255 protein-coding genes, 5 tRNA genes and 1 pseudogene (1 of these 261 only partly in view) are annotated in these 328703 nt (G+C 47.6%); 122 read left to right on the top strand and 139 right to left on the bottom strand.

Annotated elements, in window-relative coordinates; translation table 11 throughout:
• The first annotated feature begins 656 nt into the window (after positions 1 to 656).
• Genes ruvC through BM257_RS03745 form a run of 7 tightly spaced genes read left to right on the top strand, consistent with a single transcriptional unit; the run spans position 657 to position 8528 of the window.
• The gene (gene ruvC / locus BM257_RS03775; RefSeq protein ID WP_092068411.1) at positions 657 to 1223 is read left to right on the top strand and encodes a crossover junction endodeoxyribonuclease RuvC; all 567 of its coding nucleotides are present in this window, start codon (positions 657 to 659) and stop codon (positions 1221 to 1223) included.
• Positions 1211 to 2557, top strand: a complete 1347-nt coding sequence (locus BM257_RS03770) for an ATP-binding cassette domain-containing protein (RefSeq protein ID WP_092068408.1) — start codon at positions 1211 to 1213, stop codon at positions 2555 to 2557. The genes ruvC and BM257_RS03770 overlap by 13 nt, the downstream gene beginning before the upstream one ends.
• Before the next feature lie 7 nt (positions 2558 to 2564).
• Complete coding sequence (locus BM257_RS03765) at positions 2565 to 3047, top strand: hypothetical protein (protein ID WP_143096734.1); 483 nt, start codon at positions 2565 to 2567, stop codon at positions 3045 to 3047.
• 27 nt (positions 3048 to 3074) lie between these two features.
• Entirely contained in the window at positions 3075 to 4328 is a 1254-nt protein-coding gene (gene uxuA / locus BM257_RS03760) for a mannonate dehydratase (protein WP_092068402.1), read from the top strand.
• 10 nt (positions 4329 to 4338) lie between these two features.
• Positions 4339 to 5925 (top strand): mannitol dehydrogenase family protein, encoded by a 1587-nt coding sequence (locus tag BM257_RS03755; RefSeq protein ID WP_092068399.1) that lies wholly within the window; start codon positions 4339 to 4341, stop codon positions 5923 to 5925.
• Positions 5926 to 5929: 4 nt separating this feature from the next.
• Positions 5930 to 7375 (top strand): 23S rRNA (uracil(1939)-C(5))-methyltransferase RlmD, encoded by a 1446-nt coding sequence (gene rlmD / locus BM257_RS03750; RefSeq protein WP_092068396.1) that lies wholly within the window; start codon positions 5930 to 5932, stop codon positions 7373 to 7375.
• 4 nt (positions 7376 to 7379) lie between these two features.
• Entirely contained in the window at positions 7380 to 8528 is a 1149-nt protein-coding gene (locus BM257_RS03745; RefSeq protein WP_369821296.1) for a porin, read from the top strand.
• On the opposite strand, the gene BM257_RS03740 is transcribed toward BM257_RS03745, so the two are convergent.
• On the bottom strand, positions 8525 to 10006 hold the full coding sequence (locus BM257_RS03740; RefSeq protein WP_092068393.1) for an oligosaccharide flippase family protein: 1482 nt from the start codon (positions 10004 to 10006) through the stop codon (positions 8525 to 8527). The genes BM257_RS03745 and BM257_RS03740 overlap by 4 nt on opposite strands.
• Before the next feature lie 39 nt (positions 10007 to 10045).
• Between BM257_RS03740 and BM257_RS03735 the strand changes: the two genes are divergently transcribed.
• Genes BM257_RS03735 through BM257_RS03725 form a run of 3 tightly spaced genes read left to right on the top strand, consistent with a single transcriptional unit; the run spans position 10046 to position 13001 of the window.
• Positions 10046 to 10963, top strand: a complete 918-nt coding sequence (locus tag BM257_RS03735; protein ID WP_369821295.1) for a glycosyltransferase family 2 protein — start codon at positions 10046 to 10048, stop codon at positions 10961 to 10963.
• Entirely contained in the window at positions 10912 to 11910 is a 999-nt protein-coding gene (locus BM257_RS03730) for a glycosyltransferase family 2 protein (RefSeq protein WP_092068388.1), read from the top strand. Before BM257_RS03735 ends, BM257_RS03730 begins: the two co-directional genes overlap by 52 nt.
• Positions 11907 to 13001, top strand: a complete 1095-nt coding sequence (locus BM257_RS03725) for a glycosyltransferase family protein (protein WP_092068385.1) — start codon at positions 11907 to 11909, stop codon at positions 12999 to 13001. Before BM257_RS03730 ends, BM257_RS03725 begins: the two co-directional genes overlap by 4 nt.
• 44 nt (positions 13002 to 13045) lie before the next feature.
• Here BM257_RS03725 and BM257_RS03720 read toward each other — a convergent pair whose 3' ends face one another.
• Together BM257_RS03720 and BM257_RS03715 are read right to left on the bottom strand one after the other, a co-directional pair.
• Complete coding sequence (locus BM257_RS03720; protein ID WP_092068382.1) at positions 13046 to 13618, bottom strand: 30S ribosomal protein S16; 573 nt, start codon at positions 13616 to 13618, stop codon at positions 13046 to 13048.
• 155 nt (positions 13619 to 13773) lie between these two features.
• Positions 13774 to 14388 (bottom strand): lipocalin-like domain-containing protein, encoded by a 615-nt coding sequence (locus BM257_RS03715; protein WP_092068379.1) that lies wholly within the window; start codon positions 14386 to 14388, stop codon positions 13774 to 13776.
• A gap of 126 nt (positions 14389 to 14514) precedes the next feature.
• Here BM257_RS03715 and BM257_RS03710 point away from each other — a divergent pair, with 126 nt between their 5' ends.
• Positions 14515 to 15408 (top strand): glycosyltransferase family 2 protein, encoded by an 894-nt coding sequence (locus BM257_RS03710; RefSeq protein WP_092068376.1) that lies wholly within the window; start codon positions 14515 to 14517, stop codon positions 15406 to 15408.
• Here the strand turns inward: BM257_RS03710 and BM257_RS03705 are convergent.
• Positions 15377 to 16327: an esterase-like activity of phytase family protein gene (locus BM257_RS03705; protein WP_177216005.1), complete on the bottom strand. Its 951-nt coding sequence runs from the start codon at positions 16325 to 16327 to the stop codon at positions 15377 to 15379. The genes BM257_RS03710 and BM257_RS03705 overlap by 32 nt on opposite strands.
• Entirely contained in the window at positions 16320 to 17018 is a 699-nt protein-coding gene (locus BM257_RS03700) for a DUF2461 domain-containing protein (protein WP_092068369.1), read from the bottom strand. Before BM257_RS03700 ends, BM257_RS03705 begins: the two co-directional genes overlap by 8 nt.
• A 149-nt stretch (positions 17019 to 17167) precedes the next feature.
• Between BM257_RS03700 and BM257_RS03695 the strand changes: the two genes are divergently transcribed.
• The 3 genes from BM257_RS03695 to trmD are packed head-to-tail and all read left to right on the top strand — an operon-like array spanning position 17168 to position 21172.
• Positions 17168 to 19639 carry a glycoside hydrolase family 3 N-terminal domain-containing protein gene (locus BM257_RS03695; protein ID WP_255405494.1) on the top strand — a complete coding sequence of 824 codons (2472 nt, stop codon included), beginning with the start codon at positions 17168 to 17170 and terminating at the stop codon, positions 19637 to 19639.
• A gap of 10 nt (positions 19640 to 19649) precedes the next feature.
• A complete protein-coding gene (locus tag BM257_RS03690) occupies positions 19650 to 20498 on the top strand; it encodes a patatin-like phospholipase family protein (protein ID WP_092068475.1) in 849 nt (282 codons plus the stop codon).
• Positions 20495 to 21172, top strand: coding sequence for a tRNA (guanosine(37)-N1)-methyltransferase TrmD (gene trmD, locus BM257_RS03685; protein WP_092068366.1), 678 nt, complete (start codon positions 20495 to 20497; stop codon positions 21170 to 21172). The genes BM257_RS03690 and trmD overlap by 4 nt, the downstream gene beginning before the upstream one ends.
• Here trmD and BM257_RS03680 read toward each other — a convergent pair.
• Positions 21147 to 21995, bottom strand: a complete 849-nt coding sequence (locus tag BM257_RS03680) for a patatin-like phospholipase family protein (protein ID WP_092068362.1) — start codon at positions 21993 to 21995, stop codon at positions 21147 to 21149. The genes trmD and BM257_RS03680 overlap by 26 nt on opposite strands.
• Positions 21996 to 22088: 93 nt before the next feature.
• Between BM257_RS03680 and BM257_RS03675 the strand changes: the two genes are divergently transcribed.
• The 7 genes from BM257_RS03675 to BM257_RS03645 all read left to right on the top strand — a co-directional run bounded on the left by BM257_RS03675 (position 22089) and on the right by BM257_RS03645 (position 32025).
• Positions 22089 to 23483 carry an aminopeptidase P family protein gene (locus BM257_RS03675; protein WP_092068359.1) on the top strand — a complete coding sequence of 465 codons (1395 nt, stop codon included), beginning with the start codon at positions 22089 to 22091 and terminating at the stop codon, positions 23481 to 23483.
• A gap of 85 nt (positions 23484 to 23568) precedes the next feature.
• Positions 23569 to 24768, top strand: a complete 1200-nt coding sequence (locus BM257_RS03670; RefSeq protein ID WP_092068356.1) for a C1 family peptidase — start codon at positions 23569 to 23571, stop codon at positions 24766 to 24768.
• A 2-nt stretch (positions 24769 to 24770) separates the two neighbouring features.
• The gene (gene recJ / locus BM257_RS03665; protein ID WP_092068354.1) at positions 24771 to 26513 is read left to right on the top strand and encodes a single-stranded-DNA-specific exonuclease RecJ; all 1743 of its coding nucleotides are present in this window, start codon (positions 24771 to 24773) and stop codon (positions 26511 to 26513) included.
• Complete coding sequence (locus BM257_RS03660) at positions 26488 to 28386, top strand: RecQ family ATP-dependent DNA helicase (RefSeq protein ID WP_092068351.1); 1899 nt, start codon at positions 26488 to 26490, stop codon at positions 28384 to 28386. The genes recJ and BM257_RS03660 overlap by 26 nt, the downstream gene beginning before the upstream one ends.
• Positions 28387 to 28457: 71 nt before the next feature.
• Positions 28458 to 28946, top strand: coding sequence for a sigma-70 family RNA polymerase sigma factor (locus tag BM257_RS03655; RefSeq protein ID WP_092068348.1), 489 nt, complete (start codon positions 28458 to 28460; stop codon positions 28944 to 28946).
• Positions 28933 to 29463, top strand: a complete 531-nt coding sequence (locus BM257_RS03650) for a DUF4974 domain-containing protein (RefSeq protein ID WP_143096733.1) — start codon at positions 28933 to 28935, stop codon at positions 29461 to 29463. The genes BM257_RS03655 and BM257_RS03650 overlap by 14 nt, the downstream gene beginning before the upstream one ends.
• Positions 29464 to 29466: 3 nt before the next feature.
• On the top strand, positions 29467 to 32025 hold the full coding sequence (locus tag BM257_RS03645) for an outer membrane beta-barrel family protein (protein WP_255405493.1): 2559 nt from the start codon (positions 29467 to 29469) through the stop codon (positions 32023 to 32025).
• 595 nt (positions 32026 to 32620) lie between these two features.
• On the opposite strand, the gene ilvC is transcribed toward BM257_RS03645, so the two are convergent.
• From ilvC to BM257_RS03605, 8 genes are all read right to left on the bottom strand, one after another.
• A complete protein-coding gene (gene ilvC, locus BM257_RS03640; protein WP_092068342.1) occupies positions 32621 to 33670 on the bottom strand; it encodes a ketol-acid reductoisomerase in 1050 nt (349 codons plus the stop codon).
• A gap of 188 nt (positions 33671 to 33858) precedes the next feature.
• Positions 33859 to 34593, bottom strand: coding sequence for a transporter (locus tag BM257_RS03635; RefSeq protein WP_092068339.1), 735 nt, complete (start codon positions 34591 to 34593; stop codon positions 33859 to 33861).
• A 59-nt stretch (positions 34594 to 34652) separates the two neighbouring features.
• Positions 34653 to 35393 (bottom strand): acyl-[acyl-carrier-protein] thioesterase, encoded by a 741-nt coding sequence (locus tag BM257_RS03630; RefSeq protein ID WP_092068336.1) that lies wholly within the window; start codon positions 35391 to 35393, stop codon positions 34653 to 34655.
• On the bottom strand, positions 35386 to 35931 hold the full coding sequence (ilvN, locus tag BM257_RS03625; RefSeq protein ID WP_092068333.1) for an acetolactate synthase small subunit: 546 nt from the start codon (positions 35929 to 35931) through the stop codon (positions 35386 to 35388). The genes BM257_RS03630 and ilvN overlap by 8 nt, the downstream gene beginning before the upstream one ends.
• A 13-nt stretch (positions 35932 to 35944) precedes the next feature.
• Complete coding sequence (gene ilvB, locus BM257_RS03620) at positions 35945 to 37648, bottom strand: biosynthetic-type acetolactate synthase large subunit (protein WP_369821294.1); 1704 nt, start codon at positions 37646 to 37648, stop codon at positions 35945 to 35947.
• A 59-nt stretch (positions 37649 to 37707) separates the two neighbouring features.
• Complete coding sequence (gene ilvD, locus BM257_RS03615; RefSeq protein ID WP_092068327.1) at positions 37708 to 39510, bottom strand: dihydroxy-acid dehydratase; 1803 nt, start codon at positions 39508 to 39510, stop codon at positions 37708 to 37710.
• Between the two features lie 91 nt (positions 39511 to 39601).
• Positions 39602 to 40486 (bottom strand): glycoside hydrolase family 25 protein, encoded by an 885-nt coding sequence (locus BM257_RS03610; RefSeq protein WP_092068324.1) that lies wholly within the window; start codon positions 40484 to 40486, stop codon positions 39602 to 39604.
• A gap of 6 nt (positions 40487 to 40492) precedes the next feature.
• Positions 40493 to 42130: a diphosphate--fructose-6-phosphate 1-phosphotransferase gene (locus BM257_RS03605; protein WP_092068321.1), complete on the bottom strand. Its 1638-nt coding sequence runs from the start codon at positions 42128 to 42130 to the stop codon at positions 40493 to 40495.
• Between the two features lie 194 nt (positions 42131 to 42324).
• On the opposite strand from BM257_RS03605, the gene BM257_RS03600 reads away from it, so the two are divergent.
• From BM257_RS03600 to BM257_RS03570, 7 genes are all read left to right on the top strand, one after another.
• Positions 42325 to 42594, top strand: coding sequence for a hypothetical protein (locus BM257_RS03600; protein WP_092068469.1), 270 nt, complete (start codon positions 42325 to 42327; stop codon positions 42592 to 42594).
• A gap of 5 nt (positions 42595 to 42599) precedes the next feature.
• Positions 42600 to 43157, top strand: coding sequence for a 1-acyl-sn-glycerol-3-phosphate acyltransferase (locus tag BM257_RS03595; protein ID WP_092068318.1), 558 nt, complete (start codon positions 42600 to 42602; stop codon positions 43155 to 43157).
• The gene (locus BM257_RS03590) at positions 43154 to 46039 is read left to right on the top strand and encodes a golvesin C-terminal-like domain-containing protein (protein WP_092068316.1); all 2886 of its coding nucleotides are present in this window, start codon (positions 43154 to 43156) and stop codon (positions 46037 to 46039) included. Before BM257_RS03595 ends, BM257_RS03590 begins: the two co-directional genes overlap by 4 nt.
• Before the next feature lie 16 nt (positions 46040 to 46055).
• Complete coding sequence (locus tag BM257_RS03585; protein WP_092068313.1) at positions 46056 to 46403, top strand: hypothetical protein; 348 nt, start codon at positions 46056 to 46058, stop codon at positions 46401 to 46403.
• A gap of 35 nt (positions 46404 to 46438) precedes the next feature.
• Positions 46439 to 48367, top strand: a complete 1929-nt coding sequence (locus tag BM257_RS03580) for a YgiQ family radical SAM protein (protein ID WP_092068311.1) — start codon at positions 46439 to 46441, stop codon at positions 48365 to 48367.
• The gene (locus BM257_RS03575) at positions 48291 to 49097 is read left to right on the top strand and encodes a hypothetical protein (RefSeq protein WP_092068308.1); all 807 of its coding nucleotides are present in this window, start codon (positions 48291 to 48293) and stop codon (positions 49095 to 49097) included. The genes BM257_RS03580 and BM257_RS03575 overlap by 77 nt, the downstream gene beginning before the upstream one ends.
• Positions 49098 to 49144: 47 nt before the next feature.
• Positions 49145 to 49218 (top strand) — tRNA-Arg (locus BM257_RS03570).
• A 100-nt stretch (positions 49219 to 49318) separates the two neighbouring features.
• On the opposite strand, the gene BM257_RS03565 is transcribed toward BM257_RS03570, so the two are convergent.
• The 10 genes from BM257_RS03565 to BM257_RS03520 form a co-directional block, all read right to left on the bottom strand.
• The gene (locus BM257_RS03565) at positions 49319 to 51064 is read right to left on the bottom strand and encodes a phospho-sugar mutase (RefSeq protein ID WP_177216004.1); all 1746 of its coding nucleotides are present in this window, start codon (positions 51062 to 51064) and stop codon (positions 49319 to 49321) included.
• Positions 51065 to 51167: 103 nt separating this feature from the next.
• Entirely contained in the window at positions 51168 to 52376 is a 1209-nt protein-coding gene (locus BM257_RS03560; RefSeq protein WP_255405492.1) for a tetratricopeptide repeat protein, read from the bottom strand.
• 19 nt (positions 52377 to 52395) lie between these two features.
• Positions 52396 to 53604 carry a tetratricopeptide repeat protein gene (locus BM257_RS03555; protein ID WP_092068304.1) on the bottom strand — a complete coding sequence of 403 codons (1209 nt, stop codon included), beginning with the start codon at positions 53602 to 53604 and terminating at the stop codon, positions 52396 to 52398.
• Between the two features lie 27 nt (positions 53605 to 53631).
• The gene (gene gyrA / locus BM257_RS03550; RefSeq protein ID WP_092068302.1) at positions 53632 to 56157 is read right to left on the bottom strand and encodes a DNA gyrase subunit A; all 2526 of its coding nucleotides are present in this window, start codon (positions 56155 to 56157) and stop codon (positions 53632 to 53634) included.
• A gap of 182 nt (positions 56158 to 56339) precedes the next feature.
• Positions 56340 to 56783, bottom strand: coding sequence for a hypothetical protein (locus BM257_RS03545; RefSeq protein ID WP_092068300.1), 444 nt, complete (start codon positions 56781 to 56783; stop codon positions 56340 to 56342).
• A 1-nt stretch (position 56784) separates the two neighbouring features.
• Positions 56785 to 56877, bottom strand: a complete 93-nt coding sequence (locus tag BM257_RS14715) for a smalltalk protein (protein WP_177216003.1) — start codon at positions 56875 to 56877, stop codon at positions 56785 to 56787.
• A gap of 23 nt (positions 56878 to 56900) precedes the next feature.
• Entirely contained in the window at positions 56901 to 57428 is a 528-nt protein-coding gene (locus BM257_RS03540; protein ID WP_092068298.1) for an HU family DNA-binding protein, read from the bottom strand.
• A gap of 187 nt (positions 57429 to 57615) precedes the next feature.
• A complete protein-coding gene (locus BM257_RS14710; protein WP_177216002.1) occupies positions 57616 to 58359 on the bottom strand; it encodes a four helix bundle suffix domain-containing protein in 744 nt (247 codons plus the stop codon).
• Positions 58360 to 58570: 211 nt separating this feature from the next.
• Positions 58571 to 58792 (bottom strand): DUF4248 domain-containing protein, encoded by a 222-nt coding sequence (locus tag BM257_RS03525; RefSeq protein ID WP_092068296.1) that lies wholly within the window; start codon positions 58790 to 58792, stop codon positions 58571 to 58573.
• Between the two features lie 153 nt (positions 58793 to 58945).
• Positions 58946 to 61111 (bottom strand): VapE domain-containing protein, encoded by a 2166-nt coding sequence (locus BM257_RS03520; protein WP_092068294.1) that lies wholly within the window; start codon positions 61109 to 61111, stop codon positions 58946 to 58948.
• Between the two features lie 424 nt (positions 61112 to 61535).
• On the opposite strand from BM257_RS03520, the gene BM257_RS03515 reads away from it, so the two are divergent.
• A complete protein-coding gene (locus tag BM257_RS03515) occupies positions 61536 to 64058 on the top strand; it encodes an ATP-dependent Clp protease ATP-binding subunit (RefSeq protein WP_092068292.1) in 2523 nt (840 codons plus the stop codon).
• 249 nt (positions 64059 to 64307) lie between these two features.
• A complete protein-coding gene (locus tag BM257_RS03505) occupies positions 64308 to 65645 on the top strand; it encodes an NADP-specific glutamate dehydrogenase (RefSeq protein ID WP_092068289.1) in 1338 nt (445 codons plus the stop codon).
• Positions 65646 to 65734: 89 nt separating this feature from the next.
• Here BM257_RS03505 and BM257_RS03500 read toward each other — a convergent pair whose 3' ends face one another.
• The 13 genes from BM257_RS03500 to BM257_RS03440 form a co-directional block, all read right to left on the bottom strand.
• Positions 65735 to 66433 carry a response regulator transcription factor RprY gene (locus BM257_RS03500; RefSeq protein WP_092068287.1) on the bottom strand — a complete coding sequence of 233 codons (699 nt, stop codon included), beginning with the start codon at positions 66431 to 66433 and terminating at the stop codon, positions 65735 to 65737.
• Between the two features lie 27 nt (positions 66434 to 66460).
• Complete coding sequence (locus tag BM257_RS03495) at positions 66461 to 68023, bottom strand: sensor histidine kinase (protein ID WP_092068285.1); 1563 nt, start codon at positions 68021 to 68023, stop codon at positions 66461 to 66463.
• Between the two features lie 113 nt (positions 68024 to 68136).
• The gene (locus BM257_RS03490; RefSeq protein WP_255405490.1) at positions 68137 to 70548 is read right to left on the bottom strand and encodes a TonB-dependent receptor; all 2412 of its coding nucleotides are present in this window, start codon (positions 70546 to 70548) and stop codon (positions 68137 to 68139) included.
• Positions 70549 to 70607: 59 nt separating this feature from the next.
• Positions 70608 to 71579 (bottom strand): beta-carotene 15,15'-monooxygenase, encoded by a 972-nt coding sequence (locus tag BM257_RS03485; RefSeq protein ID WP_092068283.1) that lies wholly within the window; start codon positions 71577 to 71579, stop codon positions 70608 to 70610.
• Positions 71566 to 73392, bottom strand: coding sequence for a peptidase U32 family protein (locus BM257_RS03480; protein WP_092068281.1), 1827 nt, complete (start codon positions 73390 to 73392; stop codon positions 71566 to 71568). Before BM257_RS03480 ends, BM257_RS03485 begins: the two co-directional genes overlap by 14 nt.
• The gene (gene metA, locus BM257_RS03475; protein ID WP_092068279.1) at positions 73389 to 74306 is read right to left on the bottom strand and encodes a homoserine O-acetyltransferase MetA; all 918 of its coding nucleotides are present in this window, start codon (positions 74304 to 74306) and stop codon (positions 73389 to 73391) included. The genes BM257_RS03480 and metA overlap by 4 nt, the downstream gene beginning before the upstream one ends.
• Positions 74307 to 74312: 6 nt before the next feature.
• Complete coding sequence (locus BM257_RS03470) at positions 74313 to 75059, bottom strand: PP2C family protein-serine/threonine phosphatase (protein WP_092068277.1); 747 nt, start codon at positions 75057 to 75059, stop codon at positions 74313 to 74315.
• A 39-nt stretch (positions 75060 to 75098) separates the two neighbouring features.
• Entirely contained in the window at positions 75099 to 75668 is a 570-nt protein-coding gene (locus tag BM257_RS03465; RefSeq protein WP_092068275.1) for an FHA domain-containing protein, read from the bottom strand.
• A complete protein-coding gene (locus BM257_RS03460; RefSeq protein WP_092068273.1) occupies positions 75665 to 78982 on the bottom strand; it encodes an AAA family ATPase in 3318 nt (1105 codons plus the stop codon). The genes BM257_RS03465 and BM257_RS03460 overlap by 4 nt, the downstream gene beginning before the upstream one ends.
• A gap of 2 nt (positions 78983 to 78984) precedes the next feature.
• Complete coding sequence (locus tag BM257_RS03455; RefSeq protein ID WP_092068271.1) at positions 78985 to 81942, bottom strand: serine/threonine protein kinase; 2958 nt, start codon at positions 81940 to 81942, stop codon at positions 78985 to 78987.
• A complete protein-coding gene (locus BM257_RS03450) occupies positions 81942 to 82892 on the bottom strand; it encodes a zinc ribbon domain-containing protein (RefSeq protein ID WP_092068269.1) in 951 nt (316 codons plus the stop codon). Before BM257_RS03450 ends, BM257_RS03455 begins: the two co-directional genes overlap by 1 nt.
• A gap of 116 nt (positions 82893 to 83008) precedes the next feature.
• Positions 83009 to 85048, bottom strand: a complete 2040-nt coding sequence (locus tag BM257_RS03445; RefSeq protein ID WP_092068267.1) for a M13 family metallopeptidase — start codon at positions 85046 to 85048, stop codon at positions 83009 to 83011.
• Positions 85049 to 85054: 6 nt separating this feature from the next.
• Entirely contained in the window at positions 85055 to 87001 is a 1947-nt protein-coding gene (locus tag BM257_RS03440; RefSeq protein WP_092068457.1) for an ABC-F family ATP-binding cassette domain-containing protein, read from the bottom strand.
• A 138-nt stretch (positions 87002 to 87139) separates the two neighbouring features.
• On the opposite strand from BM257_RS03440, the gene BM257_RS03435 reads away from it, so the two are divergent.
• The 4 genes from BM257_RS03435 to BM257_RS03425 all read left to right on the top strand — a co-directional run bounded on the left by BM257_RS03435 (position 87140) and on the right by BM257_RS03425 (position 92396).
• Positions 87140 to 89302, top strand: coding sequence for a Tex family protein (locus BM257_RS03435; RefSeq protein WP_092068454.1), 2163 nt, complete (start codon positions 87140 to 87142; stop codon positions 89300 to 89302).
• Positions 89303 to 89404: 102 nt separating this feature from the next.
• Positions 89405 to 90049 (top strand): response regulator transcription factor, encoded by a 645-nt coding sequence (locus tag BM257_RS14705; RefSeq protein WP_177216000.1) that lies wholly within the window; start codon positions 89405 to 89407, stop codon positions 90047 to 90049.
• 6 nt (positions 90050 to 90055) lie between these two features.
• Positions 90056 to 91237, top strand: a complete 1182-nt coding sequence (locus BM257_RS14700; protein WP_177215999.1) for a trans-sulfuration enzyme family protein — start codon at positions 90056 to 90058, stop codon at positions 91235 to 91237.
• The gene (locus tag BM257_RS03425) at positions 91227 to 92396 is read left to right on the top strand and encodes a MalY/PatB family protein (protein WP_092068266.1); all 1170 of its coding nucleotides are present in this window, start codon (positions 91227 to 91229) and stop codon (positions 92394 to 92396) included. Before BM257_RS14700 ends, BM257_RS03425 begins: the two co-directional genes overlap by 11 nt.
• Here the strand turns inward: BM257_RS03425 and BM257_RS03420 are convergent.
• From BM257_RS03420 to pfkA, 3 genes are read right to left on the bottom strand one after another with little or no spacing between them, the layout of a single operon-like run.
• Positions 92360 to 93067 carry a tRNA threonylcarbamoyladenosine dehydratase gene (locus BM257_RS03420; protein WP_092068264.1) on the bottom strand — a complete coding sequence of 236 codons (708 nt, stop codon included), beginning with the start codon at positions 93065 to 93067 and terminating at the stop codon, positions 92360 to 92362. The two genes, BM257_RS03425 and BM257_RS03420, sit on opposite strands and share 37 nt — an antisense overlap.
• 26 nt (positions 93068 to 93093) lie before the next feature.
• The gene (locus BM257_RS03415; protein WP_092068262.1) at positions 93094 to 93885 is read right to left on the bottom strand and encodes a hypothetical protein; all 792 of its coding nucleotides are present in this window, start codon (positions 93883 to 93885) and stop codon (positions 93094 to 93096) included.
• Between the two features lie 2 nt (positions 93886 to 93887).
• Positions 93888 to 94865: a 6-phosphofructokinase gene (gene pfkA, locus BM257_RS03410; protein WP_092068260.1), complete on the bottom strand. Its 978-nt coding sequence runs from the start codon at positions 94863 to 94865 to the stop codon at positions 93888 to 93890.
• Positions 94866 to 95235: 370 nt separating this feature from the next.
• Between pfkA and BM257_RS03405 the strand changes: the two genes are divergently transcribed.
• From BM257_RS03405 to BM257_RS03385, 5 genes are all read left to right on the top strand, one after another.
• Entirely contained in the window at positions 95236 to 96129 is an 894-nt protein-coding gene (locus BM257_RS03405; RefSeq protein WP_092068258.1) for a hypothetical protein, read from the top strand.
• An 18-nt stretch (positions 96130 to 96147) separates the two neighbouring features.
• The gene (locus BM257_RS03400) at positions 96148 to 99240 is read left to right on the top strand and encodes a SusC/RagA family TonB-linked outer membrane protein (protein ID WP_092068256.1); all 3093 of its coding nucleotides are present in this window, start codon (positions 96148 to 96150) and stop codon (positions 99238 to 99240) included.
• A 64-nt stretch (positions 99241 to 99304) separates the two neighbouring features.
• Complete coding sequence (locus BM257_RS03395) at positions 99305 to 100885, top strand: RagB/SusD family nutrient uptake outer membrane protein (RefSeq protein ID WP_177215998.1); 1581 nt, start codon at positions 99305 to 99307, stop codon at positions 100883 to 100885.
• A gap of 52 nt (positions 100886 to 100937) precedes the next feature.
• The gene (locus tag BM257_RS03390; protein ID WP_177215997.1) at positions 100938 to 101981 is read left to right on the top strand and encodes a uroporphyrinogen decarboxylase family protein; all 1044 of its coding nucleotides are present in this window, start codon (positions 100938 to 100940) and stop codon (positions 101979 to 101981) included.
• 43 nt (positions 101982 to 102024) lie between these two features.
• Positions 102025 to 103221 (top strand): dicarboxylate/amino acid:cation symporter, encoded by a 1197-nt coding sequence (locus tag BM257_RS03385; RefSeq protein WP_255405486.1) that lies wholly within the window; start codon positions 102025 to 102027, stop codon positions 103219 to 103221.
• Here the strand turns inward: BM257_RS03385 and BM257_RS03380 are convergent.
• From BM257_RS03380 to infC, 4 genes are all read right to left on the bottom strand, one after another.
• A complete protein-coding gene (locus BM257_RS03380; RefSeq protein ID WP_092068248.1) occupies positions 103199 to 104152 on the bottom strand; it encodes a S66 peptidase family protein in 954 nt (317 codons plus the stop codon). The genes BM257_RS03385 and BM257_RS03380 overlap by 23 nt on opposite strands.
• Before the next feature lie 72 nt (positions 104153 to 104224).
• Positions 104225 to 104569: a 50S ribosomal protein L20 gene (gene rplT / locus BM257_RS03375; protein WP_092068246.1), complete on the bottom strand. Its 345-nt coding sequence runs from the start codon at positions 104567 to 104569 to the stop codon at positions 104225 to 104227.
• Positions 104570 to 104606: 37 nt separating this feature from the next.
• Entirely contained in the window at positions 104607 to 104804 is a 198-nt protein-coding gene (gene rpmI, locus BM257_RS03370; protein ID WP_092068244.1) for a 50S ribosomal protein L35, read from the bottom strand.
• Positions 104805 to 104882: 78 nt separating this feature from the next.
• The gene (gene infC / locus BM257_RS03365) at positions 104883 to 105584 is read right to left on the bottom strand and encodes a translation initiation factor IF-3 (protein ID WP_092068242.1); all 702 of its coding nucleotides are present in this window, start codon (positions 105582 to 105584) and stop codon (positions 104883 to 104885) included.
• 501 nt (positions 105585 to 106085) lie between these two features.
• On the opposite strand from infC, the gene rho reads away from it, so the two are divergent.
• The 8 genes from rho to BM257_RS03325 all read left to right on the top strand — a co-directional run bounded on the left by rho (position 106086) and on the right by BM257_RS03325 (position 115983).
• A complete protein-coding gene (rho, locus tag BM257_RS03360; protein WP_092068240.1) occupies positions 106086 to 108017 on the top strand; it encodes a transcription termination factor Rho in 1932 nt (643 codons plus the stop codon).
• Between the two features lie 37 nt (positions 108018 to 108054).
• Positions 108055 to 109335 carry a serine hydroxymethyltransferase gene (glyA, locus tag BM257_RS03355; RefSeq protein ID WP_092068238.1) on the top strand — a complete coding sequence of 427 codons (1281 nt, stop codon included), beginning with the start codon at positions 108055 to 108057 and terminating at the stop codon, positions 109333 to 109335.
• A gap of 212 nt (positions 109336 to 109547) precedes the next feature.
• Positions 109548 to 110150, top strand: coding sequence for a riboflavin synthase (locus BM257_RS03350; protein ID WP_092068236.1), 603 nt, complete (start codon positions 109548 to 109550; stop codon positions 110148 to 110150).
• Between the two features lie 170 nt (positions 110151 to 110320).
• A complete protein-coding gene (locus tag BM257_RS03345) occupies positions 110321 to 110596 on the top strand; it encodes an HU family DNA-binding protein (RefSeq protein WP_092068234.1) in 276 nt (91 codons plus the stop codon).
• Positions 110597 to 110807: 211 nt separating this feature from the next.
• Positions 110808 to 112385 carry an Rne/Rng family ribonuclease gene (locus BM257_RS03340; RefSeq protein ID WP_092068232.1) on the top strand — a complete coding sequence of 526 codons (1578 nt, stop codon included), beginning with the start codon at positions 110808 to 110810 and terminating at the stop codon, positions 112383 to 112385.
• A gap of 17 nt (positions 112386 to 112402) precedes the next feature.
• Positions 112403 to 113581, top strand: coding sequence for a glycosyltransferase family 2 protein (locus BM257_RS03335; RefSeq protein ID WP_092068230.1), 1179 nt, complete (start codon positions 112403 to 112405; stop codon positions 113579 to 113581).
• Positions 113582 to 113659: 78 nt separating this feature from the next.
• The gene (locus BM257_RS03330; RefSeq protein ID WP_092068228.1) at positions 113660 to 114913 is read left to right on the top strand and encodes a response regulator; all 1254 of its coding nucleotides are present in this window, start codon (positions 113660 to 113662) and stop codon (positions 114911 to 114913) included.
• A 5-nt stretch (positions 114914 to 114918) separates the two neighbouring features.
• Positions 114919 to 115983 carry an endonuclease/exonuclease/phosphatase family protein gene (locus BM257_RS03325; protein WP_092068226.1) on the top strand — a complete coding sequence of 355 codons (1065 nt, stop codon included), beginning with the start codon at positions 114919 to 114921 and terminating at the stop codon, positions 115981 to 115983.
• Positions 115984 to 116022: 39 nt separating this feature from the next.
• Here BM257_RS03325 and BM257_RS03315 read toward each other — a convergent pair.
• Both BM257_RS03315 and fabD read right to left on the bottom strand, forming a co-directional pair.
• Positions 116023 to 118144 (bottom strand): annotated as a pseudogene (locus BM257_RS03315) (alpha-amylase family glycosyl hydrolase).
• Between the two features lie 21 nt (positions 118145 to 118165).
• A complete protein-coding gene (gene fabD / locus BM257_RS03310; protein ID WP_092068220.1) occupies positions 118166 to 119056 on the bottom strand; it encodes an ACP S-malonyltransferase in 891 nt (296 codons plus the stop codon).
• 160 nt (positions 119057 to 119216) lie between these two features.
• On the opposite strand from fabD, the gene BM257_RS03305 reads away from it, so the two are divergent.
• Positions 119217 to 120734 carry a DUF4301 family protein gene (locus BM257_RS03305; protein WP_092068218.1) on the top strand — a complete coding sequence of 506 codons (1518 nt, stop codon included), beginning with the start codon at positions 119217 to 119219 and terminating at the stop codon, positions 120732 to 120734.
• A gap of 39 nt (positions 120735 to 120773) precedes the next feature.
• On the opposite strand, the gene BM257_RS03300 is transcribed toward BM257_RS03305, so the two are convergent.
• Both BM257_RS03300 and BM257_RS03295 read right to left on the bottom strand, forming a co-directional pair.
• Positions 120774 to 121232: a hypothetical protein gene (locus BM257_RS03300; protein WP_092068216.1), complete on the bottom strand. Its 459-nt coding sequence runs from the start codon at positions 121230 to 121232 to the stop codon at positions 120774 to 120776.
• A 34-nt stretch (positions 121233 to 121266) separates the two neighbouring features.
• Positions 121267 to 122361 carry an MltF family protein gene (locus BM257_RS03295; protein ID WP_092068214.1) on the bottom strand — a complete coding sequence of 365 codons (1095 nt, stop codon included), beginning with the start codon at positions 122359 to 122361 and terminating at the stop codon, positions 121267 to 121269.
• A gap of 153 nt (positions 122362 to 122514) precedes the next feature.
• Between BM257_RS03295 and hisG the strand changes: the two genes are divergently transcribed.
• From hisG to BM257_RS03270, 5 genes are all read left to right on the top strand, one after another.
• Complete coding sequence (gene hisG / locus BM257_RS03290; RefSeq protein WP_092068212.1) at positions 122515 to 123366, top strand: ATP phosphoribosyltransferase; 852 nt, start codon at positions 122515 to 122517, stop codon at positions 123364 to 123366.
• A gap of 31 nt (positions 123367 to 123397) precedes the next feature.
• Positions 123398 to 124681, top strand: a complete 1284-nt coding sequence (hisD, locus tag BM257_RS03285; protein WP_092068210.1) for a histidinol dehydrogenase — start codon at positions 123398 to 123400, stop codon at positions 124679 to 124681.
• 34 nt (positions 124682 to 124715) lie between these two features.
• Positions 124716 to 125750: a histidinol-phosphate transaminase gene (gene hisC, locus BM257_RS03280; RefSeq protein WP_092068208.1), complete on the top strand. Its 1035-nt coding sequence runs from the start codon at positions 124716 to 124718 to the stop codon at positions 125748 to 125750.
• Positions 125751 to 125783: 33 nt separating this feature from the next.
• Entirely contained in the window at positions 125784 to 127007 is a 1224-nt protein-coding gene (locus BM257_RS03275; protein WP_092068206.1) for an MFS transporter, read from the top strand.
• Positions 127008 to 127111: 104 nt separating this feature from the next.
• Positions 127112 to 128263, top strand: coding sequence for a glycoside hydrolase family 5 protein (locus BM257_RS03270; RefSeq protein WP_092068204.1), 1152 nt, complete (start codon positions 127112 to 127114; stop codon positions 128261 to 128263).
• Positions 128264 to 128479: 216 nt separating this feature from the next.
• On the opposite strand, the gene BM257_RS03265 is transcribed toward BM257_RS03270, so the two are convergent.
• The 5 genes from BM257_RS03265 to BM257_RS03250 form a co-directional block, all read right to left on the bottom strand.
• Positions 128480 to 129235: an SDR family oxidoreductase gene (locus BM257_RS03265; protein WP_092068202.1), complete on the bottom strand. Its 756-nt coding sequence runs from the start codon at positions 129233 to 129235 to the stop codon at positions 128480 to 128482.
• 96 nt (positions 129236 to 129331) lie between these two features.
• The gene (locus tag BM257_RS14695; protein WP_177215996.1) at positions 129332 to 129472 is read right to left on the bottom strand and encodes a hypothetical protein; all 141 of its coding nucleotides are present in this window, start codon (positions 129470 to 129472) and stop codon (positions 129332 to 129334) included.
• 196 nt (positions 129473 to 129668) lie between these two features.
• A complete protein-coding gene (locus tag BM257_RS03260; protein WP_092068200.1) occupies positions 129669 to 130514 on the bottom strand; it encodes an aldo/keto reductase in 846 nt (281 codons plus the stop codon).
• An 11-nt stretch (positions 130515 to 130525) separates the two neighbouring features.
• Entirely contained in the window at positions 130526 to 131047 is a 522-nt protein-coding gene (locus BM257_RS03255) for a flavodoxin (RefSeq protein ID WP_255405476.1), read from the bottom strand.
• A gap of 127 nt (positions 131048 to 131174) precedes the next feature.
• Entirely contained in the window at positions 131175 to 131609 is a 435-nt protein-coding gene (locus tag BM257_RS03250) for a nuclear transport factor 2 family protein (protein ID WP_092068196.1), read from the bottom strand.
• Between the two features lie 212 nt (positions 131610 to 131821).
• On the opposite strand from BM257_RS03250, the gene BM257_RS03240 reads away from it, so the two are divergent.
• Positions 131822 to 132637, top strand: coding sequence for a helix-turn-helix domain-containing protein (locus tag BM257_RS03240; RefSeq protein WP_255405475.1), 816 nt, complete (start codon positions 131822 to 131824; stop codon positions 132635 to 132637).
• Between the two features lie 423 nt (positions 132638 to 133060).
• Here the strand turns inward: BM257_RS03240 and BM257_RS03235 are convergent, their stop codons facing one another.
• The 3 genes from BM257_RS03235 to ppdK all read right to left on the bottom strand — a co-directional run bounded on the left by BM257_RS03235 (position 133061) and on the right by ppdK (position 137942).
• Positions 133061 to 133675, bottom strand: coding sequence for a hypothetical protein (locus BM257_RS03235; protein ID WP_092068192.1), 615 nt, complete (start codon positions 133673 to 133675; stop codon positions 133061 to 133063).
• A gap of 35 nt (positions 133676 to 133710) precedes the next feature.
• A complete protein-coding gene (locus tag BM257_RS03230; RefSeq protein WP_092068190.1) occupies positions 133711 to 135006 on the bottom strand; it encodes a Fic family protein in 1296 nt (431 codons plus the stop codon).
• Between the two features lie 215 nt (positions 135007 to 135221).
• Positions 135222 to 137942, bottom strand: coding sequence for a pyruvate, phosphate dikinase (gene ppdK / locus BM257_RS03225; protein ID WP_092068188.1), 2721 nt, complete (start codon positions 137940 to 137942; stop codon positions 135222 to 135224).
• 171 nt (positions 137943 to 138113) lie between these two features.
• Here ppdK and BM257_RS03220 point away from each other — a divergent pair, with 171 nt between their 5' ends.
• Positions 138114 to 139553: a tagaturonate reductase gene (locus tag BM257_RS03220; RefSeq protein ID WP_092068186.1), complete on the top strand. Its 1440-nt coding sequence runs from the start codon at positions 138114 to 138116 to the stop codon at positions 139551 to 139553.
• A gap of 109 nt (positions 139554 to 139662) precedes the next feature.
• Complete coding sequence (uvrA, locus tag BM257_RS03215; protein WP_092068184.1) at positions 139663 to 142491, top strand: excinuclease ABC subunit UvrA; 2829 nt, start codon at positions 139663 to 139665, stop codon at positions 142489 to 142491.
• Here uvrA (BM257_RS03215) and BM257_RS03210 read toward each other — a convergent pair.
• From BM257_RS03210 to lepA, 8 genes are all read right to left on the bottom strand, one after another.
• Complete coding sequence (locus BM257_RS03210) at positions 142488 to 143912, bottom strand: Na+/H+ antiporter NhaC family protein (protein WP_092068182.1); 1425 nt, start codon at positions 143910 to 143912, stop codon at positions 142488 to 142490. The genes uvrA (BM257_RS03215) and BM257_RS03210 overlap by 4 nt on opposite strands.
• A gap of 757 nt (positions 143913 to 144669) precedes the next feature.
• Positions 144670 to 144741, bottom strand: a tRNA-Glu gene (locus tag BM257_RS03205).
• Positions 144742 to 144781: 40 nt separating this feature from the next.
• Positions 144782 to 144868, bottom strand: a tRNA-Ser gene (locus BM257_RS03200).
• Positions 144869 to 144991: 123 nt separating this feature from the next.
• Positions 144992 to 145067 (bottom strand) — tRNA-Gly (locus BM257_RS03195).
• A gap of 120 nt (positions 145068 to 145187) precedes the next feature.
• Positions 145188 to 145260: transfer RNA gene (locus tag BM257_RS03190), tRNA-Thr, on the bottom strand.
• Between the two features lie 131 nt (positions 145261 to 145391).
• Positions 145392 to 146054, bottom strand: coding sequence for a hypothetical protein (locus BM257_RS03185; protein ID WP_143096731.1), 663 nt, complete (start codon positions 146052 to 146054; stop codon positions 145392 to 145394).
• 123 nt (positions 146055 to 146177) lie between these two features.
• Positions 146178 to 146783 (bottom strand): Crp/Fnr family transcriptional regulator, encoded by a 606-nt coding sequence (locus BM257_RS03180; RefSeq protein ID WP_092068178.1) that lies wholly within the window; start codon positions 146781 to 146783, stop codon positions 146178 to 146180.
• Positions 146784 to 146818: 35 nt separating this feature from the next.
• Positions 146819 to 148600, bottom strand: a complete 1782-nt coding sequence (gene lepA / locus BM257_RS03175; protein WP_092068176.1) for a translation elongation factor 4 — start codon at positions 148598 to 148600, stop codon at positions 146819 to 146821.
• Between the two features lie 120 nt (positions 148601 to 148720).
• Between lepA and BM257_RS03170 the strand changes: the two genes are divergently transcribed.
• A complete protein-coding gene (locus tag BM257_RS03170) occupies positions 148721 to 149110 on the top strand; it encodes a hypothetical protein (RefSeq protein ID WP_092068174.1) in 390 nt (129 codons plus the stop codon).
• A gap of 8 nt (positions 149111 to 149118) precedes the next feature.
• Here the strand turns inward: BM257_RS03170 and BM257_RS03165 are convergent, their stop codons facing one another.
• The 7 genes from BM257_RS03165 to BM257_RS03135 form a co-directional block, all read right to left on the bottom strand.
• Entirely contained in the window at positions 149119 to 149856 is a 738-nt protein-coding gene (locus tag BM257_RS03165; RefSeq protein ID WP_092068173.1) for a YebC/PmpR family DNA-binding transcriptional regulator, read from the bottom strand.
• Between the two features lie 41 nt (positions 149857 to 149897).
• Positions 149898 to 152348 carry a phenylalanine--tRNA ligase subunit beta gene (pheT, locus tag BM257_RS03160; protein WP_092068171.1) on the bottom strand — a complete coding sequence of 817 codons (2451 nt, stop codon included), beginning with the start codon at positions 152346 to 152348 and terminating at the stop codon, positions 149898 to 149900.
• A 142-nt stretch (positions 152349 to 152490) separates the two neighbouring features.
• Positions 152491 to 153195 (bottom strand): hypothetical protein, encoded by a 705-nt coding sequence (locus BM257_RS03155; RefSeq protein WP_143096730.1) that lies wholly within the window; start codon positions 153193 to 153195, stop codon positions 152491 to 152493.
• 141 nt (positions 153196 to 153336) lie between these two features.
• Positions 153337 to 155481: a peptidylprolyl isomerase gene (locus BM257_RS03150; protein ID WP_092068167.1), complete on the bottom strand. Its 2145-nt coding sequence runs from the start codon at positions 155479 to 155481 to the stop codon at positions 153337 to 153339.
• A 102-nt stretch (positions 155482 to 155583) separates the two neighbouring features.
• Positions 155584 to 156858 (bottom strand): hemolysin family protein, encoded by a 1275-nt coding sequence (locus BM257_RS03145; protein ID WP_092068165.1) that lies wholly within the window; start codon positions 156856 to 156858, stop codon positions 155584 to 155586.
• Positions 156855 to 157529, bottom strand: a complete 675-nt coding sequence (gene lptC, locus BM257_RS03140) for an LPS export ABC transporter periplasmic protein LptC (RefSeq protein WP_092068163.1) — start codon at positions 157527 to 157529, stop codon at positions 156855 to 156857. Before lptC ends, BM257_RS03145 begins: the two co-directional genes overlap by 4 nt.
• On the bottom strand, positions 157514 to 158800 hold the full coding sequence (locus tag BM257_RS03135; protein WP_092068161.1) for a hypothetical protein: 1287 nt from the start codon (positions 158798 to 158800) through the stop codon (positions 157514 to 157516). The genes lptC and BM257_RS03135 overlap by 16 nt, the downstream gene beginning before the upstream one ends.
• A 174-nt stretch (positions 158801 to 158974) precedes the next feature.
• Here BM257_RS03135 and BM257_RS03130 point away from each other — a divergent pair, with 174 nt between their 5' ends.
• The 4 genes from BM257_RS03130 to BM257_RS03115 all read left to right on the top strand — a co-directional run bounded on the left by BM257_RS03130 (position 158975) and on the right by BM257_RS03115 (position 165670).
• On the top strand, positions 158975 to 160087 hold the full coding sequence (locus BM257_RS03130) for an Lnb N-terminal periplasmic domain-containing protein (RefSeq protein WP_143096729.1): 1113 nt from the start codon (positions 158975 to 158977) through the stop codon (positions 160085 to 160087).
• Complete coding sequence (locus tag BM257_RS03125; RefSeq protein ID WP_092068157.1) at positions 160084 to 161457, top strand: alkaline phosphatase family protein; 1374 nt, start codon at positions 160084 to 160086, stop codon at positions 161455 to 161457. The genes BM257_RS03130 and BM257_RS03125 overlap by 4 nt, the downstream gene beginning before the upstream one ends.
• A 104-nt stretch (positions 161458 to 161561) precedes the next feature.
• On the top strand, positions 161562 to 164933 hold the full coding sequence (gene secA / locus BM257_RS03120) for a preprotein translocase subunit SecA (RefSeq protein WP_092068155.1): 3372 nt from the start codon (positions 161562 to 161564) through the stop codon (positions 164931 to 164933).
• A 38-nt stretch (positions 164934 to 164971) separates the two neighbouring features.
• Entirely contained in the window at positions 164972 to 165670 is a 699-nt protein-coding gene (locus BM257_RS03115) for an ABC transporter ATP-binding protein (protein ID WP_092068153.1), read from the top strand.
• Between the two features lie 2 nt (positions 165671 to 165672).
• Here BM257_RS03115 and BM257_RS03110 read toward each other — a convergent pair whose 3' ends face one another.
• Positions 165673 to 168315 (bottom strand): 4-alpha-glucanotransferase, encoded by a 2643-nt coding sequence (locus tag BM257_RS03110; protein ID WP_092068151.1) that lies wholly within the window; start codon positions 168313 to 168315, stop codon positions 165673 to 165675.
• Between the two features lie 98 nt (positions 168316 to 168413).
• On the opposite strand from BM257_RS03110, the gene mltG reads away from it, so the two are divergent.
• The 8 genes from mltG to buk all read left to right on the top strand — a co-directional run bounded on the left by mltG (position 168414) and on the right by buk (position 177738).
• Positions 168414 to 169439 carry an endolytic transglycosylase MltG gene (mltG, locus tag BM257_RS03105; protein ID WP_092068149.1) on the top strand — a complete coding sequence of 342 codons (1026 nt, stop codon included), beginning with the start codon at positions 168414 to 168416 and terminating at the stop codon, positions 169437 to 169439.
• A 239-nt stretch (positions 169440 to 169678) separates the two neighbouring features.
• Positions 169679 to 171397 carry a glutamine--tRNA ligase/YqeY domain fusion protein gene (locus tag BM257_RS03100; protein ID WP_092068147.1) on the top strand — a complete coding sequence of 573 codons (1719 nt, stop codon included), beginning with the start codon at positions 169679 to 169681 and terminating at the stop codon, positions 171395 to 171397.
• On the top strand, positions 171397 to 172821 hold the full coding sequence (locus BM257_RS03095) for a tetratricopeptide repeat protein (protein WP_092068145.1): 1425 nt from the start codon (positions 171397 to 171399) through the stop codon (positions 172819 to 172821). The genes BM257_RS03100 and BM257_RS03095 overlap by 1 nt, the downstream gene beginning before the upstream one ends.
• Entirely contained in the window at positions 172818 to 173444 is a 627-nt protein-coding gene (locus BM257_RS03090) for a DedA family protein (protein ID WP_092068143.1), read from the top strand. Before BM257_RS03095 ends, BM257_RS03090 begins: the two co-directional genes overlap by 4 nt.
• A 60-nt stretch (positions 173445 to 173504) precedes the next feature.
• On the top strand, positions 173505 to 174572 hold the full coding sequence (locus BM257_RS03085) for a mannose-1-phosphate guanylyltransferase (protein WP_092068141.1): 1068 nt from the start codon (positions 173505 to 173507) through the stop codon (positions 174570 to 174572).
• A 17-nt stretch (positions 174573 to 174589) separates the two neighbouring features.
• Positions 174590 to 175789 carry a GDP-L-fucose synthase family protein gene (locus BM257_RS03080; protein WP_092068139.1) on the top strand — a complete coding sequence of 400 codons (1200 nt, stop codon included), beginning with the start codon at positions 174590 to 174592 and terminating at the stop codon, positions 175787 to 175789.
• Between the two features lie 48 nt (positions 175790 to 175837).
• A complete protein-coding gene (locus BM257_RS03075) occupies positions 175838 to 176674 on the top strand; it encodes a phosphate acyltransferase (protein WP_092068137.1) in 837 nt (278 codons plus the stop codon).
• Positions 176671 to 177738 (top strand): butyrate kinase, encoded by a 1068-nt coding sequence (gene buk / locus BM257_RS03070; protein WP_092068135.1) that lies wholly within the window; start codon positions 176671 to 176673, stop codon positions 177736 to 177738. Before BM257_RS03075 ends, buk begins: the two co-directional genes overlap by 4 nt.
• Positions 177739 to 177785: 47 nt before the next feature.
• Here buk and BM257_RS03065 read toward each other — a convergent pair whose 3' ends face one another.
• On the bottom strand, positions 177786 to 179276 hold the full coding sequence (locus tag BM257_RS03065) for a xylulokinase (RefSeq protein ID WP_092068133.1): 1491 nt from the start codon (positions 179274 to 179276) through the stop codon (positions 177786 to 177788).
• 189 nt (positions 179277 to 179465) lie between these two features.
• Between BM257_RS03065 and BM257_RS03060 the strand changes: the two genes are divergently transcribed.
• The 15 genes from BM257_RS03060 (at position 179466) to BM257_RS02990 (ending at position 197528) form a co-directional block, all read left to right on the top strand.
• Positions 179466 to 179834 (top strand): response regulator transcription factor, encoded by a 369-nt coding sequence (locus BM257_RS03060; protein ID WP_072289623.1) that lies wholly within the window; start codon positions 179466 to 179468, stop codon positions 179832 to 179834.
• Between the two features lie 26 nt (positions 179835 to 179860).
• Positions 179861 to 181066, top strand: coding sequence for a sugar transferase (locus BM257_RS03055; RefSeq protein ID WP_092068131.1), 1206 nt, complete (start codon positions 179861 to 179863; stop codon positions 181064 to 181066).
• Between the two features lie 24 nt (positions 181067 to 181090).
• Positions 181091 to 182116 carry a TolC family protein gene (locus BM257_RS03050; protein WP_092068129.1) on the top strand — a complete coding sequence of 342 codons (1026 nt, stop codon included), beginning with the start codon at positions 181091 to 181093 and terminating at the stop codon, positions 182114 to 182116.
• Positions 182117 to 182137: 21 nt separating this feature from the next.
• The gene (locus tag BM257_RS03045; RefSeq protein WP_092068127.1) at positions 182138 to 184321 is read left to right on the top strand and encodes a GumC family protein; all 2184 of its coding nucleotides are present in this window, start codon (positions 182138 to 182140) and stop codon (positions 184319 to 184321) included.
• Positions 184322 to 185845: an O-antigen ligase family protein gene (locus tag BM257_RS03040; protein ID WP_092068125.1), complete on the top strand. Its 1524-nt coding sequence runs from the start codon at positions 184322 to 184324 to the stop codon at positions 185843 to 185845.
• A gap of 19 nt (positions 185846 to 185864) precedes the next feature.
• Positions 185865 to 186746 carry a glycosyltransferase family 2 protein gene (locus BM257_RS03035; protein WP_092068123.1) on the top strand — a complete coding sequence of 294 codons (882 nt, stop codon included), beginning with the start codon at positions 185865 to 185867 and terminating at the stop codon, positions 186744 to 186746.
• 5 nt (positions 186747 to 186751) lie between these two features.
• Complete coding sequence (locus tag BM257_RS03030; RefSeq protein WP_092068121.1) at positions 186752 to 187924, top strand: glycosyltransferase family 2 protein; 1173 nt, start codon at positions 186752 to 186754, stop codon at positions 187922 to 187924.
• Positions 187925 to 187933: 9 nt separating this feature from the next.
• Positions 187934 to 189109 carry a glycosyltransferase family 2 protein gene (locus BM257_RS03025; protein ID WP_092068119.1) on the top strand — a complete coding sequence of 392 codons (1176 nt, stop codon included), beginning with the start codon at positions 187934 to 187936 and terminating at the stop codon, positions 189107 to 189109.
• A 398-nt stretch (positions 189110 to 189507) separates the two neighbouring features.
• Complete coding sequence (locus tag BM257_RS03020) at positions 189508 to 190647, top strand: AAA family ATPase (RefSeq protein ID WP_092068117.1); 1140 nt, start codon at positions 189508 to 189510, stop codon at positions 190645 to 190647.
• Between the two features lie 30 nt (positions 190648 to 190677).
• Positions 190678 to 192174 carry a lipopolysaccharide biosynthesis protein gene (locus BM257_RS03015; RefSeq protein ID WP_177215995.1) on the top strand — a complete coding sequence of 499 codons (1497 nt, stop codon included), beginning with the start codon at positions 190678 to 190680 and terminating at the stop codon, positions 192172 to 192174.
• A 10-nt stretch (positions 192175 to 192184) separates the two neighbouring features.
• On the top strand, positions 192185 to 193006 hold the full coding sequence (locus BM257_RS03010; protein WP_092068114.1) for a glycosyltransferase family 2 protein: 822 nt from the start codon (positions 192185 to 192187) through the stop codon (positions 193004 to 193006).
• Between the two features lie 11 nt (positions 193007 to 193017).
• The gene (locus BM257_RS03005) at positions 193018 to 194010 is read left to right on the top strand and encodes an acyltransferase family protein (RefSeq protein WP_092068112.1); all 993 of its coding nucleotides are present in this window, start codon (positions 193018 to 193020) and stop codon (positions 194008 to 194010) included.
• Positions 194011 to 194021: 11 nt separating this feature from the next.
• Positions 194022 to 194945 (top strand): DUF6625 family protein, encoded by a 924-nt coding sequence (locus BM257_RS03000; RefSeq protein ID WP_092068110.1) that lies wholly within the window; start codon positions 194022 to 194024, stop codon positions 194943 to 194945.
• An 88-nt stretch (positions 194946 to 195033) separates the two neighbouring features.
• On the top strand, positions 195034 to 196350 hold the full coding sequence (locus tag BM257_RS02995; RefSeq protein WP_092068108.1) for an ATP-binding protein: 1317 nt from the start codon (positions 195034 to 195036) through the stop codon (positions 196348 to 196350).
• Positions 196351 to 196352: 2 nt separating this feature from the next.
• The gene (locus tag BM257_RS02990) at positions 196353 to 197528 is read left to right on the top strand and encodes a glycosyltransferase family 4 protein (protein WP_092068106.1); all 1176 of its coding nucleotides are present in this window, start codon (positions 196353 to 196355) and stop codon (positions 197526 to 197528) included.
• On the opposite strand, the gene BM257_RS02985 is transcribed toward BM257_RS02990, so the two are convergent.
• Genes BM257_RS02985 through BM257_RS02970 form a run of 5 tightly spaced genes read right to left on the bottom strand, consistent with a single transcriptional unit; the run spans position 197520 to position 202240 of the window.
• The gene (locus tag BM257_RS02985) at positions 197520 to 198260 is read right to left on the bottom strand and encodes a glycerophosphodiester phosphodiesterase family protein (RefSeq protein ID WP_218154491.1); all 741 of its coding nucleotides are present in this window, start codon (positions 198258 to 198260) and stop codon (positions 197520 to 197522) included. The two genes, BM257_RS02990 and BM257_RS02985, sit on opposite strands and share 9 nt — an antisense overlap.
• Before the next feature lie 40 nt (positions 198261 to 198300).
• Positions 198301 to 200037, bottom strand: coding sequence for an LTA synthase family protein (locus BM257_RS02980; RefSeq protein ID WP_177215993.1), 1737 nt, complete (start codon positions 200035 to 200037; stop codon positions 198301 to 198303).
• Positions 200038 to 200091: 54 nt separating this feature from the next.
• Positions 200092 to 200304: a hypothetical protein gene (locus BM257_RS14510; protein ID WP_143096727.1), complete on the bottom strand. Its 213-nt coding sequence runs from the start codon at positions 200302 to 200304 to the stop codon at positions 200092 to 200094.
• A gap of 22 nt (positions 200305 to 200326) precedes the next feature.
• Entirely contained in the window at positions 200327 to 201307 is a 981-nt protein-coding gene (locus BM257_RS02975; protein WP_177215992.1) for an ATP-grasp fold amidoligase family protein, read from the bottom strand.
• A 36-nt stretch (positions 201308 to 201343) separates the two neighbouring features.
• Positions 201344 to 202240 carry a glycosyltransferase family 2 protein gene (locus BM257_RS02970; protein WP_092068098.1) on the bottom strand — a complete coding sequence of 299 codons (897 nt, stop codon included), beginning with the start codon at positions 202238 to 202240 and terminating at the stop codon, positions 201344 to 201346.
• Between the two features lie 170 nt (positions 202241 to 202410).
• Here BM257_RS02970 and BM257_RS02965 point away from each other — a divergent pair, with 170 nt between their 5' ends.
• The 3 genes from BM257_RS02965 to BM257_RS15090 all read left to right on the top strand — a co-directional run bounded on the left by BM257_RS02965 (position 202411) and on the right by BM257_RS15090 (position 205000).
• Complete coding sequence (locus BM257_RS02965; RefSeq protein WP_092068096.1) at positions 202411 to 203445, top strand: GNAT family N-acetyltransferase; 1035 nt, start codon at positions 202411 to 202413, stop codon at positions 203443 to 203445.
• Between the two features lie 28 nt (positions 203446 to 203473).
• Complete coding sequence (locus BM257_RS02960) at positions 203474 to 204571, top strand: hypothetical protein (RefSeq protein ID WP_092068094.1); 1098 nt, start codon at positions 203474 to 203476, stop codon at positions 204569 to 204571.
• Positions 204572 to 204865: 294 nt separating this feature from the next.
• Positions 204866 to 205000 carry a hypothetical protein gene (locus BM257_RS15090; protein ID WP_255405471.1) on the top strand — a complete coding sequence of 45 codons (135 nt, stop codon included), beginning with the start codon at positions 204866 to 204868 and terminating at the stop codon, positions 204998 to 205000.
• Between the two features lie 233 nt (positions 205001 to 205233).
• On the opposite strand, the gene BM257_RS02955 is transcribed toward BM257_RS15090, so the two are convergent.
• From BM257_RS02955 to BM257_RS02930, 7 genes are all read right to left on the bottom strand, one after another.
• Entirely contained in the window at positions 205234 to 205644 is a 411-nt protein-coding gene (locus BM257_RS02955; RefSeq protein WP_092068092.1) for an N-acetylmuramoyl-L-alanine amidase, read from the bottom strand.
• Between the two features lie 117 nt (positions 205645 to 205761).
• Entirely contained in the window at positions 205762 to 205863 is a 102-nt protein-coding gene (locus BM257_RS14690; protein ID WP_177215991.1) for a smalltalk protein, read from the bottom strand.
• 139 nt (positions 205864 to 206002) lie between these two features.
• The gene (locus tag BM257_RS02950) at positions 206003 to 206551 is read right to left on the bottom strand and encodes an HU family DNA-binding protein (RefSeq protein WP_143096726.1); all 549 of its coding nucleotides are present in this window, start codon (positions 206549 to 206551) and stop codon (positions 206003 to 206005) included.
• A gap of 158 nt (positions 206552 to 206709) precedes the next feature.
• The gene (locus tag BM257_RS02945; RefSeq protein WP_092068088.1) at positions 206710 to 206889 is read right to left on the bottom strand and encodes a hypothetical protein; all 180 of its coding nucleotides are present in this window, start codon (positions 206887 to 206889) and stop codon (positions 206710 to 206712) included.
• 2 nt (positions 206890 to 206891) lie between these two features.
• On the bottom strand, positions 206892 to 207602 hold the full coding sequence (locus BM257_RS02940) for a DUF6371 domain-containing protein (protein ID WP_143096725.1): 711 nt from the start codon (positions 207600 to 207602) through the stop codon (positions 206892 to 206894).
• Between the two features lie 106 nt (positions 207603 to 207708).
• A complete protein-coding gene (locus BM257_RS02935) occupies positions 207709 to 208908 on the bottom strand; it encodes an AAA family ATPase (RefSeq protein WP_092068084.1) in 1200 nt (399 codons plus the stop codon).
• A 71-nt stretch (positions 208909 to 208979) separates the two neighbouring features.
• Complete coding sequence (locus tag BM257_RS02930) at positions 208980 to 209315, bottom strand: hypothetical protein (RefSeq protein ID WP_092068082.1); 336 nt, start codon at positions 209313 to 209315, stop codon at positions 208980 to 208982.
• A 164-nt stretch (positions 209316 to 209479) separates the two neighbouring features.
• On the opposite strand from BM257_RS02930, the gene BM257_RS02925 reads away from it, so the two are divergent.
• The 7 genes from BM257_RS02925 (at position 209480) to BM257_RS02895 (ending at position 216762) form a co-directional block, all read left to right on the top strand.
• Positions 209480 to 210358, top strand: a complete 879-nt coding sequence (locus BM257_RS02925) for a UbiA prenyltransferase family protein (protein WP_092068080.1) — start codon at positions 209480 to 209482, stop codon at positions 210356 to 210358.
• A 6-nt stretch (positions 210359 to 210364) separates the two neighbouring features.
• The gene (locus BM257_RS02920; RefSeq protein ID WP_092068078.1) at positions 210365 to 211573 is read left to right on the top strand and encodes a sialate O-acetylesterase; all 1209 of its coding nucleotides are present in this window, start codon (positions 210365 to 210367) and stop codon (positions 211571 to 211573) included.
• 15 nt (positions 211574 to 211588) lie between these two features.
• Positions 211589 to 213328, top strand: coding sequence for an LTA synthase family protein (locus BM257_RS02915; RefSeq protein WP_092068076.1), 1740 nt, complete (start codon positions 211589 to 211591; stop codon positions 213326 to 213328).
• On the top strand, positions 213325 to 214074 hold the full coding sequence (locus BM257_RS02910; RefSeq protein ID WP_177215990.1) for a polysaccharide deacetylase family protein: 750 nt from the start codon (positions 213325 to 213327) through the stop codon (positions 214072 to 214074). Before BM257_RS02915 ends, BM257_RS02910 begins: the two co-directional genes overlap by 4 nt.
• Before the next feature lie 66 nt (positions 214075 to 214140).
• Entirely contained in the window at positions 214141 to 214380 is a 240-nt protein-coding gene (locus tag BM257_RS02905; RefSeq protein WP_092068072.1) for an acyl carrier protein, read from the top strand.
• A gap of 15 nt (positions 214381 to 214395) precedes the next feature.
• On the top strand, positions 214396 to 215853 hold the full coding sequence (locus BM257_RS02900; protein WP_092068070.1) for an MBOAT family O-acyltransferase: 1458 nt from the start codon (positions 214396 to 214398) through the stop codon (positions 215851 to 215853).
• A gap of 3 nt (positions 215854 to 215856) precedes the next feature.
• Positions 215857 to 216762 (top strand): hypothetical protein, encoded by a 906-nt coding sequence (locus BM257_RS02895; protein ID WP_092068068.1) that lies wholly within the window; start codon positions 215857 to 215859, stop codon positions 216760 to 216762.
• Here BM257_RS02895 and BM257_RS02890 read toward each other — a convergent pair.
• The 4 genes from BM257_RS02890 to BM257_RS02875 are packed head-to-tail and all read right to left on the bottom strand — an operon-like array spanning position 216724 to position 221047.
• Positions 216724 to 217794, bottom strand: coding sequence for an acyltransferase (locus BM257_RS02890; RefSeq protein ID WP_092068066.1), 1071 nt, complete (start codon positions 217792 to 217794; stop codon positions 216724 to 216726). The genes BM257_RS02895 and BM257_RS02890 overlap by 39 nt on opposite strands.
• 13 nt (positions 217795 to 217807) lie before the next feature.
• On the bottom strand, positions 217808 to 218203 hold the full coding sequence (locus BM257_RS02885; protein WP_092068064.1) for a VOC family protein: 396 nt from the start codon (positions 218201 to 218203) through the stop codon (positions 217808 to 217810).
• An 8-nt stretch (positions 218204 to 218211) separates the two neighbouring features.
• Positions 218212 to 219954: an HAD-IIIC family phosphatase gene (locus BM257_RS02880; protein WP_092068062.1), complete on the bottom strand. Its 1743-nt coding sequence runs from the start codon at positions 219952 to 219954 to the stop codon at positions 218212 to 218214.
• A gap of 49 nt (positions 219955 to 220003) precedes the next feature.
• A complete protein-coding gene (locus BM257_RS02875) occupies positions 220004 to 221047 on the bottom strand; it encodes an acyltransferase family protein (protein ID WP_092068060.1) in 1044 nt (347 codons plus the stop codon).
• A 72-nt stretch (positions 221048 to 221119) separates the two neighbouring features.
• Here BM257_RS02875 and glf point away from each other — a divergent pair, with 72 nt between their 5' ends.
• Positions 221120 to 222250, top strand: coding sequence for a UDP-galactopyranose mutase (glf, locus tag BM257_RS02870; RefSeq protein ID WP_092068058.1), 1131 nt, complete (start codon positions 221120 to 221122; stop codon positions 222248 to 222250).
• Positions 222251 to 222261: 11 nt separating this feature from the next.
• On the opposite strand, the gene BM257_RS02865 is transcribed toward glf, so the two are convergent.
• The gene (locus BM257_RS02865; RefSeq protein ID WP_092068056.1) at positions 222262 to 223104 is read right to left on the bottom strand and encodes a glycosyltransferase family 2 protein; all 843 of its coding nucleotides are present in this window, start codon (positions 223102 to 223104) and stop codon (positions 222262 to 222264) included.
• Between the two features lie 86 nt (positions 223105 to 223190).
• Here BM257_RS02865 and BM257_RS02860 point away from each other — a divergent pair, with 86 nt between their 5' ends.
• Complete coding sequence (locus BM257_RS02860) at positions 223191 to 224246, top strand: acyltransferase family protein (RefSeq protein ID WP_143096724.1); 1056 nt, start codon at positions 223191 to 223193, stop codon at positions 224244 to 224246.
• Here the strand turns inward: BM257_RS02860 and BM257_RS02855 are convergent.
• Complete coding sequence (locus BM257_RS02855) at positions 224229 to 225341, bottom strand: glycosyltransferase family 4 protein (protein WP_092068052.1); 1113 nt, start codon at positions 225339 to 225341, stop codon at positions 224229 to 224231. The genes BM257_RS02860 and BM257_RS02855 overlap by 18 nt on opposite strands.
• A gap of 201 nt (positions 225342 to 225542) precedes the next feature.
• Here BM257_RS02855 and BM257_RS02850 point away from each other — a divergent pair, with 201 nt between their 5' ends.
• Both BM257_RS02850 and BM257_RS02845 read left to right on the top strand, forming a co-directional pair.
• Positions 225543 to 226559, top strand: a complete 1017-nt coding sequence (locus tag BM257_RS02850; protein ID WP_092068050.1) for a glycosyltransferase — start codon at positions 225543 to 225545, stop codon at positions 226557 to 226559.
• Positions 226560 to 226669: 110 nt separating this feature from the next.
• A complete protein-coding gene (locus BM257_RS02845; RefSeq protein WP_092068048.1) occupies positions 226670 to 227824 on the top strand; it encodes a glycosyltransferase family 4 protein in 1155 nt (384 codons plus the stop codon).
• A gap of 37 nt (positions 227825 to 227861) precedes the next feature.
• Here the strand turns inward: BM257_RS02845 and BM257_RS02840 are convergent, their stop codons facing one another.
• From BM257_RS02840 to BM257_RS02820, 5 genes are read right to left on the bottom strand one after another with little or no spacing between them, the layout of a single operon-like run.
• The gene (locus tag BM257_RS02840; protein ID WP_092068046.1) at positions 227862 to 228884 is read right to left on the bottom strand and encodes a glycosyltransferase family 2 protein; all 1023 of its coding nucleotides are present in this window, start codon (positions 228882 to 228884) and stop codon (positions 227862 to 227864) included.
• Positions 228885 to 228906: 22 nt separating this feature from the next.
• Positions 228907 to 229944, bottom strand: coding sequence for a glycosyltransferase family 2 protein (locus BM257_RS02835; RefSeq protein WP_092068044.1), 1038 nt, complete (start codon positions 229942 to 229944; stop codon positions 228907 to 228909).
• Positions 229945 to 229948: 4 nt separating this feature from the next.
• Positions 229949 to 231115: a glycosyltransferase family 4 protein gene (locus BM257_RS02830; RefSeq protein WP_092068042.1), complete on the bottom strand. Its 1167-nt coding sequence runs from the start codon at positions 231113 to 231115 to the stop codon at positions 229949 to 229951.
• 3 nt (positions 231116 to 231118) lie between these two features.
• Complete coding sequence (locus tag BM257_RS02825; protein ID WP_092068040.1) at positions 231119 to 232234, bottom strand: NAD-dependent epimerase/dehydratase family protein; 1116 nt, start codon at positions 232232 to 232234, stop codon at positions 231119 to 231121.
• Between the two features lie 57 nt (positions 232235 to 232291).
• A complete protein-coding gene (locus BM257_RS02820) occupies positions 232292 to 233446 on the bottom strand; it encodes a glycosyltransferase family protein (RefSeq protein WP_092068038.1) in 1155 nt (384 codons plus the stop codon).
• Between the two features lie 112 nt (positions 233447 to 233558).
• Here BM257_RS02820 and BM257_RS02815 point away from each other — a divergent pair, with 112 nt between their 5' ends.
• Entirely contained in the window at positions 233559 to 234173 is a 615-nt protein-coding gene (locus BM257_RS02815) for an acyltransferase (RefSeq protein ID WP_255405470.1), read from the top strand.
• Between the two features lie 16 nt (positions 234174 to 234189).
• On the opposite strand, the gene BM257_RS02810 is transcribed toward BM257_RS02815, so the two are convergent.
• The 3 genes from BM257_RS02810 to aspS all read right to left on the bottom strand — a co-directional run bounded on the left by BM257_RS02810 (position 234190) and on the right by aspS (position 236790).
• The gene (locus tag BM257_RS02810) at positions 234190 to 234507 is read right to left on the bottom strand and encodes a hypothetical protein (protein WP_255405468.1); all 318 of its coding nucleotides are present in this window, start codon (positions 234505 to 234507) and stop codon (positions 234190 to 234192) included.
• Positions 234508 to 234599: 92 nt separating this feature from the next.
• Entirely contained in the window at positions 234600 to 234908 is a 309-nt protein-coding gene (locus BM257_RS02805) for a winged helix-turn-helix domain-containing protein (protein ID WP_092068034.1), read from the bottom strand.
• A 121-nt stretch (positions 234909 to 235029) separates the two neighbouring features.
• A complete protein-coding gene (gene aspS, locus BM257_RS02800) occupies positions 235030 to 236790 on the bottom strand; it encodes an aspartate--tRNA ligase (protein ID WP_092068032.1) in 1761 nt (586 codons plus the stop codon).
• Between the two features lie 259 nt (positions 236791 to 237049).
• On the opposite strand from aspS, the gene BM257_RS02795 reads away from it, so the two are divergent.
• Complete coding sequence (locus BM257_RS02795; RefSeq protein WP_092068030.1) at positions 237050 to 237439, top strand: DUF1573 domain-containing protein; 390 nt, start codon at positions 237050 to 237052, stop codon at positions 237437 to 237439.
• A 3-nt stretch (positions 237440 to 237442) separates the two neighbouring features.
• Here the strand turns inward: BM257_RS02795 and BM257_RS02790 are convergent, their stop codons facing one another.
• The gene (locus tag BM257_RS02790) at positions 237443 to 238723 is read right to left on the bottom strand and encodes a DUF3078 domain-containing protein (RefSeq protein ID WP_255405467.1); all 1281 of its coding nucleotides are present in this window, start codon (positions 238721 to 238723) and stop codon (positions 237443 to 237445) included.
• A 193-nt stretch (positions 238724 to 238916) separates the two neighbouring features.
• On the opposite strand from BM257_RS02790, the gene yidC reads away from it, so the two are divergent.
• The 6 genes from yidC to BM257_RS02760 all read left to right on the top strand — a co-directional run bounded on the left by yidC (position 238917) and on the right by BM257_RS02760 (position 247770).
• Positions 238917 to 240794 (top strand): membrane protein insertase YidC, encoded by a 1878-nt coding sequence (yidC, locus tag BM257_RS02785; RefSeq protein WP_092068028.1) that lies wholly within the window; start codon positions 238917 to 238919, stop codon positions 240792 to 240794.
• Positions 240795 to 240832: 38 nt separating this feature from the next.
• On the top strand, positions 240833 to 241189 hold the full coding sequence (locus tag BM257_RS02780; RefSeq protein WP_092068026.1) for a four helix bundle protein: 357 nt from the start codon (positions 240833 to 240835) through the stop codon (positions 241187 to 241189).
• Between the two features lie 61 nt (positions 241190 to 241250).
• Entirely contained in the window at positions 241251 to 242714 is a 1464-nt protein-coding gene (locus BM257_RS02775) for a DUF1846 domain-containing protein (protein WP_092068024.1), read from the top strand.
• Positions 242715 to 242777: 63 nt separating this feature from the next.
• Positions 242778 to 244958 (top strand): dipeptidyl-peptidase Dpp5, encoded by a 2181-nt coding sequence (locus BM257_RS02770; RefSeq protein WP_092068022.1) that lies wholly within the window; start codon positions 242778 to 242780, stop codon positions 244956 to 244958.
• Between the two features lie 51 nt (positions 244959 to 245009).
• Entirely contained in the window at positions 245010 to 246632 is a 1623-nt protein-coding gene (locus tag BM257_RS02765; RefSeq protein ID WP_092068020.1) for an MFS transporter, read from the top strand.
• Between the two features lie 82 nt (positions 246633 to 246714).
• Positions 246715 to 247770 (top strand): hypothetical protein, encoded by a 1056-nt coding sequence (locus BM257_RS02760; protein ID WP_092068018.1) that lies wholly within the window; start codon positions 246715 to 246717, stop codon positions 247768 to 247770.
• 8 nt (positions 247771 to 247778) lie between these two features.
• Here BM257_RS02760 and BM257_RS02755 read toward each other — a convergent pair whose 3' ends face one another.
• From BM257_RS02755 to BM257_RS02740, 4 genes are read right to left on the bottom strand one after another with little or no spacing between them, the layout of a single operon-like run.
• On the bottom strand, positions 247779 to 248744 hold the full coding sequence (locus BM257_RS02755; protein WP_092068016.1) for an endonuclease/exonuclease/phosphatase family protein: 966 nt from the start codon (positions 248742 to 248744) through the stop codon (positions 247779 to 247781).
• Positions 248745 to 248775: 31 nt separating this feature from the next.
• Positions 248776 to 250305 (bottom strand): peptide MFS transporter, encoded by a 1530-nt coding sequence (locus tag BM257_RS02750; protein ID WP_092068014.1) that lies wholly within the window; start codon positions 250303 to 250305, stop codon positions 248776 to 248778.
• 3 nt (positions 250306 to 250308) lie between these two features.
• On the bottom strand, positions 250309 to 251061 hold the full coding sequence (locus BM257_RS02745; RefSeq protein ID WP_092068012.1) for a porin family protein: 753 nt from the start codon (positions 251059 to 251061) through the stop codon (positions 250309 to 250311).
• A 3-nt stretch (positions 251062 to 251064) separates the two neighbouring features.
• Positions 251065 to 252459: a LysM peptidoglycan-binding domain-containing protein gene (locus BM257_RS02740; RefSeq protein ID WP_177215989.1), complete on the bottom strand. Its 1395-nt coding sequence runs from the start codon at positions 252457 to 252459 to the stop codon at positions 251065 to 251067.
• Between the two features lie 89 nt (positions 252460 to 252548).
• Between BM257_RS02740 and BM257_RS02735 the strand changes: the two genes are divergently transcribed.
• Together BM257_RS02735 and uvrA (BM257_RS02730) are read left to right on the top strand one after the other, a co-directional pair.
• Positions 252549 to 253001, top strand: a complete 453-nt coding sequence (locus tag BM257_RS02735) for a T9SS type B sorting domain-containing protein (RefSeq protein ID WP_255405465.1) — start codon at positions 252549 to 252551, stop codon at positions 252999 to 253001.
• Positions 252991 to 255837, top strand: a complete 2847-nt coding sequence (gene uvrA / locus BM257_RS02730; RefSeq protein ID WP_092068008.1) for an excinuclease ABC subunit UvrA — start codon at positions 252991 to 252993, stop codon at positions 255835 to 255837. The genes BM257_RS02735 and uvrA (BM257_RS02730) overlap by 11 nt, the downstream gene beginning before the upstream one ends.
• 45 nt (positions 255838 to 255882) lie before the next feature.
• Here the strand turns inward: uvrA (BM257_RS02730) and BM257_RS02725 are convergent, their stop codons facing one another.
• The 28 genes from BM257_RS02725 to BM257_RS02590 all read right to left on the bottom strand — a co-directional run bounded on the left by BM257_RS02725 (position 255883) and on the right by BM257_RS02590 (position 297642).
• Positions 255883 to 256512 carry a porin family protein gene (locus BM257_RS02725; protein ID WP_177215988.1) on the bottom strand — a complete coding sequence of 210 codons (630 nt, stop codon included), beginning with the start codon at positions 256510 to 256512 and terminating at the stop codon, positions 255883 to 255885.
• Between the two features lie 116 nt (positions 256513 to 256628).
• A complete protein-coding gene (locus BM257_RS02720) occupies positions 256629 to 258692 on the bottom strand; it encodes an MBG domain-containing protein (protein WP_143096723.1) in 2064 nt (687 codons plus the stop codon).
• A gap of 8 nt (positions 258693 to 258700) precedes the next feature.
• Complete coding sequence (locus BM257_RS02715; RefSeq protein WP_177215987.1) at positions 258701 to 264898, bottom strand: C10 family peptidase; 6198 nt, start codon at positions 264896 to 264898, stop codon at positions 258701 to 258703.
• 438 nt (positions 264899 to 265336) lie between these two features.
• The gene (locus tag BM257_RS02710; protein ID WP_092068000.1) at positions 265337 to 265867 is read right to left on the bottom strand and encodes an outer membrane beta-barrel protein; all 531 of its coding nucleotides are present in this window, start codon (positions 265865 to 265867) and stop codon (positions 265337 to 265339) included.
• Positions 265868 to 266076: 209 nt separating this feature from the next.
• Positions 266077 to 267531, bottom strand: a complete 1455-nt coding sequence (locus tag BM257_RS02705; protein WP_092067998.1) for an NADH-quinone oxidoreductase subunit N — start codon at positions 267529 to 267531, stop codon at positions 266077 to 266079.
• Between the two features lie 17 nt (positions 267532 to 267548).
• Positions 267549 to 269030: a complex I subunit 4 family protein gene (locus BM257_RS02700; RefSeq protein WP_092067996.1), complete on the bottom strand. Its 1482-nt coding sequence runs from the start codon at positions 269028 to 269030 to the stop codon at positions 267549 to 267551.
• Between the two features lie 56 nt (positions 269031 to 269086).
• Positions 269087 to 271078, bottom strand: a complete 1992-nt coding sequence (gene nuoL, locus BM257_RS02695) for an NADH-quinone oxidoreductase subunit L (protein ID WP_092068440.1) — start codon at positions 271076 to 271078, stop codon at positions 269087 to 269089.
• A 6-nt stretch (positions 271079 to 271084) separates the two neighbouring features.
• Positions 271085 to 271393, bottom strand: a complete 309-nt coding sequence (gene nuoK / locus BM257_RS02690; RefSeq protein ID WP_092067994.1) for an NADH-quinone oxidoreductase subunit NuoK — start codon at positions 271391 to 271393, stop codon at positions 271085 to 271087.
• Complete coding sequence (locus BM257_RS02685) at positions 271393 to 271914, bottom strand: NADH-quinone oxidoreductase subunit J family protein (protein ID WP_092067992.1); 522 nt, start codon at positions 271912 to 271914, stop codon at positions 271393 to 271395. Before BM257_RS02685 ends, nuoK begins: the two co-directional genes overlap by 1 nt.
• Before the next feature lie 5 nt (positions 271915 to 271919).
• Positions 271920 to 272465 carry a 4Fe-4S dicluster domain-containing protein gene (locus BM257_RS02680; protein ID WP_092067990.1) on the bottom strand — a complete coding sequence of 182 codons (546 nt, stop codon included), beginning with the start codon at positions 272463 to 272465 and terminating at the stop codon, positions 271920 to 271922.
• 48 nt (positions 272466 to 272513) lie between these two features.
• Positions 272514 to 273599: an NADH-quinone oxidoreductase subunit NuoH gene (nuoH, locus tag BM257_RS02675; RefSeq protein ID WP_092067988.1), complete on the bottom strand. Its 1086-nt coding sequence runs from the start codon at positions 273597 to 273599 to the stop codon at positions 272514 to 272516.
• Between the two features lie 38 nt (positions 273600 to 273637).
• Positions 273638 to 275251, bottom strand: coding sequence for an NADH-quinone oxidoreductase subunit D-related protein (locus BM257_RS02670; protein ID WP_092067986.1), 1614 nt, complete (start codon positions 275249 to 275251; stop codon positions 273638 to 273640).
• Complete coding sequence (locus BM257_RS02665) at positions 275248 to 276006, bottom strand: NADH-quinone oxidoreductase subunit B (RefSeq protein WP_092067984.1); 759 nt, start codon at positions 276004 to 276006, stop codon at positions 275248 to 275250. Before BM257_RS02665 ends, BM257_RS02670 begins: the two co-directional genes overlap by 4 nt.
• Positions 275997 to 276347, bottom strand: a complete 351-nt coding sequence (locus BM257_RS02660; protein WP_092067982.1) for an NADH-quinone oxidoreductase subunit A — start codon at positions 276345 to 276347, stop codon at positions 275997 to 275999. Before BM257_RS02660 ends, BM257_RS02665 begins: the two co-directional genes overlap by 10 nt.
• Before the next feature lie 135 nt (positions 276348 to 276482).
• Positions 276483 to 276695 (bottom strand): hypothetical protein, encoded by a 213-nt coding sequence (locus BM257_RS02655; protein WP_092067980.1) that lies wholly within the window; start codon positions 276693 to 276695, stop codon positions 276483 to 276485.
• A gap of 107 nt (positions 276696 to 276802) precedes the next feature.
• Complete coding sequence (locus BM257_RS02650; protein ID WP_092067977.1) at positions 276803 to 278317, bottom strand: alkaline phosphatase family protein; 1515 nt, start codon at positions 278315 to 278317, stop codon at positions 276803 to 276805.
• Positions 278314 to 279519 carry an AGE family epimerase/isomerase gene (locus BM257_RS02645; protein WP_255405462.1) on the bottom strand — a complete coding sequence of 402 codons (1206 nt, stop codon included), beginning with the start codon at positions 279517 to 279519 and terminating at the stop codon, positions 278314 to 278316. The genes BM257_RS02650 and BM257_RS02645 overlap by 4 nt, the downstream gene beginning before the upstream one ends.
• Before the next feature lie 3 nt (positions 279520 to 279522).
• Positions 279523 to 280920, bottom strand: a complete 1398-nt coding sequence (locus BM257_RS02640; protein WP_092067975.1) for an MFS transporter — start codon at positions 280918 to 280920, stop codon at positions 279523 to 279525.
• Complete coding sequence (locus BM257_RS02635; protein ID WP_092067973.1) at positions 280913 to 282079, bottom strand: glycoside hydrolase family 130 protein; 1167 nt, start codon at positions 282077 to 282079, stop codon at positions 280913 to 280915. The genes BM257_RS02640 and BM257_RS02635 overlap by 8 nt, the downstream gene beginning before the upstream one ends.
• Positions 282080 to 282085: 6 nt before the next feature.
• Complete coding sequence (locus tag BM257_RS02630; protein ID WP_092067971.1) at positions 282086 to 283201, bottom strand: glycoside hydrolase family 26 protein; 1116 nt, start codon at positions 283199 to 283201, stop codon at positions 282086 to 282088.
• Between the two features lies 1 nt (position 283202).
• Entirely contained in the window at positions 283203 to 284498 is a 1296-nt protein-coding gene (locus BM257_RS02625; RefSeq protein WP_092067969.1) for an acetylxylan esterase, read from the bottom strand.
• Between the two features lie 106 nt (positions 284499 to 284604).
• Positions 284605 to 285897 (bottom strand): glycoside hydrolase 5 family protein, encoded by a 1293-nt coding sequence (locus tag BM257_RS02620; RefSeq protein ID WP_092067967.1) that lies wholly within the window; start codon positions 285895 to 285897, stop codon positions 284605 to 284607.
• A gap of 200 nt (positions 285898 to 286097) precedes the next feature.
• Complete coding sequence (locus tag BM257_RS02615) at positions 286098 to 287678, bottom strand: hypothetical protein (protein WP_143096722.1); 1581 nt, start codon at positions 287676 to 287678, stop codon at positions 286098 to 286100.
• Between the two features lie 653 nt (positions 287679 to 288331).
• Complete coding sequence (locus BM257_RS02610; protein ID WP_255405461.1) at positions 288332 to 289825, bottom strand: cellulase family glycosylhydrolase; 1494 nt, start codon at positions 289823 to 289825, stop codon at positions 288332 to 288334.
• Positions 289826 to 289841: 16 nt separating this feature from the next.
• Complete coding sequence (locus BM257_RS02605) at positions 289842 to 291479, bottom strand: glycan-binding surface protein (RefSeq protein ID WP_092067963.1); 1638 nt, start codon at positions 291477 to 291479, stop codon at positions 289842 to 289844.
• A 21-nt stretch (positions 291480 to 291500) separates the two neighbouring features.
• Positions 291501 to 293342, bottom strand: a complete 1842-nt coding sequence (locus BM257_RS02600; RefSeq protein ID WP_092067961.1) for a RagB/SusD family nutrient uptake outer membrane protein — start codon at positions 293340 to 293342, stop codon at positions 291501 to 291503.
• A 13-nt stretch (positions 293343 to 293355) separates the two neighbouring features.
• Complete coding sequence (locus BM257_RS02595) at positions 293356 to 296508, bottom strand: SusC/RagA family TonB-linked outer membrane protein (RefSeq protein WP_255405460.1); 3153 nt, start codon at positions 296506 to 296508, stop codon at positions 293356 to 293358.
• Positions 296509 to 296745: 237 nt separating this feature from the next.
• Positions 296746 to 297642: a hypothetical protein gene (locus tag BM257_RS02590; RefSeq protein WP_092067957.1), complete on the bottom strand. Its 897-nt coding sequence runs from the start codon at positions 297640 to 297642 to the stop codon at positions 296746 to 296748.
• Between the two features lie 101 nt (positions 297643 to 297743).
• On the opposite strand from BM257_RS02590, the gene BM257_RS02585 reads away from it, so the two are divergent.
• From BM257_RS02585 to BM257_RS02560, 6 genes are all read left to right on the top strand, one after another.
• Positions 297744 to 300065, top strand: a complete 2322-nt coding sequence (locus BM257_RS02585; protein ID WP_092067955.1) for a mechanosensitive ion channel family protein — start codon at positions 297744 to 297746, stop codon at positions 300063 to 300065.
• A gap of 96 nt (positions 300066 to 300161) precedes the next feature.
• The gene (kdsA, locus tag BM257_RS02580) at positions 300162 to 300914 is read left to right on the top strand and encodes a 3-deoxy-8-phosphooctulonate synthase (RefSeq protein ID WP_092067954.1); all 753 of its coding nucleotides are present in this window, start codon (positions 300162 to 300164) and stop codon (positions 300912 to 300914) included.
• On the top strand, positions 300911 to 301858 hold the full coding sequence (locus BM257_RS02575; RefSeq protein ID WP_369821293.1) for a KpsF/GutQ family sugar-phosphate isomerase: 948 nt from the start codon (positions 300911 to 300913) through the stop codon (positions 301856 to 301858). The genes kdsA and BM257_RS02575 overlap by 4 nt, the downstream gene beginning before the upstream one ends.
• A gap of 19 nt (positions 301859 to 301877) precedes the next feature.
• The gene (locus BM257_RS02570; RefSeq protein WP_092067950.1) at positions 301878 to 305618 is read left to right on the top strand and encodes an AraC family transcriptional regulator; all 3741 of its coding nucleotides are present in this window, start codon (positions 301878 to 301880) and stop codon (positions 305616 to 305618) included.
• A 1-nt stretch (position 305619) separates the two neighbouring features.
• Positions 305620 to 306879 carry a phospholipase D-like domain-containing protein gene (locus BM257_RS02565; RefSeq protein ID WP_092067948.1) on the top strand — a complete coding sequence of 420 codons (1260 nt, stop codon included), beginning with the start codon at positions 305620 to 305622 and terminating at the stop codon, positions 306877 to 306879.
• Between the two features lie 6 nt (positions 306880 to 306885).
• Entirely contained in the window at positions 306886 to 308004 is a 1119-nt protein-coding gene (locus tag BM257_RS02560; RefSeq protein ID WP_092067946.1) for an acyltransferase family protein, read from the top strand.
• Here BM257_RS02560 and BM257_RS02555 read toward each other — a convergent pair.
• Both BM257_RS02555 and BM257_RS02550 read right to left on the bottom strand, forming a co-directional pair.
• A complete protein-coding gene (locus BM257_RS02555; RefSeq protein ID WP_092067944.1) occupies positions 307973 to 310105 on the bottom strand; it encodes a tetratricopeptide repeat protein in 2133 nt (710 codons plus the stop codon). The two genes, BM257_RS02560 and BM257_RS02555, sit on opposite strands and share 32 nt — an antisense overlap.
• Positions 310106 to 310108: 3 nt before the next feature.
• Positions 310109 to 311029, bottom strand: a complete 921-nt coding sequence (locus tag BM257_RS02550; RefSeq protein WP_092067942.1) for an ABC transporter substrate-binding protein — start codon at positions 311027 to 311029, stop codon at positions 310109 to 310111.
• Positions 311030 to 311177: 148 nt separating this feature from the next.
• On the opposite strand from BM257_RS02550, the gene BM257_RS02545 reads away from it, so the two are divergent.
• From BM257_RS02545 to radA, 3 genes are all read left to right on the top strand, one after another.
• Positions 311178 to 312068, top strand: a complete 891-nt coding sequence (locus BM257_RS02545) for a retropepsin-like aspartic protease (RefSeq protein WP_092067940.1) — start codon at positions 311178 to 311180, stop codon at positions 312066 to 312068.
• Positions 312069 to 312251: 183 nt separating this feature from the next.
• On the top strand, positions 312252 to 312926 hold the full coding sequence (locus BM257_RS02540) for an ORF6N domain-containing protein (RefSeq protein WP_092067938.1): 675 nt from the start codon (positions 312252 to 312254) through the stop codon (positions 312924 to 312926).
• A gap of 864 nt (positions 312927 to 313790) precedes the next feature.
• The gene (radA, locus tag BM257_RS02535) at positions 313791 to 315194 is read left to right on the top strand and encodes a DNA repair protein RadA (protein WP_092067936.1); all 1404 of its coding nucleotides are present in this window, start codon (positions 313791 to 313793) and stop codon (positions 315192 to 315194) included.
• A 32-nt stretch (positions 315195 to 315226) separates the two neighbouring features.
• Here the strand turns inward: radA and queC are convergent, their stop codons facing one another.
• Positions 315227 to 315883, bottom strand: a complete 657-nt coding sequence (queC, locus tag BM257_RS02530) for a 7-cyano-7-deazaguanine synthase QueC (RefSeq protein ID WP_092067934.1) — start codon at positions 315881 to 315883, stop codon at positions 315227 to 315229.
• A gap of 88 nt (positions 315884 to 315971) precedes the next feature.
• Between queC and BM257_RS02525 the strand changes: the two genes are divergently transcribed.
• The 4 genes from BM257_RS02525 (at position 315972) to BM257_RS02510 (ending at position 320609) form a co-directional block, all read left to right on the top strand.
• A complete protein-coding gene (locus BM257_RS02525; RefSeq protein WP_092068431.1) occupies positions 315972 to 318050 on the top strand; it encodes a TonB-dependent receptor plug domain-containing protein in 2079 nt (692 codons plus the stop codon).
• Positions 318051 to 318189: 139 nt separating this feature from the next.
• A complete protein-coding gene (pgk, locus tag BM257_RS02520; RefSeq protein ID WP_092067932.1) occupies positions 318190 to 319461 on the top strand; it encodes a phosphoglycerate kinase in 1272 nt (423 codons plus the stop codon).
• Positions 319462 to 319481: 20 nt separating this feature from the next.
• Positions 319482 to 320252 carry an RsiV family protein gene (locus tag BM257_RS02515; protein WP_177215986.1) on the top strand — a complete coding sequence of 257 codons (771 nt, stop codon included), beginning with the start codon at positions 319482 to 319484 and terminating at the stop codon, positions 320250 to 320252.
• A 102-nt stretch (positions 320253 to 320354) separates the two neighbouring features.
• Positions 320355 to 320609 carry a hypothetical protein gene (locus tag BM257_RS02510; protein WP_092067928.1) on the top strand — a complete coding sequence of 85 codons (255 nt, stop codon included), beginning with the start codon at positions 320355 to 320357 and terminating at the stop codon, positions 320607 to 320609.
• A gap of 67 nt (positions 320610 to 320676) precedes the next feature.
• Here the strand turns inward: BM257_RS02510 and BM257_RS02505 are convergent, their stop codons facing one another.
• Together BM257_RS02505 and BM257_RS02500 are read right to left on the bottom strand one after the other, a co-directional pair.
• Positions 320677 to 322368: an ATP-grasp domain-containing protein gene (locus BM257_RS02505; protein ID WP_092067926.1), complete on the bottom strand. Its 1692-nt coding sequence runs from the start codon at positions 322366 to 322368 to the stop codon at positions 320677 to 320679.
• Positions 322369 to 322438: 70 nt separating this feature from the next.
• Complete coding sequence (locus tag BM257_RS02500) at positions 322439 to 324598, bottom strand: elongation factor G (RefSeq protein WP_092067924.1); 2160 nt, start codon at positions 324596 to 324598, stop codon at positions 322439 to 322441.
• A gap of 135 nt (positions 324599 to 324733) precedes the next feature.
• On the opposite strand from BM257_RS02500, the gene hemW reads away from it, so the two are divergent.
• A complete protein-coding gene (gene hemW / locus BM257_RS02495) occupies positions 324734 to 325852 on the top strand; it encodes a radical SAM family heme chaperone HemW (RefSeq protein WP_092067922.1) in 1119 nt (372 codons plus the stop codon).
• 66 nt (positions 325853 to 325918) lie between these two features.
• Here the strand turns inward: hemW and scpA are convergent, their stop codons facing one another.
• Together scpA and mutA are read right to left on the bottom strand one after the other, a co-directional pair.
• Positions 325919 to 328084 (bottom strand): methylmalonyl-CoA mutase, encoded by a 2166-nt coding sequence (gene scpA, locus BM257_RS02490; protein ID WP_092068428.1) that lies wholly within the window; start codon positions 328082 to 328084, stop codon positions 325919 to 325921.
• A 19-nt stretch (positions 328085 to 328103) separates the two neighbouring features.
• Positions 328104 to 328703 carry the final stretch of a methylmalonyl-CoA mutase small subunit gene (mutA, locus tag BM257_RS02485; RefSeq protein WP_092067920.1) on the bottom strand. The gene runs 1257 nt beyond the window's last position, so 600 of the gene's 1857 nt are visible here — the last part of the coding sequence; its start codon lies off the right edge, out of view — the gene reads right to left on this strand; its stop codon occupies positions 328104 to 328106.

Here is a 328703-nt window from a genome sequence, read left to right as displayed (position 1 = left end):
TTGGCTGGAGCCGTTCAGTTGTTTGGCTATAGCCGAACGGTTGAAAGGGCGTACCTAACTCCCTCGAAGGTAGGCACTAACACCCCATTACCAGTAACCTTTTACCCTTACGCAAGGCATCACGAGCAAATGGAGGCTTTATTTGACATGAATGGAGGCTTTAATTAACTAGAAAACAAGCTTCAGTCGGCAACTCATTTCATATAATTGTTAGAATTCGCAAAAACTACTCCCTTTCTCCCGTTATGTGGCTCAAACCCCGATAAACAAAGGGTGCAAGGCACGGGAGATGTTGGCGAAACATCTCCCATACTACTCCCGTCTCACGAAAAAAGGACTAGTACGGGAGTAGTTGAATCAACTACTCCCGTCCCGAAACGCCCTGTACATGGGCTTTTCAGAAGGAAACGGGAGAAGGGGAGTAGTTTTTTTCGAATTGTCCTTATATGGAAGTATCTCCTATGAAAGTAAATTCAGTGTGTTTACTCAGTAAATTCAGTGAATTTACTCACCAAATTCAGTGAATTTACTGAGATAGGAGCTATTGGAATAAAAAGCGACTAACGGGGATGTTTTACGAAGGCGGCACCTAAGATATGAGAAATAAGCGAAGAAATTTGGTGTTTTACGCACTTATTTGTACCTTTGTACACGATATGGAAAAGGTGATACTGGGCATCGACCCTGGAACGAATATCATGGGCTATGGCGTCCTAAAAGTGAAGGACGGGAAAGCTGAGATGATGACCATGGGTGTGATTGACCTTAGGAAATTCGGGGATGCCTATTTGAAACTGGGGCACATCTTCGAGAGGGTGACAGGTATCATCGATGCATACTTACCCGATGAGATGGCAATCGAGGCACCTTTCTTCGGAAAGAATGTGCAGTCGATGCTGAAACTCGGGAGGGCACAGGGTACGGCGATCGCAGCCGCCATCCACCACGGAGTACCTATCCACGAATATGCGCCCCTGAAAATCAAAATGGCGATAACGGGTAATGGTGCCGCCTCGAAGGAACAGGTTGCCGGGATGTTGCAACGATTGTTGAAATTCGACGAGGACGCTATGGTAAAGTTCATGGATGCTACCGATGCGTTAGGTGCTGCCTACTGCCATTATATGCAAATGAACCGTCCGGAATCCCAAGCACACTACAGGGGATGGAAGGACTTTGTGAACAAGAACCAGGAAAAGGTGAGTAAATTATGCAAAAAATAACAGCCGTCGTAGGAAGAAACGGAAGCGGAAAGACTTTGTATATCGAGAAACTGCGCAGGGATATGGCAAGTGACCGGTTACGCTATATCGCTTTTAGTGACTCATACGGTCCTGCCGTCGACAAAGCATATTACCTGCAACTGAGATGGAATCAGCACGATATCGACCCAGAAACACCTAACGTTGGGGAGCTCTTAGAAAAGGCTTATAAACTGGCTGGTGAGGACACCCCAGAACGTAGAGAACTGCAACGCCACCTATACGACCTCTTTCACATGGAGCCACTGCTTGACAAATACGTCATTACACTGTCAAGTGGAGAATTGAGAAAGTTTCAACTGACAAAGACACTTTTCGCCAATCCCAAGCTGCTCATTATGGAGAACCCGTTTATCGGACTTGACGCAGAGACACGCGACCAACTGAAGGATTTGCTGAAGTTACTGGTAGAGAAACATGAGATTAATATTATGTTAGTACTATCGAAGACCGATGATATTCCCGACTCTGTATCGGAAGTTATCGAGATCAGAGACGCACATGTATTATCACCATGTACCAAAGAAGAGTATGAGTTCCGACAGGTGAATATTCCAGAGCATGTGTTGACAAAGCATGAAATGGATGCCATCCTCGACCTACCCTATCAAGACAATGACTACCATACCGATGAGGTTATCAATATGCGTAATGTATCTATCCGTTATGGCAACCGCACCATTTTGCGTGACCTCAACTGGACGGTGCATAACGGTGAGCGCTGGGCTCTGTCGGGACAGAACGGAAGTGGGAAATCCACTCTTCTCTCACTCGTCTGTGCGGACAATCCACAGAGCTATGCTTGTGACATCACCCTCTTCGATCATCAACGAGGTACCGGTGAGAGTATCTGGGACATCAAAAAACACATCGGCTATGTGTCACCTGAGATGCACCGTTCCTACCTGCGTGACATACCCGCTGTGAGAATTGTGGCAAGTGGACTGAAAGACTCGGTGGGACTTTACGTAAAACCTAATGAGGAAGAATTTGCCACCTGTAAGTGGTGGCTTGACATGTTCGGACTGGAAGGCAAGTACAACCGTTCTTTTTTGAAGCTCTCCAGCGGTGAGCAACGACTGGTATTGCTGGCCCGCGCTTTTGTAAAAGACCCTCAGTTATTGATTCTCGATGAGCCCTTACACGGATTGGATCTTTGGAATCGCAGACGAGTAAAGGATATCATCGAGACATTCTGTCAGCGTAAAAACAAAACGATGGTGATGGTGACTCATTATGAGGAGGAATTGCCCAATGTAATAACCCATAAGAAATACTTAACAAAACAACAATAACATGACTATGAAAAAGATTTTATTAGTCCTCATGCTCTTTGTCGGCATGACAGTGCAAGCTCAAGAAGTATTCAACGAATTACGCCAGAAGAACAAGACTGTCGTAGAGAATCCACAATCAAGTGCTATCGCACGTGGCATCAGCCAGTTTAAACTTGATGCCCTCAATTACCTCGCCATCAAGATGCAAGAGGAAATGCCCGACTCATCGGTCTATTTCCTCGACAATCAAGCTATTTCCATGAATGAATATGTGACTTACTACATTCAGAAACTCGTTCAATATAACGAGATGCCGAAAGCACTGCAGGAGGAGATGACAAAAATGTTCATGGAAGCCAGCAAAGACAACCCCCTTTTCAAAGACAAAGACAAGGAGATGGTATTGAGCTACTATAACAACGGTGAGAGTCTGATACGCTTCTCGCTCGATACCAATTGGGAGAAAGCACTCGCTTACATAAAAAAGAAAATGGCGAAAAACAATTAGTATTAACCTGTAAATATATCAGCTATTATGGAAAGAACATGGAGATGGTTTGGCAAGAAGGACAAAATCACACTTGCTCAACTAAGACAAATCGGAGTGGAGGGTATCGTCACGGCATTGCATGACGTTCCTCTCGGAGAGGTTTGGACAAGAGAGAAGATTCGCGACCTACGTGAGTACATCGAGAGCTACGGCATGCGCTGGAGCGTAGTGGAGAGTCTGCCTGTCGTGGAGACCATCAAATACGGCGGTCCTGACCGCGACGAACAGATAGAAGTTTACAAACAGTCACTGCGTAACCTCGCAGCAGAGGGTATCCATTGTATCTGCTACAACTTCATGCCCGTTCTCGACTGGGCTCGTACCGACCTTTTGCACAACAATCCCAACGGGTCGACTAACCTGTATTTCAACTATGCGGAATTTGCTTATTTCGACATCTATATCCTGAAACGTAAAGGTGCCCGTGAGGAATGGGAAAAATTCAAGTTCCCAGAAGGCGTTGGTAAAGGTCGTAACGTCCTTGCGGAGTGCGATGAACTTGCCAAGACGATGACACCTGAGAAAGACCACAAATTAGTGGAGAACATCGTCATCAAAACACAAGGCTTCGTCAGTGGCAATTTCTCTGAGAATGATGAAGCTCCCGTACAGAAATTCCGTGAGTTCTTGGAACTTTACAAAGGTATTGACAAAGCACAACTCCGTGCCAATATGAAATACTTCCTGGAGGCTATCATGCCAGTCTGTGAGGAATGTAATATGAATATGTGCGTGCATCCTGATGATCCCCCCATTGAGATACTTGGTTTGCCTCGTATTGTTCGCACAGAAGAGGACATCCAGTGGTTCTTAGATGCCGTTCCTAACAAACATAACGGTCTGACATTCTGCGCAGGAAGTCTTTCTGCCGGAGCTTATAACAATGTAGTGGAGATGGCTAAAAAATTTGCCTCCCGCACCCATTTCGTTCATTTGCGCTCCTGTCATATCTTCCCCAACGGAGACTTTACAGAGGCAAGTCACTTAGGTGGTCGCGCAGACCTCATAGAATTGTGCAGAATATTTGAAAAAGAAAATCCACAACTGCCCATGCGTGTCGACCACGGCATGACCTTTACGGACCAGCAAGGTGGCATCATGGATGAGAGCAGCCACGGACACAATGCTGGTTATACCTTGCTAGGACGTATGTTCGCCCTCGGACAAGTACAGGGCATCCTCGCCACTGTAGATCGTGAGTTAGGAATAGAATATAAACAACCAGGGTTCTTTGATTAAAATTGAAATTATGAAATTAAACGAAATAATGAGTGGCAGTTTCGATGCCACAGCATGGGAGGCAAAAGGTTATCAGCTTCCTAAATTCGATATTGAGGCAGTACGCCGTAAAACACATGACACCCCTACATGGGTACATTTCGGAGGTGGCAACATTTTTCGTGCTTTCCCTGCCGCCATCCTTAACGACGCATTGAACACTGGTAAATATGACCGTGGAGTCATCGTTGCAGAGACTTTCGACTTTGAGGTTATCGATAAGGCTTATACTCCTTATAATAACCTATCCCTGCTTGTATCACTGAAAAGCGATGGAACAGTAGAGAAAAAAGTGATAGCATCAGTAACTGAGGCATTGAAGGCAGACTATCAGTTTAACGACTGGAACAGACTGGTGGATATTTTCCGCAACCCTTCACTCCAGATGATATCCTTCACCATTACGGAAAAGGGGTATGGCTATAATGAAGCAGACCTGCAGCGCGGTCTGAAACCAGTCTTCGCATTAGGCAAGGTGACGGCATTGCTCTACGAGCGCTACCAAGCAGGGAAGCTACCTCTCACTGTACAAAGCATGGATAACTGTTCACACAATGGTGACAAGGTAAAGGCTGGTGTGTTCGCCTATGCAGAGCGTTGGGTGAAGGACGGACTCGTTCCTGCTGACTTCCTCGATTATCTGAAAGACAATACAAAAATCACCTTCCCTTGGTCAATGATAGACAAGATCACCCCTCGCCCTCATGAGAAGGTGAAGGAGCTGCTTGCCGCTGATGGTTTCGAGGATAACGACTATATCGAGACAGAGAAGCACACCTTCACGGCTCCTTTTGTCAATGCTGAGGAGACACAGTATCTTGTCATCGAGGACAGCTATACCAATGGACGTCCCCCACTCGATTTGGGCGGCGCACTTTATACCACCCGTGAGACCGTGGACAAGGTGGAGACGATGAAGGTGACAACCTGTCTGAACCCTCTGCATACCGCCATGTCTATCTATGGATGTATGCTGGGTTATACCCTCATTTCCGCAGAGATGGCAGATGAAGACCTGCGTTCATTTATCCAGAAAATCGGCTATATAGAGGCAATGCCTGTCGTAACAGACCCAGGTATTCTGAATCCATACGAGTTTGTTGGTGCAGTCATCAATCGTCGCTTACCTAATCCATTTATGCCTGACGCTCCACAGCGCATCGCCATGGACACATCACAGAAACTACCTATCCGTTTTGGTGAGACTATCAAGAAATACATCAGCCGTGGACTCGACATATCGAACCTCATCCTGATACCTCTAACACTGGCAGGCTATGCCCGCTATTTGAAAGGTATCAAAGATGACGGAACGACTTTCGAGCCATCACCCGATCCTATGTTGGAAGAGATGCAGGCAATCGTCGCTCCATTAGAAATTGGCAAACCAGATCAGGACTGGAGCTGTCTGCGCAAATTATATAGTCGCAAGGATGTTTTCGGACTCGACCTTTATGAAGCAGGACTTGGTGAGCAGATAGAGAGCATGGTGAAAGAACTGTATGCTGGTAAGGGTGCCGTTCGTGCCACCTTACATAAATATGTAGCAGCAAGATAAACACATGACCAGAAAGAAGAAAACACTCCCTCTGTTGGAAAATATCACCATCACCGACTTTGCAGCCGAGGGTAAGGCTTTGGCAAGGGTTAATGATATGGTGGTATTCGTGCCATGGGCAGTGCCTGGTGATGTGTGTGACTTACAGGTCCGTAAGAAGAAACACAGTTTTATGGAGGCGGAGATAGTCCGTCTCCATACTCCTAGTCCGATACGAATTCAACCTTTCTGTGAACATTTTGGGACATGTGGAGGGTGCAAGTGGCAACAACTCCCCTATGAAGAGCAGTTGAAGATGAAACAGCAACAGGTGTTTGACCAGTTGACACGTATCGGCAAGATTGAGTTGCCTGTGTTCCATCCTATCCTTGGCAGTGTGAAGACCAAAGAGTATCGTAACAAGCTCGACTTCGGATGTTCTAACCGTCGATATCTCACCAATGAGGAGATTGCCACTGGCAAAGAGTTCGCCCGCGACGCTATCGGCTTTCACATCACAGGCGCCTTCGACAAGATTCTACCTATTGAGAAATGCTGGCTTATGGACGACCTGCATAACCAGATACGTAATGAGGTACGTGACTATGCCATTGAGAATGGACTGACCTTCTTCGACCTACGTCAGCAGGTGGGGTTGCTACGTGATATCATCATTCGCAACTCTAATACAGGTGAGTGGCTCGTCATTGTACAGTTCCATTATGATGAGGAAGGCGACGAGCAACGTGCCAAGGGATTGTTACAGCACCTTGCAGACAAGTTTCCGCAAATCACGGCACTGATGTATCTCAATAACCAGAAATGTAATGATACCATTGGTGATCAGGACATCTTGACCTTCAAGGGCAACGACCACATCTACGAGACGATGGAGGAACTGCGTTTCAAGGTGGGTCCCAAGTCTTTCTACCAGACGAATACGGAACAGGCATACCATCTATATTCGGTGGCAAGGGATTTTGCGTTCTCCGAGAACTCAGAGAACTCAGAGAACTCCGAGAACTCCAAACCTTTGGTCTATGACCTCTATACAGGAACAGGTACCATTGCCAACTTCGTTGCAAAGAAAGCACGTAAGGTAATTGGTATTGAATATGTACCAGAGGCGATAGAAGATGCCAAAATTAACTCTGAAATAAATCATATCGACAACACCCTGTTCTTTGCTGGTGACATGAAGGACATCCTGACAGATGATTTCATCGCCGAGCATGGTCGTCCAGATGTCATCATCACAGACCCACCCCGTGCAGGCATGCATCCTGACGTCGTCAAGACAATCCTCAGGGCTGCCCCACAACGTATCGTCTATGTGTCCTGTAACCCTGCCACACAAGCTCGTGACTTGCAGGAGCTGGATGCAGACTATAGAGTAGTAGAGGTTCAGCCTGTCGATATGTTCCCCCATACCCCACATGTGGAGAATGTAGTATTATTAACTAAACGATAAATGAATGATGAAAAAAATAATGATTCTTGCGCTCTTCATAACGGGCTTCGCATTGAATTCTTTTAGTCAAGAGAGTGAAAAGAAAAAAACTATCATAGAACTCCCTCAATGGGTGAAAAACATAAAAATCAGTGGATATGGTATGTTACAATACCAAGCAGACGACAAATATAGTTCCACACTTGATGAAGAAGGTAATCCCATTAAGAATCATGAGAATGCCTTCAACATCCGTCTGATGCGTCTGATGATGGACGGTAAAATTGGTGATTTTGCTTGGCGTGCTCAATTTCAAGGAAGTTCCAATGCTGGTGCTGGTAATCCTACCGTGATGCTAGTTGATCTCTACGCAGAATGGCAGAAATATGATTTCTTCCGTGTAAAAGCCGGTCAGTTCAAGCGTGCCTTTACCTTTGAGAATCCCACCAACCCCATCACACAAGGATGGTATGCTTATGCCTTGGTTATCAATGCCCTCTCTGCTTTTGGTGACCGTTCTGGTGAGAAATCTTCCAGTGGTCGTGATATCGGTTTGCAGATACAAGGTGACTTCTTGAAGAACGCTGCAGGGCGCAACCTCCTCCATTATCAGATTGGTGTCTATAATGGTGAGGGTATCAACCAGAAAGACAAAGACAACCGTAAGGATATCATCGGAGGTATATGGGTCATGCCTGTTGAAGGAGTTCGCATTGGTGCCTTCGGATGGACAGGCTCCCGTGGTGACATGAATTGGGTGGATGCAGAAGGGAATGCCCATAACGGCAGTATTAGCAAGAACCGCTATGCCCTCTCCGCAGAATACGACAAAGACGAGTGGACTTTCCGGGCTGAGTATATCCACAGCCAGGGTTGGGGAGCCACAAAAGTAGACAGTAGGACGGTAGACTTCTCAAAAGGCGACAAAGCAGATGGTTTCTATGTCTTCGGCATTGTACCCGTCATCAAGTCGAAACTCCATGCCAAGGCACGTTACAACATGTATCGCCCCACCAAGGAATGGTCAACCTCCAAGACAATGTATGAGGTTGGTTTGAACTATTACATCACCAAAAACATCCAGATCAATGCAGAATATGCACGTGTAAATGACCGCACTCTCGGCAAGCACAATTACAATTTCGCAGACATTCAGTTGGATTTCAGGTTCTAATGAGTCCTGAAGCGTCGTGTCAGAGCCTCCCACAAATGGGTCTTCTGATGGAGGATTAACAAGGAGAACAGAACACTGACAAATGAAAACCCGATACCGAAAATCCAATAAGCATAGCCATCGACTGTGATGGTGGTAAAGTATGCCAATAGACCGACAAGGATATGTATGGCACTATACTGCATCACAGTCGATGACATTTTATATCCATACCGCCAACGCGCCACACCATTAATCATCAAATAGTCAAACAGGTTGGCAAGAGTAATGGCTATACCCGTTCCCAACAGTCCCCATTGCTGGTAGCCGAAGATTATCAGCAGCACAAACACCACGAAATAGGTCGATTCAAGAAACAAGTACATCATGGAATAGCCTCGTGCCAGCGTAATATACGCCACAGGTAATGTAAGGGCTTTAAAGAACATCGCTAAAGTCGCCACCTGTGTCATCGTAATGACAGGTATGAACTCATTACTGAATAGCAAAGGGATAAGCACTGGTAAGAATATAATCAGTACAACCAACATCGGTGACACTATCAGGATAGAGACCTCTATCTGCTTGTTGACCGTCTCATTGGTCGCCACTATATCAGTATTGACAGCAGAGAGACGGGGGAAATAATCCGTCTCCATGGCAGAGAACACCATCCCTGCATAGGTCACCGTGATCATATAGCCGGCATTATAGAGTCCTAACGTCCCAAGATTGCCCTCAACATTCAACCAGGAGCGTATCAGCATCTCAGCACCACTGCCGATAATACCTGCCAACGTAAAGGCGACACCAAGACGCACCATCTCCATACCGTCTCCTAAGATGCCCCTAACACCCCATAACTGCAAAGGATAAAGACGATAGGAATTCTTGACGGTTAGGAGCATCGTCACAAAAGCCATCGTCACAATGACAGGAACAATACCCGCTTCACCGAAAAAATAATAGACTGGCACCGATATCAGCAATGCCGCCATCACAGCTCCTACCTGCACTAACGCCAGTGAACGGAGTCTTCGGCGACCTTTCAGAATAGCCGTCTCACCACCTGTTATTGCTAACATCCCCACCGCAGGTGCCAACAGTATGAAGTGCAACGTATGATCACCCCATGCAAACGTGGTACTGCTGAGAATCGGTCCCAACACCATACATACCAGCATTCCCAGCAATGCCGTCAACAAGCTCCATGCACGCACTACTTTCACGAATTGGACTATCTGTGGATGCTGGTCATCCTCAGGAAACTCTGACAAATGACGTACAGCACTTGTTGAGATACCAAGAGTGGTAGACTGGGATACGAAGTTAACAGTTGTATTGAAAAGGGAAACAAGACCCATGCCAGAAGGACCGAGTATCAGGGCGACAAACTTATTACGCACAAGACTTACAAGAATATTCAAGCCCTGTACGCCACCAAAAACACTTGTATACCTCAGGATGTGACGATAACTATTATTGTCGGCTGCTTCCATTTTTTATAATAATATGAACGCAAAAGTACGAATAATATTATGAATTTACAAATTATTTCGTACCTTTGTCGCATGTTACTGTCTGTCATCATACCTGTCTATCGAGTAGAGCATACCCTCCAACGCTGTGTGGAAAGTGTGCTGAGCCAAGGTGTGGACAACATGGAGGTCATCCTGGTGGATGATGGTTCACCAGACAATTGTCCTGTGTTATGTGACGGTTGGGCAGAGAAAGACGCTCGGGTGAAAGTGATCCATAAGGACAACGGAGGGTTGAGTGATGCCCGTAATGCGGGCATTGAGATGGCGACAGGTGACTATCTCACCTTTGTGGATAGTGACGACTATGTAGAAGACGACACCTACCCTGCCCTTCTGCAGATCATGGCAGAACATCCCGATTATGATCTCTTGGAATATCCGATTGTCAACAGACTCTCTTTGGAAGACAGGACCTACCAGCAGACACAGGAGTACTGGCTGGACACCAAAGCATATCTCCATACTTACGCATGGAACAAGATATACCGGCGGCATTTGTTTGATGACATACGCTTCCCCGTAGGAAAGATCTTCGAGGACGTATACACCTTCCCACGACTTCTGAGAGCAGCGACCACCATAGCTACCACGCAAATGGGGGGCTATCACTATTGCCCCAACCCTCAGAGCATTACAGCACAGGCTGATGGTGCCGCCTTGTCGATGCTGCTGGATGCCCATCTGCAAAACGGAATGCCGATGGACGACATCTATTATCTACATCTCGCCAATATCCAGTCGGACGTATGGGAACGCACCGGACAACCAATCCGCTTGGCTGCAAGACAAGTTGACATAGCACACTTCCATGGGAAAGACAAGCTAAAAGCAATTATACTCAACACACTAGGAATAAAGAAATTATGCCAAACCAACAAACTCATACATCTCTTCAAGAAACCCAGCCGCTGGTGAGCTTTATCATCACCTATTATCAAATGCCCGTACAGATGTTACAGGAATGCTTAGACAGTATCCTGCAACTCTCCCTGCGCTCCTTCGAACGGGAGATTATCATTATCGATGACGGCTCTGAAAAGAGTCCTATCAATGAGTTGGGAGCATATGAGGACGACATCATCTATGTACGACAGAAGAACGGAGGGGTCAGCGTGGCACGCAACAAGGGACTGGACATCGCTAAGGGAACATTTATTCAGTTTGTGGATGCTGATGACATCCTGATACAGGCTCCCTACGAGCAATGCTTGGATATCATGCGCTATCAGGAGAATGTGGATATGGTGATGTTCGATTTCTCCACCAACCGGCATAGCCATGTGACACCAGAGTCAGTCACGCCCGTCAATGGCTCCTATTTCATGCGCAACAACAATATTCATGGGGCAGCATGGGGATACCTGTTCAACAAAGCTATCCTCGGGGAATTACGATTCACCCCCAGTATACAATATGGTGAAGACGAGGAGTTCACGGCTCTGTTGATACTAAGGGCTGAGAAGTTATATGCCACCAATTATCAGGCGTACTTTTACCGGAAGCACCAGTCTTCGGTTACCAGTCAGACCGACCCTACCCATATACAGAAACGGCTGGACGACTCATATACCATCATCACAAAAATGAATACGCTCACCGACAAGATGGCGCATACGGATAAGCTCGCACTACAACGGAGAATAGCCCAACTGACCATGGATTATATCTATAATATCATCGTGAAAACAAAATCTAAGAAAGAACTGGACCATCGCATCCAACAACTATACGATAACGGACTGTTCCCGCTTCCTGAAGGTAAATACACTTCCCAATATACATGGTTCCAGCGGATAGTGAATAACAGCATGGGACGTTCCATCCTGCTCCATACGCTTCCACTATTAAAGAAAGAAAGATGAAAATATTGCTCATAGGAGAATATAGCAACGTACACAACACATTAGCCAAGGGACTGCGTGAGTTGGGGCATGAAGTGTGCGTGATATCCAATGGTGACTTCTGGAAGAACTATCCACGAGACATTGACGTCTCGCGGAAACCCGGAAAGATTGGGGGCATCCAACTACTCTGCAGACTATGGACACTGCTACCAAAAATGCGAGGCTATGATGTCGTACAACTGATCAACCCAATGTTCTTTGAACTCAAAGCGGAACGGCTTTATTTTTTCTACGACTATCTGAGAAAGCATAACAAGCATATCTTCCTTGGAGCATACGGCATGGATTGGTATTGGGTGTACACCTGTACCCATCAAAAGCCCCTCAGATATAGTGATTTCAATTTCGGTGCTGAGGTACGTACAGATCCGGAAGCGGTGAAAGACCAGAATGACTGGATTGGTACAGAGAAGGAACGACTGAACAAAAGAATTGCCATGGATTGTGATGGCATCATCACTGGACTCTACGAATATCAGGTATGCTATCAACCTGCTTTTCCTGACAAGACACGTTTCATACCTTTTCCCATAGTATTGCCAACCACCGACCATCAGCCGACAACACATAGTAAACTGCGTATCTTCACTGGTATCAGTAAGAACAGGAGTGCTTACAAGGGAACTGATATTATGCTGAGGGCAGCGCAGGAGGTCGCCAAGAAATATCCACAGCAGGTAGAACTGAGAGTTGCTGAAGGAATACCCTTTGAACAGTATCAGCACATGATGGATGATTGTGATGTGATTCTCGACCAGCTTTATAGTTACACACCAGCAATGAACGCACTCTTGGCTATGTCGAAAGGTATTATTGTCGTGGGAGGCGGAGAACCAGAGAATTATGAGATACTGGGAGAGAAAGAGTTACGTCCTGTCATCAATGTGTTACCCAACTACGAGAGTGTATGCCATGAACTGGAAGAACTGGTGCTGCATCCTGAACGCATCCCGGAACTGAAACGGCAAAGCACAGAATACATACGGAGACACCATGACTACCTCAAAGTAGCACAAAAGTACGAGACTTTCTACAAAGAAAAAGGCTGAGACTCTTTCGAGCATCAGCCTTTATTCTTCTCAAGGAGTTTGATTTACTCAGCAGCAGGTGCCTCAGCCTCAGCAGCAGGAGCCTCCTCTGCAGGAGCCTCAGCGGCAGCAGCCTCAGCAGCTTTTGCAGCCTCTTCCTCTGCCTTAGCAGCTTCAGCGGCAGCCTTCTTCTCGGCTACTTTCTTTGCAATCTCCTCATTCACTTTCTTCTCCTGTGCAAGTTCCTTGGCAGCAGCATCCTTCTTTGCCTTAGCCTCTTCAGCGGCGATCTTCTCAAGACCCTTCTGCTTATCAGCCTTCCATGCGTCGAACTTCTTCTGAGCAGCAGCCTCGTCGAAAGCGCCCTTCTTCACGCCACCCTTCAGGTGCTTCATCAAATAAACGCCCTCACGGCTGAGGATGTTACGAACAGTGTCTGTGGGCTGTGCGCCGACTTCCACCCAGTAAAGTGCACGATCGAAATTCAAATCTACTGTGGCAGGATTGGTGTTTGGATTGTAAGTACCAATCTTCTCAGTAAATTTACCATCACGTGGTGCTCTTACGTCAGCGATAACGATGCTGTAGAAGGCATAGCCTTTACGTCCACCGCGCTGCAGTCTGATTTTTGTTGCCATTGTTTTTGACTTTAATTGTTAATTAATAATTTGAATTTCTTTTAGTCGTTGAGCTTTGTAAAAGCGTCTTTACGACGGTTTTATGCTACTATCTCGTAATAGCGGCTGCAAAGGTACGCTTTTTTTTGCATTCCGCCAAATTATTCTGCAAAAACTTACTGTTTGCGCAAGGTGACACCTGCCTGCATGCCATTGACACTCTTCATCAGCGAGGTGACTGTCCTGATCTGCGAGTTACTTGATTTAGCACCCAGGCTCTTGAAAAGATTCAGCAGTTTGGTAGCATCTGTGACGAACTGCATATCCTTACCATCTATCTGGGTAGTGACATTGAGTGCCTTCACACCAGCAATCGTCAACTGCAGCTTAGAGTCTTTGACAGTCCACTTTCCCTTTGATGTCTTACCATTCAGGGTCTCTGTGAAAGTGCCATCCTCTTTGAAAGTCATTACGAAAGCTCCTGGCTTGATACCATAGCGTGTAAGATACTCCTGCAGTTTGTTCTCGAGTTTATTCGCTGCGATTTTGGAACCTACCTTCGCGAGAATATTATCTGACGTGAAGACGATAGCGGGTTCTGTATATGACCAAGTACCGATGATCTTGTCTTGAGTAGCTTGTTTACTCTTAGAGAACACTGTCGTCAGGTTACTCACAACACCGTCTGTCGACGAGCCTCCCAACACACCGTTTAGGATATCTTTCACGTCTTGAGCCTGAGCAACATTTCCCATCAGGATCATCAGGCACACCATCAATGTTTTCATCATGTTTTATTCATTACTATTTCATTATTTTACAAAATTGCGGCAAAATTACTATTTTGGACGATAACACCAAAATAAATTAAAGGAAATTTGGGTTTATAACTATTTTTTCGTAATTTTGTTTTCCGTATGGAAGGTTTGTCAATTCTCATTCCCACTTATAACGACCGTTGTATCACGCTTGTTCGTACACTTCTGGAACAAGCTGCCATATTGAATATTGACTACGAGATCATTGTTGCCGACGATGGCTCCAATCAGCAAGAGGTCTTACAAGAGAACGCACCTATAGCAGAGATGGATCATTGTCGCTATCTGGTCCGTTCCTCTAACAAAGGACGTGCTGCCATTCGCAACTTCCTAGCCCAGCAAGCCTCCTTCCCTTGGCTGCTGTTTCTCGACAGCGACATGGTCGTGTGCCGTCATGATTTCTTACAGAAATATATACAATGCAAGAATGACGTAGTATATGGCGGAGTGACCATCAGAGGTGCTGTTGATGGTAATTTGCGCTATCTCTACGAGCATGCTTCCGAACATGAACATCGGGTGGAAAAGAGAATGCAACAGCCCTACCGGGATTTCCACACTGCCAACTTCATGATACGCCGTGAACTGATGTTGCAATTTCCTTTCGATGAACGTTTTCGGTATTATGGATATGAGGATGTCTTCTTTGGTATCACACTAGAAGAACACCACATTACTATCCAACATATCGCCAATCCCATGAGCTTTGAGATTTTCGAGAATAACGTGGATTTTCTTCTCAAGACGGAAGAAGGATTACGTACCCTGTATACTTTCCGTGACGAGCTAAAAGACCATTCCCGAATGTTACAGTTTATCTCATCGCAGCTTAGTCTGACTCTGTGGTTGCTGCAGAAATGGCATCATATCATGGGAACCTGGGAACGTCAACAACTCGCCGGCAATCACCCACAACTATGGATCTTCAAGCTCTATAAAATAGGCTACTACCTCGATTACGCTAAAAGACAATCGTCCGTAACCAATCCTTGAGAAAACCCTTATATTGATTCTGTGAGTCACTGATCAGCACCACAACCTGTCTGCCATCGGCAAGACGGGGACCTACGCACATCCCCTCATAATTGGCAAAGCTACGTGCCGTCAAGTTCAATTTCGTCTTAAAGGATACCAGCAGTTTTTTCTCAAGGAGCTGTCCTTCGTTCTCTTTGGCGGGTGTCACTATATATACCTTATTATATACATAGGAGCCGATATTCTTCTTGGGGTTGAACATCTCACGCTCCATCACCAACAACCTGCCATCTTCCAATGCCGCCAAGGCAGGGACACCCAGTGTGTGTTTCCCCTCACGTTTTTCCTGTGACTTTGCATCCATCCGGTAAAGCCAATAGCAGGCGGGACGGAAATCATCTCCAAAGCTCTGCAGACGAGAGAGGCTGTCACCTTTCATCGGTTTCTCCGTTATCGTATAGAACCGACCTGTTTGCGGCTGATAAGTCAGTGCCTCCAACCCTTTGTTACTTTTCGCCTTTTTGAAGACGGAAGGCATCTGGAGCCTGCGCCCGGTCAGTATCCCGCTCATCGCATATTCCAGCACTTCATTATCAGTTTCCCCACTTATCCATACCGTACTGTCTTTCGGAAAGAAACAGATACCCTCATCATCACGGTTCATTTTCCCGGAAGAACGGAAACCATGTTCCGAGGCATGACGGATATTCCCCGTAACAGAGTCTATGTCTATCGTGAAAAGGTGAAAGCCACTCTCTAATGCCTTGTCATTGACCACAGCATACTGATTACCACCTAACCAAGTGATACCACTATAGTTTCCCGCAGGAATCGTACTATGGAACGAGCGTTGTTTGTTCAACACAACACGGTCCTGTGCGAAGGAGCCTACAGTCAGTAACCAGCAACCAATAACCAGTCCCCATCCTCTACTCATAATCATCTATCACTGAGTTCATAAAATCCAGCATCGGTTTTGCCGCCTTGAAGATCTTGACCATCTGGTCGAGCCATTGCTCACCTTCGAAGAAATGCTCGTCGACATGATGCCATGCACAATAATCTTTCTGACGGAGATAGTGCAGATAGGGATAGTCACGAGGAAAGCCAGCAGGACAGGTCTTTAGTTTCTCAAGCCCAAACCCCTGAGGACTTTCCCAGTCTGCGTCCTCTGGAGCTCCGAAATATTTCAGGAAATCCCTCGACTCCACACATCGCAGCCACTCTTCCTCATTCGCCATGATCTCATTTCGGCAAGAGGTCAGGATATTCGTGGGTAACCAATAGTTACCTACCGCCAGCAAACAATGGTCTGGCTCTAAGTGGATATAGTAACCACCCCGCAAGGCCTTCTTGCCATGAGCATTGATATAAGCTCCAAAATGATTCTTATAGGGCGACTTATCCGGTGAAAAACGTGTGTCCCGATAAAAACGATAAGTACAATCCTTCACGGTGACATGCGCCACGGAACTGTCAAATGCCGTAATCCTCGTTATCGCCTTTGCAATATCCGTCTCGAAGGCTTTCCGTGCTGCCATATACTCGTCCTTGTGCTCCTGGAACCAAGGACGGTTATTATTCTTCATCACTTCCCGCAAGAAGTCCAATATCATCTTACTGTCCATTTGAATAGCATTTTCTTTTTGCAAAGATAACACTTTTTTAAGATGTGACGCATGGAATCACTTTTTTTTGATTAATTTTGTAGGCGATTATCGTTTACGGATAGTCCCTACTACAAAAAACAATAACTCAAATAACGTATTAACTAAGTATGAGAACAACATTATTTACCTTAGTACTGAGCTGCACAACAGTAATAGTGCAGGCACAAAAGCCAGCTATTCCACGCGATGTGGCATTGGAGGCAAAGATTGAGAAAACACTCGCCAAGATGACCCTTGATGAGAAAATCGGGCAGATGCTGGAGCTAAACCTCGATGTGATGGGTAAGTCATCCGTTGAGAATGCCAAGATCGACCGTGAGAAGGTACGTCAGGTGCTGCAACAATTTGGAGCGCCAAAGGCTCAGGTTGATGAGGTCATGAAAATGACTGACCAACAGATTCTCGACAAGATGGGCAACTACCCTATAGACATCTATGAAGGCACCACCAAAAGAGTTTGGAAGTTAAACGAGATGATGCTCGACACACTGATCTCGAAGTGGAAAGTCGGTTCCATACTGAATGCCCCGGGCACCCGTGCCTCCAGTGTTGAGCAGTGGCAGAAATGGATTCGCCTGATTCAAGAGAAATCGATGAAATATATCGGTATACCAGACATCTATGGTCTCGACCATAACCATGGCGTCACCTATACTCAGGGCGGAACACTCTTCCCCCAGCCTATCAATATGGGAGCCTCGTTTAATACGGAACTGGTTCGCATCGGTGCTGAGATTACCGCCTATGAAAGCCGTGCCGCCAACTGTCCCTGGGTATACAATCCTGTCGTTGACCTGAGTCGTGACCCACGATGGCCTCGTGTCTACGAGAGTTTCGGTGAGGACGCCATTGTGAACGCCAAGATGGTGGTGGCAGAAATCAAGGGCTACCAGGGTAATGACCCCAATCATATTGACCAATACCACGTAGGAACCAGTACCAAGCATTATTTCGCTTACGGTGCGCCCTGGACCGGCAAGGACCGTACTCCCGCCTATCTGTCACCTCAGATGATCCGTGAGAAATACTTTGAGCCTTTCAAGCAGGCTGCTCTTGCAGGGACATTGACGATGATGGTCAACTCTGCCTCCGTCAACGGCGTACCTGTTCATGCCAGTTACGAGTACCTGACCAAGTGGTTGAAGGAAGACTTGCAATGGGACGGATTCCTGGTTACCGACTGGGCAGACATCAACAACCTCTACTCTCGTGAGAAAGTGGCTAAAGACAAGAAAGATGCCATCCGTATTGCCATCAATGCCGGTATCGACATGTCGATGGATCCCTACAGTGTGGAATTCTGTATCCTGCTAAAAGAACTTGTCAACGAGGGAAAGGTGTCCATGACACGTATCGATGACGCTGTACGTCGTATCCTCCGTGCCAAATACCGTTTAGGGTTGTTCGAGAAACCCAACACCGGTGGCAAAGGCTATGAGAAATTCGGAAGTGACGAGTTTGCCCAGAAGTCTCTTCATGCCGCCGAGGAGAGTGAGGTGTTGCTGAAGAACGAAGGCAACATCCTGCCTTTGGCAAAAGGAAAGAAGATTCTTTTGACGGGTCCCAACGCCAACCAGATGCGCTGTCTGCATGGCGGATGGAGCTACACTTGGCAGGGATCGAATGCAGAAGACCTGGCAGAGAAATACAACACCATCTACGAGGCACTGTGTAACAAATACGGAAAGGAGAACATCATTCTGGAGCAAGGTGTGACCTACCGGGAGGATGGCGCCTACTATGATGAGAACGAGCCACAGATCCAGAAAGCCGTCAATGCTGCCGCAGGTGCTGATGTCATCATCGCCTGTATCGGTGAGAACTCATATACAGAGACTCCCGGCAACCTTACCGACCTCTGGTTATCGGACAACCAGCGTGATCTGGTCAAGGAACTTGCCAAGACAAACAAGCCTATCATCCTGATACTGAACGAAGGGCGCCCCCGTCTGATAGCAGATATCGAGCCACTTGCCAAGGCTGTTGTCGACATCCTGATTCCTGGCAACTACGGTGGTGACGCACTGGCTAACCTGCTGGCTGGAGACGCCAATTTCTCGGCAAAGATGCCATACACCTACCCGCGTGAGATCAACTCCCTTAACACTTACGATTATAAGGTCAGCGAGGAGGTCGGCACGATGTCTGGTGCCTATAACTACGACGCGAAGATCAGTCTGCAGTGGCCTTTCGGCTATGGCATCAGCTATACCACTTATGAATACTCCAACCTGAAAGTGGACAAAACCAGTTTCACTGCCAATGACATACTGACCGTCACAGTCAATGTGAAGAATACGGGCAGTCGTGCCGGTAAAGAGGCGGTACTGCTCTACTCCAGTGACCTCGTCGCCTCTGTCATTCCTGACAACAAACGACTTCGTGACTTCACCAAAGTGGAGTTGCAACCTGGTGAGACAAAGACCGTTACCTTCCAACTGCCAGCCAAAGACCTCGCTTTTGTAGGTGCTGACGGACGCTGGACATTAGAAGAGGGTGACTTCGAGCTGAAGGTAGGTAACCAGACGGTGGGTACGACCTGCTCACAGACAACTGTCTGGGACGAGCCAAACATCTGAAAAAGCTATGATGAGACGAGGACTGGTATTGGAAGGGGGCGCCATGCGGGGGCTGTGGTCGGCAGGAGTGACAGACGTGATGATGGAGCACGGTGTCGAGCCTGACGGACTCATCGGTGTATCGGCGGGTGCCGCCTTCGGCTGTAACTACAAGTCCCGGCAGATAGGACGGGCTATCCGTTATAACACCCGTTTTGCGAAGGATGCCCGCTATAGTGGAATACGCTCATTGCTGAGGAGTGGCAATTATTTCAATGCTGAGTTCGGCTATCACGTGGTGCCTTACGAGTATGACGTCTTTGACACACAGACCTTCGAGCAGAACCCCATGAGGTTTACTGTCGTATGCACAGACGTACTGACAGGACAGGCGGTCTATCACGACATCGACCATGTGGACTATGAGGAACTGGAGTGGCTGAGGGCTTCGGCGTCCATGCCCCTGGCTTCAAAGGTGGTTAAGGTACAAGGACACCAGTTGCTGGACGGTGGTGTCAGCGACTCCATCCCCCTGGAGTATTACGAGCGACAGGGCTTCAACCGCAATGTGGTCATCCTGACACAGCCCAAAGGCTTCGTGAAGGAACCCAACAAACTGATGCCCGTCATGCGCATCGCACTTAGGAAATATCCTAAGATGCTCAAGGCGATGGACGAGCGGCATGTCATGTATAACCACGAGCTGGACTATGTGGCAGAGGCAGAACGACAAGGACGCTGCCTAGTCATCCGCCCTGACGGGAAGATCCCCATCGGTCATATCTCCCACAACCCTGATGAGATGAGACATGTCTATGAAATGGGGCGTACCATCGGAGAACGTTATATCGAACAGATCAAGGAGTTTTATAAATCATGAGAATTGACATTATCACGGTGCTGCCCGAAATGCTGGAGGGCTTTGTACATGAGAGTATCCTCGCCCGTGCCGAGAAGAAAGGACTTGCCGAGATACGGTTGCATAACCTGCGTGACTATACGCTTGACAAATGGAGACGTGTAGACGATTATCCCTATGGGGGTAGTGCGGGTATGGTGATGCAGTGTGAACCCATCGACCGTTGTATCACAGCACTGAAGGCGGAACGTGACTACGACGAGGTGATTTTCACGTCACCTGACGGGGAGCGTTTCGACCAGCACATGGCAAACGAGCTCTCTCTGAAAGGTAACCTCATCATCCTTGCGGGACACTATAAAGGAGTTGACCAAAGAGTGCGTGACCACCTGATTACCAAAGAGATATCAATCGGAGACTTCGTTCTCACAGGAGGTGAACTGGTGGCGGCAATGATCGCTGACGCTATTGTGAGAGTAGTACCGGGTGTGATTGGTGATGAGCAGTCGGCACTGTCAGACTGTTTTCAGGACGACCTCCTCGCCGCCCCTATCTACACCCGTCCCGCGGACTATAAGGGATGGAAAGTACCAGAGATATTGCTTTCAGGCAATGAGGCTAAAATACGCAACTGGGAATTGGAACAGGCGATGGAGCGCACCCGCAAGCTCAGGCCAGACCTTCTGAGAGAATAAACTTCTCACCAAGCTGGAACCCTTCTTCATAGAGGCGTTCCAGTTTCACCACATCCTCACAGATACGTCCTACCTCCAGGGGACGCTCAGGACGAATAACCATAACCTCGCCCCAGTCCTCCATACGCTCTATCAATTCCAGTTGCTTGTTATACTCTTCCGTCCTGTGACTCAACGCCACCCGCAGACGAGGATAGTTCCTGTAGATGAACTTAGGTGTCTTGAAATCAAATTCCGACGAGCGATAGCCACGGTTGCGCGTCAGCACCACCACATTCTCATGATGCCCTGTGTCAATGGCACGCACAATAGGAATGCTGTCGACAATACCGCCGTCAAGCATAGGTATGCCGTCAACCGTCGTGATATGTGCGACGAAAGGCAGGGAACTGGAAGCCTTGACGATCTGTGTCAGGCGACGGTGGTCGTGCTTCTCTGAGAGATACATGGCACGTCCTGTCCTACAGTTGGTGGTGACCACCTCGAAGACACAAGGATTCTGCTCGTAAGTGTCATAGTCGAAAGGCACGATCTCATTAGGGAAACGCTCATACAGGATCTCCGGGTCGAAGATACTGCCGTTGACGATCAGGTTCTTCAATGAGATGTAATCATATCTCTGTAGCATGTCGATGTTCGAGAAACGGGCACGGCGGGGCTGCTGACTCATATACGACAGACCGTTACAGGCACCCGCCGACACGGCTACCACATAAGGGAAATAGACCTCATGCTTCATAAACGCATCAAGTACACCAGAGGTGAAGACACCACGCATCCCCCCACCTTCGAGAACCAGTCCTGTGTTAGACGTTATTTGCATTTTAATGCTTTTTATGATGCAAAGGTAGTATAATTTCATAAATAATGTGTAACTTTGCGAACTAATTGGATAATATTACCGAATTATAGACATATGTTTGATAAGAATACATATATTCAGCGTCGCGCTGAACTCAAAAAGCTGGTGGGCAAAGGGATTATCGTGCTCTTCGGCAATAACGAGGCACCATGCAACTATCCTGCCAACTGTTATGCTCCTATGCGTCAGGACTCCTCATTCCTTTACTATTTCGGACAACATCGTGACGGACTGGTGGGAGTCATAGACATCGACAACGACGAGGAATGGATCTTTGGCGACGACATCGACGTAGAGGATATCGTATGGATGGGGTTCACACCCTCCGTCAGTGACTTAGCTGCCGAGGTCGGCGTGAACAAGACCGCCCCGATGTCACATCTGACGTCGTACATCAAACATCAGACCTCTCACATTCATTTCCTGCCCCCCTATCGTCATGACACCAAGATACAGATCATGGATCTGTTAGGGATCCATCCTTCCCGACAAAAGGAGGCAGCCTCCGTGGAACTCATCCATGCCGTAGTGAAGATGCGTGCCACCAAGGAGCCACAGGAGATAGCGGCTATCGACAGAGCCTGTGATGTGGGCTATGCCATGCATACCACTGCCCAACTGCTTATCAAACCCGGTGTGACAGAACGCTTTGTCGGTGGACAGGTCGACGGTATAGCCCGCAGTATTGCCAACGGCACCAGTTTTGCCACCATCTTCTCACAGCATGGCGAGATCATGCACGGTAATCCTTCTGACGCGAAACTGGAGGCAGGACGACTTGCCTTATGTGATGCCGGTTGCGAACTGGACGACTATTGCAGCGACCATACTCGTACGATGCCAGTGACGGGTAAGTTCGACCAGCGTCAGTTGGAGATCTACAGCATCGTAGAGGCATGCCACGACTATGTGTTAGAGGTGGCAAAACCCGGTGTGAAATATAAAGACGTGCATTTTGCCGTCTGCCGTATGATGACGGAGCGCTTGAAAGAGCTCGGACTCATGAGAGGCGATACGGAGGAGGCTGTCCGTGCCGGCGCCCATGCCATGTTCCTGCCCCACGGTTTAGGACACATGATGGGTATGGACGTTCACGACATGGAGGGTCTGGGACAGATCTATGTGGGCTTCGATGAGGAGACACGACCTGATCTGGAACAGTTCGGCACCAACTGTCTGCGCATGGGACGTACCTTAGAGGAAGGCTTCGTCGTCACCGACGAGCCAGGCATCTATTTCATCCCTGCCCTCATCGACGAGTGGAAGGCGAACGGACACTGCAAGGAGTTTATCAACTTCGACAAGCTGGAGACCTACAAAGACTTCGGTGGTATCCGCATTGAGGATGACGTGCTCATCACCAGCGATGGCTGCCGCTTCTTAGGAAGCAAGCGCATCCCCTACCATCCCCAGGAACTCGAAGAGTTCATGGCCAACAACAAGAAATAACGGAATCCCGGAATACCCGGAATACCGAAATACCGGAATACCGAAATACCGAAATACCGAAATAACAAAATAAAAAAGAAAAAAAATGAAGAAACTAATGACCCTTGCGCTACTCGCCCTTGTGGCGGTAGGCGCACAAGCGGAGGACAAAGACTCCGTCAAAAGCAACAAACCCGTGTTCACGGTGATTAAGGAGAATCCCATCACCTCCATCAAGGACCAGAACCGAAGCGGGACGTGCTGGGATTACTCTACCCTCTCCTTCTTCGAGGCAGAGATTCTGAAGAAGAGCGGTAAGACTTACAACCTCTGTGAGTCTTTCGTTGCCAACAAGACCTATATGGACCGTGCCATTCAGGTAGTACGCCTGCATGGTGACTGTCAGTTCGCACAGGGTGGCTCCGCCTATGACGTACACTACGTGCTGCAGCACTACGGTATCTGTCCTGACGATGCCATGCCTTTCCCGGGGTCTCTCTATGGTGACTCCCTGAACAACTTCAACGAGTTCTTCTCCATCCTGGAGCCGTACGTAGAGGCTGTTGCCAAGAACAAGGCAAACAAGTTGTCTTCTCAGTGGAAGGTGGGCTTGCAAGGCATCCTTGACGCATATCTCGGAAAGTGTCCAGAGACCTTCACCTATGAGGGCAAGACCTATACCCCACAGACCTTCGCCGCCAGCCTGGGACTCGACTGGAACGACTATGTGAGCATCACCAGTTACACCCACCATCCTTTCTACACCGCTTTTGCCGTGGAGGTACAGGACAACTGGCGTAACCCGCTGTCCTATAACCTCCCGATGGACGAGATGATGCAGGTCATCGACAATGCCGTCATGAACGGTTATACCGTGGCATGGGGCGGTGATGTCAGCGAGGACGGCTTCACTCGCAAGGGTCTCGCCTATGCTATCGACACCAAGAAGACCGAGAGCCTGCAAGGCAGTGACATGGCGAGATGGCTGAAGATGACCACCGCCAAGAAGCGTAACCTCATCGACTCCCTTGGCTGCACCGTCCCTGAGATTGTCCCCACCCAGGAGATGCGTCAGGAGCGTTACGACAACTGGGAGCTCACCGACGACCATGGTATGCTGATCTATGGTATCGCCAAGGATCAGAACGGCAAGGAGTACTATATGGTAAAGAACTCATGGGGTGAGAGTGGCGACTACAAAGGTATCTGGTATATGACCAAGACCTTCATCGCCGCCAACACTATGGACTATACCGTCAATAAGAATGCGATTCCCAAGGACATCCGCAAGAAACTCGGTCTTTAGAAATGCATTATCAATGGAATTACGAACCACCTACACCCGAAAGACAACAAGCGGCTAAGGAGCTGGCGGAGAAGATTGGCATGAGTCCAATCGTCGCCGACCTGCTGATAGGTCGCGGCATCAAGACGGAGAGTGCGGCAAAGCGATTCTTCAGACCGATGATGAACGAGCTCATCGACCCGTTCCTGATGAACGACATGGATGTAGCCGTTGACCGCCTGAACGATGCGATGGGACGCAAGGAGCGTATCATGGTATATGGCGACTACGATGTCGACGGGTGTACCGCGGTGGCATTAGTATACAAGTTCCTGCAGCAGTTCTATTCCAATATAGAGTACTATATCCCCAACCGTGAAGAGGAGGGTTATGGTGTCAGTATCAAGGGAATAGACTATGCCAAGGAGACTGGTGTGAAACTGATTATCGTCCTCGACTGCGGTATCAAGGCTATCGAGGAGATTACCTATGCGAAGCAGCAGGGTATCGACTTCATCATCTGTGACCATCATGTCCCTGATGAGGTGATGCCTCCTGCCGTCGCCATCCTCAATCCCAAACGGGAGGACTCCACTTATCCGTTCAAGGACCTGTGCGGATGCGGCGTAGGCTTTAAGCTGATGCAGGCGTTTGCCAAGAACAATGGCATTCCCTTTGCCCGGCTGATACCCCTACTCGACTTCTGCGCCGTGAGTATTGCCGCTGACCTTGTCCCTGTGACGGGAGAGAACCGTATCCTTGCCTTCCATGGACTCAAACAGTTGAACCAGAGTCCGTCGATAGGTCTGAAGGCGATCATAGAGATCTGCGGACTCACCGGTCGTGAGCTGACGATGAGTGATATCGTCTTTAAGATCGGACCCCGTATCAATGCCAGCGGACGTATGCAGAACGGCAAGGAGGCTGTGGAGCTGTTGGTGGAGAAAGACTTACAGAAAGCACTGACTGAGGCAAATCGCATCAACGAGTATAACGAGCAGCGTAAGGATGTCGACAAGGAGATGACCAAGGAGGCGAACGATATCGTGGCGCGCCTGGAGAGCCAGCAGCACATGCAGTCTATCGTGCTCTATGACGAGGGATGGAAGAAAGGAGTGGTAGGCATCGTCGCCTCCCGTCTGACGGAGCTGTATTTCCGCCCCACCGTCGTCCTGACGATTATCGATGGTATCGCCTCTGGCTCAGCACGTAGTGTTGCCGGCTTCGACATCTATGACGCCATCAAAAGTTGTCGTGACATCCTGGAGAATTTCGGAGGACATACCTATGCCGTCGGACTGACACTCAAACAGGAGAATATCCCGGAGTTCCGCCGTCGCTTCCAGGAGTATGTCAGCGGACATATCCTGCCAGAGCAGACTTTGCCTACCCTCGACATCGACGAGGAGATAGACTTCAAGGATATCTCCAAGAAACTGCATAACGAGTTGCGTCGCCTGGCACCTCATGGTCCTGAGAATCCCAAGCCCCTGTTCCTGACCCGTAATGTCTACGACTTCGGTACCTCGAAGGTGGTGGGGCGTCATCAAGAGCATATCAAACTGGAACTCGTCGACTCCAAGTCGGCTGTCGTCATGAACGGTATCGCCTTCGGACAGAGTGCCGAGGCTCGTTATATCAAGTCGAAACACTCTTTCGACATTGTCTATACGATTGAGGAGAACACCTACAAGCGTGGGGAGGTACAGTTGCAGATAGAGGATATCCGACCATCGGAAGATGAGCAACTATCAACAAATCCTTAAACAATACTGGGGCTATGATGACTTCCGGGGTATTCAACGGGAGATCATCGAGTCTGTCGGTGCCGGACATGACACACTGGGACTGATGCCTACAGGTGGTGGCAAGTCCATCACCTTTCAGGTACCGGCACTTGCCATGGAGGGTGTCTGCATCGTCATCACCCCCCTGATAGCCCTGATGAAAGACCAGGTGCATCACCTGCGCCAGCGGGGTATCATGGCGGCTGCCGTCTATAGCGGTATGCAGCGTGATGATATCCTGCGAGTACTGGAGAACTGTATCTTGGGAAATACCAAGCTCCTTTATGTCTCCCCTGAGCGTCTGGGCAGTGAGCTCTTCCAGACGAAGCTCAAGCACATGCAGGTCAGTTTTATCACGGTCGACGAGGCACACTGTATCAGTCAGTGGGGCTATGACTTCCGTCCCTCCTATCTCCAGATCGCTGACATCCGCCGTATCTGTCCCGATGTCCCCGTCCTCGCTTTGACAGCGACAGCGACTCCCAAGGTTGTGGAGGATATCTGTGAGAGATTGTCAATAGACGAATGGCAAAGGGAAAAGTTCAATGTCTTTAGGATGAGTTTCGAGCGTAAGAACCTCACCTACCTCGTGAGTTATGCGGTGGACAAGCGGACGGAACTGATTCAACTATTGGAGGGAGAGAAAGGCGCTGCCATCGTCTATGTACGTAGTCGCCGCCATGCCCGTGAGATAGCGGAGCATCTGACAGAGGCAGGTCTCAGCGCCACCTTCTATCATGCTGGACTGGAGCATGCGGAGAAAGACAAGCGACAGCGTGACTGGCAGCACGACCGGGTGCGTATCATGGTGGCGACGAATGCTTTCGGCATGGGTATCGACAAACCTGATGTGCGTATCGTGGCACATTACGACCTCCCCGACTCCATCGAAGCTTACTTCCAGGAGGCGGGACGTGCGGGACGTGACGGACAACCGGCTCGCGCCGTCCTATTATATAATAATGCCGACGAGCCGAAACTCATCAAGCGTGTCAGCGATACCTTCCCGGAGAAAGACTATATCCGTAAGGTGTACGACCATCTCGCCTACTACTATCAGATAGCCACAGGCGACGGCTATGGCGTATCGCGTGAGTTCAATATCGACGACTTCTGTCATAAGTTCAACCACTTCCCCATCCGCGTACATTCCGCCCTGCAGATCCTGCAGCGTGCCGGTTATATCGAGTATACGGAGGAACAAGACAATCAGGCACGAGTCAAGTTCTTGGTGACCCGTGACGACCTGTACCGTCTCCGAGGCGAGAATCCCAACGAGGAAAAAGTCATCATCGCCCTGCTACGCAACTACGGAGGATTGTTTGCTGACTACGGCTTCATCGACGAGAGTATGATAGCCAACCAGTGTGGCATGAAGTCGCATGAGGTCTATCAGACGCTGAAGGGACTTTCCGAGAAACACGTCCTCCATTTCATCCCCCGCAAACAGGTGCCGTATATCCGTTATATGCAGCGGAGGGAGGACAGCGAGCATGTGCTGCTGTCAAAGGAAGTCTATGAGGAGCGCCTGACACAATACAAGGAGCGCATCGAGGCGATGTTGCGGTATGCCAAGGATAACAGCAAGTGCCGCAGTCGCCAGTTGCTGGAGTATTTCGGTGAGAAAGACACGAAGGACTGCGGACAGTGTGATGTCTGCCATCACACCAGCAAGACGGACATCCAACAGGCGAAACAGCAGATCCTCACCCTACTCTCCGACCGCCAGCGTCATCACGTCACAGAGCTCCTCCGGCTGCAACTGCCCAAGGAAGAGCTGGACAAAGCCCTCACCTACCTTCTGCAAGAGGAATATATCATGCAGAAGGACGGCTATCTGATAATTCCCTGATATTTTCCCGTCTTTTTGCTTAGGAAAACAAGGTATTCGTTTGTATATAGGATAAAAAGACTAAGTGACAGATGAAAGACAAGCAAGAGTTTGAGGCTGTATTCCGACACTATTACAAAGGGATGTACGCTTTTGCACTGCGTATGCTCCATGACGAGGCGGACAGCAAGGACGTGGTAAGCGATGTGTTCACCCAACTGCTAAACAGCACCGTCGACCTCCACTCCACAACTCTTCAAGGATTTCTGCTGACCAGTGTGCGCAACCGCTGTATCAACTTGCTGGCTCATCAGCAGCGGACACAAGCAGTCATAGCGGACTGGAATCCCACGACATCCGAGGTGGATGAGGAACTACTGGGAATGATTCACCGCTTTGTCAGCAACGAGCTGCCTCCCCTCTCCCAACAGGTACTCCGTCTGCGCTACCAGCAAGGACTGAAATACAGGGAGATCGCCGAGGAGTTACAAGTCAGCGAAGTCACTGTTCATAACCATCTGTCACAGTCACTCAAACGAATTAAAGAACACTTAAAATCCTTAGGTTATGGAATCAAATGACAAATTAGAGGAGCTGCTACGGCAGATGTATGCTGAGGAGACACAGGTGGACCTTGACGAGGAATGGCAGAAGTTCGAGGTAAAGCACTTTACCCCTAAACGCAAGTCTTGGGGATGGACGCAGATAGCGGCACTCTTTATCGGCGTACTGATGCTGTCAGGGATTGCCTATGCCGCTATCCATATCATCAGCAACAGCCACTCACAAAAGACTGAAGTCCAAGATACGACAGTCATTGTTCACAAAACATCAGCCCCTGCTGTAAGACAGTCCTCACAAGAGAGTCTGACACTTTGTGAACCGAAGACTTTTGAGAACGTCCCCCTCAAGGACATCGCTGTCGAACTAGCATCTGCCTACCGCATAACCATCGAGATAAGGAATGCCGAGACCGCTGCCTTGCGTCTCTACTACCCGTGGAATCCGCAGATGCCACTCCAGCAGGTCGTGGAGGAACTGAACCGATTCGAGAAAGTACACCTGACACTTAACGGCGACACGCTAATCATCGAGTAAGCCATGAGACATATATTATACCTTATTATATTGTGCCTTGGCTTAGTCGAAGCACAAGCGCAGAAACTGAGTAAGAGTTACACCGAAGTCTCGCTCTCCGACGTGCTCATCGACCTGAACCGTTCACAAGCGGACAGCCGCATCAGTTTCATCTACAACGAACTGGAGGACTTCACTGTCACCACCAGTTTCCGCAACCAGACCATCGGCAATGCTGTGCGTCAGGTGGTAGGCTTTTATCCGATGAAGATTACTGAGACCGACAGTCTCATCACCGTAGAGTGCATCCAAAAAGAGGCGCAGAAGGTCATCGGGTGCGTGATTAACGAACAGGGGGAGCCCGTGGAGTTTGCCAACGTAGCCTTGCTGCTGCCTGCCGATTCCTCGTTCATCAATGGCGGTGTGACAAATGCCAACGGCGATTTCGTCATCCCCTGCCGCCCTGGCCACATGCTTATCCGTGTGTCGTTCGTCGGCTACAAGACGCACTACCAGCCCTGCACCGTCGGTGAGGTGGGCAACATCCGCCTCCGTCGTGATGCCATCGTATTGAAGAACGTCGTGGTGAAGGGCGAGATTCCGCAGTATAAGTCCACCCCTGGCGGCATGACCGTTGAGATACAGAACTCCATCCTGAAAGACGTAGGGACAGCCGATGACCTGCTCTCGATGCTGCCTCGTGTGGAGGGCGGCGACGGCAAGTTCACCGTCTTTGCCAAAGGCGAGCCGGAGATTTATATCAATAATAAAAAGGTACGTGACGCGAAGGAACTGAAACAACTCAAATCGACGGACATCAAAAGTGTCGATATCATCACCTCGCCTGGTGCGAAATACAACGCCGAAGTCTGTGCCGTCATCCGTATCAAGACCATCAAGCGACAAGACAACGGTCTGAGCGTAGAGGCATTCACTCAAACAAAATACAACGACTGGTGGACCAACTATGAGGACTTCACCCTAAGATACCGTACTGGCGGGTTGGAAGTCTTCGGCACAGGTACTTTCTACAACCACCATTATTCAGAAGACCCGGTTCTTTCATCAGAACTCCTGTTCGACAACAACCCCATCCACATCGACCAGACTGCCCCCAATTCTATATGGTTCACCTCTGTACACGGCAAAGCCGGACTCAGTTATGACATCGATGAAAACAACTCCATAGGAATGACATACAGTTGTTCTGGCGAACTCTATGGTAGTGGTGAGATGAATGGTTCGCAAACAATCTATCGTAATGGACAGTTGGAGGGCAAAGTGAGCCAATGGATGCACGTCAACCACACCACCATACCCGACCATGATGCCAACATCTATTATGTAGGCAAGATAGGCAAACTGGGTATTGACTTCAATGGCACATGGCTTTGGCAGAAGACTGTACGCAGAGACATCGAGACGGAAAGAAGCACAGAACTGGAAAACCGCGACATCCACAGCAATGCAGAGGACCGTCGCAGGATGCTGGCTGCAAAACTCGTACTCTCCTATCCCGTGTGGAAAGGCGAACTGAGCGTAGGCTCTGAGACCACCAGCACCCATAGTAACGGCATGAGTGAGAATATAGAAGGATGGGTACCTGCCTCCGAAAACCATATCAAGGAAAACAATCTGGCGGGTTTTGCCGAGTACAAAGTGCAGTTAGAACACTGGAGCCTTAATGCTGGTCTGCGCTATGAGCACGTAAGCACCGATTATGAGTCATATAGTATCCGCAGCGATATTCAGCCAGAGCCGAGCCGAACCTACAATGACCTCTTCCCTAATGTGTCTATAGGCTGGCAGAAGGACAAGTGGGGACTGCAACTCAGTTATACCAAGCGAATCAACCGCCCCAGTTATCGCTCATTGAGCAACTATGTGCAATACGACAACCGCTATCAGGTAGAGGGTGGTAACCCGATGCTGCGTCCGGCAATCCGTCAGGACATCGACCTCAGCGTTACTTACTCTTGGCTTAGTTTCAATGCTGGCTTCGAGCACTACAGCGACAAGATTCTGAACTTCAGCAGTCTCTATCAGCAGGGCAGAGACATCATCATGTGGCGCAACGAGAACTTCGACGATTTCAACTGCTGTCACGCCTCGATAGTAGCCTCACCTAAATGGGGCATCTACACACCGACACTCACCCTCGGCTACTTCCAGCAGTTCTTCGATGTAAGGCAACATGGCATTGTCCATAGTCTTAACAGACCTGAGTGGAGCATCAACCTGCGCAACTGGCTGGCATTGGGAAAGACTGCCAAAGCGATGGTCTATATCCACTACGCCACCACCCACGACTATGGCTTCAGCCGCCAGCATTATGAGTTCAACGTGAACGCCCGCTTGCAAAAGACTTTCATGAATGGTCAACTAACGGCAGTACTCTTTGCCAACGACATCTTCCGTACGCTCCGTGACAAATGGGAGGGCTACTACCCTGTAGAGGTCCTGACCCGCAATGCCAACCAATATTCCAGGGAAATCGGCATATCACTGCAATACAACTTCAACGCCACCCGCTCGAAGTACAAGGGAACAGGTGCTGGCAATGCAGAGAAGAGCCGAATGTAAACTGCATCAATATAGTTAAAAACATGACAGGGTTCTTGCTTTATAATAAGATATTGCATCAAGCAAGAATTCTGTTATGCCACTCTTGCATTCCGTATCTCATTCTGTAAGAAATCTAATAACTTCCAAGATTATCCGATAATTAATTTGACCATATTCCATAGAATTCGTGTTTATGACAAAGATTAGAAACGTGATTGCAAACTATATATTGTCAAAAAATTTGGTCAAAAATCGTGTATGGATTTTTGTGCATTCTAGGATGAGAGGAAGCAAAAAACAGGGGTGTTTGGGGCAAAAACGGAGGAAGGACGTACCTTCGGAGGGGTTAGGCGGCACCTTCCTACCCTTTAGGTGCCGCCTTCGGACCCTTTAGGTGCCGCCTTTCAAAGTGAAAAACAGTGCCTTTTAAGGGCTTTTTTGCGTGTTTTCAGGGTGTTTTCCGAGGGTCAGAAAGAGGGAGAAACGGGGAACACACTCAGTATCAAGGGAATACGAAAACCGCTCAGATTTTGCGTATTTGACACCAAGTTAGGACTTGGTGGATTTCACGCGAAACCTGAGCGGTCTTTTGTTAAATATTTATCAGACAGAATTAATCTTCCTGATTCTCGGGACGCAGCTTGCGGACAGTCTCACCGGCACGCCACATCTCCTGGTTGCGCATAGCCTCGAGTTCCTTCTCCAGACCGGCACGATAGTCGGGCTTAGAGTTAGCGTCGATGGTGATCTGAGCCTCATTACCCGTCTTCACAGAGTAGTACAGCCACTCCATCACAGGCTTGATAGCGTCGTGGAAACGGGGAGCCCAGTCGAGGGCACCACGCTGTGCGGTAGTAGAGCAGTTAGCGTACATCCAGTCCATACCTTTGGCACCGAACAACGGACCAAGGCTCTGGGTCAGCTCCTCAACAGTCTCGTTGAAAGCCTCAGAGGGAGAGTGACCGTTCTCACGGAGCACCTCATACTGTGCGAGCAGCAAGCCCTGGATAGCACCCATCAGTGAGCCACGCTCACCAGTCAGGTCAGAGGTAGCCTCACGCTGGAAGGTCGTCTCGAACATATAACCAGCACCGATACCGATACCGAAGGCGAGTGTCTTCTCCTTAGCCTTACCAGTAGCATCCTGATAAACAGCATAAGAGCAGTTCAGGCCACGACCCTCGCAGAACATCGTGCGGAGAGAGGTACCGGAACCCTTAGGAGCCACCATGATAACGTCAACATCCTTGGGAGGAACAACACCTGTGCGGTCGCTCCAGTTGATAGCGAAACCATGACTGTAGTACAAGGTCTTACCGGGCTTCAGATATTGCTTGATGGTAGGCCACTGCTGCATCTGACCAGCATCAGAGAGCAGCATGCAGAGGATAGTACCCTTCTCAGCAGCCTCCTCGATAGAGAACAGTGTCTTACCAGGAACCCAGCCGTCGGCAACAGCCTTGTCATAGGTCTTACCCTGACGCTGTCCAACGATCACGTTAAAGCCGTTGTCACGCAGGTTGCAAGCCTGTCCAGGACCCTGCACACCATAACCGATGACTGCAATAACCTCATCCTTCAAAACCTCACGTGCTTTCTCCAAAGAGAACTCCTTGCTGGTGACTACAGTCTCCATCACGCCACCAAAATTCATTTCTGCCATAATTGCGATTTGTTGTTTAAAATGTTATACTTATCCCTTGCCGACCATGCCAGCCCTACCCGAGAGCCGTCGTTTTGTTAGTCTGCTCAGTGCCTGCGCGAGACACCGACGAGGGCTTAACTGATTAATTGGTTGCAAAATTACGAATTAGTGCGTAAAACACAAAATAAATTATGTTTATTTTACTTTTATTTCTTTGTCAACTGCCATGCCACACCCACCATGACATCGAAGAAGCGATTGTGATGCCTGAGACTGATATCCGTACAGATTCCCAACTCTATGCGTGGCTTGAGTTGATAAGAGAGTGTCACACATGCCCACGGCTGCACCTGTTCATCCTCATCCGCACCATAATAATAATTACTCTCTTCAAGAGAGAGGGTGAGCCGGTCATTGAGCGCGATGTCAAAGAAAGCGCCCCAGGTCACGGTAGGCCGCGGGGTGTCATCCCATATTAGTCCTCCCGAATAGTTCAGCGAGCACCAGGACGTGAGTTCATTGGCAAAGAGCAGTCCGAGCTGTCCACCGAAGTTGTCGGGCAGGAACGAGTAGTTCTCCCCACCAGGAATATAGACATTTCCCAATAGCGAGATAGCAGGGACTGCTTTCCATCCCTCAAACAGTTTAGTCTTGAAGCCAAAGGCGAGATCACCTATTCCATGGTAGTTCTCTCCCTCGTCATTCGTGTGCAGCCATGCCGCCTGGAAGCGAAGCTCTGTGGTACTGGAGATACCATAACGAAGGACAAAGGAGAACGGCGACCACGTATGGTAATCCTCGTCGAACATCTTATCGTGCTGATAAAAGGCATAAGGCTCCCACTGCAGGCGCCCCTTAGGCATCACGTCAGGTGCCAGCACCGGACCTCCAAACAGGTCGGAGGTGAACTCGGCTGTTTCCTCCTCCGTCTCCTGCGCCATGACACTAAGTGGCAAGAACAGTAAAAACAGTAGCAGAGAGCGCATGATATCGATTTTAGTTAAACAAAGACGACTTTACTACGGCAGCACTCCACATCGTTATCTTTACAGATGCGGACATTGAAAGTGGAGGGCGTCTCTTCCTCGATATAGAACGAGAGACGGTCACCGGCATGTGCCTCAGCGACGTAGGCGATCTCGAAACGTTTGATACGGTGCTCCTTATACCATGCCATATCCCAGAGGTCGAGTACGTGCTCGATATACTTCACTGAGTTGATATGTCCGTTGATGTCCACATCATTATAATAGGTGTCGATGGTACGCGCCAGTCTCGCGGCATCACCCATCCTCACTCTCCCACCCTTGTCGATGGGACACTCCTTGTCCTTGACGATCCACTGTTCGATGGCACCATTGTCGATGGCGTAGATATCAGTGGGCTGGCGACTCTCGGTGTCTATCATCGCCCAGATAGAGCGACCGTAGCCATATACCTTGCCGGACTCATCGACAACCGCGAAGTTACGGCTGGTGAAATAGCGCATAGCACTCTCCACCCACGTCTCCACATTAAACTTCGTGTATTGCAACGGCATCTCCTCCATCTCGATGGCAAGGCGTGACAGCACCCATGAACGCTTGATCGTCATGAGGTACTTCATGCCGAAGCCACGTGCCGAGCTATGAAAATCAGCGGCATTGAGCATGTGGTTACCCAGATGCCCCATAAACAGTCTGCCACTGAAGTCACAGTGGAACGGTTCTGCCATAAAAGGATAACAACCGACCTTATCCATGCTGGCGTTCCCTTTCCTCTAAGAACTCGCTGACCTGCTCCTGTGTGCCACGGGTGACGGCGATACGTCCGCTGCGGGTGTACTGGAGTACGCAACCGAACTCATTCAGAGCACGGTAGAGAGAGATGATGTCCTCCGTACGACCATTCTTCATCACGATGATATAGGTGGGATTGACTTCCGTGATACTGGCGTCAGACCTGCGGATGGTGCGTGATATCTCCGGATTCTGCATCACCAAGTCCGTGGACAACTTATAAAGTCCTGTCTCACGGATAAACAACTGGTCATCGGTGAAATAGTTTGCCTTCACCACGTCAATCTTCTTCTCAATCTGTTTGGTGATCTTGATAATCTGGTCCTCATCGCTCCAGGCGGTGATGGTGTACTTATGTACTCCCTCAATACTGGATGCCGACACGTTCAGACTCTCGATATTCACCTGACGGCGCGTAAAGACTGCCGTGATCTGATTCAGGATACCTGCGACGTTCTCTGAGTATACCAGCAGTGTATATAGTTTATTCTTCTCTTTCATCTTACTTCTTACATCAAATCTCCAACATCATGTCATTCACATTCATTCCCGGAGGTGTCATCGGCAACACGTCATCATCCTCCTTGATGGCACACTCCAAGATATACGGACCCTTGGTCGCCAGCATCTTCTCCACGGCAGCGGCAAGGTTGGCACGGTCGGTCACTGCCTCGTAGGCAATACCATAGCCCTTCGCTATCAGCTCGTAACAGGGGTTGAGCATCTTCGTGAATGACTTACGACGACGCCAGAACATATCCTGCCACTGGCGCACATTACCCAGATAGTTATTGTTCATGACTATCATCTTCACAGGAGCCTGCTGCTCCATGATAGTACCTAACTCCTGGATGTTCATCTGGAAACCACCGTCACCCATGAAACAGACCACCATACGGTCAGTGGCAAATGTTGCGCCGATGGCGGCAGGCATACCATAGCCCATCGTACCCAGACCGCCACTGGTACAGATACTACGCTTCTCAGGATATTTGAAATAACGGGTAGCAAAGAGCTGATTCTGTCCCACATCCGTTACGAGGACTGTTCCCTTCGGGGCTTTCTCTGCGACGGCATTGACGACCTCACCCATCAACAGCGGTCCTTCCTTGGGGTGGATGGCAGGCTCGATGACTTTCGTACGCTCCTTCTCATCCAACTCCCTGAACGAGTTACGCCATTCCGTATGCTTGTTCTTATTCAACAATGCCGTGAGGGCGGGCAGCGACTCCTTACAGTCGGCGACGACAGCCACATCGGTCTTCACATTCTTGTCTATCTCACTGCGGTCGATATCCAGATGAATGATCTTCGCCTGCTTGGCATACGTCTTGGTATTACCCGTCACACGGTCACTGAAACGCATACCGATAGCTATCAGCACGTCACACTCCTGCTCCTTCAGGTTAACAGCGTAGTTACCATGCATACCCAGCATACCTACATTCAGCGGATGGTCAGAGGGTAAGGCACTCAGTCCGAGCATCGTACGACCAGCGGGGATATCCGCTTTCTCCAAGAAAGTCTTCAGCTCTTCCTGAGCATGACCTAACTCAACACCCTGCCCTACCAGCGCAAGAGGTTTCTTGGCGTTATTGATCAGTTCGGCAGCCTCACGGACAGCCTCCATGTTCAGTTTCGGATAAGCCACATAGGAACGGACGAAGTCCACCTTCGCAGGTTCCCAGTCTATCTCTTCCACCTGTGCGTTACGAGGGAAGTCAAGGACGACAGGACCTGGTCTGCCCGTACGGGCAATATAGAAAGCACGACTTACTGCCCATGCGACATCCTCGGCATGACGGATCTGATAGCTCCATTTGGAGATTGGCTGGGCGACACCCACGAGGTCAACCTCCTGAAAGGCATCAGTACCCAACGCATTGATGGCTACCTGTCCGGCAATCACCACGATGGGCGTAGAGTCCAACATCGCATCAGCAATACCTGTCAGGGTGTTTGTCACACCAGGACCACTGGTCACCAGGGCAACACCCACCTCGCCAGAGACACGGGCATAGCCCTCTGCGGCATGGGTAGCACCTTGTTCATGGCGTACCAGGATATGGTCAAAACACTTCTTTTCACCTCGTGTATAGTCGAAGAGCGCGTCGTAGACGGGCATGATACTTCCGCCCGGGTAACCAAAGATGGTCTTTACCCCTTCTGCCTGTAAGGCACGCATCAGCGCCTTCGATCCTGTAATTCTGTCTCTCATAATTCTTATTTTTTCTAGATGCTCTAGATACTCTAGATTTTCTAGATGCTCTAGATGTTCTAGTCTATAATTCTTACTCCTCCCTTATCGGCTGAGCTGACACTCTGGGCGTAAGCTCTCAGTGCCTTGCTGATCTCACGCTGGCGCTTCAGCGGCTGCTGCGGACGTGCCGCCAGCTCCTCGTCAGAGAGTTTTACATTGATACTGCGGTTAGGAATGTCTATTACAATAATGTCACCGTCCTTGATCTTACCGATATTACCACCAGCGGCAGCCTCTGGTGAGATATGTCCGATAGAGAGTCCGCTGGTACCGCCGGAGAAACGTCCGTCAGTAATAAGGGCACACTCTTTACCCATATGCATTGACTTGATATAACTGGTAGGATATAACATCTCCTGCATACCCGGTCCACCCTTCGGTCCCTCATGAGTGATGACGACACAGTCGCCTTTCTTCACCTTACCGCCAAGGATTCCCTCACAGGCATCTTCCTGTGAGTCGAAGCAGACGGCAGGACCTTCGAAATGCCACAGGCTTTCATCCACACCAGCAGTCTTCACCACACAGCCGTCCTGTGCGATGTTTCCAAAAAGTACGGCAAGACCGCCGTCTTTTGTGTAGGCATGCTCCAAGTCACGGATACACCCGTTGGCACGGTCGGTGTCAAGGGTGCCCCACTCCTCACTCTGACTTCCCATCTTTGTGGAGAAGCGGTTGCCGGGAGCACTCTGGTAGATACGGTTGGCGTCATAGTCGACACGTCCGTCCGTGATACAATACTTGTCCATTGCCTCTCCGATCGTCATACCATCGACACGAGGTGCCGACTTCTCGATGAGTCCGCCCTTGGATAATTCATGCATAATACCAAGGATACCACCTGCGCGGTTACACTCCTGTACACTATACTTCTGCGTATTAGGAGCCAGTTTGCAGAGACATGGGGTCTTACGACTCAATGCGTCAATATCATTGATGGTGAAGTCTGCACCAGCTTCTTGAGCTACTGCTAACAGGTGGAGTACTGTATTGGTTGAACCACCCATAGCGATATCCAGTGTCATCGCATTCAGGAAAGCCTGACGGGTAGCGATATTCCGAGGCAACACGCTCTCGTCACCATCTTGATAGTACGCAAAGGCATTCTTCACGATCTGACGGGCAGCCTGCTTAAACAACTCCACACGGTTGGTATGGGTAGCGAGAATGGTACCGTTACCAGGCAGAGAGAGTCCGATGGCCTCCGTCAGGGAGTTCATCGAGTTAGCGGTAAACATACCCGAACAGCTACCGCAGCCTGGGCAAGCACAACCTTCTATCTCTTTCATCTCCTCATCCGTTACAGAAGGATCGGCACCTTTCACCATCGCCGTGATAAGGTCGGCATTCTCACCACGCCACTTTCCTGCCTCCATCGGACCGCCAGAGCAGAAGATGGTGGGGATATTCAGGCGCATCGATGCCATCAGCATACCTGGTGTCACCTTGTCACAGTTGGAGATACATATCATCGCATCTGCCTTATGAGCGTTCACCATATACTCCACTGAGTCGGCGATGATATCGCGTGAGGGCAAGGAATAGAGCATACCGTCATGTCCCATGGCGATACCGTCGTCAATGGCGATGGTATTGAACTCTGCGGCATAACAACCCATCTTCTCTATCTCCTCACGGACGATCTGTCCTATCTCATGCAGATGCGTATGTCCTGGCACAAACTGGGTAAACGAGTTGACGACGGCGATGATCGGCTTACCGAACTGCTCATGTTTCATACCTGTGGCAACCCAGAGCGCACGCGCTCCTGCCATTCTTCTTCCTTCTGTGCATACCGCACTGCGTAATGGATGTTTCATTTTATATCAAGTATTTGTTCTTTTCCTAATTTAGTTTGCAAAATTACACATTTTCCGTCTAAATCCCAACGAAAATGCAGATATTTTGTCCTTATTCGTCCAGATAGGCATCCTCCCCGATCTGCTCACGAGCTCCGATCGTGAGTTTACGAAGGTCATAAAAAGAGCCATTGTAAATATTAAAATCGACCGTACCCTTGATGCCTGGAAGACGACCATTATCGGTATGCTGCCAGAATTTCCATGGTCCCTCATACTCCACCTGCTCGACATAATAGTGAGCTATCCAATACGGATAACTATCAAATACCGAGTCACTTAGGTATTTTAACTTAAACTTATAATACGTATAGATTATAGGCTTTACCTTATAGTGTTTCTCCACAATATCCAACCATTCCAAGACACTCGCCTTAAACTGCTCGTCAGTCTGGTTCTTGGGCTTGTGCTCCACGTCAAGTACCGGTGGAAGGTCACCATTCTCCAATTTCACATGGCGGATGAAATATTCCGCCTGAGCCTTTGCCGGAGAATGGACACTATAAAAATGATAGGCACCGCGAGTAAAGCCATACTCACGAGCCTGATGAAAGTTGTCGTAAAAATTCTCGTCAACGATACTGGCACCCTCCGTCGCTTTCATATAAATGAAACGCACGGGATACTTGTCTATCTGGCCGTTGTCCTTCAGTTCCTGCCAGTCAATGGTACCCTGATGATGACTGATGTCAATACCATGAATCTCATATCCCTCGGGGTAATTGACATCACCGTAAAGGGCACGCCAACGGAATCCAAAGGGACCTACAAAAATGTAATAGAAGAAAAAGACATATAACGCGACGATTAAAGCACCGCCAATCCACCACGCCCAACCTGGCATACGTTGGATAAGACGCACTAAGAGTCCTGGCCGCTTATGGCGGACAGGACTCGTCAAGCGTCGCTTTTGTTGCGGTTTACGCTTTGTCGGCATATTCAATTATTTTGCCTGCTCAAGAGCCAGCGTCATTGTGGGCTGGTCGCATACCTCAGACGGTCCCCAATACTGGATAGGTCCGGGATATACATAGCAGGTCTCCTTGGCCCAACGGTCACGTTGTGCCGCGAAGCATTTGAAAGGCGCACCGTCAAGTTCTACGAGTGCCTTACGGATAACAGGCTTCATCTCACCATTACGCTTCTCCATGTTCATCATCATGGTAATGGGCACACCACCTGCGATCCACTTGTCGGCAGGAGCCGTAGTATTCTTCACGATAGCCATGTAACCTGTCTTACCATTAGCGATCAACTGGGCTGCAGAGGTACCAAGCGCATAACAATAGTCGGCATCGAAATTAGAAGGTGCCGCGCAACGTCCCTCATAGCCGAAGAAATGGTGCTGGGCAGAGAACTTACCAGCGTACTTACCTGCCTTCTTCATCTTCTCGAGCTTCTGTGCCACCATGGTAGAGAGCAGTTTCTCTGTCTCAATGAGTGACACCTGTACGTTTCCGTGAGGATCACGGTCGAGGGCAAGCTGACGAGCCACACCAACAGGCAGGCTGTTGAATACCGCAAGGTTCTCCTCGGTGAGATGACTCTTGGCGAAGTCAACCTGCTCATCACGGCTGATATCCTTAGCCTCAGGCATAGCAAGTACGTCATTAAGCTGTGCGATCAATTTCTTGATGGCAGGAATGAACTCGATAACACCCTCTGGGATGATGACTGTACCAAAGTTATTTCCCTCGGCAGCACGTACGCATACGGCATTGGCGATATACGCCACGACATCGTCGAGACTCATAGACTTTGCCTCTATCTCCTCAGAGACAAGGCAGATATTTGGCTGTGTCTGTAATGCACACTCCAGGGCGATATGAGAGGCTGAGCGACCCATCACCTTGATAAAGTGCCAGTATTTACGGGCAGAGTTACAGTCACGCTCGATATTACCGATGAGCTCTGAGTATGTCTTACAAGCGGTATCGAAACCGAAAGAGGTCTCAATCTGATCATTTTTCAGGTCACCATCGATGGTTTTCGGACAACCGATCACCTGTACGCCATAGTTCTTTGCAGCATAATACTCTGCGAGTACGCAGGCATTGGTATTTGAGTCGTCACCACCGATAATCACAATAGCCTTGATGTCGAGCTCACGGATAATCTCCAAACCCTTCTCAAACTGGTCTACCTTCTCCAGTTTCGTACGACCAGAGCCGATCATATCGAAACCACCGGTATTACGATACTCGTCAATAATATCCTTGGTCAGCTCCATATAATTATGGTCTACCAGACCACCAGGACCAAGGATGAAACCGTACAGACGGTTTTCGGGATTCAGCTTCTTAATCTGGTCGAAAAGACCGGTAATGACGTTGTGACCGCCAGGAGCCTGACCACCTGAAAGGATGATACCCACGTTCATCTTCTTCGTGTTTGCCTCGGTAGCAGGCTCGAACTCTACGATAGGCATACCATAGGTGTTAGGGAACAGTTTCTTGATTTCTTCCTGATCACCAACACTCTGTGTTGCCTTACCTTCTTTGATTTTCACTGCGCCTTGAAGAGCCTTTGGCAATTTAGGCTGATAGGCTGCTCTTGCGTTCTGCAATGCACTCTTTTCCATAAATTCTTATTTAATTAAATAACGATAATGCTCAATTGGCTGACAAAATTAATCAATTTCTGTAAGAAATAAGAAAGAATAAGTGCTATTTTCTGCTTTTTAATCTTTTTTATGTGATGAAATATGATGTAAGTCAAAATTTATCCGTATCTTTGGAGTTCAAAACAAATAACAATTTAAGGAGGACACTATTTATGGCAAACAAGAAAACATTGAAAAAACAAATCAACCTTATCTGTGAGGAACTCTTTGTAGACTTCGTAGCAGCATCGTTGTATGGAAACTCACCTAATCACCCTGAGGCAGAAACGATCCTGCTCTCTATCGCTAAAGTTCAAAAGAACTACATCAGCCGTATTTCCCATCCAGAACCGGGAATGCCCGCAAAACAATATTACAAGGACCTCAAGGAAAAGTTCAGTAAGGAAGTCGTTGAGATTCTTGACCATATTAATAATCTGTAAGAAACATGTGGAGAAAATTTTGTAACTGGTTACTGTACAAACACATGGGGTGGACCGCCGAAGTGACGGAGGCTCACCCCGACAAGTATATTATCTGTCTGGCTCCCCACACCACCAACTGGGATTTTGTTCTCGGACAGCTTTATAACGGTGCCACAGGTCTTGACAGTAACTTCCTGATGAAGAAAGAATGGTTCTTCTGGCCCCTCGGTCCTATCTTCAAGCGGTTAGGCGGCATCCCCGTATGGCGCTCCAAGCATACGAGTATGACTGACAACCTGGCTGAGACGGCACGGCAGGCAAAGACCTTCCGGCTGTGTATCACACCAGAGGGAACCCGCTCACCGAATCCCGACTGGAAGAAAGGTTTCTACTTTATCGCCCTCAAGGCGGAGCTGCCTATCCTGCTCTATGGTATCGACTACGAGAAACGACTGATTGAATGTACAAAAACGATTATACCCAATGGTGACCTCGACCAGCAAATGCGAGAGATCAAACTATATTTCAGTAAGTTCAAGGGAAAGAAACCAGAGAACTTCGCATTAGGAGACATAGAATGAAAAGACTGACAATCATCATGATCCTGATTGCCGTGCTCTGTCCATATCATGGCTGGGCACAAAAGGAGAACACTACTGGCATCAAGGACAAATTAGAGAACTATTTCAAGAACTATAAGCCAGAGGGGGCACAGTTTTCAAGAGCTGCCCACCTGACCGACCTACAGATAGACGACGAGAGCGAGACGATCACCGTTACCGCCAACGATGCCTTTGCCGAACAGTCTTTCACCCCCCAGGTGGTAGAAAATATTTATAGTAAGATCAAACAACTACTGCCATCACCCTATGCCAGCTACTATCTGAAGGTGGAGACCCACCAGTATGAGATACAGGAACTAGTTCCTAACCGTCTCAAGAAGCACAAAGATGACAGTCGCATATGGAGCACAGACTACCAAGGGGAGCCATGGGTGAGGAACGTGAACATACCCTATGATATCAAGGAAGGACTGCAGGGCAGGCATCTCTCGCTATGGGCAAGCCACGGACGATATTTCGACAACAAGACAGGACTGTGGAAATGGCAACGTCCCAAGCTCTTCGGAACGACAGAGGATCTCTTTACCCAAACCATCGTAGTACCTTACCTCATCCCGATGTTGGAGCATGCGGGAGCCGTCGTTTTCACTCCCCGGGAGCGCGTATGGCAGAAAGAGGAAGTCATTGTGGATAACGATGGCAGTAAGCGTAACTATATCGAGGCGACATCCCATGGCAAATGGAGGACGACAGATATTCCGGGTTTTGCCTGTCACGACTCTGCATACATCGACAACGAGAATCCTTTTGAGGCTGGTACCGCACGGATGGTGAAGACGACAAACAGCAAGAGCCGTTATTCTCTTGCCAGTTATCAGCCGGACTTCCCCAAGACAGGTCGTTATGCCGTATATGTAAGTTACCAGACCTTGGACAACAGCATTGACAATGCCGAATACACCATCTGGCACAAGGGTGAACGCACTGTCTTCCATGTCAACCAGAAGATGGGTGGAGGTACGTGGGTGTACCTCGGTACCTTTGAGTTTGACAAGGGATATAGTGAGTTCAACCGTGTGACACTGACTAACCAGAGCGACCGTAACGGTGTAGTGACCACGGATGCCGTGCGCTTCGGCGGTGGTATGGGTAACATCAAACGCGGTGAGACGGTCAGTGGACTGCCTCGTGCCATAGAGGGTGCCCGTTACTATGCACAGTGGGCTGGTATGCCTTATACGGTATATAGCGGCAGAGAGGGCACCGACGACTATGCTGACGATATCAATGTACGGTCAAATATGACCAACTATCTTGCCGGCGGTTCCCCATTTGTCCCCAATAGTGAAGGACTCGGCGTTCCTATCGAGCTGGCTCTGGCAGTACATAGTGATGCCGGTTTTGCCAAAGATGGTGAGGGACTGATTGGCAGCTTATCTGTTATCACCTCTAATTTCAATGACGGCAAGCTTAATGCGGGACTTTCCCGTCTGGCCTCCCGTGATTTTGCTGACGCGTTATTGACCAATGTCACCAATGAGCTCCAATATAAATACGGACGGTGGAACAGAAGGGAGCTTTATGACCGCAACTACTCCGAGAGTCGTGTCCCTGCCGTACCATGTGCTATTCTGGAGACCCTGTCACACCAGAACTTCCCTGACATGCGCTATGGACAAGACCCCAATTTCAAGTTTACCCTGGCACGTATCATCTACAAGACCATCCTGCGCTATGTCAGTGAACAACACAATTTGGCATGCACGGTCACCCCGTTAGCTCCTGATCATTTCCACATTGAACTATCAAAGAACAAGGCACACCTGTCATGGGAAGAGGTGAAAGACCCACAAGAGCCGTCAGCCTCTCCTACTGGCTATATCATCTTTACATCAGAGGGCGGTGCCGATTTCGACAATGGGGTACTCGTCAAAGGAAAGAGTCATGAGATAGAGTTAGAGCCCAACATCCTCTACCACTTCAAAGTAGCGGCTGTCAATAAAGGAGGAAGGAGTTTCCCGACAGAGGTCCTTTCCGCCTATTACACTCCTTCGGCAAAGAAGACCGTTATGATTGTCAATGGCTTCCATCGTCTGTCATCACCAGCTGTCCTCAACAATAGTCGAGAACAAGGTTTCAATATGGATGACGACCCCGGTATCACCTACGGAGCAACAGCCGGATGGGTGGGCATGCAACGTTGTTTCAACAGGGACCAGGCGGGTGGAGAGACCATGAATGACCTCGGATGGAGCAGTGAGGAGCTGGCTGGCATGTTCATTGCGGGGAATGATTTCAACTATGTCACTACCCACGCAAAGGCAATAGCATCGGCTAACGAATACAATTTCGTCAGTGCCTCCAGCAAGGCGGTAGAGACCGGGAAGGTGAAACTGAAGGGCTATGACTTGGTTGACCTTGTATTAGGTCTGGAGCGTAATGACGGGCACAGCCTGGTTTACTATAAGTCTTTTGTTCCTGCCATGCGGAAAGTCCTGCAGAACTACACCCATAAGGGAGGAGCACTGTTGGTGAGTGGCGCCTATATCGGTACGGACATCGCTGGCTCGGAGGATGAGCAGTTTGTTGCTCAGACCTTGAAATGTACCTATGGCGGACAATACCGATCCGAGAGCAACCAGGTCAATGGCATGGGCACACAGATATATTATTATAATCGTCTCAACGAGGAGCATTATGCCGCTACCTCTGCTGACATCCTCCGACCTATGGCACCCGCGTTCACTGTCATGCAGTATGCGGATGGACAAGATGCGGCTGTCGCCTACAAAGGGAAAGATTACCGTTCTTTCGTGATGGGCTTTCCCTTCGAGTGTATCAAAGACGAACAGAAACAAAGATCTATCATGCGTGGTATATTAAATTTCTTATTAAAATAACTAAAAATCTAAGATTATGTACAAGATTCAAACCAATTCAAGCGGTACACGAAGTATCGAGATCAGCGACCAACATTTGGAAACCATTGAGAAGTATCAACTCTTCCGTGACCTGATTGACTCCAACGGCTATGTAGACGAGCAGGTCCTCGACAAACTGAAACTGAACATCCGCTCTATGCTGGAGTCAGACGCTGGTAAGGACAAGAACCTGCTGGACCTTTGCCTGGATGTGATCTATCACCAGAACATGAAGGCATACGGGCTGCAGCAACTCGTCCTGTTGTTTATTAACTGGAAGAACCGTGGTAATGGGAATCTCGGCATGACAACACGCGCCTTCCAGGGGACACCGTTTAATTAGTTGAGAGTTGAGAGTTGAAAGTTGAGAGTTGAGGGATGGAATATAGGCTGACGGATTTTCTACCTACGACAAAGAAGGAACTCGACCTCCGCGGATGGACGGAGGTCGATGTGATCCTGTTTAGTGGAGATGCTTACGTCGACCACCCCTCCTTCGGTGCCGCTGTTATCGGACGAGTACTGGAAGCTGCGGGCTATAAGGTGGCGATAGTACCACAGCCCGACTGGCATGGTGACTATCGTGACTTTAAGAAACTGGGACGCCCACGCCTGTTCTTCGGTATCTCACCAGGTTGCATGGACTCAATGGTCAACAAATACACAGCTAACCGCCGTCTGCGCTCCGAGGATGCCTATAGCCCTGACGGACGACATGACATGCGACCGGAATATCCCACCATCGTCTATAGCCGCATCCTGCGAGAGCTCTATCCTGACGTGCCCATCGTACTGGGAGGTATCGAGGCTTCCCTGCGCCGCCTGACCCATTATGACTACTGGCAGGACAGGTTACGTCCCTGTATCCTCTGTGATGCTCCTGCCGACATCATCACCTATGGCATGGGAGAGAAGACGACTTTGGAACTGGCTCGCCGACTGGATGAGGGACAACCTGTCAGTGCGTTACATGACTTGCCGCAGATAGTATACCTTGCCAACAAACAGGATATCCCGGGTGGAATCACGGAACAGGACATCGTTCTTCACTCTCATGAAGAATGTCTGCAGGACAAACGGAAACAAGCGGAGAACTTCCGACATATCGAGGAACAGTCGAACATGATTCATGCACAGCGACTGATACAACCCCTGGGAAGTCTGAAGGCAGAAGGCAGGTGTCTGACATCCGACAGCAGCCGTCAGCCATCATGTGTGGTCGTGAACCCACCCTATCCTCCTATGACGACAGCGGAGCTGGATGCTTCCTTCGACCTGCCCTATACCCGTCAGCCACATCCGAAATACAAGGGTAAGCGTATTCCTGCCTACGAGATGATCAAACACAGCGTCAATATCCACCGCGGATGCTTTGGCGGTTGTGCATTCTGTACCATCTCTGCCCATCAGGGTAAGTTTATCGCCTGCCGCTCGAAAGAGAGTATTCTCAAAGAGGTCCGACAGGTCGTTCAGATGCCCGACTTCAAAGGCTACCTCTCCGACCTCGGTGGTCCCTCCGCGAATATGTATGGCATGAAAGGGCGTAATATCAAGGCATGTGAGAAATGCAAGCGTCCCAGTTGTGTTCATCCACAGATATGTCCTAACCTCGACACCAACCATTCGGCACTACTGGATATCTACCGTGCCGTGGATGCCGTACCCGGTGTGAAGAAGAGTTTCATCGGCAGTGGTGTGCGCTACGACCTCATCCTGCACCACAGCAAGGACGAGGCAAGCAACCAAGCCGCCAAGGAGTATGCCCATGAGTTGATCACCCGTCATGTGAGCGGACGCTTAAAGGTAGCGCCAGAGCATACCAGCGATAAGGTGTTGCAGTTGATGCGGAAGCCGTCGTTCCAACAGTTCTACGACTTCAAGCGTATCTTCGACCGTATCAACAAAGAGGAGCACCTCAACCAGCAGATCATCCCCTACTTCATCTCCAGTCACCCTGGCTGCACAGAACAGGACATGGCACAACTGGCGGAGATTACCAAACAGTTGAACTTCCATTTGGAACAGGTTCAGGACTTCACGCCGACACCCATGACGGTGTCCACAGAGACATGGTATACGGGCTATGACCCCTATACGTTAGAGAAGGTGTACAGTGCCCACAGCCAAAAGGAGAAACTCGCCCAGCGACAGTATTTCTTCTGGTACAAGGAAACGAACAATAGCCAACGGGCAACAGACAGCAGACAGCATACATCAGACAGCAAGTATCATGACCATCATCGAGCAAAGCCTTATCGCGAAGAACCCGCAAAAGAAAAGCGAGGACGGCATCGTCGTCACCCCTGACTTTATCGCCGTCATCGACGGGTCGACCTCGAAGACAGACTATCGCCATAGCATCTTCCGCAGTAACGGGCGACAGGCGATGTGGCTGGTCTGCCGCTACCTGCGTCATGCCCCCAGGCAGATGACCTGTCATGAGTTCCTGCGCGGGGTCACTGCCTATATCCGCAAACATTACAAGAAGTCACGCCTGCAACGACTTATCGAGCATCCTGAGGAACGGTTGACCTGCTCCGCTGTCATCTACAGCCGCCTGCAGCGACAGATATGGATGATTGGCGACTGCCAGTGTCTGATTGACGGACAATACTTTGACAACCCCAAGCCCGAAGAGGCTGTCTATGCCGCCAAACGAGCCCAGTATGCCAGACAGCTGCTGGCGGAAGGGGTCACACAGGAAGAGTTACTGACCCATGACACGGCACGTGACTATATCCTCCAGGATATCGTCGACAGCATGAAACGACAGAACGTCACATTCTCTGTGATTGACGGTTTCCCTATTGCTGAGCAACACGTACCCGTCTTCACCCTCGACTTCCAGCCCCATGAGCTTGTCTTTGCCACCGACGGCTATCCCTTCCTGTGCCCCACCCTTGCTGAGAGTGAGCGACGACTTGACGAACAACGACAGAACGACCCGCTGAACATCAACACCTTTCTTGCCAGCAAGGCGTTTATGAAGGGGCAGGATTCCTTTGATGACAGGACCTATGTAAGATTTAAAGTATAAAATTTGGCTATCTCCCAATTTTTGTTTAATTTTGCACCCGATTTGATGGTCTGGTAGCTCAGCTGGATAGAGCAACAGCCTTCTAAGCTGTGGGTCTCGGGTTCGAATCCCGACCGGATCACGAAAGGGATAGGCAAATGCCAATCCCTTTTTTAATGCAAAGATAAAAGTCCCTGCCAGGCATGATGCCAGGCAGGGACTTTTTGGTAGAACCTATATGATTAGTCGAGGTTTAGGCTCTTCTTGATAGCGGCAACCTTCTCCATAGCGGCATTGGTGCAACGCTCGTAGCACCCGGCGCACTTGAAGGAAGGATCCTTGATCTCACAGTAGAACTTGATCTTCGGCTCCGTACCGGAAGGACGGACACTGATCTTCGTGCCATCCTCGCAGAACCACTGCAGCACGTTAGAGGTGGCAGGCATGTCAATCTTAGAGGTCGTGCCGTCAGCATTCTTCTGTTCCAGAGAACGGAAGTCCTTCCACACACAGATCTTAGAACCGCCGATCTCCGTAGGAGGATTCTTACGGAAGTCCTCCATCATCTGCTTGATCTCGTCGGCGCCACTCTTACCCGGCTTCACCACGTTGATCGTCGTCTCCTTCGAGAAGCCATACTCAGCATAGATGTCCATCAGCAGGTCGTAGAGTGTCTTGCCCTGATCCTTAGCCCATGCGGCAATCTCACAGATCAGACAGATAGAGGCAGGAGCATCCTTGTCACGAACCTTGTCGAAGGGCAGGAAGCCGAAGCTCTCCTCACCACCGCCGATATACTTTTTCTTACCCTCGTTGACACGGATGCGGTATGCAATCCACTTGAAGCCTGTGAACTCGTCGAACAGCTCGACATTGTTCTTCTTGGCAATCTGTGCGATCACCTCAGAGGTCACGATGGTCTTCACCAGGAACTCATTGCCCTTCATCAGACCCAGCTTCTTACGGTTGGTGATGATATACCAGCAGAACATCATAGCCGTCTGGTTACCATTGATGATCTCCCACTCACCCTTCGGGTTACGAACGACGATAGCGAGGCGGTCGGCGTCAGGGTCAGAGGCAATCACGAGGTCGGCATTCAGACGGGTACCCAGTTTCATACCCAGTGTCATCGCCTCAGCGTTCTCCGGGTTCGGAGAGACCACTGTTGGGAAGTTACCATCCACCACCATCTGCTCTGGGACGACATGAATATTCTGGAAGCCCCAAGAGCGCAGTGCCATAGGAACGATATGACGACCCGTGCCGTGCATTGCGGAATAGACGATATTCAGGTCTTTCTGACGGTTGATGACCTCCTGGTCGATCAATGCCTCATGGACAGCCTGGATATAATCCCAGTCCATCTCACCACCGATGATCTCGATGAGTTCCTTGTTACCCTCGAACTTCACGTCATTGATGGTCACCTTGTTCACCTCGTCGATGATACCCGTGTCATGCGGAGACAACACCTGTGCGCCATCATCCCAGTAAGCCTTGTAGCCGTTATACTCACGAGGGTTATGAGAGGCGGTGACGTTCACACCAGCCTGTGCGCCCAGCTCACGGATGGCGAAGGAGATCTCCGGTGTAGGACGAAGGCTCTCGAAGAGATATACCTTGATGCCGTTCGCTGAGAAGATGTCTGCGACAGTCTCTGCGAACATACGTCCGTTATTACGGCAGTCATGCCCTACGACTACAGAGCACTGTTTGCCGGGGAATGCCTTCAGGATATAGTTGGCAAAACCCTGTGTCGCCATACCCACGATATACTTGTTCATACGATTCGTACCGGCGCCCATGATACCACGGAGTCCACCCGTACCGAATTCCAGGTTCTGATAGAAAGCATCAATTAACGCGGTCTTGTCGGGGTTATCCAACATCGCCTGTACTTCCTTACGTGTCTCTTCGTCAAAGGCTGGAGAGAGCCATTCTTTCGCCCGTGCCTCACACTGGGCAATAAGTTCGTTATTTTCCATAATACTTAAATTTGTTTTAGATATGTTCGTATATTAGTCTACAAAGATAAGAAAAAAATCGAAAACAAATACGACCTGTGTATTTATTTTCGATTTTTTAGCATTAGAGCTTCCTCATCACCTTGTCAATCTCCTCGAATTGCTTGCCCATATTCAGGTTAAGATAGATGCGGTAGAGGGCAGGTGCCCATTTCCGTTTCTCGTCAGGAGCCAGTTTGCGGTATGCCTCCATATACGGTCGTGCCTCCATATACAACTTCCGTATCTGTTGTCGGTAGACACGCGGTTGGTTACGGCGGTCGAGCTCCAGCACCTGGTTGAGTTTTGCCGTGGCGATGGTGAAATAAGGTTCCGCCAGGGAGTCGTTATTAGCTATCAGCCGTTCACTAACCTGTATACACTCGTCGTAACGTTCCAGATTCAGCAAAGCGACAGACTTGGCAAGCAGGAAGAGTTCACTATTGGGATTACTCTTCAGTGCTGCATCCGCATAATAGAGTGCAGAGTCTGGATGCTCCCTCGCATTATAGTAGTCGACCAGTCGGGGGAAGAAATAAGGGAAGTCAGGATAAGCTGCAAAGCCTCTTTTGAGCATGGCAAGATACGCCTGTTCATTCTGCTGCCAGCGATATGCCTCACAAGCATACTGCATGGCATAACTAGCCTTTGACGTGTCTTTCACTGCCATATCGAAATACTTCAAGGTCTTTGGTGCATCCTGCATCTTATACCCTGCATACGATGCCCAGTAGGCTACCTCGGGCAAGCGTTTGTCCGTCTTGTTATAATCATATCCCTTGAACAAGGGCTTTTCTGCTGCGTCGATATACGTCTCAAAGAAGTCAAAAGCTGTCTGATAATTCTCTTTCCGCAAGTGATAAGTCCCTCCGAAATAAAGGTTAGGGCGTAATAAGTTGAGCTGTCGGGCATGATCCTCCCTATAGCGCAACTTCACCCTTCCTTTCCCATCAGGTTGTGCATCAAGAGTGTCCAGCGTCTCTGCAATGGCATATAGCCTTCGTGTCAGATTGAAGAAGGCAGCGGTGTCATACTGCTGTTTGAGATACAGTTTCTCATTGGCTGCCTTATATTGTTCTGTGACAGCCTGAAACCATGTCAGGTAAATTTTCTTGTTGGTTTTGTTGGCTGAGTCTTTCTCCAACAAGTCGGTCATCAGTTTCTCCGCCTTGTCGAAATCCTTGCCGCTCTTGATATAAGACCGTGCCTGACTGAGCTCTTTCTTCTGAGCTCTCAGGCACGGTGTTATCATGAGCAGGAGGAGAAGCAGCGCAATCGTCTTTTGCTTCTTCATCTGCGAGTATTAAATCTGTTTATTTAGCGTCCAGTTCAGCTTCCTTGGTCTTGGGGTCATCAGCGCCATAGAGGTTATAGTAAGCCTGATAACGGTTATAAGCCCAAGGAGCCTGTCTTCCGGGATCCAGTTCCTTTGCCTTGTCAAAGGCAACGATAGCCTCCTGGAACAACTCCTTACGTTTAGCGGTGTCGTCCATCTGTCCAGCCTGTGCATTCAGGCAGATACCCAGATAGGTCTGGATGACAGCATTCTCAGGACTGGCGACAGCAGCCTTGCGAAGCCATTTGGCACCCTCCTCCGCATTATTCTCAGCGATCGCCATCATACCCTTGTTGGCAAGGGCAGAGAAGCTGTTAGGATACTTAGCGAGGTGGTTGTCGAGGAGTGCTGTCTGGGCAGCCTTGTCCTTCATACCATCGTACATGGAGAAGAGCTTGTCGAGCAGTACGTCATTCTCAGGATCATTGGCATAGAGCCCCTTCAGCTGTTCGATATACTGCAGGGAGTCAGCCTTACTCTTCAGGTTGCTGCCAGCGGCATAGAGCTTGAAGGTCAGAGCGTCCTTCTTCTGCTCAGGATCCTGCATGGCGATATCGAAGTATTTGTCGGCACGAGCCAGGTCCTTGGCATCGAAGGCATAGCGTCCGGCGAAGTAAGCGACCTGTCCGATATATCCCTTCTCAGCCTCGTGGTCCTGTGCGGCGAACAGAGGATCAGAGTCTGAGTCGAGGAAGGCACCCCAGTATTTCAGTACACCGGCGTTATTACCCTTACGAGCCTCGTCCTGTCCGATATTCACCAGGTGTGTACGGACAGCCCATATACGCTGGGCGTTCTTCTCATCATACTGTGGCTTCACCTTACCCTTGGCGTTAGGAAGCTGGTCATATTTGTTACACTCGATAGCGGAAGCGATAGCGTTGCAGATAGCGTCAGCAAGTCCGAGGGTGTCATAAGCCTCTTCCTTACCGGTTCCCAACTGTACGGCGGCCTGGTTCTGGGCGATCGTGCCCGTCTCTTTGCCCACTTTCTCCATGGCGAGGTCAACCAGTTTATTGTATGCCTCGGCACGCTCCTCGTCATTAGCGAGCTGTGAGGTCTTCACGAGCTGTGCCGCCTCGGCATAGGTCTTAGCCTTTTTGATAGCCTTCAAAGCGTCACTGTCACCGGCAAAGGCGGTAGCACTTGCTACGAGTGCCAATGCCATCATCATTACTTTTTTCATAAGCTTTTAATATTGGTTAAACTATAATTATTCTTGGTTCTCGGAGTTCTCAGAGTTCTCAGAGTTCTCAGAGTTCTCGGAGTATTCCACATCCTCCTCCTGACTGCTTGTCACCTTGCAGACAGAGGCGATGGTGTCGTTCTTCTTCGTCAGGTTGATCAGGCGCACACCCTGGGTGGCACGTCCCATGACACGGACATCAGCCACCTTCAGACGGATGAGGATACCACTCTTGTTGATGATCATCAGGTCGTTCTCGTCAGTCACCACCTTGATAGCCACCAGACGACCCGTTTTCTCCGTGATAGCGAGGGTCTTCACACCCTTCGTGCCACGTGCCGTCTTACGGTAGTCCTCTACCTCAGAGCGCTTGCCGTAGCCGTTCTCGCTGACCACCATGATGGTCTCCGTCTGCGGGTCGTTGACACATACCATACCGATGACCTCGTCGTCGCCGCCGTCGATACGCATACCGATCACACCGGTGGACACACGACCCATGCTACGAATCTGATCCTCGTTGAAGCGGACGGCGCGACCGTTGCGGTTGGCGAGCAGGATCTCGTTATGACCGTTGGTCAGGCGTACGCCCACCACCTTGTCGCCCTCGTTGATATTGATGGCGATGACACCATTGGCACGCGGACGGCTATATGCCTCCAGACAGGTCTTCTTGACAATACCGTTCTTGGTGGCGAATACCACATAATGGGAATTGACAAACTCCGTGTCATTGAAGTTCTTGATGCGCAGTACGGCATTGATGGCGTCATCCGGCTCGATATTCAGCATGTTCTGGATGGCGCGTCCCTTCGAGTTCTTGTCACCCTCAGGAATTTCATAGCACTTCTGCCAGTAGCAGCGGCCCTTCTGCGTGAAGAAGAGCAGTGTGTTATGCATCGTGGCAGGATAGATATACTCCGTGAAGTCGTTGTCACGATGGCGTGCCGCCTTGGCGCCGACACCACCCCTGCCCTGCTCATGGAACTCATCGAGCTTGGTACGCTTGATATAGCCCATGTGTGAGATGGTGATGACCACAGGGTCATCGGGATAGAAGTCCTCGGCATTGAACTCATGGTCGAAGGGGATGATCTCCGTACGACGGTCGTCGCCGTATTTCTCCTTCACCTCCTGCAACTCGTCCTTCATCACCTGCTTGCAACGCTCCGGGTTGTCCAGGATCTCCTGCAAGTCGGCGATCAGTTTCTGCAGGTCGTCGAACTCCTGGTGGAGCTGGTCGACACGCAGACCCGTCAACTGTGCGAGACGCATGTCCACGATAGCCTTCGACTGGAGCTCGTCGAGTTCGAAGCGTACCTCCAGGTTATGCTGGGCATCACTGGGGGTCTTACTATTCCTTATAATATGTACGACCTCGTCGATATTGTTGACGGCGATGATCAAGCCCTCCAGGATATGGGCGCGCTCCTGTGCTTTCTTCAGGTCGAACTTCGTGCGGCGGATGGTCACGTCATGACGGTGCTCCACGAAATATTTCACGCATTCCTTGAGGTTCAGCAGACGTGGGCGACCCTTTACCAAAGCGATGTTATTCACTGAGAATGAGCTCTGTAGCGCTGTCATCTTAAACAGTTTGTTTAACAGCACGTTGGCATTACAGTCACGCTTGCAGTCGACCACGATACGCATACCCTGACGACCCGACTCATCATTGACATTGGCGACACCCTCTATCTTATGCTCGTTGGCGAGGTCGGCGATATACTTCACCAGATCCGCCTTGTTGACACCGTATGGGATCTCCGTCACGACGATCTTGTCGTGCGTCTCGCCCGTCTCGATCTCAGCCTTGGCGCGCATCACGATACGTCCACGACCGGTCTCGTAGGCATCCTTCACACCCTGCAGACCGTAGATATACGCTCCCGTGGGGAAGTCAGGACCGGGGATATACTGCATCAGACCCTCTGTGTCGATATCAGGATTGTCGATATACGCACAACAGCCGTCGATCACTTCACCGAGGTTATGCGTCGGCATGTTCGTCGCCATACCCACTGCGATACCGTTACCGCCGTTCACCAGCAGGTTAGGGATCTTCGTAGGCATCACCGTAGGCTCCACCAGCGAGTCGTCGAAGTTGTTCATCATGTCGACCGTGTCTTTCTCCAGGTCGTCCATGATATGCTCACCCATCTTCGAGAGGCGGCACTCTGTATAACGCATGGCTGCGGGAGAGTCGCCGTCCACACTACCGAAGTTACCCTGTCCGTCCACCAGTGTATAGCGCAGGTTCCAGTCCTGTGCCATGCGCACCAGTGCTCCGTACACGGAGGAGTCGCCATGGGGGTGGTATTTACCGAGCACCTCACCGACGACGCGCGCGCATTTCTTATACGGCTGTGTCGATACGTTATTGATATTCATCATACCATACAGGATACGGCGATGTACTGGCTTAAAGCCGTCACGCACATCAGGGAGGGCACGTGCCACGATGACCGACATAGAGTAGTCGATGTACGAGGACTTCATCTCCTCCTCGATGTTGATTTTCAGAATTCTGTCGTTGTCGATTGTCTGATCCATTATTGTTTCAATTATTCAAATTTTCCCGTTTTTCGCGTTTAAGGGCATTTTAAAGCCCGCTAACGCGTTTTCCTTTGTTTCAATTAGCATGCAAAGTTAAGCATTAGCGGGCAAATATCAAAATAAATTAACGTTTATTGCCTATTTTACGACATATTTCTTTCCATTCTGGATGATATTTGTTAGTAGTAGAGCATGCTCCATGCGTTCTCGAGGTCAGCCCTGAGATGCTCACGCCCTAGCTCGTCGAGTCCGCACTCCACCGTCGCCATAGCGAGGACGACAGTCTGCCACACGTCGCTTGTGTCCCGGCTCATCGGCGGCAGCGGACTGTCCGGGAGCTTGTCTGTCAGGTGGCAGACAGTATGGATATAGGCTACTGTCTTGTTCTCCGTCTCCGGAGCCCATCGCCGGATGATCTGCCGGAGGGTGATGCAGCCGTGTCTCACATAGTAGGTACGGAGGAGCTTGAGGGCGGCACGCAGCCCGAACGCCATGGTGGAGAACTGACAGAATGTCCGTTCACTGTCACAGTTGGTTTCTCCCAGCCACCTGACGGTCTTGTTCTTGATGATGTTAAGGGGGTTGTTGTTACGCAACCCCCTTGCTACTCTTGTGTTCTTCATTTTAATAACACGACTGGACAAACAGTGTCGAGCTGACTGCGGTGAGGATCGTGATGACGATCTGGATGATCTTCTTGATTAACTCTTTCTTCATAGTGCTTTCATGGTATTAAAAGATTAAGGTTCCTGTACTTCAGCACCGTGCGCCACCAACCACTCTGCGATGGGCGTCTTCGTGGAGACACGCTTGCCGCCGACCTTCGTCGTCTCGATGATATGAGCGGACTCCAGGGAGCATTTCTTCTTGAACTCCACACTGGTGATGTTGTCGAGCGACTGACTGTCTGGCAGGAAGCGGATACGGATGCCCTTCACCACGTCGTTAGAGTTGACACCCTTCAGGTCAGCCTCTGCCACACCGCCCTTCACCGATTTGGCAGTGGGATAGAACTTACCCAGTCCGTCGAGTTTCACACCGATGCCCTGGGAGATGAGCTCGGGGATACACTCCGACATCTTGATGAGCACGCCCTCGATGACGTCACGGGTGTAGATGGTGCCGTGGCTCTTGATATGCTCGGAGAGACCACGCAGCGACAGTGTCTCGTTGCGGTCCACCTCGGGATAGTACCTGCCGTAGTTGGTGGAGCGTACGCTGTTGTTCTTACGGTAATTGATCTTCAATGCGATTTTGTGTGTTGTCATAATTTTTGTGTGTTTTAAATGGTTTAACTGTTCTTTTGGATATCCACTGCAAAGGTAATAAAAAAAAATTCCCCCGCTGTGCTCTTCGAGCATTTGCGGGGGATTTTTTCGGGATTTCGGCATTTCGAGATTCCGAGATTCCGAAATTCCGAGATTCCGAGATTCCGAGATTCCGAAATTCCGGGAATCACTTCACATCGAGGGTGCCATTGCACTGGGGATAGGCGCTGCAGCTCCAGAACTCCCTGCCGGAATGGATGCCTTTCTTCGCCACCCGCTTGATCATCGGCTTACCACATCTCGGGCATGCCGGTGCATCCGCCGCCACGCTCTGCTGGGTGCGGAAGGCAAGGCGCTCCGCCGTCAGTCCCTCGGTGAATCCGCCTTCCGCCTTGAAACTCTCCAACTGCCGTTTCATCTGTTGTCCTAACATCATGATGAGCCTGTTGCAGAGAACCAATATACAATTAGCCGCCACCAGGGAGTCATTACCCTTCAGCCACGCGTCAAACTTCCGCCTCTGGTTCAGGATGTGGATGCTGCTCAGGTGTTGCACATCACCTTTATAGTCCGGTCGGTCAAGGGAGATCTGATTGACGGTATTATATTCCGCAGAGCGGTTAGACCAAGGGACACGCTCATGGAGCAGTATCCAGTTAAGGTAGTCGTTAGCCAGTTCCGCAAGACTGGCACGCGCCACGTCCGTGAGTTTCATCTCCGTCTCCTTCGAGGTGGAGCGTCTGGAGCTACCCTCGGCGATATTGGCAGGAACGGAGCGTGCCGCCTGCGTCATCTGGTCGAACTGTCGTCCGCAAGGGTCGTTGGAATGGTTCAGGAAGCGGATGCAGAAATCCTGTGTTGCCAGTTGGATGACATTGGCAAAGACCCATGTGTCAAGCCAGTAATAGCTGAAGTTATTGATGCTGATCATTGTAATGTATAGTTTGATGAATAATGTCGCAAAGGTATCAAATAATTTTGACGGGGCAAAATTATTTGGGGATTTTTTTTTCGAGATTTCGGGATTTCGGGATTCCGAGATTCCGAAATGCCGGGATTCCGAAGGCGGCGCCTTCCGCCGCCGAAGGTGCCGCTTCCTGGGGGCGAAGGCGGCGCCTTCGACCCCAGGAGGTGCCGCCTTCCTACGGCTCCCCCAGGTAGTAGATGATCAATGTCACCTCCTCTGGGAAGTATCGCTGGGCGCACTTCGCTCTGCCACAGGCGAGGAGAGCTTCCGTCAGCTCGGTGTTTCCCTTGATCCATAATTTCAGGTTGTTAAGAGCGCCCTTTTCCGTTTTCGTCTTCGGGAAGTACAGTCTGGCAAGCTCACGCTTCCCGTAGATCCTTATCTCTAAATTTTTCATGGTGTGTTGGTTAATGAATCAGGTTATGAAAGATTGACGGATTGACACTTGACGGATCATTTTCTAAAGTGTTATACGTGCGCGCGCAGGAACGTGGAATTTCGCCCTCTTTTTAGCGTTCCTGCGCGCTCACGCACGTGAGGGTCTTAAAAATCATCCGTCAAACGTCAATCCGACGTTAGCAAGTTGTCTGTTCCTGATTCTGATCTCCTCTGTGCTACGGCGCATGACGACATAGCCCCTTTCTGAGCGTCGTATGGATTGGAAACCTTTTTCCACAAACGCCCTGCCCACCAGGATATGATTGAGTTTGTTGGCGAGGTTCCCACCCATCGTCTGAATCGCCATGGAGATGGTCATAAACTCCCCCTGCTCCCCATTCTCAGGCACCCGGAAGTAGGTATCCACCAGTTCCTGTTCAAGACGGGGTGTCTCAAACTGACGGTTATGCTCGGCAAGACGTTTGATCTCGTCCTGCGAGAACCAGTACTGGTAGCCACTCTTGTACAGGCGGTATGCCTGCCGGTAGATGCCGTCATAGTCGAGGGGATGGTCACGGGGAGAGCGTATCGCCTCCACCTCGAAGGGGAGCCACCGCCGGTTCCCTGTCGGGTCGCTGAGAAACTGTTTGTTGTTTCCCGTGCCGCAGAACGAGGCGATATGCGGTCGGTGCTCATGGAAATGGGCGTATGCCGCTCGCTCGTCGACAGTCGTCATGGTGACCGCCGCCTTCAGTTGGTTGAGCTCCGACGGTCGCATGGTGTCCAGCTCCTCGCAGCACACCAACCCATACTGCGCCAGCGTCAACAGGTCGTCACGCCCCATGCGGTTGGCATTCGTCTTAGTATAGAAATAACAACGGAGCGGTGGCGGCAGCAGGTACGAGAACCATGTCGTCTTATACGAGCCCTGTTCCCCGATGAGTACCAGGATGACATTATTGACGACGGTCGGGTCGAGCCATCCCGCTATCATGGCGACGAGCCATTTCTTGAGGTAACAATGCCAGACCCCCTCTGACTCCCCCTGTTTAGGGGGAGGACATTTGAGGGTGATGGTGTTGGCGAGGTCACGGATATAGTCATGCTCGGAGGACTCGGAGTGCTCCAGCCCCTCCAGATACTCCCTGAACGGATGGTACTGCGGCACATAGTCACTCTGGACGACCCGGTAGATGTCCTGCGAGTTGACTTTCTGTGTCTTCGACATCTCACACCACAGGGAGTTCATGACACGGTCGGTGATGGGTTCCCAGTGCCCGCTCTCTCCCCCTGTAGAGGGGGAGTCGGAGGGCGTCGCATACTCCACCCTACCCGTGATGATATTATGCCGCAACTTGATATGACCGGTGAGGAACGCCTGGATATCCTCCACCGTCGCCCAGTACGAACTGTCACCTTGAGGCGGGCGGGAGGAGCGGGACTTATGTCTGTTGCGGACACCAAACTCCTCCGTTTTCCGATAGCAGCTATCAACCACATTCCCTGCCATCTCATACTCACGGAAGGTCTGGCATGCCCACTCCCTCGCCGCCTCTGGACTAAAACCGAACTGATTCAACTTATACCCTACGCGCATCACGTAGTCGTTATGGGAGCCGGGGGCATAGACAGCACCGTCAGCCTCCACCTCCGGACGGATGACCTGCTCGTAACAGGCGGTGATACGCTTCAGCTCCCGCTCCCGTTTGCGCCGCTCCCTCTTCCGCTGGAGTACCTGCTCCGCTGCCGCCTGTATCTCCTCCTTGCCGAAGGGCACGGCATCGGGATTGTAATACACCTCCGGGTCATGGGCGACACCACTCAGTCTGCCGACATTCTTACACTGCTCGTCATACATCACGCCATACGTCCGGGCATAGTACTCGTTGCCATAGAGGAACGCCTTGGGATAATACCGTTTCTGCAACGCCAGGTCGTAACGCTCGTCCAGCTCATAGCGGAAGAGCGTCCTGATGCCGTCGCCGCTGATGGTACGGTAGCAGAGGAGTGTGTGGGGGTCGGTGATGAGCCGCTGAAACAGCTCCGCCACCTTGTCGCACGCCCCGGGACTATCGGTATGCTGGCTGATATGGTCGACATCGACCATCGACACGCCTGTCATCTCCACGATGTGACGCTCACTCTTGCCGCCCTCCATGACGGCGGCGACGGCAAACAGGGGACAGGCACTCTTGTGTCCTGCCTGGGGGTCGTTACGGTGGGCAGCCGTCTTCGCCGCCACCGAGGCATCGTCTTTAATCAGCCTGACGATGTTCTCCATCGTCGTCTTCACCGGACATGTGTCTGTGAAATGCTGATAACAAGAAAGGAATATCATACGCTTCTTCTAATAATTATACTATTCATAGTTTCACCTTATTAAATATATAGAAGAGACGCGGGCATATCGAGTTCCTGACCGATTAACAAGGGGAGACCAATCCCCATTCCGATTACAGCCACAAACTACCAATGCCCACGCCCCATGGGGAGTGAGCCAGGTAGTCTTCGTAATCGGAATAATTCTTGTTTGGTCTTTTTTGTTAATCGAAAACTTAGACTCTTTTATTCTTGATAAAGAAAAGATCGCTTTACCTTCGGAAAGGTGTTGCAAATGTACAAACTTTTTTGAAAATAAACTTTCAAATTTGTCTCAAATGTTTTCATATTTGTCTCATCCCACAAAAAAAACGCCCTTTTTTTGTCGATTTTGACAAGAAAAGGGCATTTTTTTGGCACGGTGTTTGCATGAAGACGGATGTATGACAAGTCAATTTTCACCTAAGGTATCGGAGATACTCGCCTACTCCCGTGAGGAAGCCGCACGCCTCGCCAGCCGAAGCGTGGGACCGGAGCACCTGCTGCTCGGTATGCTGCGTATCAAGGAGGGACCCGTCAATGACGTGTTCCGACGACTCGCCATCAACCTGTCGAATGTGAAGACAGAACTGGAGTCACGCGTGAGGGAGGATGAGATCGGCATGCCTATCAATACCAATGAACTGGTACTTAACGAGAAAGCCAGCAATATCCTGAAACTGGCGGTGCTGGAGGCACGTATCCAGCGCACCACCCGTGTGGACGAGCAACACCTGCTGCTCGCCATCCTGCACGACCAGGTGGACAACGGAGCTAAAATAGTATTGGAAATGAATAATATGAATTACGAGGATACACTGACGCTGCTGAGCGTCAAGAACGGTATCGGACTGCCCGACGAGGACTATGAGGAGGAAGAGGAACAGACCTCTAACAGCCAGCGCCCGTCGGCATCCAACAGCCATACCACGACACAGACCAAACAGACGAAGTCGAAGACACCCGTGCTCGACAATTTCTCGACAGACCTGACACAACAGGCGCTGGACGACAAACTCGACCCCGTGGTGGGTCGTGAGCGGGAGATACAGCGCGTGGTGGAGATCCTGGGCAGAAGGAAGAAGAACAACCCCATCCTCATCGGTGAGCCCGGTGTGGGCAAGAGTGCCATCGTGGAGGGTCTCGCACAGATGATCGCCCGCAGGGAGTGCTCTCCCATGCTCTTCGGCAAACGACTGGTGACACTCGACCTGACTGGGGTCGTCGCCGGCACGAAATACAGAGGACAGTTTGAGGAGCGTATCCGACAACTGATCAAGGAACTGGAACAGAACCCGGACGTGATCGTCTTCATCGATGAGATACACACCCTTATCGGAGCGGGTTCGACACCTGGCTCCATGGATGCCGCCAACATCCTGAAACCCGCACTGGCAAGGGGCACCATCCAGTGTATCGGCGCCACGACACTCGACGAGTACCGTAACTCCATCGAGAAAGACGGTGCCCTGGAACGCCGCTTCCAGAAAGTCCTCATCGAACCGACTAACGCCGAGGAGACACTGCAGATCCTGCATAACATCAAAGGACGCTATGAGCTGCACCACCATGTGAACTATACGGATGACGCTTTGGCGGCATGTGTCAAATTGACAGACCGCTATATCAGTGACCGCCAGCAACCCGACAAGGCGATCGACGCAATGGATGAGGTGGGCTCACGCGTACATCTTAATAATGTAAAGGTACCCCCTGAGATCGCACAACTGGAACTGGAACTGAAAGAGGTGACGGAGAAGAAACAACTGGCTGTCAAGAACCAGAACTTCGAACTTGCCGCAGGCTTCCGCGACCGCCAGACGGTGATGGAGAGCCAGCTGGCGGAGATGAACCGCAAATGGCAGGAGGGGGATATCGACGACAAACAGACGGTCACGGAGAAAGAGGTGCAGGACGTGGTGTCGATGATGACGGGTGTCCCCGTACAGCGCATGGCACAGGAGGAGGGTATCCGACTGAAAGGCATGGCGCAGGAACTCAAGACGCATGTCATCGCACAGGACAAGGCTATCGAGAAGATGGTACGTGCCATCCAGCGTAACAGGGTGGGACTGAAAGACCCTAACCACCCCATCGGCGCCTTTATGTTCCTCGGTCCTACGGGTGTCGGCAAGACTTACCTCGCCAAGAAACTCGCGGAGTTTATGTTTGGCAGCAGCGACGCCTTGATACGTGTCGATATGAGTGAGTATACGGAGTCGTTCAACGTGTCACGACTGATCGGCGCTCCTCCGGGCTATGTCGGCTATGAGGAGGGTGGACAACTGACGGAGCGGGTGCGCCGCCATCCCTACTCCATCGTACTGCTCGACGAGATAGAGAAAGCCCACGGCAACGTGTTCAACCTGTTGCTGCAGGTTCTCGACGAGGGACGACTGACGGATGGTAACGGGCGCTTCGTGGACTTCCGTAACACGGTGATCATTATGACATCGAACGCGGGAACACGACAACTGAAGGACTTCGGACGAGGCGTGGGATTCACCAGCGCAGGCTCTGGCGCCCTGATGCTGAACGAACAGGATAAGGAGCACGCCCGCCAGATCGTACAGAAAGCTCTGTCTAAGCAGTTCTCACCTGAGTTCCTCAACCGCCTGGACGAGATCATCACCTTCGACCAGCTCGACCTCGACGCCATCAAGAGGATCATCGACGTGGAACTGCAGGGGCTCTACAAGCGCATCGGAGACCTCGGCTACACCATCGACCTGAGCGACGAGGCGAAACAGTATGTCGCTGAGAAGGGCTATGACGTGCAGTTCGGTGCACGCCCCCTGAAACGTGCCATCCAGAGCTATATCGAGGACGGCATCTCGGAACTGATCGTCAATGGCGACCTCCAGAATGGAGACACCATACATATTAATAAGGTGGAAGGAAAAGACGAGCTGTCGTTCACACATTAACATACAACCCCCTTACATACAACCCAAACGTCTGCCCTCCAGGCAGACGTTTGTTGTTCCCGCACACATATAACCTGCATATTTTTGTCATTTTTCCCTTGATTTGAGTCAATTCGTGACAAAAAGAAACTTTTTTCGTATTTTTTTTGATAAAATGTTTGGTAATTCAATTTTTTGATGTAATTTTGCATCCGAAATAATTCGAGATACAAATTTCAATAGTATAATAACCAAAAAAGGAAAAAGATTATGAATGCAGCACAAGTTGTTGAGAATCTGAAGCAACGCTTCCCCAACGAGCCGGAGTACATCCAGGCAGTAAGTCAAGTTCTTCCCACTATCGAAGAAGAGTACAACAAGCACCCTGAGTTTGAGAAGGCAAACCTCATCGAGCGCCTCTGCATCCCCGATCGCGTATGTGAGTTCCGTATCACATGGGTAGACGACCAGGGTAAGGTACAGACCAACATGGGTTACCGTATTCAGCACAACAATGCTATCGGTCCGTACAAAGGCGGTCTCCGTTATCACAAGAGCGTGAACCTCGGTATCCTGAAGTTCCTCGCCTTCGAGCAGACCTTCAAGAACTCACTGACAACCCTGCCTATGGGTGGTGCCAAGGGTGGTTCCGACTTCTCTCCCCGTGGTAAGAGCGACGCTGAGGTGATGCGTTTCTGCCAGGCATTCATGAATGAGTTATATCGTGTGATCGGTCCCGATGAGGACGTTCCCGCTGGTGATATCGGTGTAGGTGGTCGTGAGGTAGGTTACCTCTTCGGACAGTACAAGAAGCTGACCCACCAGTTCCAGGGTGTGCTCACAGGTAAGGGTATCCCCTTCGGCGGCTCACTGATCCGTCCCGAGGCTACTGGTTACGGTTGTGTTTACTTCCTGACCTCTATGCTCGCTACCCGTAATATCGACATCAAGGGTAAGAAGGTGCTGATCTCCGGTTCCGGTAACGTGGCACAGTATGCTACTGAGAAGTGCATCCAGCTCGGTGCTATCCCCATGACCCTCTCTGACTCTGACGGTTACATCTACGACCCAGACGGTATCGACGAGGCTAAGCTCGCTTACGTGAAGGAGTTGAAGAATGTAGAGCGCGGACGTATCAAGGAGTATGCTGAGGAGTATCCTAACGCAGTATACCACGCTGGTGAGCGTCCCTGGCACGAGAAGGCTGACATCGCCCTGCCATGCGCTACCCAGAACGAGATCAACGGTGAGCAGGCTCAGGCACTCGTAGACAATGGTGTCATCGCCGTCGCTGAGGGTGCTAACATGCCTTCACTGCCCGAGGCTATCAAGATCTTCCAGGATGCCAAGATCCTGTACGCTCCCGGTAAGGCTTCTAACGCTGGTGGTGTGTCTGTATCTGGTCTGGAGATGTCACAGAACTCTGAGCGTCTGTCATGGACCGCTAAGGAGGTGGACGACTACCTGAAGCGTATCATGAACGATATTCACGAGAACTGCGTGAAGTACGGTACACAGCCTGACGGTTACATCAACTACGTGAAGGGCGCTAACGTCGCCGGTTTCATGAAGGTGGCTTCTGCCATGATGAGCCAGGGCATTGTATAAAGAATGTTTCCGACACAAACACTGAATAGAAAAGAGGGGCGGTCAAATCACTGACCGTCCCTCTCCTGTTATTATCTTACCACAATAGATTATTCCTCGTCTGGCGCAATGAGCTTATAGCCTTTGCCGTGGATATTGATGATCTCAATCTGGTCGTCGTCCTTCAGATGCTTACGCAGCTTGGTGATATACACATCCATCGAGCGGGCATTGAAATAGTTATCGTCAATCCAGATGGTCTTCAGGGCGAAGTCACGCTGCAGGATCTCATTGGCGTGAGAGCACAACAGTGCCAGCAACTCATTCTCCTTCGTCGTCAGCTTCGTCTGCTTGTCACCAATCACCAGCAACTGCTTCTGGGTATCGAAGGTGAAGCGTCCGATATGATATACGGAACTCTCCTTGTTCTTCTTACCACGTACGCGGCGCAGGATAGCCTCTACACGGAACACCAGTTCCTCCATCGAGAAGGGCTTGGTGATATAGTCGTCCGCACCGATCTTAAAGCCTTCGAGGATGTCCTCCTTCAATGTCTTTGCCGTGAGGAAGATGATAGGTATCTCCGCATTGGCACTGCGGATCTCCTGTGCCAGTGTGAAACCGTCTTTCTTCGGCATCATCACGTCGAGCACACAGATGTCAAACTTCGTCTTCAGGAAAGCCTTATAGCCTGCCTCACCGTCGGGGCACAGCTCTGCCTGGTAGCCCTTAGCTGCCAGATACTCACGCAACAGCATTCCCAGGTTCTCGTCGTCTTCACAAAGAAGAATTTTCAGTTTCTCGTCCATAATCTTATTCTTTTAATTGTTAATATATTATTCTTGATTCTCTTTCATAACAGGCAGGGAGATGGTGAACTTGGTACCCTTTCCCAAGTCACTCTCACACTTGATCTCACCCTGGTGGAGATCCACCACTTTCTTCACATAGGCAAGACCGAGACCGAAGCCCTTCACATCGTGCTTGTTACCCGTATGCACACGGTAGAACTTATCGAAGATCTTCTTGATATTCTCCTTCTTGATGCCCTGACCAGTGTCACGGATACTCAGCAACAGACGGTCATGGTCGTTCCACGTACGGATATAGATATCCAGCGGCTCCTCCGGTTTCCGGTATTTCACGGCGTTATCCATCAGGTTGGTGATGGCATTCTGGAAATGCACCTCATCGACATAGATACCGGAGTCGACAGCCTCTATCTGGGTGTATATCTTACCGCCCGTATGCTCCACACGCAAGGAGAAGGTGGAGGCGATGGTCTCTACCATCTCGTTGAGGTCGAGTTGTTTCTTCTTGAACACCACACTCTTCTTGTCGAACATCGACATCTGCAGCACTTTCTCCACGAGGAAGCGGAGGCGCTTCGACTCATCGGCGATGATGCCACCCAGGTGCTTCGTCATCTGCTCACTCTTCGTCACACTGTCGTCATTCATCATCTGCGCGGCAAGTGAGATAGAGGCGATAGGGGTCTTTAGCTCATGCGTCATATTATTGATGAAGTCGTTCTTGATCTCCGTATAGCGTTTCTGACGGAAGATCAGTACGATGGTGAAGATGAACGTGATGAGCAATACCATCGTGAACACCAATGACGGTATCATAAAGCGTACAGAGGAGAAGATATAGCTGCTCATGTCCGGGAAGTGAATCTTCACCACACCCATCTTCGACTGCGGGTCGTTACGGAACAGCAACTGCGTATAACTGTATTTCTCCCCCTCATCGGTGTAGTCCGGACAACGATACACCTCACGACCGTCCGATGTGGAGACGGTGAAATGGTAAGGGATATTGACCCCGTTGTTCATCAGCTCCGCACGGATATCCTGATCCAGCATCCGGAAGTTGATACGCTCCTTCAGCGGTTTGTCACTGGCGGTATAGAGGATATTATACACCACCTCGTCGAGCAACGCTTTCTGGTAGACATAGCGGTTACGCACGATCTCCTGCATCGACTTCGCCGCCTCGGAGAGCGAGCTCTTGTCTTTACGCAGGATCATCGCCTTGGGCACAGAGGCGGGCTTCATCTCGAAAGTCTTCAACTGGAACGAGGAGTATACCGTGCCATCGTCGGCAGCCACTGCAAACTGGTGCGACTGCTTGATGGTACCGTCGAGCCCGTCAACCATCATAGAGTCCTGGCTGAAGGCACGACGCTCCGTCGCCTGTACGTCTTTCTCCAAGTAACGAAGTGTCTCATTCATCTCCAGGTTACGGGATGCCTGATACAGACTGCGGTTCACGCTCTCGTCAAACTGTTCTTTCTTCATCTTCACCATCTCCTCGACATAGGAGAACTGGAGATAAAGCAGACCCAGGAAAGCGAGTCCCATGACGATGGCTATTGCCCAAATAGTAGACTTCTTCATATCGAAAGCAAAGATACTGCTTTTACCGATACGAAGAAGTCGTTTAGTTAATTAATTCCGTTAAATTTAACGTTATTAACAATAATGGCTGAGTTTAGTTTTATATATGCGTCTTAGAAGTGTATGTTTACGTCCATGCCGACCTGTATAGGATTGGCGCGCTGTGCAAAATAGCGCTGTCCTCCCGCCGCTGTGGATGATACGGCAAATGTATTGTATTTCGTGTCCGTCAGGTTACGTCCCCAGACCGTGACGACAACAGGACCGAAGTCATAGTCGGCATGGGCGCCGAGAACCGCATAGAACTTCTGCGAATAGGTATTCGCCTCGTCCCACCAGGTCTTACCCTGTCCTGAGACATTCGCGCCAATGGTAAATTTACCGATGTGGTAATCCGCCATCGCACTGAACGTATGGCGGGGTACGAAAGGCACATAATTCCCATCGTAATCGACATCAAAAGCGTCTACATCTGGAGCGACAGCCCCACCCTTTGTCACCAGGTATTTATCGAATTTCGTGTTGGTAAAACTGTAGGTCATGCCCCAGTCAAGCGCATTGTCGAAGGCACGTCCACGCAAAGACATCTCCAGTCCGCAGGAGTGGCTCTTACCCGCATTCACTATGATACGACCGTAATTGCTGTGAGGCTCCATGATGGAGAGTTGCTGGTTACGGATCTTCATATAGAAGAGCGCGAGGTCGAAATGAACCTGAGAGTCGAAGAGGTTCAGGTGTGTGCCCACCTCGAAGTTCCAGGACTCCTCGGGTTTATAGGCAATCGTCTCCTCGATAGCGTCATAGTCTTCAGCACTATGCTCCACATCATAGTCACCACGCATGGCTTTCTGCTGATTCGCATTCAAATCCGTCTGGAGGATATCACTGAACATCTGGATATTGTAGCCTCCGGCACGATAGCCCTTAGAGACGAGGGCGTAAGCATTCCCCACCTTATTAAAACTGTAAGTAAGACCTATTTTCGGCAGCAACTGCGTAAAGGTCTTCGAGCGGTTGTCAACCACATGAGAGGTGAGGTGATAGGTAGCCATCGCATTGGCAGTACCACCTGTCATGTTCATATAAGCAAGTGCGTCATAGTCGACTTTCACCCTGTCGACATTAAAGCGCAAGCCTAGCGTCAGTTTCAAGCGGTCAACCAACTGGATATTCGTCTCATGGAAAAGGGCGAAGTTCATGGAAGGAGTCTTGAAGGACTCTGGCACTCCCATCTCCGCCGACATGGTGACACCCATGCCGTCCACGGTGCGCTGTGCCATCTGCTGAGCCTGTTCCGGTGACATTCCCTGTCCTATGAAGCGTCCCACCATTGCCTGGATCATCGCATTCTTCATGGAATTCTCGATGGCAGTACCGATAGGACCTGTAATGGCATCACCGAAATAGACGGGTGCATCGGTATGCAACCACTGATAGGAGCCGAAGACACCCGTGGCATGCTGCCAGCAGCCTGTATGCTGAGAACGGAGCACAAACTCCTGTGTCAGTGCGTTCATCTTCTGACGTTGTTCCAGACGCAGGAAGTCAGGTGTCATATAGTCCTGGTCCATCATCATCTGGTCCTGCAGGAACTGATAACTGGTCGTTGAGGTGAAGAGCAGTTTCCCCATATCATAGCTGATGGAAAGCCCTGTATTCAGCATGTTACGCTTGTAACCATTCATGATGGTGGTGGCGGGATCAGCGACATCAAGCGTGTATGGGCTGACCGAGCTTGTCTCTATCGGCTGGAACTCTCCATAGCCAAAACCGTTCTGGTTGACGTACTGATAGTCAACCGTCCAGTCAAGTTTCAACTTATGATTAGGAGCAAAGATCAGACGCACCTTAGCGCCCGCCTCATTACTCTTATCGTTTTTCTCTGAGAAATTCTGGTTGTCGATGAAGCCTTTCAGTCCACTGTAAAAGCCTGCCACCGAGAAAGCCAGTTTATCGCTGGGGCGATGGTAATGCGCCACCTCCACATTCGTATAGAGTCCCGTACCGATGCCCAGTCGGATATCCGTACCCTGGTAGCTCATCGGGTTCTTGGAATAGATACGCACCAAGCCGCCCTCGGTATTCTGCCCATAGAGCGTTGCCTGAGGACCACGCAGCACATCCACTCGGTCGAGCATATAGAAATGGTTATTATAGGCAGCCTTCGACATCAAGGGGATATTATCGTAATAAACGCCCACTGCCGGATTATTGATACGTGAGCCTATACCTCTTATATATAGAGAGGAGGTCAGACGCGAGCCATAGGCTGGCATCACGAAGGAGGGAACATACAGTGACAACTGGCTGAGGTCACGCACATTCAACTGCTGCATCTCGCTGGCACCGAAGACATTACTGCTCATCGGTTGCTGACGTAACAGGAAGCTCTCCTTGGGTTGGGAGACCACAATGACCTCATCTAAGTCTATCACACGAGAAGAGTCGTTCACCTCGTAGGCTTGCGACAGGACAGGCATCATACACAACAAGCCCGTCAAGATTAATTGCTTGTTCTTTTTCATAACGGGTGCAAAGGTACAGCTTTCCGTTATTCTGTGCAATCCTTATTTATAGGGATTTTTCAGGTGTTGACCGTTCCGCAGTGCGGGCAACGTCCTTTTTCACTCAGGAGAGCCCCACATTTCCCACAGGTGAAGCGGCATCTGGCGAAATGTGTGTAACGATAGAGGGCATAGATGAAATAGGCGATCAGCAACAGGTAGCCTATATAATACAAGGTGGAGACGCTGAACACCACATAGTCGACGGCACACACACCCGCCAGTCCACCTAAATAGAGAATCGCCTCGATACCCGTGAGATGGCGCAGCACGTCATCCAGAGAAGCCACAGCCACAATGATGATCGCCCATACCGAGGCGATGAAGAGTCCCAGGTGCCACGGGAGGGCGAAAGGGTTCAGTGACGGGTGGTAATAGAAATGCCGCCATGACTCTGCGCCAAACATCTGGATAGAGGCATAGAGTGTTGCCGACGACGCCACCAGCAGGCATAACAGTGTGGGATAGAACGAGTCGATGTCCTTGAAATGCACGATATAGGCGGCATGACGGTTCAGGCGGTAGAGTCCATAGGCGACGACGACGATGACGAGGAAGGCGAGGAATACCAACAAATGGGTATCCGAGAAGAGGTCGATGAACTGTGAGATAGGGTCATCCGGTGACACCCCCTCCAGCATCTCACTCTCCCTGATCCACCCCTGCGTCATCTGGTCACGAGCCACCTTCACCCATACCGAGTCGATAGAGTCGGTGGATACCGTCATGATATCCGCCACGACGAGTCGCTCCCCCTTCATCACATAGAGGGTGTCGAAAGCCATCTCACCAGGTTGGTCGGACAGTGGCATACTGGCGGCATTCACCACGAAATTATAGTTCTGCGTATAGTGATGCGTGGTGAAGAAAGAGATACTGTCGATCTGTTTCTCCGTGAGGTCCCATGCGTCAGGTGTCTGCGGACCGTGGTTATAACAGGCGGTCAACAGCAACGCACAGAGTGTGAGGATATAGAACTTAATCTGCCGCATACACATTCATCTGACAATGTTTACAATCGAAGTCCAGCCGGAACCGTCTGCCGTCACCCAGACGGAGGAAAAGGGGTTCCTTCCACTGGGGTCTGCCGCCGCCGTTTCTCACACAACAGCCCAGGGAGTAACGAAGGCAATGGCGGCACTGCATCAGTAACACGTCACCCTTAGGACGGTGTGTCTCAAAGGCAGGTGTCACGTCCGGCAGTCCCTGTCCTTCATAAAAGGCACGTGCCTGATGGTTGGCGATATTATACAGATAAGGAAGCCCGTACCTCTGACCTGTGAAGGCGGCACCTCCGGGGGTCGAAGGCGGCACCTCCGAGGGGCGAAGGCGGCACCTCCGGGGGGCGGAGGCGGCACCTTCGACCAGTCTGCGCCGCAGTTCCGCCAACATACTACTGGGGATGAAATACCGGAAGTCGTCCGGCATTTCCACCCTACTACACTCATAAGGAGTACCCCCCAGTCGTGACAACTGGCGGATGATATTCTCCCGTTGCGGTTTCTCCGCCTGCTGGTGCTCACAAGTGATACTCACCTCCACGCCGTCAGCCGACAGGGCGAAACCGTCGTCCGTCGCCCTCAGCCGCATCACCCATGGTATCTTACGCTCACCAGACTGTCTGGAGAGCTGTCGCTCGAAATCCTGGTCGTTATTCCTATAGAGAGCCATCCCCGCATGCAGGTGTCGCGGCATCTCATGTGGATAGAGGCGGTTACCCTCGGCACGGTTCACACGGAAGCCCTCCAACTCCCGTTCCTTGTTGATGAAACAGAGTCCGTCGCCATTGGCAAAGGACGCCGTACCCGCCACATTGAACGAGTCACGCCGTATCTCCTTGACATACCCCACATACTCCCCCATCGCCTTGGGGGTGTCAGGGGAAAAGATATCAGGCTGTCTGCCATGGAGGAAATAGGTGGTAAACCCACGGTTGAAGGTCTTATTGAGATTCGGTGTGAACGAGTAGGTACAGTGTCCTTGTGAGGCACGACAGTAACGGTCGGGATGGCGTGCGATGACCGCATCGAGCCGCTGGCTGTAGGCAGCCACCACGTTCTTCACATAGCTGACCTCCTTCAGTCGCCCCTCTATCTTAAACGACGTGGCGCCCGCCTCTATAAGCTCCTCCAGATGGTCACTGAGGTTCATGTCCTTGAGCGATAACAGGTGCCGCTGGTGCTCTAACTCATTTCCGTCAGCATCCAGCAGGTCAAACCTCATACGACAGAACTGGGCACAGGCACCCCGGTTGGCGGAGCGTCCGAAACAATACTGTGACGCATAGCACAGACCGCTGTAGCTGACACACAGGGCACCATGCACAAAGACCTCCAAGGGCATGTCGGGAACCTCTTGATGGATTGCCGCTATCTCACTGACAGACAACTCACGGGCGAGGACGACACGCTGGAAGCCCAGGTCACGGAGCCAGCGCACCTTCCCGGCGGTACGGTTATCCGTCTGTGTGGAGGCATGAAGGGCGATGGGTGGAATGTCCATCCGCAGGACACCCATGTCCTGCACGAGGATGGCATCCACCCCTATCTCCTCCAGCTGGCGGATCAGTTGCTCCGTCTCCTCCAGCTCCTCGTCGTAGATGATGGTATTCACTGTGACATACACCCTCACGCCATACGGATGAGCATAGTCACAAAGTTGTCGGATATCCTCCACGCTATTGCCCGCAGCCACCCTTGCGCCAAAGCGCTGTGCACCGATATACACAGCATCAGCGCCATGGTCGACCGCCGCCATCCCACAGGCGAGGTTCTTTGCCGGTGCGAGCAGTTCGAGTGGTGTCATTCAATCTGATTGATATCGTATGGTGTCTCCTGATAGACGTAATAGTTGATCCAGTTACTATAGAGCAGGTTGGCATGGGCACGCCATGTCACCAGAGGCTCGTTGGCAGGATTATCGTCACGGTAGTAATTCCTCGGGAGCTCCACGTCATCACGGATATCCTTATCACGCTTATACTCCTTGTCGAGTGTGTTCGGCGCATACTCCAGGTGTCCCGTGATGAAGAACTCACGACCGTTGCGCGCCATCACCATCGACACGCCACAGTCCGGTGACTCAGCGATCAGTGTCAGTGCCGGATTGGCAAGGATATCCTCACGATGCAGTTCCGTATGGCGGCTATGCGGCATCTGGAACACATCGTCGAAGCCCCGGAAGATGGGCAGCTGGGGTTCCAGCGGTATCTGCGGGAAGATACCGAACATCTTCTTCCGCAGCGGGTATTTAGGGATTCCGTAATGGTAATAGAGTCCAGCCTGTGCCGCCCAACATATATATAAGGTACTCGTCACGTGCGTGCGCGCCCATGCGAAGATGTCCTTCATCTCATCCCAATAGGTCACCTCCTCGAAGTCGAGTGTCTCCACCGGCGCTCCCGTGATGATCATGCCGTCATATTTCTCCTTGCGCATCTGCTCAAAGTCACGGTAGAACATCATCATGTGCTCGATAGGCGTGTTCTTCGGAGTATGGCTGCGGAGTTTCATGAAACTGATCTCCAGCTGCAACGGGGTGTTAGACAGCAGACGGATGAGGTCGGTCTCTGTCGTGATCTTCAACGGCATGAGGTTGAGGATGACGATCTTCAACGGACGGATATCCTGCATGTGTGCGCGGGAGTCGTCCATCACAAAGATATTCTCCTGCTTCAGCAGGTCGATAGCGGGTAATTTATCTGGTAGTCTTAAAGGCATAATTTATCACATTACAGAAAAAACACAAACAGAGACATTGTCGAAGCCTCCCTTCTCTATCGCAGCTTCACAAAGGCGGTTGGCGGAGACACCGTTTATCATCATCTGCTCGATAACGTCGTCGCTCACCATGTCGCTCAACCCGTCGGAGCATACCATATAAACATCACCGTGACGGAAATCATCGGTGAACTCCACCATATCCATATAGGTATGCTTACAGCCGGCACCGATACAGTTGGTGATTATATTGGAATGACGCTTTTCACCCCGCAGGGTGTTCAGCGAGTGGTCAGTGGTGAGCTGAGCCAGTTTCCCGTCACGGAGGCGGTACAGACGACTGTCGCCGCAGTTGATCCAGAAATACTTCCCCTCATAATAGATGACAGCCACGAGCGTGGTACCCATCCCCTCCATGGAAGGGTCGGCATGTCCCTTGGAGGTGATGATCTTATGGATGGAGTCAAGCCATACCTCCATGGTCTTATTCACCTCACTGACGGAAAGCCCTTTGGGCATGTCAGAGACAAAGAAGCGTAAGTTCTCAAGGGTATCGGCACTCGCCACCTCACCAGCCAGATGTCCCCCCATCCCGTCAGCCAAGGCAATGACGAAACGGTCGACATTCTCCGTCATGAACTCCGTCTGGTAAGCCTCACTACGTACGAACTTATCATAGGCGAAGACCATGTCCTCGTTATTATTTCTCACACATCCCACACGACTTGCCGCCGTAATGACGATTCTGCTCATATTACTTCTAAATACAATCCTTAATCCGTCTCAGGTCTGTCAGCTGACGGTAACCTGCAAGTTAATATTTGCCAAAGACACGATGTCACCGCTCTTGATAGACATGGGGATGTCTGGTAACAACTCACGGTCATTGAGCTTCGTGCCATTGGAGGAATGCTTGTCGATGATGCACCATCCGGAATCTGGTTTGTAAATCAGTTGCGCATGGGCACCCGACACAAACATATTACCCTCGAACATCTGCTGGTACGGTCCTTGTCTGCGTCCGATGATGGCACCATTGATACCTACCATACGGATGTTCAAGGAAGGATTGTACAGTGTCAGCGTGGGGATCCCCTGTATCTGGACATCAGGAGGAGGCGTTCCATGATTCCGCTCTGACGCGAAGGTACGGCTGATATCCGCAGCGGTGGGATGGGCGCTCGCTACGCTGGCGCTCTCCGGTTCCGCACCTGGTGCCGCCATCAAACCGCCACAGAATGTACAACGCCGTCCTGTACCTACACGACCACAATTGGAGCAATATTGTAAAGCCTGACCACACTGGTCACAGTAGCATGACTGCTCTTCTATCTCCTCTCTACAACTTGGACATATAATCATAACTCATCCTTTATATCTTCCGGCATAATCATCTGGTAAGTCTCCTGTGTCACCTCACTCTGAGGCATTTCACTTACACGGACAGACAACTGCTGGATTGTTTCATCAAGCATGTTACGCATCTCACGGGCATTACCGAAGGAGTCGCTCTTGCTGACAACCTTACGGCAGATCAGATCCATCAACTTGAACTCTGCTGCGGGCGACAACGTGTAGTTGTCCTTCGACGCCATCTTCTTGTAAATGGCAAGCAGCTCGTCCTCGTTATAGTCCTCTATATGCATCTTATGGGTGAAGCGACTGGCAAGACCCGGGTTGACATTCATGAAGTCCTCCATCTCCTTCTGATAGCCAGCGGCGATGACCACGAACTTACCACGGTCATCCTCCATGCGCTTCATCAGGGTGTCGATGGCTTCCTTGCCATACTGGTCGTTCTCCGACGACAGGGTGTATGCCTCGTCGATGAACAGGATACCGCCCATCGCCTTGTCACACATGTTATTGACGATCTTCGGGGTCTCACCCATATATTTACCTACTAGGGTGGCACGACTTGCCTCGATGACACGACTGGTGGGCAGGATCTCCATACTCTGCAGCACCTCACCCATCTTACGGGCGATAGAGGTCTTACCCGTACCGGGATTACCCGTCAGGATGAAGTTCATCGCCATCTGCTGTACCTTACCGGCACCCATGGCGGCACGCTGCTTCATGAACATGCTCTGTACGGCGAGGCGACGGATCATGTTCTTGACAGAGCGCATACCAATGAACTCGTCGAGCTCGTTGAGCACCTCATCGAGCGGACGTACCTTCTCGCTCTGCTGAACGGCGAGGTCCGCCTCCGTGATACGGTACATATCCTCGTCCTTGAAGTCGGGGTTGTTCACCTCCGCCATCAGGCGCTGACTCTGTTTCTCGACAGCGGCATCGAAGATGCGACGTGCCTCACGGGCATTACCGAAGTTCTTGTCACGACGCAGGTACAACTGTTCGAACTGGCGGTGTACCGCATCGCGGGTGGTGTCATCAACGGTGAAGTTCTTACCCTTGGCAAGATTGATGAATATCTGTGTCAACTCATCCGGGGTATAGTCGTCGAAATGTATCGTCTGTGTGAAGCGGCTCTTCAGTCCCGGGTTGGTATCGATAAAGTCGTGCATCTGGTCGGTGTAACCGGCAACGATACAGATGAACTTGCCACGGTCGTCCTCCAGTCGCTTGAGCAACGTGTCAATAGCCTCACCTCCGAAGGAGTCGTTATCACCAGACTTCAAGGTATACGCCTCGTCGATGAACAACACGCCACCCATCGCAGAGTCTATCAACTGATTCGTCTTGATCGCTGTCTGTCCGGAGTAGCCGGATACGAGTTTGCTACGGTCACACTCCACCAGCTGTCCCCTGGAGAGGATACCCAGTGTACGGAACACATCCGCCATGATACGTGCGACCGTTGTCTTACCAGTACCGGGATTACCCGTGAAGACATAATGCTTTCCCTGGAACGTATTGGTCTCCCCACGACGTATCTGTAGGTTGAGGAAGGCGGCAAGGTTGGAGATCTCCTGCTTGACAGCCGACAAGCCCACCATACCGTTGAGTTTCTCCAGACACTCGGTATAGTCGACGGTCTTCGGAGCCTCGTACGGGATATCCTCCTGTGTGATGGTCATCAACTCCTCGTTGGTCTTCGTCGACATATCCTCCTTCTGCAGACGCTCCGCCTGCTTTGCCGTGATCTTGTCGAACAACTGGCGCATGGTACGTCCGTTAGCGAAGTCCTTGTCACGGGAGTCATACATCTCCTTGATCATCTTACGAGTCAGCTCCTCCGCGTCAGGTGCGAAGACATATTTCTTCGACGTGGCGAAGACCTGCATGATCTGGTACAGCTCGTCAGGATTATAGTCGTCGATATTCAGGAAGTAACTGAAACGGCTGCGCACACCGGGGTTGATACGGAACAGGTTCTCCATCTCCGTGCGGTAGCCGGCGGCGATAACGACAAACTTGCCACGGTCGTCCTCCATGCGTTTCATCAACTGCTCCAGTGCCTGGGCACCCTGGTTGTCACGGTCACCACCCTGGCTGACAGGGGCAAGGGTATAAGCCTCGTCCACGAAGAGGATACCGCCCATCGCCTTGTCACACAGACGGTCGACGACCTTAGGTGTCTCACCCTGATACGGGCTGACCATCTTGGCACGGTCGCACTCTACGACATGTCCGCTGTCCAGATAGCCGATCGCCTCCAATATCTCTCCCAGCTTACGGGCTATCGTTGTCTTACCCGTACCGGGATTACCTGTCAGAACGATATGGATACCAGCCTTCTGCTGCTCTCCCAGTCCGCGCTGGGCACGCTGCACACTGTTCTGTACCGAGTAGGCGATCTCACGGACCGCCTTCTTCACCTCGTCCATACCGATATACTGGTTCAGGTCACTGAGGATGTCATCCAGCGTACGCTCCTCAGGCACATAGCCACGGATATCCCCCTCCTCTATCATGATGGCATCGGAACCCCTGCTGATAAATGACGTGAAGATATCCTCCGCCGTCTTCACGGCAAGGTGGCGGTAGCCAAATGTGTCGTCCTTGATCTTGACCTGATACTGGAAATAGCGTTCCAGTTTATGCTCTGCCTCAGGAGTATAGGCGGAAATACCATATTTGACGCGCAGCTCCTGTTTGCAGACATCACACAACTCCGAGAAACCGGGAGTCGGCAGTCGGAAGATATATTTGAAACGGTTCTGGGCGGCAGGGTTATTCACCAGGAAGTCATCCAGTCCCTTGGGTAAACCGGAGATGATGACGATAGGGTTATCGTCCCACTTATCCATCTCCACGAACAACTTATCGAGCGGGTTCACCTGGTTAGAATAACGGTCCGGCAACAGCTTCTGCACGTTATCAAAGAACAGGATACCGTCCTTTGCCTTCTTGATATTGTCGTCCCACTTGTCGACAAACCGCTGGTAATCGACAGCATCCACCATCGTCAGCTTCGGCTTGTCGATGATCTTATGCTGATAGAAATAATCCCTGATAATCTCCGACAGGGCGGTCTTACCCGTTCCCGTCTCACCGATGATAATGGCATTCACGCTCAGGCGCACCTTCATAATGTCCTTACGGGAATGGAGATAGGTATAGGTATCGACAACAGTCTTGAGCTGTTTCTTTACATCATCAAGACCTACCAACTGGTCGAGAACGTTCTGGGAGATCAGGGGTTTACCACACCACTTACAGAACTTCGCTATCGAACGGTTTTCTTTATGACAATGCTCACAAACCATAATTATTCCACGTCCTTTTGTATTTGTTTAACCACAGCCGACGGTTTCAGTTTCCAGCTATCCAGATTCGGATTATTCACATTCAACAGATTGCGACTGAATAACACTAACTCCATCAACATTATTCCCACTAGTGCCGACCATAAGATATAGTGCATCACGGACTCCCCACTCAAGGAGCGCACCTGATTGGTCACGTCATCTAACAGGCCGAAGTTGGAACCTTTGAACTTGAACTTCTTTTCCTTGAAAGTATAGTATAATGGTTCTAACAGGGAAGACTTGATATCATCATCCATCACCTCAGAGATCAGGAGATTCTCACTATTGGTGTCGGCACGGAAGTCCGTGAAATGACAGATCGCCATATAAACAAGTGTAATGAGAATAATGACCGGTATGAAGAGACTCGGTGAGGAGTTGTTGACATATCTTAATATGATCACAGGGATATAGGAGGAAAGGATTCCCAACAGACCCCACAAGCATGAGAAGACAAATCCATATCCTTTAAAAAAGGCACGTGTACCTATTATAATTGCCGACATACCACCAAGAGGCAATACGATAGCCATCCCCGGGTGATCCAGCAGATACTCACGGCTGTTAACACCGAAGAGCAGGACGAAGAGTATCCAGACACCACATAACGAATAGAAGACCATACGCCATGTCTTTTCCTTATTCTTCGCCTTAAAGAAACGCTGCCGTACCTCTGTGTACTTTGCTGCCGTCTCCTCCTTGGCAGTGCCGAAACGCTTAAAGTAAGGCTGGTTGGGGTCTATCTCTCCCAGCATCAGGATCCAACGCTCCAGACAACGCTCATAGGAATAAGCCTCACTGAAGTCTTTCTCAGGATCCTCATGGTAGAAGATGGAGAGCCACTGTTTCAAGGCGCCCCGCTTCAACTCCTGGACCATCTCCGGGCGATGACCGATCTTGTCGATAGTCAGTCCCTCAGTCAGTTCCATGCCGTCATCCAGCATATAGGTGGGACGGGCACCAAGGATACGGCAGAAGCGATATGCCGCCGTCCGTAAGTCATAGACACCCAGGCGCTCGGTATTCTCCGCACTCTTCAGGTCAAAGCAGGCACGTGCCTGGTTCAGTTGCTCATACCATCCATGCAACTGGGCGAAATAGGCGAAGCGTCCATTCGGGTCGGAGAAGTCCTTGATGACCTCGTTGAACTCCTTCTCGCTCAAATGCTGCCACTGCTGCATCTGCTGTGCCAGCAACGCGCCGACACGATATGGTGTGTCTGCCTCCTGTAAGTCGAAAGCAGCGTCACGGTCGATGTTATACAGTACCTTATACCCCAACGAGCGGGAAGGTTTCTGTCCATTTGTCAGGATACGTAACGCCTCACACGCCATACGGTCCTCATGGCAATACATCCACGACAACAGTCTGCCGTCGCTCAAGGATATCCATGCGTCCTCAGAGCAGTCCTCATAGCCGAAGGAATGGACGATCTCCTGTAAGGTGGCGGAAGGATACTGGTTCAGGAAAGGAATATCCTTGTCAAACTCATAGACCGTGCGCATGATGGCTACACGTCCGTCGAAATCCTTCTCGGAGAAATAAGAGCGGAGCCTGTCCACATTCGCCTTGGAGTGTGACTCCAGGTAGAGGAATAACGTATCATTGGGATTCCTCAGCGCGATGGAGTACTCTTCCTGGTAGCTTAACACAGAAATGCTGACGCTATGCAGGTCATCGCAGAGGTTGCCGTGCAGGTCACGGTAAGGATAGGTAGGCTCCATCACATACACCGCCGCCATCAGTCCCGCATGCTGGTCAGCAGGATAGCGGTTGACGACGATGTCCTTGACAACGGAACTGAGCTTCACGTTACCACACTGCTCCAGCCAACCGGCGATCCTGCCATTATACAAATAATTGATGGCGAGACGCTCGTTGTCCAATAGCAAGGGTATCAGCTCATGGACGTTATCGGCGACGAGGTTCTTCTCCGGGTCGACGATAAAGCTGCGGTATTTCAGGATCGGTGAGGAGATATCCACTTCCACGTCCTCACCCAAGAACCAGCGCTCCACCTCGTCATATTTCCATCGTTTCTGGGGATTGACAGAGGTGAGACCCTGTATCAGCATCTTCACACGGTCAGGCAACTCATTGATGCGGGGCAGACGACCCTCGTTCTTCTTGCGCATCATCACCCGCTCATTCTGGTTCAACGGATTCTCACCCAGCCAAAGTGTCATCAGCGTAATACCCAAAGAATAGAAATCCACGGAGGGTGTTATCTCCACCTCACCGTCAATGACATCATTGTACATCTCCGGAGCCGCATAGACCGGTGTACGAGCCTGTGTCGTCTTGTGGACGCGCTCGTCATTATCCAGCACGCTGGAGATACCGAAGTCTCCCAACACGATCTCCTGATGCTTCTCGTCACGGAAGAAGAAGTTGCCCGGTTTGATGTCCTTATGGATGATATTACTGTTATGGCAGTAGGCAAGAGTGGCGGCAGCCTGCAGGGCGATACGCCGGAACTGGTTAAAGTCACCGTCCAGGTCATAACCTGCGAGGGTGCCTCCCTCCAGGTACTCCATCAACTCATAGTCACGGTTCTTGCCATCCACATACGTCTTTCCATAATCATAGATTTTCACGATGGTCTCCATGCCGAAGCTCTGGATGATACGCAACAAGGTCTTCTTGATGGTGAAGTTCGGATAGTAGATCTTCAACACCATCCGCACCTGGTCACACTCTACCAGGAACACTTGTGCCTCACCGGAATTATCACTCAGGCATTTGAGGTTATGATAGACTTTCCCTTTAATAACAAAGTCACCAGCATCATTCGAAGAAGAAGAGGAAGGCTTACTTCTACCAGGAATATAAGTAGAATCCCCCGCCTTTGCCCCGCCCATGGGAGCCACTCGGACTGTCGAAGGCTGCTGCTCTGGAGTTCTTATGGTTTGATCCATTATTTATCGTCTTTAATTTCCGCAGTACTATTCTTTCCTAACACGACCCATTTCCCACCGAGATGTGGCTTGGCACAACCGCACGGACTGCTATGCAAGGCATGTTTGAAATTACATACCCAGGCAAGACGGACACCCATCGGTTTGCTCGCCATCGCATAGTTACGTGCCTGTACCGGTGAGGATGTGGGGGGAACCGCCAACTTATCGAGGATAGCGGAGAGCTTCTTGATCTTCTCTGATTTCTGCTCCTCCAGCTCCTCTTTCGTCATACGTTTTGTCACCACTTTGGGAATGACCGGGTTCTCCACACCGGCGTCCTTTGCCAACAACGTCAGCATCCGCTCTCGCAACTTCATATTCATCTGCTCGCGGACGACATCACGCTCTGAGTTGTATGGCAAAGAGCCCTCCAGACGGGAATACTCCTGTACGACATCCATCAGTTCCTTGTAGTCAGGGTTCTTCTGTAACTCCTTCACCAACTCTTTCGCCTCTGCCGTCAGAGCGGTACCGCACTGCTTGCAGAACGCGAAGTCGTTCATCGTATGGCAGGTAGGACACACCAGACCGCCGCGAGGACTTCCGCATTCCGGGCAGTATGCCTCGTTACCTCTCAGGTGAGCTCCGCAATAGGAACAAATGTCTTTACGGATGTAATGATGACAGGTCTCACAGAAATCCGCGTCAGGGTCTACCTCTGAGCCACAGAAGGGACAGGACATCTTGCTGATAGGCTGTCCGCACTGGGCACAGAACATGACCTCCGGCTCATTGATGGCACCACAGAATGGACATTTCTTACCGATTGCCTGCTGTTGTTGCTGTTGTTGTTGCATCAACGGCTGCTGAGAGTCGTCTTCCCTCTCCCGCACTCTTTCACGGGCAATCTCCTGGGGACGTACCGTACGCTGTGTCCTCTCAGTATCTTGGGGGTTATCGTTTATCATTTTTAGGATAGCATTAATTAAGTTAGATGCAAAGATAGTAATTATTTCTTAAATCAAACAAAAAACCGCCGTAAATTTACATTTACGACGGCATTTTTCTTCATTTTGGCTATATTTTACCACAAAGAAAGGCGTTTTTCCTTAGGAACATACATTTTATCGCCCTCTTTGATACCAAATGCCTCATACCACATATCGACATGCGGAAGGGCTCCGTTGACACGCCAACGTCCCAGTGAGTGAGGGTCGCTCTTGGTACGGTTACGGATCTCCGCCTCTGTGATGTTACCTGCCCATACACCGGCATAGGCAAGGAAGAAACGCTGATCAGCGGTCAGACCGTCAATCACGGGAAGTGAACTATATTTCGTAGCGTTCTTATAGGCATACCATGCCACCTGCAGACCACCATGGTCGGCAAGGTTCTCACCCAATGTCAGGCGACCATTGGCATTCAAGTCGGGCAACACCTTGATGGCGGAAAAGAAGTCCGCATACTTATCCGTACGCTCCGTAAAGTTTTTTCCATCCATTTCCGTCCACCAGTCATGCATATTCCCGTCCTTGTCATAGCGACGACCCTGATCGTCAAACCCATGGGTCATCTCATGACCGATCACGACACCGATCGCACCATAGTTGAAGGCATCATCAGCAGTGGGGTCAAAGAACGGCACTTGCAGGATTCCAGCAGGGAAGCAAATTTCATTGGTAGTAGGATTATAGTACGCATTGACCGTCTGTGGTGTCATGTGCCAGTCTTCACGGTCAACAGGCTTACCTGCCGTATGGGCAATATGCCATTTATTCCAAAAGCGACTACACTCCTGCATGTTGTCATAGTAAGATTTTTTCGCATCTATCCTCAGGTCTGACAAATCCGTCCAGCGGTCGGGATATCCGATCTTCACATAGAAAGTATTCAACTTCAACAGGGCATTGACCTTAGTCGAGTCATCCATCCACTCCTGGGCAGCGATACGCTCGCCTAAGGCGATACGGAGATTCTCCACCAGGGTCTTCATACGCTCCTTGGAAGAGGCTGGGAAATATTTCTCCACATAGATCTTACCCAGCGCCTCACCCATCACACCTTGCACCTGGTTGGTGGAGCGACGCCACAGAGGATGGTCCTCTTTCCTACCCGACATCACCTTGCCGAAGAAGTCGAAATGTGCCGCGCGCACCGCGTCATTCAGATATCCTGCGGCGGAACAGATGACACCCCACTCCATATAGTCACGGTACTCTGCCGGTGACATCTTACCGAAAAGTTGGTCAGCGCCACTCATGAAGGCTGGCTGTCCGACAATCATCTCCTGGATATACTGGCTGGCAATACCCTTGGCATTCATCTGTCTCTCCAGCTGGAAGTGTGGATACTTGCCGTCAAACTCCTTCAGGGTCATCTTATTGTAGTTTGCGATGGGGTCACGCAACTCGGTACGTGACTTCGAGACCTTCGCCAAGGCGAGTTCTACAGCGAAGATGTTCCTCATCTTCTTCTCGGCAGCCGCCTTCTTGAAACCGAAGAGCTGGAACATACGGACAATATGTCTCTTATAGCTCTCACGGATCTTCGTCGTAGCCTCATCTGTCTCCAGATAGTAGTCTTTCTGTCCCAGTGTCAACCCTCCCTGATTGATGTTCAGGATGTTTCGGATGGCATTCTTGTCATCGGCACCTATATAGGCACGGAAGAACTCCGAGTCGCCGTAAGGCATCATCTCCAACTGGATATCGAAAAGCTGGGCTGTCGTCTTGGCACTCTCCATTTTCTGAATCAGTCCCATCACCGGGGTCAGACCGTCCTGCTCACGACGTGCCGAGTCCATGGCAAGCTTATACAAGTCACTCAGTTTCTGCTCCACGCTACCCTGTGGGTAGGTCTTCTCCTGTAACTCTTTCAAGATCACATTGATACGCTTGTTATTGTCTTCCGCCAGACGGTCGAAACTACCATAACGAGAATAAGCGGCAGGCAGCGGGTTCTTCTGCATCCATCCGCCACAAGCGTAATCGTAAAAGTCCTCACCAGGCTTTACCTGCCGGTTGAGGTCTGTCAGGTCAATCCCCGACCTCTGTGCCGCCTGCGCCATAGAAGCAGTCGACAACGATGACAAGGCAATCATCATGAAAAATCCTTTAATGTTCATTTCTATTTATGTTAGTTGTTCTAATTCCTCCGAGAGTTTTTCCCAGCGCTCCACCTCCTCGTCCACGGCTTTCTTGACAGAGGTGTACTCTGTGACCAGCTCCATATTCGAGGCATTGACAGGATCCATCAACAGGGTGTCCAGCTCTTTCAACCGCCGCTCCATGTCACTGATCTTACGCTCCGACTCTTCCACGGCACGCTCTGCCTTGCGAAGACGCTTCTGTTGCTCCTTATGCTCAACGTAATTGTTTTTCTGAGTACTCGGAGTACTCGGAGTACTCGGAGAACTCGGAGTACTCGGAGAACTCGGAGAACTCGGAGTTCTCTGAAGTTCCGACAGTTCACTGATCTGTTTCGACCGCAAGAAGTCGTAGATACCACCTAGATGCTCTCTCACCTTGCCCCCTCCGAACTCATAGACTTTCGTCACCAGACCGTCCAAGAACTCACGGTCGTGGCTGACAATAATGGCGGTACCGTCGAATGCCTTGATGGCTTCTTTGAGCACATCCTTGGAAGGCATGTCGAGATGGTTGGTGGGCTCGTCGAGTATCAACAGATTGACAGGTTCCAATAGCAAACGGATCATCGCCAAGCGACTTCGTTCGCCACCACTAAGCACTTTCACCTTCTTGTCGGAGGCTTCCCCTCCAAACATAAAAGCACCTAATATATCATTGATTCTCAAACGGATATCGCCTTTCGCTACATTATCTATTGTCTGGAATACCGTCAATGACTCATCCAACAGCTGTGCCTGATTCTGGGCAAAATAACCGATCTGGATATTATGCCCGACTTTCAGGTTTCCATCAAACGGGATCTCTCCCATGATACATTTCACCAGGGTCGACTTTCCCTCACCGTTCTTTCCTACAAAGGCGACTTTCTCACCTCTTTTGATGGTCATATCGACCTGCGAGAACACCGTATGCTCACCATAGGCCTTTCTGACGCCCTCGCATATCACAGGATAGTCACCACTACGAAGACAGGGCGGGAACTTCAGGTGCATGGCGGCATTATCAACCTCATCCACCTCTATCGGTACGATCTTCTCCAACTGTTTGATTTTCTGCTGTACCTGCACAGCCTTGGTTGCCTGATAACGGAAACGCTCTATAAACTGGCGCATATCCGCAATCTCCTTCTGCTGATTCTCGTAGGCACGCAGCTGTTGCTCCCGACGCTCTTTGCGAAGCACCACATACTCGTCGTATTTTACCCTATAGTCAATAATATGTCCACATGAGATCTCCAGCGTCCTGTTCGACACGTGATTGATGAACGCACGGTCGTGACTGACCAGCACCACCGCCTTGGCACTCTGCGCCAGGAACTGCTCCAGCCATTGTATCGACTCGATGTCCAGATGGTTGGTCGGCTCGTCAAGCAACAACACATCAGGTTTCTGCAACAAAATCTTCGCCAGTTCGATACGCATACGCCACCCTCCGGAGAACTCACTCGTAGGACGTTCAAAATCCGTACGGACAAAACCAAGTCCTATCAGTGTGCGCTCGATTTCCGCCTCGCAATTCTCTGCCCCCATCATCATGTAACGGTCATGCTCCTGCGTAAAGCGTTCCACGAGGGAAAGATAACTATCACTCTCATAATCAGTACGTTCCGACAGTTCTTGATTCATTCTATCAATTCGTTCTTTCAACGCATGAACATGTGAGAATGCTTTCTGAGCCTCTTCCCGGACAGTGGTGTCATCTTGCAATATCATGACCTGCGGAAGATAACCGATGGTTGTGTCGTTCGGTATACTGACCACCCCACCGGTTGGCTGCTGCATACCACACAGGATTTTCAATAATGTGGATTTCCCTGCCCCGTTCTTACCCACCAAGGCAATACGGTCACGATCGTTCACCACAAAACTCGCATTGGTGAACAATGGCTTAGCACTGAATTCCACACTTAGTCCTTCTACGGAAATCATCTTTTTCAATTTGGCATGCAAAGATAGTATAAATCCACTAAAATGCAAAATAAATTAATATTTATTAGAGAGAGGAGGAAAGCCTTTCTCGTTTTTTTTACGTACTTTTGTGGCATCAAACATCATGACATGGAACATTTGAGGATATTCACCCAACTGATAGCCAACGAGCTGCATCTCCAAGAGCATGCCGTTGAGAACACCCTTAAACTGCTGGACGAGGGATGTACCATACCTTTTATCTCCCGTTACCGCAAAGAACGGACGGGAGGACTCGATGAAGTACAGATAACCGCTATTAGCAACCGTTGCGAACAGTTGCAGGAGATTGCCAAACGGAAGGAGACTGTCATCAAGACCATCACCGAACTGGAAAAGATGACCCCAGAGTTGCAGAAACGCATCAACGACTGTTGGGAAGCAACGGTATTGGAGGACATCTACCTACCCTATAAGCCTAAGCGGCGTACCCGTGCACAAGTGGCAAGGGAACAAGGACTAGAGCCGCTTGCCACCCTCCTCATGCTCCAACGGGAGCCTCATCCAGAACAGGCTGCCAAGCGTTTCGTCAGAGGTGACATTACCGACATCGCCTCTGCTCTCCATGGTGCCCAGGACATCATCGCCGAGCAGGTCAGCGAGGAAGAAGGATCCCGTAACCAGATCCGTGCCGCTTTCCGCCGTGAGGCATTCATCGTATCAAAAGTCGTCAAAACGAAGAAAGATACGGACGAGGCAGCGAAATATGCTGACTATTTCGACTGGGAAGAGCCTTTGAGACGCTGTTCCTCCCACCGGTTGCTCGCCATGCGCCGTGGTGAGAACGAAGGTATCCTGCGGGTCAGTATTACGATTGACGATGAGGAGGCTGTCAACAGACTGCAACGCCATTATGTGCATGGCAACGGTGCATGTCAACGACTCGTTGCCGAAGCGGTGGAGGATGGTTATAAGCGTCTGCTATACCCCTCTATTGAGACGGAATTTGCCAATATCAGCAAGGAGAAAGCCGATGAGGAAGCGATTAACGTCTTCACAGAGAACCTGCGCCAACTGCTGCTAGGTGCTCCATTAGGACAGAAACGGGTCATGGGTATCGACCCTGGCTTCCGCACAGGATGTAAGGTCGTGTGTCTGGACGCACAGGGCAATCTGCTGCATCACGAGGCAATCTTCCCCCATCCGCCTGTCAATCACCGCATGCAGGCTACCGTCCATGTCCAGCAGATGATAACAGACTATCATATTGAGGCAATAGCCATCGGCAACGGTACGGCAAGCCGGGAGACCAAGGAGTTCGTAGAAGATTGCATTCAATCACTCCCCTCGCTTTTTGGAGAGGGGGCTGGGGTGAGGCTTTTCGTTGTCAGCGAGGATGGTGCTTCCGTCTATTCCGCTTCCAAGGTTGCCCGTGAGGAGTTTCCCGACGAGGATGTCACAGTACGCGGTGCCGTCAGCATCGGCAGACGACTGATGGATCCTTTGGCGGAACTGGTGAAGATTGACCCGAAGAGTATCGGTGTGGGACAATACCAACATGATGTGGACCAGGCAAAACTCAAGCACTCCCTCGACCAGACGGTGGAGAGTTGTGTGAACTTAGTGGGTGTCAACCTCAATACGGCATCACAACACTTGCTGATGTACGTCAGCGGTTTAGGTCCGACACTGGCGAAGAATATCGTGGACTACCGCAAAGAGAACGGAGCGTTCACCAGTCGTGCGCAACTGAAGAAGGTACCTCGTCTCGGTCCTGCCGCCTTTCAGCAGTGTGCGGGTTTCCTGCGCATCCCTCAGGCGAGGAACCCCCTTGACAACAGTGCCGTCCACCCTGAGAGCTACGGTATCGTCGAGCAGATGGCTAAAGATCAGCACTGCACCGTCATCGACCTTATCAATGACAAGGAGAAGCGTGACGCAATTGACATCAGGCACTATGTGACGACAGAGACAGGGCTCCCCACCCTCACTGATATCATGAGAGAATTGGAGAAGCCTGGTCGTGACCCTCGGGAACAGATAGAGGAGTTTGAGTTCGACCCGAATATCCAGACCATCGAGGAACTGCAGGAAGGGATGGAACTGCCTGGCATCGTGACGAATATCACCAACTTCGGTGCCTTCGTGGATATCGGTGTCCATCAGGACGGACTGGTACACATCTCCCAACTTGCCGACAAGTATGTCAGTGACCCGACGAAAGTGGTACGCCTCCACCAGCATGTGAGAGTAAGGGTCATCGGCATTGATCTCCGCCGTAACCGCATCTCACTCAGTATGAAGGGAATGGGCAACAAATAGCGATATACCAAACATTAGGTAGATGGAATAACCGAAAAGCGGTATTGTACACCTTCTATATTCACCTTACCTTTGCACCGACAAACTAAATGAGACAAAAGTATGGTGAATTTTATCTTGGCAGACAATCAGGAGCTTACTGCTTTCGCCCTGAGGACCCTTATCAGAGAACTTGAGAGTGCGACTATCCATGTTGCTGTCAACAAGGATCAGCTAATCAGTCAGTTACAGAAAGAGGAAAAGAGCATCGTCGTGCTCGACTATACCTTATATGATATTCAGGACGAGGAACAACTTCTCGTTATTATCGAGCGTTTCCCACGTACTCAATGGATCATGGTGAGCGATGATCTGACCATTCAGGTCATGCGCAAACTGGTTTATACCGTACGTAATGTGAGTATCGTATTCAAAGACTCCCCTTTCAAATTGTTCCGCCATGCCATTGATTATGCCACACGCGGCGATCGTTACCTCTGCCAGCGTGCCGCAGAGGTACTGATCTGTCAACAGGCTGACGAAGAACAACGTCCGAAGGTACTGACAGAAACGGAGATCGAGATCCTGCGTGGTGTGGCACAGGGGAAGACAACCAAGGAGATTGCCTATGAGCGCTATTCCAGTATCCACACCGTAAACACCCATAAAAAGAACATATTCAGGAAACTACAGGTGAATACTGCTCACGAAGCTATTAAATATGCTTTCCGCGCCGGACTGGTAGACCCTTCTGAATTCTATATTTAAATGATTATGAAGAAACAGACTATTGCTATTGACACACCCTATGTACGTCCCGATGCCTATGGCTCGCTGGCCGTACCCATATATAATAATGTTGCGTTTGAATTTGATGATGCCGCGGAGATGGCAGATGCCTTCTGCAATCGCATCAAAGCTCCCGACTATGCCAGAGTGGAGAATCCTACCGTGACTAACCTGGAACAGCGTGTACGGTTGCTGACGAATGCTGCTCATGTGACTGCCTTTAACTCTGGCATGGCGGCTATCAGCAACACGCTCCTTGCCGTTGCCTCACAGGGCAAGAATATCGTGACCTCACATCATCTCTTTGGTAATACACTTGCCTTAATATCCAACACCCTATTGCGTTTTGGCGTGAAACCTCGTTTACGAGACTTGACCGACCTGCAAGCTGTAGAGGACGCTATTGACGAGCATACTTGTTGTGTGTTCCTGGAGATTGTCACTAATCCGCAATTGGAGGTCGCCGACCTTCACGCTATTGCGGAGATCGCCCATCAGAAAGGTGTTCCTCTGATTGTCGACTCGACTGTGATTCCCTTCACAGAGACACATCTGAGGGAGCTGGGCGTGGATGTTGAGGTAGTGTCAAGTACCAAATACCTCTCCGGGGGTGGTACGTCATTGGGTGGATTAGTCATCGATTATGGTACCTTCCCTCTGATAAACCAACGCATCAAATACGAGCTGCTATTTAATCTCGGTGCCTATATGACATCACAGGCAGCTTATCTTCAGACCTTAGGACTGGAAACCCTGGATGTACGTTATCAGCGGCAGGCTGCCAACGCCCTCCAGTTGGCTGAAGGGTTGAGGGAACTGGGTATGATACAGAATGTCAATTACATTGGATTGAAAGATAATCCCTATTATCAACTTGCCCAACGCCAGTTCGGCAAGACGGCAGGAGCAATGCTGACTATCGATCTGGCAAGCAAGGATGCATGTTTCCGGTTCCTCAACCGCCTGAGACTCATCCATCGTGCCACCAATCTCTTCGACAACCGTACGTTGGCTATTCATCCGGCAAGCACGATTTTCGGTCTCTTCCCCGAACATCAACTAGAAAAGATGAATGTACGACAGACCACGATCCGTCTGTCAGTAGGACTGGAGGCTGTAGAAGATTTATTGGAAGACTTACAACAAGCTTTAGAAGATGACTTATAGTTTTGACAAAATCATAGACCGCAGAGGCAGTAACGACCTGAAACACGGGGTACTGCTGGAACGATACGGACGCAGCGACCTGCTCCCGCTGTGGGTGGCGGATATGGATTTCGAGACACCACCGTTTATCACAGAGGCGCTACGGCAACGCCTCGACCACTCTTTGTTCGGCTATACGGTGGTACCCGAGGAGCTGTGGGACACCATCATCCGATGGGTTCATGACCATCACCAGTGGGACATACGACGGGAGTGGCTCACCTACATTCCCGGCATTGTGAAAGGGATTGGGATGGCTGTTAATATATTCTCGAAGGAAGGCGATAAGGTGATTATCCAACCTCCTGTCTATCATCCTTTCCGGCTGACCCCACAAGGCAACGGGCGCAAGGTGGTGTATAATCCGTTGAAGCGACTGCCTGACGGGAATTACGACATGGACTTTGAGCAGTTGGAACAGATCACAGATGAACAGTGCAAGATACTGATTCTCAGCAACCCTCACAATCCTGCAGGCATCTGTTGGAAAGAGGAGACACTTCGGCGGTTAGCTCATTTCTGTTATCAACACGGCATCCTCGTCCTGTCGGACGAGATACATAGTGACATGGCACTCTTTGGCAACCGTCACGTCCCGTTCGCTACAGTCAGTGAGGAGGCGGCACAGTGCAGTATCACCTTCGGAGCGCCCTCGAAGACGTTTAATATCGCAGGTATCGTCAGCAGTTATGCCATCGTACCCAACGACACCATCCGCCGTCGTTTCTATACGTGGCTGGAGGCGAATGAGTTGAACGATCCTCCCCTGTTCTCCCCCATCGCCACCATCGCCGCTTATCAACAGGGCGAGACTTGGCTCAAGGAGATGCTTGACTACGTGGAAGGGAACATCCGATTCTTGGAAGACTTCTTCCAGCAACATCTTCCAAAAATAAAACCCCTTCGTCCACAAGCCTCTTTCCTTGTATGGCTCGATTGCCGCGGATTGGGATTTACTCACGAACAACTCATTGACCTCTTTGTCAACAAAGCACACCTAGCACTAAATGATGGTGAGATGTTCGGGGCAGGTGGCGAGGGTTTTATGCGTATGAATGTCGGTACTCCCAGAAGTGTTCTTCTTCAGGCTTTATTACAACTGAAAGAAGCAACATCTTGAATGACCAGTCCTGCAAGGGTCATCCCAAAGATTGAAGTAATATGTACAAGAGAGCCCTTGATTTGGAGTTGAGAGTTAAAGACCTCATCACTGAAGACACACTGGAACTTGTGCCTGGGAAATCGTTTCTCTTTCTTGAAGCGGTTTCTCAATGCACGCGCCAGAGGGTCTCCTTTCACCTTCCAAAACTCCGCTACTTGTATCTTTGTAGGATCGAGTTTCAATGCCGCACCCATTGATGAGAAGAACTTTGCCTTTGTCTGACAGGCTAGTTCTATCAATAATGCCTTATCTTTCAACGAGTCAATGGCATCGATGATATAGTCATAGGTCTCAAGATGAAACGCTGCAGCCGTCTCTTCCGTGAATGTCTTCTGAAGGGCGGTGATCTCCGCATCAGGATTGATGGCAAGCAACCGCTCTTTCAATGCCGCCACCTTCACCTGTCCCACTGTCTTGGTGGTCGCCATTATTTGCCGGTTGACATTGGTCACATCCACACTGTCGAAGTCCACAATCGTCAGATGCTTCAGTCCGGTACGCACCAAAGCCTCGGCACACCAGGAGCCCACGCCCCCGACACCAAAGAGGATGACACGCTGTTCGAGGAGACGCTCCATACCGTCTGCACCCAACAACGCCTCAGCACGTTGAAAGATTGGTTTTGTCATAAAGAGCAGACCCTCGTCTCCGTTTATTAATAATAGGTGATTATTCTTTCCTGGATATAGTATTCCTTACTATAGTCCTTCGGAGGGTTCTCATTACCCTCGTATTCCTCCGTCGTTTGCATAATATCGAAATACATCTCACGTGCCGTCCAGTTTCCTTGTTCATCAAACTTCGTATATCGGTAACGGATGTCTGTCTTATAGATATCGGCACAAGCTAGTCCATCGATATGCACGCTGCTGGGATATAGCTTCCCGTCTTGATAAGTGAGACCGTAGCTCTCACCTTCCTCCCATCCACCCCATTCAATCGTGGTGATACGACCCTCTTTGTCGTAAGAGAACTCGTAGCTATATCCTTCCCAGTGATTCTCATTTTCCCGGTTAGTATAACTGATCACACGTCCATCCTTGTCACGGTTCATCTGTGATGCCTTGGAGCGTCCCTTGATAAACTTCCCGTCAGCATCATAGACATAAGGGTTCGCATAAGGATCAAGCGTCACGCGTCCTTTCTCGTCGAAAGTGGCGAGACTGTCTGTCCTGTTAGAGATGATTCCCTTGACCAGCTTGTCGCCCTCAAGGGTAGCCATATAGGTTGTTGTCACCACCTTTGCCACACATCCGTAAAGACCAAAGGACCTGGCGTCTGTGGTGTTATAATCCAATTCAGCTTTCTTCTCCTCTACGATAGTCACTGTACTATCAGCAGGCTCTTCTGCACCAGTCGGCTTATTGCCTTGTTTGCATGAGCTCATTGTCAATGTGATGACAAAGACAATGGCTATACCACATAGGATATGTATATACTCTTTCACCCTTAAATACTCAATTCATCAAGCACATTGATAAGACGCTTGTCAAAGCGTTTGTCTGTACGGATACATTCCGTGAAAGGCACATAGACAATCTCATTCATACGGTAGCCCACCATAACATTACGCTGTCCTTGTTTGATCGCCTCAATAGCTCCTACGCCCATACAACTAGCCAGAATACGGTCGCGGGCAGAGGGGCTTCCTCCACGTTGCAAGTGTCCTAGGATAGAGACACGTACATCGAACTCAGGGAACTCGTGCTTTACACGGTCTGCGTAGTAAAGGGCACCACATTTGGGACTCTCAGAGACGATGACGATACATGACTTCTTTGACTTGCGGATGCCACGCCCCATGAAGGCAGCCAACTGGTCGACATCAGTTGCTTCCTCTGGTACGATCGCTGCCTCAGCGCCACAGGCGATGGCACAATTCTGAGCCAGGAAACCAGCGTCACGTCCCATAACCTCTATGAAGAAGATACGCTCATGCGAGTTGGCGGTATCACGAATACGGTCCACACACTCCATGATAGTGTTCATCGTCGTATCATAACCAATAGTAGCATCGGTGCCGTACAGGTCATTATCGATGGTTCCTGGCAGACCGATGACAGGGAAGTCAAACTCAACACCGAAGTTCCAGGCTCCGGTCAGCGAACCGTTGCCGCCAATCACCACCAATGCGTCAATGCCCTGTTGTTGACAAGTCTCATAAGCCTTCTGCCTACCCTCTGGGGTCATAAACTCCTTGCTCCGGGCTGTCTTCAGGATAGTACCGCCTTTGGTGATGATACCACTGACATTCTCTGTAGTGAAATCTTTGACCTCACCCTTGATAAGACCGTCAAAGCCTCGATAGATACCTTTAATGTTAAAACAATTATAAATACCTGATCGTGTCACGGCGCGAATGGCTGCATTCATACCAGGGGCATCACCTCCTGATGTTAGAATTCCAATAGTCTTAATCTTACCCATAGTCGTAAAAGTTTAATTGGTTATGTTGCAAAATTACATAGAATTTAGCAAACTACCAAATTTTTTTATCCCTACTTCACTTAACATTTCATGTTTACAAGCATTCTCCATAACGATCAAATCATCTGTCATACCAAACTTATGGTATATGAAAATGCCATTTAAAGGGTATTGCGAGAGTGTAGATTTCACCGTACCTTTGCAGTGTCAAAAAGACATAGTAACAAACAAATAAAAAACGTAAGAGTTATGAAAACAATGATGATGAAACGAATGTGTTGCTGTTGTTGTAGCAGCATGCGCATGATGAGAAATGACAAGGAGGGAAGAGACCAACACATTATTAATATATATAAAGAACGACAAAAACATGAGAAAATCAGTATTCACCATAGCATTGCTCTTAGGGCTGCAAGCTAGTCAGACAGTAGGAGCACAGAACGAACAGGTAACCCTTCGCGTACAGAATGCCGTACGACCATTAGTAGAGAAATGGGTTACCGAGTATACTAAAACCAACCATGACGCCACTTTCCAAATCGTTTCAGGGAAAGCAACCAACACAGAACATCAGATATCATTTATGACAGAGCAGGATGCTGACGCTGTATTTTTTGCGCGTTATGCTGTGCTGCCCATCACCGTAAAGGAATCAGAGGCTTTTCAATTATTGAGCAGCAAGCGTCTGAATGCCAAGAAGCTGAAGAGTCTCTTCTTCGTGAAGGATGAGTTTGACGATGACACGAAGGAGAGCAAAGTAGAGAAATCGCTTCATGTCTACACAGGTAATAGCCAGCAGTCTGCCTCCCGTGCCTGGGCAGACAATTTTAAGCAGGAGACGAGTAATTATAAAGGTAAGAAGATCTCTGGGGATGATAGTTTTTTGAATACAGCAATCAGTCGTGACCCATTAGGTATTGCCATCAACTCACTTTCCAACATTTTCGACTTACAGAGTCGCCAATTACGCAGCAACCTTTCCATCATCCCCCTCGACATCGATAAGCATGGTGAGCAGGTATTGGACGAAGCTCGTCTTGACGACATCATCCTTCTATTGGAGCAACAACAGTTTGCGGAGATTCCAACAGGTAAAATCGGATTAGAGTACAATCATCACGATAGCCAGTTGAGCAAATTTGTCCGCTGGATATTGACTGACGGCAACAAATACGTCCATGAGTACGGTTTGTTACAGCTTCCACAGAAGGAACTGACAGCACAAATACGTCGTACTGAGCAACAAGACTTGGCACAGAAGTAAATCAAAAAAGGTAAAAAGATGAAAACAAGATTAGTACTATTACTGATAGTGCTGGCTACGGTATTGCCGTCAGTCGCACAGACCACCATCACGGGACATATTTCGGATACTCGTACAGGAGAGTCATTGATTGGAGCTTCTGTGGTTCCCAAGTCGAGCAAGGAGTTAGGTGCCGTAACAGATATAGACGGAAACTTCACATTGGTGACCAACGTAGAGTTGCCCCTTACCCTTAGTGTTCAGTATGTCGGCTACCGTCCACAAGAGGTAGATGTCTATGACACCTCTGAACCCGTTGATATCCAGTTGAGCGACAATGCCAGTCGACTGAACGAGGTAGTAGTGATTGGATATGGTGAGCAGAAGCGTTTGGAGCTGACCAGTGCTATCTCCAGTGTAGGCAGTGAACTCCTGCATCAGCAGAACAACTCCGTGGAGAGTGCCTTACAAGGTGCAGTGGCTGGTCTTAACGTCACCCAGACCAGTGGTCAACCAGGTGCCGCCAGCATCATCCGCATACGTGGTGGTAATTCCATCACGGGAGGTAATGAGCCTCTCTATGTTATCGATGGCTTTATCGTGTATAACGACCCTGCGTCTAACCGTACAGGAGCCAAGACCAGTGATGCAACCCTCGATCCACTTGCCTTTCTCAATCCCGCTGACATCGAAAGTATCGAGGTTTTGAAGGATGTATCAGCCACCGCCATCTATGGTACCCGCGGTGCCAATGGTGTCATCATCATCACCACTAAGAAAGGATCTCATGGTCGTAACAACATTACTTATAACGCCTCTTTCGGATGGAGCTCCATCGCCAAGAGACTGAGCTATCTGAATGCCCAGCAATGGGTCGGTCTGTGGAATGAGTTGTATGACAATGGGGAGGTAGGTTATCATATTGACACCCCCACCCAGAGCTACGACTGGCAGGATGCCGCATTACGCACTGGTTTCTCACAAGAGCATCAGGTGTCAGTTGTCGGTGGTGATGAGATATCCCGTTACAGTATCAGTGGTGGCTATAAGAGTCAGGACGGCATCTTGAAAGGTACAGGTCTGAAGCGTTATGTAGGTCGTGCCAACTATGAGCGAAATATCTTCAAGACATTGCTGGTGGGCATCAATGCCAATGGTGCCTATAACAAGGTAACAGGTGTTGCCGACAACAGTGGAAGCATGTTCTCCCCCAGCCCATGGGTCGCCGCCATCTCACATACGCCTTATACCCCTATTTATAATGCAGACGGTTCATATAACTATGAGCCCACTCCTACCAGTGTGGATATCTATAACGGACGCGTTGGTAATCCTATCAGCGATCTGGAGAACACAAAGGCAGAGACGGAGAACACTCGTTTTATAGGTACTGGCTTCGCCGAGTGGACCGTTATCCCACAGTTGAAACTGAAGGCAAGTCTGGGGGCTGACATCTCCAACACCCGACAGAGCTACTATGCTCCCTCCTATACGACTGGCGGTCTCGCCAACAACGGCTATGCCTCAGTGGGGCAGACAAAGACCACAACATGGCAGACTGAATATACAGCCACCTATAGCAATGTGTTCAAGCGGGTACACTCCCTGAATGTCCTGTTAGGTTATACTGCTCAGCATACCGACCGTAGCAGTGTCGCCACCACCTCCTATGGATTCAGCAACGATGCCACGGGTTATGACAATCTAGGTGCCGCCGCAACTACCCTTCCTTCTGTCAGCAGTCATTATATCTCCACCCTGCAGTCATGGATCGGTCGTGTAAACTACAGCTACGACTCCCGTTATAACGCATCGCTGACATTGCGTGCCGACGGCTCCAGTCGCTTTGCGGACAACCATCGCTGGGGATGGTTTCCCTCTTTAGGTCTCTCATGGAATATTGACCGCGAGAAATGGCTCCATCTTGGCAAGAATGTCGACTTCATCCAGTTACGTGCCTCTATCGGTACGGTGGGTAACCAGGAGATTGGCGATTACCAGTTTGCCGCCAATGTAGTACCTCGCACCGTGATTATCAACAACCAGAAGGCAACGAGCTACATCATCGAGAACAAGTCTAATCCTGACCTGAAATGGGAGACGACAACCTCATATAATATAGGATTGAGCACCGGCTTTTTCCAAAACCGTCTGACGGTGACGTTGGATGCGTATTACAAAAAAACCAACGATCTGTTGTTAGACGTACCTGTCGAGCAGGTTATAGGATTCTCCACCGTGCTTCGCAATGTGGGCTCTGTAACGAACAAAGGTGTGGAGTTGGAAATCGGCGGAGTACTGATTGACAATAAGAAGTGGAAATGGAATGTCAATGCGAATATCGCACATAACAAGAACGAGGTGACCAGCCTAGGAGACTCAGAGTATTTCCTCCCTGATTTTGCGGCGGTAGGTACGCTACAGTATATCAACCCGTTGATTGTGAAGGTCGGCGAGCCCCTTGGCACCTTCTACGGCTATCGCTTCAAAGGTATCATCCAGTCGGACGAGGACCTCAGCAGCCTGCCTGCCCAAACCATCTCTACTGTAGAGCCTGGTAATCCGAAGTTTGAGGATATCAATGGCGACGGTGTGGTAAACGAGCAAGACCGTGTCGTATTGGGAAACATCCAGCCGAACTTCACCTATGGTTTCAATACCAAGGTAGCTTACAAGAACTGGGATCTCTTCGTAAGCATAAGCGGAAGTTATGGTAACAAACTCTTCAATGCCCTCGCCTGTCGTCTGGATCGTGGTAACGGCTATTATTACAATCCACTTGCCGAAGTGGCAGACCGTTGGACGGTGACCAATCCCAGCAATACCATCCAAAAGGCAAGCAGTGCTACCTCTATCTATGCTGACGACCGTTTCGTGGAGAATGCCAGCTACCTGAAGTTCCGTAATATCCAATTAGGCTACACTCTGTCTGTCCCACAGATCACGAAGGACGCCAAGCTACGTCTGTATGTCTCGTTACAGAACTTCTTCACGATTACCAATTACAATGGATATGACCCAGAAGCCAACCGTAACGGCATCGATGAGACCAGTGCTTTGTATCAGGGAGTGGACTATGGTGCCTACCCTGCCGCCAAGACCATACTCTTTGGATTTAACATCACATTATAACGGAATATCGGAATATCGGAATATCGAAATAACGGAATATCGAAATAACGGAATATCGAAAATTATGAAAAAGAATTTACTATATATAGCAACACTTCTGCTCAGCAGTTGCGCCGACTTAGAGCAGAAATCCATCAGTTCCATTGATAAGGACAATTTCTATCAGAGTAAGGAAGATATAGAGACTGCCGTCAATGGTATCTATCAGGAATTCACGGTAGATGGTTTCTATGGGATGTTCAATAACCAGAGTATCTATATCAATGACTTGCAGACTGACTATGTGAAGGCTGGGGCACAGACAAACTCGGCACATATCCGTGAGCTTAGCAACTTTGCCGTACAACCTACGAATGTCTTTGTTAGTTATGCCTGGGAGGAGCATTATACTGCCATCAACCGTGCCAATGTCGTCATCGACAAGGTGAGTGAGGCTTCCTGGCTCGACGAGCAGTCAAAACAAAACTACATCAACGAGGCTCGTTTCCTCCGTGGCTTCATGTACTTCAACCTGGTGCGTTATTTCGGAGGAGTTCCCATCGTCCTGCATGACGGTGAGGGAGAGGGTGCCCCCCGTAATAGTGTGGACGAGGTGTATGAGCAGATTGTCGCCGACCTTACAGCAGGTGAGAGCCTGCCAGCCAACTATACCAGTCTCGACAGTAAGGCATCATCACTTGCCGCTTCAGCCCTTCTCTCCAAGGTATATCTGGTATGGGCACAGACCAGCAGTGAGAAAGGGAAGACAAATCAAAGTGATTACTACAAGAAAGCGATCCTGTATGCAGATAAGGTCATCAGTTCTGGGAAGTACCGTCTGCTGGATAAGTTCATTGACAACTGGTCGGTAGACAAGAAAAATGGTGCGGAACATATCTTTTCCATCGAGCACGACCGTACCATCAATGGTAATGTGTCAGGACACTGTACATTTGCCACCAACTGGAGTAACTCAGAGCCTGTGCTGCTCGCCACCAGTGACAAATATTATGAGCAGACAGACCCTCGCGACCAGCGTCGTGACGGTTCCTGGGCAAAGCGTCTCTACAACCCCAACACGGGAGAGGATTTCGAGTTTACCATCCCACGCTTCCGTAAGTATATCGACTCGCTGAACTATGCCAATCCTTCTTCTCCTGGTAACTCTGCAGGACAGTCTGTCAACACCACCATTATCCGTTATGCGGAGGTGTTACTCATCAAGGCTGAGGCAGAGAACGAGCTGAACGGTCCCACGGCTGCTGCCTATGATGCCATCAACCAGGTACGCCGTCGCGCCTATTGGAGTCCCTATGAGCACGCACAGTTCACTCCCTCTGATGGTTCTGCACTTGAACTTTCCGGACTCACCAAGGAGGAATTCCGTGAGCGGTTGCGTGAGGAGCGTCGTTTGGAATTCGTATTAGAAGGACAGCGTTGGTTCGACCTTATCCGCTGGCATATCCTCGTCAAGTATGTGAAAGCAAACACGCCGACTGACGCGGAGACGCTGGGTACGAAGACCACCAAAGCACAGAATGTGTCGAAGAAGAACTACCTGTTGCCACTGCCACAAGACCAGCTCATCCTGAATCGGAATCTGGAACAGAACTGGGGTTATAGCGGTGAGTCTGGCGAAGGACCTTATGACAGCACTTTTGAATAACAGAATCTCGAAATCTCGAAATATCGAAATAACAATAAATAATAAAAAAACAATGAAAAAAGATTATTTAAGAATTATCGCTGTGGCTCTTCTTGTAGCCGCAAGTTTCCAAACCGTTGACGCACAGTCACAAGTAGCTAACAATCGTCGTGAGCGCATCCTGCAGGTACTCGACCAGAGTCGTCCTAACGAGTATGTGCCGGCAGGTTTCTTCCTGCATTTCGAGAACAAACTCGGACGCAAGGCAGTACAGGATCACAAGGACTTTTATCGTGCCACCAATATGGACTTCGTAAAGGTGTTCTATGAGATCAGTGTACCGCAGATTGACATCAAGAATGGCAAAGACTGGGAAAAGGTACCCGTCTATGACGAGGCGTTCTTCGCTCCTCAGGTAGCCGTCATCGAGGATCTTGCCCGTGAGTTCGGCAAAGAGGCATTCATACTGCCTACCGTCTACTCTCCCCTGGCACTTGCCCACCAGACCTTAGGTCGTGGCAAGGACCTGAAGAAACTCGCAGAGGAGAATCCTGAGGCGTTTGGTAAGGCTATCAGGAATCTCTCCCTCTCTATCGAGAACTACCTGCGCTCTGCTCGTAAGCATGGTGCCGACGGCTTCTATGTATCCAGCCAAGGTGGTGACGGCAACTCCCTCTCATCCAAGATATGGAACGAACAGGTACGCCAGTGGGACAAACATGTCTCTGAGGTTGCCAACGAGATTGGTGAGATCAATATCCTGCATATTTGCGACTATGGTACTCCTTTTAAGAACGCTGAGGCTCTCTATGCCTTTGCCGACTATCCTGCCAGCATCATCAACGTTCCCTTGAACTTCTCCGACGGCTCTACCCTTAATCTGAAAGAAGCACAACAGCGTTTTGGTCGTCCTATCTTCGGTGGTCTGGAACGACTGGGTGTGATAGCCACAGGCTCTGTTGAGGAAGCGAAGGCTGCTGTCGACAAGGTCTTGGTGAATGCCTCTCCCAACTTCATCCTGGGTGCTGACTGCACCGTTCCTGGAGATACCGACTGGGAGAAGTTACGTGCTGTCATTGACTATGCGCACACCTGGCGTCAGACCCATAAGAAATAACAATAAACAGCCATTTTTTCCGTTAATTATCTAAATGAAGCAAATGTTAGTATGGATTGGCGCCCTTATTGTGGGCGCCATCCTTGGATTATTACAGACCGGATGGCTGGATGATGTGATGAACTTCGTCGCCACGATTTATGTACGGCTGTTCCAACTGCTTGCCGTTCCGACGATTGTGCTTGCCGTTGCGACGACACTTACCTCATTGGGAAAGGGACAGGAGGCAGGACGCATCTTCCGACACACCATCTCCTATACCCTGCTGACCACCATCGTGGCAGCGGCGGTAGGACTCCTCCTTTATGTGGTTATCGCACCGGGACAGTTGGATATAAAGACTGTGGAAACTGACTCTCCACTCTCCACCCCTAGTACTCAACTCTCCTACATAGACCATCTGTTAACTGTCATTCCCAATAATATTGTCAAGCCCTTCCTGGAGGGGAATGTGCTCTCGCTATTACTTTTGGCAGCGGCAATTGGTATTGCCTTAGCACGAATGCCAGAGACAGAACAGAAGACGGTAGTAGTGAAATTCCTGCATGGGTTGCAAGACCTGTTGTTTATGATGATCCGTGGACTGATATGGACACTGCCAGTCGGTATTGTCGCCTTTGCTGCACAATTGTCGGCACAACTCAATGCCGGCGTCATCGCAGACTCATTAGGTAAGTATGTTGCCGTCGTACTGGGTGGCAACCTCCTCCAGTTCTTTGTCGTCCTTCCCCTCTTCCTGTTGCTAAGGGGATTGAATCCCATCCGTACCCTGTCGAAGATGATGCCAGCCGTCCTGATGGCACTCTTCACCAAAAGCAGTGCCGCCACCCTGCCCGTCACGATGGAGACGGCAGAGCAGCGGTTAGGAGTACAGTCAAAGGTGGCACGTTTCGTACTGCCTATCTGTACGACCATCAACATGAACGGATGTGCGGCATTTATCCTCGTCACCAGTCTCTTTGTCATGCAACAGGGCGGTATCACACTCACCTGGACCACCATGTTGTCATGGCTGCTTATCTCTGTGGTATCAGCAATAGGGAATGCAGGAGTGCCGATGGGTTGCTATTTCCTGACACTGTCCTTGATGTCAGGCATCAATGCCCCCGTTGCCGTACTCGGTATCATCCTCCCCATCTATACCATTATCGACATGGTGGAGACGGCAGTCAATGTATGGAGTGACTCCTGTGTCTGTGCGATGACCGACCACGACCTTACGGACAGAAACGAAGGGTGACGCCCTCCCCTCTTACTTCCAGTTCTGCCATGCTGCCTACCAGCATAGGGAAGTTATGCATGTGACGGTGACCTACTGGGAAGTCGTAGCATACGGGGATATGATAATTCCGCAGGTACTCATGGAACATATAGTTCATGTCTGGAAAAGTGTTGGGCACCTTCTTATAACTGGTAAACTGTCCGATGATAACCCCCTTGACATGTGACATCAAGCCGCGTACCTCTATGTTATGCAACATACGGTCGACTTTCGTCATCCCCTCCCCTGTGTCCTCAACGAAAAGGATGATCCCCGGGAGTCGCAGAGGGTCATAGTCGGATCCTGCAAGACCATGCAGCACGGACATATTACCTCCTACGAGAACGCCCCTCGCTTTTCCAGACTGGTTCAATGGATGAGCATCGACATGGTATTCTGGCAAGTCGCCAGTCATCATCCGTCGCAAAGACTGACTGACGGTATCATTCCCCTCATAGGTATTGATGGCATGACACATAGAGCCGTGAATACCCATGTTGCCTGCACATGCCTCTGCGGAGAGTAAGGCGGTGATGTCGCTGAAGCCGATGAGCAGTTTGGGATAACGCCGAAAGACCTTAGGAGACAACTCACACAACAGGTGGACGGCACCATCACCGCCACGGGAGCACATGATAGCCTTCACACTCGGTGTCGTCAAAGCCCACAACAGGTCTGCCTTACGTTCCTCTATCGTCCCGGCGAAACCACGATAGTCGTTCAGGGCATGCCGTCCTACAACAGTATGGAAGCCCCATCGCTCCAATGTCCGGACACCTCCGTTGATAGTGGCAGTATCTGTAGCACTCGATGGGGAGATGATGGCGATGGTGTCGCCCTCATGTAAGAACTGAGCCGATGCGGACAACAGCAGCATCGTCAGTAGCCCTGTCACATAGAAACGTTTCATGATGCCAAAGGTAATAAAAAAAATCGCAACTCCAAAGAGTCACGACTTTTTTCTTTCATTCCATGCGGAGATTTACTTCACCTTATCCACGATAGCCTTGAAAGCCTCAGGGTTGTTCATGGCGAGGTCGGCGAGCACCTTACGGTTGATCTCGATACCAGCCTTGGCAAGTTTACCCATCAGGACTGAGTAGCTCATACCCTCCAAGCGGGCTGCGGCGTTGATACGCTGAATCCACAGGGCACGGAAGTTACGTTTCTTGTTCTTACGGTCGCGATAAGCGTAGGTAAGACCCTTCTCCCAAGTGTTCTTGGCTACTGTCCAAACATTCTTGCGGGCACCAAAGTAACCGCGAGTGAGTTTCAGAATTCTTTTACGTTTTGCTCTTGATGCAACGTGATTTACTGATCTTGGCATAGTTTCTTCTTACTTTAAATGTTTGACAATAGGTGAATTAACGGAGACACAACAGGTCGCGAACCTGCTTCATGTTGGATACATCAACGATGGTTGAACCTACCAAGTTGCGCTTCTGCTTCTTGGTCTTCTTCGTCAGAATGTGACTGTGGTAAGCGTGGTGTCTCTTGACCTTACCTGTACCCGTGAACGAGAATCTCTTCTTCGCACCGGAATTTGTCTTTACTTTTGGCATTGTTTTAAATATTTAAATTGTTATTATAATCGGCGACTACGCATATACCGGGCGCGCCACCTTCTTCATTTCATTTTTTCAATCCTCCTCGCTCTCTGTCAGTTTCTTCAGTGCGTCGGCACTGATCTTCGCATTGGCGAAAAGTCCTCCGTTCGACGGTGCCTGTTGTCTCTCTGCCTCTTTTGCCTCGGCAACAGACTCATCGTCGCCTACCCGTAGCCTTTCACGGTCACGAGCCTGCTGACTCTTCTTTGCAACACCTGCTTTCTTAGGCGCGAGATAGAGGAACATCTTCTTACCCTCCAGTGATGGCATGTGCTCTACCTTACCATATTCCTCCAAGTCATTGGCAAAACGCAGCAACAGCACCTCACCTTGCTCCTTGAAGAGAATAGAGCGACCACGGAAGAACACATACGCGCGTACCTTATTACCTTCTTCCAGGAACTCCTTGGCGTGTTTCAGCTTAAACTGATAGTCGTGCTCATCGGTCTGGGGTCCGAAACGAATCTCCTTCACCTCCACCTTCACTTGCTTCGCCTTCATCTCTTTCTGGCGTTTCTTCTGCTGGTAGAGGAATTTCGAATAGTCAATCAGTCGACATACTGGAGGATTGGCATTCGGCGATATCTCCACAAGGTCCACACCTTGGTCATGCGCCATATCCAATGCTTGACGAGTAGGAACGACAGTACTCTCACCCTCGCCTACAATACGTACCTCACGAACACGGATCTGCTCGTTAATGCGGTACTGATTCTTCATGTTGTCATTCTTCATCGACTGTTCTTTTCGCGTCTAATTTCTCAAATTGGGTGCAAAGATAGTGCAAATCGAACAAAAAACCAAATATTATTTGAATTTTTTTGAGATGCAGCCTATCTTCATGCCTTCAAAGAAGGCTTAAAGATACAAATAAGTGAGCAAAATACAAAATAAAAAGGAGTTTTTTTTATTTTTATTGTCGAGTATAGAGTCATCTTCATACATACTTCGCCCTAAGAAGGTGCCGCCTTCGACCCGAGGAAGTGCCGCCTTCGACCCGAGGAAGCGGCACCTTCAGGGGCAGGAAGTGCCGCCTTCGTAAAACACCCCCGGAAAGCTGAAAGGAAAAAACTCTTAAATAATTTGGCGGTTCAGATTATTCTTTGTAATTTTGCACACGAATTAAGGAATCCCACCCCTCCCGGGGATGATTTCCTGTTCATCAAGGTGTTTCCACTCGTGAAACATTCCCACCCTATTTTTCAAACAAAATCGAAAACGAATACAGATATATATATGTATACGAAGAATGAATTAGAACAAATGGATATCCCCCAGTTGATGGAGATAGCCAATGACCTCGGTATTAAAGTGTCGCAGGACGACGAGCTGGAGACAGTGATCTATGCGATTCTCGACAAAGCTGCCGAGGACTCTGCCGCAAATGGTGGCGCCACCAAGCGTAAGCGTACCAGAATCACGAAGAAGGATAACAAGAAGGTTTATACCGTCAATGGTGCTGAAGGTGAGAATCTTGACGCGAAAGCAACCAAGCCCGTCAAGGAGAAGAAACCTTCACTCGACTCTCTGTTCGCAGAGGCTGACGCTGCAGAGGCTAAGAAACAAGAAGAGCAAAAAGAGAAAGCCACGGCTGAGGCTCCCGCAGAAGAGCCGAAACCTGCTCCCAAGAAACGTGGAAGGAAGTCGAAAAAAGAACTTGAGGAAATCGCTGCCCGTGAGGCTGCGGAGGCTGCTGCCAAGGAACAAGCGGAAGAGCCTGCCCAGGAAGTTGCTGACGTTCCCGAAGCTGCTCAGAATAACGAGGAGTCTATTGATCCCAACGTGATTGAAGAGTTACAAAACAAGATGGCACCGCAGCAACAGGACAACGGCGCTGTCGCTACACCCGATGGTGTATGGGAGGGAGACCCCGGTGACGGCACCGACTTCATCACTGTCGTTGACATCCCCATCGAGGATGGCGAGGCTATTCCCACACTGGACATCTTCGACCGTCCCATGTCACAAGTGAATACGGCTGCCATGGCACCAGAGATGAATGCATATACACCAGCCCGGAACACAGCTCCTGTTGAGAAATACAATTTTGACAACCTGATTTCAGGCAACGGCGTACTGGAGATGCTGCAAGACGGTTACGGTTTCCTGCGTTCCAGCGACTATAACTATCTGTCGTCACCAGATGACATCTACGTAAGTCCGCAACAAATCAAGAAATATGGACTCAAGACCGGTGATGTCGTTGCATGCAGCGTACGTCCTCCCCATGATAACGAGAAATATTTTGCCATGACGGATGTGGAGACCATCAATGGTCGCCAACCACAGGAAGTACGTGACCGTGTGAGCTTCGAACACCTCACCCCACTCTTCCCTGACGAGAAATTCACGCTCTGTGGCGACCCCGCCACGACAAACCCCTCTGTCCGCATTGTCGACTTGTTCTCACCAATCGGCAAGGGACAGCGCGCCCTGATTGTCGCCCAGCCGAAGACAGGTAAGACGATCCTCATGAAAGATATCGCCAATGCCATCGCCGCCAACCACCCAGAGGCTTATATCATGATGTTGCTGATTGACGAGCGTCCTGAGGAAGTGACAGACATGGCACGTACCGTGAATGCCGAGGTGATTGCCTCCACCTTCGACGAGCCAGCCGACCGTCATGTGAAAATCGCAGGTATCGTATTGGAGAAGGCGAAGCGCATGGTAGAGTGCGGACATGATGTGGTGATCTTCCTCGACTCTATCACTCGTCTTGCACGAGCTTACAACACCGTAGCACCGGCAAGTGGAAAAGTACTGACGGGTGGTGTCGACGCTAATGCCCTGCAGAAACCCAAGCGTTTCTTTGGCGCAGCTCGTAACATTGAGAATGGTGGCTCACTGACGATTATCGCCACCGCACTGACTGACACTGGTTCTAAGATGGACGAAGTGATCTTCGAGGAGTTCAAGGGTACAGGTAACTCTGAGTTGCAGCTCGACCGCATGCTTGCCAACAAACGTGTATATCCTGCTGTCAACCTCGTACAGTCATCTACCCGTCGTGATGATCTGTTACAGGATCAGACAACACTGAACCGCATGTGGATTATCCGTAAGTTCATCGCCGAGATGAATCCTATTGAGGCAATGAACACGGTGCGCGACAGACTGGTGCAGACACATTCCAACGAAGAGTTCCTGCTCGCCATGAATGGATAAATATAATAAAGAATTAACATACAAAACTAAATAAACAATGGAAAGAGACAATGCGATTTTTGAGCTCATAGAGAAAGAGCATCAACGCCAATTGAAAGGTATCGAACTGATTGCGTCGGAGAACTTCGTCAGCGATCAAGTAATGGAGGCTATGGGTAGTTACCTGACCAACAAATACGCAGAGGGTTACCCCGGACACCGTTACTATGGCGGTTGTCAGGTAGTTGACGAGGTGGAGCAGCTTGCTATCGACCGTGTCTGCAAACTGTTTGGCGCAGAGTATGCCAACGTACAGCCACACTCTGGCGCACAGGCGAATGCCGCTGTGCTGCTTGCTGTACTGAAACCAGGTGATACTTTCATGGGTATGAACCTCGACCACGGCGGTCACCTCTCTCACGGCTCACTGGTGAACACCAGCGGTATCCTCTACAAGCCTGTAGGTTATAACCTCAACAAAGAGACAGGTCGTGTGGACTATGACGAGATGGAACGCCTCGCTTTAGAGCACAAGCCCAAACTGATTATCGGCGGCGGTTCTGCTTACAGTCGTGAGTGGGATTACAAACGGATGCGTGAGATTGCCGACAAGGTAGGTGCCCTGCTGATGATCGACATGGCACATCCTGCAGGACTCATCGCCGCAGGTCTGCTTGACAATCCTGTGAAGTATGCTCACATCGTGACCTCTACTACTCACAAGACCCTTCGTGGTCCTCGTGGCGGTATCATCCTCATGGGCAAAGACTTTGAGAATCCTTGGGGCTACAAGACTCCAAAGGGCGCTACAAAGATGATGTCACAACTACTGAACTCCGCTGTATTCCCTGGTCAGCAGGGCGGTCCACTGGAGCATGTCATCGCCGCCAAGGCGGTAGCTTTCGGTGAGGCGCTAAAACCAGAGTTCAAGGAGTGGGCAAAGCAGGTCCAGAAGAATGCCAAGGTACTTGCCGAGGAGCTGATCAAACGTGGCTTTACCATCGTCAGTGGAGGCACAGACAACCACTCTATGCTGGTTGACCTCCGCTCAAAATATCCTGAGCTGACAGGTAAGGTGGCAGAGAATGCCCTCGTTGCCGCAGACATCACCGTCAACAAGAACATGGTGCCCTTCGACAGCCGTTCCGCATTCCAGACCAGTGGTATCCGCCTGGGAACTCCTGCCATCACAACCCGTGGTGCGAAGGAAGACCTGATGGTGGAGATCGCAGCCCTCATCGAAGAGGTGCTGAATGCTCCAGAGGACGAGCAAGTCATTGCCAGTGTCCGCAAGCGCGTCAATGAGCGCATGAAGGACTATCCTCTTTTCGCTTACTAAAATAAAGAAAACGGGGCCGTATCGATTCGATCGGGATACTCATCAAATTACATTGAAAACTGAGTTGTCTTTTTGCCAATGGCGGGCCACATCTCTTCGGAGAAGTTGTAAAACCGGTGGATTACAAAGGCTGAGAGCGCTCTTCATCTTATAACAAAGGAGTTTTCATCACATCCTCGATGCGGCCCTTTCTTTTTTCAATAGATAGTATTATGTTTTCCGGTATCATAGAAGAGTTTGCTACTGTAGTAGCTATCCACAAAGACAGGGATAATATCGACTTTACCCTGCGCTGCTCGTTTGTTGATGAACTGGGCATTGACCAAAGCGTTGCACATAATGGCGTATGCCTGACTGTGGTCAGTATTATGGACGGAACCTATACCGTCACAGCAATGAAAGAGACATTGGAACGCTCCAACCTCGGACTGCTGCAGGTGGGCGACAAGGTAAACGTGGAGCGCTCGATGCTGATGAACGGACGACTTGACGGACATATCGTACAAGGACATGTCGATGAGACAGCAAACTGCATTGCCGTCGAGGATGCCAACGGATCTACCTACTTCACCTTTGAATACAAGGAGGACAAGGAGATGGCACAGAATGGCTACTTCACCGTTGACAAAGGCTCTGTAACCGTCAACGGAGTATCACTCACCGTATGCAATCCCACCAAGAACACTTTCCAAGTGGCGATTATCCCCTATACCTTTGAGCATACTAATTTTTGCGACATCAAGGTGGGCAGTGTCGTGAATCTCGAATTCGACATCATTGGGAAATACATTGCCAGACTGCAGCAATTGAAATAGATACCACCTTATTATATAAATAGGTGTAAAGTAACCTCCCTCCGTCAAGGAAACAATCTTTTTTCAAAAAAAAATGCTAATATATTTTCGTTTCCCGCTGAAAATCAGTATCTTTGCAGTCCAAAATAAAATAATTCAGTACAAGTAAACATTTTAGATACCATATCAAGATGACAAAAGCAGACATTATCAACAAGATTGTTGAGGACACTGGCCTTGCAAAAAAAGACGTAGCAGCCACAGTGGAGGCATTTATGGAAGAGATTCGTCAGAGCATGGCAGTACAGAAAGAAAACGTATATCTACGTGGGTTTGGCACATTTACCATCAAGCATCGTGCCAAGAAGACGGCTCGCAATATCTCCAAGAACACGACACTGGTGATTGACGCACACGACTTCCCCTCCTTCAAGCCCGCCAAGAGCTTTATCGCTAAGATGAAATAAAACATCAAACATTTAAATTATACACATTATGCCAAACGGAAAGAAAAAGAAGGGCCACAAGATGGCTACTCACAAGCGTAAGAAGAGACTGCGCAAGAATCGTCACAAGAGCAAGTAAGTCTTGCTAAGTCTAAAAGAAATGAAAGGAGTGTACTGACAAGCCGGCAGGTAAGTTGGTACACCCTTTCCATTAAAGAACAAACAACTAAGTATGAATAGTGAAGTAATCATTGACGTCCAACCGAAAGAGATCTCCATCGCCCTTCTCGAGGATAAAGACCTGGTGGAATACCAGAATGAGAAACGAGAGGCGTCTTTCTCTGTCGGGAACATTTATCTGGGCAAGGTTCGTAAACTCATGCCTGGACTGAACGCATGCTTCGTGGATGTGGGTTCTGAACGCGATGCCTTCTTACACTATCTTGACTTAGGCACTCAATTCAGCTCTTACGAGAAGTATCTCAAACAGGTACAAAGCGACAGGAAACGGCTTTTTCCTATTTCCAAGGCAACACGTCTGCCGGATCTGCCCAAAGAAGGAAGTGTACAAACCATTCTCAAGCAGGGACAGGAGATCTTAGTACAAGTTGTCAAGGAGCCCATCTCCACAAAAGGCCCCCGACTGACCTGCGACCTTAGTTTTGCCGGCAGGTATATGGTATTGATGCCTTTCCAGGAAAAAGTGTCTGTATCCTCGAAGATCAAGAAAGGGGAAGAGCGTACACGTCTGAAACAACTCATACAAAGTATCAAGCCCGCAAACTTCGGAGTCATTGTCAGGACTTCCGCCGAAGGAAAGCGTGTCGCGGAGCTTGATGCGGAAATGAAAGTATTGGTAAAACGCTGGGAAGACACCATCACGAAAGTACAGAAAGCGACCACAACACCACAATTGGCTTTCGAAGAGACGGGCAGGGCTGTCGCGATGCTACGCGACCTCTTCGACCCCACGTACGATGGTATCTATGTCAATGACACTGAAATCTTCCAGCAAGTAAAAGACTATGTCGGTCTGATCGCTCCAGATAAGAAAGACATTGTCAAGCAGTATACAGGCACTGTACCCATCTTCGACAATTTCAACGTCACCAAGCAACTGAAGTCATCCTTTGGACGGACTGTCAACTACAAGCGCGGAGCCTATCTGATTATCCAACACACAGAGGCGATGCATGTAGTGGATGTCAACAGCGGCAACCGCACCCGAGCAGAAAACGGACAGGAGGCTAACGCACTGGAGGTGAACCTCGGAGCCGCCGACGAACTGGCTCGTCAGCTGCGCCTTCGTGACATGGGTGGCATTATCGTGGTTGACTTTATCGACATGAATCTTGCAGAAGACCGCCAAATGCTTTATGAGCGAATGTGCAAGAACATGCAAAAAGACCGTGCACGCCATAACATCCTGCCACTGAGCAAGTTCGGACTGATGCAGATTACCCGTCAGCGTGTCCGTCCCGCTATGGATGTGAATGTCGAGGAGACCTGTCCCACCTGTTTTGGTAAAGGAAAGATCAAATCATCTATCCTGTTTACAGACCAGTTAGAGAGCAAAATTGACCGCTTAGTCAACAAGATAGGCATCACCAGTTTCTCACTCCATGTACACCCTTATGTCGCAGCCTATATCAACCAAGGTGTCATCTCACTGAAACGCCGCTGGCAGATGAAATACGGCTGGGGAATCCGAATCATTCCTTCGCAGAAACTGGCTTTCCTGCAATATGAGTTCTATGACAAGGACCGCCAGTTCATCGACATGCAAGAGGAAATAGAAACAAACGAATAAACAAATACCGTCAGGTCATGGTTACTTTGAAAGTTATCTTCTGGATATGTCTGGCTTTGGTATTCTATACCTATTTAGGTTATGGAATCTTGCTCTGGGTCTTGATACGACTGAAACGTCTCTTTAAGGGGAAACCAGAGAAGGCACAACTGCCTCCAGAGAATGAGTTACCAGAAGTAACCCTGATGATATGCGCATACAACGAGCAGGATATCGTAGATATCAAGATGGAGAATACCCACCAGATCACCTACCCTAAACTGCACGTTGTATGGGTAACTGACGGTTCGAATGACGCCACCAACGACTATCTTGCAAAATATCCTGACGTTCAAGTGATCTTTTCCCCTGAGCGTCGTGGGAAAACCGCTGCCCTGAATCACGGACTGGGTGAAGTCACAGACGAGCTTGTGGTGATGACTGATGCGAACACCATGCTGAACCCTGAGTCCATTACTGAGATTGTCCGTTGCTTCATGGATCCACAGGTAGCATGCGTCGCTGGAGAAAAACACGTAACAGCCCGTCATGAAGGACAAGCCGCAGCGGAAGGAGAAGGCCTCTATTGGAAATATGAGAGTACCCTCAAGCGGTGGGACGGAGAACTCTACTCTGCCATGGGAGCCGCAGGAGAATTATGCGCCATCCGCAGGTCGCTCTATGAGCCGATGCCAGAGAATGCGTTGCTCGATGATTTTGTCATGTCACTCCGTATGGTGGACAAAGGTTACAAAATCGCATACACCTCTGATGCCTACGCAATGGAGTACGGTTCTGCCGATTTAACGGAAGAGTCGAAACGCAAGCGTCGAATCGCTGCTGGTGGACTACAGAGTATATGGTGGCTACGCGACATGATGAACCCCTTCCGTCAACCACTGGTCGCCTTTCAGTTGATTTCCCATCGTGTTTTAAGATGGAGCATCACCCCTATTGCCCTCCTTTTACTGATTCCCCTGAACGTGGTATTGGTATTTATGAAAGCCGGGATTCTGTATAACATCATCTGGATTCTACAGATATTGTTCTATTTAGCAGCTTTTTTAGGCTATTGGTTAGAGAAGAATGGCAAAAAAAACAAACTCCTTTATATCCCTTATTATTTCCTGTTTATGAACCTTAATGTGTTCCGTGGTATGGCATACTTGAAAAGTCATCAGAACAGTGGTGCATGGGAAAAAGCAAAAAGAGGATAAAAAAACATATTAATATTTTTGTAATTCGAAAAATATTCTATACCTTTGCAAAATATATCACTTAATCGGTGAGAAGCAATGACTCAAGACGAACGTGAATTACTCCTGCAGAAAATTGCAGAAGCCAATGCTAAGTTAGATGCTGCCAACCAGAAGTTGTTAGCGGCAAATAACAAATTAGCAGAATATGAGGAGAAGGCTCACGATGCTGAGAAAGCCAGCAAGATGAAATCCCTCTTCCTCGCTAACATGAGTCATGAAATCCGCACTCCCCTCAATGCCATTGAAGGTTTTTCCAGAGTCATGTGCGAGACAGACTCTCAGGAAGAGCGTTCAAAATATATGGAGATTATTGAAAGCAATAATACCCGTTTGATGACACTTATCAACGAGATTCTCGACTTGTCAAGAGTTGAGTCTGGTGAGGTTGTCATCAAGAAGACAATGACTGACCTGAACGAGGTGTGCCATAACATCATGAACACCTTTAAGTTTAGATGCCCCGAAACGGTGCAGATGATATGGAATAAGCCCAACATGGCTGTTACGCTAAATACGGATGCCAATCGTATCATGCAGGTATTCTCCAACCTGATCAGTAATTCATTAAAGCATACATCCAAAGGTAGTATTACTTACGGCTATCGCATGATTGATGATGGTCAGGAAGTAGAATTCTACGTATCGGACACAGGCACAGGCATTGCACCGGAAGATATGGACGTCATCTTTAACACATATGTCTCTAAAGATGCGGAAAACTCACAGAACGGCTATGGTCTTGGACTTCCGCTCAGTAAGATTATTGTGGAGAAACTGGGTGGCACTATCTCTGTCTCATCAACACTTGGAGAGGGTTCCACCTTCCGCTTTCACCTGCCTTTCGAAGGAACGATAGGAGGAGTCGCTAAAAATACTCGTATCACCACGAATTCGAGAACGATTCGTGTCAGCACACGCACTGATGTGGAGAATGCGCCACTGATTCTGGTAGCAGAAGATGAGGACAATAACTTCGAACTGGTTAAGGTTGTCTTGTCAAAACGTTACCGTCTGCTACGTGCCCATAATGGCATTGAGGCAGTAACCATCTGTGAAGACGAGCATCCCGACCTGATTCTGATGGACATCCGCATGCCGGACATGAATGGCTTAGACGCCACACGTATTATCAAGGAAGTCAACCATGACGTACCTGTCATCGCATTGAGCGCTTATGCCTTCGATGAGAATATCAAGGAAGCGAAAGAGGCTGGATGCAATGATTTTATTGCTAAGCCTTTCCGCGTGGAGAATTTGCTTGACATGATACAGAAATACTTGAAAAAATAATTTCTATGGGAAAACTTGCTGTTTATAAGTATGTGGCAATGATGTTTCTAGTGCTGCAACTTATTGTATCTGCCTATACCTTCTTAGGTTTATTTGGAGGTGATGTCAACCCTGCGGGCAATATGGCACGAGCCATGGTGGTCTATATCCTTCCGATATTGATTATCGCCAACTTAGTGTTACTCGTCTACTGGTTAGTACGCAAGCGTTGGTTTATTGCCATCATTCCGTTTATCACGATACTTTGCTGTATCCCGTATATCGGAACCCTTTTCCAAATACGCTCTATTGACGAGAAAGCGGTTGATGCACAAAAGGGACTGAAGATCGCAACCTATAACGTGGCAAGATTCAACAGGGAGACCTCCGGTTTCTTGGCACAAGACATACTGGCAGAGATGAAGAGACAGAAAGTGGATGTTTTCTGTATTCAAGAATATATGGAGACCGGCGGTGACATCAAAAACACTGAATCCTACAAAGAGTATTTTCCTTATGTGGCATTAGCAGGAAGGGATGTCGTTGTATTCAGCCGTTACCCCATCAAAAAGATGAAGCCCTTCCTTTTTGAAGATTCCGGACAAGCGGGTATGTATGTGGATATTGATGTGAATGGAGAGAAGATTCGTGTCTTTAATGTTCACTTAGAGACGACAGGCATCAATGGAACGATGTATAAGGCTGGAAATCTGGAAGCACAAGGCTATGACGTGAGCAAGAACCGTGTGCTGAGTGCCATTTACGGCAACTATTCGTTAGGAATGCTGTTCCGTGCCTCTCAGGCAAATATCATTGCCAACGAGATACGTTCCTCAGAAATACCGTGTATTGTGTGTGGTGACTTCAATGATGTCCCCTACTCTTACGTCTATAAGACGATGTTGGGTGACCTCGTGGACGGTTTCAAGGAATGTGGAAGTGGCGGATACATGGGAACCTACCGTGGCAAGAAAAATGTCCGTATCGACTATATCTTCCATAGTGAGAGATATAAAGGACTAGAGTATCATAAAACGGAACTGACCTACTCTGACCACTACCCAGTGTTTATGAAGATTGCATTACCATAATAAACGAAACATCCCGACCACACAGTCGGGATGTTTTGTTTATACAATCTTGAATCTCACCCTGAACGACCGTTCATGCTCGTCCCAATTGGTACCTAACATCTCGAAACGTCCTATCTGACTAGTGGAGCGTACATGTTTCCCGATACATGGACAGACATCATAGTCACCGATACGCACCAGTCGGATGGTCTCCGAAGCATCATCAGGCAGTCGGTCTGGTGACACACCTTCTGGAAGATTATCCCGGGTCACAAACTCAAAAGTAACAGGAAGGTCTTCGTCGATAAGTTCATTCATCCTCCGTTCTATCTCCCTCTCCTCCTGTCGAGAAGGTTTATGGTCGATATGAAAACTCATCTTACTCTTCTTCCGTTCGATATGCGCATTATAGGAGCGCTCACACCCGAACAACCGAATCATCGTCTGGTTCAGGAGATGCTCTGCAGTATGTGCAGGAGGATATTCCTCTTTATGATGCTCGTTTAAGATAAAATCTTCCATCTCACACTTTCATCTTTAGCACGTATCCGCCTCTTGCATCCATTGTCAGACGGATGGAACCGTCGCGTTTCAACTCTGTATCCTCTTTCTCCTTTGTCAACAGATCCACGGTAGGATATACTCCCTCTTCTATTTTCAGATAGTCGAAGGCATGAGCCGGGATGATTACATCAATTGCGACAGCATAATCATCGAAATTCACTGCTACCAACAAGAGATCCTTACCTGCTTTCCTGAGGAACACATACTGACGCTCCAACTGTGGGTTCACATACATCAAATCAAAGAACACACCATCTCTGACAGCCTTTTCCTTACGGGCTATCTGCATGACACGCTTATGAATATCAAAAAGCTGTTTCTCCTTTGCTGTCAATTTATTCTCTGCCGCACGACAAAGGGTATCAATACTCCAATAGTCGAAGATCGTCGTACGACCGTCATTACCACTGAAACCCTCTTTGTCCATACCATGCTCACCATATTCCTCTCCAGCGTACAGCATGAAAGGATTCTGTTGCATCAGCAACGAGGCTATCATTGCCGGCACGCCCTTCATGGCATCTGCCGCAAAGAAATCGCTGGCAATACGCTGCTCATCATGATTCTCCAAGAAATAGAGCATGTGGTCACGAATATCATCCGTCTGCTGCCAGGCTCCACTGATAGCACTAGTAGGAGCTTGATGACAGATGACGTTACGCATCGTGTCATACATCCCTACTTTGTCATACAGCCAATCAAAACCAGAAGCGATATAATGACGATACTCATTGGGATTATACACCTCACCCACAAAGACAACATCCTTGTATTTCCGCTTGACAATCGTTGTGGCATATGCCCAGAAATCGGCTGGTACCATCTCCGCCATATCACAACGGAAACCGTCTATACCTTTGGATGCCCAGAACAACAGGATATCTGTCATCTTCTTCCAAGTATTGGGAATCGGTTCAAAATGTCCAACGCAACCGGCATAATAATCGACACCGTAGTTCAGTTTCACTGTCTCATACCAGTCATTCCTCCCTGGAGCATTGTCGAAACGGTCATTTCCCGTTGCCTTGGCAGGTTCCTCAACATATGGTTCCTGTTCCCCATGATAAAGGTCAAAAGATGGCATAAAACGCTGACCTGGACAATAGTAAAAATTATTGTTTACCGGATCGAAACCACAGTCAGAACGGTCATCCTCACCCAAGTCCTTCACACCTGCCGGTTTACAGACAGAATGATACTGACGAGCCACATGATTTGGAACAAAGTCGATGATGACCTTCAGTCCTGCCTCATGGGTACGCGCCACCAACTGTTCGAACTCAGGCATACGCTGGTTAACATCCATTGCCAAATCCGGATCAATATCATAATAGTCCGTAATAGCATATGGAGAGCCTGCCTTCCCCTTGACGACAGCTGAGTGCTGTCGAGGGATACCATAGGCTGTATAATCAGTGACAGTAGCATGTCGGATAATTCCCGTATACCACATATGACTGATACCCATCCGCGCCATGCCTTCCAACACCTCTGGAGTAAAGTCTGCCATCTTTCCGCAGCCGTTCTCCTCGATGGTGCCGTTCTCTTGTCGTGTCGTGTTCCGATTCCCGTAAAGACGGGTGAACACCTGGTAGATGATAACCTTCTCTTTCATTATTCTGTTCCTCTAAGGAATTTATTCGATACCGTGCGCAGATACCTCTTTGTTGATCTTGGCAATCATACCCTGCAGGGCTTTACCAGGACCGCACTCCGTGAAGTCGTCAGCACCATCGGCTATCATATTCTGCACAATCTGTGTCCAACGTACAGAGCTCGTTAACTGGGCGATCAGGTTTGCCTTAATCTCTGCCGCATCCGTATGAGGCTTAGCGTCCACATTCTGATAGACTGGACATTTCGGAGTCTGGAACTCAGTCTTCTCAATAGCTGCCTGCAGCTCATCCTTAGCAGGCTGCATCAGAGGAGAATGGAAAGCGCCACCCACCTTCAGAGGCAATGCACGCTTGGCACCTGCAGCTTTCAACTGTTCACAAGCCTCGTTGATGGCTTCAATATTACCTGAGATAACCAACTGACCCGGGTTATTATAGTTAGCTGCGACACATACACCCTTGCCCATCTTGCTAACCTCGGCGCATACCTCTTCGACTTTCTCGTCTGGGAGTCCTATAATGGCAGCCATCGTGGAGGGCTGTGCCTCACATGCCTTCTGCATTGCCATTGCACGGGCATATACCAGTTTCAGACCATCCTCAAAGCTCAACGCACCGGCAGCTACCAATGCAGAGAACTCACCCAGAGAGTGACCTGCCGTCATCTCTGGCTGGAATTGATCACCCATACAGATGGCAGAGATCACTGAGTGAAGGAATACGGCAGGCTGCGTCACCTTTGTCTGCTTCAAATCCTCATCAGTACCCTCAAACATGATATCGGTAATACGATAACCCAGAATATCATTAGCCTTCTCAAAAAGTTCTTTCGCTGTGGCGTTGTTGTCATAGAGGTCCTTACCCATACCTACGAACTGTGCTCCCTGTCCGGGAAAAACAAATGCTTTCATTTTTTATCTATTTTGATTAATTTGACTTACCTTTATTAATATTCGCCGACAAAGGTACGAATTTTTTTGCTAAGTAAAGAATAATTGGCAAAACATTTGGAGTTATCATGGTTTTTCCTTATCTTTGCAGATTAGAATCTACTAAATAATTTTTAATATTATGTTATCACAACAAGACCTAAAACAACTTGCCCAGAAGGGCATCAGTGAAGCTCAGATTGAGTATCAGCTCGGACAGTTCAAAACGGGATTCCCTTTCCTGAAACTGGAAGCCGCTGCCAGTATTGAACGTGGCATTGTCGCTCCTAACGAAGCCGACCGTAAAAAGTATGTAGAGGCTTGGCAACAGTATAAGGCTGCCGGCAAGCGCGTCGTGAAATTCGTTCCTGCCTCTGGTGCTGCCAGTCGTATGTTCAAAGACATGTTTGCCTTTGTGGATGCTGACTATGACGTGCCTACTACAGATTTCGAGAAGAAGTATTTCGACAATATCGAGAAGTTTGCTTTCTATGATGAACTCGATGCTGCTTGTAAGAAGAATGAAGGCAAGGGCATCAAGGCACTCATCAGCGAAGGTAACTACAAGGCTGTCGCTGCCAACATGTTGAAGGCAGAGGGTCTCAACTACGGACAATTACCCAAGGGCTTGCTACTCTTCCACAACTATCCAGAAGGTCCTCGCACCCCTATGGAGGAACATCTTGTTGAGGGAGCGCTCTATGCTGCATCTAACGGTGAGGCACATGTACATTTCACCGTCAGTCACGAGCACATGGATCTTTTCAAAGCAAAGGTAGCGCAAAAGGCAGATGTCTATGCCAAGAAATATGGTATCAAGTACGACATCACCTTCTCTGAGCAGAAGCCTTCTACTGATACTATTGCTGCCAATCCTGACGGTACCCCGTTCCGCAACAGTGACGGCACCCTGCTGTTCCGTCCAGGCGGTCATGGTGCTCTGATTGAGAACCTCAACGAGATAGAGGCTGATGTCATCTTTGTGAAGAATATCGACAATGTGGTACCTGATCGTCTGAAACCTGAGACAGTAGAGTGGAAACAGATCATCGCTGGTGTACTCGTCACCCTACAGGAGAAAGCCTTTGAGTATCTGCGTCTGTTGGATACTGGAAAGTACAGCCATGAGCAGATTGAGGAGATCATCCGCTTTGTACAACAAGACCTCTGCTGCCGCAAGTCGGATATCAAGGAACTGGAGGATGCCGAACTGGTTATCTACTTACGCAACAAGCTCAACCGCCCGATGCGCGTCTGCGGTGTGGTAAAGAACGTAGGTGAGCCTGGTGGTGGCCCGTTCCTTACTTACAATCAGGACGGTACCGTATCGTTACAGATTTTGGAGAGCTCACAGATTGACAAGTCAAACAAGGAGTATATGGAGATGTTCACTAAAGGCACCCATTTCAATCCCGTTGACCTCGTATGCGCAGTTAAGGATTACAAGGGCAATGCTTTCGACCTGCCTAAGTATGTCGACCCGACTACGGGATTCATCTCTCAGAAATCGAAGAGTGGCAAGGAGTTACTGGCATTGGAATTGCCAGGTCTGTGGAACGGTGCCATGAGTGACTGGAGTACTATCTTTGTAGAAGTTCCCCTCGGCACTTTCAACCCCGTAAAAACCGTCAACGACCTACTACGTGAACAACATCAGTAATTTAACACAGCGAGGCTTGCCGACCGGCAAGCCTCGCTATTAGTTATCAGTTACCAATTTCATCATATATTGCATCAACGTCTTCAACCCCTCTCCACTAGGACGGGCATTGTATCCAGCCGAGCTGATTGACTCTCCGTCAGAGAACTTAGCGGTGAAAGACCATGAATACCCATCCAAGACTTCGAAGAAAGGACGGTATCTTTCCTTATACCTGTACATCTTATGCCCTTTGACGATGTCTCTCAATTCCGTAAGCACCTCTGCCTTCACTTTTTTCTCAATAATCTCACCATAGCTTTCCTTTTGAGCCTTGACAGTAACGGAACCGTCTTTCTGAAGTTCCACACACCCATAGTACCTATACCCTGCCATTGTCCCTTGCTCCGAATACTCTATCATGACCAATTGACCTTTTGGCATCCTCGAGAAAATTCCCTGTATGGACTGGGTACCCAGCCAACTACTCATCAAACTGATTAAAATCCATGTTGACATATCCTACATTTTAAAAGGTTACATATCTTAGTTTTCATATTTTATACTTTTTCTTCTCATGGACAGCTCGTTGCGGTGTGCCGGACATTCCGCCTATGGACGGAGATTTCACACCACGATAGCCGTTCCACCGCTGCATGATTTTATCGACATAACCCGCGGTCTCCGAGCCTCGCATATACCCATACTTCACGACGGGGTCGTTGTAGTATTCCGGCTGGGCAAGCATCAAGATATAATGACTGACATCCGACCAACGTTGTGGGTCACGACCGTTTTTTCTTGCCAGTGCCATCGCATCACGAACGTGGTTGGCACCACCATTATAGGCGGCTAGGATGAACTTGATGCGCTCCTGTTGATTACGGATATCTGAGAATGAGCGGTCAAGTTCACCAATGAGTTTGGCAGCAGCGGCAATACTCTTCTCCGGGTTAAACATATCCGACCGTGCCAATCCAAGATGGTCAGCCGTAGAAGGCATGATCTGCATCAGTCCACAGGCACCAGCCCACGAACGAGCCTGTGGGTCGAAGGTTGACTCTTGATAGCACTGTGCCGCCATCAGACGCCAATCCCAGCGGATGCTGCGACAGTACTGTTGGAAATAGGCGTCATAATGGGAAATGACACCCCCCTTGGCATTCAGCATAGGAGCATAGACACGGCGTTTAACAGAACGTGACGACAACAAGTAATCCTCTTCCTTCTTCACCTCATCCAACAGTTTAGGGGTATACCATTCCGTTAGCGCCTTCACCAACTGGGGTTTATCGTCACCTATCTTCCAAGCGAGTCGTTTAGACAGAGAACTGTTGCGAAACAAGATTAAGTCAGCATCCCCATCGGCAAGACGGTGTACCATCTCAAGAGAGTCACGACAGACCTCCACTCGAAGACTCACTCCTATCTTATTCGCAAAACGCTGACAGAGCATATATTCCGTACCCAGTTGCTTTCCACGATAGTCATAATAGGTCTCTGGTCCTGTCACAGCGAGTGCTATCAACTCACCATTACTGACAATTTGCTCCAAGTCGAAGTCGCCAGCAACAGAATCTGCCTCCTCTCCACCCCATGGTGTCATCGGTTCCTGTTGTTTCTTAGTACAGGAAGCCAGCAGGATCATCAACCCTAAAAGATGAATATATATACTCTTTTGCGTCAAAATCTTTGAATTTTGAGTGCAAAGGTACGATTAAGCGAGCACAAAACAAAACATTTTCTTGCAAATATGATGAGAAATGCGTACCTTTGCGCACTAAATTAGCTAATTAGTTATATGTTAAGAATTGCAGTACAGTCAAAAGGTCGTCTGTTTGACGACACCATGAACCTGCTCGCAGAGGCAGATATCAAGGTTAGTTCAGGACGACGCACACTATTGGTTCAGTCGGGCAACTTCCCATTGGAAGTGCTCTATCTCCGTGATGATGACATTCCCCAAAGTGTGGCAAGTGGTGTTGCCGACATCGGTGTGGTCGGTGAGAACGAGTTTGTAGAGCGAGGTGAAGATGCGGAAGTCATCTCTCGCCTAGGATTCTCCAAATGCCGTCTCTCCCTTGCCATCCCCAAAGAAATCGACTATCAGGGTGTAGAGTGGTTTAATGGCAAGAAAATTGCCACCTCCTACCCCAATATCCTCCGTCAGTTCATGACAAAGAAAGGTATCCATGCTGAGATTCATGTCATCACCGGTTCTGTGGAAATCAGCCCGGGCATCGGTCTTGCAGATGGCATCTTTGATATTGTCAGCAGTGGCTCTACCCTTGTGAGCAATAATCTCCGAGAGGTAGAGGTAGTGATGGAAAGTGAGGCTTTGCTGATCGGACACAAGGGAATGACGCAGGAGAAGCGTGATATCCTGGAGCAGATGCTGTTCCGCTTCAAGGCGGTGAAAGATGCTGAGGACAAGAAATATGTACGCATGAATGCCCCCAAGTCCCGTCTACAGGAAATCATCAACGTATTGCCAGGCTTAAAGAGTCCTACCATCATCCCCCTCGCCGACGACGAGTGGTGCTCTGTTCATACCGTCCTTGACCAGAAACGTTTCTGGGAGATTATCGGTAAGTTGAAGGAGATGGGAGCACAGGGTATCTTAGTGACACCAATTGAGAAAATGATTCTTTAAAGACTGAAGAACTAAAGGATTGAAAATTGAAATGAGAATCATTAAATATCCGAAACGGGAGCAATGGGCAGAGATCGTAGAACGTCCACGACTCGACCTGACGAAGCTGAACGCTACGGTGAGCAGCGTCCTTGCAGACGTGAGACAGCGAGGAGATGCAGCGGTAAAGGAATATGAGGAGAAGTTCGACAAGGCAATACTTACCTCTCTTGCTGTCACTGAGCAGGAGATGGACGAGGCGGAGCAGGCTATCAGCAACGACTTGAAGGACGCCATCATCCTCGCTCATCATAACATCAAAGTATTCCATATCTCCCAGCGTTTCGTAGGACAGAAGATCAAGACCCAGGAAGGAGTGACCTGCTGGCAGAAGAGTGTTGCCATCGAGAAGGTGGGACTCTATATCCCTGGCGGCACGGCACCACTTTTCTCTACCGTCCTGATGCTTGCGACTCCTGCCAAGATCGCTGGCTGTAAAGAAATCGTGCTCTGCACTCCTCCCAACAAGGAAGGCAAAGTGAATCCTGCCATCCTCTATGCCGCCCGTGTCGCTGGTGTCAGCAAGATTTTCAAAGCCGGCGGTGTACAGGCTATTGGTGCGATGGCATACGGTACGGAATCCGTTCCTAAGGTCTTTAAGATTTTCGGTCCTGGTAATCAATATGTGATGGCGGCAAAGCAACAGGTCAGTCTTGACGAGGTGGCTATCGACATGCCCGCAGGACCATCCGAGGTCTGTGTCCTTGCCGATGAGACTGCCAATGCTGAGTTTGTTGCTGCCGACTTATTGTCGCAGGCTGAGCACGGTATTGACTCTCAGGTTCTGCTCATCACAACCTCTGAGAGTAAACTGGAGGAGATCCATCAACAGGTTGACAAACAACTTGAAGTGTTACCACGCAAAGAACTGGCTTCCAAAGCATTAGAGAACAGTTGCTATGTACTCGTCAAAGACTATGACGAGATGATGGCATTAACGAATCTCTATGCACCAGAGCATTTGGTGATACAGACCAAGAACTACGAAGAACTGGCAGAGAAGGTCATAAACGCAGGCAGTGTGTTCTTAGGATCCTATGCCTGTGAGAGTGCCGGTGACTATGCCAGCGGCACAAACCATACACTCCCCACTCACGGATATGCCACAGCCTATAATGGTGTGAATCTCGACAGCTATTGTCGCAAGATCACATTCCAGCATCTTACTGAAGAAGGTATCCACCATATCGGTCATGCTGTAGAACTCATGGCTGAGGCAGAACAACTGGATGCCCATAAGAATGCGATGACTGTTCGTATTAAGAGTCTCACCTAACACACCTAACTCCCCTAACATACCTACCCGCCCTATGAAACCACTTGAGCAATTAGTCAGAAAAAACATCTGGAGTCTGGCACCATACAGCAGTGCCCGTGACGAATACTCTGGGAAGGAGGCACATGTGTTCCTTGATGCCAACGAGAATCCATACGGTGCGCCCTACAACCGTTATCCAGATCCATTGCAACGTGAGTTAAAGAAACAGATAAGCAAGATAAAGGGCATCCCAGAACAGATGATATTCCTGGGTAATGGCAGCGATGAGGCAATCGACCTACCCTACCGGATCTTCTGTGAGCCGGGCAAGGACAATGTGGTTGCCATCGAACCGACCTACGGGATGTATAAGGTATGTGCCGACATTAACGACATAGAGTATCGTCCTGTACGTTTAGACGAGAATTACGACTTCCAAGCAACGGACTTGCTCAAGGCTTGTGACAGCCATACGAAGATGATCTGGCTATGCTCTCCCAACAACCCTACGGGTAATTCACTCAACCGCGATGAGATCATCAAGGTCATTGAGGCTTTTGAGGGAATCGTCATTGTGGACGAGGCATATAGCGACTTCGCCCAACAACAGACTCTCCGCACGGAATTGGTGAAATACCCCAACCTCATCGTTCTCAATACGATGAGTAAGGCATGGGCACTGGCTGCTATCCGGCTCGGAATGGCTTTCGCCTCCAAAGAGATTATATCAATATATAATAAGGTGAAGTATCCGTATAATGTCAACCAGCTCACTCAGCAACAAGCGCTGGAGGCATTGAAGGACCCATACGAGATAGACAAGTGGGTGAAGACACTCCTTGCCGAGCGCAGTCGACTCATGCAAGCATTTGCTGAGCTACCCATTTGCGAGGAGGTGTATAAGACGGATGCCAATTTCTTCCTCGCCAAGATGACAGACGCGCAGAAGATTTACGACTATCTGGTCGACAAGGGTATCATCGTCCGCAACCGTACCCGTGTACAGCTTTGTCACAACTGTCTGCGTGTTACCATCGGTATGAAGAGCGAGAATAACGAACTACTCTCTGCGTTAAGACAATACTAGATACTCTGGAGTCTCTAAAAAATCCAGAAAGAGATGGAACGACTCTGGAATAGTAACTATATCAAGGTGATGACAGCAAATTTTTCGCTGTTCTTCGCCTTTTATTTGCTCACCCCATTACTACCCCTCTATCTGAGTGAGACGTTTGGAGCGACGAAGGACGTCATCGGACTGGTGCTGTCTGGCTATACCATCACGGCACTCCTCTTCCGACCATTCAGCGGCTATTTCGTCGACTCGTTTCCTCGTAAGACCGTACTACTGGTGAGTTTTGCAGCCTTTGCCATCTTTTTCGCAGGCTATCTCGCCGCAGGCACTCTCCTGCTCTTCACCATCGTCAGGACACTACACGGAGGTCCTTTCGGCGCCTTGACTGTTGCCAACTCTACCGTTGCCATTGACGTACTACCATCATCCCGTCGCAACGAGGGTATCGGCTACTACGGACTCTCTAACAACCTCGCGATGGCGATAGCACCCTCCTTCGCCATCTTTGTCTATGCGGAGACCCATAACTTCGAGCTTCTGTTCTGGCTTGCCTTTGCCATCGCCGTCTTCGGCTGGATTGTCGACGCGACGATAGAAGTAAAAAATAAGAAGAATGATGTAAGAGGTCAGACATCCGACATCAGCCGTCAGCCACCGACCATCAAACCTCGTAAACTCTCATTAGACCGTTTCTTCCTCGCCCGAGGCTGGCTGTTGGGAGTGAATATGGTGTTCTTCGGATTCTGCTTCGGTGTGTTGAGCAACTATCTCGCCATCTACGGCAAACAGGTGATGGGTATCACTGGCGGCACAGGAACATGGTTCATGCTCTGTTCCATCGGACTCATCCTCTCCCGCCTGCAAGGTGGCAAGGCTCTGCGCAAAGGACTGCTTACCCATAACGCCTCAGAGGGTATGGTCATCTCCTTAGTAGGCTACACACTCTTCGTGGCATCACCAAACATGTTCGGATATTATTCCTCCGCCATCCTCATCGGCTTGGGTAACGGTCATATGTGGCCAGCCTTCCAGAACATGATGATATCGATGGCGCATCATAACGAGCGCGGCACTGCCAACTCCACCATTCTTATCTCCTGGGATATCGGTATGGGACTCGGCATCCTTGCCGGTGGAGCCATCGCCGAGCTTTTTGGTTATACAGCTGCCTTTTGGACGGTCGCCATCACGAATGCCGCCGGTGTCCTTCTCTATTTCCTCAAGACCCGTCAGTTCTTCCTTATACGGAAGATAGAGGAAGAGGCATAATTGCAACTATATTTATATTTTTTCCTATGACAACCATTGTGTTTCAAAATATAATGTTTACCTTTGCAGCAAAGCAGAATTATTTTTAACTAAAAACAAAAAACATGAAGCATTTATTATTTTCCCTGGCACTAATCGCTGTGACGATGTTAGTACTAAGCGCCTGCGCCACCAAGAATGAGACAAATGACGGAGAGAACAACTTCCGCATTAAACGCGGAACAAACTTGAGCCACTGGCTGTCGCAGAACAATGAGGACCGTGGTGAGGCACGTGAGAAGCATATCCAGGAAGACGACTTCGCACGACTGGACTCATTAGGCTTCGACTTCGTACGTATCCCCATCGATGAGGTACAGTTCTGGGATGAGCAGGGCAACAAGCTGCCTGAGGCATGGAAACTGCTGACCTTCGCCCTCGACCAGTGTGGCAAGCACCATCTGCGTGCCATCGTCGACCTGCACATCATCCGTTCTCACTACTTCAATGCCGTCAACGAGGATGGTGCCAATGCCAACACATTGTTTACCTCGGAGAAAGCACAGCAGGACCTTATCAACATGTGGTACCAGCTGTCGGACGAGCTAAAAGGCTACAGCACAGACTCTGTCGCCTATGAGTTCATGAACGAACCCGTAGCAGAAGACCACGAGCAATGGAACCAGTTGATTGCCAAGGTACATAAGGCTTTGCGTGAGCGGGAGCCACAGCGCACACTGGTCATCGGCTCTAATCTCTGGCAAGGCTACCAGACCATGAAATACCTGAAAGTACCTGAGGGTGACAAGAACATCGTACTGTCCTTCCATTACTATAACCCCATGCTCCTGACACACTACGGCGCATGGTGGACTCCCCTCGGCAAGTATACCGGCAAGATCAACTATCCTGGTGTCCTGGTTTCGAAGGAAGACTATGAGGCAGCACCAGACTCACTGAAACCTGAACTGGAGCCATATACCAAAGAGGTATGGAACATCGACCATATCCGCGCAGACTTCAAGGACGCCATCGAGGCTGCGAAGAAATACAACCTGCAACTGTTCTGTGGTGAGTGGGGTGTCTATGAGCCAGTAGACCGTGAACTTGCCTATAAGTGGACGAAAGATATGCTGACTGTGTTTGACGAGTTCAATATCGCATGGACCACATGGTGCTATGATGCCGACTTCGGCTTCTGGGATCAGAAGAAACACGACTTCAAGGACAAACCTTTGGTGGACATGCTGATGAACAGCAAAGGACTGGAGAAGTAATATGGAAGCAACGAGACAACAAGTCTGACGACGATTCCCACCGGTTGACTGGAGTCAGCAGGTCTGTTGACTGGAGTCGACAGGGTTGCTGACTGGAGTCGACAGGGTTGCTGACTGGAGTCGACAACCGGTTAGGAAGCTTCCAACAACTGCAAAGGCAGGCTCTTCACATCGATGAGCCTGCCTCTTTACATGGATCACGCTGCCTCTACGATCTCATTTCCTTACGATCACACTACCACTCGCCTGATGGGTGGCAAGGATAAGCACCTCTGCGATCTGCACATGCTCAGGAGCATTGGCGGCATAGACGGCGACATCAGCGATGTCATCACCTGTCAAGGGCATGATACCCGTATATAGTTTCTTGGCACGCTCCTTGTCACCCCTGAAACGGACATTGCTGAAATTCGTCTCAACGAGACCAGGTTTCAGGTTGGTCACTCGGATGGCGGTGTCTGCCACATCGATGCGCAGTCCATCTGTCAGAGCCTTTACGGCAGCCTTGCTCGCACAATAGACATTCCCTCCAGCGTAGGCGGCGTCACCTGCCACAGAACCGACATTGATGATGTGACCACGATTGCGTTTCACCATTCCAGGTACCACAAGACGCGTCATCGTCAACAGACCCTTGATATTCGTATCTATCATCGTCTCCCATTCATCGAGGTCACCCTCATACTCAGGTTCCAAGCCCAGTGCCAGACCGGCATTGTTTATCAACACGTCGACAGCCTGCCATTCTGCCGGCAACTCGTCCATCAGTCTCGTAGCCTTCTCACGGTCTCTCACGTCAAAGACCAAGGTGATGACCTCAGTACCTTTGGCTGTCAGCTCCTGACGAATCTCCTCGAGCTTTTGAGCGTTACGTCCTGTCAGTATCAGCCTGTCACCATTCTCTGCGAATTTCCTCGCGCAACTAAGTCCTATACCACTCGTCGCACCTGTTATCAACACTATCTTATCCATATTAATCAGATGTTAATTTATATTATTTTGCGTACAAATAAATGAATATCTGCATCACACGGCCTAATATCTCACGTTTGAAACCTGTATCGGGCATCAACAGACGGTTGCGGAACAGCGCGAAGTCATCTGTCCCTGCCGTACAAGGACGTGCACATGATACTTGCCAACGAACTCCTTTACTTGTCGTCCGTCATGCTTCGCGTTAATCAGATTACAACCGTAAGTATCTTCCATAACTTTTATTTGTTTTTCAAAATAACGGAAGTGGGTGGCTATTTAGTGTGTCGTTGATCTCCTTCAAGAACGGAAATTCCAGCAGCTTATCAACAGGAGTTGTGGCTAAAGCCTCGTTCTGTTCCTGCGATAAGGCTGGCAGACGATGACCGCTTTGTGACGAGATAATCGCACCTGATCCACCCTCTGCTCTCGTTTAACCGTAAGTTTCAATCAAGTACTTCACAAACTGCGGGTCACCGAAATCTCTGGTGCCTGCGTCGTGCTGGTTCATCTTGGCTATATGAACCATCTCCTCGTCGCTCAGCGAGAAGTCGAAGATGTCGATATTCTGCGCCATGCGCTCCTTGTGGCTCGACTTAGGAATAGCCACGATGCCACGCTGGGTGAGCCAACGGAGGGCTACCTGAGCAGCGGTCTTGTTGTACTTGGCACCTATAGAAGCCAGTAATTCACTCTTTACGATGCCGTCAGTACCTTGTCCGCCAAGTGGATACCAAGCCATCATCTTGGTGCCAAACTCGCCATGAATCGGCTCGATTCCTGTTTGCTGAGAGAACGTGTTGCACTCCAACTGATTCACCATCGGTTTCAGCTCTACATAGTGGGCGAAGTCGAAGAAACGGCCAGCCTGGAAGTTGCTCACACCGATGGCACGAACCTTACCTGCACGATAAGCTTTCTCCATAGCCCGCCATGTGCCGAACACGTCGCCGTAAGCCTGATGGATGAGCAGCAGGTCGATATACTCCGTCTGCAACTTGCGCAGGCTCTCGTCGATGCTCTTGGCAGCCTTTTCCTCGCCATTGTTCGATATCCACACCTTCGTTACAAGGAACAGATCCTCGCGCTTGATGCCACTCTTGCGCCAGGCATTACCCACACCCTCTTCATTCTGGTAGGCCTGTGCCGTGTCAATCAGGCGATAGCCCACACTCAGCGCATCACTTACACAACGCTCACACTCGTCAGGGCTTACCAGAAACACGCCGTAGCCCAATGTCGGCATCTTGACACCGTTTGATAGTTTAATATACTCCATAATCTTCGTTATTAATATCCTAAACTATTAAGCCACTTCTCGACCTTTTTCTTTTCTGTGCGCACCTCGTGACCGTAGATGCTGAAGCCCTTGGTGACATTTGCCCCAGGGAATGCTTCCTTCACATCCTCCACACAGTTGGCCAATCCAGAACCTTCGTGAGTGGTGAAAGGAATGACGGTCTTACCCTTCAGGTCATTAACATGCTTCTTGAAGAAGGTAAACATTACTTGAGGATAAGTGCCCCACCATACGGGGCCACCGATAAACACAGTGTCGTATTTGTTTAGGTCGATGTCGCCTTCATATTCAGGCAACTCACCGTTCTTAGCCTCTTCCTTCGCAAGTTTGATCAGCGGATTGTACGCCATTCCGTCATACTTGTGCGTGATGATTTCAAACTGTTCAGCACCTGTCAGTTCCGTGATGTAGTCTGCCACAATCTTTGTGTTGCCCACTTCGATGTTTCCTACTGCGTAGTTGTCTCCCGCATGCGAGAAGAACACTACAATTGCCTTTCCGTCTTTTGCCATAAATGTTTTCCCGTTTGTCGTTGTTTGTTTATTCGCATCAGTCTCTTTCTTGCTGTTCCCACCACAAGCAGTATAAACCAGCATGCACAGAGTTGATGCAAGTATCAGTTTCAATGACTTGCCCATATTATCCCAGAGCCTGATTTGTTGACCACTCGAAATGCTGCTCACGCTCACTTATCCACCAGCGACCATCAATCTTCTCGTATTTGTCATAGTAGCGTACGGCGTGAGTGGTCAGCACATCCTTACCGTCCTGCTCAGTAACCAGTGTTGCCAATGCATAACATGTGCCTGTGGCATGAGTTTCATCTACGAAATCTACGTTCTGTTGTCCGTTCATGTGGAACGACACCTTAGCGGCACCGAAAGCCTTGTACTGACGGATCATGTCCTGCACGTCGTTTGCTGTCATGCCCAGCTTACCACCGAAATACACGTTCAGTTTGATGTCAGGACGGAAAATCTCAACGTAGCAGTCCTGGTTGTTCTTGTCACTCTCTGTTGCATAGAAGTCTACTAATGCCTTCAACTCCATGCGGTCTTGCATTCTGAAATCCATTATCTTATTCTTTTTAAGTTTCACGGTGCAAAGGTACAACGATTTTCCGGCACTTTGATTTCACAAATTGCATCACAATTTTCACTTTTTGCCTAAATCGTTCTTTTATATATAAAATAATGTGTAATTTTGCGCAGTAAAACTGCGCGAACTTGCTCATGCTCGGCAAAAAGCAAGCTTTCTGCGCTCGCTTAATCGCAATTTTGTCAGTCATGAAGGCAGATTTTCAATATTCAACAGACTTCTATGGGATGAATTCCTATGAGTTGAGCCACACCTGCATGCATCTGCTTTGCTTGACAGGTGAGGCAAGTTTTGTATTTAATGAGCATTGCTATCACATTGTCAAAAACGACCTGGTAGTGATACCGATGCCTGATCGTATCTGCAATCTGGCGGCACATGATGACTTGCAGGTAGAATGGTTTGCTGCTGATTATAAGTTCCTGCAGAACCTGCTGCCGTCGAACAACTACAGCATCGGTGGCAGTATCTCGCTGAACCAAGACCCTGTCATCAAACTAACTGAAGAACAGGCTCAGCACCTGAGAGAGGACTTCCATCGTCTGCGCGACCGCATGGACGACCGCCACTTGCAGTTCTATCGCGAGCTAATGGGCAGTCTCTGTCTGACGATGATATACGACATCTTCGAGGCCCATGCTCAACGTGAAGCCACCGATTCGCATACTGACCGCACAGCCTACATTGTAAAACAACTGATGGCTCTGCTTGCTACTGGCATCAGTCGAACAGAGCGTGATGTGAGTTACTATGCAGAGCGACTGAACGTATCTCCTAAATATCTTTCGGCCACCGTCAAACGCGTGACAGGACACAGTGTCACCTCATACATCGACCGACACACCGTACCTATATTAAAAGACTATCTGAATAATGAACGCCTGTCCCTCACCCAGATAGCAGAACTTATGAATTTTACATCGCTCTCTTACTTCAGCCGTTACTGCACCAAGCATCTTGGCCAGTCGCCCAGCGATTACCGTATGAGTCTTCAACCGAAATAAAGTGAAATCTAATTTGTTGACAGTTCATATAGCACATCTGTTATCGTATTATCTTTTGATACAACTGTATTTGCCTCTTGTCAAGATTGGTAATCTTTATCTGAACCTTGGTTGGATGCGGTACGTCATCATGCATAGACATAAGTACTTTTGCTATTACCTGTTCAACATTAAAAAAAGAGACCTGCCCAAACGGACAGGTCCCTTCTCTTTATATCAGTGTGATAATTACTCTTCGACTGCTGCCTGGGCGGCGGCTAACAGATGTTGATTATCAACGAGTTACAGAGTTATTGTAAACTACTGGCGACTCTTTTACGACACATTCTGCACGTTTTTACACGCTCATGGCAACGAAAACGTGTTTTTACGGCAGAAAAATCTATTTCTATGTCATTTTCTTGTTTTTCGCTAAATTGAAATTTACCGCTTCTGACCACTCAGCCATCTTTCAATATATTCATAATCATAACCTTTGGGCCCCTGAAAGAATACTCCAATGTGGTTTGTCTTGGATAATTCAATCTTTTCTTGAACTTGGTCAAGATTACCTAAGTGTATGTCCATCATTAGTTCGTAAATGCGGTTAGTTCGCCCCGTTGGGCAAAAAGCATCGGGATTGGGATTCTCGCTGAGGAAATGAGCAATGTCTGATTCTATGGTATTGAACGTGCTTTCCCATCGGGCGACCACATCATCTTCTGTGTAAACAGGAATTTTGTCTGTATCAAAGACAAAGTACTCCTTTAAGTGTACATCTGGAACAGCAAAACTCCCCTTGCCTCTTATACTTTTTGGTGCTTGTTTGCATTCGGGCAACTCAAATATGTCCCACCATAAATCATCAATAAAGTATGGCTTCACGGAAAGCTCAACCTGTTCCAAGACCAAATGACACAAGCTGAAATAATAGCCTGAATCTATTCTCCAATTGAGATAGCCGCTTTGTTTCCAACCAAACTTCTTTGCAACTTGTTTCCTACACTTATTTGAGACTTTCTCCAATGCGTTACGTGCTCTTGATTCTTCTCTGGTCATAATTTTAAATTCATATGTTTACATTTCTATTTTTTCTATTCTCTATTACTTGCAACTATATACGAACAGTATTTACTGAGTAGATTAGACAATGGCAAATCGCCTTTCTGGAATCGGTCAGCATCGAGTCTGAGAATTCTTTCGCAAATTGGTTTCTTACCTTTATACAAGGCATTGAGATATGGAATGCCATTTTCTTCAGTAATGCTTATCTCTGCGAAGAATTGCGTCATGTCCTCAGCATCATAGACGATGGAGTAACTTGGACGCTTGGCTCCTGGAATGTCCTCTTTCAGGATGTTCTTGTTAATCAAGTCCTGTATGTCACGTATAGCTGTGTCTTTCGAGCACTTGGCCAATGATGCCCACGTCTTTGACGTTATCTTTGCCTCATAGCCGTCAAGAAAGAGATTGAGCATCTGTGTCTGACGCTCTGTCATTGGAACTACCGATGCCTTCTGCCAGAAGAAGCTCTTATTCAGGATTGTGGTGACGATGGTGTCTGCCTCGTCAAGCGCATCCACCAACTTCTGCATGTACCACACCAACCACTCAGTAAGGTCACCATCGCCATGCTGCATCCGCTCCAAGATGTCGTAATAGTGGTTCTTGTCCTTGTTAATCTGTGATGAGACATTGTAGAAGCGGAACTCACTCTTTTCGCCACGTGCCAGAAGCATGTCTGAAAGGATACGGGCCAATCGACCATTGCCATCCTCAAACGGATGGATGCTCACAAACCAGAAATGAGCGATGGCAGAACGGATAACACTGCTCACTTGCTCTTCCCCATCAAACCAGGTGAGGAACTTTTGCATTTCCTCTTCAACACGGTCAGGCGATGGAGCGATATAGTGGATCTTCTCACGTCCGAACATCCCGCTAACAATATGCTCCTCGTTTGTTCTATATTTACCAATCTCTATCTGCCCGCCATCGCTATAGCCTGTTGGAAAGAAAGCGGCTTGCCAAGCGCACAATTTCTCTTTACTGAGGGGCATATCATAATGCTGAACCGCTTCGAGCATCACACCAACAACGGAATCGACATAATGCGAAGGAGCAGTATATTTCACGTTCTCAATGCCAAGCTTTCTGGCAATAGACGAACGAACCTGATCCACGTTCAGCCGGATTCCTTCTATTTCCGAAGAATACACTACGTCGTATGTCAGGTTCTCTGCCATCGCACGTAATTTGCTGTCAAAGCCCAGAGAGCTCAACCTCCCGTAAAGCAGACCTTGTTTACGGAATACCTTCTCTTGAAGGAGTGACACCTGCGAAGTGTCCCAACGGAAGTTTGTCCAATTGTCTCTTTCGTGTATATACATAATGCATTCCTACTTTGGGCGACATAAAACAGCGATTAACGTCGCAAATTCTGCGGCAAAAATACGAAAATAACGCTGAACTACCAAATAAAAACACAAAATATCGCATATCCTGCGGCATTTTTGCTCTACAATCGTCGGAAGCCTTCTTCTGAAGACGAAAAAAGAGACCTGCCCAAACGGACAGGTCCCTTAAATTTATATCAGTGTGATAATTACTCTTCGACTGCTGCCTGTGCGGCGGCAAGACGTGCGATGGGCACGCGGAATGGAGAGCAAGATGCGTAGTTCATGCCAATCTTAGCACAGAACTTCACACTTGAAGGCTCACCACCGTGCTCACCACAGATACCGCAACGCAAGTCAGGACGTACGGCACGACCTTCGTTCACTGCGTACTTGATGAGACGACCTACACCCTTCTGGTCGAGAACCTGGAATGGGTCAACCTTCAGGATCTTCTTGTCGAGGTATACAGGCAGGAACGATGCGATATCGTCACGGCTGTAACCGAAGGTCATCTGTGTCAGGTCGTTAGTACCGAAGGAGAAGTATTGAGCCTCCTCAGCGATACGGTCGGCAGTAAGGGCAGCACGTGGAATCTCGATCATCGTACCAATCTCAAACTCTACCTCAATGCCATACTCCTGGAACACCTCCTTAGCGGCATACTGGATGACCTCCTTCTGCTGCTTCAGCTCGTACATCGTACCAATCAGCGGAACCATGATCTCCGGCATCGGGTTCTTACCCTCCTTCTTCAACTCGCAGGCAGCGCCCAGGATAGCCTTGGTCTGCATAGCGGTAATCTCAGGGAAGGTGATACCCAGACGGCAACCACGATGACCCAGCATTGGGTTGTTCTCAGCAAGAGAGTCAACACGACGCTTGATATCCTCTACGCTGACACCCATCTCCTTTGCCATAGTCTCCTGACCAGCCAGATCGTGTGGAACGAACTCATGGAGAGGGGGATCCAGCAGACGGATGTTAACGGGCAGACCATCCATTGCCTCGAGGATGCCCTTGAAGTCAGCTTTCTGGTAAGGCAGCAACTTAGCGAGAGCCTTCTCACGTCCAGCGACACTGTCAGCGAGGATCATCTCACGCATAGCAATAATCTTCTTATCCTCGAAGAACATGTGCTCGGTACGTGTCAGACCGATACCCTTGGCACCGAAGTCACGCGCCAACTGAGCGTCGCGAGGAGTATCAGCATTGGTGCGAACCTGCAACTTGGTATACTTGTCGCAGAGGTCCATCAATTCCTTGAAGTCACCAGAGAGTTCTGCAGCCTTAGTAGGCACCTCACCAGCATATACCTGACCTGTGGTACCATTCAGAGAAATGTAGTCACCCTCCTTATATGTAACGCCGTCAATCTCAACGGTCTTGTCCTTATAGCTTACATTCAGTGAACCGACACCTGAAACGCAGCACTTACCCATACCACGGGCAACAACGGCAGCGTGAGAAGTCATACCGCCACGAGCTGTCAGGATACCTTCAGCTGCAGACATACCAGCGAGGTCCTCAGGAGAGGTCTCGATACGAACGAGCACGACCTTGTGACCATCGGCATGCCATGCCTGAGCGTCGTCAGCGTGGAACACGATCTGACCACAGGCAGCACCAGGAGATGCAGGAAGACCCTGTGCGATTACTTTCGCAGAAGTCAAAGCCTTCTTGTCGAAGACGGGGTGCAACAGTTCGTCGAGTTTCTGAGGCTCACAACGCATGATAGCGGTCTTCTCGTCAATCTTACCCTCATGGAGCAAGTCGATGGCGATCTTCACCATAGCGGCACCAGTGCGCTTACCATTACGAGTCTGAAGGAACCACAACTTACCCTCCTGAACGGTGAACTCCATATCCTGCATATCACGGTAGTGCTCCTCCAGTTTCTCCTGGATACCATTCAGCTGAGCATAGATCTCAGGCATTGCCTCCTCCATAGAAGGATATTTAGCAACACGCTCAGCCTCAGAAATACCTGCACGCTCAGCCCAGCGCTGAGAACCGATCTTCGTGATCTGCTGTGGGGTACGAATACCAGCCACAACGTCCTCACCCTGTGCGTTGACCAGATACTCACCATTGAACAGGTTCTCACCATTGGCAGCATCACGGCTGAAGCAAACACCAGTAGCAGAGGTATCACCCATGTTACCGAATACCATTGCCATGACAGATACGGCAGTACCCCACTCGTCAGGAATACCCTCCATCTTACGATAGAGAATAGCGCGCTCGTTCATCCAAGAACGGAACACAGCACAGATAGCACCCCACAACTGCTCGATAGGATCATTGGGGAAGTCCTTACCAGTACGCTCCTTGATAGCAGCCTTGAACAACTGAACGAGTTTCTTCAAGTCTTCCACAGAGAGGTCCTTATCCAGAACGACACCACTCTCCTTCTTCACCTTCTCGATGATCTCCTCAAACGGATCGATATCGGTTTTGTTGACAGGTTTCATCTCCAGTACGACATCACCGTACATCTGGACGAAACGACGATAAGAGTCGTAAACGAAGTGAGGATTATTGGTCTTCTTTGCCATACCCTCAGCCACCTCGTCATTCAGACCGAGGTTCAGGATAGTATCCATCATACCTGGCATGGAAGCACGGGCACCAGAACGTACAGAAACCAACAGGGGGTTAGCGGCATCACCGAACTTGCAATTCATCAAGTCCTCGATATGCTTAACTGCTGCCATCACATCGTCATTCAGCAGTTCCATGATTTTCTCCTGACCAACCTGGTAATACTCATTACAGCAGTCAGTTGTGATGGTGAAACCTGGAGGAACAGGAACACCAATATGGTTCATCTCGGCAAGGTTGGCACCCTTACCGCCCAGTTCCTCACGCATCTTTGCATTTCCTTCGGCTTTTCCATTACCGAAGAGATAAACTCTTTTTTGGCTCATAAGATTAGCAATGTATTATTATATTAACATTAAAATTGTTTTCAATAGTCCTGCAAAGATAATATAAAAATCTGATGTTTGCAAATTTTCGTGCCAATATTTGGTCATAATGAAAAAAAGTACTATCTTTGCAGGACATAAAACAAATCAATTAAAACATTATTATTTATTATGAAACCGTTAAACAAACATTTTGCGCCTAAGAGCGTCATGCCTGAAAAGGTGATTCAGTTTGGTGAGGGTAATTTCCTCCGTGCTTTTGTTGATTGGATTATCTGGAATATGGACCAGAAGACCAACTTCAATGGTTCCGTTGTTGTCGTACAGCCTATTGACAAGGGTATGGTAGAGTGGCTGAATGGTCAGGACTGTCTCTATCACGTCAACCTGCAAGGTCGTGAGAATGGTCAGCCGGTGAATACGCTGGAGCGTATCGACGTGATCAGCCGTGCACTGAACCCCTACTCTCAGAACGACGCCTTCATGGCTCTTGCCGACCAGCCGGAGATTCGTTTTGTCATCTCAAACACCACAGAGGCTGGTATCGCTTTTGACCCTGCCTGCAAACTGGAAGACAAGCCTGCCTCATCCTATCCTGGCAAACTCGTCCAGCTGCTTTATCGCCGCTGGCAGACCTTCAACGGTGACCCCACGAAGGGACTGATCATCTTCCCCTGTGAGCTGATCTTCCTGAATGGTCACGTGCTGAAGGATTGCATCAATAAATACATCGAGCTGTGGCAGTTGCCCGCAGCCTTCAAGAAGTGGTTTGACGAGTGCTGTGGTGTTTACGCTACCCTCGTAGACCGTATCGTACCAGGTTTCCCACGCAAGGAGATTGCAGAGATTCAGGAGAAGGTCGGCTATCGCGACAACCTTGTCGTTCAGGCAGAGAACTTCCACCTGTGGGTCATCGAGGCTCCGAAGGAGGTTGCCAAGGAGTTCCCCGCAGACAAGGCTGGACTGCATGTACTCTTCGTTCCATCAGAGGAGCCCTACCACAAGCGTAAGGTGACCCTGCTGAATGGTCCGCATACCGTTTTGAGTCCTGTTGCCTTCCTGAGTGGTGTCAACATCGTTCGTGACGCTTGCAATCATGAGGTTATCTCCAAATACATCCACAAGGTACAGTTCGACGAGCTCATGCAGACCCTCGACCTGCCGATGGAGGAGCTGGAGAAGTTTGCCGGTGACGTCCTGGAGCGCTTCGACAACCCATTCGTTGACCATCAGGTTACGAGCATCATGCTCAACAGCTTCCCGAAGTTCCAGGCTCGCGACCTCCCCGGTGTGAAGACATATCTGGAGCGTAAGGGCGAGCTGCCTAAGGGCTTGGTATTCGGTCTTGCCGCCATCATCACTTACTACAAGGGGGGCAAGCGCGCCGACGGTGTAGAGATCGTTCCTAATGACGACCAGAAGATCATGGATCTGCTGAAGGATCTGTGGGCTACTGGTGACACCCAGAAGGTTGCCGATGGTGTACTGGGTGCAGAGTTTATCTGGGCTGAGGACCTCAACAAGATCCAGGGTCTGAACGCAATGGTGAAGCAGTTCCTCGACTTGATCCAGGAGAAGGGTATGCTGGAGGCAGTAAAGACTATCCTGTAATTATACACCTTATTATATATAAAGTGAGTTACTTGGAAAGGTAACTCACTTTTTTCTTGTGTATCTCAGAAAAATTCCCGAACTTTGCAAACTATATCAAGGAAAAATCATGAGCGACTATATTGAGATAAAAGGAGCAAGGGTCAACAACTTGAAGAACGTGGATGTGAAGATCCCACGTGACAAGCTGGTGGTGGTGGCTGGTGTGAGCGGCAGTGGTAAGTCATCACTTGCCTTCGACACACTATATGCTGAGGGACAACGCCGATATGTGGAGAGCCTGTCGAGTTATGCCCGCCAGTTCCTGGGGCGCATGAACAAACCAGAATGCGACTTCATCAAAGGGATCCCCCCAGCCATCGCCATCGAGCAACGGGTCATCTCCCGCAACCCCCGCTCCACCGTTGGCACCACCACAGAGATCTATGAGTATCTGCGCCTGCTCTATGCCCGTATCGGACGGACCTTCTCTCCCATCAGCGGACAGGAGGTGAAGAAACACTCGACAGAGGATATCATCCAATGCGCCCAACAATACACGAAAGGGACGAAATTCGTGGTGATGGCACCTGTGGTCATCCCTGAGGGACGTACCTTGGAGCAACAACTGAAGATGTATGTGCTCAATGGCTATACGAGAATCTTCGTGAAGGGTGATATTCAGAGAATCTCTGAGTACTCAGAGAACTCAGAGAGCTCAGAGAACTCAGAGTACTCCGAGCTCCCCTACCTCGTCATCGACCGCCTGACGGTAGACGATGCCAAAGATGCTGTCTCCAGACTGGTCGACTCTGCCGAGACAGCTTTTTATGAGGGCAATGGCGAGTGCCGCCTGATGTTCCTGCCTTCGATGCTCAGCTATGACTTCTCCATGCGTTTCGAGGCTGACGGCATGAAGTTTGAGGAGCCTTCCGACAATCTCTTCTCCTTTAACTCCCCGGTAGGAGCCTGTCCTGAGTGTCAGGGCTTCGGTAAGATCATAGGTATCGACGAGCATCTGGTGATACCGAATACCACCCTGTCGGTCTACGACGGCTGTGTGGTATGCTGGCATGGTGAGAAGATGGGCATGTGGAAGGATGAGTTCTGCCGACGTGCCGCAAAGGACGACTTTCCCATCTTTGAGCCATACTATAACCTGACACAGAAGCAGAAGGACATGCTCTGGCTTGGGCTGCCCTCCGAGCGTCATAAGGACATCCACGACCAGGTGAGTATCGATGCCTTCTTCCAGATGGTGAAGGAGAACCAGTATAAGATACAATACCGTGTGATGCTGGCACGATACCGAGGTAAGACGACCTGTCCGAAATGTCATGGTACACGACTGAAACCTGAGGCAAACTTTGTGAAGATCGGAGGACGTAGCATCTCCGACCTGGTGGAGATGCCTGTTATACGACTGAAGCAGTGGTTCGACAAGCTGGAGCTCACCGAACAGGAGCAGGAGATTGGCAAGCGACTGCTGACAGAGATCAACTCCCGTCTGCAGTTCCTGCTTGACGTAGGACTGGGCTACCTGACCCTCAACCGCATGTCGAACTCTCTCAGCGGCGGTGAGAGTCAGCGCATCAACCTGACGACATCACTGGGCTCCTCCCTCGTGGGTTCCTTATATATATTAGACGAGCCAAGTATCGGACTGCATAGTCGTGACACCGACCGTCTTATCAAAGTGCTGAAGGAACTACAGGCGTTAGGGAACACCGTTGTCGTAGTAGAGCATGACGAGGAGATGATGCGGGCTGCCGACTATCTCATCGACGTGGGTCCTGATGCCGGCAGACTGGGCGGCGAGATTGTCTTCGAGGGTAATGCCGAGGATATCAATAAGCAATCACTTAAAAAGTTCCCCAAGAGCCATACCGTCAAATACCTGTTGCACCAAGAGGAGATACCTGTTCCCAAGAGTCGCCGCCCTTGGAATCGGAAGATCGACATCAAAGGGGCACGTATGAACAACCTGCGAGGCATCGATGTGTCCATACCCCTGAACGTGATGACGGTGGTGACAGGGGTCAGCGGCAGTGGTAAGTCGAGCCTCATCAAAGGTATCCTCTACCCTGCCCTCAAGCGCATCCACGGGGATGTGTGTGATGCTCCTGGTGAGTATACGGGACTGGGTGGCGATTATGACGCTGTGAGACATATCGAGTTCGTCGACCAGAACCCTATCGGCAAGTCGACACGCTCCAATCCTGCCACCTATGTCAAGGCTTATGATGCCATCCGTGACCTCTTTGCCGACCAGCCGCTGTCGAAACAACTGGGCTTCACGTCACAGTATTTCTCGTTCAATGCGGACGGCGGACGCTGTGACGAGTGTAAGGGTGCTGGTGTCATCACAGTAGAGATGCAGTTTATGGCTGACCTCGTCTTAGAGTGTGAGGCATGTCACGGGCATCGTTTCAAGCACGACATCCTCGACGTACGGTATGAGGGAAAGAACATCGATGACGTACTGAACATGACAATCTCGGAGGCTCTTGAGTTCTTTGGCAAAGGAACTGCCAACCTCTGCAAGACGATCGTCAACAGACTGAAACCCTTGGAGGACGTGGGACTCGGCTATATCAAACTCGGACAGAACTCGTCTACCCTCTCTGGTGGTGAGAACCAGCGTGTGAAACTCGCCTACTTCATCGGACAGGAACGCCAGGAGCCCTCACTCTTCATCTTCGACGAGCCTACCACCGGTCTACACTTCCATGATATCCAGCGACTGCTTCACGCCTTCGACGCACTCATCGGACGAGGGCATACCATCCTCGTCATCGAGCATAACATGGAGATCATCAAGTGTGCCGACCATGTCATCGACCTCGGTCCGGACGGTGGTGACCGAGGTGGCGACCTTGTCGTATGCGGCACACCAGAGGAAGTGGCAGCCTGTGAAAAGAGCATCACAGGAAAGTTCCTGCGTGAAAAACTGGGTTAAGATTTCCTTCTGACGATACGCCAGCCGATGGCAGCAATGATGATGCTCATCAGCGGACTCAGCAGGTTGAAGAAACAGTATGGCAGGTAGGTCAGCGTGGGAACACCCAACACCGTTGACTGTGTCATACCGCACGTATTCCAAGGTATCAGTACTGATGTCACGGTAGCGGCATCCTCACAGGTACGGCTCAGCAGACGGGTCTCGTACCCCTGGTCGTCATATACTTCCTTGAAGATGTCTGCCGTCAGCACGATAGAGATAAACTGGTCGCCCGTGGTGAGGTTGAGGAAGATGCCGGTGCCGACGGTCGAGGAGACGAGTGACACCCGATGGCGCACCCAACTGACAATCACTCGCGTCAGACTCTCTATCATACCGCTTGCCACCATCACCGCACCGAAACACATGGCACAGAGGATGAGCCAGATGGTGTTCAGCATACCTGCCATCCCTCCCGTGGATACCAGTTCGTTCAACGAGGCATTACCCGTGTCAACGGCGGTGGCACCGTAATAGGTCATCGCCAGTCCCCGCAGCAGATTGTCAGTGCCTGCCACCTCACAGAGGATATGGGGTTGCAGGATGAGTGCCACCACACCAGCCATGATGGACGAGGTGAAAAGGACAATGAGCGAGGGTACCCTGCGGGCTATCAGCACACCAGTCAGCACGGGGACAAGGAGGGTCCACAGCGAGATATGGAAGGTGCGTGAGAGTCCTTCGGTATATTGTTCCACCTGCAGCTCAGTGGCACCTCCGTTTCCTAATCCTACGATGAAGAATATCATCAGGGCGATGAGGAAGGTGGGTATCGTCGTCAGCATCATATAGCGGATATGCACGAAGAGGTCGGTACCGGTGGCTGACGAGGCGAGGATGGTGGTGTCACTCAGCGGTGACAGCTTGTCACCGAAATAAGCACCGGAGATAATCGCTCCTGCCGTCCATGCCTCCGAGACATCCAACGCATGACCGATTCCCAACAGGGCGACACCGATAGTGGCTATCGTCGTCCATGAACTGCCCGACAACAGCGACACCAGTGCGCAGATGATGCTTGCCGACACGAGGAAGAACTGGGGTGACATGATCTGTACCCCATAATATATTAAGGTGGGGACGATACCGCTGATCATCCATGAACCGGACAGCATGCCCACACAGAGCAGGATGAGCAACGTGATGGACACCTCTCCTAACGTCTTCTTGATCTGTTGTTCGAAGACCCGCCATGGTGTACGGTATAACGCCATGGAGATACTGACACAGACAGCCATGCCCATCAGCAGGGCTATCTGACTGCCACCGCTCAGCGAGTCACTGCCGAACAGGGATATGGCAGTGGCGAGGAAAGCGATGAGTATCACCACGGGGATGACAGCCACCAGGGGATGAGGAGTTTTTGTGTCTTGATTCATGATGCAAAGGTACAAAAAGAATTTTGAAAAACACTTACGGATTTCGCAAAAACATATAACCATATAACATAATGTGGCTCAAATGCCCTTGTACAAAGGGATTGAGCCATGTTACATGTTGCTCAAACATGTAACATACATGTAACATACATATAACATTTGGGTGAGAAGCATGTTATATGTATGTTATATGTTCAGCAAACATATAACATGCGTTAAAGCCTCTGGTTATCGGGGTTTGCGCCCTGTCATGTTATAAGGTTATATGTTTTTGCGAAATTCATAAAAAATCTGTTACCGACTGAAGGGCATTCAGTTACCGACTGAAGCCCACTTTCCTACCGACTAAAGCCTGTTTTCATTACGATTAACGCATCCATTTGACAGAGATATAGTTTATCATTCGTTCCGATACCTCCTAAGGGGGTACTCCGATGCCTCCTATGGGTGACGCAAGACATCCTTTAGGGGGTAAAGGAACTATCCCCATGACCCTTAGGGATAATCCCCAAGCCTCACGAAGCCCGTACCTTCGACCCTTGAAGCCCAGGGCTTCGACCCACGGAGGCGGCACCTTCGACCCACGGAGGCGGCACCTTCGACCCACGGAGGCGGCACCTTCGACCCACTGAGCCCGGGGCTTCGCAACCCACATGCAGTAGTTTGGTAAACACAGAGATTTCGCTGATTAACACCTTAATTTACACCCTAAGAAAGCAAAATCCCCTGCAAATAGGCATTTGCAAGGGATTGTTTGTAGTCGATAGGGGAATCGAACCCCTATGCCAAGATTGAGAATCTTGTATCCTAACCATTAGATGAATCGACCATCCTGTTAGTGTGCACTCTTAGAGAAATCCCCTCGGCTGCGGAAGGAGGGGGATTCGAACCCCCGGTACGGGAACCCGTACGGCAGTTTAGCAAACTGCTGGTTTCAGCCACTCACCCATCCTTCCAGATGTCTCAGCTGCAAACCTTGGGGTTATCTCCTTGATTGCGGGTGCAAAGGTAATGCTTTTATTTCACTCCTGCAAATTTTTCAGAGACTTTTTTCACATCTCCTGATATTTTGCGGAAAGTGGAGCGGAATACGGGACTCGAACCCGCGACCCTCGGCTTGGGAAGCCAATGCTCTACCAACTGAGCTAATTCCGCAAACTTCGATTTCGGCATTTTCGGCTGCGCTCGTCATAAAGTAAACTTTCTGCACTTACTTGCACGAAAACTTCGCAAAAGCAAAAGAGCCAGATCACTCTGACTCTTCGCACCATAAAGAGCCGATAGCCGGACTCGAACCGGCGACCCACGCATTACGAATGCGTTGCTCTACCAACTGAGCCATATCGGCAGCCTCAAAGATCACTTTTCTTTTTGCGCATGCAAAGGTAATATAAAAAATCCATTCAGCAAAATTTTCATACGTTTTTATGACGTAATGACCCACCAATGTCTTTCCGCACCCCTTTAAAGGCTTCATTTTTACACCTTGTTCTTACTCTTGACCATTCCAAGTGCGATCACACCCGCCAATATATTGCCAACGAAGGAGGTGGCTATCAACAACAGCGTGACGAGCATCCCCTCAAGAGCGGGGACTCCTCCCAGCAGCATACCGGCATAGAGCATCGGCATGACCATCACCAACGGCTGAGCCAGATTTCTTACCTGATGAAGCATGTCCTCACGCAAAGCCTCCGGCTTTTGCTGGTTGCGCTGGTAGCTCATCATAGTCTGCATGAGCGAAGCCGTCATACATGCCATCAGCACCGAATAGACCGACAGGAAGACACTGATGGGCAGCATCAGCATCGTACTGCCTCCCACCACGATGCTGCCTACGAGCATCGCCGCGCTAACGGGTCGCAGCATATTACGCCACATAGCCTGCAGCGGATACAGGCACCAGCATATCGACAATACCAGTACCAGCAGGAACCAGAGCAGATTGGACCACCAGGTGTGTGTCTGATAGACCGTCCACACCACAGCTACTACGACAGCCATCTGTGCCACCGTCGCTCCGAATATCACCCACATACGCTGAAGCATCTGTCTGTTGAAGAGGGACAATGCCATCATCGCTACTAACACAACACATGCCACTATTGCAGCGCCCCACAAAGAAATCTCTGATACAAACATAATTCTTATTTAATTATGGTCTTCTATTGTTACTCGACATGCGACAAACAATCTGTCGGTAACAAACGGGTGGTTTCTCGGTAGGAAACCACCCGTTTGTCGGTAGGAAACTATCCTCGTTATTTAACCTTTATCCTCCAACAAGGCAGAAGTACGGACGCGACTGAGGGTCTCTGGGGTCATCTGGAGATAACTGGCGATATAGACCAGCGGTGCCCGGAGTACCAGTTGCGGACTACGCTTCACCAACTTGGCATAACGGTCTTGCGCCGACTCGAAACGGAGCATGTCAGCATGGATCTGTGAGAAGATCAGCGACTCCTCCAATATCTTACGATAGAGCATCTGGATGTTGACGTTCTTGATAGCCTCACGCTCCAGCGCCGCTTTAGGAAGAGCGTAGATAATCGTAGGCTCCAAAGCCATCATCTGCAGATGGGTTGGCTGCTCTTTGAAAAGACTCTCGATACACATACAGATGGTATTCTCCGTTGCCATATACTCGGTCAGCTCCTTCCCGTTCTTGAAATAGAACTGGCGCACCAGTCCCTTTACGACCCAGTAGATACTACGGCAGACATCACCCTCTTTGAGGATAATCTCCCCTTTCTGATATTTCAAAGGCACAAGAATACTCTCGAGCACGTCAAGCTCGTCGTGTGTCATCGTACTATAGCGCCTTGCCAGTTCACGCGCCACGTCTCGTGGTGTCAGTCCAAGTGTTGTCATGTTTTATGGATTTTCAGTTTGTCTTTGATATTGTTTTAGTCTAATTTCAATACGGCGAGGAAAGCTTTCTGCGGCACTTCCACATTACCAATCTGCTTCATGCGCTTCTTACCTCGTTTCTGTTTCTCAAGTAGTTTACGTTTACGGCTCACATCACCACCATAACATTTTGCAGTCACGTCCTTACGCACCTGCTTCACTGTCTCACGGGCAATGATCTTCGCTCCGATAGCTGCCTGGATAGCGATGTCAAACTGCTGGCGTGGGATGAGTTCTTTCAGTTTCTCACACATCCGCCGTCCAAAGGTGACGGCATTATCCTGATGCGTCAGTGTCGACAGGGCATCCACGGACTCACCATTCAACAGGATATCGAGCTTCGCCAGTTTAGAGGGGCGGAAGCAGTCGACATGGTAGTCAAACGACGCATAGCCTTTAGATATCGACTTTAATTTGTCATAGAAGTCAATCACGATCTCACCCAGTGGAAGCATGAAACGCAGCTCCACACGGTTGCCGCTGACATACTGCTGGTCGATGAGCTCACCGCGCTTGTCAAGACAGAGTGTCATGATAGGACCGATATAATCGGCGGCAGTGATGATAGAAGCCTTGATATACGGCTCCTCGATATGGTCGATGAGGGTAAGGTCTGGCAGTCCTGAGGGGTTATGCACCTCCTTTACCCCACCCTGTTTGTCGTAACACATATAGGTCACATTAGGCACAGTGGTTATCACATCCATATCAAATTCACGGTCGAGACGTTCCTGCACGATCTCCATGTGGAGCAAACCGAGGAAACCACAACGGAATCCGAAGCCCAGTGCCACGGAGGTTTCTGGTGTGAAAGTCAATGAGGCATCATTGAGCTGTAGTTTCTCCAGCGACGCACGCAGGTTCTCATAGTCTGTTGGATCAATAGGATACACACCGGCGAAGACCATTGGCTTCACTTCCTGGAAGCCGTCGATAGCCTTGTCGCAAGGACGTGCCACACTGGTGATAGTGTCACCCACTTTCACCTCCTTGGAGTTCTTGATACCACTGATGATATATCCCACGTCACCTACCCGTAGTTCCTGACGGGGTATCATATCCATCTTCAGCACACCCACCTCGTCAGCATCATACTCCATCCCGGTATTGAAGAACTTCACCTTCTCACCTTTGTGGATGGTGCCGTTCACAATCTTGAAGTAGGCGATGATGCCCCGGAACGAGTTGAAGACAGAGTCGAAGATCAGTGCCTGCAAAGGAGCATTGGCGTCACCTTTCGGATGAGGGATACGCTCTACTACGGCATTCAGGATATCCTCGACACCCTCACCCGTCTTACCACTGGCACGGATAATGTCCTCAGGATCACAGCCGATGAGGTCGACAATCTCGTCTTCCACCTCATCAGGCATCGCACTGGGCATGTCGATTTTATTAATGACAGGGATAATCTCCAAGTCATGGTCGATAGCGAGATAGAGGTTGGAGATAGTCTGTGCCTGTACTCCTTGTGTGGCATCCACCACCAACAAGGCACCCTCGCAAGCCGCGATAGAACGAGACACCTCGTAAGAGAAGTCAACGTGTCCCGGAGTATCGATGAGGTTCAGGATATATTTCTCGCCTTTATACATATACTCCATCTGGATAGCATGACTCTTAATGGTGATGCCACGCTCTTTCTCCAAATCCATATCGTCCAGCATCTGTCCTTCCGTCACTTGAATCGTCTTAGTGAATTCAAGCATACGGTCAGCCAATGTCGACTTTCCATGGTCGATATGAGCGATGATACAGAAGTTTCTTATATGTTCCATGAGTTCGTATACGTACAATCTTTTGCAAAATTACGAAAAAAAAATGAGATACCTTCCTTTCTATCCAATTTTATTTTAGTAATTTTGCAGAAATTATAAACAAGCAACTATAAGAAAGATATGAGAAAGTGTTTATTCATCATACTTGGTACCCTGTTGATGACGGCATGCCAGGAGACGTTGGAGCAGCGTTGTGCCCGTGAGGCGAAGGAATATTCTCAGAAAAACTGCCCTGCCCCGATAGCCAAAGGGGTGACGATTGACAGTATGAGTTTCGATGTGGCGACACACACCCTCACTTATTCATATACCTTAAACGGTGTCATCGACGATCCTTCTGTGATTCTTCGCAACAATCCAAGGGAGCAGATGCTGACGCAGCTGAAGAATGCCACGGCGATGAAACCATATAAGGATGCCGGCTATAACTTCCGTTATATCTACTACTCCACCAAAAACAAAGGAACGAAGCTCTTTGAAGCCACGTTCCTTGAAAAAGACTATCGTTGATTTTTTCTTTAATCTTCCACGATCTCTGGTTTCATATTCGTGTAAACCGTCTGGACATCGTCGAAGTCTTCCAACTTCTCAATCATTTTGTCGATGGTCTCGCGCTCCTCAGGAGTCACATCCTTCAGGTCGTTAGGAATACGAGTGAACTCTGCTCCTGTCACCTCGAAGCCGTTCTCCTCCAAGTGTTTCTGGATGGCACCGAATGACTGAGGATCACCATAAATCGTGATGCTGTTCTCCTCCTCGTCCTCATCGAACTCATCCTCTACCCCATAGTCAATCAAGTCGAGAATCAGCTCGTCCATATCCAGTCCGTCCTTTTTCTTAAAGGTGAACACTGCCTTGTGATCAAACAAGAAAGACAAACTTCCCTGTGTACCTAAGTTACCATTAAACTTGTTGAACACGGAACGGACATCACCTACGGTACGGGTGGTATTATCTGTCAACGTATCAACGAAGATAGCGACACCATGAGGACCATATCCCTCATAAGTCACCTCCTTATAGTCACTCTGGTCTTTACCCATCGCGTTCTTGATGGCACGCTCAATATTGTCCTTCGGCATGTTCTCACGTTTCGCATTGGCGATGATAGCACGCAATGCGGGGTTCATGTCAGGCTCGGGTCCACCAGCCTTCACGGCAATGGCGATCTGTTTACCAATTTTGGTAAAGGTCTTTGCCATATGACCCCATCTCTTCAGTTTCGCAGCTTTGCGATATTCAAATGCTCTTCCCATTATTGTAAAATTTTATAATTCAAAAATGTAAAAATGAAAAATTAGCGTAACTCGGCACCGAGTTTCTGTTTGAGGTTATTGATGAGTTTCTGCATGATGGCGTCAATCTGCTTGTCACCCATGGTCTTCTCCGCATCCTGCAGGATAAAGTTGACAGCATAGCTCTTCTTGCCAGCTGGCAGGTTCTTACCCTCGTAGACATCGAAGAGCTCAACCTTCTTCAGCAGTTTCTTCTCTGTTTGACGAGCTATCTCCTCAATCTGTGCGAACTCCACATTCTGGTCGATGAGCAGGGCGAGGTCACGGCTGACAGCTGGATATTTGGCTATCTCCGTATAAAGGACTTTCTGGTTACGGATGAGTTTCATCAGTGCCGTCCAGTTTATCTCACAGTAATATACCGGTGTCTCGATATCGGCAGCTTTCTGCACCTTTTTCGCCAACACGCCCATCTCTGCAATCAGTTTACCACCACGATTCTCGATGGTAAGACCGGTAGCGAAAATAGCATTTCCCGACTTCTTACGTACCAGCATACCCTGTTGTACACCGATACGTGCAAAGATATTCTCCACATAGGCGCTCAGCTCTGCGAAAGAACTGTCCTCATTGGCATGAGCCCATGATCCCTCGACACGCTTACCTGTCAACCACAATCCAAGGTGGTATTCCTCCTTATAAGCGTTCATCGGGTTCTCCTCATCTTTCTTCTCTGGATGGAAGAAATATACATTCCCGAACTCAAAGAAGCGACAATTACCGTTCTTACGCTTCGCATTATGCTCAATGCTCTCCAATCCGCCGTAAAGCAGTGTCTGACGCATCACGTTCAGGTCACTGCTAAGGGGATTCATGATTTTCACCAGCATTTCCTGCTCATCACCGTAGTACGACGATTTACTCAGTGAGTTGTTCAATATCTCATTAAAGCCCTCACCTACCAACTGTTCACTGACGAGATTGGCAAGCTTATGCTTCTGGTCTTCCTCTCCCTTGATCACGAGTGATGACTTCAGCTGGGTAGGAATCTCCACATTATTATATCCATAGATTCGCAAGATGTCTTCCACCACATCACAAGGACGCTGTACATCCACACGATAGGCTGGAACCTTAATGGTCAAGCCCTTCGTGTCTTCCTTCATCACCTGCATCTCCAGCGACTGACAGATATTCTTGATGGTTTCTACACCTATCTCCTTGCCAATCAAGTTGTGGACATAGTCATATTTCAGTTCTACAACAGAATCCTCTATCTTCTCAGGATAGACATCCTTGATTTCCATTGACACCTTACCGCCTGCCAGTTGCTGACAGAGGATAGCGGCATATTTCAGTGCCTCAATGGTGCCATTGGGATCGATGCCACGCTCAAAACGGAAAGAGGCATCGGTAGACAGCCCATGACGTCGTGCGGACTTGCGTATCCAGGTGGGATGGAAATAGGCGCTCTCTAAAACGACATTCTTCGTCGTCTCATAAGTACCACTACCCTTTCCTCCAAATACGCCGGCGATACACATCGGTTCCTCGGCATTACAGATGGCGAGGTCACGGTCTGAGAGCTTATGCTCCACACCGTCCAGTGTCTGGAAGGGAGTTCCCTCAGGCATAGTCTTCACCACGATCTCATGCCCCTTCACCATGTCCGCATCAAAACAGTGCAGCGGTTGTCCGAGAGCCATCATCACATAGTTGGTGATGTCCACAATATTATTAATAGGACGCAGTCCGATAGTCGTCAACTTATTCTTCAACCATTCAGGGCTCTCTTTCACGTCACAGCCTGTCACACTGACACAGGCATAACGCTTACAAGCCTCCGTGTTCTCTATCCTCACGTCAATAGGCAGGTCATTATTGTCGACCTTGAAGTCTGCTACTGACGGTTTATGGGTAGCTGTCTGATAGCCATTCTGCTTTAACCAGGCATATAGGTCACGTGCCACGCCCCAGTGGCTCAGCGCATCTGCACGGTTGGCAGTAATATCCACCTCGATGAGCCAGTCGCTCTCCAAGTGGTAATATTCTGCGGCAGGCAGTCCGACGGGTGCGTCCTCTGGCAACACGATGATACCAGCGTGATCGGTACCGATACCTATCTCGTCCTCGGCACAGATCATACCATTGGACTCCACACCACGGAGTTTCGACTTCTTGATGACAAACTCCTGATCACCATCATACAGTACACAACCTAAATCGGCAACGATGACTTTCTGACCGGCAGCGACATTTGGGGCACCACATACAATCTGTGACGGCTCACCTTTACCCAGGTCTACCGTCGTCACATGCAGATGGTCTGAATTCGGGTGCATCTCACATGTCAACACCTTACCGACATACAGACCTTTCAGTCCTCCCTTGATACTTTGTACTTCCTCGAGTGCGTCGACTTCCAGTCCCGTTGATGTTAGCGCATCACACACCTGCTGCGGTGTGAGATCGAAATCCACGTACTCCTTCAACCATTTATAAGATATATTCATTGCAATGATGTATATTATTTTGAAATCGGATGCAAAGGTACGAATAAGTGAGCGAAAATGCAAATTTATTTGCAATTTTCCGAATATAAGGCATTCAAAACGGAGTGCCTTATTACGTTTGCTATTGTCACATCAACTTTTTCTACTTATCGTCTATCTTAGTGGCGTTAACTGATGAGAGAGCTGTGGTGGCTTCGTCTTTGTCGCGTCCCTGTTTCACTACTACGTTCTCAAATTTCCAATAGTCCATGTGTTCACCCGTATTAGGATCCTTGGTCTCGTAGATGATGGTGTAGCTGCCTTCCGGCAGGCCCATGAGTGCAAAATCGTTCTGGTGATAGGACAACTCATCCACTGCCACGGGACCCTCCTCTTCCTTATTTGTTATGTAGTATTTGATGTTCACCATCACAGCATTTGTATATTCGCTCTTGATGGAGGTAAGCCCCCAAGAATTACGGTTAGGAGCCGGCAGTTCCCATGCCTGGTTCTCAATCTTGAGCGGCGTGAAGTCGTCTTCATAACCTCCGAAATCGCCGCTCCAGTGCCATACATACCAATAAGAGCTAATCTGCATATTACCGTTTATCAGAATCTGGAAGGCCGTGTCTTTGTTGTCGTCACTATCGTACACATTCACATTCTTCGATTCATAGTCGTAGCACACTTCTCGCGTTGAACTGTTCAGGGTGTATTCAATGTCGTCCATGCTGTAGCTTACCGTGCTGCTCACCGTATGGCTGAACGACAGACCCAAGGCACCTGTAGGTGCACCAGAAGCAAACCCCGCTGTCGCGGAGCTGCCCACAGTTGTACTTGTGCCCTGAGCGTACTGATGGGAATCCATGGCATTCTCGGGAATAGGCAACGTGTAGTAAATATCAGATTAAGAGTACGAAATGCCAGTACATCGTAGTCTTCACTGATAAAGAAAGGCGGCACCTATCGGATTTGACAGGTGCCGCTTTATATTCTAACATACGACTCTTTAGAAGAACAGATAACGGTTGTCTACCACGTTAGCCTTCAGATAGAGCTCGTTCATGAAACGACCAGCAGCCTGAAGAGCCCTCTGCTGCAACTGAGCCTGCTGTGTTTTGGCATCAAACTTGACACCCTCACGCTGTTTCTTGTTCAGTACTTTGAAGAGGAAGGCGCCACCATTACCCTTGACAGGAGCGGCACTGAACTGACCAGCCTTAGCGGCTGCCACAGCACCACTCAAAGCAGGCTCGCTAGTACCTGTAGCCTGTACAAAGACAGGAGCGGAGAAGGTAATCTGACGGACACTGTCAATCTGAGCACCCTTCTGCTTTGCGGCATCGAGACTGTTAACACCTTTCAGCATCTCAGCAGCCTTTGCAAACTTCTTATCACGGATAACCTCCTGCTTCACCTGCTCCTCCACACTGGCAAGGTCACGATAACCAGCCTTGTTGACTTTGGTAAGGGCGAGAACCAGCAGATGGTCATTATTACCACACTCATAAAGTGGAGAGACATCACCCTCCTTGGCATCGAAGATCCACTTCATAGCCTCACGGGTAGAACGCAGACCTGCTACGTTGTGCTCTGAGTTGAACATATCCTTACGCTCCTGCACCTTGAAGCCGAACTTCTGGGCGTTCTTCTCGAGTCCCTCCAACGTCTTGTTCTCACTAACATACTGGCTGAACTTGTTATAAGCCTGTGAATAAGTATCTTTTGAGAAATCAATCGTATGCTTGATGACAGCAGCATCATACTTAGTCACCATCGCCTTACGAGTGAGCACCTGTACAATGATGTTTCCCTGTGAGAATTCCACATTCTTCACCTCGTTAGGAGCCAGTGTGATGATAGCTGTCAGGTAAGCCTTGGAGTCTGCATCAATTGAAGGAGCATTCTCATACATGGAGGATGTCAGCCACTGCTTCTCACCGGTCTGGTTGTATTTCTTGGCAAGAGCCTCGAACTCAGCACCAGCCTTCAGTGCGTTATAGATACTGTCAGCAGTCTTATGAGCAGCCTCAGCTGTCTCACCACCGACCTGAATTTGACGATACTCCACAGAGTCAGGAGCCTCTACCTTATTTATCAGCTTGATAACATTTACGGTATTGTCATAGGCGGTCTCGAAAGGAGCACTTACCTGACCAACCTGCATAGAGTCTAGTTTTGCGGCGATATCAGGAGCAAAGGCACGCTTGGTAGCGGCAATACCTGAGTAAGCAATCTGAGACTGAGCCTTACGGACAACCTCTGCGGGAGCAGCACCACTTTCCAGTTTCTGACGAGCGTCATTGATGGTCTTCATCAATGCGGTACGGTCAGCAGCAGAAGCTACCACCTGGAAATCAACATACTTGATATTTCGGCTCTCCACATACTGCTTGAACATCTCTTTCTCCGCATCGTACTTGGCCTTTAAGTCAGACTCGCTGACCTCTACATCGCTATCCTTGATAGCAGAATAAGGAAGGGTGGCGAGCTGGATATCACTCTCCTGGTTCTGAGCCTCGAAAGCCATCTTAGCAGAAACAGGGTTAGATAACAGACACTGTGCGAGCAGGGACTGATACTTCATACCCAATATATTCTGACGGAGCTGCTTCTCGATGAAATTCCAGTAGTCGTAAATCTGCTTATACTGCTCAGCAACCTGTGCCTGCTGAGGCTGTTCCTGCATCTTCTTATAATCTGCGAGGAACTTGGTGAGCTGAGTCACATCAAAACGACCCGTCTGCTGATTGACGAAAGGAGTCTGCATCAGCATGGGGTTTGTTCCAGTCTTGAGAATCTCCTGGAGTTCCTCATCAGTAACAGTGAGTCCCAGTTTCCCAGCCTCAGTCTCCATGATGGTGTTATTGACAAACTGCTGCCATACCTGATCTTTCACCTGGTTGAGTTCCTCCTCAGTGAGATTGTCACGACCTTGTGTCATTTTGATGACTGACTGGTACTCATCGACAAGAGCCTGAAAGTCTTGTACGGAGATTTTCTTACCTAACACTTCGCCGACCTGCTGACGCTTCTCGTTGCTTGTAGCCTCACAAGAGCGGAACATTTCCTCGGCAATGAATGCAAATAGGGCGAGACCGATCACTGTAGCGAGAACGGGACCCCAGCTTCTGATTTTTCCAATTGCTGCCATTTTATGCTTTTATTTTTATATTTTTATTTCTTATTTTCAAATTCAGCCGACAAAATTACAAAATAAATGGCAAACGGCGAAAGATAAAACGAAAAATTTAGTTTATTCCGTCACTTTTAGTCGTACCAACTCGATTTTTGTCATCGTATTTTTAATAATCTTGAACTCAAAGTGTCCAATTTTAACCACTTCATTCAGTTTCGGGAAACTCTGATACTCATGCAGGATGAGACCGCCGACTGTCATATAGTCATCACTCTCAGGTAATCCGATACCGAACAGCTCATTGACTTTCTCTATTTCCAAGCGGGCGGAAAGTATATACTCCCCCTCCCCCAGCTCTCTAGCGACATATTTCGTATTGTCATGCTCATCCTCAATATCACCGAATATTTCCTCGACGATATCCTCAAGGGACACCAGTCCACTGGTGCCACCAAACTCATCAATTACCACTGCAAGCGATTTCTTCTCCTGCAGGAAAGTATGCATCAGTTTACTTGCCGCCATGGTTTCTGGGACGAAAGGCATCTCCCTGACAAGCTGAGGATTAAGCATAGCGTGCTGGGAGTCTGCCTGTTTGAAAAGGTCGGAAGAATGGATATAGCCGATGACATGATCAATATCATCACGATAAACCACAATTTTGGAATGTCCACTCTCGACAAACCGGTTCAAAAGCTGCTCCATCGTACACTCCTCCATATCCACAGCCTCTATCTCCGTACGAGGTACCATACAGTCACGTACCTTCGTGTCAGAGAAATCCAGGGCATTATGGAAGATTTTCACCTCATCTTCTATCTCGTCCTCACTCTTCGCGTTGTCAATACTCGACTGCACCAGATAGTCCAGGTCAACTTTCGAGAAGCCCTTATCCTGTTCTTCCTTGGGTATCTGAACACCAATCAAGCGGAGAAGTCCTCGCGAGAGCGATGTGGCAAAACGGGAGATAGGATATAAGATGACATAACATATCCACGCAGGAATGGCAAAGAATGTCAACATGGTATTGGGACTCGCCTTGAATACCGTCTTCGGCAAGAACTCACCCGTAAAGAGCACTACCACAGTAGAAAGCAGTGTATCTGCAGTAACCCTCAGCCCGTCAGTCAACCCTTCGAAAAGAGTAGCGTCAAATATACGGGCAAACAGGATACCATAGACCACCAGGGCAATATTATTACCTACCAGCATCGTACTCACGAAATTATTGGGATGCTGGTAGAAATAAGCGATGGCACGCTGTGACAAGCCATTTTTCTCACGGTCCATCTCCGCACGAAGACGGTTACTGGAGACAAAGGCAATCTCCATGCCAGAGAAAAAGGCGGAGAAAACCATCGTGATGATAAGTCCTATAATCAGATTTGTCATGGCTGTGCGGATTTTGTTGTCGCCTTGTGTCTGACTGCCGCCTGACGAATCGGTTTCTCCTGTTTCGCAGTATCCGCAGGCGTACCTTTTTGTTCCTTTACCGGCTCTTCCTCCTCTGGTTCCAAATCCTCAGACAGGAATGAGCCGACGCTATTGGTCACCTCATAATGCCGCATATGCTCATCACTTCGGAAATAGGTGCCTTCCAGTTCACGTTCAGGTGTCACCACACGAGAGTACTTATGTGAATAGAACTCATGTTTGATACCATCCCAGAAAAGTTCCTCACTACGGAATACGAGACCATTGACATTACGGATGCGTACCCTTCCTCGTAACTCCCAAAGTTTTAACTGGTCATAATACCATGCCGTATCAGCGAAAATATATCCTTCGATATGGAATTTTTCATCAAACTGTTCCAGAAAGAGTCCTCGCTCAAAGGTCCAACGGGTAGGTTGTTTGATAGTATTCACGTCCCATCGTTCCGTCACGATACGGTATTTTATGACACCTGAGTCGGATATCAACGTATTAACTCCGTAGGTTGTCATCATCGATACGGAGTCACGGTCATGAATGGCTGGTGCGGTATGTTCCCGTGGTTGCTCACACGAGAGCAACGACACCACTACCAGAAACGCTGCAAGGATATTTAGTCGACTTTCCATTTAGCAAACCAGCGTTCATTGAATGTCAGACCTATCGTGACACGGAAAGAGTTCTCCGTCACAAGATTCTTCGCTGACAGATTTGCCCACTGGAAACTGACATTCAGTACAGAACGGTTGTTCCATGAGTTGACCAATGGGATAGCGAAACCAGCACTCACCGTCATCTCCTTAGGACCATCCTGCCCATTTATTTTATAATAAGGTGTAGCATAAGAGGCACCTATACGATAATGCACACGATTCAGGAACCGACGACTCATGGGGTTGGGAATCCAATCGGCACCCACCGTCACCTTATGGCGGTCCATATAGTAATTGTTTACTAACTCATACTTATCCGTATTCTCATTGACAATAGGGAAAGACTCTGACCCCCAACGCATTAACTGGTAGTCGGCACCCACTGTCAATGAGTTTTTATGACAATAAGCAATACCACCACCTATCGTCATCGGGATGGATAGTCCGTTGGTGATTGTATCTGCGGAATAAGCAGATACCCCAGTCTGGGTATCTATATTTGTCACTGACAACCAAGGATCTGCGTTGAGCTTATGACCCAGACCGAAGGTTGCACCGACTGTCAGAGCATCGCTCTTCGACAAGGCTTGCTTGTATTGCATTCCGAAGTCTAACTTATAACTGCTGATCTCTGCTCCATACGTTTTCGTCAACACATTGACATAGGCATCACTGCTCGTCACCCCGATCTTACGCTCATAATCGCCCCAGAAATAGGAGACGTTAGCACCTAAGGAGAAACCTTTGAAAAACTCATATCCCAAGCCAATATACGCCTGGCGAAGACCACCTGAGCCCGAAAATGTCATTGTCGACGTTGTAGAGGAAGTACCGATACGCTGTGTCGTATGGTAGGAATAGCCAACATTCGTATATGGTACCAAACCGATACTGACACCGAACTTAGGAAAGATACGGAACAGTGCGGTGGCATACTCAAAATTAGCCGTCTTGGCATTCACCTTCGCACCCCCTTCCTTAAAACTCGTGAACTGTCCTGACACACCCAAGTCGAAAATCATACTCAGGGAGTCGACTGCTGAATACGAGGCGGGGTTCTGCATATTTACCTGACTACCGCTTCGGAAACCTTGGAACAAGCCACTCATACCACGGTTAAAGCCCTGTGACTGATCGGACAGGATACCCAAACCATATTGACTATATGGCGATTTCGTACCACTCTGGGCTATCATAGACAAGGTGCCTAATCCCAGCAGAATGCTACTAAATAGAAGCTTCTTCATTCTTTCTCTTCTTTCTTTATTCAAAATTCGACTGCAAAATTATTGAAAAAAAACGAAATAACCGAACGTTAAGTGGAAAATATAGGTTAATTTTGCATCGTGAAACATTTAAAAATCATTTTTAATGTGCTGAGAGGGGGTCTCATAGGGGCTATTTTTCTTGCCGTAACCCCTATGGAGGCACAGCAGGACTCCCTTCGACTGGACTCTGTGGAGATTAGTTTGCTGACATGTCAGCCACATGACGAAGTTTACAGTCTCTATGGACATACCGCCATCCGCTACCATGACATGCGGAAAGGTGGACTTGACATCGCTTTCAATTATGGGGTTTTTGACTTCCGAAAGCCTTTCTTCACACTCCGGTTTGTATTCGGCATCACAGACTATGAGCTGGGAGCCTATCCCTACCGCCTCTTCCAACAAGAATACCGACGCTTGGGCAGTATGGTGACAGAACAGGTGCTGAACCTGACAGACGAGGAGAAAATGACACTCCAACAGGCTCTCGCAGTGAACATGCAAGACCAAAACCGGGTATACCGTTATAATTATTTCTATAACAACTGTACCACCAAGGCACGGGATATCATAGAACAATGCATCCTGGGGAATGTGTCATACCAGTCCCGTGAGGACTATACTCCGACTTATCGGGAAATGGTTCATGAGATGACTAAGGAGCATCCGTGGGCCACTTTCGGCAACGATCTCCTGTTAGGTATCCTTGCTGACAAGAAGACAGATCGTCAGCAACAGGAGTTTTTACCCTACAACCTGATGTATGATTTCGACCATGCCGAGATTTACGCCAACGGGGATTACCGCCCGTTGGTGAAAGAACGTAGGATCAGTGTTCCTGCGGGCATACAGATCAAGAAGCAAGGTTTTCCTTTGCGTCCTCTCACCTGTGCCATCATCTTTACAGTTATCGGTATTGCCATGTTCGTCCTGCAGTTGCGGGGTAAGCGCATCTTCCTTTGGTGGGACACTTTCTTGATAATCACGACAGGTATCTTCGGCATCATCCTCTTCTTGATGCTGTTCTCCCAGCATCCGACAGTCAACGTGAATCTGCAGATCATCCTATTGAACCCACTACCCTGGTTCTTCTTATGGAAAGTGATCCGAGCCAGGAAAACCCGCTACTGGAGTATCACGGCAGTATTGGCAGTACTTTTTTTGATAGGCGGTCTCTTTCAAGATTATGCAGAAGGTATTTGGTGTTTGGCATTGTGTTTGCTGCTTCAGTGTTGGATTCATCTTAAAGACAGGCTAAAGACATGAGGAATAAGTACCTATATATCACCCTGCTCAGTATCCTGGGACTCAATGCCGAGGCACAGGAGCAGCTCATAGCACAAGCTCCCCGACTGGTTATCAGTATTACAATTGACCAGTTGCGCACGGATTACCTGGAGACCTATGTCCCGCTTTACGGCAATGAGGGACTAAAAAAACTGCTGACAGAAGGGAAGGTATTCACGAATGGAGCTTACCACTTCACTCCCGTTGACCGTGCCTCTGCCATCGCCTCCTTGCACACAGGCACTGTTCCGTATTATAATGGGATTACCGCTGAGGAATGGCTCGACAAGCAGACCCTCCGTCCACAGAACTGTGTAAGAGACCAGAAAATCGGATATTCCCCACAATTCTTAGGAACCTCAACCATCAGTGACGAGTTGAAGATGGCAACCAACGGTATTGCCAAGGTATTCTCCTTTGCTTCCACCGCTGATGCTGCCATTCTGTCAGCAGGCCATGCCGCAGACGGTGCTGCCTGGATTAGCAACGGGCAATGGGCGACAACGACCTATTACCGTCCTGTCAACCAGTGGCTGAGTGGGTATACACGTCTTTTCCATCCCGGCACTGACACCAACAAGACAATAACGGACGCAGCATTGAAATGTATCGAGCAGGCTGGTATTGGTAACGATGATAAGACCGACCTCGTCAGTCTGACTTATACAGCAGGACTCCAGATGGAGTCATATGTGGAACTGGACCGTCAGATGACAAGGCTTCTGAACGGTGTAGAACAGCAAATTCCAAGAGACCGGGTACTATTTGTCATCACGGGTACCACCAGTCGCGAGGAAGAGGAAGAAGGGAATCAGGAACGTTACCGCATCCCGACAGGTACTTTCTACATCAATCGAACCGCCAACCTGTTGAACATGTATTTAGGTGCCGTTTTCGGTCCAGCCAAATATGTGGAGTTCTGTTATAAGAACCAAGTCTATTTCAATCATCAATTGCTCCGTCAGAAGAATATCCATTTGGGAGAGATCTGTAGTCGTTCCCAGGAGTTTCTACTTCAATTATCCGGGGTTCGTAACGTATACACAGCCAACCAGTTACTGACAAGCGATAGTTATTTACTTGAAAGTATTCGAAATGGCTTTAATGTCGAGAAATGTGGTGACTTAATCATTGACATCGCACCAGGTTGGAAACTCATCAATGAAGACACTTTGGAAAAGTCTACCTCCCGTTCTGCACATGTCCCATTCCCGATCATCATCTACGGAGCTGGGACTAAATCCGAGCGCGTTCAGACACCTGTCACCGTCGACCGTATCGCACCTGCCATTGCTCGTGCCATCCGCATCCGGGCTCCGAATGCTTGTTCTTCTGAGCCACTTTTTTAAGAATTAAAAGGTAAAAAAGTAAAAAGGCTGTCGAAAGTACGAAAATAAATTCGTACCTTTGCAACCGTTTATGTTCATTAAGGTAAAATAAAAAGAAATAAGATATGAATTTAACTAAGATTTTGACATCGTTGTTCGGTAACAAGTCCACCCGTGACATGAAACTGATCCAGCCTCTAGTGGAGAAAGTAAAAGCCGCTTACCCTGAGATTCAGAAACTCGACAACGACCAGTTGCGCCAGCGTACCAAGGACATCCAACGTCAGGTGCAGGACTCTGCGAAAAAACAGAAAGAAGAAATTGAGCGTTTAAAAGAAACTATTGAGGATACACCCATTGACGAACGTGCGGAGATTTTTGCCAAGATTGACAAACTGGAGAAAGAGGCCCTGGAGATTTACGAAGATGCATTGAATGAGGTGATGCCTGAGGTCTTCAGCATCGTCAAAGAGACAGCTCGTCGTTTTGCCGAGAATGAGGAGACCATTGTCACTGCGACAGACTTCGACCGTGAGTTGGCTGGTGACCCGAAGAAGGACTTCATCACGATTGACGGTGACAAGGCTATCTATCATAACCACTGGACTGCAGGTGGTAACGACCTGAAATGGGAGATGGTACATTATGACGTACAGCTCTTCGGCGGTGTCGTACTGCATCAAGGCAAGATTGCTGAGATGGCAACGGGTGAAGGTAAGACACTGGTGGCAACCCTACCTGTCTTCCTGAATGCACTGACCGGTAACGGCGTACATGTAGTTACTGTCAATGACTACCTCGCCAAGCGTGACTCCGAGTGGATGGGACCACTTTATATGTTCCACGGATTGTCCGTCGACTGTATCGATAAGCACCAGCCTAACTCAGAGGCCCGTCGTAAGGCGTACCAATGTGACATCACCTTCGGTACGAATAATGAGTTCGGTTTCGACTACCTGCGTGACAATATGGCAATCTCCCCACAAGACCTTGTGCAGCGTGCCCATAACTATGCCATCGTCGACGAGGTCGACTCCGTGTTGATTGACGATGCACGTACCCCGTTGATCATCTCTGGTCCTGTACCTAAGGGCGACGACCAGATGTTTGAGGAGTACCAGCCCTTGGTAGAGAAACTCGTAGGCGTACAACGTCAGCTCGCCACCCAGTATCTTGCTGAGGCAAAACAAAAAATTGCGGAAGGACGTGAGAAGAATGACAAGAAGCTGGAGGAGGAAGGTTTCCTCGCACTCTTCCGTTCCCATAAGTGTCTGCCCAAGAACAAGCCCCTGATCAAGTTCCTGTCGGAAGAGGGTATCAAGTCAGGAATGCAGAATACGGAAAACACGTATATGGAGAACAACAACCGCCGTATGCCGGAGGCAGTGGAGCCCCTGTATTTCGTGGTTGATGAGAAGCTGAACTCCTGTGACCTGACAGACAAGGGTACCGCATGGCTTGCCAAACAGGTGAATGACGCTGAGCTCTTCGTGTTGCCCGACATCACCAGTCAGTTGTCCGCACTGGAGGCTGACACCACTATCAGCGACGAGGAACGATTGAACAAAAAAGACGAGATGCTCAACCACTATGCCGTACAGAGTGAGCGCGTACACACCCTTCAGCAGTTGTTGAAGGCATACACGATGTTCAACAAGGACGACGAATATGTGGTCATCGACGGAGAAGTAAAAATTGTCGACGAGCAGACCGGTCGTATCATGGAGGGGCGCCGCTGGAGCGATGGGCTCCATCAAGCTGTCGAGGCAAAGGAACATGTGAAGGTAGAGGCCGCTACACAGACCTTTGCCACCATCACCCTGCAGAACTATTTCCGTATGTACCATAAGTTGGCAGGTATGACAGGTACCGCCATCACAGAGGCTGGTGAGCTTTGGGATATCTACAAACTTGACGTGGTGGAGATTCCCACCAACCGTCCCGTCATCCGCGATGATATGGATGACCGCGTCTATAAGACAGCCCGCGAGAAATATCGTGCCGTTATCGAAGAGGTGGTACGTCTGCGCAAAGCTGGACGTCCTACCCTGATTGGTACAACCTCCGTGGAGATTTCTGAGTTGCTGAGCCGTATGCTCGATATGTATGTTAACCCAGAGACGGGTAAGCGTGAGGGTATTCCCCATCAAGTTCTGAATGCCAAGCTTCACCAAAAAGAGGCAGACATTGTGGCACTTGCCGGACAGTCGACCAATGGACTGGGTGCTGTGACGATTGCCACCAACATGGCTGGTCGTGGTACCGATATCAAGTTGTCACCCGAGGTAAAGGCGGCAGGCGGTCTTGCCATCATTGGTACAGAGCGTCATGAGAGCCGTCGTGTCGACCGCCAGTTGCGTGGTCGTGCCGGTCGTCAAGGTGACCCGGGTAGCTCATTGTTCTTTGTCTCTCTGGAAGATAAGCTGATGCGTCTGTTCGGTTCTGAGCGTATTGCCAATGTGATGGACCGTCTTGGTTTCAAGGAAGGCGAGATGATTGAGAGTCCGATGATCAGCAAACAGATTGAGCGTGCCCAGAAGAAAGTTGAGGAGAATAACTTCGGTATCCGTAAGCGTCTGCTTGAGTATGACGATGTGATGAACAAACAACGTACCGTTATCTACGAGAAACGCCGTCACGCCTTGATGGGTGAGCGCATCGGTATGGATATCTCCAATATGATGTGGGACCGTGTGGTGAACATCATTGAGAACAATGACTATGATGGTTGTAAGGAGGAGTTCCTGCATATCTTCGCTATGGAGGTGCCTTTCACGAACGAGCAGTTCCTCAACGAGCAGCGTGAGCAATTGGAGGAGAACGCCTTCCAACAGGTGATGGAGACCTTCACCCGTAAGACAGAGCGTATCCGTGAGGTAGCTCAACCTATCATCAAACAGGTATACGAGAACCAAGGTCACATGTACGAGCGTATCGTGGTACCATTGACAGACGGTCGTAAGATGTATAACATCCCCTGTAACCTCAAGGAGGCTTACGAGAGTGAGTGTAAGTCGATTGTCAAGGAGTTTGAGAAACAGATGCTGCTGCATATCATCGATGAGTCGTGGAAAGAGAATCTCCGTGAACTCGATGAGCTGCGCCACTCTGTACAGAATGCCAGCTATGAGCAGAAAGACCCGTTGCTGATCTTCAAACTAGAGAGTGCCAAAGTATGGGACACGATGATTAACGAGATGAACAACCGCATCGTCTCCATTCTTATGCGTGGAGCTATTCCTGAAATGCAACAGCAGGATGTCCGTGAGGCAGCTCCAGAACAGCGCACCCAGCGCCAGCAGTACACAGAGAGCAAGCAGAATTTGTCACAGGAACAGATGACCGACCCGAATCAGGCTGCTGCCGCTGCCCACGACACCCGTTCCCAACAGCCTCGCACTCCGATTATCAAGGATAAGCTTCCTGGACGCAACGATCCATGTCCCTGTGGCTCCGGTAAGAAGTTCAAGCATTGTCATGGTCGCGGTCTGGTATAAATTATAGTCACTATAGGAACTATTGGACCTATAAAATTATGATCAAAATAGAAAACCTCAAGAAACAATTCGGCGATACCGTTGCCTGCGATATCGAGCGGTTCACCATTAACGATGGTGACATCCTCGGTCTCGTAGGTAACAACGGTGCCGGGAAGACGACACTCTTCCGCCTTCTTCTTGACCTGCTGAAAGCGGACGAGGGGACCGTCTCTATCAATGATATCAATCCTGCCGACAGTGAGGCATGGAAGCAACAGGTAGGAGCCTATATCGACGAGGGTTTCCTCATCGATTTTCTTACCCCAGAGGAGTATTTTGCTTTCCTAGGCAAGATTTCTGGTATGACACAGCAACAGGTGGATGAGCGACAGAAGGATTTCGAGCAGTTTGCCGCTGGTGAGATCTTCGGGCAGAAGAAACTCATCCGCAACCTCTCTGCAGGAAACAAACAGAAAGTTGGCATCATCTCTGCCCTCTTCCGCCGTCCGGACATTGTCATCCTCGATGAGCCTTTTAATTTCCTCGACCCATCGAGCCAGCTCACTCTCAAGCACGTCCTTACTGACTATTCCCGTGAGACAGGAGCGACCCTGCTGATCTCAAGTCATAACCTTCAGCATACAGTTGACATCTCAACACGTATAGCATTATTGGAACATGGCGTCATCATCCGTGACCTGCCCAATGAGGAAGCAAGTGCAGCCACAGAGCTAGAGACATATTTCGGAGGATAGAGTCAGGAGTTGCAGCGTTTGCTGCGGACTATCATCGTACGTACCTTATGATTATACCGATCGGCAGCCATAAGCTGCTCGATAGTGAGATGCATGCGGTATTTCCAGCGATTATAAGGATCACTGGGGATGTTGATACGCTCTTCCTGTGGATGTTTGGAGCGTAGCTCGCCGTCCATGGCGAGCCAATCTTGCAAGGACAAGATACAGAGCATCGACGGACAATAGAGATGGCGTGCGATAATTTCCTCCGCCAAGAAAGCCGGCAACTGCTCTGGGGCACGTCCCTCTTTTTGTAGCATCGTAACACAGAAACGCTGACGAAGCTCCGGATTTTCCTGCCACCATAGCCGTAAGGGCGACATGTCATGGGTAGAGATGGTGGCAACGGAACGATAAGGATTTGCCTCCAGATGGGCGAATTCAAAGCCCTGCTGCTTAGGCATTTGCTGAATCTCAAGGGTAAGGATACGCAATTGGTCAAGCACAGGCTCCACACAGTCTGGCAACATTCCAAGATCCTCAGCACAGACAAGTAGGCGGGAGTCTTTCAGGATAGCCGGCAACCGTTTGAGAGCCTGTTGTCCCCAATAGATGGAATGACGCTGGTAGAAATAGTTATTGTATAGTCGCATAAAGGCATCCTTATCCTCATTACTCAGTGCCTCATAGATAGGCTCATGGAGTGCCCCAACCCGTGGATGGTACATCTCTGACTGACGAGGATCCTCCACAAAAAGCACATCACTGATCAAGCGCAACAGTCCGTCTCGTATCCACAGACTGCTTTCATCACGCCGGTCAGCAAAATAAGCGACCACCTTACGCTGGGTATCGTACGGTTCCTGTAAGTCATAAAGATTATATGCCTTACGCACTAAGAAGTTGTCACGGACATACTGGGCATGTATACCGAAGAGGCGATTGATGAGGCGGTCATTAATAAACGGTTTCGTATAGAGCTCTTTTCGGAAAGAAAGACCGAAATACTCTATTTCAGCAATAGTAAGCGGCAAAGCTGGTGAGAAATGTCCCAAGACACCATCAACAGCCTCCTCTGGGATCTCCCAAATACGGAAAAAGCCCAGCACATGATCGATACGTATGGCATCGAAATACTGCGCCATATGTTTCAGTCGCAGGTGGAACCAGTTTACAAGAGAAGAGGGTGAATCCTCGTTCCCCCAATGGTAGGTTGGGAATCCCCAGTTCTGACCTTGTTTCGTAAAAGCATCTGGCGGAGCCCCTGTCTGACTGTCAAGATGAAACAGATCAGGATGTACCTTGGTCTCCACACTTTCACGGTTCACTCCAATAGGCAGGTCGCCTTTAAGGACGATACCCTTGGAGCGGGCATAGTCAGCAGCTTCCTTTAACTGCGTATGCAACAGCATTTGCACGAAACAAACATAATCATAATCTTCAGCGCGAAAAGCCGCATAAGGTTTGAGCCATTCTGCGTTATCATGGACAAACTCCTTAAAACACATGGAAGCCATAATACTCTTTTTCTGTTCCTCAAAGAGTTGTGTCAGATACTCCTGCTTGACACGGTCAACTGCCTCATAGTCACTATATGACAAGGCATTGAGCTCCTGTTGACGACGGTGGAACTGAATCATCTGCTGACGTGACTTCAAAGAACCTGCCGCCTCTAGATCAACATAATGTGGATGGAGGGCGAAGACACTGATAATATTATAGGGATAAGAGTCTTGCCACCCATGACTGACAGTCGTATCATTGACTGGTAGAATCTGAATAATGCTCATACCCGTCTGCTCAGCCCAGTCGACCAATCGTTTGAGATCACCGAAATCCCCCACTCCATAGCTATGCTCACTCCGCAGGGAGAATACGGGTATAGAGACACCGGCGGCACGCCAGGTCTGCTCTTTCAGGCGTAACTGTTCACCATACAACACCAGCACTTGTCCGTCGCTGATAAGCTCCTGACTGTTAGTCATAGACTGTAGGTTGTTGTCTATCACTCTGTTATCACCCTCTTCCCATCCAACAAAGGCATGCGTCTGATCATCCACCACCACATATTTATACTCCAGCGGGAAGATCATACCCAGCGCATTGACGGTGAGCATCCACTCATGCTGCCCGGCATATTCCATCCGAAGATAACGGGAAGTATTCCAGCTGCCGATGGCAGGATGACTTCCGCAGATAGCAACAGCTTGTCCTGGTTGCAACTGGGGTGCGGAGACACGGAAGGTGATGGTACGCCGGAACAATGGGAGGCGTAACGCCTCAACATGCTCATTGGTACGACCATGAACCGTCGTCAGATAAGCATTGGTATACAGATGATATGGTAGTGGCAGGTCACGCCATTGGTCTGGGAACAGATAGTCTTTCGACGTGTCAAAATGGTAGATACGTGGCACCAAGTCCCACTCACGACGCAACAGGTGACCATCCGCATCCTCCACCTGATACATATATATAATATGTGAAAGCGGATGCTGGCGTGACTCCAAGGCAGCCGTCTCCAAAGTCCATAGCTCTCCGTCCTCTGTCTGCATCAGCAAGTTATATTTCTTGACAGTACCGTCCTGACTATGATAGGCGATATTCACATGGAGGCTCTCTCCCCATGCGGTATGGTATCTGATACTGAATCTTAGCTTCATGTTTTCCTAACTTTTTGGCAAAGTTACGAAAAAATCCTAAACTATAGACTACAAACTCCAAACTTTTATTATCTTTGCAGGGTAAAAACAAAAAAGACATGAAGATTTCAGGTTATAAGAGATATCTCATCCCTGCTGCCATAGGATTGCTATTGGTAATAGGGCTCCCTTTCTATTTCTTCTTCAAGGGGGTATCAACATTAGAAGAGACACATTATATATATATAGATGAAGACGACACCCAAGACAGTGTCATCGCAAAGATCAAGCCGATAGCTTATCCTACCGCTATGGCAGGACTTCAAACCTTGTTGCGTCACGCCGACTATGGCGATCACATCAAGACAGGACGGTATGCCATCAAGAAAGGAGAGGGAGCTGTTACCATCTACCGCCACCTGAAGAGCGGGCGACAGGAGAGTCTCAACCTGACAATTCCCGAGGCAAGGACCATGGACAGGCTTGCTGCGATATTGGGTAAGAAACTGATGCTTGACTCTGCCGCTATCGCTGATGCGCTCCATTCTCAGGAGACCTGTGGGAAATACGGCTATGACACTTGTACCATCTCTGCGATGTTCGTACCCAACACTTATGACATCTACTGGAATGTGAGCATTGACGGGCTGCTGGAGCGTATGAAGAAAGAGCATGACCGTTTTTGGAATGGGGGACGTACGGCAAAAGCCCGGAAGATAGGATTATCTCCCAATGAGGTAGCTACCCTTGCCTCTATCATCGATGAGGAGACTGCCAATACAGCAGAGAAGCCCATGATTGCGGGAATGTATATCAACCGACTGAGACAGCACATGCCATTACAGGCTGACCCCACGATCAAGTTTGCCCTCAAAGACTTCGCCATCAAACGTATTTATAACAACATGCTCAAGATTGACAGTCCTTATAATACCTATAAGAACGAAGGACTACCTCCCGGTCCCATTAAGATCGCCTCCATCAAGGGTATTGACGCCGTTCTGAATCATGTAAGTCATGAGTATCTGTATATGTGTGCCAAAGAAGACTTCTCCGGGACCCATAACTTCGCCAAGACGTATCCCGAGCATCTGAAGAATGCGGCGAAATACAGCAAAGCACTCAACGAGAGAGGTATTAAATAAAAAATGCTCCTTGCTTCACAGCGAGGGGCATTTTTTAATCGGTATTAGTCCTTTTTTAAGGTAAAAAGATTGTATTCAGGATAACGTTGGCAAAGGTACTGCCTTTTTGATACCCACGCAAATTATTTCTTATGTTAAATAACATATTTTTGGTAAACAACAAAAAAACTCTAAACTTTCAACTATAAACTCTAAACTTTTTCGTACCTTTGCACACCCAATTAAACGTTTAATATATCATGATAGAAGAGAAGAAAATGACTGAGGGCGAAGAGAAAAAGAGTCTCAGTTTCGTGGAGCAAATGGTGGAGGGCGACCTCTCCGCAGGTAAGAACGGAGGTAGAATACAGACCCGTTTCCCACCAGAGCCCAACGGATATATACATATCGGACATGCCAAGGCTATCTGCATGGACTTCGGTGTTGCGGAGAAATTCGGCGGAATCTGTAATCTTCGTTTCGATGACACCAATCCTACCAAGGAGAATACCGAATATGTGGAGAACATCATGAACGACATCAAGTGGCTTGGTTTCCACTGGGAGAACGTTTATTATGCCTCCGATTATTTTGATAAATTATGGGATTTCGCTATCTGGCTCATTGAAAAGGGACTCGCATACGTTGATGAGCAGACCTCTGAGCAGATTGCGGAACAGAAAGGAACACCGACACAGGCAGGAAGGCCTAGTCCGTTCCGTGACCGTCCCATTGAGGAGAACCTTCGTCTGTTCCGCCAGATGAACACACCAGAGGCTGTGGAGGGCTCCATGGTATTACGTGCCAAGCTCGACATGGCAAACCCGAACATGCACTTCCGTGACCCGATTATCTACCGTATCATTCAGATACCTCATCATCGTACTGGTACCAAATGGCACTGCTACCCAATGTATGACTTCGCCCATGGACAGAGCGACTATTTTGAAGGTGTCACCCACTCTATCTGTACACTGGAGTTCGTTCCCCATCGTCCACTTTATGATAAGTTTGTAGACTTCCTACAAGAAAAAGAGGGACAGACAGCATATCGTCCCCGCCAGATAGAGTTCAACCGCCTGAACCTCACCTACACCGTGATGTCCAAGCGTAAGTTGAAGGCTTTGGTGGATGAGGGACTGGTAGACGGATGGAGCGACCCTCGTATGCCGACTGTCTGTGGTATGCGCCGTCGTGGCTATTCCGCACAGAGTATCCGTAACTTCATCAAGTCTATCGGATACACCAAATTCGACGCGCTGAATGACTACGCATTGTTGGAGGCAGCTGTCCGTGACGACCTGAACAAGAAAGCGTGCCGTGTCTCTGCCGTATTGAATCCTGTGAAACTCGTCATCACCAACTATCCCGAGGGAAAGACAGAACAGATGGAAGCTGTTAACAATCCTGAGAATGAGGCAGATGGTAAGCATACCATCACATTTAGCCGTGAGTTATGGATAGAGCGCGACGATTTCATGGAAATTGCCGAGAAGAAATTCATGCGTCTGGCACCTGGCAAAGAGGTACGTCTGAAGAATGCCTATATTATCAAATGTGACGAGGAATATCCCTGTGACAAGGATGCTGAGGGAAATGTCACGACGATTTATGCCACCTACGATCCAGAGACCCGCAGTGGACAACCTGGTGCTGACCGTAAGATTAAGGGAAAGACATTACACTGGCTGAGTTGTCAGAATGCTGTACCCGCAGAGGTACGCCTCTACGACCGTCTGTTCTCCGTGGAGAATCCCGGTGCCGACGAGCGTGACTTCCGTGAGTTACTCAACCCGGACTCGCTGACTGTACTGCAGAACTGTTACGTAGAACAATACCTCACGGAAAAGAAACCTGGTGACTTCCTGCAATTCCAGCGCATTGGTTACTTCACACTCGATGAGTCGTCTAAGGAAGGACATCTCATCTTCAACAAGACTGTTGGGCTGAAGGACACCTGGGCGAAGATGAATAAATAATGAAGAAAACAGGCGACGACTATTTTGACAGCGAGGAGTTCAGGAATACCCTGAACGATTACGAGGAATCAGTCAAGTCAGGGCATCCTCTCTTTATGGATGCCGATGATTTGGCTGATATTGCTGATTACTATCATTTCATGGGAAAAGAAAAAAAAGCCGATGAGACGATAGACTATGCGTTGTCATTATATCCGAACGCCACTCTCCCTAATGTCTTCAAGGCACGTGAGGCTTTGACGACAGGCGACATCGACTCAGCCCGGGAATATATCGCTCAAATTGAAAGCAAGGACGACCCAGAGTACCACTATATGCAGGCAGAACTGTTGATGGCACAGGACCTGGTGGAGGAAGCAGACACTTATCTTCGCCAGTATTTCAAGACGGTACCACCAGATGAGTATCAGGACTCTGTCATGGATATTGCCAATATCTTCTTTGATTACGGACTGAACGACAAGGCGTATGAGTGGATTATGCGCAGTACAGGTGACGACAGTAATGATTTCAAAGAACTGATGGCACGCACCCTCTTCGGACTGGGGAAGTTTAAGGACAGTGAACGTATCTTCAATGAGCTTCTGGACAAGGATCCTTATTCTAAACGATATTGGAATGCCTTGGCGAGCACCCAGTTAATGAATGACGATATTAGTGGTGCTATTACCAGCAGTGAATATGCGATAGCCATTGACCCTGATGACCCGGAGGGAGTCCTCAATAAAGCCAATGCGTTGTTCCGGCTAGGGAACTTTGAGGAAGCCATACGCTATTACGACCGCTACGGAGAGATATCCGGACCCGATGAGCTCAGTCTTTTACACAAAGGATCCTGCTTGTTCAACCTTCGCCGAACTGAGGAGGCACTGGCTGTCCTCCAACAGGCATTGACAGTATGTCCTCGTGACTCCCAGACTCTTGTACAGATCTATCAAGAACTGGCTTTCTGCTATAGTGCCCTTCGCCGTCTGGAGGAATCGATACACTATATCGATGAGACACAAGACCTTGATTGTGACCATATTGACATGCAGGTATTGAAAGGGCATATCCTGCTGGAGAATGGCAAGAGAGATGAAGCGGAAGAAGTATTCAAGGATGCCATCAAGCGTTCCGATGAAGACCCAGGTATCATCATTCGTATCATCGTGTCTCTCTACGACAATCAATATGTGAAAGCCGCCTATGAGATGTTCAAGAAATTCTTCTCATTGATTGTCGATGACCAATACGATCAGGGGTATTCCTATCTTGCACTATGTTGCTGTGACCTTGGCTACAAAGAAGAGTTTCTCAAATATCTCCGTATTGCCGTGGAGCGTAACCCACATGAGGCAAAAACGGTGTTAGGGCATCTCTTCCCTGAGGACATGGCGGTAACAGATTATTATCAGTATATGTATCAAAAACTTAGAAAATGAATTTCATCTCTTCCCTCCTTTCCAATCTCAATTATGGAACAATCCTGTTCCTGATGCTCCTGGAGAGCACCGTGGTTCCTGTCCCCTCAGAGTTTGTGGTGACACCAGCAGCTTATCATGCCGCAGGTGGAAACTTGGATGTTTTCCTGGTGATTCTCTTCGCCACCATCGGAGCAGACCTTGGCGCTTCCATCAATTATGTTGTCGCCTATTATGTCGGCAGACCCGTCATCTACAGTTTTGCCAACAGCAAATGGGGGAAGATGTGCCTGTTGAACCAAGAGAAAGTAGAGAAAAGTGAGAAATACTTCGACGACCATGGTGTGGTGGCGACTTTGACCGGACGACTGATTCCCGGTATCCGTCACCTCATCTCCATTCCCGCAGGTCTGGCAAAGATGAACTACTGGAAATTCTTGTTTTACACGACAATCGGTGCAGGAGTATGGCACAGTATCCTTGCCGCCCTAGGCTGGTATCTGCATGCCATCGTCCCAGAGGACCAGCTCAACGACAAAATCAGTGAGTATGCTGAGTACATCAAGATCATCATCATCGCACTGGTATTGTTAGCCATCGCCTATTTCGTTATCCGGCACCTTCTGAAAAGAAAAACCGATTAATATTCGTTCTTATCGAATATTTTTTGTATTTTTGCCAAATAATTATTAGAAATTATCACTATGGCAAGAATTAACAACCATTTGGTCATCATGGCAGGAGGCGTTGGAAGTCGTTTCTGGCCGATGAGTACTGAGGAGAATCCCAAACAGTTTATTGATGTTCTGGGTATCGGCAAGACCCTTCTCCAACTGACTGTTGACCGCTTTGACACTATCATCCCCCGTGAGAACGTATGGGTAGTGACCAACCAGAGATATGTGGACATCGTTGCCAAACAGTTGCCAGAGATGCCACGCAACCATATCCTCTGTGAACCTTGTCGCCGTAACACAGCACCCTGTATTGCTTATGTCAGCTGGCGTATTAAGTCTACCGATCCAAAAGCGAATATCGTAGTATCCCCTAGCGACCATATCGTACTGAATACCAGCGAGTTCCAGCGAGTCATTACAGAATGCATGGAATTTACCTATGATAGTGATGCCATTGTCACCTTGGGCATGAAACCGAATCGTCCAGAAACGGGTTATGGCTATATACAAGCCGCTTTATCCAGCAACTCACTGCGTAACAAGGGAATCTTCCGTGTAGACTCTTTCCGTGAGAAGCCCGACCTTGCCACAGCCAAGCAGTATATCAGCAAGAACAACTATTTCTGGAATGCCGGCATTTTCATTTGGAACGTGTCGACCATCGTTAATGCCTTCCGTATCTACCAGCCTGCCATGGCGAAGATTTTTGAGTCCTTGTTGCCTGTCTATGGCACAGACCGGGAACAGGAGGAGATTAACCGTTTATTCCCTGAATGCGAGAATATATCCGTAGACTACGCTATCATGGAGAAGGCAGAAGAGATTTTCGTCTGTCCTGCCGACTTCGGATGGAGTGACCTTGGCACATGGGGTTCCCTGTTGCAGAATACCAAACAGGATCTTTACGGAAATGCCTGTATCGGTTCGGACATCTCCATGATAGAGTCGCATAACTGCATGGTTCATACCGCCCAAGAGAAGAAGGTGGTCATTCAGGGACTTGATGGCTATATCGTGGCAGAGAACAATGATACCCTGCTTATTTGCAAGCTCTCAGAGGAACAGCGTATCAAACAATTCTGTGGACAAGGTTAATAGAGTGTTTTCTCACGATGTTAGCAAAAAACAGTAAAATATATGTAGCTGGACACAATGGACTCGTTGGGTCTGCGATATGGAATAACCTGAAGGCTCGTGGTTACGAGAACCTCGTAGGACGTTCGCACAAGGAGTTGGACTTGACGGACCAGGTGGCAGTCAGGAAGTTTTTTGATGATGAACAGCCGGACGCGGTGGTCCTTGCCGCTGCCTTTGTGGGTGGTATCATGGCGAACTCACTGTATCGTGCCGACTTCATCATGATGAACATGAAGATTCAGTGTAATGTCATCAGTGAGGCGTATGCCCATGGGGTGAAGAAACTGTTATTCCTCGGTAGTACCTGTATCTATCCGAAGAATGCTCCCCAGCCCATGAAGGAGGACTGTCTGTTGACCTCTCCCCTGGAGTACACCAACGAGGAATATGCCATTGCGAAGATTGCAGGTCTGAAGATGTGTGAGAGTTATAACCTGCAGTATGGCACTAACTATATTGCCGTGATTCCCACCAACCTGTATGGTCCTAATGACAACTTCCACTTGGAGAACAGTCACGTGATGCCTGCCATGATGCGTAAGGTCTATCTAGCGAAGTTGATACACGATGGTGCCTGGGAAAAGATTGCCGTTGACCTAAACAAACGACCAGTAGAAGGTGTCACCGGCGAAGGTCTTCTCAGCCATCTGCCTTCATACATCTCACATCGAGACGAGGTTTTATCAAAACTAGCCAAATATGGCATCTTTGATAACCGAGTCGTCCTCTGGGGCACCGGTACGCCACTCCGTGAGTTCCTGTGGAGCGAGGATATGGCGGATGCCTCCGTCCATGTGTTGCTGAATGTGGACTTCAAGGATGTCATTGGCATCGAGAAATACTCCTCCGTACATTACGGTGCCAGCACCGATGGTGCCGTCGACCGCAACCATAGTGCCGGTCGTGGTGGAGCCATCCCGTCACTGGGTGAGATCCGCAACTGTCATATCAATGTGGGAACGGGTAAGGAACTGACTATCCGGGAGCTCTCGGAACTGGTTGTCAAAGCTGTCGGTTTTGAGGTAACAGTGGAGTTTGATGCCAGCAAGCCTGATGGTACCATGCGGAAACTGATTGATGTGAGCAAACTGCACTCTCTGGGTTGGCATCATAAAGTGGAGATAGACGAGGGTGTCCGTAAACTTTTCGAGTGGTATCAGGACAGCCTCAACTAAAGCCCTCTCGGTCAACTAGAATCCTTAGAATAATTAAAACAAAAGCCTATGCAACCTATCAAGACCTTGAATGACATGATTATCTTCCTGCGAGAACGGGGAGACCGTAAGCGTGTCGCTGTCGTATCCGCCAGTGATGCCAGTACACGATACGCTGTAGAGAAAGGCAAAGAGATGGGGTTTATAGAACCTATCTATATAGATGGTGACGACAAGGAGGCTTGTGCCCGACAGGCAGTAGCACTCTGCAGGAATGGTGAGGCAGATATCCTGATGAAGGGATTGATCAATACGGACGTACTTCTTCGTGCCATCTTGGACAAGGAAAAAGGAATCATCCGCCCGGGACACGTATTGACCCATGTGGCGATGGCAGAGATTCCCAAATACGAGAAACTGCTTTTCTTCACCGATGCCGCTGTCATCCCGGTCCCTACTCCCGCCCAACGACGCCAGCAGATTCATTACATGAACTATGTGTGTCACGCCATGGGCATTGAGGAGCCACGCATCTCACTCATTCATTGTGCAGAGAAAGTGAGCGCCAAGGCGTTTCCCTATACAACGGACTATCTAGAGATTATCGCTGAGGCACAGACAGGATGTTTCGGACATTGCATCATCGATGGTCCCCTTGACCTGAAGACATCGCTTGATGCTGTCAGCCTGCATGAGAAAGGGATTCACAGTATCATCGACGGACAGGCGGATGCCCTGATCTTCCCCGATATCGTAGCTGGTAATGTTTTTTACAAGACCTTGACTCTCTTTGCCTATGCGAAGACAGCTGGTGTATTACAGGGGACCCTCTGTCCTTGTGTAGTATCTTCCCGTGCAGACAGTCCTGACTCCAAATATTACTCACTTGCCTTAGCAGCCCTATGAAGATATTAGTCATCAATCCCGGTTCCACCTCCACCAAGATGGCTGTATATAAAGATGAGAAGCCGATATTACTCCGGCACATCGCCCATACAGCCGAAGAGCTGGCGCCTTTCGGGGATATCACGGAACAACAGTCTTTCCGTCGCCAGCTGGTACTCGATGAACTCCAGCAGGCAAATATCCCATTGGATTTTGACGCGGTGATTGGAAGGGGCGGACTGGTCAAGCCCATTGCCGGTGGTGTCTACGAGATCAACCAGAAGATGATTGACGACACCCTGCATGGTTGTGTGATGCATAACCACGCCTGCAACCTCGGCTGTCTCATCGCCCATGAGATCGCTGCCACCATTCCAGGATGCCGTTCTTTCTTTGCCGACCCTGGCGTCGTGGACGAACTGACTCCCCTCGCCCGCATCAGCGGATCGCCCATCATGCCACGTATCTGTATCTGGCATGCCCTTAACCAGCGTGCTATTGCTCGTCGCTATGCCCGTGGTATCGGCAAGGAATACGAAGACTTGAACCTGATTATCTGTCATCTCGGCGGGGGTATCAGTGTGGCTGCCCACGAACACGGTCGTGCCATTGATGCCAATAACGCACTGGACGGTGAGGGGCCACTCTCTCCCGAGCGTGCCGGCAGTCTTCCCGCAGCAGATCTGATACGACTCTGCTTCAGTGGGAAATATACTGAGAAACAACTCCTGAAGCGTATTGCGGGACAAGCGGGACTAACCGCACATTTGGGTACGAATAATATGCGGGAAATCTTGGAACGTATTCATCAAGGAGACGAGCATGCCCAACTGCTGGTGGACGCCATGCTTTACCATACCGCTAAACAGATAGCCAGTGAGTCTGCCGTCCTCTGTGGACAGATAGACGCTATCCTGCTGACAGGTGGTATGGCACATAGTGAATATATAGTCAGTGAGCTTCGCCGTCGCATTGGATTCCTCGCCCCTGTCTATGTGTTCCCTGGTGAGGATGAGATGGAAGCACTTGCCCTCAATGCCCTTGCCGTATTGCAAGGTAAACGGGAGGCAAAGGAATATCAATAAAATAGGGGCGGTTATAACCGCCCCTATTATCATCACAACCGCAGTTGTCAAAGTTTCTCGTTCAATGTCTCTTTCCAACGGGCATACGCTGCCAGATACTCCGCACGATTAGCCTCCTCTGGTTCGATGACCTGTAACTTGTCCAGTGTGGCGAATGCCTCGTTGTTATCCTTATAGATACCAGCACCCATACCTGCACCTTTGGCAGCACCTACAGAGCCATCCGTATCATAAAGTTCGATGGTGGCGCCACTGACACCTGCCAGGGTATTACGGAACAACGGACTCAAGAACATATTCGCTTTTCCCGCATGGATATTCCGGATATCCATACCCATCTGCTGCATGATCTCCATACCATAGCAGAAGGAGAACACAATACCCTCCTGGGCTGCACGCACCAAATGTGCCTTATTATGCTTGTTGAAGTTCAAGCCATTGACAGAGCATCCGATCTCCTTGTTCTCAAGGACACGCTCAGCACCATTACCGAAAGGAACGATTGTCACGCCTTCACTGCCGATGGGCACAGAGGCTGCCAGGTCATTCATCTCCGCATAGCCGACATCCGGTGTGATGTTACGGTGAACCCAAGCGTTGAGGATACCTGTTCCGTTGATACACAGTAATACACCAAGACGAGTCTGCTGGGCGGTATGATTGACATGGGCAAAGGTATTCACACGACTCTGTTTGTCATAGTTCACCTCTCCCAAGACACCATATACCACACCAGATGTTCCTGCCGTAGCGGCGATCTCGCCAGGATTGAGCACATTCAATGACAGAGCTTTATTGGGCTGGTCACCACCTCTATATGAAATAGGTGTACCAGCTTTCAGTCCCAGTTCTGAGGCTGCGGCAGCACTTACCTCACTCTGAATACCGAATGTCGGTACGATATCAGCAATCAGAGAGGAGTCGAATCCATAGTATTTCATCAGGAAATCAGCAACCTGGTTGTTTTTGAAATCCCAGAACATACCCTCGGAGAGACCACTCACCGTTGTATTGGCAACACCGGAGAGACGCATAGCGATATAGTCACCCGGTAACATGATCTTGTAAATCTTGTCGAAAATCTCTGGTTCGTTTTCCTTCACCCAGGCAAGTTTGGCTGCCGTGAAGTTACCAGGAGAGTTCAACAAATGGGTCAGACACTGGTCAGCCCCCAAGTCGTTGAAAGCCTTCTCGCCATAGGGCACCGCACGGGAGTCACACCAGATAATAGAAGGACGCAGTGCCTGCAAGTCTTTGTCCACACAGACCAGACCGTGCATCTGGTAGGAAATACCGATTGCCTTGACATCCTCGGCGGTGGCACCTGCATCAGCCATGATTTTCTTCAAACCAAGCTTCATGTTGTTCCACCACATCTGCGGATCCTGTTCCGCCCAACCGGCTTTCACAGCAGTAATAGGAGCCTCTTTCTCGGGAAAGAATGCTGATGCTGCACATTTACCACTGTCTGCGTCCACCAATGATGTCTTTACAGAAGAACTGCCGACATCAATACCTAATAAATATCTCTTTGACATAATTTGATAAAAAATTAACTATAACATTAAAATTACGTTTATGACCCCAAATTTCTTTAAAATATTTTTAAAAACCAACTTTTTTCTTCTTTTTTGGCATTTTTTTATCATTATTTGACTACAATTAAAAATATTTTTTTACCTTTGCACATTGGAACAATATAAGCGTGAACTAAGTTTTATTCATATATGAAGAAAAAAATATTAATTCTTGATGACAAAGAGACCATCGCCAAGGTTCTCTCCATCTACTTGATGAGCGACTATGATGTACAGTGGTTGCCTGATGGTTTGCAAGGCGTGAAATGGCTTCAGGCAGGAAACACACCGGACTTGATTATCTCTGATATCCGTATGCCTGGTATGCGTGGTGACGACTTCTTGGAGTGGATCAAGCAGAACGAGCTATTCCGCCATATTCCTGTAATCATGCTCTCCAGTGAGGACTCCACCAGTGAGCGTATCCGTTTGCTGGAGATTGGCGCAGTCGATTATATCGTCAAACCATTCAACCCCATGGAGTTGAAAATTCGTGTCAAAAAGATTCTTCCCAATTAATTATTGATATAGTATATATATAAAATATGATAGGTGTTGTTTACTTAGGTAACAATCCAAAGACACAGGAAAGGCTCAAATACATCCCGGGGCAACTGGTCCGTATGGCAAATGCCTATAAGGACGCTGCTCAGGTATGTACCCCACACGTATCCAATGAGCACTTTATCGTCTTCTTTGAGCGTAATGTCCGTAGTGAGGATATTACCGCGATCACCTATCTGCGCAAGAAATGCCGTAATGTCTATATCATTCTCCTGACCGACAACATGACACCGGAGGAGCGTGGCATCTATATGAAGTGTGGTGTGAACGACACCATCAACAAAGACGCTTCTGTCACGGCATTGAACAAGAAGATTCAGTTTATCTCTGACCGTGAGAACATCCTGTTCGATGACGAGGCTCCTAAATACAAGATCCTGAAGTTCAAGATTCCTGTATGGAAACGCCTCTTTGACATTGTGTTCTCAGGACTTGCCATTATCATCCTCTCCCCGATTTTCATACTGACGGCAATCGCCATCAAGTTGGAGAGCAAGGGGCCTGTCTTGTTTAAGTCCAAGCGGGTAGGAACCAACTACACCATCTTCGACTTCCTGAAATTCCGCAGCATGTACACAGATGCAGAGGATCGGCTCAAAGATTTGAGTAAGTCCAGCAATCAGTATGCGGAAAAAGAAGAGGAAGAGGAGGATCATAAGACCATTACGGCACCACTTGGTGAAGAGGCTGAACAGGATATGCTGAATATGGGTATGGAGTCCGGAATGATGATCAGTGACGAGGAGATCATGCTGATTGGTGACGACTTCGTTGTGGCAGAGAGTGACTTCAACAAGCAGAAAGAAGAAGAGAACAACAATGCCTTTGTGAAGATTGAGAACGATCCCCGCATCACCAAGGTGGGTAAGTTCATACGTAAATACAGTATCGACGAGCTTCCACAGCTCTTTAACATCCTGAAAGGTGACATGTCAATCGTCGGCAACCGTCCTCTCCCACTTTACGAGGCAGAGAAGCTGACTGCCGACACCAGTATCGACCGCTTCATGGCTCCCGCTGGACTGACAGGACTCTGGCAGGTCGAGGAGCGGGGCAAGGGCGGCAACATGTCTGCTGAAGAGCGCAAGCAACTGGATATTACCTACGGACAGACTTACAACTTCATGTTGGACATGAAGATTATCTTCCGTACCTTATTTACATTTGTACAGAAAGAAAACGTTTAACACCGCAGATAAACCCAAACAAAAATGAACAAAATAAAACGTTTACTATTACTGACTACCGTAGCATGCTTAGGGTTGACCATGCAGGCACAGTCATTAGATGAGAGCGGTATCAGTGCAGGTTTCTTTGACTCAAGCGAAGAGGCTACCTTGAATTTCTCAACGTTCCACCTGCCTCCATTGTCTGTTCTCTTTGAGAATGCCAAACAGAATCCACAGATTCTGTCAATGGAAAAATCAGAACAACTTGCCAGGGCTGAGGTAGCCAAACAGAAACGTCACATTTTCTCATACGTCCATGCCCATGCCAGTTATAGTTATGGTAAGACTGATGTGTATGGTCAAATGACGAACAATCAGACAGGAACCATGAATTTTGTGCCTATCTTTGAGTCTAAAAACGGTACGGAACAATCCTATTGGAATGTAGGTGTTAACCTGAACTTGCCATTAGAAGACATTCTGGATTATGGATCCGCCATCAAGCGTAAACGTTTAGAGGCAGATAAGGCAAAATTGGACAAAGATATCAAATTTGAGGATTTGAAACTTCAGATTAGTACACTCTATGCAAAAATCACCAATGCTTTGGTGACCCTAAAAACAGCAAGTGAGGGTGCTGCTGCCTATCAAGGAGCCGGTGCATTGAATCAGGAAGATTTCCACCAGGGAAATATGTCCATTGAAGATTATGCATGGACAAAACTGCATGAAATGAGTACGGTGTCAACTTATCAAAACTTACAAACAGAGATTATCACAGATATCCTCACCTTAGAGATTATATCCCGCACTCCTATCATCACCAATGCAACGACGGAGGTGACCTTAGATGGTACCATTCATAAATCCGAAAAACAAATTCGCCGCGAAAACAAAGCTTTGGAGAAACGTATTGCCAAAGAGGTAAAAGCAGATGAGAAGCGTTATCAGCAGTTAGAAAAAGCGGAGAAAGAAGCAAAGGCGAAATCCGATAGGATTACAGCACGTGAAGCGGCAAAATCTGCCAAAGCAGCACGAGCATACGAGAAAAGCAGTAGAAGAAAATAATAAACGATAAAATAAAAGGCTATGGATTTATTTAGATATATCGTTCGTTTTTTATACAAAATTCGTTGGTATCTAGTCATTTTACCACTAATCGCATTAGTTGTCGCTTGGTTTATGACCCGTCACATGGAGCGTATTTATGACACCAACACCACGATTTATACGGGTATGATCACGGGGTATAACATTGAAGGAGGCTCTGGAATTGCTGGTGGTAATCCACAGACCAACATCACAAACCTGATGCTGATTATCACGACGGAGAACACGATTCGTGAAGTCTCTTTGCGTTTGTTTGCCCGCTGTATGATGTATGGTAACCCCAACAAGGATAACAACTACATCTCTGCCGAGCATTTCCGTCAGTTGAATGCCTCTGTCCCTGCTGATGTCAAGGCTTTGATTAATCACAATAGTGAGTCGGCAACGTACGCCAATTTAAAGGCATACGAGAAGCCTTCACAGGACAACTACCTCTTTGGTCTTCTGAATTACCATCCTTATTTTGGTATCAACAACATCACGGCAAGATTGAAAGTCATGCAATTGCAACATAGTGATATTATTGATATTGGCTATTCAGCAAATGACGCAGGTATTGCCTATAACACTTTGGACATTTTAAACGAGGTTTTTGCTCGTCATTACCAGCAACTTCGCTTTGGTGAGACCAACAACGTCATCAAGTTCTTTGAGCGTGAGGTGGCACGTTTGTACCGTATTTTAACAGGAGCAGAAGATGATTTGATTCGTTACAATATCTCCAAACGCATCATTAACTATGGCGAACAAACTAAGCAACTGACCATTCTGGAAATGCAACAGCAAAATTTCCGTAACCAACAGTTGATGGACTACACCACCTCCAAGGCGTTGATGGACTATCTGGAGCGGCAATTAGGCGACCGTGCCCGAGTCATTCGTGCCAACAAGCAGTTTACGGATCATATTAAGGATATTTCCCGTTTACAGTCCCGTATCTCCAACCTTCGTTTGATGGCTGGAGAAGGCGGCGACCTCAACAATGAGGCACAAGAAGAGATGCAGAAAGCACAACGTGAGTTGCAAACAACTACAAATCATGTTAAAGATTTGACTCATGAGATTGAGGCTGGAACCTATAGTACAGAGACGGGTGTCAAAGCAAATACCATGATTGATCGCTGGTTGGAGCAGATGCTTTTGATGGAGAAAGCACGTGCCGAAATGTCGGCTACCGATATTATGAAACAAGATTTGGATCGTCAATATCTGTTTTATTCTCCTATCGGAGCAACGTTGGATCGTAAGTCACGTCACATAGGATTTGTGGAGGGCAATTATATGGAGATGCTAAAAGCATTGAATGCAGCTCGTCTGCGTCAAAAGAATTTGCAGATGTCTACTGCAACCTTGCGTGTATTGAACCCACCGATGTTCCCGTTGAATGCACAACCTACCAACCGTCTGATGATTTTGTTGGGTGCTTTCCTGCTCACCTTCATGTTAACGGCATTATGGTTCTTTATCATCGAACTGCTCGACCGCACCTTGCGTGACCGTATGCGCTCTGAGCGTATCACGAAGATACCTGTCATGGGCTGTTATCCGAAAGAGAGCAATCTGCGCTATCGCCGTTTCAACAAGACGATTGCTGACATGTCGCTCCGTCAGCTCAGTAAGGCATTACTACCTAAGTTCAAGGAAGGACAGCAGAACGTCCTCAACCTGTTATCCACCGACTCCGGAAATGGTAAGAGTTTCTTGGCGCAGGAATTGGAGAATTACTGGATTTCCATTGGTTTGCAAGTTCGCCGTCTGACATACGATGAAGATTTCCTTGCCGAAGACAGCAAGTTCATCATGGCAAACGGCATCAAAGACCTTTGTCCGGATATCTTACCAGAAGAGATCGCTATCATCGAATATCCTAACTTGGACGAGAACTCCATATCTCCTGCCCTTTTGAATATGGCAACCGTCAATTTGATGGTGACACGTGCCAACCGCACCTGGAAGGATGTCGACCAGAAAGCTTTGAAGGAAGTAGAGGCAATGTTGGATGAGGAGCATAAAGACAGTCTCTTTATGTACCTGACCGAAGCAAGCCGTTATGCGGTAGAGGAGTTCGTCGGACAATTACCACCTTATACCAAGTTTAACAACTTTGTATATCGTATGTCCCAGTTAGGTTTGACTGCTGTTGAAAATAATCACGCCAAATAAATGATAAAAAACTTTGCGACATATACGCAAGAAACGGGAGGAAGAGCAATATTGCTCTTTCTCTTGTTTGGTTTAGCCATTTACCAGTTCATTTCAGCAGGGTTCAGTGCCTATGCCTTAGTATGCGCAACTCCACTTATTATAGTTTTTGGATATATTGCTTTTAAATACCCTATGGCAGTATTCTGGACACTATGCGTCTTTAACTACATCGTATTTGGTCTTGATAGAAATCATTTATTACCTAATGGTCTACCGATATCAATAGTGGTTGAAGGATTGGAGATTGTCCTACTAGCTGTGGCAATTATGGATGCACGTCAGACACCTCATTTCGATCGAACATTTAACCTTATGCTATATGCACTTTTCATTTGGTGCGGTTTTTGTACTTTGGAGGTTTTAAACGACACCTGTGGATTAGGGATCAATATAGGGGCGTGGTATCAAGGGGCTCGTATGATGGCTTTCCAGATTATGTATGTTTTCTTGGTCTTCACCATTTATATTAATAATACTAAAAGACTTGTCCAATATATTTTTTTCTGGGCAGGACTATCCATTCTAGCAGCAGCGTACACTTGGAAACAATTACATTTTGGATATAGTGCTGCCGAAAATGCATGGTTGGCAAATAGTGTGACCCATGTATTACAAGGTGGAACCTTGATTCGTAATTTTTCTTTTTATAGTGATGCCGCAAATTATGGAGAAGGAATTGCTTGTGCCGCGATAGTATTTTTTATCATCGGAATCACAAGTAAAATTAAAAAACATCGTTACTTTTTTTTAATAACAGGATTTATTTGTGTATGGGCAATGTTCCAAACTGGAACACGTACGGCAATAGCATGTTTAGGTGCAGGAATAATGGTATATATTTTTCTCTCCAAATCCATTAAGATTGCTGTCTCTGTGACATTATTTTTTGTATTTTCATACATTATTCTTGCTTTTACAAATATTGGTGGCAGTAATCAACAAATTCGTCGTATGCGTTCTGCTCTTGATCCTAAAGACAAATCAGCCAATGTTCGTACTATTAATCAGCAAACGATGCGTAAATATATGAAAGATGCACCTTGGGGTATTGGATTGGGCATGAATTATAAATATGTTCCCGCCAATAATAAATATGCCAGAATGTCTAGTATTCCACCAGATTCAGAGTATGTATTCATCTGGCTTCGTACTGGAAAAATTGGTATTACGACATTTATTATCACAATGCTCTTGATGTTAGGCGGAGCTTGTTGGATAGTTTTATTTAAAATAGACAGTCCCTCGTTACGAGGAATTGGGGCAGGAATGTGCTGCGCCTTTGTTGGGATACAATTGGGTGCATACGGAAACCAAGTACTCATGCAATTTCCAAATTGCTTGATATTTTATGGAGGACTGACCATTGTCTATGTTTTACCTTTCATGGAGAAGGAATGGGTTGAATATGAAGCAAAAGAACTCGCCAAACAAGAAGAAAAAGAACGACTCAAATTAGAAAAGAAGAAAGCTTCGAGAGTGTAATTAAGTTGATAATTGAAAGTTGAAAGTTGAAAAGTTATTATCCATCATTACTATCAATTACAACGGGCTGCAAGACACCTGTGAATTGATTGAGTCATTACCTGCTGATGACGAGTCATTAGAGGTAATTGTGGTGGATAATGCCTCTACTCAAGACGAAGCATCAGAAATTGAGAACCGTTTTCCTCATGTGATGGTCATAAGGAGCGACGAGAATTTAGGTTTTGCCGGCGGTAATAACCTTGGTATCCAAGCAGCCCATGGCAAATATCTCTTTTTTCTCAATAACGACACTATCATACATCAGCCATCAGCCATCAGCCATCTCATCAAACGATTAGAATCGTCTGATGAAATAGGAATAGTATCTCCTAAAATTCGGTTCAGTTGGGGAAACCAACAGATACAATATACGGGATATACGCCTTTGTCGTATATTACCTTGCGCAACAAACCTATTGGATGTGGAGAGGAAGATCGTGGGCAATATGATACACCTCACCCCACCCCATACGCTCATGGAGCTGCGATGATGGTAAAGAGGGAGGTCGTCGAAAAGGCAGGACAAATGCCTGAATGCTATTTCCTTTATTATGAGGAACTCGATTGGTCTGTCATGATACGACGGACAGGTTATGAGATTTGGTATGAGCCTGCATGTACTGTCTACCACAAAGAGAGCAAGACAACTGGGCATATATCTCCTTTGAAGACATTCTATATCACCCGTAACCGACTCCTTTTTGCCAAACGGAATGTCAAGGGAATATCCAAATATGTGTCTTATCTCTACCTAATGGTGATTGTGGCACCAAAGGATATGCTTAAATATTGTTGGCAGGGACGTAATGACCTGTCCAAGGCGACTTTTAACGGAATCATTCAATTTATGAAACTATAAAAATTATGGAATTTTGGAATATACTATATATAATTGACTGGGTATTGTTTGTATTTGCGGTACTGACGGTACTCTATATGCTGTTTTTTACTATCACTTCTATGTTGTCACATAAAGGGGCACTACCCAAGACTAACCACCAGAACCGTTTTATCATATTAATTCCTGCTTATAAAAACAAGAGAGTTCTCCAGACAGTCCGATCGATGTTGGCACAGACATACCCCCAACGTCAATTTGACATCTCTGTCGTCTCTGACCACAATGATGAGATGACAAATATGCGACTTGCACAAGAGCCTATTACCTTATTGACACCCAATTTTGAGAAAAGTACCAAAGCAAAATATTTACAACTTGCCATCAACAACCTTCCTCAATTTAAGATTTATGATATTATCGTTGTCTTAGATGCAGGAGACTTGGTAGAGCCTGAGTTCTTAGAAAACTTGAATGCGGCATTTGAATCTGCAGGAACCAAGGCAATACAAACTCATATTCTGTCCCGTAACCGCGATACCACGGCAGCACGCATGGGAGCTATCTTTGAGGAAATCAACAACTCTATTTTCCGTCGTGGACATATCGCCGTAGGCTTATCGGCTGGTTTGATGGGCTCTGGTTGCGCTTTTGACTTCAACTGGTTTAAGGGCAATATCTTCAAAGTCAAATCCGCTTGGGAAGACAAGGAATTGGACGCGATGCTGATGCGTCAACATGTTCATGTTGATTATTTTGACCAGATTTACGTTTATAATGAGAAAACGAGGGAATCAAATGAGTTCAATCGGGAGAGAGGACGCTGGTTGAAAGCGCAATATCTGACGCTATTAAAGAATATCCAATACCTGCCCGTCGCCTTAGTCAATCGACACTACAGCTGGGCAGACAAAATCATTCAATGGATGTTGATGCCACGCATGGTATTAATGGCTGTTATCATTTTGATGAGCATCATTATGCCTATGATTTACACCACCCTTGCCTTTAAATGGTGGGGACTCTTCACTATTACCCTGCTAGTCTGTGCCATGGCAACACCCGACTATTTGGTAGACAAGAATTGGAATGCCACCTTCTTCAAGTCACCCCTTGTCTTTATGAAATCCATACCAGGACTCTCTAGAATAGCAGATTGGATTGAGATTAGGGAACAAAAAGGGAAGAAGAAAGATTAGCACTAACTGATGTGGACCGCAATACATATAACAGACTGGTTGCTATGGCTTTTCATGGCGCCCTCTGTCATCTATGTCGCTTTCTACGCTTTCGTCTCCCTCTTCCCCTCCCGTCCCTCCCCCCTCAGCCCTCATCCATCAGACATCAAACATCAGCCATCCAACTTCCTCATCCTCTTCCCTGCCTACAAGGAAGATGCGGTTATTGTCCATTCCGTACGCCAGTGCCTGGAACAGATTTATCCCAAAGAGTACTATCACATTGGAGTGATCTCTGATCACATGCAAGAAGAGACGAATGAGTTATTGCGTCAATTACCCATCACTTTGTTCACTCCTCAGTTTGAGAAGAGTAGCAAGGCAAAGGCTCTTCAATATGCCATAGAACATACAGAGGAGTCCTATGATTATCTCATCATCTTAGATGCAGACAATATGGTTCTGCCAGAATTCTTAGAACAAGTCAATGCTTCCTGTCAGCAAGGCTATCGGGCGATTCAATGCCACCGTTGTGCAAAGAACAGCGACAATGATGTTGCCGTCTTAGATGGCATCAGCGAGGAGATTAACAACTCTCTTTTCCGCAAGGCACATAATACCATCGGCATCTCCTCCGCCCTCATCGGCTCTGGTATGTGTTTTGAGTACGAATGGTTTAAAAACCATGTCGGTTTGTTTGAGACAGCAGTCGAAGATCGGGAAATGGAGATTCAACTGATGAAGGAGCATATATTCATCAAATATGAAGAGCATATTCCCGTCTATGATGAGAAAGTCAGCAGTTCAGAGAATTTCCAACGCCAGCGTTTGCGTTGGATGACCGGACAAATCCAAAGTCTCTTGCTGATGCTCCCCTATTTGCCTACCGCCATCAAGACAGGGAACATCCATTATATCGACAAAACAATGCAACAGGCACTGATTCCTCGTTCCATACTCTTGGTACTTTCTTGTTTCTTTGCCATATTAATGACCGTCATCAATCTTTCATGGAGCATCAAATGGTGGGTACTTTTCCTCATAATCTCCCTCTCTATCTTCATTGCCATTCCCAAGAGAATGCGTACTAAGGCTTTGTTTGGCAAGTTTTTCTCTACCATCAAGTTGGTTGGTCTGATGTTGGGCAACCTGTTGAAAATGGATTTAAAGAGCAAAGACTTCCTCCATACAACCCATGATAAATAGGGTCACTAATTGTTGGCTTTACCATAATATAATTATTATAGTATGATAATTATAAGATAATAATGCCGAACAATTCATCACGGAATTTCCGTCACACATTTTACGTGATGAAAAAGCCAACTTTGAAAATAAAAACCAGCCAACTTTGGAAGTGAAATCCAGCCAACTTTGGAAATAATCACTCTAAAAGTTTGTAATAACAAGAGTTTTTTGTACCTTTGCCTATCGCCGTGACGATGGCATTTATATTGTTCCAATAGGTTGTTTAAAAGACTAATAATGAGTGGACGTATACATTTATGATAAGAATAATAATCCGTTAAAGAATGTAAAAAAGTAGCGGTGTATCATATTTATTATAAACATAATAATTATATTTGCAATAAAATTAGGACGAGATGAGTGTAATTGATGTAAATAACCCTTTTATCATTAGGAAATACCTATCAGACAAATACTTTTGTGATAGGGTAAAAGAAACAGAATTCCTTCGCAAGCATATGACAAATGGGCGTGATGTCGCACTGATCTCTCCTCGCCGTATCGGAAAGTCTGGGCTCATTCAGCATTTCTTCCATCAATCTGATATCAAAGATAAATACTATGTCTTTTATATTGATATCTATGCCACGACCTCCTTAGCTGAATTTGTGTATGCATTTGGAAAGGAGATCTATGAGCAATTAAAATCACAAAAGACGCTATGGAAAGAGAAGTTTTTCCAAGTCATTACATCTTTCCGTATTGGCTTTAAGTTAGACGCTATGACAGGGGCTCCATCCTTCGATTTAGGGCTGGGGGACATACAAGCACCACTGACTACTTTGGATGAGATCTTTACTTATATCGATGAGGCAGATAAACCTTGCATCATCGCTATTGATGAGTTTCAACAGATAGGAGAATATGCAGAGAAAAATGTAGAGGCATTGCTTAGAACAAAAATACAACAATGCCAGAAGGCACAATTCATTTTTGCCGGCAGTAAACGCCATATGATGAGCAACATGTTTAACACTCCCTCAAAACCGTTCTATCAAAGTGCCATCAGTATGGGACTTGCCCCCATTCCTATGGATACATATACAGACTTCGCTTGCCATTTATTCCAAGATAATGGAAAGGATATAGACGAAGAGGTCGTTAAGATGGTTTGGAGTATGTTTGACGGTTACACATGGTTTGTACAGATGATGATGAATGAACTTTATGCCTTGACACCAACTGGCGGACATTGTCAGGTAACAATGGTCAAAGAGGCAAAGAACAATGTGATTATTTCTCAGGAAGGGAGTTATAAAGATTTAATGTCCAACCTTCCCCCTAAACAGAAAATCGTATTACAAGCTATTGCCAAAGAGAGGCTTGCCAAGAATATCACATCAGCAAAATTCATCAAGAAATACAATCTTAGCTCAGCCAGTTCTGTTCAGTCTGCTATCAAGTTATTACTTAAAAATGACCTTATCACACAAACAGACGGTGTCTATCGGGTCTATGACCATTTCTTTGCAGAATGGCTGAGTACTATCTATTAAATAATGAGTGGGCGTGTACATAAAAGTGTATTGAATGCGGAAGTAAATCTGATCTTTTACTTCCTGTCCCTCTTTTTCGCTTTTTTCTCCAGAAAGATCTTCCTAGATAACTTAGGAGCAGAGTTCATTGGACTTACTGGTACCTTGACCAACATTTTAGGCTACCTGAACCTTACAGAATTAGGCATATCAGCAAGTGTTGGATATTTCCTATTCAAGCCTCTCCAGTCAAATAACCGCCAAAAGATACAAGAAATCCTATCATTATTAGGATATCTGTACAATTGGATTGGAGCTATTATCTTTGCAGGAGCTTTTGTAATTAGCCTCTTCTTCCCACTTATCTTTACCCATGCCAATTTAGGGCTTGGTATCATCTATTTTGCTTTCTATTCTTTCTTAGGCTCTTCACTCATTGGCTATTTCATCAATTACCGACAGATTCTGCTCAGCGCCGATCAGAAAAACTATTTGGTCGCCATCTATTACCAGTCGGCAAACCTAGTAAAAATCGCTCTTCAGATATATCTTGCCTACCATTACAAAAACTTATATATTTGGGTAGTTGTAGAATTCCTGTTCGGTATCATTGCTTGCATTATTTTAAATTGGAAAATCAACAAGGAATATCCCTGGTTAAAGGTAAATAAAAAGGATGGCAAAGCATTACTCAAAAAATATCCAGAGATTATCACAAAGACTAAACAGGTGTTCATTCATAAAATCAAGGACTTTGTATTAGTCAGAAGTGACGAACTTTTCATTTTCCTTTTCGTATCCCTGAAAATGGTAGCTTATTATGGCAACTATATGATTATTATCTCGAAGCTCATATCCCTTTTCTCTGCCGTTACAGGCAGCGTAGGCGCAAGTGTGGGAAACTTGGTTGCTGAAGGTGATAAGAAGCGGATGCTTAACGTTTTCTGGGAGTTTACAACCATTCAGCACACAATTGCCGCCATTATAAGTTTCTCTTTATACAATTTTTTAGAGCCCTTCGTTACACATTGGTTAGGATCAGAGTATATCATGGACCATAAAATCCTGATACTTCTTATTATCTTTATCTATATCGCCAACTCGCGCAATGCCGTTGATTCCTTTAATTATGCCCACGGACTCTATGCAGATGTTTGGTCTGCATGGGCAGAATTAATAATCAATGTCTCGATTACGATTATCTGTGGACTAAAATGGGGTATTATTGGTATCCTGTTAGGTAAAATTGGCAGTCTCCTTAGCATTGTCGTACTTTGGAAACCTTATTATCTCTTTACCTCTGGTTTCAAGGAGTCTGTATCTATCTATTGGAAGGGGGTATTGCGTAACTACACGATCTCCTTCTTCGCCTTTTTCTCTGCAACTTATATATTAAAACAAATACCTATCAATCCCTACCATACCATCTGGTCATGGATAGGATATGCTGCCATTGGCATGGTCATTTTCCTAACAATTGACCTAACCCTCACTCTCCTTTTTGCCAAGGGAGCTAAGGATAGTCTTAATAGAATTAAAAGAATCTAAATAAGAAACTATGAAATATTCAATTATTACCGTCAATTACAACAACAAGGAAGGGCTTAGGAAAACCATTGAGAGTGTTATCCACCAGACCTATCGTGATTTTGAGTACATTGTCATTGATGGTGGCTCTACTGATGGTAGTGCAGAGGTTCTGAAAGAACACGACAAAGATATTGACTACTGGGTATCTGAACCCGACAAGGGTATCTATAATGCAATGAACAAGGGTATTGTCCAAGCACATGGCGACTACCTGAATTTCATGAACTCTGGTGACTGTTTTTATGATAAAAACGTATTAGAGAATCTGTATGAAAAAGGATTTTCTTCAGATATTATTGTTGGAAGGGACTACCATTTCAAAGAATCCACTCAACAGGGATTTGCTACAATCTTACCATCCCGAATCTCCATGTTAACATTTGTTCATAACACTCTTCCTCATCAGAGCACTTTTTTCAAAAGAGAGCTATTTAAAAACTCCCTTTATGACGAATCCCTAAGATTAGTTGCTGATGTTAAATTCTACATTCAAAAAATTTGTGTGGAACAGTGCAGTATACAACTTATAGATGATATTATCTGCCGAAGAGAACCAGACGGTGTTAGTATAGCTTACAATGAGCGACGATTACAAGAACATCATCAAGTTGTCGCAGAAGTTTTACCTCCTGCCGCTATCCGAGACTATGAAACCCTTCATTTGCTAGACAAGAGCACCATGTATAAACTCATGCGCATTTTAGAGAACGACCGTAGCCGCAAGTGGCTTACCTATGCTATAAAGATTATTACTCGGCTTGTCACTGGGAAATTACATCATCGCTTTTGAAAAGGAATGACATGAAACAGAGACTAGAATATATTGACATAGCCAAAGGTTTGGGTATCATATTTGCGACCCTATGCCATACCGAGCATTGGGAACTCGCTTACTATACGTTAGCATTCAATATCCCTATCTTCTTTTTCTGTTCAGGCTACACCTCCTCAAAAAAAGATATCAACCTAACCATATGCTTTGGTCGACAAGCCATCAAGTTACTAAAACCTTACCTTTTTTTCAATATTTTATTGCTCTTTTACTTCCACGACTTCTCCTTGCGAGCTATATTTGGCATATTTTATTCAAGATACTGCCTTTTCCCTTTTGGTACTGTAACAGATATCTTTCCCTTATTTATTGTTGGCAATTATCCCATGTGGTTCCTCACCTGCATGGTTGTCGCCTATCTGCTCTACGATCTCCTCATCTATTATCCAAAATACCAATACTGGCTTATAGCCACATATCTGGTGATAACAACTTGTGCGACATTCCTACCCATTTTATTACCATGGAGCCTTGACACTGCCCCTCTAACGGCTATCATCATGTTCTGCGGTACACAAATTCGAAAATATGTTCCTAATATCTTTAGTAACAGAAAACCGCACATATTAATTCTCCTTTCCTTTATTTCATATTGCGTTTTGATACCCTTCTGTGATGGCATTAATATATCTATCAGGAACTATGGTTCATCCATTCTTACTTATTTTCTTGCCGCAATTTGTGGCAGCATTGTCCTAATCTATGTCGCTAGATTAATCCAAAAAACCATTTTAGGTACTATTATAAAGCAAATAGGTAACCATTCTATGACCATCTTTTGCATTGAAATTCCATTCATTCTTCTTGGGAAACAGTTTTCAAACAGCATTTTACCAGACATGCTCCCCCTGCATTTTGCTGTGTTAACATCTTTTATTCAACTTACTTTTGCCCTTGCAGGAGGTTATCTATTCTCTTTACTTCTACATAAAAACAAGCACATACAAAAAATTGTATTTTAAACTTCATCAGCATGAAATCTATAGTCATCATATTCCCTTATTTCGGTAAATTGCCCGTACAATACAAAATGTGGCGTGCTTCAGCACTTCAGAATCCAAGCGTTAGTTTTATGTTTTTTACCGATGCAGACGTAGAGCCTGCAAAGAACATCATTGTACACAAAATGCTGTTTGGTGAATTCCAACAGTTGGTTCAAAAGGCATTCGATTTCGACGTTGTGCTTGACCGTCCATATAAGCTCTGCGAATACAAACAGGCATACGGCTATATCCTTCACGACTATATTAAGGACTATGATTTCTGGGGATTTGGAGACCTTGACTTGGTCTATGGCGATATCCGTTCTTTCCTCACTGATAGTGTACTAAAATACAAATTTCTTTTAGGCTGGGGACACTTAACCCTACTCCATAATGACGAAGACACCAACACCTATTTTATGAAACAGGTGGATGGCTACCAAAACTATCAAGACGCTTTCATGACGAACAAAATAACCTTCTTTGATGAATATGGCCATAAAGGATGTAGTGACAAATGGCATGACTGTCGCCCTGAGGACTGTTGGCTGGAATGGTCATTTGACAATGCCTCAAAGCCTAAGCAGTCTTATCATTTCAATAGTCTGACCAGAGGATGGAAACAAATCATTTTTGAGCATGTTGACAACAAACTGTATATGCTACGATTCTATCATGGACAACTGGAGAAAAAGGAGTCACTCTATGCCCATTTCCAGCATCGGGGATTCATGAAGGATCGTGTCACTGACTATAGTCATTTTCTAGTCACTCCTAATGCCATCATTGACTATCCGAAACATTTTGTCAATCTTAGACTCCGCTGGCTCTGCCGCAACCGTTCCTTGATGACCAAGTACTATCAGTGGAAGGATCGTATTATATACAAATTAGGATTAAGTAAAACGAAATAAGTCACATAAACTTGCGTAATTCACATATTCTTTGTATCTTTGCAACCGACATTATTTTAATGCGCATTAATTTAACGGATATTACGATATGAGATTCTACGACAGAAATAAGGAATTGGATATACTTCAGACGAACTGGAAACAGACTGCGAAACACGGCAGACTAACGGTTCTTATAGGGCGGAGGCGTATCGGAAAGACCACCCTACTGACTAAGAGTGCCGAGAATGACGGACAGCACTTGCTATACCTCTATGTCTCAAAAGACAACGAGCGTGTTTTGATAGGAAAATTTCAGAAGACTGCTATGCTTTCTCTGGGATTGCAAATATTCGGTCGTATGGAAACCTTTGCCCAATTCTTTGAAGAACTGCTACGATATGGTACACAACACCATTTTACACTAGTATTCGATGAATTCCAAAATTTCCTAAAGGTGAATCCTGCGATTCCTAGCCATATTCAAGATCTCTGGGATCGCTATCACGAAAAGTCTAAAATTAATATGGTGGCATGTGGCAGTATATATCATATGATGCACAATATCTTCGACAACGAAGACGAACCACTCTATGGTCGCCAAGACTGCCGCCTTAATATGCAGCCTTTTCACATTAGCGTGCTAAAACAAATCCTTCATGACCACAATCCCCAATACACATCTGAGGACTTGCTCTGTCTTTATGCACTGACTGGAGGAGTGGCAAAATATGTAGCATGGCTGATGGATGCCAAAGCAACCACCAAGTCGAAGATGCTAAAATGGGTTACTCAGACAGGGTCACCATATCTCTCTGAAGGTACGGAACTCATTATGTCTGAATTTGGCAAAGACTACACCAACTATCTGAGTATTCTCCAATTAATAGCATCGGGAATGACAACACAGAGTGAGATTGATGGAGTTATTGGCAAAAACACGGGAGCTTACCTTGACAACTTAGAAAAAGACTATAGCTATATTAGTCGTAAACTGCCCATGTTTAGTAGGCCAAACAGCAGAAACTCACGATGGCAGTTGGATGACTGTTTCCTGCGTTTCTGGTTTCGCTTTATCATGCAAAATCAGGCACTCGTTGAAATGGAACGTAATGACCTTTTACTTGAAATGGTTGAGAAAGGATACGAACAATATACAGGCTTTGTGCTTGAACAATATTTCCGCCAAAAATGGATGGAGGAAGAACGAGTGACATCAATAGGCAACTACTGGGATCGTAAAGGACAAAACGAAATTGACATGATAGCCTTAAATGATATTGACAAGACTGCCGTCATTGCAGAAGTCAAAAGGCAAAAGAAAAAATTCAACCCGACAGAACTTGGCAATAAAGTTGCGACTCTAAATAAAGAATTAAGGAATTACACCATCACTCAAATTGGTCTTTCAATGGAGGACATGTAGTTATGAAAATAGCTGTATTAACCTGTGGAATGCTCCCTATTCCTGCCGTACAAGGAGGAGCCGTAGAGAACCTAATAGACTTCTATCTGGAATATAATGACAAACACCAACTCCATGACATAACTGTATATAGCCCATGGGATCCTAAAATCGCCAATCACCCGGCACTCTTGTCTAACGTCAATCATTACATTTTTATAGACGTGAGTAGTCTCAAGGCGAGAATAGAAAGAAAACTATATGGATACCTGCATCATGACGAATATTATAATCACTTTATCGAATATTATTTTGAGAAAGTATATGCTGATCTCAAGAAAAAAATCTTTGACTATATTATCATAGAGAATGGTGCTGGTCTTGCGTATAAGCTATCGCAAAGAGGTTTCAAGAATCTCATTCTGCACATGCATAATGAGGTACGGGCATCTCAGGAAAAATTCCATGATGTAGTCTTCGGAGGTCTGACAAAGATTCTCACCGTATCGGATTACATAAAAAGAAAAGCTTCTGTCTATTTCCCCATAGAAAAGATACAAACGGTATACAATGGCATAGACCTCCAAAATTTCTATCCTAAGGAACATCCGTCCGTGACTCGTGAGAGTTTAGGCTTTGCTATGGATGATTTCATTATAATATACAGCGGTCGTATTAATCCGGAGAAAGGAGTTTCCCAACTTATTGATGCTATGCTTAAACTAAAAGACAATCCACACATTAAACTGATGATCATTGGCGGATCGTTCTTCGGTAACACGAACAATGAAGATCAATTTATACGTTCACTGAAAGAAAAGGCCAAAGTTATTCAAGACAACATCATCTTCACTGGTTTCATTCCATATAAAAATATGCCTGATTATTTACAACTCTCAGATATTGCTGTTATTCCCTCTATATGGAATGATCCCTTCCCTACTACAGAACTTGAAGCTCAAGCAATGGGGTTACCTATCATTACTACTCTACGGGGTGGAATACCAGAAGAAGTAAGCGAAGAAAACGCCATTCTTCTAGAGACTGACGAACATTTGGCAGACCATTTGACCATTGCCATTCTTGATTTGTACTATCACCCTGAAAAACGAACACAAATGACTGCTGTGTCGTATGAGCGCTCCAAGTACTTCCACAAAGAAAGGTTTGCGAAAGACTTCTTTAACGCATTAGTATGAATTATTATCTATATTGAAAATATCCTTGTCATCAACATATATAAGATCAATATCCTTGCCTATGTATTTCCTAAAAAGTCTTGGATTAGGATTAGTAGGATACACTGCGAAATGAATGCCAAAGAGTCGCTTAAGAATCCTGATTTTTACCACATCTTCTGGAGCATACAATGTGGTAGATATCCAATCGACGTGATGACGAATACATTTCCACCCTATTCTCCATAAAGACTCACATCTAAAACTCTGACTAAGCATGGGAGTATATCCCATACCCTTTAAAGTCACATAGTCCTCGATACTAAAAGCTTCTACCATCACGGTTTTCCGTATTCCTGAAAAATATCGGTCAATTATTTGGGGATCTGAAGTTTTATCAGTCACTAATGTAAAATGACATTTTTTCTGAAGAGCAACAACATTTTTTACAGTCAAAGGAACAAATCGCCCATAGACATGTTGTTTTTTAAAATATCCTTCGGTCAAGGGTATACTATCTGGCATTGCCGTTATCTTACGGAAGTCTTCAAAACTATGCATACAAACAAGTTGACTATCGACTGTCAACATCATGTCTAATTCAATATATTTATACCCTTTTTTCAAAGAATTGACAACAGCTTCATAACTATTCGTATATATTTTACCACAGATTATGCCACCCCCATGAGCTATGAAATGTTCTGATAGATTTCCACTAGGAAGGAATGACATAGGCATTGTCAAAAACATGATTGATAGCGTTATTATTAGCACAAAACATGAAAGGAATCTAATTATTTTGCTTTTTTGTAACATACGATTCTTTTACTTTATCCAAATCAAAATATTTACTCATGATAACCCATTCAGACACATTCCATGTTTGAACTGATATATATTTCTCATAATTGGGAGACAACAGAGAACGTCCCAGTCCACACCATTCACCGCTACCACCTATCATATCGAACAATGTGGTATATACATCCAATTGGTTACACTCACCTTGCCAAATCTGCTTCGGCTTAATGGGAGCATTGACTATATATAGTGGTATATGCTTGTTGTCACCCCCTAAGTCGGAATTATGCACATGATGATCGGCGGCTATGACGATAAGACTATTCTCATAAAGTCCTGTCTTTTTCAAGTGGTCAAAATAATCAGCAATCTGCCGGTCTGTGTAATGACAAGCACTCAGATAACACGCAAGCTCATTGTCCAGATGGTGACCTGCCTTCGGGAAGAATGGGGAAATCTGAGAGGTATACGGCTGATGCATGGACATCGTCAGAATCACAGAGAAGAAGGGCTGCTTTGCATTCTTGTCTTTTTCCATAGCCATTTTAAAAATCTGCTCATCATTTAAATAAACCTCATGATCTCCCTCATAGTCGGTACTGGAGTAATAATGGTCAAAGCCATACTGCCTGCACATCTCATCTTGATTCCATACCGTACTGGTAGTGGGTATAATCATTCTTGAGTCCCTGCCCAATACTTTGGGAAGTCCCGGCAGACTGATGAAACGAGCTTTTGACACTGTAATAACAGAACGCAAGGGAAGAATGCCTGTCATATAGATAAACTGTCCGTCAGAAGACTCCCCGATAGTGACATTCTCATTCATATTACCATTGTAATAGACGGTAGAGTCCCGCTTTAGGGAGTTCAGAAACGGGGTAACCTCCTGACCGTTGACCATCATTTCAGAAGTAAAAGACATATATGACTCCACCAGAATGAAAATGACATTCTTGTCGACCAGTAGTGATGAGGACGAAAAAGACAGCGACTGTCTTGCATCATGCATTTCGGTTGATATCAGCTTGTATTGTTTCTCAGACAAATCAAAAGTTCCCTGAAGAATGAAAGTTACCTCATGCAGCAGATTTCTTATCGCTCCCCTGCGATAAGATGAATGGTTGGGGTCGCAGAGGAACAAATGGTCAGAGAACTGCCTGTGATAAAATCTATGGAGGAAGAAACTCACATATCTAGTCTCCGGACTCATGGAACAATAAAAAATATGTGAGCCAAAATCTATACAGCACACCACAACTAGTACTAAGAAAGTCTTCGACATAAGCTTATTGACATTACACATGTTTCTGATAATAACAACATACAAGGGTATGGGAAGAAAAAAAAGCAAGTCGTTCCACCTCAGACCCGCTATCACGCTATCCAAGATTTGCTTATCAAACAAGGTCCCTCCCTGCCCAATAGCAGACAACGTAAGGTAATGATGGAAGAAACGACCATATATCAGGTTGGAGAACATCCAAAAGAAAGTTAAAAAAAATGTGATGCTCAATGCTAATTTCATGCGTTTCAAGCATAACAAGCAGGACAACAGAAACACGACGACAACGTCGATGGCTATTCCTGTGAAATTGTCAAAATATGCTGTAAATTCCAATTCATCCTCTATGTCACCTGCACTCACAAAATGATAATGCATCACTATAAGATTTACAGCACAAAGTGCCAACAGCATCCATGGAGAGGAAGCCTTTCTTATCATTTTACTAACAACAGACATATCTCTATCTATTTGTTATTTTGAACAATAGCAGCATTAAAACCGCTCAATTATACCAAAACTTCTTCCAAAACAATAGGTTGTCTTTCCTTTCTTACAAAAAACTGAGATCACAAAGAACGATAGCACATGAAAAACATAGACGAATTTCTCACCAACAGAATAGAAATGCCCTAAGACGAGAGCATAAATGCCCAAGGTCTTCATCCAGTCAATCCACTCTAACCTGCTGTTCTGTACTGATGTCATTGTCTTTTCCTTCCCTTCGATATTATACTTTGGGTAAACGAATCCTATCTCCAATCATCTGCTGAAACTCTAGGGTAAGGTAATTATTCATGCCAGATGCTGAATAAAAAGTCATTTCACCAAAATAGATTTTACCTTTTATATTATACAAATCAATACGCACTTGCGGAAATCCTTGACTCATCTTCTCCGCAATTGCTATCATCTGATTAAAATTCTCTGGCTTGGACAAATCCCTATATCCCGTACTAGGGTATTTAAGATATTGGCGCATTGGCTTCCAATCTTGAATATCATAAAGGTCAACAACGGATTTATTATTGCCGCCATCACTAGCCAACGTGCGACCATAACAAACTAAATCATATTGTGCCTTGCCGTCAATGCAACGTATCTTATGGTCAACGGTTGCTTCTGATGAGAATTCTTTTTCATCACCCATCTCAATAAGACTCTCAGCCATCACCCTTGGTTTGATAGCTGAATAATGGAGTTCACACCATTCGTAACCATAATTCACATCTAAATGTTTTTGTAAAAAGTCAATAATCTTCTGCTTGTCCATTTTACTTTTATCACGTACGATAACCGTACTACCACAATCATGCGTGCATTTAAGGACAAATTTGTCGGGAAGACTGTCAAAATCGATATCCTCAGCACGTTCCCATACTCCATAGCACTCTGTCAGAATGTCTTTCAATCCTAAACGTTCTATGTATTTACGTACCTCATATTTGTCTGACAACTCCGTCCACATAGAGGTATCGGTATTAACCAACAGCCAAGTTGCTTTCTCACCAAGCGTTCTGGGATTATCCCATGGAAAATACCGACGGTAGAAACGATTCCATTTCATATCCACAGCCTTCTTGGGATTTGTTTTTTGAATCTCAATCCATTTTTCAGAAGGTTGGACACAATGATCAAAATACAAAGCCTTAAGTGACCTAATTGGATGGATTATCGACCATAGTCTTAATTTAAACTTATCAGAAAACATATCATTCATTATTACTCATTACTTTTCAGAAAATTATCACCATATAAACTTTATCAAGGACTTCAGTCCAATATATTTCAAATAACCAGATTTCATGGCACGCCAGAAAACCGCCGGCTTATCTTTACTGGGTATCAAGTGCCCCGTATAAAACACCTTACTCAGCGTATAACGCAGGAACTTGTGGATAATGGGGGCTTGACTGAACCGCAGCAACTCATCAGCCACTGTGAGATAGCAGTCCATATTACGACGGGCAAACCTTTTTCCTATTGTAGATGAAGAGTGTATACGGTGTTTGACCAATTTATGCTTTAAACAATAGATTGAATGGCTTTTTAACATCAGTATGGTTGTGTACAGCTCATCCTCATGAATAATACCTTCATAAAAGGTTAAACCTATACGCTTTAGATGTTCATGATTGATGAAAAGCAACCAGACAACAGAATTATAGGAAACGGTGTCAAGCATGTGATTGAGCAAGGCTTCACCATCATACCTTGTGTTTTCCTCAACATACTGTGTACTATATACTCCAGATGTAGCTATAAGGCCATCATCCGCAAACCAATCCCGGTCGAAGAAGATGAAATCCGCCTGATTCTTCTCCGCATAATCATAACAAAACTGTAAAGCATCTGGGCTACTCAACATATCATCGGAATCCATCATATAGATATATTTTCCTGTTGCATGTTGCAATGCAAGATTCCTTGCCGCTGATTGTCCTTTATTCTCTTGGGAAAAAGAGATAATCCGAGAGTCTCGTTGCTGATATTGCTTGATAATATCCTCACTCTGGTCTGTTGAACCGTCATTCACCGCAATCACCTCTATTTCCCTAAGTGACTGGTTCTGAATTGAATCAAATGCTGCTTCCAAATAGGGAGCAACATTATATACAGGTAGGATGACACTAACTTTGACCATTGAGGGATTAATTTGATGCAAAGATACTTCATTCTCCTGATACTTCCAAAAAAAACTTGGTTAATTAATAGAAAATGTGTATCTTTGCCAACAAATTATTTCTCTTATGAGATGAATGATATGACTAAAAAAGATAGTTTATTATAACTATAATTATTTTTGCAATTAAGATGGCATACACGATCAGATACGTACCTGCAAAAGACTTGGAACTACTCCAAGAAGAATGGAAAACGTTAGAAACTGGAGAAGAAATGACCCTTTTCCAGTCGTATGAATGGTACGTTATGCTTCTGAAGCACTATATTCCAGAGGATACTAATAATTTCGAGTCGGTCTATGCACTTGTAGAGACTGATGGTCAACCCTGTATGATAGCCCCATTATGGATCATCAAGAGATCATTTCGGATTCTCAACAGGAAAGGAGTATATCTGATTGGTCGTTTCAGTTTCAGTGACTACCTAAATTTTATTTATCAATCTTTTGACTCTGCAGCTTTTGACTATCTGTTGAAAGATTTGCATAAGAGATATGGAATAAAAAAGGTTTGCTTTGAAGATCTTAGAGAATCGACATCTATCTATCAGCATATCGTGACCTCATATAACATCATAGAAAACAAAGAATTTCCATGCGTTACCTTGCAATTACCACCTTCTGTAGAAGAATACCACAAGATGTTGAGCAAGAATAGCCGACAGAACCTTAGGACAGCAAGCAACAGATTGCAAAAGGATGGGAAAGCACTTGTATTCAATGACGACGACCAACAAGTTGACAGGCAAGAATGTATGAAATTAAGAGAGGCTAAACTCTCTGTAAAATATGCTGACTTCTCCTTATTTTGGAAATATAAGTACCGGATTATCAACCGTCTCCGCTACACTTTCCCATTCTTTACACCTATCACTCACTATACCAAGAGCAAGGTAATGACGGCTTATGACGAAGAGGGCAAACTGAGAGCTTTCTTTAATTATGGCTATGACCCTGACGACAAGGCAATAAGAATCATGGCTGCAGGTACAGACTTAGACTTTGCCCGATATTCTCCCGGAATGCTTTTAATGCATCAGTTTATTTTAAAATCAATACAAGAAGGTAAACTTCAAGTAATAGATTTCACTAGAGGCGACGAAAAATACAAGTTCGCTTTAGGTGGAGAATTATGTTTAAATCATTCTATCAAATTCAGCATATAATTTAATTGTATTATATCAAATCATTCATATGAACAATAAAATAGAGCATCGTATCACTAAATATAAGGATTTCCTTTTTAGGATTCACGGAAGACCAATAAAAGGCATCCTTTCCAAAGGAGTTTCATGTACCATGGAGGATCCTACCCCTGACAAGACACATGGGGATGTCGTACACCCTTGCGTCAGATATATTCCAGAAAGTTTCGAAGGACACCAATGGTGGATGGTCTACACGCCGTATTATGGTAAAACAGACGGCATGGAAAATCCACGACTCTGTTATGCGGATACAGAGAAGAAGGAAGTTCCCACCTCATGGCATTTCTACTGCATCATAAAAGACAAACCAAAAGAAGGATACAACTCCGATCCTACGCTTATTTTCCATTGTAACAAACTCTATGTTTTCTGGCGGGAAAACGAGACAGACCATGCCAAAAACTTAGGATATAGCAGGGCTACTTTCGGTTGTTGTGTACAACAAAATGAAGTCACTTATCTTGAGTCCCCTACTCTCGTGGAAAAAACAATCCAAACAGACCATGAAATATGTCCTACTATCATGGAGACTGCAGGAAAGCTATACGCTTACTCTATACATATCCGCTTTAACCCTAAATGGATCTTCTATTTCCCACAGTCAATGATGCGCCAACTTTATAGGTTCAGGATTATCGAGCTCGCATACCTGTTTGTTGGCAGCAGCAGGATGAAGACACATGGTGTAGCACTATGGGAGGGAGAAGCTATTGAGAAACCTTTCCAATATGTCAAAACCATTCCCTTCAAAGGGGTTAGCCGACTTTATCGTCCTTGGCACATGGATTTGTTTGAGGCAGAAAATGAAGAGGGGAAAACCAGTCTTTTTGCGGTTGTACAGACTGATGAGAAATTTGCGGATATTTGTCTTGCCCAATTGAAAGATGATCATTTCCAATTTTATCCAAAACCGCTTGTCACTAACAAGTCTATCGGTATGATCGGAATTTACAAGCCTTGTGCCGTCATGCTTAACGACACCTTCTATCTCTACTATACGGCAAGAGATGACAGTGACGCTTCCCTGAACAGAATGTTCGTCACTTCCATGCCATGGAAAGAATTGCTTAAAAAACAACAATGAATATACTGACTATCCTTTCAGCAAGGAGCGGTATGCCCGTGAATTCTTCGAGGCTCTGGAGGCAGTGTAGCCCAACTTTCCTGTTAAATAACACTAAAACTGTATTACACAAGATTGTGCAACACAACTTTGTGTAATACAGTTCTTATTACAAATCGTCACAAACAACCGAACGAAATCACCACAAACAACCGAACGAAATCACCACAAACGACCGAACAAAATCACCACAAACGACCGAAAAATTACAAAATCATTTGGATAATTCAATATAAATCAGTAACTTTGCGTCCGATGAGTCTATATGAGTCTGGCGAGTCCACAGGTAGTGTCAGTCTAACAAAGCTCTTCGAAGGTGAGACTTTCGAACCACAACCAAATAACATTGACCTGGAGCGTATCGCCTACCTAACTTGCAGACACCATTGACACCACAAAAATGAAGAAGCCTTCATTCAAGATGGTTCTGACAGCCGTTGGCTCCTACGCATACCAGCGGGCTGACAGTGTTTTTGTCGTTCCCATTGGTTGTCTGAAAGACTAAGTTTATCTCATTAAACCTCATCTACGCCGTACAAGGCTTCTATATCATATCTGGCTTCTGAAACTATAAACCCTCAAATCCCTCTGACTTCCATTAGGATAGTCAGAGGGATTTTTGATTAGATACCCTGATACTCGCGTACATCGAAGCAGGGACATGCCTTCTTGACCCAGGGGAGGTCACGGTGACCGAGGATCTCCGCATCAGGAAAGTCCACACGCAGACTCTTTAGCAGGGCGAGGAGCGTACGCTTCTGGGCAGGAGTACGAGTGTCGGCAGGTTTACCCTTCTCATCGAGACCGCCCTCGTAACAGATCCCGATGCTGTTTTTGTTATAGTGTTTGGCATGAGCACCTTGTACATCCTCAGAGCGGGTGAGGTGCAGTTGTCCGTCTTTGGTGATATAGTAGTGGTAGCCGATGCCGTTGAAGCCCCGTGCCCTGTGGCATGCCTCCAGTGCCTCCACCGGGAAGTCCTTGTTGCAGCGTGTGGCACTGCAGTGAATCACTATTAAATTGATTGTTCGCATCTGTTTATTGTTTATTACTTAACGGTTAGCGGTTAGCGATGAACCGTGAACCCTTCACCTTTCAATCTTTCAATCTTAATTTTTAATTTTTAATCTTTCATCTTTCATCTTTAATCTTTAATTTCCCATCACGCAGCTTTGCATGAAGAAGGTACTGAGTGCTGCGGTCAGCACAGTAACGATGAAATTCACGATTTTACTTAATGTCTCTTTTTTCATATTCTTCCTTGTTTTTTAAATAGAGAGACTGAGGCAATCAGACTTGCTTGATGGTGGTGTTTTAGAAATTATGAGCGGACATCAGCCGGACGAGTGTCACCATAGCACAGTCCCTGCATCACCTCAGTCTCTTGTTTGGTTAGTTAGACTTTTTCTGATCCTTGATCCAACCGTCAAGCGGTGTGACACGCTTGATGAACTCCTTCTTCTCAAGATCCGTCTCCTCTGGTGTGAGATCAACCTTTTCCTCGACACCATAGGTCGTAAGAGCACACTGATCCTTGAAGTTACGAGAAGTGATATCATCTTCACCAGCACCCTCAGGACGGAAGCGGATATGAATCGCCTTCACATATAGACTGGCATTCCATTTTCCGTTCAGGATATCCTCCTTGGAGATACCGTCCTTAACAGACTCTACGGTAGGCACAAAAGTGCCCAGTCCGTCAATCTTCACAGGATTACCCTGTGAGATAAGCTCTGTGATACACCCTGCCATTTTGGTGATCACACCCTCAATGACGTCACGTCCATAGATGCTGTGGTGCTCCTCCATGTGTTTGGTAAGACCACGAAGAGAGATTGTTTTCTTCTCTACTGCCTTCGGATAATACTTACCGAAGCCTGACGAGCGGGGGTTCTCATTCACTCGCAAATTGATTTCGAATTGTGGATTTTTTACTGTCATGTTGTTTAAATTAAGTTTGTCGGTAGGAAACTATCAGTTTGTCGGTAGGAAACCCTTGCTTAGTCGGTACCTAACTTCGCATCGGGTGGCGCCATTCTCCTTGACACTTACAAAGGTACAACATTTCAAAAGGGCATTTTCCGCTTCCTTCCGTTTTCTCAAACATCTATGCAAAATTTTTCACAGATAAATTGAACAATGTGAGGCGGCAGTTTTTTTGCATTAGGTTTCATACCTAATGCCGCTAATTCCTGCCTAAATGGACGACACCAATTCATCAATGTTTTGACAGAAACACCGGCATTATCGGCAATTTCTCGTTTTTTCATTGCTTTCATTGTTATCGCTGTTCAAACAAATAATCTACAATATCTATTTTCGCCATTTTCTGCTCCAGCGTGGCGTTATTCTCCAGGATCGCACTGACACGGATGGGGTATCTGAAGAACTCCTGCGCCGCGTCGGCAATCTCCTTCCATTGCCGGAAAGTATCCCCCGTCTCATCGGTATCGGGAAAGAGGACGACACGATAGTCCCGAAGGGGATAGAGCTTGGAGACATTCAGCATGGTGAGACCACCTGATGCCATCCAGACAGACTCAGGATACAGCTCTGAACAGATGACCGCCGTCTTCTCCGCCTCGACAACGATGATTGTCTGGTCTTGATTTTCTGGTAACAAATGCAGTCCGAAGAGACAACGTTCCGCCTCGAACATCAAGGACAACTCTCGCTGCTGTTTCAGTCTTGCGGTAACCCAGGTGGCATTCCGCTCCTTGTCCCGATGACAATTGTCTTGGTAGTACATCAGTTTCCCGTCCCGGATCTTTTGGCACTCGTCAATCTCCCAGAAGACGACGGCACCATCTTTCGACCGCCCCAGACGGTAACGCTCCGCAGCATGCCGCATCTGCTGCTCAGTGAGATAACCCTCCGATACCAAGGAACGGCAGAACACGGTATCGGTACTAACAGTCCTGTCAACCAGATTCTTACCGTTTTTCTCTGGTTGGCGTAGTAATGCTGATAAGGAAGAAAATTCAAAAGGCATGGTTTTAGTGTTTGGGTGCCTCGGTGAAGTATTCCCCAAGGCCCATACTACCTTCTCTCTATAGAGAAGTAGGTATGGGGCTTGGAACCTTCACCTCGGCAGCGGGTTAGAAAATAAGTTGAGTCTCTATCACTTTCGGTTGGGTGGGCTTCGGTCTGACATAGATCCGTTGCTGACAAGCATCGTAACTCTGCATGATAACTCCCAATTTCAACGCTTTGTTGAGTTGCCGCCGCAGGACGTTCTCCACAGCAATATGTGACAGCATCCCGACAGCTTTCAATAGTTGTTCCTCGGTATACACCTTCTCCACCTCCATGGCATCGCTAAACAATAGTGGCACATCAAACAGCGTATGATGATTCTCTTTGCCGATGACGTACTTCGGATTAAAGGGTGTCAACTTGCTGCCGTCCCCGGCTTTCTGCCGTTCCTCGGCAAGTTTCCGCTGCGCCTCGTACTGAGCCTCCAACAGTTGCTCCTCCGTACAACGATAGGGAAGACCTTGTTCGTTGACGGCAAACTTCAGTTTATCGGGGATGTCATACTTACGGGTATCCGTCTGTGCCCAGGCGAAGATACGCTCACTGGATTTCGAGCACTCATACACCTCGAACGCCTTGTTTTTCAACTCCGTACCGATCCAGCCACGCAGGTTGTTATCCTCCAGTGACTTGTTTTGGTGAAGGACACAGACGATGCAGCACCGCTGCTCAGAGGCAAGGTGCATCAGACGTTCCACAACTTCCTGGGCAACAATCCCGTCATTAATGTCCGCCACCAAGTCACGGATGCCATCCAGGATGACCAAGTCAGGCTTATAGCGACTGACAGCCGTCTCCAACAAAGGCAACCGTTCGGAATACGGCTCTCCTCGGACATTGAACACATCGAATAGTTCTTTCGGAAACTGACTCTCTGACAATCCTGTCATGGGCAGGATACGGTTTTTCAGGATGTCTTGCGTCGACTCCTCACTTTGTTCCGTATCATACCACAGCACATGCAACCTTCTCGGCTCGATCCGATCGACGGAGAGCACCTGGTTGCGGAAACAGAGAGCCATCAGAATAGAACAGACGAAAGTCTTCCCACTCTTAGCCTTTCCTGATACACCCACCAGTTCACCACGGGCAAAACAGGGTTTATTAAACAACTTAAACAGAAATTCCACCTGTTGTAACTCACTATCAGGCAGGATGCGGTGGTGCTCCAACTGGTCGATCCTGCGCTCTTCCTCAAGAGACAGCCCCGCCAGGGCAATCTCTCCCAAGATCAGTTTGACTGACACAAGGTTTTGTTCCATGATTGATATGTGTTGAATGATAAGTTCGATAGAAACCAATAATGAATATTGATTAGTCTCTTCTGTTTTTCTTACTTTCTCGCATGAGCTTCGTTAATCTTGATGGCATCATCAGTATCAGCGACATCAAGGATGAAATGAGCAACATCCATGAACATTTGTATAAACCGCGCCTTACCCATGTACATCGCCAGATTCAACAGAAAACGAATAAACACTTTTGCCGAGTGACAGAACATTTTGTCCTTCGAGAAGATGTTGCCATTAAAATGCCCCATTTTCAGGATGTCGTTTTGAAACTGTGAAGGATCACCCTGCTGACACTTGATCTGCTTTTTACTTTGTTCTATGTGGCTGAGAAGAATATTCGTCAGTCCATCAAAAAATACCGTTTCACGTATTTCCATGTTATAGTCTTTTAGTTATGGAATTTTATGTGACAAAGGTATAGTTATTCTAATAGTAGAATTGACGGAACTGTCAACCGGCAGCCTGCTTAATCGTTAAATAATGAAAAAAAACATCAAACGCTTTATAATAATCGTAATTCTATGTGTATATTTGCAGGAATATGAAGGATGCGTTCCTGCTTCTGCGCCCCCTGCAATGGTTTAAGAACGCTTTTGTGTTCGCCCCATTGTTCTTCAGCAACAACTTGCTGAACAAAGAGTATTTTATACAGACGCTATGGACATTCCTTGCTTTTTGTTTCGTCTCCAGCAGCATCTATTGCTTCAACGATATCCACGATGTGGAGAGCGACCGCCTGCATCCCAAGAAACGGTTGCGCCCCATTGCCGCAGGAAAAGTCAGCATATGGGAAGGCTATTTTATCATGGTATTATGTCTGATAGCCTCCCTCCTACTCGTCTCCTTATCGCATAGTGTCAACATGCCGATACTCTATGCCCTGCTTATAGGTTATTGGGGCATGAATATCGCCTATTGTGTCCAATTAAAACAACATGCCATCCTGGATGTTGCTATCATTGCGGTAGGCTTTGTGATACGAGTGTTGATTGGCGGTTTCACCACCGATATCTTCGTGTCTGGATGGCTTTCCCTGATGACGTTCCTGCTCGCCCTCTTCCTTGCTTTTGCCAAGCGGAAGGACGACTATCGTATCTATGAACTCACTGGTACGATGCCCCGCAAGAGTATCGCAGGCTACAATGCCCAGTTTATCGACCTCAGTGTTACCATCGTCGGCACCATCACCATGGTATGCTATATCATCTATACCATGAACGAGGGAGTCATTGAGCGTTTCGGTTCACCGTATGTCTATCTGACAAACTTCTGGGTACTTGCCGGTCTGCTGCGTTACCTCCAGAACATGCTGGTATACCATCGCAGCGGCAGTCCCACCAAAGTATTGGTGAAAGACCGTTTCATCCAATGCTGCATCGCAGGCTGGATTCTTTCGTATTTCGCCATTATCTACCTATAAAGCATCATGAAAAAAGGATTACTGCTTTTCGTCATCACCTTGTTATTTGCAGCCTGTGCACAGAAGCCCGAGGGGCATAAAGTGGTTGTCTGTATACCTGTTTACGGACAAAGTCTTGCCTTAGGGGAAGAGGCGGAACGCATCACAGACTTCGACTCACTGGAGAACTATGCCAACGGACGTATCGTGACGGAGAACTTAGACCATCATTTCGGGTATTTCGACAATGACGACTTGAAAAAGTTCGCTAAAAAAATGATTAAGTACAAGCGTCGCAGCTTCGAACTATCCATCTATACCATGGCACAACGACTTGCAGACCAATTGGGAGAGGACACCCTAATTTGTACCTTCCCAGGTGGACAAGGTGCTACAATCATTAAAAATCTGAGCAAAGGCTCACTCCCTTATCAGGAATTTATGGAAGACATCGAAACTGCCTATCAACAAGCTACGGAGAATGGCTGGGACTTTGTGATTCCAGCCATCTGTTGGATGCAAGGAGAGACAGATATCGCAGACTACCCTGGGACTGATTATCAAAAGTTATTCATCCAGATATGGAAAGATATGAATGACGATATTCACCGAATTACACAAAGTAATGACACGATTCCCTTTATATGTTATCAACCTAATCCATTAACAAGAGGTTACAGATTCAAAGCCAACAACTATCAAAGTGTCGAGACTACCATACCCCAGACTTTCGTGGAGGTGCTCAGCGACGATAAATGGTTCTGGGCAAGTGGTCCCACATACCCTTATTCTTGTGTTGGAGAAAAAGTTCACATTGATGCTATAGGACAGCAACATATCGGTGAATTAGCTGCTCGTTCCGCATTAGGAATTATAAGAGGGGAAGAGCGAAACAAAGGTTTGATACCAACATCATTATCAGCAAACCATCAAGATATTATCATTCACCTCAATGTACCAAATCCACCATTGACGATAGACACCACACAAGTAAGAAAAGCAGAAAACTACGGATTTAGCGTCATCACCAAGGACAACCGCAATATCGCCACAGCGGCAACCTTAGAAGGCGACAGCATCAGAGTCACCTGCTCAGAGACTCCCCTGAACTGCAAAGTACGTTACGCCGTCAATGGTGATTACATGAAAAGCGGGAACCTCCACGGTCCGCGTGGCAATTTGCGAGACGCTGCTGGCAACTGGTGCTACCAATTCGACGAACTATTACACCCCTAATAGACATTCAACAACATGTTAAACATCAAGAAACATATTAACATTCAATATTTTATCCTCTTCTTCCTGTGCATACTGAATCTGCTGTTCATGCACTTCCAGTTTCTGTTGACGATAGACTTAGAGATACCCTATTTCACGACTTCTCCTATTGACAATTTCATCGCCTGTCTGTTGGATGTTACCGTATTACTTGTCTTCTTCTGGCTGATTACATTCAGAAGACTCAGGCTCAGTCTCACACTCACCTTTTTCGTGACCCTGATATGGTCGTTCTGTAATGTGTTCTACTCCCGTTTCTTCCTGCAATACCTGTCTTGGTCCTCTATCGGACAAGCAGGGAACCTGACAGAAGGGATTGTCATCGACAGCATGTGGGAAGGATTCAGAATCATCGATCTCTATTACCCGATAGCGGCATGTCTCTTCTGTTGGCTATCCAACCGTTACAAGAACCGTCTCACGACAAAAAGTCTGCGCACCACCCTTTGTCTATGGGTTGTTACCCTCTGCATAGGACTTGCCGCCCACTCCATGTACTTCTTCCATCCATCCACAGGTTTTATGGAAGAGTTCAGGAAAACGATGTTTACGGGACCAAAGATGGATTCCATGTGGCCCAACTGGACGGTATTCCATAAAGGCTTTTTCCGGAAAATGGCAATAGAGCCATTGACCCGTGGCGGAAAACTAAAGTTGACTGAGGAGCAAAAAGCTGAGATTGAGAAGGAGTATACTAACCACAGCCAACGCGTCACAAGGCGGACCGCCCCGGACAACGTCAAGAATGTCATCTTTATCTTGATAGAGTCCTATCTCGCCTGTACCTCCGACTTGGTGGTTGACGGACAGGAAATCACGCCCAACCTCAACCGGTTGAGACATGACAGTGCCACCTACTACAACGGACATATACAACCAAACGTGTCTATCGGAGAGTCCTCCGACGGACAACTGATTTACATGGCGGGACTACTCCCCCTGCACTCCGAGATCACTGTCAGCAAAGCAAGGGACATCACCCTCTTCGGACTACCCACACAACTCAAGAAGGCATATCCCGACCTACAGTCCTACACCCTCATCCCCACCAACCCCAGCCTATGGGACCAGCAAGCCATGACGGAGGGCTATGGTTTCGACCATCTTTACTCATCCATTGAATACCACAAGGCATTCCATGACAATAAGGGAACTTTCCTCAGTGATGACATGGTATTCCAATATGCGGTCCAATTAGACAAGTCGATGAAGCAGCCATTCTGTTCCCTGATCCTCACCATGGACATGCACATGCCCTATACCTCCCAGATAGAACACGGTTTCCATCTCACTGACAAAAACCTGCCTGAGAAATACAAAAACTATCTCGTCAATTGTCATTATACAGACCTTCAGATTGGGAAATACATGGATGAACTGAAGAAGAACGGACTTTATGACAACAGTCTGATTATCATCGCTTCTGATCATGACGCACACCCGACCTATCTGGATATGGAAGGAAAGATCACTCGTGAGATCCCCATCTACATCATCAACGGTGGCATAGACAATAGCAAGGCATGGGACGGTGCTTGCAACCAGTTGGATATTTACACCACCATCCTTGATGTCATGGGCATAGAGAGTCCATGGCATGGGTTGGGACATACTCTTCTTCAAAAGGGCTACCAAAACTCCGTCACTGACAAGGTACAGGAGTTGTCAGACTGGATTATCTACAGCGACTATTTTGGAAAGGGGAAAAAGTGAAAAAAGTGTACGCCTTTCTACTAATAGTCATCATCATTGTCGTAATAGTCTGGTGGCGGGCGCCTATCATCGGCACGGAATGGAGTAAGCAGACCCTTTATGTGGGACTGCTTGACGCATGGTATGGCGGTTCTATTGATGACCGTGCCCATGCTTTATGGATTGACGACGATAGTACAGAGGGGGTGTTCAAAGTCAAGAAAATTGCCGACGAGGTAGGCATTCAGCCTTGTTTCGCCGTCATCGCCGATAGGATGACATCTGAAGTGGCTGACTCTCTGGCGGCATGGCAACAACAGGGTGCCGGTATCGTGTTACATGGTTACAGACATGAGAAATGGTGGGACTGGACGGAAGAACAGATCAAAGAAGACTTCACCCTCAGTTATCTACGATTGCAAGAGCAAGGATTTGATACCACCCGAATCATCAAAATGGCTGTACCGCCCCATGGATGCAACAACAGGATCATCCGACGGGTCATCCAGCAGCAGGGGCTTCAGATGATCTCTGGTGCCACGTTGGTGAATCCCGACCGCCATGTGTTCCAGTTAGGACGTATCCCTATCACCGTCGACACTGACACTGCCGCCATGCGCCGACTTTTACAGAAAGCATACGAGCAAAAAGGTTTCGTCATTTTCAGTACCCATTCTTCAATTCCCCCTATTTTCTCCGAGGAGAAAACACGCCATATCCTGCAGATGGCAAAGGAGATGGGGTTCGATTTTGATTTTTACAAATAAATATTTGGATAAATAACAGAAACCAATTACCTTTGTAAGCAAAATAAACGATAAACATTCAGAAAAATGGAAAGAGACGATATTTTAGCAAAAGTACAGGAAGTATTCCGGGATGAGTTAGAGGTAGAAGACCTGGTCCTCACAGACGAGACCACTGCTGATGACGTGGAGGAATGGGATTCCCTCAGCCACGTACAGCTGGTAGTAGCTTTGGAGAAGGCTTTCGGCATCAAGTTCACCTCCCGTGAGATCCTGTCATGGGACAATGTGGGTGACCTCGTGGACTGCATTGCAGGGAAGATGTAAGATGGATGATGTAAGATGGTAGTCAACTCCCTGGCATTCCTGTGGTTCTTCCTGGTGGTATTGGTGGTTTATTACCTCCTTGCCCCGAAGAAGGTGCTACAGAATTTTTTCCTGTTAGCATGCTCTTATTGGTTCTATGCACAGGTAGACCTGAAGATGACAGGGTTGCTGGCACTGCTCACTCTGATTTTCTGGGGCATCGGTCATGGTATCGGTATAGCCATTGAACAAGAGAAAGAGCGACTCGCTTCCCGTCTGACGACGCTGAGTGTCGTTATAGGCATCGGTGCCTTGTTTTATTTCAAATACCTGAATTTCTTTATCGGTTCTTTTGTGGCGGCAGCCGACCTCATCGGACTCCACCTGTCATGGACCGCTTCCCATATCATCGTACCCATCGGTCTGAGTTTCTTTACCTTCAAACTGATGAGTTATCCTCTCGACATCTATCATGGGAAGATTAACCACGAGCGTAACATCTTCAACTTTGCCAACTTCATCGCCTTCTTCCCGACGATCCTGTCAGGTCCTATCGACCGTCCCAAGCCCTTCTTGAAGCAACTGGCTCAGAGTCGCCTGTTTAACCCCGACAACCTCATGATGGGGTTCCGCAGGGTATTATGGGGTATGTTCATGAAGATGTGCATTGCCGACAGGTTAGACCTGTATATCAGTGCTGTCTGGAACAATTTCGAGCACCACTCGGCAGTGTCTATCCTCTTCGCCTCCCTGCTCTACCCCTTCCAGATGTATGCGGATTTCAGCGGCTATAGTGAGATGGCGATTGGCGTGTCATTGATGTTAGGTTTCAAAGTGGCAGAGAACTTCAAGCGTCCGTTCTTCACTATCAATATCGCCCAATACTGGAGTCGCTGGCACATGTCACTGACATCATGGCTGACCGATTACGTTTTCATGCCCCTGAATATCAAGTTACGAGACTGGGGTACAAACGGAACTATTGCCGCCATCATGCTGAACATGACATTTATCGGTATGTGGCACGGTGCCGACTGGACGTTCTTCCTCTTCGGCATCTACCACGGTCTATGGTATATTCCCCTGATGGTCAACGGACAGTTCTTTAAGAAGACCAAGATCCTGCTGAACAGTTATGGACTGCCAACAGCTCCTTTCGCATGGAGAATGGCAGGCAACTATCTGGTAGTGACCTTCGGTCTAATGCTATTCCATTCCACGAATATCAACGAGTTCTGGGCTGTGCTCTGTCGTATCCCTGAGGCATGGAACGGAGGACTGTTCTTCGACATGCCGACACTGGTCAATGGCGCTATCTGCTCCCTTGCCCTCATCTATGTAGATTTCCAGGAGGAGTATTTCTCCAAGAAGAAAATATACTTACCCGTCTGGACAGAGCGGTGGCGTTGGGAACTGACTGTTACAGTCGAGATCCTTGCCATCCTACTCTTCGGTATCTTTGACAACAACCAGTTTATCTATTTCCAGTTCTGAGCCATGAAGAAGTTACTTATCCGCATCGCTATCATCGCTGCTTTGTTCTTCCTGTTCGACAGAGCATTAGGCTACGGGCTGGGCATCCTGTATAGCCAGTCAAATGCCACCGACGAGTACAAGATCAGCTATTCCAACGAGACGACCCGCGATCCTGTCCTTTTCTTCGGCAGTTCCCGTTGCCTGCACCACTTTGTCCCCTCCATCTTCGAAAAGGAACTGGGGAAAGACTGCTATAACACTGCCGACTGGGGCATTAAGAATATCTATTACCACTATGGACTGTTAGGCAACATCCTCACCCGTTATACCCCACAGACCATCATCTTTGAGATCCACCCCTGCGACTGGCTGCAGACTCCTTTCTCTGGCATCGAGCGTGCCAATTCACTTGCCCCCTACTGCGGCAAGAGCGAGGCATGCGACGAGATGTTGAAGTTGTCTGGTAACTATTGGAAATACCAATTGTCATGGACATACCGATACACAGGTAGTCTGCCTAATTTGTTGACAGGAAAGCTAGGTTCTATGGACAGAAGCCTGAAAGGCTGGAAGCCCATGGACGGTATTCTAGACACTACAGGTATCAAGGCTGAGGAATATCCCTTCCCCGTCGATCAAGAGCGCATTCATTTCCTTGAGAGATTCATCAAAGATTGTCAAAGTCATGGCATTCAACTAATCATGGTTGAATCACCCATGTATGTTTGTTCTCAGCAGGATGTCTTTCGGTTTGTCCATGAACTTACCCAAAAACACCAGATTCCTTTCCTAGATCACTATCGTGACAGTGACTTTGTCGGACATGCTGAATATTTCTTCGACTTCGGACACCTCAACCGAGAAGGGGCACAACGTTTCTCTGAGAAGTTAAGTAAAGAGCTTCGAGAAACAAGACCTGCCATCTAACCTGATCATCAAGTCATCCATTTTTAGGATAGCAAAGAGTCTCTTTCTGACTGTATCTATCAGAATACAGATGGCGAAAATCAACACGCAAACGACCATCACTGCCAAAGCATAAATCCATTGGTTGGCATACGAGGTCATGGACAGTGTTTTCCATATCCAGTCACGCATTAAAAGGTGATCATGTATCAAATAGACTCCAAAGGTATAAGGTGCCACCTTGACCATCAGGTTCCAGATTCCCGTCTCAGGGATTTGCTGCTGGCGGATAAAGACAAACACGGCAACAGAGAGGAACAGAAGGATGCCATTGTAATTAAACCACAAGAGATGACCGACACCGTTATGGAAACCCAGTACCATCTCAGACACCATGGTCAATAAGGCAAGACCAAGTACTGTCACCACCAACTTACCCATAGGGATTCTTTTCAGATGAAGGCGGATAAAACCTGCTATGAAAAACAAATACACGAAACTCCACACAGAATTACCATGAGAGATGCTGAATCGCTTCCCCAAGGGGAAATCCGGGATCACAGACAAGACCATCAAGCCCATGCCTATCAATAATGCCACATACTGTCGATAAGACAACTGCCTGACAAGCATGGCAAGGAAAGGTGACAGGATTAATAATCCGATATATTGAGACACAAACCAATAGGCATCCGTACTGAGCGGAAAAAAGCTCTTGCCTAATGTCACGATGCTCCATGGTTCCAAAGACAATAACAGGAACGTCGTCGTGATGACGACGGAATAGAATAAAGCACTCACCCAGGTTCTTATTATCCTGCTAATCTTGAACTTGGTATTAATCAGAAAATATCCAGATACCAACACGTACAGGTTAACTGCAATACTACCAATGACAAGAATAAGGTCGGAGAAGGTGAAGTTAAACAATGATACAGGCTGTTGTAAATCAAAGGCATAGTCACTCCCGATCCCATGACACATACAATGATAGATGACAATGCTAAACATTGCCCATGTCCTCATGACCTCAAAATTACGTTCTCTTGCCATCGTATTCTTCTTTTTATGAACGATTGACCAATTCGACAAGACCAACCTCTTGTTTAAAGAAATAACCAATCAGCCGGTTTCCGAAGGCGGGAGCAGCAACGGGCTTGAACAATGGGGTAAAATCATGATCCAGCATCTCCTCATAGGCGGCATGGATATCATCCACCACATAACAGGTATGATAAGGAGTCACCCCTCGCTTCAGCATCTTCTGCATGGTCTTATTATCCTCATACGGTTCCACTAGCTCAATCGTTGTATCTCCTTGTTTACGGAGAAAACAGATACGGGTTCGCTGGGTATCATCCTGGACGATATCACCTGACTCATAACCTAACAAACGGAAAGATGCTGCCGTCTTGGCAATGTCATCCGTCACATATCCTATATGTTCTAATTGACAGTCCATTGGTTTACTTAAATTTTTTCATCTTTCATCTTTATATAGCATTCACGAGGCTCATAGGTCTCCACATCCAAGACATACTGTGCCGTAGAAGAGCCGGCAACTGGCGTGAAGCCCAAATGAGGATAATGTTCCTCCACCATCTTGTTCTTTGGCGTAGGCAGGTATTCACCGACAATACGTTTATACCCTTTCGCCCTCGCCTCTTCTACCATTGTATTCAGCGTGAAGTTCTCCATGCCACGTTTCAACACCCGGCAACTCATAAACCAGGTATCCACAAACAAGGTATCAGCATCCTGTTCCTTCATGATAATCACAGCTATCAGTCCATTATCACCAAACTTATCCTCTAAGGTAAAGCTCAGGTCTATCACCTTCGGATCTTCCGCCATTGCCTCAATGTCCGCCTCCGTATACCGGATGGTACGAAGGTTGAACTGGTTACTACGCTGTGACAACTGAGCGACACGGGGAGTATTGAACTTCGTGAATCCGCTCACCTTGGATATCATATTCAGCGACTTCAGGAAATCAGCCTCATTGGTAAAAGTCTTACTGAGAGACACCCGCTGAGCCTCCACCTGATACTGTTTGGTACGATCTTTGTCTGCTCCACTATAGGAAGCTGTCTCGAAGAGATTCAAGGAATACAGGTATTCCAAGTACTCTCCGGGATCCTCTGGCAACTCAGGAACTGTAATGTCAGGGATATTCTCCCGTACGATATTCCGTTCAAAGGGATTGTCATCCAAGAATACCATCGAGTCGAAACCGATATTCAGGATCTGCTGAATGGCACGGATATTATCCACCTTTGTCTCCCAATTAGCCATAAACACAGCGATATCCTCTAACTTCAGAATCATATCCGGGTGCTTTTCAAACGGTTCCTTCGCCGTCTCCTCATTATTCTTGGAGGCGACACAGATAATGATACCCCGAGCCTTTAACTTCTTGACCCACATCTGGAACTCCGTAAAAGCCTTCCCGATACCCAGTCCGTGCCCCAGTTGGATACCCTCCAGTCCATCATCACCGATGACACCGCCCCAGACAGTATTGTCAAGGTCCAGTATCAGGCATTTCTTGAACTGTCCTTTGATGGCACCCACGATATCCATCACCCTGGAGGCGACATAGGGCAACGCATCCATACTGAGTATCATCTCCGTACTCACATAGACATTAGAGGCAAACATCATGTCACGTCCGAACTTATTCTGCAGTCCTGCGATGTCACATATAAAAAGATTGGCATGCTGTTGGGAGAGGTTCATCAGTTCAAAGTTCAACTTTCTAACTTGAAACGTGAAACTTGAAACCACCTTGTTAGCATAACTGCCAAAGACCGTATCCTCTATCTCCGGATAGTTGAAATAGATGATCTTCTTGTTGGCAAGCTGGGGACTCTGGCAGAGGGTTGACACAAAATCGAGTCGCTCATCCGCCACAGTACATTGCTTCTCCACAGTCAATAGACTATGGTGCTCACATAGTTTATGGGTGGACTGAAAGATAATCAGGATATCTGGGTCAAAGGCATATAATTCACTGGTCGTATCCAGCAACTGTCGCTCTACCTGACTATACTCACCTTCATAAAACTCAACTGCCAATCGTCTGGCAGCAGCCTCACCAAGAATGGCAGTTGACAATAACTGTGTTGCCGTATCACCCAACAAAGCTATCTTTGTTTTGGAACCCGTTACCGTTTCTTTAGCCAATTTCTTTAGTTCTTTCAGTGTATGCATATTGGTAAACTTTTTACAAAGGTACAAATAAGTGAGTAAAATGCCAAATTTATTGGGGCTTTTCTACTACCGACTTTTGTTTCACTCCAAACAGATATTTCGCCAAGAACGGACTGAGACGGAGGATGTAACTGACCACCAGACAACATGCTAAAACAACCAAGGCCTCTCCCATCACCACACCGATTTCAACCCATTTACTATTGTAAGCCAGCAACTGTCGGTTATACAACAGCAACGATTCTGGCAGGAAGAAGAAATGAAGGAGATAGATGTCCAAGGTACGAGTTCCTACGTATTGTAAACTCCGTCCTAAGGTACGCTCTTTCGTAAACCACGAGGCGAAATAGCGGAAGAAGGTGAAGACCATTACCATGCCGAAAATGCCACTCAGTGCAAACCGGGTATACACCCATGGCCAATAATCAGTACGGGGCAGACTTGCCGTCAGGGCAAAGAGAATAATCACGATGAAGAACACTTCACGACGATTCGTCCACTCTAAGAACTTCTCGAAATGTCTCTTCACCAAAGTTCCTATGAAGAAAAAGAGATAATAACGCCAAGTGACAAATCCTATAAAACCCAAGAATTCCCGCCCCCACCCTATATGTGGGGAGACAGCACGATAATGCATATCATACCAGCTGGCTGACATGGAGATCACAACTGCCGTTAAAAGCATCCACCAGTCTCTGTGTCGGCTACGACGGAAAAGAAGAGAGGAGAGAATATATAGACAGAAAAAGACAAAAAGTCCGAAAGTAAACCAATATCCTCCTTTAAATGCCCCTAACTGGTGAAAGAAATTGGCACGTTCATGCAAGGCAAGGAAAATAAAAGTCGGAACAATCTGCACCATGAATTTATTGCTTAACACCTGCTTGACGGTCGAATGATCCCAGGCTCTTGTAGCCTTAAAGAACAACCAGCCGCTGATCATAAAGAAACAGGGCAGGCGCAATAGGAATAACACATCATTGAAAGCAATAAAGTATTCTTTAAAACAGAACACACAAACATGCGAGTAAATCACGAGAATCATGGTGAATCCCCGCATCGCATCAATATATTCTATCCGTTCTTTTGGCATATTTTGTGCAAAGATAAGAAAAAGTTTAGATTTTTTCTTATCTTTGCAGGCAGAAAACTTTAAAAAAGGAATATGGCTAAATACAATTATCTGATTGTGGGAGCAGGACTCTTCGGCTCAACCTTCGCCTATTGCGCCAAGCAACAGGGAAAAAAATGTTTAGTAATTGATAAACGCCCTCATCTGGGCGGTAATCTGTACTGCGAGAAAATGGCTGGTATCAACGTTCACAAATACGGTCCGCATATCTTCCATACCTCTAACAAGAAAGTATGGGACTTCGTCAATGCTATCGTAGAGTTCAACCGCTTTACGGAATCTCCCGTTGCCATCTACAAAGGAAAGGCTTATAACCTTCCCTTCAACATGAATACTTTCTCGCAGATGTGGGGAGTCATCACTCCTGAAGAGGCGAAAAAGAAGATAGAAGAACAACGTGCAGAAGCGATTGCAACCATGAAGGCTGCAGGAATCACAGAACCGCGAAATTTGGAGGAACAGGCATTACTATTAGTGGGTCGTGACATCTACGAGCGACTGATCAAAGGATATACTGAAAAACAATGGGGGCGCAAATGCACCGAGTTACCTCCCTTCATCATCAGACGCCTGCCTGTGCGCTTTGTCTATGATAACAACTACTTCAATGACTCCTACCAGGGAGTGCCCATCGGGGGGTACAACAAACTCATTGACGGTTTACTGGAGGGCACCGACACACAAGTGAACATTGATTTCTTTGCCAACAGGAAAGAACTGGAGGCTCTTGCAGAAAATATTGTGTTCACGGGCAGGATAGACGAGTTCTATGATTTCCGATTCGGTAAACTAGATTATCGGACGGTTCGGTTTGAGACAGAGACACTCAACACTCCTAATTATCAAGGATTGGCACAAATCAACTACACTGAAGCTGACATTCCCTATACCCGTATCATCGAGCACAAGCATTTCGAATCCTTTGCCGCTGAGGTTGACAAGAATCCCCAGACGGTGATCAGCCGGGAGTACTCCGTAGAATGGAAAGAAGGATTGGAGCCTTACTACCCCGTCAATGATGAGAAGAACAGTGAACTATACCAAAAATACGAGACGCTCGCTAAGCAAGAGGCCCATGTCATCTTCGGCGGTCGCCTTGCCGAGTACAAATACTACGACATGGCACCTATTGTAGAAAAAGTACTAGGAATCTTTAATTTTTAATCTTTAATCTTTCATTTTAAAAAGTTGTCTTTGGCATCCTCATAGTGATCCGTCTTATAGAAAAGACGGAAGATACCATATGACTTCAATCGATTCCACATTGCCTTTGCTAAAGAACTCTCCTTAAAGGAACTGTAACTGGTTATCACCCGGCACCGCTTGTCATAAACAAACTTGATCTTACCATATTTTTTCATCGCCAGTGCCATGGAGCCATCCTCACCACGTAGCAGTTCCACGCGATAGCCTTCCTTTTTAGCATACTCAGCATAGAAACCGAAAGCCATACCTCGTACACTCAACTCCGGACGATTGACACTCTGGATCCTCAGATAGATATCACGGCAGAACTCATAGACTTTCAACCCAAACGTGGAAAAACGCTCGTTAGGATAAAAGCTCCACAGAGAAGCTACCGCCGAAACACCAGGTTGAATCAGATGGTCAATCATCACCTCAAAATAATGAGGAGGATAGATAGTGTCGGAGTCTATACACATATAGAACTTACCCTTCGAATGATTCAAGCCACACTGGCGGGCATAGCCACAGGTGTGTTGATGTTCTGTATAATAGGTGACGCCCATCTTCTCGTAGATTTCCGCCGTACGGTCTTTTGACTCATTATCCACCCCGATAAACTCCACCGGATACTTACACTGGATCTCACTCAGAGACCAAAGGCATGCCGGCAGATGCTTCTCCTCGTTATAGGCGACAATGACAATAGAGGCGACAGGCTCCTGGCTCTGCAGCCTTTTCATTCGCTCACGGGTTCCATCAATCACTTCCTGCGGCACCTCACTGAAAGGTTTATCATAGATGCTCAGATATTTCTCATACCATTCTGCCATAACAATAATATTTGTTTTCGGCACAAAGATACAAAAAAGTTTAGAGTTTAACGTGTAGAGTGTAGAGTTTTTTGTAATTTTGTAACATGAACGAGAGAATTAATTGGATGGACTGGGCAAAGTTCCTCAGCGTCGCACTGGTTATCCCTGTCCATATACCTCACGCATTAGGGGCACAACCTGTCACTTGGTTTGAGGTATTTCTTCTTGCCTGTTTGATGTTCAATGCCGGCTATTTGAAAAAAGAGCGTACCAACCTGAAAGAAGAAGTCAAAAAATACGGATATCAATTAGGCATACCATACATTATTTATAATATCCTGTTCTACCCCTATTGGTTGATTAGATTCTATAGTGAGCATGGAACAATGCCCACTCTCGCAGAATCTTTGCGACCGATTTACGGTGCTTTACTCTTACAGGCAAACAACCATTTCGCAGAAGAGCTAAACCCCGTCACCTGGTTTATTGCCGCTTTATTTATCATGCATCTGCTACTGGATTGCTGCTTGATAGGGGGGACGATTCTGAGTGATACCATTTTTCACAAGAATAATTGGATCATCAGAACCGTCCCCATGGGATTGCTAAGCCTGTTGGGAATGGGCGTCTATATTGCCCACAAAGCCGGGTATGTTCCTGCACATTATGTCGTCATCGGCATTGCTAAATCCTTGGTATTCTATTTTATGGGATTCCTTTGTCGCAGATACCATATTTTTGAGACTTGTGATTTCAAAAAGGATCTTGGCTGGTTTATCATCTCGCTCATCATCAGTATCATCCTCTTCGACTACCACGCAGGTTGCGAGGAGAATTTTACGATGCACATGATCTCTTATTTCCCTGCCGTCCTATTTGGGCTCCTTGCCTTTATCTATTTCTGCAAGTTATTGAATGGCATTCGCTCCAAGATCGTCATCAACTACTCCAATGGTACGATGGCATTCATCGGACTCCACTGGATGATGGTTGGTTTTATCCGCTACGGCATCCTTAAGCCCATCTTCCATGTATCAACAGATTACATCTATACCCCACTTGAGGCATATGGTTTAGGACTCCTCGTCACCATTCTCCTCTACCCCCTCATTCTCTTCTTCCAATCGAGAATGTCCTGGATGTTAGGAAAGAGAAGTTAGCTTTTCAAAGAGTTCTTTCCACATCGGCATGATTTTGTCAGCGGAGAAACGTTGGGAAGAGGCTATGGCGTGCCGACCCATTTTCTTTCTCAACTCCTCATCACCCATAAGCTGACATAAACGATCAGCAAATGCTTGTTGATGATGCTTGGGAATCAAGAAGCCATCTTCGCCATCTGAGATGATACTGGCAGGACCATAAGGGCTATCGTAGGAAACAACCGGTAATCCACAACTCATTGCCTCAGGAATGACTAAGCCAAAAGGCTCATAAAGAGAGGTCAAAACAAAAATACTACTATTACGATAGACATTCATGATTTGAGCAGTAGGCTTATGTATCTCAATATTGATATTCAAAGCATCCACCTCATTCTTGTATTTCTCCCATAATGCCCCATCACCATACATATCTAATTTCCAGTCAGGGAATTTCGGATGTACCAATTGCCATATACTGATTAACTCACCAATATTCTTCTGTTCCTCAAACCTGCCAACAAAAAGAACACGTTTTGCCGTACAGTCGCTATATAAATTCGTATCATTCAGATGCACCATATTAGGAATGACATACACATGATTACTCACTTGACGCCAATGCTCCGCATCTCCATTTGTCAATGTCACCACAGCCTCTGCCTTACCAATCCAGTAATTATTTATCCTTGTTTGTATTCGATGAAATAACGTATCAGGATGCTTAAAATTAATATGGGATTCTACTACAAGAGGAGTAGTTCCTTTTATCTTTAGCAATGAGTTAACATCCTGAATGGACGTGCACACCATCACATCAGGCAGAATGGTCTCCAATTGTTTCTTTAATAGCTTAAGATATTTCTGGGACAATTGACGATATATAAAAGGTCTACGCCACCATTTATACTTATACCGCTGATGAAAGCGGATATTCAAATCTATAAAATGGACCCGTTCATCTAAATCATATGGAATTGGGTGCTGACCTTGGTCAGATGTTACCATAAACACCTCATAGCCATAGTGACGAACCAAGTAGTTCATCTTATCCACTAAGATGCGCTCAATACCCCCCCAAATAGCCAGAGAATGATATAAATATACGAGTTTCATTATTCTTCACCAAATTATCATCCTTGTCTTCATAATGGTCTTCTTGATAAAATATACGAAATATATTTTAGTTGACCATACCATATTTCATTTGCCTTACTGCAAAAATACATAATATTTCACAGAATATCAAAAAAAAAAGAAAAAAAATGGTTATTTCTAAAAAAAAACATTATCTTTGCATTAATCAACAAATAAATCATGGATTTAAGTATTATTGTTCCTATTTACAATGTCGAAAAATACGTTCGTACCTGTATCGAAAGTATTTACAAGCAATGCCTTGACGAGAAACGCTTTGAAGTCATTATTATTAATGACGGAACAACAGACAACAGCATGGAGGTAATTGCTGACATTATTGATCAACATAATAATATCACCGTCATCAATCAGGATAATCAGAGTCTGTCTGTAGCTCGCAACAATGGTATAGCTGCAGCAAAAGGAGAATATATCCTGATACCAGACTCTGACGATTTGCTGATTGAGAACAGTCTAAAGCCCTTACTTGAAAAAGCACTAGAGACAAAAGTAGATTTAGTTGTGGCAGACTTTTTAACTATGACTGATGAAGAAATAGACGATTTTAACAAAAAAGAGTTTAAACAACCTGAACCACATTTTAAAAAGATTGTTGGCGAACAGATATATTTAGAATTATTAAATCCGCGCCAATGTTTCGTTTGGAGAACTCTTTACAGAAGAGAATTCCTTGTAACAAAAGATTTGATATACTACCCAGGCATACGATATCAAGACATACCATTTACACATGAATGCTATCTCAAGGCTAAAAATTGTCTCCGTACAAATATACTTTTAAATATTTATAGAAAGTGGCCAGGATCATCTACCAACGCCTACAAATTTGAGAACTCCAGACATTTTATTACGGCTATTGCCCTAACATGGCAATTAAGACAAATTGAAGGTCTTTCATCAGAATTGCTGTATAAGATAGAAGAAAATGTCTATATATCATTCCGCTCCATGATATATGATACGTTACATGGCATCAATGAAAAGAATGATAGATATGCTTTGATGGATTACATAAACTTTCAGGCTCCTGATTTAAATTTCACCCATAGCATCCAACAAAGGTTGATAACCATGATGATTAAAAAGACACCACACTTTTTTATATACCTATACTATCAATATGCACAAATAGTATTTAAAAAAAGATCATCGGTGTCCGATAAAACAAAATAGAATAAATAATACGTAAATATATTACTTTTTTATAAAATAAAGATAAATAATTTGCAAATTCCTCCAAAAAGATTATATTTGCAAAGAAAAGAATCATAATTCAAATAAAAATGAAAGTTGTATATATTCTACCTGTTTTAGGAAAATGTGGAGGAGCTGAGAGAATCGTGACAGAAAAAGCAAATTACCTCGCAGAAAAGTTCGGATATGATATATATATTATCAACATGTTCCAGAAAGAAGGTTCCCCATATTTTTATCCTCTTTCCAAACTAGTAAAAATATTTAATTTGGGAATACCATACAACACACAATACCATTACAAATACCCTATACGCTTTTGGTTTAAGATAAAAATTAACCATAATATGAAACAATTATTATCTCAAACAATTAATACTATTAATCCTGACATTTTAATTGGCGTTAGTTATTCATGTGCTGATATTGTATGTAAAATTCCAAGTACAGCTAAAAAAATAATAGAATGCCACGAGCCTAAGTGTCTCACATCACTAAGTAATTACACCTCTATTGTTTCTAAAGCATATGAAAAGCTTATATATAACCGCACAATTGAGAATAAAGCAGATATTATAGTTACATTAACTAAGGAAAGCATAAGTGAATGGAAAAAAGCTAGACATGTTGAAGTTATTCCAAATTTCTCTACAATGTCTGTCAGTAATTATAGTGATTGCGAAAAAAAACGGATAATTGCAGTTGGACGCCTTGAAAAAGAAAAAGGATACGAAAGATTAATTGACATTTGGGAAAAAATATCAATCCAACACCCTGACTGGTCTCTAGATATATTTGGTGAAGGAAGTCAACGCAATAATCTACAGGAAATAATTAATAACAGAAGTATTAAACGGGTACAAATTCACCATGCGACAAATGACATCAGCAAGGAATATGCGAACAGCTCTATCTGTGTATTAACCTCCTACTTTGAAGGGTTCTCCTTAGTTCTTCTTGAGGCTTTAAAACATGGTGTTCCATGTATAGCATTTGATTGTCCATATGGTCCAGCCGGCATCATAAAAGATAACCAATGCGGTTTTCTGATTGGAAATGGAAATATTTCGTTATTCACAAAGGAACTGAATCATTTAATAGAAAATGAATCCCTAAGAAAAAAGTTCTCCCAAGAAGCTATAAAACGGGCAAAGGCTTTCGATATAGATATCATTATGAATAAATGGAAAGAATTATTTGAAGGTCTCTGTGCTACCTCAAAGAACGAAATCAAAGATAGGTAAAAGGCATGTATTCAATAAATATGCAGATAAGCTCATATTATCGGAGCATGATCTTGATAGCGAACTTAATAGCAAAGACTGCAATAGCAGGAGGCAACCTATTGACAATATACGCACCCAAAATCTTTATTCGATAACCTCGCGAACGCAATATCTCCATCAATGACATCGGATGCCACATAACATTGCGCAGTTCCCTATTGGTATATCGGGGGTGTATCTGGTTACGACGCTTCAAAATTTCCTTAAGAAAAGAAAAATCATACATTAATAACATCTCACATCTTCGAGCATAGTAAGGTTTAACCTTTAAAGATGTTCTGCGTTTTTTCTCATCAATAGTCTTAATATAAGCATCCATCATCTCACGTGTTACATTTTTATCCCATCTGTGAATATTGACATCACGGACATAATAACTATAAGTGATATCTGGAAGTAAAATAACACGAGTAACATAAGTGGGCAAATCAACTGTAAAGGTAAAATCCTCACCGTAACCTACAGGAGCAACTCTTAAATGATTCTTTCTGAGGATATCCACCTTTATGAGATAATTCCATGTCATGGTCTGCACCTTCCTATCATATGCATAACACGCATATTCGTCAGGTTCACAAAAAATTTTATAAGGATAAGGATAAAGGATAGTGTTTACAACCACATCGTTTTCTGTAAATACGCGTTTATAACTTCCGTACACCATGTCTGCATCAAATTCCTTTGCTTTATTATAGAGCAACTGAATAGTCTGTGGCTCAATAGCATCATCTCCATCCAAATAATAAAGATAAGTCCCTTGTGCCTCATCCATAATTCTGTTACGGGCACGTCCCAATCCCTCGTTTTGTGACTGACGCACAATACGAATATCCTTGCCACGGGGGTGACTATTCTGATATTCACGAACAATATCCATTGTCTTGTCCGTACCGCAATCATCTAATATTAAGAATTCAATACTCTCAAAGGTCTGTGCCATTGCAGAGTCCATAGTGAGACGAATATACTTTTCTACATTGTAGACAGGTATTCCTATTGTTACTTCGTAAGTCTTCATATAGTTTTGAATTATAAAATTGTTAAATCAATCCCTTATACTTACCTAATAGCTTAATAATATTCACAGATATCACAGGTGGGAACTTACTCAATATGACAAAAAACATGTTAGAATAGAGTCCTCCAAATGATTTCATATATTGCATAAATGAGAATGGGAATTGCAACAATCTATGAATTTCTCGATTAGAAAAAGATGGATTAATAATCTTTTTATTCCTCAAGATTGCACAAGCCACATAAAAATTCGTCATCATGATTTTGTTGAATAAATGCGAATAATAGTGTTTATCACATAAAGAAGATATTTGAATCTTAACATGATTAATTGCTTTACACGTCATTTCTATTTCATCTTTATTAATTTGGCTGCGATGCTGAAAGTTCGATAAAGAATAGTTACGACAATAGTAAGTATATGTTATATCTGGTAATAAAACTGCTCGTGTAACATAAGTAGGAAATAACATCATGAACATGAAATCTTCCCAATAAGATATAGGCTCAAAACGCAGATTACAGTTTCGCAAAAAATCCAAATCCATTAAAATATTCCAAATGGTAGCTTGAATACCATCATAACGGCGATATACCCAAGAGGGAAATTCATCCTTATTTGAAAATTGTATTGCTGAATATCTATATAGTATTTCTTTCTCCTTTTCATTAAAAAGCTCAATTCTCTTATGAGAACCATAAACAACCTGAGCTTTATAACTTTTGGCAGCATCATAAAGTAATTGAATGGCATTAGATGAGATTGTATCATCTGCATCCAGAAAAAACAAATAACGACCTTGAGCTTCATTGACGATACGGTTTCTTCCTTCACCTATGCCCATATTTTGAGGTTGATGAACTATACGGATATTTTTCCCACGAGGGTGGGATTGTTGATAATCACGCACAATCTCCACAGAGCCATCTGTCCCACAATCATCAAGCACAAGAAATTCAATACTGTCAAACGTTTGTGCTAATGCTGACTCCAAGCTCTGCTGGATATATTTCTCTGCATTATAGACAGGTATTCCTATTGTTACTTCATAATTATTCATATAGCTATTGGCGGGTGTTAATAACTATTTCATCAAAAAGACACTTCCATTGTTGAGCAATCTCATCAATACTGAAACGCTGAACATTTCGTTGAGCAGCTATGGACATTGCCACACGTTTTGTATCATTCTCCATCAAACAAATCAATCCTTTTGCCAATGCAGAAGGATTGCCTTTCTCTGCCAAAATACCATCCTCACCTTCCTTGATGATAGCCCGAGGTCCCCACGGACAATCGAAAGCAACTACGGGTAGTCCACATGCCATCGCCTCAACGATGACCATGCCAAAACCTTCAAAGCGCGAGCTAAGCACAAAAAGACTGCTATGGCAGTATTCATACTCAACATCATTAGTACGACCATTCAACCGACAACGACGCTTGTCTATTCCTAACTCATCCATGAGTTCCTTATAGGAAGTGGTATCACCATCACCATAGATATCCAAATACCAGTCTGCACATTGTTTCTCCACCTCAGCCCATGCCCGTAACAGTAAGTCGAAACCTTTTTCATGAGAATAACGTCCAACGGCTATCACACGCTTTTCCGTAAGAGGACTTACCTGAGAAGGCATAAAAGGAGAAGGATTGGGGATGACCTCCACATTATCCAACTCTGTCCATGCCTCTCGGTCTTTCTCTGTCAATACAACAAAACGATCGAGTTTTTTCAAATGCGACACTAAACTACCTGACCAGAACCTGGCAAAGAGATTTTTTATAAAATTATGTTTCTCTGCCTCAAACTTACGGAAATTAGCACGGTTAATATGCATCTCCCCTATTTTCTTACTTCCATCTTTGATCTCATTGATGAAATTAATCTCACGACGCAACATACTAACCGTAATGTCAGGACGAATACGCATCAGTTCCCGTTTCAACAGTCTCTTATACCGATATTGTTTGGGAAGATAAATGAGAATCCGTTTAAGCAGTCCACAATTCCATAGCTTCTCAAAGTTAATGTCAAGATTAACTACCTTGATCTTGTCTGATAGCGGATAAAAATATGGTTTACCTTTTCCTTCCGTTATAATAATCGTCACATCGTAGCCATAGTAGTCTGCAAAATAATTAGCCTTTAAAGTTACCACTCGCTCCATGCCCCCAGCTAAATACAAAGCCGGAGTACAATAGACAATTTTTAAAGGCTTGTTTTCCATAAACTACTTTTTCTGATAGAAGTCAGCATACCACTCGGCAAAGGCACGAAGACCATCACGGAGAGAGGTGGAGGGTTTATAACCATAGTCACGTTCCAAGGCACTGGTGTCTGCATAGGTCACGGGGACATCACCCGGCTGCATGGGCACTAGTTTCTTATGTGCCTCGAAATCATAGTCCGCTGGAAGAACTTTGGCACGGATCAACTCTTGTTGCAGAATATCCACGAAGGTCAACAGGTTCTCAGGCTGGTTATTACCAATATTATAGACCGCATACGGAGGGATGGGTAAACCGTCCTCACCCACCTTCTTCTCCGGGGCTCCCTGCATGATACGAACGACACCCTCAACGATATCATCCACGTAAGTAAAGTCACGCTTACAGTTTCCGAAGTTGAAAATCTGGATGGTCTCACCCTTCACCAGTTTATTGGTAAAACCGAAATACGCCATATCTGGACGACCGGCAGGACCATAGACGGTGAAGAAACGGAGTCCTGTAGACGGGATGTTATAGAGTTTCGAATAGGCATGCGCCATCAGCTCGTTACTCTTCTTCGTTGCCGCATAGAGAGATACGGGGTTATCCACCTTGTCATCCGTAGAATACGGAATCTTCTTATTGGAGCCATAGACACTCGACGACGAAGCATATACCAGATGCTCTACCGGATAGTGGCGACAAGCCTCCAAGATATTGTAGAAACCAATCAAGTTAGACTGGATATAAGCATCAGGGTTCGTGATGGAATAGCGGACACCTGCCTGTGCGGCAAGGTTGACTACCACTGCAGGATGATATTTCTCGAAGATATCATCAATGGTTGCCTTGTCAGCGATATCACCCTTTATAAAGTGAAAAGACCCACCTAAATCCTCCCTATTAAGGGAGGACTTTCCTGACTCTCCCCCTAAACAGGGGGAGTTGGAGAGGGCCTTCAACTCCTTCAATCTCCATTCTTTGAGACTGACATCATAGTAGTCGTTCATATTATCGATACCAATGATGGTAGCGTCTTTCACATCCTTGAACAAACGTTTCACTAAGTTGCTGCCAACAAAACCAGCAGCACCGGTGACCAAGATGGTCTTTCCATTTAAATCTATTTTCTGCATAGTTTGAAATTTATTGTCGCAAATATACAACAAATAATTGGAACTATCAAGTTTTTATTAATTTTTAAACACCGCATCCACTACTTTCTTCATCTGGTATTTCCATTGTAGCGGTTCCACCGTCTTACGGATCTCCTCGGGTTTCATGTCAAAATCAGCCATAAAGTCGATGATTCGTTGGATATCAATCGGCGTCTCATCGGCAGGTGCCTTGATGATATAGGGTTGATGGTCGAAATCACTATCCTGTTCACTGTAGATGAAGGGGATACCACGAGTAGCATACTCCCGGTTCTTCAATGTCTTAATGACAGTAATACCACTACGATGACGACCTAAAGAACCTATGGCAAATTGACATTGGTTAAATACGTCATCTAATTCTTTACCAAACAATACATCATGGAAAATAATCTTATCATGAATATGATACTTCTCTATGATTGGCATAAAATGATTGTTCATATGATAAGGATGCACTCCGCCCACTATATGAAAAAAAACATCAGGCATCTTTAACCTCTCACCTCTAACCTCTAACCTCTTATAATATTCTCCAATACCAGCCACCACACGGTCAAAGGCATGCCAAGGATGGACTTCGGCGACACCGATCATGTGAAGGGAAGATGGCTGATGGCTGATGGCTGATGGCTGATGGAGAGGGATACTGTCGAAGTCGACACCATTACTGATATTAATGGTTTTCTGTCCGAAGATTTCTTTGGCATCCGAGAAGGTGACCATTGCATCCATATAATGATATGCCTTTCTACGGAACAACTTGTCCATCTTCAGTTCTATCTTAGTCTTCCACCCAAACTCCTTAAACTCCTTATCATAAGGATAAGTTGGAATCTCCGTCACCGCATGGATACCTGCCTTATGCAATTTTTTGAAGAAGTGAATCAACCAAGGGTTAGCATTCATAAAAGAGCGGGCATAGACAAACTGTATTCCCTCACGAATACAATAGTTATAGACACAGTCATAACTCATGCGTTGGCGAATTGCTGCCCAATTTCCTGTCCCATAGTCCTCAATGACCTGTCCGTCCACATAGCGGCAACGATGACCTTCAGGAGAGAAATCATAATAGCACAGACGCGTATCATAACCGTTTTCCTTCAGTCCTTTTACCTGATAGTGTATCTTTTTTGTGATACCACTATAATCCTCAAAACCATGGTAGACTAAGAAAAGTATCTTCATTTCGTAGTATTTTGTGCAAAGATACAAAATAATTGATAATTCTTTGCAAGCAAAGCGATTTTTTGTCGATTAGACAATTGATAATTGAAAATTAATTATTACTTTTGTCCACATGAAAGACAAAGAAGCGATACGACAGGGGCTGAAAGACAGTCCAAGGCTGAAGAAATGGTTGGATTATATCATCATGAACCAACGGGACGCACGTCCTCGTTGGTATATCCGGATGCTGGCTCCATTCTACCAGCGCAGAGGGCCTGGTTCCAAGATATATTCAAGTGTACGGATGGACACCCCGCCCTATCGTAACTTCTCATTAGGGAAGCGAAGCGTGATAGAGTCGTTCTGTTGTATCAATAATGCCGTGGGTGATGTCATCATCGGTGACGATACCCGTATCGGTATTCACAACACCATCATCGGTCCTGTGACCATCGGCAGTCATGTGAACCTTGCCCAAGGTATTGTCGTTACCGCCCTGAACCATAATTTCAAAGACACCACTTTGCGGATAGACGAACAAGGTATCTCTACCAAGCCCGTTGTGATTGGGGATGATGTGTGGATAGGAGCCAATGCCGTTATCCTCCCTGGTGTGACGATCGGTAAGCATGTGGTGGTAGCCGCTGGTGCTGTCGTTACGAAAGACGTACCCGACAACTGTATCGTGGGAGGTGTCCCTGCAAGGAAGATGGATGATGTTAGATGTAAGATGATAGATGGATGATGTAGGAGGGATGAGGTTAATCAAAAAGACTGAGGGAGAGGTCCTGTTGGGGCTTCTCCTCTTCTTTTTCCTCTACCCGTTCTTCACGGAACTGAAGCATCATCTGGCGGGCATCAGCAGACCCTTCCGTATTCAAGCGATAATAACCACGTCTGCCAGTAGACTCAATGATGGACTGTGCAGACTTGCTGTTGCGCAGCAAATACTGTTGGACATACGTACGGATTTCCTCATAGTCCGGTTGGAAGAAGAAGGTACAGTTCATGTTGTAAACATGCTTGGCAATCGCCTGTACGCTTACACCACCCTCCCCTGCCTCGGTGAGTACTTTCAATATCTGCTGATCGTAAGTCAAAAAAATTAAAAATTAAAAAAGGCTGGCAAGCCTTTAAAGCCTCCAGCCTTTTTATGCTTCATTTGATTTGATTAAGCAAGTGTAATCTTCTCGTCAGCAGATGCGAGCTTGCCCTCTTTGAAGAGCCAACCCAGACCGAGCAGAGTCTCCTCCTCGCTGATCTTAGCTGCCTTAGCGATTTCTTTAACGGTCAAAGCCTTCTCAGCAGCAGCAAGTGCCTGATAAACATCACCAGCCTTGAAACCTGCATTCTCTGCATTAACTGCTACACCAGCCTTAGCTGCCTTCTTAGGAGCAGCTGCCTTCTTAACGGCTGCCTTCTTTGGCTCAGCTGCCTTTGCGGGAGCAGCGGCCTTCTTTGTTGTTTTCTTTTCTGCCATAACTTTAATAATTAATACGCTATTGAATGTTCTTTTAAGAATTTCTTCTTTGCGAGTGCAAAATTAGGAATAATAAATATTCCTTGTTGCCGTGCACAGCGTATTTTTTATGATTTTTTAATTATTCTTGATGTAAGTCAAGACGTAACTGCAACTCTTCCAACTGTTTAGCGTCTAATTCGCCTGGTGCGTCGAGCATCACATCACGACCCGAATTGTTCTTCGGGAAGGCGATACAGTCACGGATAGAATCGAGTCCTGCCATCAAGCTCACGAAACGGTCGAGACCAAAGGCAAGACCAGCGTGAGGAGGTGCTCCATACTTAAAGGCATTGATGAGGAAGCCGAACTGTGCCATAGCACGCTCCGGGGTGAAGCCCAGGATCTGGAACATCTTCTCCTGCAACTTGCCATCATGGATACGGAGGGAGCCACCGCCGACCTCAACGCCATTACATACGAAGTCATAGGCAACGGCACGTACCTTCTCTGGAGCCGTATCGAGCAAGGGGATATCATCAGGATTCGGCAAGGTGAACGGATGGTGCGTAGCCATCAGACGCTGTTCCTCGTCACTCCACTCAAACAATGGGAAGTCGACAATCCACAGGCATACAAACTTATCCTTGTCGCGCAAACCCAGACGGTCACCCATCTCCAGACGCAACGTACAGAGCTGTATACGTGTCTTATTCGCTTTGTCACCACTGAGGATCAGCACGAGGTCACCATCCTTGGCACCCGTCTTCTCCTTCAGTTGCTGCCATACCTCAGGGGTATAGAACTTATCCACAGAAGACTTGACAGTGCCATCGGTATTGAACTTCACATATACCAAGCCCTTGGCACCCACCTGCGGACGCTTCACAAAGTCCGTCAACTGGTCGAGTTGCTTGCGGGTATAGTCAGCACAGCCAGGAACCACGATGCCACCGATATACTCAGCCTCGTTGAAGACAGGGAACGTACCTGTGCCCTTCAGCACATCCATCAGTTCCACGAACTCCATACCGAAGCGAAGATCAGGTTTATCAGAACCAAAGCGATGCATCGCCTCATGCCACGTCATACGCTGCAACTTAGGTAGCTCCACGCCACGCACCTCTTTAAACAAATGGCGGGCGAGGTCCTCGAAGATCTCCAGCACATCCTCCTGGTCGGCAAACGACATCTCACAGTCGATCTGTGTGAACTCCGGCTGACGGTCAGCACGCAGGTCCTCATCACGGAAACACTTGGCAATCTGGAAATAACGGTCGAAGCCAGACACCATCAACAACTGCTTCAGGGTCTGCGGACTCTGGGGCAGTGCATAGAACTGTCCAGGATTCATACGGGAAGGTACCACGAAGTCACGGGCGCCCTCTGGGGTAGAACCAATCAGAATAGGTGTCTCCACCTCAATGAAGTTCTTGTTGTCGAGGAAGTTACGGATCAGGATCGTCATACGGTGACGCAGTTCCAAGTTCTTACGAACACAAGAACGGCGCAAGTCCAGATAACGATACTTCATACGGATATCGTCACCACCGTCCGTATTATCCTCTATCGTGAAGGGAGGTGTCAGACTCTCGCTCAGCACATTCAGTTCCTGTGCGATGATCTCAATCTCTCCTGTCGGAATATTCATGTTCTTACTCTGACGCTCGTTGACCACGCCCTTGACCTGAATACACCACTCACGTCCCAACTTATTGGCACGCTCGCAGAGGGCGGCATCCTTCGACTCGTCGAACACCAACTGGGTGATACCATAGCGGTCACGCAAGTCCACAAATGTCATACCTCCCATCTTACGGGTTTTCTGCACCCATCCGGCAAGTGTCACCACCTGTCCGGCATCTGTGAGCCTCAGCTCACCACATGTTTTTGTCCTATACATATTATAATATATGTTTGAAATTGCATGCAAAGGTACGAATAAGTGAGTAAAGAACAAAATAAATCCATTTATTTTTTCTTTCGAATGCGAGTACCTTCGACCGAAGGTCAAAGGTAGTGCAAATCGAGCGAAACACCAAAATTTTTTGAGTATTTGATTTTATTAAGTGAAAATTATTAAAAATCAAACCTCAAATGATACAAATGTGGAGGAAAAGGCTTACTTTTGCATGGATTTTTGATAACAAAAAAGAAGGAATATGAAAAAGATAATTTTAATGACCCTGATGCTGGTATGTGGCATGACGGCAGTGATGGCACAGAAGCCTGCTCAGATCAAGTTTGACAAGACAACCCATAACTTCGGCACTTTCTCTGAGAAAGACCCGAAAGTCACCTGTACGTTCACCTATACTAATATTGGAGAGCAGCCTTTGGTCATCAACCAGGCTGTGGCAAGTTGCGGATGCACGGTACCTGAGTATACCAAGACTCCCGTACAGCCCGGAGAGAAGGGCGAGATCAAGGTGACTTATAACGGAACGGGTAAGTTCCCCGGACACTTCAAGAAGTCTATCACTGTACGCACCAATGGTGCTGTGGAGATGACACGACTCTATATTGAGGGAGACATGACGGAAGCGAAGTAAAGACTAGAAACTATAACTCAAACCCAAGGAGCTGTATTCCATAAACTGGAAGTAACCATTGTCTTCATCCCTTGTCGCCGCATCGTCGAAGCGAGGATACAGGAACAGGTTGGCGGAGATATATTTCGTCACCTTGAACTCTATCTGGTTTTCCCACTCTATCAAGGCACGCTTATAGGAAGTATAGGCATACAGACGCGTCTTCCACGTAATCTGGTCAATGATTTTCCACTGGAGATCACCCGTAAACTGCGCACCAAACTCATGCTTGGTATGACGACCATCCATACCGTTCTTCTCAAACAAGGTGGTACGTCCCACATAACGGAGGTTATACGCCAGCGGCAGGAAGTTCAGTGTACCCGTCAGTCTGCCCTTCAGGGCATTCACCTTATACTCCATACCAAGACCGACATTCACGTCCAGGGGAGAGACGATATCAGAATACACAAACTCATCGTTCGCTTTTAAGCCCTTGGCAAACTGCGTGTAGGCAAGCAGCTGCAAGCTGTAATACCATTTCTTGGAAGCCTGGATACCCAGTTTGCTGGTCAGACGCAACAAGTCGTTGTTAGTCTTGAACTTATGCACGGTATCAGAGCGAGACGTCTGGAAACCCAGTTTCATCTCCAGCTTATTCTCAAAGAGGTACTTATCCTTGTCGTTATAGTTCAGTTCCAGCGTCACAGCACCCACCGCAGAGTAGTTGCTCTCACCACCCTTATACCAGTTGCCCGTCACGTAGTTCTGGAGGAACTGCAGGAAGCCGTCGCCCTTGAACTTCCAGAAATTCGGTTTGGTGACCACGATACCTGTCGGCACCACCTCCGGCTCGACAGGCACAGGATCCACATGCTCCACCAGTTCCACACTCTGTTTCACCTCCTGGTTGACATCCTCACGCACAGTACCCACCTTCCGCAACTGGCTCTCCGTGCTCTGCACCAAGTCAGGACGGCGCATATAGAGACCCATCATCGCCTCATCGATGGCATCCGTCACCTCATCCCCCGTCTGAGGATGGAGCGACAACACCTTGTTGGCACCCGAGTGGTAGAAGGTGGGAGGCGCGAACAGACGATAATACCGCCCATCGACCGTCTCCTTACGTAATGAGTCATTCAACTGCTGGATGGAGTCCAGTTGGTGGCGCAGCACCTGAATAGAGTCCACATAGCCCTTCAACTCGTTCAGTATCTGCTGACGCTGACTCTTCTGGGCACTGGCACTTGGAGCCACCAGCATCGCCATCACATATAAGAATAAATATCTGTATTTCATCATTTCATCGAATTTGAGTGCAAAGATACGAAAAAACATTGAAGTTAAAACACGAATCTCATTTTTTCTTTGTACCTTTGACTAATATCGAAAGTAGGCTTCACCTCGGAAAATCTCAAATAAATTTGGTTTTTCGCTCGATTTGCACTACCTTTGCACCTTGTATGCGAAATCAGAACAAAATAAATAATTAAATATGAATAGAGACACTATTATCGGTTTCGTCCTCATCGCACTGGTACTGATTGGATTCAGTTGGTATAACAGTCCGTCGAAGGAGGATATTGAAGCCGCACGACTACAAGATTCCATTGCTGCCGTCCAACAGGAAAGTGCTAAAAAGGCTGCCCAGCAACAAGCAGAGAAGAAGCAGGAGCAGGAAGAAATTGCCAAGACAGATTCCTCCGCCCTCTTCTATCAGGCACTCAACGGTACCTCCCAGCAAGTGGTACTGAAGAACGGCAAGCTGGAGCTTACCCTTGACTCAAAGGGAGGCATTATCAAAAAAGCGAAAATCATTGGTTATAAGGATCTTAACGAAGACAAAGACCTCACACTTTTCGACGAGAAAGACCAAAGCCTGAACTTCCTGCTGACCGGTAAACAGGATAATATCGTCACCAGCGACTTGTATTTCACCCCTTCAGAGCAGAGTGACTCTACAGTGACGATGACGGCAACAGCAGGCAATGGCGGACAGGTCATCCTGAAATACCGTCTGGGTAAGGACTATATGCTGGGCTTCTCCCTGCAGGCGAAAGGACTTGCCAACGCCTTCGCTCCCTCCTATAAGGAGATGGAGATAGAATGGACAGACCATTGTCGCCAGCATGAGAAAGGCTACTCCTTCGAGAACCGCTATACCTCTATATTCTATAAAGAAGCCAAGGATGGAGACACCGACAATCTGTCGGAGGCATCCGATGAGAACGAGACCATCGAGGAAGAGCTCGACTGGGTGGCTTTCCGCAACCAGTTCTTCAGTATTGCCCTCATCTCAAAGGACAACTTCGCCAAGAACGCCAACCTCATCAGTACCCTCGACGAGAAAGGCACGGGTTACCTGAAGCATTTTGACGCCAAGCTCAAGACCGCTTTCGACCCTACAGGAGCAAAGCCCTCTGAGTTTGAGATGTATATCGGTCCTAACAACTTCCGACTGATACAGGATGTCGAGCAGCAAAGCCAGTTTGGCAAAGACCTCGACCTTGAGCAACTAGTCAACCTCGGCTGGTGGCTATTCCGTCTCATCAACCGCTGGTTCACACTGTATGTCTTCGACTGGCTCGCCAGTTTCGGACTCAGCATGGGTATCGTCCTCATCCTCATCACCATCTTGCTGAAGGTCATCACCTACCCCATGGTGAAGAAGAGCTATATGTCAAGTGCCAAGATGCGTGTCCTCAAACCCAAACTCGAGGCTGCCACCAAGCAATATGACAAGCCGGAGGACCAGATGAAGAAACAACAGGAGATGATGTCGCTTTACTCGAAATATGGTGTCAGTCCTATGGGCGGCTGTCTGCCTATGCTTATCCAGATGCCTATCTGGATCGCCATGTTCTGGTTTGTGCCTAATGCCATCCAGTTGCGTGGAGAGAGTTTCCTGTGGATGGACGACCTCTCGACCTACGATCCCATCATTGAATGGACGAATAATATCTGGGGCATCGGTGACCACCTGTCACTGACCTGTATCCTGTTCTGTGCCGCCCAGCTTATCTACACATGGATCTCCATGCGTCAGCAGAAAGACCAGATGATCGGGGCACAGGCTGAGCAGATGAAGATGATGCAATGGATGATGTATATCATGCCGCTGATGTTCTTCTTCATCTTCAACGACTACTCGTCAGGTCTGAACTTCTACTATTTCATCTCCCTGTTCTTCTCTGCCGCCATCATGTGGACGCTCCGCAAGACCACGGATGATGAGAAACTGCTTGCCATCCTGGAGGCGAAATACCAGGAGAACAAGAACAACCCGAAGAAGCAGAGCGGTCTTGCCGCCCGTCTTGAGGCTTTGCAGAAGCAACAGGCTGAGCTGGAGAGGAAGAGAAAAATTAAAAATTAAAGATGAAAGATTAAAGATTAAAATGGGAGTATTTTAAGATGGAAGAAGAGCGTTATAACAAAATTCTGGATATCAGTTTTTCATTTGGTGTTAGAATTGTTAAACTTTTCCAATATCTTATAGATAATAAGGTAAGCCCTGCTTTACCGACTCAGATCCTGAGAAGTGGAACCAGCATTGGTGCCAACGTCAACGAAAGCATCTATGCACAAAGCAAAAAGGATTTTATATCAAAGATGCACATTGCCCTAAAAGAAGCCAATGAGACAAAATACTGGTTAAGAATTCTTCATGCTTCAGGTTATATCAATGACAATGAATTTGAATCTATGCTCACAGACAACAAAAACATTATCGGGACTCTGGTGAATATTATAAAGGCTGCAAAAACTTAAATATTCACATTTTTCAATCTTAATATTTCATTTTTAATTTTTAATATTTAATTTATTATATATGAAAATAGGATTCGATAACGACAAATACCTTAAGATACAGTCTGAGCACATCAAAGAGCGTATCGCCCAGTTTGACGGGAAACTGTATCTGGAACTGGGAGGAAAACTGTTTGACGACCATCATGCCAGTCGTGTGCTCCCCGGTTTTAAACCCGACTCCAAATTACGTATGTTCGCACAGTTGCGAGACCAGTTGGAGATCGTCATCGTGGTCAGTGCCGAGGATATTGAGAAGAACAAGGTACGAGCCGACCTGGGCATCACCTATGACGAGGATGTGCTGCGACTGCGTGACGAGTTCATGAGCCGTGACTTCATGGTAGGCTCTGTCGTCATCACCCATTATAATGGTCAGCATGCCGCCGACCAGTTCCGCCACCGTCTGGAGCGACTGGGTATCAAGAGCTATGTCCACTACCTCATCGACGGCTATCCCCATAGTGTCAAGCTCATCGCCTCAGATGACGGCTTTGGCAAGAACGACTATGTAGAGACCAGTCGTGAGCTCGTCATCGTGACGGCTCCCGGTCCCGGTAGCGGAAAGATGGCAGTTTGTCTCTCCCAGCTCTATAACGAGAACAAACGCGGGGTCCGTGCCGGTTATGCGAAGTTTGAGACCTTCCCAGTATGGAACCTTCCTCTGAAGCATCCTGTCAATATCGCTTATGAGGCTGCCACTGCTGACCTCAACGATGTGAACATGATTGACCCGTTCCATCTGGAGGCGTATGGTAAGACAGCCATCAACTACAACCGTGATATTGAGATATTCCCTGTGCTGAACGCCCTCTTCGAGGGTATCTATGGGGAGAATCCTTATAAGTCACCCACCGATATGGGTGTCAACATGGTAGGTTTCTGTATCTCTGATGACGAGGCATGCTGTAATGCCAGCCGTGACGAGATTATCCGTCGTTACTACGATGCCACCAATAAGATGGCGGACGGTGCAGATAACGAGAATGAGCTGAACAAGATCCTGATGCTCTTCAACCAGGCCAAGATCACTACCGCTTACCGGCGGGTGACAGTTGCCGCCCAGGCAAAGCAGGAGCTCACAGGTCATACCTCATCCGCTATCGAACTGGAAGACGGTACGATTATCGCAGCAAAGTCGACACCCCTGCTTGGTTGTTCCGCAGCACTCCTGCTCAATGCCACCAAGCATCTGGCAGGTATCAGTCATGAGGCGAAACTGATTCCTGAGAGCCTCATCGAACCTGTACAGAAGACGAAGATAGAGTACCTGGGTGGCAAGAACCCCCGTTTGCATACCGATGAGGTACTGGTGGCTCTCAGTGTGCTCTCCAAAGATGACGAACAATGTAGGAAAGCGTTGGAGCAGTTGCCTCGTCTACGTGACTGTCAGGTACACTCTACCGTTATGCTCTCTGAGGTGGACCGTAAGATTTTCAAGAAACTAGGATGCGGACTGACCTGCGACCCAGTGAGAAAGAAATAAGAGTGATTAAGGGTTAAAGGTTAAGGGTTAGAGGTTAGTGGTTAGTGGTTAGAGGTTAGAGATATGAAAAAGTTTTTCTTTATGCTGGCAGTCATGATGCTGCCAACATTTTTGAGCGCACAAGACGAAGTGAATATCGGAAAGAGTAACATCAAATTAAATAGTCGTATGATGACCCCAGAGGCTCTCTGGGCTATGGGGCGCATCGGTAGTGTGGAGGCATCACCCGATGGCAAGCAGGTGGTCTATCAGGTAGGCTACTATAGTGTGAAGGCTAATAAGAGTCATCATGTCCTCTGTATCATGGATGCCGACGGCAAGAACAACAAACAACTGACTGTCAGCAGCAAGAGTGAGACAGAGCCTACCTGGTTAGATGCCCATACCATCGCCTACCTCTCTGGCGGAGAGATATGGACGGTGCAAGCGGATGGCACAGACCGTAAGCAGTTGTCAAAGACAGACGGACAGGTGGAGGGCTTTAAGTTTTCTCCTGACCGCACAAAGGTCATCATCCTCAAGAGCATCCCCTTCCATGAGATTATCAAGGAGAATCCCGATGACCTGCCCAAAGCTACCGGTCGTCGGGTCACCGACCTGATGTACCGCCACTGGGATCATTATGTGGAGAGCATCCAGCACCCGTTCGTCTGTTCTGTGAGTGGCAAAGCCATAGCCACTGAAATGACGGACATCCTCGAAGGCGAGCCTTACGAGTGCCCCATGGAGCCCTTCGGTGGTATTGAGCAACTCGCCTGGAGTCCTGACTCCAAGACCATCGCCTATACCTGCAGGAAGAAGACTGGACTGGAGTATTCCATCTCCACCGACTCAGACATCTACCTTTATAATATAGGTACGCGCAAGACCACGAATCTCTGCAAACCCGCTGATTATGTGGCTCCTGCCAATGATCCTACCAGGACGCTGAAGATACAACCTGTCAATGCCCCCGAGAACCTGAAGAATAACGTGGGCTATGACCAGAACCCACAGTTCTCACCAGACGGTAAGTATGTCGCCTGGCTTTCGATGGAGCGTGACGGTTATGAGGCAGACCTCAACCGCCTGTGTATCTATGAGATGGCAACTGGCACCAAACGTTATATCGACTGGAAGAGTGACGTGGAGGCTTTCTGCTGGGCACCACAGGAAGACAAGTCGGCACTGTTATATTTCCTCAGTGTATGGCACGGCTGTAATAACATGTACAGTGTCAACTGGAAAGGCGAGGTCAAACAACTGACAGAGACCTGGGACGACTGGACCAGTCTGCAACTCGCCAACGACGGCAAGCGCATCCTTGCTACCCGTCAGAGTCTGTCTGCTCCTACTGATATCTATATGGTGACCCCGGGAGATGGAAAAAGCAAGAAGGCTGATGTAAGAGAAACAAAGATACATCAAATCTCTTTCGAGAACAAGCATATCCTCGACCAACTGACCTTTGGTAAGGTACAGCAGCGTTGGGTCAAGACCTCCGACGGCAAAGAGGAACTGGTATGGATCGTATTACCTGCCAACTATGAGGAAGGCAAGAAATACCCCACCCTGCTCTTCTGTGAAGGTGGACCACAGAGTCCTGTCAGCCAGTTCTGGAGCTATCGCTGGAACTTCCAGATAATGGCGGCTAACGGATATGTCGTCGTGGCTCCCAACCGTCACGGACTGCCAGGTTTCGGACAGGAATGGAAAGAGGAGATCAGCGGCGACTGGTCAGGACAGTGTATGAGCGACTATCTCGCCGCTATTGATGATGCCGCCCAGAACCTTCCTTTCGTAGACAAAGACCGCCTTGGTGCCGTCGGTGCCTCCTTCGGAGGTTTCAGCGTCTACTACCTTGCAGGTATCCATGAGAAACGCTTCAAGGCATTCATCGCCCATGACGGAGCCTTCAACCTTGCCGCCATGTATTTGGAGACGGAGGAGAACTGGTTTAGCAACTGGGAGTATGACGAGGCATACTGGCACCGTCCACAGATGCCGAATGCCAAGAAAACCTACCATGACTCTCCACATAAGATGGTGGAGAAATGGGACACCCCTATCCTCTGTATCCATGGAGAGAAAGACTACCGCATCAACTATACCCAGGGTATGCAGGCCTTCAATGCGGCTCGTATGAAAGGGATTCCCGCTGAGTTCCTCGTCTTCCCTGACGAGAATCACTGGGTGCTGAAGCCCCAGAATGGTATTCTGTGGCAGCGCACGTTCTTTAACTGGCTGGATCGCTGGCTGAAATAATAATAACTATAGGAACTATAGATACTATAGGAATTATAAATAAAAAACAATATGACTCAAGCAATTCAAAAGACCCTACGCGACTCCGCCGCTATGCGGTGGACAGCATTGCTGCTCTTGGCCCTCGCCATGTTCTGTAGCTACATCTTCATGGATATCCTCTCACCAATCAAGGACCTGATGCAAGAGACCCGTGGATGGGACTCCACCGCTTTCGGTACCATGCAGGGTTCTGAGGTGTTCCTCAATGTCTTCGTGTTCTTCCTCATCTTCGCCGGTATCATCCTCGACAAGATGGGTGTACGTTTCACTGCTGTCCTCTCTGCCGCTGTCATGCTGGTAGGAGCCTGTGTGAAATGGTATGCTATCAGTGAAAGTTTTATCGGCAGTGGACTCGAGACTTGGTTTACCAACAACCTCAACTACATCCCTATCTTCGACGAGTTAGGCGTGTCACCGTTCTATCAAGGTATGCCCGCCTCCGCCAAGTTTGCTGCTTGCGGTTTTATGATCTTCGGTTGTGGCTGTGAGATGGCAGGTATCACGGTAAGCCGTGGTATCGTGAAATGGTTCAAGGGACGTGAGATGGCACTCGCCATGGGTTCTGAGATGGCACTGGCACGTCTGGGTGTCGCTACCTGTATGATATTCTCCCCCTTCTTCGCCAAGTTAGGTAGTGAGGTCAGCGTCAGCCGTAGTGTCGCCTTTGGTGTTGTCCTGATGTGTATCGCCCTCATCATGACCATCGTCTATTTCTTCATGGATAAGCAGCTCGACGCACAGACGGGTGAGGCAGAGGAGAAAGACGACCCCTTCAAGATCAGCGATATCGGGAAGATTCTCAGCGACAGTGGCTTCTGGCTCGTCGCCCTGTTATGCGTCCTTTACTATTCTGCCATCTTCCCCTTCCAGAAATATGCCGTGAACATGTTGCAGTGCAACCTCACCCTGACAGAGCCAGGTACAGACTCCTTCTGGTCCAGTCCGTCTGTAACTATTGTACAGTATATCATCATGCTCCTGGTGGCTGCCGCAGGTTTCGCCTCTAACTTCCAGAAGAAGACAAACATGAAGTACACCCTGCTGGGTCTCTCCATCCTTGCCTTGATTACCTATTGCTATATGGGTTACATGCGCCAGACGGCAGAGAGTATCTTTGCCGTATTCCCCCTGCTTGCCGTGCTCATCACTCCTATCCTGGGTAACTATCTCGACAATCATGGTAAGGCAGTATCCATGCTCATCTTAGGTTCCTTGCTGCTGATTGGCTGTCACCTGACCTTCGCCTTCATCCTGCCTATGTTCAAGGACAGTGCCGTAGGAGGAGTCATCATCGCCTATACTACCATTTTGGTATTGGGAGCCTCCTTCTCTCTGGTACCTGCCTCTCTGTGGCCTTCCGTTCCCAAACTGGTCGACGCCAAGGTGATAGGCTCTGCTTATGCCCTGATATTCTGGATCCAGAATATCGGACTCTGGCTGTTCCCTCTGCTCATTGGTAAGGTACTTGATGCCACGAATCCCGAGGGAGCCAGTGCTACCGAGTTAGACTATACCGCTCCGCTGGTAATGCTCGCCTGCTTAGGTGTCGCCGCCCTCATCCTCGGTTTCATCTTGAAAGCCGTTGACAAGAAGAAGGGGCTCGGACTGGAAGAGGCGAACATTAAAGATTAAAAATGAAAAATTAAAGATTAAAGATTAACGGTTAAAGGTTATTGAGATGAGAACATTCTTTGTAATACTATTTTGCTGCCTCATGAATCTCACTGTTCTGGGACAGAGCAAGGCTGACCAGTTGAAGCGCATCCGCGCCATCTATTCACAAGCAAAACAGCAGGTCGCAAATAATGGTAAGGATGGTCAAGCACCCCTCGACATGAATATCCACGTGAGCAATGGCAGTATGGTGTCGGAAGACTTCGCCCTCGATGACGAGACCGACGTCCATTACTATTTCACACGCTCGAAGAAAGAGCCTGACACCGATTTCCTTGAGCAGTTCTCTTGCTATTTCATCAGCGAATACTGGACATCACATGGTCACGACCGCTCTCGTGAATTCCTTCTCGACCCAGAAGACGGTCACCTGCTCTTCGCTTATATGAGGGGCGAGACGGATGCGGGATTCATCGTGGAGACACGCTATTACTATGATGCCAAGGGTAACCTCATCCACCAGATCCACAAGACAGGCAACGAAGGACAGGGACTCTCAGAGACCAGTCCCAACAGCCATTCGTGGAACGACGCCAATAGTGAGCGTAAGAAGTATCAGGAATATCTCGACATCTTCAACCGCCTGATGACACACGAGGGGCTTCTTGGTTCTTCCAATGAGACCCACCGTTCCACTGCCTCAAAGGCAGACCGTTTGAAATCCATCCGCAGCACCTATGCCGAGGCGAAGCAGAAGATCGAACAGGACAAAAAATCCGAAGTGCCCCATAACATCACCATCGTCTGCCACGACCTGAAGATAGAGAATTATGCGCCCGAGACCATCGAGCTCAACTACTACTTCGACCAGGAGGAGCATCCGAAATGCTATTTCATCTCCTACCACAAGAGTAGCATGATGTTCGACTTATACGAGGAATACCTCTTCGACCCGAAGACCCATGACCTCAGTTTCACCTACTCTCGTGGCCGTGAGGAAGGTGTAGAACGCGAGTGGCGTTACTACTACAACGAAAACGGACATTGCATTGAGCGTCTCAGTAATGCCGAGGAGATTGGCGACGGCTACTCTGAGAAAGTCGCTGCTAACAAATACCTCCAAGTCTTTAGGATGTTAGTTGACAATAACGAATAAGTCTTGTATCAGAACTGAAAGCGTACCACTAAGGGGAGGTGGTCACTATGTCCCCTCTGGTAGCGCATCCCATTATACGTACGGAAGGGCTTGACCCCTCCGTATTTTTGATCCTCCTCCAACAAGAATGGGGCATCGTTGATATATGCTTGCTCAACACAGTCGAGTAACGCCGGACTGACGAAGACATGATCTATACTCCCCCACTCGCCCTGATAACGATAAGTCGCCTTGGCGCCATGTGTACCCTTTGCCTCACGGGTGACATTCTTCAGTGCGTGACTCTCTAGAAAGCGCAAGGCAGGTGAATCAGCATCATCGTTAAAATCACCCGCCACGATGACCTTCGCCTCAGGAGACAACCTTTCTATCGCCTGTATCAGTCTGTCAGCCACCAACTGGCGGTTAGGGCGTGTCGCCTTCTCACCACCATACCGGCTAGGAGCATGGACGACGAAGACATGCAAGGTATCACCATGAAGTGTCTCCCCCATGACATAAAGAATATCACGGGTAGGACGCATCCCCTCTAAGGGTTTGACATCCAGATAGTCGTAACACAGAGGACGAAACGTAAAAGGCTGATATAACAGGGCGACATCAATGCCACGCTCATCAGGTGACTCTGTCATCAAGTACTGATATCCCGCATTCCTCAGCAATGACTTACGGGTCAGGGCGAAGAGCACCGAGTCATTCTCCACCTCCACCAGAGCGACGAGATCAGGAACGCCCTCCTCCTGACAGGAGAGGATGGTCTGTCCGATATTGTTCATCTTACGCCAATAGCGCGAAGGTGTCCAATGACGCGTTGAAGCAGGCAACCACTCAGTGTCCTGCTTCAACGTATCATGACGACAATCAAAAAGATTCTCGCAATTCAGTTCTACGAGTGTCAGCGTCTGTGCTGACAAAAAAGAAATGACGAATAGAAAATAAGGAATGAGGATCACTTTTAACAACGTATTCCCCATTCCTAATTCCTAATTTCTAATTATTAATTTATCAGCACACCTTCTCTAAGCGCTTCATCATGACAAACATGAAGACAGCAGCAATGAGGCAGACGGCAAGGAACACACTCCAACAGAGCCAGAGAGGGACAGCACCCCACAGCAAGCCACCAACTACCACAAGCTGGTTACCAATGGCTGTGGCAACGAACCAGCCACCCATCATCATACCTTTGTATTTGGGAGGAGCTACCTTTGACACGAAAGAGATACCCATCGGTGACAACAGTAACTCGCCGAAGGTCAAGATGAGATAAACAGAAATCAGCAGGTCAGGTGTCACATCAGCGACATGCACTGCGACAGGATTGCCATCGGCACCTATCTCCGTCTGAGGCATTGGCAGTCCAAAGGAGCCGAATGCCATCAAGGCGTAGGCGACAGCAGCGACGATCATACCATAGGCTATCTTACGGGGAGCAGAAGGTTCCTTACCCTTGGCAGCCAAAGCACCGAAGATCGCCATAGATACCGGTGTCAGGGCTACCACATAGAAGGGGTTGAACTGTTGGAAGATAGGAGCAGAGACCTTGACAGTTCCTGAAGGGTCGTACTGCAGACAGAGGAAGCAGACGGCAAGAGCTATGACGACAAGGGAGATAATCTTACCCTTGCTGGTTTTCGACTGAAACAGTGAGAAACCGGCATAGACGATGAAGATGATGGCAACGAGGTTCCATACATCGAAACACATCGCCTGAATACCAGAGGCAGACTTTGCCGTGAACTCATCAGCGAAATATGTCAACGACAAACCGTTCTGATGGAAAGCCATCCAGAAGAAGATCACCACAGCAAAGACGAGACACAAGGCAACGATACGTTGTTTCGTCTCCTCCTTTGAGAGTTCCTCTACAGGAGCAGCAGAAGCAGTGGCAGTCTTTTTCCCACCTCCCTCCGTATGACGGAAGGTAGAACGGAAGAGATAATAGATGGCGATAGACAGGATCAGTGACGCACAAGCGACGGCAAAGGAGAAGTGGTAGGCATCATTACTGGAATAGCCCAACGTTGTCTCCGCATATTCCTTAATCTTAATGGCAGCGGTAGGTGCGAATAACGCACCGATATTGATTGCCATATAGAAGATGGAGAAGCCGGCATCACGCTTGTCCTTATATTGCGGATCATTATAAAGATCACCGACCATCACCTGCAGGTTTCCTTTGAAGAGTCCTGTGCCAAAACCTATCAGCAACAAGGCAGCAAGCATGACTATGAGGGCAAAGGTATCGCCTCCCAAGGGAACACTCAGCAACACATAACCTGCGAACATGATGATGATACCCGTGGTCACCATCCGTCCGAAGCCAAACTTGTCGGCGAGCATACCACCGAATAACGGAAAGAAATACACAAACATGAGGAAAGCACTATAGATAGTACCTGCAAGAGCTGGTGACAATCCATAGTTTGCCCTCAGAAATAATGCGAACACTGCAAGCATCGTGTAATAACCGAAGCGTTCTCCCGTATTAGCGAGAGCCAGTGCGAATAAACCTTTTGGCTGTCCTTCAAACATAATTTATTTAATTTTATCGTTTTTAGTCTTGATGATATCGAAGAGGTAAGTCGCCTTGATGACGATCTGTCCGAAATTAGACTTGCCGAAATAGTCACTCTTCGAATTGCCGTAGATATTGCCCAATCCATAGTAATAACGACCCTCCAGCATGAAATGACCCACCTTGGGTACGGAAAACTCAATACCGGCACCACCGGCAATACCATAGTCGAATTTCTTCTCGACAGGCATCGTCTCCTGTGCCACGATATTTGAGCTGCGAGGCTCTGTCGGTTGTATACCTGGTATCAGATTCGTATTCGTCGACTCACTCAGGAAGATACCCATCTGAGGACCTACCTGGAAGAAGCCTTGCAGTCCCTTACGCTCCCTACCCCATCCCAGTCGGGCAAAAAGCGGGATCTGCAGATACGTCATCTTTCGCTCATAATGCAAGGCGACATCATCCCCCTCATAGTACAATGGTTGGTTTTCGAGTCCTTGTATTTTCTCCTTCCAGCCCACCTGTGCGATATTCACCTCGGCGACGATGGAACAGATACTCTTGAAATATCTCTCACAGGTATAACGGAATGTGACACCTGCCGTCATGCCCCCCTGCATGTTCTGCGGGACATCAGGGGTAAAACTGACATTACTTAATATATAACCGCCATTCACACCCACGGCAAAGTCGGTGCGATACTCACCTACCTGTGCCCTCACGAAGAAAGGTATAAAGGCGAAAAGGTAAAACAGTAAAAGTCTTCTCATCTCTTAGAACTTGATCGTTTCTGTTTTGCGTTCCGGCATATAATGTACGAAGAACATGCTACGGTTCTTCAGGCCGCCATTACCTATCCGCTCGAAATGAAGGGGTGTCTGGATGGGGGTATAGCCTACCATTCCCGATCCACCTGTGAAGTTCTTGCCATAGATATGAATACCTTTCAGCAGGAAATACGCATGGTCGAAACCCGTGATGGCAAAACGCGGCAACGCATTGGGCATCATGTCACAATGGAAGTTCCAGCGATACTTCTGCATGATACGTTCTGTGCGTGGAGACGACAGGTCGGTATAGAAGGGAGCAGGAATATAAGTATCAAACTTATAGAAGTTCTCCAACTGATGACGGGTATAGAGCATCCACTCGGTATAGCCGAACACACTGATTCGCAGTTCGGGATGTGCCAGACGCAGACCATTGAGCTTTGCCATAGCGGCATTGAGTTCCTTGGAGCGTCCCGTGTTCAGTATCACCATATTCCGTTTGGTGGGACTGAAAGAACTGTAGAACATGCCATCACTGGAGTTCAGGTTCGTGATTTTATAGGCAATGTTCTTTGCCTCCAACCTACGGCGCAGTCCAAAGGTAAAGATACCCTTCTGACTAGTGGTATCATTACAATCGATGAAAACGGGATGGGTATCACTGAAACGCTCCAAGAAATGGTCGATGACCAGTTCATTCTGTTCCGTGGGGGGCTGATAGACCTGCATGAGATGACGGTTGATCAATATCTCATGACTGTTGATGGAAAAAGGTATGAACACCTTGATATCATGTTGTGTGGCAAAATCGCCCAAAGGTTTCACCATCTTCGAATACAAAGGACCGAAAATCACATCACACTCAGCAGCCTTGGGATCAGCAAGGAAAGTATTGATGTCCGTATCCTCAGCTACGTTCCATGCCCGGATATCGGTGGAGATATTGTTGGCACGCAGACTGTCACACGCCATCAGGATACCACGATAGTACTCTAGCATGCGCTTGCCGTCACCATTGACCTTATGCAAAGGGAGCATAACCCCTATGCGAACCTCACGATTGCGCACATCCACTTCCTCATTCTTGGGTCGGGCGACAGATGAAGGCTGTTGAGCTGATGCTGTCGGTTGCTGAGGAGTGTCTGCCTGTGGCTGGTTCTTCGGCCAGGGAATATTGATATAGTCACCTTTTTTCAACTCATAGCCCGGGGTGTTCATCTCTGGATTAGCGTCGATGAGTTCCTGAATGGTAATACCATACATACGGGAAATACCAAAAATAGTTTCCTTACGCTTCACCTCATGACGCTCTCGTATCCTCGACTGCTGGGCAAGGGCTGTCTCTGTGGTGAGTACCAGCAAGACGGCTAGCGTAATATATCTTATTATTCGCTTCATAATTCCATTTTTAGTCATTTATGGTGCAAAATTACAAAAAAGAAACGAGTTTCCTTTGTTCTGCACTCGATTTTTCGTATTTTTGCAGAATGAAATCAATTTTATATGCTTTTCTGTTGCTTTTAGCCCTTGTGGCAATGCCGACTTTCGCTGTCGCTGGTGGTGATGATGATGACGACGAGCTCACCGACTCTACCGCTGACTCTACCGCATTGCAACCCAGCAAGTTGGAGATGCCTAATGCGTTCTCTCCTAACAATGACGGTCACAATGACAAGTATCAGGCGAAATCCACCTATCAGAATATCGTGGAGTTCAAGGCGATGATCTTTAATCGCTGGGGACAATGCCTCTATGTCTGGACAGACTGGACGGACATCGAGAAAGGATGGGACGGTACCTACAAGGGAAGACCCGTCAAGGACGGTGTCTATTTCGTCCGTGTCAGAGCCAGAGGTGGAGATGGAAAAGAGTATGACATCAAGAAGGATGTCAATCTGCTACGCAGTTTTAACACGGTAACAAACACCAATGAGCAGTGATCAGAAAATCAATGTCTGGGGTGCACGCGTCCACAATCTGAAGAATGTGGATGTGGAGATTCCCCGTCAGTCACTGACCGTCATCACTGGTCTCAGTGGCTCAGGAAAGTCATCCCTTGCCTTCGACACCATCTTCGCCGAGGGACAGCGTCGGTATATCGAGACGTTCTCCGCCTATGCCCGTAACTTCCTGGGAGGCATGGAACGTCCTGACGTAGATAAGATCACCGGTCTCTCACCCGTCATCAGTATTGAGCAGAAGACCACCAACAAGAACCCCCGCTCTACCGTTGGTACCACTACGGAGGTCTATGACTATATGCGACTGCTCTTTGCCCGTGCCGGTAAGGCTTACAGTTATATGACGGGGGAGCCGATGGTGAAATACACGGAAGAGAAAGTCGTCGAGATGGTCATGCATGACTATGCCGGGAAAAAGATTCTCATCCTTGCCCCTGTGGTAAGAAGTCGTAAGGGTCATTACCGTGAGCTTTTCGAGAGTATGCGACGAAAAGGATACCTCCATGTCCGTGTAGATGGAGAGGTACAGGAGATTACCCGTGGCATGAAGGTCGACCGTTACAAGAACCATGACATCGAGGTCGTCATCGACCGTCTCGCCATCGACCCCATCCGTCCTGACGAGCCGTCCACCCCTTCCGACCGTCTCAAGAAGAGTATCAACATCGCCATGAAACAAGGAGAGGGACTCTTGATGATCATGGACTATGAGACAGGTAGCGTGAAGCATTTCTCCAAACGGCTGATGTGTCCCACCACGGGTATCTCGTATAGTGATCCAGCTCCCAATACGTTCTCATTCAACTCCCCACAGGGAGCCTGTCCCCGTTGTAAAGGTTTGGGATATATCAACGAAATCGACTTGGAGAAGGTGATTCCCAACCGTCAACTGAGTATCCATGATGGTGCCGTCGTTCCCTTGGGGAAATACAAGAACCAGATGATCTTCTGGCAGATTGACGCCATCCTTCAAAAATATGAATGTACCATCAAGACACCTGTCAATGACATTCCAGAAGAGGCTTTAAGCGAGATTCTCTATGGTTCTTTAGACACCATCCGCATTGACAAAGAACTGGTACACACCTCCAGCGACTATTTCGTGAGCTTCGACGGAGTCGTGAAATACCTGCGGAATGTCATGGAGAACGACGAGAGTACCAGTGGACAGAAATGGGCTGACCAGTTCCTGGCGGAGTGTGAATGTCCAGAATGTCATGGACAACGGCTTCACCGTGAGGCGCTGTCGTATAAGATTTGGGACAAGAACATCTCAGAACTTGCCTGCATGGACCTTACGGAATTGCGGGAATGGCTGGAAGAAGTGGAAGAGCATATGGACCACCAACAGCAACAGATCGCCTCGGAGATCCTGAAAGAGATACGTACCCGACTCAACTTCCTGTTGGAAGTAGGACTCGACTATCTTGCCCTCAATCGTCAGTCAGCCTCTCTCTCTGGTGGTGAGAGCCAGCGTATCCGTCTTGCCACACAGATTGGTTCACAACTCGTCAACGTGCTGTATATCCTCGATGAGCCCAGTATCGGACTGCATCAGCGGGACAACGACCGACTCATCCGCTCCCTCAAGGAACTGCGTGACCTCGGTAATACCGTCATCGTAGTGGAGCACGACCGTGACATGATGCTCAATGCCGACTATATCGTGGATATCGGTCCTAAGGCTGGACGCAAAGGCGGTGAGGTGGTGTTCCAAGGCACCGTCGATGAGATGATGAAGGCAAACACCATTACGGCACAATATCTGAGTGGTGACCGGAATATCGAGATTCCAACATCCCGGCGCAAGGGCAACGGCAAGAGCTTGTGGCTCCGCGGTTGTCGTGGTAATAACCTGAAGAATATCGATGTGGAGTTCCCTTTGGGTAAACTTGTTCTCGTCACAGGTGTCAGCGGATCGGGTAAGTCTACTCTTATCAACGAGACACTCTACCCCATCCTGTCGAAGCATTTCTATCGTTCTTTGCAGGCTCCGATGCCCTATGACAGCATCGAGGGACTGCAATATATAGATAAGGTGGTGAATGTCGACCAGAGTCCTATCGGACGTACCCCACGCTCTAACCCTGCCACCTATACTGGTGTCTTCTCTGACATCCGCAACTTGTTCGTCCATCTGCCAGAGGCACAGATCCGAGGCTATAAACCCGGACGATTCTCTTTCAACGTGAAAGGAGGGCGTTGCGAGACCTGCGGTGGTAATGGTTATAAAACGATAGAGATGAACTTCCTGCCTGACATCCAGGTACCTTGTGAGGAGTGTCATGGGAAACGCTATAACCGGGAGACCTTAGAGGTGCGCTTCAAGGGCAAGTCTATCGCCGATGTGCTCGATATGACCATCAACCAAGCGGTGGAGTTCTTCGAGAACGTTCCTGATATCCTGCGAAAGATCAAGACGATTCAGGAGGTGGGACTGGGCTATATCAAACTCGGACAGCCCTCTACGACCCTCAGCGGTGGTGAGAGCCAGCGTGTGAAACTCGCTACCGAACTGTCGAAGAAAGACACGGGAAAGACGCTTTACATCCTTGACGAGCCTACCACTGGTCTGCATTTCGAGGATATCCGCATCCTCATGGACGTGCTACAGAAACTCGTGGATCGTGGTAATACTGTCATCATCATCGAGCATAACCTCGATGTCATCAAACTCGCCGACTATATCATCGATATGGGACCAGAGGGTGGACGCAACGGTGGTACCGTCCTCTCGACAGGTACACCAGAGGAAATCGCCAAGAGCAAGAAGGGTTACACCCCCAAGTTCCTGAAAGCGGAACTAAGGCGATAAATGATAAAGATAGCACTTGTTTCAGTAAATTCAGTGAATTTACTTTTATAGCTCAAACTGATAACCGACTGTCAACCATAGGGAATTGGTCTTCCAAGAGTCCTCCACAGCCAGTTCCACGTTGCACATGTTCATCAAACCGATATTATAACGAAGGTCGGCGACGAAGTTCCGATAACAATAGGAGATGCCTGCAGGAATGGATACATTGACACGCTTGAAGTCACTCGTATTAGTCAGGGAGTTAACGTTATCCTTGTATTTCCCACTCACCAGATAGCCCAGTTGCACACCAGCCTTCAAGGCAAGACCTGGCAGGATATTCGGTTCTATATAGAAATTGACGAGGACAGGGATATTGATGAAGTGAAGTGTCTGTGTCACCTTACCCAGATTGTCCACAGTGCCATAAGTATAGCCCTCATTGGAATAGTAGGCACCCACAGAGATACCGATTTGCTGCCATGCGTGATACTCTGCGTCAAGACCTCCCACAAAGCCCCATTTCCGTTTCGCACCGACAGCATGGTCAAGGTCTGTCCATAAATCTTCTACCGACATATTCGATGAGTTGATACCCACACGTGGCGTCAGTGTCCACGAACCAGTCTCCTGTTGTGCCTTCATACCCATGCAAAGGCATAGAAATGTGATGATAGCAATGATCCTATTCATGATTTTCATTTTTTATTATAAACGCATGCAGTTTGGATATTATTGCCACATCTCACAAAAGAATACAAAAAGGGGCACATCCGAAGACGTGCCCCCTCATTATGAAGTAAATAATGTTATAGACTTATTTCATCTATTTCACGAGAAGGATTAGACATGATGATATTCACCATACCCACAATATCCGTGACATTCACGGCACCATCCTCGTTAACATCAGCAGCCTCAAAGTCGAAGGTACTCGTAGGATTCTCCATGATAAAGTTGACGGTAGCCACGATATCCGTCACGTTCACATTGCCGTCACCATTGGCATCACCAGGGATATAACTTGCACCGAAAGTCACTTTGTAGCCATAAAGCAGAACACTGTTCTCACCAACTACAGGAGCACGATCAAGACGTGCAGCACTTCCATTCTCCGTACTCGCATACAGGTAGACATAAGAAGGTTCTTTTACATCAAATGGCACATCAACCGTTCCTCGCTCCATCTTTGTAATCTTTGTTGGAACACTATTTCCTATCTGTACCATCAACACATGCGTCCCGATGGTTTGTACATCGACCGTAACGCTACCCTTACTCTCAGGAATCTCGAAGATGATGCCAGTGTAGTTCTCATGTACGACAGCATCACCCACCTCAGCATCCTGTATCGCATTCATCTGCTCATCCGTTGTCGTAGAGTTCAGCACCAGAGCCTCCTCCGTAGTATCATAGCCGTCACCGTTTGTTGCATCCATATTATAATAGGTGTTGTCAATTACAGTGTTCTCCAAATTCATTTCGCCCGCAATAATCTCTTTGAACGAAGTCTCTTCCGTTTCAGTAATAGGCATAATCTCCACTTTTTCTTCTATCGTCAACTTACCAACGACATAGGTAATCTCATAGTTCTGGGCATCAGCACCACTGACGGTAATCTCGTACTCACCAGGAGCACTGGATGAGGTCGCATTCGTAGAGACGGTGGGCTGCTGCGTCAGGACTTCTGAAGTCTCACCGTTCTTGAAACCCTCATACTCCACCTCAAATGTCGGCAGTTCCTCACCCTGCTTGATGGTGTAGTCCTTTGCCGTAATCGTCAGGGGAGCCTTCGTGATGGTCAGCGTACCATTGACGTATGTGGCGTTGTAGTTCGTCACACTACCCTTTGCGATAACAATCGGATAGGTTCCAATAGGGGAAGTCTTTGTTGCTTCACAGGTAATAGTTGGTGTTCCTTCAAGCGTTGCACCCTCACTGGTAAACTCAAACTTAGGAAAGTCGTCACCATACTCTATCGTATAACTATTCGCCTTGACTATCAAGGCATCGGCATCTACAATCGTCAACTTACCAGCAACATAGGTAATCTCATAGTTCTGGGCATCAGCACCACTGACGGTAATCTCGTACTCACCAGGAGTACTGGATGAGGTCGCATTCGTAGAGACGGTGGGCTGCTGCGTCAGGACTTCTGAAGTCTCACCGTTCTTGAAACCCTCATACTCCACCTCAAATGTCGGCAGTTCCTCACCCTGCTTGATGGTGTAGTCCTTTGCCGTAATCGTCAGGGGAGCCTTGTCAATAGAGAAAGGTATCTCAGGTGTCTTGCCAGACTTGTAATGTCCCTTAGCCGCTATGACAGCGTATAAACGATATTCTCCTGCATTGACTGGGACTGACGGACTATAGTCTTCTTCGCGTACATCTTTGTAATAACAAGTAACGTCACCACTGCTTGTGTTTCCCTGAATAACTGGTGCCACTGGTGTCTCTCCATATATCCAATTACTGATCTCGACGGACGGAGATACAGACAGGCATTCCGTGAATGTCGCAGTCACGTATGCCCCATAACCCTCGACAAGAGTGAAAGTATAGGTTCCCTTACCTGTGTCATCCACATCAACAGGGGTCAACGGCAGACTGCTTGCCACCTTTGGTCCGGAAGCCCTTTGTGACGCTACAGAGCCACCGTCAATGGTCTTTTGGACCACGATATCGTCAACTGTGATGTAATAGTCAGCGGACGGTGTGACGGCCAGGGTCACCGTTGAGCCGTTGACGGCATAACTAATCTGGCCATTACTGGTCTCCTCAATATATATATCTTCCGCAGCCACCGTCATCTGAGCGACAGAGAGCAATGCCGCAACTATAATGCTTTTTAAAATAGAATGTCTCATCATCATCAATCTTTTTACTTGATTGTTACTTTCCTTTTATTTCTCAGATAAACGCCCTTCTTAGAAGGAGCACCATTCAGTTTGCGACCGTTCAGGTCATACCAAGTGTCAGTACTGCCCGGAATATAAGTCGGTTTCCGAACAGATGTCACTTCTCCGTCAATGACTATGTCCAAATACTGACGGGCTTCAGCAGACGTCTTAGCGAGGTATCCTCTGCCGGCAGCCACGGACGTTCCGCTATTAAGGACAAACTCGTCATTGTATAGCACGTATGTGCGGTAAGGTGTCAAACCTGTCGTCTCGGAGATGCCACCCATCAGGAGTGTTGGGATACTGGAAGCCTGTTCATAGTAATCAAGTGTGATAGTAGTTGGCTCCAAAGGCTTACTGTCGAGTCCTACGAGCACCATGCAGTTGGCAGGAATGCCGTCAGGATATTCCTCAAGATAGACATTCTCGTCGTCAACACTTGAGACGGCATAGACCCTGGCGTTACTTCCCTCCGACAACTTACAGGGCATTTCACTGACAAACGTCTGCCACTGCTGACCTGCTGGGAAAGTCAGTTCGATACCCTGTCTTTTGACATGGACATCCTTTGATATGTATACATTGTTAGCATAATCGAACAACTCTGCAGGCAGGTTAAGCCGTAGCCCAAGATAACAGTCTCCTTCCTTTTCATATGTAACTGTTGATACACCTGTGTCCTTGTCATAGCCTAAGCTGAAGTCGTTCAGATAGTCGTATTGCTTGGAAAACCTGCCATTGGTGTTCCAATAGTCATCATAACGTCCTGGGAAAATCTTCTCGATGCACCCAAAGATGCCATAGTCTTCTATCCTCAAGACATCAGTACCTCCTACGTATGTGTTTAGGAATTCCATGTCGTCCTTCCATTTCAGTTCACCGTCATATTCATTGTCGAACTGGCTGAAATAGGTTGCTGGCGATGCCTTGTTGATGAGGATAGAGCCGAGGTCGTAATTGAAGGTGTAGTTCTTGGCTTTTGCCTCTTGGTCTATTACCATCTGGTGATTGCCTGGAAGAGGTATCTCACCATCCGCCAGCCGCCAAGTGGGTTCTTGTGTAATGACGCTTTCGTTGTCATCCCATTGGAATCCACTATAAGAGAACTTGACCTCGTCATGCATATTGAACCAGTTGACAGCCCACCATGTAGCCGTACTTGCATGGACCCATAACTCTGCTGGTTTCACCCTTAAGGTAGGAATATAGTATGCCACATAGCCAGCATCACCTAAATAAGATGCATTCCTTGCTTCCTCAGTATCCAGTCCGATATGGACAAATAGCGTGTCATCTTGTAGTAGATGGTCACCTGCGTCAAGTCTGTCGTTGATGGGTATTACCCAGCTTCCGTCTTTTGTCCGTACCTGATAGACAGCATAGCCTTCTGGTAATTCTGTTGCCGGGAACTGGTCGTAGGCCGTCACGTCTGGTAACAATGGACCGTTAACGTCGCCATAAGTACTCGTCAGCAATGGTCCTGTAGAGAACTGGATTGTGTCTGGTACCACGTTCAGGTAGCCGTAGCACCACCGTAATGAAGAGAACTCTTCCTGTTGTGGGAAGACCAGATGATAGCAGTCGTCGTCGCCTCCTGTGGGGTTGTATACCTGGTTATGCACCAAAGTCTTTATTCTGCCATCATCATCCAACAGCTGATAGTAGTCTGGTGTCGGTGCCGTGTCGAGGACGCTGGGGTTCTCGCCATTCTTGAAGCCAATATACTCGAAGTATTCGGGTTTCCAGGCTTCGCGATAGCGCAGTGTAGTGTCTCGTGCGATTACCTGCAGGTTGGCTTTCTTCACTGTCAGCATTCCCGGTTCTATGATTTCGAAACCGTTATATCCTTTCAGTTTACCTCCGGTGACGCTGATGGGATATGTGCCAGGCTTCGATGTCTTGGTAGCCTCTATGGTGATCGTAGGCATTTCTTCCCATTCCGGTTCCGTGCTGCCTGCTGCAGCATAATGATGCCGTCCGTTGACGTCCAGCGTGTCTGTAGCAGTCTGCTGTGGATTGATAACAATCTGGAAGACGGGGTTGTCGTCGCCATACTCTCTTGAGTAGTTGCCAACAATAATCTGTGCTATGCCCGGGTCAGCGGGTGCTTCTACCGTCATGATACCCTCTTCCACCGTAAAGTCATAGTTCACGGCTTTTATCGCGTTCTTGATAGTGATAGGATAGGTCCCTGCCTTGCTGTCACTGATTGCCTCGCAGACCAGTTCTGGCTTGAACAGCAGCACCTCTTCGGTGTCCCCATTCTTCAGTCCTGTGATGTCGTATGTCAATGCGGGGTTGTCCTCTCCCGTCTCTCTGGTCACGTCACGAGGTTTGATTGTTGCCTTGGCAGGTTTTATCTTCATAATATTGCCACGATAATCACTAATAGGAATATTACCCTCGCCGCCACTGACATACACTTCGTAGACACCTGCCGGCGAATCGGCATTAGCCGTGCATTCTATCGTCGGCGGTGTCGTCCACTCGAAAGTCTTCCCAGGGCAGCCTCCACTCACCCTGATTTCCGGCACCACGGTTTCACCATACTCACATTCCGACGGCAGCACGGAAACGATGACTTGGTTGTCTACAACAGGAATGCTGAATACCCCTTTTAAATTAAACCCATCATCAACGGTTTTCTGATTTCCGTATTCGTCTGTAGCCACAACATACAGATCCACATCCGGGTCATTCACATCGAAGTCTGTCGGTATGGACACTGGTATAGCTCCATAAGCCGTCGCATAGGGGTTGATGGAGATAGGGATATCGTCAGACAGTTTAGTATTTGCCGCCAACACTTCGCCATCATGGTTTTTCTCAGAATATACAGCTATAGTACCGTTGAAGACATAGCTTGGTGAGTTATTCTTAATACAGTATTTCAGGTCGGTTGTCGCACCTCGCACCAGGACGTTGTCGTCGACTTTAAAATCATATATCTCGCCGGCAACATGCATACGATATTGTGAGTCATGTGTTAGCTTGTATTCATCTATACCGACACTGTCTAATGCCATTACCGGGATGAACTCGTTGTCGCCAAGAAGGGGATATACATGTTCAAGCACCTTGAAGTAGAGCTTCATATAACATTTACCCATAGGGCGAGGAACGTTGCACGAAGCATTCCAAAACACTCCCCTTGCGGACTTTTCATCTTTAGAACCATAACTCTGTACTCTCGTAATATAGAGAAGCTTTTTATCGGCATCATATATCTCTGTGATGGTGGAGTCGACTGGAGGAGGAGTGATGTATCGTCCCAACTCGTCTTCGAAACTGAAACTAAAGTGGACATCGGGCGTTTCCCATTCATCATAACCGTTAATGGAATACCAAATATCGTTTTTGTAATTGACAACCAATGAGTCAGTATAATCGCTATAATAGCTATCGAAACTGCCAAACCTGAAGTTAGGGAACTGCTCGTAATGCTTTGTCTCCACCGTGTCCGCATAGAAACGGTAGGCTCCGCCTCTGAAATAGCGATCTTGATCCAGATATCCAAGGCCTTTAGCTATACCCTTTTCAGAATCGCCAAGATACACCGCGTGGGCTTTGTCTTTATAGACACCTTCCTCTTCACTGCCAGAATGAGCACGGGCCATTAGTTCATAGACACCTGGCTTGAACCACAGCAGATGCTCGTCCAAACCTTGATACTCGGCATGCAAGTACAGTTGGTCGCCAGGCTTCTTGCTTTCAAACTTATTCGTGTAAGTATAAGTCTCCTTGGGAGCAAGAACCTTCTCCACCATCTGCAAGGTGTCTGTAGCAGGGTGGTACTGGGTGTCAGTACCGGGGAAATTGGTGAAGAGCAGGGCAATTCTCTTGGATTTACTGCTCGGATTATGCACCGTCACGTTATAACCACTTTGGCATTTCGGATAAAGATAATGCTTAAACCCACTGGCAATGCCTTCGGGATGACCACCCCATTCAACATTGTTGATGTCCCACGGTCTGTCGTCATCAGCTGTCCACCAGAATTTCGTGATATAGGGAGCGGCTATTTCCTCGGCTGCTTCTTTGTCAAGAACCTTGTAGCCTTCCCAGACGTTTAAACCAGCGGAAAAAGAAAAGTCCATAAATTTGTTCTCTGTCAGCAGTTCAAAGGTCTGTTCCCCATCCTTTCTAATATATATCTTACCCTCGGCACGTGGGAAATAAGTGCCGGGAGGCAGATTGTCGATGGTCACATCAAATTCAGGCTGGTTCATTCCTCCTCTTGTCGACACATATACATCTTCCAAAACTGTAGAGAAAACTGTCTTCTGGTCTTCATGGCGTATCATCTCAAATTTGACGTCGCCATGGAACGGGATTCCTTGTTCATCGTTTTCAAGCTTAAACCACATCTTGACGTTTTGGCAATTGCTCAGGGTATGTGTAGTGACAGGTTGGAAACTGCCGTTGACGAGAATAGTATCCGTTTCGTAGGCGAAGGGGTTCTCCTCAGGGTCTAAAGAGACGCTGGTCATTTGTCCAACACCATACTTCATGCTGAAAACTCCCTTGGGTGCAACCTTGATGGTGAGTGGCTCCGCGAGGACGGGTGTGTCGGAAAGAGAACTCGGATACTTGTTTGGCAGCTGCCACTTACCCTCGGCGAGATAGACCATGGCGAGCTGACAGGTGATGTCTTCAGAAGTATTGTTTTCAGGCACATAGAAGGTGGTCTTAATACCTTTCAGGTCTTTCCGCATAGTTATGTAATCGGTGTACTCTTCGCCAACATCATTGGTCCCCTTTCCGGTAAGCACCCCGTAATCCACATATGTGTCAATCGGAACACTTTTGCTAATGATACGGCTTATTTTCGAACCGTCCATAATCGCCAGGCCAACGCTGTCAACGCCATACTCTACGTTAGTGACTGTAAACTTGCTCTCAAAGGTCTGCTGCGAACCTGGAACCAGAGTCTCTGTTATGTCACAGTCAAGTTCCTTCTGATATTCCCTGACCACGGGGTGTACCTTGTCGGCTGGAGGAGCGAAACCAATATAAGTGATAATAAAATTGTTTTCATCTTCCAAATAGCCCACGTCGTTGCTTACGTACATCTTGAACCATCCATCGCTTTTGCCAGCCCATCCCCAATTGACATGGAAACTGCCGTCATTGGCATAGCCGTCAAGAACAAAGGCATGATTTCCAAGCCGACCAGGAGCACCAGCAAAGACGGGCCTGCCATTGTCAAGTTCCTTGCAGAGGATTTGTCGTCCCTCTTCTTCGTAGTGTGCGGCATTCGCTATCAGATAAAAATAGGCAAAGGGGTCATAGCCCAGTATCTCATAATAAAACTCAATCAAACTAGGCAAACCTGCCAGAGATGCTGTCCCGCTTTTAGAATATGTGCCCGTAGAAATGTCAAGGAAGAAAGAACCGATTTTCTCTGCCTCTGTGGTGGATATGGTACCAAGACTGCCATAACTATCTTTGAAGGAAGAGTAATCATATATAGAAGTATGGCCGTCGACAGGAATAGTTGCTAAAGGGAAGTTGCCTCCTCTGTAATAAGGAATAGAGGTAGGCGATTCTTTCTTTATAGTTTTTGGATACCGATAGTAGTTAATGATTTGTGCCAACGCCGTATTCGTACAACCCGCAGGCAGCCCATGTACCTTAGAGTTGTATGGATACCCCTGTCCCCACGTGGTGCTCAGCAGCTTATCCACCACGATACTTCCAGCCTCGGGGGCTCTCCTGGTGGCCCCTTTGTTTCCTGAAGTTCGGAGCGACGCTATCTGCTTAGCATACCTGTTCAGCATAAACTGCAGGCCATCGGGTATGTCGTCTGGGTCGAAAGAGCCTGAGAAACTATAGCCGATAACGGGGTCGGCAGCATCGTCGGCAGAGATGATGACGAACCCAGAATTGTCGTCAGCGTTATACACATAGAAGCACGGTGACACTGGTGACTCATTACTTCCTGATGCCCTTCTGGTATGAACATTCACTGTCTCTGACGAACCAGGCATTGCGCCAACATACACCAACTTAAGCGATGTAGCTGTTACAGCAGATGCTCGACGTGTACCCTGCACCGTACGATGGCTGTTAAAGAACTGTTGTGCCTTACTCAAAGCCTGCTGCTCTGTGACTTCACCTGCTTTCACCAATAACCCAGTGGCAAGCATTGTTAATAGTAATACCAAATTCCTCATCATTTTACTTTTCCTAAGAATGTTATAGTTCATTTTCAACCACAGCAGAAGCGCGGGACTGCTTTTGCCAGTTCCGAGATGAAGGTCCTAAGAAAACCTGAATAAAGAAAATGGAGTACACCCCCACGCCTATACGTGGAAGCCGTTCTGCCCTCCTGCTTTATTCAGCCTTGCTTTGAAAATTTCCTAGGTTTTCATCTCGCTAGTTGGGAGCATAACGCTTCTTCTGCTGGAGTAAGTCCTTCCCACTCCGATTGCAAATATAGTAAATATTTCTAAAACTCCAAAGAATTTTCAAAAAAAGAATAAATGTTTATGCACCAAGAAAGCCAAGAATGCTGCATTCCCTACGTAGAAAAAACAATAACAATAAAAAAGGAGTACATCCGAAGATGTACCCCTCCATAGGAAATTTATTTAAATATAATGCTTTTACTTTAATTAGAAGTTGTAGTACAGACCGAAGTCAACAGAAGCCAGATTCAGACCTAAGTCAACAGACTGTACAGACTTGGCATTCTTAGCCTTAGCAGAAGACCATCCGAAGTTACCTACGTGAGCTACAAAGCTGATCTTCTCGTTCAGATTAACAGCAACACCTGGCTTGAAGCTGATACCAAAGCCGTTAGCGCTATCATCCTCAACCTTGACATAGTTGTACTCGAAACCACCATCAACGAAGAAGTTTACCTTGTCAAGCTTTACGAAAGTGTAACGAGCGTAAGGATTTACAACAAACTCATTGCTCTTTGCATCGTCAACCTTATTATAAGCATAACCAATCTTCATACCTACAGCCCACTTCTCATTCAGATTGTAACCCAGCTCAGGCGTAATCACGAACGTGTTAGACTTAACGTCTGTGTTCTTGTCCTTAGTGTAGTTGTAACCTACGGTACCACCAACATACCACTGAGCGTTCATGGTTGTTGCCATAGCAACGGCAACGAGAGTCATCAAAATCTTTTTCATAATCTTTTACCTTTCTTTAATTAATAATTATCCTAATGTTTTTTGCATTCTTTTTGAATTGCGGTGCAAAGTTAAGGACTTTTATGATTTGTTGTTCTGTTATCGCGCACAAAAGAGCAAAAAAGGGGCTTTTCGATGACCTAAATCAAGAAAAGGACAAAAAAAGAGCATCCGAAGATGCTCCTTTTCTATCTGAAATTTATTGAATATCACATGGCTGAGCTGGCAAACAACCAGTCGTAGATGCAAGAGCAGACACCGAAGAGCACGATACCTGCCGTGCAGATAGCAAGAGCAAGACGCGTACTACTTTCTGTCTTGAAGGTAGGCAACGGATTCTCAGATGGTTTGATGTACATTGCCTTCACTATCAACAGATAGTAGTAGAGTGACACTACTGTGTTAATCAAGGCGATAAACACTACGAAATATGCCCAGAACGAGCCCTGTTCTGCAGCCGCCATGAACACGAAAAACTTCGAGAACATACCTGCGAACGGTGGGATACCAGCCAGTGAGAACAAGGCGAGTGTCATCAGGAACGACAGTTTGGGGTTCGTCTGATAGAGTCCGTTATAACTATGCATCATCGTCGTACCACCATTATTCTGCTCTACTGTAGAGATGACGGTGAACACAGCCATATTGGCAACAACGTACACCAAGATGTAATACATCAGTGCTGCCATACCAGCCTGACTGCTTCCGATAACAGCAAGCATGATATATCCTGCCTGAGAGATAGAACTGAATGCCATAAACCGTTTCAACTCTTTCTGACGAATGGCAAAGAGGTTGGCAACCGTGATACTGAGAACGACAACGATATAGAGCATATACTCCCAATAAGCCGTCAAGGGTGCGAATACCTTCATCAGGATCGTCATCAGCGCAAAGGCTGCCGCACCTTTTGATACCACGCTCAGATAACCCGTCACAGGTGTCGGAGCACCCTGATAGGTGTCGGCAGTCCAGAAATGGAAAGGTACCAGCGAGAGCTTGAAGCCCAGTCCACTGAAGAAGAACACCAGACCCATAATGAGCATGGGTACCTGACTTTTATGCTGTGCGAAAGAAGCAATGCGCTGCGTCACATCATCGAAATAGAGCGTACCCACAGAGCCGTAAATAAACGAGATACCATACAGCATCACAGCACTGGAGAATGTAGCGGTGATAATATACTTGGCGGCACCCTCAGCAGAATCTTTCTTCAGTTTGTTGAGAGCTACCAGACATGCCATCGGCACACTCGCCATCTCCAATCCGAGGAAGAACATGAGGAAATTACCACTTGACACCATAAAGAACATACCCAAAAGTGTGGAGAGTACCAGCAAATAGAACTCACCGTCGTACCGCTTTGCCTCATTCTTCAGCCAAGGCTCTGCCATAATCAGTACGATCACTGTTCCGACACTCAGGATAATCTTCATGACATTGGATGCCAGAGAGGCAACATACATGCCACCAAAAGCCTGTGAGGGTTCTGACAGTAATGCGATGCGCACAGGCAACACTACCATCAGTGCTACTGTCACTGAAAAAAGGATATCATGCTTCTTCTCACTATGGTGTACAATGAAGTCAATCACAAAAACCGCTAACAAAATGATAACGAGATAAAACTCAGGAATCATATTTAGGAATTGTCCGTAATTCATATCTTATACCCTCCTTTTTAAATAATGTTAGCCAAAATAGGACCTACCGCATCAGAGATGACGTTACTTGCCCACAAGGGGAACAGACCAAGACCTGCCACACAAGCGATGAGACAGATAACAGCAACGCGCTCATCCCATGTGGCATCCGTCAACTCCAGATAATGCTTGTTCTTTACCTCACCATACAGGATCTTACCTACCACACGGAGGATATAGACGGCTGTCACGACAATGGATGTACAAGCAATGATGGTAGCGACACGATGGAACTGGTCGGGATTCTCGAAAGAACCCACGAAGATGGTCATCTCAGCAATGAAACCAGAGAAGCCCGGCAGACCGAGGTTGGCAAGACCTGCCACTACATAACCCACAGCAAGGAATGGCATGATCTTCATCAGACCGTCCAAGTAACGGATGTCACGGGTATGGGTTCGTCCATAGATCATACCGATGAGGGCGAAGAAGAGTGCCGTCATCAGACCGTGAGAGAGCATCTGCAGGATAGCACCCGTGCAGGATGTCTTGGTCATCATCAACAGGGCGAAGAGTACTAAGCCACAGTGTGACACAGACGAGTAAGCATTGATATATTTCAGGTCGGTCTGTACACAAGCGGAGAAAGCACCATATACGACAGAAATAGTCGTCAAGATCAAGAAAATCCATGCCAGTTCGTTGGCGGCATCCGGCAACAGGTACATGGCAACGCGGAAACAGCCGTAGCCTCCAAGTTTCATCAACACGCCAGCATGCAGCATAGACACTGCCGTAGGTGCCGAGGCATGACCATCAGGTGACCATGTATGGAAGGGGAACAAGGCTCCCAAAACACCGAATCCGATAAAGATGAAGGGGAAGAACACCTTCTGTGTCTCCACAGGGATATTGTGCATGGCAGCTATCTCATTGACATTCATCGTCGTAGCACCACTGTAATAGTAGATACCCAGGATACCGAGAATCAAGAGGGCAGAACCTCCCATCAGCATCAGGGTCAACTTCATTGCGGCATACTCCTTGTTACCACTACCCCACACACCAATCAACAGATACATCGGAATCAAAGCCACCTCATAGAACATGAACATCGTGAACATGTCCGTGCAGATGAAGAAACCATAAACACCCGTTGAAAGGAGCGTGAACCACAGGAAATACTCCTTCGTCATCGGCTTCAACTGCCAAGAGGCGAATGTTCCTGTGAACACGATGATACTTGACAACAACAGCATCACGACAGAGATACCGTCAACACCTACCGAGTAGGCGATGTTCAGTGGTTTGAACCACGGTGTGGATGCTGCCAGCAACATCACGTCAGTATTACCTGCCGCACGCTGCTGGATAAAATAGATGGTCAGCCATATAGACAGGGCGAGTAAGCACGACGCACCAGCCACCATCACGCCACGCACCTGATTAAGATTCTTCGCCAACCAAAGGCAAAGCAGCATCAGTGCCGGGATTAACACAAATAAACTTAATATATTCATTGTTGTTATCTTCTTTATTTAATATAGTTCCTATAGTGTCTATAGTACCTATAGTATTATAGTGCCAATAGTATTAATGTTAATGCAACAGTGCCTGTCAGGAACCATACGGCATACTGACGAACATCACCACTCTGCCAAGGACGCAACGACTCACCTGCCTCATTAGCTCCCCATGCCATAAAGTTGAAGGTGCCGTCAACGACATGACGGTCGAACCAAGCAACAGGCTTGGAGATACAACGGAAGATAATACGGTGAGTGACATACTGCCAGATCTCATCCTGATAGAAACGCTTATAGGCTGCCTGATGCAGACGCGGGAACTGTTTATACAGACGGTCGGCAATCGGCTGGCTCTCTCCTTTATAGATATAGGTGGCAAGACAGATACTCAGAATCGCGATAACGGTAGAGGTCAATGCGATCTGTGTATCGAAATGAATGGTATAGTTGGTTCCTGCGGCAGATACAAACTGACCGAAAGAGCCGCCCCACCCTGCGAAACCTGCGATAGTAGTATAAATACCTACTCCCATCGTAATTACACAAAGCACAATCAGAGGAATAGTCATCGTAGCAGGAGCCTCATGAGGTGTATGATGCGCATGTGCCTCCTTGTTCTCCGTACCCCAGAATATACCGTAGTACAGGCGGAACATATAGAAAGCCGTCATAGCTGCAATACCCGTCATGATCCATCCTACGACAGGACTATAGGCGAAACACGCTGTGATAATCTCATCCTTCGAACTAAAGCCAGAGAAGAAAGGAATACCTGCGATAGCGAAACAAGAGATCAAGAACGTGATATTCGTTATCGGCATATACTTACGCAAGCCACCCATCATCGCCATCTCATTAGAATGAACTGCGTGGATAATACATCCCGCGCCCAAGAACAGACAAGCCTTGAACATGGCATGGGTGAACAAATGGAACATACCTGCCATGAAACCTAATTGTGCATGGTTGTCAAGGACAGCCTCATGACCAGGAAGAGAAACACCCAGTGCCACCATCATAAAAGCAATCTGCGAGATGGTGGAGAAAGCAAGTACACGCTTGATATCACTCTGGGCACAAGCAACAGCAGCGGCATAGAAGGCGGTGAAGACACCGACCCATACCACAATACTCATTTGAGGCTGTGCATACTCCACCCACAAAGGGAACATACGGGCAATCTGGAACACACCAGCGACCACCATCGTGGCAGCATGGATCAATGCAGATACAGGAGTTGGACCCTCCATGGCATCAGGCAACCAGATATGCAACGGGAACATCGCACTCTTACCGGCACCACCGATGAACATCAGTACCAGAGCGGTAGGCAGGATAAACGCTCCTGCTGCCATTGCCTTCGCAGCATTACCCTCGATAAACGGTGTAGTGCCTTGTCCCATCACGATATCTCCAGCAAAGGAGAAACTGAATGAGTCTGTATAGTAACCGAAGAGCAGGATACCAATAAGGAAGAACATATCAGCGAAACGAGTCACGATGAATGCCTTCTTAGAAGCGGCAATAGCTGGCTTCAAAGGATAGTAGAAACCAATCAGCAAGTAAGATGACACACCTACCAACTCCCAGAACGTATACATCTGGAAGATATTCGTGGCAAGTACGAGTCCGAGCATAGACATCGTGAACAGCGAGAGGAAGGCGTAGTAACGCTGGAAACCCTTCTCACCATGCATATAGCCGAAAGAGTAAATATGTACCATGAACGACACCGTGCTGATGACGATAAGCATCATCACTGAGATAGGATCCAACAGGATACCCATGTCAAAATGCAGGTTACCCAAAGGCAGCCAGGTGAAGTTGTAGGGAACGATGGTAGCAAAGGTACCATTAGCAAGACGGTCCGCACTAAAATAAGCGAATGCCGTCATATAAGACAATACCGTTACCAGTCCCAAAGATGTAGTACCTATAAGACCAGCGGTCTTATGTGACATCTTCATACCAGCCAACGCAAGTATCACAAACGAAAGCGCTGGCAGCAGAAGGATTAGAAATGAATAACTATATATCTCCATAACCATTTACCATTTCATATTCTTAATACTGTCAACAGTATCGCTCTTGAAATTGCGATATACATTGATGATAATTGCAATAGCCACAGCACACTCTGCCGCACAAACTCCAATGGCAAACAATGTCATAAACATTCCTTCCATAGAGCCAGGATAGAGCAGGCGGTTGAATGCTGCGAAATTAATATCGACGGCATTAAGTACCAACTCTACAGAGATGAGCATAGCAACCAAGTTCCGACGGGTAATAAATCCAAAAACGCCGATAAAGAACAATAGTGCACTCAGCACAAAATAATATTCTACAGGTACCATTATTTGTTCTCCTCCTTTCTTGCAATAACCAAGCCACCGATAATACAGGCAAGCAGGAATAAAGAGATAAACTCAAAAGGAAGGATGTACTGATACTTATCCGCTCCCACAAGAGCCATACCAATCTTTTTCATCGGCACCTCCTCATCAGGCATTGCCATGGCTGTATACATAAATTGATTCTTCAATAACACCAAGATGACAACGGCGCAGCCTATCACACTCAATAAACCGCCCCAAAGGACACGGCTGAGTTTGATACGTTCTATAGTACCCTGAAGCGAACGCTTGCTCACCAACTGGATGGCAAAGACGAAAATCATCGTCACACCGCCAGCATAGACAGCCACCTGGGCAGCACCTAAAAACGTATAGTCAAGCAGGAAGTAAAGACCTGCCACACCTAAGAGCACGAACAACATGAATGTTGCGGCTCGCATGATTCTCGTTGTCATCACACACATCAGGGCAGAGCCGATAATGACAACAGCAAGAATGCCAAACATGATTAAATTTGCCATAGTCCTTACTTCGTTTTAGTATTAAACTTACCAATCTCAAAATCAGCACCGCCCTCTAACAGATTGGGCAGGGAACCACCTTGATATACCTCTTTGTCTAAATGAAGCACCAACTTACTACGGTCAAATACCGCATTCTCGAAGTCATTCGTAAATTCGATGGCATCGAAATTACATGCGTTGGTACACAACTGACAGAACATACAGTCACCCAAATCATAGAGATAGTCGTCAAGCACCTTCTTCTTTTTTCCCGTCTCAGGATCCTCCTGCATGTGAGATGCAATCTTGATGGTACCATTGGGGCATGACTTCTCACACAAAGTACATGCCGTACATTTATATGAACCGTCCTCATTACGCTTAAAGACCAAACGCCCACGATGACGCTTTGCCACATGCAGCGTTGTCTTGCGGTTCTCGGGATACTGCTCCGTCGACTTGTTGGTGAAGAAATCCTTGAAATATTCCTTCCAAGTAATCTTCATTCCGGTAGCAAGCGTCTTCAGGGCATGCCCGATCTCTCCGAAATATGTTTTATTATCTTCCATTATTCTTTCATTTAATAGTTACTATAGGGATTACAGGAACTATAGTGACTATAGATACCAGCCCAAAGCCACCACGACAGTCATCAACACAAGATTGAAGAGAGACAGCGGCATCAGATATTTCCATTCAAGTTTCAGAATCTGGTCAATACGCAGACGGGGGAAAGTCCACTTAATCCACATCAGTATCCATACCAGAGCAAAGGTCTTGCCCAAGAACCACACGATACCAGGGATATAGTTCATGACAGCGTCAAAGCCGTCCACACCAATATTGATTGGAGCCCATCCACCCAAGAACACAGTAGCGGCAATTCCTGCCGTGATAAACAAGTTCATAAACTCGGCAAGATAGAAATAGCCGAATCCCATACCACTATACTCAGTATGATGACCAGCAGTCAATTCGCTCTCAGCCTCCGCCATGTCAAACGGACCACGGTTTGCTTCTGCATTTCCAGCAATCAAGAATGTCAGAAAAGCAAGGATGGCAGGAATATGCCCCTGACATATCAACCATTTAAAAGGACCAGTCTGGGCCTCTACGATGCCAGACACCTGCATTGTACCCGTCAGGATAACAGCGGTAATCAGACAAAGACAGAGAGACATCTCATAGGAAATCATCTGTACGGCACTACGCATAGCAGATACCACGGAGTACTTATTATTAGAACCCCATCCAGCCAAGAAGATACCGACAATACCTATTGAAGAGATTGCCGTCAAGAGGAATATGCCCACATTGAAGTCAAGGATAGTGGCACCATTGTTCCATGGAAGGAACGCAAAGGCACCCACAGAACCGATGACAACAAGGATTGGGGCAACAATATACAGGAACTTATCAGCCTTGTCGACGAAGAAGATCTCTTTGATGAGCATCTTCAACACATCGGCAAGAACCTGCAGCAATCCCCAATAGCCGACACGCATCGGGCCCAAACGGCATTGGAAATAGGCACATACCTTACGTTCCATAAAAATCAGAACCATGGCGATAAGCGCATAAGCCGTCAGGATAATGACACCTACCAGCACACATTCTATCAATATCGACAAGAAATCTCCTAACCCCAGTGTCTGACGCAGCAGATTGTCGAACCATTGTGTAACTATAGAAAAGTCGAACATAATCTTACTTTCAATTATTCAAATATTCAATTTTCCAACTATCTGTCGATATCAGGAATCACAAAGTCAATAGCTGCGCCCGTAGCCACCAGGTCGGCAATCTTCTGACCACGCAGCATCGGGTCAAGAGCACCTGTCAGAGACAAGCCCATCGGGCGCATCTTCAAACGGTACGGACTCTTGTCGCCACGAGAGTCAAGATAAACACCGAACTCACCACTGGCACCCTCAACAGAGAAGTACCACTGTCCCTCTGGCACTTTGATAATCGGCTTTTGCTTCACATAGAATTCGCCCTCTGGGATGTTATCAATCAGTTGTTCGATGATATGCAGGCTCTGATACATCTCATTGATATGGCAGGTATAACGGTCCATTGTGTCACAGCCCGTCATGATAACCTGCTCCCACTCTACCTTATCGTACATGTCGTATGGATGGTTCTTACGGACATCATTCTTCCAACCAGCAGCGCGACCGGCAGGACCAGTGACCGCATAGCTGATACAATCTTCCTTGTCCATCGGACCAACTTTCTCAAAACGATTGTGAGTAATGATATTATCACCAAACACATCCACATACTCTTGAATCATAGGCTTCAAGTACTTCACCAGATCTTTCACGTTCTTCACAAAGTTCGGATCAATATCGTCTTGCAAGCCACCAATACGATAATAGTTCTGAATCAGGCGACCGCCTGTAGTCTCCTCCATACAGTTGAGCACATGCTCACGATCGCGCATTGAATACAGGAAAGCTGTCAAAGCACCCATGTCTTGAGCGCAGCAACCGACATACAACAGATGGGAGTCAATACGCTGCAGCTCATCCATTATGGTACGGATATACTTGATACGGTCTGTGAGTTCAACACCCATACCCTCCTCTATGACACCTACCAATGCATGACGATGCATCATTGCGGAGAGGTAGTTCAAACGATCGGTCAAAGCCAACGTCTGTGGATAGGTCATGCTCTCACACATTTTCTCGATACCACGATGAATATAGCCCAGATGTGGATATACACGTTTCACCGTCTCACCATCAAGTACGGTCTGCAGACGGAGCACACCATGGGTTGAAGGGTGCTGAGGACCGATATTGATAACATAGTCATCACTTGTGAAGAGTTTATTATGCTTCGACTGCAAGTTACCGTCACGGTCGAAATAATACTCTAGTCCATAATCAGTCTCCACATCGTCTGCCAACGTATAGCTATCATCAAACACCCAGTCCTTACGGAAAGGATATCCTTTGAAATCGTTTCTAAGGAAAAGGCGGCGCATATCCGGATGACCGATGAACACGATACCATAGAAATCATAGACCTCACGCTCCAATAAATCTGCCACTTTCCAAATATGAATGACCGTGGGCAGATAAGGAACTACCTGACCGTCTGACTCACCAATTCCATTGGAAGCGATGCCGTCACCACAAAGCTGCGTTCTGGCAAGCATCTTAACGGAACAACGCTCATGAGTCTCCGTATTCTCAAGGATATAAATACACCCCAAACCTTCTTCCGGTCCAAAGTCTTCACCGACAATCGTTACAAGATAGTCAAAATGCTTCTTCTCTTTCAAGTTCTGCATCTCAGAGACGAACTTGTCGTATTCGAATGATAAGAAATCTAACTTCATACGGCTGTCTCCTTTCCTTCTTCCACTTTTGAGTTCTTCAATTCGTCAATGAACTCTTTAGGAACATCCGTAACCACAATAGGATTTCCCAACATGCCATCGCCTGCCTTTTCACGGCGATGGTCACCGAGTTTATTGCGATACGTCAGTTCTTCGTTAGAAACACCAAGCGCTTTTTCCTCAGCCGTCTGCTTATGGTTAGCACCACCAAAGAACTTCTCAATCTTCACTTTACGCTGTAACTGCATCATGCCATACATGATAGCCTCTGGACGGGGAGGACAACCAGGGATGAATACATCGACAGGTACAATCTCCTCAATACCCTTCACAACGTGATAACTAGACTTGAAGGGACCACCGCTGATAGCACAGCCTCCAACAGCTATCACATATTTTGGCTCAGCCATCTCGTCATACAAGCGTTTCAATGCCGGTGCCATTTTATGAGTGATGGTTCCAGCACACATGATCAAGTCTGCCTGACGGGGAGAGTTACGAGTAACCTCAAAACCAAAACGGGCAAAGTCATAACGGGAACATCCGCATGCCATAAACTCAATACCACAGCATGAGGTAGCGAAAGTCAATGACCACAAGGAATTAGCACGTCCCCAATTGATGAGTTTGTCCAGCGAGCCAACAATAACGTTAGTACCTCCCTGTTGGAGTTCATCGACTAACTTATCCAGCGACTCATTGTCGTTCCATTCCTCATAAGGAATGCTCTTAATGTAGGGTTTCCTTACTTCCATTCCAAATCTCCTTTCCTCCAGGCATACGCAAGCCCGAATACTAATACGACCAGGAAGAAGCCGATGCTCAGCAATGCCGCAGCTCCAAAATCCTTCACGACGACAGCCCATGGATAAAGGAAGACAGTCTCCACATCAAACATGAGGAACAAGATGGCAAACAGGTAGAATCCTACTGTAAAAGGCAACCAAGATGTTCCGTGTGTCGGGATACCGCACTCGTATGGTTCACCTTTTATCTTGTTGTAAGATCGCGGACCTATCAGCTTCGCAATGACGTAAGCTCCTGCCACCAATGTTACAGCCGTCAAGATAACGGTAATTAACAAAGTAAAGTTCATAAAAAGTTTTTAAATATTTTATTGAATTCAATTTGCGTGCAAAGGTACGAAATAATTTGCAAAGAAAAAGTATAAATATCAAAAACTTTATCTAAAAATAAAAGCCGTCACCTCTTTTGAAGGCAACGGCTTTAATTATTTGTGCTTAGGAAATGCTTCTTCGGACAATTCCTTAAAGAAGTCGTACTCCAAAATAACGCTGATACGCATCAATAAACGTACGTCCAGACTTTTGCGCTTAAAAATGTTATAAACATTTGTACGCTCACAGGGGATCTGTGTAGCCAGCCAGGCTGCAGATCTTCCTTGTTTCCTTAAAATTTCTTCAATGTGCTTACCAATATTCATCTGTCTTTGTCGGTGTTGGTTAATCTACTTTCTACTTTTCGTCGGCAAAGGTACGCAATAAATTCCAATATATCAGCACTTTATTGTAGAAATTGTTTTCTCAACACTCAATCAAATGTCAAGGGGTTACCTATACAGGCATTGGGTTGTTGAATATGTAGCAACGAGCAAACTGTCGGAGCGATGTCTGTGATGTGTACTTCCTGTGCATAACTGCCATGTGGGACGTGCCATCCATAAAATAACAAAGGGATATGTGCATCATACGGATTCCACTCGCCATGCGTGGTTCCCACGGGCGAGGACCATGAGCCATACTCATAATAGCCAGGATCAGGAACGACAAAAATCTCCCCACCCCTGTGATAGCTATATCCTAACAACATCCGGTCACGGAGGACAGGAGGAATAGCTGAAGTCGCGATTTTCTCACAATCGACTACAAAAGAGAGATTCGGGCTTTGCTGAAGATAATCAATGATTATTTCTTTCACCCGCTGATAGTCAAGTCCCTGTTGACGTATTTCCGTTTTATCCAAAAAGAAGCGATAGTCAAGGATACCCAGTATCAATGACTTGGTATTCCCCAACTTCGAAGCGACATAAGCGTCCAAGTCTTTTCGCAGTCTTTCTGACGACCATTTCCCCGCGTTCAACCGATGGTCCTCCATAAACTGTGAGTTATGAGCAGCACCATGGTCTGCTGTAAGGAAAGCGATATAATTTCCTTTTCCCACCTGAGCATCAAGTGCGTCAAAGAGACGGGCGAGTTCCTTGTCAATTTCCAGATAAGCCTCATCAGTATGTTCCCCACGGGTACTCCATTTATGTCCGATGACATCGGTATGTGAATAGCTGACACACAGCATATCCGTCTCTTCACCTTGTCCCATCTTCTCTCCTTGGATCGCAGCAATCGCCATATCGGTAATCAGCACACCTGTCAATGGAGACAAGCCGACATTCACACCCAGTTTTTTCAACTGCTCATTCTTTGCCATCTGCTTATTGACATCCCTCACCCATTGGGGCAAATCCTTCATATAATAGCTACTAGTAACAAACTGTCCGTTTTTCAAGTCCATCCAATAGGCGGCATTTGCGGCTCGACCTGCGGGAAAAATAGCAGCACGGTCTTTATAGGAAACTCCAATAACCTTAGACCGGAAACCAGTATGTAGACGTAACTGGTCACCGATGGTGGTAGCCAACAAGTTCCTCGGCGACATTTTCCCGACGTTCTTATTATCTGTTCCAACAGTCTGTACCGTACTGTCTGAACAACAGTAAGTCCGTTTACCGTCAACAAAGAAGGTATTACCACAGATCCCATGGAAAGCTGGTGTGGTTCCTGTATAAGCACTGGTATGCCCAATAGCAGTCACAGTAGGAAGGTAGTTAATCAGACAATTGTCAAAACTATATCCCTCATCTATCATACGACGGAATCCATCACGCGTGAACCTATTATAATATATAGAGAGGTAGTCCCAACGCATCTGGTCGACAACGATACCAACCACCAGTTTGGGTTTCTCACCGAATGAAGGACGGTTATTACCTGCCGATATTGCCATCGCCATGCCCACCATCCAAATCACAAAGAACAGTCTCTTGCTCATTCAAACACTCTTTCTATGACCTCCAGACACATTCTGCTATTATGGTACGGACATTTCCAGAAACCTGCCTTGTCATCTACCGTGTTCAATGTTCCATCAGGATGACGACTCCAATGCCACTCTCCATTCTCCCAGTCTATGAGATTATCCTTGATATACTGCCAACAACGGATACCATGCTGAAGGGCTTCCTCGTCACCGAAATGCTGGTAAATATTCATCCAGCCCACGACGTTCTCCGCCTGAACCCACCAATGAAGGTCATCATCCACATGTCCCGTGTCCAGATTTGCCTCATGTATCATAGAGCCATCACGGCATAATCCCTTTTCCGAAGCTTTCGCTACCATACGGACTATCGGTTCCATCTTGGCAAGAACCTCCTTGTCGTCTAATACCAATGCCGCCTCATGCATCAACCACGAGCATTCTATGTCATGACCATAGCTTTCCAACTGTCCGGCACCACGTGTCCAATCATTCTCGAAGAAGAGGTCCAAGTGATGTGTCTTAGGATTGAGAATATGTTCTGTGAAAATATTGATGATATTACGCAATGCCTTTTCCACCTTGGGCAACTTACAGATACGATAGAGGTTGGCATATGGTTCAATGATATGAAGGTGCGTGTTCTGTGACTTAGGGAAATTGGCGTCCAGTTCCGACAGGCGCATATCGGCAATCGGTTGCCAATCCCGAGTTTTTGCCTCAATATACCCATTATACACAGGATCCAAGGCATGTTCCTCGATACAGTCGAAAAGTTGCAGAGCATAGTCCAAAGCCTCCTTGTCACCAGTGGCACGGGCATATTCCGACATACCATAAAGTGCGAAACCGATAGCATAGAACTGTTTGCGAGTATTCAACGGATTTCCCTTATAGTCAACACTCCAATAGACACCACCATATTCTTTATCTATAAAATGCGAGATAAAGTATTCCTTAGCATAAGTCGCCATCTTCAGATATTCCGGATTCCCCAGTACCCGATAGGCAGCAGAGAATGACCACAGGATACGCGCATTGAGAATGGCACCCTTCTCCGCATCCTTATGTAACACCTCCTGACCATCCATCCTTCCATAGAAGCCACCGTTCTCACGGTCAACCATCTTATCTATCCAAAAGCGCAGGATGTTGTTCTGTACAACATCCTGCATCTCTTTCTTCATGATTTGAATATTCTTCAATTCTTCCATTTCTCAATCCTCAATAGCACGTATTTCCTTCAGTTCTGCATTAATCGCCTTAATACGCTCGGTCGTCAATGGGTAGAACCATACCACACACATAGACAGCAGAGCCACACAAGCAGGGATGAAACTCATCAGCCAACGCAGACAGCTAAGAGCCTCTGCTGGTTGGGTAACACCTTGGGCAAGCTGTGTGGCATCTGTGATATAATCAAAACCATCAAGCAGCCATAGTACTGCAGCACCACCGATAGCGCCACCGAATTTCTGAGCCATCGAACTAGATGAGAAAATCAGACCCGTTGATGCTGTCTGGAACTTCAACTCAGCATAGTCACTCACGTCAGCATACATACTCCATACCAATGGTGACATGATACCTGTCAGGATGGATATCAGAATCTGGAAGATCAACATCATCCAATAACCCGCCTGTGAGCATGGAATGAAATAAAACAGGACACTCAGCACTACCAATGAGGCATTCACCAGGATAAAGGTCGTCTTTTTACCCAAGCGACCGGAGATAGGTACACATGAGGCTACACCTACCATGTTAGACACCTCACCGATACCGAGGAACAATCCTGCATAGAACGCAAATACCAAGCCGAAGAACACCAAATTGACATTCGCGCCAATGATATCCTGGAAGAAATAGGCTACAGTAGCGCCACGAACGGTATTGAACAAATTGAAACACAATGCGGCACCGATGAGCAGCCACCAAGGTTTGTTAGAGAGCAATGCCTTGAAGTCGCTTCCCACACTGACAGTAGAGACCGTCTTCAGATGTTCCTTCGTCATGAAGAAACACAGGATGAACATCACGAAACAAGCTGCGGCGATGAGTACCATAGCCCAGAACCATCCCTCTGGTGTGTTATAGCCACCCGTCAGATTCGTCAACGGCTCCCAGAGGAAAAGGGAGATAAACGAACCGCCATAGGCGAAGAACATACGGAAAGAAGAGAATACCGTCTTCTCATTTGTATCATCCGTCATCACACCCAGCATAGCACCATAAGGCACATTGATTCCCGTATAGACGGTCATCATCAGGATATAGGTGACATACGCCCAAATCAGTTTTCCGCCGTAGTTCAAGTCTGGTGTGGTAAACAACAAGATACCACAAATGGAGAAGAACGGCGCTACCCACAACAGGTAAGGACGATACTTTCCCCATTTCGTATTGGTACGGTCGGAGATAACACCCATCATCGGGTCACTGACAGCATCCCAGATACGGGTGACAAGCACCAGTATACCGGCGTCCACCAGCGACAAGCCAAAGATATTACTATAAAAAAACGGCAGATAATAGGAGAATATCTTCCAGAACATACTGGACGACATATCACCGAAGCCGTAACCGATTTTCTCTGATAATTTAGATTTAGCCATTCTGTTTATTTTTTGCAATTAGTTTTTTTATGGTCTCCACCGACGCTGCCGTATAGAACCCGTCCTCTGGGGTATTCATACAGTAGTCTATCAGTTTGTCGACGGTTGAGGTAGCAACATGCATACGGGTATCAGCAGAGGCGTAATAGATGAATACCTTTCCGTTCTCATCAGCTATCCAGCCATTGGCAAAGGCGACATTCATCACATCACCCAGATACTCGTCACCAGTGGGTACGAGGAAGAAACCGCCAGGCTGTGCAATGACCTTTGTGGGGTCTTCCAAGGATGTCATGTACATATATAATACATAGCGGAGACCGTCGGCAGTGGCGCGAACACCATGAGCCAAATGCAGCCATCCTTTCTTAGTCTTGATAGGATGTGGACCCTCACCGTTCTTCACCTCTGTGATAGTATGATAGTGACGGGCGTTGATGATTTTCTCCTCTTTTACCTCCGCATTTGTGATATCATCCACAAGTGCCCAGCCGATACCACCACCAGAGCCAGTATCAATAAAGCCATCCTGTGGACGAGTATAGAACGCATACTTGCCGTTGACGAATTCCGGATGCAGCACCACATTACGCTGCTGGCTCTTCGTCTTCAAGTCAGGCAGACGCTCCCATGTCTTCAGGTCTTTCGTACGAGCGATACCCGCTGTTGCCGTTGCGGCACTCAGGTTACCAGGCTGTGAGTCATCATGACGTTCAGCACAGAACACACCATATATCCAACCATCCTCATGAGCGGTGATACGCATATCATAGATGTTAGTAGCAGGTATCACATCATCTGGCATGGTGATGGGTTCCTCCCAGAAGCGGAAATTATCCACGCCGTTGGGACTCTCTGCGACAGCGAAGAACGACTTACGGTCGGCACCTTCCACACGGACTACGAGAATATACTTACCATTCCATTTGATAGCACCCGAGTTCAAGGTAGCATTCATCATGATGCGTTGCATCAGGTACGGGTTATCCTGCTCATTGAAGTCATAACGCCACTCCAGGGGAGTATGCTCTGCTGTCAAGATAGGATACTTCCACTTATCGTAAATACCATTGCCCCACTCTACAGGCTCGTTCTTGCGTGTCAGCAGCTCTTCGTGATGTGCACGCAATGCTGCCACTTTTGTCTTAAAATCGCTCATATCAGATTATTTAATGTTGTTCAGGAATAAGGTTTTATCGTCGTTGTAAAAGTCTACAAAATATTTTGCGTCGGGCTTTGAGGGGGCAGGTCCGAACCACTCCTCCTTATAGTTACGCCATGTCAGTAGATAACTGATAGAGAAATCCTTCACGGCAGGCAACAATGTAGAGCTCCACCAGTCGGGCTGCGTCATATTCTTCATACCCGTCTCTGTCAGTGCAGGAATCAGATTGTGTTCCGTTGCCACCTCACAAAGTACTCCAAGATTTTGCTTGGTACGTTCAATAAACTTGTCTTTCTCCTCTGGCACCCATTGATAACCATCCAATCCTATCATGTCCACACGGTCATCGCCAGGATAGCGGTCAAGCAGTCGTTCTGCCGTCAGGTTATCCTGACAACCAGGAGAGTACGACCATACCAGGTTGTCGAAACCGTCTGCCTTCAACTTATCCTGCAACATATTCCACAATGCCTTATACTCCTCTACTGTGCAGAGTTTCTCACCCCACCAGAACCAAGAGCCGGAGTTCTCATGCCAGGGACGGAAGATAACAGGAATCTTCTGACCATTATCATCCTTTAAGGTAGCGAGGAAGTCAGATACACGCTGCATCCAGCTTTCAAACTTCTCGTGGAACTCGCCACCGGGCAATATTTTCTTTACAATAGTAGAGTCTGTCACATCCCATGCGGTACCCTCTGGGAATTTCTGTCCTGCCCATCCGCCACCTTCGATGGTGGTGACAGGATTGCGTGGGTGCCAACTCAGCGTGATGATACCACCACGACGGTAATGGTTCTGTATCTCCTCTGTCATACGGGTAAAGGGCACACTGTCCAAGTTCTTCTTATCTCCCATCTCGATACCCCCGAGGTCGAAGCCCATGATAGCAGGATAGTCGCCACTAACATTCTTCACGTCACTGGAATCCTTGTCATACTCCCATGTGAGTCCATACATCGGGTCATCCTGATGTCCGTACATAATTCCTTTCTGACGAAGTGAGTCCAAACGGTCCAACAATTGTTGAGCCACTGTCTTCTGGGGCTCTGCCTGTTTCGTGGCACACGCTACCATTGTCATTGCTACCACAACCATTACCAAAATTTTCTTCATATTATCTTAAATGCATTTGTTTCAACATCCACTCTTCCCATTCGTCCCACTGTTCCTGGAACCAGAAGTGCCAGGTTGCCTGATAAGGTTTGATTGTCTTGGGACCCTTTACGGTATTATAGGTTGCCCATGCCGTGGTGGGAGGTACTACATCATCATTATAGCCGAACGAGAACCACCCAGTCTGCTGGTCTGTAATCAGACGGGCGAAGTTCACACCATCATAGTAACGTGACACCTCAATCTGTTTCTCCTGTCCCTCACCCTTGTTCCAATAGAAGTAATGAGGCCATCCGCAGGCAACCCCTTGCAGAGAGGCGGTATGGTCGCAAAGAGCGGCATGTACAGGAGCATAATAGGTGATACGCTTGTCGAGTCCTGCGGTGGCGAGGGTCAGGAAGCCACCCTGGCTGGAGCCAGACACACCCATCTCCTTACCGTTCCAAGGAGTATATTCTTCTATATAGTCAAGGGCTCGGATACATCCTAATACCACCCGCTTGTAATAGTTCTTGTCACGGTCGTCGGTATAGAACTCCCAATACCAGTTGAGGGCACCATGGAAGATATCGTCATACACTTTCTGTTCCATCGTCACGGGGATACCATGAATACCTATTTCTAATGTAATGGCACCTTGCGAGGCAGTATAGATATCACCACCATAAGGACGCACACCAGCACCCGGCACTCTCAGCAAGGCAGGATATTTACCCTCCTTTACCGGGACGCTAAGAATACCATAGGTACGATAGTCCCACTGCATATTATTGAACGATACCTCATAGACATTCACATCCTTGGTACAACGCTCGGGCAACAGACGTCTAGTGGGATTCAGATCCGTTTTACGTGCCTCCTTGATGGCATTCTGCCAGAACTCCTCAAAATCCTTCGGCATCACTGTTGACGGTTGTAATTTCTCTGGTGAGAAAGCGGCGCCACAGGCACCTTTATACTCTTTACCACCCACGTATGCCTTGACATCGACACGATAGAAACCCGGTTTTATCATCTTTCCCTTCAGGGTCAACGTACCATCTTTCAGTAGCACACCCTTCTTTTTCACGTCCTGATACATCTCCGGACCAGCCTCATAATCGACGGTCACATTGTCTAACAACGTTGCGGAGCGTGTCACACTGATCTTGAAGGTTGCCGTTTCCCCCACTTCATATTTCCAATCCTGATGGTCAGGTACGACAATCACCTGTATCTCATTGCCCCGAATCTGCGCCTGCATGGGTAACACACAAGCCAGCAACAGCAATATTAAAACGGTTTCTATACGTTTCATTGTTCTTAATGTTTAGGTTTGTATCAATATCGGTTGCAAAGTTAGCATTATTTTTGTAAATATAATGATACTTTGTTGCCTTTATCACATACAATTTAACATATTTCTACTTTACCTGACTCATTCGCTCCACCTGAGTGCGGATGACATCAAGGGTTGTCGTGTCAGAAGCGAAGACAGAGTTCAGACCTTGTGCCTCTTGGGCGGGGTCGTTGGTATAAGGATCACCGACTTGCCACTGCTCATGCTTGGGCTCTGCGAAGCCGCCCCATCCCCAGAAGTTACATCCGGCGAACTTCCCACCGTTCTCCGCATTGTCGGCAACCAGTGAGAAGACATACTTGTAATAGCCGTCACGTCCCTTGGTAGGAGTGTGTAACGCAAACTGAAAACCATCACGCGGATAGCCGAACTCCTCCATGACGAGGGGCTTGTTCAAACTGTCGCATACAGCAAGGTGCTGGTCGATATATGCCTTGGTATTCTCACAAGCCCTGGGCAGATGCTCGATGAGAGAGTCTGGCTTTGCCCATCCCCAGTTGTAGGGCCACAGATGCACATTGCAATAGTCGATATTCTTATCAGCACAGATACGTGTCCAAGAGCTCAGGTCATTCTCACAACCCCATGACCCTTCACTACCCACAGAGATCAGATGGTTCTTGTCCAACGAGCGGATGAGAGCAGAAGCCTCGGCAAGCCATTTTTCAAAGGCAGGCAGTGCCTCTTTGGAGAAGGCACGCGGCTCGTTACCGATCTGCCACGACATAATGGCGGGATCATCTGTATATTTCAAACCCGTATAACGGTTGGTACGACTGATGATGAAACGCACATAGTCATAGAACAACTGATGAGCCTTCTCGTTAGTGGCATATTTCGCCATTGCATTCATGAAAGCGGGATAGCCCACGTCATCGGGTCGGGGCTGCTTACCCTCCCCCGCATGCTCTAAGTAGAAGCCATAGCCCCCACTCCATTCCCATGAGTTATTCAGATAGAGCACGGCGACCATGTCACGCTTGCCCATCTCCATCAACAAGTAGTCGAGTCCTGCCAAAATAGTATCATTATACACACCTGGTGACACTTGTAGCGTAGGCTCCACCTTCGTCTTCACGCCACGCTCACCATCCGATCCCACGAGGATTCGCAGGTTATCAATACCCATGCGTTTCATCTCATCCAGTTCACGACCCAGACGGGTACGATCGCCTCCCTGTCCCTCAGAACCAAGGATAGCGCCATACCAGAAATTGGTACCTACATAATAATAAGGTTTACCAGCGCGCATAAAATGCCCGTTCTCTACTTTCACATAGTCCATCGTCGTCTCCTGTTTCTTCTGACAGGCGACAGTCACAACTGCCACCATCATTAGTAGTAATAGCTTTTTCATGTTAGTATTGGTTTATCATTCCTTTTAGTTAGCAAAAGTAACTAATTATTTCGTAACCTCCAAATTATTCAACAAAAAAGGTGGAACTCGTTGGAGTCCCACCTTCATATCACTCAAGGATAGTCAATTATTTCTGAATGAACTTGACTACGTCGAATACATTTTCGCTCGGAAGAATCAAAGTAAACTTAGTTCTTCACTCACTTCTGAATGTATTTCTTACCGTTCTTGATAACGATACCCTTGTAGTTCTCGTTCACCTTCTGACCAGCGAGGTTGTAAATAACATCGTTGGCGATCACCTTAACAGGAATCTCCTGAATGCCAGTAGCACTCTCACGAATGATCTTCAGATAAGTTACCCAAGTACCTGTTGCATTGGTCAAACCATTAGCACGACCCAGTTTCAGTTCGGGATAGTCAGCCTCAAGAGTGTAAGTCTGTACTGTAGGATCATCAGCAACAAGACGACCATTAATAAACAAATCTGATTTCCAGAGGTCTGTTGCAGCCTCACCTTGAGCTCCCACAAACAGTGTTACAGCAGCCTGCTTGTTTGCGTCAGAGTTATTGAGCACACCAGCAATCTCTATCTTATCACCTTTCTTGAAACCACCATCTACCGTAAGCGAAGCCCAGTTAGCGTTGATTTTACCATCTGATGTATAACCATTCTTAAACTGAATAGCCTTAACAGCATCAGTATTAGTGTGAATCTTTACCGTTACATTCAAAGTAGATGTACCGCTTACTGTTATACCATCCTCCTTTGTAGGATAGTCAATCAGAGTAGTGGAAGTACTAGCGGGAGCTACAGCGGGCAGTTCATCGGCAAGGTACAGGCGGGTGAACTTAGCCTCCACACCATTTTCGCCCTGCAGCCATACCTGTGCCACGGCAGAAGCAATGGCGGCATTAGCGCTGAGATCAACATAGATGAACTGCTCCTGGTTTTCGACGAGGGCAGCGCTCTCGCTGGCTGCGGTTTCGTTGTTGGCGCCCTTGACACCGAGGTTCAGATAGCCACCTTCGCCACCCTTGACGCTGGTCAATACAGCAATGGCATACTTGTAGTTCGACCAGTCGACAGCGGGCTGGAAACCTGTAGAGTAGGCACCGCCAGAACCCGTAATGGCCACGTTAACGGCATCGCCGTCGACAGTACCTGTGGCACTCCAGCCCCAGCCCCAGTTCTTGATGTCAATATCGACGGTTGGGTCCTTGGGTTTGTTCTTGTCTTCCTCGACCGCCTCCTGATACTCCGCCTCGGTAGCCAGATAGGCATCCTTCAGCACAACGGTGCCGGCGGGGTTATTGGGGGCAGCAGCCTGCCATGTGAGGTTCTGAATGTTAAGACCCAGCAGATAGGGCTTGTTCTTGACCAGCTTCACGGTCAAAAGCGTCGTGCCGGGCTCGAAGGCGGTCTGCGAGGCGTCGAAATCCTGGAGTCCGAACTCGTCGCCCGTCTTGCCATTGGTGGTCGCACCGTCGGTATAGTTTATGTTGATAGCCGTCTTCAGCTCGCTCTTCTCAATCTTGATGACCACATAGTCGAAACCCTCGGTTGAGTAGGGGTCAATGGCAGTGCCGGCAGTCTTGTCGAAGCCTGTCAGCGTCCAGCCACAGCCGCCCCAGCCGTCGGCGGTGTAAGAGATAGTTTGGGTGGCGGCATCGTAGGTGCAACCCCACACCCAGTTGGGATTGGTTAGATCGAGCTGCTTCTTGGCTTGTGCGCCCAGTGCAACAAGTACCATTACCATCAGAGTAAATAATTTTTTCATAAGCGTTTAATTTAAATTGTTTGGTTAATATTAAAAGTTTGTAATCAGTTCTTGTTATGTGTACACTCCACCCTATATGCCGAAATCATACACGATGCAAAATTAGGAATTAATCTCCAAACCTCCAAATTTTTGTCCGCAAAATTATCCGTCGTGGTAAAATATACCAAGAAATTGTTAAGAAAGTATTACCCTTCGAGAACAGCAGGTACTACCATCGAGGGCAGCAGGCGGCACCTGCCTGTTTGTTCCATAGGGTGGAACATTTTGTTCCATGGGGTGGAACAACTTGTTCCATGGCATGGAATAAAGTATCCCCTAGTTTCGGATATCAAATTCCAATGCCTGGAATGGTTGATTCCAATGCCTGGAATAATCGATCGGAGTACCTTCTCACTTCCAAAAGACAAATAGGAATCAGTTTTTAACACGGTTTTAACCTCATTTTAGGGGCAAAAACAGCATTGAGCGGCAACGAGCGGCAACGATTTTTCGTTCTTGTCACCTGTAATCACCTGATTATCAAATAGTCTTGCAAGGTAGCAACGGTAACAACGAAAAAAAACTTTATAGTGTGCGCGCACGCGAGGAAAGAAAAAAAATGGGACTCACCTTTGAGGGCAAGTCCCATGATTCAATTCGTTATTTCTGGTTTACTGGAAGAGTGCGTCAACGAGTTCTTCCTCATACCATTCATCGTCCTCACGATTATAGAGTCCCATCCACCAGAGACCCGCTGTTCCATATTGCTGGAACTTCGTCTTGAGATACTTGGCATATTTGATGCGCTCGTTCATGCTCTTACTCTCGTCGATAGCACCGAACTCACCAAAGATGAATGGAACACCCACCTCTGAAGCACGCTTGCTGACACGAGCGAACACACCATCGATGGTAGCCTCGCAATCCTCATTGAACACGTAGATGTTATAATCATATTCCGAACCATCCTGATTCTTACCAGCATTGTAGTTACAGAAGTTGTAAGGATCGTAAGAGTGTATAGACAGATAGAGGTGGTTGTTGGAAGGATCATCAGGCAGTTCAAAAGCCTGAAGAGCAACATCATTAGTACCAGTTGCAGAATAAGTAGTCACAGCAAGGTTACGATACTTGTTGTTACCACCAGTCTCACGAACCACATTCACGAAGTCCTGCTGCAACTTATTGATAGCCTGATAAGCACCATCCGTAGCTGAAGAAGGAGCAGTCCATGAGTAACTCTTGTTCAGGATCTCGTTGAACGACTCGAAGATCAGATGCTCGTCATAGTCCTTGAAATGCTCTGCAATCTGCTTCCACAGTTTCTGATAGCGGACCGTCAATGCGGGATAGTCGTCGATATCTGCATAGAGCCATGCGCCACCGTCTGTACGTCCATTGGCAGCACCATTGTCATGCTGAATGTTAAGGATGCAATAGCAACCTGCTTTCAGCACATAGTCAACAACTTCTTGAACACGGTTCATCCACTCTGCACTGACATTGTCCTGAGCATCCATGTGAGGATACCATGTCACAGGAATACGAATAATGTTGAAGCCCTTTGCCGCAATGGCATCGATGATCTCCTGCGTAGTCAAAGGCTGACCCCATGATGTCTCCCAGTCAGCGATGGTCTTGGTAGAAGGATCCCACCAAGAGCCCCATGGGTTGGCATCAAGGGTATTACCAAGGTTGTAACCCATCTTCAGATTCTCCACCAACTCATAAGAAGTCTCAAACGGATCGTCCGGATCTGCGCCAGGACCTTTCTGCGTGATAAGCAGGGTTTTTGTCAGATTACCAGTAGAGATAGTCAGCGTAGCGGTACGCTCAGCTCCCTCATTCTTGGGAACAGATATTTTGGTATAGCTTAACTTATTGATGAATCCATAGCCTGCATAGTTTGACAAGGTCACCCAGTCGGCATCTACAGAGGCAGTCCAGTCACCATCACAGTTTACACCTATTATATAATTACCGACACCCATCGCAAAATTCAGTGATGAGAGAGATTCCTCCTCATTATCCAGCAATTCCAGGATGGTACCGGCACCACTTCTGCGACCATTATCCACCGTCTTGGTGGTATCGCTGTCGCTGCATGCTCCTGCCACAAAGGCAAGGAGCAGCAGGAGTGCAGTGTTTAATATATTCTTTCTCATAATCATTATTCTTTAATTACTTACTTGATGGGATATATACTATACGTACATTATCAAACATGATATCCATCGTAGAAGGAGCAGCATTCCAGTTCATGTGCATGAAACGAATCTGGTTGATACCATCAGCAACGACATCCGCATAGGTCTTACCAGCCCATCCGTCAAAGTTACTGAGTTTAGTTACGTGGCGGTACCACTGCTCCTTGGGCTGTGTGTTGTCATAAGCACGAAGGGCTTTCTCCTTATAGACCACATCATTTTGAATGAAGTTCTCAAAGACAAGAGTCTTCGCATCCCCAATGGTCTGGATTTGATAGTGCAGGAATGGATACTGTGCACCACCGAAGTCCGTATTATTATCCCAAACCTCCATGGCGAGATATACGTCATCGGTAGAGGCACTTGCAGGAATCTTGTCGAAGCCCGGGAGAGAGAATGAGTTTCCATTCCAGTCCTTACGGAAGTAACACATGGTAGACCACCAGTTCATGCCTGCATCGCTTGACTTAATGCGCCAGAACTGTCCGTCACTGACATAAGGAATACTTTGGCTGGAAGCCTCTGCCATGAGTTCTCCATTCGGAGACCAACCATTATCGGTAGCAAAGCCTGGCTCAAAGTTCAAGATAATGCTCTCATACATATAGAAATTTTCAACGGTAGCCGTACCACCAGGAGTGGTAACCGTCAAAGTTGTACCAGAGCCCTCAGAAGGTTTCAGATCCTTAGTGAAAGCAATAGTAATCTGGTCCTCAGACTCTGCAACGGTGAAGTCGTCAGCAGTAAGAGTGATGTCACCATAGGAGACAGACTCTACCTGTACAAACTCACGTCCCTTGATGATGAAGTCTGTACCAGGGATAGGCATATCAGTACTGATATCGGTAATCACTGGCTTACCAGGAACCTTCGTATAAGGAATATATACGATACCGGCTGCACACTCAATAACCAGAGAACCCTCATCAAAAGAAAGATCAGGAGTCACCAGCTGGATCTGAGAACTAACCTCGTAACTCTGATTGGAGTTGATATAGCGGTCTTGCTTCACAATATCATAGTCGGTGACGGCAACATGATTGCCTGGAACCTCATCCTGATCGGCAATAGCTATAGCAATATCATCAGCTAAAGCATCCGTAAAGTACATCTTCTCAATACTATAGAGGTTGAGTCCATAGACATTCAGGATGTCACCAGCAGAACGAGGATAAGCTCCCTGAATACGGGCAATAGAAGGATAAGCGCCTAATACCTTGAAAGCATAGGTTGCAATACCGCCTCCTGTCTCCACACGAATCTCATCCTTCAGGTCTGAGTTGAAAGCAGTGAGTTGGAAACCATCCGTCTCAGAGGGAACTTTCACAATAATACTGTGATCCGTATTCAGCGTGGAGCTGAAGCCCACTTTTTGGTCGTTAATATAGACAGCGAGGGCATTACCCAGGTTTTTACCAATAATGGCAATCGTCTGTCCTTGAGCCGACTTAGTGAAAAGACTGTCTGCCTTCTCCGGGTCGCAAACACGAACACCTGTAATCTCAGGTTGTCCGCCACCACCATCGCTATCGCTACAAGCAGTGAAGCCAAGTGCAAAGAAAGCCATCAAAGCCAGTAGCAGTCCGTTTTGCATTTTTAATATCTTATTCATAGCTTTGTCTTCTTTAAATTATTACTTTTCATCTCCAAAGTCATAGTTCTGAGCTGGTTCCTTGAAGTAAGGATTGCGAATCACGTCAGCCTCGGGATAAGGCATGAAGATGTTCGTCTCACTAAGTGTTACAGGATCGTAGCCATCACGGGCTCTGGACAAGGCATCCACATCATAGACATAACCTTGTTCCTTGGTCTGGATGACCGTCTCGGAATCTTCCTCACGCATGCAGTCATTCCAGTAGCAACCACGAGGACTTCTTGTATCGTCATAGAAATACCATGGAGACGACTGACGGTTAGGGAATGTACGATAAGAGATAGAACGATCAGCATTATAGAGCACGTCACCCTGGTTAACCATGAAGGCACGATGCTGCTTGTTATTGAAATAGTCAAGCATATACTGGGGCTGCCAACGATACCATGTCACCATGTCGTACCAGTTAGAGAACTCCATGCAGAACTCCTTACGACGTTCCTTAATCAATTCAGCAAGTCCGTAAGAGGTCAGCATATCTTTCACCTTTGCTCTTGCACGAACGGCATTGATAGCCTCGAGACCCTCTGCGTCAGAGGTAGTGTCATCGTTACCAAGAATTGCCTCAGCCTTTATCAGATAGATATCAGCAAGACGCTGAATATAAGTGTTCAGAGGAGAAGCCATCTGTGCGAGGTGACCTTGACAGTCAGCCTTCGTACCTACCACCCATTTCTTCAACTGACAGAACTTCTTATTATAGACATAGCCTGTAGGCTGTGGATAGCCCTTTTCAGGAGTCTTATCAGATGCTGCAACCAAGTCGTTACCGGTATCCCAGTAATTATAGTAAATACCTGGCAGACAGAATGTTGCCTGGAAACGAATAGAGTCACTGATATCCTCATTGTAAAGGTCAAGCATATCTACAGAAGCATAGATACCACCCCATACATTAACATCAGAAGAGCCGCTCCATGCAAGGTCAGAGTAGTTGGCGCTATAGGTTCCCCATGTAGCTGTCAATGGGTCTGCCCAGTGCATCGCCAGCAACGTCTCTGAGTTCTGCATGGTGAAGTTATTATTATCATACTTGAAGAGGTCCGCATAATCTGGCATCAGAGTATACGGTCCATTGTTGATAATATCGTCGCAAAGATCAACAACTTCGTCAAGGATACTCTGGTCACGTGTCCCATTTTTGCCCCATCCACTCTGGGCAAGCAGTGCCTTGGCGAGAAGTCCCTCTGCGGAGTACTTGGTAGCATGGTTGCTGGTACTTGCCACTGGGAGGAGTTCTACAGCACGACGGGCATCACGAACAACAAACTTCAGAACGTCCTCTTCTTTCGTCAGAGGAACCACAGGGGTATTGGTCATTTCAAGATTGTCTTCATAGACGATCACATCACCCCATGAACGTAGCAGATAGAAATATGCCCATCCTCGCATCAGATATGCCTCACCTAAAGCAAGGTTCTTCACCTCCTCGCTGACAGCTTCTGTACAATAGGTGTTGACATCTGAAATCAACTGATTAGACATAGATACCACCAAATAGAATGACTTCCAAGCATTAGCGAGGTCGCCATCAAGACCAGTTACCTGGAAGGTAGCAAACTGAGGATTCAGGTAAGGGTTCCATCCATCGTTAGCACGAGCAGAGCCCATACCCACCATAGCACGGTAGTTATAGTTGAACCATGCATAATTATACAACGGCTCTATAGCTTTCATGACCGCTGCATCAGAAGAGTAATATGTATCTGCTGTATAGGAATGCTGAGGAGTCTTGTCAAGGAAATCCTTACCACAGCTAGTAGTAAGTGTTCCCATGGCAATCAGAGAACCAGCCAACAGCAATATATTCAATTTTTTCATATCCTATTTAATATTAGAAGTTGAGTTTGAGACCGAAGTTGTAAATACGCTGAGAAGGATAGCGTCCGTTATCAAGTCCCTGCAGAATCACACTCTGTCCCTGGGCACCGACTTCAGGATCGTAACCATCGTAACCAGTAATCGTAAAGAGGTTTTGAATATTGGCATATACCTGACACCAATCAATACCAATCTTTTGTATCCAGCGCTTTGGCAAATTCCAAGCAAGAGAGAGTGACTTCAAGCGAATATATGAACCATTCTCTACAAAGGCAGATGAAATACGGTTGTTCGTATTCTGACCGCCACCAGAAGGCTCTATACGCCAACATGATGCTGAACCAGCATTAGAAATATACACATTTGAGATATCACTCAAAGAACCCTCTGGGTCATACATCTCAATCTTCGCACAATTGGCAACATAAGCCATCTTGTTACCCCATCCCTTAGGATCAGTCTTAGTCTGACGGAGCACATTGTAAACATCATTGCCATAAGAGCCGCTCAGGAAGAACGACAACTCAAAGTCCTTATAAGTAATCGTGTTGTTCAAACCGAAGGTAAATTTCGGGTTCGGGTCACCAATATACTTACGGTCCGATTCAGTAATCTTACCATCACCGTCAACATCTTCATAGATATAGTCACCTACCCAGATACCGTTCTGTTTGATGTCATACATATTACCATCACTGTCTACTGGACGTGCAACAGGAACGAAATTACCATTCTTATCAATCATTCTGTCACCATTCGGATCTTTCTGATAGAAATCATCCTCTTTGTTGAACATGCCAATCACATTATAACCATAGAAACGACCAACAGGACCACCTACCTCTGACAAAGTATAGGTATCACTACCGATACGACCTTGCAAAGAGGAATCCTCACTATTCAACTTAGTTAACTTGTTACGGTTGAAAGAAATGGTGGCACCGGTACGCCACTGCCAGTCCTTATTAGAGATATTCACCGTGTTCAGGGTAAACTCTATACCTTTGTTACGAATGGCACCAGCGTTCACATATGGTGGATAGATACCAAAGTAGTACTGATACCCTTCCTCATCAATCAGATAAGTAGGAAGAACAGAGTACATCAACAGATTCTCGGTCTTCTTATAATAAGCATCCACGATGAACTCAATACGGTTATTGAAGAAAGAGAGGTCAAGACCGATGTTCCATGCATTGGTACTCTCCCACTTCAAGTCGGGGTTCGCATAGTTACCAGCATAGTAGCCATTACCCCAAGCAGTAGATACTGCACTCATTGCAACACCGTATGCATAAGAGCCTGCACTCTGGTTACCCACAAGACCCCATCCAATACGGAGCTTCGCATTACTCAGCCATGTGACATTCTTCATAAATGGCTCCTGAGTAATACGCCAAGCAGCAGCCAATGAAGGGAACCAACCCCAACGGTTATTTGGACCGAATGAAGAAGAACCGTCAGCACGAAGGGTAGCGGTCAACAAATAACGGTCTAACAAATTGTAGTTCAAACGTCCGAAGTATGACTCAATAGCCCACTCACTACCCTGCTCGTCGTTAGTTGCCGTAGTAGCATCACCAACATGGAGAGAGTGGATAGCGTCAGAGATAAACCCTCTTCTAGAAGCAGAGAGGTTTGACCAGTCACCCCATTGTGACTCATGACCTAACATGATCTGCAGATGATTGTTCTTCAGTGGGTCAAAGTCATAGGTAGCATACTGCTTGAAACTCTGATATTTACTCTTTGAGGAAGTACGCTGACCTAACGACTCGACTTTCTGATTATTAGAGCCATAAGAGTACTCTGGACGGAAGTAATAAGAGTCGCCCCATGAGAAACTTCCACCATACTCGACACGAAGGACAAGATTCTTAATCGGGGTAATGTTTGCATAAAGGTTGAAGTCCAACTGAGACTTCTCATTATGATTGTCTATCTGCTGTGCCTTGAACAACGGGTTTTCTGTATAGTTGAACTCATTCTCCGCACCTGAGTCATATGAACCATCTGCATTACGGGCAGCCACGTCTGGAGTCATAGAAATGGCATCCTGAATAACGTTGGCATCATCAAAAGTGATAATCTGCTTGGTACGTGCGAAATAGCCATTTGCACCAACCTTCAACCACTTATTGACGTTTGTCTCAACATTAGCACGGAAACTGGCACGCTTAAAACCAGAACCGATACCGATACCATCCTGATTCAGATAACCACCAGAGAGGTTATAGTTCATGTCTTTTGTACCACCACTAACGCCCAACTGATGCTGGTGCATGAAAGCAACCTGGAACAGTTCATTCTGCCAGTCTGTACCATTTGTCAACAATGACGGATCTTTGTATTGTTCCATAGCCCCCCATCCCCAAAGGGCAGCACGGTCGTTATAGAACTGTGCATACTGCTTCAGGTTCATCATATCCAGATGCTTGGGAAGTTTCTGCCAACCCATCATACCTTCATAAATAACTTTTGGCTTACCTTCAGAGCCCTTCTTTGTTGTAATCAGGACAACACCATTAGATGCACGCGAACCATAAATAGCGGTTGCTGAAGCATCTTTAAGTACTTCCAAAGAGGTGATGTCCGAAGGGTTCAAAGTACTTAATACCGAAGAGTTATCACCTGTCTGACCAGACATAGCCACGCCATCAATCACATACAGAGGCTCGTTACCACTCAGAGAGTTGATACCACGAATCTGTACGGAGATACCACCACCAGGGGCACCAGAGTTCTGAGTGACGGCAACACCGGCGATACGTCCTTGCATCGCCTGCTCAATACTGGTATTGACACCCTGCTTGATAGCCTTCTCATCAATACTTGATACAGAACCTGTCAAGTCACTACGTTTCATCGTACCATAACCAACGACAACCACCTGCTCCAGCATGTTGACATCCTCTGCAATCTGAATGTCTAACTGCCCAGCCTTAGTCACTTTGACAGACTTGGTCTGATAACCTACATACGAGACTTCTATGGTAGCACCTGGCTTCACGGAAATCTTGTACTTACCTTCAAAATCGGTAATAGAGCCACCAGAGGCGCCCTTCACCTTCACTGTCGCTCCGATGACTTCCTCACCACTGTTGGCATCCGTCACCGTACCGAACACGTTCACATTTTGCGCCAAAGCACAAAGAGGGAACATCATAAGAAACAGTACCAAGTACCTGATTCTTACAATTGCTTTTCGTGTTGTTTTTTTCATAAAATTAATATTAAATTAGTAGTAATATACTTCAGTTTCATTAGTCTACCCCATCAAGGAGTGGATTTTCAGTTTGCAAAAATAAACAAAAAAAATGTTACCGCATAAAAAAAATGCGGAAATTAAGCCAATATCATCAAAAGTATCATATTTCGGCATCAAAGTATCAACACCGGAAGGTCATTGGTGATATTTTATCAATCCTTCCATCGGTGTCGCCTGTACCTTGCCCAGTTTGAATCCCTCCTTCTCTGCGGCTTCCCTCAACTCCTCCTGATAATAGAAAGCGATACTGCCGATGGCATGCACTTGCAAGTCACGTCGTCCGTATTGTACCAGGTTATGCTGGAAGAAGGAACGGAAATTGGCTATCACCATCTGTCGTAAGGGCTTGAAATCAAGATGTTGCTGGATGAAAGAGGAGGTAGACGCAAGGAAACGATTGGCAAGGGGTTCCCTATACACCTTATTAATAATAAGAGGCATCGTCAACTTAGTCTCTGACAGATAGGCGTCACGGATTTCCGCAAATTGCGGATTCTTAAAGATGGCATTCATAAAAAGTCTGCCTAACACAGCACCACTCCCCTCGTCACCAAGGACATAACCAAGAGGAGGTGTGTTTTGTATGATATTTTCACCATCATACAAACAAGAGTTTGCTCCTGTACCAAGGATACAGGCAATACCTTCCTCATGACCACACAAAGCACGAGCCGCCGCCATCAGATCGCTGTAGACCTCTACTTTCTGAAGGGAAAGGACCTCTCCTATGATTTGTTTTACCGTAGGGACATGGGCAGGAGTACAACCACTTCCATAGAAGAACACACTGATATTTGAAAGCAAGGGGCTTTCAAGAATTTTCGAATTAACAAGTTGGGCACGCGAGAAGGTAGAGAGCTGTGGCATCAGTTCCTGTGCCAATATCTGACGGATCTCCGCCGGGGTTTGGTGAATGGGGGTGATTCCCTGCGTCTTGAAAGTTTTCACGAATACCTCGTCGACATTTCTGCCTGAGTCATGAAGGAGTGTCCAATCAGTCTTGGTACTTCCGCTGTCTGCTATCAGTTTCATCGTTTTGTCTTTTAATTATTTGCAAAGATACAAAATAATTGAGAATGAAGAACGAAGAATTGAGAAATATTTTCTACCTTTGCAGGAAATTACGCAAAAACATGAAAAAAATACTGCTTTTATTCATCATATTGGTATGTGTGACCGACGCACATGCCGTTCTGAAAGAGAAAGACCTCCCACAGACGTTGCAGATCCTACGTACGGAACTGACGACATTCCATCGGGAGATGTCGCAGATGCTGGAGATCAACAAGAAACAGAGCGAGCGGGTCAGGGACCAGTTAATGAACACCATGAAGCAGTCAAACCAGAACTCGCTGATGCTCTATTCCCAGAAACAAGAGTATGTGTTCGACTTGACATATGCCTGCCATGAGGCGACAGAGCAATACCATGCTTTTCAACGGCAGAAGACACCCTTTAAGATCTTCCTGAACAAAGCAGACTCAGAGATTGCCAGATACGATTCACTCATCTCTTCTTTGAAGGCGATGCCTGTACAGACCCTTGACGAACGGGCGAAGATAGACCGCAGCGTCTGCCTGACACTTGCCACTAACATCCGCAACTCGCTCCAAGAAAACCGTTCCACGATGCAGGACTACATCCGTTATTACAATATGACGGAGCAGCGTCTCTCCTATCTGAACGACTATGCCCAGAAACGGTATAACGATATCCAGACCAGTATCTTCAAGAACGGTGGAGACAGCTATTTCAATATCTTGAAAGACTGGGGAAGACAATGGCAGATGATGTCTAAGACGGTGGCAAAGAAATACAAGCCGAACGCCTATTCGCAATGGGACAGCCGCTGGATATTCGGCCTGTTCATCACCATTATCATATATGCTATCATCGCCTCTCTGCTGAATTTCTCCATTATACGCTATATCGTACCCAAACGGTTCCGCACGGAGGAGTTCATGAAAAAACGGACCTGTATCACACTAGCCACGACCACCATCACCTTTGCCATAATCTTAGGTATCGCCCTTGCCCTTGCAAAACAGAACTTCATTATTATGGCAAGTAACCTGCTGGTGAATTTCGCCTGGCTGATGGGTGTCATCCTGATATCTCTCTTACTCCGCGTCAAAGGAGACCAGATCAAAAGCGCTTTCCGTATCTACACCCCGTTGATGGCAATCAGTTTCCTGGTCATCGCCTTCCGTATCATCCTGATACCTAATGAATTGGTCAACATGTTATTCCCACCGGTTCTATTCCTTTGTACCATCTGGCAATGGAGTGTCATTGCACGGCACAACCAGAACATCCCACGGTCTGACATCTTCTACAGCTACGTCTCACTGATCGTATTCATCGCATCTGTCATCAGCTCATGGTCAGGTTACACGTTGATGGCTGTACAGATGCTGATATGGTGGACGATGCAACTGACCTGTATTCTGACCATCACCTGTGCACTGCAATACATGAAACTATATGGCATTAAGCACAAGATGGCAGACAAGCCTATCACCAAGACTTGGGCTTACGACTTGTTCTATCAGGTATTGCTTCCCGTGGCGGGTGTCGTCTCTGTCATGATCAGTATTTATTGGGCTGCGGATGTCTTTAACCTCAGTGATCTGTGCTGGAAGATTTTCAATACCAACTTCGTCAACCTGAAAAACCTGAAACTGAGCATCGTCTCACTTGCCATCGTTGTCAGCCTGTGGTTCTTCTTTGCCTATATCAGCAAGACCATCTTGCAACTGATGCGGATGCACTACCAGATAGCCGACCCGACCACTGCTGCCAGCAAGGAGGTGATGGGCAGAAATGTAATTCAGGTCATCATCTGGGGCACCTGGTTCTTGATTACGATGGGTATTCTGAACATTTCCCTCGCATGGCTGATGGTGGTTACCGGAGGCTTGTCGACTGGTATTGGTTTCGCCTCGAAGGACATCATCGAGAACATCTACTATGGTATCACCCTGATGGCTGGACGCATCAAAGTAGGCGACTGGATCCAGGTGGACGGCACTATGGGTAAGGTGACTAAGATCAGCTATACCTCAACGGTCGTCGAGTCACTGTATGGTGAGGTCATCACTTTCCAGAACTCTCAGTTATTTACCAAGAATTATAAGAACCTGACTCGCAACCACGGCTACGTCCTTGCCGTTGTCCACTATGGCGTCGCCTATGGCAGCAATCTCCAACAAGTCATCGAACTGGTCGACGGTGCTGTCAACCAGATGAAGCACAAATGGATGGATAAGTCTAAAAAAGCGAAATCTGTTATCGGCGAGCTGGCAGACTCAGGTATCAACCTGAAGATGTTCGTATGGGCAGACGCCCCCAAGCAGTCCTATGTCATCAGTGACGTGCTCAACACCATTTACGACACACTCAACAAGAACGGCATCGAGATACCTTTCCCGCAACAGGACGTACATATTAAATAAGGACAATTTTTCATCCTTTTATATAAAATAATTAATCAAAGATTGTTTTATTTGTAGAATAATGACTATCTTTGCAGGGAAATGTGCACTACAGACATGGAAAGGACATTTATCGCAGGACCATGTGTCATAGAATCCGCTGAGCTGCTGGATATAGTAGCGGCAAAACTGGTGGATATCAATAAGAGACAGGGGACTGACATCATATTCAAGGCATCCTTTGACAAGGCGAACCGCACGTCCATCCGTTCGTTTCGCGGTCCGGGTATGGAGAAAGGTCTCCAGATGCTTCATGACATCAAGGAGAAATACGGGCTCCGCCTGCTTACGGACATCCATGAGTCATGGCAAGCCGAACCCGTGGGACAGGTGGTGGATGTCATCCAGATTCCCGCCTTCCTTTGCCGGCAGACAGACTTGCTCATCGCCGCTGCCAAGACAGGAAAAGTCGTGAACATCAAGAAAGCCCAGTTCCTCAGTGGACGGGACATGCGCTACCCTGTGGAGAAAGCACGTGACACAGGAGCCAAAGAGATATGGCTGACGGAGCGTGGGAATATGATGGGGTATAACAACCTGGTGGTGGATTTCAGGAATATCCCTGACATGCTGGAGATGGTACCGACAGTCATTATGGACTGCACCCATAGTGTGCAACGACCAGGAGGAGCCGACGGAAAGACAGGCGGTGACCGCCGTTATGTATCCCAGATGGCTCTTGCCGCCAAAGCGTTCGGGGCCACAGGCTGGTTCTTTGAAGTGCATCCCGACCCCGACAACGGACTGAGTGATGCCGCCAACATGCTGGAACTAAGCAAATTAGAAGATTTAATAAAGCAATTAAAGTGACAGATAAAGAGAACGCCATACAATGTATCAAAGACGAGGCACAAGCCGTACTGGACTTGATCGCCAAGATTGACGACAACTTCGAGAAAGCTGTCGATTTGATGATGCATTGCACCGGTAAAGTCATCGTGACAGGAGTCGGGAAAAGCGGACATATCGGAGCAAAGATCGCCGCTACCCTGGCATCGACGGGTACACCGTCTTTCTTCATCAACCCTCTGGATGTGTTCCATGGTGACCTGGGGGTGATGGCGAAAGGGGATGTCGTACTTGCCATCTCTAACTCCGGACAGACAGATGAGCTGTTGCGTTTCATTCCAATGGTGCTCCACATGGATATCCCCATCATCGCGATGAGCGGTAACCCACAATCACTATTGGCGAAATATTCCACCTGTCATCTGAATGTCAGCGTGGAGAAGGAGGCGTGTCCACTGAACCTGGCGCCGACAAGCAGTACCACGGTGACACTGGTGATGGGTGATGCCCTTGCTGTCGCCTTGATGAACAAGCGTCATTTCCAACCTCAGGATTTCGCCATGTTCCATCCTGGTGGAGAACTGGGAAAGCGGCTGCTGACCACTGCGCAAGACGTGATGATCACAGAGAACCTGCCCATCCTGAGTCCGAAGATGCACTTAGGAGAGGCTATTATCCTGGTGAGCAAGGGAAAGCTGGGACTTGGTGTCGCCATGAAGGACGACAGGATAGCAGGTATCATTACCGATGGTGATATCAGACGGGCAATGGAGCGATGGAGAGCGGAGTTCTTCGACCGCAGCGTCTGTGACATCATGACGCAATCACCCAAGACAGTTTCTCCGCAGACAAAGATTGCCGAGATACAGAGAATTATGAACGAGAACAAAATACATAACGTACTGGTTTCCGACAACGACAACAGACTGTTAGGTGTCGTAGACCGCTATGCATGTATCTTATAAATAGAAAACAAAACAGGTTATGAAAGGACTGAAGAAAATAGTATTGATACTGATGCTTGCACTGCCCCTGGCTGTAGCAGGCGTCTATCTGTTCAAGACGCTGGACATCAAAGACGGATTGACCAGCAGTCAGATTAACTGTATCCTGAAAGACGGTCGTGGATATATGTGGTTTGGAACACCGGCAGGACTCTACCGGTATGACGGTTACACCTTCCGGAACTTCCAAAGTAACTCCAAGGACGGCTCCTCCCTGCCCGACAGCTATATCCTGAGTATCCAGGAGGCACTGGACGGTAATCTATGGATCCTTACCTCAGCAGGTTATTGTATCTACCACCCGCAAACGGAGACCTTTGAGCGGGACATGAAACAGGTCTATGCCCGAATGGGTATCGAGGGACAACCTAATGTCGTCTTTTTCGACCGCCACAAGAACCTGTGGGCAGCTATTCCCAATAAAGGAGTGGTAGCCTATAACATGCAACAACAGCTACTCTATGAGTTCGGATATACCGATGACAGTCATGGAGTGCCACAGGGTGTTATCTGCTCCATCGGTGAGTGTCGCGACGGCGCCATCATTGTCTATGAGGACGGCAGGATGATCTGCTGTGACATCATGCATCAGCAACATACCGTTTGGGCAACCGAGCATATCGCCCAGCAACACCTTCGCAAGAGCCACTCACTGAAAGTCTTCGCCGACCAGTCGGACAATATCTGGCTCTATGGTCAGGGAACCCTGATGATGTATAATAAGAGTACTAATGTCTGGGATACTGCCATCGGCAACAGTATCGGACTGACAAGTATCGCCGTCGACAGGAGCGTGAACGGCATGGCGGGCGACAACAAAGGAAACATCTGGATCGGAACTGACCGGATGGGACTTCTCAGGATGAACGTGAACAGCCATGAGATAGAATCCGTACAGCCACATAATGGCAAAAGCGATCAGATGACACAAGAAACGACAGGTGTCCAGAGTGTCTATGTGGACGACACGGATCTGCTATGGATAGGAACAGAGAAGTCTGGTGTGGCTTTCTATGGTGATATTATCTATAAGTTCCAGTCGACCTTTAATGGTGACATCACCGCTATCACACAAGACTCAGACGGAAACGTCTGGTACGGAACGAGTGACAAAGGCGTTATCGGGTATGAGGGACCGTTGGCAAGTCAGAAAGTAACCTGTATGGAAGCAACCACCGACGGAAGTGTATGGGTGGGCTCCCGCCAGAACGGTCTGACACGTATCAAAGACGGCTCCTCACATATCTTCTCTGTAGTCCGTGACAGTATGAAGACCTTGATAGACGACCATGTCAATGCCCTTGCCAAAGATAATAGCGGTAACCTATGGATAGCGACGAACGGGGGGTTGCAAGTCTATAATCCGAAAATGGACACCTTCTCCTCCTATACCCGGGAGAACGGTATGTTGAGCACGAACAATATCACATCCCTTTTCTATGGTAAGAGCAACAAGTTATTGATTGGTACCTCAGAAGGTTTGGTGATACTGAACCTGTCTAATCGTGAAAAAATCCTCCTGACAGGTAACTCCACCAATCTCAAGACCTTCACCAACAACTATATCACCCAAGTCTTTGAGGACTCCAGAGGATTGATATGGGTGGGTACCCGTGAGGGCTTGAATGTACTGAATGTGGTATCAGACTCCCTGAACTACATTACAGAGAAACAAGGACTTTGTAATAACTCTATCTGTGGTATCACAGAAGACAGGAACAGCAATATGTGGATAACCACCAGCAATGGTATCAGCCGTATTGTCGTACAGCGTAACAGAGAGGAAGGTACCTTCGGATATGGGCTCTATAACTATGATATAAAAGACGGATTACAGAGCAATGAGTTCAACACAGGTTCCATCTTGACGAAATCCGACGGTACCGTCCTGTTTGGTGGTTTGTTCGGTGTGAACTGGGTGCGTCAAGGTGCGAAAATGGACCAGAATACCCTACCCCGTGTCATGCTCACACAACTCTTTATCGGAGAGGAGGAGGTCATGGTCGGACATGAATATGACGGAAATGTCATTCTTGCCCAGGCATTGAACGAAAGTAATAAGATCTATCTGAAGAACAAGCAGAACACCTTCACCATCAAATTCGCCGCAGGTAACTACAACCAAGGCGAACGTCTGCAATTCATGTATTGGATGGAGGGACGCGACCATGACTGGCGAAACGGAGACGCTCTGCTACACGGAGTCAAGTTCCGGGACCTGGGCAGTGGCAGCTATACCCTGCACGTAAAAGCGGTCAGTGCTGATGGTGCCGTAAGTAATCAGGAACGCAAACTGGAAATCAACATTGAGCGTCCTTGGTGGCTGACATGGTGGATGCTTACGGTCTATGTCATCATCGCCATCATAGCCTTGCTGGTATGGCGCTATGGTTATAAGAAAGTCAAGAATTTCCTGATCAGGAAACGTACGGTCGTCGAGGAGTTAAAACGCCAGCGTGAGGAGATCAAGACGACCAGTGATGAGCTACGCCAGCCAATGGCGCGCATGACAACGATCATCGGTAATCTTGCCGAGCGCGAGAGAGACCTGGAAGGTCGTGAGCAACTGAACTCCTTACATTTCCAGATGCTACAGGTCATCACCCGTATTTCCGAGATGCAAACTATTCTGGAGAATCCCGAGGCGAAAGCAGAGTCCACGGCAAAAGACCGTCTGGAACTCAACGACCAAGGAGAAGTCAGACTGCCTTCGATTGCAACAGCAGAGCTGACTGCCAACATCCAGCCGTTGCGTCTGGATAAGAAGACCCATAAGTTTAACGTGGTATTCATTGACAGCAATAAAGACTTCATCAACTTCATGAATGCTCATTTGCATGAGGTCTACGACTTCCATGTCTATGACGACATCAGACTGGCTATCCCGGATATCGAATCCTTGAAAGCAGACCTCGTGATCTGTAAGCATGACATGAAGCACATGACCGGTAGTGAACTGTGTAACAAGCTGAAGTCTAATCCTCACACACAGAACGTGAAGTTCGTGTTGATGACAGACACTGTCCTGACGCAAGAGATGATGAGTGATATGAATATCACCTTAGCTGCTGACGACTACCTCGCCAAACCTTTCAATGTGCAAGAGGCTGTCATGCGCTTTAACAAACTGATGGGACTCGGACCTGTCGAGATGGAACAGAACACGATTGAAGGACGTGAGACACGTATGCTGGAGGGTCATAACGCCAGTATGACAACAGCTACGATGGCGTATGACGACATCGAGGCTCCCACATCCAAGGAGACTGAGACAGAAGAGACTCAGGAACCGGAACAGCAGAAACCTGCAGAGGAGGTTACCAAACAACAAAATAACTTCCAGTTCTATAGTGAGGACGAGACCATCGGTGACTACTCGATGAGCAATATGATGGACCGCCAGTTGATGAAGAACGTAGAACAATACGTGCTGCATAACATGAGCCGTGGACAGATCAGTCTGGAGGAGATGGCGTCTTCGATGGGTATGGGACGTGTACCTTTCTTCCATAAGATTCGCAGTATCACGACCAAGACACCCGCCGAGGTTGTTCGTGAGATAAGACTGAAACACGCCTGTGTCCTCTTGACGAAGACAAATATCAATATGAGTGAGCTTGCCATTAATATCGGATTCTCCACAGCAGAGAACTTCATCAATATCTTCAGGGAGAAATACGGTATGACACCACTTGAATACCGTCTCAAATACAAGAAGTAAGATGCGGCGGTTCTGGATTATCGCATTACTGGTATACATCACCCTGTCAGCGAGCGCTCAGACGAGCGACTCGCTGATAGTTCAAACATTACGTTCCAAGAAGATCAACTTCTCCGACAATAATAGCGTGACACTGTTGATGTCCGGAGAGGAGAAGTTCGACGACATGTTCAAGGCTATCCGTCAGGCAAAGAGCAGTGTCCATCTGGAATATTTCAATTTCCGTAACGACTCCATCGCTTCCCTTCTTTTCGACATTCTTCGTGAGAAAAGGAAAGAAGGAGTGGAGATACGTGCCATGTTCGACGGTTTTGGGAATGACTCCAACAACCAGCCGCTGAAGAAACACCACCTGAAGGCATTACGGGATGACAGCATCGATATTGTGGAATACGAGCCGATCCGTTTCCCATGGGTCAACAAGATTTTCGGACGTGACCACCGTAAGATCGTGGTCATTGACGGACAGATTGCCTATACCGGTGGTATGAATGTCGCCGACTATTACATCAAAGGTACACCACAAGTGGGGGAATGGCGAGACATGCATTGTCGTATAGAAGGAGATGCCGTCAACGAGTTACAGAAGATTTTCCTTCGGATATGGAACCGTGTCACTGGCGAGAACATACACGGTATGAAATACTATCGCGGCGGCACACTGACGAAATTTGAAGGACTAAAGCCCGATACCACCTCCACGGCAGGTAACAAGATGGTAGGTATTATCACCAGGGAGCCCCATCTTACTCCAAAAATCATGCGTCAGTTCTATATCAGCGCTATCGACCAGGCGCAAGACTCCATCAAGATTATCAACCCCTATTTCACCCTGATACCCACTGTCACACGAGCACTGACGAGAGCTATCAAGCGAGGGGTGAAGGTGGAGATCATGCAATCAGCAAAGAGTGATATCCCCCTGACACCAGACTGTGCCTACTACCAGGCACACAAACTGATGAAACGAGGAGCCATCGTCTGGATGTACGAGCCAGGATTCCACCATTCCAAGATCATGATGGTGGATGGACGCTATTGCACGATAGGCAGTACCAATCTGGATGCCCGGAGTCTGAAATGTGACTTCGAGCAGAACGCTGTCATCATCGACAAGGCCACCACCAAGGAGCTGGACGATATGTTCGACAGGGACACCAAGAAGTGTTTTCTCTTAACCAAGGAGTCCTGGGACCAGTTCCGTACCCCTTGGCAGAAGTTCCGCGGCTGGTTCGCCCATCTGCTAGCCCCCTTCATGTAATTCTCTATGCAGCGTAATACCGTCATCTCTATCTGTAAGGCACTTGCCATTATCCTGATGGTGATAGGACATGCTGATGCCCCCGATGTGGTCAGTCAGTTTCTCTATGAGTTCCACATGCCGGTATTCTTCATCACGGCAGGCTATTTCTTCTCCTTACGCTATCTCCATGACGAGGCGACCTTTGTGAAGAAACGCTTCAAAGGACTCTATATCCCTTTCCTGAAATGGGCGGTATTCTTCCTGATCATCCATAACTGGATGTTCGACCTGGGTATCCTCAATGAGCAATATGGCAACTGGAGCGGTGGGGTGACACATCCCTACTCCTGGCATCAGATGCAACAGAACCTATGGAACATGGTGACGGCAATGGGAGGCTACGACCAGTTCCTATGCGGCGCTTTCTGGTTTTTCAGAGGACTGTTGGTGGCAAGTATCGCGTACCTTATTATATATAAAGGCTTGGACTATGTCGCTGGCAGGACCTCCCGTCTTACTCCCTATCGGGAGGTGATCGCCCCCGTCGGGGTATGTGTCCTCATGCTCTTATTGGCAGCATGGAAAACGGCAGAGGGGTTGCGTATCATCCCCCTGATACAAGGAGGTTATCGGGAGATCATGGGTACCTTCTTCTTCGGTTGCGGGTTCCTGTTCCGTCAATGGGAACGACAGTATAAGGTGACCTGGTGGATGACCATCGTCTTCGCCGTCATCGTCGCTCTCTTCTCCCAGTATCTGACCGCCAATATGAACTGGCGTTCCTCTTTCACCCAGTTCATCTCCTTACCCGTCCCCGCTATCTGCGGTTTCCTCATGACCTATAACATCGCCACCTATCTCAACCGTCATGAGGGGATGGTAAAACGCTTCCTCGTCTATTGCGGTGACAATACCCTACCCATCTTCGTCTTCCACATCATCAGCTATAAGGTAGTCAGTCTGCTGAAGATCTGGTATTACGACCTCGACATGGCCCAGATAGGATGCCACATGGTCATCCATGAGCATGCCAAAGAAGACTGGTTCTGGGTGCTTTATGCTATCGTGGGAGTAGGCATCCCCTTGGGATGGACATGGTGCTGTCAACGTATCAAGAGCAGACAGCAGCATACATCAGCCTGAACTGAGTCTCACTGATGCCATAATCCTCAAGGAGTTCATGGTCAAAGGAGAAAAAAGTAGTGTCACCATTTCTCAGAGAAGCCTTGAAACAATGGATCGCCTCATCTATCCTGCCCAGGAACCAGCAACAATAACCAGCATTCATCCAGTCATCACGATACACGTTGTCCACCGCAGTCAGTCTTTGGTATAGCTTATCTGCCTGTTCCAACTGATGACAACAAAGATGCGTCCAAGCCAGGACACGGCTCACCTGGTCGTTGTCAGGATGTTCGTAGTTCAGACGGTACAGCAGTTTCAACGCCTCCTCATACTCTTTCATATTGACAAGACACACCGCCTTGTTCAACAGATAGTTAGGATGGTCAGGACACAATAGCAGCAGGTCGTCATAGGCGTCCATCGCCTCATCGAAAATCCCCAGGTCAAACAACTCACGCGCCTTCCCCCTCAGGGCTTTCTCATTATGAGGATCCAACTTCAAGGCCTCATGATACTGTCCATACCAGATATAATACTGGACAGAACGATGATCATCACTATACGAATCCAGCAGATGCATGGCTGGCTCTTCCATCTTCTTGCGTTTCAGCAAACGTACGATCTGGTCTTTATAAGGCTCTAAGGGCGACCCCTTGAACAGCCACAGGCTGAAGAACTCACATGCCCCCAGGTTCATAGCGCTGGTGTTGAACGGGTTCTCGAACTCATTACGACTGGGGAACAAGCGATAGAAGCGATACAGGTCCATCAAATAGGCACGGCGGATAAAGGCTGGTGTCGCCAATTCGTCCGCTGGTATCTCACCCATCGTTGCCTCTCCCTGCTCCAGCATCTTCCGCATACTCTCCGGGATACGGTCAATGACTTGTTGGAAGGCGATGATGAACGAATATTTGTCACTGTTACAGAAAGGACCCGTCTTCATCATTTTCTCCATGAACTTATTACCTTGCATCCTGTTGACAAAATTCCTGATATCAGGATGCTGCAGGTAGAAGGGCACAAACCAGTTGCTGATATCATAGAAGAACGGGAAGCGCTTCATCTGTGAGAAACCGCCGAAATAGATGTCCGACCCCTGTTTCTGCATGTCCATCATACGTCCGAAGGTCGACTCCAGCTTCTCCATCCGCTGTTCTGAAGCCTCCGGGTTCAGGATATCCTCCATCGGATCATCCTCACGCTCCTCGATACTGAACGGTCCGATCTTCAGGTTGTTATTCTTGATGAGATCCGGCATGATCTCCTTTTGGATGGTATGGGTGTCCTGCTCCGCATTCAGACAGTATATCAACTGCATCTGCAGCTCAGTGAGTTCCTCACAGACCTTTTTCGAGGAAAGGAGTGCGCTCACCAGTTCCTCCTGCTCCGGGTATATCTCACGGACATCCTCCCGCAATGACAATGCCCACCCCACCAAGGCACGCTGACGCACCGCCTCCTCTTGGGAGCGACGGTAGACATTCACCAGCATACGGAATTTCACCATGTCATACTGATTCAGGAGCGACAGGGTGACAGCTGACACCAGTAGCTGCTGGTCATTACTGTCAATAGTCGGCGAGAGGAGGATCTCCTCAAAGTCATGTCCTACACCATCTGTCCACATCCGGGAGGTCAGCACATAACAGAACAAGCTGTTCACCGCTGTCTGATGTTCTTGATAGAGCTGCTCGCTCCGCTCCTGCCGGATATGCTCAGGCTCTAGCTCCAGCATGGCGATATTACTCACGAAGTCCTCCATCTCCTTACGGATATCCGTCAACGACCACTCTCTCCGTTCTGTACGGACACGGTTATATATCCCGGATAAGGTAGGATACTGACGCATCCGGTGGTAGGAGGCGATATTGGCATAGAGCACATAGACCCGCTGTAGCAAATGATGGTAGAGCTGGTCTAACTGAGGGTCGTTCACCCCTCTTCTCCAATAGTCTGCCATCAACTCATACTCTGCCTTGATACCATTCAGCCGCTCCATGGTCTGCGGCTGTGGATAAGCTGCGAGATAGGTATCCATCTCGGCAATCGCCAGCCCCACATTACCTCTGTGCAGTTCTCCGGCGACACGTTGTATTTGCTGTTCCGTTCCTGTCATGTCCTATTTCTTCTGAAGCCATTTCTGCGCCCGGTCCATGTCTTTCTGACGAGGACCAATGGCATGCTGGTACTTGATGGGCTGTGATAAGGAATCCACTACCATTCCCGACACACCACACTTCTTGATGATCAAGTCACGGTAATAACGGACACCTTTCTTATTGATAGAGTCACAAGCCGCATTATATGCCTTGACAAAGAGGTCGAGTTGTTTCTGACGCTCGGGATGACGCATCTCCTGCTCACGGAAGACAATCACTCCCATCTGCAGGTCAAGACGACGAGTGTCCAAGATCACCGGGTTCTTCGCCAACCTTGCCTCCGTTGCCTGCGGCTCTGGTAAGAAGAGAGCATCCATCTCATTGTTACGCAACATATCCATCCGCACGTTCAGGTCGTTGATCTGAACACGGAACACATGCTCATCACGCAGTTTCACGGAGTCGACAATCAGGTCACAAAGGAAATCCGTCACAGAGAAACGGGTCATCGCCAGCATCTTGTCATCCAACTGTTTCAACTGACGGATACGTGAGTTATGATTGGTGACAAGCTGCCAATAGGCATTCGTGGCGGCAGCATACCGTAGTTTCATCCCACGCTTCTCGATACACGCGGCTCTGATAAGGTCGCTCACACAACCCTCCACCCGTCGACGCTCTATGGCGGTGTCACAGTCGATCTGTGCCACAAAGGGTTTCAGACGCACACCCCCGTTCAGGGTGTCATATAAATGCTCATACTCAGCGACGAACATTGGAAGACAGTCGAGGGTAGGCATCACGGCGATCTTCAGTGCCGCAGAGTCCTTACGCATCGCCTCCCGACGCAGTTGCTGGTTCTGTCGTTTCGTCTCCTCATAAGACTGTCCGCATGCCGACAGTATCATCAGCGTTATAATGGCATAAAATATTTTCTTCATAATCAAAGTGCAAAGGTACACATTATATTTCAAATGATAATAAAAATTCCATTTCTTTCTGAAATCAATGCATAAAATCATAGTTATATTTGCTAAATTGCACGAAAAGATATACTTTTGCAAAAAGAATGAAAATCAAATAGATAATATGAAAACAATACTTTTCTTCTTAGCAGTCATATCCGTCCAAAGCGTATACGCCCAACACATTCGCTTTAAGGAAGTGAAGAACCACATGATTGCGGAAGTTAGTCTCAACAAACAAGTAAAAGCACGTGCATTGATTGACACAGGATCGTCCATCACTGTTCTTGACAGCACTTTTGTCGTTTCTTCTGGATTGGAACTGAACCCGACAGCTTGCCATCACGCTCTACGTCTAACCGCTATTGGCAAAACACTATGGTGTTACCAAGTTATATCTGACACATTGGATGTTGACGGCTTACGTAACACCCGCCCTGTTTATATAGCCGATTTAAGACAGGCAAAGAAATGGTTTAAAGATGGTGGATACGATATGATAATGGGTAGTTGCTATATGGCAAAAGACGGTAGTCAGATGGTAACGTTGAATATCGCTAAAGGTTATGTAAAATATGGCAAGCAGGCATTACCTGAGAATAAATACAAGCGAGGCATTATGACCATTGACAAGAAAGGGTTTGTAGGGACTGACGCTCCTTTGCGCATCATGGACAGCGACTACAGGTCCGGACAGATTATCGGGAGATTCATCATTGACACTGGCAATGCAAATTTTTTCTTTTTATGCGGGAAAAGCGAAGGAGTGATCGAATCGCTCAACAGACAAGGGTTTGAACTATCAGAAAGAACTAAAGATGGGAAGACGATAAAATACATCAAAATGGATTCCGCTGAGATGTTGGGGAAGAAAGTCAACATGGAAAAAAGTATTCTACCGATAATTCCCGCCAGCATCGGCAGAAACTATGCAGGAGCGATAGGATACAAGTTCTTAAAAGAAGTAGAACTTGTATTGGATTATGACAACAATTTCTTATATATCAAACAATAATCAAGAATTTACACCCAAAACAGGTGCCGCCTCCATAGAGTCGAAGGTAGAGGCTTCATTTGGCATGTTGTGCGGATTTTTGGTTTTCTTAACTAAAATTCCATAGGGATGAGACAAATATGAAAGGAATTGAGACAAATTTGAAAATCTGTCTCCATCCTGTTTCGTAACTTTGCAGGCGTTATGGAACACAATGTAGAGTCAATACGGAATAAGATCTATGAGATTCGGGGGCAGCGTGTGATGCTGGACTTCGATTTGGCAGAGTTGTATGGAGTGGAAACAAGAGCATTGAATCAAGCTGTGAAACGTAACATCGAGCGTTTCCCTGAAGATTTCATGTTTCAACTAACCAAAGGTGAGTTGGAAATATTGACAAATCAAATCTTGAGATCAGAAAAAGTATCCGAAAACACCGAGAACATATCAAAAGGTAGCAACTTGATATCACAAATTGTGATTTCAAGATTTCTTGACAAAAGAGAAACAAAACATGATAAAGGCTGGGGGGGCAGCAGAAAACTACCCTATGCATTCACTGAAAATGGCGTTGCAATGTTAAGTAGTGTACTACGTTCTTCTCTTGCCATACAGATAAATATTGGCATTATGCGTACTTTCACTGAGTTCCGTAAAATAGCGACATCGTTACAATTCCCCGATTATGCTGCCGATGTGGCACAGTTACGCAAGGACTTTGAAGAGTTGAAACTCGACATAGAAGATATTCTTCATGACCAGAACGACATCAATGAGTCGACGAGGGCTCAGCTGGATGCCATCAGCGAGGCACTGGCGGAGTTGCAGCCCAAGGAACCGAAACCACGGAGACGCATCGGATTTATGCAGGATCAGTGAAAGTCGTGCGTGGAAAAACGGGGTCGGTTCTCAGTGATCCACCACAAAGGTACAACATTTCTTTCAAAAGACAAAATGATTGGACAGGAATGTGGAGCTTTTAATACCCACCATTCCCTACACGTAATTTTAAAACCCTTGTCACCGTTGCCGCCTTGCAAAACTATTTGATTATCAGTGGATTGTCGGTAACAACATAGCGGCAACGGTGACAAGGAAAGGCGGTTTTGATGCAAAAATGGTGTAAAAAACGAGTGTAGTGACACATAATACAGCGATTGTTTTTTGAGCGGTTTGCTTTCGGCTATAGCCGTTCAGTTGTTTGGCTGGAGCCGCACGGTCGTTTGGCTATAGGCAAACGATTGAAAGGCGGAACCTTTCTCCCTCGAAGGCGGTACCTAACACCCTCGAAGGTAGGCACTAACACCCCATCACTAGTAACCTTCTACCCATACACAAGGCATTAAGACCGACAGAAGTATCTTCTATGAAAGTAAATTCAGTGTGTTTACTCAGTAAATTCAGTGAATTTACTCACCAAATTCAGTGAATTTACTGAGATAGGAGGCATCGGAATAAAAAGCAACTAACAGGGATGTTTTACGAAGGCGGCACCTCCTGCCTGTGAAGGTGCCGCTTCCTCGGGTCGAAGGTAGGGGCTTCGAGGGTCGAAAGTGCTCTTCAGTCGGTAACCGATTTCATTGAATTTTTAAGAAAATCGAAAAAACTACTCCCCTTCTCCCGTTCATGGGGCTCAAACCCCGATAAATAAAGGGCGGAGGACATGGGAGTAGTTTTTCGAGAAATAGAGAAAAAGTAAAAAGTTTGGCATATTCGGTTATTTTTTGTATCTTCGCAGTCGATATGGCAAAAGACAAGACAATGTATGTCTGCGAGAACTGCGGACAGGAATCAGCGAAATGGATTGGTAAGTGTCCGTCGTGCGGACAGTGGAACACGTTCAAGGAAATCAAGGTGGCTGACACCCGTAAACAGGTGACGGCAACATCGGCGGCGGCATCGGCTGGCAGACAACTGCGAGAGAACAAGGTGTTACGACTGCGCGACATCTCTGCTCACGATGACCCATGTATCGATATGCATGACGAGGAATTGAACCGTGTGCTGGGTGGCGGTCTCGTCCCCGGTTCCATCGTCCTGCTTGGTGGCGAGCCCGGTATCGGAAAGTCTACCCTCTCCCTCCAGACCATGCTGAACCTGCCGGAGAAGAAAGTGCTGTATGTCAGTGGTGAGGAATCAGCGCACCAGCTCAAGATGCGTGCCGAACGCCTTACCTCCCCTCAACAGGGGAGGCTGGAGGGGTCAGAAGGTTTCCTCATCCTCTGTGAGAACTCCCTCGAGGCGATCTTCGACCATATCAAGGAGGTACAGCCGGAACTGGTGGTCATCGACTCCATCCAGACCATCTCCACAGAAGATGTCGAGTCGTCGGCAGGCAGTATCGCACAAGTCCGTGAGTGTGCCTCGGCACTGCTCCGCTTTGCCAAGACCAGTGGTGTTCCTGTGATCCTGATAGGACATATCACCAAAGAGGGTACCTTAGCAGGTCCGAAAATTTTGGAGCATATCGTGGATACCGTCATCCAGTTTGAGGGTGACCAGCATTATATGTATCGCATTCTGCGAAGTATCAAGAACCGTTTTGGAAGTACCTCTGAGTTAGGTATTTACGAGATGCAGCAGACAGGGCTCCGACAGGTCAGCAACCCCTCCGAGTTACTATTGACAGAAGACCATGAGGGACTCAGTGGTGTGGCTATCAGCAGTGCCATCGAGGGTATCCGTCCCTTCCTGGTAGAGACACAGGCGCTCGTCAGCACTGCCGCCTACGGTACCCCACAGCGCAGTGCCACAGGTTTCGACCAGCGTCGGTTGAACATGCTCCTTGCCGTTTTGGAGAAACGAGTGGGTTTCAAACTCATGCAAAAGGATGTCTTCCTGAATATCGCGGGAGGTCTTAGGGTCACCGATATGGCAATGGACCTCAGTGTCATCGCCGCCGTCTTGTCGAGCAATGTCGACACCCCGATAGAGAGTGGCTGGTGTATGGCTGGTGAGGTAGGACTCAGTGGTGAGGTACGTCCTGTCGCCCGCATCGAGCAACGCATTGCCGAAGCAGAGAAATTAGGATTCTCCCATATCATCATCCCCAAATACAACCTCTCAGGTCTCAACCGTAAGAAGTTCAAGATAGAGTTAGTCCCTGTCCGTAAGGTAGAGGAAGCGTTGCGTGCGTTGTTCGGCTAATCCCTCAGCCATCAGCCCTCACACATCAGCCCTCAGTCCTCATACTCTGTCTGGTCGTCAATACCAGCCTCGGCAAGAGCCTCCTTCCGTTCCACGCAAGTACCACACTTACCACAGTGCTTGTCACCCCCTTTGTAACACGACCATGTCTCGGCATAGTCGATACCCAGAGCCTTGCCGCGACGGGCAATATCCCCTTTGGTGATATTCGTATAGGGAGAGCGCAGTCCTACCTTGACAAAGGTTCCCGCTGCCGCCGCCTTGTCGAAAGCCTCAACAAACTCAGGTGTGCAATCCGGATAGATGGTATGGTCGCCCCCATGATTAGCCATCATCACATATTTCAGACCATTCGACTCAGCGATACCGACGACAATGGAGAGCATGATACCATTACGGAAGGGCACGACGGTCGATTTCATATTCTCATCCGCATAATGACCTTCGGGAATCTCCTCCCCACCCTCCAGCAACGAACTCTTGAAATACCTCGTCATGAAGTCGAGGGGTATCACAATATGCCTGATACCCAGTCGCTCACAATGCATCTTGGCAAACGGGATCTCCCTGGCATTATGCTTCGACCCGTAATCGAACGAGACGGCAAGGGCTATACGCTCCTGCTCGTCATATAATAAGGTGACAGAATCCATGCCACCACTTAAAATCAGTACTGTATCCTTTTCCATGATTGCAAAGGTAAGAAAAAAAACGATATCAGGAATGAGTAATTAGAAATTATTTACTACCTTTGCACGACTTTTTTATCAAAACATGATGTACAAACCAACTTTCAACCAGCGCAAGGTATTCCGCTTCCACCGTTTTGCAAGGAAAGGATATGCCCTCTTTGCCTGTTTGGGACATGTGGTGACCATTGGTGTACTGAGCGTTGCGACACTGACTACCGCCAGTGCCGCCATCGACCACAAGGGAGTTGTTGCCGACGGGTCGACGACCACCAGTGCCACCACCGATGACACCCCGGACAAAGAAGCGACCCTTGAGGATGTAGAGGTCACAGGGTCACGCGCCCCGCTTGCATTAGGGCAAGCCGTGAGAATGGTCACTGTACTGAGTCGTGAGGATATTCAAGCGGCGCCAGTACAAAGTATTAACGACCTTTTGAAATACGCCGCAGGCGTGGATGTCCGTCAACGAGGACCGATTGGTGCACAGACGGATATCAGCATACGAGGCGGTACTAGTGAGCAGATCACCATCCTGCTCAACGGTATCAATATCTGTGACCCCCAGACGGGTCATAACGCCTTCGACTTCCCATGCGACCTCTCGGACATCGAGCGTATCGAGGTGTTAGAGGGACCTGCCGGACGTGTCTATGGCACTTCCTCTCTGATGGGGGCGATCAATATCGTGACGAGAGATGCCAGAAGTAAGATGGCTGAAGTAAGAGTGGAGGGAGGCTCCTTTGGTTACCTGTCAGCAGGAGGACGAGTGAGTCTCAAGCCACAGCTGTCACCTCTCAACTCTCAGTTTTCTGCTTCCTACACCCGCAGTGACGGCTACAGCCGTTCGAAGGCTGGTAGTCTGAATAGCGACTACAGTGGTGGCAAGGTGTTCTACCAAGGACAATATCAACAGGAGGGGCTTCGACTGAACTGGCATGCGGGTCTGTCGACCAAGGGTTTCGGCTCCAACACTTTCTACAGTGCGAAGTTCGATGAGCAGTATGAGAAGACCACCAAGCTCAACACCGCACTACAGGGAGATATCAGAGGTATGAGGTATGAGGTAAGAGGCAAGACTGCTGAGTTTCACATCCATCCCGCCATCTATTGGAACCGTAGTTACGACCGTTTCGAGTTGACACGCGGCACTGAGGAGAGAATACCCTTCAACTACCACCGCACGGATGTCTTCGGCATCAACCTGAACAGCTATTTCGACTGGTTGTTGGGACGTACAGCCTTGGGAGCTGAGTTCCGCAATGAGGATATCGTGAGCACGAATCTCGGTGAGCCCCTCTCCGACCCTTTCAGTCATTACAAGGTAGGACTGAACCGCTCGAATCTCTCATTCCATCTGGAGCATAACGTAATCCTAAAACGTCTCACCCTCTCTGCTGGCTTTGTCGCTGTGAAGAACACATGGAACCAGATGCCGTTGAAGGTATATCCCGGTATTGACGCCAGCTATCGCATCGGCACCCACTGGAAGATCTATGCCTCCTACAACTCCTCCCTTCGTATGCCATCCTTCACAGAGCTCTTTTACAGCGTAGGCGGTCATCAAGCAGACAAGTATCTGAAACCCGAGGAGTTACATGCGTTAGAGGGAGGTGTGAGATTCCAGTCGGACATCTTCAACATGTCTGCAAGTGTCTTCCATCATCATGCCCGTAACATGATCGACTGGGTGATGGACACCCGTGAGGCGGACCCTGTCTGGCAGAGCGTCAACCACACCAAAGTGAACACCATCGGTTTCGAGACAAAGGCAACGCTAACCGCTAACCGCTACACGCTGAACCTCGCCTACTGCTACCTGCATCAAGACAAGGATGTGGAAGACTACCTGCAGTCGCAATATTCCCTGGAGTACCTGCGGCATAAGTTGACGGCGTCATTGTTGGTCCATGTGGTCAAGCATCTCGACCTCCTTGTGAAGTATCGCTTCCAAGACCGTATGGGATCCTATACGACCGTCAATGGAGAGGTGTGCGACTATCACCCCTACTCTGTCGTTGACGCGAAGTTGAGCTGGAACACCGACACCTATTCCGTCTATATTGAGACCAACAATCTTACCAGCAAGCGATATGTCGACTACGGCAATGTGCCACAGCCTGGATGTTGGATCATGGGAGGAGCAAAATGGCGTCTTTCATTCTGATTTGCCAACTCCGTCTTACATTATCATCTGTCGTACGTAAAAAAGATTTAAATTATGAACGATGAGCTATGAACTATGAAGTTATTTTCGTAACTTTGTGGTCGATTTTGGAAATACTACATTTTTAAATAACACGATTATGACAATTAACGAATTCAACTTTGCCGGTAAGAAGGCAATCGTACGTGTAGACTTCAACGTACCCCTGGACGAGAATGGTAAGATCACTGACGACACCCGTATCCGTGGTGCCCTTCCTACCCTGAAGAAAATCCTTGCTGACGGTGGTGCTACTATCATCATGTCACACATGGGCAAGCCCAAAGGAAAGGTAGACATGAAGAAGTCACTGGGTCAGATCCGTGAGGCTGTAGAGAAGGCACTGGGTGTACCCGTTGCTTTCGCTCCCGACTGCGCCAAGGCTCAGGATGCCGCTAAGGCTCTGAAGATGGGTGAGGCTCTGTTGCTGGAGAACCTCCGCTTCTATCCTGAGGAGGAAGGCAAACCCGTAGGTATTGACAAGGAAGATCCTAAGTACGACGAGGCTAAGAAGGCTATGAAGGCTTCTCAGAAAGAGTTCGCCAAGACGCTTGCCTCTTATGCTGACTGCTATGTGATGGACGCCTTCGGTACCGCACACCGCAAGCACGCTTCCACCGCTGTTATCGCCGACTACTTCGACGCCAACAACAAGATGCTGGGTCTGCTGATGGAGAAAGAGGTTACCGCTGTCGACAACGTCCTCTCTAACATCAAGCGTCCTTTCGTTGCCATCATGGGTGGTTCTAAGGTCTCTTCTAAGATCGGTATCATCGAGAACCTGCTCGGTAAGGTTGATAAGCTCATCCTCTGTGGTGGTATGACATATACCTTCTCCAAGGCTCACAATGGTGAGATCGGTGACTCTATCGTAGAGCTCGACAAGCTGGATGTGGCACTGGGTGTTGAGGAGCTTGCCAAGAAGAACGGTGTAGAACTCGTTCTGGGTAGCGACTGCACTGCTACTAATGGTCTCGACTTTGGCACGATGACTGTCAAGGAGGGTGCTGAGATCATCACCTGCCCTGCCAACAAGGTTCCCGCTGGTTTTGAGGGTGTTGACGCAGGTCCTGCCTCTCAGGAGGACTTCCGCAAGGCTATCGAGGGTGCTAAGACCATCCTGTGGAATGGTCCTGCCGGTGTCTTCGAGTGTGACAACTTCACTGCTGGCTCTCGTGCTATCGGCGAGGCTATCGCCAAGGCTACTGCCGAGGGCGCGTTCTCTCTGATTGGTGGTGGTGACTCTGTAGCTTGTGTTAACAAGTTCGGTCTTGCCGACAAGGTTTCTTACATCTCTACCGGTGGTGGCGCTCTGCTGGAGGCTATCGAGGGTAAGGTGCTCCCTGGCGTTGCAGCTATCAAGGGTGAGTAATGAAACACATTTATATAACTATGATGATGACCGCACTGCTTATCGCAGGCGGTCATCATGCTTTTGCGGCAAAGCGTCCTCTCGTCACGGACATCGTCACTTTCGAGAAGAGCGACACCACTGCAGAAGTCTCCATATTGGTTCACTGGCCCTGTAAAGGAGAACAGGTCCTGGTAGACAGCCTGCGCCATCATATCGCTTATCTGCTCGGAGGAACGTTCAACAGCCCCGATGATATTCTGTCTTATGGCGCATCACTGTTTGAGTCGCTGTCAGCAGATTGGCATAGTGTTTATGATGAGATGCCCCCTGAGGATCGACTGGGAGCCTTTTCCAAGAGTCACCACATCACTAAGCTGGCTGAGACCAGTCGTTACATCACCTATTATTATCAGACATACGACTATGGTGGCGGCATACACGGCTTTACTACCGAGGTGGGATTCACTTTCCGTAAGAGCGATGGCAAACAGATTCCATTGCTTGCGAACACCGACTCACCCCGCCTCTCCAAACTTCTCAAGGAAGGTGTAAGGAGTTTCTTTTCAGGTGATTCTGATAAACCTCTGACCGATGAAGAACTGCTTGAGTATCTTTTTGTACAAGAAGTTGAAAGTCTCAATGGTCTCCCATTGCCAGGTAATTCTCCCTATCTCACCGAGACAGGTGTCGTTTTCCTCTACACCCAGTATGAGATAGGTCCCTATTCTTCCGGTATCATCACTTTCGAGATTCCCTTCAAGGATATCCTGCCGTTTCTGACTCCCGAAGCGAGGAACCTGATTCCGTAAAGAGGAAAGACAACGATTACGTTAAATATTTCTTAATTCTTGAATCAAAGAAAACAATTTCTTAGTATCTTTGCAACAACAAACCATTTAAAGCTATCTGATATGAAGAAAAAATTCGTTATTGGAGACCGTACCAAGGATGAGTACATCTCCGTTCTCGACATTGAGAAGAAGAAGTTAGAGTTCACGAACCATATCGGCTCTGCCAAGGAGTTCATGGGCTTTGAGGAAACCAAAGCTACACTGAGAAAGTTACAGGATGAGACAGGCGGCTATCTGGATGACCTTCAGGTATACATCAAGGACGAGGATGGCAAGGCTCACCGTCCAGACGAGCGTGACATGATGCCTTTGTAATGTGAGACAAATAAACAAAACGAAAGAAGAGGACATTCTAGTGTCCTCTTCTTTTTGTTTATGGGTCTTATAAATCACAGACCGATGCGATAATCATTTTGCCCTTGCCAGCGAGAGGAGCCTCTATTTGCAACCCACGGGCACGAAGAAGAATCTCCATACCAATGTCACCATAAGGAAGATGGCAATAGGTGCTCTGGGGTATCAACACTCGTCCGCCAATACGTACTTTGGAAAGGAAGGTGAATATCTGTTGGAAGACACTCTCCGTATCAGAGAAAGTCTCCGGGCGGCAGAGGTCAAGGATGACATTATCATAGCTGTCGTAAGCAGCAGGCAACTCGCCACTACCGACGACAACAGCACCTGTCGTTTCCGTCTCTGTGTCGCTGAATATCAGTATGGTGCCATGACAGTCGGCTTCCTGTATGATTTCCTGAAGTGGAACCCGAGGAGCGTAAGCAGAGGGCTCCGCATGGGACTGGTTGAATAGGATCTCCGGATATTGCATCTCCAGACGATGCAGGAAAGCACAGTCCTCCTGTACCACACGCTCGTCATCATGTACCAGATAGACGGCGCCACCAGTAGTCTCCAGATCAACTGTCTGCGTCAGGAAAGGCTCACGTCCCAGTCGCTCGAACACGCCATAGAAGTAACTGGGTAGCTGACGCACCAGCTGCAGGACTGGAGCAGAGTCCAGTGTGATGTCATTCGGAAGGATAAACCACTTGACGACACCCTTACGTGGCGGACGGTATGGTTTCAGGCGCTCCTGTTCGAACTTGACGGGGTCAAGGTATGAGTCAAGGGCGGAGTCCGTCTCATGCTGACCATATATCTTGTCCAGGTACTGGCGTGTTTGTCCAGCACCCATAGGACGACAGTTGATCTCAATAAGCACTGGTCCCTTCTCATCCACCATATACTCCCCATGTACGGGACCATACTGGATACCGATGGCATCCAGCACGTCATAAGCGTAGCGGACAATGGCGGAGTTACCCACATCCAGACGGTTCACAGATTCCATATAGTTATAGATATTACTGCCGTTCATCTCCAACTTGTCATAGAAGCACATCGACACCAGACGGTGCTTACCTGCACACGACACGGTATTAACGATATACTCCTTGCCGATGATACGCTCTTGCATCAGGATGTCACCCACATGTTCGTCACTGGCGGAGAGGGCGAGTTCCGTTCGCACAGCCTCTATCATCTCGTCATAGCCCTCACAGAAATGCATTCCCTGTGTACAAGCGCCACGAGCACGTTTGACGACAACATGAGAGGTGTTCAGCTCCTTGTAAAACTCGATTGCTTCCTCCTCGTTATGAATCAACTTTCCACGAATGGAACGCAGACCATGGTCTGCGAGAGCCTGATGCATCTCGTTCTTACGAGTCATCTTGCCGATAATAGACCAGGGGTTACCAGGCAGTCCTAAGTCATAGGCAAGATGAGTTGCTAACTCGACAGCAAATTCCTGTCCTGGGACAACCAATACAGGGTCATAGGCACGAACCCGTTCCAACAGGGCAGCATAGTCGCTGGTTTCTTCTATATATGGAACACCTTTCGGCAATTTACCTCGGGCTATCTCACGAGACACCAGGAATGGGGCACGGTCTTCTTCTGTGCCAGGGAAGGTGCATTCCACAACCACTGGTTGATAGCCACGCATCAATGCGTCCTCTACATAATTGAAACCCGTAGAGACGATTTCTACTATGACAATAGTTCTTTTCTGCATAATATTCTTTATTAATTAATAAAAGGACTGACACCCTAAGGATGTCAGTCCTCTATTTTATATCAAGGAATTAATCCTCTTCCTTCAGCTCAGCCTCATGCTCCTTGATGAGCTGCTGCTGGATATCGTTCGGAACGAGTTCGTAGCTGCTGAAACTGGTAGAGAACGAAGCACGACCACCCGTCAAGGAGCTGAGGGCGATGCTATAGCTGGCGAGTTCCTTCAAAGGAATCTTTGCCGTCAGCTTCTGGTAGCCAGACTCACTGTCCATACCCATGATGATGGCACGACGACCCTGCAGGTCACTCATCACATCACCCATATAGTCAGCAGGCACCAATACCTCTAAGTCATAGATAGGCTCCAGCACCTTCGGACCTGCCTCCTTGAAAGCAGCGGAGAAGGCATTACGGGCTGCCAGCATGAACGAGAGCTCGTTAGAGTCTACCGGGTGCATCTTACCATCGTATACGATAACACGGACATCACGGGCATAAGAACCAGTCAACGGTCCCTGCTCCATACGCTCCATCACACCCTTCAGAATAGCGGGCATAAAGCGCATATCGATAGCACCACCCACGACGCTGTTGATGAAAACGAGCTTACCGCCCCAATCCAAGTCTTTCTCCTCTTTCGACTTGATGTTCATCTTAAACTCCTGTCCGTTGATGGTGAAAGAGGTAGGATCAGGCATACCCTCGGTATAAGGCTCCACAATCAGGTGAACTTCACCGAACTGTCCTGCACCACCAGACTGTTTCTTATGACGATAGTCGGCACGCGCCATCTTCGTGATTGTCTCACGATAAGGAATCTTCGGCTCCTGATACTCTATCTGGATCTTCTCGTTATTCTCCATACGCCATTTCAAGGTACGCAGGTGGAACTCACCCTGACCATGAACGATGATCTGGCGCAACTCCTTGGACTGCTCAACGACCCATGTAGGATCTTCCTGGCGCATACGCTGCAGGGCAGCCATCATCTTCTCTGTCTCTGCCTCGTTGACAGCCTTGATAGCACGAGAGAACTTAGAGTTAGGATATTTAATGAAGTCAAACTTATTCTCCACATCCTTGCCATTAAGGGTATTACCCGTCTTCACATCCTTCAGTTTCACGGTACAGCCGATATCTCCAGCGACGAGCTGATCCACCTGGATACGGTTGGCACCAGCACAAGCATAGAGTGTACCGATACGCTCCTTAGAGCCACGGTCGGCGTTGGTCAGGTCGTCACCACTCTTGACGACACCACTCATCACCTTGAAATACTGTACCTCACCAATATGAGGCTCAACACCTGTCTTGAAGAAATACAGAGAGGTGGGAGCACTGGCATCGGCAGGAACTTCCTTACCGGCAGCATTCTTAATAACAGGCATCTCGCTCACGAAAGGAACGACATTACCCAGGAACTCCATCAGACGACGTACACCCATGTCCTTACCTGCACAAACGCAGAATACAGGATAGATGCTGCGGGTCACCAGACCTTTTCGGATACCCTCACGCATCTCGTCCTCCGTCAAGTCCTCACTCTCGAAGAACTTCTCCATCAGCGTGTCGTCACCAGCAGCGGCAGCTTCCACAAGGGCAGCCTTCATCTCCTTTGCCTTGTCGAGTTGGTCGGCAGGAATCTCCTCGATGATGGGAGCACCACCCTCGGGCTTCCAGGAGTATTTCTTCATCAACAGCACGTCGATAACACTGTTGAAGCCAGGACCTGTAGCGATAGGATACTGGACAGGAACACAATTGTTACCATAGACCTCACGCAGCTGAGCCAGGATCTGGTCGAAGTCGCAGTTGTCGCGGTCGAGTTGGTTAACGAGGAAGATAACGGGTTTCTTCAACTTCTCAGTATTACGGAAAGCATTCATCGTACCCACCTCAGGACCATACTGTCCATTAATGAGCAATACAGCCTGGTCTGTCACATTCAGGGCAGTAATGGCACCACCGACGAAGTCGTCCGATCCCGGGCAGTCGATGATGTTCAGCTTCTTGTTATTCCACTCTACATGAAAAACAGTAGAGAACACCGAGTAGCCATATTCCTGCTCAACAGGGAAATAATCGCTCATGGTGTTCTTACCCTCTACAGTGCCGCGGCGTTTGATGATGCCAGCTTCGTAGACCATTGCTTCGGCAAGAGTAGTCTTGCCGCTACCCGCACTGCCAAGCAGCGCGATGTTTTTGATTTCGTTGGTTTGATAAACTTTCATATCGGTTATGTTTTAGGTTTAATTTCGATAAGCGACGCTAAAATTAGTCATTTTCATGCGAAAAACCTAAGAAAACTTTCAAATATTAAACTTTATTAGTACTTTTGTTCACAGAATTAGAACGTTGGTGGCTATATGGCAGGTCTTTACATCCATATCCCTTTCTGTGCAAGCCGCTGTATCTATTGTGGTTTCTACTCTACGACCGCCCTCCAATGGCGACAGCGGTATGTGGATGCCGTATGCAAGGAGATGGAGCTAAGAGCTAAGAAGGAAGAGGGAAGAAGGGAGTCTGTCGAGACCGTCTATCTGGGTGGAGGGACTCCCTCACAACTGACCATCGACCAACTGCGTCAACTCTCTATATATATTAATAATGTATATGGAGCTGCCACCCGCGAGTTCACCATCGAGGTGAATCCCGACGACGTCTCCACCGAGTATGCTGTGATGTTATCACAACTCGGCATCAACAGAGTCAGCATGGGTGCACAGACCTTCGATGACGAACGACTGCGTTTCCTTCATCGCAGACATACCGCCGCCCAGGTTCCCCTTGCCGTCCAACGGCTCCGAGACGCTGGCATCCAGAACATAAGCGTGGACCTGATGTACGGTTTTCCCGATGAGAACCTCCAAGACTGGGAATATGACATCGATGCCGCTCTCCGACTCCATGTGGAGCATCTTTCCGCTTACTGCCTCATGATAGAGGAAGGCACTCCTTTATGGAGATTAAAGATTAAAAATGAAAAAATAAAGATGGATGAGGAGACAGAGAGGTTGATGTATGAACGGCTGATAGACAAGGTGACAGAAGCTGGTTATGAACACTATGAGATCAGCAACTTCGCCAAGCCTGGTTTCCGTTCCAAGCATAACAGCAGCTATTGGCAGGACATCCCCTATGTCGGATTAGGTGCCGCTGCCCACAGCTACGACGGACACACCCGCAGTTGGAATATCAGCGACCTCCAACAGTATATGGAAGCCATCGAAAGAGGACAACTACCCAGTGAACAAGAAGTCATCGACGAGGATACTCATTATAACGACCGCATCACTGTTGCCCTCCGTACTTGTGAGGGACTCGACCTCTCCACTCTCTCCCATAAGTATCGTACTTATTGCGAGAGAGAAGCACAACGATATATCGCCCTGGGACTACTGACCCGAGAAGGGACCCGTCTGACACTCACCCGACAAGGACTCTTCGTTAGCGACGACATCATGAGTTCCCTCATTTACGTCTAGACATACAGCACAAAAAAAACGACACTGCAATATAGTGTCGTTTTTCTTTCTTATAGCAAGAACTTCTTATTCCTGTTCCAGTAGGATCTTCATCATCTCGACGGCAGCCTTGGCAACAGAGGTACCAGGACCGAAGATGGCTGCGACACCTGCTTTATAGAGGAAGTCATAATCCTGGGCAGGAATCACACCACCAGCAATCACCATGATATCCTCACGTCCAAGTTTTTTCAGTTCTTCAATCAGTTGAGGAATGAGGGTCTTATGACCTGCGGCAAGAGATGACGCACCTACTACATGGACATCATTCTCGACAGCCTCACGGGCAGCCTCAGCAGGAGTCTGGAACAACGGTCCCATATCCACGTCGAAACCACAGTCGGCATATCCTGTTGCCACTACCTTTGCACCACGGTCGTGACCATCCTGTCCCATCTTGGCGATGAAGATACGAGGACGGCGACCTTCCTTCTCTGCGAACTCGTCAGTCAGCTTACAAGCTAACTCGAAGTCGCTGTCGTTCTTTGATTCTGAACTATACACGCCTGAAATTGTTCTGATTACTGCTTTATAACGACCTACGATCTCCTCGCAGGCATCACTGATCTCACCAAGGGTACAACGCAACTGAGCGGCTTTCACGGCAAGGTCAAGGAGGTTATTCTCACTCTTACGACCTTCCTGGAAGTCACGGACACACTCCGTGATGGCTTTCAGAGCTGCCTGACAAGCGGCCTCGTCACGAGAAGCACGAACCTGAGCCAGACTCTCTTCCTGTTGCTTGCGCACAGCGGTATTGTCAACCTCGAGGATATCAATAGGATCCTCATGCTCCAAACGATACTTATTGGTACCGACAATCGTCTGAACACCAGAGTCGATACGAGCCTGGGTACGGGCGGCAGCCTCCTCGATACGCATCTTGGGCAGACCGGTCTCGATAGCCTTCGCCATACCGCCCAGTTTCTCAATCTCCTGGATGTGCTCCCAAGCCTTATGAACCAACTCGTTGGTCAGTGTCTCCACATAATAAGAACCAGCCCAGGGGTCGATCTGCTTGCAGACCTTCGTCTCATTCTGGATATAGATTTGGGTATTACGGGCAATACGGGCTGAGAAGTCGGTTGGCAGTGCGATAGCCTCATCCAACGCATTGGTATGCAGAGACTGGGTATGTCCTAATACGGCAGCCATCGCCTCGATACAGGTACGACCTACATTGTTGAAAGGATCCTGCTCAGTCAATGACCAACCAGAAGTCTGAGAGTGAGTACGGAGTGCGAGTGACTTCGGGTTCTTGGCACCGAAACTCTTCACGATCTTCGCCCACAACAGACGACCGGCACGCATCTTGGCAATCTCCATGAAGTGGTTCATACCGATAGCCCAGAAGAACGACAGACGAGGAGCAAAGGCATCGACGTCGATACCTGCATTAACACCAGTGCGCAGATAGTCCATACCATCGGCAAGGGTATAGGCAAGCTCGATATCAGCGGTAGCACCAGCCTCCTGCATGTGATAGCCGGAGATAGAGATGCTGTTGAACTTAGGCATCTTCTGGGAGGTGTACTCGAAGATATCAGCGATGATCTTCATAGAGAAGGCTGGCGGATAGATATAGGTGTTACGCACCATAAACTCCTTCAGGATATCGTTCTGGATCGTACCAGCCATCTCCTCCAACTGAGCCCCCTGCTCCAATCCTGCCACGATATAGAAAGCAAGGATAGGCAGCACGGCACCATTCATCGTCATGGACACAGACATCTTATTCAAGGGGATGCCACTGAACAGCACCTTCATGTTCTCCTCATTGCAGATAGACACACCTGCCTTACCGACATCACCCACCACACGGGCATTGTCAGGGTCGTAGCCACGGTGTGTCGGCAGGTCGAAAGCTACAGAGAGTCCCTTCTGACCAGAGGCGAGGTTACGACGATAGAACGCATTCGACTCCTCAGCAGTGGAGAATCCGGCATACTGACGGATGGTCCACGGGCGGAACGGATACATCATAGAGTACGGACCACGCAGGTAAGGAGGAATACCAGCTGTGAAGTCGAGGTGCTCCATATCCTCCAGGTCCTCTTTCGTATATACAGGACGTACCTCGATATGCTCTGGAGTCTTCCAGTCAGCTACGATGTTATTGTCCTTGATCCACTTGGCACCATCTTGAGCATGAATGCCAGCATAGATATCGATATCTTTAAATTGTTTACGCATCATTCAAGTCTCCTATTCTTTAAATACCAAGTTTCTGATTATATTCTTTCAAAGTCTCGAGCACATTACAACGAACATGAATGTAGTTCTCGATGCCGGCAGCCTTCAGGTCTTCCATGCAAGCAGGGGCACCAGCCACCACGAACATTGCGCGACCGTTCAAGTATTTGAAGGCGGGGATAGCATACTCAGCATACTCATCGTCAGAAGAGCAGATGACTACAATATCGGCCTTTGCCTCCAAGGCAGCGTCAACACCCTCCTCTACCGTCTTGAAACCGAGGTTGTCGATTACCTTATAACCAGCACAAGCGAGGAAGTTGCATGAGAACTGGGCACGAGCCTGGCGCATGGCGAGGTTACCGATTGTCAGCATGAACGCCGTAGGCACCTTCGTCTCCTCCGTATGGATGCGAAGATCCTCAAAGTCTGCAGCGAGACGAGTGCTATTGATCTTCTTAATCTCAGAGTTCTCAGAGCACTCAGAGTTTTTGCAACAACAGGCGCCACCTTGAGCACGCTTGCCGTCACTCTTCTCCGTGAAGTTTGGGAACTGGTTGGTACCAAGGATGAACTCCTTACGCTTGGCGGCATCACCATGACGCTTCACATTAGTAGC

It is taken from the genome of Prevotella sp. tf2-5 (assembly GCF_900115435.1).
Lineage (GTDB): Bacteria > Bacteroidota > Bacteroidia > Bacteroidales > Bacteroidaceae > Prevotella.
Note: the sequence above shows the minus strand (reverse complement) of the source record. Positions and strands in the feature narration are given on the sequence as shown.

What these genes read in the sequence shown, in the direction of transcription:
- BM257_RS03720 (WP_092068382.1), bottom strand. Translation starts at nt 13,618, where the DNA reads ATGGCAACAAAAATCAGACTGCAGCGCGGTGGACGTAAAGGCTATGCC.
- BM257_RS02615 (WP_143096722.1), bottom strand. Translation starts at nt 287,678, where the DNA reads ATGAAAAAATTATTTACTCTGATGGTAATGGTACTTGTTGCACTGGGC.
- BM257_RS03055 (WP_092068131.1), top strand. Translation starts at nt 179,861, where the DNA reads ATGATAGGTGTTGTTTACTTAGGTAACAATCCAAAGACACAGGAAAGG.
- BM257_RS03345 (WP_092068234.1), top strand. Translation starts at nt 110,321, where the DNA reads ATGACAAAAGCAGACATTATCAACAAGATTGTTGAGGACACTGGCCTT.
- BM257_RS03630 (WP_092068336.1), bottom strand. Translation starts at nt 35,393, where the DNA reads ATGGATAAGGTCGGTTGTTATCCTTTTATGGCAGAACCGTTCCACTGT.
- BM257_RS03300 (WP_092068216.1), bottom strand. Translation starts at nt 121,232, where the DNA reads ATGTCAACATGGATTTTAATCAGTTTGATGAGTAGTTGGCTGGGTACC.
- secA (WP_092068155.1), top strand. Translation starts at nt 161,562, where the DNA reads ATGAATTTAACTAAGATTTTGACATCGTTGTTCGGTAACAAGTCCACC.
- BM257_RS03100 (WP_092068147.1), top strand. Translation starts at nt 169,679, where the DNA reads ATGATAGAAGAGAAGAAAATGACTGAGGGCGAAGAGAAAAAGAGTCTC.
- BM257_RS03655 (WP_092068348.1), top strand. Translation starts at nt 28,458, where the DNA reads ATGAAAGACAAGCAAGAGTTTGAGGCTGTATTCCGACACTATTACAAA.
- infC (WP_092068242.1), bottom strand. Translation starts at nt 105,584, where the DNA reads ATGAAGAATGACAACATGAAGAATCAGTACCGCATTAACGAGCAGATC.
- ilvC (WP_092068342.1), bottom strand. Translation starts at nt 33,670, where the DNA reads ATGGCAGAAATGAATTTTGGTGGCGTGATGGAGACTGTAGTCACCAGC.
- BM257_RS03645 (WP_255405493.1), top strand. Translation starts at nt 29,467, where the DNA reads ATGAGACATATATTATACCTTATTATATTGTGCCTTGGCTTAGTCGAA.
- BM257_RS02560 (WP_092067946.1), top strand. Translation starts at nt 306,886, where the DNA reads ATGCAGCGTAATACCGTCATCTCTATCTGTAAGGCACTTGCCATTATC.
- rlmD (WP_092068396.1), top strand. Translation starts at nt 5,930, where the DNA reads ATGACCAGAAAGAAGAAAACACTCCCTCTGTTGGAAAATATCACCATC.
- BM257_RS03335 (WP_092068230.1), top strand. Translation starts at nt 112,403, where the DNA reads ATGGTTACTTTGAAAGTTATCTTCTGGATATGTCTGGCTTTGGTATTC.
- BM257_RS03170 (WP_092068174.1), top strand. Translation starts at nt 148,721, where the DNA reads ATGAGAAAGTGTTTATTCATCATACTTGGTACCCTGTTGATGACGGCA.
- BM257_RS03525 (WP_092068296.1), bottom strand. Translation starts at nt 58,792, where the DNA reads ATGAAAAATTTAGAGATAAGGATCTACGGGAAGCGTGAGCTTGCCAGA.
- BM257_RS03025 (WP_092068119.1), top strand. Translation starts at nt 187,934, where the DNA reads ATGTGGACCGCAATACATATAACAGACTGGTTGCTATGGCTTTTCATG.
- BM257_RS02715 (WP_177215987.1), bottom strand. Translation starts at nt 264,898, where the DNA reads ATGATGAGGAATTTGGTATTACTATTAACAATGCTTGCCACTGGGTTA.
- uvrA (WP_092068008.1), top strand. Translation starts at nt 252,991, where the DNA reads ATGAGCAGTGATCAGAAAATCAATGTCTGGGGTGCACGCGTCCACAAT.
- uxuA (WP_092068402.1), top strand. Translation starts at nt 3,075, where the DNA reads ATGGAAAGAACATGGAGATGGTTTGGCAAGAAGGACAAAATCACACTT.
- BM257_RS02875 (WP_092068060.1), bottom strand. Translation starts at nt 221,047, where the DNA reads ATGCCAAAAGAACGGATAGAATATATTGATGCGATGCGGGGATTCACC.
- uvrA (WP_092068184.1), top strand. Translation starts at nt 139,663, where the DNA reads ATGAGCGACTATATTGAGATAAAAGGAGCAAGGGTCAACAACTTGAAG.
- BM257_RS02950 (WP_143096726.1), bottom strand. Translation starts at nt 206,551, where the DNA reads ATGACAGTAAAAAATCCACAATTCGAAATCAATTTGCGAGTGAATGAG.
- BM257_RS14695 (WP_177215996.1), bottom strand. Translation starts at nt 129,472, where the DNA reads ATGGAAGATACTTACGGTTGTAATCTGATTAACGCGAAGCATGACGGA.
- BM257_RS03690 (WP_092068475.1), top strand. Translation starts at nt 19,650, where the DNA reads ATGAGACGAGGACTGGTATTGGAAGGGGGCGCCATGCGGGGGCTGTGG.
- BM257_RS02780 (WP_092068026.1), top strand. Translation starts at nt 240,833, where the DNA reads ATGGAAGAAGAGCGTTATAACAAAATTCTGGATATCAGTTTTTCATTT.
- BM257_RS03060 (WP_072289623.1), top strand. Translation starts at nt 179,466, where the DNA reads ATGAAGAAAAAAATATTAATTCTTGATGACAAAGAGACCATCGCCAAG.
- BM257_RS03770 (WP_092068408.1), top strand. Translation starts at nt 1,211, where the DNA reads ATGCAAAAAATAACAGCCGTCGTAGGAAGAAACGGAAGCGGAAAGACT.
- BM257_RS03325 (WP_092068226.1), top strand. Translation starts at nt 114,919, where the DNA reads ATGGGAAAACTTGCTGTTTATAAGTATGTGGCAATGATGTTTCTAGTG.
- BM257_RS02570 (WP_092067950.1), top strand. Translation starts at nt 301,878, where the DNA reads ATGAAAGGACTGAAGAAAATAGTATTGATACTGATGCTTGCACTGCCC.
- hemW (WP_092067922.1), top strand. Translation starts at nt 324,734, where the DNA reads ATGGCAGGTCTTTACATCCATATCCCTTTCTGTGCAAGCCGCTGTATC.
- BM257_RS14700 (WP_177215999.1), top strand. Translation starts at nt 90,056, where the DNA reads ATGAAGAAACAGACTATTGCTATTGACACACCCTATGTACGTCCCGAT.
- BM257_RS03250 (WP_092068196.1), bottom strand. Translation starts at nt 131,609, where the DNA reads ATGGATTTCAGAATGCAAGACCGCATGGAGTTGAAGGCATTAGTAGAC.
- BM257_RS03745 (WP_369821296.1), top strand. Translation starts at nt 7,380, where the DNA reads ATGATGAAAAAAATAATGATTCTTGCGCTCTTCATAACGGGCTTCGCA.
- glyA (WP_092068238.1), top strand. Translation starts at nt 108,055, where the DNA reads ATGGAAAGAGACAATGCGATTTTTGAGCTCATAGAGAAAGAGCATCAA.
- BM257_RS03115 (WP_092068153.1), top strand. Translation starts at nt 164,972, where the DNA reads ATGATCAAAATAGAAAACCTCAAGAAACAATTCGGCGATACCGTTGCC.
- BM257_RS03485 (WP_092068283.1), bottom strand. Translation starts at nt 71,579, where the DNA reads ATGCGGCAGATTAAGTTCTATATCCTCACACTCTGTGCGTTGCTGTTG.
- BM257_RS03700 (WP_092068369.1), bottom strand. Translation starts at nt 17,018, where the DNA reads ATGGACAGTAAGATGATATTGGACTTCTTGCGGGAAGTGATGAAGAAT.
- BM257_RS03270 (WP_092068204.1), top strand. Translation starts at nt 127,112, where the DNA reads ATGAAGCATTTATTATTTTCCCTGGCACTAATCGCTGTGACGATGTTA.
- BM257_RS03130 (WP_143096729.1), top strand. Translation starts at nt 158,975, where the DNA reads ATGGAGGCACAGCAGGACTCCCTTCGACTGGACTCTGTGGAGATTAGT.
- BM257_RS03145 (WP_092068165.1), bottom strand. Translation starts at nt 156,858, where the DNA reads ATGACAAATCTGATTATAGGACTTATCATCACGATGGTTTTCTCCGCC.
- BM257_RS03695 (WP_255405494.1), top strand. Translation starts at nt 17,168, where the DNA reads ATGAGAACAACATTATTTACCTTAGTACTGAGCTGCACAACAGTAATA.
- BM257_RS02605 (WP_092067963.1), bottom strand. Translation starts at nt 291,479, where the DNA reads ATGAATAAGATATTAAAAATGCAAAACGGACTGCTACTGGCTTTGATG.
- BM257_RS02885 (WP_092068064.1), bottom strand. Translation starts at nt 218,203, where the DNA reads ATGGACTGTCAATTAGAACATATAGGATATGTGACGGATGACATTGCC.
- BM257_RS03765 (WP_143096734.1), top strand. Translation starts at nt 2,565, where the DNA reads ATGAAAAAGATTTTATTAGTCCTCATGCTCTTTGTCGGCATGACAGTG.
- BM257_RS02830 (WP_092068042.1), bottom strand. Translation starts at nt 231,115, where the DNA reads ATGGAAAACAAGCCTTTAAAAATTGTCTATTGTACTCCGGCTTTGTAT.
- BM257_RS03445 (WP_092068267.1), bottom strand. Translation starts at nt 85,048, where the DNA reads ATGAACATTAAAGGATTTTTCATGATGATTGCCTTGTCATCGTTGTCG.
- BM257_RS03080 (WP_092068139.1), top strand. Translation starts at nt 174,590, where the DNA reads ATGTTAGCAAAAAACAGTAAAATATATGTAGCTGGACACAATGGACTC.
- BM257_RS02940 (WP_143096725.1), bottom strand. Translation starts at nt 207,602, where the DNA reads ATGCCTTTTGAATTTTCTTCCTTATCAGCATTACTACGCCAACCAGAG.
- BM257_RS03255 (WP_255405476.1), bottom strand. Translation starts at nt 131,047, where the DNA reads ATGGCAAAAGACGGAAAGGCAATTGTAGTGTTCTTCTCGCATGCGGGA.
- BM257_RS03660 (WP_092068351.1), top strand. Translation starts at nt 26,488, where the DNA reads ATGAGCAACTATCAACAAATCCTTAAACAATACTGGGGCTATGATGAC.
- BM257_RS02795 (WP_092068030.1), top strand. Translation starts at nt 237,050, where the DNA reads ATGAAAAAGATAATTTTAATGACCCTGATGCTGGTATGTGGCATGACG.
- BM257_RS02620 (WP_092067967.1), bottom strand. Translation starts at nt 285,897, where the DNA reads ATGAAAAAGCTATTACTACTAATGATGGTGGCAGTTGTGACTGTCGCC.
- BM257_RS03045 (WP_092068127.1), top strand. Translation starts at nt 182,138, where the DNA reads ATGGATTTATTTAGATATATCGTTCGTTTTTTATACAAAATTCGTTGG.
- trmD (WP_092068366.1), top strand. Translation starts at nt 20,495, where the DNA reads ATGAGAATTGACATTATCACGGTGCTGCCCGAAATGCTGGAGGGCTTT.
- BM257_RS03480 (WP_092068281.1), bottom strand. Translation starts at nt 73,392, where the DNA reads ATGACACCACTCGAACTGCTCGCACCGGCAAAGAACCTCGCCTGTGGG.
- BM257_RS03425 (WP_092068266.1), top strand. Translation starts at nt 91,227, where the DNA reads ATGACTTATAGTTTTGACAAAATCATAGACCGCAGAGGCAGTAACGAC.
- BM257_RS02625 (WP_092067969.1), bottom strand. Translation starts at nt 284,498, where the DNA reads ATGAAACGTATAGAAACCGTTTTAATATTGCTGTTGCTGGCTTGTGTG.
- BM257_RS03230 (WP_092068190.1), bottom strand. Translation starts at nt 135,006, where the DNA reads ATGTATATACACGAAAGAGACAATTGGACAAACTTCCGTTGGGACACT.
- BM257_RS02970 (WP_092068098.1), bottom strand. Translation starts at nt 202,240, where the DNA reads ATGGTCAAAGTTAGTGTCATCCTACCTGTATATAATGTTGCTCCCTAT.
- BM257_RS02685 (WP_092067992.1), bottom strand. Translation starts at nt 271,914, where the DNA reads ATGGCAAATTTAATCATGTTTGGCATTCTTGCTGTTGTCATTATCGGC.
- recJ (WP_092068354.1), top strand. Translation starts at nt 24,771, where the DNA reads ATGCATTATCAATGGAATTACGAACCACCTACACCCGAAAGACAACAA.
- BM257_RS02515 (WP_177215986.1), top strand. Translation starts at nt 319,482, where the DNA reads ATGATGATGACCGCACTGCTTATCGCAGGCGGTCATCATGCTTTTGCG.
- BM257_RS02980 (WP_177215993.1), bottom strand. Translation starts at nt 200,037, where the DNA reads ATGATAAGAAAGGCTTCCTCTCCATGGATGCTGTTGGCACTTTGTGCT.
- BM257_RS03520 (WP_092068294.1), bottom strand. Translation starts at nt 61,111, where the DNA reads ATGATATTCCTTTCTTGTTATCAGCATTTCACAGACACATGTCCGGTG.
- BM257_RS03380 (WP_092068248.1), bottom strand. Translation starts at nt 104,152, where the DNA reads ATGAAACGTTTCTATGTGACAGGGCTACTGACGATGCTGCTGTTGTCC.
- BM257_RS03560 (WP_255405492.1), bottom strand. Translation starts at nt 52,376, where the DNA reads ATGAAGAAGCAAAAGACGATTGCGCTGCTTCTCCTCCTGCTCATGATA.
- glf (WP_092068058.1), top strand. Translation starts at nt 221,120, where the DNA reads ATGGCTAAATACAATTATCTGATTGTGGGAGCAGGACTCTTCGGCTCA.
- BM257_RS02965 (WP_092068096.1), top strand. Translation starts at nt 202,411, where the DNA reads ATGGCATACACGATCAGATACGTACCTGCAAAAGACTTGGAACTACTC.
- BM257_RS03650 (WP_143096733.1), top strand. Translation starts at nt 28,933, where the DNA reads ATGGAATCAAATGACAAATTAGAGGAGCTGCTACGGCAGATGTATGCT.
- BM257_RS02745 (WP_092068012.1), bottom strand. Translation starts at nt 251,061, where the DNA reads ATGAGAAGACTTTTACTGTTTTACCTTTTCGCCTTTATACCTTTCTTC.
- BM257_RS03110 (WP_092068151.1), bottom strand. Translation starts at nt 168,315, where the DNA reads ATGAAGCTAAGATTCAGTATCAGATACCATACCGCATGGGGAGAGAGC.
- BM257_RS03490 (WP_255405490.1), bottom strand. Translation starts at nt 70,548, where the DNA reads ATGAAAAAGAACAAGCAATTAATCTTGACGGGCTTGTTGTGTATGATG.
- BM257_RS02600 (WP_092067961.1), bottom strand. Translation starts at nt 293,342, where the DNA reads ATGAAAAAATTGAATATATTGCTGTTGGCTGGTTCTCTGATTGCCATG.
- BM257_RS03715 (WP_092068379.1), bottom strand. Translation starts at nt 14,388, where the DNA reads ATGATGAAAACATTGATGGTGTGCCTGATGATCCTGATGGGAAATGTT.
- BM257_RS02775 (WP_092068024.1), top strand. Translation starts at nt 241,251, where the DNA reads ATGAAAATAGGATTCGATAACGACAAATACCTTAAGATACAGTCTGAG.
- nuoL (WP_092068440.1), bottom strand. Translation starts at nt 271,078, where the DNA reads ATGGAGATATATAGTTATTCATTTCTAATCCTTCTGCTGCCAGCGCTT.
- BM257_RS03725 (WP_092068385.1), top strand. Translation starts at nt 11,907, where the DNA reads ATGAAAATATTGCTCATAGGAGAATATAGCAACGTACACAACACATTA.
- ilvB (WP_369821294.1), bottom strand. Translation starts at nt 37,648, where the DNA reads ATGAGAGACAGAATTACAGGATCGAAGGCGCTGATGCGTGCCTTACAG.
- BM257_RS03580 (WP_092068311.1), top strand. Translation starts at nt 46,439, where the DNA reads ATGGAATATAGGCTGACGGATTTTCTACCTACGACAAAGAAGGAACTC.
- BM257_RS02895 (WP_092068068.1), top strand. Translation starts at nt 215,857, where the DNA reads ATGAAGAAGTTACTTATCCGCATCGCTATCATCGCTGCTTTGTTCTTC.
- BM257_RS03295 (WP_092068214.1), bottom strand. Translation starts at nt 122,361, where the DNA reads ATGATCCTGCTGGCTTCCTGTACTAAGAAACAACAGGAACCGATGACA.
- BM257_RS02935 (WP_092068084.1), bottom strand. Translation starts at nt 208,908, where the DNA reads ATGGAACAAAACCTTGTGTCAGTCAAACTGATCTTGGGAGAGATTGCC.
- fabD (WP_092068220.1), bottom strand. Translation starts at nt 119,056, where the DNA reads ATGAAAGCATTTGTTTTTCCCGGACAGGGAGCACAGTTCGTAGGTATG.
- BM257_RS03500 (WP_092068287.1), bottom strand. Translation starts at nt 66,433, where the DNA reads ATGGACGAGAAACTGAAAATTCTTCTTTGTGAAGACGACGAGAACCTG.
- BM257_RS03330 (WP_092068228.1), top strand. Translation starts at nt 113,660, where the DNA reads ATGACTCAAGACGAACGTGAATTACTCCTGCAGAAAATTGCAGAAGCC.
- BM257_RS03220 (WP_092068186.1), top strand. Translation starts at nt 138,114, where the DNA reads ATGAAACCGTTAAACAAACATTTTGCGCCTAAGAGCGTCATGCCTGAA.
- hisD (WP_092068210.1), top strand. Translation starts at nt 123,398, where the DNA reads ATGAGAATCATTAAATATCCGAAACGGGAGCAATGGGCAGAGATCGTA.
- BM257_RS14690 (WP_177215991.1), bottom strand. Translation starts at nt 205,863, where the DNA reads ATGAAAAAAGAGACATTAAGTAAAATCGTGAATTTCATCGTTACTGTG.
- BM257_RS02710 (WP_092068000.1), bottom strand. Translation starts at nt 265,867, where the DNA reads ATGAAAAAGATTTTGATGACTCTCGTTGCCGTTGCTATGGCAACAACC.
- BM257_RS02735 (WP_255405465.1), top strand. Translation starts at nt 252,549, where the DNA reads ATGAAATCAATTTTATATGCTTTTCTGTTGCTTTTAGCCCTTGTGGCA.
- BM257_RS03565 (WP_177216004.1), bottom strand. Translation starts at nt 51,064, where the DNA reads ATGGAAAATAACGAACTTATTGCCCAGTGTGAGGCACGGGCGAAAGAA.
- BM257_RS02765 (WP_092068020.1), top strand. Translation starts at nt 245,010, where the DNA reads ATGACTCAAGCAATTCAAAAGACCCTACGCGACTCCGCCGCTATGCGG.
- BM257_RS02655 (WP_092067980.1), bottom strand. Translation starts at nt 276,695, where the DNA reads ATGAATATTGGTAAGCACATTGAAGAAATTTTAAGGAAACAAGGAAGA.
- BM257_RS03275 (WP_092068206.1), top strand. Translation starts at nt 125,784, where the DNA reads ATGGAACGACTCTGGAATAGTAACTATATCAAGGTGATGACAGCAAAT.
- BM257_RS03585 (WP_092068313.1), top strand. Translation starts at nt 46,056, where the DNA reads ATGTACAAGATTCAAACCAATTCAAGCGGTACACGAAGTATCGAGATC.
- kdsA (WP_092067954.1), top strand. Translation starts at nt 300,162, where the DNA reads ATGGAAAGGACATTTATCGCAGGACCATGTGTCATAGAATCCGCTGAG.
- BM257_RS02500 (WP_092067924.1), bottom strand. Translation starts at nt 324,598, where the DNA reads ATGAAAGTTTATCAAACCAACGAAATCAAAAACATCGCGCTGCTTGGC.
- BM257_RS03495 (WP_092068285.1), bottom strand. Translation starts at nt 68,023, where the DNA reads ATGAAGAAGTCTACTATTTGGGCAATAGCCATCGTCATGGGACTCGCT.
- BM257_RS02860 (WP_143096724.1), top strand. Translation starts at nt 223,191, where the DNA reads ATGAACGAGAGAATTAATTGGATGGACTGGGCAAAGTTCCTCAGCGTC.
- BM257_RS03095 (WP_092068145.1), top strand. Translation starts at nt 171,397, where the DNA reads ATGAAGAAAACAGGCGACGACTATTTTGACAGCGAGGAGTTCAGGAAT.
- ppdK (WP_092068188.1), bottom strand. Translation starts at nt 137,942, where the DNA reads ATGAGCCAAAAAAGAGTTTATCTCTTCGGTAATGGAAAAGCCGAAGGA.
- ruvC (WP_092068411.1), top strand. Translation starts at nt 657, where the DNA reads ATGGAAAAGGTGATACTGGGCATCGACCCTGGAACGAATATCATGGGC.
- BM257_RS02510 (WP_092067928.1), top strand. Translation starts at nt 320,355, where the DNA reads ATGAAGAAAAAATTCGTTATTGGAGACCGTACCAAGGATGAGTACATC.
- BM257_RS14510 (WP_143096727.1), bottom strand. Translation starts at nt 200,304, where the DNA reads ATGACATCAGTACAGAACAGCAGGTTAGAGTGGATTGACTGGATGAAG.
- BM257_RS02670 (WP_092067986.1), bottom strand. Translation starts at nt 275,251, where the DNA reads ATGAAGTTAGATTTCTTATCATTCGAATACGACAAGTTCGTCTCTGAG.
- metA (WP_092068279.1), bottom strand. Translation starts at nt 74,306, where the DNA reads ATGCCTTTAAGACTACCAGATAAATTACCCGCTATCGACCTGCTGAAG.
- BM257_RS02930 (WP_092068082.1), bottom strand. Translation starts at nt 209,315, where the DNA reads ATGGAAATACGTGAAACGGTATTTTTTGATGGACTGACGAATATTCTT.
- BM257_RS03125 (WP_092068157.1), top strand. Translation starts at nt 160,084, where the DNA reads ATGAGGAATAAGTACCTATATATCACCCTGCTCAGTATCCTGGGACTC.
- queC (WP_092067934.1), bottom strand. Translation starts at nt 315,883, where the DNA reads ATGGAAAAGGATACAGTACTGATTTTAAGTGGTGGCATGGATTCTGTC.
- BM257_RS03235 (WP_092068192.1), bottom strand. Translation starts at nt 133,675, where the DNA reads ATGACCAGAGAAGAATCAAGAGCACGTAACGCATTGGAGAAAGTCTCA.
- BM257_RS03505 (WP_092068289.1), top strand. Translation starts at nt 64,308, where the DNA reads ATGAATGCAGCACAAGTTGTTGAGAATCTGAAGCAACGCTTCCCCAAC.
- pheT (WP_092068171.1), bottom strand. Translation starts at nt 152,348, where the DNA reads ATGAATATATCTTATAAATGGTTGAAGGAGTACGTGGATTTCGATCTC.
- BM257_RS03590 (WP_092068316.1), top strand. Translation starts at nt 43,154, where the DNA reads ATGAAAAGACTGACAATCATCATGATCCTGATTGCCGTGCTCTGTCCA.
- BM257_RS03755 (WP_092068399.1), top strand. Translation starts at nt 4,339, where the DNA reads ATGAAATTAAACGAAATAATGAGTGGCAGTTTCGATGCCACAGCATGG.
- BM257_RS03545 (WP_092068300.1), bottom strand. Translation starts at nt 56,783, where the DNA reads ATGAAGAACACAAGAGTAGCAAGGGGGTTGCGTAACAACAACCCCCTT.
- BM257_RS03350 (WP_092068236.1), top strand. Translation starts at nt 109,548, where the DNA reads ATGTTTTCCGGTATCATAGAAGAGTTTGCTACTGTAGTAGCTATCCAC.
- BM257_RS03180 (WP_092068178.1), bottom strand. Translation starts at nt 146,783, where the DNA reads ATGACAACACTTGGACTGACACCACGAGACGTGGCGCGTGAACTGGCA.
- ilvD (WP_092068327.1), bottom strand. Translation starts at nt 39,510, where the DNA reads ATGAAACATCCATTACGCAGTGCGGTATGCACAGAAGGAAGAAGAATG.
- BM257_RS03010 (WP_092068114.1), top strand. Translation starts at nt 192,185, where the DNA reads ATGAAATATTCAATTATTACCGTCAATTACAACAACAAGGAAGGGCTT.
- BM257_RS02640 (WP_092067975.1), bottom strand. Translation starts at nt 280,920, where the DNA reads ATGGCTAAATCTAAATTATCAGAGAAAATCGGTTACGGCTTCGGTGAT.
- BM257_RS02665 (WP_092067984.1), bottom strand. Translation starts at nt 276,006, where the DNA reads ATGGAAGTAAGGAAACCCTACATTAAGAGCATTCCTTATGAGGAATGG.
- BM257_RS02565 (WP_092067948.1), top strand. Translation starts at nt 305,620, where the DNA reads ATGCGGCGGTTCTGGATTATCGCATTACTGGTATACATCACCCTGTCA.
- BM257_RS02595 (WP_255405460.1), bottom strand. Translation starts at nt 296,508, where the DNA reads ATGATGTTCCCTCTTTGTGCTTTGGCGCAAAATGTGAACGTGTTCGGT.
- BM257_RS02815 (WP_255405470.1), top strand. Translation starts at nt 233,559, where the DNA reads ATGAAAGACAAAGAAGCGATACGACAGGGGCTGAAAGACAGTCCAAGG.
- BM257_RS03265 (WP_092068202.1), bottom strand. Translation starts at nt 129,235, where the DNA reads ATGGATAAGATAGTGTTGATAACAGGTGCGACGAGTGGTATAGGACTT.
- nuoK (WP_092067994.1), bottom strand. Translation starts at nt 271,393, where the DNA reads ATGGTACCTGTAGAATATTATTTTGTGCTGAGTGCACTATTGTTCTTT.
- BM257_RS02840 (WP_092068046.1), bottom strand. Translation starts at nt 228,884, where the DNA reads ATGAAGACTTACGAAGTAACAATAGGAATACCTGTCTACAATGTAGAA.
- BM257_RS03730 (WP_092068388.1), top strand. Translation starts at nt 10,912, where the DNA reads ATGCCAAACCAACAAACTCATACATCTCTTCAAGAAACCCAGCCGCTG.
- ilvN (WP_092068333.1), bottom strand. Translation starts at nt 35,931, where the DNA reads ATGAAAGAGAAGAATAAACTATATACACTGCTGGTATACTCAGAGAAC.
- BM257_RS02760 (WP_092068018.1), top strand. Translation starts at nt 246,715, where the DNA reads ATGAATCTCACTGTTCTGGGACAGAGCAAGGCTGACCAGTTGAAGCGC.
- BM257_RS02990 (WP_092068106.1), top strand. Translation starts at nt 196,353, where the DNA reads ATGAAAATAGCTGTATTAACCTGTGGAATGCTCCCTATTCCTGCCGTA.
- BM257_RS02835 (WP_092068044.1), bottom strand. Translation starts at nt 229,944, where the DNA reads ATGAATAATTATGAAGTAACAATAGGAATACCTGTCTATAATGCAGAG.
- BM257_RS03405 (WP_092068258.1), top strand. Translation starts at nt 95,236, where the DNA reads ATGAGAAAATCAGTATTCACCATAGCATTGCTCTTAGGGCTGCAAGCT.
- BM257_RS02955 (WP_092068092.1), bottom strand. Translation starts at nt 205,644, where the DNA reads ATGCGAACAATCAATTTAATAGTGATTCACTGCAGTGCCACACGCTGC.
- BM257_RS02610 (WP_255405461.1), bottom strand. Translation starts at nt 289,825, where the DNA reads ATGAGAAAGAATATATTAAACACTGCACTCCTGCTGCTCCTTGCCTTT.
- BM257_RS03085 (WP_092068141.1), top strand. Translation starts at nt 173,505, where the DNA reads ATGGCAAGAATTAACAACCATTTGGTCATCATGGCAGGAGGCGTTGGA.
- lepA (WP_092068176.1), bottom strand. Translation starts at nt 148,600, where the DNA reads ATGGAACATATAAGAAACTTCTGTATCATCGCTCATATCGACCATGGA.
- BM257_RS03065 (WP_092068133.1), bottom strand. Translation starts at nt 179,276, where the DNA reads ATGTCAAAGAGATATTTATTAGGTATTGATGTCGGCAGTTCTTCTGTA.
- BM257_RS02585 (WP_092067955.1), top strand. Translation starts at nt 297,744, where the DNA reads ATGAAAAAAATACTGCTTTTATTCATCATATTGGTATGTGTGACCGAC.
- BM257_RS02945 (WP_092068088.1), bottom strand. Translation starts at nt 206,889, where the DNA reads ATGAAAGCAATGAAAAAACGAGAAATTGCCGATAATGCCGGTGTTTCT.
- BM257_RS03135 (WP_092068161.1), bottom strand. Translation starts at nt 158,800, where the DNA reads ATGAAGAAGCTTCTATTTAGTAGCATTCTGCTGGGATTAGGCACCTTG.
- BM257_RS02555 (WP_092067944.1), bottom strand. Translation starts at nt 310,105, where the DNA reads ATGACAGGAACGGAACAGCAAATACAACGTGTCGCCGGAGAACTGCAC.
- yidC (WP_092068028.1), top strand. Translation starts at nt 238,917, where the DNA reads ATGAATAGAGACACTATTATCGGTTTCGTCCTCATCGCACTGGTACTG.
- BM257_RS02890 (WP_092068066.1), bottom strand. Translation starts at nt 217,794, where the DNA reads ATGGCAAGAGAACGTAATTTTGAGGTCATGAGGACATGGGCAATGTTT.
- BM257_RS03710 (WP_092068376.1), top strand. Translation starts at nt 14,515, where the DNA reads ATGGAAGGTTTGTCAATTCTCATTCCCACTTATAACGACCGTTGTATC.
- BM257_RS02650 (WP_092067977.1), bottom strand. Translation starts at nt 278,317, where the DNA reads ATGAGCAAGAGACTGTTCTTTGTGATTTGGATGGTGGGCATGGCGATG.
- BM257_RS14705 (WP_177216000.1), top strand. Translation starts at nt 89,405, where the DNA reads ATGGTGAATTTTATCTTGGCAGACAATCAGGAGCTTACTGCTTTCGCC.
- BM257_RS02770 (WP_092068022.1), top strand. Translation starts at nt 242,778, where the DNA reads ATGAAAAAGTTTTTCTTTATGCTGGCAGTCATGATGCTGCCAACATTT.
- BM257_RS03005 (WP_092068112.1), top strand. Translation starts at nt 193,018, where the DNA reads ATGAAACAGAGACTAGAATATATTGACATAGCCAAAGGTTTGGGTATC.
- BM257_RS02845 (WP_092068048.1), top strand. Translation starts at nt 226,670, where the DNA reads ATGAAAGTTGTATATATTCTACCTGTTTTAGGAAAATGTGGAGGAGCT.
- BM257_RS03000 (WP_092068110.1), top strand. Translation starts at nt 194,022, where the DNA reads ATGAAATCTATAGTCATCATATTCCCTTATTTCGGTAAATTGCCCGTA.
- BM257_RS03240 (WP_255405475.1), top strand. Translation starts at nt 131,822, where the DNA reads ATGAAGGCAGATTTTCAATATTCAACAGACTTCTATGGGATGAATTCC.
- BM257_RS02725 (WP_177215988.1), bottom strand. Translation starts at nt 256,512, where the DNA reads ATGAATAGGATCATTGCTATCATCACATTTCTATGCCTTTGCATGGGT.
- BM257_RS02525 (WP_092068431.1), top strand. Translation starts at nt 315,972, where the DNA reads ATGTACAAACCAACTTTCAACCAGCGCAAGGTATTCCGCTTCCACCGT.
- BM257_RS02550 (WP_092067942.1), bottom strand. Translation starts at nt 311,029, where the DNA reads ATGAAGAAAATATTTTATGCCATTATAACGCTGATGATACTGTCGGCA.
- BM257_RS02920 (WP_092068078.1), top strand. Translation starts at nt 210,365, where the DNA reads ATGAAAAAAGGATTACTGCTTTTCGTCATCACCTTGTTATTTGCAGCC.
- nuoH (WP_092067988.1), bottom strand. Translation starts at nt 273,599, where the DNA reads ATGTTCGACTTTTCTATAGTTACACAATGGTTCGACAATCTGCTGCGT.
- BM257_RS02740 (WP_177215989.1), bottom strand. Translation starts at nt 252,459, where the DNA reads ATGAAGCGAATAATAAGATATATTACGCTAGCCGTCTTGCTGGTACTC.
- buk (WP_092068135.1), top strand. Translation starts at nt 176,671, where the DNA reads ATGAAGATATTAGTCATCAATCCCGGTTCCACCTCCACCAAGATGGCT.
- BM257_RS03420 (WP_092068264.1), bottom strand. Translation starts at nt 93,067, where the DNA reads ATGACAAAACCAATCTTTCAACGTGCTGAGGCGTTGTTGGGTGCAGAC.
- BM257_RS02755 (WP_092068016.1), bottom strand. Translation starts at nt 248,744, where the DNA reads ATGGGGAATACGTTGTTAAAAGTGATCCTCATTCCTTATTTTCTATTC.
- BM257_RS03600 (WP_092068469.1), top strand. Translation starts at nt 42,325, where the DNA reads ATGGCAAACAAGAAAACATTGAAAAAACAAATCAACCTTATCTGTGAG.
- pgk (WP_092067932.1), top strand. Translation starts at nt 318,190, where the DNA reads ATGACAATTAACGAATTCAACTTTGCCGGTAAGAAGGCAATCGTACGT.
- BM257_RS03515 (WP_092068292.1), top strand. Translation starts at nt 61,536, where the DNA reads ATGACAAGTCAATTTTCACCTAAGGTATCGGAGATACTCGCCTACTCC.
- BM257_RS03155 (WP_143096730.1), bottom strand. Translation starts at nt 153,195, where the DNA reads ATGGATTCCCATCAGTACGCTCAGGGCACAAGTACAACTGTGGGCAGC.
- BM257_RS03735 (WP_369821295.1), top strand. Translation starts at nt 10,046, where the DNA reads ATGAATTTACAAATTATTTCGTACCTTTGTCGCATGTTACTGTCTGTC.
- hisC (WP_092068208.1), top strand. Translation starts at nt 124,716, where the DNA reads ATGAAACCACTTGAGCAATTAGTCAGAAAAAACATCTGGAGTCTGGCA.
- BM257_RS03075 (WP_092068137.1), top strand. Translation starts at nt 175,838, where the DNA reads ATGCAACCTATCAAGACCTTGAATGACATGATTATCTTCCTGCGAGAA.
- BM257_RS02905 (WP_092068072.1), top strand. Translation starts at nt 214,141, where the DNA reads ATGGAAAGAGACGATATTTTAGCAAAAGTACAGGAAGTATTCCGGGAT.
- aspS (WP_092068032.1), bottom strand. Translation starts at nt 236,790, where the DNA reads ATGTATAGGACAAAAACATGTGGTGAGCTGAGGCTCACAGATGCCGGA.
- BM257_RS03595 (WP_092068318.1), top strand. Translation starts at nt 42,600, where the DNA reads ATGTGGAGAAAATTTTGTAACTGGTTACTGTACAAACACATGGGGTGG.
- BM257_RS03540 (WP_092068298.1), bottom strand. Translation starts at nt 57,428, where the DNA reads ATGACAACACACAAAATCGCATTGAAGATCAATTACCGTAAGAACAAC.
- BM257_RS03030 (WP_092068121.1), top strand. Translation starts at nt 186,752, where the DNA reads ATGGAATTTTGGAATATACTATATATAATTGACTGGGTATTGTTTGTA.
- BM257_RS02790 (WP_255405467.1), bottom strand. Translation starts at nt 238,723, where the DNA reads ATGATGAAATACAGATATTTATTCTTATATGTGATGGCGATGCTGGTG.
- BM257_RS02590 (WP_092067957.1), bottom strand. Translation starts at nt 297,642, where the DNA reads ATGAAACTGATAGCAGACAGCGGAAGTACCAAGACTGATTGGACACTC.
- radA (WP_092067936.1), top strand. Translation starts at nt 313,791, where the DNA reads ATGGCAAAAGACAAGACAATGTATGTCTGCGAGAACTGCGGACAGGAA.
- BM257_RS03390 (WP_177215997.1), top strand. Translation starts at nt 100,938, where the DNA reads ATGAAAAAAGATTATTTAAGAATTATCGCTGTGGCTCTTCTTGTAGCC.
- BM257_RS03455 (WP_092068271.1), bottom strand. Translation starts at nt 81,942, where the DNA reads ATGGATCAAACCATAAGAACTCCAGAGCAGCAGCCTTCGACAGTCCGA.
- BM257_RS03165 (WP_092068173.1), bottom strand. Translation starts at nt 149,856, where the DNA reads ATGGGAAGAGCATTTGAATATCGCAAAGCTGCGAAACTGAAGAGATGG.
- rpmI (WP_092068244.1), bottom strand. Translation starts at nt 104,804, where the DNA reads ATGCCAAAAGTAAAGACAAATTCCGGTGCGAAGAAGAGATTCTCGTTC.
- gyrA (WP_092068302.1), bottom strand. Translation starts at nt 56,157, where the DNA reads ATGGATCAGACAATCGACAACGACAGAATTCTGAAAATCAACATCGAG.
- BM257_RS03385 (WP_255405486.1), top strand. Translation starts at nt 102,025, where the DNA reads ATGTTAGTATGGATTGGCGCCCTTATTGTGGGCGCCATCCTTGGATTA.
- BM257_RS02985 (WP_218154491.1), bottom strand. Translation starts at nt 198,260, where the DNA reads ATGTTTTTGACAATGCCTATGTCATTCCTTCCTAGTGGAAATCTATCA.
- BM257_RS02925 (WP_092068080.1), top strand. Translation starts at nt 209,480, where the DNA reads ATGAAGGATGCGTTCCTGCTTCTGCGCCCCCTGCAATGGTTTAAGAAC.
- BM257_RS03670 (WP_092068356.1), top strand. Translation starts at nt 23,569, where the DNA reads ATGAAGAAACTAATGACCCTTGCGCTACTCGCCCTTGTGGCGGTAGGC.
- BM257_RS03305 (WP_092068218.1), top strand. Translation starts at nt 119,217, where the DNA reads ATGTTATCACAACAAGACCTAAAACAACTTGCCCAGAAGGGCATCAGT.
- BM257_RS03440 (WP_092068457.1), bottom strand. Translation starts at nt 87,001, where the DNA reads ATGATTTCCGTAGAAGGACTAAGTGTGGAATTCAGTGCTAAGCCATTG.
- BM257_RS14715 (WP_177216003.1), bottom strand. Translation starts at nt 56,877, where the DNA reads ATGAAGAAAGAGTTAATCAAGAAGATCATCCAGATCGTCATCACGATC.
- BM257_RS03705 (WP_177216005.1), bottom strand. Translation starts at nt 16,327, where the DNA reads ATGAGTAGAGGATGGGGACTGGTTATTGGTTGCTGGTTACTGACTGTA.
- BM257_RS02660 (WP_092067982.1), bottom strand. Translation starts at nt 276,347, where the DNA reads ATGAACTTTACTTTGTTAATTACCGTTATCTTGACGGCTGTAACATTG.
- BM257_RS02975 (WP_177215992.1), bottom strand. Translation starts at nt 201,307, where the DNA reads ATGTTTTCTGATAAGTTTAAATTAAGACTATGGTCGATAATCCATCCA.
- BM257_RS02635 (WP_092067973.1), bottom strand. Translation starts at nt 282,079, where the DNA reads ATGAGCGATTTTAAGACAAAAGTGGCAGCATTGCGTGCACATCACGAA.
- BM257_RS02900 (WP_092068070.1), top strand. Translation starts at nt 214,396, where the DNA reads ATGGTAGTCAACTCCCTGGCATTCCTGTGGTTCTTCCTGGTGGTATTG.
- BM257_RS03555 (WP_092068304.1), bottom strand. Translation starts at nt 53,604, where the DNA reads ATGAAAAAAGTAATGATGATGGCATTGGCACTCGTAGCAAGTGCTACC.
- BM257_RS03675 (WP_092068359.1), top strand. Translation starts at nt 22,089, where the DNA reads ATGTTTGATAAGAATACATATATTCAGCGTCGCGCTGAACTCAAAAAG.
- BM257_RS02720 (WP_143096723.1), bottom strand. Translation starts at nt 258,692, where the DNA reads ATGATGATGAGACATTCTATTTTAAAAAGCATTATAGTTGCGGCATTG.
- BM257_RS03040 (WP_092068125.1), top strand. Translation starts at nt 184,322, where the DNA reads ATGATAAAAAACTTTGCGACATATACGCAAGAAACGGGAGGAAGAGCA.
- BM257_RS03460 (WP_092068273.1), bottom strand. Translation starts at nt 78,982, where the DNA reads ATGGTTTGTGAGCATTGTCATAAAGAAAACCGTTCGATAGCGAAGTTC.
- scpA (WP_092068428.1), bottom strand. Translation starts at nt 328,084, where the DNA reads ATGCGTAAACAATTTAAAGATATCGATATCTATGCTGGCATTCATGCT.
- BM257_RS03605 (WP_092068321.1), bottom strand. Translation starts at nt 42,130, where the DNA reads ATGGAAAAGAGTGCATTGCAGAACGCAAGAGCAGCCTATCAGCCTAAA.
- pfkA (WP_092068260.1), bottom strand. Translation starts at nt 94,865, where the DNA reads ATGGGTAAGATTAAGACTATTGGAATTCTAACATCAGGAGGTGATGCC.
- BM257_RS02960 (WP_092068094.1), top strand. Translation starts at nt 203,474, where the DNA reads ATGAACAATAAAATAGAGCATCGTATCACTAAATATAAGGATTTCCTT.
- lptC (WP_092068163.1), bottom strand. Translation starts at nt 157,529, where the DNA reads ATGGAAAGTCGACTAAATATCCTTGCAGCGTTTCTGGTAGTGGTGTCG.
- BM257_RS02630 (WP_092067971.1), bottom strand. Translation starts at nt 283,201, where the DNA reads ATGAAGAAAATTTTGGTAATGGTTGTGGTAGCAATGACAATGGTAGCG.
- BM257_RS03020 (WP_092068117.1), top strand. Translation starts at nt 189,508, where the DNA reads ATGAGTGTAATTGATGTAAATAACCCTTTTATCATTAGGAAATACCTA.
- mltG (WP_092068149.1), top strand. Translation starts at nt 168,414, where the DNA reads ATGAAGATTTCAGGTTATAAGAGATATCTCATCCCTGCTGCCATAGGA.
- BM257_RS02915 (WP_092068076.1), top strand. Translation starts at nt 211,589, where the DNA reads ATGTTAAACATCAAGAAACATATTAACATTCAATATTTTATCCTCTTC.
- BM257_RS02820 (WP_092068038.1), bottom strand. Translation starts at nt 233,446, where the DNA reads ATGAAGATACTTTTCTTAGTCTACCATGGTTTTGAGGATTATAGTGGT.
- BM257_RS03470 (WP_092068277.1), bottom strand. Translation starts at nt 75,059, where the DNA reads ATGAGCAGAATCGTCATTACGGCGGCAAGTCGTGTGGGATGTGTGAGA.
- BM257_RS03680 (WP_092068362.1), bottom strand. Translation starts at nt 21,995, where the DNA reads ATGCAAATAACGTCTAACACAGGACTGGTTCTCGAAGGTGGGGGGATG.
- BM257_RS03395 (WP_177215998.1), top strand. Translation starts at nt 99,305, where the DNA reads ATGAAAAAGAATTTACTATATATAGCAACACTTCTGCTCAGCAGTTGC.
- BM257_RS03340 (WP_092068232.1), top strand. Translation starts at nt 110,808, where the DNA reads ATGAATAGTGAAGTAATCATTGACGTCCAACCGAAAGAGATCTCCATC.
- BM257_RS03090 (WP_092068143.1), top strand. Translation starts at nt 172,818, where the DNA reads ATGAATTTCATCTCTTCCCTCCTTTCCAATCTCAATTATGGAACAATC.
- BM257_RS02995 (WP_092068108.1), top strand. Translation starts at nt 195,034, where the DNA reads ATGAGATTCTACGACAGAAATAAGGAATTGGATATACTTCAGACGAAC.
- BM257_RS02850 (WP_092068050.1), top strand. Translation starts at nt 225,543, where the DNA reads ATGGATTTAAGTATTATTGTTCCTATTTACAATGTCGAAAAATACGTT.
- BM257_RS02645 (WP_255405462.1), bottom strand. Translation starts at nt 279,519, where the DNA reads ATGGAAGAATTGAAGAATATTCAAATCATGAAGAAAGAGATGCAGGAT.
- BM257_RS02825 (WP_092068040.1), bottom strand. Translation starts at nt 232,234, where the DNA reads ATGCAGAAAATAGATTTAAATGGAAAGACCATCTTGGTCACCGGTGCT.
- BM257_RS02505 (WP_092067926.1), bottom strand. Translation starts at nt 322,368, where the DNA reads ATGCAGAAAAGAACTATTGTCATAGTAGAAATCGTCTCTACGGGTTTC.
- BM257_RS02700 (WP_092067996.1), bottom strand. Translation starts at nt 269,030, where the DNA reads ATGAATATATTAAGTTTATTTGTGTTAATCCCGGCACTGATGCTGCTT.
- BM257_RS02750 (WP_092068014.1), bottom strand. Translation starts at nt 250,305, where the DNA reads ATGTTTGAAGGACAGCCAAAAGGTTTATTCGCACTGGCTCTCGCTAAT.
- BM257_RS15090 (WP_255405471.1), top strand. Translation starts at nt 204,866, where the DNA reads ATGAGTCTATATGAGTCTGGCGAGTCCACAGGTAGTGTCAGTCTAACA.
- BM257_RS02545 (WP_092067940.1), top strand. Translation starts at nt 311,178, where the DNA reads ATGAAAACAATACTTTTCTTCTTAGCAGTCATATCCGTCCAAAGCGTA.
- BM257_RS03210 (WP_092068182.1), bottom strand. Translation starts at nt 143,912, where the DNA reads ATGAATCAAGACACAAAAACTCCTCATCCCCTGGTGGCTGTCATCCCC.
- BM257_RS03575 (WP_092068308.1), top strand. Translation starts at nt 48,291, where the DNA reads ATGACCATCATCGAGCAAAGCCTTATCGCGAAGAACCCGCAAAAGAAA.
- BM257_RS02865 (WP_092068056.1), bottom strand. Translation starts at nt 223,104, where the DNA reads ATGGCAGAATGGTATGAGAAATATCTGAGCATCTATGATAAACCTTTC.
- BM257_RS03610 (WP_092068324.1), bottom strand. Translation starts at nt 40,486, where the DNA reads ATGCCGACAAAGCGTAAACCGCAACAAAAGCGACGCTTGACGAGTCCT.
- BM257_RS14710 (WP_177216002.1), bottom strand. Translation starts at nt 58,359, where the DNA reads ATGATCAGCATCAATAACTTCAGCTATTACTGGCTTGACACATGGGTC.
- BM257_RS03260 (WP_092068200.1), bottom strand. Translation starts at nt 130,514, where the DNA reads ATGGAGTATATTAAACTATCAAACGGTGTCAAGATGCCGACATTGGGC.
- rho (WP_092068240.1), top strand. Translation starts at nt 106,086, where the DNA reads ATGTATACGAAGAATGAATTAGAACAAATGGATATCCCCCAGTTGATG.
- BM257_RS02540 (WP_092067938.1), top strand. Translation starts at nt 312,252, where the DNA reads ATGGAACACAATGTAGAGTCAATACGGAATAAGATCTATGAGATTCGG.
- BM257_RS03400 (WP_092068256.1), top strand. Translation starts at nt 96,148, where the DNA reads ATGAAAACAAGATTAGTACTATTACTGATAGTGCTGGCTACGGTATTG.
- BM257_RS02680 (WP_092067990.1), bottom strand. Translation starts at nt 272,465, where the DNA reads ATGGAAGATAATAAAACATATTTCGGAGAGATCGGGCATGCCCTGAAG.
- BM257_RS03635 (WP_092068339.1), bottom strand. Translation starts at nt 34,593, where the DNA reads ATGGCGCAGGAGACGGAGGAGGAAACAGCCGAGTTCACCTCCGACCTG.
- hisG (WP_092068212.1), top strand. Translation starts at nt 122,515, where the DNA reads ATGTTAAGAATTGCAGTACAGTCAAAAGGTCGTCTGTTTGACGACACC.
- BM257_RS03740 (WP_092068393.1), bottom strand. Translation starts at nt 10,006, where the DNA reads ATGGAAGCAGCCGACAATAATAGTTATCGTCACATCCTGAGGTATACA.
- BM257_RS03150 (WP_092068167.1), bottom strand. Translation starts at nt 155,481, where the DNA reads ATGGCAGCAATTGGAAAAATCAGAAGCTGGGGTCCCGTTCTCGCTACA.
- BM257_RS02705 (WP_092067998.1), bottom strand. Translation starts at nt 267,531, where the DNA reads ATGAATTACGGACAATTCCTAAATATGATTCCTGAGTTTTATCTCGTT.
- BM257_RS02855 (WP_092068052.1), bottom strand. Translation starts at nt 225,341, where the DNA reads ATGAAACTCGTATATTTATATCATTCTCTGGCTATTTGGGGGGGTATT.
- BM257_RS02805 (WP_092068034.1), bottom strand. Translation starts at nt 234,908, where the DNA reads ATGGCAGAAAAGAAAACAACAAAGAAGGCCGCTGCTCCCGCAAAGGCA.
- BM257_RS03465 (WP_092068275.1), bottom strand. Translation starts at nt 75,668, where the DNA reads ATGATTATATGTCCAAGTTGTAGAGAGGAGATAGAAGAGCAGTCATGC.
- BM257_RS03185 (WP_143096731.1), bottom strand. Translation starts at nt 146,054, where the DNA reads ATGTTTGTATCAGAGATTTCTTTGTGGGGCGCTGCAATAGTGGCATGT.
- BM257_RS02880 (WP_092068062.1), bottom strand. Translation starts at nt 219,954, where the DNA reads ATGCATACACTGAAAGAACTAAAGAAATTGGCTAAAGAAACGGTAACG.
- BM257_RS03050 (WP_092068129.1), top strand. Translation starts at nt 181,091, where the DNA reads ATGAACAAAATAAAACGTTTACTATTACTGACTACCGTAGCATGCTTA.
- BM257_RS03450 (WP_092068269.1), bottom strand. Translation starts at nt 82,892, where the DNA reads ATGATAAACGATAACCCCCAAGATACTGAGAGGACACAGCGTACGGTA.
- rplT (WP_092068246.1), bottom strand. Translation starts at nt 104,569, where the DNA reads ATGCCAAGATCAGTAAATCACGTTGCATCAAGAGCAAAACGTAAAAGA.